We start from the raw sequence: 461373 nt of genomic DNA, 5'->3' as shown, positions 1-461373 counted from the left end.
ATCGGTGCCGTCGGTGAGATAGCCACCGGCTTTCATCTCCATCGCCACAAAGCCCAGCACGCTGTTATTGAAGATCACCAGCTTCACCGGCAGCTTAAGCTGCGCCAGCGAGATGAAATCGCCCATCAGCATGCTGAAGCCGCCATCGCCGCACAGCGCGACCACCTGACGCTGTTTATCGATGGCCTGTGCGCCCAGCGCCTGCGGCATAGCGTTGGCCATCGAACCGTGGTTAAACGAGCCGAGCAGACGGCGCTTGCCGTTCATTTTCAGATAGCGCGCCGCCCACACCGTTGGCGTGCCGACATCACAGGTAAAGATGGCGTCATCAGCCGCGTAGTGGCTGATCTGCTGGGCCAGATACTGCGGGTGAATCGCCTGCTTATCGTTGGCGGTCGCCAGATCGTCCAGCCCTTTGCGCGCATCCGCGTAGTGCTCCAGTGCGCGATCGAGGTGATGACGGTCGCTGTGGCTGGTGAGCTGCGGCTGTAGCGCCTGTAGCGTGGCTTTGATGTCGCCCACCAGCGCCATGTCAACGTGACTGTGCGCGCCGAGGCTGGCCGGATTGATATCAATCTGAATAATGCGCGCGTCCGCCGGGTAGAACGGGCGATAAGGGAACTGGGTGCCGAGCAGCACCAGCGTGTCGGCGTTCATCATGGCGTGATAGCCGGATGAGAAGCCGATCAGCCCGGTCATGCCGACGTCGTACGGGTTATCGTACTCGAGGTGCTCTTTGCCGCGCATGGCGTGCACCACCGGTGCTTTCAGCGTTTCGGCCAGCTTTACCACTTCCGCATGGGCACCGGCGCAGCCGCTGCCGCACATCAGGGTGATATTTTTCGCTTCATTGAGCGTCTCTGCGAGGCGCGTCAGTTCACTGACCGACGGCACCACCTGCGGCAGCTGCGGCGGATACCATTCGCTGCGCGCATTCTCCGGCGCCGCCTGCAGCGCCACGTCACCCGGCAGCACAATCACCGACACGCCGCGATTGAGGATGGCTTTACGCATCGCAATGCCGAGCACCTGCGGCAGCTGTTCCGGATTGGAGACCAGCTCGCAGTAATGGCTGCACTCGCGGAATAACTCCTGCGGATGGGTTTCCTGAAAATAGCCGCTGCCGATTTCGCTGGAAGGAATGTGCGCGGCAATCGCCAGCACCGGAACATGGTTGCGATGGCAGTCAAACAGGCCGTTGATCAGATGCAGGTTGCCAGGGCCGCAGGAGCCGGCGCACACCGCCAGCTCACCGCTGATTTGTGCTTCCGCCCCGGCGGCAAAAGCGGCCACTTCTTCATGGCGCGTTGGCATCCATTCAATGGTGCCCATGCGGTTGAGGCTGTCGTTCAGTCCGTTGAGGGAGTCACCGGTTACGCCCCAGATGCGTTTTACGCCGGCGCTCTCCAGCGTTTTGGCCAGCAGGGCCGCCACAGTTTGCTTCATCGTTCGCTCCTTTCTGGTGTTGGCCATCCAGGCGGATGGCAAAAAACATGTCAGAGAGAAAGCGTAGACGAAGCCGCAGCGCAGCGGGCGTGAAAAAATGCGCTGCGCGTCAGGCGGAAAACAGGGCGATGAGGATCGGCGCCAGCAGGTTCATGATAAAACCGTGCACGATGGCCGCAGGCACAATCTCCATTCCGCCGGCACGCTGCAGAATCGGCAGGGTGAAATCCATCGACGTGGCACCGCTCAGCCCGAGTGCCATACTGCGGTAGCGGTTGACCAGCACCGGAATCAGCAGCACCGCAGCCAGCTCGCGCAGCAGATCGTTAAAGAAGGCGGCGCTGCCCATCACCGGGCCGTACGCTTCGGTCATCAGAATGCCGGACAGCGAATACCAGCCGAAGCCGCTGGCCAGCGCCAGTCCGGTTGACAGCGAAACGCCGAGCAGCCACGCCGCCAGCACGCCGCCGCCCAGCGAGCCGCACAGGGATACCAGCGCTACCGTCATGCCGCGCCGGTTCAGGGTGATCTGGCGCAGCGTCATGCCGCTGCCGCGCAGCTGCACGCCAACCATGAACAGCAGCACCACCAGCGCAATTTCGCTCAGGGTGGAGGCATGGCGCAGCGGCGCCCATTGGGTTAATCCCAGCAGGAAACCGGCCAGCACCGCCACACACAGCTTGAGTGACTCCAGCACCATGTGCCAGCGCGACGGCAGATTCTGCTGGCGATGCTGCTGCCGCCACGGCCAGCGGCGATCCAGCAGCCACAGCGCCAGCAGCGAGCAGCTCAGAATGGCACCCGCGGCAATCAGCGCGGTTTTAAACACGATCAGCAAATTGGTGCCGAGATTGTCGAGAAAGGCGAGGCTGGTACCCATAAAAAACAGAATGGCGTAAATCAGCAAACTCAGCAGGCGGTTAACGCGCTGCAACAGCGCAGGCTGATGCCACGGCAGCAAATAGCCCACCATCAGCGGCACCAGAATGATAAGCAGTCCGGTATACATGAAAAATGACGTCCTTTTTTGCGAGACGCCACGCTAATGGAAAATGCCTGAAGTGTAAACCTTTTCTCCCGCTGCCGACTTGACCAACGCAGCGCGGCGGACCATGCTCTGGCAAAGCACGGAGGGACTGCGCGATGATTCTGGAACATATCGATATACACGGCTTTCGCGGCATTAACCGGTTGTCGCTGCCGCTGACCGACACCAACCTGCTGATTGGGGAAAACGCGTGGGGTAAATCCAGTTTGCTGGATGCGCTAACGCTGCTGCTGGCACCGGCCGCTGAGCCCTATATGTTCACCGAACAGGACTTCCATTTTCCGCCCGGTGAGGTGGAAGCCCGGCGGCATAAGTTGCAGCTGGTGTTTCGCTTTCGCGCGCAGGGCGATGAGCATGAAGCGCTGTTTGCGCGGTTCTGGCAGCAGGATGACGCGGGGCGCTATCTGCACTTCAGTACGCTGGCGACGCGCCAGGGCAGCGAAGTCAAAACCCGCTGGCGTTTTATTGACGCGCGTGGCGAGGTGCTGCCGCTGGCGGGCACCGACGCCGCGCTGGCGCAGTTGCGCGCGTACTATCCGGTGCTGCGCCTGCGTGATGCGCGCTTTGGCCGGCGGTCGCGCCATAGCGACAACGACACCCAGCGGCGCGCTGATACGCTGAGCGCGCTGGCGCAGGAGATGCATAGCCTGACGCGCGATCTGGTGGCGCGGCCGCAAACCCTGAGCGACGAGCTGTTGCGCCAGGGATTGCACACCATGCAGCAGCTGATGGCGCACTATTTTCTGGTACAGCAACCGGACACGGGCGCCGCGCGGGTTGCGCCGGAGCTGCGTGACGGCAGTCAGGGCTGGCGTTCGCTCGATCAGCTCAATCAGCTGATCGCCGGTACCGAATCGCGCAGTCGCCAGGTGATTCTGCTGCGCATGTTCTCGCTCCTGCTGCAGGCGCACGGCAGCGATGCGCTGCCCGCAGGCGCGCGCCCCTTGCTGCTGGTGGAGGATCCGGAAACGCGGCTGCATCCCATCATGCTGTCGGTGGCGTGGAATCTGCTGGCGCTGATGCCGCTGCAAAAAATCGCCACCACTAACTCCGGCGAGCTGCTGTCACAGGTGGCGCTGGAGCAAATCTGCCGACTGGTGCGCGAGCCCGATCGCGTGGCGGCGTGGCGTATCGGGCCGGAGGGATTAAGTGCCGAAGAGGCGCGCCGTATCGGCTTTCACATCCGCGTTAACCGTCCGTCGGCGCTGTTTGCCCGCTGCTGGTTGCTGGTAGAGGGTGAAACCGAAGTGTGGATCATCAATGAGCTGGCGCGGCAGCGCGGCTACCATTTTGCCGCGGAAGGCGTGAAGGTGATTGAGTTTGCGCAGTCCGGGCTTAAGCCGCTGCTGAAATATGCGCGCCGCATGGGCATTGCCTGGCACGTGCTGACTGACGGCGACGAGGCCGGAAAAAAATATGCCGCTACTGCGCGCAGCCAGCTACAGCCGCATGAGCAGGAGAGCGACCATCTCACGCAGTTCCCGGCGCCCGACATCGAACACTTCCTTTATAAGCAGGGCTTTAGTGATGTCTATCACCAGATGGCGCACCTGCCGTTAAACGTGCCGATGAACGCGCGGCGTATTATTACCAAAGCCATTCATCACAGCTCGAAGCCGGAACTGGCGATTGCGGTGGCGATGGCAGCGGCCGAACGCGGGCCGCAGGCGATTCCGCCGTTGCTCGATCAGCTGTTTGGCCGCGTGATGTGGCTGGCGCGCGGTCGGGCAGAGTAAAACTGCCGCGGGACGCCAAAGAAAAATGCCAGCGTCTGTGGCTGGCATTTTTTTTCGGGAGTGGTCAGAATGAGAGCAGACGCGCGCCCGTCAGGAGAGTGACGATGCTTCACAGGGCACAATCAGACTGGCATGGTTGCCTTTCGGCCCTTCATGGACATCGAACTGAACGTGCTGGCCCGCTTTCAGCGTTCTGTATCCCTCCATCTGAATCGTGGAGTAGTGTGCGAAGATATCGTCGCCGCCGCCAATCGGACAGATAAAGCCGAAGCCTTTGGCGTTGTTGAACCATTTAACAGTACCCGTCTCCATGCTTTTACTTCCCTCGCAAGACATTTTGATAAGTAGGTGAGGTCATTGAAGCTGTGAGTCGAGTTTGTTTAAAACTCAATCAGCTTGTGTAAGTAGAATGTAGAGAAACGGACCTTATCGTCAAGCAAACGGCCCTGGCGCACGGGGAGAAATTCATCAAAATTTGAGGCAGTTAACGCTATTGCAAATTTTGTGATACAGGTCGCGCATGCGCTTTCAGGACCGATTTTTGCCACAGGAAAAGCGGCTTGACAGGCGTGTTAAACTTGAGGTGAGAGCACAGAAATGTGCGCTACCGTAACGCAGAATTTCAACGGAACATTATGGCAAACACAAACGACTGGCTTAACTTTGAACATCTGGCCGAAGACAAAGTACGCGAAGGGTTAAAGCCGCCTTCAATGTATAAAGTCATTCTGAATAATGACGATTATACACCTATGGAATTTGTTATTGACGTTCTGCAAAAGTTCTTTTCTTATGATGTTGAACGTGCAACGCAACTGATGCTGAAAGTTCACTACCATGGAAAGGCAATCTGTGGTGTATTCACTGCAGAAGTGGCGGAGACCAAAGTCGCCCAGGTGAACAATTACGCGCGGGAAAATCAACATCCGTTGCTGTGTACGCTGGAAAAAGCCTGAAGCTGTCTCCATATAGGATTCAGTCCGTCAGAGCGATAATTGGGGGAGGTGCCAAATGCTCAATCAAGAACTGGAACTCAGTTTAAACATGGCTTTCGCCAGAGCGCGCGAGCACCGTCACGAGTTTATGACCGTCGAACATCTGTTGCTGGCGCTGCTCAGCAACCCGTCGGCCAGAGAGGCACTGGAAGCCTGTACGGTGGATATTGCGGCTCTGCGTCAGGAACTCGAAGCCTTCATCGAACAAACCACGCCGGTGCTGCCTGCCAGCGAAGAGGAGCGCGACACTCAGCCGACGCTCAGCTTCCAGCGTGTGCTGCAGCGTGCGGTCTTCCATGTCCAGTCATCCGGTCGCAGTGAAGTTTCCGGTGCGAACGTGCTGGTCGCCATTTTCAGCGAGCAGGAGTCGCAAGCGGCTTACCTGCTGCGCAAACACGAAGTGAGCCGCCTTGATGTGGTGAACTTCATCTCCCATGGTACGCGTAAAGACGAACCGGGCCAGCCGCAAAACAGCGCGGAAAATCCGGTTAACGAAGAGCAAGCAGGCGGGGAGGAACGTATGGAAAACTTCACCACCAATCTTAATCAGCTTGCTCGCGTCGGCGGAATTGACCCGCTGATCGGCCGCGATAAAGAGCTGGAACGGGCCATTCAGGTGCTGTGCCGTCGTCGCAAGAATAACCCGCTGCTGGTGGGCGAATCGGGCGTCGGTAAAACTGCGATTGCGGAAGGGCTCGCCTGGCGCATTGTGCAGGGTGACGTGCCGGAAGTGATGAAAGAGTGCACCATCTACTCGCTGGATATCGGTTCGCTGCTGGCCGGTACCAAATACCGCGGTGATTTTGAAAAACGTTTTAAAGCGCTGCTGAAACAGCTGGAACAGGATAACAACAGCATTCTGTTCATCGACGAGATCCACACCATTATCGGTGCCGGTGCGGCATCGGGCGGCCAGGTGGATGCGGCGAACCTGATCAAGCCGCTGCTTTCCAGCGGTAAAATCCGCGTGATGGGTTCCACGACCTATCAGGAGTTCAGCAATATCTTTGAGAAGGATCGTGCGCTGGCGCGCCGTTTCCAGAAAATTGATATCACTGAGCCATCGGTTGAAGAGACGGTACAAATTCTTAACGGGCTGAAGCCGAAGTACGAAGCGCATCACGATGTGCGCTACACCGCCAAAGCGGTACGTGCGGCGGTTGAGCTGGCGGTGAAGTACATCAATGACCGTCATCTGCCGGACAAGGCGATTGACGTGATCGATGAAGCCGGCGCGCGTGCGCGTCTGGTGCCGGTCAGCAAGCGCAAGAAAACCGTCAACGTGTCGGACATCGAATCCGTGGTAGCGCGCATCGCGCGTATTCCGGAGCAGAGCGTTTCGGCCACCGATCGCGATACGCTGAAAAATCTCGGCGACCGTCTGAAAATGCTGGTGTTTGGACAGGACAACGCGATTGAAGCGCTGACTGAAGCCATCAAGATGAGCCGCGCGGGTCTGGGTCAGGAGCGTAAGCCAGTCGGATCGTTCCTGTTTGCGGGTCCGACCGGGGTCGGTAAAACCGAGGTCACCGTGCAGCTGGCGAAGGCGCTGGGCATTGAGCTGCTGCGCTTTGATATGTCCGAGTATATGGAGCGTCACACCGTCAGTCGTTTGATTGGTGCTCCTCCGGGCTACGTCGGCTTTGATCAGGGCGGTCTGCTGACTGATGCCGTCATCAAGCATCCGCACGCGGTGGTACTGCTGGATGAGATCGAGAAAGCCCATCCGGATGTCTTCAACCTGCTGCTGCAGGTGATGGACAACGGGATGCTGACCGATAACAACGGCCGCAAAGCGGACTTCCGCAACGTGGTGCTGGTGATGACCACCAACGCCGGGGTGCGCGAGACCGAGCGTAAATCCATCGGCCTGATTCAGCAGGACAATAGCACCGACGCGATGGAAGAGATCAAAAAGATCTTTACGCCGGAGTTCCGTAACCGTCTCGACAACATTATCTGGTTCCGTCACCTCGATACTCAGGTGATCCATCAGGTGGTGGATAAATTTATTGTTGAGCTGCAGGCACAGCTGGATGCGAAAGGTGTGTCGCTGGAAGTCAGCGATGATGCGCGCGACTGGCTGGCCGAAAAAGGTTACGACAAAGCGATGGGCGCCCGTCCGATGGCGCGTACCGTGCAGGAAAACCTGAAGAAACCGCTGGCTAACGAGCTGCTGTTTGGCTCATTGGTGGATGGTGGATCGGTGTCGGTTGGACTGGATAAAGAGAAAAACCAGCTCACCTACCACTTCATGAGTGCGGAAAAACGCAAAACTGAGGGCACCGTGCATTAAGCGGGTGCGCAGATAAGAAAAAGGCCGGATTAAAATCCGGCCTTTTTTTTCGCGCTTAGTTTACATCAGCAAACGCGAGGCGAGTGCAACAACTTAGCGACTACGGAAGACAATGCGGCCTTTGCTCAGGTCGTACGGGGTCAACTCGACAGTCACTTTGTCGCCCGTCAGGATGCGGATGTAGTTTTTACGCATTTTACCGGAGATATGAGCGGTAACCACGTGCCCGTTTTCAAGCTCTACGCGGAACATGGTGTTAGGTAACGTATCCAGTACGGTACCTTGCATTTCAATATTGTCTTCTTTGGCCATCGAATCCTCTGGGTGAACTACCAAACTGTTGAACCGGCAAGATAATGCCGAATTCCATGATTTATGTAAAGAAACGTTGGCTGTTTTTGCCAACGCTTCGCCGTGCGTCGCGCCGCTGCGCGTGCATTACGGATAAATTCGGGTGTTTTTGACGTCTGCGGGGGATTAGCGGGCTAAGAATCTGCAGCAATCGGCATCGGGTGCGCAACTGAAACAGCTTCGGGAACAGGGTGAGATTCCCAGCCTGGCAATTCCGGCTCGCCACAGCGAAGCGCGGACGACATACCAAACTCGCTTATTGTATCACTTTTGTCGGGAATTGTGTGCAAAACATCTGTGGGGACAGTCAAAAAAGGGTTTGTGTTTGCCAGCAGCCAGCCTGCACCGGTTGCCAGGCCAGCGTTTGCACGTATTGCAGATAATCGACGCGCGGAATTTCAACTGCGCCCAGCGAGGCGGTATGCGGATTCAGCACCTGACAATCGATCAGCCGTCCCTGATGCGCAATAAAGTGCTGTGAGAAAACCCACAGCGCGGTTTTAGAGGCATTTTCCGCCCGGCTGAACATCGACTCGCCGCAAAAAATCTGTCCGAGCGCCAGGCCATACATGCCGCCAACCAGACGTTGATCCTGCCAGACTTCAATTGAGTGCGCATGGCCCAGTTCATACAGGCGCAGCCAGGCGCGTTTCACTTCAAAGGTGATCCAGGTGCCTTCCTGACGCCCGCTGGCGCAACCTTCCACCACCTGAGCAAAGGCGTGATTCATGGTGACGCGATAGGGCGAACGGCGATGGAAGCGCGCCATGCTGCGGCTGAGATGAAACGACTCCGGTAGCAGGACCGCGCGAGGATCTGGCGACCACCATAAAATTGGATCGCCGGGCGAAAACCACGGAAAAATACCGCGCTGATAGGCATTCATCAGGCGGGCAGGGGAGAGATCGCCGCCCATGGCCAGCAGGCCGTTTGGTTCACGCAGCGCCATCTCCGGCGGCGGGAAATTGAGCGAATCCCGGGAAAGTTGTACCAGTCTCATGGCGTCGGTCACCCTCAGGCTAAACGCATAGACTATAGCGCAAAGCGCTGCTGGAAACGCCAGTAGCGTCCCGCTTTTGAGATTAATTCGTCATGGCTGCCGGATTCGATAATCTGCCCACCGTCAAGCACACAGATGCGATCCATTGTTTCCAGTCCGCTCAGGCGATGCGTCACCATGATCAACGTTTTTCCCTGGCTAACCTGCTGTAGTAACGTGAGAATCTGCTGCTCGGTCGCGGCATCCAGACCCTCGGTCGGCTCATCCAGCAGCCACAGATCGCCATCGTGCAGCAGCGCACGGGCAATCGCCAGGCGGCGCAGTTCACCGCCGGACAGCGGCCGGCCACCTTCACCCATCCACGCATTCAACCCTTCATTGTGCTGCGTCAGATGCACCAGCCCAACCCGCTGCAATACGTCAATCAGCTCTGCATCGCTGGCCTGTGGTGCTGCCAGCAGCAGGTTAGCGCGCAGCGTCTGGCTGAACAGATGGACGCGCTGCGTGACAACGCTGATGCGCTGACGCAGGCTGGCTTCGTCCCACGCCGCCAGATCAATCCCGTTCAGGCGAATCGTGCCGCGCTGCGCTTCCCAGCCGCGCGTGATCAGCGCCAGCAGGCTGGATTTCCCGCAGCCGGTCGGGCCCAGCAGCGCCAGATGTTCACCGGCTGCTAACGTCAGGGAGAAATTGTGCAGCACCGCTTCTGGCCGCTGCGGATAGCTGAAATCGATCTGTTCCAGCGTCAGGCTGAGGCCGCGCTGCGTCGCAACCGGTTGTGTCGGGAAGTGAATGGCTGGCGGTTGATCGATGATCTCCTGCACGCGCTGCGCCGCGTGCGTCACCTGCGCCAGTGGCAGAAATGCGCCGGCCACCGGTGCCAGCGCTTCAAACGCGGCCAGCGCGCAAAACACAAACAGGGCAATCAGTGCACCCGGTGTGCTATTGGTGCCGACGCCGCTGGCGGCCAGCCACAGCAGCAGCGTAACGGTACTGCCGGCGATCAACGTAAGCAGGCTCTGCGCCACCGCCTGCAGCCGGTGTTGCTGCTGCTGCGCCTGTTGCCACGCACGTTCTTCCTGATCCAGCCGCTGTCGCCACAGCGCCGCCGCGCCGTAAATCTGCAGCTCGGCCAGTCCGCTGAGCCAGTGCGTCAGTTGCAGGCGCCAGCGAGCCTGGTAACGGGCAATCTGCGCGCCGGTGCGCGCGCCGAGTCGCCAGAAAAGCGGCGGCATCAGCAGCAGCGTCAGCAACATGATCGCCCCAAGCAGCAGCGCCAGTCGCATATCGAGTAGCGCCAGGCCACAGGTCACCACCACAATCACCACCGCCGCACCCAGCAGTGGAGAAATAACGCGTAAATAGAGATGGTCGAGGGTATCAACATCGCTGACAAATCGGTTCAGCAGTTCGCCGTGACGAAAGCGCGCCAGCTGCGCCGGTGCCAGCGCCATCAGCCGGCTGAAGGTAAAGACGCGCAGATGCTGCAGCACGCGGAAAGTGGCGTCGTGGCTCACCAGCCGTTCAAAATAGCGCGCGGCGGTGCGGGTGATTGCCGCGCCACGCACACCAGCTGCGGGCAGCATGTAATTGAAGCTGTACAAGCCGGCGACGCCAGCCAGCGAAGAGGCAGCAAGAAACCAGCCGGACAGCGTCAGCAAGCCGATGCTGGCGAGCAGCGTGACAATCGCCAGCACCACGCCAAGACCTAAACGCCACGGATGGCGGCGATACAGGCGCAGGAAAGGCAGTAACGTGCGCATCAGGCAATCTCCTTCTGACGATGCTGCGCCAGCTCGCGCAGCGGGCCGGCTTCAGCGATCAGCTGTTGCCAGTGGCCCTGCTGCACCAGTTGTCCGGCCTGCATCACCCACACCTCATCCCATTGGTCGAGGGCGTGCAGCTGATGGGTAATCATTAACGTAGTTTGCTGCTGTGCGGCCTGCTGTAGCGCGCCCATCACGTGCTGCTCACTCTGGCTGTCGAGCCCGGATCCCGGTTCGTCCAGCAGCAGCAGGCGGGCCGGTTTCAGCAGCGCCCGCGCAACGGCGATGCGCTGTGCCTGCCCAACGGACAGGCCGATGCCGCCATCGCCAACTGGCGTATCCAGCCCCTGCGGCAGACGCGACAAAAATTCGCTGACGCCAGCGCGCTGCAGCACGGCGGTCAGCGTGGCCTCGTCCACCGGCGTGTCAGTGAGCTGGAGATTGTCACGCAGCGTCGCCGCCGGCAGCTGCGGATTTTGTCCTACCCAGGCCAGCTGCTGCTGCCAGCTGCTGCGGCTGATGTCGCGCAGTTCCTGGCCGTTAATGCACAGTGAACCCTGGTAGGGCAGAAAACCGAGCAGGACATTCATCAGCGCACTTTTTCCGGCGCCGCTTTGCCCGACCAGCGCCACGCGCTGACCGGGAGTAAGGCTGAAATTCAGCGGCTGTGACAGCGCCTCGCCGGTAGCGGTCATGATCACCAGATCCTGCGCCCGGAGGGAGAATGGCGCGTCAGCATCCAGCGTTTGCGTGGCCGCCTGCGGCGCGTGCTGGGGCGTTTCGCGCAGGAAGGTATCCAGCGCGTCTGCGCCGCCCACCGCCTGCGCTTTGGCATGGTAAAAGGTGCCAAGATCGCGCAGCGGCTGGAAAAATTCGGGGGCAAGAATCAGCGCGAGGAAACCGGCAAACAGCGTCACGCCGGTGCCGTAGTGGCCAAAATTGAGTTCACCCAGGTACGAGAAGCCGAAATAGACCGCGACCACGGCAATCGCCAGCGAGGCGAAAAACTCCAGTACCGCCGAGGAGAGAAAGGCGAGGCGCAGCACTTCCATGGTGCGCTGACGAAAATCCTGCGTGCTGGTGGCAATTGCCTGCTGTTCAGCGTCCGCGCGGTGAAACAGGCGCAGCGTTTCGCGTCCGCGCAGCCGGTCATAGAAATCGCCACTCAGACGCGCCAGCGCGAGGAAATTACGGCGATTGGCATCGGCCGCGCCCATGCCGACCAGCGCCATAAACAGCGGAATCAGCGGCGCGGTCGCCAGCAGAATCAGCCCGGCGGCCCAGTTAATCGGGAAGATGGCGATGAGGATGGCGCAGGGGACAAAAACCGCCAGCGACATCTGCGGCAGATAGCGCGCGTAATACTCCTGCATCTCTTCAATCTGTTCCAGCAGCAGCGTGGCCCAGCTCCCGGCCGGCTTGCCCTGAATCCAGGCCGGACCGAGCGCGTTCAGCCGGTCCAGCACCTGTTGCCGCAGCGCACGGCGAATCGCCACGCCGGCCCTGAAGCCGGCCATCTCACGACCGTAGTGCAGCGCGGCGCGCAGTGCGAAGCACAGCAGTAGTAACAGGAAATCACTCACCAGTTCAGCGCGGGGTTGCTGTTCCACCAGCAGTTTTTGCAGCAGGGAGGCCAGTAGCCAGGCCTGGGCGATGAGAATTAACGCCGCAGCAAAACCTGCCAGCGAAGCCAGTCGCAGGCTGCGTGCACCATGATGACGTTGCTGGCGTAACCAGCGCAGCAGTTCGTGTTGCCGTGATTTGTTCATGCGAAGCCGTTTGATCACCGTGACGAGAGGCAAAATCCGACGCTAAATACCGGACAGACGGGTGGCAGAACTGTAGCACGCAGGCGATAAAAAAGGCGACCAAAAGTGGCCGCCTCAGTGCAATTATGATCAGATAATTAACAACTTACTTATCGTTTTTAACCAGACCATCCAGATAACGTTCCGCATCCAGCGCGGCCATACAGCCGGTACCGGCAGAGGTAATGGCCTGACGATAGATGTGGTCCATTACGTCACCGGCAGCGAACACGCCCGGCACGCTGGTCTGTGTCGCATTGCCCTGCAGGCCGGACTGCACTTTGATATAGCCGTTTTCCAGATCCAGCTGGCCATCGAAAATCGCCGTGTTCGGACTATGACCGATGGCGACAAACAGGCCCGCCACTTCCAGCGAGAGCGGAGCTTCACCTTTGGTTGACGAGAGTTTCAACCCGGTGACGCCCATCTGATCGCCTACCACCTCGTCCAGCGCGCGGTCAGTGTGCAGCACGATGTTGCCGTTACGCACTTTCTCCATCAGGCGGTCAATCAGGATTTTCTCAGCGCGGAAGCTGTCACGACGGTGAATCAGGTGCACTTCGGAAGCGATGTTTGCCAGATAGAGCGCCTCTTCAACGGCCGTATTACCGCCGCCGATAACCGCGACTTTTTGGTTGCGATAGAAGAAACCATCACAGGTGGCGCAGGCCGAAACCCCTTTGCCTTTGAATGCCTCTTCTGACGGCAGGCCGAGGTAGCGCGCTGAAGCACCGGTCGCGATGATCAGCGCATCCGCCGTGTATTCGCCGCTGTCGCCGGTCAGGCGGAACGGACGGTTCTGCAAATCAACCGTGTGAATATGATCAAAGATGATTTCGGTGTTGAACTTCTCAGCATGCTCCTGCATGCGTTCCATCAGCGCAGGGCCGGTCAGATCGTGCGGGTCGCCCGGCCAGTTTTCGACTTCAGTCGTGGTGGTGAGCTGGCCGCCTTTTTCCAGTCCGGTAATCAAAACCGGGTTCAGGTTAGCGCGGGCGGCATAAACCGCTGCGGTGTAACCGGCAGGGCCGGAGCCCAGAATGAGCAGCTTACTGTGTTTGGCCGTACTCATGCGTTCCTCAGTGTGTGTCTGACAACATAGTTTTCGATTGTAGGGAAATTACTGTCGCAAAAAAAGGTTTCAGCAATTTTGTTAACAATCACTGCAAGCGGCGTAGACGATGAATGGCAATTCTGCACGCGCGCTGCGCCAAAAGGGGGCATTGCTCGGCAATTTGTGGTGCAGCTGTATAAAAATTCTCATTTAAAAACAGCAACCCAGTACGCTGTCTGGCATCTTGTACTGAATTTGGATGTTTTACTTTGACAATCGCCTGCGCTTTTGCGAAAACATTGTCAGAAGCAGAGAAAATTTAGCGGTTCGAAACAGAATTTCAGCTCTGTTTTGCGCAATTTCGCCAAATAAACTCAGCCTGACATTGGTAATGACGCATGATGTGGACAGACAGCATGCGTCATACGGATGGTCGCGTTACTGCACAGGCTTAAAGACTTCACTTCAGTAAGGCCCTGAACATTGAACGTTTTCAGGGTTTGGCAGGTAAAGGGAAGGAATTAAGAGAGACAATAATAATGGTAGACAACAAGAAACGCCCCGGAAAAGATCTGGATCGGATCGACAGAAATATTCTGAATGAACTGCAGAAAGACGGTCGTATTTCCAACGTTGAGCTTTCAAAACGTGTCGGCCTCTCGCCAACACCTTGTCTTGAACGCGTACGTCGCCTGGAACGTCAGGGTTTCATTCTGGGCTACACCGCGCAGCTGAACCCGCACTATCTCGATGCTTCACTGCTGGTATTCGTTGAGATTACTCTGAATCGCGGCGCGCCGGATGTGTTTGAACAATTTAACGCCGCCGTACAAAAACTTGAGGAAACTCAAGAATGTCACCTCGTTTCCGGTGACTTTGACTACCTGTTGAAAACCCGCGTGCCGGATATGTCCGCCTATCGTAAACTGCTGGGTGAGACCTTGCTGCGCCTGCCGGGCGTCAACGACACCCGTACCTACGTGGTGATGGAAGAGGTCAAACAGAGCAATCGTCTGGTGATTAAGACCCGGTAACGCAGGGCAGGTGCAAAGCTTGCAGGATTTCGGTACACTCCTGTGAATTCATACAGGACCAGCGTCAGGCAAGCCTGGCGCTGTTGCCTTCTTAATTTACAGGCACCTGGAGAGTTCTCTTGAGCCAGGAATATACAGAAGATAAAGACGTTTCATTACAACCACTGAGCAGCGGACGTCGGCTGCTGGAAGCGTTGCTCATCCTGGTGGCCTTGTTTGCCATCTATCTGATGGTGTCGCTGGTTAGCTTTAATCCCTCCGATCCCAGCTGGTCACAAACCGCCTGGCACGAGCCGATCCACAATCTGGGCGGCAGCGTGGGCGCATGGCTGGCTGATACCCTGCTGTTTATTTTTGGTGTGATGGCCTACGCCATTCCGCCAGTGATTATTGGTCTGTGCTGGATCACCTTCCGTCAGCGCGATCGCCAGGATTACATCGACTATTTTGCGGTGGGCCTGCGGCTGATTGGCGTGCTGGCGCTGGTGGTGACCACCTGCGGACTGGCTGCGCTGAACGTGGACGATATCTGGTATTTTGCCTCCGGCGGCGTAATTGGCAGCCTGGTGAGCAATGCGATGGCGCCGTGGTTCAGCGGTGCCGGTGGCACGCTGACGCTGCTGTGCGTCTGGGCGGCGGGTATCACGCTTTATACCGGCTGGTCCTGGCTGGCGATTGCCGAGAAGATCGGCAGCGTGGTGATGGGCGTGCTGACCTTTGCCAGCAACCGCTCGCGCCATGATGAACCCTGGCAGGAAGAAGACGACTACGACGAGGCGCACCCCGACGAAGCGGTTCCGCCACTGCGCGCTGCGCCGGCTCAGGACGACGAAGATGACGTACTGCTGGCTAAGCCCCGACAGGTAGCGGAACCTGTGGCTGAAGTCGCCAGCGACGATCCCCTGCTGGCGAAAGCCAGTGCGGCTACCGCGGCTGCGCTGGCCGCCACCAGTGACGCCGCACGTCAGGCGCCGGCCGTCGCTGCGCCTGAGCCATCCGCACCGGCGGTAAACGTAGCTCCACAACCTGCGCCGTCACAGCTGACTGCGGCTGTCCCGGCATCGGCAGCCGTTGCCAGTGCGCCTGCGGCGCCAGCTATTCCGCCAGCAGAACCCACGCCAGCTGCTCCCCCGTTATATCGCTTCGAAGTGCCTGCGTCACCGGCCGCCGACGCCTTCTCGCTTGCTGAAGAAGACGATGGCCCGCGCATGGGTAACTGGCAGAGTGCCGATCAGGCCGCCACACCGCTGAATACGGCAGCCGCTGCCGCACTCGGTTCAGCGACGGCCGCCGCTGCTGCCCGCTCTGCGGCTTACACGCCAGCCTTTGATGTGGTGCCGGAGCGCGATTACAACCCGCAGGTGAAACAGGGCATCGGCCCGGAACTGCCGCGTCCTAACAAGGTTAAGCTGCCAACCCGGCGTGAGCTGGCCTCATACGGTATCAAACTGCCATCGCAACGCATGGCAGAAGAGAAGGCCCGCGAAGAGGCCGACCAGCAGCAGCCAGAAATCAGCGCCAGCTGGCAAGTGCCACAGCCGCACGATGATGATAACGCTGCGCTGCAGGAAGCCCAGCTGCGCGAAGCGTTCCATTCGCAGCAGCAGCAGCGCTACGGCGACAGCTGGCAGCAGCAGCCGGCAGAGGAAGAAGATGAAGAGGCGCTGCAGCAGGCCCAGCTGGCGCAGCAGTTTGCTCAGCAGCAGCAACAGCGTTACAGCCAGCCTGAGCAGGAGAGCGCGCCGGTATTTAATCTGGATACCTCAGCCGCGTTTGATTTCTCTCCGATGAAAGATCTGGTTGATGACACGCCGAGCGAACCGCTGTTTACCATTGCCGCCACGCCAGAGCCGGACGCTCCGGCCCAGTGGCAGCAGCCAGCGGCACCTGAGCCGGCGGTACCCGCATCGCTGAGTGAGGAAACCAGCCCGTGGTCAACGCCAGACGACGAGGTTTACGCCGCGCCGGCTGAAACGCCGAAGCCTGTCGCCCCTGCGCAGGACAGCCTGTTCCACCCCTTCCTGGTACGTCACGAACAGCCGCTGGAGAAACCTTCCACGCCGCTGCCGACGCTGGATCTGCTTACGTCGCCGCCGGCGGAAGAGGAGCCGGTGGATATGTTCGCACTGGAACAGACCGCGCGTCTGGTTGAAGCGCGTCTGGCGGATTACCGCGTAAAAGCCGAAGTGGTGGGCATCTCTCCAGGGCCGGTAATCACCCGCTTTGAACTGGATCTGGCGCCGGGCGTCAAGGCCGCACGTATTTCTAATCTGTCGCGCGACCTGGCACGTTCGCTCTCTGCCGTTGCGGTGCGTGTGGTTGAGGTGATTCCGGGCAAGCCTTATGTCGGCCTGGAGCTCCCCAATAAACATCGTCAGACCGTTTACCTGCGTGAGGTGCTGGACTGCGATAAGTTCCGCGACAACCCTTCGCCGCTATCGGTGGTGCTGGGTAAAGATATCTCTGGTCAGCCCGTGGTGGCCGATCTGGCGAAGATGCCGCACCTGCTGGTGGCCGGTACCACCGGTTCCGGTAAGTCGGTTGGCGTCAACACCATGATCATCAGCATGCTGTATAAAGCCACGCCGGAAGAAGTGCGCTTTATCATGATCGACCCGAAAATGCTTGAGCTGTCAGTGTATGAGGGCATTCCCCATCTGCTGACGGAAGTGGTCACCGACATGAAAGACGCGGCCAACGCGCTGCGCTGGAGTGTGGTCGAAATGGAGCGCCGCTATAAGCTGATGTCTGCGTTGGGCGTGCGTAATCTGGCCGGCTATAACGAGAAGATCGAGCAGGCTGCCGCAATGGGCCGGCCAATTCCGGATCCGTTCTGGAAACCGGGCGACAGCATGGACACCACGCCGCCGGTGCTGGAAAAACTGCCGTACATTGTGGTGCTGGTTGATGAGTTCGCTGACCTGATGATGGCGGTGGGCAAGAAGGTCGAAGAGCTGATCGCGCGTCTGGCACAGAAAGCCCGTGCGGCAGGTATTCACCTGGTGCTGGCTACCCAGCGTCCGTCGGTGGATGTGATTACCGGCCTGATTAAGGCTAACATTCCGACGCGTATTGCCTTTACCGTATCCAGTAAAATTGACTCGCGTACCATTCTCGATCAGGGCGGTGCGGAATCCCTGCTGGGTATGGGTGACATGCTTTACATGCCACCTAACTCCTCCATGCCGGTACGTGTTCACGGCGCCTTTGTGCGTGACCAGGAAGTGCATGCAGTCGTGCAGGACTGGAAAGCGCGTGGGCGACCGCAGTACATCGACAGCATTACCGCCGGTGAAGAGAGTGAAAGCGGTGCTGGCGGCCTGGACGGCGATGAAGAGCTGGATCCGCTGTTTGACCAGGCGGTGGCGTTCGTGGTGGAGAAACGCCGCGCGTCGATCTCCGGCGTGCAGCGCCAGTTCCGTATTGGCTACAACCGCGCGGCGCGGATTATCGAACAGATGGAGGCGCAGGGCATTGTCTCGGAGCCAGGCCACAACGGTAACCGTGAAGTGCTGTCACCGCCACCTCACGAAATGTAAGACTTTTCTCCGCAGTGTTATGCCGGGCCAGTGTAAACTGGCCCGTTGTTTATCTGTGGTCCGATCCCCATATCATTGGGAGCTTTCGGCTTTTTCTCCTGTCGAACTGACGGAGCGGCGACTACGGTTAATGCAGTAAGTGTCAGGAAACCATGAATAAGGAATCGTATCAGATGAAATTTCGCGTTATTGCCTGTGGCCTGCTGGCCGGTTTTGTTGCTTCTTCTGCCCTGGCGGATGCTTCCAGCGATCTGCAGCAGCGCCTTAATAAAGTGAACAGCTTCCATGCCAGCTTCAGTCAGAAGGTGACTGACGGTAGCGGCGCAAATGTGCAGGACGGCGAAGGCGAACTGTGGGTAAAACGTCCGAGCCTGTTTAACTGGCACATGACTGCACCGGACGAAAGCGTGATTATCTCCGACGGTAAAAATCTGTGGTTCTATAATCCTTTTGTGGAACAGGCGAGCGTTAGCCTGCTGCAGAATGCCACCAGCAACACGCCGTTTATGCTGATTGCGCGTAACCAGCCCTCTGACTGGCAGCAGTACAACATTAAGCAGCAGGGGGATAATTTTGAGCTGACGCCTAAAAGCAGCGATGGCAACCTGAAACAGTTCACCATCAATGTCACTTCCGCAGGCACCATCAATCAGTTCAGCGCGATCGAGCAGGATGGACAGCGCAGCAGCTATCAGCTGAAGAGCCAGAAAAACGGCGCTATCAGCCCGGATAAATTCACCTTTACGCCGCCAAAAGGGGTAACGGTGGACGATCAACGTCAGTGAGGTGAGGGTGAGTAACCTGTCGCTGGATTTTGCACCGTCAAATGAGTTCAGACCGCTGGCTGCGCGTATGCGGCCAGCGACGCTGCAGCAATATATTGGTCAGCAGCATCTGCTCGCGGCCGGTAAGCCGTTGCCGCGCGCTATTGAAGCGGGTCAGCTGCACTCCATGATCTTATGGGGACCGCCGGGTACCGGTAAAACCACGCTGGCGGAGATCATCGCGCATTACGGCAAAGCCGATGTCGAACGCATTTCAGCGGTGACTTCCGGCGTTAAAGAGATCCGCGAGGCCATTGAGCGCGCGCGGCAGAATCGCCAGGTGGGGCGTCGCACTATTCTGTTTGTTGATGAGGTGCATCGCTTCAATAAGAGCCAGCAGGATGCGTTTTTGCCACACATTGAAGACGGCACCATCACCTTCATTGGCGCAACCACGGAAAATCCCTCCTTTGAACTGAACTCGGCACTGCTGTCGCGCGCGCGCGTTTATCTGCTTAAATCGCTGACCAGCGCGGATATCGAACAGGTGCTGGAACAGGCGATGCAGGATAAAACACGCGGTTACGGCGACAGCGATATTCTGTTACCGGACAATACCCGGCGCATGATCGCTGAACTGGTCAACGGTGATGCACGACGCGCGCTGAATACGCTGGAAATGATGGCCGATATGGCTGAGCTCAATGCGCAGGGACAGCGGGAGCTAACGCCTCAGCTGCTGAATGAAGTGTCGGGTGAACGCGCGGCGCGTTTCGATAACAAAGGCGACCGCTTTTACGATCTCATCTCGGCACTGCACAAATCGGTTCGCGGTTCAGCCCCGGATGCGGCGCTTTACTGGTACGCGCGCATCATCACTGCCGGTGGCGATCCGCTGTACGTGGCGCGGCGGCTGCTGGCGATTGCTTCGGAAGATGTCGGTAATGCCGATCCGCGCGCCATGCAGGTAGCAATTGCCGCATGGGATTGTTTTACCCGCGTCGGGCCTGCGGAAGGGGAACGTGCAATTGCCCAGGCAATTGTTTATCTGGCCTGCGCGCCAAAAAGTAATGCTGTCTATACCGCCTTTAAAGCGGCGATGCGTGATGCGCGTGAGTTCCCGGATTACGATGTGCCGGAACATCTGCGCAATGCACCGACGAAGCTGATGAAAGAAATGGGCCTCGGCAAAGAGTACCGTTACGCGCATGACGAACCCAATGCCTATGCGGCCGGCGAGGTGTTTTTCCCGCCGGAAATGGCGCAGACGCGCTACTATCAACCCACCAATCGTGGCCTTGAAAGCAAGATCGGTGAAAAACTCGCCTGGCTTGCTGAACAGGATCAAAATAGCCCGATAAAACGCTACCGCTGATAAACGCGTTACGGTAAGGTGAGCAAGGATTTCAATGCATTCCGGTGGAATGCATCCCTCCATTCGTTCAATCAACCTTTTATTACACAGGATAAGCATGCTCGATCCCAATCTGCTGCGTAATGAGCCAGACGCAGTCGCAGAAAAACTGGCACGCCGGGGATTTAAACTGGATGTGGATACGCTGCGCTCCCTCGAAGAGCGTCGTAAGGTTTTGCAGGTAGAAACTGAAAACCTGCAGGCTGAGCGTAACTCCCGCTCCAAATCCATCGGTCAGGCCAAAGCACGTGGGGAAGATATCGAGCCGCTGCGTCAGGAAGTGAACGCACTGGGCGAACGCCTGGATGCGGCGAAAGCAGAGCTGGATACCCTGCAGAACGAAATTCGCGACTTTGCACTCGCGCTGCCTAACCTGCCGGCCGATGAAGTGCCGCTGGGTAAAGACGACAGCGAAAATCAGGAAGTAAGCCGCTGGGGCCAGCCGCGCCAGTTCGATTTCCCGGTAAAAGACCATGTTGAGCTGGGTGAAGCGGTCAAAGGTCTGGATTTCGCTTCGGCGGTGAAACTGACCGGTTCGCGCTTTATCGTGATGCAGGGCCAGATTGCCCGTCTGCATCGCGCGCTGAGCCAGTTCATGATCGATCTGCACAGCCAGCAGCACGGTTATCTGGAAACTTACGTGCCGTATCTGGTGAACCACGAGACGCTGTACGGTACCGGTCAGTTACCTAAGTTTGGTGAGGATCTGTTCCACACTAAACCGCTGGGCGAAGAAGCAGGCAGCAGCAACTATGCACTGATCCCGACTGCAGAAGTGCCGCTGACTAACCTGGTGCGCGATGAGATCGTTGAAGAGGAATCTCTGCCGATCAAACTCACTGCCCACACGCCTTGCTTCCGTTCCGAAGCCGGTTCTTACGGACGCGATACGCGCGGTTTGATCCGTATGCACCAGTTCGACAAAGTGGAGATGGTGCAGATCGTCGCACCGGAAACCTCCATGGACGCGCTGGACGAGCTGGTCGGCCATGCGGAGAAAGTGCTGCAGCTGCTGAACCTGCCGTACCGTAAAGTGCTGCTGTGCACCGGTGACATGGGCTTTGGCTCAGCCAAAACCTATGATCTGGAAGTCTGGCTGCCGGCGCAGGACACCTACCGTGAAATCTCCTCCTGCTCGAATATGTGGGATTTCCAGGCGCGCCGCATGCAGGCTCGCTGCCGCAGCAAAACGGACAAAAAACCGCGTCTGGTGCACACGCTGAATGGTTCAGGCCTGGCGGTGGGGCGTACGCTGGTAGCCGTGCTGGAAAACTATCAGCAGGCGGATGGTCGCATTACAGTGCCGGACGTGCTGCGCCCGTATATGGGTGGGCTGGAATATATCGGCTAATTTGCACTTATGCACAAACCCGGCTCAGGCCGGGTTTTTTATTTCTTAAGCGCCTCAGCCATTATTTTTTAACCGGAATTAATCAGAAATAAACGTTATCGTCATGGCTGCGCGTCAAACCATCAAAAATGTATAAATTCATGTAGATAGATTCAGACATAAGACCTTTCTCAAGTCCTGTAACCCGCTGAAGATAAAAATAATAAATTGTTCAGCAGCAAAATGTGCGGCGCTGTTTTTTTGCACATTGACTTTGCCATCGCCAATGGCAAACTGCGCGCAAATCTGTTAATTTCTTTTGGTTTTATTCCCTATGTCAACCTGGTCGCGCCCCGTCCTGCTGCTGCTTTGCGGCTTAATGCTGATGACGGTGTCTATTGCTGTGCTTAATACGCTGGTGCCGCTGTGGCTCACCCACGATCAACTGCCGACCTGGCAGGTGGGTATGGCGAGCTCTGCTTATTACACCGGCAACTTACTGGGCACCTTGCTGGCGGGCTGGTTGATTAATCGCTATGGCTTTAATCGCTGCTTTTACCTTGCCAGCGTACTGTTTGCGCTGGCAACCATGGGCATGGTGCTGCTGGACGGCTTTTACAGCTGGACGCTGCTGCGCTTCACCGCGGGCGTAGGCTGTGCACTGATTTGGGTGGTGGTCGAGAGCGCATTACTGTGCAGTGGTACCGTGCGCAATCGCGGTCAGCTGCTGGCCGCTTATATGATCATCTATTATCTTGGCACCGTTGCCGGTCAGCTGCTGGTGAGCCGTGTCTCGACAGAGCTGCTGCACGTCATCCCCTGGGTGAGTGCGCTGATTGTCTGTGCCATGCTGCCCGTGGTGTTTGTGCAGGTCAACGCCGGTGCGGCTACTGAAGAAGCTTCAACCGGGCGGATCTGGAGCATGCTGCGCCGCCGCAGCTCGCGGTTGGGTATCAACGGCTGCATTATCTCCGGTATCGTGCTCGGTTCGCTCTACGGCCTGATGCCGCTGTATCTTTCGCATCAGGGCATGAGCGATGCCACCGTAGGTTACTGGATGGCGCTGCTGGTCAGTGCCGGGATTGTCGGTCAGTGGCCGGTAGGACGTCTTGCCGACCGCTTTGGTCGCCTGATGGTGCTGCGCGTGCAGGTGTTCGTGGTGATTCTGGGTGCGATTGCTATGCTGAGCGGAACGGCAATGGCACCGGCACTGTTTGTGCTGGGGCTGGCTGGCTTTACGCTTTATCCGGTGGCCATGTCCTGGGCGTGTGAAACGGTGGCGCATCATGAACTGGTGGCGATGAATCAGGCGCTGCTGTTCAGTTATACCGTTGGCAGTCTGGTCGGGCCGGGGATGACCGCGATGCTGATGCAGAACTATTCCGATCGCCTGCTGTTTGTGATGATTGCGGTGGTGGCGCTGGTCTATCTGGTGATGCTGCTGCGTAAAGCCGATCAGCATGCAACACCGGTGGCGCACGCCTGATGGCAGTGATTAAACGGGACATTCGCAACCTGTCGCAAATGTCCCGGCGGTAACGCTCTGTTTCTTGACGGTAAAGCTTCAGCTGCAGGCCAACCGTCTTAATACATGACGTTATGGCCGTAGCCGGCAAGAATATTTTTCACCCGCTCCATGGTCTCTTTCGTTGGCGGCTTCACGCCTTCCAGCTTGTACTCTTCACCCATCGCAATCCATTTATGCTTGCCGAGTTCGTGATAAGGCAGCAGCTCAATCTTCTCAATGTTACTCATGTCTTTAGTAAATTCACCGAGGCGATGCACCGAATCGTCATCGTCCGAATAACCCGGCACTACCACATAGCGAATCCAGGTCCTTTTACCGCGCTTTTGCAGATAGCGGGCGAAATCCAGCGTGCGGTGGTTTGACACGCCGACCAGAATTTCATGGATATCATCATTGATTTGCTTGAGGTCGAGCATCACCAGATCGGTCGCATCAAGCAGTTCATCGATCACCGGATCGTAACGACGCACAAAGCCGTTGGTGTCGAGGCAGGTATGGATGCCCTCGGCCTGGCAGGCGCGAAACCAGTCGCGCACAAATTCAGCCTGCAGAATGGCTTCACCGCCGGATGCCGTCACGCCGCCACCAGACGCATTCATAAAGTGGCGATACGACAGCACATCCCTCATCAGCTCATCGACGGTGATCTCCTTACCGCCGTGAGTGTCCCAGGTATCGCGGTTGTGGCAGTACAGGCAGCGCATCAGGCAGCCCTGGAAGAAGGTGATAAAACGGATGCCGGGACCGTCAACGGTGCCGCAGGATTCAAACGAGTGGATACGACCGATGGTTGACATTGCGATGTATTCTCCGGTTCAGCCTGGCGAGCAGGCGGCACAATCTGTGTTGTGCTCTGGGGATGTAAGTCGGTTTTGCCAGACTGCCTGCAAAAGCAGACTGGCAAAACAGGCTTGTGGAGAAAAGGCTCCCGCAGGAGCCTTTCGATTACAGTGAGAAGGATTACAGCGACTGAGTAAAGGTACGGGTAATCACATCCTGCTGCTGCTCTTTCGTCAGCGAGTTGAAACGTACAGCATAACCGGAAACGCGGATGGTCAGCTGTGGATATTTCTCAGGGTGCTCCATGGCATCCAGCAGCATTTCACGGTTCATGACGTTAACGTTCAGGTGCTGGCCGCCCTCGATACTGGCTTCGTGGTGGAAGTAACCATCCATCAGGCCAGCAAGGTTGGTTTTACGCACGTTATCATCTTTGCCCAGCGCATTCGGTACGATAGAGAAGGTATAAGAGATACCGTCTTTGGCGTAGGCAAATGGCAGTTTGGCCACGGAAGTCAGTGAAGCGACAGCACCTTTCTGGTCACGGCCATGCATTGGGTTGGCACCTGGTCCAAATGGCGCACCGGAGCGACGACCATCCGGGGTGTTACCGGTTTTCTTACCGTATACCACGTTGGAGGTGATGGTCAGTACCGACTGCGTTGGCACCGCATTACGGTAGGTCTGCAGTTTCTGAATTTTCTTCATGAAACGTTCAACCAGGTCACAGGCCAGATCATCCACGCGCGGGTCGTTGTTACCGAACTGCGGATATTCACCTTCAATTTCGAAGTCCACTGCCAGACCATCGGCGTCACGTACCGGTTTCACTTTGGCATATTTAATCGCTGAAAGTGAGTCCGCGGCGACAGACAGGCCCGCGATACCACACGCCATGGTACGATAAACGTCACGATCGTGCAGCGCCATCAGCGCGGCTTCATAACTGTACTTATCATGCATGTAGTGGATGATGTTGAGTGACGTGACGTACTGTTTTGCCAGCCAGTCCATGAAGTGGTCCAGACGCGCCATCACGGTGTCATAATCCAGCACATCATCAGTGATTGGCGCTTCTTTCGGGCCGACCTGCATTTTCAGCTTCTCATCCACACCGCCGTTGATTGCGTACAGCAGTGTTTTAGCCAGGTTGGCACGTGCGCCGAAGAACTGCATTTGTTTACCGACAATCATCGGGCTCACGCAGCAGGCGATGGCGTAGTCATCATTGTCAAAGTCCGGACGCATCAGGTCATCGTTCTCATACTGCAGCGATGAGGTGTCGATGGAGACTTTTGCCGCATATTTTTTGAAGTTAACCGGCAGTTTCTCAGACCACAGGATGGTCATGTTTGGTTCCGGTGATGGACCCATGGTGTACAGCGTGTTCAGGAAGCGGAAGGTGCTTTTCGTCACTAGCGTACGACCGTCAACGCCCATACCAGCCAGTGATTCAGTGGCCCAGATTGGGTCGCCAGAGAACAGCTCATCGTATTCCGGCGTACGCAGGAAGCGCACCATACGCAGTTTCATCACCAGATGGTCAATCAGTTCCTGCGCCTGCTCTTCGCTCAGTTTACCGGCTTTGATATCGCGCTCGATGTAAACGTCAAGGAAGGTGGACACGCGACCAAACGACATCGCGGCACCGTTTTGTGATTTCACTGCTGCGAGGTAACCGAAGTAGGTCCACTGTACTGCTTCCTGCGCGGTGGTGGCTGGCAGAGAGATATCAAAGCCATATTTGGCTGCCATCTCTTTGATCTGGCCCAGTGCGCGGTGCTGTTCAGAAATCTCTTCACGCAGGCGAATGGTGGCTTCGAGATCAACGCCATTTTCCATGTCACTCTGCAGTGAGTTGAACTGAGCCACTTTGTCTTTCATCAGGAAGTCGATGCCGTACAGCGCGACGCGACGGTAGTCACCAATAATACGACCGCGGCCGTACGCATCTGGCAGACCGGTCAGCACGCCGGATTTACGGCAGCGCAGGATATCCGGGGTGTAAACGTCAAACACGCCCTGGTTGTGGGTTTTGCGGTAATCGGTGAAAACTTTCTTCAGCGCCGGGTCCAGCTCGCGGCCGTAAACTTTACAGGAGCCTTCCACCATTTTGATGCCGCCAAACGGGATAATGGCGCGTTTCAGCGGGGCTTCAGTCTGCAGACCAACGATGGTTTCCAGCGATTTGTTAATATAGCCCGCATCGTGTGAGGTGATGGTAGACGCTAAATCAGTGTCGAAATCAACCGGTGCGTGGGTACGGTTTTCAATTTTGATGCCTTCCAGCACGCTGTCCCACAGTTTGGTGGTGGCTGGCGTCGCGCCGGCTAGGAATGCTTCGTCACCTTCATACGGCGTGTAGTTTTTTTGGATGAAGTCACGGACGTTGACGCTGTTCTGCCATTCACCGGCGCTAAATCCTTCCCAGGCTGACGCCATTTTTTCATTCAGTTCGGACATGATATACCTGCCTTATTTAGGGAGACTGTAACGTATGGCGCGCTGCTCAGCACGCCCGTACTTAATGACTCAGTGCGCGGACTCACCGTCGCGCAGATAGATAACCCAATAGGTCAACCCGACTAACAGACCGCCGCCAATGATGTTGCCGATGGTTACGGGAATCAGGTTATTAACAATAAAATCGCCAATGCCCAGTGCAGGAAATTGCGCCGCGCTGGCACCGGTCATCTGCCAGAATTCCGGGCTGGCAAAATCGCGAATCATGATGGCCATCGGGATCAGGAACATATTGGCGATGCTGTGCTCAAAGCCGCTGGCTACGAACATCGCAACCGGTAAAATCATTGCCACCATTTTGTCGAGCAGGCTACGGCCGGAGTAGCTCATCCACACCGCCAGACACACCATCAGGTTAGCCAGTGTACCGAGGCTTACCGCTTCGATAAACGTATGATGCATTTTGTGGTCGGCGGTCTGTAAGACATTTAATCCCCAGGCACCATTTGCGACCATATGCTCACCGGCCAGCCAAATCAGCGCCACAAAAAACAGCGCGCCGCACAGGTTGCCAACATAGACATTGAGCCAGTGACGACCCAGTTGCAGCCAGGTAATGCGTCCGCTGGCTTTAGCCACCACAATCAGCACCGTTGAAGTAAACAAATCAGCGCCGCAGACGACAACCAGCATCAAACCCAGTGAGAAGCAGATGCCGCCGATCAATTTGGCCATGCCGTACGGCATAGTGCCGCTGCCGGTGGTGGCGGTGATATAAAACACAAAGGCAATGGAAATAAAGACGCCAGCAGTGATAGCCAGAAAGAAGGTGGTTAAGGGATGTTTAGTCGCTTTATAGACACCGGCATCTTCTGCGACTTTTGCCATCGCCGCCGGTAATAATGAATTAAAAGGGTTGTCAGCTTTCACACTAACGCTCTCCAGAAATTGTCTGTAAAGATACTAACAAAGGAGTATAGGTCAGGAGTTGATGTGGATCATATTTGCCGAAACGGCAGGGTTAAGCAAAGCCGTAAAATGGCCAAAAATTCAAGTAATTTATTGAAATTTATTAAATAAATAATTTTTAATTTATGCAAAATAAGTTGAAAGTGCGGCTGGCTTCAGCATTATTTTGTTAAATGCTGTTTATCAATGATAGTGAATTGTTATTTATTATTTTCTGCGCCCGATGAATTTTCAGCGGCATAAAAAAGGGCACTGGATACTGCCAGTGCCCGTTAATTTTCAGGCTAATTGGCCACAGACAAAATGCGCCGATTTATTTCGCAGACCAGTAACGACGTTTTGCCGCCTGTAATTTTTCATATGCGGCCAGCAGTGCCTGATGCGCCGGGAACGCGTGCAGATCGCGGTCAACCACCTGCAGACCGTAGAATGGTGCCTCACCGCTGATGGCAGCCGAAGCGGCGTCGACGGCGGCTTCGCCATACATGCGCACAAACGCGTGATGATACTGCAGCGGATCGCGATCTTCTTCCATCGCCAGCAGCAGCAGAGTCTGCAGGCAGCGATAGTAGTTGGCACGCTCAGGGCTGAAGATCGACTGGTTGAATTCCATGGTCCATTCCGTCCAGATCAGCGCCTGATCCAAATCGCCACCGGCCAGCGCCAGCATCGCTTTCAGCTCGCCAATACGCAGCGTGAACCAGCCGTTGTCTTTGCCGGTCGCCAGCCCCAGCAGTTCACGCACGCGGGTGAAGTCATCATGACCTTCTTCATCCAGCTGTTCGATCAGAGCCAGATACTCCTCGGGTTGCCACTGGGTTGCCGGCAGGGACAACAGCGTTTCACGCAGTGATGCACCCATGTTGTTATTCGCCAGCAGCAGGTCTTCGGCAGGGTAAATATCAGACATGCCCGGTACGATAATGCGGCAGGCGTAAACGTCCAGATGTTCGTAGTCGGCGATATACACTTCTTTATCTTCCGCACGGAAGATCGCCATCAGCGTATCGAATTCTTCATGGGTCGTGCCGGCAAAGCTCCAGTCGACAAAGGGATAGTCGGCATCGTCTTTGAACATATCCCAGGAGATCAGACCGCTGGAATCAATGAAGTGGGTTTCAAGGTTAGCGTGTTCGGCCACTTCTTCATCATCAAAGGTGGGCGGGGTAAACACGTCGAGATCTTTCAGGCCGCGGCCCTGCAGCAGTTCGGTAACGGTACGTTCCAGCGCGACACCAAAGTCCGGATGGGCACCAAACGAGGCAAAGCAGGTGCCGTTAGCCGGGTTGAACAGCACCACACAGATCACCGGATAGTTGCCGCCCAGCGAAGCGTCATAGGAGAAAATCGGGAAACCTTCCGCTTCAAGACGATTGATGGCCTCCACCACGCCAGGATAGCGCTGCATCACCGCTTCAGGAATTTCCGGCAGGCTGATGGATTCCGCGATAATGCGGTTTTTAATATGGCGCTCAAACACTTCGGATAAGCCCTGTACGCGCGCTTCATTGGCGGTGTTGCCAGCGGACATGCCGTTAGACACATACAGGTTGCCGATGATGTTCATCGGAATGTAAACAGTTTGCTGATCGGACTGGCGGGTAAATGGCAGGCCGCAAATACCGCGATCGGCATTACCAGACTGCAGATCCACCAGATCGGACGCGCTCAGGCTCTGTTCCGGATCGTAAAACTTACGCAGGCGCGCATCCAGAATGCCTTCCGGCAGGCGGTCATCGTCGGTTAGCGGGAACCATTTCTCGTTCGGGTAGTGCACGAAGTCGCCGTTAGCGATGGTTTCGCCCAGCCAGAAATCGGCAAAGAAGTAGTTGGTTGAGAGGCGCTCAAAATATTCGCCCAGCGCTGAGGCCAGCGCCGCTTTTTTACTGGCGCCTTTACCGTTAGTAAAACAGAGCGGGCAGTCGCGGTCGCGAATGTGCACTGACCAGACGTGCGGCACCGGGTTCAGCCAGGAAGCTTCTTCAATGTTGAAACCCAGATCCTGCAGTTTCTGCTGGAAGCGTGCGATGGAGTCTTCCAGTGCGGCGTCTTTACCTGGAATAAACGTTTGCGTCATGGTGGCGCTCTCTTAAGTCGATGGTTGGGCGTAAAGCGCGCAATAATACGGGTTTTGCGCCTGCTTCGCTATTGCTCCGCCAAATTTCTCAACGCATTGTTACGGCTTTTTCGCGCTCTGGCAGCTGTCTGATTTTACTTCACCGCACTGCCTCACAAAATTCCGTGGCTTATTACATTTGTGACATAAGCTGCGGTGGAGCGGGCTCTGGAAATGTGATCGCTGCCGGATAAATGATTGCAGCCATCCGGAGGCAATGATAAAACCGATGGGGTATTCATAACCGTTCGATATGACAATGGTGAGGGGAAATGGCGCAGGTTTATAATTTTAGCTCCGGACCGGCAATGCTGCCGGTGGAAGTGCTTCGTCGTGCAGAACAAGAACTGACAAACTGGCATGGATTAGGCACCTCGGTGATGGAAATCAGTCACCGCAGCAAAGAGTTTATTGAAGTCGCGGAAGCGGCGGAGCAGGATTTTCGCGATCTGCTGAAAATCCCGGCCAACTACAAAGTATTATTCTGCCATGGCGGCGCGCGTGCGCAGTTCGCGGCAATCCCGGGCAATCTGCTGGGCGATGCCAGCCGCGCGGATTACATCGACGGCGGCTACTGGGCGCACAGTGCTATTAAAGAAGCAGAAAAATTCTGCTCGCCGAACGCCATTGACATCAAAACCACCCGTGAGGGTAAACGCGCACTGTTACCGATGCGTGAATGGCAGCTCAGCGATGATGCGGCTTATGTGCATTTCTGCCCGAATGAAACCATCGACGGGATTGCCATCGATGAAGAGCCAGACTTCGGCGATAAAGTGGTGGTGGCCGATCTCTCTTCGACCATCCTGTCCCGCCCACTCGACATCAGCCGCTACGGCGTGATTTATGCCGGCGCGCAGAAGAACATCGGTCCCGCTGGCCTGACGCTGGTGGTAGTGCGTGATGACCTGCTGGGCAAAGCGCAGCGCTGGGTGCCCTCCATTCTCGACTACAAAGTGCTGGCCGAAAACGATTCGATGTTTAACACGCCGCCGACGTTTGCCTGGTATCTCTCCGGCCTGGTGTTCAAGTGGCTGAAAGAGAAGGGCGGTGTAGCGGAGATGGATAAGGTTAATCAGGCGAAAGCCGATCTGCTGTACGGCGTGATTGATAGCAGCAGCTTCTACCGTAACGACGTCGCCAGTGAAAACCGTTCCCGGATGAACGTGCCTTTCCAGCTGGCCGATGCTGCGCTGGATAAGGTGTTTCTTGAAGAATCACTGAAGGCGGGCCTGCATGCGCTGAAGGGGCACCGTGTAGTTGGCGGTATGCGTGCCTCGATCTACAATGCGATGCCGCTGGAAGGCGTTAAGGCGCTGACCGAATTCATGGTCGACTTCGAACGTCGTCACGGTTAATTATCTACTTTAGTGCCAGCCTGCCCGGCTGGCATCAGACCCTGTCACTGGACAGGGTCTCGTATTTCTGGAGATTTGGTTTCACATGCAGGACTCCCTGACTTTACAGCCGATTGCCCGCGTTGACGGCACGGTAAACTTACCGGGCTCAAAAAGCGTATCAAACCGCGCCCTGTTACTGGCTGCACTGGCGAACGGCACCACGCGCCTGACCAACCTGCTCGACAGCGATGATGTTAAACACATGCTTAATGCGCTGCAGGCGCTGGGTGTCAGCTATACCCTGTCAGCCGATCGCACCGTGTGTGAAGTGGTCGGCAATGGTGGACCGCTGCGTGCCGAACAGCCGCTGGAATTGTTCCTGGGCAATGCCGGAACCGCGATGCGTCCGCTGGCGGCCGCACTGTGCCTCGGTGAGCAGTCGGTAGTACTGACCGGCGAACCGCGCATGAAAGAGCGTCCTATCGGCCATCTGGTCGATGCGTTACGGCAGGGCGGCGCGCGCATTGATTACCTCGAACAAACCGACTATCCGCCGCTGCGTTTGAACGGCGGATTTACCGGCGGCGAAGTCAGTGTCGATGGCAGCGTTTCCAGCCAGTTCCTGACGGCGCTGCTGATGACCGCGCCGCTGGCACAAAACGACACCACGATCACTATTAAAGGCGAGCTGGTTTCCAAACCCTACATTGATATCACTCTGCACCTGATGCGTTGCTTTGGCGTGGACGTTGAGAATCAGCACTACCAGCGCTTTGTGGTGAAAGGTCAGCAGCAGTATCAGTCGCCAGGTGATTATCTGGTGGAAGGCGATGCGTCGTCAGCGTCCTATTTCCTTGCCGCTGCGGCAATCAGAGGCGGTACGGTGCGGGTTACCGGCATTGGCCGCAACAGTGTGCAGGGCGACATCCGTTTTGCCGATGTGCTGGAGAAAATGGGAGCGGTGATTGAGTGGGGCGACGATTATATTGCCTGCACGCGCGGTGCGTTGAACGCCATTGATATGGACATGAACCATATTCCGGATGCGGCAATGACAATCGCTACCACCGCGCTGTTTGCCGAAGGCACCACGCTGATGCGCAACATCTATAACTGGCGCGTAAAGGAGACCGATCGCCTGGCGGCCATGGCAACCGAGTTGCGTAAAGTCGGTGCGGAAGTGGAAGAGGGGCACGATTTTATTCGCGTCACACCGCCTGCGCAGTTACAGCACGCCGATATCGGCACGTACAACGATCACCGTATGGCGATGTGTTTCTCGCTGGTTGCGCTGTCCGACACGCCGGTAACCATTCTCGATCCCGGCTGTACGGCAAAAACCTTCCCGGATTACTTCCAGCAGCTGGCAAAAATCAGCCACGCATCCTAATCCGCCCGCCCGGTACCGCTGTGCCGGGCGTCTGAACTCTCTGCTGGCCTCACTGGCGGGAAATTGTTCTGAAACTGTCGAAATTTCTGGCGCTGTCTACGCTAAAGGGTAACCAAGCGGACGCGGGCAGCGTATAATGCCGCGCAATCCAGACAGCCAAGAAGGCTGATCATCAGCACGCAGCAACAGGAGAGAACAATGACGGCAATCGCCCCGGTAATTACCATTGATGGCCCAAGCGGCGCGGGTAAAGGGACTTTATGTAAAGCGATGGCGGAGTCGTTGCAGTGGCACCTGCTGGATTCAGGGGCTATTTATCGCGTACTGGCTCTGGCCGCGCTGCATCATCAGGTGGATATCGAGTCGGAAGAAGCGCTGGTGCCCATGGCGGCGCACCTTGACGTGCGTTTTCTGTCGGTAGACGGTGAAATGCAGGTAGTGCTGGAAGGTGAGGATGTCACCGGCGAAATCCGCACCCAGGAAGTGAGCAATACGGCGTCGCGCGTGGCGGCATTTCCGCGCGTGCGTGAAGCCTTGCTGCGCCGACAGCGTGCTTTTCGCGAGGAGCCGGGTTTAATCGCCGATGGACGTGATATGGGCACCGTGGTTTTCCCGGACGCGCCCGTTAAAATTTTCCTCGATGCCAGCTCCGAAGAGCGTGCGCATCGCCGTATGCTACAGTTGCAGGAAAAGGGCTTTAGTGTTAACTTTGATCGCCTTTTATCCGAGATAAAGGAACGCGACGACCGCGATCGTAACCGCGCCATCGCGCCTTTAGTGCCAGCTGCTGATGCTCTGGTGCTGGATTCAACCAGCATGACCATTGAGCAAGTGATTGAAAAGGCACTAGATTATGCCCGCCAGAAGCTGGGCATTTAATCTTTTCGGCGACCGAATTGTAGTAACCCTGTGCCAGGGAAGCGGTGCAGGGCATGTGAAACAACCCCATCCGACAATGACGTCAGGTGGACGTTAAATTGAAGAATCCTAAGATTATCAATATGACTGAATCTTTTGCTCAACTCTTTGAAGAGTCCCTGAAAGAAATCGAAACCCGTCCGGGTTCCATCGTTCGTGGCGTCGTTGTTGCTATCGACAAAGACGTCGTGCTGGTTGATGCGGGTCTGAAATCTGAATCTGCTATCCCTGCAGAACAGTTCAAGAACGCAGCTGGCGAACTGGAAATCCAGGTGGGCGACGAAGTTGACGTTGCTCTGGATGCAGTAGAAGACGGCTTCGGTGAAACCCTGCTGTCCCGTGAGAAAGCTAAACGTCACGAAGCTTGGATCACGCTGGAAAAAGCTTACGAAGACGCTGAAACTGTTACCGGTGTTATCAACGGCAAAGTTAAAGGTGGCTTCACAGTTGAGCTGAACGGTATTCGTGCGTTCCTGCCAGGTTCACTGGTTGACGTTCGTCCGGTCCGCGACACTCTGCACCTGGAAGGCAAAGAGCTTGAATTCAAAGTAATCAAGCTTGATCAGAAGCGTAACAACGTCGTGGTTTCTCGCCGCGCGGTTATCGAATCTGAAAACAGCGCTGAGCGCGATCAGCTGCTGGAAAACCTGCAGGAAGGCATGGAAGTCAAAGGTATCGTTAAGAACCTCACTGACTACGGCGCATTCGTTGACCTGGGTGGCGTTGACGGTCTGCTGCACATCACCGATATGGCGTGGAAGCGCGTTAAGCATCCAAGCGAAATCGTCAACGTGGGCGACGAAATCACTGTTAAAGTGCTGAAGTTCGACCGCGAGCGTACTCGTGTATCTCTGGGCCTGAAACAGCTGGGCGAAGATCCATGGGTTGCTATCGCTAAGCGTTATCCGGAAGGTACCAAACTGACCGGTCGCGTGACCAACCTGACTGACTACGGCTGCTTCGTTGAAATCGAAGAAGGCGTTGAAGGCCTGGTACACGTGTCTGAAATGGACTGGACCAACAAAAACATCCACCCATCTAAAGTTGTCAACGTAGGTGATGTGGTTGAAGTTATGGTTCTGGACATCGACGAAGAGCGTCGTCGTATCTCCCTGGGTCTGAAGCAGTGCAAATCTAACCCATGGCAGCAGTTCGCAGAGACCCACAACAAAGGCGATCGCGTTGAAGGTAAAATCAAGTCAATCACTGACTTCGGTATCTTCATCGGCCTGGACGGTGGCATCGACGGTCTGGTTCACCTGTCTGACATCTCCTGGAACGCGACTGGCGAAGAAGCCGTTCGTGAGTACAAGAAAGGCGACGAAATCGCTGCCGTTGTACTGCAGGTTGACGCAGAGCGTGAGCGTATTTCTCTGGGCGTGAAGCAGCTGGCTGAAGATCCATTCAACAACTACATCACCCTGAACAAGAAAGGCGCAATCGTGACGGGTAAAGTCACTGCAGTTGACGCTAAAGGTGCTACAGTAGAATTAGCTGACGGCGTAGAAGGTTACCTGCGCGCTTCTGAAGCTTCTCTGGACCGCATCGAAGACGCCACTCAGGTTCTGAGCGTAGGCGACGACGTTGAAGCGAAATTCACCGGCGTTGACCGTAAGAACCGCGTTGTGAGCCTGTCTGTTCGTGCTAAAGACCAGGCTGACGAGAAAGAAGCTATCAACACTGTTAACACCAAACAGGAAGATGGCAACTTCTCTAACGCAATGGCTGAAGCGTTCAAAGCGGCTAAAGGCGAGTAATCGACCCGAAGCACCGGACGGTGAAAATCGTCCGGTTTCGGTAAAAGCTGTCATACCTTTCCAAACAGGGATTAACCGGAGGTTACATGACCAAGTCAGAACTGATTGAAAGACTTGCTGGCCAGCATACTCATATCCCGGCGAAAGTCGTTGAGGATGCGGTCAAAGAGATGCTCGAGCACATGGCCACTACGCTGGCCCAGGGCGAGCGCATTGAAATCCGGGGATTCGGCAGCTTTTCTTTGCACTACCGCGCACCGCGCACTGGTCGTAACCCGAAAACGGGTGACAAAGTGGAACTGGAAGGTAAATACGTTCCCCACTTCAAGCCAGGCAAAGAATTGCGTGACCGTGCAAATATCTACGGCTAAGCCGTTACCGAACGATAAAAACGACACCTGCAGGTGTCGTTTTTTTTTGCCTCGCATTCAGGTTTGCGATCCTGCTTCCATGTTGCTGTTGATCCCCTGCAACCACCATAAATTGCGCGTAATCCCTCTCTGAAATCGACATTTAGCCGCATGCTTTTGCCTCTGCCAGCGCGCACAATCCGCGGCAATGACAGAAGAGGGCGTGCGCGTGACAATAACAGTGGTAGCCAGAATGATGCTCCTCGCGGCGCTGCCGCTGGGTATGCTGCCGCACATCCCCGCTTACAGCACCATTGTGCTGCTGTTAATAAGCGCACTGTTGCTGGCATGTACATCAGTAATGCTTTTGCGCTACGCCGGACTGGGCTTGCTGCTGTTGAGCTGGGCACTGATCGAGGCGCGTCAGACGGTCGATACCCTCGAGCAACTGACCGTGGCACCGGTGGCGGCCACGCTTCAGATAACTGCAGTGAATCCCGCGAAGAACCAGCTCACGGCGCAGATAGTCCGGGCAGGTGACCGCTACGTCTTTCCACCGTTGTTTGTCACGCTGCGTAATGTCAGCGATGAGGTCGCCTGGTGTGCCGGACAGCGCTGGCAGATGCAGCTGCGGCTACGCGCGGTGCACGCCCGGCTCAACGAGGGCGAATTTGATCTGCAGCGTTTTGCCATTGCTAACCACAGCGCGTTGCAGGGGCGTATTGTCAGCCAGCAGGCTGAGTCTCTGCGCTGCAGCTGGCGGACGCGTTTTATCGATCATCACCTGGCGCGTTTCACCGGGTTAACGCAGCCCGCAATAATACAGGCACTGGCCTTTGGCGTGCGTGACGCGATGACCCCGGCCCAGCGAGCCTTGCTGCGCGAAACCGGTACCGCGCACCTGATGGCCATCTCAGGCATGCATATCGCGCTGGCGGCCAGCGTAGGCTGGCTACTGGCGCGCGTCATCCAGTTGGTGTTACCTGCCAGGCAAATCGGCTATCTGATGCCGCTGCTGATCAGCGGGTTAACAGCGGCAGCCTATTGCTGGATCTCCGGCAGTCATCCGCCGGCACAGCGCGCGATGCTGGCGTTAACGCTGTGGCTGGCGACGCGTATAGCTGGCTGGCAGCTGAGCAACTGGCAGGTGTGGACGCTCTGCGTGGGGAGTTTGTTATGGCTTGATCCGCTGACGGTGCTGTCAGAGAGCTTCTGGCTGTCGGCGCTGGCCGTGGCGATGCTGATACTGTGGTTTCAGTGGTTTCCTCTGCCGCCACGTTTCCGCCAGCCGCGCCGCTGGCTCATGCTGCGACTGCTGCATCTGCAATTGGGCTTGATGATTCTGATGGCGCCGCTGCAGATCTTTCTGTTCCACGGGCTCAGCCTCAGCGCGCTAGTGGCCAACCTGCTGGCGGTTCCGGTAGTGTCGCTGATTACCGTGCCGCTGATTCTGCTGGCGATGCTGTTGCCGCTGCCTGCAATCGCCGTTCCGCTATGGCAGCTGGCCGATCTGTCGGTCAGCCTGGTAATGCAGGGGCTGGCATGGCTGCCCGCCGGCTGGTGGCGCTGGAGCGATACGCTGCCGGCGGTGCTGCTGCTCTGGGCCGGGCTGGCGCTGTGGCGCAGCGGCTTGCTCGCGAAGGCGCTGATGCCCTGCTGCGCGCTGTTGCTCTTGCTGTGGCTCTGGCGCAGCAATGCCCAGCAGGACGACTGGCAGATTGACATGATCGATGTCGGACATGGTCTGGCGGTGGCGATCAGCCAGGGAAATGAGGTGATGCTGTATGACAGCGGACCCGGCTGGGCAGAGGACAATGCAGGCGGGCGGGTTTTGTTACCCTGGCTGCACTACACCGGGCGCCAACTGCAAGGGGTGATCCTGAGCCACAAGCATCTCGATCACCGTGGTGGATTAGCCGCGCTGCAACAGGCGCAGCCTGATCTGCGAGTACGCAGCGCGCTCAGCGAGCCCGGGCATCTGCCGTGCTATCGCGGCCAGCAGTGGCAGTGGGGGCGTTTGCACTTTCACGCGCTATGGCCGCCGCGCGCGCAGACCGCCGGGCAAAATAACGACTCCTGCGTAGTGCGCGTGGATGATGGTCAGTTTAGCCTGTTACTGACCGGGGACATCGAGCTGGAGGCGGAGCGCAAGCTGGTCGCCCTGGAAAAGGGCGGCTTACAATCTACGGTTATCCAGGTGCCCCATCATGGCAGCCGGAGCTCCTCCGGCCCTTTACTGTTACGGAGTGTTGCCGGGCAGGCGGCGCTGGCTTCGCTGGCGCGCTATAACGCCTGGCGTATGCCCGCCATCGCCGTGGTCCAGCGTTACCGCGAGCAGGGCTATCGCTGGTATGACACTGCGCAATCAGGCCAGATTCACATCGCGATACGGCAGGGTCGCTGGCAGATTAAGGGGTTAAGAGAGCAAATAATCCCCCGCTGGTATCATCAGTGGTTTGGCGTCAAACGCGATTCCAGGTAGAATGAGCGGCTATTTCAAACAGCGTGAATAAATAATGCATCAAGACAAAGACCTCTCAACGTGGCAGACATTTCGCCGACTCTGGCCGATGATTGCACCGCACAAGGCTGGCCTGATTGTGTCCGCCGTGGCGCTGATACTCAATGCGGCAGGCGACACCCTAATGCTCTCCCTGTTGAAACCTTTACTGGATGATGGTTTCGGCAAAGCCGACAAATCCGTTCTGCTGTGGATGCCGCTGGCGGTCATCGGCCTGATGCTGATCCGCGGCGTAACCAGTTATATCTCCAGTTACTGCATCTCATGGGTCTCCGGCAATGTGGTGATGAACATGCGCCGTCGCCTGTTCGGCCACATGATGGGCATGCCGGTTGCATTCTTCGATCAGCAGTCTACCGGTACGCTGCTGTCGCGGATTACCTACGATTCTGAACAGGTGGCCTCTTCCTCCTCCAGCGCGCTGGTGACGGTGGTACGCGAAGGCGCATCGATCATTGGCCTGTTCATCATGATGTTCTACTACAGCTGGCAGCTGTCACTGATTTTGATCCTGCTGGCGCCGCTGGTCTCTTTTGCCATCCGCACCGTATCCAGGCGCTTCCGCAGCATCAGTAAAAATATGCAGAACACCATGGGGCAGGTAACCACCAGTGCTGAGCAGATGCTGAAAGGGCACAAAGAAGTGCTGATTTTTGGCGGACAGGAAGTGGAAGCCGAGCGTTTCTCGCAGGTGAGCAATAAAATGCGCCAGCAGGGGATGAAACTGGTTTCGGCCTCTTCGATTTCCGATCCGGTGATCCAGCTGATCGCATCGCTGGCGCTGGCTTTTGTGCTGTATGCCGCCAGCTTCCCGAGCGTGATGGATACCCTGACTGCCGGTACCATCACCGTGGTGTTCTCGTCGATGATCGCCCTGATGCGTCCGCTGAAATCGCTGACCAACGTCAACGCCCAGTTCCAGCGCGGCATGGCGGCCTGTCAAACGCTGTTCACTATTCTGGATAGCGAGCAGGAGATCGACAACGGCAAGCGCGAAATCACGCGTGCAAAAGGGGATGTTGAATTCCGCAACGTGACCTTTACCTATCCGGGCCGCGACATTCCGGCGCTGCGTGATATTAATCTCACGCTGCCCGCGGGTAAAACCGTGGCGCTGGTGGGCCGTTCCGGCTCGGGTAAATCCACCATGGCCAGCCTGCTGACGCGTTTTTACGATATCAACGAGGGCGAGATTCTGCTGGATGGTCACGACCTGCGGGAATATACCCTGCGCTCGCTGCGTAATCAGGTGGCGCTGGTCTCGCAAAATGTCCATCTGTTCAACGACACCATCGCCAATAACATCGCTTATGCGCGCAACGGTGAATATACCCGCGAGCAAATCGAGCAGGCGGCGACCATGGCGCACGCTATGGACTTCATCAACAAGATGGATAACGGTCTTGATACGGTCATTGGTGAAAATGGCGTGCTGCTGTCTGGCGGCCAGCGTCAGCGTATCGCCATTGCTCGTGCGCTGCTGCGTGACTGCCCGATTTTGATTCTCGACGAAGCCACTTCGGCGCTGGATACCGAATCCGAGCGTGCCATCCAGTCGGCGCTGGACGAGCTGCAGAAGAACCGCACGTCGCTGGTGATTGCGCACCGTCTCTCCACCATTGAAAAGGCCGACGAAATCGTGGTGGTCGAGGATGGGCGAATCGTGGAACGCGGTACCCATGAGGTGCTGCTGGCGCAGAAAGGCGCTTACGCGCAGCTGCACAAACTGCAGTTCGGTCAATGATTGAACGTATCTGGAGCGGACGCTCGCCGCTGTGGCTGCTGTTGTGGCCGCTGAGTCTGCTGTATGGCGCTATCACCTGGCTGATTCGCCTAAGCTATCAGCGCGGCTGGCGTACCCGCTGGCGCGCGCCCTGTCCGGTCATTGTCGTTGGCAACCTGACCGCGGGCGGCAACGGTAAAACACCGCTGGTGATTTGGCTGGTGCAGGCGCTGCAACAGCAGGGGCTGCGTCCGGGTGTGGTGTCGCGCGGTTACGGTGGTAAAGCGGAACGCTATCCGCTGCTGGTCAATCAGGATAGCGCGACGGAACAGGCTGGTGATGAACCGGTGCTGATCGCCCAGCGCACTCAGGTGCCGGTCGCAGTGGCACCGCAGCGCCGGCTGGCAATCGAGGCCCTGCTGGCGGCGCATCCGCTGGATGTGATTGTGACGGATGATGGCCTGCAGCACTACGCGCTAGAGCGCGATCGCGAAATCGTGGTGGTGGATGGCGTGCGCCGCTTTGGTAACGGCTGGTGGTTACCGGCCGGACCGATGCGTGAACGCGCATCGCGGCTGGAACAGGTTGATGCCGTGGTGGTCAACGGGGGCAGCGCACAGGCTGGCGAGATCGCCATGACGCTGCAGCCGGGTCTGGCGGTCAATCTGCTGACCGGCGAACAGGCCGCGCTGACGCAGCTGCCGCCAATTGTCGCGATGGCCGGCATCGGTCATCCGCCGCGTTTCTTCAATACGCTGCAGCAGCAGGGCGTGCAGCCGGTGGCAGAGATTGCCTTTGCCGATCACCACGCTTATAGCGAAGAAGAGTTACGCAGCCTGACTCAGGATGCACAGTGCCTGCTGATGACGGAAAAAGACGCGGTCAAATGCCGCCATTTTGCCCGCGCTAACTGGTGGTATCTGCCGGTGGATGCGCATCTGGCGGGCGCGCCGCTGGCCGCATTGCTGGCCGATCTGACGCAACTCTGTACGGCTGCGCGCGACGCCCGGTCGCGCTAACCATCTAAAGGGACGACGTAATGACCAGCACGCATTCCCTCTCTCTGCAAACCGCCCGCAACCTGCACCTCTCTGCCCAGGGCCTGCTACGCCCGCCGCGCCGTCAGGCGCGTTTTGCCGATATTCACGCCTGCGTGCGGCAGATGTCGTTGCTGCAAATCGATACCATTAATGTGGTTGCGCGCAGTCCGTATCTGGTGCTGTTCAGCCGGCTGGGCGCTTTTCCTGCTGAGTGGCTGGAGCAAACGCTGGCGGCGGGCGCGCTGTTTGAATACTGGGCGCATGAAGCCTGTTTTATCCCTTTTGAAGATTATCCGCTGCTGGGTCACCGCATGCTGGCTCCGCAGCGCCTGGGCTGGAAATACAATCAGCAATGGGTGGATCAGCATCAGCAGGAGATCGCCGATCTGCTGCAACATATCGCCGCCACCGGTCCGGTACGCGCCGCTGATTTTGCCAGCGACAAGCACACCAAACCCGGCTGGTGGGCGTGGAAGCCGCACAAGCGACATCTGGAGAACCTGTTTAGCGCCGGTGAGCTGATGGTTGTCGGGCGCCGTAACTTCCAGCGCGTCTACGATCTGCGTAGCCGGGTGATGCCGCACTGGCGCGACGAGCAGCATGCGCTGAGCGAGAACGAGGCGGTGATGCAGATGCTGGATCACAGCGCGCGCAGCCTCGGCATTTTCCGCGCCAGCTGGCTGGCCGATTACTACCGGCTGAAACGTGCGCCCATCGCACTCTGGCTGGCGCAGGCCGCTGAGCAGGAAGTGATTCAGCGCGTTGAGGTTGAGCAACTGGGCGAGATGTGGCTGCACCACACGCAACTGCCCCAACTGGCGCAGCCGCAGGCCGCCACGCACAGCGCGCTGCTGTCACCGTTTGATCCGGTGGTATGGGATCGCCGCCGCGCGCTTGAGTTGTTCAATTTTGACTACCGCATCGAGTGCTATACGCCGGAGCACAAACGTAAATACGGCTATTTTGTCCTGCCGCTGCTGCACCGCGGCGTACTGAAAGGGCGCGTCGATGCCAAAATGGATCGCCAGGCGCAGCGCCTGATTCTGCGGGCCTTCTGGCTGGAGCCCGGCGTGCGGCTGAGCCAGCAGTTTCTCGCCGATGTGCATAAAGCCATTAACCGCTTCGCCGCCTGGCAGGGCGCCAGCGAAGTGGTGCTGGAAAACGCGCCTGATGCGCTGCGGGCCGCCTGGTCCACGTGCTGGCACGTCAGCATATAAGCCGATGGCGGCGCGCCGCCCCTGATTGCGCTATGGTATGCTAATCCTCTGACGTATCGGTCCTGAAAGGAGAAAAGTATGGATCACCGTTTACTTGAGATTGTGGCCTGTCCGGTCTGCAACGGAAAACTGTATTACAACAAAGAGCAGCAGGAGTTGATTTGCAAACCCGACGGACTGGCGTTCCCGGTGCGTGACGGTATTCCGGTATTGCTGGAAGTGGAAGCGCGCACCCTGTCCGTTGAAGAGATTCATCCATGAGTTTCGTAGCGATTATTCCGGCACGCTACGCCTCCACGCGCCTGCCGGGCAAACCGCTGCTGGATATTCACGGTAAACCGATGGTGGTGCACGTGATGGAACGTGCGCGCGAGTCCGGTGCCGAGCGGGTGATTGTGGCCACCGATCATCCTGACGTGGCGGCGGCGGTGACCGCTGCCGGCGGGGAAGTCTGCATGACGCGCGCCGACCACCAATCTGGTACCGAGCGTCTGGCCGAGGTGATTGAAAAGTATCAGTTTGCTGACGATACCATCATCGTGAATGTTCAGGGCGACGAGCCGATGATTCCGGCGGAGATTGTGCGTCAGGTCGCTGAAAATCTGGCTCAGGCGGATGCTGGCATGGCCACGCTGGCGGTACCGATTCACGAGGCAGAAGAGGCGTTCAATCCCAACGCGGTAAAAGTGGTCACCGATGCCAGCGGCTATGCGCTCTATTTTTCACGTGCGACCATTCCGTGGGATCGCGAACGTTACGCGCAGTCGCGTGAGCAGATTGGCGACACGCTGCTGCGCCACATCGGTATTTATGCCTATCGCGCCGGTTTCATCCGTCGCTATGTGGCATGGCAACCCTGTGCGCTGGAGCAGATCGAGTTGCTGGAGCAGCTGCGCGTGCTGTGGTACGGCGAAAAGATCCACGTGGCGGTAGCGGCCACCGTGCCGAGCGTCGGTGTGGATACGCCGGACGATCTGCTGCGCGTGCGTGAAGCGATGCAGGCATAATCGTCAGCGGCCAGCGACCCGGCTGGCCGCAAAGTTTGATCTGGCGCTAAGTTTCGCGCCGTCATGACCTCCAGGATGGTGCAATGAGTTAACTCCGGAGGACTCTTCCATGGAACAACTCCGTGCAGAACTGGCGCTGGTGCTGGGCGAAGGCGTTAGCCGGCTGGAAACCATCAGCGAACAGGCACAATCGCGGCTTTACGCCCTCTATGATGACCACGGCAAGCCGATGCCGCTGGTGGCCAAATATTTTCGTCATCAGGGGCGCGCCGCGCTCGAAGCGAAAAAACTCACCATGCTGGCGCATGAAGGGCTGATTACGCTGCCCACGGTGTACGGCCTGGTTTTGAGTCAGCAACCGCCGGCGCATGAAATGCTGCTGCTGGCGCGCTTAAATGGCGTATCGGCCGAAGCGCCGGCACGCACGGCAGCGCGCTGGGAGCAGCTGTGTGAACAGATTGTCGAAGGGCTGCTGGCGTGGCACCGCATTGACAGCCATGGCCTGGTCGGCAGCGTTGACAGCGTGCAGGAAAATCGCTGGCCGGCATGGTATCGCCAGCGGGTGGAAGTGCTGTGGTCCACGCTGGGCTATCTGTCGCCCCCCAGATTTACCCACGCCGATCGCCAGATTCTGTTTCGCAGCCGCGAACAGCTGGCGCAGCTGTTTGCTGGCTTTGACGACCCGTGCGTGCTAATGCACGGCAATCTGCGTCTCGCCAGTATGCTGAAAGACCCGCACAGCGATCAGCTGGTGGCGATGACCCAGCCGGGCACCATTTTGTGGGCCCCGCGTGAGTATGAGCTGATGCGCCTGGCGGAAAACGGTGCTGAAGCATCGCTGCTGCAGCACTATTTACAGCGTGCGCCGGTGGATGAAGGTTTCGTCTGGCGCCGCTGGCTCTATCAGCTGTGGGATTGCGTTGACACGCTGGTCAGCAGCGGCCAGTTTGATCGGCCGCGCTTTGACCATGCCCGCGCACAGCTACTCCCCTGGCTCGGCTGAAGGTTCGCCACTGCCGCGCAGCCGCTGCCAGATCAGCCCCAGCGTTTCGTACACTGCGCGCTGGCTATGGCTGAGCCATAGCGGCGAGGGCAGCGTGCGATCCCAGACGCTGATCGGTGAGGTGATCGCCAGCTGGTTAGCCGGTGCCGGTAGCGGATTCAGGCCGGCGCTCTGGAAAAAGTGCATGGCGCGTGGCAGATGGTTGGCAGACGTCACCAGCAAAAACGGATGCTGCCCGATGGTCTGCTTCACCGCCAGCGCTTCTTCGCCGGTGTCATGCGGCTGATCCAGCACGATAATGGCATCGTCGGGCACGCCAAGGCTGCGCGCCACGTCGGCGGCAACGCTGGCGTTGCTGCGCGGATTGTAGCCCGCAGCGGCACCGGTGAAGATCATTTTGGCCTGAGGATAGCGTCGCCACTGGCGAACGCCTTCGGTCACGCGCGGCAGGCTGTTGTTCAGCAGGTTGGAGCTCGGTGCCCACTGCCGGTTATAGGTGTAACCCCCGCCCAGCACCACGATATAGTCCACCGGCTCGCTGCCATTCCACGTGGCATACTGGTTTTCCAGCGGGGCCAGCAGCCGATCGGCCACCGGTTGCAGGCTCAGCAGTAACAGCATCAGCCAGCTCAATGAGATAAGGATTTTGCCGCTTTTTTGCCAGCGGCTGAACCAGAGCAGTAAAAGTCCTGCCGCCATAAGCGTTAACAGCAATGGCAAAGGCAGTAGCATCGCGCCAATCCATTTTTTTAAGGCAAAAAACATCGAAAACGTCTCCTTTTGTCCGAAAAAACAGCAGCCAGACAGTTACTGCGGCATGAAAGGTTCATTCTTGTCGAGCCTGTGACAAAATAGCACAAGTTGAATGCAGCAAAGCGGAGCCATCACCATGCAGGATCGTAACTTTGACGATCTGGCGGATAAATTCTCGCAAAATATTTATGGCACCCGTAAAGGCCAGGTGCGTCAGGCGATCATCTGGGATGAGCTGAACGCCATTCTGCCGACACTGCCCGCCGGCCCGCTGACGGTGCTGGATGCCGGTGGTGGCGTCGGTCAGATCTCCAGCGGCCTCGCCGCGCAGGGGCACCAGGTACTGCTGTGCGATCTGTCGGGCGAGATGCTTAAGCTGGCCGCCGCCCATGCGCACAGCGCAGGTGTGAGCCACAACATGCAATTCAAACAAATTAGCGCGCAGCAGGTTGGCGAACATTTGGATAAGCCGGTGGATCTGGTATTGTTTCACGCTGTGCTTGAGTGGGTGGCGGATCCGCTGGCGGTGCTGCAGGCGCTGTGGCATACGCTGAAACCCGGTGGTGTGCTGTCGCTGATGTTTTATAACGCGCACGGCCTGACGTTCCGCACCCTGACGCTCGGCAATTTCGGCTATCTGCGCGCCAACATGAACAAGCGCAAAAAACGCACGCTGTCGCCGGATTTCCCCCGCGATCCTGACGATGTACAGCGCTGGCTGACGCAGTGCGGATTTATCACCGAGCAGCGTGCCGGTATCCGCGTGTTCAGTGACTACATGAAGCCGCAGCCTGGCGCCGGGAAGAGCGTTGAGGAAATTATTGAGATGGAACGGCGCTACTGTCGTCAGGAGCCCTTTTTGAGCTTAGGGCGCTATATCCACGTGACTGCGCGCAAACCCAGGTAGAAGGATCAACTATGAGCGAATTTTCCCAGACGGTCCCCGAACTGGTGGCATGGGCGCGCAAGAATGACTTTTCCCTTGCGCTGCCGGTAGAACGTCTGGCGTTTTTGCTGGCCATCGCCACCCTCAACGGGGAGCGCATGGACGGCGAGATGAGTGAAGGTGAGCTGATTGACGCCTTTCGTCACGTCAGCAAAGCGTTTGAACAAACCCACGAAACCGTTCAGGTCCGTGCCAACAACGCCATCAACGACATGGTGCGTCAGCGCCTGCTTAACCGTTTTACCAGCGAGCTGACCGAAGGTCACGCCATCTATCGTCTGACGCCACTGGCGATCGGCATCACCGACTATTACATCCGCCAGCGCGAATTTTCCACGCTGCGCCTGTCGATGCAGCTGTCGATTGTCGCGCAGGAGCTGAAGCGCGCCGCCGACGCCGCCGAGGAAGATGGCGACGAGTTTCACTGGCACCGCAACGTCTTTGCGCCGCTGAAATATTCGGTCGCGGAAATCTTCGACAGCATCGACATGACGCAGCGCCTGATGGACGAACAGCAGCAGGCGGTGAAAAGCGATATCGCCGATCTGCTGAATAAAGACTGGCGCGCGGCCATCTCCAGCTGTGAGCTGCTGCTGTCGGAGACCTCCGGCACGCTGCGCGAACTGCAGGATACGCTGGAAGCGGCAGGCGACAAGCTGCAGGCTAACCTGCTGCGGATTCAGGACGCCACGCTGAGCAGCCCGGATCTGGGCTTCGTCGACAAGCTGGTGTTTGACCTGCAAAACAAACTCGATCGCATTATCAGCTGGGGCCAGCAGGCCATCGATCTGTGGATCGGTTACGACCGCCACGTGCACAAATTTATTCGTACCGCCATCGACATGGATAAAAACCGCGTGTTCGCGCAGCGTTTACGCCAGTCGGTGCAGAACTATTTCGATCAGCCGTGGGCGCTGACCTACGCCAACGCCGACCGTCTGTATGACATGCGCGATGAAGAGATGACGCTGCGCAACGACGAAGTGATGGGCGAGCTGCCACCGGAGATGGAGTACGAAGAGTTTAACGAAATCCGCGAGCAGCTGGCGGCGATGATTGAAGAAGCGCTGCAGATTTATAAGCAGCAGCAGAAGCCGCTGCATCTCGCCACGGTGATGCGTGATTATCTGGCGCAGTATCCCCGCGCGCGCCACTTCGACCTCGCACGCATCGTCATCGATCAGGCGGTGCGACTCGGCGTGGCCGAAGCCGATTTAGCCGGTCTGCCTGCGGAATGGCAGACCATCAATGATTACGGAGCCAAGGTGCAGGCACATGTCATCGACAAATATTGAACAAGTGATGCCGGTCAAACTGGCGCTGGCACTGTCAAACCCGATTTTTCCCGCGCTTGATAGCCAGTTACGCGCCGGCCGCCACATTGGTATTGAAGAGCTGGATAATCACGCTTTTCTGATGGATTACCAGCCGTTTCTGGAAGAGTTCTATGCGCGCTACAACGTTGAGCTGATCCGCGCACCGGAAGGTTTCTTCTATCTGCGTCCGCGCTCAACCACGCTGATCCCGCGCTCGGTGCTGTCCGAGCTCGACATGATGGTGGGTAAAATTCTCTGTTATCTCTACCTCAGCCCGGAGCGGCTGGCCAACGAGGGCATTTTCACCCAGCAGGAGCTGTACGACGAGCTGCTGTCGCTGGCGGATGAAAGCAGGTTGCTGAAGCTGGTTAACCAGCGCTCCACCGGATCGGACCTGGATCGCGCCAAACTGCAGGAGAAGATGCGTGCATCGCTCAGCCGTCTGCGCCGTCTCGGCATGGTGTGGTTTATGGGCAACGACAGCAGCAAATTCCGCATCATGGAGTCCGTTTTCCGCTTTGGTGCGGATGTGCGCAGCGGTGACGACGCACGTGAAGCGCAGCTGCGCCTGATTCGTGACGGTGAAGCGATGACGCTGGAGAACGCACCGGTCGCCAGTGAGAGCGACGAGGCAGAAAATGACAGCGAACACGACGCGAGCGAGCGCGCGGAGGATGAACAGGCATGATTGAACGCGGTAAATTTCGATCGCTCACGCTGATCAACTGGAACGGTTTCTTTGCCCGCACCTTTGATCTGGATGAGCTGGTCACCACGCTGTCCGGCGGTAACGGTGCCGGTAAATCGACCACCATGGCGGCGTTTGTTACGGCACTGATTCCGGACTTAACCCTGCTGCATTTCCGTAACACCACCGAAGCCGGTGCCACGTCCGGCTCGCGCGACAAAGGCCTGCACGGCAAACTGCGCGCGGGCGTCTGCTATGCGGTGCTGGACGTGGTCAACTCGCGGCATCAGCGCGTGGTGGCTGGCGTGCGCCTGCAGCAGGTGGCCGGACGCGATAAGAAAGTCGACATCAAGCCGTTCAGTATTCACGGCCTGCCGACCGATACGCTGCCAACCGATATGCTGACCGAAATTCTCGGCAGCCGTCAGGCGCGCGTGCTGCCGCTGGCAGAAGTGAAGGAGCGGGTGGAAGCGCAGGAGGGCGTGCAGTTCCGCCAGTTCAGCTCGGTCACGGACTACCACGCCATGATGTTTGAGCTCGGCGTGGTGCCGCGTCGTCTGCGCACCGCCGGCGATCGCAGCAAATTCTACCGTCTGATCGAAGCCTCGCTGTATGGCGGTATCTCCAGCGCCATTACCCGCTCGCTGCGTGATTACCTGCTGCCGGAAAACGGTGGCGTGCGTAAAGCGTTCCAGGATATGGAAGCGGCGCTGCGCGAAAACCGCATGACGCTGGAAGCGATTCGCGTCACGCAGTCGGATCGCGATCTGTTTAAGCATCTGATCTCTGAAGCCACCAGCTACGTTTCTGCCGACTACATGCGCCACGCCAACGAGCGTCGCATCCATCTCGACGGTGCGCTGCAGCTGCGTAACGAGCTGTTCACCAGCCGCAATCAGCTGGCATCAGAACAGTATCGTCACATCGAAATGGCGCGCGAACTCTCTGAGCACAACGGTGCAGAGAGCGATCTGGAAACCGATTATCAGGCGGCGAGCGATCACCTTAATCTGGTCCAGACAGCGATGCGTCAGCAGGAGAAGATCGCGCGTTACGACGCCGATCTGGAAGAGCTGACTTATCGCCTCGAAGAGCAGAATGAAGTGGTGGCCGAAGCGCGTGAGGTGCAGGAAGAGAACGAAGCGCGCGCTGAAGCGGCGGAAATTGAAGTCGACGAGCTGAAAAGCCAGCTGGCCGATTTTCAGCAGGCGCTTGATGTGCAGCAAACCCGTGCCATTCAGTATCAGCAGGCGCTGCAGGCGCTGGAAAAAGCGCGGGCGCAGTGTCAGCTGCCGGACCTCACCATCGACAACGCCGCAGAGTGGCAGGAAACCTTCCAGGCGCGCGAAGAAGAGGCCACCGAACGGCTGCTGCGCCTGGAGCAGAAACTCAGCGTGGCGGAAGCGGCGCACAGCCAGTTTGAACAGGCGCTGGCGCTGGTCACCAGCATTGCCGGTGAGGTCAGCCGGCAGGATGCGTGGCAGGTAGGGCGCGAATTGCTGCGCGATGCCGCTAACCAGCGCCATCATGCCGAGCAGCTCTCTTCGCTGCGTCTGCGTCTCAACGAACTGGAAACCCGCCTGCGCGAGCAGCATGACGCCGAACGTCTGCTGGCCGACTTCTGTAAACGTCAGGGCCAGCAGTATGACGCTGACGCGCTGGAAGGCCTGCAGCGTGAACTGGAAGCGCAGATAGAACAGCTGAACGAAAGCGTGGCCGACGCCGGTGAACGCCGCATGCTGATGCGCCAGGAGCTGGAGCAGCTGCGCGAGCGTATCACTGCGCTGACCGCACGGGCACCGCACTGGCTGGCGGCGCAGGAGATTCTTACCCAGCTGAGCGAGCAGACCGGCCAGACGCTGAGCAGCAGCCAGCAGATCACCGAATATATGCAGCAGCTGCTGGAGCGCGAGCGTGAAACCACCGTTGAGCGTGATGAAGTGGCGGCGCGCAAGCGTGAAGTCGAGCAGCAGATTGCGCGACTCAGCCAGCCGGGCGGCGCGGAAGATGCGCGCCTGACTCAGCTGGCGGAGCGGTTTGGCGGCGTGCTGCTGTCAGAAATTTACGATGACGTGACGCTGGATGATGCGCCGTACTTCTCCGCGCTGTATGGCCCGTCGCGTCACGCCATTGTGGTGCCGGACCTGTCGCTGGTGCGCGAGATGCTCGACGGCCTGGAAGAGTGTCCGGAAGATCTCTATCTGATCGAAGGCGATCCGCAGTCGTTTGATGACAGCGTCTTTAGCGTTGACGAGCTGGAAAATGCGGTCGTTGTCAAAGTGGCGGAGCGCCAGTGGCGTTATTCGCGCTTCCCGAAAGTGCCGCTGTTTGGTCGCGCGGCGCGGGAAAATCAGCTGGAGCTGTTGAACAATGAGCGCGACCAGCTGGCCGAACGTTTTGCCACGCTGTCGTTTGACGTGCAGAAAACCCAGCGTCTGCATCAGTCGTTTAGCCGCTTTATCGGCAGCCACCTGGCGGTGGCCTTCGACGAAGATCCGGAAGCGCAGATGCGCCAGCTCAATAGCCGTCGTGGCGAGCTGGAGCGCGCGCTGGCGCAGCACGAGAATGACAACCAGCAGCAGCGTGCCCAGTTTGAGCAGGCAAAAGAGGGTGTGGCGCAGCTCAACCGCCTGCTCCCGCGCGTTAACCTGTTGCTTGACGACTCGCTGGCCGACCGCTGCGAAGAGATTCGTGAGCGGGTGGAAGAAGCCCAGGAAGCCGCGCGCTTCCTGCATCAGCACGGCGCGAAACTCAGCAAGCTGGAGCCGCTGGTGGCGGTGCTGCAGAGCGATCCGCAGCAGCACGAACAGCTGACGCGTGATTATCAGCAGGCGCAGCAGCAGCAGCGCGAAGCGCGTCAGCAGGCATTTGCCCTGACCGAAGTGGTGCAGCGCCGCGCGCACTTCAGCTATGAAGATTCGGCTGGCATGCTGACCGGTAACAGCGATCTCAACGAAAAACTGCGCCAGCGTCTGGAGCAGGCGGAAGGCGAACGCAGCCGCGCGCGCGAACGCCTGCGCGAACATCAGGCGCAGCTGACGCAGTATTCCCAGGTGCTGGCATCGCTGAAGAGTTCGTACGACGCCAAGCGCGACATGTTGAAAGAGTTGCAGCAGGAGATGCAGGATATTGGCGTGCACGCTGATGCCAGCGCCGAGGAGCGTGCGCGCAGCCGGCGTGACGAACTCTACACGGCGCTCAGCCACAACCGTGCGCGTCGCAATCAGCTGGAGAAACAGCTCACCTTCTGCGAAGCCGAGATGGATAGCCTGCAGAAGAAACTGCGCAAGCTGGAGCGCGATTATCACCTGATGCGTGAGCAGGTGGTCAGCGCCAAAGCGGGCTGGTGCACCGTGCTGCGCCTGGTGAAAGAGAACGGCGTCGAGCGCCGTCTGCATCGCCGCGAACTGGCTTACCTGAGTGGCGACGAGCTACGCTCAATGTCGGATAAGGCCCTCGGTGCGCTGCGCCTGGCGGTCGCGGATAATGAACACCTGCGCGATGTGCTGCGCATGTCGGAAGATCCAAAACGGCCGGAGCGCAAGATTCAGTTCTTTATCGCCGTCTATCAGCATCTTCGTGAACGTATCCGTCAGGACATCATTCGTACCGACGATCCGGTTGAAGCTATCGAGCAGATGGAGATTGAGCTGAACCGTCTGACCGAAGAGCTGACGGCGCGTGAGCAGACGCTGGCGATCAGCTCGCGCAGTGCGGCCAATATCATCCGCAAAACCATTCAGCGCGAGCAGAACCGCATCCGTCAGCTGAACCAGGGCCTGCAGGCGGTGAGCTTTGGCCAGGTGCGCAGCGTGCGGCTGAACGTCAACGTACGCGAAACGCACGCCATGCTGCTGGATACGCTGTCGGAAGAGCATGAACAGCATCAGGATCTGTTTACCAGCAATCGACTCACGTTCTCGGAAGCGCTGGCGAAGCTGTATCAGCGTCTCAATCCGCAGATTGATATGGGCCAGCGCACGGCGCAGACCATCGGTGAAGAGCTGCTCGACTACCGCAACTACCTTGAGATGGAAGTGGAAGTGAACCGCGGCTCAGACGGCTGGCTGCGCGCCGAAAGCGGGGCGCTGTCGACCGGTGAAGCGATCGGTACCGGCATGTCGATTCTGGTGATGGTGGTGCAGAGCTGGGAAGAGGAGTCACGGCGTCTGCGCGGTAAAGATATTTCACCGTGCCGCCTGCTGTTCCTCGATGAAGCCGCGCGTCTTGATGCGCGCTCCATCGCCACGCTGTTCGAACTGTGCGAGCGTCTGGAAATGCAGCTGGTGATTGCCGCGCCGGAGAATATCAGTCCGGAAAAAGGCACCACTTATAAGCTGGTACGTAAAGTCTTTAACAATACGGAGCATGTGCACGTGGTCGGACTGCGCGGTTTTTCCGCCGATCCGACGCCGGTGAAACAGGAAAATCCCGGCGCAGGCGTGGCCACTGAAAATAGCTAGCAGCAAATCTGGTTAAAAATTCAGGCTGCGGTTAATCTGTAAACGGCATCGGCCCTGCGAGGCGGATGCCGTTTTTTATTTTATACTCAACCATAAGAGTACAGGCGGTACACGGCGTTTTCAGGATGCTGTGTCTTTGGTAAGAAGGGGGCAGGGATGTTGCTGAACAAGAAGAGCAGAGTTAATCGTGCTGCAATAGCACTCAGTTTGTCACTGATGGCGGCACCGCTGGCTATCAGCCAGGCGGCAGACGTCGGCGCGCTGCCGCACAGCACGCTGTCAGTGGCTGCCAGCCAGCAGCAAATTCAGCAGGCATTTAGCCCCAGCGAACGACCCTTTTATCTGCCCGGCCTCGCCGGCATCTATGCGGCACGCAACATGGCGCCGCTGTGGCAGGATCGCGACGCCGTGCAGGCTTTCCAGCAGCAGCTGGCAGAAGTGGCGCTCTCCGGCGTACAGCCGCAGTTTACCCGCTGGGTAGAGTTGCTCACTAATCCGGATATCAAAGGCTTCGCGCGGGACGTGGTGCTGAGCGACGCCATGCTTGGCTATCTGCAGTTTGTCGCTAACGTACCGACCCAGGGCGAAACCTGGCTGTACAGCAATGTGCCGTACAAGCTGACCATGCCGTCACTTTCCGCCATCAATCAGTGGCAAAACGCGGTGAACGGCGGCGGCAGCCGCGCCTTTGTGGTGTCGCTGCAACCGCAGCATCCGCAGTACGCACCGATGCACAGCGCGTTAAAAGCATTGCTGACCGATAACCGGCCGTGGCCGCAGCTGCGCGATAAGGGCACGCTGCGCCCGGGTCAGATCAGCGATGATGTGCCGGCGCTGCGTGAGATTCTGCAGCGCACCGGGATGCTGACCGGCACGCACAGCGCGACGCCCACGCCAGCCGACGATGCCGTCCCGACGGCGCCGCAGCCGGTGAGCCAGAGCGATCAGCCCGTGGCCGTCAGCCCGTCGGCCACCAGCGTCAGCGATCTGCCGGCGCAGGTTCCGCAGGCCAGCGGCAACATCAGCACGGTCATCCCGGCGGCCAGCAATAATGTTTACGACAACACGCTGGTGGAGGGGGTAAAACGCTTCCAGCACTGGCAGGGACTGGCAGACGACGGTGCCATCGGCCCGCGCACCCGCGAGTGGCTGAATGTTTCCCCGCAGATGCGTGCGGCGCTGCTGGCGCTGAATATTCAGCGTCTGCGTCTGCTGCCGGATGACATGCACAACGGCATCATGGTGAATATTCCCAACTATTCCCTGACCTACTACAACAACGGCAATACCATTCTGTCCTCGCGGGTGATTGTCGGTCGTCCGGACCGCAAAACGCCGCTGATGCGCAGCGCGCTCAATAATGTGGTGCTCAATCCACCGTGGAACGTGCCCACCACGCTGGTGCGCCAGGATATCGTGCCGAAGGTGAAGCAGGATCCGAGCTATCTGTATAAGCACGGCTACGCGCTGCTGTCGGGCTGGAGCGCTGATGCGGAAGTGATCGATCCGTCGATGATTGACTGGCACATGGTGTCCGCCGCCAGTTTCCCGTATCGCATTCGTCAGGCGCCGGGTGCCAGCAACTCGCTGGGCCGCTATAAATTCAACATGCCGAGCTCAGACGCGATTTATCTGCATGACACGCCGAACCATGGCTTGTTCCAGCGTGATATCCGCGCGCTCAGCTCCGGCTGCGTGCGCGTTAACAAAGCTTCTGAACTGGCCGATCTGCTGTTGCAGGATGCGGGCTGGAACGACAGCCGTATCTCTGACACGCTGAAGCAGGGCGATACGCGCTACGTGCCGATTCGCCATCGCATTCCGGTCAATCTCTACTACCTTACGGCCTGGGTGGCGGATGATGGCCAGCCGCAGTATCGTACAGATATTTACAATTATGATAACCCGGCGCGCTCCGGCAGCCAGGTGCTGACCAAAGCGGGGCAGCTGCTGCTCTAAGCGTTGATTTCCCTGTTATCCTCCCATCAAAGAAAATGGCAAGACCGGTCTGGAAAATTGATTTCAGACCGGTTTTGCGCATTCTGTGACAGATTGCGGGTTGACTGCTCTCCAGGCTGCGGTTACTGTTCGGCCTTGTGTACTTTTTGCACATATTTTTATCGTTTTAGATTAGGTAACCCCGCTTCATGGCTAATTTTGATTCTCAACGTCGTCGTTTATTGCTGCTGGGTGGCGCAGCGGCTGGATTGTCACTGCTGCCGGGTGCAGCGCTGGCGTCAGTTTCCACCTCCCGCCCCCGGGTATTAACGCTCAGTAACATGCATACCGGTGAAACCCTCAAAACTGAGTTTTTTAACGGTAAGAGTTATGACAAGGATGAGTTAGCTCGCTTAAACCACTTCTTCCGCGATTACCGCGCCAATCAGGTTAAACATATCGATCCGCATCTGTTTGACCAGCTGTATCGTTTGCAGACGCTGCTCAACACGCGCAAACCGGTGCAGCTGATCTCCGGCTACCGTACGCTGGCGACCAATAATATGCTGCGTGAATCGGGCCCTGGCGTGGCTAAACACAGCTATCACACCAAAGGGCAGGCGATGGATTTCCACATTGAGGGCATTTCTCTGAGCAATGTTCGCAAAGCGGCGTTATCTATGCGCGCCGGTGGTGTAGGATATTACCCGCGCAGCAACTTCGTACACATTGATACCGGGCCTGCAAGGCACTGGTCCTGATACCGGCAGCGCTGCGTGTGTCGGTCATGGAGCGCTATGAATTACCTGATTATTCCGGTCACCGCCTTTTCACAGAACTGTTCCGTTATCTGGGATGACGAGACGCAACAGGCTGCGCTGGTTGATCCCGGCGGCGATGCCGAAACCATTATTGCCGTGCTGGCGGAGCGAGGCTTAACGCCGTCGCAAATCCTGCTGACCCACGGCCATCTCGATCACGTCGGTGCTGCTGCCGAACTGGCGCAGCACTATCAGGTGGCGATCGTCGGGCCGCAGCCAGCCGATGCCTTCTGGCTGGATAACCTGCCCACTCAAAGCCGGATGTTTGGTTTGCCGGAGTGCGCGCCGCTGACGCCAGATCGCTGGCTGGAAGAGGGCGAAACGGTACAGCTGGGCAACGTGACGCTGGAAGTGCTGCATTGTCCAGGGCATACGCCTGGCCATATCGTGTTCTTTGATCGTGCTGGCCGTCTGCTGATCTCAGGTGATGTGATTTTTAACGGTGGCGTCGGGCGCACCGATTTTCCGCAGGGCAGCCACAGCGATCTGATCACGGCCATCCGGGATAAACTTCTGCCGCTGGGTGATGATGTGACGTTTGTCCCCGGCCATGGCCCGATTTCCACCCTCGGCCACGAGCGCGTCAGTAATCCTTTCCTGCAATAAAAAAATGGGCCATCAGGCCCATTTTTCGTTGGTCACAGCACGGCGACTATCGCTTCGCACAGCGCCGACATATTATCCGGCGTCATGCCTGCCACGTTAACGCGACCGGAATTCACCGCATACACGCCAAACTCCTCACGCAGACGCACCACCTGATCTTTGGTCAGACCGCTGAACGAGAACATGCCGTTCTGTTTGATGATGAAGCTGAAATCGCGCTGTGCGCCTTTCTCCGCCAGGGTATTCACAAACAGCTGACGCATGCGCTGAATGCGCTGGCGCATGTCGGTCAGCTCCTGCACCCAGATGGTACGCAGCGCGTCGTTACCGAGAATGGTGGCGACCACGGCAGCACCGTGCGACGGCGGGTTAGAGTAGTTGGCGCGGATGCTGTATTTCACCTGGCTGAATGCTGTCTTCGCCACGTCGGCCGTTGCCGCTACCAGCGTCAGCGCACCGACACGCTCGTTGTACAGACCAAAGTTCTTCGAGTAGGAGCTGGCGACAATCAGTTCCTGATGGGACGCTGCGAAAATGCGCAGGCCTTCAGCATCTTCATCCAGACCGCGTGCGAAGCCCTGGTAGGCGAAATCGAACAGTGGCAGCCAGCCTTTCTCCAGCGACAGCTGCGCCAGCTGTTGCCACTGGTCAGCGGTAGGATCGATACCGGTCGGGTTATGGCAGCAGCCGTGGAACAGCACCACGTCGCCCGCCTGCGCTTCCTGCAGCGAGGCCAGCATGCCGTCGAAGTCGAGGCTGTGGGTCGCCGCATCGTAATACTGGTAATCACACACTTCCAGACCAGCGGCGTTGAACACGTTTTTGTGGTTCGGCCAGCTGGGATTGCTCACCCAGACGCGTTTGACGTTGGTTTGCGTAGCGAGGAAATCCGCGGCGACGCGCAGCGCACCGGTACCGCCCGGCGTCTGCGCGGTGCAGGCGCGGCCAGCGCTAATCAGCGCGTTCTCTTTGCCAAACAGCAGTTCCTGCGTGCAGCGCGCGAAATCAGCCAGACCATCAATGCTGAGGTAGTTTTTGGTGGTCTCGTTCTCCAGCAGATACTGCTCAGCTTTTTTCACACTGGTCAGCACCGGCGTTTTGCCGGTTTCATCTTTATAAACACCAATGCCAAGATTGATTTTATTCGGGCGGTCGTCGGCGCGAAACAGGTCAGCCAGTCCCAGAATAGGATCGGCTGGTGCGGCAGAGATTGATTCAAACATGAGTCAGTTCCGTTTGGGTGAACTTTAGCAAAATGAGCTATCAGGTTAACGTCAGACGCAACGCTTGCCAACCGCTGACATAAAAAAGAAATAACTGTGGCGTATAAAGTAATGGCGCTAATCGGGAGCCCGATCACTGAAATGCAAAACGGAGCCCGAAGGCTCCGTTTCTGAGGTGTTACGCAGTTCGAATCGGCAGATTAGAACTGGTAAACCAGGCCAACGCCAACAACGTCGTCGGTAGAAGTACCGGTAGCGCGGGTGAAGTCGTTGTCGTCCAGCAGGTTGATTTTGTAGTCAACGTAGGTGGACATGTTTTTGTTGAAGTAGTAGTAGGTACCGATTTCGATATATTTAACCAGGTCAGCATCGCCGCCAGCGAAGGTTGAACCGTGGCCAGTCGCGCCGTTCAGGTCCTTGCCTTTAGACTGCAGGTAAGCGATGGATGGACGCAGACCGAAGTCGAACTGGTACTGAGCAACCACTTCGAAAGCCTGCGCTTTGTTGGCAGCGAAGTTGAAGTCAGGGCCGGTAGCGCCAGTGCCGTCGTTGTTATTGCCATATTGAGTCAGGTTACGAGACTCACCATAGAAGGCAGCCAGGTAGACGTTGTTGGCGTCGTATTTCAGACCGAAACCGTATGCATCTGCTTTCTCACCGTTGCCATCCAGCTGCTGCTGATTGGTACGATCTGAAGAGAAGTATGCACCCACTGCGCTGATGCCCATACCAGTGTCATAGGACAGAGAGGTACCCCAGCCGTCACCGTTGTCATAACGTGGACCGCGACCTTCGTTTTTGCCCTGATACTGAACAGCGAATGCCAGACCGTCAACCAGACCGAAGAAGTTGCTGTTACGGTAAGTCGCCAGGCCGTTAGAACGACCGGCCATGAAGTTGTCGTTGTCCTGATACAGGGTATCGTCACCGAATACTGGCAGCTGGTCAGTGTAGGACATTGCGTCGTACAGAACGCCGTAGTTACGGCCGTAGTCGAAGGAGCCTGCATCAGCAAATTTCAGACCGGCGAAGCCAACACGAGTTTTAGAACCAGAAGTGCCCTGTGATTCAGCAACGTTAGCCTGTACGTTGTATTCCCACTGGCCGTAACCGGTCAGCTGGTCGGTAATCTGAGTTTCACCCTTGAAGCCGAAACGAACGTAAGATTTGTCGCCGTCTGAGCTTGAGTCATCAGAGAACTGATGGCGCGCATCAACTTTACCGTAGAGGTCCAGTTTGTTGCCGTCTTTGTTATAGATTTCTGCTGCGTTTGCTGCGCCGGCAGCTAACAGAGCAGGGATAACCACTGCAAGAATGTTGCGCTTCATCATTATTTATTACCCTCATTGGAGTTATTTGGACATCTGCCACTGCCGTCAAGAAACCTTTACGGGAACCTTGAAAGAAGTTTGATGTCTCCTGTGTCTGCACGCATCTTTCCATCACGGGGTTGCTAATTCTAGCCCGAAAATGATTCAATTCTCGTAATTACGTATCAAAAAGCAAAATTGTATTACAATTTGTAAAATATCGGGAACTTTGTGAGAGAACTCAAAATTTACAAAAATAAAAAAAGGCCGGCAGGGCCGACCTCAATATATATATGAATTTCTTATATTTAATCTTAAATCCTAGAAATTCGCGTTACGTGGCGTGCGTGGGAACGGGATAACGTCTCTTACATTTTGTACGCCGGTGACATAGGCGATCAAACGTTCGAAACCTAAACCGAAGCCGGCATGGGGCACGGTGCCATAGCGACGCAGATCACGATACCACCAGTAATCTTCTTTATTCAGGCCCATTTCAGCGAGACGCGCATCCAGCACATCAAGACGCTCTTCACGCTGCGAGCCGCCGATGATTTCACCGATGCCCGGCGCCAGCACGTCCATCGCCGCTACGGTTTTGCCGTCGTCGTTCATACGCATATAGAACGCTTTAATATCTTTCGGGTAGTTCTTCACCACCACCGGCGCTTTAAAGTGTTTCTCCGCCAGATAACGCTCGTGTTCGGAAGAGAGATCGACACCCCATGACACCGGGTTCTCGAAGCTCTGACCGCTTTTCAGCAGGATGTCGACGGCGTCGGTGTAGTCTACCTGGGCGAAATCCGTGGTGATGAAGCGCTCCAGACGGGCGATGGCTTCTTTGTCGACGCGCTCGGCGAAGAACGCCATATCATCAGCGCGCTCTTCCAGCACCGCTTTAAACACGTACTTCAGCATCGCTTCCGCCAGGTCAGCTGCATCGTCCAGCGTGGCGAACGCCACTTCCGGCTCCAGCATCCAGAATTCCGCTAAGTGACGGCTGGTATTCGAGTTCTCGGCACGGAACGTCGGGCCAAAGGTATACACTTTGGACAGCGCACAGGCGTAGGTCTCGGCGTTCAGCTGGCCGGAAACGGTCAGGAAAGCCTCTTTACCAAAGAAGTCTTTATCGAAATCGACTTTGCCCTGCGGGTCGCGCGGCAGGTTTTCCAGATCCAGCGTTGAAACGCGGAACATCTCGCCAGCACCTTCGGTGTCAGAGGCGGTGATCAGTGGCGTGGAGACCCAGAAATAGCCGTTTTCATGGAAGAAGCGATGCAGCGCCTGCGCCAGCGTATGACGTACGCGCGCCACGGCACCGACAATATTGGTGCGCGGACGCAGGTGCGCCACTTCACGCAGGTATTCGATGCTGTGACGTTTAGCCGCCATCGGATAGGTATCCGGATCGTCCACCCAGCCGGTGACTTCAACCTGGGTCGCCTGCAGTTCGAATGCCTGGCCTTCACCCGGCGACTCCACCACTTTACCGGTGACGATCACCGAACAGCCGGTGGTCAGACGCAGCACTTCATCCTGATAATTATTCAGAGAATTATTGACGACGGCCTGAACGGGATTAAAGCAGGAACCGTCATAAACGGCGATGAAGGAAAGACCGGCTTTGGAATCTCTTCGGGTACGTACCCAACCACGTACGGTGACTTCACTGTCAACCGCGACACGGCCGTGCAGTACATCCGCTACAGGCACTACGCTCATAAAAATCTCTCTATATAAATGAAGATGGAGTGAAATAAGCCCCATTCCGGGGTTTAGCTATGTTACTTGCGAGCCACCAGGAAACAAGCAAAATTGCCGGAGAATAAAGAGATTTTCTGGCGCAGAGCAGGGCGCAGGCACCCTGCTCAGGCCAATTAGCTGGCGCGTTTGACCAGCGGCAGGTCGAAGGCTTTGCGCAGGGCGCGCACGAAGGCTTTATCCTGGCAGATGGTTTTACCGGGACTGTCGGAGAGTTTGGCCACCGGTTTACCGTTGCAGCTCACCAGTTTGATCACGATATTCAAAGGCGTGACGCCGGGAATATCGCAGGTGAGGCGGGTGCCGATGCCAAATACCACGTTCGCGCGCTGACCGAAATGACGATACAGCGCCAGCGCTTTATCGAGGTTGAGATTGTCGGAGAACACCAGCGTTTTGCTGAGCGGATCGATATTCAGCCGCTGATAATGCGCAATGGCTTTTTCTCCCCACTCCACCGGATCGCCCGAATCATGGCGCAGGCCCTGATAGCGATGGGCAAAACCGGGGCCGAAATCACGCAGGAAGGCGTCCATCGTGATGCAGTCGGTCAGGGCAATGCCGAGCTGGTTATCGTACTCATCCAGCCACGACTGCAATGCCGCGCGCTGGCTGTTGGCCAGTACCGGGCTGATCTGCTGATGCGCCTGGAACCATTCATGTGCCTGGGTTCCGACCGGGTTAAGCTGCAACCGGCGCGCCAGATCGTAGTTACTGGTGCCCAGCAGCCACGGGAATTCGTTTTTCAGCGTGCTGACAATTGCTTCCTGCACCGCGCGCGAATAACGACGGCGTGTGCCAAAGTCCATCAGCTGGAAGCGCGACATATCGAGATCGCCTACCTGCTCACGGAAGTGCACCAGCTTCTGCTGCAGATGCGCCACCGCCTGTTCCGCGCCGCTTTCCGGCGTCCGGTGACGGTGTACCACTTCGCTGATCAGCGCCAGCAGCGGCACTTCCCACAGAATCACTTCACGCCACGGGCCGCGAATCTGAATGCGCAGATGTCCGTGATCGTCGCGCACCTCAACCTGCGAGGCATCGAAGCGGAACTGGCGCAGCCAGTCGAGATAATCCTGCTGGAAAAACGGTAAGCTGCTGAGGTAACGATATTCGTCATCGCTCAGCGCCAGAGATTGCATGGCAGTAATGTGCGTGCGGATGGCGTCGGCATACTGGCCGAGCTGCTCATCGCTGCGGCAGCGAAATTCTGCCGTTACCGGGACATCGTAGTAACGATGATAAACGGCCTGCTGCATGTGAAGCTTATAGGCATCGGTATCAAGCAGCGTGGTCAAAATCGGGGAAGCGTGTCCAGTCATGGTGCGTTTCAGCATCCTCTTCCGCGGAGCAGAGCCCGGTATTCAACAAAGTCATAAAGACGCAGGAGTATAAAACAGTAATCACCGCGATCACACCATAATTGCAGGTGACAGGTCGAGGGTCATTTGTGCCATTGTTAATGAATTGTAGACTTTTGGCGCAACGCACGCTTTGTGCGTGGCAACCCGGGCGCAACCCGCTTAGACTCTAAGGGTTGAATATATTAACGATGCGAGAAGGATTTATGACGCAACAGCCGCAAATTAAATATCGCCACGACTACCGGGCGCCGGACTACACCATCACCGATATCGACCTGACGTTTGATCTTGATGCGGCGACCACGCGCGTCACCGCCGTCAGTCAGGTAAAACGCCTTGGCGCGCAGCAGGCTGAACTGCGTCTGGACGGTGAGGCGCTGACGCTGCTGTCGCTGGCGGTGGATGGCAATCCGTGGCCGCACTACCGCGAAGAGCAGGGCGCACTGATCATCAGCCAGCTGCCGGACAACTTTACCCTGACCATCATTAATGAAATCCATCCGGATAAAAACACCGCGCTGGAAGGGCTGTATAAATCCGGCGAGGCGCTCTGCACCCAGTGTGAAGCCGAAGGCTTCCGGCATATCACCTGGTATCTCGATCGCCCGGACGTGCTGGCGCGCTTCACCACCACCCTGATCGCCGACGCGGCTAGCTATCCGTACCTGCTGTCCAACGGTAACAAGCTGGAGAGCGGTCAGCACGAGGATGGTCGTCACTGGGTGAAATGGCAGGATCCGTTCCCGAAACCCTGCTACCTGTTTGCGCTGGTCGCCGGCGATTTCGATGTGCTGCGTGACAGCTTTACCACCCGTTCCGGCCGTAACGTGGCGCTGGAAATTTTTGTCGATCGCGGCAACCTCGACCGTGCGGACTGGGCGATGACCTCGCTCAAAGCCAGCATGAAGTGGGACGAAGAGCGGTTCGGCCTCGAATATGACCTCGATATCTTTATGATCGTCGCGGTGGATTTCTTCAACATGGGCGCGATGGAGAATAAAGGCCTCAACGTCTTCAACTCCAAATACGTGCTGGCCAAAGCGGAAACCGCCACCGACAAAGACTATCTCGGTATTGAAGCCGTGATTGGTCACGAATATTTCCACAACTGGACCGGCAACCGCGTCACCTGCCGCGACTGGTTCCAGCTCAGCCTGAAAGAAGGTCTGACGGTCTTCCGCGATCAGGAGTTCAGCTCCGATCTCGGCTCGCGCGCGGTCAACCGTATTGATAATGTGCGCGTGATGCGCGGCGCGCAGTTCGCCGAGGATGCCAGCCCGATGGCCCATCCGATCCGTCCGGATCAGGTGATCGAAATGAACAACTTCTACACCCTGACGGTGTATGAGAAGGGTTCTGAAGTGATTCGCATGCTGCACACGCTGCTGGGTGAAGAGCAGTTCCAGCAGGGGATGCAGCTCTATTTCGAGCGTCACGATGGCAGCGCCGCCACCTGTGATGATTTCGTGCAGGCGATGGAAGATGCCTCCAACGTCGATTTGTCACAGTTCCGCCGCTGGTACAGTCAGTCGGGCACGCCGGTGCTGACGGTGCGTGATGACTACAACCCGGAGCTGGAGCAGTACACGCTGCACGTCACGCAGCACACGCCCCCGACCGCCGATCAAAAGGAGAAGCTGCCGCTGCACATTCCGCTGGATATCGAACTGTATGACGGCGAAGGCAAGGTCATTCCGTTGCAGCACAACGGTCATCCGGTTCATCACGTGCTGAACGTCACCGACGAGTTCCAGACCTTCATTTTCGACAACGTCTATTTCCAGCCGGTGCCGTCGCTGCTGCGGGAATTCTCCGCACCGGTGAAGCTCGACTATAAATGGAGCGATGCGCAGCTGACTTTCCTGATGCGCCACGCGCGCAACGACTTCTCGCGCTGGGATGCCGCGCAAAGCCTGCTGGCGACGTATATCCGCCTCAACGTGGCGCGCCATCAGCAGGGCCAGCCGCTGTCGCTGCCGCTGCACGTCGCCGATGCTTTCCGCGCGGTGCTGCTGGATGAGCAGGGCGATCCGGCGCTGATGGCGCTGATCCTGACGCTGCCGTCAGAGAACGAGATCGCCGAGCTGTTCGAAGTGATCGACCCGCTGGCGATTGCCGCAGTCCGCGCGGCGCTGGTGCGCACGCTGGCGAATGAGCTGAGCGATGAATTCTATGCGGTGTATCTCGCCAACCAGAGCAGCGACTACAAAGTCGAGCATGCTGAGATCGGCAAGCGCGCGCTGAAGAATGTCTGCCTGAGTTATCTGGCGTTTGCGGACGCGGAGCAGGCCAGCAAACTGGTGCAGGCGCAGTACGACAAAGCCAGCAACATGACCGATGCGCTGGCCGCGCTGTCAGCGGCGGTGGCGGCGCAGTTGCCGTGCCGTGATGCGCTGCTGGCGGCGTACGACGAGCGCTGGCATCAGGATGGTCTGGTGATGGATAAGTGGTTTATGTTGCAGGCCACCAGCCCGGCGGCTGACGTGCTGAGCAAGGTACGTAGCTTGCTGACGCATCGCTCGTTCACCATGGGTAACCCGAACCGCATCCGTTCACTGATTGGCGCGTTTGCCTCGGCCAATCCGGCAGCCTTCCACGCCAAAGATGGCAGCGGCTACCAATTCCTGGTGGAGATGCTGACCGATCTCAACCGCCGCAACCCGCAGGTGGCAGCGCGCATGATTGAGCCGCTGATTCGTCTGAAGCGTTATGATGCCGAACGTCAGGCGCTGATGCGCAAGGCGCTGGAAACGCTGCAGGGGCTGGAGAATCTGTCCGGCGATCTGTACGAGAAGATCACCAAAGCGCTGAACGCGTAATCACTCAGGTCGCCATGAATGGCGACCCTACACGGATTACGCACGGTACGTGTTTCATTACCATTAATGGCAACGATGCACGACCCCGTAGGGTGCGCATTTAGGTACGACCGGGCACATGGGTAACAGATCAGACCGGGCACACAGGTAACACTTTTTGTGGTCAGTCGATCCGGATAATACGCTTTTCTGCCCGGTCATAATACGCAAGGATGAGCCTGTCGAAGAGGATGACGTCAATGCCGTCGTCCACTTCCAGGAACCGCACGTACTCGCCCCGTAACGCTGCGCTCAGGAAGGTCCGCCCGTTCAGCCTCAGGTCGCCTTTTTCACCGACTTTGTACAGCTTCGCCCCCTCCGGATAACCCACCTCCGGCACTTTTCCGTTCCATTTCCGCGGTGAAGGCGTCCATATTTTTGCGGGCGGCTGCTGCCCGTGTGCCTCATGCGGCTTTTCCTGATTGAACTCGTTCCGCCATCCGCTGCACCACGCCTGCTGCTCTGGCAGCGAGCCAAAGACGTCGTGATGGCTCATGGCGACCTTCAGCGACCGGTGCATCCGCTCGTGGCGGGCGTTCTGCCCCGGACAGCCCGGTGCGGTTCTTTCCGGCTGTATCCCCAGTTTTATCAGCCACACGCTCAGCTGCGTCAGCGCGAGGATGCCCGGCGCAACGAAGGGCGAGCCGTTGTCGGTGCGGATAACGTCGGGCAGCCCGCCTTCCAGGAAGGCCTTTTCCATGCAGCCGCGCACGAACACCGTGGTCTCCGACGTGCCCGGCTCGCAGGACAGCAGGTAGCGGCTGTGGTTATCGGTGAGCGTGAAGGGGCGGCACCAGCTGCCGTCTTTCAGGCGGAAGCGCCCTTTAAAATCAGCGCTCCAGACGTGGTTATTCCTCACGGGTGTCGTGAGACTGCGCAGGTTGCCCGGCGTTCGCTTACGCGGCGTCCGCGGCTGCACCATTCCCGCCGCCTTCAGCAGGTCGCCGATGGTGCTGGCGGCGGGCACGATGAAGTCAGCGCCGTTGCTGAGGAACCAGTGGCGGATTTTTTTTGGCCCCCAGTCGGGGTGCTGCTGGCGGAACTGAACAAGGCGCGCGGCGATGTCGGGGGCGATTTTATCGGGCTGGAGATGGCGGGCGCGGGAGAGATTTTCAAGCGAGGAGAGCTCGCCGGGGTTAAAGCGGCTGAGCCACTTGTAGCCGGTTTTGCGGCTGATGCCGTGGCGGTGACACAGCTGCGTCATGGATTCCCCGCCTGCCTGGCAGGCGAGGATGAATTCAAGGCGTTGCATGGTAACAGTCTCAGTCCAGGGCATAGTGAGTCTCCTCTGCTATGCCGTTTATAACTGTTACCCATGTGCCCGGTCTAAAGTGTTACCCATGTGGCCGGTTTGTACCTTTATGCGCACCTGTTCCTTCAGCGCTGCTGCGCGAACTGCAGGGGCTGCTCTGAGGTTCCCCGCTTCATCACCCGATCCAGTACCTCGGCTTCCAGCTCGGCCAGACGCGCCGATCCTTTGCGGCGCGGACGCGGTAAATCCACCGCCAAATCCAGCCCGATCTGACCCTCTTCAATCAGCAGCACGCGATCGGCCATCGCCACCGCTTCGCTAACATCGTGCGTCACCAGCAACACGGTAAAATTATGCTGCTGCCATAGCGACTCAATCAGGCCCTGCATTTCAATGCGCGTCAGCGCATCAAGTGCGCCGAGCGGTTCATCGAGCAGCAGCAGGCCGGGACGATGAATCAGCGCCCGCGCCAGGGCCACCCGCTGTTTCTGTCCGCCGGAAAGCGCCGCCGGCCACTCATGTGCACGATCGGCCAGACCGACCGCCGCCAGCGCTTCCAGCGCGGCGCTGCGCCACTCGCGGCCTTTCAGACCGAGGCCAACGTTATCGATCACTTTCTTCCACGGCAGCAGACGCGCATCCTGAAACATCAGGCGGGTATCTTCGCGCGCCTCGGCCAGCGGCGCGTTGCCCGCCAGCAGTTCACCGTGCGTGGTGGATTCCAGCCCGGCCAGCAGGCGCAGCAGGGTACTTTTACCGCAGCCGCTGCGGCCGACCACCGCGACAAACTGGCCGGCCGGAATATGTAAATCGATATGATTCAGGATGGTGCGATTGCCATACTGCTTGGTGACGCCATTGACGCCCACCGGGGTACCGCGGTTCAGGCGCGCCGGGCTTAGCGTTGCGTTGCTCATGCGTTCTCCTCCTTCAATTGGTAAGCCGGATGCCAGCGCAGCCAGACACGCTCCAGCAGCTGTGCCGTCACGTCGGCCAGTTTGCCCAGCAGGGCATAGAGAATGATGGCGACCACCACCACATCGGTTTGCAGAAACTCACGGGCGTTCATTGCCAGATAACCAATACCGGAGTTGGCCGAGATGGTTTCGGCCACGATCAGCGTCAGCCACATCAGACCGAGGGCAAAGCGCACGCCAACCATAATTGACGGCAGCGCGCCCGGCAAAATCACCTGAATAAACAGGCTCCAGCCGGAGAGACCATAGCTGCGCGCCATCTCCACCAGGCCGCGGTCAATATTCCGTATGCCGTGATAGGTATTGAGGTAGATAGGGAACAGCGTGCCGAGCGCCACAAGAAAAATTTTGGCTGACTCGTCGATGCCGAACCACAGAATCACCAGCGGGATCAGCGCCAGGTGCGGCACGTTACGCAGCATCTGTACCGAGGTATCCAGCAACCGTTCGCCGGTGCGCGACGTGCCGGTAATCAGCCCGAGAATCAGACCAATCGAACCGCCAATGGCAAAGCCGATTGCCGCTCGCCAGCCGCTGATGGCGAGGTGTTGCCACAACTCACCGCTGGCCGCGAGATGCCAGAAGGTGATGACAATATTCTCCGGCGAGGGCAGGATGCGCGTCGACAGCCAGCCGGCCTGTGAGGCAATCTGCCACACCACCACCAGCAGCACTGGCAGCGCCCACGGCAGCAGGGCATTGCTCAGCTGTTTCTTGACCTTTGCCATATGCAACTCCTTAACTCTGCGCGACTTTTTGCGGGGTGAAATCATTGGCGACCGCTTCACCGTGCGCCTGCACTACGCGGGGTTGCGGGATTTCCGGCACGGCCAGGTCGAGATGAGGGAACAGCAGCTCGCCCACGCGATAGGCCTCTTCCAGATGCGGATAGCCAGACAGAATAAAGGTCTCGATGCCGAGATCCTGATACTCCTGCATACGCGCCGCGACCGTCGGACCGTCGCCCACCAGTGCAGTCCCGGCACCGCCGCGTACCAGACCGACGCCAGCCCACAGGTTCGGGCTGATCTCCAGCCGATCGCGCCGTCCGCCGTGCAGCGCGGCCATGCGCTGCTGACCGACTGAATCGGTGCGGGCAAAAGCCGCCTGCGCTTTAGCAATGGTGGCATCGTCAAGATGGGCGATGAGCCGGTCTGCCGCCTGCCATGCTTCCTCATTGGTTTCACGCACAATCACGTGCAGACGAATGCCGAAGCGCACCGTGCGCCCCTGCGCCGCCGCTTTGGCGCGCACCTGTTCAATCTTCTCTTTGACCAGCGCCGGCGGTTCGCCCCAGGTCAGATAGACATCCACCTGCTCCGCGGCCAGATCCTGCGCCGCATCTGAAGAGCCGCCGAACCACAGCGGTGGACGTGGCTGCTGCACCGCTTTAAACATCAATCGTGCACCGCGCACTTTGACGTACTTGCCTTCGTAATCAACCGTTTCACCCTCGCTGACCCGGCGCCAGACGCGGGTGAACTCCGCGGATTCGGCATAACGCTCGCGGTGATCGAGGAAAACACCGTCGCCCGCCAGCTCTTCCGGATCGCCGCCGGTGACGAGGTTAAACAGTGCGCGACCGTTGGAGAGACGATCGAGCGTAGCGGCCTGCCGTGCGGCCTGCGTCGGGGAAATCACCCCCGGGCGCAGCGCCACCAGAAACCGCAGGCGCTGCGTCACCGGAATCAGGGATGCGGCCACCAGCCACGCATCTTCACACGACCGGCCGGTGGGGATCAGCACGCCACCAAAACCGAGGCGATCGGCGGCCTGCGCCACCTGTTGCAGATAACCGTGGTCCACCGGGCGCGCACCTTCGGCGGTACCGAGGTAGTGGCCGTCGCCGTGGGTGGGAAGAAACCAGAATACGGATACGCTCATGATAAATTTCCTTATGGCCGGGCCGGCTGTGGCTGCCAGATGCGATCGGCGATGGTGACTTTGACCGGCATTAAATGGTTGGCATAAAACAGATCGGCAGTTTGCTGTTGGGCCTGCGCCGTGTGGGCGCTGACCGGCGTAATGGTGGTCGGAGGACGATGGTCAAGGTAGCTGGCGATCACTGACTTCGGCAGGCCCATCGCCTGTGCCAGCAGATCGATACTTTGCTGGCGCTGGCTACGCGTCAGCGCGTCGGCTTCGCTAAAGGTGTGCAGCACCTGCTGCACGAAGTCACCGTGCTCGGTAGCAAAGCTGCGCGTGGCGAGGTAGAACGAACCGGTCTGGTTCAGCTTACTGCCGTCCACCAGCACACGGACGTTGCCCTGCAGCAGCGCAGCGGAATAGTAGGGGTCCCAGATCGCCCAGGCGTCAACATCGCCCTGCTGAAACGCGGCGCGCGCATCGGCTGGCGTCAGATAAATCGGCTGAATATCGTTAAAGCTCAGGCCGGCCTGTTCCAGCGCGTGCAGCAGCAGATTGTGTGAACTGGAGCCTTTCTGGAACGCCACTTTATGACCTTTCAGTTGCGCCACGCTGTGGATGGGACTGTCCTTCGGCACCAGAATCACTTCAGCCTGCGGCTTCGGTGGCTCCGAGCCGACATACAGCAAATCCGCCCCGGCGGCCTGAGCAAACAGCGGCGGGATATCACCGGTGCTGCCCAGATCTATGCTGCCCACATTCAGTGCCTCAAGCATTTGCGGACCGGCCGGAAACTCGATCCACTGAATGTTGGTGGTCGGGAAGCGCTGCTCCAGCAGCCGATGCGATTTGGCCAGCACCATGCTGACCGATCCTTTCTGATAGCCGATACGGAATTGTGCTGGCGCTTCGGCAGCCTGAGCCGCGAGGGTCAGGGCAAACAGCGCGGTAACGGTCGGCAGCAGCCAGCGGGTTAACATCCTTTTCATCGCGGTTCCTTTATACAGCCTGAGCATAGGGTTGATGACGACGGTGCAGCGCCTGCCAGAAGGTTTCCAGCGCCTCATCAATGCGCTCGCTCAGCAGCGCATCCAGCTCAGGCTGGCGGTCGTAGTGGGTGATTTGCGTATCGTTGGCGAACACGCCGTGCAGAACTTCCTGCGCTTTCAGCGCGTTCAGCACCGGTTTCAGCGCGTAGTCAACGGCAAGCATGTGCGCCACGCTGCCGCCGCTCGCCAGCGGCAACACCACTTTATGTTCCAGCGCCCGCTCTGGCAGCAGGTCGAGCAGGGTTTTCAGCGCGCCAGAGAAAGAGGCTTTATAAATCGGTGTGGCGACGATCAGCCCCTCCGCGAGCGCTAAATCCGCTTTAAGCGCGGTCAGTGCCGGTGAGTCAAAGCGCGCATACAGCAAATCTTCCGGCTGAAAGTTGTGAATGTTCCACGGAATCACCTCAACGCCACGCGCTTCCAGCGCCCGCTGGCACACACTCAGCAGCGCCGTAGAACGTGAAGGAAAACGCGGACTCCCCGCCAGCGTAATAACCCGCATGGTCACTCCTTATAACTGAAAGTTATTGATTAGCAATTATTGAGAACTGATGCGTTCAATCCTGACAGAGCAGGCGGCGAGGCGTAAATGATTTATCCGGCAATGGATAGCCGTCAGGCGGGAATAGCGCCCTCTTATAAAGGAAGGGAAAAGCGCCTCTAAGGTTAATCTGAATTGCACCCGCAGATTGCCGGGTTTTCATTAGCGGCTTCCGTCACGGGCAAGGTGAGAATGATTAAAAGCGCTGTTGCCTGGTTAAATCAGAGGTGTAACCGTCGACACATATCGCCGGGCGCGCCATTGTCGTCAGGCTTAAGAAGAAATAGATGAGGTAATTTAAGGAGTAGCAAACAAACGCTGACGTAAGTTTAAAGCGGGCACCAGGATTTTTCGTAGTGGCTGTTTAGAATGTTCCATTTTAAGCTGGTCTCAAATTAGCGAGTAAGTGTGTCAAAGCGTGGCGTTTTATTAAAATCGCACCGTTTAACGCGTTTCCTGTTACCGATATTACGTATTACTTCAGCACTCTGGCCGGGATTGCTTCAGTTGCGCTTAACAATAAACGGTAAATTATCAGCCAGTCTGGCAAGGGCCAATAGTCATGCCGTCGGCGGGCTGTTTATAATTGATTGAGTTTTCTTACGCTAAAAAAAAGTCACTGCCTTATTTGCGCCTTAATTGGGCGGATTTTTGTCTGGCCATTATTCAGTATTATTTTTAGGGAGAGGAATATGGGAAGGTCTGCTCTGTTAGTGCACCCGGCTGAGCCGGTTGCCGCTCAGCCCGCGCGCGTCGCGGCTGATAACGTTAATCCACTATTGTGTTATCTGCTGCAGCCGGATGCCGCGCACAGCCAGTTTACCGCTGTGCCACAGCCAGCGGCGGAGAGCGTCAGCGACGACGCGTTCTTACTGTTTGCCGCCGACGGCTTTGCGCCCTCTGCTGCACTGTTGCAGGAAGTGGCAACGCTCAGCCATCAGCGCCCGGAGCTCAACTGCATGCTGGTTTCACTGGCACCACGCGCACTGAGCAGCGGCCTGCAGTCGTCGCTGCAGCTGTTCCAGCAGCTGCAGGCGCAGCGCCTGTGGCAGCAGAATAACTATGCGGTCATCCTGCGCGCCGCGCTGGTGAAAAATGCCGCTCCGCTGGTACGCATTCAGGATGTGATGCTGGCCGGCCTGTTAAATACGCAAACGGTATGGCTGCTGGATGCTCGCGCTGAGCATGAGGTCACCACGGTTAATCCGCCACCCAGCTATCAGCAATTTATGACGGAGTATGAAAAGGTCACCCGTTTGTCACACTTTATTCCGGAGCGAAACCGTTATCGCCAGAGTTATTTACGCAGCGGGTTATTACAGCTGGTACAGCAGGAATTAAACGCTGAAACGCAGTTCTCTAATAATGTGCGGCACGCGGTGCGCTACTTTGCCGATCAGTTTTCACCGCAGAGCACAATGGAAAAACTGTTACTGAAACAGCCCGACCTCTATTTCTCACTGATGAAAATGAGAAAAAGCCGCTGAGATAGCGCCAGCGTTAATTTTAAGAATTACTCCCGTGGGCGCTGAGGTATTTTTGTGTCACGCTGTTAACACTGAGAAAAATACCCAGACGCCAGAGTTTTTATGTCTATCAAACGTAACGCGATTGCCAACTATGTTGGCCAGATCTATCTGACGCTGTCAGGTATTTTAGTAGTTCCCCTGTATATTCAGCATTTAGGTATGGAAGCTTACGGTCTCGTGGGCTTCTTTTCTATATTGCTGACCTGGCTGCAGCTGCTGGACGCGGGCGTTTCAACCACGCTGATGCGCGAGGCGGCACGCTACCGGGCAAATCAGGCAGAGTTTGTCTGGTTTCCGGCGCTGTTTGCCACGCTGACCCGCTTCTTCCTGTTCTCCACCCTGGTGCTGGTGGTGCTCGGCTGGCTGGCGACGCCATGGATTGCCACGCACTGGCTGGATGCGCAGCACTTGCCCGCCAGTGATGTGGTGGTGGCCGTGGCGATCATGGTGATCACCGCCGCGATTCGCTGGCGTACCAGCCCGTATCGCAGCGTGATTGTCGGTTTTGAGCATCAGGTCTGGCTCAACGGCGTGAACCTGATCATTACCACGCTGCGTACTTTTGGCGCGGTACTGGTGATCCAGCTGTTCCCGAATCCGCTGCTGACCTTCTTTATCTGGCAATTGCTGGTCTCGATTGCCGAAGCCGCCTGCTGTATCTGGAAATCCTGTCAGCTGGTGCCCCGCGCAGCGCGCAAAGAGAAGCGCGACGATCTCAAAGGCGTGCTCAAACCCTTTATCCGCTTTGCGCTGAGCGCCGCCTTCTCCAGTGCCGTGTGGACCTTTATTTCGCAGATTGACCGGCTGGTGCTGTCAAAAACCCTGCCACTGAGTGAATACGGCTCGTTCACCGTGGTCGCCACGGCCGCGACCGGTATCCTGCTGCTGAGCAGTCCGATTATGCAGGCGATTGTGCCGCGCATGACCGGCATGAAAACCCGTCAGCAGGGCGATGCCGAATCGCTGAAGCTCTATCGCTATACCACCCAGGCGGTGGCAATTTTTATGGCCCCGCTCAGCATCACCATTGCCTGCTATGCCGGACCGCTACTGTGGGCGTGGACGCAGAAACCGCAAATTGTCGAAGAGATGGCGTTTGTGCTTAGCCTCTATGCGCTCGGCAGCGGTATCCAGGCGATCTGCGGCCTGCTGTATCACCTGCAATACGTTAACGGCAATCTGAAACTGCACATGCAGGGATTCACCTGTTTTGCCGTCGTGCTGGTGCCGCTCAACATCTGGTGTGCCGTCCATTACGGGGCGCTGGGCACCGGCTGGCTGTGGCTGGGGCAGAATATCTTCTATTTAGTTGGCTGGGCGTGGCTGGTGCATCGCCGCTTTGCGCCGGGCATTCATTTCAGCTGGCTGACGCGCGACGTAGCGCTGATTTGGGCGGTGTCGGCGCTGATTGCCTGGCTCAGCACGCTGTTGCCGATTGAGTGGAACCAGAATCGCTGGATCAACCTGCTGTGGCTGGGGCTGATCGGGGCCTTTAACCTTGGCGTGTGCTGTCTGTTACATAGCCTGGTGCTAAAACGCCTGCGCGCGCCGCTTGTTAACGCAGAGGAAAGAGGATGAGCATGACATCACGCCGCACGCCGACGGTTTCGGTAATTATCCCTAACTGGAACTGCGCGCCCTGGCTGCCGGAAACCCTGGGATCGCTGCTTCGCCAGTCATCGCCGCCGGAAGAGATCATCATTATTGATGATGGCTCGAGCGATGACAGCGTGGCCTGGCTGACGGCGTTTGCTGCGCAGCATCCGCAGGTGACGCTGCTGAGTGGCGGACGCGGCGGCGTCAGTGCCGCGCGCATGAAGGGGCTGGCCGCAGCCAGCGGCGATTTCGTCTATTTTATGGATGCCGACGACTTCGTCTCGACTGAACTGTTCGCCGATTTCCGCCGCGTGCAGGCCCGTCACCCGGAGATTGATCTGTTCTGCTTTGGCGCGAAAATGTTTTTCGACCTGCCAGCGCCGCAGCGCCATTATCAGACCATCCATCAGCGCCACGTCAGCGGCCTGCTGCCGGGCGGCAGCGCTACGCTGCGCACGCTGATTCAGCATCAGTCGGCGCATCGGGTGATCTGGAGCAGCATCATCTCGCGTCGCCTGATTGACCAGCTCGATCTGCAGTTTCTGCCGATCCAGAACCATGAAGACGCGCCCTTTATGTTCGCCCTTTATCTGCAGGCGCGCGCGCTGTACTGCACCAGCCAGAGCTACTACTACAAACGCTTCATGCTGAGTTCTCTGTCGCAGAGCACGCGCGACTTCTCGTGGGTGAAAAATTACTTTATCGCCCGCGCCGGCAGTGAGCAGTTCCTGCAGCAGCAGCAACTACCGCACGATGAGGCGCTGCTGGATGACTATTACCAGACGGTGATGCACGGCTGCCTGACGCAAATCCGCAAAAATCACATGACGGTGCCCGCCGAGTGGCAGCCGCAGGTGAATCAGCTGGTGCGTAAAGTGTTACAGCACAACGCGCGACTGAAACTGCTGTGGTATTGCCCGGCGATTTACAGCGGCTTACAGGCCTGCCGCGATCGTCTGGGACGCTATTCCGCCCGACGCTGATACCGATCAAATTGTTGCATCCCAGAGTAATTTACTTTTGCGCCAGAGCACCTTACCATTCTGGCGCACAAATTCCCGTGCACCCGACTTTCACGAAGCTTCCGCCATTCAGGAGAGTGCATGCTATATCCTATCGTCCGGCCGGCGCTGTTTAAGCTCGATCCAGAGCGCGCGCACGAACTCACCTTTCAACAGTTACGCTTCATCAGCGGCACGCCGCTGGAAGGGCTGATTCGTCAGTCGCTGCCGTCACGCCCGGTGACCTGTATGGGGCTGACCTTTCCGAACGCGCTGGGCCTGGCTGCGGGGCTGGATAAGAACGCGGAGTGCATTGATGCCTTTGGTGCCATGGGCTTTGGCTTTGTCGAGGTGGGCACGGTGACGCCACGCGCGCAGCCGGGCAATGACAAACCCCGCATGTTCCGGCTGGTGGCGGCGGAAGGTATCATCAACCGCATGGGGTTTAATAATCTCGGCGTTGATCACCTGGTAGAGAATGTGAAAAAGGCGCGCTTTAAAGGCGTGCTTGGCATCAATATTGGTAAAAATAAAGACACGCCGGTAGAGCAGGGCAAAGACGATTATCTGACCTGCATGGAAAAGGTGTATGCGCACGCCGGTTATATTGCCATCAATATTTCCTCACCGAATACCCCCGGATTACGTTCGCTGCAATATGGCGAAGCGCTGGACGATCTGCTGTCGGCGATTAAATTAAAACAGCGGGCGCTGCAGGAAAGCCATCTGAAATATGTGCCGGTGGCGGTGAAGATCGCGCCGGATCTTTCTGAAGAAGAATTGATCCAGGTTGCCGACAGTTTAGTGCGCCACGAAATAGACGGCGTGATCGCCACCAATACCACGCTCGATCGTTCGCTGGTGAGCGGGCTGAAATATGCCGACGAAGCGGGGGGATTAAGTGGCCGTCCGGTTCAGTCGCGCAGCACCGAGGTGATTCGCCGTCTGGCGCAGGAACTGCAGGGACGTCTGCCTATTATTGGCGTCGGTGGCATTGATTCGCTGGTCGCGGCACGGGAAAAAATGGCGGCCGGTGCAACGCTGGTGCAGATATACTCAGGCTTTATTTATAAAGGTCCGGGTTTAATTAAAGATATCGTGACCCATCTCTAAGACATTTCTCACTTTCCCAGGCCGGGGGGTTTATTTCTCCCTCCGGCTCGTTTATATTTTGTCCTGTTCGTACAATTTTCAGCTTTTTCCTTAAAGCAATATTTTAAATTTCAGCGCCGTTTAGCGCAGCGTAAATCCACAGGGCACCCCATGAAAATCAAACCCGATGACAACTGGCGTTGGTATTTTGACGCAGAGCATGACCGGATGATGCTGGATCTGGCCGATGGAATGTTATTTCGCTCGCGCTTCTCGCGCAAAATGCTGACGCCCGATGCCTTTAATGACAGCGGTTTTTGCGTTGATGACGCTGCGCTTTATTTTACTTTTGAAGAGCGCTGTCGCCAGAGCGGTTTAAAAAGCGATCAGCGCGCCGAGCTGGTGCTGAACGCGCTGGTGGCCAGCCGTTTCCTTAAGCCGCTGATGCCGAAAAGCTGGCACTTCACCAGCCATGCGCACAGCTGGCAGCCCGTCGCGGGCGATATGGTGGCGGTAACGCTGGCCGACAGCGGCGAACAGGCACAGCTGCTGGTGGTCGAAAGCGGCGAGAATGCCGCGCTCTGTCTGCTGGCGCAGAGTGCGCTGACGGTGGCGGGCAAAGGGATGCAGCTCGGCGATGCCATTAAGATCATGAACGATCGCCTGCAGCCGCAGTTGCAGGAGAGCAGCGCGCCCTTCGCCCGCGCGGTGTAGCGCTTACGCCAGTTCGATATCTCCGTTCGGAATACAGCTGCAGCTGAGAATGGTGCCATCGCCGCGCACCGCGCTCTGCTTCAGCGCCTTTACGTCACCCGACACCAGCGTCATTTTGCAGCTGCCGCAGATTCCGGCACGACACGAATAGGGAATGCGAAAGCCCTGCATCTCCAGCTGTTCCAGTAATACCTGCTGATTATCGCCGGCAAACTGCTGACCCTGATAGCCAATGGTCACGGCGGCCGGTGCGCTGCTGGCGGCCTGCAGCGTTTCCACCACCTCACCGGCACCGTAAGCGCGCGGCGTCTGCCGTTCCAGCACTTCAACCGTATCGCCGACGCGCACGATGCCGCTGTTAAGCGCAATCAGATTCAGGCCGAAATCGATATCTCCGCTGCCGTCCTGCGCGCTGCGAAAGCGCTGCAGCGTGGCGAGCGGTTCGCCCTGCGGGTGCTTGCGACCGCTTTCGGTGCCGATGGTGGTAAACACGCAGCGGCTGCACGGCTTCGGCATCTCAAAGGTGATCTCGCCGATCTTAATACGTTTCCAGCTGTCCTCGTCCCAGGCGCTGGCGCCGCTGACGATCAGATTGGGGCGGAACTGCTCCAGCCGCACGCTGGCCGGACAGCGCTGCTGCAGATCCTGCAGCGACGCCATGTTGACCAGCAGGTAAGGGAAGCCGTCGGCGAACCCCAGCGGGACCTGGTCGAAGCGTTTTACCCGGCGAGACGGCTCAGTGCCGACCCAGCGTAGCTGCACCGGGCGCGGGAAAAAGCCGCTCAGCCACTGGTTAATGGTGTCAGGCGCAATGCGCGCAGTGAACTGGTTGCCCCACACTTCCGTCGGTGCCGGCTGGGCGCTGAAATCGCTGAAGCGGATCAGCGCCTGGCTGCCGTCCGGCGCGGTGATGAATAGCCCGTCGGGCAGCAGGGCGGGCGTAAAACGCACCATCTCCGGAAACTGGCGGGCGGTAATAAAGGTCCCGTCCGCTTCGGTCACCATAAAGATGCGATCGAAGGCCAGACCGCTTTCCAGCACCTGCGCGTGTGACAGCTGCAAACCACGCATCGATTTAACCGGGTGAATATACAGGCGAGACAGGGTAATCATCACAACTCCGTACAGACAAAAAGAAGCTAACTTTATGACATAGGACGCTGATTCGCTATAATGCGCAACAATTTTAGCAAGAGTAAAAGTGACGATATGAATTCTCTGTTTGCCAGTACGGCGCGTGGGCTCGAAGAGCTGTTGAAAACTGAGCTGGACGCGCTGGGTGCGCAGGATTTGCAGGTGGTGCAGGGCGGCGTCCACTTCCGAGCCGACGACCGCGTAATGTACCAAAGCCTGCTGTGGAGCCGTCTGGCTTCACGTATTTTGCTGCCGCTGGGAGAATTCGGCGTCTGGAGCGATCTCGATCTCTACGTCGGCGCGCAAAGCATCCCGTGGAGCGAGCTGTTTGACAGCAACACCACGTTCGCCATCCACTTCAGCGGCACCAATGAGGTGATTCGCAACAGTCAGTTTGGTGCGCTGCGCATCAAAGATGCGATTGTCGATAGCTTCACCCGGCAGAATCTGGAGCGTCCGAGTGTCGATCGCGAGCAGCCGGGCATCCGCATTAACGCGTGGCTGAATAAAGATCGCGTTAGCATCGCGCTGGATCTGAGCGGCACCGCACTGCATCAGCGCGGCTATCGCCAGCAAACCGGCCAGGCACCGCTGAAAGAGAACCTGGCGGCGGCGATTGTGATGCGCTCCGGCTGGCAGAACGGCACGCCGCTGGTCGATCCGATGTGCGGCTCCGGTACGCTGCTGATTGAAGCGGCGCTGATCGCCTGCGATCGCGCGCCGGGCCTGCTGCGTTCGCACTGGGGCTTCAGCCGCTGGAAACGCCACAACAGCGCGCTGTGGCAGGAGGTGCGCAGCGACGCGCTGCAGCGTGCGCGCGCCGGCACGGCCGCCACCACGTCACGCTTCTTTGGCTATGATAATGATGGTCGCGTGCTGGAGTGGGCACGTGCCAACGCGCGCCGCGCCGGCGTGTTCGATCTGTTCACCTTTGCGCAGCAGGATGTGCTGCAGCTGAAAAATCCGCTGGCGGGCGAAGCGATGCGCGGTACGGTGCTGAGTAACCCGCCGTACGGCGAGCGTCTGGAGAGCGAGCCGGCGCTGATTGCGCTGCACAGCCAGCTGGGCCGCATCATGAAACAGCAGTTTGGTGGCTGGAATTTGTCGCTGTTCAGCGCCTCACCAGAGCTGCTCAGCTGCCTGCAGCTGCGCGCCGATCGCCAGTTTAAAGCGAAAAACGGTCCGCTGGAGTGCGTACAGAAGAACTACCAGCTGGCGGAGAACAGCGCCGAAGGCGGCGCACAGATTGCAGAAGACTTTGCTAACCGCCTGCGTAAGAACAGCAAAAAACTGGACAAGTGGGCGCGCCAGTCGAATATTGACTGCTACCGCCTGTATGACGCCGATCTGCCGGAGTATAACGTGGCGGTCGATCGCTACGCCGACTGGGTGGTGATTCAGGAGTACGCGCCGCCGAAAACCGTGGACGCGACCAAAGCGCGCCAGCGCCTGTTTGACGTAATCGGTGCCACGCTGAGCGTACTGGAGATACCGGCCAATCGCCTGGTGCTGAAAACCCGCGAACGGCAGAAGGGCAAAAACCAGTACCAGAAGCTGAGCGAGAAGGGCGAATTCTTTGAAGTGCAGGAGTTTAACGCGCGGCTGCTGGTGAACCTGACGGATTATCTCGATACCGGCCTGTTCCTCGACCACCGTATCGCGCGCCAGATGCTGGGCCAGATGAGCCAGGGGAAAGATTTCCTTAACCTGTTCTCCTATACCGGTAGCGCCAGCGTGCACGCCGGGCTGGGCGGCGCCAAATCCACCACCACGGTTGATATGTCGCGCACCTATCTGGAGTGGGCCGAACGTAACCTGCGCCTGAATGGATTAACCGGGCGCCAGCATCGCCTGATGCAGGCGGACTGCCTGAGCTGGCTGCGCGAAAGCGATGAGCAGTTCGATCTGATCTTTATCGATCCGCCGACCTTCTCCAACTCCAAACGCATGGAAGATGACTTCGATGTGCAGCGCGACCACCTGATGCTGCTGCAGAACCTGAAACGCATGCTGCGTCGCGGCGGCACCATTATGTTCTCCAATAACAAGCGCGGCTTCAAAATGGATCTGGACGGCTTGCAGCGTCTGGGTCTGCAGGCGCAGGAAATTACGCAAAAAACGCTGTCGCAGGACTTTGCGCGCAACCGTCAAATTCACAACTGCTGGCTGGTAAGCCACGCCGGTAAGGAATAAGTTTTATGTCACTGATCAGTATCCATGGCGCTTACCTGTCGTTCAGCGATGCGCCGCTGTTGGATAACACCGAACTGCATATCGAAGAGGGCGAGCGCGTCTGTCTGGTTGGGCGCAACGGCGCCGGTAAATCGACGCTGATGAAAATCATCAATGGCGAACAGCCGCTGGATGACGGCCGCATTATTTATGAGCAGGATTTGGTGGTTGCGCGGCTGCAACAGGATCCGCCACGCAATATCACCGGTTCGGTGTACGACTTCGTTGCCGAAGGCGTGGCCGAACAGGCTGAGCACCTCAAGGCCTACCACGCCATATCGCACCTGGTGATGGAAGATCCGAGCGAGAAAAACCTCAACGAAATGGGGCGACTGCAGACGATTCTCGACCATCACAACCTGTGGCAGCTCGACAGCCGCATCAACGATGTGCTGCAGCAAATCGGGCTGCAGCCGGACACCGAACTGTCGTCACTCTCCGGTGGCTGGCTGCGTAAAGCCGCGCTGGGCCGTGCGCTGGTCAGCAACCCGCGCGTGCTGATGCTCGACGAACCGACTAACCACCTCGATATTGAAACCATCGACTGGCTGGAAAGCTTCCTGAAAACCTTCAACGGCAGCATCGTGTTTATTTCGCACGACCGCTCGTTTATCCGCAATATGGCGACGCGCATCGTCGACCTCGATCGCGGCAAGCTGGTGTCATGGCCGGGCGATTACGATCAGTTCCTGCTCGGCAAAGAGGAAGCGCTGCGCGTTGAAGAGATGCAAAACGCCGAATTCGACCGCAAGCTGGCGCAGGAAGAAGTGTGGATTCGCCAGGGCATCAAAGCGCGTCGCACCCGTAACGAAGGCCGCGTGCGCGCGCTGAAAGCGCTGCGTCGTGAACGCTCCGAACGGCGTGACGTGATGGGCAAAGCCAATATGCAGGTCGGTGAAGCGGCGCGTTCCGGCAAAATCGTCTTTGAGCTGGAAAACGTGGATTACGGCGTTGACGGCAAAACGCTGGTGAAGGATTTCTCCACCCAGGTGCAGCGCGGCGACAAAATCGCCCTGATTGGCCCGAACGGCTGCGGTAAAACCACGCTGCTGCGCCTGATGCTCGGCCAGCTGAAGGCAGATGCCGGTCGCGTGCACTGCGGCACCAAACTGGAAATCGCCTACTTCGATCAGCACCGCGCGGAGCTGGATCCGGATAAAACCGTGATGGACAACCTGGCGGAAGGCAAACAGGAAGTGATGGTCAACGGCAAGCCGCGCCACGTGCTCGGCTATCTGCAGGACTTCCTGTTCCACCCGAAACGCGCCATGACGCCGGTGCGTGCGCTGTCCGGCGGCGAGCGTAACCGCCTGCTGCTGGCGCGTCTGTTCCTCAAGCCCAGCAACCTGCTGATCCTTGACGAACCGACCAACGACCTCGACGTCGAAACGCTCGAGCTGCTGGAAGAGCTGGTGGATGGCTATCAGGGCACCGTACTGCTGGTGAGCCACGATCGTCAGTTTGTGGATAACACCGTGACCGAATGCTGGATCTTTGAAGGCAACGGCGAGATCGGTACCTTCGTCGGTGGCTACCATGATGCGCAGCAGCAGCGCGCCGCTTACAAGCAGACCAAAGCTGCACCGGTCAAAAGCGCAGCGACTAAACCGGCAGAAAAAGCCGACGCCCCCAAACGCAGCGCAGGCAAGCTAAGCTATAACCTGACGCGTGAACTGGAACAGCTGCCGCAAAAGCTGGAGCAGCTGGAGACGCGTATCGGTGAGCTGCAGGCGCAGATGAGTCATCCGGATTTCTTCAGCCAGCCGCACGACAAAACGCAGCCGGTGCTGGATGCGCTGGCGCAGGCGGAGCAGGAGCTGGAAACCACCTTTGAACGGTGGGAAGAGCTGGAAGCGCTGAAAAACGGCGCATAACGCAGAGGGAGTCAGCATGTGTGCCACGCATCAGACGCAGCACTGGATGCTCTGTCCGCAGTGTGATTTAACCGTAAAACTGCCCGCCGTACCGGTGGGCAGCCGTGCGCGCTGTCCGCGCTGTCACACCACGCTGGTGGCTAACTGGCACGAACCGCGTAAACGTCCCACCGGCTATGCGCTGGCGGCGCTGTTTATGCTGTTGCTGGCCAATCTGTTTCCGTTTATCAGCATGCATGTGGCCGGTCTCAGCAGCCAGATCTCGCTGATGGCCATTCCGCAGGTGATGGATCGCGAGGATTATCGCAGCCTCGCCACGTTGTTCCTGCTGTTTGTGCAGGGCATTCCGGCTTTCTGCATGATCGCCATTCTGCTGCTGGTCAATCCGGTGCGCCTGCCGCACAGCCTGCGACTCGGGCTGGCACGCATTCTGTTTCAATTGCGCAGCTGGGGTATGGCGGAAATTTTCATGGCCGGCGTGCTGGTCAGCTTCGTCAAACTGATGGCCTATGGTGAAATTGGCCTTGGCAGCAGCTTCTGGCCGTGGTGCCTGTTTTGTCTGCTGCAGCTGCGTGCGTTTCAGTGCGTCGATCGCCGCTGGGTCTGGCAGCGCATCGATCCGCTGCCGCCGCTGGCGCAAACGCCGCAGGCGGGCATCAGCGGACTGAAGCAGGGGTTGCGCAGCTGTCCGTGCTGCACCGCGATTCTGCCGGCCGCGCAGAAAACCTGTCCGCGCTGCGGCGTGAGCGCTGCGCCGCGCAGGCAGCACAGCCTGCAGTGGACGCTGGCGCTGCTGATCACCTCGGTGATGCTGTATATCCCGTCGAATATTATGCCGATCATGGTGACCGAAACGCTCGGCTCGCAGTATCCGTCCAACATTATGGCCGGCGTCATTTTGCTGTGGAGCGATGGCTCCTGGCCGGTCGCGCTGGTGATTTTTATCGCCAGTATTATGGTGCCTTCGCTGAAGATGGTGGCGATTGGCTGGCTGTGCTGGCACGCCAGCGGCCGCGGCCGGCGCGACAGCGAGAAGATGCACCTGATTTATGAGGTGGTGGAGTTTGTTGGCCGCTGGTCAATGATTGATGTGTTTGTGATCGCTGTGCTTTCTGCGCTGGTGCGCATGGGCCAGCTGATGAGTGTTTACCCTGCGCCAGGCGCGCTATTGTTTGCGCTGGTGGTGATCCTGACTATGTTCGCCGCCATGACGTTTGATCCGCGCCTGATTTGGGATCGCCTACAGGAAACTGAACGTAAGGAGCCGCGTCTTGACGGACAACCAACACGGCATTGCTAACGTCGACCAGATTAAACGCTGGTCGCCGGTGTGGATCGTACCTATCGTCACGCTGTTAATCGGCGGATGGATTCTGTTTTATCACTTCAGCCATCAGGGACCGCAGGTCACGCTGATCACCGAAAACGCCGAAGGCATTGTGGCCGGTAAAACCACTATTAAAAGCCGCAGCGTCGACGTGGGCACCGTCGAAAGCGCGGTGCTGACGGACGATCTGCACCATGTGGAGATCACCGCGCGCCTGAATGCCGGCATGGAAAAACTGCTGCATAAAGACAGCGTGTTTTGGGTGGTGAAGCCGCAGATTGGCCGGGAAGGGGTGACGGGCCTCGGTACGCTGCTCTCCGGCGCCTACATTGAACTGCAGCCGGGCGCCAAAGGGGATAAGCCAGAGCATTATCAGTTGCTCGACGCACCGCCGCTGGCACCGCCGGATGCCAAAGGTATTCGCGTCATCCTTGACAGCAAAAAAGCCGGCCAGCTTAATCCGGGCGATCCGGTGCTGTTCCGCGGCTATCGCGTCGGCACGGTGGAAACCAGCACCTTTGATACCGACAAGCGCATGATGACCTATCAGCTGTTCATCGCCGCGCCTTACGATCGCCTGATTACCACCAACGTGCGCTTCTGGAAAGACAGCGGCATTGCGGTGGATATGTCCGCTTCCGGCATGCGCGTCGAAATGGGCTCGCTGACGACCCTGTTTAGCGGTGGTGTGAGCTTTGACGTGCCGGACGGCTGGGAACTCGGCGAGCTGGCCAAAAATCAGGACGACTACCACCTGTATGACGACCAGCGCAGCATTCAGGATTCGCTGTACACCAAGCACACGGATTTCCTGATGTTCTTCAGCGACTCGATTCGTGGTCTGCAGGTCGGCGCTCCGGTAGAGTTCCGCGGCATTCGTCTTGGTACCGTGGCTCAGGTGCCTTACATGATCCCGGGCGTGAATCAGGCGCTGAACACCGATTACCGCGTGCCGGTGCTGATCCGCATCGAGCCGGACCGCTTTATCAGCCGTCTGGGTGGCGACTTCAATCTTGAACAGCATCTGCAGGATGGTAAGAAACGCGGCCTGCGCGCCACGCTGAAAACCGGCAACCTGCTGTCCGGTGCGCTGTTTGTCGATCTTGACTTCTATGACAATGCACCGGCTTACAAAGGACCGAACGAAGTGGCGGGGCTGGAAGTGATTCCGACCGTAAGCGGCGGTCTGAGCCAGATTCAGCAGAAACTGATGGCGGCGCTGGATAAGATCAACGCGCTGCCGCTCAACCCGATGATCAACCAGGCCACCGGCACGCTGAAAGAGAGCCAGCGCACCCTGCAGCAGCTGCAGAAAACGCTGGATAACCTCAATCAGATCACCGCCAACCCGGCGATGAAAACGCTGCCGGCCGATATGCAGCAAACCCTGCGCGAGCTTAATCGCAGCATGAAGGGGCTGCAGCCAGGATCGCCAGCCTATAACAAACTGGTGGGCGATATGCAGCGCCTTGACCAGGTGCTGCGCGAATTGCAGCCGGTGCTGAAAACGCTCAACAGCAAGAGCAACGCGCTGGTATTCGAAGCCAAACCGGGTCAGGATCCGCAGCCAAAGAGGGCGAAACAGTGAAAAAAGGGCTGATTATCGGTGCTATGCTGCTGCTGGCGGCCTGCAGCAGCACCATCGACACCACTTATTACCAGCTGCCTGCGGGCAGCAATATGGCGCGCGTCAGCAGTGACGCCTCCGCCAGCCAGCCAATGATTTGGGTTGAGCAGGTGAGCGTACCGGACTATCTCGCCGGCAACGGGCTGGTGTATCAAACCAGCGACGTAAAGTACGTGATTGCCGCCAATAATCTGTGGGCCAGTCCGCTCGACCAGCAGCTGCAGCAGACGCTGGTCACCAATCTGGGCCAGGCGTTGCCCGGCCGGCTGGTGGCCAGTCAGCCGCTGGGTGACACGCACGATACGCTCAGCGTGCACGTCACCGGCTTCCACGGCCGTTATGACGGCAAGGTGGTAATAAGCGGTGAATGGCTGTTACAACATCAAGGCCGGCTTATCAAACATGGCTTTAATCTGACGCTGCCGCAGACCGAAGATGGCTACGATGCACTGGTGCGCACGCTGGCGCTCGGCTGGCAGCAAACGGCACAGCAAATTGCTAACAGCGTGGTGACGCTAAATTAGGATTTGTTCGATGCTTATGCTAAGTCCCTGATTTGCCGTTATGTGACGGCGCGCAAATCAGGGACTTTTTTATTGCGGAATCAGCCAGATATGGCGGCGGCACTGAGGGATTTGTGTCGATTTCACGGCAAATTGATGACATTGGCGTGAATTTTGCGCATTGACCTTTCACCCACCACAGGTTAGAACATTACTGTGGTTGAACATTAATTCACCACTCTTTCTTTCCACCAGATTCCACCAGACCTGAAATGAGGGAAACGAGGTATGAAGAGACAGAAGAGAGACCGCCTGGAACGAGCACATTCACGAGGATATCAGGCAGGCATTACCGGCCGCTCAAAAGAGATATGCCCTTATCAAATGATCGATGCCCGGTCTCACTGGTTGGGAGGTTGGCGACAAGCCATGGAGGACAGGTCGGCGGTGGCTTAGGCACCGTCGGATGTCTGTAAACAGGAAAAAAACCTCCGCTGCGTGCGGAGGTTTTTGTTGGCGGGTCAGAACGCTGAAGTGTCTTTAAACAGGCCCACTTTCAGGTCAGTCGCGGTGTAAATCAGGTTACCGTCGACGAACACTTCGCCATCGGCCACGCCCATCACCAGCTTGCGGTTGATGACGCGTTTGAAGTGAATTTTGTAAGTAACCAGCTTCGCCGTCGGCAGAACCTGGCCGGTGAATTTCACTTCACCCACACCCAGCGCACGGCCTTTACCTTCCGCACCCAGCCAGCCGAGATAGAAGCCAACCAGCTGCCACATAGCATCCAGACCCAGACAGCCTGGCATCACCGGATCGCCTTTAAAGTGACAATCAAAGAACCACAGGTCAGGGCGGATATCCAGTTCGGCTTCCACATAACCTTTATCGAATTTGCCGCCGTCTTCGGTCATTTTGACCACGCGGTCCATCATCAACATGTTGTCAGACGGAAGCGGTGGGCCATTCTCGCCAAACAGTTCGCCGCGACCAGAGGCAATCAGGTCTTCTTTGCTATAGGATTCGCGTTTATCTACCATGTTCTCAATATGCCTTCTTTTAGTGAAGCCCGAATATTAGCGAACAGTTGTACGCTGGGCAATGTAATCAGCTGTGGTTGAACCAGTTGAGCCAGCGTAATGGCCAGGGCCGCGGTCGGTTTTCCTGCTGATTGAGCTGAGTAATGCGCTCCTGAATGGTGCTCAGCAGCGAGTCGCCGCTTTCGCTCTGCCAGGCAATACCGGTTAACAGCGGCAGCGCTTCGTCAACGCGCTCAATCGCCCAGATATGGAACTGGCCCTGCTGCACCGCTTCTACCACGTCGTCGCTGAGGCTGAGATGGCGCACGTTGCTGGCAGGCAGAATGACGCCTTGTTTGCCGGTCAGCTCACGCGACTGGCAGATGTGGAAGAAGCCTTCGATTTTCTCATTCAGGCCACCCACCGGCTGCACGTTACCAAACTGGTCCACCGAACCGGTAACGGCAATCTGCTGGTTCAGCGGCTGGTTTGCCAGCGCGCTGATCAGCACACACAGCTCGGCCAGCGAGGCGCTGTCACCGTCGACTTCGGAGTAAGACTGTTCAAACACCAGCGATGCCGAGAAGGGCAGCTGCTGTTCCAGCTCCAGCTCCGAAATCAGATATGCCTGCATGATCATCATGCCTTTGGCGTGGATGTTGCCGCCAAGCTCCGCTTTGCGCTCCACGTCGGTAAATTCGCCATCGCCCGGGTGCACAACACAGGTGATGCGTGATGGCTCGCCCCACGGACGTGGATGACCAGGGAATTCAATCACCGACAGGCCGTTGATCTGACCGACCACTTCGCCTTCCGTTTCGATCATGATCTGATTCAGCAGGATCTCATCGCGCATCCGGTCGGCGAGGAAACTTTCGCGCCACTGGCGTGCTTCCAGCGCCTCTTTCAGCGCCTCGCCATTCAGTGTCTCACCGTGCAGCGCGGCTTCCTGCAGCTGACGGCGCAGCCAGCGCGGGCACAGCGGCAGCGTGTCCTGATCGCCGGTCAGACGCACCGCTTCCTGGATCAGCAGCGGCCAGAAATCAGCTTCGGGTGGCGTCAGACCGGCCAGCTCCGCCTGACATAGCGTCCAGCGGCACCAGTTGGCCATGTCCTCCTCATCAACCAGCTGGAGATTCTCTTCGAACTCGCTGTAGAGCGCCATTTCGTGCACTTCAACGTCCAGCTCCTGGAAGCTGGCCAGCGCCTCGCGATCGCCACATAAAATCAGACGCAGCTGCAGCGGCAGCGGGGGAATGGTCACCGGCAGGGGACGACGCTCGTCCGGTGAGTACCAGTCGAAGCGACCCAGCTCGATCACTTTGCGCAGGCGTAGCCACAGCAGCGGCTGCGCCAGCAGGGTATTGATCGACAGAATCAGCGTGCCACCGTTAGCCTGATGCAGCAGACCGGGCTCCAGCTGTACGCGATCTTTATACTGACGCACGCAGCCAAACAGCTGCTCGGACTCAATCCAGTCGGCGTAATGCACGCCGCCGGTGCTGGTGAAGGGACGGCTGGCATCGACAGGCGGTTGCAGGCTGACGTTGTCGCCCATCACATGGTAATCACCGCCGTACAGCGCGTCCTCGTCAGGCTGAAAGCGCTGCGCTGCTTCGGCAATCCACGCCAGATAGTCACTGTTTTCCTGGCTGCGTAACAGCAGCAGCGGAAAGCCCAGCGTTTGATGATGTAAATGCGCCAGCGCATTCAGCAGACGCGGCTGAACCGCGGCAAGCGTATCGCTATCTTCCAGAGAGACGGTTGAGAAAAGTGATTGGTAGCGTGAGCTATCCGGCTGCAGGGCTTGCCACGTAAGTTGAGTGCTGGTCAAAATATTCGCATTAGTCTGGTTCAGGAAAAGCGCGATTATACAGGATTCAACCCGGTTAAGCACGGCGCACTTCCGGCCTGAACTGTGATGGTCGCAACATGTTTTTCCTTGCTGCATCCGGGAAAAAAGCTGTTATTCTTAGTTTGTTACGTGATCACGATGAGATTCCGATGAAATACCAGCAACTCGAAAATCTTGAAAGTGGATGGAAGTGGAAATACCTGGTGAAAAAGCATCGGGAAGGTGAGCTGATCACCCGGCATATTGAGCTGAGCGCTGCGCAGGCGGCGGTAGAGACGTTGCTGGCGATGGAGAATAACCCGGTTGAGGTCGGTGACTGGATCGCAAAGCATATCCATCCGGAGCTGGAAAACCGTCTGAAACAGACCATACGCGCGCGGCGCAAACGTCATTTCAACGCAGAGCATCAGCACACGCGGAAAAAATCGATCGATCTGGAGTATCTGGTGTGGCAGCGTCTGGCCGGTCTGGCGCAGCGTCGTAACAGCACCCTGTCAGAGACCATTGTTCAGCTGATCGAAGATGCAGAACGCAAAGAGAAGTATGCCAGTCAGATGTCAACGCTGAAGCAGGATCTGCAGGCGATTCTGGGTAAAGGCGGCGCGGATAACGAATAGCAAAAAATTGCGTGTGATAAAAAGCCAAAAAAACCCCGCCGAAGCGGGGTTTTTTATTGCGCGATAACTTAAGCCTGTGGCTGAGTTACAACGTCTTTGATACCTTTCACGTCGATTTCAACGCGACGGTCTGGCGCCAGGCAGTCGATCAGGGCATTGCGGCCTTTCACGCTGTCACAGGTGTTGCCAGTAACTGGGTTAGATTCACCCATGCCACGTGCAGAGATCTTGTTAGCCGGGATACCTTTAGATACCAGGTAGTCGACAACAGACTGAGCACGTTTCTCAGACAGTTTCTGGTTGTACTGGTCTGAACCGATGCGGTCGGTGAAGCCCAGAACCACAACAGAACCGTCTTTCGGATCCATTGAGCTCAGCTGGCTGTACAGCTGATCCAGAGCCTGCTGGCCTTCTGGCTTCAGGGTAGATTTGTTGAAGGTGAACAGCACGTCAGACTTCAGAGTGAAACGCTTGGTTTCAACAACCGGAGCCGGAGCTGGCGCTGGAGCAACAACTGGTGCAGCAGCTTCGTCCTGACCGAAACGGTAAGAAACGCCGACGCTCAGCATGCTGTTGTCTGGACGCGCACCAACGGTACCTGCGTCACCGATGTTATTAACCCACTGGTAGTCCAGGCGAGTCGCCCAGTTTTTGGTCAGTGCGTATTCAACACCAACAGCAGCCAGCGGAGAAACGCCGGTGTCGTGGTTGCTGATGCGAGTGCCGTCAGCTACGTTAGCCTGAGTTGAGTCTGCACGCCAAACCATGCCACCCAGACGGGTGTACACGTCCAGATCGTCAGCAATTGGGTAGCTCAGTTTAGCTGCCAGCTGTACGCCCTGTGCTTTGAATGCGCCGTTAACTTCGTTGCCTTTGTTCGGCATACGGCCCAGCCAGTCGTAGCCCAGCTCGAAGCCCAGGTATGGGTTAGCCTGGTAGCCCAGGAAAGCACCTGCGCCCAGCTGAGATTCGTGAGTTGGACCGTCGTTGTTTTCGTAACCGTTACCGTAGTAACCAGTATCGTGATACTGAGACCAGCCCAGTTTAGCACCGGTGTACCAGGTGTCATCTTTAGGAGCGGCCTGCGCTACGGTAGCGAAGCCAGCCAGTGCCACTGCAATTGCGATAGCTGTCTTTTTCATTTTGCGCCTCGTTATCATCCAAATAGGCAATGAGCAAAAAGGTTGCTCTTGGTTGTAATCCTTCGCCGGGTCTAAACGCTCGCTTATGACTCTACCGAAAAAACGGAGGTTATTGAGCACCCTGGCGAGGTAAAGTCTACAACGAGATTGGAAACTTACAAGTATGATGTGACGTCAGCGGATAAAAAAACAGGGATTTATACACACATTTTAACAAATGACATGGCAAAATTTTCGCTACCAGAAAAGAAAAATGCGGCTAAGCCATTGTCATAGCTGGCGGGAAAAGAATCAGTGGCTTAGCCGCAACTTTGTGAAAAAATAGCGTGAGAAAAATCTTAGTTTTACTTAATGAAACAAATCAGAGGGAATTTTTGCGCTGTTTGGCTGTCTGGACAGAGCAAGATCCCGCCCCTGAGGACGCATAATCAATCCCAGCGCTTCGCCTTCGGCGGCTGCCTGCTCAAGTTCCAGGCGCTCTTCATTGCTCAATTCATAAGGAATCCAGGCGAGTACCACGCTGTAGTTGCCGGTGCGCAACGCTTTCACCATGCTCTCAACCGTGCTTAAACGCTCGGATTCCGTGATATGCATACTCTTTTCCAGCGGTAATCCTGACTGCTGCATCCAGCTGCGGTTCAGTTTGTGCGCTGGCGTCAGCCACAGTTGCCAGCGTGACTGGGTGCTCAGCTGCTTGAGGACCGGCAGTAAAAGCAGCGGCATGATGCCGGGCTGCTCGCTATAACGCAGTTCAGTAATACCACCCAGAGAAGGTTGCGTTAAGCCCGTCGCAGCGAAACGGTGAGCACGATCAGCAGGGCCAGAGTATTGAGTACGCATATTTTAATCACTCAGTAATGAACTGTATGAATATACAGTAATGAGTTCCTGGATAAAGATCAACCTCAATTTCTGAAAATGCCTCGCAAATTCCGCACAAGATCCGCGCGTTGCCGCTTTTATTCATTGAACAGCTAAATCGTTTTTTCTATCTTCTAACCAGATGAATCTCTGAGCTTTTTATAGGAAATTTCCCGCGCAAGGAATGAGAAAAAGGGGACGTTATGAAGAAAAATAATCCGGTGGTTGAGCAGTCCAAAGCCCAGTTAGCGGCATTGGGAAAAATTGAATCGCGCACCCAGTTTGGTGGTTACGCGCTGGCGGTCGAAAAGGTGGTGTTTGCTTACATCAATGAGGATGCGCTCTATCTGCGCGCCAGCGAGGCGCTACAGCACTATGCCGCACAGCGCCCGCTGGAACCGTTGATATACCGCAAGCGCGGCATGCCGGTGACGCTCAGCTACTACAAAGTGGATAAACAGCTCTGGCAGGACGCCGATCAGCTGCTGCGCTTATCGGCCAGTTCGCTGTCTGCGGCGCGCGCCGAGGCGGCAAACAGACTTGTCTTGCTCAGGCTGAAAGATCTGCCCAATCTCAGCCTGCGTATGGAGCTGATGCTGCACAAAGTCGGGATCAATTCTGTTCGCTTGCTGTATGAGATGGGCTCGCGTCAGAGCTGGCTGAAGTTGCGGGCGGTGAATAAAGATATCGGCCTGAAAACGCTGCTGGCGCTGGAAGGCGCCATTTCCGGCCATCACCAGGCCGCTTTGCCGGCGGCGGTACGTGAAGAGTTGAGCGCCTGGTATCAGGAAACGCTCCGCCAGCACGCCGCGGCGGAGCGCCTGTTGCCTTAAGCGGCGGCGAGGGTACGGCGCAGGCGGGCAATTTCCGGCAGCAGCGCAACCAGCAGCCCCAACTGCTGCAACACCAGCGGTGCCTGCGCCTCCTCACTGGTTTTCAGCGCGCTCAGGCGCTGCATCAGTGTCTGCTGCATCGTTTCCGCCTGCGCTTCGCTGACGCGATCGATCTGCAGCACATCCTCGACGAAGCATACCGCGTCATCTAAAAGCGTCAGCAGTTCGCCCTGCGTCAGCCGCTCCCGGTGCGCGCCCAGCGCCGAGATGTAGCTGAGAAACGAGTGATTGAGGCACATCAGACGGAACGCATTCTCGCGCAGCGGCGGCTGTTGCTTCAGTTCGCCGCTGATATTGGACACCACGGACGCCAGTTCCGCATCGGCGTTATGCGCGTCACGGCGCGCCACACGGTAGGCGAGACGGTTATCTTTACCCTGATGATACTGTTCCAGGATGGCGTCAAGATAACGACAGTTGGCATTCAGCGTGCGATCGGCAACCGTCGTCAGCTGACGGAAACGCCAGTCAGGCCAGACAAACGCCACCGCCAGCCAGGCCAGGCCACAGCCGAGCAAGGTATCCACCACGCGCGGCAGGGCGACATCAAAGCCTTCACCCAGCAGATTGAAGCACAGCAGCACCAGCAGGGTGATGAACAGCGTCGCCTGCGCATACTGAATCTGGCGGAAGGCAAAAAACAGCACGCCGCTCAGCACAATCAAAACCAACTGGCCCTCGATAGAGGGCACCAGCCACAGCACCGGCAGGCCAATCGCAATACCGGCCAGGGTTCCGCCAATGCGCAGCGCCAGCCGCCGTCGTGTGGCGTTGTAGTTAGGCTGGCAGACAAACAGGCTGGTCAGCAGGATCCAGTAGCCGCGATGCAGGCCGGTAAGCTGAATGAAGGCGTACCCCACGCACAGCACCAGCGACATGCGCACCGCGTGGCGGAACAACGCTGAGGTCGGACTCAGATGGCGACTGAGGCGCAGACGGATATCCGCCCAGCCACTCAAGCCTTCGCGCGACAGATGGTGATCGCTCTGCGTCAGCGGTTCTGCCAGCCGCTGCTCTGATTCGATCGACGCCAGCTGCGCATCAATGGCGCGTAAATTGCGCAGCAACCAGAACAGCGGACGAATGTGCGTCGCCTGCGGATCGTTATGTTGCAGGCGCTGCAGGGCGGTCTCCAGCCGTTCAAAGCTGCGCGCAAAATGGCTATCGTGGTGCCACGGCTGGCGCAGCACGATATTCTCTGCCAGCTGGCGACAGGCCTGCGCCTGCATGTTCAGCAGTCGCTGAAAGCGAAACAGCACCTCGTTGTAGCGCCAGTCATCGCGCAGCAGGTGATATTGCAGATGCGACGAGCTGGCGCGCTCGTGAATATCCTGCGCCACAAAATAGTAATGCAGGCTGCGCCGCGTGCTGCGCGAGCCGCGGTCGCCGCGTAAACGGCTCTGAATGGTGGTTTTCGTCAGGTTGAGCTGCGCCACCAGCTGACTATTGACCATCGCGGTGGCGATCAGCGCCGCGTCATCCTGCTCACCGCCGTCGGGATCAAACAGATTGGCCTTGGCTTCCAGATAGCGCGCCAGCTGGGAAAAGCTGGCGGCCAGCTGCTCCTGCACCGGGCGCACCGGAAACATCAGGTGGCCGATAAAGGTCAGCAGGTTGTACCACAGCGCGCCAATCAGCAGCAGCGCCGGCTGCATCCACCACTGCGGAAACAGGCCAATGCCCAGCATGGTGTACACCGCGATCAGCAGGGCACCAAACGCAATGGTGGCGTAGCGCTGCCCCAGCGCGCCCAGCAGAATAAATCCCCAGCTGGAGAGCGCCAGACCGATAGCAAATAGCCACGGGTGCGGAAACAGCAGCTCGACCGAGACCGAGGCAATGCAGAAGCACACCAGCGTGATGAGCAGGTTGCGCACGCGGCCGGTCCAGCGATCGTCAAGATCGGCCAGCGCCGCCGCCACCACGCCGAGCGTTAGCGGAATGGTCCACTCAATCTGCTGCAGCCACCAGGGAACGGCGGCACAGCCGGCCAGCGCGAAGAAGATGCGCAGCAGGTAGCGCAGGCTGCTGTTGAACAGATAACGGCGCCAGCCGGGCAAAGCGTCAGGCATCATCTTCAGCCTCAGTAGCGGCGCCGCGCGTTGGCTTCACGCGCCGCCTGCGCTTCTTCCACTGACACCACGCGACGACCTACCGGCCACAGCGCGATAGCGGCGATTTTGAAGTGGGCAATGCCGGTCGGAATACCGATGATGCTCAGACACTGCAGGATGCCGGTCGAGATGTGCATCAGGCACAGCCACCAGCCAAAGAAAATCAGCCAGAACAGGTTGAGGAAGGTGCCGCCGGCGTTCAGCACGTGGTTTTTGCTCTCCGGGCGCAGCACGTCAACGTGAACCGCTTCGTTGCCAAACGGCAGCAGGGACAGTTTGGTAATCTCCCAGCAGGAGCGGGTCAGCGGCAGGGTAAAGATCAGCACGATGCTGATTAGTGTGGCCAGCAGCCAGCCGAGGGTGGTGATAAAGCCGCCAAGAACAAAATTCAGAATATTAAGCACGGTGCGCATAACGCGATTTTCCTTTTGCAATCCGCAATATGTGTCGCCCAGTTTAACGTGTTTTAAGGCTGGAGCGCTAAGGGTCTGACAGGTAAACTGCGCGATAATTGAATTCCACATGACGGTGCGGAGATGGAACTAAAAGCAACATCCATGGGTAAACGGCTGGCACAGCATCCCTATAACCGGGTGCGATTGCTGGCTGCCGGTGTGGAAGTCAGCGGCGATCGTCACGAATACCTGATCCCGTTTAATCAGCTGATCGGTATCACCTGTAAACGCGGCCTGGTGTGGGGCGAGCTGGAGTTCTTATTACCGGAAGAGAAAGTGGTGCGGTTACACGGCACCGAGTGGCAGGAAACCCAGCGTTTTTATCATTACCTGCAGCAGGCGTGGCAGCAGTGGAGCCTCGAAATGAGCGAAATCAGCGCGCAGGTGCTGAGCGCGCTGCAGCAGGAGATCGTCGCATTTACAAGCCAGGATCGCTGGCTGAAGCGCAGCGAGCTGGCTGCGGTAAAAGAGACCATCACGCGCCAGTTTTCCGCCTTACCGCTGCCGCTGGCACGGCTGGAGGAGTTTGATAACTGCCGCACGCTGTGGCGCTTTTGCCAGCAGTGGCTCGAGCAGGGCGAGAGCGCGATTCGGCAGCGCAACCGTGAATGGAGCGCGCGGGTGATCAGCGATAATCACGCCTTCTTCTCCACCGTTGAAACCACGCCGCTCAATCCATCGCAGTGTGAGGCGGTGGTCAACGGTGAAGACGCGCTGCTGGTGCTGGCCGGCGCGGGCAGCGGTAAAACCTCGGTGCTGGTGGCGCGCGCCGGCTGGCTGTTACAGCGCAAACTGGCGCAGCCGGAGCAAATCCTGCTGCTGGCTTTTGGTCGCCAGGCGGCGGAAGAGATGAACGATCGGATCCAGACGCGGCTGGGTGAGAGCGCGATTCAGGCGCGTACGTTCCACGCGCTGGCGCTGCACATCATTCGTGAAGGCAGCAATAAGCAGCCGGTCATTAGCCGGCTGGAAAGTGACAGCAGCGCGCGACGTCAGTTGCTGATCGAAAACTGGCGCGAGCAGTGCAACAGCAAAAAGGCGCAGGCCAGCGGCTGGCGACAGTGGTTGCAGGAAGAGCTGGCGTGGGACGTGCCGGAAGGTCCGTTCTGGCAGGATGACAAACTGGCGCAGCGTCTTGCCGTGCGGCTGGAGCGCTGGCTCGGCCTGATGCGCATGCACGGCGGCGCGCAGGCGGCGATGATTGCCGATGTGCCGGAACCGCTGCGCGACAATTTCACGAAGCGCGTCAGGCTGATGGCACCGCTGCTGAAAGCATGGAAAAGCGCACTGAAAGCCGAGGGCGCGGTGGATTTCTCCGGGCTGATCCACCAGGCAATCGCTGTGCTGGAGAAGGGCCGCTTTATCAGCCCGTGGAAGCACATTCTGGTGGATGAATTCCAGGATATTTCCCCGCAGCGGGCGGCGCTGCTCAGCGCGCTGCGTCAGCAAAATAAGCGCACCAGTTTATTTGCGGTCGGCGATGACTGGCAGGCGATCTACCGCTTTAGCGGCGCGGAGATGAGCCTGACCACCGCGTTTCATCACTATTTTGGCGAAGGCGACCGCTGCGTGCTGGATACCACCTACCGCTTCAACGATCGCATCGGTGACATTGCCAACCGCTTTGTGCAGCAGAATCCGCATCAGCTGCGCAAGCCGCTCAACAGCCTGAGCAAAGGGAACAAGAAATCCATTACGCTGCTGCCGCAGGAGCAACTGGAAGCGCTGCTCGACAAGCTGAGCGGTTACGCGAAGCCTGACGAGCGCGTACTGCTGCTGGCGCGTTACCATCATCTGCGTCCGGCCATGCTGGATAAAGCCAAAACCCGCTGGCCGAAACTGCGTATCGACTTCATGACCATCCACGCCAGTAAAGGTCAGCAGGCGGATTTTGTCATCGTGCTGGGGCTGCACGAAGGGCGTGACGGCTTCCCGGCGCAGGCGCGCGAGTCGATCATGGAAGAGGGACTGCTACCGCAGCCGGAGGATTTTCCGCATGCTGAAGAGCGGCGCCTGGCCTACGTGGCCATCACGCGCGCGCGTCAGCAGGTATGGCTGATGTTTGATAAAGAGCGGCCTTCCGTGTTTGTCGAACACCTGCGCGAACTGGGCGTTGCGCAGAGCCGGAAGGCCTGAGCCATCAGGCTTTCAGGCGTTCCGTCAGGTAGCGCTGATAATCGGGGATCTGGATGGTCACTTCGCTGGCAAACATCGGCGAATGGATAATGAAATCCGCGGTGGCGCGGTTGGTCGCTACCGGGATATTCCATACGGTAGCCAGGCGCAGCAGCGCTTTGACGTCCGGATCGTGGGGTACTGCATTGAGCGGATCCCAGAAGAAGAACAGCACATCAATTTTACCTTCAGCAATCAGCGCGCCGACCTGCTGATCGCCGCCCATCGGCCCGCTGAGCATGGCATTCACATCCAGTCCGGTGTGACGATTGATCAGGTTGCCGGTGGTGCCGGTGGCGTATAGCACGTGAGGTTGCAGCGCATTTTGATTGATTTTCACCCAGTCCAGCAGCGAGGCTTTGCAGTGGTCGTGGGCAACGAGGGCGATGTGTTTCTGAACTTTCAGGGTACGAACGGTCTGCTCCATGGGGCTTCCTGTTTCGGCGCGTGCAAACGTAGTGAAGGCACGAGTTTACCCCTGGCGTTCAGCTGCTATCAACTTGCGCGTAGGGTTTTCACCCAACTGATAAAACGCTGCCGCGTGGCGGCATCAACACGCTGCAGCCAGCGTTGCAGCGCGGGCAAATTACTGGCGTCCTGCCATACCATATCCAGACTATGACTGGCGTCCGGTACGCTGGCCGCCTGCAGCGCAAAGCGCGGCACGCTGGCCGCCTGCGCCGTACGGTTGTAATTGATCATCGCCTGTTCAACATTGCCGCTGCTCTCACCCGGCAACCGATCGCGAATGCTGGCTATTTCATTACCACGCTCATCAATCAGCTGAAAATTTAACGATTTATCAAACAGGCTGCGTTCGCGGCGGTTATTCAGCGCCGGCAGGCGAATCGCTACGGAATGGCCGTCGGCAGTGAAGGTGACGATCATCAGTTCTGAGCGGAAGTGGGTGGCATCGGCGCAGGGTTTATCCACGCGAAACAGAAACTGATGCTGACCGCGCTCCAGCTCAAGGCTGTCCGCGCCTTTCAGCAGCGAACCTGAGATTTTGCGCCCATCCAGCACCAGCAGGTCGATCTGCGGATCGAGCTTCAGGGTGATGGCATGGCAGGTTGCCGATACGAGCAGCAACAGCAAACCCGTAACAGCCAGAGACAGCTTCATTTCAACTCCCGGAACAGGGGAAAAAGGGCGATGTGTAGCAAATTATTACATTATGGCAGTTAATTTACATTTTAACATATTTATTCGTGTCGCCGCGCAAACTTTTCGTGCGCTGCGCTTGCACTTTAGCGCGCAATGGCATCTACACTCAGGCGAGTGAACAAGGAGAAAAACATGAACGATCAAACGATTCGCGATGTCCTGACGCAAACTCAACGCATCGCGCTGGTCGGTGCCAGCGATCGCACTGAGCGTGCCAGCTATGGCGTAATGAAATACCTGCTCGATCAGGGTTATGACGTGGTGCCGGTGAGCCCGAAGCTGGCGGGACAGCAGCTGTTGGGCCAGACCGTGTATGGCACGCTGGCGGAGATCCCGGGCAAGATCGACATGGTGGATGTGTTTCGCAATTCCGAAGCGGCATGGGGCGTGGCGCAGGAAGCGATTGCTATCGGAGCCAAAACCCTGTGGCTGCAGCTGGGCGTGATCAATGAGCAGGCGGCGGTGCTGGCGCGTGATGCCGGGCTGACGGTGGTGATGGATCGCTGCCCGAAGATAGAAATTCCGCGGCTGGGCGTGACGCGGTAAATAAAAACGGCGACTCCGGGTCGCCGCACGATTAATGCCGCAGGCTGGGCGCCTGCAGCTGCTGGCGGATCGAGGCGGCCAGCTCATCCATGGAGGGCTGTTCCGGATGTTCGAACGAGGTTTCGCCGGCCAGCTGAATCTCAGCGATATAGGTATGCACCTGTTCGCCTTCCTCATCTTCCATCACTACGTGATACCAGGGGGCCGCACGCAGCGATTCCGTCGCGCCAATCTCATCCAGCTGTGGATCGTCCAGCGAATACTCCGGGTCGACATCCACAATCACGCCGAGCACCCCGGAGAGACGGTGCCGGACCTGCTGTCCAATTCCAAATTTACTGGCAATCATTGTGACCTCCCAAAACTTTGCCCTGCCACCGATATGGGGGCAGGGACAGCGTTTTCAAGTCACAGTACGCGACAGGCAAAGCCTTTCAGATAAAGCCCTTCAGGATAGCTGGCGATCACCGGATGGTCGGCTGCCTGACGGAACTGCTCTATAAATTGTACATCACGACCGGCATCAACAGCGGCATCGGCGATAATTTTCTGGAACAGCTCGGTGGCCATCAGCCCGGAACAGGAGAAAGTCAGCAGAATGCCGCCCGGATTCAGCAGCTGCATTGCCAGCATGTTGATGTCTTTATAGCCGCGGCAGGCGCCCATCAGCTGGTTTTTATTCTCAACGAATTTCGGCGGATCCATGACGATCATGTCGAACTTCTCGCCGCTGTCGCGGTAGCGACGCAGCAGTTTGAACACATCGTCACGCAGGAACTGCGCGCGTGAGACATCCAGCCCGTTAAGCGCCACGTTCTGTTTTGCCACGTCAAGCGCATCCTGCGAGGTATCCACGCTGATCACTTCCCGGCAGCCGCCGAGCAGAGCAGAGACCGCAAAGCCGCCGGTGTAGGAGAAGCAGTTAAGCACACGGGCATTTTCCGCGTAACGACGGGTGGCAAAACGGCTGTCACGCTGATCGAGGTAATAACCGGTTTTGTGACCGCCCTGAATATCCACCAGTAGCTGCATGCCGTGCTCGGTTATCGGCAGCAGCGCAGGCGGCAGCTCACCGCTTACCGGGCCCTGCGCCAGCTCCAGTCCCTCTTTCTTGCGCACCGCCACGTCAGAGCGGTCGTAGATGGCGCAGTCGGGATAGCACTGCTGCAGCGCCGAGACGAGAGCCGGGCGCTGATACTCCGCCCCGGCCGACAGCAGTTGCAGCACCAGGAAATTACCGAAGCGATCAATCGTGACGCCCGGCAATCCATCGGACTCGCCGGCAATCAGGCGATAGCTGTCCAGCCCGTCGCGCTGCGCCAGCCAGTCGCGCCACTGCTGGGCTTTTTGCAGCGTGCGCACAAAGAAGGCGATGTCGATTGACTCATCCTGTTGCCAGCTCCAGACGCGCGCGCGAATTTGTGACTGAGGAGAGTAGGCGGCGCGGGCCAGCCATTTGCCGTTGCTGTCACAGATATCAATGGTTTCACCCGACTGGGCTTTACCTTCCATACGGGCAACGGCGCCGGAGAACACCCACGGATGGCGGCGGAGCAGGGATTTTTCACGTCCCTTAGCGAGAATCAATCGAACGGTCATGTTTGCTATGCTTACCTGAAAAAATGAGGCGCCATTTTCCGGTGGATGGCGGCAAAATGCAACGCACAAAGGGGAGATCGCCATGGCGACGACAGGTTACAAAATCTGGGTTCACGGCAGGGTGCAGGGCGTGGGCTTCCGTTATTACACCCAGGCGCAGGCGAACGCGCTGGGCGTCACCGGCTATGCGCATAATCTGGCGGATGGCAGCGTGGAGGTCCTGGCGGCGGGAGAAGCGCAGCAGGTGGAGTCACTGATTACGTGGCTGAAGGCGGGCGGACCGCCCAGTGCCCGGGTCGATAAGGTGCTGGTGGAGCCGCATCAGCTGGCGGAGCGGCCGACGCGGTTTACTACCGGATGATCACAGACACTTCGCCGGTTTTGGCAGGCCGGCGATTTTAGTGGCCTGTTTGGCCGGACCTTCCGGGAACAGGCGAAACAGATAGCGGCTGTTGCCTTTCTCTTCGCCATATTTTTGCGCCATGGCTTTGACCAGCATGCGCACCGCCGGCGAGGTATTAAACTGCTGATAAAAATCACGCACAAAGTGCACCACTTCCCAGTGCGCTTCACTCATCTCAATCGCTTCCTGCTGGGCGATGGCCTGCGCCAGCGCTTCACTCCAGTCGGCGCTATTTTTCAGATAGCCTTCTGCATCAGTGGCAATCTCTTTACCGGCAAAAATCACATTATTTCCTCATATCGTCAGCGCGCCCATTGTAAAGGCGGCGGCGGATAAAAAGCAAAAACCCCGCCGGAGCGGGGTTTAACGGTGCGTGCGTTACGTCTTAGTCGCGGTTGGCGAAGCCCAGCAGGCTCAGCAGGCTGACAAAGATGTTGTACAGCGAGACATACAGGCTTACGGTGGCGCGAATGTAGTTGGTTTCACCGCCCTGAATGATGTTGCTGGTTTCCCACAAAATGGCACCGGCAGAGAACAGAATAAACAGGGCGCTGATTGCCAGGTGCAGCGCAGGCAGCTGCAGGAAGATATTGGCAACCACGGCCACCAGCAGCACCACAAAGCCGGCCATCATCATGCCGCCAAGGAAAGACATGTCGCGACGCGTGGTCAGGACATAGGCGGAACAGCAGAAGAACACCAGCGCGGTGCCGCCCAGCGCCATGGCGATAACATCACCCATACCGGCGGTGAGGAACGAGCTGAGAATCGGACCGAGGCAGTAACCGAGGAAGCCGGTGAAGGCAAACGCGGCCAGAATACCCGCCGGGCTGTTCGCCAGGCGATAGGTCAGGAACATCAGCCCGTAAAAGCCCACCAGCATCAGAATCAGCCCCGGCGAGGGCAGGGCGTAGACGGTGCTGAGCGTGGCGGTGACGGCGGAAAACGCCAGCGTCAGGCCAAGTAAGAAATAAGTATTGCGCAGCACTTTATGAGTGCTGAGTAGCGACTGCTGCTGTGACGAGCTAATTATTCTGTCCATCATGCGCTCCTGTTAGAGAGAGAACACCAAATATGGCCTGAGAATACGCAACGGTCAGAGGACAGAAAAGGCGTTTTACCCATCTTTACGCGATAAATTGCTGTTTCACTGAGCAGAATGACGATTAAGACGGCAAAAAAATCATTTTTGACTGTTTTTCAGGCGAACGAATCATTGGATGCTTTACATCGTTCGGGGGGATGTTTATAGTGCGCCTCATTGCGGAGGGGTGGCCGAGCGGCTTAAGGCAGCGGTCTTGAAAACCGCCGATGGGAAACCATCCGAGAGTTCGAATCTCTCCTCCTCCGCCACTTCACACTCTCGCAGTGTGAGGTGACAAAAAGATTTCAGGAGGGATGGCCGAGTGGCTTAAGGCAGCGGTCTTGAAAACCGCCGATGGGAAACCATCCCAGAGTTCGAATCTCTGTTCCTCCGCCATATAAGAGAAGCCCGCAGCGATGCGGGCTTTTCGCTTTTCTGCTTTCCATCCTTCTGAAAAACATCCTGAAGCTTTTCAATCTGCTGCCGTAACCCGACGGCCAGCGCGTTTACTGCTATAGTCGATGCACGGTTTTTGCAAACATCTGGCGATTTTCTCAGGCAAGCTGGGTTACACTGTGCGGTAATTCGCTCTTTGGCGAGCTAATCGCTTGAATGCCAGAGTGTTTCCCTGATGAATTATGGAATAGGCACAATGATCAAGAAACTGAGTCTTTGCGCGCTGTCAGTGATCGCGGCGCTGCCGATGGGTATGAGCGCTTACGCCGCGGATGGCGACATGCAACTGCAGCAGGTCCTGATGCTGAGTCGTCACAACCTGCGTGCCCCGCTGGCCAACAACGGCAGCGTGCTGGAGCAGGCGACGAAAAAAAGCTGGCCGCAGTGGGATGTGCCCGGCGGTGAGCTGACCACCAAAGGCGGCGTGCTGGAAGTCTACATGGGTAACTACACCCGTCAGTGGCTGGCCCAGCAGGGGCTGGTACAGAACGGCACCTGTCCGGACAGCAGCAACATCTTTGTCTATGCCAACAGCCTGCAGCGCACCGTTGCGACGGCGCAGTATTTCGTCACCGGTGCTTTCCCGGGCTGCGATATCGCTGTCACCCATCAGGATGCGATGGGCACCATGGACCCAATCTTCAATCCGGTAATCACCGATGGCAGCGAAGCGTTTAACAAGAAAGCGCTGGCGGCGATGACCGCAGCCAATGAGAAGCTGGCGCTGAAGCCGGCCTTTCAGCGGCTGGAAAAAATCGTGGATTACAAATCAGCCCCGGCCTGTAACGGCAAGAAACAGTGCGACCTGAGCAGCGGCGACAACACCTTTAGCGCGGAAAACGGCAAAGAGCCCGGCGTCAATGGCCCGCTGAAAGTGGGTAACTCGCTGGTCGACGCCTTTACGCTGCAGTATTACGAAGGTTTCCCGGCGGATCAGGTTGCCTGGGGACAAATCAAAACGCCTGAACAGTGGAAAGAGCTGGCGGCGATCAAGAATGGCTATCAGGATGCGCTGTTTACCGCGCCGGAAGTGGCGCGTGACGTTGCCGCACCGCTGGTGGATTACATCCGTAGCCAGCTGGTCGATCAGGATAAAGCCACCGCGCCAAAAGTCACGCTGATGGTCGGACACGATTCGAATATCGCGTCATTGCTGAGCGCGCTGCAGGTTAAGCCATACGAGCTGCCGGGTAACGACGAGAAAACCCCGATTGGCGGCCAGGTGGTGTTTGAACGCTGGCACGATGCAAAGAACAACAAAGATCTGCTGAAAGTGGAGTATGTCTATCAGACGGCGGATCAGCTGCGTAATGCCGATGTGCTGAGCCTGAAGAACCCACCGAAGCGCGTTACGCTGCAGCTGGCGGGGTGTGACACTGACGCCAACGGCTACTGCAGCTGGGATCAGTTCACCAGCGCGCTGAACAACGCGCTGCAGGGTACGCCGCTGCAGCCAGCCGCACCGGCACCGGCCGCACAGCCTGCTGCCGCGCCGGCAGCCAGCGATGACGCACAGGCCAAAGCGGATCAGGCCAGCGCAGATAAAGCGGCGGCTGACAAAGCCGCGGCTGATAAAGCTGCAGCGCAGAAAGCCGCTGACGCCAAAGCCGCTGAGGAAAAAGTGAAGGCGGACAAGGCCGCGGCGCAAAAAGCGGCGGACGACAAAGCCAAAGCTGAGAAGGCCAGCGCTCAGAAGGCCGCAGAGGAGAAGGCGAAAGCCGATGCCGCAGCGGCGCAGAAAGCGCAGGCTGAGGCAGCGCCGGCGAAGCCGGAGGCGGACGCTAAACCCGCGCAACAGCCGGCAGCGGCCAGCAACTAAAACGCCAGCAGGGTCGCCATGCACGGCGACCCTGCTGTGTTGTTACCGGCTGCGCATTGACGCACACCGCAGTGAATCGAAAAAACCACCGTTCAGTTCAACGGTGGTTTTATGCCGCTTAACCGGCTACCACGACCAGTTTCTGGTTAGCAAACTCCTTCAGCCCGAGATCCGATAGTTCACGGCCATAGCCGGAACGCTTCACGCCGCCGAACGGCAGCTCAGCCGCGGTATCGCTCTGCGAATTGATAAACACCATGCCGGTCTCAATCTGCGAAGCCATGTTGCGTCCGCGCGCAATGTCCCGCGTCCACACGGAACCGCCCAAACCGTAGTGTGAGTCGTTGGCCAGTGCCACGGCAGCACGATCGTCCGCCACCACATATACCTGCGCCACCGGGCCGAAAAACTCCTGATAGTAAGCCGGGTTATCCGGCGTCAGGCCGGTCAGGATGGTTGGCTGGTAGTAGCAGCCGACGCCGTCGATTACGCGTCCGCCGCATTCCACGCGTGCGCCATGCGCCACCGCCTCGTCCACCTGTTTCACCAGTCGGTCACGTGCATCCTGTGACGACAGCGGCCCCAGCGTGGTTTTTTCATCTAATGGATCGCCAGGCGTCGCGGATTGCAGCGCCGCGCTAAACTTAGCCATAAAGCGATCGGCAATCTTTTCATGCAGAATAAAGCGCTTGGCCGCGGTACACACCTGACCGCAGTTGCTGAGCCGCGCCTGCGCCCCCTGGCGCACCGCTTCATCGATGTCGGCATCGTCCAGCACCACAAACACATCGTTACCGCCCAACTCGAGCGTGGATTTTTTCAGGTGCTTACCGGCCTGCTCAGCCACCGCGCTGCCGGCGCGCTCTGAACCGGTGAGCGCCACACCCTGCACGCGCGGATCGGCAATCAGATCGGCCACCTGCTGGTTAGAGATAAACAGATTGGTCCACGCGCCCTGCGGCGCGCCGGCTTCCAGCACCAGCTTTTCAAACACGTCGGCACAGTGCGGCACAATGTTGGCATGTTTTGCCAGCACCGGATTGCCCAGTGCCAGGTTCGGTGCCAGCACGCGCATCAGTTGATAATACGGGAAATTCCACGGCTCGACGGCCACCACCACGCCAATCGGATGGTATTCGAGCCACGCATCACCAACATCGCTGGGATAGGGCTGTGCCTGCAACAGCCTTGCCGCGTGTTCGGCATAATAGCGCGCGATGCTGGCGCAGATTTTCACTTCGCCGCGGCTCTGGCCAATCAGTTTACCCATCTCTTTGCTGGCAATGGTGGCCAGCTCTTCGCTGCGCTGGTCGATCAACTCTGCCAGGCGCTGCAGCACCTGCAGACGCGGCTGAATATCGCCTTTGCTCCACGGCGAATGGTAGAGCGCATCGGCGGTGTGCAGCGCCTGCTGCGCGTAGCTGTCATCGTGTGATGGCCAGGTTTTCAGCAGCTGATTATTGGCCGGATTAATGCTTTGATAGGCTGACATAAAGGCTCCCTGACGGCTAAAAATGAGAAGGCGGGACATGCCCGCCTGTGCTTCAGATGTTTTTGCGTTCGACCGGCTTATCGTCCCACGTCAGGACGTCCTGGTCGGTTTTCTCAAACGCGCGGAATAACACCTCATCGCTGCCTTGCTGGCGCCAGATCTCTTCGGCAAGCCGTTCGTCATAATTCGCCACTTCGAAAATTGCTTCAGCGATTTCCGGTGAGGTGTGACGTAAGGTCGCCCATTCGCCCACGTGGTGAGCTTTAAACTGTTCTGTTGCCATAACTCTCTCCTGTTGGGAATTTATCCTTTCAGTTTTACCGCCAGACCGGCGACGTATTGGCCCTGATAACGGGCAATTTCCAGTTCTTCCGCCGAGGGCTGGCGCGATCCATCACCGCCCGCCAGCGTGGTTGCGCCATATGGCGTACCGCCACGCACCTGCGAAATATCAAACAACTCTTTGGTGCCGTAGCCGATGGGCACAATCACCATGCCGTGATGTGCGAGGGTGGTCCACACCGAGGTAATGGTCTGCTCCTGACCGCCGCCGGTGCCGGTAGACGCAAACACGCTGGCAATCTTGCCGTACAGCGCGCCAGAGGCCCACAGGCCGCCGGTGCGGTCCCAGAAATTACGCATCTGACCGGACATGTTGCCGAAGCGCGTCGGGGTGCCGACGATGATGGCATCGTACTGCGGCAGATCGTCCGGTTTGGCTTCCGCCGCCGGCTGGTTAACCTTCCCGCCGACCTGAGCAAACCGTTCGGCATCCATACTTTCCGGCACGCGCAGAATGGTGACTTCGGCACCGCTCACGCTCTTCGCACCGTCCGCCACCGCGTTAGCCATGGTTTCGATATGTCCATACATGGAGTAATAAAGCACCAGAATTTTTGCCATCGTGTTTTCATCCTGTGGTGTAAGGAACAGAAAGAAGTATAGAAGAGGCTGCGCGCTATGCTGGTCAGCCATTGAACAGTCACGGAGATTGCGCTGCGACTTCTGCCGCTAACCGCTTGTTTTTCAGCTGAATATCTCGCCATAAAAACGATGCTAAGAGGTTTATCTGTTGCAAAGTATGAATATGTGCCTGATTGTGCGCATCCATTGGCTATGCTTTAAGCGGGTGTGGCGAGATATTACGCACCTGACCTGACACTGTTTGCGCAGTGAAATGTCTTCACCACCTATGCTCAATACCTGGAGGAAATGATGGCTCAACATCGTGGAGGATCAGGCAACTTCGCGGAAGATCGCGAAAGGGCCGCGGAAGCGGGTCGAAAAGGCGGTAAAAACAGCGGCGGGAATTTCAGAAATGACCCGCAGCGTGCTGCCGAAGCAGGTGAAAAAGGGGGACGCAGCCGCGCGAAAAAATAGTGCGTCTGTGACGGTATCCCCGGCCGCCGGGTACGCCCGGCGGTTACAATGATTGCAATTTGCCCGGCTAATCAGCAAAAATGTGCGCCAGTCCTCTATTCTGGTGCGTTATGTCTGCTTCTATTTCCCGCCTCAGCCTGCGTATTACGCGCCAGGAGCTGGTACTTATTTTTATCACGATGGTCTGGGGTGGCACCTTTCTGGTGGTGCATCGCGCCATGGCGCACTCGGGGCCGTTCTTTTTTGTCGGGCTGCGTTTTGCTACCGCCTCGCTGCTGCTGGCCTTTTTCTTTCGCCGCTATTTGCGTCACATTACCTGGCTGGAAATCAAAGCGGGTGCGCTGATTGGCGTGGCGATTGCCGGTGGTTACGGATTGCAAACCTGGGGTATGCAAACCATTTCCAGCAGCCAGTCGGCGTTTCTGACGGCGCTTTACGTGCCGGTGGTGCCGCTGTTGCAGTGGCTGTTTCTGCGCCGGCCGCCGGGCCTGATGGCGTGGCTGGGCATTTTGCTGGCGTTCACCGGTCTGGTGCTGGTGGCGGGTCCGCAGGATGGCAGCCTGACGTTGAATGCCGGTGAGATCGCCACGCTGCTCAGCACCCTCGCCATTGCCGCCGAGATCATTCTTATCAGTCGCTACGCCGGTCAGGTCGATGTGCGCCGCGTGACGCTGGTACAGCTGCTGGTGGCTTCGGCCTGCGCCTTCGTGCTAATGCTGCCCAACGGCGAATCTTTACCCACGCTATCGGCGCCGCTGCTGTTCAGCGCGCTGGGCCTCGGCGCGGCCAGCGCGCTGATTCAGGTCACCATGAACTGGGCGCAGCGCAGCGTCTCGCCGACGCGCGCCACAGTGATTTATGCCGGCGAGCCGGTGTGGGCCGGTGTGGTCGGCCGCATTGCCGGCGAACGGTTACCGGCGGCGGCGCTGCTGGGCGGCGCACTGATTGTCTGCGGGGTGATTGTCAGTGAACTGCGCCTGCGGCGCAAAAAAGCGGTGCCGGAGCAGGCACCGCAGAAGCCTTAAGGCTGCGGGCGCGCCGCCGGCTGGGTCAGCGCGGCACCGCGTCGCTGCAGGATTGCGTTGAGGATGATGGCACCGAAGGTGGCCGTGCCGATGCCGCCGAGGGTAAAGCTGCCAATCTTCAGCGCAAAATCCCCGGCACCGAGCACCAGCGTGGTGGCCACCATAATCAGATTGCTGTTCTGGCTAAAATCGACATGGTTTTGCACCCAGATACGTGCGCCGGCCACGGCGATTAAGCCAAACACCACAATCGAGGCACCGCCAATCACCGGGCCGGGAATGGTGTGGATGAGCGCGCCGAACTTAGGCGAAAAGCCCAGCACCAGCGCAATCAGCGCCGCGGCGACAAACGCCAGCGTGGAGTAGACTTTGGTCACCGCCATCACGCCAATGTTTTCGGCATAGGTGGTGACGCCGCTGCCGCCGATGGAGCCGGACAGCATGGTTGCCAGGCCGTCGCCGACGAACGCGCGTCCCATCCACGGATCGAGATTGCGCCCGGTCATGCCCGCCACCGCTTTAATATGGCCGAGGTTCTCCGCCACCAGAATAATCGCCACCGGTGCAATCATCACGATTGCCTGCATATCAAATACCGGCGCGGTGGTGTGCGGCAGACCAAACCACGCGGCGCTGGCCACGCGGCTGAAATCTACCGGCTTGCCGAAGCCCATCACATTGGTCAGCAGAGCGTACAGCGCCCAGGCGACAATCAGCCCGACCAGAATCAGCAACCGCTGCACCATACCGCGGGTGAACACCGCCACCAGCCCGATGCACAGCACCGTCATCACCGCCATCCAGCTATCAAACATCGAGGCGGAGACGCTGTGCACCGCGATCGGTGCCAGATTAAGGCCGATGGCCATCACTACCGCACCGGTGACCACCGGTGGCATCAGCCGTTCAATCCAGCCGGTACCCACTTTCATCACCACCAGGCCAATCAGCGTGTAGAGCGCGCCGCAGGCAATAACGCCGCCCAGCGCCAGCGCCAGGTTGGGATTGAGCCCCTGACCGTTGAAGCCGGTAATGGCGATCACCACGCCGACAAACGCGGCGCTCGATCCGAGATAACTCGGCACGCGACCACCGGTAATGACAAAGAACAGCAGGGTGCCGATACCGGAAACCAGAATCGCCAGGTTGGGATCCAGCCCCATCAGCAGCGGCATCAGCACCGTTGCGCCAAACATTGCTACCGCATGCTGCAGGCCCAGCACGAACGTCTGCCCAAGCGGCAGGGTTTCGTCCGGGGCAATCAGCCCGTTATCGCTCATGGCTGACTTTTTCTGCCAGCGGGGGAACCAGGAACTCGCCATCGTCTTCTCCAGGGTAGTGGTCGAACCGGGCCGCACGGTGCGGCGTTAGCGGGCGTCCTGCCGTGAAAGGGCATGGTAGCGACGGTCAAACCACATTAGACCGGGCTGGGCATCATGGCGCTCCAGCGCCATCACGTTGCAAAACAGAATGTCGTGTGTCGCCACGCTGACGACCTGCGTGATGGTGCAGTCGAACGCCATCAGCGCCCCCTGCAGCAGCGGTGCGCCGCTGCGCTGCGTGTGCCAGCGGGCGGCGGCGAAACGTTCAGTCATCGGGGTTTTGCCGCCAAACAGCGTCGACAATGACTCCTGCCCGGCGGCCAGCGTGTTCACGCACAGCACGCCGTTATCGCGGAAAAGAGGCCACACCGACGCGTTGCGATTGAGACAAACCAACAGCGTCGGCGGCGTATCACTGACGCTGCACACCGCGGTGGCGGTAAAACCGGCGCGTCCGGCGGGACCGTCGGTGGTGATGATATTGACCGCCGCGCCCAGGCCGGACATGGCATCGCGGAAAGCCTGCTGGCTCACTTCGGGCAGCAGGGGCAGTTCATGTACGCTCATCATCGGCTCCGTGATTAGCTGGCGCGGCGAGCCGGCGTGGCGGTGTCCGCCAGCCAGCGCAGCAGCAGTGCATTGAAGTTGTCGGCATCGGTCACGCTCATGGCATGGCCGCCCCACGGCATCTCAATCAGGCTGCCGTTGGGCAGCGCCTGCGCCAGCTGCGGCGAGCAGCTCCACGGCACCAGCAGGTCATCCTGACTGCATATCGCCAGCACCGGCTGGGTGATTCGCGAGGCGTGCGGACGGAAATCGGCCGATTTCAGCGCGTGCAGACGCCGCAGCAGGTTCTCCATGCCCTGGAAATGCGCCACGTGATGTACATCCTCCGCGCTGATGCGTGACTGATGGCGTGCCAGCCATTCGGCCGGATAAAGAAATAGCGGCTGCGCGCGCACAAACGCTTCCACACCAACGTTGAGCAGCAGATCCTGGCGCACCTGGAAGCAGCGCTCGGTGTGGGCATTCAGCGCCAGCCAGCCGTTAATCACCACTACGCGTCCCACGCGCTGCGGATAATCGAGCGCCAGCTGCAGACCAATCAGCCCGCCAAGCGCATGGCCCACGATGTCATACTGTTCGATGCCGTGCTCCGCCAGCGCGTCGGCCAGTTCCGCTGCCATCATCGCCATGCTGTAACCTTCCGGCAGCGTATCGGGGCTGCGACCGGTGCCGCGCTGATCGTAGGTCACCACGCGATAGTGTGGCGTCAGTGCCGCCAGCTGCGGTTGCCAGAAAGCGGCCACGCCGCCCAGCCCGGACGACAGTACCAGCGTCGGCGCGTCGGGCGCGCTTAATCCCTGAATGTCCAGATGCATTACGCCTCCTGCCGGCCAATGTGTGCCACGCTGGCGATTTCAATCAGCGCATCCGGTTTCACCAGACCGCACTGAATACAGAAGCGCGCCGGTTTGTCGCCGGGGAAATAGTCGGCATACACCTGGTTTACCGCCGCGTAGTTGCTCCAGTCGGTGATGAAAATCGAGTTGAAAGTGACGTCCTGCAGGCTGCCACCGGCGGTCTCGATCACTTTTTTGATGGTTTCCAGCACGTGGCGGGTTTGCGCCGCCGCATCCCCGACGTGCACCACGTTGTTGTCGGCATCGAACGGCAGCGTACCGGAAACGTACACCACGCCATCGGCTAAGGTGCCGGGTACAAACGGAGCGATCGGCGTCGTGGTGCCGGGAGGAATAATCACTGTTTTAGGCATGACTCAGAGTCCTTATTATTAAGCGTGCAGGTGAAACGGCGGTTATGACTTCAGCGCCTCGCAGAAGGTGTCGGTATCGCTGACCCAGCCAAAAAAGGTTTCAATGTTGAACAGCGCCGCCTGCTGAGCAAACGACGGTCCGGCCTGGTGGGTGGCATCGGCCAGCACCACGCCGAAATACTCGAGGAAAAAGCCGTCGCGCAGCGTCGATTCCACGCAGACGTTGGTGGCAATGCCGGTAAACACCAGATGACGAATACCGCGGCTGCGCAGCATGCTGTCGAGCGGCGTGTTGAAAAAGCCGCTGTAGCGCGGTTTGGGCAGCACGATATCGCCGGCTTGCGGTACCAGCTCATCCACCAGCGCATAATCCCAGCCGCCTTTTGCCAGCAGCGTGCCGTGCAGCTCCGGCCGCTGGCGCATGGTTTTCAGCGCGTTGGATTTATGGAAATTGGGCGAACCGGCGTCACCGGCTTCGACATACTGATTATCCCAGCCGTTCTGGAACCAGATGATCTGCATCCCTGCCGCGCGGGCGGCGGTGACCGCCTGATGAATCCGGGCGATAACCGGCTGCGTGGCGGAGACATCAAACCCGGCCAGATCGAGATAGCCGCCCTGGCTGGCGTAGGCGTTCTGCATATCCACCACAATCAGCGCGCTTTGCGCCGGCGGCAGGGCGATGGCTTCCGGGCGCGCCGGCAGAGTCACTGCAGGCTGGCTGCTGCTGTGGGCACAAACGACGGTATTCATTATGCAACCTCCTTGTGGGCGTCAATCAGCGCGCGGCGGCACGCCATCAGCGGCTGGATACGTTCACCAAAATCATCAATGCCCTGCAGGAAATCATCAAAGGTCAGCAGCACGCCTTCGGTGCCTTCTACCAGCGCCACTTCATCCAGCATGCGTGCCACGCTGGCATAAGAACCGACCAGCGTGCCCATATTGATGTTGACGGCTGAGGTCGGATCGGCCATCTGGCGCACATTGGTGTCGCTGCCGGATTTGGTGTCCTGCTGGCTCTGCGTGGTGAGCCAGGCGAGGGCTTCATCGTCTGCGCCGGCTTTGTAGTGTTCCCATTTGGCGCGCGCGGCTTCGTCGCTTTCGGCGGCGATAATCATAAACAGCACGTAGGAACCGACGTCGCGCCCGGTTTTGTCCGCGGCCTGTTTCATGCGTGCGGCAGTGGGTGCAAAGGCGGTCGGGGTATTGACGCCCTTGCCGAAGCAGAAGTTGTAATCAGCGTATTGCGCCGAAAAGGCCATGCCGGCATCACTTTGACCGGCGCAAATCACCTTCATCGGCTTCTGCGGCTGCGGACTGACGCGACAGTCGTTCATGGTGAAGAACTCACCTTTGAAGTCGCTCTGGCCAGTGCCCCACAGGTCGCGCAGCACCGTGACGTACTCCGTCAGGTAGTTGTAGCGGCTGGCAAAATATTCATCGCCCGGCCACAGCCCCATCTGCTCATACTCCGGCTTCTGCCAGCCGGTCACCAGATTGACGCCGAAGCGGCCGCCCGAGATGGAGTCGATGGTGGCGGCCATGCGCGCCACGATGGCGGGCGGCAGCGTCAGGGTGGCGGCGGTGGCGTAGATTTCAATGCGTGAGGTCACCGCGGCCAGCCCGGCCATCAGGGTGAAGGACTCCAGGTTGTGGTCCCAGAATTCGGTTTTGCCGCCGAAGCCGCGCAGCTTAATCATCGACAGGGCAAAGTCGAAGTGATAGTGCTCAGCCTTGAGCACAATCGCTTTGTTGAGCTCAAAGGTCGGCTTGTATTGCGGGGCATGCGTGGAGATCAGCCAGCCATTGTTGCCAATCGGAACGAAAACGCCAATTTTCATGTGAAACCTCTCTGCATTGAACATGGATTGCTTCACGCGCTGCGTTGCTTCCTGCACGCATCCTGCGGGCGGCGCTCGATCACAAAATTGCAAAGCCTGTGCCACAATTTAAAAAGTGATACATAACAATCAGTTAAAATTGGCGACGTAATGAATCCTGAGTGACTGGTCCAAAACAGACCATCTGGTCAAAACAAATTGCACGTTTTTCATGCGTCATCTGAGCGAAAAAGGTGCAGGGCACAGCATTAGGCAGGAAACAAGGCGTTTGTTATGATGCGATTTCGCAGGATGGAAGAGGTAACAGTGTGAAAAGCGATGAAAAAAAGCCAGGACGCCGATCGCGGGCCGTTGCGGCGAAACGGGCAGCTATTCTGGAAGCGGCATTGGCCTTCTTCTCGCAGTTTGGCATTCACGGCACCAGTCTGGATAAGGTGGCTGAGCGCGCGGACGTCTCAAAAACCAACCTGCTTTACTACTATCCGTCAAAAGAAGTGCTGTATGTGGCGGTACTGAAAGAGATTCTTGATGTGTGGCTGGCGCCGCTGCGTGCGCTGCGTCATGACCAGGATCCGCTGGTGGCCATCCGCAACTATATTCGTCTCAAGCTGGAAGTGTCGCGTGACCACCCGCAGGCATCGCGCCTGTTCTGTCTGGAGATGCTGCAGGGCGCGCCGCTGCTGAAGGGCGAGCTGGCGGGGGATTTAAAAGCGCTGGTGGATGACAAAGCGGCGATTATCGAACAGTGGATCGCCGAAGGGCGTATTGCCGGCGTGCAGCCGCAGCATCTGTTCTTTCTGCTGTGGGCGACCACGCAGCACTACGCTGATTTCGCGTCCCAGGTGGAAGCCATCACCGGCCAGACGCTAAACGATGCGGAATTTTTTGCCCAGACGCTGGATAACGTTCAGCGCATGATCATTGAAGGGATCCGCGTGCGCTGATCCCGAAGGCTGACCAGGAGAGTGCATGGATTCGCTATCACAACTAACGCTGGGCGCGGCGGTGACTGTGGCCGTAATGGGCAAACGCGTGCCGCTGTGGCAGGCGGCACTGGCGGGGGCGGTCGCGGGCACGCTGCCGGACCTCGACGTGTTTATCGACCACGGCGATGCCATTCGCAACATGACGCTGCACCGCACCGAGAGCCACGCGCTGCTGTGGCTGACACTGGTGGCACCGTTACCCGGCTGGCTGGTGGCCGGCGCGACGCGCAGCCGGCAGCACTGGCGCGCCTGGTGCCTCGCCATCTGGCTGGCATTGATCACGCATCCGCTGCTGGACCTGACCACGGTGTACGGCACGCAGCTCGGGCTGCCGCTGACCGATTACCCGTTCGCCATCGGCAGCATGTTCATCATCGATCCGCTCTATACGCTGCCGCTGCTGTTCGCCCTGATCGTCGCACTGTGGCGGCGGGATGCGTGCGGGCTACGCTGGAATCAGGCCGGATTGCTCATCAGCACACTGTACCTGGGCTGGAGTATGGTGGCGCAAAGTATTGCTACCCGGCATATTGAGCACCAGCTGACGCAGCAGGACGTGCAGCCGCAGCAACTGCTGGTGACGCCCACCGCGTTTAATACGCTGGTGTGGCGCACGGTGATTATCACGCCGCAGCGCTACGGGGAAGCCTGGTGGTCGCTACTGTCGCCCGATCGTCCCTTACAGATCCGCTGGTACGATCGCCATCCCGCGCTTTTTGCGCCGTTTAAAGGCCAGTGGCACGCGGAACGCGTTGCGTGGTTCAGCCATGGATTTTATGCCATGCGCCAGCAGGGCAACGATACGCTGATTGTGGATTTGCGCATGGGGGAAGAGCCGGATTACACCTTTACCTTTAATCTCGGTTCCGCCGCAGCGCCGGCAGCAGCACCACAGCGGGAAGATTCGCTGCGGCCGTCGCTGGCGCAGGCGTGGCACAAATTCACAGAGCGCTTATAACGAAAAAGGCCCGGATAACCGGGCCTTTTTCGTTTAGGTGGATCAGGCTTTACGCCGGCGTAGCAGCCAGCCCATGGTCAGCACCACAAACCACAGTGGCGTCACCATCAGCGCCTGGCGCGTATCTTCCTGCAGTGTCAGCAGCACCAGCACAAAGGCAAAGAAAGCCATGCACACCCAGCACATCAGCTTGCCAAGTGGCATTTTGAAGCGTGACGCCGCATGCCGCTGCGGATGCTGTTTGCGGTAGGCCAGGTAGCTGCACAGGATAATGGTCCAGACAAACATGAACAGAATCGCCGAAACCGTGGTCACCATGGTGAAGACCGTCATCACATCCGGAATCAGATAGATCAACGCCACGCCCGCCAGCAGACACAGGCAGGAGAAGAACAGGCCGGTGGTTGGCACCGCGCGCGCTGAGAGGCGACCAAACGCTTTATGCGCCACGCCCTGTTCCGCCAGGCCATACAGCATGCGGCTGGTGGAGAAGATGCCGCTGTTGGCTGAGGAGGCTGCGGAGGTCAGCACCACAAAGTTAACGATGCTGGCAGCGGCCGGCAGGCCAATCAGCACAAACATTTCAACGAACGGACTGCGATCCGGCATGACCTGGTTCCACGGCGTCACCGCCATGATCACCAGCAGCGCCAGCACGTAGAACATGATGATGCGCAGCGGGATCGCGTTGATGGCACGCGGCAGAACTTTATGCGGATCTTTGGTCTCCGCCGCCGCCGTACCCACCAGTTCAATGCCGACAAAGGCAAACACCGCAATCTGGAAGCCGGCAAAGAAACCGCTCAGCCCTTTCGGGAACATGCCGCCGTGATCCCAGATATTGCTCAGCGCCGCGTGGCTTCCGTTCGGCGAAGGGTAGTGCAGGCTAACCAGCACAATACCGGTGATGATTAACGCCACGATGGCGACGATTTTGATAATGGCGAACCAGAACTCCATCTCGCCAAACAGTTTCACCGTGGCGATGTTCAGGGCAAGGAAAACAAACACGCACAGCAGCGCGCTCATCCAGATTGAGAAGTCCGGGAACCACAGCTGGAAATAAGCGCTGATCGCCACCACGTCGGCGATACCGGTCACCACCCAGCAGAACCAGTAAGTCCAGCCAGTGAAATAACCGGCCCACGGCCCGAGCAGATCGGCGGCAAAGTCGCTGAAGGATTTGTACTCAAGGTTGGAGAGCAGCAGCTCACCCATGGCGCGCATCACAAAGAACAGCATAAAACCGATGATCATATAAACGAAGATGATCGACGGACCCGCCAGGCTGATGGTTTTACCGGAGCCCATGAACAGACCGGTGCCAATGGCACCGCCGATGGCGATAAGCTGGATGTGACGATTATGCAGGTTGCGCCGGAGTTTTTCCGGCTGTTCGGCCTCAATGGGCGCCGCTTTAGATTGATCAACCATAAAAATATCTTTCCTGTCTTGATGTTGTGTCAGCTCTGCTGGCTGTTGAATAACGTGCTGTTGCACAGGGCAAGAGGGCATAAGATAGAGGAAAGGCGGCCACTCTCGGTAATGGTTTTTAAACCTTTGTGCCCTTTTGCGTGCTTTACCGTGTCAGTAAATATTTACATGGCGCGCCGTGCCGTCATTTTGCGTAAATGTTCTGCAAATGAGCCGCTTGCACCACGCAGCGCTGCGCAGGGTTCTACACTTGTCATTTCGATGAACCCGGAAAAAGTGAGGCAGCGTGCGCGCATTGCTCGCGATAGTGCTGCTGGCCCTGTGCGGCTGGTGGAGTTTACCCTGGCTGAAAACGCATCTGCCGCCACAGTGGAATCCGTTTATACCGCTCCAGGTTACCGATCCGCCGGGCTGGATGACGCGCTACAAGCTGCAGCGGCTGAGCAGCGATCCGGCCGCGTGTCTGGCGGTGATGCGTGCGGCCAGCGCGCAGGGCAGAGTCAGTTTCCGTGAGGTGCCGCCGCTGCAGGGCGATTGTCCGATTGATCAACCGCTGCGCATCAGCCGCTTCGGTGAGGTCACGCTGAGCAGCAGTTTTCTTGCCAGCTGTCCGATGGCGGTGGCCAGCACGCTGTATGTTACGCGCAGCAATGCGGCGCTGCAGCAGGCCGGCATTACCTCGCCGCTGCGCCGCATCGCGCATGTTGGCAGTTACGCCTGCCGCAATATTTATCACCGCCAGGAAGGACGCCGCAGTGAACACGCGACGGCGGAGGCGTGGGACATCACGGGGTTTCAGCTGGCGGACGGGCGCTGGCTACAGGTAGGCAAAAACTGGCAGCAACCGCCGCAGGCCGCTGCCGGTTTGCACGCGTTATGGCGCAACGGCTGTGCCAGCTTCGGTAATGCGCTGGGGCCGGATTACAATGCGGCGCATGCCAGCCATTTCCACCTTGGCATGCGCGGCGCAGGCTTTTGTCGCTAAACTACACCGCCGGGTTTAATCCGCGTTTGATGAGGAAATGATTTGCCGGCCAGGAGAAAATAAATCCGGTGAGCATCGCCAGCTGTAACATAAACCAGAAGGCGCTGAGCAGGGGATTGAGCTGTTGATTAAGCACATATTTTAGGGCCAGCGTCATAAAGATAAAGATTCCCGTTTGATAAATCAGCAGCGGAAAGGTTTCTGTTTTCAGCGCTAATAATAACGTACGGACAATAGAAAGTTGTTCCCGCTGGCGAATGGCCAGAAACTGAAAAAATAATCCCGCCAGTAACGAAATCATCACGCAAATAACCGCCTGTAACCACAGCGCGGGGCTAATAGCAAAATGCTTGAGCAGAGTGACTATTGGCAGGGTGATGATGTCGCCGAATATACAGGCGGCGGCAGAGAGCGAAGTGGAAATAAAAATGGTTTGCCAGCTGGCATAACCGGTTAATCCGGATGGCAGCAGCAGCGCCAGTTTTCGCTGACGTGACGGTTTACGCCCGAGATACCACCATGCCAGCCAGCCGAAAAACGGCATGTACAGCCCGGTGAGCGGCCAGATGATATTCATGACCGCCAGCGGATGCGGGTGACGCAACAGATCTTTAGCGATCATCAGGGCGGTACACACGCCCACGACCAGAAAAGGTAATGCCAGCTGGTTTAACATAGTCAGTCCCACTCAGTTTGCTGAAATCGCGCCAGCCTGCGGAGCTATGCTGGTGCCTGCCACCTTGCGCCTCTGCTAAAGCGTAGCTGGAAAAGACGGTGCCGGAAATGTCTGCCACAGGTGCAAAGCAGGGAAACACTGCAGAAATAACTGGAATTAAGCCGCGCTGCGGACTTAATCAGCAGGAAGATTATGACGGGCGGTATAAAAAAGGGGAATGGCAAAGATAATAGCGATTAATGATGAGGCGAATGTTTTATCTGCGAAGTCTGGCGTTTAATCAACAGGACGATTGAAAATTCTTCAGAAAAATCTTATTCTGATTCGCACGACTTATCATCCTGATGGTGCCGCTGGCAAACGCACCATAGTTTAATTTCTCATTTGGGTAACATATTGACAACAAGGTAGTTATCACTTTTTACCCGCAATGCCGCTCTGGTTTCAATCAATATTTTTTCTCTGGTTAATTTATTTTTTACATTAATCGGCACAGATATCCTGTTATGAATAAGGCGTGAAACAGCGCCAGGGCAATAATGACCATCGATAATTATTTCGTCTGGCGAGGCGAAACTGAAAAAGAATTTCAGGCGCTTTCCGAAGTGCTGCAATTGAAATCGCTGCTGCAAAAACATGTTGAGGCCCTTGGATTTGATGCTTTTGCCTTTTTGGTACAGCATCCAGTGCCTTTTACCCGACCGCGTATTTTTCTCTTTAGCACCTATCCGCAGAGCTGGGTGAAACGCTACGAGAGTGAAAATTACTATGCGGTGGATCCGGTGTTAATGCTCTGCCAGCAGCCCGGTCGCGGCGTAGAGTGGACGCGTGATTTATTTACCGGCGCAGGCAATTTATGGGCAGAAGCCAATGCAGCAGGGCTGGTAAGTGGCTTTTCATGCTCGGCAATGGCGCTAAATCGTGCCATTGGTATATTATCTATAGCATCGCAACAACCCAGCCAGACCCAGCACAGACGCGTTGAGCTGGAGGTGCAACTGCACTTCCTGGCGGAACTGAGTTTGCGTGTGCTGGACCGTCTGAATGACGGCTCAATGGTGGTGTTATCGAATGATTTTAGTCAGCGCGAGCTGGAAATATTGAAATGGACAGCGGAGGGGAAAACCTCAGCCGAAATTTCCCTTATTCTGGCTATTTCTGAACACACGGTAAATTTTCACCAAAAGAATATGCAAAAGCGTTTTAATGTTTCCAATAAAACGCAGATTGCCTGTTATGCCGCAGCCATCGGCCTGATATAGCGAAAAGGCAACTACTAATTTTAGTAGTTCCTAAGCCGCAGTCAGTTGTCTACCCTGCGCCGGAAACTCCGCCAGGCTGGCGCTTAATAAATCATTGCAAACATGGGGATGTCAGGGGCGCATGATGAAAATAATTCAAACACAGCTAAAGGATATGCCGTCCTCTTTGCTGGCCGAGTTGGGCACCTATCGTTACAGCGTCTTTGCGCGTGGCGAGGGCTGGTCAATTCCGCCGCGACTCAGCACGCCGGGACAGGAGTATGATCGCTTCGATCGTTCCGATGTCACCTGGCTGATTGCCTGGACTGCGCGTCAGGGCATTTGTGGCTGCGCACGTCTGTTACCGTGGCATGAGCCGGAAGTGCCGGAGGGCATGGTGCTGCCTTTTGACCAGCAAAAAGTGTGGGAAATGTCGCGCTATTCGGCCCGCCTTGAAGTGGATGCCGAACTGCCGCTGAACATCTTATGGCATTCGGTACAGCTGGCAGAGCTGAGCGGGATGGAGTATTTGATCAGTTCGGCCACGCCGATGCTGGAGAAAATGTTTGAGCAGCATCAGGTGGTGTACGAGCCGCTCTCGCCGGGACTGATCCAGTCAGAAGACAATCTGTTTGCCATTCGTATTCCGGTGCAGCAGCCGGCGCTGGCGGAGAAGTATCGCGGCACGCGTCGCTTCAGTCCGGAAGAAGTGCTGCCCTCGCTGGGCGTGTCGGTCAACTGGCAGTCACACAGCTAACGCCCCGCGCAGGATGCGCAGGGCACGCCGCTTACTGACGGTAGGCGGTTTTAATCTGGCGGATGGTGTTGCTGAACACCTCGGCCTGCGGTTTATCGGCCAGCGCGGACTGAACGTAGCGCTCCATGTTGATGATCACCTTACCGGCATCAGCCTGGCCCATGCCTTTCAGGATCAGCGTCACCATCATTTTCAGGCAGGCAACTTCATCCGCCAGCGCCTGGGTATCGCGCGATGTTACGAAATCTTCATCACTCATCATTATCTCCTTTGTGGAATGACCTTGTGCGCACACATTCTTCCCGTGCATAAAAAACAGAGTATATCATACGCTTGATGGAAGAATTTAGGCCACATCATCGACCCGCGCGCAGACGGTTAATTAATTGCGCCGTTCGCTTTTTTTTGTGCGCAAAAAACTTCCAGGGAAAGATTATTTTTTGGTGCTGCCGGCGGAAAGAAGCGAAGGCGGGTTATAAATTATAACTTAATGATATTAGTCACATTTTAACAATTTTATTCCAGTATGGTATTGCATCAGCTAAAAAAAACAATCACTGCGGCCTGCTATTTGACATGGGTCATTGGTTTCGAGATTTATCTGGCGCCCCTGATGTTCTTTCCACGCGAAACCCGGTAAGATAACACCCCTGAAATATATTTTCCCCCACTAACCTGCGGAGTACGTCCCGTTGATCAGCCTGCTTCTTGTTGATGACCATGAACTGGTGCGCGCCGGTATTCGTCGCATACTGGAAGATATGAAGGGACTGGTGATTGCCGGGGAAGTGGCCTGTGGTGAGGATGCGGTAAAATGGTGCCGCACTCATCCTGTGGATGTGGTGCTGATGGACATGAACATGCCCGGCATTGGCGGACTGGAGGCGACGCGCAAAATCGTGCGCTTCAATCCGGATATCCGCATCATCATGCTGACTATCCACACCGAAAATCCCCTGCCAGCGAAAGTCATGCAGGCCGGTGCGGCAGGTTATCTCAGCAAAGGGGCAGCGCCGCAGGAAGTGGTCAGCGCCATCCGCTCGGTGCACGCCGGTCAGCGTTACATCGCCTCTGATATCGCTCAGCAGATGGCGCTGAGCCAGATTGAGCCGCAGCGCGCCGAATCACCGTTCAGCTGTTTGTCGGAAAGGGAATTGCAGATTATGCTGATGATTACCCGAGGGCAAAAGGTGACGGAGATTTCCGAGCAGCTTAACCTGAGCCCGAAAACCGTTAATAGCTATCGCTATCGCATGTTCAGCAAGTTGAACATCAGTGGTGACGTAGAGTTAACGCATCTGGCCATACGCCATGGCCTGTTTAATGCGGAGCCGTTAATCAGTAGTGAGTGACGTTTTCAATCCCAAAGCCTTTCTCAGCACCGTGACCAGTCAGCCCGGCGTCTACCGCATGTATGACGCGACAGGCACGGTGATCTATGTTGGTAAAGCCAAAGACCTTAAAAAACGCCTGAGCAGCTATTTCCGCACGCAGGTGGGGAGCCGCAAGACCGAAGTGCTGGTCAGCAACATCCATAATATTGATGTCACGGTCACCCATACGGAGACCGAAGCGCTGCTGCTGGAGCACAACTACATCAAGTTGTATCAGCCGCGCTACAACGTGCTGCTGCGCGATGATAAGTCGTACCCCTATATTTTCCTTAGCGGCGATCCGCATCCGCGCCTGGCGATGCACCGCGGTGCCAAACACGCCAAAGGCGAATACTTTGGTCCGTTTCCCAACGGCTATGCGGTGCGTGAAACCCTGGCGCTGCTGCAAAAGGTGTTTCCGATTCGCCAGTGCGAGAACAGCGTCTACCGCAATCGCTCGCGTCCGTGTCTGCAGTATCAGATTGGCCGTTGCCTCGGCCCCTGCGTCGCCGGCCTGGTGAGCGAAGAGGAATATGCGCAGCAAACCGACTATGTGCGGCTGTTTCTGGCCGGTAAAGACGATCAGGTAATTAATCAGCTGGTGCAGCGTATGGAGCAGGCCAGCGTGGGCCTGCGCTTCGAGGAGGCGGCGCGCCTGCGGGACCAGATTCAGGCGGTGCGGCGGATTACGGAGAAACAGTTCGTCTCCAATCAGGGCGATGATCTCGACGTGATGGGCGTGGCCTATGACGCCGGCATGGCCTGTCTGCACGTGCTGTTTATCCGGCAGGGCAAAGTGCTGGGCAGCCGCAGCTATTTCCCGAAGGTGCCGGCGGACACGGAACTCACCGAAGTGGTGCAGACGTTTGTCGGACAGTTTTATCTGCAGGGCAGCGAAGCGCGTACCTTACCGGCGGACATCCTGCTGGACTTCAATCTGCCTGAGCGGGAACTGCTGGCCGCATCGCTGAGCGAACTGGCCGGGCGCAAAGTCAGCATTCAGAGCAAACCGCGCGGCGACCGCGCGCGCTATTTGAAGCTGGCGCGCACCAATGCCGCCACGGCGCTGACGACGCGGCTGGCGCAGCACTCGACCATCCAGCAGCGTCTGGCGGCGCTGGCGGCGTTCCTCAAACTGGAGCAGATTAACCGCATGGAGTGTTTCGACATCAGCCACACCATGGGCGAACAGACCATTGCGTCCTGCGTGGTGTTCAACCGTGACGGCCCGCTGCGCGCTGACTATCGCCGCTACAACATTGAAGGCATTACCCCCGGTGATGACTACGCGGCGATGAATCAGGTGCTGCGCCGTCGTTACGGCAAGGCGCTGGAACTGGAAAAGATCCCGGATGTGATCCTGATCGATGGCGGTAAAGGGCAGCTGGCGCAGGCGCAGCAGGTGTTTGCGGAACTGGATGTGCCATGGGATAAAAAACGGCCGATTCTGCTCGGCGTGGCAAAAGGCAGCGACCGTAAAGCCGGCCTGGAAACGCTGTTCTTTGCGGCGGAAGGCGAGGGCGTTTCGCTGCCACCGGACTCGCCGGCGCTGCATGTTATCCAGCACATTCGTGACGACGCTCACAATCACGCAATTTCGGGCCACCGGAAAAAACGCGCCAAAGTGAAGAACACCAGCGCGCTGGAGAGCATTGAAGGCGTCGGACCCAAACGGCGTCAGCAGCTGCTGAAGTACATGGGCGGCCTGCAACCGCTGATGAATGCCAGCGTCGATGAGATCGCTAAAGTACCGGGTATCTCCTTCGCCCTGGCGGAAAAAATCTACTACTCGCTGAAACACTAACATTGAAACAGGGTGGGCAATGTAGGAACATACGTTAAATCCTACTCACACCAGACAGTTACTGGCATATGCAATTTAACATTCCGACGTGTCTTACCCTGTTTCGAGTTGTTCTGATCCCGTTCTTCGTGCTGGCGTTCTATCTGCCATTTCACTGGGCTCCCTTCGCGACGGCGCTGCTGTTTGTCATTGCTGCGGTCACTGACTGGTTTGATGGCTTCCTCGCGCGTCGCTGGAAGCAGACAACACGTTTTGGTGCCTTTCTCGATCCGGTCGCTGACAAAGTGATGGTGGCGATGGCGCTGGTGCTGGTCGCCGAGTATTTCCACGCCTGGTGGATCACGCTGCCGGCCGCCACCATGATCGCGCGTGAAATCATTATCTCGGCCTTACGTGAGTGGATGGCGGAGATTGGCAAGCGCAGCAGCGTGGCGGTATCGTGGATTGGCAAAGTGAAGACCACGGCGCAGATGCTCTCGCTGGTGGCGCTGCTGTGGCGTCCGGACGCGACCGTAGTCGGCGTTGGCGTGGTGGCGTTGTACATCGCAGCGGTGCTGACTTTCTGGTCAATGTTCCAGTATTTAAGCGCGGCACGCGGCGATTTGCTCGATAGCTGATCGATGCGATTTAAAAAGCAGCAAACGGACGCAGTGTGTGGATAATTCTATTGACTCGTTGCGTCAGATAAGTAGAATGCATCGCATCGAACGGCAGCAAGGCTGCAAGAAGCTGAGTAAAATCAGCAAGTTCGGTGAAGCATAAGCACATGCGGGAATAGCTCAGTTGGTAGAGCACGACCTTGCCAAGGTCGGGGTCGCGAGTTCGAGTCTCGTTTCCCGCTCCAGATATTGCAATACGTCGCAGACGGCTTGCACCTCAGATTAAAAGGCGCGTTGGCAGAGTGGCCATGCAGCGGATTGCAAATCCGTCCACCTCGGTTCGACTCCGGGACGCGCCTCCAGTTTACACCCTGCCCGGGTGGTGAAATCGGTAGACACAAGGGATTTAAAATCCCTCGGCTTATGGTCGTGCGGGTTCAAGTCCCGCCCCGGGCACCATATTTAATACCGAATAAAATCAAAGCAATAAGTAGCAATGTCGTGACCGCCCAAGGGCGGTTTTTTTGTGTTTAGAGGTTTTTCATAATATCGCTTCATAATATCAAACGGTTTTCCTCTGCCCGCCAACCATAACCATTGGAACCATCACGATCTTTCGATCATGCGCAGCCAGTTGTTCAACATTTTGATGCTGAAAATGATGATAGAGATCGCAATTGATAGCGTGGAGGTGGGCACTTGTCCTCACTCGCCTTTACGACAAGGACGTTCAGAAATTATCTGCCGCCTATCGCTTACCCGCTCAAAGTTATGCTCCGGGGCGCAGATGAGGTGGGGGCACATGATTTGGGTTTGCTGATGACGCAACGGGGAGTAATCTTGAGTTGTCGCTCTGACATTCAGTGGTACTACCGCAAGTCTGTTAAAAACGAGGGAACGATGATGATTGCAGAAACCGCAACGAAAGAACCGGGTAGATATTACACCTTCCAGTCGCCATTACCGGCTGATGTATTTTTTGAACTTCGGCCCCGGACACTGCCGCATAACGCACAACCCATACTGGATGAAACCAGTGGCATGTGTATTGGTTATTCAGTCGCACAGGCCCCAGGACTGTGGCAGATATATGATACACAGGGTCACTTTCTGCGCCTGGAAGAGGCTCCTCTTGAAGCCCCCTTGATTGATCCCACCGATATTGCGCTTATCGCTTTTGGCGTTTTCCGTATTTTTCGCGCGGGCCGCGTACTTTTTGAAACTGCTACGCGCGCGGCTGTCAGGGTGAAACTTAGTCAGGCGACTATCATGTTTCTTCGTGCGCGGTTAAAAACCGGTTTATCTGCTGGTAACCTTAAAATGACAGAAACAGCAGCTCGGCATATGTATGAACCGGGGCGCTATGTTCCATTACATATCCAGGAAAAAGCCATCCGTTACGGCAGGCGTATGGCGGATCCCCGTAAAGGCGAAGGGATGTTTCGCTATGAAACTGAGATGTATAAACTCAATCGCAAGCTAAACATAACCGAGTATAAAAAATACACTCTTGAGGTTGTGGTGCGAGAGTCAGACTGGACGATCACCCATTTTAAATATTTTGATTAACCGGCAGGAAAGCACGCATGTTTGATTTCAGAAATGAAGGATTCGTCTTCACCATCTCACCCTTTGAGCGTGTTGTTGATAACGAAACCGATCCGGTTAATCACCTCTGGGACTGGATTAAGTCTTATGTGGAGTTTTCCGTCAGCGGAGTGAAGGTGCAGTTTCAGACTGAGTTTACCGTCGGTGAACTGAAGGAACTGCGCGCAACATTTTCTCTATACTACAAGGCGGTAATGGCCCGCCATGAAATTGAATCTTTTAGTTTTCGCAGCCAGCTCAACCAGCTCAATATGGTTCTGAGTAAGATCACGGGTGATGATATCGTGATTATTGAATATGTTCTTCGTCCGGAACACCATGCTGATAGCGTTCAGATAAAGGGCGAACTGGCTATTAATGAGAGTTACTTCCCGGACATTCTCAGGCAGCTGGAGGAGATGATCAGCTGGCCGGAATAAAATTCTGATTTATCCGCCATCTCTTGAAGTGGGCAATCGCAATCGGGATTTGCCAATTAGCAGCGAGATTACTGGGGAAGTTAAGGGCTTTTAGATCGATTAACAGACGATCCAGCTCGTTAACCATGACTTCACTTATGCCGGAATTCATGGGGCCGACGTCTGGCAGTCAAATAAAAACGGGACATAACGTCTGTCCCGCTAATCTCAATCCTGTGGCTGCCCGACCGGGCCTTCGCCTTCGCTGGCGCCAGGTACTGACTGCTTGCTGGGTGCGTGCGGACGTCCGTCACTGCCCACCGCATCGCTGTGTTGCATACAGCCGGCCAGGGTAACCAATGTCAGTGCCGCTAAGGCTGCCTTGATCAAACCACTCATCTTGCTCTCCTCCTGTTACGAATCGCGTAATCGTTAACGCACTGAGAAATAAGCAAAGCCACGAATCCGCCTTTACGCAAGCGAAGCGCGTACAGTTTTCTTCTTTACTCTTAGCGGTCCTGCGCCAGCGTTTCAACGCGACGTCGGTATTCTCCCGGAGTGCAGCCAAACTCACGGACAAACGCTTTGTGAAAGGATGATTCGCTGGCGTAGCCGACGGCCAGAGCGATGTTGATTAACGGGGCTGTTTCGCGCGCCAGTCGCTGAGCGGCCAGTTGCAGACGAAGGGAGGTGAGCACGGCCAGCGGCGTGGTAGCGCTGAGCTGGCGGAACAGCAGCGCGAATGAGGCGCGGGACATAAACACTTGCTGAGCCATGGCTTCTACCGTCCACGGTCTTTCCGGCGCGGCGCACAGTTGGGTGATTAAAGGACCAAGCCGTGGATGCAGAGCCAGGGAGAGTAAGCCAGGGTGCGCTGCGTGAGTTGAGAGCCCATGGCGCACCGCCAGTGTGAACAGGCTGCCAATCTGCTGGCTGCGAAGTGCGGCATCACCAGCAGCTGGCAGTGCATCAGCACTCTGGGTGATGAACGGCAGCACCGCAGCCAGCCAGCGCCCATCGCTGCTTGTGGGTTCGGGGGCCAGCATTAGCACTTCGGGCAGGGCGGTGAGGAAAGCATGCGCCGACGCGGGCAGTTCCAGCAGGCCGCACACCAGTTGGGTTGGCTGCGTATGGCGCTGATAAATACGATGCGCGGCGTTTTGCGGCAGAAATATGACGCTGCCAGCAGGGAGTTCGACACCCGCAGTGACGGGCATATCCAGCATCACCGGGCCGCCAGTGACCGTATGCCAGCGCACTGCGCACAGATGTCCGGCGCTGTGCGGCAGTTGCCACTCACCGCTCAGCACGCAGTTCTTATCTATGCTGCCCTGCGGGTTATGCAGCAGCAGCAGTTGACTCAATGGATCCATTTGTTTTTTCCCTTTTCCCTGAACTGCCCGCTTGATTCAGACGCAAAGACAAAAATACCAGCGTTGCGGCGAAATACGGCACGGCAGCAAACCGTAAGCTTTGGGTGATGACTATTTTTGACGCTTATGGAGAACATCATGAACCATTATCAGGCAGCAATCATCGGATTTGGTAAAGCAGGTAAAACGCTGGCGGCGGCTCTGGGGCGCGCCGGATGGCGTGTCGCGATCATCGAAAAATCCCGCGAAATGTATGGTGGCACCTGCATTAATGTTGGCTGTATCCCAACGAAAGCACTGGTACACGATGTGCAACATCATGCCAGTTTCAGCGATGCCATGCAGCGCAAAGCGGCAGTAGTAGAATTGTTGCGTGAGAAGAATCATCTCAACCTGGCCGCTATTGCGCAGGTCGATGTCATTGATGGTGAGGCAGAATTTGTGGATGCCCACACGCTAAAAATCACCTCCTCGCAGCAGGTCAGCCAGATTCATGCTGAGCGAATTTTTATCAATAGCGGTGCCGAAGCGGTGTTTCCCGTGCTGGAAGGCTTAGTTGCCGGACCGCGCGTGGTTGACAGCAGCGGTATCCTGAATTTAACGCAACTGCCGCAGCGGCTGGGGATCCTTGGCGGCGGTTATATTGGCGTTGAGTTTGCTTCCATGTTTGCCGGTTTTGGCAGCGAAGTGACGTTGTTTGAAAGTGCACCGCAATTTCTGGCGCGGGAAGATGATGATATCAGTGCGGCGATAGCCGGGATCCTGCAGGAGCAGGGCGTTAAGCTCGAGCTCAACACTGCATTACAGCGTGTAACCAGCGGTCGCGACAGCGTGACGCTGCATACCGCACAGGGCGATCGTGAAGTCGATGTGCTGCTGGTCGCCACGGGCCGTCGCCCGGCGACGAAGGCACTGAAACTGGAAAACGCGGGGGTGGTGACCGATGCGCGCGGCGCGGTGCGCGTCGATAAACAGCTTAAAACCTCCGTGGATCATATCTGGGCGCTGGGCGATGTTACCGGTGGGCCACAGTTTACCTATATTTCGCTTGATGATTTCCGCATCGTTTACGATCAGTTGCTGGGTAAGGGCACGCGCACCACCGAAGATCGCGTTAACATCCCGTATTCCGTGTTTATGACGCCTGTGTTATCACGGATTGGTTTGACTGAAGCGCAGGCGCGCGCGCAGGGGCGGGATATTCAGGTGGTGACACTGCCGGTCGCCACGATTCCGCGTGCGCGCGTTGTTGACGATACCCGTGGCATGCTCAAAGCCGTGGTTGATAATGGCAGCCAGCAAATTCTCGGCGTGGCGCTGCTGGCAGCGGACTCGCATGAAGTCATTAACATTGTAAAAACGGTGATGGATGCCGGGCTGCCGTATAGCGTGCTGCGTGACCAGATTTTTACCCACCCAACCATGAGCGAATCGCTCAATGATCTGTTTGCCCTGGTAAAATAATGCCAAACAAGACGCCCGCGTCGGGCGTCCCTATCGCAGATTTAGCCGAGATTGCCGCTCAGGCGATCGCGGAAATCGCTGCTGCGGTTATCCAGGCCGGTGAAGGTGACGCTGGCGCCGTGCCGCTGGTAGCGGTACTCAATGGCGTCGAGCGCCGCCACGCTGGAGGCATCCCAAATCTGCGCGTGGGTCAAATCGATGGTGACGCGCTGCGGATCGTGGCCGTAGTCAAAATGCTCAAACAGATCGTTGCTGCTGGCGAAAAACAGCGGGCCACGCACCGTGTAGTGCACCTGCTGGCCATCGTCACTCAGCTGACGTTCGGCATGGATCACGTGAGCGATGCGGCGGGCAAACAGCATCATGGCGAGCATCACTCCCACCAGCACGCCAAGCGCGAGGTTACCGGTCCACACTGTGACGGCGACGGTCAGCACCATCACCAGCGTTTCCGACCACGGCATGCGTTTTAGCGTGGCCGGCTGCAGGCTGTGCCAGTTCACGGTTTTCACCGCGACCACCATCATAATGCCCGCCAGCACCACCATCGGAATCTGCGCCATGATCTGGCTCAGACCGGTGACCAGCAACAGCAGCACCAGCGTTGCGGCCACGGTGGACACCCGGGTACGCGCCTTGCCCAGCTCAACGTTAACAATGGTCTGGCCGATCATCGCGCAACCGGCGATACCGCCGTAAAAGCCTGCCAGAATATTGCCGACGCCCAGCGCCCAGGATTCACGCCGCTTGCCGGAAGGCGTATCGGTCATGTCATCCACCAGTTTGGCGGTCAGCAGGGATTCCATCAGGCCGACGAAGGCGACCGACAGCGCGGTGGGCCAGACAATCTGCAGCGTCTGCAGATTAAGCGGCACCAGCAGGGTATTGAAATCCGGCAGGCCGGCGCGCATTGGCCCTTCATCGCCGACGTTGGGCACGCGATAGCCCAGCAGCAGCGCGACAGCGGTGACAGCCACGATAGCCACCAGCGGCGAAGGCACGCTTTTAAGCACTTTGGGCAGCAGCAGCACGATGGCCAGCGTGGCGGCGAACAGCAGCCACACCAGACCCGACTGGCCCCAGACGTGCGGCACCTGCGCAAAGAAAATCAGTATTCCCAGCGCGTTAACAAAGCCGATCATCACCGAGCGCGGAATATAGCGCATCATGCGCGACAGCCCGGCAAGGCCGAAAATGATTTGAATCATACCGCCGAGGATCACTGCCGGCAGAATGTACTCCACGCCATGTGCGTGCACCATTGGTCCGATCACCAGCGCGACGGAACCGGCCGCCGCGGTGACCATTGCTGGCCGTCCTCCCAGAATCGACAGCGTCAGGCACAGCACCACCGAAGCGACAAGGCTGACTTTAGGGTCGACGCCGGCAATCACGGAAAACGAAATCACTTCCGGTATCAGCGCCAGGGCGGTAATCACCCCGGCCAGGCACTCGCGGGTGAAAAGAGAGGGTGAACGCAGCACACGTGCGACCGTGATGTCGCTCGCTGTGGCAGCGGGGCGATCGGCAGTTTGACTCATCTGTTGCAGGCTCTTTTATTGGATGCGCATGCCGTCACGGCATAGCAATATTTAATGGAAAAGTTAACGCGGGCGATGTTACCGGGGGATGACGCGAGGCGCCAGTAAAACGGGGCGATAAGGTTGATTCCATCCCTGGAATCCGCTGCGGCTACAGCGAAAAATCATCCGGGGTCTGGTGAACCACCAGTTCCAGCAGGTGACGGTAGACATCCAGCTGGACGACATCGGCTTCCTGCTCCAGCCGGCCAATCAGGGCGGCAATAATGGCCTTATTGGTCACCGGCATACCGCTGTGCAGGATTTCAGCAATCAGATGGCCTAAGACTTCCATCTCATTGGTTTCACTGTTAACGGCCTGTTTGAAATTGTCAGCGATGGCATCGCTGCTATTGACGGCATTTTGCATGTGTAAGCCCTTAAGATTGGCTGATGGCCCAGCGGCCAGCACAACCAGGATGAAATATTTCCGCGCGGACAGGCGCGAAAAACCTGACTCACCACCCAACACAAAAAGACACCTCTGAAGGTGGAAATCCACAACACCTTCAGAGGCGACGCAACTGCATCATTCGTTACCGAATCGTTAACCGATTCATGGCGGCTAAAGTTATACAGTAACCCCTAATCTGTACAAGCGGCGGCTTGTGCATTTCGTGCTTATCAGGCTAATTTACTCAATATTATAGGGTATTTTGCCGAAAAAAGTTATACAGGCAAGCTGTACACGCGGCCTGATCGGGCCTTTTTGTGACTTAAGTGAAACTGGTAATCTGCGTGCAGCACGACTAAATTTGCTGATGTAAGCAAACTTTTCATTCGCACGTCGCTTAGCTTATAATAACCCTCCCATTTAGTTAGAACTCTAACCATTAGGCCGCTACGCTTTGACTGACCATCCACAACCGTTTTCCCGTCTGTTGCATCTTACTGCCCATGCGTGGCGGCTGGCGGTTGATCGCCGCCTGAAAGAGAGCGGTTTGAGTATGAGTAGCTGGCTGGCAATTGCCAGCGTAGCGACCGCCAGTGAACCGCCGACGCAAAAGGCGCTGGCACAGCTATTGGGGCTGGAGGAAGCCAGTGTGGTGCCGCTGGTCGATCGGCTGGTGAAACAGCAGCTGCTGGCACGGGTGCAGCCAAAGGAAGATCGTCGCAAGCGCCTGCTGGTGTTAACCGAGCAGGGCAACGAGGCGTTCGCTACGGTGAAAACGCAGGCGGATGCGCTGCGCGCCCAGCTGCTGGCCGATATCGATCCCGCCGCGCTGGCAGTGACCGAAAACGTGTTGCAGCAGCTGCTTGAACGCTTAGGAAACGTATAGCCGTGGCGAAACGTAACCCCTACGCCCCCCGCGAATGGCTGCCGCACGAAAAGCCGATGCTGCCGGGATCGCCCTCGACACCGCTGCATGCGCCATCGAAACGCATCGCGTTTGGCCTGATCGGCCTGCTGATCTCCATTACCGGCGCGCTGAGTAATGCGCTGGTGACCGCCAACCTCACCAATCTGCAGGGCACCTTCGCCGCGTACAGCAACGAAATCGCCTGGCTGCCGGCGGTCTACGTGATGGGCAATATCTCCATTAATCTCTTGCTGGTGAAGTTCCGCCAGCAGTTTGGTTTGCGGCTGTTTACCGAAGCCTTTCTGGTGCTGTACGTCATCGTGGCGTTTTTTCACATCCTCGCGAACGATCTCAGCTCGGCGATTATCGTGCGTACCGCGCACGGCATGGTGGGCGCGGCGCTCAGCTCGCTGGGCATCTATTATCAGATCCAGGCCTGGCCGGCGAAGCACCGTCTTAAAGCGCTGGTGATTGGCATTACCGCCTCACAGCTGGCGATTCCGCTGGCGCGGCTGTTCTCCAGCGAGTTGCTGCAGCTGGAGGAGTGGCGCGGCCTCTATCTGTTTGAGCTGGGCCTGGCGATGATTGCGCTGGGCTGTGTGCTGGTGGTCAAGCTGCCGCCGGGCGACCGTATCAAAGCGTTCGAAAAGCTCGATTTCGTCACCTTTATGCTGCTGGCACCGGGCATGGCGTTATTGTGCGGCGTGCTGTCACTCGGGCGCATTGAGTGGTGGTTCAGCACACCCTGGCTCGGCGTCTGTCTGGCGCTGGCGCTGGTGCTGATTGTCGCGGCGGTGGTGCTGGAGCATAACCGCGCTAACCCGCTGATTAACACCCGCTGGCTGAGCAATGGCATGATCGTGCGGCTCGGCATCGTGATGATCATGATGCGCATCGTGCTGGCCGAGCAGAATACCGGCGCGGTCGGCTTTCTGCAGCAGCTGGGCCTGCTCAACGATCAGATGCGCGGGCTGGCGCTGGCGATCATTGCGGGCGTGATCTGCGGCATGATTGCCAGCGCGCTGACCATCAAACCCAACCATCTGAGCTGGCCAATCGTGGTCTCGCTGGCCGTAATGATTGTCGCCTCGCTGATGGATGCGCAATCCAGCCCGCTGACGCGTGCCAGCAATCTCTACTTCAGCCAGTTTCTGCTCGGTTTCAGCAGTGCTTTTTTCCTTGGGCCAGCGATGCTGCTTGGCATCGGCGGCGTGGTGACTCAGCCGAAAAATCTGGTGAGTTTTGTCGTGCTGTTTGGCATGAGCCAGAATCTTGGCGGGCTGATTGGCTCTGCCATTCTCGGCACCTTCCAGACGTGGCGCGAAAAATATCACTCCAGCCTGCTGGGTGATCAGCTGTCGCTGCTCGATCCTAATGTGGTGGATCGCCTCAGCCAGTACAGCGCGCTGTTTCGCAGCCAGCTGGCGGACAGCGGCCTGCTCAGCGCGCAGAGCAGCAGTCAGCTGCAAACCGTGGCCACGCTGCAGGCCAACGTGCTGGCTTATAACGATACCTATTTACTGACCGCCGCGCTGGCAATGATAACGCTGATGTGGGTGCTGTGGCGCCTGACGCGGCTGCGTTATCTCAACTGGCGCCAGGCGCGACATAATCTGACTGAGCAACAGCAGCAGGCTGCGCCAGCAAACCGAACGGAGACCCCATGAGTCAACAGGACGATCTACAGGCTGCGGAGCGCGAGCGCGCTAACCGCCGACGCATTCTCTCTATCGCCGCCGGGAGCGGTATCGCCATCGTGGGCGTGCTGGTGATTTTATACGCCTGGCAGCTGTGGCCCTTTACCAGCACCATCCAGTCAACGGAAAACGCCTACGTGCGCGGCCAGGTGACCTTTATCAGCCCACAGGTCAGCGGCTACCTGACGAACGTTGAGGTGGTGGATCTGCAGCCGGTGCGCAAAGGACAGCTGCTGATGACCATTGACGATCGTATCTATCGCCAGCGTGTGCATCAGGCGCAGGCACAGCTGGCGATGAAGATTGCCGCGCAGAATAACAACCAGCAGCAGCAGAAGAGTGCGGAGGCCACTATCGCCAGCAATAAAGCCGCACTGGAGAATGCCAAAGCGCAGGCGCTGAAAAGCAGTCTGGATTTGAAGCGGGTGGAAAATCTGGCGGCTGACGGTTCGCTGTCGGTACGCGAGCGTGATGCCGCGCGCGCAGCCAATGCGCAGGCTCAGGCCCAGCTGCGCCAGGCGGCGGCGCAGGTGGCGGTCTCGCAGCAGAATCTGCAAACCACCATCGTCAACCGCGCGGCGCTGGCCGGCGACGTAGCCAGCGCGCAGGCGGCACTGGAGCTGGCCAATATCGATCTGGACAACACGCGCATTATCGCGCCGGACAGCGGCCAGCTCGGTCAGCTGTCGGTGCGCAAAGGCACCTACGTTACTGCCGGCACGCGGCTGACCTCGGTGGTGCCGGATAATAAATGGGTGATTGCCAACCTGAAGGAAACCCAGCTGGCGCGCGTGCGCCCCGGCCTGCCGGTGTCGATCCGCGTTGATGCGCTGGACGGCAAGCGCTTTGACGGCCGCGTTGAGTTTATCTCGCCCGCCGCCGGATCTGAGTTCAGCGCCATCTCGCCAGATAACGCCACCGGTAACTTCGTGAAAATCGCCCAGCGCATTCCGGTGCGTATCAAAATTCTTGGTGATGAACTGCAGCAGCTGCGGCCCGGGATGTCGGTGGAAGTCGACATTGATACCGCCGCCGAACCACACCGGGATGCGTTATGAAGCGGCCGTTACTCGCGGCGCTCATCGCGCTACTGCTGACCGGCTGCGCCCGCGAAGTGGAGCAGGCGCCGTCGTCGCTGCCGATTCCGCCCGACTGGCGCCAGCAGGTCGGGCCCGCCGCCGCGCCGGAAGCGCAGTGGTGGAGCAGCTTTGGTGATGATCGCCTCAACTGGCTGGTGAACCAGGCGCTGCAGCACAACAGCGATATTCTCATTGCCCGGTCGCGCGTCGATCAGTATCGCGCCGAGCTGCGCGCTGCGCAGGGCGACAACTTCCCGACGCTGTCGGCGGGCGTGGCGGCAACCCATCAGCGTGCGCTGTCAGCGGCGACCGGTCAGCCGTACGAAAGTGCGGTATTTCAGGGACTGCTGCAGGCGAATTATGAGGTCGACTTATGGGGCAGCCGCAGCAACAGCATCCGCGCGGCGGAAGCCACGCTGGCGGCGCAGCGTGCGGCGGCCTCGGCAGCCGAGCTGACGGTGGCCAGTTCGGTCGCGTCCGGTTACCTCAGCCTGTGCGCGCTCGACGAGCAGCTGCGTGTGACCGAGGCCACGCTGGAAACGCGGCAGAACTCGCTGAACCTGGCGCAGCGTCAGTTCGAAACCGGCTATACCTCGCGGCTCGAATGGATGCAGGCGGCGTCGGAGTATCAGACGGCGAAAGCGCAAATTCCGCAGCTGCAGCATCAGATCGCCCAGCAGGAGAACGCGCTCAGCATTCTGGTCGGCATGAATCCGCGCCAGATCGCGCGCAGCAGCCAGTTCGACCAGCTGCGACCCCACGCACTGCCGGCGCTGCTGCCGTCGCAGCTGCTGAATCGCCGGCCTGACATAGTCCAGGCGCAGCGCCTGCTGCTGGCGAGCGACGCGTCGCTGGCGGCGGCACAGGCACAGCTGCTGCCATCGCTCAACCTGACGGCGTCCGGCACGCTGCAGAGCAGCCAGCTACACGATCTGCTGGATAATCCGTTCCGCCTGTGGAGCATCGGCGGCAGCGTGCTGGCACCGCTGCTCAACCGCGAAGCGCTGACCGCCCAGGTGGATGTGGCGATGGCGTCGCGCAACCAGGCGCTGTACGGCTACGAAAGGGTGGTGCGCAACGCCTTTGCCGAGGTGGATAACGCACTGGATGCCATCACGCGCAGCCAGCAGCAGCTAACAGAGTTGCAGGCGCAGGAGCGCTACGTTGCCGAGGCGTGGCGGATTGCGCGCAACCGTTATCAGAATGGCTATGCGTCCTATCTCGATGAGCTTGATGCGCAGCGCACGCTGTTCAGCACCCAGCTGAATATTGTGGCGGTGAAAAACACGCTGCTGCTAGCGCAAATCGCTCTCTACCGCGCTCTCGGCGGCGGCTGGCAGGGTTGATCATCATGCCGCAGCCGCCTGGCTGCGGTCATAAATGACGTCTAAAGCCCGTTCACCCCGCTTTCACAACAGCACCAGCCCGAACTTAAGTGGTTCATGCTTTTTTTTACTTGTCTTTACAATTAGTGGTATTATCCGCGGCGCTTTACACAGTCTGAACGGAACTATGCAGGGGTTGTTACCTGCACGGCCGCGTGGTTGCGCGGCTTGCCATGACAGGGGAAGAAAAGGAAATGATGAATAAAAAAGCCACGCTGGCACTGCTGGTTGCAGCGGTATTAATCACCGGCTGTGCATCGCGCACGGCACCGATCCAGAACGTCAGCCAGACGGTCGCACAGAGCTACAGCGATCAGCAGATGCAGCGCGCTATCGTGGAAGCTGGCGCGGCCAATCACTGGGTGATCTCACCGGCGGGTCCGGGCGTGATGAATGGTCTGCTGGCTGAACGCGGCCACACGGCGAACATCCGTATCACCTACACTGCTAACAGCTACCGCATTGATTACGTCAGCAGCACCAATCTGAAAGCAGGCAGTGGCCAGATTCACCGTAACTACAACCGCTGGATTCAGAACCTGAACCAGGGCATCCAGACCCGTCTGGCGGTGCAGGCGGTAAAATAAGTCATCACGCGCGCCGCTAACAGTTAATCGTAAAGTTAGCCGGCACGCTGCCGAAATAGAAACAGGCGGACCCGATGTCCGCCTGAGAACTCGGCGACATCCGCGTGAGGCGGATGACTGGAATAGAGAGCAGGGAAGGGATGCCGCGCAGCGAAAATCTGACCATCCCTGAGGCTGAAGAAAGAATGCAGGTATGAAACTCGCTTACTCCCTTGTTGACTGGCATGCCATCGCGCCGGGCCACAGCAGCGCCGACGACTGGCAGCGCTGGGCGCAACACGCGCCGGTACTGGATGCCTGCCTGGCTATCGCCAAACCTCAGTTTTTACCGATGATGACTGCCCGTCGCCTCAGCCCCGGCAGCCGTGCCGCCGTGGAGTGCGGCCTTGCGCTGCTGGCCCGACAGTCGGTTGACGCCGTGGTGTTTACCAGCCGCCATGGCGAACTGGAACGCAATCTGCGTATTCTGCGTACGCTTGCGGACGGCCAGCCGCTATCCCCCACCGACTTCGCGATGTCGGTGCACAACTCGGCGGTCGGCAGCCTGACCATCGCCGCACGTCAGCCATTAGTGTCATCGTCAATTTCTGCCGGCATCGACAGCTTCCAGCAGGGCCTGCTTGAGGTCAGCACGCTGCATCAGGCCGGTTACCGGCAGGTGCTGCTGGTGGATTTTGACGGGCTGGTGCCCGACTACTACCGTCCGTGGCTGCCGGAGATCGATACCTTTAATGCACCCTACGCGGTTGCGCTGCTGCTGCGCGCCGGCGAAGCGTGGCGCTGTACGGCGACCGCCGCCCGCTCTCAGCCCGATGCGCTGCCGCAGAGCCTGCAGTTTCTGCATGCGATGCTGAGCGAGACGGCGGATTTCACCCTGGCCGGCGAGCGTCATCAGTGGCGCTGGGAGCGTGCTCATGGCGGATAACGCTATGCCGATGCGCCAGCGGCGCGGTGGCAACTATTACTGGCGGCTGGTGATGACCGCGCTTTGCTTTAGCCTGTTCAGCATTGGCGGTCTGTTGCTGTCGCTAATCTGGTTCAACCTGCTGCTGCTGATTCAGCGTGACGGTCTGCGCCGGCGGCAAATCGCGCGCCGCAGCATTGCATGGAGCTTTCGCTGCTTTCTGCGCTTCTGCCGTTTTGTCGGCGTGTATGACTATCAGATGCTGGGCGCAGAGGCGCTGCGTCAGGATCGCGGCTGCCTGATTGTCGCCAACCATCCGTCGCTGATCGATTACGTGATGATCGCCTCGCTGTTACCCGAGATGGATTGCCTGGTGAAGGCCGACCTGCAGCACAACATTTTCTTCCGCGGCGTTATTAAATCAGCCGATTACCTGATCAACAGCGAGGCGGAGACGCTACTGCCGGATAGCCAGCAGCGGCTGGCACGCGGCGATACCATTCTGATTTTCCCCGAAGGGACGCGCACCCGCTACGGCCAGCCGCTACAACTGCAGCGCGGTGCGGCAAATATTGCGGTGCGCGCCGGATGCGATCTGCGCGTGATTCATATCACCTGTACCCAGCGTATGCTCGACAAGCAAAGCCGCTGGTATCAGATTCCGCTGGTTAAACCGGTTTTTACGGTACGCGTACAATCGCGTATTGCCAGCCACGCCTTTCACGAAGCGGATGAGGATGCGCAGCCGCTGGCCGCGCGCCGTTTGACGCGTTATCTGCAACAGGCGCTGGTGCCTGAAGAGACAAAGTAAGTTATGCAAGCACTGATTGACGACATTAAAACCATGATTATCGACACGCTGAATCTGGAAGATATCAGTCCGGATGATATCGATAGCGACGCACCGCTGTTTGGCGAAGGGCTGGGGCTCGACTCGATCGATGCGCTGGAGCTGGGACTGGCGGTGAAAAACCGCTTCGGCGTGCAGCTCTCCGCCGAGAGCGAAACGCTGCGGGCGCACTTTTTTTCCGTGGCCACGCTGGCCGCTTTTGTTGAACAACAGCAAGCCTGAGAACCGTCGACATGAATAAACAAGATATTTACCAGGAAGTGGCGACGCTGCTGACTACGCTGTTCGAAATTGATCCGGACGAGATCCGCCCGGACGCTCGCCTGTATGAAGATCTCGAACTCGACAGTATTGATGCGGTTGACATGGTGGTGCATCTGCAAAAACGCACCGGGCGTAAGATCAAGCCAGAAGCCTTCCGCGCGGTGCGCACCGTACAGGACGTGGTTGACGCCGTCGACCAGCTGATGCGCGACCAGGCCTGATAAACGCCATGCACAGGCTGTTGCAGCTGCTGAACGCGCTGGCGCTGATCGCCTGGCCATTGCTGGTATGGCTGGCGCTGACTCACCCGCAGTGGCGCGGCGTGCTGGTGCTGCTGGCGCTGGTGTTTGCGGCGCGTATCTGGAGCCTGCGTCAGGCGCAGGGCGCGCTGAACCGCACGCTGCTGCTGCTGGCGCTGATCGGCTGCCTGCTGTCTCTCGCCAGTATCGTGTTGCGGGCGCAGCATCTGCTGCTGTGGTATCCGGTGGTGGTGAATGGCCTGTTGCTTCTGCTGTTCGCCGCGTCGCTGTTCAGCCCGATGCCGCTGGTAGAGCGCCTGGCGCGCCTGCGTGAACCTCAGCTGCCGCCGCGTGCCGTCCGTTATACCCGACGCGTGACGCAGGTGTGGTGCGGGTTTTTTATTTTCAACGGCAGCGTGGCCCTGACTACCTGCCTGCTGAGTCATATCCGGCTATGGACACTCTGGAACGGGTGCATCAGCTATGTGCTGATGGGCGCGCTGATGGGCGGCGAATGGCTGCTGCGTCAGCGCATGAGGAAACACGCATGAAGGCCGTGGCGATTCGCGACTGGCTGCACGGCGCCGATCGTCTCGTAGCCTGGCAGGGGCAACAGCAGCATACGCTGGCGCAGATGCGGCAGCAGGTGCTGGGCTTAACCCATCAGCTACAGGCGCAGCCTGGCGCACGCTGGGCGCTGTGCTTTGACAACAGTTACCACTTTACCGTGGCGCTGCTGGCGAGCTGGTACGCCGGCAAAACGCCGGTCATCCCCGGCCACTGCCGCGCAGCGCAGCTGGAAGAGATGCACGACAGTCTTGATGGCGTGATCAGCGATATGCCGCTGGCGGTCACCCTGCCACAGCTACGCTGGGACGGCGCGCTGGCGCAGGGCGCGCTGCCAGAGATAGCGGCGCAGGCGAGTCTGGTGCTGTTCACCTCCGGCTCAACCGGAACGCCGCGTCGCGTGGTCAAATCACTGCGCGCCATGGATCTCGAAGCCCAGTGGCTGGCCGATCTGTGGGGCACGCGTCTGCAGGGGTGTCACGTCATTGCCTCGGTAAGCCATCAGCATCTGTATGGCCTGAGTTTTCGCATTATTCTGCCGATGGCGCTCGGCCTGCCGTTCGCCGCGCAGCAAATTTTTTATGGTGAGCAACTGGCGGATCAGCGTGCCGATCGCCGCTACGCCTTTATCAGCAGCCCGGCGTTTTTGCGCCGGCTTGACACGGCGCTGGTGGCGCCGCCCTGTGCACTGATTGTCTCCGCGGGCGGCGCGCTGCCGGGCGCGGATGCGCAACGCGCGCAGCAAACGCTGGACTGCGCAGTGGATGAAATTTATGGCAGTACCGAAACCGGGGTGATCGCGTGGCGCCGGGCCAGCGATGACGCTGCGCTGTGGCAGTGTTTCCCCCACGTTTCGCTGCGCGAGATCGCGCCGCAGCGCTGGCAGGTCTTCTCCGATCTGCTGGAGAGCCGCGCGGGCTGTGCGCTGGACGATCGTATCGTGCAGCAGCCGTCGGGCCAGTTTCAGCTGGCAGGGCGCCAGGATCGGGTGGTGAAAATTGAAGACAAGCGCGTGTCGCTGAGCGAAGTAGAGCGTCGCCTGCTGGCGCTGCCTGGTGTGGAAGATGCCGCCGCGCTGGCGATTCAGCGTCACGGCCGCCATGCCATCGCGGTGGTGCTGGCGCTGCCGCAGCTGCCAGACGCCGCCACGCTGCACCAGCGTAAACAACAATGGAAACGCGCGCTGCAACCCTGGCTGGAGCCGGTCGCCATGCCGCGCTACTGGCGGGTGGTGACGGCAATTCCGGTCACCGCGCAGAGCAAACGCGCATGGCCGCAGATAGAGGAACTGTTTGATGTTACCGGTTGAATTAGACGCGCAACAGCAGGACGACACGCTCACCCTGCGCCTGCTGGCGGCTGCCGACCTGCTGTGGTTTCGCGGCCACTTCCCGACGCTGCCGATTCTGCCGGGAGTGGCGCAGCTTGACTGGGTACTGCACTACGGCCTGACGCGCCTCGCGCCGGGTAAGAGCTTTGCCTCGATTGAAAATATCAAATTCCAGCAGCCGGTGCCGCCGGATGCGCAGCTGGAGCTGCAGTTGCAGTGGCTGCCGGAGAAGTCGCTACTGAGTTTTCGCTACGCGCTGCTGCGCGGTGCGCAGGCTGAGGTCGCCAGCAGCGGGAAGATTCGCCTGTGCTGAGTGCAGCTTTTGCGCCCTGTGTGCTGATTCCCTGCTACAACCACGGTGCCATGCTGGCGTCGGTGCTGGCGCGGCTGGCCCCGTTCAACCTGCCGGTGATCGTGGTCGACGACGGCAGCGATGCCCGGACCAAACAGCACATCGCTGCGCTGGATGCGCCGCAGCTCCGGGTGCTGACGCTGCCGCACAACCAGGGTAAGGGAGCGGCGGTGATTGCCGGACTGCGCGCCGCCGCAGCCGCGGGCTTCAGTCATGCGCTGCAGCTGGACGCCGACGGACAGCATCAGGTGGAGGACACACCGCGCATGCTGGCAGAGGCTGAACGCTATCCGCACTGCCTGATCTCCGGCCAGCCGCAGTACGATGCCTCAATCCCGAAATCCCGGCTCTATGGACGCTACATCACCCATTTCTGGGTATGGGTGGAAACGCTGTCGTTCTCGCTAAAAGACAGCATGTGCGGTTTCCGCGTCTATCCGCTGGCAGCGTCGCTTGAGCTGTGCGATCGCCGCGCTATTGGCCAGCGCATGGATTTTGACACCGAGATCATGGTGCGCCTCTACTGGCAGGGCACGCCGAGCCGGTTTATCCGCACGCGCGTGACCTATCCGCCGAGCGGCGTCTCACACTTTGACGCGCTGCACGACAACCTGCGTATCTCGTGGATGCACACCCGCCTGTTCTTTGGCATGCTGCCACGCATCCCGCAGCTGCTATCCCGCCGGCGTCAGCAGGCGCACTGGGCAGCGACGCCAGAGCGCCGCGGCCAGTGGGGGCTGCGCTTTATGCTGTGGCTGTACCAGCGTGCCGGCCGCCTGCCGTTTATTCTGCTGCTGTGGCCGGTGGTGGCGGTGTACTGGCTCAGCGGTCGCGCGGCGCGGGCGGCGTCGCAGCAGTGGCTGACGCGCGTACAGGCCGTGGCGCATCAACAGCAGATTGCGCTGCCGCGGCCGCTCAGCAGCTATCGTCACTTCCTGCGTTTTGGCAACAGCATGCTGGATAAAGTCGCCAGCTGGCGCGGTGACCTGCAATGGGGACGCGATATCGACTTCGCGCCCGATGCGGAAGCGGTGATTCGCGCCGCTGAAGGCAAAGGTCAGCTGATTCTCGCCTCGCATCTGGGCGATATCGAAGCCTGCCGGGCGATGGCGAAGCAGGTCAGCGGTCTGGTGATCAACGCGCTGGTGTTCACCGACAACGCCCAGCGCTTCCGCGCGGTGCTGGAGAGCATTGCGCCGCAGGCGGGCGTCAATCTGCTGCCGGTCAGTGATATCGGCCCGGACACCGCAATTTTACTGCAGCAAAAGCTGGATGCCGGTGAGTGGGTGGCCATTGTTGGCGACCGCACCGCCGTGCAGCGTCAGCGCGGCGGCGAACGGCGCGTGATGTGGAGTGAATTTATGGGCCAACCGGCACCGTTCCCGCAGGGACCTTTTGTGCTGGCGGCGGCGCTGCGCTGTCCGGTGCTGCTGATGTTCGCGCTGCGCCAGCAGGGCAAACTGCGCGTGCACTGCGAGGCCTTTGCCGATCCTTTACCGCTGCCGCGCAATGGGCGACAGCAGGCGCTGCAGGCGGCGGTCGATCGCTATGCTGCGCGCCTGCAACATCATGCCCTGCTGGCACCGCTGGACTGGTTTAACTTTTACGATTTCTGGGCTCTGCCCGAAGAGGAGCAACGCGATGCGTAACGCAAGCTGGCGCGCGGAGATTGAACGGGTGGTCTCGTTTCATGACTGCGATCCGATGGGCGTGGTGTGGCACGGCAACTATTTCCGCTACTTCGAAGTGGCGCGTGAAGCGCTGCTGCGCAGTATCAACTACAGCTATGCAGAGATGAGCGCCAGCGGCTACGTCTGGCCGGTGGTCGATACCCGGGTTAAATACCGCCTGCCGCTGCGCTGTGAAGAGGCCATTCGTGTTGAAGCCAGCATCAGCGAATATGAGAACCGGCTGCGCATCGATTATGTCATCCGGAACGCTGCCGGGCAGGTGACCACCAAAGCGCACACGCTGCAGGTGGCGGTCAGCGCCAGCACGCAGGAGATGTGCTTTGTCTCGCCGGATATTCTGCTGCAGCGTTTGGGGGTGTCATCATGATTCGTCTGGTCTGCCTGCTGCTGACGCTGCTCAGCGCCAGTGCCAGCGCGGTGACGCTGGAACAGCTACAGCAGCGCTTTGCCAGCCAGCCGGTGATTCGCGCCAGCTTTGTTCAGGTGCGCAGCATCGCCGGCATGGCGCAGCCGCTGGTGTCGCGCGGCCAGCTGTTGATTGCTCAGCAGCAGGGGCTGTGGTGGCACCAGGCGACACCGTTCCCGATGACGCTGATTCTGGATGATCACCGCATGGTGCAAAGCATGAGCGGCCAGCCGCCGCAGGTGATCACCGCAGACAGCAATCCGCAGATGTTCCAGTTTAACCATCTGCTGCGCGCGCTGTTCCAGGCTGATGAGCAGGTACTGCGCGAGAATTTTGAGCTCAATTTCCGCGATGACGGTGGCGACGGCTGGCAGCTGAGCCTGACGCCGAAAGCGGCACCGCTGAATAAGATCTTCAACCGCATCGATCTGCAGGGCGCGGCGTATCTCAACCGCATTACGCTGGATGACCGCCAGGGCGATAAAACGGAAATCACTCTGAGCGATACCCGTACGCAGCCCGGCCAACTGACTGATGAAGAGCGAGCCCGTTTTGCCGCAGCGCAGTGAGATTTTTGCCGCGCGCGCGTGGCTGGCCGTCTGTCTGCTGCTGATGCTGGCGCTGGCCTGGTTACTGCCGCGCAGCCACATTAACAGCAGCGTGCTGGCTCTGCTGCCGCAGCAGAATCTTGGCCAGGCGCCGGCAGAGATTCAGCAGGGGTTTATGCAGCGGCTCGACCGCCAGCTGGTGTGGCTGGTGAGTGCGCCCGGTGCGGACGGTGACGCCGCCGCTGCGTGGTGGCAGGCGCAGCTCCGGGCACTGCCGATGCTCAGTGAGGTCAGCGGCGCGCTGGATGATGATCAGCTGCAGCGCTGGGGAAGCTTTGCTTATCAGCATCGCAACGGGTTGATCGATCCGCTGACGCGTGCGCGACTGCAGCACGGCGGCGGCGCGCAGGCCGACTGGATTCTGGCGCAGCTGTTTTCGGCGTTTGCCGGGGTGAGCAGCAAAGAGCTTGCCGGTGACCCGCTGCTGCTGGTGCGTGGCGCGCAGCTGGCGCTGCAGCAGAACGCCAGCAAAATGGTGCTGCACAACGGCTGGCTGACGGTCAGCGATGCGCAGCAGCGCCGCTGGTATTTTCTGCACGGCGAACTGGTACATAACGCCTTCAGCATGGCGCAGAGCCATCAGCTGGTCAGCGCGCTGCATCAGCTTGAGCAGCAGTTGAAACAGCGCTGGCCGCAGGCGCAGCTGCTGACGCGCGGCACGGTGCTGTTCAGCGACGATGCCAGCCAGCGCGCGCAGCATGATGTTGCCACGCTGGGCAGCGTGACGCTGGGCGGTTTGCTGTTGCTGGTGTGGCTGGTGTTTCGCTCACTGCGGCCGCTGGCGCTGAGCGCGCTGTCGGTAGCCATCGGGGCGATGGCCGGCACCGTGTTCACGCTGCTGTTTTTTGGTGAGCTGCATCTCACCACGCTGGTGATGAGTCTCAGTATTGTCGGCATCTCGGCCGATTATACGCTGTACTACCTGACGGAACGCATGGTGCACGGTGAGCACGCCACACCGTGGCAGAGTCTGCATAAAGTGCGCGGTACGCTGCTGCTGGCGCTGGGCACCACGGCGATCGCCTGGCTGCTGATGTTGCTGGCACCGTTTCCCGGGCTGCGCCAGCTGGCGGTATTTGCCGCCAGCGGCCTGAGCGCCTCGTGCCTGACGGTGATCTGTTTCTATCCGTGGCTGGTGCGCGGCCTGCCGGTGCGACCGGTGCCGATGATGGTGTGGCTGGCGCGCTGGCTGGCCGCGTGGCGCCGCCAGCGCGGGCTACGCGTCGGGTTACCGCTGCTGGTGGCCCTATACGCGCTGAGCGGCATCTTACAGCTGCGCGTCGACGATAACATTGCTCATCTGCAGAGCGCGCCGGCGCAACTGCTGGCGCAGGATCGCCAGCTGGCGCAGCTCACCGGGCAACAGGCCGATCAAACCTGGTTTGTCGTCTGGGGTGATAACGAGCCGCAGGTGTTGCAGCGGCTTAATGCGCTGGCGCCCGAACTGCAGCGCGCGCAGCAGCAGGGCTGGCTGGCGAGCTATCGCCTGCTGCCGCTTAGCTCGCTGGAACAGCAGCAGCAGGATGTTGCGCTGTTACAGCAGGCGGCCCCGACTATCATGGCGCGTCTGCAACAGGCCGGTATCCATCTGGCGCAGGCCAGTCTGCAGCCGATGCCGGTCAGCGTGCAGGCGTGGCTGGCGAGTCCGCTGAGTGAAGGCTGGCGGCTGCTGTGGCTGTCGCTGCCTGACGGACGCAGCAGCGTGCTGGTCCCGGTGAGCGGCGTGCAGAACAGTGCCGCGCTGCAAAAGCTGGCGACAGCGCAGGCAGGCGTGAGCTGGGTTGATCGCAAGGCCCGTTACGATGAGCTGTTTGGCTTCTGGCGCACGCTGCTAAGCGGCCTGCTGGCGCTGGCGCTGCTGCTGATCACCGTCAGCTACACCCTGCGCCTTGGCCTCAAAGCCGGGCTACGCAGCGCGCTGCCGTCATGGCTGTCGCTGGCGGCCGCGCTGGCCACGCTCGGCTGGCTGGGGGCCAGTCTGAATCTGTTTGCGCTGCTGGCGCTGATTCTGGTGCTGGGCATTGGCATCAATTACACGCTGTTTTTCAGTAATCCACGCGGCACGCCGCTGACATCGATGCTGGCGGTGACGCTGGCGATGATGACCACGCTGCTGACGCTGGGCATGCTGGTATTCAGCAGTACCAGCGCTATCAGCAGCTTTGGTACCGTGCTGTGCAGCGGAATTTTTTGTGCATTTTTACTGGCGCCGCTGGCGCTGGCGGGCGGAAAAAGGAAATCACGATGAGAATGGGTGCGTTACTGCTGGCGCTCAGCCTGCTGCTGAGCGGATGTGCGTCTCACCATGACGAGTCCAGCCGGCCCACGGCCTGGCTCAAACCTGGCGTGCGCGTCACGCTGCCGGCACCGGGCATCTCACCCGGCTTTCAGCAGCAGCAGTTGCTGACCGGGCGCGTGAAGGGCAAAACCCAGTCATTGCTGGTGCTGCTCAGCGCGGATGCGCAGCAGATCTCGCTGGCCGGGCTGTCGTCGCTTGGCATCCGGCTATTCCGCGTCACTTACGATCAACAGGGGATTTATACCCAGCAGATGATGGCGCTGCCCGACCTGCCGCCAGCCAGCCAGGTGCTGGCCGATATTATGCTGAGCTACTGGCCGGTCAGCGCGTGGCAGCCGCAATTGCCGTCCGGCTGGACGCTGCGCGATGTGGGCGACCGGCGCGAATTGCGCGATGCTTCCGGCCAGCTGATCAGCCAGATTCATTATCTGCAGCGCGGGGAACAGCGTGAGCCGATTAGCGTCGATCAGCGCGCCTTTGGCTATCAGATTCACATCCAGCATCTGGACGCCTCCTCATGATTTACCTGTCGGCTTTTGGCATGGTCAATGCGCTGGGCAGCAGCCTGGCGCAGATTGCCGCCCAGCTACAGCAGGGCACAGCGCCCGGCATGCAGCCGCGTGACGGCTGGTTAGCGCAGGGCAAGCGCTGCTGGCTGGGTGAAGTGCCGGGCGCGCTGCCGCCGGTACCGGCTGCACTGGCGGCGCATGATACGCGCAACAATCGTTTGCTGCTGGCGGCGCTGCAGCAGTGTCAGCCGGCGCTGGATGAGGCGATTACGCGCTATGGTCGCGCCCGCGTGGCCATCGTGCTGGGCACCAGTACTTCCGGCGTGGATGAGGGCGATCGGCAGACGGACGGCGGCCATGCCGGTTATGACTACCGGATGCAGGAACTGGGCGATCCGTCGCGCTTTCTGGCGCACTATCTGCAGCTGGATGGCCCGGCGTACACGATTTCTACGGCCTGCTCCTCCAGCGCGCGCGCCATCATCAGCGGGGCGCGGCTGATTGCTGCCGGTCTGGCCGACGTAGCACTGGTGGGCGGTGCGGACTCGCTCAGCCGCATGCCGATTAACGGCTTTGCCAGCCTTGATTCGCTGTCGGAACATCACTGCGCACCGTTCAGCGCCGGGCGCGACGGAATTTCGATTGGCGAAGCAGCGGCGCTGCTGCTGCTGACGCGCGAGCCACAGCCACTGGCGCTGCTGGGCTGCGGTGAATCGTCAGATGCCTGGCACATGTCAGCGCCGCATCCGCAGGGCGTGGGCGCGGAAGCCGCCATGCGCATGGCGCTGCAGCAGGCCGGTTTGCAGCCGCACGAGGTGGGCTATATCAATCTGCACGGTACCGCCACGCCGCTCAACGATCAGGTTGAAGCGGCGGTGATTCACCGTCTGTTCGGTGACGCCGTGCCGTGCAGTTCCACTAAGCACCTCACCGGCCACACGCTGGGCGCAGCAGGCGCCACCGAAGCCGCGCTGGCGGCCCTGATTATCCAGCAACAGTTGTCGCTACCGCCGCAGGATTTTTCGCACGCGACGCAGGATAGTACGCTGCCGCCCTGTGGACTGCTGACTGTGGCACAGCCGCTGGCGCGCCCGGTGATTGCCTCCAACTCATTTGCCTTTGGCGGGAACAATACCTGCCTGATTGTAGGATCTTCGCATGAATGATTTTTTGCCGGTGGGCGATTACCTGCCGCACCGCGCGCCGCTGCTGCTGCTTGAGCGCGTGCTTGACGTCACGCCAGACAGCGTTGTCTGTGCGGTCACGGTGAGCCCGCACGGCGTGCTGGCACCGTTTCTCACGCCGCAGGGCGAGCTGCCGGCGTGGTTTGGCGTCGAGATCATGGCGCAGACCGTGGGCGTCTGGTCCGGCTTTCATGCCCGCCAGCGCGGCGCCAGTGACATCCGCCCCGGCATGCTGCTGGGCGGGCGCGGCTATCGTGCCAGTGCGCCCACCTTCGCGGCACACAGTGAGTTGCAGATTGAGATGCACCTGCTGATGCGCGATGACAAGCTGGGCAGTTTTGAGGGCGAGATCCGCTGCGGCACCAGCCTGCTGGCCAGCGGACGACTGAACACCTACCAGCCCGACGACGACGAATTAACCCGATTAGCGCAACAAGGAACCGAGTGATGACCCGCAGCGTATTAGTAACCGGGGCCAGTAAAGGTATTGGCCGTGCCATGGCTTTACGTCTGGCCGCCGACGGATTTGATATTGTGGTGCATTACCACCGCGACGCCGCCGGTGCGCAGCAGACGCTGGCGCAGATCGTTGCCGCAGGCGGCCGCGGCCGCACGCTGCAGTTTGACGTGGCACAGCGGGAAGCCACGCGTAACGCGCTGGAGCAGGATATCGCCGCGCACGGGGCTTATTATGGTGTGATCAGCAATGCGGGCATTACCCGCGACGGCGCTTTTCCGGCGCTCACCGAAGATGAATGGGACAGCGTGATCCACACCAACCTCGACAGTTTCTATAACGTGATTCATCCCTGCGTCATGCCGATGATCGGCCTGCGCCAGGGCGGACGCATCATTACCCTCTCTTCGGTATCTGGCATGATGGGCAACCGCGGGCAGGTCAACTATAGCGCGGCCAAGGCCGGCATCATCGGCGCCACGAAAGCGCTGGCGATTGAACTGGCGAAACGCAAAATCACCGTTAACTGTATCGCGCCAGGTTTGATCGATACCGGCATGACCGATCTTGAGCCACAGGTAATCGACGAAGCGCTGAAAATCATTCCGATGAAACGCATGGGCGCGGCAGACGAGGTGGCTGGCCTGGCCAGCTATCTGATGTCGGATATCGCTGGCTACGTTACGCGGCAGGTGATTTCCATCAACGGAGGGATGTTGTGATGCAGCGGGTAGTGGTTACCGGTATGGGCGGCGTCACGGCTTTCGGTGAGAGCTGGAGCGCGGTGGCGCAGCGCATTAAACAGGGCCAGAATGCGGTACGTAAAATGCCGGAGTGGCAAGTCTATGATGGCCTGCACACGCTACTGGGCGCGCCGATCGATGACTTCACGCTGCCGCCGCACTACACGCGTAAACGCATCCGCGCCATGGGCCGCGTCTCACTGCTGGCGACGCGTGCCACCGAGCTGGCGCTGGAGCAGGCCGGCCTGATTGATCATCCGGTGCTGACCAGTGGTGAAACCGGCATCGCCTATGGGTCTTCGACCGGCAGCACCGGCCCGGTGAGCGAGTTCGCCACCATGCTGACGGAAAAGCACACCAACAACATCACCGGTACCACCTATGTGCAGATGATGCCGCACACCACGGCAGTTAACGCTGGACTGTTTTTTGGTCTGCGCGGTCGCGTGATCCCCACGTCCAGCGCCTGCACTTCCGGCAGCCAGGCGATTGGCTACGCGTGGGAAGCCATTCGCCATGGCTATCAGACCGTGATGGTCGCGGGCGGGGCAGAGGAGCTGTGCCCCTCGGAAGCCGCCGTGTTTGATACGCTGTTTGCCACCAGCCAGCGTAACGATGCGCCGCACACCTCGCCGGCACCGTTCGATCAACAGCGCGACGGTCTGGTGATTGGCGAAGGGGCGGGCACGCTGATTCTGGAATCGCTGGCACATGCGCAGGCGCGCGGCGCGACCATCTATGCGGAGCTGGTCGGTTTTCACACTAACTGTGACGCGGCCCATATCACTCAGCCGCAGCGTGAAACCATGCAGATTTGTATTCAGCGCGCGCTGGACAGCGCAGGGGTGACGGCAGCGCAGATTGGTTACATTAACGCACACGGTACCGCCACCGATCGCGGCGATATTGCCGAAAGCCAGGCGACGGCAGCAATTTTTGGCAATCGTACACCCATCTCTTCGCTGAAAAGCTATTTCGGTCACACGCTGGGTGCCTGCGGCGCGCTGGAAGCCTGGATGAGTATTGAGATGATGCGTGAGGGCTGGTTTGCGCCCACGCTGAATCTGACGCAGCCCGCCGCCGAATGCGGTGAGCTGGATTACATCACTGGCGCGCCCCGGCAGCTACAGACCGATTACGTCCAGTCAAACAACTTTGCTTTTGGCGGTATCAACACCTCACTGGTGTTTAAACGCTGGCGCGACGCCTGAGTCTCTCCGTTTACCCCTCATTCCCGTCGCCCGGCGGGAATCTTTCTCCCCGATGATGCCTCTGGCGGTGACACACCGCCGGATTTCGCTTGCATTTGGCTGTACGCTGCGCATAATCGCAAACCGCAATAATAATGATTCTCAGTATAATTTACATCAGGGGATAACCATGCGCAGAACGCCTTTCAATCCCGGAATGAAACCGACGCTGCTGGCCATGCTGGTCAGCGCCGGTTGTTTGCCAGTGATGGCTGCTACCACTAACACCAGTAACGCACCTCAGGGCGCTAACGAACAGCAGACGCTGACCGTCACCGCCACGCCGCAGAGTGAATTCAAACCCGGCGGCAACGACTTAGTACCGGCCTTTCTCGACGGCCAGATTGCCCACGGCGGTCGCCTCGGCATGCTGGGCGAGCAAAACGCCATGGACGTGCCGTTCAACGTCATCGGCTATACGGCAAAAATGATTCAGGACCAGCAAGCGCAAACCATCGCCGATGTGGTGCGCAACGATGCGGGCGTGCAGAACGTCAAAGGTTACGGCAATTTTGCTGAAACTTACCGCATTCGGGGGTTCACTCTCGACGGCGATGATATGACTTTCGGCGGTCTGCCGGGCGTGGTGCCGCGCCAGGTGATGGACGCTTCGCTGATCGATCGTGTGGAGATCTTCAAAGGCGCGAACAGTCTGGTTAATGGCGCAGCCAGTTCCGGCGTCGGCGGTATGATTAACCTCGAGCCGAAACATGCCGAAGATACGCCGATCAATCGCATTGGCCTCGATTACACCTCCTCGTCTCAGGTTGGCGGAACGCTGGATGTGGGGCGTCGCTTTGGCGATAACAATCAGTTTGGCGTGCGGGTTAACGCCGTGCATCGCGAGGGCGAAACCGGCGTTGACGGCGAGAAAAAACGCACCACGGCGGCCTCGGTTGGTCTTGATTATCGCGGCGATCGGCTGCGCACCTCGCTGGACGTTGGCTATCAGAAGAAAACCTTCCATGACGGCTTACAGGGCGTGAAATTCGCCAGCGCCGGGGTGATCCCGGCGGTGCCGTCAAATTCGCATAACTACAGCCAGAAATGGGTGTACAGCGATATGGAATCTGAATTCGGTATCGCCAAAGCAGAATACGATATTACCGACAGCTGGACGGCCTATGCCGGTCTCGGCGCACAGCACGCTCATGAAACCGGCAACTACGGCGCGCCGACTATTACCAACAGCAACGGTGACGGCACCATCAGTAGCTTCTACTCCAACCGTATTCAGGACAACATGAGCGGCATGGTGGGGCTGCGCGGTGAGTTCCACACCGGTCTCGTCAGTCATAAAGTCAACGTGGGTTACTCGGCGCTGACCACCAATGCGAAAAATGCCTACGACATGTCGCTGGTGGGCACGCCGTTTAATATCTACCACAGCGGTGACGTGGCGGAACCGGCGGCCACCTTCGCCGGCGGCAAGTTCTCCGATCCGCTTACCACGTCACGCACCCGCACCCAGGGCTATCTGCTGAGCGATACGCTCGGATTACTGGACGATACGCTGCTGGTGACCGTCGGTGCACGCCATCAGAAAGTGGTGGTGCGCAGCTATAACTACAACACCGGCGCGGAAAGCGTTGATTCGCGCTTCACCAACGACCGCTGGATGCCAACGTACGGCGTGGTCTACAAGCCGTGGAAAGAAGTGGCGCTGTACGCGAACCATACGGAAGCGCTGCAGCCTGGTGAAGTGGCCCCTAAAGACGCCGTCAACTATGGCACTGTGACCGGCGTGGCGCACTCGAAGCAGAATGAGATCGGCGTGAAAACGGATTTCGGCCGCATCGGCGGCTCGCTGGGGCTGTTTGAAATCCAGAAACCGTCCGGCCTGATCAACAGTGACAATGTCTACGTCATGGATGGCGAGCAGCGCCATCGCGGCGTGGAAGCCAACGTGTTTGGTGAGCCGGTGCTGGGCCTGCGCCTCAACGCCAGCGCCACCTGGATCGATCCGGTGATGAAGAAAACCGCCGGCGGCACTTACGATGGCAAACAGGCGATCGGCGTGCCGCGCTACACCTACGCGCTGGGCGCGGAGTATGACATCAAGCCGGTGGAGGGTCTGACGGCGACGGCGCTGCTCAACCACAGCGGCTCTCAGTATGCCAACTCGGCCAACACCCTCAAGCTGGACAGCTATACCACGCTGGATCTTGGTATGCGTTACCGCATGAAGGTGAATCAGAACGATCTGGTGTGGCGCGTGGCGGTCGAAAACGTCACCAATGAGAAGTACTGGTCAAACGTTGATGACACCGGCACCTATCTCGCGCAGGGCGACCCGCGCACGCTGAAAATCAGCATGAGCTACGATTTCTAAGCGGCCACCACGGGGCGTAGTGACGCTCCGTGGTCTTTTCCGCCAGAAATAGTGCTGTACGTTGGCCGCTATTCCATTACACTCTGTGCGGCAATCCCGCTGAAAACGCCTCTTTCCTGTTGAGTCATCATGAGTTCACCCGCGCCACCTGACGATCACGACGAACCTTTACGGCAACCGCTGGATGATGCGCACTTCGCCATTGTGGTACTTGCAGTGACCTCGGTTACCCTTATAATCTTCGTCCTGATGCTTACATTATGGATGAGCTGAGGCCAGCAACCGACTACGGACGCCCGCAAGGAGATGTCGATGGAATCCCGGGATGACAAACTGATCGCCATCATTGGACTGCTTTCCGCCTGCCTGATCGGCGTAGTGTTCCTTTTCACTATGACCTGGCTGACGGACGTGCGCCATCCAGCCGATCCGTCACTGGATGTACAAACCTGCCCGCCCAAAACCGCCAGCCCGGTGCAGCACTCTTAATCCTGAGTGCGCCATTTAATCTGCTGACTGCGTAACTCCAGCGCCAGCGCTTCGTGCAGGGTGCGATTGCCATTGGGATCGCCCAGACCAAACAGCGCGCCAGGCGAGCGCCGATCGTCGGCCCACGCCGGATACTCCACCACCGGATAGAGCGAAATGCCTTCCAGCGCCACGCCCTGCGCTAAGGCCAGCCGCGCTTCATCACTGACATGCCGCAGCCAGGGCGCGCGCGCGTCGCCTTCCGCGCCGGTTTCTGCCAGCAACAGCGGGCGCTGATAACGCTGCCAGCACTGCATCAGCAGCCGGTGCAGCGGCTGACGCTGCGGGTGGTCGGGCGGAATGGTGTCGCCGGAGAAGAACCAGTGGTTGTCGGGATAATAGTTCAGCCCCAGGATGTCGAGAAAATCGGGCTGACCACCCAGCTCCGGCGCATCGCGTCCTGCCAGCCAGTCCCAGGCTTCAAACTGCGCCTGATGCTGGCTGTCGGCATAGGGTTTGCTGTCGGGGTTATGCGGATCGGCGGCGATCTGCACCAGCGGGTCGGTCAGCACGAAGCGGGCGTCCGGATAGACGTCGCGAATGGCGTGCATGGCCGTCAGCGAGGCGCGCACCAGCTGACGTTTCAGTTCGCGACCACGCGCGCTGGCGTAGGGATCGAGCCACGAGACATCGGCGCCGGCCCAGGACCAGAAGGATATCTGATTGATAGGCGTAAAGAACGGCTGCTCCACGCCCTCATCCCGCATCAGCTGAGCCATGGCGCGCGCGAAGCGGCCAAAGTGCTCCACAAACGCCGGCTTCCAGATATCGAGATGATCGGGGTAGCCAAAGTGCGCCAGCTCCCAGATGATTTGTAAATCATGGCGCGCCGCCGCGTGAATCATCGGCAGAAAGGTGCGCCAGTCGTATTCACCTGGCGTGGCTTCAATCAGGTGCCAGCGGGCGCCGTCGCGCGCGGTGCGCAATCCCTCCTGCGCCAGCGCGGCGTAATCTTTCTCCAGCAGCATGTCGTGGCCGCTACTGATGACCATATCCAGTCGTCGCCCGCCGCTGCGGCAGGCGGTAGAGCAGGGGAAGCTGCCCTGAAAAAAGCTGCGAAATAGCCGGGGCTGATGGCGCGGGGATAGCTGAGTCATGATCTTCTCCTCACGAAGAACGCCGGATGCAGAACGCCTGGCTAAGTCTAGACTAAATTAACGCCGCACCCGACGCGGAAGTAGACGGCTCTGATTGCCTTTACGTGCGGTGATACCAACAATAACAGCTTCAGGGTAAGCAGGGATTGAGTATGAGCGAAGCGGCACTGCGTTCCTCACGCGAACGGCCAGGCGACGGGCTGAGAGAACATGCGCAACAGCAATGTGCCCGTCATCCGGGACTGAGCGGCATTCATCCGCTGAACGATGGGCTGGATGCGTTTGCGGCACGCTATCTGCTGATGGGCATGGCGCAGCACACCATCGACGTCCAGTATTACATCTGGCACAACGACATGTCGGGACGCCTGCTGTTCAGCGCGCTGCTGGATGCGGCGGAGCGCGGCGTGCAGGTGCGCCTGCTGCTGGATGACAACAATACGCCCGGGCTGGATGAAACGCTGGCCGAACTCGATCGGCATCCGAATATCGCCGTGCGGCTGTTTAATCCCTTCTCGTTTCGAACCCTGCGCGCGCTGGGCTATCTGACTGACTTCGCCCGCCTGAATCGCCGGATGCACAACAAAAGCCTGACCGTGGACGGCGCGGTAACGCTGGTGGGTGGCCGTAACATCGGCGACGAATATTTTGGCACCGGCAATGAGCCGCTGTTTACCGATCTCGACGTGCTGGCGCTGGGACCGGCGGTAGATGAAGTGGCGGAAGATTTCGCCCGCTACTGGCACAGCAAAGCGGTATCGCCATTGCGCAGCGTCGTGGACACCGGCGCACCGCCGCATGAAGCGGTGCGTTTACCGCCGGAGTGGCAGCAGAGCGAGGCGGTGCAGCGCTATCTGGCGCGGCTGGAGAAATCTTCGTTTGTCAGCCAGCTGGAGCAGGGCTCGTTGAGCATGACCTGGGCACACACGCGGCTGTTAAGTGACGATCCGCGCAAAGGGCTGGGCAAAGCGAAGCGCTCCTCTTTGCTGCCGCAGCGCATGCTGGAGGTGATCGGCACGCCGCAGCAGCAGTTCGATATCATCTCGGCCTATTTTGTCCCGACCCGTGCCGGCGTGGCGCAGCTGCTGGCGCTGAAGCGGCGGGGCGTTAAGATCGCCATCTTAACTAACTCGCTGGCCGCCAATGATGTCACCGTGGTTCACGCCGGCTATGCGCGCTGGCGCAAGAAGCTGCTGCGTCACGGCATTGCGCTCTACGAACTGAAGCCGCAGGCCAATGCCGCGGATGCCCCGCACGATCGCGGCCTGACCGGGAATTCCGGCTCCAGCCTGCACGCCAAGACTTTCACCGTCGATAACCGCAAAGTGTTTATTGGCTCGTTTAATTTCGATCCGCGTTCGGCGGTGCTGAATACGGAGATGGGGCTGGTGATTGAGAGCGAAGCGCTGGCGCAGCAGACCCATCAGCGCTTCAGCAGCGGCATGCGCGACCGCGCCTGGGCACTGCGACTGGATAAGTGGGGCCGCGTTAACTGGGTGGAGTACAGCGGCGAAGCGCGGGAAGTGGTGCATAAGCACGAGCCGCAGTGCACGCTATTGCAGCGTTTGCTGGTGCGGCTGGTATGGCGTCTGCCGGTGGAGTGGCTGCTATAGCCGGGCTGCACCGCGCGCAGCCCGGCGGGTAAGTACGCCGTTACGTCTGCGCGGAGGTCTCTGGTTTGCGCTGCGGCTTGCCGGAGAATAAAAAGCGCAGCAGCGGGATACGCAGATGAATCTCGTACAGGGCAAAGGCAACGCCAAACACCATCAGCAGGCCGACAAAGAAGCCCAGCGTATTACTGCTGATGTGTGGCGTAACGTAGATGCCGTACAGGATGGTCAGCGGATGGTGCACCAGATAAATAAACAGCGACGCGTTCACCAGATACATAATGCGCGGCGAGTGGCTGTTCAGCAGCTTGTGGCCGAAGCTGAAGCAGACGTTCAGCATACACAAGCCCATCAGCGTAGAAATGATGGCATCAAGCTCGTACAGCCAGCCTTCACCGCTGCTGTAGCGCTGATTCAGGCTGTACGCGATAAACACCGCAATGGCACCAAAGCACATCACCGGATTAAAACGCACAAACAGCGCTTTCAGCGCCTGATGTTTCCAGCTCAGCGCACCCAGCATAAAGAACGGCAGGAAGAACAGCGACTGCATAACCGCAATGCTGAACAGGCCATCCATTAACAGCGCGGGAGCAAAGTGGAAAATCAGCCGGCGGAAGGCGCACCACACCAGCGCATAGGCCAGCAGGGCCAGCGTCAGCTTGCCCCAGCCAACCTGCTGATAATCGATGCGGCGCTGCTGATCGCGCAGCCAGCGGAAGCTCAGCATGCCAAACGCGGTGAGAATCACCAGTACCAGTAAAAACCACAGGTGCGAAATCAGATCCCACATCAGCGCGTTGTACTTGTCATACAGCGAGAAGTTTGCCCAGTCGCCGACTTTGCTGGTGAGATTTTTCAGCATAAAAAACTGCGGCAGGGTAATGAGCGGCACCGCGGTTAACAGCGGAATGCCGACGCGCTCCAGCCGCACCTTCAGCCAGCGGTTGGGCTGATAGCGCAGATAGAGCATATACGAGAAATAACCTGAAATAACAAAGAACACCTGCATGCGGAAGGCGTGAATAAAATCATTCAGCACCGTCAGCCACAGTGAGGCGTCCTGGCTGTTAACCGACCAGCGTTGGGTCGAGTAAATCAGCGAGACGTGGAAAGGCACGCCCAGCAGCATTAAATACGCTCGAATCGAGTCGAGGAAATATTCACGTTCGGGTTTTGCTGAACTCATAAGCTTCCGGTTTGTCAGTTTACTTGCCGGTTTCACCCTGAAACCGGATTATGCCGGACGAAATTCTACCGGCTGTAAACAGCGTATACTATCAGGTGAATCTGTTTCTTAATCTTCCGGGTTTAATTATCCGAAAAGTACACTTTCGGCTTACGAATCAGGGGAACAATCTTTTACATAAGCTGTCGGAAAACCGAATAATCCTTTAAGATAAATGGGTTTGATCTAAGCACACGAAAGGGGGGGATGTGCTGACTAAAGTGAAGAATAATGGCGGGCTGGTGAAGATGCGCTGGGTAGGCGCAGCAGTTCTGCTGGCGTTGTACGCCAACAATAGCTGGGCGTTCAACATTGATGATGTGGCAAAGCAAGCTAAGGCGCTGGCAGGGAAAGGTTTTGAAGCGCCAAAAAGCAATTTACCCTCTCAGTTTCGTGAAATGAAGTTTGCTGACTATCAGCAGATCCAGTTTAACCACGACAAAGCATACTGGGGCAAACTGCGCACGCCGTTTAAGCTCGAGTTCTATCATCAGGGCATGTATTTCGACACGCCGGTGAAAATCAATGAAGTCACCGCGTCTTCGGTACGTGAAATCAAATATAACCCTGACTACTTCAATTTCGGCAACGTGAAACACGATGCCGATGCGGTGAAAAACCTCGGTTTTGCCGGTTTCAAAGTGCTGTATCCTTTAAATAAAAAGGGTAAAGACGATGAGATCACCAGCTTCCTGGGTGCCAGCTATTTCCGCGTGATTGGCGAAGGCCAGGTGTATGGCCTGTCGGCGCGTGGTCTGGCGATTGATACCGCGCTGCCTTCCGGTGAGGAGTTCCCGCGCTTTAAAGAGTTCTGGATCGAGCGGCCGAAGCCGCAGGATAAACAGCTGGTGATTTATGCGCTGCTGGATTCTCCGCGCGCCGCCGGTGCTTATCGCTTTGTGATCCAGCCGGGCAAAGAGTCCACCGTGGACGTGCAGTCTAAAGTGTATCTGCGTGACAACGTCGGCAAACTCGGCGTAGCCCCACTCACCAGTATGTTCCTGTTTGGCGCTAACCAGCCGTCGCCGGTCAGCAACTTCCGTCAGGAGCTGCATGATTCGAACGGCCTGTCGATTCACGCCGGAAATGGCGAGTGGATCTGGCGTCCGCTCAATAACCCGAAACACCTGGCGGTCAGCACCTTTACCATCGAAAACCCGAAAGGCTTCGGTCTGCTGCAGCGTGGCCGTGACTTCAGCCATTACCAGGACCTGGACGACCGCTATGATCTGCGTCCAAGCGGCTGGGTTGAGCCGCAGGGCGACTGGGGCAAAGGCCGCGTAGAGCTGGTGGAAATCCCGACGGCAGATGAAACCAACGATAACATCGTGGCCTTCTGGACGCCGGAGAGCCTGCCAGAGCCAGGCAAAGAGATGAACTTCAAATATCGTCTGCACTTTACGCGTGATGAAAACCAGCTGCACCAGGACGATGTGGCCTGGGTGAAAGACACGCTGCGTTCTGCGGGCGATGTGAAGCAGTCTAACCTGGTGCGTCAGCCGGATGGTTCCATCGCCTTTACCGTGGACTTTGTTGGTAAAGCGATGAGCAAGCTGCCGGAAAACACCCAGGTGGCGCCGCAGGTCAGCGTCGGTAACAACGCCGACGTGGTCGAGCAGAGCGTACGCTACAACCCGGTCACCAAAGGCTGGCGTCTGGTGCTGCGTCTGCGCGTCAAAGACAACAAGCAGCCGACCGAAATGCGTGCGGCGCTGGTGAGCGGCGACAAGACATTGACGGAAACCTGGAGCTATCAGTTACCTGCCAATGAATAAATCGACTTATTTACCTCAATCTTACGTGGAGGCGCTGCCGCTTGATGCGGCAGCACGCGCCACGCTCAGCGCCTCGCTGCAGAATGCGCAGGCGTTTCATGCCATTCACAGCGCGCTGGGGCAGGATATCGCCGCCAGCGAACGGCCGGACGATGCGCCGCTGAAATCGGTCTCTTCGCGCGTATCCATGGCGTGGCCGGATTCGCTCGCCGATGGCCAGCAGCTCAGTAAAGATTATCTCGACCGCACCACGCTGAAGGCGATGCCGCCGGTGAAGCGTTCGCTGATGTTCCCGGAAGCCTGGCGGACTAACCCGATCGCGCGCGCCTGGGATTCCCTGCGCGGGCAGAAAGGCAACCCACGCTATGCCACGGTGGAAGAGCAGAAAGCGGAAGACAAATGGCGCCACGTGGGTTCCATGCGTCGCTACGTGCTGCTGATTCTGACCATTCTGCAGACCGTGGTCGCCACCTGGTACATGAAAACCATTCTGCCGTATCAGGGCTGGACGCTGCTCGATCCGGTCGAGCTGTTTAACCAGAACTGGCTGCAGTCGGTGGAGCTGATCCTGCCGTATATTCTGCAGACCGGCATCCTGTTCCTGTTTGCCATCCTGTTCTGCTGGGTATCGGCCGGTTTCTGGACCGCGCTGATGGGCTTCCTGCAGCTGCTGATCGGCCGCGATAAGTACAGCATCTCGTACTCGACCACCGGGGATGAGCCGCTCAATCCGGAACATCGCACCGCGCTGATCATGCCAATCTGTAACGAAGACGTGGAACGCGTGTTCGCCGGTCTGCGCGCCACCTGGGAGTCGGTGAAACGCACCGGTAACGCGGAGCATTTCGACGTTTACATCCTGAGCGACAGCTACGATGCCGACATCGCCATCGCCGAGCAAAAAGCGTGGATGGAGCTGGTGCGGGATGTCGGTGGGGCAGGCAAGATCTTCTATCGCCGTCGTCGCCGCCGCGTGAAGCGTAAAAGCGGCAACATCGATGACTTCTGCCGTCGCTGGGGCAGCAACTACAGCTACATGGTGGTGCTGGACGCTGACAGCGTGATGAGCGGTGAGTGTCTCACCGGTCTGGTGCGCATGATGGAAGCGAACCCGAACGCCGGTATTATCCAGTCGTCGCCAAAAGCGTCAGGCATGGATACGCTGTATGCGCGCTGTCAGCAGTTCGCCACCCGCGTTTACGGGCCGCTGTTTACCGCTGGTCTGCACTTCTGGCAGCTGGGCGAATCGCACTACTGGGGGCACAACGCCATCATTCGCGTGCAGCCGTTTATTGAACACTGTGCGCTGGCGCCGCTGCCGGGTGAAGGCTCCTTCGCCGGTTCGATTCTGTCACATGACTTCGTGGAAGCGGCGCTGATGCGTCGTGCCGGCTGGGGCGTGTGGATCGCCTACGATCTGCCGGGTTCTTATGAAGAGCTGCCACCGAACCTGCTGGATGAGCTGAAGCGTGACCGTCGCTGGTGCCACGGCAACCTGATGAACTTCCGTCTGTTCCTGGTAAAAGGCATGCACCCGGTGCACCGCGCGGTGTTCCTGACCGGCGTGATGTCCTACCTGTCGGCGCCACTGTGGTTTATGTTCCTTGCGTTGTCGACCGCCCTGCAGGTGGTGCATACGCTGATGGAACCGACCTACTTCCTGCAGCCACGTCAGCTGTTCCCGGTGTGGCCGCAGTGGCGTCCGGATTTGGCCATCGCGCTGTTCTCCACCACGCTGGTGCTGCTGTTCCTGCCAAAACTGCTCAGCGTGGTGCTGATCTGGTTTAAAGGGGCCAAACCGTACGGTGGCGCATTCCGCCTGTTCCTTTCGCTGCTGCTGGAGATGCTGTTCTCGGTGCTGCTGGCACCGGTGCGCATGCTGTTCCACACCGTGTTTGTGGTCAGCGCGTTCCTCGGCTGGGAAGTGGTGTGGAACTCGCCGCAGCGTGACGATGACGCCACGCCCTGGAGCGAAGCGTTCCGTCGCCATGGTTCACAGATGCTGCTGGGCATTGTCTGGGCCGTCGGGATGGGCGTGCTCGATCTCAACTTCCTGTGGTGGCTGGCGCCAATCGTCTTCTCGCTGATTCTGTCGCCGTTTGTCTCGGTGATGTCGAGTCGTGCCACGGTCGGGCTGAAGAGTAAGCGTGCAAAGCTGTTCCTGATCCCGGAAGAGTATGAGCCGCCGAAAGAGCTGGTCGACACCGATCACTATCTGCAGCTGAACCGGGAACGTGCGCTGAAGCATGGCTTCATGCATGCGCTGTTCAATCCGGCATTCAACGCGCTGGCGACGGCGATGGCGACATCGCGCCATAAGCAGAGCGCACTGCTGGATCACGCACGCGATCGCCGCGTCGATCAGGCATTGAGCGATGCGCCGGAAAAACTGAATCGCGAACAGCGTCTGCAGCTGATCAGCGATCCGGTGGTGCTGGCGCGCGTGCACACGCGTTTGTGGGAAAGTGCGGATAAATATCATCAGTGGGTAGAGAGTTATCAGAAACTCACGCTTAACCCGCAGGCGCTGCCTCAGCGCGCCTGACAGGCTAACGGTGATGAAAAAGCGGCAGCGATGCCGCTTTTTTTATGCCTGCGCTTCAGCGGGGGGCACAACGCGCCTCACACAATCTTTACGCATAAAGGCATAGCGGTTTAGCTGCACCCGCAGCTAAAATGGCGCGATGACACGTGCCAGCGTTCCTGAGCACATTTAAACAGTCACTGACGCACATCAGAATCAGGGGTGTCAGTTCAGGATGAGTAAATGCAGTGAAATATTGCCTGAAGTTAATCGCGCTGTGCGCCGCCATTTTGCTGCTGACGGGCTGTGGCAGCATTATCAGCCGGACCGTACCCGGACAGGGGCACGGCAACCAGTATTATCCGGGCGTGCAGTGGGATGTGCGTGACGGGCCGTGGCGCGTGCTGACCATTCTCGATCTGCCGCTGTCGCTGGTGATGGACACGCTGCTACTGCCGGTTGACGCTCAGCACGGCCCGTACGAGTAACTTACGCCCAGTTGTCTGACGGACTGTCGTCGTCTTCCCACTCTTCGGCCGCTGCTTCGCCTTCTTCCAGGTCGCGCGGTGGCTCCAGCTGAAATTCGCCTTCGTCCCATTCGTGCAGGGTATTTTCCGACTGCCACTCCTGGCGCAGCTCAATTTCATCGAAATTACCGTCGAACACCGCCTGCGCCGCTTCACCGCTGCAAATTGGCAGGCATTCGCCCTGGCCGTCTTCATCAGCGAAAAACTCCGCCTGCCACATAATGTCGCCATCCTGCATCACGTACTTCTGCAGCGCAAACTGGCTGACGCTGGCGTCATCCTGCTCCAGCTCAGGCTGGCTGGCGAGGAACTCTTCGCGTGCGGCTTCAATGGCTTCTTCTAACGTACTATACAGGCTCATCTGCAACTCCTTGTCAGTGCAAAAAGGGATTTCACAGAAGAATAGACGAAAATTGGCGGCTGTCAGGGCGGGAGAGAACAATGACGGGGTGGATGGGTAAAAAGTCATCCACCCGCGCCGGTTACATCATTTTTTGCGGAAAGTGCAGAACCGGTCGTACCGACTCGCGTAACACGGGTGCAGAATAACGGATGCAGCATTTAATACAGGGTTTCACCTTTTTAAAATTAATTCGTGCGGTGGCCAAAGCCTGATTTAAATTATAGAGCGTACCGATGAACACCATATCCTCCTTAACCGGCAGACGTTTACACTCTTTCCGATGCAGCAGATGGTAACCCTCCTGATCGGTACTGATCGTCACGTAGTAGTAGATACCTTTATTCATATTATGTGTCCTGAATATATTTGCTGTGTGTAATCTTTTTATATTTTTAAACGCGCAGTTAACGAACTAACTGTCAGGGTCGAAACTAACTGGATTCAATCGGGCTAACCAATTCCATAAAGATATATTAAAGATGAATTTTTAATCAAAAGAGAATATGGCGGTTAACTTTCAGACAAATACTTGTTTAATCAGTAAAATTTATTAGATAAGTAAACAAGACGGCAGGCCTGAGTAAAATTAAATAGGAAAAGGCCTGGAAGTCATCAAAATCAGATCCGCACCCGCCATATTTTACGCGTGTTGCCTTACAAACTCAGGCACTGAAAAGCAGCGGCGGGCGAGGGAGAACGCGTTGGCGTAGCAGCGAAAAACCGTGATTAATGCGCAAGATAGCAGCATGCGGCGTAAAGGGTTTCGTTGATGTAAGTGTCGCCGTGTGGAAGGCATAGCAGTTCTGGCTGGGCCTTTTTTAGCGCGCCACTGCGCAGACAATCACGTGAATTAAGGCAAATGCGCGGTTAATAACGCGGGGCATTGATAATACCCCGCAACCGATTAATAGCGTGAAGGCTGCCCTTCAGGCCGGGTTTTAAAGCGGCGATGCAGCCACATATACTGCTCAGGCGCCAGCAGCACCGTCTCTTCTACCACTTTATTCATCACGATAGCGGTATCCAGTTCACTCTCCAGTGAGAATTTGTGGCGGATATCCGGCATCATTTTCAGTTCGTAGCCGCGGCCGTGCGGCAGGCGGCGTACCAGAAACGGCACCACGCTCGGATTGGCCAGACGAATCAGCATATGCGTGCCGGTGGTGGTCGCGGCTTCCTGAACGGCAAAGAACGGGGCGAATACACTGCTGCGCGGGCCGTAGTCGTGATCGGGCGCATACCAGATGATGTCGTTGTTCTTCATGGCGCGAATCATGCCTTTCAGATCTTTGCGATCCAGCATGCTTTTATTGGAACGCATGCGTCCCCAGGTTTGCAGCCAGTCCAGTAACTTGTTGTCGTTAGGGCGATACACGCCAATGCCCGGGTTGTACATGCCAAACACGCGCGCACCCAGCTCCAGCGTCAGGAAGTGCATGCCAATCAGCAGGATGCCGCGCTTTTGGGCCAGCGCCTCGGTAACGTGCTCCAGGCCGCTGGTGCTGACCCATTTACGAATACGCCAGTCCGGCCAGAACCACGCCATGCCGGTCTCAATCAGCCCCATTCCCACCGATTCGAAATTGTGCTTCACCATGGCTTCACGTTCGCTGGTCGGCATATCCGGGAAGCACAGCGCCAGATTGCGTTGCGCAACCTGGACACGACGCTTCATAAAACGCATGGCAAGGCGTCCCAGCCCGCAGCCAGTCACGTACAGCAGCGGGTAGGGCAACAGCACCAGTACATAGAGGAAACCGATGCCCAGCCAGGTCAGCCAGTAGCGTGGATGAAGGAGTTCGCGGGTAAATTGCGGAAGTTGCGTCATGGAAATATCAATGTCCTGCGTCGTGTACCAGAGAGTCCGGTTTCTGTAATTGGCCGGGATTATGCCATTTTTTCTCTCTGACTGAAATCAACCATCCGTGCGTCAGCGCACGGCGAACAGCATTTCTGCGCAGATATTGGCGAGCACAACGCAGAACCCCGTCGATTGTGGCTGACGGCAGGAGAATTGCACCAGAGGCTTTGCATCACGCTCAATTCAGGTATCATATGCGCGCTAAATTACTCTGATTGCTAACAGGTGTTCACCATGCCAGTGTTACACAACCTCGTTTCCAATAAAGAGCTGAAAGAACGTATGCTGGCCGAAACCGAGCCGCGTACCACAGTCTCTTTTTATAAATACTTCCAGATTGCCGATCCACAGGCATTCCGCGACCGTCTCTATGTTGCCTTAACCCAGCTGAAGGTGTTCGGCCGCGTCTACGTGGCACAGGAAGGGATTAATGCGCAAATCAGCGTGCCGGCCAGTCGCTATGAGGCGATGAAGGCGATGCTCTATGCCTTTGACCCGGCGCTCGACAATCTGCGCATGAACATCGCGCTGGATGACGACGGCAAATCGTTCTGGGTGCTGCGCCTGAAAGTGCGCGATCGCATCGTGGCTGACGGTATTGAAGACGGTAGCTTCGACGCCAGTAACGTCGGTAACTATCTCAAAGCGGCCGAAGTCAACGCCATGCTCGACGATCCGGATGCGGTGTTTGTGGATATGCGTAACCACTACGAATACGAAGTGGGCCACTTCGACAACGCGCTGGAAGTGCCAGCCGATACGTTCCGCGACCAGCTGCCGATGGCGGTGGATATGCTGCAGGCGCAGAAAGACAAAAAAATCGTCATGTACTGTACCGGCGGCATCCGCTGTGAAAAAGCCAGTGCGTGGATGAAGCACAACGGTTTTGATGATGTTTACCACATTGAAGGGGGCATCATCGAATATACCCGTCGCGCGCGCGAGCAGGGTTTACCGGTGCGCTTCAAAGGCAAAAACTTCGTGTTTGACGAGCGCATGGGCGAGCGTATCTCTGACGATATTCTCTCCAGCTGCCACCAGTGTGGTGCGCCGTGCGACAGCCACACCAACTGCGTTAATGACGGCTGCCATCTGCTGTTTATTCAGTGCCCGAGCTGTGCGGAAAAGTATCAGAACTGCTGCAGCCCGCTGTGCATGGAAGAGTCGAAACTGGCGCCGGAAGAGCAGCGCGCGCGCCGCGCTGGCCGTGAAAATGGCAACAAAGTGTTCAATAAATCGCGCGGTTTACTCAACATGACCATGGCGATCCCCGCGCCGGACAAAAAGTAATGGCTTAACAGCCTGGCGCATTGCCCGCCAGGCTGTACTGCTGATTACTGACGCACACCTTCGACTGAAATGATCAGCTCGGCTTTTTGTGAGGCCGGACCGAGATCTTTGCTGATGTTGAACTCTTTCAGCACGATTTCGCCGCTGGCAGCAAAGCCGGCGCGATAACCGCCCCACGGATCCTTGCCTTCCCCAATCAGCTGCGCATCCAGCGTGATCGGCTTCGTTACGCCGTTGAGCGTCAGGTTGCCGGTGATCTTATAATCCTTGCCCTGTTTTTTAACCTCAGTCGAGCTGAAGCTGGCCTGCGGGAATTTGCCGGTATTGAGGAAATCCGCGCTGCGCAAATGCTTGTCGCGCTCGGCATGGTTGGTATCGAGGCTGTTGGTATTGATGGTCACGTTGACCTTGTCCGCGGCCGGATTGGCTTCATCAAAGGTAAAGCTGCCATCAAAATCTTTAAAGCTGCCGTACAGCCAGCTGTAGCCAAGATGCTGAATGCGGAACTGAACAAACGCATGCTGACCCTCTTTATCAAACTTATACTCAGCCGCGCTGGCACTCAGGCTGGTCGAAAAGAGGGCAGCGGCGCTGAGCGCCAGCAGGGTTTTCCTGATCATATTACTTTTCCTTTTCAGAGGTTAAGGGGATGCGGTAACCGAGCATCCGTTTCAGCGTCATGTCGCGATCGACAAAATGGTGTTTCAGCGCGGCCAGGGCGTGCAGGGCAGACAACAGCACCAGAGCCCACGCCAGCCATAAATGGACCTCACCGGCGACATCGGCCTGCTCACCCGCGCCGGTAAACAGTGCCGGTACCTCAAACCAGCCAAACACTGAGACCGGCTTGCCGTCTGCGGTAGAGATCAGATAGCCGCTGATCAGCAACACCAGCAGCAGGCCATACAGCAGCCAGTGCGCAGCATGGGCGGCACGGCGTACGTGCGGCGAGTAACTGTCGAGCGGTGCCGGCGGCGGCGATATGACGCGCCAGCACAGGCGCAGCAGCAGAGCAGCAAACAGTAAGATGCCGATGCCTTTGTGAATCTCAGGGGCGCTGTGATACCAGCCGTCGTAATAGCCAAGTCCGACCATCCATATACCCAGCGCGAACATACCGTAAATCGTCAGCGCCATCAGCCAGTGCAACGCAATGGTTAACGCACCGTAATGCCGTGGAGAATTACGCCACATAGTTAAGCCGTTATCAGGAAATAAGTGGTAATGAGAATCTACAACCTGAAATAGAAAATCAATCGTCCTTACTTTTCTATAACTTTGAATTTACGGGTTCGATATATATGGCGAAAGGTTGGTGGTGTAATTCAATAATTCTGAATAGATAAGCAAATAGCAGTTTTAATCCTGGCGGCAATGGGTATTGCTACACCAAATGCGCCATAAACGCGGGCGTAAAGTAAATCTGTGTCAGGAAAGGTCAACAACTGCCAGTGCGCTCCGCACCGGCAGCAACAAAATCAGGCAAAACGCGAAAGTGAGAAGGGCGTGAGGTCAAAGGAGAACGGTTTATTCTGCGCAAATTCGCTGGCCAGTTCACCCAGCACGCTGGCGAATTTAAACCCGTGGCCGCTCAGGCCGGTGATGATCAGTCGGTCAGGCTCACCGGGCAGGGTATCGATAATAAAATCTTCATCCGGCGTGTTGTCATAGCTGCAGGCTTCACCATGCAGGCACACGCCTACGCCTGGCAGAAACTGGCGCAGGAAGCTAAAGGCTTCGTTACCGTCAGCGGCGATGCTGCCGAACGGTTTGCGGTCCGCTGGCGTCTGCATCGGCTGACCGCCATCGTGGCGTCCCACTTTCAGGGCATTATTGTCTGCCGGGAAGCCGTAGAAATGGCTGCCATCCGGCATCTCTACCGTAAAGCCGGGGAACTGGTTATTTTCGCTGTAGCGCCCATCGGCCTGATACCAGGCAAACACCTTACGCACCGGCGTAACGGGCAGATTGTCCACCAGCTGACTGACCCAGGTGCCGGCGCTGATCAGTAGCTTGCGCGCGCGGAATACGCCATCGCTGGTGGTGACCTGCTGCAGATCGCCCTCGCGGCCAATCGCGCTGACCGGGCAGTTAAACAGCTGCGCGCAGCCAGCCTGTTCCGCCAGCTGCACCCAGCTGCGCACCGCCTGTTCGCATTTCAGGAAGCCAGAGTTGGGCTCAAACACGCCGACGTAGCCGTCCGGAACGCTAAGCTGCGGCCAGCGTTTACGCACCTCATCGGCCTGTAACACCTGCACCGCTAACTGCCAGCGGTTAGCGCTGCCGATTACGTTGTGAATGAAATCCGAGCTGGCCGGCGCCAGATTAAGAATGCCACTGCGGTGCATAATGCGTTCGCCGCTCTGGCGCTCCAGCTCATCCCACAACGTCTGGGCGCGCAGCACCAGCGGCACGTAGCGTTCACCTTCGCCGTAAGCATGACGAATCAGGCGGGTTTCGCCGTGATGCGTCCCCTGGCTGTGGGGCGGGTGCGCGCTTTCGATCATCAGCACCGACAGGCCCGCCTGGGTTGCGTAGAAACCCGCGGCAGCTCCGACGGAACCACTCCCCACCACAATCAGATCATAAACCATGACGACATCACTCCTGCAAAACGGCGATTTTTTTCAATAGCATATCAAAAGAGTGCGCCCATGAAAAAGGCACCCTGTAGGGTGCCTTTTCACGCGATGGTGATGATTAGTGCTTGCGATTATCGCGTAGGTATTGCTCAGTGGACTCGATCTTTGCAATGCCAGCTTCGAGGATTGAGATAAACTGTCTGGCTACGTCAGTTGTCAGCCAGTATGTTGGGCCCACGTCAGCTTCTTCTTCTTTCTGGTCCTGCGATGATAGCGAGTGCAGGCGGATCATCATGGCGTCATAGCTGTCAACGGTGCTGATATCCCATCCCACCAGCGGATGGGTCTGGATGACGTCTTTACTTCTGTCCATTATAACCTCCTTATTACTCGTTAAACGAAGTGCTTTCGAGGTTCAATGCGTCTGTATCTTGCACTAGCGAGATAATTATAACATGGAATTAACAGTACAGTAGTTAAAAAGTGTGGTGACTAAAAACACAGCAAAATAAAAGCAGCCAAAAGCCGGTTTTCAACGAATAAATAAACGCCTTACGCAGCTGGGTATTTATTGTCGCAGCGCAACGTGTCGTCATACCGATTATCGGCATCTCAGCATTAAAACTTTAACGGGCTGAACGCCAGGGTAAAAATCTGAAATTATCCCTGCGACTCGGCAGGCAACTGCCCTTTGCGTCGATGGATCTCGTCCGCCAGCCGGGCAAAATGCTGCTGTAACTGAGCGTCATGATTCTGGTTTTGCGCTTCGAGCGTCAGATTGTGAGCCAGCAGCTGGCTGGCGCGATCGTCCAGACAGAAGGTCAGCGTAGCAAAGGCATTTTCCAGCACGGTCAAACGGCGTTGCTGTTCAGCAATGAAGGCCAGTAATTCCCCAAACGTCATCGCCTCTTCTGGTTTTTCAGTAGTCATGTGCAACACACCTCCTGTAAGCACGACGAGGCAAGAATAGGACATCGTTTAATCAGAGTCTAGCTGGCGCGGGTTTTTCTGGCGAGCGGGAAATAAAAACAAAAAAGCCGGGCGGCGGGCCCGGCAAAAACGGCACAGTGGCGGTTAATCGGTAATAAACCAGTCGTCAGCGCTTTCCCAGGTTTCCTGCAAAATATCGCTGATGCGGTCGCGTGATTCTTTACAGCCGCCAAACACGCTGAGCTGGTTACCACCGGCATAGCGCACTTTGACGTGATGATTGTCGTCGGGAAAATCGCGGGAGATACGGCGAGTGAGTTCAGCGCTCAGTGCATCCAGTGCACCGGCGGGAAGGGGCTGAGTCTTTGCTACGGTAATTTCAACACGCATAAACGCCTCCGGGATAATATACTGGTTATTTGTACAGTATAAAATTCCCGAAGGCAAGCGGCAGATGATTATTCTTTGATGCGCCAGTTAAGGGTTTCACCGGCGAGGAACGGAACCAGCGTATCGTCAGCGACCGTGATGCTCTCCTGCACCGTCCACGGCTCACGCACCAGCGTCAGGGTACCGTCGTTGAGCGGCAGGCCGTAGAAACTGGGGCCGTTCTCAGAGCAGAAGGCTTCAAAATGCTCCAGTGCGCCAAGCTCTTCAAACACGGTCAGATAAGCGGGCAGCGACGTCGGCGCATTAAATACGCCGGCACAGCCACAGCTGGCTTCTTTCAGGTGGCGCAGGTGCGGTGCCGTGTCGGTGCCCAGGAAGACACGCCGGTTGCCGCTTGCCACCAGGTTACGCAGCGCTTCCTGATGAATGTTGCGCTTCAGAATGGGCAGACAGTAGAGATGCGGGCGCACGCCGCCCACCAGCATGTGGTTGCGGTTGAACATCAGATGCTGCGGCGTAATGGTCGCGCCAAGCAGTTCGTTACCGGCGGCCACATACTCTGCAGCTTCCTTCGTGGTGATGTGTTCCATCACCACTTTCAGGCCCGGGAACTGCTGGCGCAGCGGCTGCAGCACGGTTTCGATGAAACGCGCTTCACGATCAAAGATATCAATGTGCGCATCGGTGACTTCGCCGTGCACCAGCATCGGCATACCGATTTCCTGCATGCGCTCCAGCACGCTGGCAATTGAGGCAATGTTGGTGACGCCATGGCTGGAGTTGGTGGTGGCGTGTGCCGGATAGAGTTTTGCCGCCGTAAAAATACCGCTGCGGAAGCCGCGTTCGATTTCGTCCGCATCAAGCGAATCGGTGAGGTAACAGGTCATCAGCGGCGTGAAGTGATGCTCAGCAGGCAGCGCCGCCATGATGCGTGCGCGATACGCTTCGGCAGCCGCAACGCTGGTGACCGGCGGAACCAGATTTGGCATGACAATCGCACGACCATTCACCGCGCTGGTATAAGGCAGCACTGCATTGAGCATCGCGCCATCGCGCAGGTGGATGTGCCAGTCGTCAGGGCGGCGAATCGTGATTTGCTGGGGTTGGGCTGTCATTCAAAAAGGCTCCGGCTGAGGTGAAAACGAAATGGCTCGTTTAGGCCGGGGACTAATCATAAGGGGGTGGGCAACCGTTTGCACGGGATTTTGCAGTACGGGAGAGAAATAACCGCAGGCGCGGCAAATTGCGTAGCAGCGTGGCAGGCGCGCGCAGAATCATGCCGGCATCCTGCCACGCTATGCAGGGCCGCCACTGAGAACGGCCCCTTGCAACGTTAATCGGTAAACGGAATCACCAGCTGGCCAGGCTTCACTTCCAGTCCTTTAGCCAGTTTCTTCGCCAGCGCCTCGCCCTTGCTGCGGTCGGCGCTCAGCACGTAGGCGGGTTTTTCATTGAAATAGCGCTTGAGGGATTCGTTCAGATACGGCGTAAGGGTTTTCATGATCGACGCCATCTTCTCAGGTTGCACCTGCGCGTCGACGATTTCGAGGTCCTGCAGATAGATTGCGCCCTGCTGAGCATTGTACACCGGTTGCGCTTTCATCTTCAGCTGCATTTCGGCCTGCTGCGGACCAAACAGCGAGCTGACGTTGATGTTGGCTTTACCAGACAGCGTCACTTTGCCGGGTTCTTCACGGCCAATCTGGCTGCTCAGGTCGGTCAGTACAATATGGGCATTCACCAGCCCGGACACGCCGATGTCTTTCTCATAGTTGTTGCGCTTTTGCAGCGCCTGATTCACTTCCTGCTCGCTGATGGTGTATTGCGTCAATTGGTTACAGCCGCTGAGCAGCACGGCAAAAAACAGGGCAAACAGCCCGGGAAACGCCTTCTTCATGATTTCTTCTTCCTGGTTGATACGGCCAAACAGCCTTAAGCCTGCCTGATTCAGGGCCAGGTGTCACCAGGAGAGAGATGAGAAACGCAGCCGCGCGCTTCTCATCACAGCGCCATCAGGCCGCAATCGACGACAGCAGATTCACCTGCGTCTGTTTTGCCATATTATCGCGGTAGTCGGCGACACGGCTCGGCCATTCGATACCGGAAACCAGCGTCAGCGAGCGCAGCAGCGGAAACAGATGAATGTCATCCTCAGACAACTCGCCGTTCACCGCATTGGGTTTGACGATCAATTTATCCAGCTGGCGCAGATCATCGCTGATATTTTTGATGAAACCCGGGGCATGCTTACGCAGTTCGGCAAAGTCACCGAGGCTGGCCTGTTTCTTTTCGCGGAAGTAATCACGCGCTTCGGGGGTGGCAAATTCAGCAAACGCGGCCTCGGCGATGCGCGGCAGCAGCAGCTTGTTGATGTAGCCATTGACCCGTCGCAGCCAGTCGGCGATGGCGGGATTTTGCTTGCCGGTCAGCAGCGGCTGGCGATCCTGATTATCGACAAAGCGCACGATATCCATGCTCTCCGGCATCGCACTGCCATCGGCTTTTTGCAGAATCGGCGCCATTTTCTGGCCAATCAGCTTTTTCGGCGTTGCTTCATCATCATTGAGCATCACAATCAGCTCAACCGGCAGGTTTTTCAGGCCAAATATCATGCGTGCTTTGACGCAGAAAGGGCAGTGATCGTAGATGTAAAGTTTCATCCCGTTTCTCCTGTGATTCTCAGGGTGACGGAGGTCACCCTTTTTCCGGACGTGCGGGAAGTATGGAAGAGAACGCCTGAACCGGCAAACTAGCTGCTGAAGATCGCCGGTGCCACCTGGCGCGGCTGGAACTGCCACCACAGCGCCAGTAGCGTGATGATGCCGACGGTGCTGAGCAGCATCCACGGCAGCTCCGGCAGGGCCAGCTGCTGGCCCATATCGAACATCCAGCCGCCACCGGAGTAGCCAATCAGCCCGCCAATCGCCAGGCCGAGCCGGCTGAACCCCATGTAGCTGCCGCGTGCCCGGGCGCTGGCCAGGGAGGCACTCAGGGTTTCACGCGCCGGTTCAGCGATGATCGATCCGAGATAGAAGACGGCGATCAGCAAAAACAGCGACGGCAGCGAATCGGTCATGCCAACCGGCAGCAGGCTGAAGGTCATCAGAAACAGTCCGGCCATCAGGCGCGTCTCGAGGCGGAAGCGCTTTTCACTCCAGCGCGCCAGCGGATAGAGCAGGCTGAGTGACAGCAGCGCTTCAATCGCGTACATCCACTTCACCGCCGCCGGTGCGCCCGCCACCTGATTGACCATGACCGGCAGCATCAGCATCACCTGCACGGCGAGAATGTAATAGCCGGTCAGGGTAAAGACATACAGGCGGAAACGGCGGTCGCGCCACACACGCTGCATTCCCTCGCGCATGGCGATACGCTCCGTAGAGATGCGCCATGCTGGCAGCCACACGGCGTTAAAGATGGCGGCGACGACAAACACCGCCGCACCGACCCAGCACACCAGACGGAAATCCCACGCCAGCAGCCAGCTGCCAATCAGCGCGCCCAGCACCGCGCCGGCGCTGTCCTGCATCATCAGCAGCGAAAAGAAGCGTCCGCGCTCGCGTGCCCGCACCAGTTTCACCACCAGCGCGCTGCGTGGCGGATCGAACAGCGTGCCGCCCAGTCCGGACAGCAGGCAGGCCAGCCACAGCAGCCACGGCTGATGCGCCAGCGCCATACAGGCGAAACCGGCGGCACGCATCAGCATGCCGGTGACAATCAGCGGCCGCGCGCCAAAACGGTCAGCAATGGCCCCACCGAAGATACCCAGCCCCTGCTGCACCAGCTGACGCAGGCCGAGCGCAATGCCCACCAGCAGCGCGGCCCAGCCAAGCTGTTCCACAAAGTGAATGGAGATCAGGGGAAACACCACAAAGAATCCCATTACCACCAGCATGTTATCGACTAACAGAAACGTTTTTCCAAGGCGTCGTGCCCGCGCAACCCGTGACATGCTGAATCCTGAGCAAGTGAGAAGAAAAAGTGACCAGTTGGTCTATTTTCTGCCTGCTACGGCGGGAAAAATAGCGTTTTCAGGATGATATTTTTTTATCCAGCCTGAAGAGAAATTAATCCTTAATCGGAATCAATTGCCGTGAGCGATGCGCGGGGTTTTACCGCAGCCGGGGTGACGGTTATAGTGAGAAGTAACGCCGCTGGCGTACATCTTTCTTTCGTTATGGATTTCAGGAGTCATGATGTTTGGCTATCGCTCTGCTGGCCCGCGCGTGCGGCTTACCACCGATCGTCTGGTGGTGCGTTTAGTACATGAACGCGATGCCTGGCGTCTGGCGGATTACTACGCCGAAAACCGCGCCTTTCTTAAACCCTGGGAACCGGTGCGCGATGAGAGCCACTGTTATCCCTCTGGCTGGCAGGCGCGTCTGGGTTTAATTGCCGACATGCATAAACAGGGCTCCGCGTTCTATTTTGTGCTGATGGACCCGGAAGAGCATGAAGTGCGCGGCGTCGCTAACTTCAGCAATGTGCTGCGCGGATCGTTTCATGCCTGTTATCTCGGCTACTCGCTGGGAGAGAAGTGGCAGGGGCAGGGCATGATGTTTGAGGCGCTGCAGGCGGCGATTCGCTACATGCAGCGCCAGCAGCGCATTCATCGCATCATGGCCAACTATATGCCGCACAATCAGCGCAGTGGTGATTTGCTGGCGCGCCTCGGTTTTGAAAAAGAGGGCTACGCCAAAGACTATTTACTGATTGATGGCCGCTGGCAGGATCATGTGCTGACGGCGCTTACCTGGCGCGAATGGAACCCGGATCGTCGCGGACAATAATAAAAGGAACACGTAATGAAGATGGCTCTCTCCGCGCAGGCATTGCGCGTGATCGGCTGCCTGCTGGAGAAGCAGGTCACCACGCCGGATCAATATCCGTTATCCCTCAATGGCGTGGTCACCGCCTGTAATCAGAAATCTAACCGTGAGCCGGTAATGAACCTGAGCGAAAGCGAGGTGCAGGCACAGCTCGATGAGCTGGTGAAAAAGCATCTGGTCACCGCTAACAGCGGTTTCGGTCAGCGCGTCAGCAAATATGAACAGCGTTTCTGCAACTCGGCGTTTGGCAATCTGCAGCTGAATGCCGCCGAAGTGGCGGTGCTGACGCTACTGTTCCTGCGCGGCGCGCAGACGCCGGGCGAACTGCGTACCCGCAGTGGTCGTCTGCATGAGTTTCAGGACATGGCCGAAGTGGAACGCACGCTGGAGGGGCTGACGACGCGCGATGACGGCCCCATGGTGGTGCGTCTGGCACGCGAGCCGGGCAAGCGAGAAAGCCGCTATATGCATCTGTTTGGCGGCGAGGTGGTGGACGAACTACCTGCCAGCCACACCGCGTCGCCTGAGTCTGACGATCTGGCCGCGCGCGTTGCTCAGCTGGAAGCGCAGGTGGCGCGCCTTGATGCTCAGCTGCAGCAACTGCTGCAGCGGGAGGCGTGAAATGACGCTGCGTATTGGTGTGGTCGGGCTTGGCGGTATCGCGCAGAAAGCCTGGCTGCCGGTGCTGGCACAGGCCAGCGGCTGGCAGCTGGTGGGCGCGTTCTCGCCCAGCCAGGCCCGGGCGCAGCCGATCTGCGACAGTTACCGTATTCCTTATTTTAGTCAGCTGGATGCGCTGGCGGCGGCCAGCGATGCGGTGTTTGTGCACAGCAGCACCGCCAGCCATTTTGAGGTGGTGCAGGCGCTGCTGCTGGCCGGTAAAGATGTTTGTGTCGATAAGCCGCTGGCCGAAACGCTGCAGCAGGCGGAGACGCTGGTGGCGCTGGCGGAAAAGCGCAAACGCAAACTGATGGTGGCCTTCAACCGGCGCTTTGCACCGCGCTACCAGCAGCTGAAAGCGCAGCTGCCGGGCGCGTCCTCGCTGTGCATTGAGAAACACCGGGCAGACAGCGTCGGCCCGCACGACCTGCGCTTTACCCTGCTGGATGACTATCTGCATGTGGTCGATACCGCGCTGTGGCTGGCCGGCGGCAAGCTCAGGCTGGAGCTCGGCCATATCGACACCCATGATGACGGCGCAATGCTCTACGGTGAGCACCATTTCTCGGCCGGATCGCTGCAAATTACCACCAGTATGCATCGCCGCGCGGGCACGCAGCGTGAAGTGGTCAGCGCCACCTGCGACGGGCGTTACATCGAGATTAATGAGATGCGCGACTGGCGTGAAGAGACGCTTAGCGGCCTGCGCAGTGATGTCCCGCCGGCGTGGCAAAGTCATCTGACCCAGCGTGGCTTCAGCGGTGCGGCACACCATTTTATCCAGTGCGTGGAAAATCAGACGATGCCTGAAACCAGCGGTGAACAGGCGCTGGCGGCGCAGCGTCTGGTGGAAAAACTGTGGCGCGACGCCGTACAGGAATAATCCCTTGTAACACTCAATGCTGGTCATTTCCCACCGCAGCAGTAGACTATCGCCGGACATCGCAGGATGTCCGCGCTAAGTTGCTCATTTATCCGACACTTTTCAGGATGCGCCACTCATTATGAATTTGCTGAAATCGCTGGCTGCGGTCAGTTCGATGACCCTGTTTTCCCGCGTGCTGGGCTTTGCCCGCGACGCCATTGTGGCGCGCGTTTTCGGGGCTGGCATGGCCACCGATGCCTTTTTCGTGGCGTTCAAACTGCCCAATCTGCTGCGCCGTATTTTCGCCGAAGGCGCCTTTTCACAGGCCTTCGTGCCAATTCTTGCCGAATATAAAAGCAAGCAGGGCGAAGACGCCACGCGGGTGTTTGTTGCCTATGTATCAGGCCTGCTGACGCTGGTGCTGGCGGTGGTGACGGTGCTGGGCATGGTCGCAGCCCCCTGGGTAATCGTGGTAACGGCGCCGGGTTTTGCCGATACCGCCGACAAGTTCGCCTTAACCAGTTCGCTGCTGCGCGTCACCTTTCCTTATATTCTGCTGATCTCGCTGGCATCGCTGGCCGGGGCGATTCTTAATACCTGGAACCGCTTCTCCGTCCCGGCGTTCGCGCCCACGCTGCTGAATATCAGCATGATCGGCTTTGCGCTGTTTGCCGCGCCGCACTTCCATCCGCCGGTGATGGCGCTGGCGTGGGCAGTGGTCGTGGGCGGGCTGCTGCAGCTGTTTTATCAACTGCCGCACCTGAAAAAGATTGGCATGCTGGTACTGCCGCGCGTCAACCTGCGCGATGCCGGCGTGTGGCGGGTGATGCGCCAGATGGGCCCGGCGATTCTCGGCGTGTCGGTGAGCCAGATCTCGCTGATCATCAATACCATTTTCGCCTCGTTTCTGGTCTCCGGCTCGGTGTCGTGGATGTACTACGCCGATCGTCTGATGGAGTTTCCCTCTGGCGTGCTGGGCGTGGCGCTCGGCACCATCCTGCTGCCGTCGCTGGCGAAGAGTTTTGCCAGCGGCAACCACGATGAATATTCCCGTCTGATGGACTGGGGCCTGCGTCTGTGCTTCCTGCTGGCGCTGCCGAGCGCGGTTGCGCTGGGCATTCTTTCCGGTCCGCTCACCGTGGCGCTGTTCCAGTACGGCAAATTTACCGCTTTTGATGCGGCGATGACCCAGCGCGCGCTGATTGCCTATTCGGTTGGGCTGATGGGGCTGATCGTGGTGAAAGTGCTGGCGCCGGGCTTTTATTCGCGGCAGGACATCAAAACGCCGGTTAAGATTGCTATCGCCACCTTGATCATGACCCAGCTGATGAACCTGGCGTTTATTGGCCCACTGAAGCACGCAGGTCTGTCGCTGTCGATTGGTCTGGCGGCCTGCCTGAATGCGGCGCTGCTCTACTGGCAGCTGCGCAAACAGCAAATCTTTCAGCCGCAGCCGGGCTGGCACGGTTTCCTGCTGCGTCTGCTGGTCGCCGTCGCGGTGATGGCCGCTGCGCTGCTGGGCATTCTGCAGGTGATGCCGGCGTGGGAAGAGGGGCAGATGTGGTGGCGGTTACTGCGGCTGGCGGCGGTGTGCGCCATTGGCGGCGGCGCTTACTTCGTGATGCTCGGTTTACTGGGCTTCCGCCCGCGCGATTTTGCCCGCCGGACGGCGGTGTGAGCGCACAATAAAAAAGGGTCGCCTGGCGTGGGCGACCCTGATTCAGCGGACCCGCAGCACGGCTGCGTTTAGCCTTTGCGGCTCAGCGTGGTCTGGCCTAAACCACGACCGTCCGGGCCGTAAAATGACTGGGTCTGATGCGGTTTCAGCACCGACAGCGCCTGTTCGGTAAAGGTCATCTGATGCTGCAACAGCATGCCATTGTGCTGATTGGCGTCGCGCAGACGCTGGGTATGTTGCTGAATGCTGTGCCAGCGGCGTGCAATATCAATGTGACCACGATAAGGCGCTTTGGTACCCAGCGACAGCTCGGTTTTGCGGCGCATCTCGTCCAGATAATTCAATGTCGTCAGCAGCGCGCTTTTATCTTCTGTAATGCGCTGCAGCAGGTTGCCATTAATCCGTCCGGCAGAAAGTTGCTGCTGCTCTTCATCCATCACGACGTTAAGCGAACTCAGCACATCCTGCATTTTATCTAAGGTGGTCAGCAGATTATCCATCGGGACTATTTACCCTCTAAAAACGCCCTGGTATCGGCGATCAGCGCATCGGCGATCTTACCGGTATCCATTTTCAGTTCACCATTACGAATGGCGGTCTTCAGCTGCTCTACGCGCGCTGTGTTAATATCTTTGCTGCCCGGCTGCATCAGCTGCGCCTGAGCGGGACTCAGCGTCACTTCCGCACCATTCTGGCTGGTGCTGGCGGCCGGTGCGCTGTTCTGACGCACTTTTGCCTGGTTGTCGCTGCTGTCACGGGTTTGTACAGTGCTCACCGGTTTTAAAGGCTGCGTTCTGTCGATACTCATGGTGTGGCTCCTGTTAGGGTCAGTTGGGGATCAGCCAACTGAGTCAGCATAGGGTAATATCATTGTTGATATCTCTATCGGCAGAACAACAGCGTTCTTTAACGCTTTATAGCGATATCAGAATATTCCCATCCTCGCTGACACGACCGCTTACCACCTGGCCATTGCTCATGCGCACGCGCACCGTCTGCGCCGCGCTGGCGTTGTTTAACGCACGACCTTCACTGCTGGCATTAAAGCCGCTGCCGCTGGCAATCACCATCACATTCTGACCGGCTTTCACCCGCCACGGCTGGCGCAGCATGGTGGCCGTCACCGGCTGGCCTGGCGCAATGTCACGCAGGGCAATGGCGTCCGCCAGATTGCTGCTGCTGAGCAGCGCGCGCGCCGGCAGCGTATCCAGCCGGCCACTCTCCAGGCGGAAATCACTGGCGCTGACGTTGCTGCCACGCGCCAGCTGACGATTGGCCACCAGATACTCGCCGGTGACCTGCACCTGCACCTGCAGATAGCGACGATTCTGGCCGCAGCTGGCGGCAATGCTCAGATTGCCCCACTGGCGACTGTTACCCGGCAGCAGCAGCTGCGGTGTGTCGCAGGCGGGCCACTGCGTCTGCGGCGTGCGGACCACCACGGTCATACCGGCGGCGTGCTGCGGATCGCGCGCCTGAAAGAACTGAGTCAGCTGCGCGCTGAGATCGGCGGCATAGCCGGGCGTCGCGAAGGCCAGCCACAGCAGGGCCAGCAGGGAAGAAGTTGTACGCATCAACGCCTCCTGTCGAAAAGATGGCACTGAGTCTACTCCGCGCACCAAAAATTCAAGGTGAAAAATAGCCACGATTTTTGCTGCTATTCAGACGATAGCCCTTGCTTTTGTCCCATTAAGCTGTCAGCTCGAAATTCTCATTCGCGGAGGAAGCATGCTCGACAAACTCGATGCCGCGCTGCGATTTGGTACAGAAGCATTAAACCTGCGGGCGCAGCGCCAGGAGATTCTGGCGTCTAACATTGCCAACGCCGATACCCCGGGCTACCAGGCGCGGGATATCGACTTTGCCAGCCAGCTGAGCAAGGTGATGCAGAACGGCCGTGCCGAAGGCAGCAGCCTGGCGCTCAATGTCACGTCATCACGTCACATTGAAGCGCAGACCAACTCACAGCCCGCACTGGATCTGCTGTACCGCATTCCCGATCAGCCTGCCGCGGATGGTAACACCGTGGATATGGATCGCGAGCGTACGCAGTTTGCGGATAACAGCCTGAAATACCAAACCGATCTCACCCTCATCAGTAGCCAGATCAAAGGCATGATGAGCGTTCTGCAGGGGCAATAATCATGGCATTGCTGAATATCTTTGATATCGCCGGTTCTGCGATGACCGCACAGTCTCAGCGGCTCAACGTCAGCGCCAGTAACCTGGCCAACGCCGACAGCGTCACCGGGCCGGACGGCCAGCCGTACGTGGCGAAGCAGGTGATTTTCCAGACCGATGCCGCTCAGGGCGCGGCCACCGGCGGCGTCAAAGTAGCCGGTGTCGTGAACGACCCGACGCCCGCCAAACTGGTGTATGACCCGGGTAATCCGCTGGCTGACCAGAAAGGCTACGTCAAAATGCCTAACGTCGACGTGGTCGCCGAAACCGTTAACACCATGTCCGCGTCGCGCAGCTATCAGGCCAACGTCGAAGTGCTGAACACGGTGAAGTCAATGATGATGAAAACCCTCACCATGGGTCAGTAACGGAGACGCATTATGAGCCTTGCAGTAGGGATTAAAGACAACCTCGACCCCACGGTCCTCAGCTCCAGCAGCAGCACCGGCAGCGGCAACAGCGCGCAGGATCTGCAAAACCAGTTCCTGAACATGCTGGTGACGCAGCTGAAAAATCAGGACCCGACTAACCCGATGGACAACAGTCAGCTGACAACCCAGCTGACGCAGATCAACACCCTGAGCGGCATTGAAAAACTCAATACCACGCTGGGATCGATCTCCGGTCAGATCAGCACCAGCCAGTCGCTGCAGAGCTCAACGCTGATCGGCCATGGCGTTATGGTGAAGGGCAGCCAGGTGCTGGTCGGCAGCGGCACCAGCACGCCGTTTGGCGTGGAGCTGGGCACCGCGTCGACCGCCACCAGCGTCACCATCAAAGATGGCAACGGCAGCGTAGTGCGCTCCATCGATCTCGGCGGTCTCAGCGCCGGCGTTCACACCTTCTCGTGGGACGGCAAGATGGACGATGGCAGCGCCGCACCGGACGGCAAATATACGGTTTCACTCGCCGCCAGCAATGGCAGCACCCAACTGGTGGCACAGCCGCTGAACTACGCCTATGTCAACGGCGTCAGCACCGTGAATAACACCGCAAAACTGGATCTCGGCACCATGGGCTCCGCGACCCTCGATGAAATTCGTCAGATTCTCTGACTAACCTCTTAGCAGGAGAAATAGCATGTCATTTTCACAAGCGGTGAGCGGCCTGGGCGCTGCCTCCAGCAACCTCGACGTTATTGGTAACAACATCGCCAACTCGGCGACGGCCGGCTTTAAATCCAGCACCATCGCGTTTGCCGATATGTTCGCCGGTTCGAATGTGGGTATGGGTACCAAAGTCGCAGCGGTGATTCAGAACTTTAACGACGGCACCACCACCTCTACCAGCCGTGGGCTGGACGTGGCGCTGAGCGGCAACGGTTTCTTCCGTCTGACCGACGCCAGCGGCGGCGTGTTCTATTCGCGTAACGGCCAGTTCACGCTGGACGAAAACCGTAACCTGGTGAACACCCAGGGCCTGACCGTAACCGGCTATCCGGCTAACGGCACCCCGCCAACCATTCAGGCCGGTGCCAACCCGGTCGCGCTGAGCATTCCGACCACCCAGATGTCGGCGCGCGCCACCACTACCGCCACCATGGTATCCAACCTGAACTCAACCGATGCGGTGCCAACCGGCGGTGCGTTCACGGCAACCAACGTGGATACTTACAACGCCAAAAGCACCGTGACCGTGTACGACTCGCAGGGTAACGACCACGCGCTGGATCTGTACTACGTCAAAACGGCCGACAACAACTGGACGGTGCACGCGATTGATTCCACCACCGGTCAGGCTGCCGGTAACTTCAACATGGTATTCGATACCAGCGGTAACCTGACCTCGGCCAGCACAGTGGCGCTGACCATTCAGGGTGCGAACGGTGCTGCGGCCAACCAGGCGGTCAGCCTCAGCGTGCTCGGCAGCCTGCAGCAGAACACCGGCAAAACCAACTTCGGTAACCCAACCCAGGATGGCTATGCACCGGGCGATCTGACCAGCTACACCATCAACGACGACGGCACCATCACCGGGACTTACTCCAACCAGAAAACCCAGCTGCTGGGTCAGATTGTGCTGGCGAGTTTCTCTAACCCGGAAGGGCTGAAGTCCGAGGGTGATAACGTCTGGTCGGCAACCAACTCTTCGGGCCAGGCGGCAGTCGGTCTGGCAGGCACCGGTACCTACGGCAACCTGACCTCCGGCGCGCTGGAAGCGTCCAACGTCGACCTGAGTAAAGAGCTGGTGAATATGATCGTTGCCCAGCGTAACTATCAGGCCAACAGCCAGACCATCAAAACGCAGGACCAGATTCTTAACACCCTGGTCAACCTTCGTTAATACGCTAACGGGATTGCTTTATGGATCACGCAATATATACCGCGATGGGCGCGGCCAGTCAGACGATGGAGCAACAGTCTGTCACCGCCAGCAACCTCGCCAACGCCTCGACGCCGGGCTTTCGCGCTCAGCTCAATGCGCTGCGCGCGGTGCCGGTCAACGGCTGGTCGCTGCCAACACGTACGCTGGTGGCCGCTTCGACGCCGGGTGCCGATATGTCGCAGGGCTCGCTCGATTATACCGAGCGTCCGCTCGATGTGGCGGTGCAGCAGGATGGCTGGCTGGCGGTGCGTACCGCTGACGGCAGCGAAGCTTATACCCGCAACGGTAACATGCAGATCAGCCCGACCGGCCAGCTGACCATTCAGGGCAATCCCGTGATGGGCGATGGCGGTCCGATTGCCGTGCCGCAGGGCGCGCAACTGACCATTGCCGCCGACGGCTCCATCACCGCGCTTAACGCCGGTGACGCGCCGAACGCCACGGTGCAGCTCGGACGGCTGAAGCTGGTACGTGCCACAGGCCAGGAACTGACGCGCGGTGATGACGGCATGTTCCGTCCCAGCGCCGCCACTCAGGCACAGCGCGGCGCGGCGCTGCCGAATGACGCGACCGTGCAGGTGATGCCGGGCGTGCTGGAGGGCAGCAACGTGAAGCCCGTGGAAACCATGGTCGACATGATCGCCAACGCCCGACGTTTCGAGATGCAGATGAAAGTGATCTCCAACGTCGATGAAAACGAACAGCGGGCTAATCAGCTGCTCAATATGAGCAGCTAAGGCTTAAGGAAAACACAATGATTCGTTCTTTATGGATCGCGAAAACCGGTCTTGACGCACAGCAGACCAACATGGACGTCATCGCCAACAACCTGGCGAACGTCAGCACCAACGGCTTTAAGCGTTCACGCGCGGTGTTCGAAGACCTGATGTACCAGACCCTGCGTCAGCCGGGTGCGCAGTCGTCAGAACAGACCACGCTGCCGTCGGGCCTGCAGATCGGTACCGGTGTGCGTCCGGTGACCACCGAACGTCTGCACAACCAGGGCAACCTGTCGCAGACCAGCAACTCAAAAGATGTGGCGATTAATGGTCAGGGCTATTTCCAGGTGCAGATGCCGGACGGCACCTCTGCGTATACCCGCGACGGCTCGTTCCAGGTGGATCAGAACGGCCAGCTGGTGACCAACGCCGGTTTCCCGGTGCAGCCAGGCATCACTATTCCGGCGAATGCCACCAGCATCACCATTGCGCGTGACGGCGTGGTGACGGTGACACAGCAAGGGCAGACGCAGCCGGCGCAGGTTGGCCAGCTGACGCTCAGCACCTTCATGAACGATGCCGGACTGGATAGCGTCGGGGAAAACCTCTATCAGGAAACCCAGGCCTCCGGCGCGCCGACCGAAAGCACGCCGGGCCAGAACGGGGCCGGTCTGCTGTATCAGGGTTACGTGGAAACCTCCAACGTCAACGTGGCGGAAGAGCTGGTGACCATGATCCAGACGCAGCGCGCTTATGAGATCAACAGCAAAGCGATCAGCACCTCCGATCAGATGCTGCAGAAGTTAACCCAGCTGTAATGCCGGGATCGTTGGGCCAGCGCGTCTGGCCCGATTAAGAACATGAAAAAGGTCAGAACTCCGTGGCGAAGCAAGTGATTCTCAAGCCTGGGCATTGGTTAGTAGCCACGCTGCTACTGACCCTTAACGGTTGTGCGCTGGTGCCGCGCACGCCACTGGTACAGGGCGCGACGACGGCTGAGCCGACGCCATCCGCACCGCCGGTGGTGAACGGTTCCATTTTTCAGGGCGTGGCGCCGCTCAACTACGGCTATCAGCCGCTGTTTGAGGATCGTCGTCCACGTAACATTGGTGACACCCTGACCATTACGCTGCAGGAAAACGTCAGCGCCAGCAAAAGCTCTTCAGCGAATGCCAGCCGCGACGGCAGCAACAGCTTTGGCCTGAGCGCCATCCCAACCGGCCTGGCCGGACTGGTGGGCGCCGGCGGCGAAAAAGCCGCGCTCGATGCCAACGGCAAAAACGATTTCGCTGGCAAAGGTGGCGCGACCGCCAACAACACCTTTACCGGCACCATCACCGTCACCGTTAACCAGGTGCTGTCGAACGGCAACCTGCGCGTGGTCGGCGAGAAACAGATTGAAATCAACCAGGGCACCGAATTTATTCGCTTCTCTGGCGTAGTGAACCCGCGCACCATCAGCGCCAGCAACGCGGTGCTGTCAACGCAGGTCGCCGATGCACGTATTGAGTACGTCGGTAACGGTTATATCAATGAGGCGCAGACCATGGGCTGGTTCCAGCGCTTCTTCCTGAACGTCTCGCCGATGTAAGAGGTCATGATGAAAAACACTACACTGCTGCGTTTGGGCCTGGGCCTGTTGCTCGGCATCAGCAGCCTGATGGCGCAGGCCGATCGCATCCGCGATCTCACCAGCGTGCAGGGCGTACGCGATAACCAGCTGATTGGTTACGGTCTGGTGGTTGGCCTTGATGGCACCGGTGACCAGACCACCCAGACGCCGTTCACCACGCAAACGGTGAGTAACATGCTATCGCAGCTGGGCATCACCGTGCCCGCCGGCACCAACATGCAGCTGAAAAACGTGGCGGCGGTGATGGTCACCGCCAAACTGCCGTCGTTTGCCCGTCAGGGACAGACGGTTGACGTAGTGGTGTCCTCACTGGGTAACGCCAAAAGCTTGCGCGGCGGTACGCTGCTGATGACGCCGCTGAAGGGCGTCGATAACCAGGTTTACGCGCTGGCGCAGGGTAACATTCTGGTAGGCGGGGCGGGTGCCTCGGCCGGCGGCAGCAGCGTGCAGGTTAACCAGCTCAACGGCGGCCGCATTACCGGTGGCGCCACTGTGGAACGTGAGCTGCAGAGCAACTTCGGCAGCCAGAACACCATCAACCTGCAGCTTAACAACGAAGATTTCACCATGGCGCAGCGCATTGCTGATGCCATCAACAGCCGTGGCGTGGGGTCAGCGCTGCCGCTGGACGCCCGTACCGTGCAAATCCGCGTGTCGCCGAATAACAGCTCGCAGGTACGTCTGCTGGCGGAGATCCAGAACATCGACGTGTCGGTGCCGCTGGAAGACGCCAAAGTGATCATTAACTCGCGCACCGGTTCGGTGGTGATGAATCGCGAAGTGACGCTCAACACCTGTGCGGTGGCGCAGGGCAACCTGTCGGTCACGGTTAATCAGCAGCAGAACGTCAGCCAGCCGGATACGCCGTTTGCCGGTGGTCAGACGGTTGCCACCACGCAAACGCAGATCGATCTGCGTCAGAGCGGCGGCGCGCTGCAGCGGGTTAACGCCAGTGCCAACCTGAACAACGTAGTGCGGGCGCTGAATGCGCTGGGTGCGACACCGATTGAGCTGATGTCGATTCTGCAATCGATGGAGAGCGCGGGCTGCCTGCGCGCGAAGCTGGAAATTATCTGATGACCGATACGCAATCGCTGATGAACGCGGCGTATGACAGCCGCTCGCTGAACGAACTGAAACGCCAGGCTGCCGTGGACCCGAAAGGCAAAGCGCTGCAGGTGGCGAAGCAGGTCGAAGGGATGTTCGTGCAGATGATGCTGAAGAGCATGCGTGAAGCGCTGCCGCAGGATGGCATGCTGAGCAACGATCAGACGCGGCTTTACACCTCGCTGTACGATCAGCAGATTGCGCAGGAAATCGGCAAGCGCGGGCTGGGTCTGGCCGACACCATTGTCAAACAGATGCAGCCGGCGCAGGCACCTGACGAAAGCGCCGGTACCGTGCCGATGAAACTGGATAACAGCTTCATCTATAGCAGCCTGGCGCCCACGCAGCTGGAGCAGATGGTGCGCAAAGCGGTGCCGCGTCTGCCGGTCTCGCCGGCCAGCCTGCCGGGTGACAGCAATGAGTTTATCGCCCAGCTGGCGCAGCCGGCGAAAGTGGCCAGCCAGCAGAGCGGCATTCCTCACCATCTGATTCTGGCGCAGGCGGCACTGGAGTCCGGCTGGGGCCAGCGGCAGATCCTGACGCGCGACGGTAAGCCGAGCTACAACGTGTTCGGGATCAAAGCCAGCGGCGACTGGAAGGGCGAAACCACCGACATCATGACCACGGAATACGAGGGCGGTGAAGCGAAGAAAGTGCGCGCCACCTTCCGCGTTTATGGCTCCTATTTCGAAGCGCTCAGCGATTACGTGCGGTTGATTTCCAGTAACCCACGTTATGCGGCGGTGGCGAACGCACCGAGCGCCGAGCAGGGCGCGCGCGCGCTGCAGGCGGCTGGCTATGCGACTGACCCGAAATATGCGCAGAAACTGGTAGGAATGATTCAGCAATTCAAAAACATGGGCGAAAAAGTGGTTAAGGCTTACAGCCAGGATTTCACCGACCTGTTCTGATTTTTCCGCTCAAGTTTCGCTTAAGCACGCCGATAACCTTCACATGCCGCGGGCGTTGTGGCCCGCGCAATCGCACTGATGACTGCCAGCCCGGTTAACGGGAAAAAGGAACCGAGATGTCCAGCATAATTAACTCCGCGATGAGCGGGCTGAGCGCCGCACAGGCCGCATTAAGCACCACCAGTAACAACATCAGTAATTACACCGTGGCCGGTTATTCGCGCCAGACGATTTTGCTGTCGCAGGCCAACAGTACGCTGCAGGGCAGCAACTATTATGGCAACGGCGTCAATGTGACCGGCGTGCAGCGTGAATACGATGAGTTTATTACCGCCCAGCTGCGCGGTAACAGCGCCAACTACAGCGCGGTCAATTCACAGTACAACCAGATTTCGAATATTGATGATCTGTTGTCGACGTCGACCACCAGCCTGTCTGACTCGATTCAGAGCTTTTTCACTAACGTGCAGAACGTGGTGAGTAACGCAGACGATCCTTCTGCGCGTCAGTCTATGCTGAGCTATGCGCAGGGACTGGTAAACCAGTTCCAGACTACCGCACAGTATCTGACCAGCATGCAAAACAGCGTCAATACGGACATCAAAGCCAGCGTCGAGCAGATCAACACCTATTCCAGCCAGATTGCCGATCTCAACACGCAGATCGCCAAGCTGACCACCGGCGGCGGCTCTGCGCCTAACGATCTGCTCGATCAGCGCGATCAGCTGGTCAATAACCTGAATGGCCTGGTCGGCGTAAACGTTTCGCAGCAGGACGGTAATTACATCGTCTCGATGGGCAACACCACGCTGGTCAATGGCAGCAAAACCACCTCGCTGATCGCCATGCCTTCCAGCAGCGATGCGTCGCGCATTACCGTGGGCTATGTCGATAAGCAGGCCGGTAACGTTGAGATCCCGGAAAAAACGCTGACCACCGGTTCGCTCGGGGGCCTGCTGGCGTTCCGTACCCAGGATCTGGACAACGCGCAGAACCAGCTCGGGCAGCTGGCAGCGGCATTCACCACCAGCTTCAACCAGGTGCACAGCCAGGGCTATGACAGCAAAGGCAACACCGGCATCAACTTCTTCAATATTGGTAGCCCGACAGTGGTGACCAACAGCAAAAACACCTCTGCCGCTACCGTCAGCGCCAGCTGGACCGACACCGGGGCGATGAAAGCCTCTAACTACAGCGTGAGCTATGACGGCAGCAACTGGTCGGTGACGCGTCTTTCCGACAACGTGAAAGTGACGCCGACCATGGGCAGCGACGGTGCCGGCAATACCACCATGAGCTTTGACGGACTGTCATTAACGGTAAATGGAACGGCTAACGCCAAAGACAGCTTCCTGGTCAAACCGGTGCAGGATGTGATTAGCGGCATGTCAGTGGCTATCACCAGTGAATCGCAGATCGCGGCAGCTTCGGCTGCGGGTGGCGCCAGCGATAACCGTAACGCGCAAAAGCTGCTGGACCTGCAGGATGCCAAACTGATTAACGGTAACGCCACGCTGGCGCAGGGTTATGCCAGCCTGGTGAGCACCGTCGGCAACAAAACCAAAAACCTCGAAACCGCCGCCACCACCCAGAAGGGCGTGGTGACGCAGCTGACCGAACGTCAGCAGTCGGTTTCTGGCGTAAACCTCGACGAAGAGTACGCCAACCTGAGCAAATATCAGCAATTTTACATGGCGAACGCGCAGGTACTGCAAACCGCCAATACCATTTTCGATGCTCTGATGAGCATTCGCGGTTAATACGGGAGGCCTGACCGATGAGACTCAGTACCAATATGATTTTCGACCAGCAGGTGCGCGGCGTCACTGACGCGCAATCCTCCTGGCTGAAAGCGGGTGAACAATTGTCAACCGGTCGCCGCGTGACCAATCCGTCTGACGATCCGATCGCCGCTTCGCGCGCCGTGGTGCTGTCGCAGACGCAGGCGCGCGACAGCCAGTTCGCGCTGGCGCGTTCGTTCGCGAATCAGGGCCTGTCGCTGGAAGAGAGCACGCTGAGTGATGTCACGACGGCGATTCAGTCGGCGCAGTCCACGCTGATCAGCGCCGGTAACGGCTCGCTGAGTGACGATGACCGCGCGTCTTATGCTACCCAGCTGGAGGGCATTCGCTCGCAGCTGCTCAACCTGGCCAACAGCAAAGACGGGAACGGCCGCTACCTGTTTGCCGGCTATGCGTCCGACAAGCCGCCGTTCACTGAAGATGCCAGCGGTAAAATCATCTATAGCGGTGGCAGCGACGCGATCACTCAGAAAGTCGACAGCGAACGCACCATGACGGTGGGCCATACCGGTAATTCAATTTTTGACCAGCTGACCAGCAACGCCAAGCCGGAGCCGGATGGCAGCCCCAGCCAGACTAACCTGTTCGATATGCTGGATGACGCCATTGCAGCGCTGAAAGTGCCGCAGAATGACGCTGACGATGCCACTAAACAGACCTTCAGCGCGGCGATGGACAAGGCCAACCGTGGCTTCAGCAACTCGCTGAACAACGTGCTGGCGGTGCGTTCTGAGATTGGTACCCAGCTGGACGAACTGGATACGCTGGATGCAAAAGGTGACGACCGCAAGGTGACGCTGAAAGATCAGATGAGCACGCTGGTTAACGTCGATTACACCGAAGCCATTTCTACCTACACCATGCAGCAGCAGCTGCTGCAGGCGTCGTACACCACCTTTAGCGATATGTCGAAGATGTCGCTGTTCCAGATGAATAAATAAACCTGACTGTTTGAGCGTACTTAAACCGGGTACGCTTAGTTTTTCCCACTGCCTGCGAGGGCCGTGGGATTTTTTTTGGCTTTTATTCAGAGTGTTCAGTCAGGTGGGAGGGGAGAATGCGGGCAATAAAAAACCCCGGACCAGCCGGGGTTTGGAGACGGTAGGCTCTACAGCAGAGGTTTACGCGCTTTCCGGACGGGTAGCCGGTGCGGTAGCCTGATGCGTGGCGCTATGACCGCCGGCTGAACCGCGTCCTTCGAAGTTGAAGGCCGGACGGACCCAGTCACTGTGACGCACGGGCTCAGGTTCCCATGCTGGTGCCGGTGCTTTGGTCATCGGTGCCGTAGCGTGATGCTTGAAGCGGGTCTCAGCATGGCTGACCCCGGTATCACGGGCGGCAACCGGTGCGTGCGGTTCGGTGACCGGCGCGACAGGTGCTTCGGCCGCTACCGGCGCGGACAGCACTTCTTCTACCTGCGCTTCAACCGCGGGTGACACCTCGATCGGAGCCTGTTCCGCTGCGCTAACCGCTTCGGTAACCACTTCGGTAACCACTGGCGGCGTCTCTTCGGCAGGCGTAACAGCCGGTTGCGCTTCTGCTGCGGTTTCCTGTGCAACTGCTTCATCGGCTGCGGAAATCACTGCTGGCTGGTGATCAACCGGTGCCGCCACTGGCGTCAGGTCATCAGTATTCACCACCGGCACCTCAGTGTGCGCCTGTGGTTCAGCCTGATGCACCACTTCTGGCGCTGACGTTTCTGGCTGTGCCACGGCTGTGGCTTCGACAGCCACAGGCAGTTCTTCCGCCGGCGCGGCATCCTGATAGCCATAGTCTGGCATTTCGTTCAGCGCCTGGTTAGAAGTGAAGTGCTCGTGAGTCTGCGTGACCGGATAAGTGATCCACACTTTGCCTGACGCCATCTCTGGTGAGGCAGCTGCTGTTTCCAGCGGCATCGCAGACTGCGTAGGGTAACGCTCGTCACGATAGCGACGACGACGCTGACCGCTGACGCGCAGATGACGCGGTGAGCGACGTGAACGGCGCGGCATGTTGGCCCCGTCACGGTTCTCGCTGTCATCCTGCTCATCCTGAGCGGTTTCAACTTGCTCTTTCAGCTGGGCGCGCTGGCTGTTTTCCTGCACCGCTTCAGTAACGGCAGCGGCAGGCAGCTCAGCAGGCATCGCCTCAGCGTTGTCACCTACGCGCACGCGCTGACTGAGCTGGCGCTGTTTGCGACGCGGCATAACCTGAACGCGTTCGTCTTCCTGCGCAACGCTGTCATCAACGCTATCAACAACAGGCACCTGCTCAGCAACTTGTGGTTCCTGCTGCGCACGCTTCTCTTCCTGACGACGACGCTGGCGCTCAGCACGCTGTTCGCGACGCTGTTGCTGCTGCTCATCACGCTGCTGCAGTTGCTCTTCAGTCAGCGCCGGACGCTCACCGCGCGCGTCATTCTGACGCTTGTTACGGCGGTTATCCTGATCGCGTGGCTCGCGTGCTTCACGAGGCTCACGGGGTTCACGCGGCTCGCGCGCTTCACGTGGCTCACGGCCTTCACGGCTCTGCGCATGCTCACCGTTGCGCGGTGTGCGCTCGCGACGATTGTTGTTGTTGCGACGGTTGTTACGACGCTCACCACGCTGCTGCGTATTCTCACCGTCAGCCGTTTTCGCTTCGGTCTTCTCTTCAGCAGGGGCTGCGGCGGGCGCATCACCGGCAAACAGTTTTTTCAGGCCACCCAGCAGGCGCGCAACAAAACCGGTACTGACCGTCGCGGGTGCTGCGACCGCCGGTTTGTTTTTGACGTCAACCGCTGCCGGCTGGCTCTCTTCGCTCACTTCAACCGGAGCCGGTGGTGCATCCGGCATCACGAAGGCGGCCAGTGCAGGCTGCTCCGGACGACGACGCTCAGCGTGCTCTTCTTCCGAAGGCAGCGCCATCTCGGCTTCATGCAGTTTCGGCAGGTGATAGGAGAGGGTCTGCGTCTCTTCACCTTTGCGTACGCGCAGCACCGAGTAGTGCGGCGTTTCCATCTGATCGTTTGGCACGATAATGGCACGCACGCCGCCCTGACGTTTCTCAATGGCACTGACCGCTTCACGTTTTTCGTTCAGCAGGTAAGAGGCCACCTGAACCGGCACAATGGCGTGCACTTCTTTGGTGTTGTCTTTCAGCGCTTCTTCTTCAATCAGACGCAGGATCGACAGCGACAGCGATTCGTTATCACGAATGGTGCCGGTGCCGCTACAGCGCGGGCAGACGTGATGGCTGGACTCACCCAGTGACGGGCTGAGGCGCTGACGCGACATCTCCAGCAGACCAAAGCGTGAAATGTGGCTGATCTGGATACGCGCCCGATCCTGACGTACCGCTTCACGCAGGCGGTTTTCCACGGCGCGCTGATGGCGCACAGGCGTCATATCTATGAAGTCGATAACAATCAGACCACCGAGGTCGCGCAGACGTAGCTGACGGGCAATCTCGTCGGCGGCTTCCAGGTTAGTGTTGAAGGCGGTCTCTTCGATATCGCCACCGCGTGTAGCGCGGGCGGAGTTGATATCGATGGCGGTCAGCGCTTCGGTGCTGTCGATAACGATAGAACCGCCGGACGGCAGACGCACTTCGCGCTGGAACGCCGATTCAATCTGCGATTCGATCTGGTAATGGCTGAACAGCGGAATTTCACCGGTGTACAGTTTGATTTTGCTGCTGAAGTCCGGACGACCGAGCGCGGCGATGTGCTGACGCGCCAGCTCCAGCACTTTCGGGTTATCGATAAGGATTTCACCGATATCCTGACGCAGGTAGTCGCGGAAGGCGCGGACAATCACGTTACTTTCCTGATGAATCAGGAACGGTGCCGGGCGGCTGTCTGCGGCTTTTTTGATGGCTTCCCAGTGCTTCAGACGGAAGCTGAGGTCCCACTGCAGCGATTCGGCAGATTTGCCGACGCCAGCGGTACGCACGATCAGGCCCATGCCGTCCGGCAGCTCCAGCGCTGACAGCGCCTCTTTCAGCTCGGTACGGTCGTCACCTTCGATACGGCGGGAAATGCCGCCAGCGCGCGGGTTGTTGGGCATCAGCACCAGATAGCTACCGGCCAGCGAAATAAAGGTGGTCAGTGCTGCCCCTTTATTACCGCGCTCCTCTTTATCGATTTGTACGATCACTTCCTGGCCTTCACGCAGCACATCTTTGATGTTCGGACGGCCATGCGCGTTGTAATTAGCAGGGAAGTATTCGCGGGAAATTTCTTTCAGAGGGAGGAAACCGTGACGCTCGGCACCGTAATCAACAAACGCAGCTTCGAGGCTGGGTTCAATACGGGTGATTTTACCTTTGTAGATGTTGGCTTTTTTCTGCTCGTGTCCGGGGCTTTCGATATCCAGATCGTACAGACGTTGTCCGTCAACAAGGGCAACGCGCAACTCCTCCTGCTGAGTTGCGTTGATTAACATTCTTTTCATCGTGACTTACTCGTTATTCTCACATGAGTGATAAAGCTGCGGGCATCGTTACCCTGGACGAGAATCAACCGATGGCCCCGTGTCTGCATGCACTGACGTCAACCTCACGGTTGTCGGCGGCTAAAGGGGCGCAAATCTTGTCGGTGGCCTGTTTTTCATAAGGAAAACCAGCGCCTGAAGGTGGAAGTGCTACAGAGTATTCAAAAATCCACACATCCCAGTCTGTCGTCCAGGCCGCAACCCGCAGCCCGCTAAGTGCCTGATTAAACATCACGTCTTACGCCATTGCTGCGTGTCCGTTTCATCCGGCAAAATACCTTAATTTCGCTCTTTTTCCTGCCTGACTCTTTCCAGGACAGAAACCTCTGCATTATTCCATTGCTTAGCAACTTATAGCAAGGCGACTTTTACCGAGCTGTGAAGTTTGTTCATCCTTAACCTGTTCATTTGCAGGGGTAATCATCGCATCGTTGAAAAAGCCAGCATTCTGGCCGCGTAACGCGGCGATAAAGTCAGAGTTAAGCACAGAAAAAGGGGTGGCGCTATCCGGGGACACTATTTAGAATCGCCGCCATGAAAACAGAGAATCCCGGCGTACAATTTGTCGCCATCACGGCTGAAAATGCCGGTCAACGCATTGATAACTTTTTGCGCACCCAGCTGAAAGGGGTGCCGAAAAGCATGATTTACCGCATTCTGCGTAAAGGCGAGGTGCGGGTGAATAAGAAGCGCGTAAAACCTGAATATAAGCTGGAAGACGGCGACGAAGTGCGCGTGCCGCCGGTGCGCGTGGCCGAGCGTGAAGAGCAGGCAGTGTCGCCCAAACTGGATAAAGTAGCGGCGCTGGAGTCGTGCATTCTGTATGAAGACGATTATCTGCTGGTGCTGAACAAACCGTCCGGCACCGCGGTGCACGGCGGCAGCGGGCTGAGCTTCGGCGTGATTGAAGGGCTGCGCGCGCTGCGCCCGGAGGCGCGTTTCCTTGAACTGGTGCACCGTCTCGATCGTGACACGTCCGGCATTTTGCTGGTGGCGAAGAAGCGCTCGGCGCTGCGTTCACTGCACGAGCAGCTGCGTGAGAAGGGCATGCAGAAGGATTATCTGGCGCTGGTGCGCGGCGACTGGCCATCGCACCTGAAAGTAGTGCAGGCACCGCTGCTGAAAAATATTCTGCAAAGCGGCGAGCGCGTGGTGCGGGTCAGCGCGGAGGGCAAGCCGTCAGAAACGCGCTTTAAAGTTGAAGAACGTTTTGGCCTGGCGACATTAGTTAAAGCCAGTCCGGTGACCGGACGTACGCATCAGATTCGCGTGCATACCCTGCATGGCGGGCACCCGATTGCCTTTGACGATCGCTATGGCGATCGCGAATTCGATCGCCAGCTGGCATCAACCGGTCTGGCGCGGCTGTTCCTGCATGCTGCCGCGCTGACGTTTACCCATCCCAACACCGGCGAAAGCCTGCGTATGGAAGCGCCGCTGGATAAGGCTCTGAAGCACTGCCTGTCCCAGCTGCGCCAGCAGAAAAAAGCCTGAGAGCGTGGCATCAGCCCAGCGGATTGATGCCCGCCTGCCTTAGCAGGCCATTCAGCGCGATCAGCGGTAAGCCAATCAGGCTATTGGGATCGCGCCCCTCCAGCCGTTCGAACAGACAAATCCCCAGTCCCTCACTTTTGAAACTGCCGGCGCACTGCAGCGGCTGCTCCAGCTCGACGTAGCGCGCGATCTCTGCCGCGCTCAGTTGCCGAAAATGCACGGTAAAGGGTTCACACAGTACATGCTGCTGCGCGCTGGCGGGGTGAATCAGCGCCAGGCCGGTGTAAAAGGTAATGGCTTTGCCGCTCGCCAGCGCCAGCTGCTGGCATGCGTTCTCTGCGGTATGCGGCTTGCCGGCGATGCGGCCGTCCAGTACACAGACCTGATCGGACCCAATGATCCAGTGCGCAGGATAGCGCGCGGCCAGCGCCTGCGCTTTGGCGATGGCCAGACGCTGCACCAGCTGCGGCGCGGCTTCTCCCGGCAGCGGCGTTTCATCGCTTTCAGGGGCGGCAGTGATAAACGGCAGGCCGAGCTTGCGCAGCAGCGCCTGACGGAACGGAGAGGTTGAGGCTAAAACCAGCGGTGTCATCATTTTTTTGCAGAAGTGATAGCGTAAAGATGACAGGCATTTTAAACTATGCGCCGCACTGGATGCGACTAACGGGTGAAAGATGCTGTAAACCGGCCTTTTTCTTTGACTCTATGACGTTACAAAGTTAATATGCGCGCCCTATGCAAAAGGTAAAATTACCCCTGACGCTCGATCCGGTCCGCGCCGCGCAAAAACGCCTGGATTATCACGGTGTTTACGCACCTGAATTGGTGGCGCGCCTGGCCGAAACGGTCGTGAGTGTGGACAGTGATGTGGAATGTGCCATGTCGTTTGCGGTTGACAACCAGCGCCTCGCGGTTCTGCAAGGAACAGCCGATGTGCAGGTAACGTTGTTATGTCAACGCTGCAACCAACCGTTCCCGCATGCTGTGCACGTAAGCTATTGCTTCAGTCCTGTCTCTTCTGATGAGCAGGCCGAGGCACTGCCGGAAGCCTACGAGCCGGTCGATGTCAACGATTTCGGTGAAATCGACCTGCTGGCGGTGATCGAAGATGAACTCATCCTCGCGCTGCCGGTCGTTCCGGTGCATGATTCTGAACACTGTGAAGTGTCCGACGCGGACATGGTCTTTGGCCAGCTGCCTGAAGAGGCGGAAAAACCAAACCCATTTGCCGTATTAGCCAGTTTAAAGCGTAAGTAATAGGAGTAAGGTCCATGGCCGTACAACAGAATAAACCAACCCGTTCTAAGCGTGGTATGCGTCGTTCGCACGATGCGCTGACCACTACCACTCTGTCAGTAGATAAAGTTTCTGGTGAAACTCATCTGCGTCACCATATCACTGCGGATGGTTACTACCGCGGTCGCAAGGTTATCACCAAGTAATTCTTTGCGGTTACGCAAGGCGATACCTTGACACGTTTGACCCTGGCAGTTGATGCCATGGGCGGGGACTTCGGTCCCTGCGTGACAGTGCCTGCAGCCTTGCAGGCACTGGCCTCTCATTCGCAGCTGGTTCTTCTTCTGGTCGGCGATCCCGACATCATCTCGTCATTTCTTGCCAAAGCGGATTCCTCGTTACTGGGGCGTGTGCAGGTAATCCCTGCCGAATCGGTTATTGCAAGTGATGCCAAACCCTCACAGGCGATTCGTAACAGCCGCGGCAGCTCCATGCGCGTGGCGTTAGAGCTGGTGAAAGAGGGGAAAGCGCAGGCGTGCGTCAGTGCTGGCAATACCGGTGCGCTGATGGGCCTGGCAAAATTATTACTGAAGCCGCTGGATGGCATTGAGCGTCCGGCGTTGATGACCGTGCTGCCACATCAGCAGCACGGCAAGACGGTGGTGTTGGATCTGGGCGCTAACGTCGATTCCGACAGTGAAATGCTGGTGCAGTTTGCGGTGATGGGTGCGGTGATGGCGGAAGAAGTGCTGGAAATCAGCCAGCCGCGCGTCGCGCTGCTCAACATCGGTCAGGAAGAGACGAAGGGGCTGGAGACGATTCGCGCCGCATCGGCGGTGCTGCGGGCCTCGCCGCAGATCAACTATATTGGTTACCTTGAGGGGAACGATCTCCTCACCGGCAAGACGGATGTGCTGGTCTGTGATGGCTTCGTCGGTAATGTCACGTTGAAGACCATGGAAGGCGTGGTAAGAATGTTTCTTTCTCTGCTCAAATCGTCAGGTGAAGGAAAAAAACGGGCCTGGTGGCTGAAATGGCTGGGACGCTGGCTCCAAAAGCGTCTGGCTAAACGTTTCGGTCATCTCAACCCCGACCAGTACAATGGCGCTTGTCTGTTAGGATTGCGCGGGACAGTGATCAAGAGCCACGGCGCGGCGAATCAACGTGCGTTTGCCGTGGCGATAGAACAGGCAGAGCAGGCGGTGCGCAAGCAAGTTCCCGAGAGAATTGCCGCGCGCCTTGACGCTGTATTAGCCAGGAGTGACAAAGCGTAGATGTTTACCAAAATTATCGGTACGGGCAGCTATTTGCCTGAGCAGGTTCGCAGCAACGCGGACCTGGAAAAAATGGTGGAGACTTCGGACGAGTGGATTGTCACCCGGACCGGTATTCGTGAACGTCGCATTGCGGCACCGGATGAAACGGTAGCCAGCATGGGCTTCACCGCTGCCCAGCGTGCGCTGGAGATGGCGGGCGTAGCAGCCAGCGACGTTGGCCTGATCATCGTGGCAACCACCTCGTCCAGCCACGCCTTCCCGAGCTCAGCGTGCATGATTCAGCAGATGCTGGAAATTAACGACTGCGCCGCCTTCGATCTCGCGGCCGCCTGTGCCGGCTTTACCTATGCACTGAGTGTGGCCGATCAATACATCAAAAACGGTGCGGTGAAGCACGCGCTGGTGATCGGCGCGGATGTGCTGGCACGTACCCTCGATCCTGACGATCGCGGCACCATCATCCTGTTTGGTGACGGCGCGGGTGCCGTGGTGCTCGGCGCAAGCGAAGAAGCGGGCATCCTCTCCACGCATCTGCATGCCGATGGCCGCTACGGTAAGCTGCTGACGCTGCCGTACCAGGATCGCGCGCATCAGGATGAGCCGGCTTACCTCACCATGGCCGGCAACGAAGTGTTTAAGGTCGCGGTCACTGAGCTGGCGCATATCGTCGATGAAACGCTGCAGGCGAATAATCTCGATCGTGAACAGCTTGACTGGCTGGTGCCGCATCAGGCCAACCTGCGCATCATCAGCGCCACCGCCAAAAAGCTCGGCATGGGCATGGATAAAGTGGTGGTGACGCTGGATCGACACGGCAACACCTCGGCAGCGTCGGTGCCAAGCGCGCTGGACGAAGCGGTACGTGATGGCCGCATCAAGCCCGGACACCTGATTTTGCTCGAGGCCTTTGGTGGCGGTTTCACCTGGGGCTCGGCGCTGGTTCGCTTTTGATTGACAGGAACGCAAGATGACGCAAATTGCTTTTGTTTTCCCGGGACAGGGATCGCAGACCGTCGGCATGCTGGCCGATCTGGCAGCGGAAAATCCACAGGTTGAAGCCACTTTCCGTGAAGCTTCTGACGCGCTGGGTTACGACTTATGGCAGCTGGTCCAGCAGGGCCCGGCTGAAGAGCTGAATAAAACCTGGCAGACCCAGCCGGCGCTGCTGGCAGCCTCAGTCGCGATTTATCGCGTCTGGCAGAGCAAAAATGGCGCGCAGCCAGCGCTGATGGCCGGACACAGCCTCGGTGAATACTCTGCGCTGGTGTGTGCGGGCGTGCTGAATTTTGCTGACGCCATCAAGCTGGTTGAACTGCGCGGTAAACTGATGCAGGAAGCGGTGCCGGAAGGTACGGGCGCCATGCAGGCAATTATCGGTCTCGACGACGCGGCAATTCGCAAAGCCTGTGAAGAGAGCGCGCAGGGCCAGGTAGTTTCGCCGGTCAACTTCAACTCGCCGGGTCAGGTGGTTATCGCCGGCAATAAAGAAGCGGTTGAACGTGCTGGTGCCGCCTGTAAAGCGGCCGGCGCCAAGCGCGCGCTGCCGCTGCCGGTCAGCGTGCCGTCACACTGCGCGCTGATGAAACCTGCGGCGGATAAGCTGGCGGTGGCGCTGGAAAGCGTGACCTTCAATGCGCCGTCGGTACCGGTGGTCAATAACGTTGACGTTAAGTGCGAAAGCGACGCCGCGGCGATTCGCAGCGCGCTGGTGCGTCAGCTGTACAGCCCGGTGCGCTGGACTGAGGCGGTTGAGTTTATTGCTGCACAGGGCGTGACTGAACTGCTGGAAATCGGTCCGGGTAAAGTGCTGACCGGCCTGACCAAACGAATTGTGGACAGCCTGACGGCTGCAGCGGTGAACGACCCATCGTCACTGGCTGCGGCGCTTGGCCAGGAATAAGAGGAAAATCATGAGCTTTGAAGGTAAAGTAGCGCTGGTGACCGGCGCCAGCCGCGGTATCGGACGTGCCATCGCGGAAACGCTGGCGGCACGCGGTGCAAAAGTGGTGGGTACTGCCACCAGCGAAAGCGGCGCGGAAGCCATCAGTGCTTACCTCGGCGACAAGGGCAAAGGTCTGCTGCTGAACGTGACCGATGCGGCCTCTATTGAGAGCGTGCTCGAGAAAGTTCGCGCCGAATTTGGCGAAGTTGACATTTTGGTCAATAATGCAGGCATTACGCGTGACAATCTGCTGATGCGCATGAAGGACGATGAGTGGGCGGATATCCTCGATACCAACCTGACATCGGTGTTCCGCCTGTCGAAGGCGGTCATGCGTGCCATGATGAAAAAGCGCGTGGGCCGTATCATTACCATCGGTTCGGTAGTTGGAACCATGGGTAACGCGGGTCAGGCAAACTATGCGGCAGCAAAAGCAGGTTTGATTGGCTTTAGCAAATCACTGGCGCGAGAAGTTGCGTCACGTGGCATTACCGTAAACGTCGTGGCTCCGGGCTTTATTGAGACGGACATGACGCGTGCACTGAACGAAGATCAGCGCTCGGGCATTCTGGCAGAAGTGCCGGCAGGTCGTTTAGGCGACCCGCAGGAGATTGCCAATGCTGTTGCATTCTTAGCCTCTGACGAAGCCGCCTACATCACGGGTGAGACGCTGCACGTCAATGGCGGCATGTACATGGTCTGATAATCACGAAATCATTTGCATTATCTGCGGTAAACACCGCAGAATAACGCAAAATCGTGGTTCGACCAGCCGGGATTTTGTTGCATCTTTTTCAACATTTTATACACTACGAAAACCATCGCGAAAGCGAGTTTTGATAGGAAATTAAATAGTATGAGCGATATCGAACAACGCGTTAAGAAAATCGTAGCTGAGCAGCTGGGCGTTAAAGAAGACGAAGTGGTTAACGGCGCTTCTTTCGTTGAAGACCTGGGTGCAGATTCTCTTGACACCGTTGAGCTGGTAATGGCTCTGGAAGAAGAGTTTGATACTGAAATTCCAGACGAAGAAGCTGAGAAAATCACTACCGTTCAGGCAGCGATCGACTATATCAATAACCATAAAGGTTAATGAATATCTTCAGGCGGTCATTCGACCGCCTGAGTTTTATGTTTGCCCCACATAGCGTCATTATTTCCCTCCCTGGAGGACGAACGTGTCTAAGCGTCGTGTAGTTGTGACCGGTCTTGGCATGTTGTCTCCTGTCGGCAATACCGTAGAGTCTACCTGGCGTGCTCTCCTTGCCGGTCAGAGCGGCATTAACCTGATCGACCATTTTGATACCAGTGCCTACGCAACGCGTTTTGCGGGTCTGGTCAAAGATTTTAATTGCGATGAATACATCTCGCGCAAAGATCAACGCAAGATGGATGATTTCATCCAGTACGGCGTTGTGGCCGGTATTCAGGCTATGGCGGACTCCGGTCTGGTCGTAACTGATGAGAATGCCGGACGTATCGGTGCGGCTATCGGTTCCGGCATCGGCGGTCTGGGTTTGATCGAAGATAACCATACTTCGCTGGTCAATGGCGGTCCGCGCAAAATCAGCCCATTCTTCGTGCCTTCAACCATCGTTAACATGGTCGCTGGCCACCTGACCATCATGTACGGCCTGAAAGGTCCGAGCATCTCGATTGCGACCGCCTGTACTTCCGGCGTGCACAATATTGGTCATGCGGCGCGCATCATCGCGTATAACGACGCAGATGTGATGCTGGCCGGCGGTGCTGAGAAAGCCAGTACGCCACTGGGCGTAGGCGGTTTCGGCGCGGCGCGTGCGCTCTCTACCCGTAACGATAATCCGCAGGCGGCGAGCCGTCCGTGGGATAAAGATCGTGACGGTTTCGTGCTGGGCGACGGTGCCGGTATCGTGGTACTGGAAGAGTACGAACACGCGAAAAAACGCGGTGCGAAGATTTATGCGGAAATCGTTGGTTTCGGCATGAGCAGCGACGCTTACCACATGACATCACCACCGGAAGACGGTTCAGGTGCAGCCGCAGCGATGGTTAACGCGCTGCGTGACGCGCAGCTGGATCCGGCGCAGATTGGCTATGTTAACGCGCACGGCACCTCAACGCCGGCTGGTGACAAAGCAGAAGCGCAGGCGGTGAAGTCAGTGTTTGGTGCGTCAGCGCACAGTGTGATGGTCAGCTCGACCAAGTCGATGACCGGTCACCTGCTGGGTGCGGCGGGCGCGGTAGAAGCGATTTACTCGATTCTTGCGCTGCGCGACCAGGCGGTTCCGCCCACCATCAACCTCGACAATCCTGACGAAGGTTGCGATCTGGACTTTGTGCCGCACACGGCGCGCCAGGTCAGCGGACTGGAGTACACGCTGTGTAACTCCTTTGGATTCGGCGGCACCAACGGCTCGCTGATCTTCCGCAAGGTATAAGCGCTATCCAGCCGAACAGAGGCCCGCAATGCGGGCCTTTTTTATATTTTGTCACGCAGTGGCGTGGAATGTTACGCGCCACAGTGCTATTCAACGCTGACGCCAGCGGCAGAGGAGAAGCGCATGTGGATTAACGGAGTGGCACAGGACACCCTTTCTGCCCGCGACCGCGCGGTGCAGTTTGGTGACGGCTGTTTCACCACGGCGGCAGTCAGAGAGGGCCGTATCCAGCTGCTGGAGGCGCATCTGCAGCGTCTGCAGGACGGCTGCCAGCGTTTGCTGATGGCCGCGCCGGATCGCGCCTTACTGGCGGAAGAGATGCGCCGCGCGGCGGCGGGCCAGCGCGAAGCGGTGCTCAAAGTGATCCTGACGCCCGGCGCGGGCGGACGCGGCTACAGTCGCGCCGGCTGCACGCAACCCACGCGTATCATCGCGCTCGCACCCTGGCCACAGCACTACGCCACGCTGCAGCAGCAGGGCGCGCGGCTGGTGACCAGCCCGGTGCGGCTGGCGCAGAACCCGCTGCTGGCCGGCATCAAACATCTTAACCGGCTGGAGCAGGTGCTGATTCGCCAGCAGCTGGACGCGTGCGACGCTGACGAAGCGCTGGTGCTTGACACCGCCGGGACGGTAGTGGAATGCTGTGCGGCCAATTTATTCTGGCGCAGCGGTGAGGCCATTTTCACGCCGCGCCTCGCGCAGGCCGGCGTTGATGGCATCATGCGTCGTTATCTGCTGGCGCGGCTGGCCCAGGCCGGTCACGACTGCCAGCAGGTGGAGGCCAGCCGATCGGCGGTGTTAAGCGCCGATGAAGTGGTGATCTGTAACGCGCTGATGCCAGTATTACCCGTGCGGCAAATTGACGACGTCACCTTTTCCGCACGCACGCTGTACCAGCAACTGCTCGCCAGTTGCCAGACGATGGAAGCATCATGACCCGAATGAAAAAAATAGTTGCCGGCGCCGTAGTCATCGCTGGCCTGGCTGCCGCATTGAGCTACTGGCAGATTAAACGCTTTGCCGCGACGCCATTAACCATTCACCAGGAAACCCTGTATACCCTGCCGGCCGGCAGCGGTCGCGTGGTGCTGGAAGCGCAGCTGGAGAGCCAGCACATCATTCCGCAAAGCATCTGGTTTGGCCCGTTGCTGAAGCTGGAGCCCGATCTGGCTAACTTCAAAGCCGGGACGTATCGCCTTGAGACCGGCATGACGGTGCGCCAGCTACTGCAATTGCTGGCCAGCGGCAAAGAGGCGCAATTTCCGCTGCGCTTTGTCGAGGGTTCCCGGCTGAAAGAGTGGCTGGCTGAGCTGCGTAAAGCGCCATACCTTAAACACACGCTGCCGGATGATGAATTTGCCAGCGTTGCGGCCGCGCTTAAGCTTGATGTCAGCCAGCTGGAAGGCGGTTTCTATCCGGATACCTATCTGTATACTGCCAACACCAGCGATGTGGCACTGCTGGAGCGGGCGCACGTGCGCATGAACAAGCTGGTGGATGAGATCTGGCAGGGGCGGATGGCCAGTCTGCCGTATAAAACGCCGCAGCAGATGGTCACCATGGCGTCGATTATCGAAAAAGAGACCGGCGTCAGCGAAGAGCGCGCGCGCGTTGCCTCGGTATTCATCAATCGCCTGCGCACCGGTATGAAACTGCAGACCGATCCCACGGTGATCTACGGAATGGGCGGCAGCTATACCGGTACGCTGACGCGCAAGGATCTTGAGACCCCGACCGCGTACAATACCTATACCATCAGCGGCCTGCCGCCGGGACCGATTGCCATGCCGGGGCGCGCCTCGCTGGAAGCGGCGGCCCATCCGGAGAAGACCAATTACCTCTATTTCGTCGCGGATGGCAAAGGCGGTCACACCTTTACCACCAATCTGGCCAGTCATAATAAAGCCGTGCAGGTTTACCGGCTGGCGATGAAGGAAAAAAATGAAAAGTAAGTTTATCGTCATCGAAGGGCTGGAAGGCGCGGGCAAAACCACCGCGCGTGAGGCGGTGGTTGCGGTCCTGCATGAGCAGGGCATTGAAGACGTGGTCTTTACCCGTGAGCCGGGCGGCACGCCCTTGGCCGAACAGCTGCGCGTGCTGGTGAAGCAGGGCATTGATGGCGAACAGGTGAGTGATAAAGCCGAGCTGCTGATGCTGTATGCCGCGCGGGTGCAGCTGGTAGAAAACGTCATCAAACCGGCGCTGGCACGCGGTGCCTGGGTAGTGGGCGATCGTCACGATCTTTCGTCGCAGGCGTATCAGGGCGGCGGTCGCGGACTCGACACTCAGCTGATGACCACGCTGCGCGATGCGGTGCTGGGCGATTTTCGTCCCGACCTGACGCTCTATCTCGACGTCACGCCGGAGATTGGCCTGCAGCGTGCCCGGGCGCGCGGCGAACTGGATCGCATTGAGCAGGAGTCGCTGAACTTTTTTACCCGCACGCGCGAACGCTACCAGGCGCTGGCCGCTGCCGATCCAACCATCAAAAGCATCGATGCGATGCAGCCGATTGAGAATGTGACAGCGTCACTTAAAGCCGTGCTGCGTCAGTGGCTGGCAGGTCAGGCGGCATGAACTGGTATCCGTGGCTGAACCAGCCGTACCGACAGATCATTGCCCGCCATCAGAGTGGACAGGCACATCACGCGCTGCTGATTCAGGCCATCGACGGCATGGGCGACGATGCGCTGGTGTGGGGCGTCAGCCGCTGGCTGATGTGTCAGCAGCCGCAGGGACTGAAAAGCTGCGGCCAGTGTCACGGCTGCCAGCTGATGCAGGCGCACACCCATCCGGACTGGTATCGGCTGGAAGCGGAAAAGGGAAAAGCCTCGCTCGGCATTGATGCGGTTCGCGACGTCAGTGAGAAGCTGTACCATTTTGCCCAGCAGGGTGGCGCGAAAATTGTCTGGCTGCCGGATGCGACGCAACTGACCGAAGCCGCCGCCAACGCGCTCCTGAAAACGCTGGAAGAGCCGCCCGCTAACTGCTGGTTTTTCCTCAGCGTGCGCGAGCCGTCGCGACTGCTGGCCACGCTGCGCAGCCGCTGTATGACGTGGTATCTGTCGCCGCCGGAAGAGACGCACAGCCTGCAATGGCTGCAGAAACAGCAGCCGCAGCCGGAAGCGATTCTGCGCGCGGCGCTGCGTCTGAGCAACGGTGCACCGGCTGCGGCGCTGGCCTTGTTACAGCCGGACCGCTGGCAGGCACGGCAAACGCTGTGCGACAGCCTGAACAGCGCACTGAGCGGCGATATTCTGCAGCTGTTGCCGGCGCTCAACAGCGACGATGTGGCGGTTCGCCTCGGCTGGCTGCTTTCGCTGCTGGTGGATGCGATGAAAGTGCAGCAGGGCGCCAGCAACTGGCTGAGTAATGGCGATCGCCCGGACGTGGTGACGCAGCTGGCGCAGCAGTTCAGCAGCAGCGCGCTGAATGCCAGCGTGCAGCAGTGGCTGCAGTGTCGCGAGCAGCTGCTGCACGTAGCGGCGCTTAATCGTGAACTGATTCTGACCGACTGTCTGCTTGCCTGGGGACGTTTGCTGTCTCCCGCGACGGTCGGCTAAGAGTAAAAGAGAGATCTATGTTTATTGTTGATTCGCACTGCCATCTTGATGGCCTTGATTATGAAACCCAGCACCGCGATCTGGATGACGTGATTGCCAAAGCGGCGGCGCGGGATGTGAAATTCATGCTGGCGATTGCCACCACGCTGCCGGATTACTACAAAATCAAACAGCTGGTCGGCGATCGCGACAACATCGCGCTGGCCTGCGGCGTGCATCCGCTCAATCAGGAAACGCCGTATGACGTGGAAGAGTTTCGCCGTCTGGCGGCGGAAGAGCAGGTGATTGCACTGGGCGAAACCGGGCTGGATTATTTTTACCAGCAGGAGACCAAAGCGCAGCAGCAGGCCTCGTTCCGTGAGCACATCCGCACCGGCATTGCGCTGAATAAGCCGATTATTGTGCACACCCGCGATGCGCGCGAAGACACGCTGGCCATTCTGCGTGAAGAGCAGGTAGAGCGGTGCGGCGGCGTGCTGCACTGTTTCACGGAAGACAAAGAGACGGCGGCGCAGCTGCTGGATCTTGGGTTCTACATCTCCTTCTCCGGCATTGTGACCTTTCGCAACGCTGAACAGATCCGCGAAGCAGCGCGCTATGTACCGCTGGATCGCATTCTGGTTGAAACCGATTCACCCTATCTGGCACCAGTACCGCATCGCGGCAAAGAAAACCAGCCGGCCTTCACCCGCGACGTAGCTGAGTATATGGCCGTGGTGAAGGGCGTCGATCTTGCTACCCTGGCGGCCGCCACCACGGAAAACTTCTCCCGCCTGTTTAAGGTGCCGATGAGCCGACTCGGCGGCTAACGCGCTTTATTTCAAACTCTGTAATTAATCTGAAATCACTCATCTGCGCTGCGTGTTTCGCGGCGCAGGCAGTGATTTATTGCTGTTTATAGCAGCAAGTCAGTAAGAAATGACTGAAATTTCAGCGCTGTGTTTGGTGAAACGTGATAGCCGTCAAAGTAACGTGTCGTCATTTATTTTACCCTTCGTAATAAATCAAAAGACGCTCAGCGTCACCCCGGCTAAGGATCCTCCCCCTTTGCCATGCGCACTGCGCTAAAAAATGCACTCATACTCAGGAGCTTCTATGTTCAAGAACGCATTTGCGAACCTGCAAAAGGTAGGTAAATCGCTGATGTTGCCGGTATCGGTTCTGCCGATTGCCGGTATTTTGTTAGGTGTTGGTTCTGCTAACTTCAGCTGGCTGCCGGAAGTGGTTTCCCACGTGATGGCCGAAGCGGGTGGTTCGGTGTTTGCTAACATGCCGCTGATCTTTGCGATCGGTGTGGCACTGGGCTTTACCAATAACGACGGCGTGTCGGCGCTGGCCGCCGTGGTCGCTTACGGCATTATGGTGAAAACCCTGGCTGTGGTCGCGCCGCTGGTGCTGCATCTGCCGGCAGCCGAGATCGAAGCCAAACACCTCGCCGATACCGGGGTGCTGGGCGGCATTATTGCTGGTTCGATTGCGGCCTACATGTTCAACCGTTTCTACCGCATCAAGTTGCCGGAATACCTCGGCTTCTTCGCCGGTAAGCGCTTTGTGCCAATCATTTCCGGTCTGACCGCGATTTTCACCGGTGTGGTGCTGTCCTTCATCTGGCCACCTATTGGTACCGCGATTCAGGACTTCTCGCAGTGGGCGGCCTATCAGAACCCGGTGGTGGCGTTCGGTATTTACGGTGTAGTTGAGCGTGCGCTGGTGCCGTTTGGTCTGCATCACATCTGGAACGTTCCTTTCCAGATGCAGATTGGTGAATTCACCAACGCGGCTGGTCAGGTCTTCCACGGTGACATTCCGCGCTACATGGCGGGTGACCCGACTGCCGGTAAACTGTCTGGCGGCTTCCTGTTCAAGATGTATGGTCTGCCGGCTGCGGCTATCGCCATCTGGCATTCTGCTAAACCTGAAAACCGCGCCAAAGTGGGCGGCATCATGATCTCCGCCGCGCTGACCTCGTTCCTGACCGGTATCACCGAGCCGATCGAGTTCTCATTCATGTTCGTGGCACCGATCCTGTACGTGATCCACGCTATCCTGGCGGGCCTGGCGTTCCCAATCTGTATTCTGCTGGGCATGCGTGATGGCACCAGCTTCTCACACGGTCTGATCGACTTCATCGTGCTGAGCGGCAACAGCAGCAAAATCTGGCTGTTCCCGATTGTCGGTATCATCTACGGTCTGGTGTACTACACCGTGTTCCGCGTGCTGATCGCAAAACTGAATCTGAAAACCCCGGGTCGTGAAGATACGGCGATGGAGCAGAGCAGCGCGACCGGCAGTGAAATGGCGGGCAAGCTGGTCACGGCGTTCGGTGGTAAAGAGAACATCACTAACCTTGATGCCTGTATTACCCGTCTGCGCGTCAGCGTGGCGGACGTAGCGAAGGTGGATCAGGCTGAACTGAAAAATCTCGGCGCGCGTGGTGTGGTGGTGGCCGGTTCCGGTGTGCAGGCGATTTTCGGCACCAAGTCCGATAACCTGAAAACCGAGATGGATGATTATATCCGCAGTATGTAAGTGACATGACGGCAGGCCGGGCCGGTGCGGTGAAGCGGCGTCAGATCGTAAAGACGCCAACACCATCCCTGGGGCTCGGCCCGCGACATCCCTGTCGCGGGACGCTTTACTCCTCTGCCGCCGCTTCACCGCACTGCAACTTCGGTGCGACAAAACCCCTCATCCGAGGGGTTTTTTATTTTACCGCCGCCAGACACCGCCCGCCGCGCCGCGCCAGCGTGAAAAAATGATGCAAAGGCAGCCATTTAATGAAGAAAAGTGGTCCTGAGGTTGAAAGAAACGGAATTCCTCACGCATACTGCCTGACTGAACTCAGGCTTAAGGAACTGCACCATGGCTGAAGAAACCATTTTCAGTAAAATCATTCGTCGCGAAATTCCCGCCGACGTGGTTTATCAGGACGAACTGGTCACCGCCTTCCGCGATATCGCGCCCAAAGCGCCTACCCACATACTGATTGTCCCCAATGTACTGATTCCGACCGCCAACGATGTACAGGCGGCGCATGAGCAGGCGCTGGGCCGCATGGTGACCGCCGCCGCAAAAATTGCCCGTGATGAAGGCATCGCCGAGGATGGCTATCGCCTGATCATCAACTGCAACCGTCACGGTGGGCAGGAGGTTTACCACATTCATATGCACCTGGTCGGCGGACAGCCGCTGGGCCCGATGCTGGCCATCTAACCTCAGGCGGACCTTGTGATGCGTCAATGGCTGAGCGGCTTGCTGTTGCTGACCCTGATGGGCTGTAGCAGCGATAAGCCGATGATCAACACCTCCCAGTCGCTGGTGATGGAGTCTGCCGTACTGTCGGCGGGCATCATCACCGATGAACCCGCGCTGACCAGCCGCGACGGCCAGCAGCGCGCCGCCAGCGTGCTGCAAAATCTGCGTGAAACCCCGGTCACCGTGCACTATCGTTTCTACTGGTACGATGACAAAGGGCTGGAGATTGAGCCGCAGGAGCCGGCGCAGACTCAAACCGTACCGGCGCACGGCAGCGTAGAAGTGGCCTCGCAAATGGGTAACCCGACCGCCAGTAAGGTGCGTCTCTATCTTTATCTTTGAGGAGTAACCTGTGATTCGCAGTGTACAACGTTCCGGCGCGCTACTGTTTGCGCTGATGCTCACCGGTTGTGTGGTGAAACAACAAACCCCGGCACCGGTTGAACCGACGCAGCCGACCACGCCAACCCAGCCAGAGCAACCGCCCGCGCAGCCGGTGCCGCCGCCGCAAACTGTGCCGCAGCCGCCGAAGCTGAAAACCATCAACTGGAACGCCAGCGTCCAGCCGTTAGTCGCCAATATGGTGCAGTCGGCGGGCGTCAATCCGGGCAGCGTGCTGCTGGTGGATCGCATCAAAAACAGCACCAACGGCTCGCTGCAAACGGAAAAAGCCACGGCAGCGATTGAGAACGCGCTGGCCAATAACGGCAAGTTCAGCCTGGTCTCAAACGATCAGCTCAATCAGGCGAAGCAAACGCTCGGCCTGTCGCCAGAGGATAGCCTCAACTCGCGCAGCAAAGCGATTGGCCTGGCGCGCATCGTCAACGCGCAGTATGTGCTGTACAGCAACGCGCAGGGCGATGTGAAAGCTCCTGCGCTGCAAATGCAGCTGATGCTGGTGCAGACCGGCGAAATCATCTGGTCGGGCAACGGCGTTGCACAACCCTGATCCCCGGCTGCAGCAACTGGTTCAGCAACAATGGCCGACGGCGCAAGCTGCCGGTCATTTTTTCGCGCTGCCAGGACTGAGCGGTAACAGCGTGCAGGTACGCAGCGAGCAGGGCGATCTGCTGGCGCGCCGGACACCGTCGCAGCCCATCCCGTTTGTCGATCGTCAGCGCGAATACCGCATCCTGCGTCAGCTGCGTACTACGGCGCTGGCGCCGCAGCCGCTGGCGTGGCAGGCGCCGTGGCTGCTGCAGCGCTGGCTGCCGGGTGAGGTGCTGTCGCCGGATCAGTTCAGCGCGCAGCGCGCAGCGGTGCTGACGCTGCTACTGCGCCTGCATCACCAGCCGCTGACCGGTTATCGCTTACGGCTGGCGCCGCTGCTGCAGCGCTACTGGCAGCTGTGTCAGCAGCGGCACTGGCGCTGGCAGCGGCGCTTAAACCAGTTGCTGCAGCGCGGCGAACCGTCGCCGCTGCGGCTGGCACCGCTGCACATGGACGTCCACCCTGGCAATCTGGTTGCCACGCCGGATGGCCTGCGTTTAATTGACTGGGAATATGCTGCGGATGGCGACGTGGCGCTGGAGCTGGCCGCTGTCGGCGCGGTGGATGGCGCTGAACACGATTACTGGATAACCGACTATGCCGCCGAGGCGCGGCTGTCGGCAACGGCGCTGCGGCGTCAAAGCCGGCGCTGGCAGCCGTGGCTGCAGCTGCTGATGGCCAGCTGGTATCAGCTGCGCGCCGAGCAGAGCCATGACCAAACATTGCAACGGCTGGCGCAGGCCAGCTGGCAGGATCTTTAATTCAGGAACCGAAACATGACGATGACAACGCCCGGACCGCTGATGCTGGACGTCGAAGGCTACGAGCTGGACGCCGAAGAGCGCGAAATTCTGCAACATCCGCTGACAGGCGGACTGATCCTGTTCGCCCGCAACTTCCATGATGTTGCGCAGCTGGCGGAGCTGGTGCGCCAGATTCGCGCGGCGTCGCGCAACCGGCTGCTGGTGGCGGTCGATCAGGAAGGCGGACGCGTGCAGCGCTTCCGCGACGGTTTTACTCAGCTGCCGGCGATGCAATCGTTCGCCGCGCTGCACGACATGACACGCGCCGGCGAGCTGGCGCAGCAGGCCGGCTGGCAAATGGCGGCGGAGATGATCGCCATGGACATCGATATCAGCTTTGCGCCGGTGCTGGATATCGGCCACATCAGTGCGGCCATCGGCGATCGCGCTTTCCACGCCGATCCGGCGATTGCGCTGCAGATGGCGCGCCAGTTTATCCACGGCATGCACGAAGCCGGCATGAAAACCACCGGCAAGCACTTCCCGGGCCACGGCGCGGTCAGCGCGGATTCGCACAAAGAGACGCCGCGCGACACGCGCGATGCGGCCACGCTGCGCCAGCACGACATGGCAATCTTCCAGCAGCTGATTGATGAGCAGCTGCTGGATGCGGTGATGCCCGCGCATGTTATCTATACTGAAGTGGACCCGCTGCCGGCCAGTGGTTCGCCTTACTGGCTGCAAACGGTGCTGCGGCAGGAGCTGGGCTTCAACGGGGTGATCTTCTCAGACGATCTGTCGATGGAGGGCGCGGCGGTGATGGGCAGCTACGCGGAACGGGCTCAGCAGTCGCTGAATGCCGGCTGCGATATGATCCTGGTGTGCAATCAGCGTGCTGGCGCGGTGAGCGTGCTGGATAATTTGACGCCGATCCAGGCGACGCGCGTCACGCAGTTATACCATCAGGGACGTTTTGACCGTCAGAGTTTGCAGGCCAGCGAGCGCTGGCGGCAAAATCACCGTCAGCTCAGTGACCTGCAGGATCGCTGGCTGGCGCACAAAGCGTCGGGCAGATAATCGCCACTGCCCGGATCTCACTCCACGCTGAGGATAATCATGATCATCTATCTGCACGGTTTTGATTCCAACAGTCCGGGCAACCATGAAAAGGTGCTGCAGCTGCAGTTTATTGACCCGGACGTCAGACTAATCAGCTACAGCACCCGCCATCCGAAACACGATATGCAATTTCTGCTGAAAGAGTGCGATAAACTGCTCCAGCAGGGCAGCGATGCGCATCCGTTGATTTGTGGCGTCGGCCTGGGCGGCTACTGGGCGGAACGCATCGGCTTCCTTTGCGGCATGCGCCAGGCGATATTCAATCCCAACCTGTTTCCTGATGAAAACATGGAAGGCAAGATCGACCGGCCGGAAGAGTACCTTGATATCGCCACCAAATGCGTCAGCAACTTCCGTGAAAAGAACCGCGACCGCTGCCTGACCATTTTGTCACGTCACGATGAAGCGCTGGATAATCAGCGCAGCGCGGCCGCATTGCACCCGTACTACGAAATCGTGTGGGACGAGGAGGCCAGCCACAAATTCAAAAATATTGCCCCGCATCTGCAACGCATCAAAGCGTTCAAAACCCTTGCCTGAGTGCTGCTGCGCCGTGTGATGCGGCGCACAAAACGTGTAACATTCTGATAATGCAGTGCAAAGATTGATGTACATCAATTTTCTTATGTCCGGATGATTATGCCGTGCTATTCTGCCCTCAGCTCGCGATTAAATGTCGCCAACCCTATGTTTATTAAGGTTTTATATAACCATTAATTAACTTTTGGTTTACAACTTTGAGGGGGTCTTCATTGACTACAAGCATGGAAAAAATCGTCATCGTCGGTGGCGGTGCCGGAGGGCTGGAGCTGGCAACGCAGCTCGGCCATAAACTCGGCCGCAAAAAAAAGGCGGAGATCATCCTGGTCGATCGTAACCACAGCCATCTGTGGAAACCGCTGCTGCATGAAGTGGCGACCGGCTCGATGGATGAAGGTATTGATGCGCTCAGCTATCTGGCGCATGCGCGCAACCACGGTTTCCAGTTCCAGCTCGGTTCGCTGACGCAAATTAATCGCGACACAAAAACCATTGAACTGGCGGAGATCCGCGACGCGGAGGGTGGGCTACTGGTACCGCAGCGCGAACTGGCGTATGACCGTCTGGTGATGGCGCTGGGCAGCACCTCGAACGATTTCGGCACGCCAGGCGTGAAAGATCACTGCATCTTCCTCGACAACCCGCATCAGGCGCGTCGGTTCCATAATGAGATGCTCAACCTGTTCCTGCGCTTCTCTGCCAGCGAAGGGCAGCTGCAGAAAGTCAATATCGCCATTGTCGGCGGCGGCGCGACCGGCGTCGAGCTGTCGGCAGAACTGTATAACGCAGTGAAACAGCTGCACAGCTACGGCTATAAAGGTCTCGATAGCAGCGCGCTCAACGTTACGCTGGTGGAAGCCGGCGAGCGTATTCTGCCTGCGCTGCCGCCGCGCATCTCCGCAGCGGCGCATCAGGAGCTGAGCAAGCTTGGCGTGCGCGTACTGACGCAAACCATGGTCACCAGCGCAGCAGCCAACGGTCTGAATACCAAAGGGGGCGAATTCATCGAAGCCGATCTGATGGTGTGGGCGGCGGGTATTAAAGCGCCAGACTTCATGAAAGAGATTGGCGGGCTGGAGACCAACCGCATTAATCAACTGGTGGTCAAAGAGACGCTGCAGACTACGCTGGACGACGATATTTACGCCATCGGCGACTGCGCCTCCTGCGCGCTGCCAGGCGGCGGATTCGTGCCGCCGCGCGCGCAGTCGGCGCACCAGATGGCGTCGCGAGCACTGGAAAACATCCTCGCCCAGCGCAAAGGCAAGCCGCTCAAAGCCTACGTGTATAAAGATCACGGCTCGCTGGTGTCGCTGTCCCGCTTCAGTACCGTCGGCAGCCTGATGGGGAACCTGATGCGCGGTTCGATGATGGTGGAAGGGCGTATTGCGCGTTTTGTCTACATCTCCTTGTACCGTATGCACCAGATTGCGCTCCATGGATACTTCAAGACCGGTCTGATGATGCTGGTCGGCAGCCTCAACCGCGTGCTGCGTCCGCGTCTCAAACTGCATTGATGGCTGGCGGGCGGTCATCCCCGCCCGCTGCGCGCCCGGCTGCCGTAACCTGCTGATTGCCGTTCAATCAGCGCCAGATTACGGCGCAATGACACTGCCGCTCAGAACTCTCCTAAAAGCTGGTCCTGCTGGCTTTCCGCTGCGTTTCCTCCATTAATCTGATGTTGCATTTTCGGACCATCTGTAAAACTTATGCCAACGAACACGGCGCGGCGCGCACGCCGGTTATGCCTCGGTAACCCGGGATCGGGTTGCGGCAGGAATGCGCGGTAACAACTTCAGGAGGACATTCCTGTGAATAAATCAATGTTAGCGGGTATTGGAATCGGCGTAGCAGCAGCGTTGGGCGTGGCCGCCGTCGCCAGCATGGATGTTTTTGATCGTGGCCCGCAGTATGCTCAGGTGCTTTCGGCAACGCCAATCAAAGAGAGCATTAAGCAACCTCGTCAGGAGTGCCGCAACGTTACCCTCACGCACCGTCGTCCGGTGCAGGATGAGAACCGCATCGCCGGTTCCGTACTGGGTGCCGTGGCCGGTGGGGTGATTGGTCACCAGTTCGGCGGTGGCCGCGGCCGGGATATCGCGACCGTAGCCGGTGCGCTGGCAGGCGGCTACGGCGGTAACCAGGTGCAGGGTGCGCTGCAGGATCGTGACACTTACACCACCAGCGAGCAGCGCTGCAAAACCGTGTACGATAAACAGGAAAAAATGCTGGGTTATGACGTGACCTATAAAATAGGCGACCAGCAGGGCAAAATCCGCATGGAGAATGACCCTGGCACCCGCATCCCGCTCGACCGTAATGGTCAGCTGATCCTGAATTCGAATCAGGCCTGATTGGGCAAAGCTACTTCACAGCAGCAGTAACAAAAAAAGCGCCGCAAGGCGCTTTTTTTATACTCAGGCTACCGCACCGTACGCAGCAGCGCGTCACATAGCGCTGCTGCGTGACGGCAGGGCGATCAAACCCGGTTCTTCGCCAGTTCGGCGACGAAATTCTGCACCCATTCCATGCGCGTTTTGCGTTCGCTCAGATCGCGGGTGAATTTCAGTCGCGTCGGGCCATCCAGCTTCCACTGCTTCGCATCTTTCTGCAGCAGGCCGATCAGCCAGCCGGGATCGACCTGATTCTGCGGCGCGAACTCAAAGAAGCCGCCTTTTTCGCTGGCTTCGATTTTACGCAGCCCCAGCTGACGCGCCACCAGGCGCAGCGCGGCGATGTCCAGCAGGTTGCGCGCGGCGTCGGGCAGCTTGCCGAAGCGGTCAATCATCTCAATTTTCAGCTCGGCCAGCTCCTGTTCATCGGCCGCACTGGCGATGCGTTTATACAGCGACAGGCGCGTATTGACGTCCGGAATAAAATCATCCGGCAGCAGGGCAGGCATGCGCAGCTCAATCTCGGTCTGATTGCTGGTGAGATCTTCCAGCGACGGCTCACGTCCGGCCTTGAGTGCATCCACCGCGTTTTCCAGCAGCTCCATGTAGAGCGTGAAACCGATGGTCTCCATCTGACCGCTCTGATCTTCACCCAGCAGCTCACCGGCACCGCGAATCTCCAGATCGTGCGTCGCCAGCGCAAAGCCAGCGCCCAGATCCTCCAGCGAGGCAATCGCTTCCAGTCGCTTCTGGGCATCGGTGGTCATCGCCTTCGGATGCGGCGTCAGCAGCCAGGCATAGGCCTGATGATGCGAACGGCCGACGCGGCCACGCAGCTGATGCAGCTGCGCCAGACCGAAATGGTCGGCGCGCTCAATGATGATGGTATTGGCGCTCGGCACATCGATCCCGGTTTCGATGATGGTGGTGCACACCAGCACGTTGAAACGCTGGTGGTGGAAATCGTTCATCACCCGTTCCAGATCGCGCTCGCGCATCTGACCGTGGCCGATGGCGATGCGCGCTTCCGGCACCAGCTCGGCCAGCCGCTGCGCTGCTTTCTCGATGTTCTCGACGTCGTTGTAGAGATAGTAAACCTGGCCGCCGCGCAGCACTTCACGCAGGATCGCTTCGCGCACCACCAGGCTGTCATACTCGCGCACGAAGGTTTTCACCGCCAGACGGCGCGCTGGTGGCGTGGCGATAATCGATAGATCGCGCATGCCGCTCATCGCCATGTTCAGGGTGCGCGGAATCGGCGTTGCGGTGAGCGTCAGAATATCGACGTCAGCGCGCATCGCTTTGATGCGCTCTTTGTGACGCACGCCGAAACGGTGCTCCTCATCGACGATCAGCAAACCGAGATCGCGCCACTTAAGATCGCTCATCAGCAGCTTGTGGGTGCCGATCAGAATATCAATTTTGCCCTCGCTGGCCTGCTCCAGCACCTGCGCCTGCTCTTTGGCGCTGCGGAAGCGCGACAGCATCTCAATGCGCACCGGCCAGTTGGCGAAGCGGTCGCGGAAGTTGTCGTAATGCTGCTGCGCCAGCAGGGTGGTAGGCACCAGCACCGCCACCTGTTTGCCGTTCTCCACCGCAAGGAAGGCGGCGCGCATCGCCACTTCGGTTTTACCAAAGCCAACATCGCCGCACACCAGGCGGTCCATGGCCAGCGGCTGGCACATATCGCTGAGCACGGCGTTAATTGCCTGTGCCTGATCCGGCGTGGTTTCAAACGGAAAACCTTCGCAGAACAGCTGATACTGCTCGCGGTCGTGCTTAAAGGCAAAGCCGGCCTTGGCCGCGCGCTGGGCATAGATATCCAGCAGCTCAGCGGCCACGTCACGGACTTTCTCCGCCGCTTTCTGGCGCGCGCGTGACCAGGCATCGCTGCCCAGTTTGTGCAACGGCGCATTTTCATCGGCACCGCCGGCGTAACGGCTGATCAGATGCAGCGATGACACCGGGACGTAAAGTTTGGCATCGCCGGCATAGGAGAGCATCAGATACTCGGCGACGATACCGCCGGCTTCCAGCGTGGTCAGGCCGATGTAGCGGCCCACACCGTGTTCAAGATGCACCACCGGCTGGCCCGGGTGCAGTTCGGCGAGGTTACGAATCAGTACATCCGGATTGATGGTGCGGCGATTGTCCTGACGCCGCCGGCTGACGCGCTCGCCGAGCAGATCGCTTTCGCAAATCAGCGCGCGCTGGCGCTGGGTGTCGATAAAACCGCGCTCGCTGGCGCCAATCATCAGGCTGTACGGCTGCTCATCGGCCTGCTCGAAGCGATCAATCGGCTGCGGGCGCAGTTTGATGCGGGACAGCAGCTCCTGCAGGCTCTCGCGACGACCTTCGCTTTCTACCGAGAAAATCACCTGACCTGTAAACTGTTCGAGGAACTGGCGCAGCAGATCGAGCGGCGCTTTGGCCTGCGCCTGCACCGTCAGCTCCGGCAATGGCTGATAGCCCAGATTACTGTTCGCGGCTTTCTCCGGCAGCGTCTCAGCGCTGAGCTGCATGCGCGGCCAGTTTTTCAGCTCGCTGAGCAGCGCATCCGGGCGCAGCCACAGCGTGGCCGGCTCCAGCAGCGGGCGCATAGGATCGATGCGGCGATTTTCATAGCGTGCGTTAGCATCCTGCCAGAAACGCTCAGCGCTGGCGTGCAGATCGCCGCTGTTCAGCACCAGCGTGCTGGCGGGCAGATAGCTAAACAGGGTAGGCAGTTCCTGCTCGAAAAACAGCGGCTGCCAGTACTCAATCCCGGCCGGCAGCGTGCCTTTGCTCACCTGCTGATAGACGTGCTCGGGTTCGCGCCGCACGTCGAAGGTTTCACGCCAGCGGCTGCGGAACAGCTCAATGGCCGCTTTGTCGGTGGGAAATTCATGCGCCGGCAGCAGGTTGATGGCGCTCACCGCCTCCAGCGTGCGCTGCGAGTCGACGTCAAACAGGCGCAGGCTGTCGATCTCATCATCAAAGAAATCGATGCGGTAAGGCTGATCGCTGCCCATCGGGAACAGGTCGAGCAGCGCGCCGCGCGTCGCGTACTCGCCATGCTCCATCACCTGATCGACATGGCGATAACCGGCCTGCTCCAGCTGGTCGCGCAGGGCATCGCGCGACAGTTTCTGGCCCTGCTGCATCACCAGCGCATGGCCGTGCAGGAAGCTGTGCGGGCAAACGCGCTGCATCAGCGTATTGACCGGCAGAATCAGCATGCCGCGCGTCAGGGTGGGCAGCTGGTACAGCGTAGAAAGACGGGCGGAAATAATGTCCTGATGGGGCGAGAAGCTGTCGTAGGGCAGTGTTTCCCAGTCAGCAAGATTGGTGACCGGCAGATCGGTAAATTGCCTGATCTCCTCCTGCAGCCGCAGGGCCGATTGCATATCCGGGGTGATCATTAACACCGGACCGCTGTGGCGTTCGGTGATGCTGGCACACTCAACCGCCTGCGCGGCGCCGACCAGCTGACCGAGCTGACGATGGTCGCCTGCTTTAGCAGGCAGGGTATAACGACGCTGTTCCGACATAAGGTCCGACATTCTCTCCTCAGTTTCCAGGGCGTCATCATTCCACATTCCGCCGTGAGGATCATCTCTCCTTTCTGAGTTTATGTCAGGGTGCATGAATGCGCACCTTACCTCAGCGGCACCCTGAAGGGCCGCCAGTATGGCCGGTTGCCAGGTCGTCATTGATGGCGACCTGGCCACGTCACGTTATTTACTGGATTGCTGTGTGTAGTGCATGCGAGGACGATCCACATTGGCCCATGACAGCTCGCGCTCGACATGGTAGCTGTTGTTGCCATCGTCCCACTTCACATAATAACCGGTTAGCGCGTCTCCCTGCTCAAAGACATTGACCACTTCGCCTTTGATCTCGCCAGATTTATGTTTAACGATACTGCCTTTAGGAAACCTGCTCATGGTAAGAACCTCCGTACTGCGCTTACTGTGATGCGAAAACCGGTACTGCAAGCTAAGTCTAACCCACCTGCTGACGAATAATCGTACTAATAGCGTCACTATTTTGTCGTAATTTTGTGCATTGTCGCGCAGCAGGACGCATTTTGACGCAACTTTGCAACTGACTCAGCGGGTTAGAGGTTTCATAAAGCAGACGGCTCCTTTATCATCGCTCTACTTAATTTTGGGCAACGGCCAAGACGGATCTCATGTATCAACCAGTCGCGTTATTCATCGGTTTGCGCTACATGCGTGGACGTGCTTCAGACCGTTTCGGTCGTTTCGTCTCCTGGCTCTCGACTATTGGTATCACGCTCGGCGTGCTGGCACTGGTGACAGTGCTGTCGGTGATGAACGGCTTTGAGCGCGAGCTGGAAGGCAACATTCTTGGCCTGATGCCGCAGGCGCTGGTGACCAGCGACACCGGCAGCATCAATCCGCAGCAGATGCGCGCGCAGGATCTCAAACTGCAGGGTGTGACGCGTATTGCGCCGCTAACCACCGCCGATGTGGTGTTGCAGAGTGCGCGCAACGTGTCGGTGGGCGTGATGCTGGGTATCAACCCTGACGAACCGGATCCGCTGACGCCTTATCTGGTCAACACCCAGCAGAGCGTGCTGCAGCCGGGCCAGTATAAGGTCATTCTCGGTGAACTGCTGGCCTCGCAGCTGGGCGTGAAGCGCGGCGATCAGCTGCGCCTGATGGTGCCATCGGTCAGTCAGTTTACCCCGGTGGGGCGCGTGCCGAGCCAGCGCATCTTTACCGTTGCCGGTACCTACGCGGCCAATAGCGAAGTCGATGGCTATCAGATTCTGGTGAACCAGCAGGATGCCTCGCGCGTGATGCGCTATCCGCTCGGCAACATTACCGGCTGGCGCCTGTGGCTGGATAAGCCGCTGAATGTCGATGCGCTGAGCCAGCAGCCGCTGCCGCAGGGGCTGACATGGAAAGACTGGCGCGAACGCAAGGGCGACCTGTTCCAGGCGGTGCGCATGGAGAAAAACATGATGGGGCTGCTGCTCAGCCTGATCATTGCCGTCGCCGCCTTCAATATCATTACCTCGCTGGGCCTGCTTATCATGGAGAAGCAGGCGGAAGTGGCGATCCTGCAAACCCAGGGCTTAACGCGGCGGCAAATCGTCGCGGTATTTATGGTGCAGGGCGCCAGCGCCGGTATTATCGGCGCGCTGCTCGGTACGCTGCTGGGCGTGCTGCTGGCCAGCCAGCTCAACAATTTAATGCCGGTGATCGGCCTGTTCCTTGATGGCGCCGCGCTGCCGGTGGATATCAATGTCTGGCAGGTGATCACCATTGCGCTGGTCTCGATGGCCGTGGCGCTGCTGTCTACCCTCTATCCGTCATGGCGCGCTGCCGCCGTTCAACCCGCTGAGGCTTTACGTTATGAGTAATACCCCTTTGTTGCAGTGTCGTGACCTGTGCAAACGCTATCAGGAAGGCAGCGTGCAGACCGATGTGCTGCGCAATGTGGCTTTTAGCCTGCAGCCGGGCGAACTGACGGCCATCGTCGGCAGCTCCGGCTCCGGCAAAAGTACCTTACTGCACCTGCTGGGCGGGCTGGATGCACCGACCTCCGGTGACGTGGTGTTTGACGGGAAATCGCTTAACGCCATGTCGTCGGCGGCCAAAGCAGAGTTGCGCAACCGGGAACTCGGCTTCATTTATCAGTTTCACCATTTGCTGCCGGACTTCAGCGCGCTGGAGAACGTAGCGATGCCGCTGTTGATTGGCAAAACCGGCAAAGCCGAAGCGGAAGCGCGCGCACGCGAGATGCTGGCGGCGGTTGGCCTGGAAAAGCGCGCGGCGCACCGGCCTTCTGAGCTGTCGGGCGGTGAACGTCAGCGCGTGGCGATTGCCAGGGCGCTGGTGAACCGGCCGCGGCTGGTGATGGCCGATGAGCCCACCGGTAATCTCGATGCGCGCAACGCCGATGCCATTTTTGAACTGCTCGGCGAGCTCAACGTGCAGCAGGGCACCGCGTTTCTGGTGGTGACGCATGACCTCAACCTGGCGAAGCGCCTGAGCCGTCAGATGGAAATGCGTGACGGCCAGCTGAGCGATCACCTGACGCTGGGAGCGATCTGATGGCGTCCTCTTTATCCCTGCTGCTCGGGCTGCGCTTCAGCCGCGGCCGGCGGCGCGGCGGCATGGTGTCGCTGATCTCCATCATCTCGACCATCGGCATTGCGCTTGGCGTGGCGGTGCTGATCATCGGGCTGAGCGCGATGAACGGTTTCGAGCGGGAGCTCAACAACCGTATTCTGGCCGTGGTGCCGCACGGCGAAATTGAGGCGGTTAACCAGCCTTTTCGCAACTGGCAGCCGATGATTGCGCCCATCGAACAGGTGCCGGGCATTGCCGCGGCGGCCCCTTACGTTAACTTTACCGGATTGATTGAGAGCGGTGCGAAGCTGCAGGCGCTGCAGGTGAAGGGCGTTGATCCGCAGCAGGAGCCGCGCCTCAGCGCGCTGCCGCGTTTTGTCAGCGGTGATGCCTGGTCGCAGTTCAGCGCCGGCAGGCAGCAGATCATTCTGGGCGGCGGCATCGCCAAATCGCTCAACGTGAAGCAGGGCGACTGGATCACCATCATGATCCCGAATAATGATGGCGAGAACAAACTGCTGCAGCCAAAACGCATTCGTCTGCAGGTGAGCGGTATTCTGCAGCTGAGCGGCATGCTGGATCACAGTCTGGCGCTGGTGCCGCTGGCCGATGCGCAAAAATATCTGGATTTGGGCGACAGCGTCAGCGGCATTGCGCTGAAGATGAGCGATCCATTCCAGGCACAGAAGCTGGTGCGCGATGCCGGCGAAGCCACGCACTCCTATGTCACCATCCGCAGCTGGATTGGCACTTACGGCTACATGTATCGTGATATCCAGATGATTCGCGCCATTATGTATCTGGCGATGGTGCTGGTGATTGGCGTGGCCTGCTTTAATATCGTGTCGACGCTGGTGATGGCGGTGAAGGACAAGAGCAGCGATATCGCCGTGCTGCGCACGCTGGGCGCCAAAGACGGCCTGATTCGTGCCATCTTTATCTGGTATGGCCTGCTGGCCGGGCTGCTGGGCAGCGTCAGCGGGGTGGTGGTCGGCGTGCTGGTGGCGCTCAATCTGACGCCGGTGATGCGCGTAGTGGAGCACCTTACCGGGCATCAACTGCTGGCGGGCGATATCTACTTTATCGACTTTCTGCCGTCCGAGCTGCACTGGCTGGATGTGGCCATCGTGCTGGCAACGGCGATTGGCCTGAGCCTGATTGCCAGCTGGTATCCGGCGCGGCGCGCCAGCCGCATCGATCCTGCCCGCGTGCTGAGCGGTCAGTAAAGACAAAACACGCAGCCGCCTTCGCGGCTGCGCACATTTTCAGCGTCTGCGGCATGCAGCCGTCATACCCAGCCGCTATTATCGGGTCTGAGTAACCCGGAAAACACCCGCAGCGCGGCGTTCAGCGCCGCAGATTAAGGAGCCTTTATGCGCCAACCGCGCCGCCGCCTTCGACTCGCCCGCTACAAAAAGAACCGCCGCAAAGTGCATCAGCGCTTTCGCCAGCGCATCTTTGAGCGCGATCGTCAGGTCGAACTTGCCGCCCATCCGCAGCCGCACGTGGTGGTGCTGACCGGTGCCGGAATTTCGGCAGAATCCGGCATTCGCACCTTCCGCGCGGAAGATGGCCTGTGGGAAGAGCATCGCGTGGAAGATGTGGCGACGCCCGAAGGCTTTCGCCGCGATCCGGCGCTGGTGCAGGGGTTCTACAATGCGCGCCGGCGTCAGCTGCAGCAGCCAGAAATCCAGCCTAACGCGGCGCACAAAGCGCTGGCTGAACTGGAGCAGGTGCTGGGCGATAATTTCCTGCTGGTTACGCAGAATATCGATAACCTGCACGAGCGCGCCGGCAGCCAGCGCGTGCTGCATATGCACGGTGAATTACTGAAGGTGCGCTGTGAGCACAGCGGTCAGGTGCTGGCGTGGACGGAGGATGTCGGTCCGGACGATCGCTGTACCTGCTGCCAGTTCCCGTCGCGGCTGCGTCCGCACGTGGTGTGGTTTGGTGAAATGCCGCTCGGCATGGAGGAGATTTATCAGGCGCTGGAACAGGCCGATCTGTTTATCGCCATCGGCACCTCAGGCCACGTCTATCCGGCGGCAGGATTTGTGCACGAGGCGAAACTGCAGGGGGCGCATACCGTGGAGCTGAATCTGGCCCCCAGTCAGGTCGGTAACGAATTCGCTGAAGCGCATTACGGCTTAGCCAGCGAAGTGGTGCCCGAATTCGTGCATACTTTTTTGCGCGGCTTGTATAAATAGTCAGCGTACTGCGCGTTTCCCCTCATCCCGGCCTTCTCCCGGCGGGAGAAGGGGAAAAACGCGCCCGACTGAAACTCAGGCTAAATCCAGTAGGGTCTTTCCCACAAGCCGAATCCAGCACGTATGAACCCTCTCCCTCTGGGAGAGGGCAGGGTGAGGGCCAGGCCGCACCGAATCCCCACCCCAGAACCTCACCGCCCCGCTTTCAGCTTCTGGAACAGCGTTTCGTACTGCACGCTGGCGGCACCGACATCGTTCTGCCACTCGCCGTTTTTGATCACTTCAGCCGGCGGATAGAGTGACGGATCGCTGGCCACCTCGGGCGGCAGCAGCTTTCTTGCCGCCAGGTTGGGCGTCGGATAACCGATGGTTTCCGCCACTTTAGCCGCCACATCCGGGCGCAGCAGGAAGTTAATCAGCTTCAGCGCGCCTGCTTTATTTTTCGCATTCGCCGGGATCGCCAGGTTATCCATCCAGAAAATCCCGCCCTCTTTTGGCCAGATAATCTGCAGCGGCGTGCCAGCCTGGCGCGCCACCCAGGCGGAGCCATTCCAGATCATGCCGACGTTGACTTCGCCTTCCATAAACGGATTACCGGGATTATCCGAGTTGAACGCCAGTACGTTTGGCATCAGCTTTTTCAGCTCTTCATAGGCGGCTTCAATCTGTTTTGGATCCTGCGTATTACCGGAGTAGCCGAGCTTGCGCAGCGCCATCTGGAACACTTCACGCGCGTCATCGGTCAGCAGCAGGCTCTGCTTATACTGAGGTTTCCACAGATCAGCCCATTGGGTCAGGGTTTTTGGATCCACCTCGTCGGTGTTCACGCCAATGGCGGTTGCGCCCCAGATATAGGGAATGGAATAGTCGTTGTTCGGATCAAACGGCTTGTTCAGCAGGTCGGGATCGAGGTTGCGGAAGTTGCTCAGCTGTGACTTGTCGATCTTCTGCAGCATGCCCTCGTTGCGCATTTTGGCGATGAAGTAGGTCGACGGCACCACCAGATCGTAAGCGCCTGCTTTCCAGGTTTTCAGCTTGGCGTACATGCTTTCATTGGATTCATAGGTGGAATAAATCACTTTGATGCCGGTCTCTTTGGTGAACTGCTCCAGCAGCCCGGGCGGCACATATTCGGTCCAGTTATAGAAGTAAAGCGTGTTGTTGTCATCCGCCTGAGCGCTTTGCATACCCAGTGCCAGCGCCCCAGCCGCCAGCCAGTGAGACCACTTTTTCATCGGTTATCCTCTATTTGGTTTTATCACGCAGCAACAGCTGACTGACTGCTACCAGCAGCAGCGACAGCAGCATCAAAATGGTAGCCAGCGCGTTCACCTCCGGCGACACGCCTACTTTCACCATGGAATAAATTTTCAGCGGCAATATTTCGAAGCCGGGACCGGTGACAAATGACGACACCACCACATCATCCATCGACAGAGTGAAACTCAGCAGCCAGCCCGCGGCCACTGCCGGCAGCGCCAGCGGCAGTAAAATCTTACGCAGAATAGTCACTTCGCTGGCGCCGAGATCTTTTGCCGCCTCCAGCATGCGCACGTCAAAGCCTTTCAGGCGCGAATAGACGGTAATCACCACAAACGGCAGGCAGAAAGTGATATGGGAAAACAGCAGCGACCAGAAGCCGAGCGAAATCCCCAGCAGCATAAACAGCACCAGCAGCGAAATCGCCATTACGATATCCGGCGACATCATCACCACAAATAGCATACCGCTGACAAACGGCTTGCCGCGAAAACGATAGCGGTACAGCGCCACGGCGGTGAGCGAGCCGATCAGCGTCGCGCAGCTGGCCGACAGCACGCCCATGATCAGCGAATGCTGCGCCGCCTGAATCAGGCTGTCGTTATTGACCAGCAGGCGATACCACTGGGTGCTGAAGCCCTGCCAGTTGATGCCGAAGCGCGAGGCATTAAAAGAGTTGACGATCAGGATGATGATCGGAATGTATAACCAGGCATAAATCACGGCCATGAAGCCGTGGCGTAATCCGCGCGCCATCATTGCAACGCCGCCTTGTGATTCAGCAGACGCGCTGCGCGCCAGTAAACCAGCAGCATCAGCCCCATCAGCAGCGTCATGACAATGCTGGTGGCGGCGCCGAACGGCCAGTCACGAATATTGAGGAACTGGCTTTTGATTACGTTACCGATCAACAGGTTCTTTGCCCCGCCCATTAAATCCGCTACGTAGAACAACCCCATCGCCGGGATAAATACCAGTAGCGCGCCGGCAACGATACCGGGTAGGGTCAGCGGCAAAATGATACGGATGAAGGTCTGTAGCCTGCTGGCGCCAAGATCGCGCGCCGCTTCCAGGCAGGATTTGTCCAGCTTCTCAAGGCTGGAGTAGAGCGGCAGCACCATAAATGGCAGCAGAATATAGATCAGCCCGAGGATCACCGCTTCCGGGGTAAACATGATGCGAAACGGCTTGTCGATGACGCCGAGCCACAGCAGAAATTCATTGAGCCAGCCGCGCGTGCTGAGAAAAATTTTCAGACCATAAATGCGAATCAGAGAGTTGGTCCAGAACGGTACAATCAGCAGAAACAGCATCAGCGGACGCAGACGCGCCGGCAGTCTGGTCAGGCACCAGGCAAAAGGGTAGCCGAGCAGCAGGCAGCACAGCGTGGCGATGCAGGCCATGTTGAGTGAGTGCAGCAGCACGTCGGCATACAGCGGATCGAGGAGCCGGCCGTAGTTGTTCAGGGTGAACACCATGCTGACAAAGTGCGCGTCGTCGCGCGTCAGAAAGCTGGTGACGAAGATCATCAGATTCGGCAGCAACACGAACAGCGTCAGCCAGCCGACGATCAGTGCCACAATGGCTTTCTGCAGACGATTACGCATCCGTTTCATACGGCAGCACCACCTCCCAGTTTGGCACCCAGCTGACCGCCATTTTCTGGTTCAGCGAGTGGTCAAAATCCGGATCGTCCTCATTAAAGAACTCGCTGACGGTGAGCAGCTTGCCGTTCTCCAGTTCGACGGTGGATTCCAGCGTCATGCCTTTATAGTTGCGTTCGCGCACATAGCCGATCAGGTTTTCGCTGCGGCTGTCGTGATCGATCTCCTCGACGCGCAAATCTTCCGGTCGCAGCAGCACATGCAGCCGATCGCCGGGTTTGACCGGGAACGGGCAGTGAATATCACACTCGCGGCCTTCGACGCGAGCCCGTACCTGCGGCGCGTGCGCGCTACCGATCACTTCTGCATCAAACACGTTGATTTCGCCAATGAAGCGCGCCACAAACAGGTTCGCGGGCTCTTCGTAGATCTCGCGCGGCGTGCCGTCCTGCTCAATGCGCCCGTCGCGCATCACCACGATGCGGTCGGACATGGTCAGCGCTTCTTCCTGATCGTGCGTGACAAACACAAACGTGATGCCCAGCTTGCGCTGCAGTGCTTTCAGCTCGTTTTGCATCTGGCGGCGCAGTTTGTAATCCAGCGCGGAGAGCGACTCATCAAGCAGCAGCACTTTGGGCCGGTTGACCACTGCGCGCGCAATCGCCACGCGCTGCTGCTGGCCGCCGGAGAGCTGGTGCGGCCGGCGCGCGGCAAAGCTTTCCAGCTGCACCATCGCCAGCGCCTCGTTGACGCGCTGCGTCAGCTCTGCCGCCGGGGTTTTCTGCATGCGCAGGCCAAACGCGACGTTTTCAAACACCGACATGTGCGGAAACAGCGCGTAGCTCTGAAACACGGTATTGATATGGCGATGCTCGGCGGGCGTTTCAGTGATGTCGCTCTCATCCAGATGGATACGTCCGCTGTCGGCGTTTTCCAGCCCGGCGATCAGGCGCAGAATCGTGGTCTTACCGCAGCCGGAGGGGCCAAGCAGGGTGATAAATTCGCCATGACCGATGGTCAGGTCGAAATCCGGGATGATGGTTTTGCCATCGAAAGCTTTACTGATGCCAGAAAGCGTAACCAGCGCCTGCTGCGCGCGTGTTTGCGTCATTATAGTCACTCAGTCTGATGAGAATCAGGTTACAGCATAGCCGCCGGCGACAGCTTGCCGTGATGAAGGGCGCGATAATACCTGAAAAATGCGCCATTGCCATGTTCAGACACGGAATAACCTTGAAAAGTCTGCAAATTGCTGGAGTATGCTCATCGGGCCAGCCGGACGGGTGGCTGGCAGGGCGAATTTCAGCGCACGATTGAGCTGAGAGGGCTAACCTGAAGGATAATGATTTGACGCAACATGGCGATAATCAGGCCCCATGATAATAATGCAGGTTCTTTAGAGGGATGACAGATGGATCAATTACTTGAGCGTTTTCTCAGTTATGTGGCAGTAGAAACCCAGGCAAAACCTCAGGCGCGGCAGGTGCCGAGCAGCGAAGGGCAGTGGACGCTGGCGCGTCAGTTACAGGAAGAGCTTATTGCGCTGGGTTTTGTGGACGTCACCTTAAGCGATCATTGCTGTGTGATGGGCACCCTGCCGGCAAACGTCGACTGGCCGACGCCGGTGATCGGTTTTATTTCCCACATGGATACCTCGCCGGATTTCACCGCGAAAAATGTCAATCCGCAGATCATTGAAAACTATCGTGGCGGTGACATCGCGCTGGGCAACGGGGATGAAGTGCTCTCGCCGGTGATGTTCCCGGTGCTGCACAAGCTGACCGGGCATACGCTGATCACCACCGACGGTAAAACGCTGCTGGGCGCTGATGATAAAGCCGGTATCGCTGAGATCATGACGGCAATGGCCGAGCTGGCCAAAGGGGATGTGCCGCACGGCGCCATTCGCGTGGCCTTTACCCCGGATGAAGAGATCGGTCGCGGCACGTCGCACTTCGACGTTGAGGGGTTTGCGGCTGACTGGGCTTATACCGTTGACGGCAGCGATCTCGGCGAGTTTGAGTTCGAGAACTTTAATGCCGCGACGGCGCTGGTCAAAATCACCGGTAACAATGTGCATCCCGGCAGTGCGAAAAACGTGATGGTGAACGCGCTGGACCTGGCGATGCGCTTCCACGCCGAGCTGCCGGCCAAAGAGAAGCCGCAGTTTACCGACGGCTATGAAGGCTTTTTCCACCTGCACACTATTAAGGGATCGGTTGAGCACGCCGAGCTGATGTACCTGATTCGCGATTTTGATGCCGACAGTTACGAACAGCGTAAGCAGCTGCTGCAGGAGATTGGCCGCCGCGTCAGTAAAGGCCTGCAGGCTGAGTGCTCCATAAAGGTGGAGATCAGCGACAGCTATCGCAATATGCGGGAGAAGGTGGAACCGCATCCGCACATCATTGAGCTGGCGCTGCAGGCGATGCGCGACTGCGGTATCGAGCCGAACGTGAAGCCGATCCGCGGCGGCACCGACGGATCGGCGCTGTCATGGAAAGGACTGCCGTGTCCGAATCTGTTTACCGGCGGCTACAACTATCACGGCAAGCATGAGTTTGCGTCGCTGAATGTGATGGCGAAGTCGGTTGAGGTGATTGTGCGCCTGGCCGCGCTCGCGGCGGAGAAGAAGTAGGGCGGAGCGGGGCTTGCCCTCACCCTAACCCTCTCCCGCCCGCAGGAGAGGGGACCGATCGAGCGGGAATCAGGTTCTTCATTTGCCCATGCCGCCGCCGGCGCTTTACTGCAATCGTCGCGCGGTTTGCTCCCTCTCCCGCGGGCGGGAGAGGGCCGGGGTGAGGGAAACGGGCGCAGAGGACCTGATCAACTCAATCAGCAAAAAACCAGTACCCGCTGTTCACCAGTGCCGCCAGCTGAGCCAGCAGCGAAGGGTCATCCAGCGCATCGCCGAAATCTTCCAGCGTCAATACGTGTTTGTGTGCCAGCGCAGCCAGTACCGACGGATGCGCGCACTCAACGCGCTCACCGTTGACGTACACCGCGTCGCCCAGCGTCAGCACGCGCAGGCCGCCGAGGCGCGTCAGCGCATCACCCTGCTGCAGCGCGTCATAAATCTCATCCGGCTGATACGGCGGTTCCGGCGGAGCCACATCCAGCTCGTGACGCGACTGGGAAATAAATTCGCCAAACCACTGGTTAAACTGCTCCGGCTGATTAATCACATCCAGCATCACTTTGCGGATCCCTTCTACTTCCGACGGCAGAATCCGCGATGGGCAGTCACGCGCCGGCACATCCGGATCGCTGAAGCGGTAGCTGCCCAGCTCATGCGCCAGCATATAGTCCGCAAAGCCGCTGATCAGCTCGCGTCCGTTAGGCGCGCGGAAGCCGACTGAATAGTTGAGCGCGTTCTCCAGCGAATAGCCTTCGTGCGGGAAACCCGGTGGAATATAGAGAATGTCGCCCGGTTCCAGCTCTTCATCGATGATGGCGTCGAACGGTTCAACCTGCAGCAGGTCCGGATGCGGGCAGTGCTGTTTCATCGGCACTTTTTCGCCTACGCGCCAGCGGCGGCGGCCAGTGCCCTGAATAATAAACACATCGTATTGATCAAAGTGCGGGCCTACGCCGCCGCCCGGCACTGCGAACGAGATCATCAGGTCGTCGATACGCCAGTCGGGCAGAAAGCGGAACGGGCGCATCAGCGCAGCAGAAGGTTCATGCCAGTGGTTCACCGCCTGTACCAGCAGCGACCAGTTGCTTTCACCCAGGTGATCGTAGCTTTCAAACGGACCATGGCTGACCTGCCATTTTCCGTTGTTGTGGCTGACGAGGCGGCTGTCCACCTCGTTTTCCATTGCCAGACCGGCCAGCTCATCCGGAGAAATCGGATCAATGAAGTTTTTGAAACCCCGTTTCAGCACCACCGGGCGTTTTTGCCAGTAGCGCTGAATAAAGTCGGGCCAGTTGATGTCGAGCTGATAGTCCATGCGAGGATTCCGGTTAGGGCCATAATTGCTGCCAAGTATAACAGCCCGCGCCCGGTTCTACTCGCGGTGATGTTCAACTTCCTGCCGCTGAAAAATCACCTCCATGCGTGCGCCGCCGAGCGGGCTGGTCGTGGCGATTACCTGACCGGCATACTGCTCGAGAATATCACGCACTACCGCCAGTCCCAGTCCCTGACCGGGACGCAGCGTATCGGCACGCTGGCCGCGCACAAAGATCAGATCGCGCTTGCTTTCGGGAATGCCGGGGCCGTCGTCGTCAATGAACAGATGCAGCGCGTTTTCCGTCTGGCGCGCGCTGACCTCAATAAATTCGAGGCAGTATTTGCAGGCGTTATCCAGCACGTTGCCCAACACTTCCATAAAGTCATTTTGATCGCCGATAAAGGTCAGCTCCGGCGAAATATCCAGCGTGATCTCAACGCCCTTGCGCTGATACACCTTATTGAGCGCGGAACACAGGCTATCCAGCAGGGCCGAGACCGAATGCAGATCGCGCTGTAGCGGGTTGTGATCCGCCTGCATGCTGGCGCGATGCAGGTAGTAGCCAATCTGCTGCGAGATGCGGCTGATCTGCTCGAGCATGACCGGCTCAGCCTGTTCGATGGTCAGCTCTTTGCCACCGCGCAGCGAGCGCAGCGTGCTTTGCAGCACCGCCAGCGGCGTTTTCAGGCTGTGCGTCAAATCCGACAGCGTGGTGCGATAGCGCGTGTAGCGCTGCCGTTCGTTGGTGAGCAACAGATTGAGATTGCGCACCAGGCTGCGCAGCTCCTGCGGCGGGTTGTCGTCAAGATTTTCCCGGTGGCCGGTTTCCAGCTCGCGCACCTGTGAAGTCAGGTGGCCAATCGGGCGCAGGCTCCAGTGTGCCGCCAGCCACAGCAGCGGAATCACCAGCAGCAGATTGGCCGCCAGCACATAGCTAAACCACGACCACACCACGTCTGAGTGCTGCAGCTCCTGGGGGATCGAGTCCACCACCACAATGGTCAGCGCCGGGAGATTGGTAGTCGCGTCGTAGCGGTTCACTGCCACCGAGTGGGTGAAGGTGTCATTGCTGTCACTGTCCAGCGCGTGCAGCCGCTGCTGTGCCTGCGGATTGTTACCCATCGCCGCCATACTGGTGCGATTGCTGGTATCGATCTCGTAAAAATCTGGCTTCATCAGCCAGTCGCGGCGAATGTTTTTGCGGATTTCCGGCACGTCGCGCTGCTGCCACAGCAGCTTACCGCGCTCGTCATAGATGAACACCAGCGTCGGGAAATTGAGCGTCATGCGTTCCGGCTGGGCGATGGTGAGCTTGTTGTCTTTCCACTGCGCGAGGGTGAAGAACAAATTGCTCTCGCCGCGCATCACGCGATAGGTATTTTTATCAAAGCTGACGACGTAGCCAATGACCGCCACCATGCCATACGACAGCGACAAAAACAGCACGATCGCCGCCGTCGCCAGCAGGAAACGCGCGCGTAAGGAGAAAGGGCGCTGACGGCGGAGCAGCTTCATAAATCAGAGATCAAAGCGGTATCCCTGGCCACGCACGGTGTTGATCACTTCGGTCGGGTGCAGCGCGAGAATTTTTTTGCGCAGCCGGCCCATCAGTACATCAATGGTGTGGCTTTCGCGCAGTTCCGCATCGGGATACAGCTGCAGCATCAGCGAGTCTTTGCTGACCACTTTACCGGCATTGCGGATCAGTGTTTCAACAATGGTGTACTCAAACGCGGTCAGCTTGACCGGCGCGTCGTTCACCGTAAGCTCGCGGCGCGACAGGTCAACCTGGAACGGCGGCATGGAAATAATTTGCGAGGCGTGTCCGCTGTTGCGACGCATCAGCGCCTGTAAGCGGGCGGCGACCTCTTCAATGTGGAACGGCTTGGTCACGTAGTCATCGGCACCGGCTTCCAGCGCTTCAACTTTCGCCTGCCAGCCTTCGCGCGCGGTCAGCACCAGAATCGGCTGACGAATGGCATCGCCACGCCAGCGGCGAATCAGCGACATGCCGTCTTCGTCGGGCAGGCCGAGATCGACCAGCGCGATATCGGGAATGTGTTCCTGCAGGAAATAGTCGGCTTCTTTGGCGTCTTCGGCGGCATCCACCTGATGACCCATGTCACGTAACTGGACTGCGAGGTGATGGCGCAGCAGGGCATTATCTTCCACAACCAGAACACGCATAGAATTTCCTTACCTTCAACTCAGTGATGATGGCGAAAAGTATACGCTACGCCAGCTAAACCGCAGATTAACACTCCGCTGTGATGCACTGGCAGGGGAACCTCAGCCACCACGTGACGTGCGTGACTGAGGTAACACCAACTTGCCATAGCCTGAGTTTTCAGAGCAAGGAATTACTTCAGGTCATCAACCATCTGAATCGCGCGGCCGAGGTAGTTGGCTGGCGTCATCTGCTTCAGGCGCACTTTCTCTGCTTCCGGCAGCTCCAGGCTGTCGATAAACGCCTGCATACCGGCTGCGTCCACGCGCTTGCCGCGCGTCAGCTCTTTCAGCTTCTCGTACGGCTTTTCAATGCCGTAGCGGCGCATCACGGTCTGGATCGGCTCAGCCAGGACTTCCCAGTTATGATCCAGCTCGTCCAGCAGGCGATCGCGGTTCACTTCCAGCTTGGAGATACCTTTGAGCGTGGCCTGATAGGCGATCAAGGCATAGCCGACGCCAACGCCGAGGTTACGCAGCACGGTAGAATCGGTCAGATCGCGCTGCCAGCGTGATACCGGCAGTTTGCTGGCCAGGTGCTGCATCACCGCATTGGCCAGCCCCAGATTCCCTTCGGAGTTTTCGAAGTCGATAGGGTTAACCTTGTGCGGCATGGTTGAAGAGCCAATTTCGCCAGCAATGGTTTTCTGTTTGAAATGGTTCAGGGCGATGTAACCCCAGATGTCGCGGTCAAAATCAATCAGGATGGTATTGAAGCGCGCGATGCAGTCAAACAGCTCGGCGATGTAGTCATGCGGCTCGATCTGCGTGGTGTACGGGTTCCAGCTGATGCTCAGCGAGGTCACAAACTGCTCGCTCAGCTGATGCCAGTCCACTTCCGGATATGCAGCGATGTGCGCATTGTAGTTGCCCACCGCGCCGTTGATTTTGCCCAGCACTTCCACCTTGCTCAGCTGACGCAGCTGGCGTTCCATGCGGTAGGCCACGTTGGCCATCTCTTTGCCCATGGTGGACGGCGTTGCCGGCTGACCGTGAGTGCGCGACAGCAGCGGAATGTCGCGATACTCCTGCGCCAGTCCCTTCACGGCGGTGATGATCTGGTTCCAGAACGGCACGATCACGTCGCGGCGTGCGGTTTCCAGCATCAGCGCGTGTGACAGGTTATTGATATCTTCGGAGGTGCAGGCGAAATGGATAAACTCAGACACCGCGTGCAGCGCCGGCACGTTCGCTACTTTCTCTTTCAGAAAGTACTCGACGGCTTTCACGTCATGGTTGGTGGTGCGCTCAATGGTTTTGATGCGCGCCGCATCTTCTTCGCTGAAACCGGCGACAATTGCATCAAGGAAAGCGTTTGCGTCGTCATCAAATGCAGGAACTTCCTTGATCTCTGCGGTCGCGGCCAGTTTCTGTAACCAGCGAACTTCAACCTCAACGCGGAATTTCAGCAAACCGAACTCGCTGAAAATCGCACGCAGCGGGCTGACTTTATCGCCGTAACGACCATCGACAGGTGAGACGGCGGTCAGAGAGGATAATTCCATCAGTGCAACTCCTGAATCGTTAACAATATAGGGCAGGGCGGCGCTTAATACGCCGGACCCAGCCGGGATAAAAGGGTTTTCGCTTCGCGCAGCAGACGCTGGCGCGCAAACATCAGCTGCAGACGACCGCCGCCGACCTGCTGCCACAGCACCGCCGCGCGGATACCGGCCAGCAGCGCAGCGCGAACTTTGCTCTGCACCTGCGAATTCTGCAGCACCTGCGGTGAGCCGGTCACCTGAATGCGCGGGCCGAGCGGGCTAATCACATCAACGTAAATGCCGGCCATGGCGCTGGTGATAGTGTCTGATTCCAGTTCGTAATGCGCCAGCTGACGATCAAGCTGGCCGATGCGCTGCGCCAGGGTGTTTAGCGCGGTTTTGTTACCGTGCAGTTTACGCTCCAGCACCATCAGGCTCAGGGTATAACGCGTCAAATCGGCGCTGGCACCCTGCCGGCTGCCGCTGTTCAGCACCGCCATCAGCGCTTCCAGCCCGGGGCGCAGGTTGGCTTCATCATTGCCAAACACCGCCAGCGTTGAACCTGGGTTCAAATCCAGCAGGCTGCGCAGCGACACCTGCAGCGCCGCGTTGTTGCAGTGCCCCTGGTGTGCCAGCTGCTGCACCAGATGGGCTGCCTGGCAAACGCCGGCCAGCGCCAGCGTTATCTCATAATAGTTTTTAGCCACGCTTCACTCCTGTAGACGCGTCGGCAGTGCCGACTCAGGCCTCTGTCAGCGGCAGGCGCTGTTCAATAATACCGCCACCAAGGCACACGTCACCGAGGTAAAATACCGCGGACTGGCCCGGGGTGACGGCCGCGACCGGCTCATCGAAACGCACTTCAATGCGATCGTCGCCGTGCGGAATGATCTCGCAGGGAATGTCGCTCTGACGATAGCGGGTTTTCACCGTGCAGCGCAGCGCTGCAGTCACTGGCTGGCGATCGACCCAGTGCAGCTGCTGTGCTATCAGGCCCACCGACATCAGGCGCGGATGATCGCCGCCCTGTGCGACAATCAGCGTATTGCGCGTGACATCTTTGTCGACCACATACCACGGATCGTCATTGCTCTCTTTGCGTCCGCCGATGCCCAGCCCTTTACGCTGACCCAGGGTGTGATACATCAGCCCCTGGTGTTCACCGACCACTTCACCGTCAACGGTTTCGATGACGCCCGGCTGGGCCGGCAGGTAACGACCCAGGAAGTCGCGGAATTTACGCTCGCCGATAAAGCAAATACCGGTGGAGTCTTTTTTCTTCGCCGTAATCAGATCGAGCTGTTCGGCGATGCGGCGCACCTCAGGCTTCTCCAGTTCGCCGACCGGGAACAGGCTCTGCGCAATCTGCTGGTGGCTGAGCGTGTACAGGAAGTAGCTCTGATCTTTGTTGCCGTCGAGACCGCGCAGCAGCTGGCTTTTACCGTCCACATCGGCACGGCGCACATAGTGACCGGTAGCGATATAATCGGCGCCGAGATCGTCCGCGGCGAATTCAAGAAACGCTTTGAACTTGATCTCTTTGTTACACAGGATATCCGGATTCGGCGTGCGCCCGGCCTTGTACTCTTCCAGGAAGTGCTCGAACACATTGTCCCAGTACTCGGCGGCGAAGTTGATTTTGTGCAGTTTGATGCCGAGCTTGTCACACACGGCCTGTGCGTCAGCCAGATCGTCAGCGGCGGTGCAATACTCCTCGCCATCGTCTTCCTCCCAGTTCTTCATGAACAGGCCTTCAACCTGATAGCCCTGCTGCTGCAGTAACCAGGCGGAAACGGAAGAATCGACGCCGCCGGACATCCCGACGATCACTTTTTTCTGGCTGTTGTCAGACATGACGCACTCTTGATTACGATAAAAACAGGCGGCGCATTCTATCACGCGGAAGCGTTGTGCGCACCCTCATGAAACGGCCACTGATACGGGGCTATCAGCTGCAGCGGATAGCGGGCCCCCTGCTGCCACAGCCGCACGCTTTCGGCCACCAGCGGCGAACGCAGCGTCTCTGCGCTGAGAATCTGCGCGGGCGACAGCCACCAGCAGCAGTCAATATCGCTGTCGTGTGGCGTGGTGGTCACGGTGGCGGGCAGATCGAGGCCAAACAGAAAACGCACAAAAGGTGTATGGTCCGGGGCGATCCACTGCTGCACGCCGAGAAAATAGTCGGGCTGCGCGCTGATGCCGCTCTCTTCGTACAGCTCACGTTGCGCGGCTTCCAGCAGCGTTTCATCGGCCTCAAGATGGCCGGCCGGCTGATTCAAGGTAACGCGGCCGTCAACGCGCTCTTCCACCACCAGTAATTTGCCCTGCGCGTGCACCATACAGGCGACGGTTACATGAGGTTTAAACATCGTTCCTCCCAAATAGTTAACCTGACGTTATCGAAATGTATAACCTACGTCCGGTCGCTGATGTCGCGCCATTCGCCCGGTGCCAAATCCTGCAGCTGGTAATCACCCATGGCAAAACGGATCAGGCGTAACGTTGGAAAGCCAATGTGCGCCGTCATCCTTCGGACCTGGCGATTGCGCCCTTCATACAGCGTGATTTTCAGCCAGCAGGTGGGGATGGCTTTGCGCTCGCGAATCGGCGGGGTGCGCGGCCACAGCCATGCGGGTTCGGGCACCACTTCTGCGCCCGCCGGCAACGTTGGACCATCGTTGAGGGTGATGCCACTGCGCAGGCGGGATAAATCTGATTCCTGCGGCACGCCTTCCACCTGAACGTAATAGATTTTGCCGGTGCGCTTGCCCGGCTGCGTCAACTGCGCCTGCAGTGCGCCATCGTTGGTCAGAATCATCAACCCTTCGCTGTCGCGGTCGAGACGGCCTGCGGCATACACCTCGCTCACCGGCACAAAATCTTTCAGCGTGCGGCGGCCAGCCTCATCGCTGAACTGCGGCAGAACATCGAAAGGTTTGTTAAAGAGTATGACGCGACGCGGACCTTTTGGCCGCGTGTCACGCCGCGCGGGCTGGCGCGCCGGGGCAGCAGGGCGCTTATGCTGGTGAATTCGTTGAGAAGTTTTTCGCATGGGCTTTGCAGTTGGTAACAATCGGCGCATTATAGCGCGAAACTGCGGTGATTGGCGTGGCGGAAATATTCAAGTAGTATTGACGCGCATCTTACAAATCATTAACAAAAAATCGCTCGAAGGAGAGGTTAATGGAAAGCAAAGTAGTTGTTCCGGCGGAAGGTCAAAAAATCACCCTGGATCAGGGCAAACTGAATGTCCCGAATAACCCGATCATCCCCTACATTGAAGGTGACGGTATTGGGGTTGACGTTTCCCCGGTGATGCTGAAAGTGGTTGATGCCGCTGTGAAGAAAGCCTACAACGGCGAGCGAAAAATTTCCTGGATGGAAATTTACACCGGCGAAAAATCCGTCGAACTCTATGGCCAGGATGTCTGGCTGCCGCAGGAAACCCTCGATTTAATCAAAGAGTACCGCGTAGCCATTAAAGGCCCACTGACTACCCCGGTAGGTGGCGGTATTCGTTCCCTGAACGTGGCACTGCGCCAGGAACTGGACCTGTACGTGTGTCTGCGTCCGGTACGTTACTACAAAGGCACGCCAAGCCCGGTTAAACGTCCTGAAGATACCGACATGGTGATCTTCCGCGAAAACTCCGAAGATATCTATGCCGGTATCGAGTGGAAAGCCGGTACGCCGGAAGCGGACAAAGTGATCAAATTCCTGCGTGAAGAGATGGGCGTGAAGAAAATTCGCTTCCCGCAGCAGTGTGGTATTGGCGTGAAGCCGTGTTCAGAAGAGGGCACGAAACGTCTGGTGCGTGCCGCGGTTGAATACACCATCACCAATGACCGTGATTCCCTGACGCTGGTGCACAAAGGCAACATCATGAAGTTCACCGAAGGCTCTTTCAAAGACTGGGGCTACCAGCTGGTGAAAGAAGAGTTCGGCGGCGAGCTGATCGATGGCGGTCCGTGGATGAAGTTCAAAAACCCGAACACCGGTAAAGAGATCATCGTTAAAGATGTGATCGCCGATGCCTTCCTGCAGCAGATCCTGCTGCGTCCAGCCGAGTATGACGTTATCGCTTGTATGAACCTGAACGGTGACTACATTTCTGATGCCCTGGCGGCACAGGTAGGCGGTATTGGTATCGCACCGGGCGCCAACATCGGTGACGAGTGCGCACTGTTCGAAGCGACCCACGGTACTGCACCGAAGTATGCGGGCCAGGATAAAGTGAACCCAGGTTCCGTGATCCTGTCTGCAGAAATGATGCTGCGTCATCTGGAGTGGTTCGAAGCGGCTGACCTGATTGTTAAAGGCATGGAAGGCGCAATCGCTGCCAAAACCGTGACCTACGACTTTGAGCGTCTGATGGACGGCGCTAAGCTGCTGAAATGTTCTGAGTTTGGTGACGCGATCATCGCGAACATGTAATTTGCCCTGAGCAAATGCAACATGAAAGGGAGCCGCAGGGCTCCCTTTTTTTATGCTGGCAGCGGGAAGGACTTCTGTCACCGCCGGTTTGCCATGCATGACGACCGTGCGATGCGTGGCTTTATTCCGCCGGAGGCTGTAACTGACCGATCTGGCTATCGCGCGCCTGCGACAAACGCCAGAAATCATTGCCGGCCGGATGCTGGTAAATCCGCAGCGAAAACTGACCGACGATGGCGTAGATGAATTCAAATATCGCTGACTGGGAATTCTCGTAATCAACCCACAGCACCGAGGAGGTAAAGCAATAAACCTCTACCGGCAATCCCTCGGGTGAGGGTTTCATCGCACGCACCACGATATACATATCTTTTTTAATATCGTCGCGCTGCGCCAGCCAGGCGGTGAGATAGTGACGGAACACCGTGAGGTTGGTAATGCCGTTTTCCGCAAACCAGCGGTCACCGACCACGCTGCTATCGCGGCCATCCATCAGGATTGAAAGCTGCTCACTGACACCGCGAATCTGGCTCATCTGCTGCACCATTTGCTGATCGAGGAAGCGAATGGAGGTCTGGTCGAGATGAAAGCTGCGCATGATACGCCGCGCGCCGGAGGAGAACATCGCCTGCCAGTTGGTGTAGGTTTCAGTCAGGAAATTTTTGGTCGGGATCCGCGACAGCGTATTGTCCCAGTTGCGGATGGTAATGGTATGCAGAGCGATATCAATCACTTCACCACTGATGCCGTTATCCGGCATTTCAATCCAGTCGCCAAGCTGCAGCACATCGTTCGATGACACCTGAATATTGGCCACCAGCGACAGCAAGGTGTGCTGAAACACTAACATCAATACCGCCGCGACCGCACCCAGACTGGAGATGATGATCACCGGCGATTTGTTCGACATGATAGCCAGAATCATGATGGCGGAAATGATATGCACCAGGATCTTACCGATCTGGATATAGCCTTTTATCGAGTGGTTCTTACGCTTCGACTTACGCGAATAGGAGTTATTAACGATCTCCAGCACTTCGTTAAAGAACAGCGACAGATATACAAAAAACAGAATGCCGCAGATGGTTTTCACCGCGATCAGCAGATGCTCGGGCAGGTCCGGCATAAACTGCAGCAGGTAATAGACGGTGATCACCGGAATAAAATTCGACAGCTTTTCTGAGAGTCGGACGTCTTTATCCAGCGGCACCTGGTTTTTATGCGTGCTAAAGAACACGCGGCGCACCACTTTTACCACGAAGAACTTGCAGATCAGATGGGTGACCATGCCGGCAACCAGTAACAGCAGCAGGCTGAAGGTGGCGGAGAGCACCGTGTTGCCTTCAATAAACGTTTGTATGTCGCGTAAGTAATTCATTTTAACCACATGCCGGCCGGTTGAGGCGGGAATTCAAACATAAAGCGGCCACGGACGATAAGCGACGCGTGCGCAATAGTGTTGCTACGAGACCAGCGCTTTGCGTGCCGCCTCGGCAAGAAAATGGCTGCGGCTGCTGTAGCGCGCGTTATTACTGACCATCTTATCGATCTTCTCAATCAGCAGATGCGGCATAGTGATATTGATGCGCTCGGATTTGCCCAGATAGCGGGTGACATCAATATCAACGTAGATCCACACGCCGGGCTGGCTAAATTCCTGCTGCCAGTGCTGCGCCGGCTCCGGAATCAACAAGCCTTTCTCCGCCATCAGTTCAAAGTGGGCATGCAGCGCAGATTGCGCATCCTGCAGCGTTTGCTCGGGCGTATCACCGGCAAAATAACAGCCGGTGACATCCGGGAAATAACCACTGGCCGAGCCGTCAGCGTCAATCTCTACCAAAGCGGGAAACAGCATCATGTCACCTCTGAGCAAGCGGAATAAAACCAGCATGGATCAATCCAGCCTGGCGTCTTTCAGAATCTGCATCAGCGTGCCTTTCTTCATATCCTTCTGCGGATGCGGCACGGTGATCAGATGAGCAAAATCCGGATGTGAGAACTGATGGTGACTGCCGCGTATGCGCTCCAGCTTCCAGCCATTCTTTTGCAGCAGTTTAATCAGCGTCGCGCTCTTCATCGGACTTCCTGTAGGTGAAATTATACACACAATACACACTAATGCAAGGCGGTCTCTGCCATCACATCGGCGGGTCATGGCCAAACTAACCGGGACGGCCATGACAGGCACCCGTTGATGCTGCGTTCTGCGTGCTGTTTTCCACGGCTTTTTCCCGCTGCGATAGTGGTTTGCGTAAAACTTTGAAACAGTTAACATCCCGGCACCGGCGCGCGTGCCATTTGCTGGCTGAACCGCTATCTTCAGCCTTCATCAATCCGGAGGTGCTATGCAAGGTGTGATCAAGTTTGTGAAAGGCTGGCTGATTTTTTCCCTGCTGTGGGGCATTTTTATGTGGTTTGTTTCCTGGCAGGCACAGGGCAAAACGCCGGGCATGATGATTGTCATGAGCCTGTATGCCGGTTTGATTTATCAGGCATTAATGACCATGGTGGCGCGTTACAAAGCGCGGCGCGCACAGGCCTGATTATTCACAACTGCCGACATAGCTTTGCGTCGCGCTGACGCTAATTTGCATGACATCCGGCAAGCTGAGCGCTCACTAATCAGCGTGTAAGGCGGGCAGGATGGGAAGAACGTTACTGACGGGATGGTTTTTATTGCTGCTATCACTGGCGGCCAGTGCACAATTACCGGTGGGGCCTGTGGTGATAGCGGGGCAGCATGGGCGCCACCTGGCCGGGCACAGCAGTACGGCAGATGTCGCCGAGACGCCGGATGAACATATTCAGGAACGACGGGACGGCGTGCCGCAGCGGCATTGAGTATCGGGGCCATATGGGCCCCGATCGCCGGGGATTATTTACGGCCCAGCAGGAAACCGACAATCACGCCGATGCTGGCGGCAACGGCCAGTCCGGTCGCCGGGTTGTCGCGTACCGATCTCACCACGCAGTCTGCTGCATCCTGCACCGCATAGCTGGCCTGCGCCGGATAGCGTCGCGCGGCACCGCGTGCCTGATGGCGGCGTGAACCGGTGAACTCGCCAAATTTTTCCTGTACGGCACCCGCCGCTTCATTCAATTTTGCTTCCGCTTTATCGGTCATATTAACTCCCTGAGAGTGGTGAATGTCTCTTTCAGCGTAGACAGAGAAGTGCAGACCAGCAACCTGGTGGCTTTTCAGGATGTAACAGTGGTTTGCAGGAATCGGCATTGCTGTCCATACCTGGTAAGGACCACGCTAAGCTGTGCTAACCTCACGCAGCGCTCACTGAATGGAGGAGAAATGAAACGCGATATCCTGAATGAAGACGATTACGATGAAGTTTGCCGGGTGATTGGCGATGCGGTGATTGTCCTTTCCGAGTGCGGTCATGAAACCAGACGGGAGGAGATTGCCCGTTTGCTGCAGCGTACGCGCCACGATCGCGCCCACGACGAACGCGATGAACAGCGTATGCTGGAGCACGCGATTCGTCTGGTACGGCCGTAAGAGCAGGGCGTCACGCGGACGCCCTCACTGCTGGTCGCGATACGCCGGGTACCAGCTCACCAGGAAGTGGCGCAGATGATCAAAACACCATTCGGCATCGTCCGCCTGCTGGCAGTAATAGCGAATGGTGACCTTCTCATAGCGGCGATGGCGCTGCTGCAGCGGCGACCAGCTCCAGTCCAGCACCGCGCGCGCATAGTTGACCAGCGCGTCGCGCGGCATGCTGTGCTGCTGCTCCTGGCGGCGCAGATACATCTCAAAGAACTGATCGAGGCTCTGTGTCTCTTCGCTGCTACAGTCCAGCGTGGGGCGGAACGCCACATCGAGAAAGCCGCACACGCCGTCTGCGCGCTGCTGCCAGTCACAGGCCAGCGTCATAAACAGGCCATCCTGCAGATTGACCTCTTCCAGCAGACGACGCAAATTTTCAGAATGTTTACCGGCGGCGATCTCATCAATGCGATCGGTTTCCAGCGTCAGGTCAAAACCGCACGGGTTGACCGAGCCATCCGCGTCTCGGGTGGCCGGAAAGGGGAAATCGATATAACCGTTATTGTCCAGACTCTTTTCCATAATGCAGGTCCGCAGCATGACAAACGCTGACAATAAACCATCTGCGCGCGTCACGCACGGCTTATGGACACGTCCAGGTAATCATGGTGTTACGCGCCGGGTTGATCAGGCGGAACTGCTTGTCGCTGAGCCGCTGTGCATAAAAGCCTTCCGGCGTCACGGCAGAAGGGACATAGCGGAAACGGTCAGTGGAGTGCAGTGCGCCGCTGCTCAGCGTTACGCCATCGCGCGCCACCGAAAACGAATTCACTAAATCGAAAATGCGCCCTTCGGTGTGGCCCAGCGACTGACCATAGAGCGTTACGACCTCGCCGGGGCAATCGACGCCTTTCGGCGTGGAGCTGCAGCCAGCCAGCAGGATAAGTGTGAGTAGAAAACTGAGTCTTAACATGGTCCTGTTCCTGGTGCATTCCCTGATTTATGCTGGCCTGACGATGCGCGCCACTGATCCGATCATAGCATGTCTGACGCCACTGCCCATTTGCCATTTGTTTAATCGTTAAGCGGTAAGCATGTAAAGGGGTGACTTTGCTAGCAGATAAACGTTATTCTTGCCAGCGTTGCGCACCAGGTAAGCAAAACAAGGGTAAATCCATGAGAGAAGAAGAAGCCAGTTTAATGATTCTTCAGCACGCGATTGATAAGTTAGACGCCGACAAAAAACAGCAGGTGATGAACTGCGTGACGGCGATCCATGAAGTTATGCAGCGTTTCGATCCAGACGATGCCGGACTGGCGCTGATGCTGGTGGCCGCGCAGGTCGCGGCAGAGTAGCGCCATCCCATCCCGGTCTTAACCATTTATTTCACCCACCAGCCAGCGGTGAATCACCCGCACCATATATTGCTGCTGCTCTGCCGTTAACGGCTGATGCGCAGCAATGCCATGCCATTTTGCCAGACAGCCGCGGCAGCAGGTTGCCGTGGCGTGCTGGGCGATAAATACCGGATGGCCGCGCATTGGCGTCTGTTTGCCATCATTCTTTGGTTCGGCTGCAGCCAGTCTTTGCTGGATAAAATCGGCCGCGTGTTGGTCGATCACCGCCGGGCCTTTCTCAATACAGTACTGTCGCTCTTTCGCGCCTAAATGGAAGCGGCGGCGAAACGGCGATTGCGCCAGCCGCGCGAATAATGCCTGTTCATCTCGCATAACATCCTCCTGACGCGATCTTAGCGCATTTTACTTAACTCGTTACAAAGATATCCCGATCGCATAAAACCTCACAAAATCAGTGGTGTGGAGACGTTCTTCCTGCCCGCAGTGGCTGACCTGCGGTCGCAGATTACCGCACCGGCGGCGGTTGTATGTTACCCTCTGGTCAATTAAATTCCTGTAAAATCATGATCTAACCTCAGTGGAGAACCCCCCATGAAGGCGATAACCCTTGCCGCGCTCCTGATGGCCTGCCAGATTGCCCCCGCGTGGAGCGAAAGCGAATTCCAGATCACCTGCCCGGGCCGCCCCACCATGACGGTATCGCGTGCCGCCTACGGGCTCAGCACGCTGATGTGGCCAACCCGGCATTTCCAGATTGCCGCCGGGCAGCAGCGCACGCGTCTGCAGGACGGTGATAAGGTCGCCATCACCCGTTTCCGCAATGGCGATCAGCTGATCGTGAATAAAAACAGCGGCGAAACCTTTTTCGTCTACGCCGACAGCGATAAGCTGTTGCCCTGCAACCGCACGGAAAAACGCGATGCTGATATTCTGTCGCTGGAGCGCTACGACGACCGCCAGCACCCCTCTTCATAATGCCGCCACAAGGAGCCGACCATGCAATTAAGCGTTACGGATAGCGTCACGCATCAGGATCTGGATGAAATGCGCCTCGGCCTGAACGCCTTCAACAGCCGCTTTATTGACATCAATGAGATGAAAGCCATCGGTGTGTTCATCAAAGACGGCGCCGGGAAAAAGCTGGCGGGACTGACGGGCTCAACCTATGGCAACTGGTTACGCATTGATATGCTGTGGGTCAGCGATGGGTTACGCGGGCAGGGCGCCGGCAGCCAGCTGATTCAGGCTGCCGAACAGGAAGCCCGCGCACGCGGCTGCCGTTACGCGCAGGTGGATACCGCCAGCTTTCAGGCGCGGCCGTTTTATGAAAAGCTTGGCTATACGCTACGTTTTAGCCTTGATCACTATCCGCGCGAACATCAGCGTCACTATCTGAGCAAGACGCTGTAATCACAGCAGTGGCTGCTGGCGCAGATCCAGCGGCGACTGTTCCGCTTCATCAATCGCGGCCAGCCAGCTCTGTAAATCGACCTTCGCCCAGGAGAGATGCCCGCGCGTGGTGCTCATCAGCACTACATCCGGACGCAGCGAGCGGTACAGCTCCAGCGACTGCTGCAGCTCCGCAGGATTACTGTCCGGCACCAGCACGCTGATCCAGCGATGGTAATCCCGCGTCAGGGTGTCGCCGACAAACAGGTAGGTCTGGCCGAGCGGTGAATGGTACAGGTAGCTGCAGCTGCCTGGCGTGTGGCCCGGCGTGGGCAGCAGGTGAAAGTCGCCAAAGTGCACGTCCTGATGCGTGAAGGTCTCGTCCGGCTCAATCACCAGGCTCACCGGGCCGAGCGATCGGCTGTGGCAATACAGCGCACTATTGAAGCGCTGCTGAATGGCCCGCGCGCCCGGCGCGGCTTCGTGCCAGTGGGTAAAATAGTGGCGAATCACGCCGCCCGCGTCCGCGAGCACTTCATGATCCAGCAACTGCTCAACGCGACCAATCAACAGGTTGCCGCGCGGATGGCGCAGCATAAACCCGTGCATCATTAAATCATTTGCCGTCTCTTCGGCGGGAAATTCCGGCGTGGAGATCCACAAGTCTTCGTACAGCGGCTTCAATAGCGGTCTCCTGCGGCAACACGTCAGCGCAACGTCGGATGGCCGGTAAAGGCTAACCGCGCGGCGCCCTGGTCAATCTCAAGCGTGGCGCTGGCGCCGAGCGGCAGCGTCACGGTATCGGCATCATGGCCAAACGGCAGATCGCTGATTACCGCAATCTGGTACTCGTCACGCAACCGCTGCCACACCGTGGCGAAATCAAAGCCGTTGTCGTAATCGGACAGGGCGGTGCTGGTGAAGCTGCCGGTGACAATGGCTCGCTGGCGCGCCAAAATACCGCTCTGCTGCAGCTGAATCAGCATACGCTCAATGCGGAACGGATGCTCATTCACATCCTCGATCACCAGAATGCCGTCTTCAATCTGCGGCAGCCACGGCGTGCCAATCAGGGAGCAGATCATCGCCAGGTTGCCGCCCCACAGCGTGCCCTGCCAGCGGCCGCGATCCGGACTGGCGCTGTGCCACGCCAGATTGACTGTAGGAGATGTTAGCGCCTGCCAAAAGTGGCTGACGGTAAATTCAGATAAAGCCTCCGCGCCAAAATTGCCGGCCAGCATCGGTCCGCTGAAGGTGATCAGCCCGGTTTGCGCCAGCAGCGCCAGCTGAATAGCGGTGAAATCACTGTGGCCGCACAGCGCGACAGGCTGATTAAGCAGGCGACGCTGCAGCGCCACATAGTCGAGGTGATCGAGCAGGCGTGAGGCACCATAGCCGCCGCGCACCGCCAGTACGATATCCGGCAGCGACGCCAGCGACGCCAGCGCATTCACATCCTGCAGGCGCTGCGCGTCATCACCGGCAAAACGCTGCCAGCGGCGCGTAATGGCTTCCGGGTTTTGCAGTTGATGGCCTTCCGCCTGCAGGCGCTCCACCGCGCGGCGGGCGGCATCCTGATTGTGACAATAACCGGAAGGGGCGATGAGGCGTATTGAACGAGGGGCGAGCATAACTTCCATCCTGCTGTCTGTTGGCCTGCCGATGATGACGAAATGCGTTACCGAAGTCACGGTAGCACAAGGTTTTTTACGTATTTAGGATAAACGGTAATTTTACCTTTTACCGTCATGGTTATGATAGCTTGCGCCAATCTTATAGCGGAACCGAAAATCAGTGAAAATCCGACTACTTATGCTGTCTGCTTTGCTGCTGGCTGGCTGTGCCAGCGAGCCGGAAAAACCGGTGACGCCGGAGAGAAATACGCCATTAACCCAGGCGCCGCCGTCGAAAGTGAATGATGCATGGTCACTGTTTACCGAAGATGCCGCCAGTCATTATGGCGTTGATGAGAAGCTAATCAGCGCCATTATTAGTGTCGAATCCGGGGGCAACCCAACCGTGGTAAGCCGTTCTAACGCGGTCGGGCTGATGCAGATCAAAGCCGCCACCGCCGGGCGCGAGGTGTATCGCGCACAGGGACGCCACGGCCAGCCGAGTAACTCCGAGCTGCGCGACCCGGCGAAAAATATTGATATCGGCGCGGCCTATATCCGGATTCTGCAGGATTCGGCGCTGGCGGGCATTCGCGATCCGCTGACGCTGCGCTATGCCACCATTGTTTCCTATGCCAACGGCGCCGGCGCGCTGCTGCGCACCTTCTCGCGCGACCGCGATCGCGCCATTGCAATGATCAACGCCATGACGCCGGATGAGTTCTACCAGCACGTGCAGAACAAGCATCCGGCCGCCCAGGCGCCGCGATACCTGTGGAAAGTCACCACCGCCTATCGCACCATCGGCTAATGCCGCTGGCGGGGCTCAGTGCTGTGCGCGCTCTGCCGCAGCCTCATTCGAGGCATCGCTGAGGTTAATGCGCGGCAGCACGCCGCCGGTGAACTCCACGCGGCGCATCGGGAAGGCGAAACGAATCTGTTTCTGCTCCAGCTGCGCCATCAGTTGCAGGTTAATCTCCTGCTGAATGTCCATGTATTTGTTGTAATCGGCGCTCAGCACGAAATAGACCACCTCAAACGTCAGCTGCGATTCGTCAAACGACAGGAAATGGGCGCGATCAAAACGCGTGTCCGGCACGCCTTCAATGATGCGTTGTACCATGCCGCCAATCTGGCGCACTTTCTCCGCCGGCGTGCCGTAATTAATCCCGAACTTAAACACGATGCGCCGCTGCTGCATGCGTTTGTAGTTGTGGATGGTTTGCTGCAGCAGAATAGTGTTGGAGCAGACAATCTGTTCGCCGCCGAGACTGCGCAGCCGGGTGGTTTTCAGGCCAATGTGCTCAATAGAGCCAGCGATGTCGCCGAACACAATAAAGTCGCCGTGCTCAAAGGGCTTATCGAAGCCAATCGCCAGCGAAGCAAATACATCGCTCAGCACCGTCTGAATCGCCAGCGCGATGGCGATACCGCCGACGCCGAGGCTGGCCACCAGCGCGGTGATGTTGATCCCCATATTGGAGAGGATCGCCAGCAGCATCATCACCCACACCACGACACGCAGCAGAATACCGAGGATCACCGTGGTGACCGGATTGCGCACGTGCAGCGGATCGCGCAGCAACGAGTGCAGCCACAGGCGAATGCCGCCGTCAATCCACAGCGTGAGCTGCAGAATCAGCGCCAGGAACCAGCCGTGGGCGATGGCGACGCTCCAGCTGTCCGGCAGGTCGACAAATTTCAGCGCGATCAGCAGCGAGAAGATCAGCAGCAGCAGCTGACTGGTGCTGCGCAGAATCTCCACCAGAATGCCGGTGAAGCGCACGTGGCGCTGTTCGCTGTAGTGGGCGATACGGTTAGAGACAAAACGAATGACGGTGCGCAGCAGCCAGTAAACAATCAGCGTGCCGAACACAATGATGGCGCTATTAATCCAGAAGTTTTGATTGAGAAAGATAAGTTGTAAACGATGGGCAGAAAGCCAGTTTTCCATTGGGGAGAATCTCCTTGCTGGGAGCCGGTGAAAAGAATGTGCAAGGAGAAAGCATAGACTACGCTGGCGCCGCGCGGGACGCCGGCGGTTTACTGGAAGCGATTGGCCTTGTCGCGCGCCAGCCGTTCCAGCGCAAAAATCACCTGCTGCAGCTGACGCTCCTGCACCGGTTCGATGGCGGTAAAACGGAAGCTAAGCCGCGGCGTGATGCGGGTTTCGTTCTTGCTGGTCACGGTGCTGCGCTCGCCGATGTGCAGCAGCTGTGCGGTCACTTCGAACTGGCCATATTCGCCCAGCTCAACGCGCAGCTTTTTGAAGGTATCGCCACGGTTAAGACCTTCCGGCAGCGCCTCATCCAGCAACACGCCGACGCCGCCAAGCGACAGATCCTGCAGGCGAAAGCGCGCGGTGCTGCCGTCCGGCCACTGGCTGTGGCAGTAGAATACTGGTTCGAGCGGCGCGTTGACGCGAAAGAACTCCCGGCGCTGAATCTGCCACACCAGGTCGGGCAGCGCGGCGGCAAAGGCGGGCAGGCCGTCATAATCGATGCGGGTTAATCCCTGCAGCCCAAACTCCACTTTGGCACCGTGGGTTTCGGCCGCAATATTCACTTCGCCACCCTGCAGTGCCAAATCATTGTCCAGCGCGTTGCTGCCGAGATCAAAAATCACCCGATCTTCATCCGCGGCCAGCAGCCGGCTGATGAACTGACCACGGGAGAAATTGACCATCAGCAGGGTTTGATAACGCAACAAATCCTTCATCACGTTCAACACCGCTAGCGTACCGCGCTTGAGATATTGTTCTTTATCGGCGTCTTTCACGTCCTGCTCCACCTGTCCGATTGCTATTTTACGAGTGCCACTGCTCTTCGTCGGTTATCGACCGGGGCGGTAAAAGCTTTAGCCGGCGTGAACGAATTCATCATGATGTTGATGTAGCAGAGAAAAAATTCCCGGCTATACTTAGCGCGATGAACACCTTGATTCATAACGTAAGGAGCAGCAAATGGGTATTCTTTCATGGATTATTTTTGGTCTGATTGCCGGGATTATCGCTAAATGGATCATGCCAGGTAAAGATGGCGGCGGATTTATTTTGACCGTGGTACTCGGGATTGTCGGTGCGGTGGTGGGCGGCTGGATCAGTACCCTGTTCGGCTTTGGCCGGGTTGACGGCTTCAACTTTGGCAGCTTCGTGGTCGCGGTGATCGGTGCCATTGTGGTGCTGTGGATCTACCGTAAAGTCCGCAGCTGACGCCAAATCACGATTCAACAAGATCCGCAGTCCCGTCCGGGGCTGCGGATTTTTTTATGTCGTCAGAAATCGTAGCCGATTGTGGCGGTCAGCGTCCGCTCCGCGCCGCGATAGCAGTAACCGGTGCCGTAGCAGGCTGCCAGATACTTTTTATCCGTCAGATTGCGGGCATTCAGCTGCAGCCAGGCACCTTTCAGATTCGGCTGCCACGCGCCCAGATCGGCGCGCAGTGAGGCGTCAAACAGGGTCACCGACGGCAAACGGGTGGTGTTTTCGTTATCGGCCCACTGGCGGCCAATGTAGCGCACCCCGGCACCCGCGCTCAGGCCGTAATCAAACTGATAATGCCCCCACAGCGACGCCATGCTATTTGGCGTGACGTACGGCGTATGGCCATCGTTGCCGTCCACGGAATCCTTAAAGCGCAGATGGTTGAGCGTATAACCGGCGACGGTGCTGAACCGTTCGGTCAGCTGGCTGCGCGCCTCCAGTTCAATGCCCTGTGCATGCACTTTGCCGGACGGGGTGTAGGTGCCGTCCTGCACGTTACGGTTGGCCACATCGTTCTGCGTCAGATCGTACAGGGCCACGCTGTAGAGATCGCGCGTGCCGTTCGGCTGGTATTTCACCCCGGCTTCATACTGTTCTGAGGTGGTCGGTTTTAGCTGATTCCCGTCGGGATCGGTCAGCGAAGCCGGGGTTATCGCCTGGCTCCAGCTGACGTACGGCGACACGCCGTTATCAAAGGCGTACAGCAGCGCGGCGCGGCCGCTGACGTGATCGTCCTGACGACGACTATTGCCATTCTCTGACACGATGCGGTCATAGCGACCAGACAGATCCAGATGCCAGCGCTGCCACGCCATCTCATCCTGCAGATAGAGGCTGCTCTGATAGTAGCGGCGCGTCTGCGCTGTCCAGAGGTAATCCGGCTGGCTGCCGATGGCCTCGCCGCTCCAGGCATTCAGCGGTGAGGCAGCGCCGCTGGCGTCGCTCAGATCATTTTTGTAGCGGTGATACTCCGCGCCGAGCGTGACGCGATGCTGCAGCGCACCGCTGGCAAACTCCGCCTGCAGCTGGTTATCGGTCGCCCACGCGCTGAGCAAAGAGCGCTCACCAGAGTAGTAGCGATTGAGCAGGTCCGGATTGTCGCTGTTCCAGCCAATCTGGTACACCTGGTCGAGCGCCACGCTGGAATGGCTGTAGCTGCCGGTGCTGTGCACCGACCATACCTCATCGAAACGGTGCGAAAAGTCGTAGCCGTAAATCTGCTCATGACGTTTGAACTGATCCAGCGCGCTGTCGCCCTCATAGAAGCCGTCGCTCAGCCAGCGGCCATTGTGGCTGTACAGCGTGCCTTCCGCCGGCACCGAGCCGTGATAGCCGCCTGAGGGATCTTTTTGCAGATAAGCACGCAGCAGCAGGCTGGTGTCTTCATCCGGCTGCCACAGCAGCTGGGGTGACAGGGCGTATTTCTCTTCGCGCGTGTGGTCGTACTGGGTATCGCTGTTGCGCGTGATGCCGGTCAGGCGGTACGCCCATTGATCGTTAATTGCGTCGGTGTAATCAAAGGCGGCGCTGTTACTGGCATTGCTGCCGGTGGCGAAGCGTAAATGGCCCTGTGAAGCAAACTGCGGCCGCTTCGTGACCATGTTCACCAGCCCGCCCGGCACCGTCTGGCCATAAAGGGCAGAAGAGGGGCCTTTAATTACGTCGATGCGGTCAAGGAACCAGTTATCCACCTGCAGGATGTTGAAGCTGCCGCCGTCGCTCATCACGCGCAGACCGTCAAGGAAGGTGTTGTCGACGTCACCGCCGTGGAAACCGCGCAGCGAAATGGTGTCGTAACGCGTGGCCGCGCCACCAAAGTTGGTGAAAACCCCCGGGGTATAGCCCAGCGCCTGGTTCAGATCCTGCGCGCCCTGATCGTCAATCTGCTGACGCGTCACTACGGAAATGGACTGCGGCGTGGTGACGAGTGGACGATCGCTTTTCGTGGCGCCGCTGCGGGTGGCGAGATAGCCCGCCGTAGGCGAGGTGGCGCTCTCCTGCGGCTGTGCGGTGACCACCAGAGAGGGTTCGGCTACGCCGAGTGCCGGAAACGCCAGCGCCAGCGCGCACAGCAGCCGGCCACGGTTGAGGGGGAACAGCGCGGTCATAATGATTCCTTTGGCTGAGAACAAAAGCCGCACCACACCAGCGCGGCGGTTAATGATGAGAAAAAGAGTCATTTTAAGATTGAGAATTATTATCTTTTAGTAAGGGGTGTTTCAAGATGTAAAAGATAAGTAATGGAAAAGTGTGATGCGCAGGGGGATGCCGCAGCGCCGGGCGTGGCCATCGCCTGGCTGTGGCATCGGGCTTGAGAAGCAGGTGCGCACGCCGGCGCACCTGACGTCAGGGTTATTTCGCCGCGTTTAGCGTCGGCATTGAGGGGATGTCGCGCGTGCTGTCACAGGTTTTATCTTTCGGACAATACTTATCCAGCAGCTTCAGCGTTACGCCGTTGGTCCAGCCAAAGCCGTCCTGCAGCGGATACTCGCCGCCGCCACCACCGCCCAGCTGGGCGCCGTCGACCACATACTTCTCAACCAGCTTGTGCTCGCGATCGTAAGTTTGCTGCACATTTTGCAGGAAGCGCTGACCGATCTGCTGTGCCAGCTGGTTCTGCTTGTAGTGCTCCAGACCTTCGACCGCTACCCACTGCAGCGGGGCCCAGCCGTTAGGCGCATCCCACTGCTGGCCGTTGTTTACCGTCGTGGTGACCAGCCCGCCCGGTTTCAGCAGCTGTTTTTCCACTGCGGCGGCGGTGCGTTCCGCCTGCTTGTCGCCCGCCAGCTGCATATACAGCGGGAACAGCGTGGCGGCGGTGAGCTGGTTGTGCACCTGCTTTTTCTGGAAATCGTAGTCGGCATACCAGCCCTGTTTGTCATCCCACAGGTAACGATTGATCGCCGCCTGGCGCTTCTCTGCATCCGCCGCAAACTGCTGCGCTTTATCATTCTGTTTTGCCAGCTTCGCGGCTTTCGCCAGCGTCTGCTCCAGGTGGAACAGCAGGCTGTTGAGGTCCACCGGGGCCAGCTGGGTGGTGCGAATCGAGGCCAGATTGTGCGCATCGGTGAACCAGCGTGAGCTGAAGTCCCAGCCCGAGGCGGCGCCCGCGCGCAGATCGCGATACACCTGCTGTTTATTGCGCTCAGGCGCTTTTTTCGCGGTGTTGACATCGTCCAGCCAGGATTCGGTGCGCGGCACGTCACGGTCATCCCAGTAGCGATTGAGCAGGGTGCCGTCGCTCAGCTTCACCACGCGCTTGCTCGCCTGGCCGGCAGCCACCTTATCGCTGTCCGCCATCCAGTAGTCATACTCTTTTTGCAGCTGCGGCAGATACTGGCGGTAAACGTCGTCTCCCTTGTGGCTGGCCAGCAAATCCACCATCAGGCTGAAGAACGGCGGCTGCGAGCGGCTGAGATAGTAGCTGCGGTTGCCGTTAGGGATGTGGCCGTACTTGTCCAGCTCGCTGGCGAAGTTGTCCACCATATCCTGCACCCGATCCCAGTGGCCGCTCTCTGCCAGCCCGAGCATGGTGAAGTAGCTGTCCCAGTAATAGACTTCGCGGAAACGCCCGCCTGGCACCACGTACGGTTTCGGCAGTGGCAGCAGCGAATCGTACTGGCTGGCCGTTGGCGTGCTGCGCGTCAGCACCGGCCACAGACCATTGATGTGCGCGCGCAGGCTCTGGCCGGCGGGCGGCACGTATTTATCCTGCGCTTTGGGCAGGGTGAAGTTGGTATCCACGAAACGCCTGAGATCGAAATTACGCTGATTTTTCTGCATCTGCCAGTCGGCGAGAATCGACGCCGGGTCATATTTGGGGACCGCATCGGCAAAGGTTTTCTGGTCCGGATAAAATCTGGCCTGCTGCACGGCACTGAATAGTGGGCCGAGTCGCACATCCGGCGGCTGCGGCTGGGCGCTGAGCATGCGGCTGTTATCCTCAGCGTGCACAGCAGACGCGCTCAGCAGCGCCGCGCTGAGCAATAGGGTAAGACGCGCAGGCGTAAACACTACATTTTTTATCATCGGTTTTTCTCCTTGTCCGAAAAGGTGGTGCGCTAACGCATTGACCACCCGAACAACTTTAGACGTTAACGCGCCGCTTAGCCTTTTGCAGCGGCGGAAATGTGAAGCCTTCGCGATTAATCGCCGGAAAATTGCGGTGCGGTGCGGGTTTTTACTTGCCCTGCGCCGCTATTTGACTGAGGCTGAAAGAAAAAAAGGAGAGCAGTATGGAGATCATCTGGTATCACCCGTCACTGAATCCGCAGCCGTGGCTGGACGGCATGCGCCAGCGTCTGCCGTCGGTGCGCATCCGCCAGTGGCAGCCGGGCGACAGTGCACCCGCCGACTACGCCATTGTGCGATCGCCGCCGGTGGAGATGCTGGCGGGACGGGCGCTGCGTGGCGTATTCGCCATGGGGGCCGGCGTGGACGAAATTTTGCGGCAGCTGCGCACATACCCTGAGATGCTGGCTGAAGCGGTGCCGCTCTACCGGCTGGAAGACACCGGCATGGCACGCCAGATGCAGGAGTATGCGAACTGGTGCGTGCTGGGCTGGTTCCGCCGCTTCGCCGACTATCACCAGCAGCAGCGACAGGCGCTATGGCAGCCACTGCCGGACCGCGAACGTGCTACTTTTACCATTGGCGTGCTGGGGGCAGGCGTGCTCGGCCGCAGCGTGCTGGAGAGCCTGCGCCAGTGGGGCTTCCCGCTGCGCTGCTGGAGCCGCTCGCCGAAGCAGATTGCCGGTGTCACCACTTTTCACGGCCGCGACCAGCTGGCGGATTTTCTCGCTGACAGTCAGGTATTAATTGATTTGCTGCCCGCCACGCCGGAAACCAGCAACCTGATCAATGGCACGTTTCTTAGCGCGCTACCGCGCGGCGCCTGTTTCCTCAACCTCGCACGCGGTGCGCACGTGGTAGAGGCCGATCTGCTGGCGGCGCTGGAGAGCGGTCAGCTGGCCGCCGCCGCGCTGGACGTATTCCAGGTGGAACCGCTGCCGGCCGCGAGTCCGCTGTGGTCTCATCCGCGTGTCATGATTACCCCGCATAATGCCGCCACCACCTTGCCGCATGAGGCGATGGACTATATCGCCGGTGCCATCACGGCACTGGAGCAGGGCCAACAGCCGCGCGGTCTGGTCGATCGCCAGCGTGGCTATTAATTCAGCAGAGGAGAAGAGGATGTATCCCGTCGATTTACATATGCATACCGTGGCCAGCACCCATGCGTACAGCACGCTGCACGATTACGTCGCGCAGGCGAAACACAACGGCCTGAAGCTGTTCGCCATTACCGATCACGGTCCGGACATGGCCGATGCGCCGCACTACTGGCATTTTGTGAATATGCGCATCTGGCCGCGCGTGATTGACGGCGTCGGCGTGCTGCGCGGCATTGAAGCCAACATCAAAAATCAGCAGGGTGAGATTGATTGCAGCGGGCCGATGCTGGATGCGCTGGATTTGATCGTCGCCGGCTTCCATGAGCCGGTCTATGCGCCGCGCGACAAGGCTCACCACACCGAAGCGATGATCGCCACCATGGCCAGCGGACTGGTGCACATCATCAGCCATCCGGGCAACCCGAAATTCCCGGTGGATATTCGCGCCATCGCGGAAGCCGCCGCGCACTACGATGTGGCGCTGGAGATCAACAACTCGTCGTTTACCCATTCGCGTCCGGGCAGTGAACCTAACTGCCGCGCGATTGCGGAAGCGGTGCGTGACGCCGGTGGCCGGCTGGCGTTTGGCTCCGATTCGCACACCGCCTTTACGCTCGGCGATTTCGAGCACTGCCTGCGTATTACGCGCGAAGTGGATTTTCCGCAGGATCGCGTGTTAAATGTCACGCCGCGTCGCCTGCTCGACTTTCTCGAACAGCGCACCGGCAAACACATTGCGGAATTTGCCGACTTTTAACTTTTTTGCCTCAAGGAATTCTGTTGCATGAATGAGTTTTCCATTCTCTGCCGCGTCATCGGCTCGCTGTTTAATCGCCAGCCGCAGGACCCGCTGCTGGTGCCGCTGTTCACCCTGCTGCGCGAAGGCAAACTGAAAGATCAGTGGCCGCTGGAGCAGGATGAACTGCTGACCCGGCTGCAGCAGAATAGCGATCCGCAGGCGCTGGCGGCGGATTACAACGCGCTGTTCGTCGGCAGCGACTGCAGCGTACCGCCGTACGCCTCACAGTGGCCGAACGGACCGCAGGAAGCCGAGGTGCGGGCGTTTTTAACCTCACGCGGTATGCCACTGAGCGAGTCGCCGGCCGATCACTTTGGCGTGCTGCTGCTGGCGGCCTCCTGGCTGGAAGATCAGTCTGCGGAAGATGAGGCGGCGGCCCAGCTGGCGCTGTTCGATGACTACCTGCTGCCGTGGTGCGGCGCCTTCCTCGGTAAAGTGGAAGCCCACGCCACCACCGCGTTTTATCGCACGCTGGCGGCGCTGAGCCGTGAGGCGATTCAGGCGATGTATGACGAACTGCGTGAAGAGGGCGACGACGCCTGAGTCGTCACCAGCAGGGATGGCTGCTGCCGGGCAGCTGCGCCGGTGCCGCGCACAGCATCGGCGTACCGGGCAGATAAGCCGCGGCGCGCAGGCGCTCGCCAATCCCCCAGCGATTGATCTCCAGCGCGCTCAGCGCATCGTGCGGCTGCGGCGTAATGCCGCGCTGTTCGCCTTGTGGCGCTGCGCCGTGCTGCTGAAGCAGCAGCGCGGTACGCGCCAGCGACAAACGCGCCTGCCAGCCGGTGCCGTTAATTCGGCGCTGGCGTAATCCTTCCAGCACCGCGGCCGCCATCATATAGCCGGTGGCGTGATCCAGCGCCTGCACCGGCAGCGGCGTCGGTTTAACGCCTGCCTGCCAGCGCATACCCTGTTCGGCGATGCCGCAGGCCATCTGCACCAGGCTGTCAAAACCGCGCCGGTTGCGCCACGGCCCGTGCCAGCCCCAGGCGTTGAGGCTGACATCCACCAGCCCCGGCGCCAGCCGCTGACGGCTCTCCGCATCCAGCCCCAGCTTTTCCAGTGCGTCCGCGCGGTAGCCGTGCACCAGCACGTCCGCATGCTGTAGCAGCGTAATCAGCCGATCGCGCCCGGCGCGGGTTTTGATATCCAGCTGCGCGCAGCGTTTGCCGCAGTTGATCTCCTCTTCCAGCGTCGGTTCACGCCAGCCGGGCGGATCGATGCGCAGCACCTGCGCGCCGAGGCTGGCCAGAAAGCGGGTCGCTACCGGTCCGGCAATGATGCGCGTCAGATCCAGCACCCGCACGCCGAGCAGCGGGCGCGCCGGCAGCAGCGCCCAGCCCGGCGTGGGCGCTTCGCCGGTTGCCCGTTGGGCAATCAGCGCTTCTTCGCTTACCGCCAGCCCCTGCGCGTGCTGCTGCCACTGCTGTGCGCTGCGCATCCAGGCGGCACAGCCGCCGGCGTCGACCACGGCCTGCTCCAGCGCGTGTCCCTGCCAGCGTGCCACCCCCGCCGCCAGCGATGACCGATCGGCGTGCTCGCCCAGCACGCGTGCCATGGCGGCGCGATGATGCGGTGCGTTGGTGTGCAGGCGGATCCAGCCATCCTCGCACGGATAGTCACCGGCCAGCGCATCCCACTGGGCGACTGCTGGACGGTTCAGCGGCGTCAGGCTGTGCTGAAACCAGCGCGAGGCCAGGCGGACGTTGACGCTGACCGGGGCCGGACGCCCCAGCAGATCGCTCAGCGCCTGGCTGGCGAGGCCGATGCTGGTGGCGGCGAGTTCGCTAACGGCAAAAGCCGAGGGGAAGCTGTCGGTCTGAAGAAAGTGGATCGTCGGCGCGTGTTCCGCACCCCGCAATCCCTGCCACAGTTGCTGCCACAATGCGGCAGCGCGTTGAGAATCCATGCTAAACCTCCGGAAAACACGCGAGCTTCAAGCATAGCAGAGTGGATTAGCGGCGGCGCAGACGCGGAAAGCGGGCATGCATGCGCAGGTTACGCAGGTTAATCACCGCAATCGCCGTCCCCAGCACCACCAGCGAGGCACCCAGAATTTTGAAGCTGTTCATGCTGTCGCCCAGCACCAGCACGCCCATAAGTACCGCCAGCACCGGCGTCAGCAGCGAGTAGGGCATGATCAGGTTGACGTTATATTTTTTCAGCAGCGCGTACCACAGCGTGTAGGCGACAATTGACGAGGCGAGGGCGCTGTACAGGATGCCAAACCAGCCGCGCCAGCCAGCCTGACTCAGCGCGGTAAACTGCTGCGATTCAGTCAGCCACGAGGCCGCGCCGACAATCGGCACCGCAAGGAAGGAGATCCAGCCGGTGAGCGTCAGCGGTTTAATCGGCGGTGACTTTTTCACAATCATATTGCTCACTGCCCAGCCGGTGGCGCTGCACAGCAGAATACACAGCACCCACCACGCCGGAATTGTCGGGCTGCCGGAGAGCACCACCACCCCGGCCAGCGAGATGGCGATACCGCACAGCTGCACCAGCCGCAGTTTCTCCTTCAGCACCACCATCGCCAGCAGCATGGCAATCGGCGTGCCCAGCTGGACCACAATGGCCCCGGTGCCGGCATCGGTATAGCGCATGCCGACAAACAGCAGCGAAAAGTGCATGAAGCCAAAGGTAAACGCCAGCGTCAGCAGCCACGGCAGCTGGGCGCGCGTGATGCGGCAAAACGGCACCAGCACAATAGCCACCACCACAAAGCGCATCCAGGTCAGAAACAGCGGCGGAAGCTCCAGCAATCCCCACTTTATCGCCACGTTATTGAACGCCCAGATGCACACCACCATCAGAACCAGAAAAAAATGCCGCACCGCCACGCTGCTGTCCTTTGTTTTATCGATGTTGTCACCGTCTAATGATGGCACGAAGGCGATCGGTTGGCGCACGCGGACGACGCTTTTTTTCGTAATGGCATTAGCTTATGCCGAAAAATCCAGGACAGAGGGCAAATTTACTGTCAGAGTGGATGTCCGAAACACGATCATTTGAGGACCGTATTCGGCATGACACAGACCCGCACCTTACCCCTTGCTCTGATTCAACTCGAAACGCCGCCGCCGCAGGTGGTGGCAAAAATTGGTGAACAACCACAGTGGTTTATTGCAGCCCTGGCGCTACAGCCGGATGATTATGTCATTGTGCGGCCGCATCTCGGGGAAGAGCTGCCGGCTTTCTCTGGCATCAGCGGTGCGATTTTCAGCGGTTCGTGGGCGATGGTGACCGATCACGCCGACTGGAGCGAGCGCACCGCCGCCTGGATTCGTGCGGCCATCGACGCGCAACTGCCGCTGCTCGGCGTTTGCTATGGTCATCAGCTGATGGCCTATGCGCTGGGCGGTAAAGTGGGCGATAACCCGAACGGCTGGGAGCGCGGGCTGAAAACCCTGACGCGCACCCCGCACCGCGATCCGTGGCTGGCACAGTTGCCGGAGGCCTTCCCGGCGTGGTTGTCGCACCGCCAGTCGGTGCTGGTACCGCCGCCGCAGGCACAGGTGCTGGCGCGTTCAGCGCTGGATGGTTGCCAGATCCTGCGCTACTCGCCGCAGGCGCTGTCGGTGCAGTTCCATCCGGAATTCGACCATAACATCATGACCGCCTGTCTGCCTTCCGGCGTCAGCGATGATGGCGCGCAGCTGTCTGGCGAAGACTGGGCGCGCGAGCTGCTGCAGCGTTTCTGGCAGCAGACGCGCCCGCAGGCGCAGGCTCAGGGCGCGTAATGCCGCGTGCAGCGATAAACCCACGCGGGTGGCATATTCTTCAGCACCCGCTGGCGCTGCCAGGTGAAGTAGCGTGACAGGCTGGGCTGGGTCAGCGAGGTGTACTGAAACTGGACAAACACGCCGCGCGGTCCCAGTCCTTCATGCACCGCGCTGAGAATGGCGTCGCGCGTTGCGGGCGGCAGCGACAGCAGCGGCAGGCCGGAAAAAATCACATCGTACTCCCCGGACAGATACTCTGCCGAGCAGGCGCGCACCTGCATGCGCGCATCGTTCCAGCGGCGTAACCCTTTTACCAGTTCGGGACTGATTTCAAACACATCCAGCTGCGCCTGCGGTGCCATATGTGCCAGCAGATGACGGGTCAGCACGCCGTCGCCGGCACCCAGCTCGGCAATGCGCAGGCTGTGCTCCCAGTTGACCGTTTCACACATGGCGCGACACAGGGCGGCTGAAGAGGGCGTGATGCTGCCCATTTTGCGCGGATTGCGGATAAATTGCTGAACGAAGTTCGCTTTGGCGCGCATTACCATCAGGGCTGAAGCCAGCATCTTGTTCTCCTGTTCACGGGTCTGCTTCATATTGACCGCACAAATCGCACATGTTCCGCTTTTCATCGCGCTTATGGCCAAACTCGGAATTATCTGTCTGCGACAGGCGCAGGTTATGGCGTGACGGCAGGGCAGTTTCTTAATGCCTTCTTTTCCTTCGATGCGGTCACAGTTTCCCGCTGAGCGATCTGACAGGCTGGCATTGTTCGCTCAATGTTAATAACAAGTTTAAATGTTGTTAATCGCTACTCTGTCCCGCAAGGAGAAACACCATGCGTTACGCTGCTCCGGGAGAAACCGGTTCTCTCATCCACCTGCAATCGCGTTATGGCAACTTCATCAACGGCGAATTTGTTCCGCCGGTAAACGGTAACTATTTTGTTAACACCACGCCGATCAACGGTTCGACCATCGGCGAATTTCCGCGCTCGGATAAACAGGATATCGACAACGCCGTGGCCGCCGCGCAGGCCGCTGCGGACGCATGGGGCAAAACCTCGCCGCAGGCGCGTTCGCTGCTGCTGCTGAAAATTGCCGACCGGCTGGAAGCCAATCTGGAAGCCATCGCGGTCAATGAAACCTGGGATAACGGTAAGCCGGTACGTGAAACCCTGGCGGCTGATTTGCCGCTGGCGGTTGACCACTTCCGCTACTTTGCCGGCTGCGTGCGCGCCCAGGAAGGCACCGCGGCAGAGATCGACGAATTCACCGCCGCCTACCACTTCCATGAGCCGCTTGGGGTCGTCGGACAAATTATCCCGTGGAACTTCCCGCTGTTGATGGCGGCGTGGAAACTGGCGCCGGCGCTGGGTGCCGGTAACTGCGTGGTGCTGAAGCCCGCCGAACAGACGCCGCTCTCCATTACCCTGTTGATGGAGCTGATTAAAGACCTGGTGCCGCCGGGCGTGATTAACGTGGTGCACGGCTACGGCAAAGAGGCCGGCGAGGCGCTGGCTTCGCATCCGGGTATCGCCAAGATCGCCTTTACCGGATCGACCGCCACCGGCGGCCACATTCTTGAGCTGGCGGCAAAAAGCCTGATCCCGTCCACCGTCGAGCTGGGCGGCAAGTCGCCCAACATTTTCTTTGAAGACATCATGCAGGCGGAGGAGAGCTTCATCGAAAAAGCGGCCGAAGGCGTAGTGCTGGGCTTCCTCAATCAGGGCGAAGTCTGTACCTGTCCGTCACGCGCGCTGGTGCAGGAGTCGATTTTTGAGCCGTTTATGGCGGCGGTGATGAAGCGCATCCAGACCATTAAACGTGGCGATCCGCTCGACACTGAGACCATGATCGGCGCGCAGGCGTCGCAGCAGCAGTTCGACAAAATTCTCTCTTACCTGGAGATTGCTCAGCAGGAGGGCGCGCAGGTGCTGCACGGCGGCGGGGTGGAGAAAATCGGTGAGGCGTTTGCCAGCGGTTACTACATTCAGCCGACGCTGCTGAAAGGTGATAACAGCATGCGCGTCTTCCAGGAGGAGATTTTCGGACCGGTGGTCGGCGTGCTGACCTTTAAAGACGAAGCGGAAGCGATTGCCATCGCCAACGATTCGATTTACGGCCTCGGTGCGGGCGTGTGGACGCGCGATATTAACCGTGCTTACCGCGTAGGTCGCGCGATCAAAGCCGGTCGCGTCTGGACCAACTGCTATCACCTCTATCCGGCGCACGCCGCGTTTGGCGGCTATAAAAAATCCGGGATTGGCCGTGAAACCCACAAAATGATGCTCGATCACTACCAGCAGACTAAAAATCTGCTGGTCAGCTACAGTACGCAGCCTCTCGGCTTTTTCTGATTTAACCGGCAGCGGTGCGCGCCGCTGCCGCCTTCATGGCAACGTCACACAGCCCTGTCACAGTGCTGACAGAAAAAACAGATTATTCCCCCTGTTATTAAGACGCGTCTTGTCGATATTAAGAGGCGTGAGTTTATACAGTAACGCACCGTTTTTAAGGAGAGAAGATGAACACCCTGTACCACTTTCAGGAGCAGCACGACGAAGTGCTGGATGCGGTCGAAGAGAATATCATTACCGTAAATCTGCCGGGCCGCCAGGCAATCTACGTGATTGGCCAGAACGACGACGATGCCGATCTGTTGCTGGACGTGCAGCTGCGCGGTGTGTGAGCGCAGCAGGGGCTGGCAGACAAAAAAAATCCGCAGCTTTTACGCCGCGGATTTTTTTATTGCAGGCCGGCTTATTTCACGCAGGCAGCACACTGGTTGTGGATCTGCTGGAAGAAGTCGTTGCCTTTGTCATCCACCAGGATGAACGCCGGGAAGTTCTCCACTTCAATTTTCCAGATCGCTTCCATGCCCAGTTCGGCATACTCCACGCACTCCAGACTCTTAATGCTCTGCTGCGCCAGCACCGCCGCCGGGCCGCCAATACTGCCCAGATAGAAGCCGCCGTGTTTATGGCAGGCATCCGTGACCTGCTGGCTGCGGTTACCTTTGGCCAGCATCACCATGCTGCCGCCGTTAGCCTGCAGCAGATCGACGTAGGAGTCCATGCGGCCGGCGGTGGTCGGACCGAGTGAACCGGACGCGTAACCTTCCGGCGTTTTCGCCGGGCCCGCATAGTACACCGGGTGATCTTTGATGTACTGCGGCAGACCTTCGCCGTTGTCGATGCGCTCTTTCAGTTTGGCGTGCGCAATATCACGCGCCACGATGATGGTGCCGTTCAGCGACAGACGCGTCGCCACCGGGTAAGCGGAGAGCTGGGCAAGGATCTCGCTCATCGGGCGATTGAGATCGACGCTGACCACTTCGCCTTCGCCCTGCTGACGCAGCGCTTCCGGGATATAGCGGCCTGGGTTGTCTTCCAGCTTCTCGATCCAGATGCCTTCGCGGTTAATTTTGGCTTTGATGTTGCGGTCAGCCGAGCAGGAAACGCCCATGCCCACCGGGCAGGATGCGCCGTGACGCGGCAGACGCACCACGCGGATATCGTGAGCAAAATATTTACCGCCAAACTGCGCGCCGAGGCCGAGTTTCTGCGAGGCTTCCAGCAGTTCCTGTTCCAGCTGCACGTCACGAAACGCCTGACCGTGTTCGTTGCCTTCGGTCGGCAGCGAATCGTAATAGTGGGTTGACGCCAGCTTGACGGTTTTCAGCGTGCTCTCAGCGGAAGTGCCGCCGATGACAAACGCAATGTGGTACGGCGGACAGGCCGCCGTGCCGAGCGACATCATTTTATCAATCAGGTAGTTTTTCAGCTTCGCTGGTGTGATCAGCGCTTTGGTTTCCTGATACAGATAGGTTTTGTTAGCAGAACCGCCACCTTTGGCGATGCACAGGAATTTGTATTCGTCGCCGTCAACGCTGTAGAGATCGATCTGCGCCGGCAGGTTGGTGCCGGTGTTGACCTCTTTATACATATCAAGCGGCGCATTCTGCGAGTAGCGCAGGTTATCTTCGATAAAGGTGTTGTAAACGCCCTGAGACAGCGCAGCTTCATCGCCACCGCCGGTCCAGACGCGCTGGCCTTTTTTACCCATGATGATGGCGGTACCGGTGTCCTGGCAGGTCGGCAGCACGCCTTTGGCGGCGATTTCCGAGTTGCGCAGGAACTGCAGCGCCACGTATTTGTCGTTCTGGCTGGCTTCATCGTCCGCCAGAATCGACGCCACCTGCTGCTGATGTGAGGCGCGCAGCATAAAAGAGGCATCGTGGAACGCCTGCTGTGCCAGCAGCGTCAGCGCTTTCGGGTCGACTTTCAGGATTTCTTCGCCGTCAAAGTTGGCCACCGAAACATGGTCGCGGCTCAGCAGATAGTACTCGGTATCATCTTTGGCGAGAGGAAAGGGATTCTGGTAGTAGAAGGGTTTGTTCGACATGTTGGCTCACTTAGCTTCGTGTTGCCCGCCAGCATGACGGGCGACAAATTAGGCGATCTGTTATTCGATTTTCTCTCGCCAGTCCGCGGCAAGAGCTGACTGGCGAGTATCATACCACTTTAACGTTATTACGCGGCTGCGTTTTTAACATCAAAGCAACATCATCAGAACATCATCACCATCCACGGGTAGGCAATGACCATCAGCGCCACCAGGAACAGGGCACCAAAGATGGTACCGAGACGCCAGTAGTCTTTGGTTGGCAGGTAGCCGCTACCGTAGTAAATCGGGCTTGGGCCCGTGCCGTACGGGGTGATAATGCCCATCACACCCAGTGAGGTACACATCATCAGGCAGAACACCGGCATGTTGATGCCCGGAATCGAGGCGGCAATGGTCAGCATGGCAGGCAGCAGGGCGGTGGTGTGCGCCGTGGTGCTGGCGAACAGATAGTGCAGCAGGTAGAAGGCGACCAGCAGCACCACCGCAGACACCTGCGGGTCGTAGCCGTGCAGCAGCAGCGCACCCTCTTTACCCAGCCAGGCGATGAAGCCCACGCGCGCCAGACCATCAGCCAGCGCGACCAGCGTGGCAAACCAGGCGAAGGTGTTCCAGGCGGCTTTGTTGCTGGTGATGTCGTTCCAGTTCAGCACGCCGGTCCACAGCATCAGCACGATAACCAGCAGGGCGGCCATCGCCGGTTCAATCCATGCAGTGGCGAAGATCCACATCATCAGCGCAGCGACCACGAACACCAGCAGCAGAATTTCATTGCGCGACAGCGGACCCAGTTTCTCCAGCTCGGCTTTAGCCCAGCGTGGCACTTCGTCATTCACTTTCACTTCTGGTGGATAGAGCCAGTAAGCCAGCAGCGGCATGGTGAGAATCAGCAGGATCCCCAGCGGCAGGAAGGCGAGGAACCACATGCCCCACGAGATATCAAAGCCAACCACGCTTTTTACCAGCGCCAGCGCCAGCAGGTTAGGGGCCAGCGCGGAGAGGAACATTGAGCTGGTGATACAGGCGGCGGTGATAGCAACCCACATCAGGTAAGAACCAATTTTGCGTGCGCTTGGGTCGTTAGGTTTAGAACCGTACAGCGGCGGCAGGTTGGCAATGATGGGGTAGATAGTCCCGCCGCTGCGCGCGGTGTTGGACGGCGTAAACGGTGCCAGCAGCAGGTCGGCAAAGGTGATGGCATAGCCGAGCGTCAGGCTGCGACGGCCGAGATATTTCACCAGAATCAGCGCCAGGCGGCGACCGAACTGGGTTTTATCGTAGCCGGCGGCAAACATGAAGGCGCCGAAAATCAGCCACACGGTGGAGTTGCCGAAGCCGCTCACCGCCCATTTAAACGCCTGTCCGGCCGTTTTGAACTTCGGATCGGCCAGTTCTGCCGGGCTGAACAGCACGTACTGGCTGAACAGCGCGATGATCACCACACCGGTCAGGCCGATGACCGCGCCCGGCAGCGGTTCGAAGATCAGGCCGACAATCACCCCGACGAAGATGGCGAAGAAGTGCCACGCGTACGGCTCCAGCCCGGCAGGGGTGGGCACCAGCAGCAACAGCACGGCAACCACGATCGGCAGGCACAACATGACTAGCCGGTTCTTTTTCCCCGGTGCGGCAGGTGGCGCCTTTAGGGGTTCACTCTGGGTTGTTTGTGTATTCATAGTTTTGGTCTGCAAGTTATGGGAATGCGATTGACGGCCCGGTCGGGTTGATTTTTTTAGTTACGAAACGCTTGTAGCAGATCAACCGGGACGTTTTAAAGTGTCTTTTACATGAATCTTCGTTATTGCAATTTTGCTTCGCGAATTATCAATTGAATGACGCTATGATGCGATTAATTAAAATATCTATTTTGATCTGGATCAATAAAATTATTAGCGGGTTTTTTGTTTTAACGTTTTGCGCCGTAATAAATGAACCAACAGGTGTAAAATATGTGTTAAAAGTGAACGGAACGGCAAAAATACCGCCAGAATCGGGCGAAGGGCGCTTTTTATCTCTTTGATATTACGTCATTTGTTTTAAATGTAAGGAAAAAGTTGATTTTTGTCAAGTATTGGTTAAAACTTAGCGGAGCGCGGATTTCAGCAATGAGCAATAAAAAGTATTTTCACGCGTAAAACTTATATAACTAACATTCTGGGTTATGTAACTAAATAAAATGGTATATTTATGCCATGAAGTCGGACCACTTAAATTAATTATAAAGACCTCCGAACTGCCAAAGAATTGAATACACGATTTCTTAATTCTGGAGTTGCTCATCATGAATACGCTCACCCCGATTCTTAATCCGCTGACATTACCGAAAGGTGCGGTGCTGAAAAACCGCCTGGTGATGGCCCCGATGACCACCTGTACCGGCTATTACGACGGCGGCGTGACCAGCGATCTCGTTGAGTATTATCGCGTGCGTGCCGGCAGCATCGGCACCGTGATCGTCGAGTGCGCCTTTATCGATAACCGCGGTCCGGCGTTCCCGGGCGCTATCGGCATCGACAGCGACAACAAAATCCCTGGCCTGGCCAGAATCGCGCACGCCATCAAGTCCCAGGGTTCTAAAGCCATTCTGCAGATTTACCACGGCGGCCGCATGGTTGAGCCGGCGCTGATCGGCGGGAAAACCCCGGTCGCGCCCAGCGCTATCGCCGCGCCGCGTGAAGGTGCCAGCACCCCGCAGGCGCTGACGGCGGAAGAAGTGGAGGTGATGATCACTAAGTTTGGTGATGCGGTGAACCGCGCCATCAAAGCTGGCTTCGACGGCGTGGAGATCCACGGCGCTAACACCTACCTGATTCAACAGTTCTACTCGCCTAACTCTAACCAGCGCGACGACAAATGGGGCGGCAGCCGCGACAACCGCGCGCGCTTCCCGCTGGAAGTGCTGGAAATCACCCACAAAATGGCGGAGCGCTTCGCCGCAGCGGATTTCATCATCGGCTATCGCTTCTCGCCGGAAGAGCTGGAAGTGCCCGGTATCCGCTGGGACGACACGCTGTACCTGCTGGAAAAACTGGCGGCGCGCGGGCTGGATTACGTGCACTTCTCTGTCGGCCAGCTGCTGCGTCCGTCGATTGTCGATTCCCAGGACCCGACGCCGTTAATCAGCAAATACATTGAACAGCGCTCGGCAACGCTGGCGAAAGTGCCGGTGATTGGCGTTGGCGGCGTGGTGAACAAAGAGGATGCCGAACTGGCGCTGGCCTCGGGCTTCGATCTGGTGGCGATTGGTAAAGCCTGTATTGCCTATCCGGACTGGGCCGATCGCATCATCAAAAACGAGCACATGGATCTGTACATCGATAGCACCAAACGCGAAGCGCTGACCATTCCGGAACCGCTGTGGCGCTTCTCGCTGGTGGATGCGATGATCCGTGACGTCAGCGATGGCCATCGTAAGTACAAAGCCGGCGTTTACCAGGCGAAAGTGGAAGCCGAAGCGCTGAAGCTGAAAATCAACGTAACGCTTGACACCGACCGTATCACCGACATCTCGCTGGTGCCGGATCCTAACCTCGACGTCGATTTCACCAGCACCTTTGAAAGCCTGCGTGAACGTATTCTGGTGGCGAACAGCCCGCACGTCGATGCCATCACCGGCGCTACCACGCAGAGTGAGGCGCTGAAGAAAGCGGTATCGCGCGCGCTGACCACCTCCAGCAAAGAGTATGTGATTGAAGAGGGCGGTAACCCGAATGCGCCGGTCAACTACGATGTGGTGGTGGTCGGTACCGGCGGTGCCGGTCTGGCGGCGGCGATTCAGGCACACGATGACGGCGCGCGCGTGGTGATCATTGAGAAGATGCCCACCATTGGCGGTAACACCATCAAAGCGTCGGTGGGGATGAATGCCGCGGAAACCCGTTATCAGAAACTGAAAGGCATCGAAGACAGCAAAGAGCTGTTCTACGAGGAAACGCTGAAAGGCGGCAAATTCAAAAACAATCCGGTGCTGCTGCGTGAGTTCGTTGAGCGTGCGCCAGAAGCCATTGAGTGGCTGGCGGCGAAAGACATTGAGCTGAGTGATATCACCATCACCGGCGGCATGAGCATTGACCGTACGCACCGTCCGGAAGATCGCTCGGCGGTGGGCGGCTTCCTGATTAGCGGCCTGGTGAAAAACGTTAACCAGCGCAACATCGAAGTGCTGCTGGAAACCTCAGTGGCCGAGATCCTGTTTGAAAACGGTGCGGTGACCGGCGTGAAAGTGGTCGATGAGTACAACGACAGCCGCATCCTGAATGCGAAAAGCGTGATTGTGGCCACCGGTGGCTTCAGTGCTAACCGCGAGATGGTGGTGAAATACCGTCCGGAGCTGGATGGTTTCGTCACCACCAACCACAAAGGCGCCACCGGCAGCGGTATCGCCATGCTGCAGAAAATTGGCGCCGAGACTGTCGACATGGGCGAAATCCAAATCCACCCAACCGTTGAGCAGACCACCTCGTACCTGATTTCCGAAGCGATGCGCGGCGGCGGGGCGATTCTGGTCAGCCAGGCCGGTAAGCGTTTCTACAATGAAATGGAAACCCGTGACAAAGTTTCTGCCGAGATTATCGCGCTGCCGGAAAAAAGCGCGTGGATCGTGTTCGATGAGCAGGTACGTGCCAACAACAAAGCGGCGGACGAATACATCGCCAAAGGCTTTGTGATTAGCGCACCAACGCCACACGAGCTGGCGGTGAAACTCAACATGGATCAGGAAACGCTGCAAAGCACGCTGGGCCGTTACAATGAGTTTGTGATTAACCAGAAAGACGAAGACTTTGGCCGTGCCACCGCGCTGCGTCATCCGCTCAATCAGGGGCCGTTCTTCGCGATTCGTATCGCACCGGGCGTGCACCACACCATGGGCGGCGTGACCATCAACACCGAGACCGCAGTGCTTGACGCGCAGAAACAGGTGATTCTTGGTGCCTGGGCGGCGGGTGAAGTGGTTGGCGGCATCCACGGTGCGAACCGCATCGGCGGTAACGCCGTCGCCGATATCATTATCTTTGGTATCAAAGCGGGCCGTAATGCCGCTAAACTGGCGTTAGGTAACTAAGCTATCACGATGCCCGCGCCCTGCGGGCATCGTTCTCTTGCGGGGCCACAATGACAAGCGACGCTGGCGTCCATTCCTATTCTGCCGTCCTCATGGGTTCGCCCATTCTGCTTAAACTGTTCGAAGACAATCCCACGCTGGCCAGCCAGGTCTTTCGCCTGATCAAACAGCAGGAAAACCTGTTTACCGTCAACCGCGCCGAATCTGAAGTGATGGCCATTAATCAGGCAGCCGGACGCCATCCGGTGGTGGTGAGCGCGCCGGTGTTTGCGCTGATTAGCGTGGCGCACGCGGTGAGCATCCTGCCGGACAGCGCGTTTAACTTCACTATCGGTCCGGTGGTGAAACGCTGGAAGATTGGTTTTCAGGGGCGTGAAGTGCCGCCCGCAGCGGAGATTGAGACGCTGCTTCGCCTGACCGATCCGCATCAGGTGGTGCTGGATGCCGAACAGCACTCGGTGTTTCTGCCGCTGCCGGGCATGGAGATCGATCTGGGCGCCATCGCGAAAGGCTACATCGCTGATGTGGTGCAGGCATTTCTGCGTCAGCAGGGTGTTGCGCAGGCGCTGATTAATCTCGGTGGCAATGTGCAGACGCTCGGCAGCCCGCCGCATCAGCCGCAGGGCTGGGGCATCGGGCTCAAAAAACCGTTTGGCCGGGACGATGAACTGCTGGGTACGCTGCAGGTGCAGGGCAAATCGGTGGTGACGTCCGGGATTTATGAGCGCTACTTTGAACGCGACGGCCGCTGCTGGCATCACATCTTTGATCCGCGCACCGGCTATCCGCTGGACAATGAGTTACTGAGCGTGACGGTGATTGCCGATCGCTCGCTGGATGGCGATATCTATACCACGCTGCTGTACGGCATGGGCGTAGAGCAGGGGCTGGCGTATCTCGCCGGCCAGCCTGACATCGACGCGGTGTTTGTCACCCGCGATCGGCAGATTATCTGCTCGCCGGCGCGCCATTTCCGCTTCAGCCAGCTGGATTTCAGCTGGCAGCTGCGTCACTGACAGTACTGCTGCAGCAGCGAATGGTACTCCGGCTGCAGGCGATAGCGATATACCGGGCGGCCGGTGGCACCGTAGTGAATGCTGGTGAACAGGATATTAATCTGCGCCAGCCAGATCAGGTATTTGCGACACGAAACGCGCGAAATGTTCACCTCTGCCGCCAGCTCGTCGGTGGAAAACTCATGGCCGGGATGGGCGTCAATCCACTGACACAGCGTGCGCAGCGTCTGCGGCGTTAAGCCTTTCGGCAGCCGTTTGTTGTCGTGCTGGGTGGCGGGGCTGCCGTGCATCAGCAGATCGAGGTCCGACTGCTGGTAGTAGTGCTGATTGTCCATCAGCGATTTTTTCTGCCGCCAGCCGGTCAGCGCCTCTTCAAAACGCGGGAACTGGAACGGTTTGATCAGGTAGTCGACTACGCCGTAGTGCAGCGAGGTTTTAATGTTCTCCGCGTCGGCCGCTGACGAAATGATGATCACTTCTACTGAACTCTGCGCCTGGCGCAGCTCCGGCAGCAGATCGAGCCCGTTCTCCTGCTGCATATAGATATCCAGCAGCACCAGGTCGATCGGCGTTTCGCTATTAAACAGGAACTCGCGCGCCTGCTGCAGCGTTGCGGCGGTACCCACGCAGTGAAAGCCCTGCACCTGGCCGATAAAGCTGCGGTTCAGCTCGGCCACCATGGCGTCATCGTCGACCACTAACACGTTAATCATGCGGTTTGGTTCCTCCATCCCACGGAAGTTGGACTAAAAATTGGGTGAACACGCCGGGCTCGGACTCCACGCTGACGCTGCCGCCGAGGTGCTCCGTCTGCTGTTTCAGCAGGAACAGGCCGACCCCGCGATCCTCGCCTTTGGTGGAGAAGCCCTTGTCGAACACGGTTGCCAGATGCTGCGGCGCAATGCCCGGTCCGTCATCGCTCACTTCACAGGTCAGCCAGCCGTTCTGATAATGCAGCATGACGTGGATTTCGCCCTCGGTCTGCTCGCTCATCGCATCCAGCGCATTCTCCACCAGGTTGCCGACCACGGTGATCAGCGCCGCCATTTGCTGCTCGTTGCCGCTGTCCGGCAGGTAACTGGCATCGCTGATGGTCAGACGATGGCCGCAATCAGAGGCGCGGTTAATTTTGCTGAGCAGAAAACCGGCAATCACCGGTGATTTGATCTTCTCCAGCAGGAAGCCGATTTCCGTCTGATAGTTATTAGCGGTCTTCAGAATATAGGCTTCTACCTGCGCATAATTTTTCATGTGCAGCAGGCCGAGGATCACATGCAGCTTATTCATGAACTCGTGCGAGCGCTCACGCAGGGCATCAACATAGTTTACCATGCCGGTCAGACGCTGCATCAGCTGGCTGATTTCGGTCTTGTCCCTGAAGGTGCAGACCGCGCCGATAATGCGTCCCTGACTGCGCACCGGCACGGTGTTGCTCAGCAGCAGTCGGCCATTGACGTTGAGCTCCTCATCGCGCCGTGCGCGACCGCCGTTGAGCACTTCCTGCAGATGCTGGTCGATCACCGAGGCATCATAAATGCGCGCGGTACTCACCACGCTGCTGCCCATTTTATCGCTCAGCAGCTGGCGCGCCGCCTGATTGACCAGCGTCACCTCGCCCTGATCGTCCATCGCCACCACGCCTTCCTTGACGGAGTTAAGGATCGCCTGGCGCTGCTCAAACAGGGTGGAAATTTCGTATGGCTCGAGGCCGAACAGGATACGCTTCAGCACGCGCACCAGAATGAAGGTGCCAACCGCGCCGGCAAAAGTGCCGATCAGAATGGTCCACAGAATGCTCCAGCGACTCTGGTTGATCTGGTCGGTGACCGCCTCCAGCGAGATGCCGATAGCCACCACGCCAATCTGCCGCTGCTGGGCGTCATACACCGGGGTAAACACGCGCAGCGATTTGGCCAGCGAGCCCTGATTCACGGAGACATTCTCGTTGCCGCGCAGCGCCGGTTCGATGTCCGGGCCGATAAAGTGTTTGCCCACCAGCTCCGGATTACGGTGCGAGTAGCGGATGCCATCCATGTTGGTGATGCTGATAAACAGCAGATGGTTGCTCTCTTCCACCGCTTTGGCGATGGGCTGGATAGCGGCCCGATCGGGCGGCAGGCGCAGCGCCTGCTGAATTTCGGGGGATTTCGCCAGCGTGCGCGCTACCGCCATGGCTTTATCCTCCAGCTGGCTGCGCGTCGCGGCCCCAATCTGGAAGAAATAAAACATGTGTACGCTCAGCAGCACCAGCACAATCACCGCGCTGAGCATTAGCGTCACCAGGGTGTTGAGCTTCATCGGTCGCCTGCGCGCCGGCGTGGCTTGCTGTGGAGAGGTCATGATCGTGCTCTGCGGAAAACGGGGGGCTATTATGACGGATAATCCGCAGCGGGTCGCGCTAAATGCAGGAAGGCCGTCAGCGATGACGACCTTCCGTGGGGGAGAGCGGGCGGGTTAACCCTGTTTCACCCGGTTAGCGAAGCTTTTACGCAGTTTCTGCAGCTTCGGCGGGATCACCGCCAGGCAGTAACCGTTGCGCTGGCCGGCACCATCCCAGTAATCCTGATGATAATCTTCTGCCGGGTACCAGGCTTTCAGCGGCTCGATGGTGGTCACCACCGGCACGCTGTGATCTTCCTGCGCGCGGGCAATTGCCGCAATCGCTTCGGCTTCCTGTTCCGCGTTAGCCGGGAAAATCGCCGAACGGTACTGGGTGCCGACATCATTACCCTGACGGTTCAGCTGAGTGGGATCGTGGGTGGCAAAGCTGATGTCCAGCAGATCGCCGTAGCTCACTTTCTCCGGATCGAAGCCTACGCGAATCGCTTCGGCGTGGCCGGTCGCGCCGCTGCACACCTGCTCGTAGGTGGGATTAGGACGTTCACCGCCGGTGTAACCACTTTCGACTGACTCGACGCCAATCACATCTTTAAATACTGCTTCGGTGCACCAGAAACAGCCACCCGCGATAATCGCATATTCGGTTGCCATTGTTTTACTCCTGTCAGGGCGAAAGCGTTAGAGTGGGGGTTCAGCACGCTGAATTCAAGCCGCTTTCTGTTAACATTTCTGGCGCAACCTTGCGCGGCTTAGCCCGCCGCTGCTCGCTCATCACGCGTAAACGGCCTGGGCTGGTGGCGTGCAGCATCACTTTGCCTTCACGCGCGGCACGTCACTAATACGCGTGGTGTAAGCCGGAGACAGCATGTCGCGTTTCATCGCCCAGGGTTTCTGAATGCCCTGACCGGCAAACCACAAGGCACCACGCTGGTGGGCGTTGATCTTATCCATCAGCGCCATCAGCTGATCGCTGTTACGGCGCGGCTGATAGTCAGCAAACAGATCAAGCTGCGCCACCCCGTCGCTGAAAAAGTCGCCCAGCATTACGCCGCCTTTCAGGTAGCGCTTGCCGGGGATCCAGATGCGATCCAGACAGTTGAGCGTGGCCTGAATGATGTCGCGGCTGTCGGCGGTAGGGGTAATCAGCGTCTGGCTGGCGGCGTTGGCATAGTAGGGTTGATGCGGATCGTGCGGGCTGGTGCGGATAAAGGTGCCGATGTAGCGGCAATACTGACGCTCGCTGCGCAGTTTCTCCGCTGCGCGTGCCGCATAGCTGGCGATGGCTTCGCGCATATCCTGATAATCGGTAATGCGATCGCCAAACGAGCGCGAGCAGAGGATATTTTGCCGGTGCGGAATCACCTCTTCAAACGCCAGGCAGGGTTCGCCGCGCAGCTCGCGCACGGTGCGCTCCAGCACCACACCGAAATGCTTGCGGATCAGCGCAGTGGGGGTTTCCGCCAGCTGCAGAGCGGTTTGAATGCCCATCAGGTTCAGCTTGTTCGATAAACGGCGGCCGACGCCCCACACTTCCTCTACGCCCACCCGCTGCATCAGGCCGCGCTGGCGCGCCGGATCAGAGAGGTCCATGACGTTTTCGGCTTTGGTCCAGCGTTTGGCCGCCCAGTTAGCCAGCTTGGCGAGGGTTTTCGTTGGCGCGATGCCGACGCCCACTTTCAGGTGCGTCTCTTTCCACAGGCAGTCACGTACCTGCTGTCCAAAGCGCGTCAGCGAGGTGTAGCCTTCAATTCCGCTGACATCAAGAAAGGCCTCGTCAATCGAGTAGACATCCACGCGCGGCGCCAGCCGGTCGAGCGTCTCCATCACGCGCGCCGACATGTTGCCGTACAGCGCATAGTTAGATGAAAACACCACCACCTGATGACGCATCAGCTCGTCGCGATGTTTAAACCAGGGCGCACCCATTTTGATGCCGAGCGCCTTCGCTTCGCGGCTCAGCGAGATAATGCAGCCATCATTGTTTGACAGCACCACGATCGGCCTGCCGCGCAGATCCGGGCGAAACACGGTTTCGCAGCTGGCGTAGAAAGAGTTTACGTCGACCAATGCATACATCATCGGCACCCTGAAAATACTGTATATAAAAACAGTATAGGTCAGATGCAGGAAAAATGAGAAGCAGAAATCGATCTGTCCGGCCAGGTTGCTGGTGGGGAAAAGAACAGGGTGGTTACAGACAGCAGGACGAAAAAAACGGCGTTCCCGTCAGGGAAACGCCGTGGGCCAGGGGCCAGTTACTGCGCGAGAAAAAACGTGTCACTGCCTGGTCTGACTGAACGTCAGGGCGACTTCTTGCTGCCCGCTTCCGCGCCGGTGATCGGATCAATCAGCGGATCGGATGCGGTGCGTGCGGCCAGTGCGTCAATGTCGCGCTGCTCATCCGGCGACAGTGTCACAGAAGGCAGACCATCGCCGCCATCCACCGCTGGTTGCGGATCGGCCACATAATCGAAGTTGTCATCGGAGTTCCAGCTACCACGCACGTCATCACCTTCCGACATGTTGTAGTAGTTGTGCGCATACTGCTCAATTGGCGGCAGCTTGCCCGGTGGGAAGTTGTCGCGAATGGAGTACAGCGCTTTCTCAAATGAAAGCTGGTGCGCGGCTTCACGCGTCATCAGGAAGCCTAACGCATCCTTTACGCCAACATCGTCAGTGACGTTGATCAGGCGTTCATAGATGATTTTGGCGCGCGCTTCGGCGGCGATATTAGAACGCAAATCCGCCGTCACTTCGCCGATGGTATCCACGTAAGCCGCGGTCCACGGCACGCCGCCGGAGTTGGTCAGCGGCGGACCACCGCCATAAAGAATCGAAGTCAGATGGCTATCGTTACCGGCACCCGTGATTGAGCGATACAGTTCGCCTTCCTCTTCAGTGCCTTCGGCCAGCTTGCCTTTGGCACCTTTATTAAGCATGCCAACCAGCGAGCCGATAATCTCAAGATGGCTGAGCTCCTCGGTAGCGATATCCATCAGCAGGTCGCGGCGTCCTAAATCCTCATCGCCGAGGCCCTGGGTAAAATAGCGCATGGCCGCAGCCAGTTCGCCCTGCGGACCGCCAAACTGCTCTAACAGCAGATTGGCCAGGCCCGGGTTCGGCGCACTGACGCGCACCGTGTACTGCAGTTTCTTAACGTGTCGAAACATAGCTCACCTCAAAAAGTCTCTTACGAAAAGAGAAAATCAGCGTTTCGCTTTCGCGTCCGGGTCTTCGCTGCGCAGCAGGAACTGATCGGTCAGTTCAGGCATGTGCGTTAACATCCAGTCCGCCATCGCGATCTCCTGTTCACAGATCTGTTTGAGAATGGCCACGCTCTCCTGATCCCCGGCACGCGTGGCGGCGCTAATCAGGCTGGTGTAGCTGCCAATCTCGGCATTCTCGAACACGTAGCCGCTGATAGCGCCTTTCACCACTTCGTCTTCCGCGAAGGTACCGCCAAAGGCCTGGCCCATGGCGGCCATTTTCCCCATGACGTCTTTCACGCTGGAGTGGGAAATGCCGTGACGGTCGAGAATGGATTCCAGCAAAGACTGCTGCTGGCGGGTTTCTTCGATGTGCTGCTCAATACGTGCACGCAGCTGCGGGTAGTTTTCCAGGCGTTTTGCCATCTGTTCGAGCATGGTTTCGGCCTGTTTTTCCATGGCATGAGCGTCGCGCAGCCAGTCGTGATAATGCGAAAGTGCGGATGTGGTCGTCATATATACCTCCGTTGTACGGCAGTCGCGTTACTGCTTTTCCGCGATATCCGTGAGTTTTTCATCGGTGGATTTTTCTTCGGCTAATGTGGCGGCCAGCAGCTCTGCGGCCTGGTTGAGCTCCAGCTTTTTCGCCATGGCCACCAGCGTGCCGTAGGTGGCGATTTCATAGTGCTCAACCTTCTGCGCCGCGCCGATCAGGCCAGCATCGCGCACCGGGCCGGCTTCGGTGGATTCAATCAGCTCCTGCGCTTCTTCTACCAGGCCTTCCAGCGCATGGCACTTCATACGCATGATACGCAGCTCATCGTGGCTCTCTACGACCTGATCGAGGCGCTCAATTTGTCCCTGGGTCTCTTCCAGATGTTGCTGAAAAGCGTTTTTTAAACTTTCATCGGAGGCTGCCCGGACCAGTTTGGGTAACGCACGGGTGATCTGTTTCTCCGCGCTGTAAACGTCCGAAAGATCGTGAATAAAAAGATCGAGTAGCGATTTAACTTTCATGGAATATTCTCCGAATCGGTGATTAACGGGAGGCTGAAGCCATTAAGTGATAACGCGATTAAGAGAGGGAATGAAACGAAGCAATAAATCCCTGTCATCCTGTTGATGACGGAGCATTCCCTGCTCCGAGACATTCCTTACTCTGCGTTACAGCGCATCAGGAATCGCGATGGCTATTCTGTCCGCCTTTTTTGCCGGCTTCGGACGCTTTCTCACGGTCGTTTTTGAAATTACCGCCGCTGTTTTGTCCGCCTTTTTTACCCGCTTCAGATGCTTTCTCTTTGTCTTCTGCGAAATTACCTGAACCGCCTCTATGCTCTGTCATACTATTACCTCGTGATGAGTAATAAATAACATGACGCATCTGCCGCCATGCATGTTTTGCACACTTAATACTAATGCAGGCTGCCTCACTGACAAGCGCGACGGTTATATTTTTCACGCCTCGCTAACGCTATATTAATGAGAAGGCTGGAGATTGTGGTGTAAAATAACCACGCTATTTTTAGCGAGCCGGTCCATATTACGGTCTCGCTTTTAACCCGCCTGATGATTATTTATGCTCAACACATTTTCCTCCGGTGGGAATTTTATCCGCCCGGCTTATTTATTTACGTTTAATCATTGAACGGCGAAGCGGCGCTAAATAGCGTCGAGCAGACGGTTCAATTCCGCCAGACTAAAAAGGGTTGCTTTGCGCACCACTTCTTCACCTTCACCTGAAAACCACTGCCGGCTGGTGTGCACGCTGCCATCTGCCAGACACCATGCAAACCACACGGTGCCGGCTGGCGTGCCGTCCTCACCGCCGTCCGGGCCGGCATAGCCACTGACGGCAATAGCCAGCGTATCCCCGGAGAGCTTTTTCGCGCCGCAGGCCATCTCCCGTACCGCGGCTTCACTGACGGCGGTATCACGCGCCAGCGTCTCTGCGCTGACGCCCAGCACGCGCTGCTTCGCCTGATTGGTGTAAGTAATAAAGCCACTGCTGTAAAAGCGGCTACTGTCGCTGGCGGCCGCCAGCGCGGAACCGACCCAGCCAGAGGTGCAGGATTCGGCGGTGGTGACGCTCAGGCCGGCGGCCAGTAATTTATTACCCACTTCGGTCGCTAAATTAACCAGTTCTTCATCCATATTCTGTATCCCTTGTCAGAGTGAAATTAATAAACGCCGTCTCTGCCGCTGCTCATATGCATTGCCAGCGGCGTGCATCCGAATTATAGGAGTAATTTCTGCACCGCTGCTCAGCCGAATTAAACTGTTACCGAAGCTCCCGGCGTTTACCGCTAAGCTTAAAATTCAGAACGAAGAGGGAATAACCGGAGCGACATGATGTCAGCTAATTAACTGCAAGAGGAATAACACCATGAAGAAAGATGAGTTAGCCAGCCGTGATTATCCGGTGCAGGAGGATATGCGCTGGCAACGCAGGGAGAGCGTTATACAGCGTATCGGTGAATACGTGCTAATGGTGATTGTGATCCTGGGTGCCTGCGGGTTGTTTTCCAAAGGCATATTAAGCGACGGGCAGGCGCAGTCGGCTGATGGTTCCGTCAGCATTCGCTATGAACGTTTTGGTCGCATCGACAGCAATATGAACCTGCGGATTCGTGTGGCACCGCAGAGCGGCGAGCATTTCACCGTCACGCTAGGCAGCGGCGCGTTAGACGATTTGCAGATCCAGACGCTACAGCCACAGCCACAGCAGGCCATCACGCGGGATAACACGCTGCAGCTTACTTACGCCAGCGAGGCGGCAGAAGGTCATGTGATCTGGCTGGGGATTCAGCCGCAGGCGGCGGGACGGGTTGCGCTGAGCGTGCACGTCAATCATCAGGTACCGGTAAAGGTATCGCAGTGGATTTACCCATAAAAGGAGAGCGTTATGGAAACGGTATTACGCGCAGCCGCCATTTATCTGTTGTTAATGGTGGTATTTAAAATTGCCGGTCGACGCACACTGCTGCAAATGACCTCATTCGATTTGATTCTGCTGCTGATTATTAGCGAAGCCACACAGCAGGCATTGCTGGGTGATGACTTTTCCGTTACCGGTGCCAGCCTCACCATCATCACCTTAATCACTATTGATATTGTGCTGGGCAAACTCAAAGCGCGCTTTCCGCTATTCGAACAAATGGCGGAGGGAGGACCGCTGATTTTGGTGGAGCATGGCCGGATATTAACGCAGCGGCTAAAAATGTCGGGCATCAGTCGGGAAGATATCCTCGAGGCCGCGCGTTCAGGTCAGGGGCTGGAACGCATCGATCAAATTAAATACGCGGTGCTGGAAGTGAGCGGTCATATTTCCATCATCCCGGAAAATTCAGATAAAACTGAAAAATAGCAACAATCTCTCAATACTTGTTTGTGATAAAGATCACACTTTTGTTAATTAATTGATTTTATACCACTAAAATTATTTTGTACAAGTTTGAAAAAAAAATCTTTACAAGCAACCCGCTATAAGCGCAGCGGTGAAAATAACCATTTGCGCATGGCTTTTTGTCAGCGCAAATATGCATATTAAATGTTGTTTTATCTCCAATCCCATCCATATTGTTCCTGTGTGGAGATATTCTGTCGTTTAACTACTTAATTATTTTTATCAATGGGGTGACATATGACACAACGACGTGGTGGTGCAGGTAATTTTGCAGAAAATACCGAGCGTGCTCGCGAAGCGGGTAAAAAAGGCGGCAGCGTCAGCAGCGGGAATTTTAAAAACTGTCCTGAAAGGGCAGTAGAAGCGGGCAGACGCGGTGGAAAAGTAAGTCGTCGCGGCAAAACCGCAGCGGCGGAAGCTTAAACCGCCTTCTTTAATATAAATGCAGTCAGCGTAATCAGTTAAGCTACCCTGAGGCGGCTTAATCGGTAACGCAGCGGCGCAATTCAGGGAGTGGTCCATTGCGCCGCACGCATTTTATATCACCAGCTGCCGTGCTGCAGGGAACGAAAAAATGACGTGCGGTAATATCTGATAAGCGCAGCGGCTGCAACCACCAATAACGATTGTTAGCGCGAGAGGAAATAAGTAACAGGCAGATTAGGTGGCACTGATAACGAAGCGATACGTTATCGACTCATTATTAATGTGGACCTGATCGGGCGTTGGCGATGTTAAAAAATTTCAATTTATGCATGGGTTAATAACTTTTCGGTAGCACTTTTTGCAACAAAAAAACCCCATTCTCTTGTTTATCCTCTTGTACAGATTTTGAAAAACTTGTACAACTTAGCCAGAACATTTTTCTGACAATTTAATGTTAACGGGAGTCACTTATGCGCCAGAACGGATACACTCCGAACTCAGTCGAGGCGATTGCCAACTATTTTAGCAAAGCCACGCTGCCTTCGCAGCAGGAGACGCTGGGCCAGGTCGTGGTCGAAATCCTGCGTGAAGGCCGTAATCTGAACCGTAAATCGCTGTGTACTAAGCTGCTGCGTCGTCTGGAGCTCGCTTCTACCACGGAAGAAGAGCACCATTATCACCAGCTGATTGGCCTGCTATTTGAACGCGAGAGCTGAGAGCGAAGCGAAAGCGTCCAGGTTGTACACACGAAAACGCCATTCTGATAACGTATCACTGCATGTATGACTTGTGACGGGCTGTATCGCGCCGCAGGATAGCGGCGCTGTTTTTCTGTCGCGTTCCCGGTCGGGGCAGGCAGCATGCAGAGATTTATTATGTTATGAACAGAAGAGAACACCAGACTCTTATTGATGAGATCATCGGCGAAGCGGCGTTAACGCTGCTGCAGCGCTCCGGGCCGGTCACCACCCAGGCGTTGCTTGATGAGCTCCACATTATGCAGCAGCAGGCCAGCGATGATGCGCAGGCGGCTGCGATTCGCACTGCAATCGATGAAGTCCGGTCGAGCATGACGGCTGGACAAAAGCGGCGTGGCGAACAATCGGATCGCGATAATGTGCATCCGCTGTTTGGCCACAACGGTCAGGGTGGCGGCAGCCGCAAGCACTGACTGACCGTTAAATTATAATCTGACTGTATTGCTCACAGTACGGGAAAAGAACGATGTCGGAGAATCACTCTCTCTATTCTGCGCTGCCGGACACGGAACTGGCGGCGCATTTTCGCGATGCCGGAGTGGCATTGAGTGAAGAGGCCGCGGTACTGAATGATGTCATTCGTAGCGTGCTGGCCAGCGAAGGCCGCGTCAGTAACAAATCCATCATTCTATGTCTGATTATGGCGCTGGAAGCGACACAGGACGAAGCGCAGGCAAGTGTGCTGCGCAGAACGCTGGAAATTGTGGTGGGTTATACGCCAGACGACGCCTGAGGTAGTGGTCCCCGCGCAGGCGGGGATCGGTTCAGTGCATAAGATCTGCCAGTAGCCTTATTGCGGCATCGCAGCGATGCCGGAAATCCTCATCACGCGCGTCTGCTTTCATCGTATGCAGCACCTGCGTCACGTCATGTATCCTGAATACGCTACCTTCCCTGATAAAGTCCGTCACCGCGATGCCTATCAGCGCATACAGATCCGGTGCAGGACGGTTAACTTGTTTCACGTCACCTCCGGGACTTGTATATCCGCACAGTGTTGCACAGGTGATAACAACTCAACACCTTTTTCTGCTGTCAGTGAAAATGGCCCAGGTTATTCGTCAGACAGATTGCCAGGCGTTATCACGCTGCGCGAATAGTAATACGCTGCTGTAGCAGATTCATGCAACTAAAAAATGGTTAAGCATGCCGATAACTCTATTTTAGCGCTGCGCTTATTGCGCCCGGAACATTCACCGACACGCTGCGCGGCGGGCGGGAATTATCGCGCCTGCTGCGACCGAGATTAAATTTATGCAGCCAGCTGCGATACTGCCTGATTAATTCCTGCGCATTTTTTTCATCACTGACGCGACAAATAAACAGCTGGCTCATGGTCTGGTGCTCAGCCGCCGTGGCGTAGATCTCGCAGGCCATCTCGCGTTGCTGCAGTTCAATCGCCGTAAAATGTAACTGCGGCCACTGCTGCAGTCGGTTAGCGAACATTTTATAGTCCATTTTAGGATCCTTTTATTTTTCTATTTTCTACTGGTATTACCTGTAAAGGCACAATAGACCAAAAGTGAAAAAGCGCCAGTTTTGCGGGTCACGACCCATTAAATAGTGCACAAAATGAAAAAAATATTAACGTGTACAGCTTTTACCGCTGCGCTTATATTTTCGTGAAAGATTGAATAAGCGCAGCGGCTAATAGCGACAGTGCAGAAATACCGTCTGGCTCGCAGCATCGCCTATCCTCTATTAGGGTTAACTGATGGCTAACCAAAGGAGAAGAGGGCATGACCAATCCGAGTGCCGCCGATGAACTGGCGCTGATCGATCGCTACTGGCGCGCCGCCAATTATCTGTCCGTCGGGCAAATCTACCTGATGGCCAATCCGCTGTTACGCGAACCACTGCAGCCCGGGCATATCAAGCCACGTCTGCTCGGCCACTGGGGCACGACGCCCGGCCTGAACTTTATCTATGCGCACCTCAACCGCATCATCCGCCAGCGCGAGGTGGATCTGCTGTACGTCTGTGGTCCGGGGCACGGCGGTCCGGGGATGGTGGCGAACAGCTGGCTTGAAGGCAGCTACAGCGAGATATATCCGCACGTCAATGAAGATGCTGCAGGCATGCAGCGCCTGTTTAAGCAGTTTTCGTTTCCCGGCGGCATTCCCAGCCATGCGGCACCAGAAACGCCGGGCTCGATTAACGAAGGCGGCGAGCTGGGCTATTCACTGTCGCACGCGTTTGGCGCGGTTTTCGATCATCCGCAGCTGATCGTACCCTGCGTGATTGGTGACGGCGAAGCTGAAACCGGGCCGCTTGCCGCCAGCTGGCACGGCATCAAATTCCTCAATCCTCAGCGTGATGGTGCGGTGCTACCCATCCTGCATCTGAACGGCTACAAAATTGCCAACCCGACGCTGCTGGGGCGCAGCAGTGATGACGATCTGCAGCAATTGTTCAGCGGTTACGGTTATGAGCCGCTGTTTGTCTGCGGGCACGAGCCGGCCGACATGCATCAGCAGATGGCGGCAGCGCTGGATAACGCGTTTGATAAAATTGCCGCTTATCAGCAGCAGGCGCGCAGCGGCCAGGCTGAGCAGGCGATCCCGCGCTGGCCGATGATTGTGCTGCGCAGCCCGAAGGGCTGGACCGGCCCGAAAGAGGTGGACGGTAAAAAAGTGGAAGATTTCTGGCGTGCGCATCAGGTGCCGGTGGCGGCGTGTCGCGAAGACGCGTCGCATCGGCAGGTGTTAGAGCAGTGGCTGCGCAGCTATCAGCCGGAGGATCTGTTTGACGAGGCGGGTAAGCTCAGGCCGGAACTGCGTGCGCTGGCGCCGCAGGGGGATAAACGCATGAGCGCCTCGCCCTATGCCAACGGCGGCCGGCTGCGCCGCACGCTCAACACGCCGGACATCCGCGAGTTTGCGCTCGACACCGGCGCGCCGGGCAGCCAGCGCGGCGAAGCCACTAAGCAGTTCGGCCACTACCTCAGCGCGATTTTTCAGCGCAACGCCGATAACTTCCGGCTGTTCGGGCCAGATGAGACCGCCTCGAATCGCCTGACGCCGGTCTTTGACGTCACCAGCCGCAGCTGGATGGCAGACATCGAACCGTATGATGAGCAGCTGGCGCGTGACGGCCGGGTGATGGAAATTCTCAGCGAGCATCAGTGTCAGGGCTGGCTGGAGGGCTATCTGCTCACCGGACGACACGGGCTGTTTAACTGTTATGAAGCCTTTATCCATATTGTCGACTCGATGTTTAACCAGCACGCCAAATGGCTGAAGGTGACGCGCAAACTGGGCTGGCGCCAGCCGATCTCGTCGCTCAACTATCTGTTGTCTTCACATGTCTGGCGTCAGGATCACAACGGTTACAGCCATCAGGATCCCGGTTTTATCGATCACGTGGCGAATAAAAAGGCGGATATCGTGCGCATCTATCTGCCGCCGGACGCAAACACCCTGCTGTGGGTGGGCGATCACTGTCTGCGCACCTGGGATCGCATCAACGTGATTGTCGCTGGCAAGCAGCCGTCACCGCAGTGGCTGGACATCGACAGCGCTATTGCCCACTGTGAGGCGGGTATGGGCGAATGGCGCTGGGCGAGCGATGACGACGAGCCGGACGTGGTGATGGCCTGCGCCGGCGATGTGCCCACCATGGAGACGCTGGCGGCGGTAGATCTTCTGCGAAACTATCTGCCCACGTTGCGCATTCGCGTGGTCAACGTGGTGGATCTGCTGGCGCTGCAGACGCAGCAGCAGCACCCGCACGGCAAGTCGGAAGAAGATTTCGATGCGCTGTTTACCCGCGACAAACCGGTAATTTTCGCCTTTCATGGCTATCCCAGCCTGATTCATCGTCTGACCTATCAGCGCAGCAATCACGCCAATTTCCACGTGCACGGCTTCAACGAAGAGGGCACCACCACCACGCCGTTTGATATGACGGTGCTCAACGAGCTGGACCGCTATCATCTGGCGCAGGCGGCGATTTTGCATGTGCCGGGCCTGGCCGATCGCCATCCTGAATTGCTCGACGACCTGCAGCAGCGCATCGCGGAGCACCATCGCTATGTGCGCGAATACGGTGAAGACGTGCCGGAAGTACGTAACTGGCTGTGGCCGGGCTAACCCGACCCGGGCGCGAAAAAAACCGCCTGAAAAGGCGGTTTATGGTTTATTCGGCCTGTTTATCCCCGGATTCAGGCGCGCTGGTTTCGTCATCTTTCGGCTTCTGGTCGGGGCTGTTTTTACGCGGATCGTAATCCGGCTGGTCGCCGTGAACGGGACGATCGGTCATTGTATACTCCTTAACGGTTACCATGTGAACCCGCGCCACCGTTGCCAGCTGCGCGGATGTAAAGGGTGGCTGCGCGGCTCAGCCCGGAACATTCTGCCGCTTCTCTGTGTGCTGATGTTTCCCCATAGCCAGTGCGCTGGCGCTGGCCGGATCGAACAGCGATAGGCTTTCAATCTGGTCGACCATCAGCACCTTACGGAACTCCAGCGCGCTTTTGGGTTTGGAGACAAAGCTAATCTCGTGCTGGTGATACCAGCGACTGTAGTTATGCTCAATCGCCAGATTCAGCGTGCGCGAATCGCGGTAGCCGCTGAGCATCGGAATCAGCACGATATTGGCGGTGCTGGGATATTCAAAGGTGGCAGCGTGAATCATGCCGATGTAGATACGGCGCGATTTCAGCGTGACCCAGGCCAGTTCGCCTTCTTCCATGCAGTGCAGCAGCAGTTGTTCAATACCGTTAGAGCGGGACAGGCGCTGATATAGCTCTTTGCGACTGCCGGCGGTCAGCCGCGCGCTGCCGGAATTGGAACGATACACACAAAACAGCACGGCAAACGCCAGCATGATCACCACCGGTGCCTGAATGCCGAGAAAACTCCATGTCATGAAATCGACGTGCCAGCGCGCATGGAGATCGGCAGACAGCGCCAGGCTGTTATTGATGGCCGAGGCCGCCAGCAGTAGCAGCCAGACCAGGCCGGTGGCGACCACGCCCTGAACGACAAAAATGCAGCCGTACAGCGCAATGAGAAAATAGACGTCCCAGCCAAAGGAGCGTTTTATTTTCAGGCGGCTGGACATATCGCGACTGGTGTACCAGTAGCCGCAGACCATCAGCACCATAAATATCGCGGTTCCCATCAGATATCCTTTAAGCGCTTAATATGATCGGCGAAGTCTTGCTGTACCTGCGGACTGAGGGGATTAACCGAAGCGTTACCGTCTTCGTCAATAATAATCCGGTCACCTTCCTGAATGGATTCACGAATATCCTGGCGGCTCATCACCTGCAGTAATGATTCCGGACTGGAAAAAAGAGAGGTAAAATAGCGCAATATCACGTCAGGCTGTTCCTGTAAGGCAATAAATAGTTAATTGATCATATAACGTTTTCTGCCAGATTCAGGCGGTTTCAGAGTTATCTGTTAAACGTGAGGAAAGTCAGCGCAGGGTAAGACAATAATCCGGGGGGTAACGGCGCGCTCCCTGCGCCATGGCCGCCTCATCCTGTGCTGGCCGGCTAATCACGAGCCGCGATTGCTGCTCTGACCGCCTTTTTTACCGGCTTCGGACGCTTTTTCACGGTCGTTTTTAAAGTTGCCGCCGCTGTGCTGTCCGCCTTTTTTACCGGCTTCTGATGCTTTCTGTTTATCTTCTGCGAAATTACCTGAACCGCCTCGATGCTGAGTCATAATATATCCTCTTCATGAGTAATAAATAACATGACGTTGTTGCGCTGTCATGTGCGTGTTGCGTATTTAATACTAATCGCTGGTGCTATTTCTGCAAGCGTGACGGCGCATAAAAAGGGCATTTTTATTTTTTATCTTATTTAGTTGAAATAACAATAATTCTGCGCTGGCGCTGCGCTTATTTAAAATTTTTGCGGCGGTGAAGTAATAAAATGAAACACTCCAGTGCACCCAACCGGCCGGGCCAGACAGCTGACCCGGCGCCGTGAGCCACGCTAAATAACCATGCCTAAAATCTGCAGGATGCTCTGCTGCGAAGCAGTAATAAAAGGAATGTCTTTGATGTGCTGCATGCCAAAGGCTTCATAAAATTTGCGTGCGCGCACGTTCTCGCCCATCACTTCCAGCCACAGATAGCCTTCCTGCTTATCGCGTGCGGCGTGGATAATGCTTTCGAATATGCGCCGGCCATAGTTTTTACCGGTTTCCTGCGGATTGAGGTAGAGCTTATTCAGCTGGGCACCGCTCATGCCGGAGTCCGGTACCGGCGTATTCCAGGTCACTTTGGCAAAGCCGATGGGTTTGTTGGTTTCGGCAATCAGCCAGCTTTCGTTGGGGGCCACCAGGCTGCTGCGCAGTTCGGCCAGGCCGTACTCTTTGTCGATGAATTCATCCAGCTCGGCTTCGGAGACCCACATATGTTTGAAGTGGGCGCTGTAGGTCATGCGCCCCAGCTGATGCAGCAGTTCGGCATCATCAGGCTGCGCGTTGCGTATGGTGAATTCCATGCCAGTCTTCCTTCAGTTTTTATGTTTTATCCTGCGTTACGGCAGAGTGGGGGTGTCAGCGGGCATCCTGCCCGTACAGGTGACCCGTCATTATGCGCGAATCAAACCGGGTGTCATCCCTTTTGCGGTAAGGATGTTGGCTGAATGTCTTGATTTTTTAACAGGAAAGGAGGCAGGCGCAGGATGTCCAGCGGGCTGAACATCCTGAATTGAGGCGGGAGGCGCGAATCAAAAGCCGTAGCTGGTGAGGCGATGGTAAAAATCCATGTGGTTTTTACAGCCCAGCTTGCGTGAGATGGTGTTCTTGTAGTGGCTGATGGTCTTATTGCTGAGGTGCAGCGCATGCCCGATCTCCGTCATGCGGCGCGGACCCGCCAGCCAGCGCAGCAGCGTGAACTCGCGCTCGGTCAGCACATCGGCGTTGCCGTGCGGTACGGCGACGGCGGCAACGTTTTCCGGCGTCAGCACCGCACTGACCAGCGTCGCCAGCGGGCATTTTTTACTCAGGATCAGCGCTTTCTTCAGGTGGCGGGCCACGTAATTCAGCACGGCTTCATCGCTGATGTCGGTGAGAATCACCAGCTCAACGCCCGGCGTTTTGAGCTGCATCAGCAGCAGGCTACGCAACGTCTCTTCCAGGTTTTTACTGGCAAAATGCAGCTCGCTGATCACCACGTTGCGCCCGTGTCCGGTGGGGATTGGGTCATCCGGCGAGGTGAGCGTCAGGCAGCTTATCATCTGCCCGGAAAAGTAGAGGCGCAGACCTTCCGTAATCCAGCGGTCGCTATCCATAGTGAAGATGTTCAGCATTGTTTCCTCCTGTGCTCGCGGTTAACCCATTTGAACGGAAACCGCGCTGAGCCGATATCAGACGGCCAGCGTCAGGTTGTAGGAAAAGGCTGAGAAATGTCTGGCAGGGCTGAGCTGCAGGGGGGCAACAGGAAAGCTGGTTTCTGATGAATGAAGCAAAACCGGTGCGGTTGCGAACCGGGGAGATCGCCCGGGATGAGGTCAGCCGCCACTATTGCTCTGCCATTTCATTTTCCTGTCATTTTTAGTCTTTAGGGTGTCAGCTCCTCTGTATGGACATGAATAATATGAAAAGAAAAACGCTTCCCCTGGTTCTTGGTCTTACCCTCTCTTTATCCACGCTGGCGGCGCAGCCGCAAACCGAACACTATAGCGTCACTTTTCCTCAGGGGACGCGCGTCAGCTACAACGGTGCGTTCGCCAGCGCGTTTCCGGAGGGTTTGCCGGTAGGCATCGGTTCCGGTTTGCTGTTTACCGGCAGGCAGGGAGATACGCTCAACTTTGTGACCGTCACCGATCGCGGACCGAATGCCGACTCGCCTGACATGGGTAAACAGGAGTCGAAAATTTTCGTCACGCCGGACTTCGCGCCGCTGCTGATGAATATCCAGGTGAAGGACGGCAAAGCGCAGGCGACGGACGCCCGACCGCTGCACGACGCAAAGGGCAATATTAACGGCTTGCCGCTGCAGAATGGCGTCATCGGGTCAACCAATGAGATCGCGCTAAGCGATAAGTTGCACGTGCTGCAGGGCGATAATCGGGGTCTGGATACGGAAGGCATTACGCTGGACGGGAAGGGCGGATACTGGCTGTGTGATGAGTATGGTCCGTTCCTGATTAACGTTGATAAGCAGGGCAGGATCCTGGCGATTCACGGGCCGCAGGCCATGGAAGGGGAAAAATCGATCGCGGGTGGTCTGCCGAACGTTCTTAAATGGCGTCAGCCAAATCGTGGCTTTGAAGGGATCACGCGCATGCCGGATGGACGCATCATCGCCGCGGTGCAGAGCACGCTGGATATCAACGGTAAAAGTAAAAAGCAGGCACGCTTTACCCGCCTGGTGAGCTTCGATCCGGCCACCGGTAAAACCGCGATGTATGGTTACCCTATCGACAGCGAGGCGTACAGTAAAAACAGTGACGCGAAAATTGGCGATATCGTGGCGATCGATAATCAGCACATCCTGCTGATTGAGCAGGGCAGCGACAAAGACGACGCGATGCGTAACCTTATCTATAAGGTGGATCTCAGTCAGGCTAGCGATCTGACCGCATTCGATAAGGCCGGTGACTACCCGGAGTTTGACGACGCAAAAACGCTGGCGCAGCGCGGCATCGTGCTGGCAACGAAAACGCGGGTGGTGGATCTGCGTCAACTCGGCTGGCAGCAGGAGAAGGCCGAAGGGCTGGCCCTGATCGACAGCAACACGCTGGCGGTCATCAATGACAATGACTTCGGCGTGAAAATGGTGCTACAAAATCCGGTGGAAGGTAAGAAGCGCAAGGATTATCGGGTCAACGACCAGGGCAGGCTGACGGTAGATGATAAGCCGGTTGCCACCACCATCAGCGTGAAGCCGCTGGATAAAGCCAGCTCGGACAGTGAGTTGTTTATCATAACGCTGGCGGAACCGCTGCAACCGTAGAGGCTGCCGTGCTGGCGCTGAACACCGGTGCCAGCACGAAAACGCCAAAGGCTGAATGACCCCCCGTTGTGTCATCGGGGAGGTCATCGCGGCCTCGTGTTTAACAGGATGTGGAAACTCAGGGTGGCTATTGCTCAGGTGATTAAGAGACATCGCCTGATAAATTTACCCTGACACAGCGCACAGCCATTAAATGGCCTGAAACGGCAGCGTCAGTTCCTGGGATAAGGCAGACTGACTCTCAGGAAAAATTTTTGCCTGGAGTGAGAAGCAGGCATTGATTCATAGATTAAGGCAAATAATCGCGCGGCGTTGCATTCAGGATGGAGCGAAAAGCAGCGGTATAGGCAGCAGGACATGAAAAACCGAGCTTATAAGCGACCTGTTTGATAGGGATGTTATTAGCAAGGAGATCTAACGAAGCATAAATTCTTGCTCTTTGCTTCCAGGTTCTGAAACTAAAACCCGTATCCTTAATAAACAATCGCGAAAAGGTACGTTCAGACATTGACGCGATAAAAGCCAGATCGCTCAGTGGTATTTCCCAGCGATGATTTACCACAAGTTCTCTGGCCGCAGAGAATAATCGCTCATCACGTGGCATTGGAAGTTCCGCAGTCAGAGAAGGCGCTTCGCTGAGTATTTCCAGAAGCAACAGAGCCATTTTCCGCTGGCTCGGTCTGTTGTAGTTATCACTGAACAGACCGGTTATCAGTTCTTTCACCAGTGGCGTAGCCGTAATGACATGCACCTGGTCACTCTTCGCAAAATTTGTACATTCCGCGATAAGGCTGCCACTGAAATAGACGGCCCTAAGATCTGTGTGAGACAGCAGATTGTAACTATGTATCTGCAGAGGCGGTAGCCACAATGCACGCTGAGGGGGGATAACCCAGCGGTTGTTTTCCGTTTCGACCAGCATCACGCCTCTGGTTGCATAGAGGAGTTGCCCTTCAAGGTGATGATGAGGAGGATCGGTTTCTCCTCGCTGATAGCTAATCGCTGTGCCGGACCAGCCAGTGGATGCTTCATGTCTTGGCGCTTTATCTATACTACCTGGCATTTCAGATTAGAGTCCTGCAACTATGATGCTGCCTCGAAACCATCCGGTGTACCAACTCACTGGATGAGTGTGTCGTTTATCAGTCAGATTATCACAGGTATAACAGGAGCCTATCCTCATGCGGGTACACTTTATCGTACATGAAAGTTTTGAAGCGCCAGGGGCTTATGAAACATGGGCCAGAAATCAAGGTCATAATGTGACTTACTCGCGTGTATACGCAGGCGATGAGCTACCCGTGGACGCCGAAGGTATTGATTTCCTGATCGTGATGGGCGGTCCGCAGGACCCGTCCACGACCCAGAGAGAGTGTCCGCACTTCGATGCGAAAGGCGAGCAGGCGCTGATTGCTGCTGCTGTTAAAACCGGTAAAGCCGTTATCGGTATCTGCCTTGGCTCACAGCTGATCGGTGAGGCGCTGGGCGCGCCGTTTGCTCACAGCCCTGAAAAAGAGATTGGTAAGTTCCCGATCACGCTAACTGAAGAGGCTCGCGAGGATGCGTTGTTTTCTCACTTTGCGAAGTCGCTTGAGGTCGGTCACTGGCATAACGACATGCCGGGCCTGACCGCGGATGCAAAAATCATCGCCTACAGCGAAGGCTGTCCCCGCCAGATCGTTTCCTATTCAGATCGCGTCTTTGGTTTTCAGTGCCACATGGAACTGACGCTGGATGTTGTAGAACGGCTAATCGCTCATTCGCAACAAGACCTGAGCCGAGCCGCAGAGTATCGCTTTGTTCATACGCCAGAAGAACTTCGTGCGCACGATTACAGCGAAATGAATCAGGTACTTTTTGGCTTCATGGATAAGCTCGAAGCGCGTTACAAATCAGCGTAAACACCGCTTTATGCCCGGTGATGTTTATCTCCGGGCATTCTTTATCAGAAGCTGATACATGCAGGCACCATGACTTTTTGTGCACCCTTCAAACCCTACTTTCTATCAACGGCCTGGCGCAGGACCGATTCCGCCGGAGCGTTACTTCAGGTCCAGAGCGGCCATCACTGCTGCTACTTCTGCCACCTCTGCAGTCGATAAGGGTAACAGGGGGCGAGGCAGACAGTCGGCATCGGTCAGCCCCAGTATGCCTGCTGCCGCTGCGATCACGCGGATACTTCCGCCATGCTTACGGAACAGATCCCATAAAGGTTGCAGGCGGTGAGTTAGGGCAGTAACGCGTTCAGCGTCGTGAATGGCTGCGGCCTGCGTAATTTGTTTAGCGGTTTCCGGGAAGATACCGCCGCAAACGGAATACCAGACTTCGCAACCGGCGTTCAGCCCCAGCCCGGCACTGGCATCACCACTAATACCCAGGGTCACGCCAGGACGAAGATGTTGTCGTAATGCAGCGACGCGTTCAGCTGCAGCGATGGGGGTATCCGCTACTCCCGGAATTTTAATTGAGCGAATCCCTTTTAGTGACGACAGCTGCCCGAGCAGTTCGTCGGTAAAGCGGAAATGCGTGGTGCCGGGGTTGTCATAAACACAAATCGGTACTGAAGCATGGCGGGTAACCGTCTCAAAGAGGGCATACACTTCTTCATCACGCAGCGGCTGGTAACTCATCGCCGGCAGCAGCAGCGCATCAGCGCCTGCGGACTGCGCATCTTCAGCCAGATGCAGTACGGCATCGGTACTGATAGCACCCACGCAAACCATCACGGGAATCTTCCCGGCAACCTGACGGGCCAGCGTTGCGCTGCGTTTGCGCTGTTCTCTGCTCAGGTAAGCATAGCTGCCGGTTGAACCCAGAACACCCAAAGAATCGACACGGGCTGCCGTCAGGCGAGCCAGGATCTTCGTGAAACCCTGTTCATCGACACCACGCGCGGTGACAGGCGTTAACGGGAAAGCAGACAAGCCGGTGAACATGCAGATTCTCCAGAACTGAGTTATAGGCGTTACTCGCCGATGAGGGTGACGTTACACTGCCGTCCGGGCATCATTTCTTCAAGGCCGTCGGTCAGCATCTTTCCTGCTTCCTGCAGCTGCTCAGGCGGCATCTGCGGCAGACTTTCCAGAATAAACCACATGTGTTGCGCTTCAACGCTTAAGCGAGTCCTGATTCCCTGCCGCCAGTTCCAGCGACGGCAGGTTACGCCGGCATCATCACACCAGACGACTTCGCCAGGCGCAGGATATTCCACCGCCATAACCCCTTCTTTCATGGTATCAAAGGGTTCCGTGCCTGTTGCCACCGTCAGGCGAGGTGCACCCCGGTACGCGGCAATATTTTCTCCCCCTACGGGCACGGCATAACGCAGACTGACAGCGTTATAAAGATCAACGACCGGATCGAGCGCGGGCAGGGTGCCATCGCGAAGCACGCGTTTGCGTAGCGCCTCAGCAGAACAGGGCGTGCGTTTGGGTTTGGCACCAAATTTCTGAAACACATCGGCCCATGCGGCCAGATGGGATTCAGCCCAGTTGGGGGAATCTGACAGCACCGCCTCACAGGCCGCCTTCAGTGCCGTTACCCCGACGTGCGGATTCACGACAGGCGCTGCCTGTACACTGATGCTGAGCGCCCGAAAACCGGGGGCGATTTGATAGACTTCAGGGGAAATTGACGCAGATACGATTAACACGCGATAATCCTGTAATGACCATTTTATTTCATAATATCGACCAATGACCAAAAAAGTCAATTTAGTGACCTTTGCCGGCGCAGATGTCAACACGGTTAACGAAGCCGTATCCCTGCGGATTAAGCAGTTTCGTAAACAAAGAAAAATTTCTCTCGATGAGTTATCCCGCAAAGCCAGTATCAGTAAGGGGATGCTGGTTGAGATAGAAGGGTGCAAGGCTAATCCCAGCATTGCGCTGCTATGCCGGCTTGCTGCTGCCATGGGCGTGTCCGTGGCGGATTTTGTTGATGTCAGCGCCAGGCCTGATGTGCACATCATCGCTGATACGGACATCCCCGAACTCTGGACAGGAGACAAAGGGGGAAGCGCCAGGCTGCTGGCCGGCTCAGGTGGACCCGATATGCTTGAGCTGTGGCTGTGGGAAATGCGGCCAGGCGAAAAGTTTGAATCACCCGGGCATAGCTCAGGCACGCTGGAGCTACTGCACGTAAAATCCGGAACCCTCACGCTTGGCGTGAAAGAGAGCGTATTTCAGGTAACGGCGGGATTTTCCGTTACAGCCAAAACCGATGTTCCACATTTCTACGCAAACCAGGGAGAAAACACGCTGAACTTTATCATGACGGTAAATGAAAAAGCGCCATAAACGTTTTTCAATGGACGGCCAAAGGAGCCCTGATTTGTGCGCAAATAATCATCCTTTGTTTTCGCTATTCATGTCCGTTTCTGCCACCAGGCGGACTGTGTATTCGCCATGAGCGAGGAGCGGATATTTGCGACAAAGAGTCGGGGAATATCACACAGCGGCCAGGTCGATATCGCACATGGCTTGATCTAATAGCCGCTGGCGCCTTATTAAGGTATATAAAATATCCGGATCGCTACCCGAATGGGTCGATGAGGATATCTGACTACACCGTTGGAATAGTACCGCCATCGATGACAAATTCAGTACCGGTGATCGCGGCAGCATAAGAAGATGCGAGGAAGACAATGAGATTAGCTACCTCAATGGGTTGAGAAGGGCGTCCCAGCGGAATACCGCCGAGTGCCTTCATGATGATCTGCTTACCGCCTTCGTAATCTGTTCCTGCCTGCTGCGCCAGTCGTTCCGCCATGGCCACGGAAGCTTCGGTCTCGATCCAGCCGGGTGCCACGCGAACCACCCGAACCCCTTGTGACGCAACCTCTTTCGACAGGCTTTTACTGTAGGCTGACAGCGCCGCTTTCGCTGCTGCATAACCCGTGGTTGATTCTGGTAAGGGCAGTTCTCGCTGGATAGAAGTGACATGGATGATCACTCCGCCCCCCTGCTGCAGCATGGCAGGCAACAGCGCACGATCTAAACGTACCGCGGGCAACAGATTAAGATTGAGCTCCTGTTGCCACTCCTCTTCACCCAATGCTGCAAAGCCACCACCGGGTGCGGTAGAACCGCCGGCCACATGAACAATGATGTCGACGCCTCCCAGATGTGTCTGAACGGCTTCCGCGACTGAGTTACACCCTGTAACCGTGGTCAGGTCTGCCGTTACGAAAGCGTCTGCCCTACATTCTGCGGATGCGTGGCGTGCGGTTGTTAATACTGTTGCACCCAGCTGTTTGAATAGCCCAACTACCGCTTTACCCACACCTTTGGTACCCGCAGTGACCAATATGCGTTTACCGTTGAAATCGAGATCACATGGCATTGAAGAATCTCCGGTCTGTTGATGTGGCAGTACAATAATCAGTAATGCTGGCAATATCGCCACCCTTGCTGAGCGCGAAGTCGTCATAAATAGCGAGCGGTAATATGAATGGCATAGACCTGTACTCCCTTTGTTTACAGTACGGTCATATTCCACATAGACTGTTAAATTGACAAGTACGCACAAAAAAGTGAGTTACTGAATGATGAGTAAGTTATACAGTCCGGAATCAGCCGCAAGCGGAGTGGAGCAGGTTATTCAACTGCTGGAAGGGCGCTGGAAATTAATCATCCTTTTTCATCTGTTCGACGGCCAAGTACAGCGCTATTCAGATTTTGAAAAATTAATTCCCGGTATTTCGCAGAAGATGCTGGCGCAACAACTGAGACAGCTGGAAGCCGACGGTATAGTGTCGCGGATGGTGTATCCTCAGGTGCCACCAAAAGTGGAATATCGACTCACTGAATGGGGACAGGCACTTTGTCCTGCTCTTGATGCCATGCTGAAATGGGCGGAAAAACGCCCGACTTAACCGGCCAGGACGCTGAGCCTGATCAAATTTAACCTGTTCAGGCTGGTGTTCAGGGTATAAAGCGTGCTTTTATTCGTAGTGACTGAGAATTTCATAAAATTAAATTTAACGTCCCTGTTATGAACCCGGGATTGCCCCGCGATAAAATAGTAAGAAAACGTGGTTTATAAACGGTAAGTTCAGGAGGTTCCTTTGCAGGCAGATACGACACGACTTCATTTAAGAACGGTAATTGAATCTGACGCTGATGATCTTTTCAGAATTTATGGCGACCCTGCTACAAATACCTTCAACCCCGCAGGTCCGTATCCCGATATTGATTATGCACGTCAGGTGTTGGCTCGCTGGCTTCAGCACTGGGAAACGTACGGTTTCGGTAATTGGGCTATCGCGCTGACGGACAATCCGGGGAGAGTCATTGGTTTTGGCGGACTCAGCATCAGGAGCTATGCCGATTTATCAATCAATAACCTTGGATATCGCTTCTCTACAGAGGCATGGGGAAAAGGGCTGGCGACAGAGTTTGCTAAGTATACGGTCGACTATGGTTTTGGTGAAATAAAGTTGGCTGAAATATCTGCTGTAGTACGGGCAAATCATCTGGCCTCGCAAAAAGTTCTGACCAGGGCAGGATTGCAGTACTTACGAGAAATTCATGATGTGAAAAGTGCGCCCCCAAGCTTGCTTTTCACCTTGACTCAGGACAAGTGGAATAAAAAATAAATATGCGGGGCACACTGTCTCCCGCCGGATGCCATCAATTTCCGTTGTGCTCTAAAATTAATGCTGCGAATCCGGCAACACTCCACCTTAAAGTGCAGCGATTATCGCGGCTTCCATTTTTTCCGGGGGCGTGAGCGGTGCAAAGCGTTTCAGCGGCTGGCCGTCGCGTCCGATGAGAAACTTGGTGAAATTCCACTTAATCCGTCCGCCCAGCACGCCGGGTAGTTCCGCTTTCAGATAGCGAAATATTGGGTGCGCTGCGCTGCCGTTAACCTCGACTTTGCCGAACATCGGGAAGCTTACCCCGTAATTAACATGACAGGTTTGTGAGATGTCATCAGCGTTTCCCGGTTCCTGCTTACCGAATTGATTGCAGGGATAGCCAAGCACCACCAGACCCTGTGCGGCATATTTCTGATAGAGCGCTTCAAGGCCGGCGTACTGGGGCGTGAAGCCGCAATGACTGGCGGTATTCACCACCAGAACCACTTTGCCAGCGTAGTCGGCCATAGAGATAGGTTGACCGGTCAGGCTGGTGGCCGAAAACTGATAAAAAGGGGGCATGTCAGTGTCCTCAAAACAGCACAGGTTCGATGTTGATGTTGCCACGCGGGCCCAATAGCGGGCTTCATAGCCTGGCGCGCACAGCATAACTTTCTGCGCGCCGTTGTCACAATAACACTGACATCTAATCTTGCAGACAGAGCCTGATCGCCGGCACAAAACTCTGTCTGCCAGTCTCACTCAGACGCCTCTGCCAGCAACGCCGCCTGCACAGCTGGGCGCGCATTGATCCGTGCCATATACGCCAGTAGCGCAGGCCAGCGATTCAGCGTGAGTTTGGACTGGTGTGTTCGCCATCCGGTCAGTCTTCTGTTGCCGCGCAGTCACTGCTGACGACGCTGCGTAAAGAAAGATAAGCCACGGTCCGGAGGTCACTTCATTTGCTGGCTAACCGTCAGTTTCATAATGAAGGGCCTCGCCGCAATCTGTCAGCCGCATGAAAACCGGGAGGTTAATGAAAATCCGTGGCATCCGTGTGTTATGCCATCACGGCGCAATGACCGCCGACATACCAGCCATAGGCATGGTGCGGATCGTATTGATTCTTTTTCCCCGGTGAGCCGGTTCCTGTTTTGCCGTGCACTGTCCAGCCCTTAACGCTGACGTCGTAGCGGGTAATATTATCTGTCATGTCATAGGCATGCTTGTTTACGTGCAGCTCACGGTTAACGACTTTCCTTAAAAAGCCAATCTGCTGAACCGGTGAGATCTGCAGGGATGACATAACCCACACCCCATTCTGACCGGGGGCGCTGACGTCAACGGCGGAAACATCTTCGTTTCCGTAAGCAAACGCCTTTACATAGCCTTCAAAGCGATGTTGCCCAATCTTTTTAACAACCTGCTGCGAATACCAGAAGACCGAATATTTTAGCCACGCCGTAGGATCGATTTTATTCATCCAGTTTTTACCGCCCCAGTCCGGGTATCCTTGTTGGTAATCCCAGGCGGGTTCCTTTTCATTTTTCAGCACGCCGGCATCAAATCCCATCAGGCTAATGGCTATTTTAAAGGTGGATGCGGGTGTGACTTCTCTACTGCAGTCGTTGCCACTCTCCAGCAGGACTTTGCCTGATTCAGCGTCAACAATCAGGGTGCACAGGTTTTTGGCGAATGCCTGCTGTGAAAATAATATCGCAGCAACAGAGGCCATAACGGCCAGACGGGTTTTCATTGATGATTGAATCCAAAGTTAAATGCTAACGTAATTTACAACATGAGAAAGGGCACTGAACGCGGTCAGGCCGTGCATCAAGAGACTGGTCACGCCACATCCCTTTATTATCTGCAAATTATCGCGTCCGGTGTGCTTATTAATAACCCTGAGCAGGGGTAAATAAAAACGATTTAATCTGCGCCTGTTTTTTAGGAAAACTAAACGATGCGAAACCGCATTTCCGCGAGACAAGCGGTCCGAAACGACACTATTGCGGTCTGCATACCTGCGGCGTTTTTCGTCTCGACGGCGATATAAGCGGTAATTAATGGATTGTAGTCCTGCGCCTACATAACCGGTAAGCACATCCGATGGTCAGAGATATTAATACGTGACAAGCTTATCCGCAGTTCACGGCAATCCTCTGCCAGGCATAATGAGAATGTATTTTCAGGAGTGGTTATGCAGCCGGTTAAACGTTGGCAACGCGATGTCTGTCATTTAAATACCCGGGCGTTAACCTGGGTGGCGGCGGGCGCATTTTGCGCGGGCTGCTGGTTATTGATCAGCGTGCTGGTGCTAACCCTGTAACGCGTAGCCAGTGCGAAGAGAATTAGCGCCAGCCGGAAGGGAAGCCGCACCAGGGCGTCAGGGATGAAATTTTTGTAGTGGTTGGGGGCGCGTTGCCCCCTTTTTTTTGCCTGCAGACAGGGGTAATGCAATGCGCAGCCCGTGCGATTACGGCCCGAGACGCAGCGTTTCGGCGCGTTTTGCTGTCTCGTAAACGTATTGCAGCATCGGTTCTAAATCGGCATCCGGTCCGGCGCTGATAATTTTGCCGCGCAGCCATTCAATTTCACTGGTGATATCAGGATGAAAGATGGTGTTGTTTTGCGCGTTGCGTAACCACTTCAGCAAAAAGTTATTTTTCCCGCGTACGCCGCCGGACTTCTTGCTGTTCACATAGAGTTTTAACGCAACCAGAATGCAGTAATAGAAATGGACGCGCTGACTATAATTCTGCAACATCTCTTGGCTCTTCATCTGCCGTTTTTCACGCCCGCCAGTGTGCATTGATGTGAAAAGCAGGTCAAACACAATTGGCCGCGCGCCTGTCACAATTGCGAGCGCAACCAACATTTTAAGAATTTCTTTAGCAGCAGATAAATTGTGCCCGTCAGCAGCTGGATGCTTTACCGGGCAGAATAGCCTGTGATTATTTGTTAATAATCACAAAAAAGCACAGCCGTATCTGATAATTAGATAGATCCGATTCTCTAAATGAATTTCCCCTCCGCATCGCCATCTGCAACTCTGTTCTCCGCGCTGGCCACCCTTGCGTTTTACCGGCCGGTGAAATTTTTATTTGCATCAACATGGCTGTCATAAACAGGAGGTGAATTATGACAAAACCTGCTCTGGCGTTCGCTGCGGCCTTACTGGCGCTCAATGCCACCGCATCCATTGCGGCTCAGCCGCATCACGTTTATACCAATAAAGATTTCTATAAAAATGGCGTCTTCCAGAAAGAGGTGGCGAAAGATGCAATAGCGCAACTGCTCGCCTCTTATGGTCATACGCTGACGCCGGCCATGCGCCAGCAGCTGTGGGTCAATGATTTCGGGCTGGGCGATTATCAGCATGTTGGCCTGGCCAGCATCACCTGGGTCAATAATCTGGATTACGGTTATTACGCTATGACCATGTATCTGCTGCCGAACCAGATGATTCCGGAGCATCGACACATGCCGATTAGCGCGCCGCCGGCACGTCCGGCAAAACATGAATCATGGCGCGTTCTCGATGGCTGGGTATATAACTTCTCAGAAATTGGCGCCGCATCAGCGGATATTCCGCCGACGCCGAAAAGTTTTGGTCCGGTGCAAAGCCACAATGTCGTCATTCAGCATCAGGGCGAAACGCTGTCGCTGAAAAAACTGGAGAGCTATCATTTCCTGATGGCCAACAGTAAAGGGGCGATTGTGGATGAATATGGCAACTGGCAGGATCGCCGCGGCTGGTTCAGCTCCAATCCTAAAGTCGCCCCTACGCCGTAAACCGTGCCCTGCGAGAGATAGTCGATGTGATTTCCCTGTAGCCACCGGAGGCGTTCGCGCCTCCTTTTTAATTAATGGCCTTTACCGGGATGCGCAGAGAGCCGCTCAGCCGCGGCGATTTACCCGGTGCAGACGAATACCACGCTGTTTCATCTCCTCAACGGCAGCACAGAGGCAATCGTCATCGGTGATCACGCCGTCCAGCTGCTGCAGCTTACACACGGAATACACGCTGTAACGACCATATTTGCTGCTGTCAGCCACCAGATAACGCTGCGCTGAGGCGGCCAGCACCGCCTGATTCACCAGCAAGGTGTCTTCGTCGGGTGTCGAGAGGCCGTGCGTGACATCCCACGCGCTGGCGCTGAGGAAGGCAAGATCAATATTGAACGCGGCAAGGGCGGTCGCCGCCATGGCACCCACGCTGGCAATATGCCGTTTATCGACTTTGCCACCCGTATGAAATAGCGTGATGTGGCTGTGACGCATCAGCCAGGCGGCAATCGTAAAGTCGTTAGTCAGCACGGTGAGACTTGCCTGATCGCCTAACGCACGCGCAATTTCATAGCTGGTGGTACCGGCATCGAGGTAGACCACCTGGCCATCCTCTACCAGTGACGCAGCATAACGGCCAAGGCTTTGTTTGGCGTGCACGTTCAGCTGTGCCTTCTCCACATACGGCAATGCCTGATGGACCACGGCAGGCAACCTGGCACCGCCGTGTATGCCGACCACCAGGCCGGCGTCCTGCAGGAATTTAATATCGCGGCGGATGGTCATCGCCGACACCGCCATCAGCGTGGCCAGTTCGTGAATGGTGGCCGATCGTTTCGCAAACAGGTAGCGATAAATAGCGTCTTTTCGGTCTTCGGGCAGCATGATGAACTCAGGGTAAAAAGTGACGTTTTGCCTGCCGTGCCACGCGTGCATAGCGTCCGGTACGGCAGCTTCGCTATGATAGCTCATCTAAAGTTGAATAAGATTCAACGAGGCAATGAGTCAGGAGACACGAAAATGCCCGCCCTGCAACGTAATGAACTGGCCGATCTGAATGTTTTTCTGCTGATTTGCCGGCGCAAGAGCTTCCGCCTCGCCGCGCTGGAACTGGGGGTCACCACGTCGGCCATCAGCCACACGTTGCGCAGTCTTGAAGCGCGTCTTGGCGTACGCCTGCTCAACCGCACCAGCCGGGCGGTGGTGCCGACGGACGCCGGTGCCGCTTTTTTGCGCCATCTGGAAACCGGCTTTGCGCAGATTGAGCTGGCGCTGAACGATCTGCACCTGTACCGCGAATCACCCAGCGGCCGTCTGCGGCTGAACATCCCGCGTGATGCCGGGCAGCTGCTGTTTCGGCCGATCCTGGCGCGCTTTATGGCGACCTATCCGGAGCTCAGTCTGGAAATTACGGTGGATAACAATCTGGTGGATATCATCGGCAGCGGCTATGACGCCGGGATTCGCTACGGCGCCAGCGTACCGAAAGATATGATCGCCATGCCGCTGACGCCCAAACTGCGCTGGATCGTGGTGGCGTCACCCGATTACCTGCGCGACGCGCCGCCGCTGCAGCATCCGGACGATCTGCGCAACCATCGCTGTATTCGCATGCGCCTTGGCAATGGCACGCTGTATAAGTGGCCGCTGGCGCAGGGCAAGGTGGCGTATGAGGTCGATGTGCCGGGCACGCTGACGCTCAATGAGAGCGACATGATTATTGATGCGGTCGCCGGCGGTTACGGTCTCGGCTACTGCCCGGAGCGCTACGTACAGGCGCAGCTGGCGAGCGGGCAGTTGGTGCGCGTGCTGACGGACTGGTGCAGCGAAGATGAACCGCTGGTGATGTATTACCCCGACCGTCGCCAGCTGCACCCGGGTTTACGCCGGCTGATTGAGATGATCCGCGCCGAAACGATGCGCTAACGCTGGACGCGTGCGGCGTAAATAATAAACGTCACCACGCCAAAAATTTCCAGCTCCTCCTCTTCACGCAGCCGGATGGGCTGATAGCGCGGATTCATCGGCATCAGCTGTACGCAGGGATGTGTCTGCAGCCGCTTGACGGTGAACTCGCCGTTAATGGCGGCGATCACGATGTCGTCGTGCCGGGCATTGAGTGAGCTGTCGACCACCAGCAGGTCGCCTTCGCGGATATTGGCATCGCGCATCGAGTCGCCTTCGACACGCACAAAATAGGTGGCGCTCGGGCGAGTCACCAGCAGCTCATTGAGATCAATCTGGCGCTCAATGTAGTCCTGAGCGGGCGAGGGGAAACCGCCGTGCACCGCGTCAAGGAATAGCGGGCGGGAGCGCGAAGGCGGTGAAAGCTGTGGCAAAAAGAAACGCGTCATAGCGAATATTCCATAGATACTGTTTTTATATACAGTATCAGGCGGTTTTTGCTATGATCAAGTCTGCCCGCGGTAAAAAAAGCGAAGCGTATGAAAAACAGCAGAATTCAGTTTTTTGCCGCGCAAACCGCTGAAAAGTGCACTCTTCGCTAAGCACTCTGTGCGCCCGTCTGGCGAAACTTCAATTGTTGTCTACACTTAATGTTGCCGATGTTCGTAGTGCGGTTGCAGTGTTGATGAAAATTTCGTTTAGTTCTGGAGCGTTACCCTTTCGATTCCCGTGTTTACGGAAAAACCTCCTCACTTCCTGCCTGCCTGCGAACAGACTGCCCGTTTACGTTCAGATACAGGAGGAGACGTGACCCCTGCGGTTAATGAGAACAGCACCCTGCCGTCGCTAAGTGGCGGACTTTACGCCTTCTTTTTTGATGTTGACGGCACGCTGGCCGCGCTTCAGTCGCAGCCCGAGTCGGTTTCCATCCCCGCATCGGTGCGCCAGCATCTGCAACAAATTTCTAATTTAAGTCACGGCGCGCTGGCGCTGGTTTCCGGCCGTCCGATCAGCCAGCTGGATGAGCTGGTCGCGCCGCTGGAAGCCCCGGCAGCGGGCGTGCACGGCGCTGAGCGCCGCGATGCCAGCGGACATCTGCATCGTCAGTCGCTGCCCGATGAGGTGGCGCAAACGCTGCAGGTTGAACTGCAGCAGACGCTTGACCAGTGGCCCGGTACGCTGCTGGAAGTGAAAGGCATGGCCTTTGCGCTGCACTACCGCAACGCGCCAGAATATGAAAACGCCATCATGCAGCTGGCCGAAGAGGCGGTAACCCGCTTTCCGGCGCTGGCGCTGCAGCCAGGTAAATGTGTGGTGGAACTGAAACCGCAGGGCATCGATAAAGGTGCTGCGGTACGCGAATTTATGCAGGAAGCGCCATTTACCGGTCGCATTCCGGTATTTGTGGGCGACGATCTGACCGATGAGAAAGGCTTTCTTGCAGTCAATGCCATGCACGGCATCTCGGTCAAGGTCGGTGAAGGTCCAAGCCAGGCGCGCTATCGTCTGCCCGATGTGGCAGCGGTCTGGCACTGGCTGGAACAACTATTATTACAACTAGAACATGACAACGTCGGTAAGGAGTTTAGGTTATGAGTCGTTTAGTCGTCGTATCTAACCGTATCGCTATTCCTGATGGAAGCAAAACCAACGCAGGCGGTCTCGCCGTCGGCATTCTGGATGCGCTGCAGACCACCGGAGGATTGTGGTTTGGCTGGAACGGAGAGATCAGTGAGTTTTCCGGTGAAGAAGATGAGGAACTTACCCAGATCGAACAAGACGGCATTACCTATGCCTCATTCCCCCTCAATCAAAACGATTACGATCAGTACTACTGCCAGTTTTCTAACACGGTGATCTGGCCCGCGTTCCATTATCGTCTCGATCTGGTGCAGTACCAGCGTGAAGCCTGGGAAGGCTACTGCCGCGTGAATACCCTGCTGGCGCAGCGGCTGAAACCGCTGATCAAGCCGGACGATATCCTGTGGATCCACGATTACCACCTGCTGCCGTTTGCCGCTGAACTGCGTAAACAGGGCATCAATAACCGAATCGGATTCTTTCTGCATATCCCGTTCCCGACGCCGGAAATTTTCAATGCGCTGCCGCCGCATCAGGAACTGCTGGAAATGCTGTGTGAATACGATCTGCTGGGTTTCCAGACAGAATCCGATCGCGTGGCGTTTCTCGACAGCCTGAGCCAGCTGACGCAGCTGCAGAATAAAGGCGAGAAGAAGCATCGCGCCTTTGGCAATACCTTTATGACCGAGGTTTACCCTATCGGTATCGAGCCGGACAGCATTAAAGAGATGGCGGAAGGGCCGCTGCCACCGAAGATGGCCGCGATGAAGCGTGAGCTGGGCGATTTGCAGAATATTATCGCCTGTGAGCGTCTCGACTATTCCAAAGGCTTGCCGGAGCGTTTCCTTGCCTATGAAGCGCTGCTGGAAAACTTCCCGCAGCATCGCGGCAAAATCCGTTACTCACAGATTGCGCCGACCTCGCGCGGCGACGTGCAGGCCTATCAGGATATTCGTCACCAGCTGGAGACGGAAGCGGGGCGCATTAACGGTAAATACGGCACGCTGGGCTGGACGCCGCTCTATTATCTCAACCAGCATTTTGACCGCCGTCTGCTGATGAAGATTTTCCGCCTGACCGACGTGGGGCTGGTTACGCCGCTGCGTGACGGCATGAACCTGGTGGCGAAAGAGTATGTCGCGGCGCAGGATCCGGACGATCCGGGCGTGCTGGTGCTGTCGCGCTTTGCCGGAGCGGCTAACGAGCTGACTTCTGCGCTGATCGTCAACCCGTACGATCGTGATGACGTGGCAGCGGCGCTGGACCGCGCGCTGACCATGCCGCGCACCGAGCGTATCTCGCGCTATAACGACATGATGGCCGTACTGCGTAAGCAGGACATTTCGCACTGGCGCGAAAGCTTCCTGAAAGATCTGAACACGCTGCCGGCACGCAGCGCCAGCCATGGTAGCGATAACAAGGTCGCGACGTTTCAGAAGCTGGCGTAATTAGCCCCGCAAGGCGCGATTTTCCCCTCAGGCAATGCCTCTCCCGTACGCGGGAGAGGTATCCGTCAGACGACGCAGGCAGGACCGTGCTGCGTAGCGTTTTCACGCGATACTCTTACCGGATGAAATCGATTTCATTTTGTTAAGCGCTAACCCGCTGACCCGGCACCAAAAAACGCACGAATTGGTTAAAATTAAGCCAGTTAAGCACTGAAACGCTGAATTTTTTCTTCCGACCCTAAAGATTTGGCTGGCCAGGCCGATAGTTCTAATACATCAGTGTGTTAGTTAGTCAATTCATTCATATTGCTAATGTAACGTGCTGTTACATCCCTTGTGACTCGCTAAACCCTCCCTACAAACTCTTTACACACCACAAGCGCGCTGCATCCACTCTTCACGCTTCGCTAGCACAGCGCCATTAGTCCTGCATGGCAATATTCCCTGTAAGTGATTAATTTAAAAGCGAATAATTACAGCGATTTTTGGTGTTTTATGCTGCCTTTTTGGTTTATTTTGGGGTCTTGTCTTTGCCTAAAGCCAACGTGGCAGATAAAAGATCGTCCCATGGCGGCGATCTGCGACACACTTCAAAATTCAGACTTTTCCTGTGAAATATTAGCGAAACGTTTCAAAATCGCTCAAAAAAAGAACAACAGAAAAGCATTACTGAAGCTTCACTTGAAAAATTTGCCTTAAAAGTGTGACACAGATCACACTTTATCTAAAATTTCATACCAATCACGTTGTATGTCGAAATCAGACGATATAGATTTGCCTTGTTTTCGGATTAGTCTTAAAAAACTGTAAGCAGACGTCACGGAAGATGGTTACAACTCAAGAAAAGATTGGCCTGGAGTTTTGACTACTACTGATCAATATCCCGGTGGGAAGTGAAACAGTTCAGTACGCGTTGGCTTATGCCTGATTATTTTTTGCCATCTTTAGATTTACCAACCAGCAACCCGAACCATAGAACACTTAATTCTGTGGCCGTATATATGTCGCGTCTATCAGGATGGAAAAAAATGGGTACATCAGAATTACTAAAACACATATATGACATCAATCTGTCATATTTATTGCTTGCACAGCGTTTGATAAACCAGGAAAAAGCTTCAGCAATGTTTCGTTTAGGTATCGATGAGCCAATGGCGGATGCATTGCAGCAATTGACTTTACCTGAGATGGTAAAATTAGCGGAAACCAATCAACTGGTTTGCCAGTTCCGCTTTACCGATCACAATCTTATTAACCGTTTAACGCAGGAATCACGTGTGGATGATTTGCAGCAAATCCACACCGGTATTTTATTATCCAGCCGTTTATTGCGCAGCGCATCGAAAGACGATGCCTCTGCTAAAAAGAGGGCGGTATAATGACCGAAAAAAGTATCGTTCAGGAAGCGCGTGATATTCAGCTGGCAATGGAGCTGATTACATTGGGCGCACGACTGCAGATGCTGGAAAGTGAAACCCAGCTGAGCCGCGGTCGCCTGATTAAACTGTACAAAGAGCTGCGTGGTGCACCACCACCGAAAGGCATGCTGCCATTCTCTACCGACTGGTTCATGACCTGGGAACAAAATATTCATGCGTCGATGTTCTGCAACGCCTGGCAGTTTCTGCTGAAAACCCGGCTGAGCAGTGGCGTAGAGGCGGTTATCAAAGCGTATCGCCTGTATCTTGAGCAGTGTCCGCAATCGGACGAGGGCCCGCTGTTGGCGCTGACCCGCGCCTGGACCCTGGTGCGATTTGTTGAAAGTGGCATGCTGGAATTGTCTGACTGTAAATGCTGTGGCGGAAGCTTCATCAACCACGCGCATCAGCCGCCGGGCAGCTTTGTTTGCAGCCTGTGCCAGCCGCCATCACGTGCCGTAAAAAGACGTAAACTTTCTGCAGATTCTGCCGATACCTTTCCACAACTGCTGGATGAACAGGTTAAACGCGCCGTTTAAGTTTGTTCGCATCGTGGAAAGCATCCAGCAGCGGTTAATACCGCTGCTTTTTTTTTGCCCACACCCTGCGAATAACACCTGCGGCTCTCTGGCTTAACTTCCACCAACACGTTACGGACGTAAGGATGTTTTTGTGCTGATTATTGTGGGTTATATCGTAGTCCTCGGTTCCGTGCTGGGCGGTTACATGATGGTAGGCGGCCATCTGGGCGCGCTTTACCAGCCGTCGGAGTTGCTGATTATTGGCGGCGCCGGCATTGGTGCGTTTCTGGTGGGCAACAACGGCAAATCGATTAAAAAGACGCTAAAAGCGCTGCCTTTGTTAATGCGCGGCTCAAAATATAACAAAGCCGTATACATGGATTTAATGGCGCTGCTGTATCGCCTGATGGCGAAATCACGTCAGCAGGGCATGCTGTCGCTGGAACGCGATATTGAAGATCCCAGCCAGAGCGAAATTTTCGCTAACTATCCGCGTATTTTGTCCGATAAACCTTTAGTGGATTTTATTACCGACTATTTACGGCTGATGGTGAGCGGAAATATGAATGCTTTCGAGATCGAAGCCCTGATGGATGAAGAGATCGAAACCTATGAACACGAGTGCGAAGTACCAGCACAAAGCTTAGCGGCAGTCGGTGATGGCCTGCCGGCGTTTGGTATCGTCGCCGCGGTAATGGGCGTGGTGCACGCGCTGGCCTCCGCGGACCGCCCGGCGGCAGAACTGGGCGCGCTGATTGCGCACGCCATGGTGGGAACCTTCCTCGGTATTCTGCTGGCTTACGGCTTCATTTCGCCGCTGGCATCCGTGCTGCGCCAGAAGTGCGCGGAAACCACCAAGATGATGCAGTGCGTCAAAGTCACGCTGCTCTCCAGCCTGAACGGTTATGCGCCGCAGATCGCCGTCGAGTTTGGTCGTAAAACCCTGTATTCCACCGAGCGTCCGTCCTTTACCGAGCTGGAAGAGCACGTGCGTAACGCGAAAAACCCGGCTAAGCAGACTTCGGATACGCCTTCATGAAGCACGGTAATCGCCCGATTGTGCTGGTCAAACGGCGCAAACATAAAAAGCATGAAGGCAGCCATGGCTCATGGAAGATTGCCTATGCCGACTTTATGACGGCGATGATGGCGTTCTTCATGGTGATGTGGCTGATCTCGATCGCCAATCCGCAGGAGCTGGTGCAGATTGCCGAATATTTTAAAACGCCGCTCAAGGTCGCCCTGACCGGCGGTCAGCGTAGCAGCGACAGCGAAAGTCCGATTCCCGGCGGCGGCGATGATCCGACGCAGAAGAAAGGCGAAGTGCAAAAACAGGTCGATATGGATGCGCAAAAGCGCCAGCTCGATGACATTCGCCTGAACCGGCTGCGTGAAAAACTCGACCAGCTGATTGAGGCCGATCCACGCCTGAAAGCGCTGCGTCCGCATCTGATCATCAACATGGTGGAAGAGGGGCTGCGCATTCAGATTATCGATAGCCAGAACCGCCCGATGTTTAAAACCGGCAGCGCCGAAGTGGAGCCGTACATGCGCGATATCCTGCGCGCCATTGCGCCGCTGCTGAATGATATTCCTAACAAAATCAGTTTGTCCGGCCATACCGATGACTTCCAGTACGCCAGCGGCGATCGCGGCTACAGCAACTGGGAACTGTCGGCGGATCGTGCCAATGCCTCACGCCGTGAGCTGGTGGCGGGCGGGCTGGACGGCGGCAAAATGCTGCGCGTGGTCGGCATGGCCGACACCATGAAACTGAAAAACCGCGGCGCCAACGACGCGGTGAACCGTCGTATCAGCCTGCTGGTGTTGAACCATGACACCGAAGCGGCGATTGAAAAAGAGAATGCCGAGAGCGATGCCGTTCAGGTGAGTGACCCGGCGCAGATTTTACCTAGCATTACCGCACCGGCTGGTCCGGCGGCGCCAACTGCCCCCACGGGTTCTACCGCAGCACCGGCCACACCGGCAGCCGCGGCGAATCCGCCGGCAGCGGCACCGCCCGCCGCCAGCGCGGTGACACCAGACCAACCCTCACAGCCGAGGTGATCCCGTGAGCATGGACATCAGCGATTTTTACCAGACGTTTTTTGATGAAGCCGATGAGCTGTTAGCGGATATGGAGCAACACCTGTTGGGACTGGATCCCCAGGAGCCCGATTCCGAGCAGTTGAATGCCATCTTCCGCGCCGCCCACTCCATTAAGGGCGGAGCCGGTACGTTTGGCTTTACGGTTTTACAGGAAACCACCCACATCCTGGAAAACATTCTGGATGGTGCGCGCCGTGGCGAAATGCAGCTCAGCACCGACATCATCAACCTGTTTTTGGAAACCAAAGATATTATGCAGGAACAGCTCGATGCCTATAAAACCGCGCAGGAGCCAAACGCAGAAAGCTTTAACTACATCTGTGAAGCCCTGCGCCAGCTGGCGCTGGAAGCCAAAGGAATAGCCCCGCAAGCCGCCGCACCGGTGGTAGCGCTCGCCGACGTGGCAGCACCTGCCGCGCCCGCCAGCAGCGGCCTGCGCCTGCAGCTGATCAATCTGAAAGAGAAAGAGCCGGATCTGCTGCTGGAAGAGCTGGGCAACCTCGGCACCCTGACCGATGTGGTGAAAGGTGCCAGCTCGCTGGAAGCCACCATCGACGGTGTCGGCAAAGACGATATCGTGGCGGTGCTGTGTTTCGTGATTGATGAAGCGCAGATTCAGTTCCCGCAGGACGCCGCACCCGCCGCCGTTACCGCCGCACCCGCCGCCGTTGCCGCCGCGCCAGTCGCAGAGGCCGAAGCCGCAGCGCCGGTGCAGCAAACGGCGACCGTCACCGACATTACTCCGGCGGTGAAGCGTGAGAGCAAGCGTGCCGCCGCGCCCGCCAAAAGCAGCGAATCCAGCAGTATTCGCGTGGCGGTGGAAAAAGTTGACCAGCTGATCAACCTGGTCGGCGAGCTGGTGATTACCCAGTCGATGCTGGCGCAGCGCTCCGGTGCGCTGGATCCGGTGGCACATGGTGACCTGCTCAACAGCATGGGTCAGCTGGAGCGTAACGCCCGCGACCTGCAGGAATCGGTGATGTCGATTCGTATGATGCCGATGGAGTACGTGTTCAGCCGCTTCCCGCGTCTGGTGCGCGATCTGGCCAGCAAGCTGGGCAAAGAGGTTGAACTGACGCTGCTCGGCAGCTCAACCGAACTGGATAAGAGCCTGATTGAACGCATCATCGATCCGTTAACGCACCTGGTGCGTAACAGCCTCGACCACGGCATCGAAACGCCGGAAAAACGGCTGGCCGCCAGCAAAACGGCGGTCGGCAATCTGACGCTGTCCGCGGAACATCAGGGCGGCAACATCTGCATTGAAGTGATCGATGACGGTGCCGGCCTCAATCGTGAACGTATCCTGGCGAAAGCGCTCTCGTCCGGCCTGCCGGTCAGCGACAGCATGAGCGATGAAGAAGTCGGCATGCTGATCTTCGCGCCAGGCTTCTCGACCGCCGAGCAGGTGACCGACGTATCAGGCCGCGGCGTCGGCATGGACGTGGTGAAACGTAATATCCAGGAGATGGGCGGTCACGTCGAAATCTCCTCGAAGCAGGGCAAAGGCACCACCATTCGCATTCTGCTGCCGCTGACGCTGGCGATCCTCGACGGGATGTCGGTGCGCGTGGCAGACGAAGTGTTCATTCTGCCGCTGAACGCGGTGATGGAGTCACTGCAGCCCACGGCTGAAGAGCTGAAACCGCTGGCCGGTGGCGAGCGCGTACTGGAAGTGCGCGGCGAGTACCTGCCGCTGGTTGAGCTGTGGAACGTGTTTGACGTGCAGAACGCCAAAACCGACGCCACGCAGGGCATCGTAGTGATCCTGCAGAGCGCAGGACGTCGCTATGCGCTGCTGGTTGATCAGCTGATTGGTCAGCATCAGGTGGTGGTGAAGAACCTGGAAAGCAACTACCGCAAAGTGCCGGGCATTTCCGCCGCCACCATCCTCGGCGATGGCAGCGTTGCGCTGATTGTCGACGTATCGGCACTGCAATCATTGAACCGTGAGAAGCGTGTGGCCGGTGCCGCAGCGTAACAGATAACGAAAGGGTAAAAAAATGACTGACATGGCAACCGTGACGAAAATCGCCGGCGAAACCGTCGGCCAGGAGTTCCTGGTTTTCACCCTCGGTGACGAAGAGTACGGCATCGATATCCTTAAAGTGCAGGAGATTCGTGGTTACGATCAGGTAACGCGTATCGCTAACACGCCGGAGTTCATCAAGGGCGTGACTAACCTGCGTGGCGTGATTGTGCCGATTATCGACCTGCGCGTGAAGTTCTCGCAGCCGGACGTGGAGTACAACGAAAACACCGTGGTGATCGTGCTGAATCTTGAGCATCGCGTGGTCGGCATCGTGGTGGATGGCGTGTCTGACGTGCTGTCGCTGACGCAGGATCAGATCCGTCCGGCACCGGAATTTGCCGTCACCATGTCGACTGAGTACCTCACCGGTCTCGGTGCGCTGGGCGAGCGTATGCTGATTCTGGTCGACATCGAAAAACTGCTGAGCAGTGAAGAGATGGCGCTGGTAGATACGCTGCGTAGCGCATAATCGTTCGCAGAGAGTCACGGGTCGCTGATGCGGCCCGTGACTATTACATCCTTTATTAAACCGTTATAAATCAATAGCAAAGCCCACAAATATTTCCTGCCCTCGCTCAATATTCCCGCCGTCAGGTCGATAACTGTATTGCACGATTTTTCTTCATTTCCCAGGGCAAACTATGTTTACGAAAATCCGCGTTGTGACCAGCCTGTTGCTGGTGTTGTTGGTGTTTGGCGTACTGCAGCTGGCTTCCGGCTCGCTGTTTTTTAAAGCGCTGAGTGACGACAAAAAAAGTTTCAATACCTCTCAGCTGGCGAGCAAAAACATTGCCGCCATCAATGATGCTTACATGAGCCTTAACCAAAGCCGCGTGATCCTGACGCGTATCCAGCTGCGTATTGCCACAAGTAAACTGACCGGCACCGAAGCTGACATCGGTACGCTGTTCGGGCAGAGCAGGACATTCCAGCAGACGGCGCAGGATAACTTCACCCTGTTTAAAAACACGCCGGACACGCCGGGCCAGAACCTGCAGCTCAACCAGCAGCTGGAGCAGACCTATAAAGCTTACGCCAGTGCGCTGGCTGAGATGCAGCAGGTACTGCAGCACAACGATACCGCCGCAGCCGGCAAAGTACCGGTGGCCCCGACGCAAAGTGCCTTTCTGGAAAACTACACCCAGTGGCGTGCCGACCAGGATCGTCTGACGGCGGCCGGCGTGGCGGCGAACAGCGCCGCTTACGAGCACATGATGTGGCTGCTGGGGCTGGTACTGGCGCTGGTGGTGGGCGTGATCGTGCTGTGCTGGTTCGGCCTGCGTAAGGTGCTGATCAAGCCACTCAACGACAGCATCCAGCACATTGAACACATTGCGCAGGGCGATTTAACCCAGACCATCACCGTCGAAGGACGTAATGAAATGAGCCAGCTGGCGAGCAAGCTGCAGGAGATGCAGCAGGCGCTGGTGCGCACCGTCAGCAACGTGCGCGACGGCTCGGACGCCATTTTTACCGGCGCCAGCGAAATCTCCGCCGGCAATAACGATCTCTCGGCGCGTACCGAACAGCAGGCGGCGTCGCTGGAGCAGACCGCGGCCAGTATGGAGCAGCTCACCGCCACGGTGAAGCAGAACGCCGAGAACGCACGGCAGGCCTCGCAGCTGGCGCTCAGTGCATCGGAAACCGCGCAGAAAGGCGGAGAAGTGGTGGAAGGCGTGGTGCGCACCATGCACGATATCGCCGGCAGTTCGAAGAAGATTGCCGACATTACCAGCGTGATTGACGGTATCGCTTTCCAGACCAACATCCTCGCGCTCAACGCCGCAGTCGAAGCGGCGCGCGCCGGGGAACAGGGCCGTGGCTTCGCGGTGGTGGCCGGTGAAGTGCGCAACCTTGCCCAGCGCAGCGCGCAGGCGGCGAAGGAGATCAAAGGGCTGATTGAAGACTCGGTGCGTCGCGTTGACAGCGGCTCACAGCTGGTCGGCACGGCGGGCGATACCATGGGCGAAATCGTCAATGCGGTGACGCGCGTCACCGACATCATGGGCGAGATCGCTTCGGCATCGGACGAGCAGAGTCGCGGTATCGATCAGGTCGGCCAGGCGGTGACCGAGATGGACCGCGTCACGCAGCAGAACGCCTCGCTGGTGGAAGAGTCGGCGGCGGCGGCGGCCTCGCTGGAGGAGCAGGCCAGCCGTCTCAGCCAGTCGGTGGCGGTGTTCCGCATTCCACGTGGCGCTCAGCCTGCCAGCAGCACGGGCGTGCGCCATCCGCAGATCGCCCCGCCGCAGGCCAGTGCGCCACGCAAAGCGCTGACCGCGCCGGTCAGCGACGCCAACTGGGAAACGTTCTAAGCTGAAACGGGAGCGGACAACGCGCCGCTCCCTCATCTCCTGCTTTCTTTACTTATAAAACGCTGTAAAAAAGCTTTAATTCAGCATTATCCCTCGTAAAGTCCGGTAAACCCTCTCAAATATTCAGCGCAGCGGTCGATAAACAGGGCGTAACCCCCTTTTTGGAGACACCATGTTAAAACGAATCAACGTCGTCACCAGCCTGATCGCCGTCCTGCTGGTGTTCGGTGCTATGCAATTACTGTCCGGCGGGCTGTTCTGGTCGGCATTACAAAAAGATAAAGAGGCGTTTGCTGTGGCACAAACGTCAAGTAATAACGTCGCTGCCATGTCCGATGCCTGGATTGAACTCAACCAGACCCGTACCGTGCTCAACCGCGCCATGCTGCGCATGCAGGGCAGCATGGCATCACAAACCAACGGCGGCCAGCTTAATGCGCTGATCGCGCAGACGGAGAAACAGCTCGACACCGCGGCCGGCCACTATCAGCGCTATTACGATCTGCCGGCGACGCCGGGGCTGCCGGATGCGCTGCGCGACCGGCTGGAAGCGGATTATGCCGCATTCAATAACGGCCTGAAGGCGATGCTGGCCCGGCTGAAAGCCAACGATCTGCAGGGCATGTTTGATCAGAACATCGAAGCCAAACAGGTCAAAATGAAAGCCACCTATGAAGAGTGGCGCAGCGCGCAGAGTGCTTTAGCCGCCGAGGGCGTGGCGCAGAACCAGCGTGCCTTCCACACCATGATGTGGCTGCTGGCGATTGTCGCAGTGATGGTGATCGCGGTAATCGTCGCCTGCTGGTTTGGCCTGCGCACGGTGCTGATTCAGCCGCTGCATCAGTTGCTCGGTCACATTCGCCATATCGCCGCAGGCGATCTGACGCAGACCATCACCGTTGAAGGGCGTAACGAAATGAGCCAGCTGGCCAGCAGTCTGCATGAAATGCAGCAGTCGCTGGTGCACACCGTCGGCAACGTACGCGACGGTTCGGACGCCATCTTTACCGGCGCCAGCGAAATCTCCGCCGGCAACAACGATCTCTCGGCGCGTACCGAGCAGCAGGCGGCGTCGCTGGAGCAGACCGCGGCCAGCATGGAACAGCTCACCGCCACGGTGAAGCAGAACGCTGAGAACGCCCGGCAGGCTTCGCAGCTGGCGCTCAGCGCGTCGGAGACCGCACGCAAAGGTGGTGACGTGGTTGAGGGCGTGGTGCGCACCATGCATGACATCGCCGGCAGTTCGAAGAAGATCGCGGATATCACCAGCGTGATCGACGGCATTGCCTTCCAGACCAATATCCTCGCGCTTAACGCGGCGGTCGAAGCCGCGCGCGCCGGTGAGCAGGGCCGTGGTTTTGCCGTGGTAGCGGGCGAGGTGCGTAACCTGGCGCAGCGCAGCGCGCAGGCGGCGAAGGAGATCAAAGGACTGATTGACGATTCGGTCAGCCGGGTTAACGCCGGTTCGCAACTGGTCGGCACCGCAGGTGACACCATGCAGGATATCGTCGGTGCGGTGACGCGCGTGACTGACATCATGGGTGAAATCGCTTCGGCCTCGGATGAGCAGAGCCGTGGCATCGACCAGGTGGGCCAGGCGGTGACCGAGATGGACCGCGTCACGCAGCAGAACGCCTCGCTGGTAGAAGAGTCGGCCGCCGCCGCGGCCTCGCTGGAGGAGCAGGCCAGCCGCCTGAGCCAGTCGGTGGCGGTGTTCCGCATTCCGCGCGCGTCGGCAGCGGCTCCTGTGCGTCCCCCGCTGACCACGACACCGCCGGCGGCGCGCAAAGCCGCTGCGGCCCCGGTGAGTGACGGAAACTGGGAAACGTTTTAATCATTGCCTGAATCGACCCTCTCCCGCCGCAGGAGAGGGTCGCGTGGCTGGTCCTTCTCCGGTTTGCTGCTGGTCTTACCCCTTTCACCTCACATAAAGATCCGCGCCTGCGCGCCGATAACACCAGCGATCCGCCAATTAATGAGGTGTTTATGTTTAGTCGTGTTCGAGTGGTATCCGGCCTGCTGTGCGTGCTGGCGTTATTTGCCTTACTGCAGCTGTTTTCCGGAGGAATGTTTTTTTCAACGGTGAAAGCCGATAAAGATAATTTTGCGTACAACCAACGTCTTAGCACCCTGCAGCGGGCGATGGGCACCTCATGGGTTTCGCTGGTACAGGCGCGTAACACACTGAACCGTGCCGGTATCCGCTATCTGCTGGACAGTCAGCAGGCCGGCTCCGGTGCCACGGTAAAAGATCTGGTGGCGCTGGCCAATACGGAGCTGAAAACCGCCGATCAGAGCTTTGCCGAGTTCAACGCTAACCTGTCGGAAAAGGGCAAAAGCGCGGAGAACGTGCTGACGCTGCAGGCTAACTACAACGCGTTTCGCGGGGCGCTGGCCGAGCTGATTGATTTTCTCAGTGCCGGTAACTTTAAAGGCTTTGTCGATCAGCCAACGCAGGGTTTTCAGGACAAATTTGAAAAGGATTACAACGCCTGGCTCGCCTACAACATTGTGCTGGCAAAACAGGGCATTGACGCCAATGAGAGCGCTTACCAACACGCGATTATGCTGGTGGTCGGTACGCTGCTGGTGACGCTGCTGGTGATTGCGCTGGTGTGGAGCGGTATGCGTACGGCGCTGATCCGTCCGCTGCAGCAGAGCATTGAGCACATCCGCCATATTGCGCGCGGCGATCTGACGCAGCCGGTCGATCTCAGCGTGCGCAACGAAATGGGCGACCTGCTCAGTTCGCTGCAGCACATGCAGCAGGAGCTGGCGCGCACCGTACGCATCGTGCGCGACGGTTCTGACGCCATCTACACCGGCGCCAGCGAAATCGCCATGGGCAACAACGATCTCTCTTCGCGTACCGAACAGCAGGCCGCATCGCTGGAGCAGACCGCGGCCAGCATGGAGCAGCTGACCGCCACCGTGAAGCAGAACGCGGAAAACGCCCGTCAGGCGTCGCAGCTGGCGCTGAACGCGTCCGAAACGGCGCAGCAGGGCGGCAAAGTGGTCGATGGCGTGGTCAGCACCATGAAGGACATCGCCGGCAGTTCGAAGAAGATTGCCGATATCACCAGCGTGATTGACGGTATCGCCTTCCAGACCAATATCCTCGCGCTGAACGCCGCGGTGGAAGCGGCACGCGCCGGTGAGCAGGGGCGTGGTTTCGCCGTGGTCGCGGGCGAGGTGCGCAGTCTGGCCCAGCGCAGCGCGCAGGCGGCGAAGGAGATCAAAGGCCTGATTGAAGATTCGGTCAGCCGCGTCAATACCGGTTCGGTGCTGGTAGAGAGCGCGGGCGAAACCATGAGCGAGATCGTCAACGCGGTGACCCGCGTGACCGACATCATGGGCGAAATCGCCTCGGCTTCCGATGAGCAGAGCCGCGGTATCGACCAGGTTGGCCTGGCGGTGAACGAGATGGACCGCGTCACCCAGCAGAACGCCGCGCTGGTGGAAGAGTCCGCGACGGCGGCGGCGGCGCTGGAAGATCAGGCCAGCCGACTGAAACAGTCGGTGGCGGTGTTCAATATTGGTAAAGAATTTGTCGCCCAGGCCGTTAACGTAACTACAGCGCCAAAAATTGCGCGTCCGTCTGCACCGCAGGCGCTGGCGCAAGCGGCAGGAGCTCGTGGCGCTGACGATAACTGGGAAACCTTTTAACCCTTGTGGCCGCCGCAGGGCGGCCCGTGTGAATGGTGTGCACTGGCAGCACAGTAGCAACCGCAGTATCACAATTTAATCAGTTTGTTGCCGGGTGACCCGAAATGAAGAAATCGACGTTATTGGATCAAAATGAAGCCACGACGCTGCTCTCACAAATGGTGCAGCGCCTGCCGCTTTCCGATACACATTTTCGTCGTATCAGCCAGCTGATCTATCAGCGTGCGGGCATCGTGCTGGCCGACCACAAACGCGAGATGGTTTACAACCGTCTGGTACGTCGGCTGCGCATGCTGAATATTGATGATTTTGGTCGCTATCTGGCGCTGCTGGAGCAGGACCCGAACAGTGCCGAGTGGCAGGCGTTTATTAACGCACTGACCACCAACCTGACCTCATTTTTCCGTGAGGCGCACCACTTCCCGATTCTGGCAGAGCATGCGCGCAAACGCAGCGGCAACTACAGCGTGTGGAGCACCGCCGCTTCAACCGGTGAAGAGCCGTACTCGATTGCCATGACGCTGGCGGAAACGCTGGGCACCGGACCGGGGAAATTTTCTGTCCACGCCAGTGATATTGATACGCAGGTGCTGGAGAAAGCGGTAGCGGGCGTTTATCGCCAGGAGGAGCTGCGCACCTTATCGCAGTCGCAGCTGCAGCGCTTCTTCCTGCGCGGCACCGGTCCGCACGCCGGCATGGTGCGCGTGCGCAGCGAGCTGGCCAACATGGTGAACTACGCGCAGCTCAATTTACTGGCGCACGACTGGGCGTTGCCGGGGCCGTTCGACGCGATTTTCTGTCGTAACGTGATGATCTATTTCGATAAAGAGACGCAGGAACAAATCCTGCGCCGTTTTGTCCCCCTGCTGAAGCCGGGCGGTCTGCTGTTTGCCGGGCATTCGGAAAACTTCAGTCAGATCAGTAAAGAGTTCTGGCTGCGTGGACAGACTGTCTATGGACTGACCAAGGAAAGACGATGAGCAAAATCACCGTGATGTGCGTGGATGATTCCGCGCTGATGCGCCAGTTGATGACGGAGATCATCAACAGCCATCCCGATATGGAGATGGTCGCGACGGCGCCGGACCCGCTGGTAGCGCGGGATTTGATCAAACAGTACAACCCGCAGGTGCTGACGCTGGATGTCGAAATGCCGCGTATGGATGGCCTCGACTTCCTCGAAAAACTGATGCGTCTGCGGCCGATGCCGGTGGTGATGGTTTCGTCGCTGACCGGTAAAGGATCGGAAGTGACGCTGCGTGCGCTGGAGTTAGGCGCGGTGGATTTCGTCACCAAGCCGCAGCTCGGCATCCGTGAAGGCATGCTGGCCTACAGCCAGATGATCGCCGACAAGATTCGCGCCGCCGCGCGCGCCAAACTGCATGCGCGTGCTGCCACGCCGCAGCCGGTAATGCTGAAAGCGGGACCGCTGCTGAGCAGTGAAAAGCTGATTGCTATCGGCTCTTCAACCGGCGGCACCGAGGCGATTCGCCATGTGCTGCAGCCGCTGCCGGCCACCAGCCCGGCGCTGCTGATTACGCAGCATATGCCGCCCGGTTTTACCCGCTCGTTTGCCGAGCGGCTGAACAAGCTGTGCCAGATCACCGTGAAAGAGGCGGAAGACGGCGAGCGTATTTTGCCCGGTCACGCCTATATCGCGCCGGGCGCGATGCACATGGAGCTGGCGCGCAGCGGTGCCAACTACGTGGTGAAACTGAACGACGGACCGCCGGTGAACCGCCATAAACCGTCGGTGGACGTCCTGTTCCGCTCGGTTGCGGTCAACGCCGGGCGAAATGCAGTGGGGGTCATTCTGACCGGCATGGGCAACGACGGCGCGGCCGGGATGCTGGAAATGCACCGCGCCGGCGCGTGGACCATCGCCCAGGATGAAGCCAGCTGTGTGGTATTTGGTATGCCGCGCGAAGCGATAGCGATGGGCGGCACCAGTGAAGTGGTCGATCTGGGTCACATCAGCCAGCATATGCTGGCCAAAATTAGCGCCGGACAGGCATTGCGAATTTAACGAGCCGGTCCTGCCGGACAAGACAACACAGGAGTAGATATGGCTGATAAAAACATGCGCTTTTTGGTAGTGGACGACTTCAACACGATGCGTCGTATCGTCCGTAACCTGCTGAAAGAGCTGGGATTCAATAACGTGGAAGAGGCCGAGGATGGCGTCGACGCCCTGACCAAACTGCGTGCAGGCGGCTTCGATTTCGTTATCTCTGACTGGAACATGCCGAACATGGACGGTCTGGAACTGCTGCAGACCATTCGTGCCGACGCCACGCTGGGCAAACTGCCGGTGCTGATGGTCACAGCCGAAGCCAAGAAAGAGAACATCATCGCCGCCGCGCAGGCCGGTGCCAGCGGTTACGTGGTGAAGCCTTTCACTGCCGCCACGCTGGAAGAGAAGTTGGGCAAAATCTTCGAAAAACTGGGTATGTAAGGAGATGTGATGAGCGACCTTCCGAAACCAACTGAAGAAGCTTCGGCACACGAGATTATTGCCCGGATTGGCTCTCTGACACGTATGCTGCGTGACAGCCTGCGCGAACTGGGGCTGGATCAGGCCATTGCCGAAGCGGCAGAAGCGATTCCGGACGCGCGTGACCGTCTGGATTATGTGGTGCAGATGACCGCACAGGCAGCGGAACGTGCGCTGAACTGTGTGGAAGCGGCGCAGCCACACCAGGACCAGATGGAAGCCGGCGCCACCCAGCTGAAAGGCCGCTGGGATGCCTGGTTTGAAAACCCGATCGAGCTGGCGGATGCACGCGAGTTGGTTTCGGATACGCGCCAGTTCCTTGACGACGTTCCGTCTCACACGGCGTACACCAACAAGCAGCTGCTGGAAATCATGATGGCGCAGGATTTCCAGGACCTGACCGGTCAGGTAATCAAGCGCATGATGGATGTGATCCAGGAGATCGAACGCCAGCTGCTGATGGTACTGCTGGAGAACATGCCGGAAGCCAATGCGGCGGCACGTAAAGAGGGCAACAGCCTGCTGAACGGTCCGCAGATCCATGCTAACGCGCCAGGTGTGGTTTCCAGCCAGGACCAGGTTGACGACCTGCTGGACAGTTTAGGTTTTTAATGCTGATCGGGTGTTCAACCCGCATCCGAACCCTCTCCCGCCCGGGAGAGGGGACCGCACGACGTGTTTTCCCGTCTGATCGCCCTGTATGCCCTTAGGTGGCGTAAAATCTGAAACATAGCAAGACAAGTCCTACGTTGGCGCAAGGATATGTTAAGGTAACCTCGTACAGTTTTGTGAGCTACTTCAAATTCTAAACTGAAACGACTACTCTTTTGCTATGCTGCCATTGGTTCTGACCCGCAAAATTTTCGCTGCTGTAACTTTAGGGGCCCCTGTACTGGCGGCCGTTGCGCCTGCGCAGGCCTTCACCGGTAACAGCGACGTCTCCGCCACACCGTTTGCCGATCCGGCACGTTTCCAGAAAATTGCTGATGAATTACCGGCGCTGGGCTATCAGGACGATACGTCGGCGTTCAGTAAAAAGCTGGCGGGCATTGCCAAAAGCATCGGCGAGGCCAGCCAGAACAGCGACAGCGATACCACGCTGGGTCAGCAGGCCGGTATCTGGGCGTTTAACCATTTTCGTGATGAGGTTGCCACCCGGGTGGCGGATGAAGGGCAGTCGCTGCTGTCGCCTTATGGCCAGGCACAGATCGATCTCAACGTCGATATGGAAGGTAACTTCAGCGGCAGCGGGGCTTCGCTGCTGACGCCATGGGCCGATCGCTACAATTACCTCACGTTCAGCCAGCTGGGCGTGCACCAGACCGATGACGGGCTGGTGGGCAATGCCGGGCTGGGACAGCGCTGGGTGGCCGGCAGCTGGCTGCTGGGCTATAACGGCTTCGTTGATCGGCTGTTCGACAGCGGCTTGCAGCGCGCTTCGCTGGGCACCGAGGCCTGGAGCGACTACCTGCGCTTATCCGCCAACTACTACACGCCGCTGTCCGGCTGGCGCAATCGCAACCCGTTCCAGCAGCAGCGGCTGGCGCGCGGGTATGATGTCACCACTCAGGGCTATCTGCCGTTTTACCGCCAGCTGGGCGTGTCGGTCAGCTGGCAGCAGTATCTCGGCAACAATGTCGATCTGTTTAATTCCGGCAACAGCTACCACAATCCTTCAGCGCTGACGCTGGGCGTCTCCTACACGCCAGTGCCGCTGGTTACCGTATCGGCCAGCCACAAAACCAGTAATGAAGGCGAGAGCCAGGATCAGCTCGGCTTACGTCTCAACTACCGCTTTGGCGTGGCGCTCAGTCAGCAGCTCAATCCGGATAACGTCGCCGCCGCGCGTTCGCTGCGCGGTAGCCGCTATGATTTGGTCACGCGCAGCAATACGCCGGTGCTGGAGTTCCGCCAGCGTAAAACCCTGTCGGTATTCCTCGCCACGCCGCCGTGGCAGCTCAATGCGGGCGAGAGTTTGCCACTGAAACTGCAGATCCGCAGTGCTCATCCAATCAGTAAAGTCAGCTGGCAGGGCGATACGCAGGCGCTGAGCCTGACGCCGGGTGCCGATCCCAACGACCCGCAGGGCTGGAGTATTATTATGCCCGCGTGGGATGCGTCGCCTGAGGCGAACAACAGTTATCGCCTGTCGGTGACGCTGGAGGACAGCAAGCAAAATCGCGTGACTTCCAACTGGATTACGCTGCAGGTGCAGCCGCCGGTGATGCTGGAGCAGGGGGGCGAAAACCGCTTCGACCTGCTGGCGCCATAATCAGCGCGGCACCAGAGAAAAAGGGCAGCCGGAGCTGCCCTTTGCTGCATCCTCAGCCGACACTTGCCGGGATGCCATGAGGGTAAATCACCATCAGAACTGGTACACCAGACCTACCGCGGTAATATCGTCGGTTTTCAGGCGCAGCGCGTTGTCATCTTTCAGCAGGTTGATGCGGTATTCGCTGTAGACCGACATGTTCTTGTTGAAGTAGTAGGTGGCACCGACGGACGCGTATTTGAACAGCCAGGCGTCGCCGACGTTTTCAATATTTTTGCCCTTTGAGCTCACGTAGCCCAGCGACGGACGGAAACCGTTCAGGAACTGATACTGCGCCACAGCTTCAAAGTTCACCGCTTTGTTGGCGAACCCGCTGTTACCGATTGGCGTGGCGTTGTGGGATTCGCCGTAGATGGTCGCCAGATAGAGCTGGTTAGCATCATATTTCACCCCGGTTTCCCAGTGTTCGGCTTTCTCACCTCTGCCGTAGGTGGCAAGGTTTTGCGCGCTGACGCGATTGAGGCTGGCATAGGCGGCAACCGCGCTCAGGCCAAAGTCGGTGTCATACGAGGTGGAAAGCGCGAAACCATCACCGTTGGAGCGGCGTACCGCCAGGTTTGGCGTTGCCGCGCTGTCGCTGCGCTCGTTTTTCCCTTCGTACTGCGCTGCGACGTTCCAGCCTTTAACCAGACCGAAGAAATCTTTGTTACGCCAGGTCAGCACGCCGGTGGAGCGACCGGACAGGAAAGCATCGACATAACCGGAATCACCGCCGAAGAAAGGCAGCATATCGGTATAGCCCAGCACGTCATAAATCAGACCATAGTTACGGCCATAGTCGATCGAACCAAACTGCGCAAACTTCAGACCCGCATAGCCGAGGCGGGTTTTGTTACCGGCCTGCGCATCGGCACCTTCCGTGTTACGCAGGCTGAACTGCGATTGCCAGAAACCGTAGCCGGTCAGCTGATCGGTAATTTTGGTTTCGCCCTTAAAACCGATACGGACATACGATGAGGTATCACCATCATTGGTGGTGTCATCGGAGAACAGGTGCGACACGTTGATTTTGCCGACCAGATCCAGCTTGTTACCATCCTTATTATAGATTTCAGCGGCCTGAGCCACAGAAAATCCCAGCAGCAATGGCATGACCGCTGCCAGTAAAGTGCGCTTCATCATTTATATTTTTACCCTGTGTTATTTTTTAATTTTTTAAGCCCCTGGTGGGGTGACAAGAAAATGACACAAAAGGATAAAGATCAGTAGTGCAATAGTTGTAACAAATAATTTCTTATTGGCTATTTGTGCGATTTTCATACGGCAATTCCATTATTCGGAAATGGAAATCGCTTTTACTTATCATGATTAAGTGAGCATTTAATCGGCGATTAATATTTATCTTATTGATAAGTAATGATTAAATTAAGAATGGTATGACTTAATAAAAATAGCGTTTTATTGCCTTAAATAGCACAAGCCTATGCCTTAAAGTTCAATGCTTATGAATCAAAGCAGGCTGATAGTCACCCCATAAATTATCCGCATTGACGCGCTGTGTCGGTTTATTTCAGGCTAAATAATATCCCGATCTTTAATACGTTTAATTACCGGCCAGCCTGGCACAGGGTAGCCAAAATAAGTTAATCAGTTGTTACTAATAAGCGGCCGACATGCACCACGCCGATGCCTGAACCGGGCTGTCACTTGCACCCGCTAAGCGCAGTGCGCCCCAAAATGGCGCAACAGACGCCTCATTTTGGCGAAATATCTGCTGTGCGATCACAAAAGCAATATTTCATTTTGCGAATGCATAAATCCGCTAAACAAATTACTGCGGTGCCGCTGTCATCGGATGGTTATTCACTTTTTATGCATTAAATGTGCATAGCGAAAGGGTGTAACTTATTGATATTTCGTTGCTGAACCTGATTTATGCATTTATTCCTCTGGCTGGCACGTTAACTGCACTCTATAGTCGAGCTGCAACTCAGCAAATTTTAACAATTTTAAAACAAAAGCTTCACCCGAAGTGAGGCAGGAGAAATGGCTATGTCACTGCAGGTTTCACGTCACGATTTCGATCAATGGATGATGCCGGTTTATGCCCCTGCGGCTTTTGTGCCGGTGCGTGCCGAAGGTTCTACGCTATGGGATCAGCAGGGCAAAGAGTACATCGATTTTGCCGGTGGCATCGCGGTGAACGCGCTTGGCCATGCCCATCCCGCGCTGCAGCAGGCACTGACCGAGCAGGCCGGTAAACTGTGGCACACCGGCAACGGCTACACCAACGAACCGATTCTGCGCCTGGCGAAGCAGCTGATTGATGCCACCTTTGCCGACCGCGTGTTCTTCTGTAACTCCGGGGCGGAAGCCAACGAGGCCGCGCTGAAGCTGGCGCGTAAAGTGGCGCACGACCGTTTCGGTGCCGAAAAAAACGGTATCGTCGCCTTCACCAATGCCTTCCACGGCCGCACCCTGTTCACCGTTTCAGCCGGCGGCCAGCCCGCCTATTCGCGCGATTTCGCCCCGTTACCGCCAGCCATTCAGCATGCCACCTTTAACGATCTGGCCTCGGCGTCGGCCTTAATTAATGACCAGACCTGCGCGGTCATCGTCGAGCCGATTCAGGGCGAGGGCGGTGTATTACCGGCCGATCCGGCGTTCCTGCGCGGACTGCGCGAACTGTGCGACCGCCACCATGCGCTACTGATTTTTGATGAAGTGCAGAGCGGCGTCGGCCGCACCGGCTCGCTGTATGCCTATATGCATTACGGCGTCACGCCGGATGTGCTGAGCACCGCCAAGGCGCTGGGCGGCGGCTTCCCCATCGGTGCGATGCTGACGCGTGAAGATCTGGCGCAGGTGATGGGCGTCGGCACGCACGGCACCACCTACGGCGGCAACCCGCTGGCCGGTGCGGTGGCCGGTAAAGTGATGGAGCTGATCAATCAGCCTGAGTTTATGGCTGGCGTTGCCGAGCGGCACCAGTGGTTTGTCACGGCGCTGCAGGAAATCAACCAGCGGCTGCCGGTGTTTAAAGAGATTCGCGGCCTGGGGCTGCTGATTGGCGCGGTACTGAATGACGATTTTGCCGGTAAAGCCAAACAGTTCAACCTGACGGCGGCGGAAGAGGGCGTGATGGTACTGATCGCCGGTGCCAGCGTGGTGCGCTTTGCCCCGGCGCTGAACATCAGCGAGGATGAAGTAAAAGAAGGGCTGGCGCGCTTCGAACGCGCCTGCGCACGCGTGCTCAAAGGAGCCACATCATGATGGTGATTCGCCCCGTCGAACGTGACGATCTGCCGCAGCTGCTGGCGCTGGCGGGGAAAACCGGCGGCGGTCTGACCTCGCTGCCCGCTGACAGCGAAACGCTGAAGGCGCGCATTGAGCGCTCGCTGCAAACCTGGCAGGACGCGCTGCCGCGCGCTGAACAGGGCTACGTGTTTGTGCTGGCGGATAGCAGTGACAATCGCGCCGTCGGCATCTGCGCCATTGAAGTGGCGGTAGGTTTGCAGGATCCCTGGTACAACTTCCGCGTCGGTACCCAGGTGCACGCCTCGAAAGAGCTGAACGTCTACGCCAGTTTGCCGACGCTGTCGCTGAGTAACGATCACACCGGCAGCAGCGAACTGTGCACGCTGTTCCTCGATCCTGACTACCGCGACGGTAAAAACGGCCATCTGCTGTCCAAGTCGCGCTTTCTGTTTATGGCGAATTTCCGCGAGCGCTTCATGAAGCACGTGGTTGCGGAGATGCGCGGCGTTAGCGACGAGCAGGGACATTCGCCATTCTGGGACAGCGTGGGCAGCCGTTTCTTCTCCATGGAGTTTCGCCAGGCCGATTTTCTCAGCGGCACCGGGCAAAAAGCCTTTATCGCAGAACTGATGCCCAAGCATCCGCTGTATATCCACTATCTCTCGGAAGCGGCACAGCAGGTGATTGGTGAAGTCCACCCGAAAACCGCGCCGGCGCGCGCGGTGCTGGAAGCCGAGGGTTTCCGCTATCTCAACTATATCGACATCTTTGACGGCGGCCCGACGCTGGAGTGTGAGATCGACCGCATCCGCGCCATCCGCAAGAGCAAAGTGCTGACCGCCAGCGAAGGCGAAGCTGAGGCGCACTGGCCGCTGTGTCTGGTGGCGAACTGCGACTATCAGCAGTTCCGCGTGGCGCTGCTGCCGGTCGATGTCGCATCCGGTCAGGTTCTGATTAATCAGCAGCAGCGCACCGCGCTGCGCTGCGACTATGGCGATTCGCTGCGGGTGGTTACCCTGGGTCGCGAGGAGAATAACGCATGACGCATTTTATCAACGGTGAATGGCAGCCGGGCAGCGCGGAGACGCTGAGTAAACACAATCCGGTAAGCGGCGAGATCTTATGGCAGGGCAACGCTGCTTCTGCGACGCAGGTGGCGGCGGCCTGTGAGGCGGCTCGCGCGGCGTTTCCGGCATGGGCACGTCTGCCGTTTGCTGCCCGCCAGGCGCGGGTAGAGGACTTTGCCCGTCTGCTGGAGCGGGATAAAACCGAGCTGGCGGCGATCATCGCACGTGAGACCGGCAAGCCGCGCTGGGAAACGCTGACCGAAGTGCAGGCGATGATCAATAAAGTGGCCATTTCGATTAAGGCTTATCACACCCGCACCGGCGAGCAGGCGGAGGGTGAGAGTTCACTGCGCCACCGGCCGCACGGCGTGCTGGCGGTATTCGGCCCGTATAACTTCCCGGGCCATCTGCCAAACGGACATATCGTGCCGGCGCTGCTGGCGGGCAACTGCGTGTTGTTTAAACCGAGCGAACTGACCCCCGCCACCGCAGAGAAAACCGTGCAGCTGTGGCAGGAAGCGGGCCTGCCGGCGGGTACGCTGGCGCTGTTGCAGGGCGGACGTGATACCGGCCAGGCGCTGGCGCAGGCGGAGCAGATTGACGGCCTGCTGTTTACCGGTAGCGCGGCCACCGGCTATCACCTGCATCGCCAGTTCGCCGGACAGCCGGAGAAAATGCTGGCGCTGGAGATGGGCGGCAACAATGCGCTGATTGTGGAAGATCCGGCCGACATTGATGGCGCGGTGCATATCGCCATTCAGTCGGCGTTCATTACCGCCGGCCAGCGCTGCACCTGCGCGCGTCGTTTGCTGGTGAAACGCGGTGCGGCGGGCGATGCCTTCCTGCAGCGCCTGGTCGAGGTGAGTGCGCGCCTCAAACCGGCAGCGTGGGACGCCGAACCGCAGCCGTTTATGGGCAGCGTGATTTCGCCCGCCGCCGCCGGGCAGATCTTCGCCGCCTGGCAGCAGCGGGTTGAGCTGGGTGGCAAGGTGCTGCTGGCGATGCGCTGGCCGGATCGCGACAGCGCGATTATTACGCCCGGCATCATCGACATGACCGGCGTCGCCGGACTGCCTGACGAAGAGGTGTTCGGACCGCTGCTGCAGGTCATCCGCTACGACCATTACGCGCAGGCGATTGGCCTCGCCAACGACACGCGCTACGGATTGTCGTGCGGGCTGGTGTCACCACAGCGTGACCAGTTTGATCAGCTGTTGCTGGAAGCGCGCGCCGGCATCGTGAACTGGAATAAACCGCTGACCGGCGCCGCCAGTTCGGCACCGTTTGGCGGCGTAGGCGCTTCCGGTAATCACCGTGCCAGCGCCTGGTACGCGGCAGATTACTGCGCCTGGCCGATGGCATCGCTGGAGAGCAGCAGCTTAGCGCTGCCGGGCAGCCTGTCGCCAGGGCTCGATTTTGCTGCTTCAGGAGCGACATCATGAAGGCGTTTGAAGCAAACTTTGATGGTCTGGTCGGCCTGACGCACCACTACGCTGGCCTGTCGTTTGGCAACGAAGCCTCCACGCGCAATCAGCTGCAGCCCTCCAATCCGCGGCTGGCGGCTAAACAGGGGCTGCTGAAAATGAAGGCGCTGGCCGACATGGGCTATGTGCAGGGGGTTATCCCTCCGCACGAGCGGCCTAATCTGCCGCTGCTGCGCCAGCTGGGATTCAGCGGCAGCGATGCGCAGGTGCTGGCCAAAGCAGCCCGGCAGGCACCGCAGCTGCTGTCAGCGGCCAGTTCGGCGTCGGCGATGTGGGTGGCCAATGCGGCCACGGTTTCGCCATCGGCCGACAGCGCCGACGGCAAAGTGCATTTGACCGTTGCCAACCTCAACAATAAGTTTCACCGGGCGATTGAAGCGCCGGAAACCGCCGACCTGCTGCGCGCCATCTTCCGCGATGGCCGCCACTTCAGCGTACACGACGCGCTGCCGCAGGTGGCGCTGTTTGGTGACGAAGGCGCAGCCAACCATAACCGCTTCAGCGCTGACTATGGCGCGCCCGGCGTTCAGCTGTTTGTCTACGGTCGTGACGGCCAGCAGCAGGGCAGCGCACCGGCGCGCTATCCGGCGCGCCAGACGCGTGAAGCCAGCGCGGCGGTGGCGAGACTGCATCAGCTGGATGACGCGCGCACGCTGTTTGCTCAGCAAAATCCGGCGGTGATCGATCAGGGGGTGTTCCACAATGATGTAATCGCCGTCAGCAATCAGCAGGTGTTTTTCTGCCACGAAGAGGCGTTTGTCGACCAGCCCCAGCTGCTGCAACAGCTGGCGGCGCAGGTGCCAGGCTTCCAGCCGGTTGTGGTACCGCGCGATCGCGTGTCAGTGGCTGATGCGGTGAACACCTATCTGTTTAACAGCCAGCTGCTGCAGCATCCGGACGGCGGCATGCGGCTGGTGCTGCCGGAAGAGTCGCGTCAGCATCCCGGCGTGTGGCGCTACCTGAGCGAGCTGGTGGAGAGCGGCGGCCCGATTCGTGAGCTGCAGGTGTTTGATCTGCGCGAGAGCATGTGCAACGGCGGCGGACCGGCTTGTCTGCGTCTGCGCGTGGTGTTAACCGAGGCGGAGCGTCAGGCCGTCAATCCGGCCGTGCTGATGAACGATCGCCTGTTCACGCGTCTGAATGACTGGGTGGATCGTCACTATCGCGACCGCCTGACGCAGGCCGACCTGGCCGATCCGCAGCTGCTGAGCGAAGGGCGAAGCGCGCTGGACGAGCTGACACAGCTGCTAGACTTAGGCAGTGTCTACGCGTTTCAGCGTTAACGCCGGGGGCAAATGTGTTGCCCCCTGTGTCAGAAAGGAGTGAACATGCAGGACTTTTTACAGCAAACCTTGTCAGGCAGGCCGCCCGCGCAGCGGCAGGGCAGTAACGCCCACCTGCACTGGCAGTGGCACGATGAGGGCATACTATCCCTGACACCGCATACGCCCACGCAGCAGGCGCTGGTTCTCTCCGCCGGGATTCACGGCAACGAGACTGCCCCGGTGGAGATCCTCAATCTGTTGCTGACGCCGCTGCTGCAGGGGGAAAAACCGCTGGCCGTGCGCCTGCTGGTGATCCTCGGCAACCCGGCAGCGCTGCGCAGCGGCAAACGCTACCAGCATTATGATATTAACCGGCTGTTCGGTGGCCGCTGGCAACAGGTGGCCGACGTACCGGAGGCGCAGCGCGCGCTCCAGCTGGAGCAGGCGCTGGAGAACTTCTGGTGCGAGTGCCTCGATCACGAAATTCGCTGGCATCTCGATTTGCACACCGCGATTCGCGGTTCGTGGCATACGCGCTTTGGCGTGATGCCGCTCAACAGCCAGCCGTGGCCAGCGGATTTTTTACACTGGCTGGCAGCGGCCGAGCTGGAGGCGCTGGTGTTTCACCGTGCGCCGGGCGGCACTTTTACCCACTTCAGCTGTGAACACTACGCCGCTGCCAGCTGTACGCTGGAGCTGGGAAAGGCGCTGCCGTTTGGCGAGAACGATCTTACTCAGTTCAGCGGCGTGCAGCGTGCGCTGGCGGCGCTGCTGTACGGTGAGGCGCTGCCGGCGGTGCGCGAGACGCCGCGCCATTATCGCGTAGCGCAGCAAATCACCCGGCACGGCGAGCAGTTTGTTCTGCATATGGGCCCGGAAACTCTCAACTTCACGGCTTTTCCGCAGGGCACGCTGCTGGCAGAAGAGGGTGAGCGGCGCTATTACGTGCAGCAGGCGCGTGAATATGTGCTGTTCCCCAATCCCAACGTGGCACCGGGCCTGCGCGCCGGGCTGATGCTGGTGGAGGAGAGTGAGCAGACCCAGGCGCTGGAGTTGTAATCGAAAGCTTTACCCGGCAGTCCCTCCTCTCCCTGTGACGGGAGAGGTCACGGGTGAGCAAATTAACGACATTTTCCCTTCCGCAAAACCGACAAAGCCATTACACTCCTCCTTAATTCCTGCGCTTTCCCCTTGATCGTCATACTCTTTTGCAATTCCTCACGCATTTCTTCGCAATCTCTCCATGATTGCCCGATATCTGTCTTTTATGCTTGCAGGGCTTTACTCAGCCTCTGAGTAGTTGACGTTCAGCGTCGTATGCTTGTTTCCGAAGACGCGACACAGGCTGTCGTCATTAAACTGAAAAGTAAGGACAATATTATGCGTAAACTGACCTCCCTGTTTCTGGCTACCGCAATGGCTTTCGGCGCCGCCAATATCGTCCATGCTGCGGCTGACAACCTGACGCCGCCGCCAGCGGGCAGTGAAAAACCGATGCACAAGCCGATGCGCCACCACGGCATGGACATGATGTTCAAAGACCTCAACCTGACCGACGCGCAGAAAACCCAGATTCGCGACATCCTGCGTGACAGCCATAAAGACATGAAGCGTCCATCGCTGGAAGAGCGTCGTGCTAACCACAGCATCATCGCATCCGACACCTTTGACCGTGCCAAAGCAGAAGCGCAGGCAGACAAAATGAGCGCCAATGCGAAAGAGCATGCGCTGAAGATGCTGGAAACCCAGAACAAGATCTATAACGTGCTGACGCCAGACCAGAAGAAGCAGTACAACGCCAACTTTGAGAAACGTCTGACAGAAAAAGGCCCGCATGACGGTAAAATGCCGCCACCGCCGGCTGATGGCGAATAAGCCGTTTAGCTCACCGGTTTGAGACCGCCGACGTTGTCCATGGCACACTGTGCTTTGGGCAGCGTCGGCGGTTTTGCGTTACAGCTCAATCAGCGGATAAACGCCGGACAGCAGCGGTCGGCAGAGAATTTTGTAGCCGTCATGGTCGAAGCCGTGACGCGCACGCTGCAGCTGACGCGCTTCCTGCTCACTGCTGACCGATCCCAGCCAGAACCAGTGATCGATGACGTGAATCTGCGTCATCTCCGTCCCGCGCTCCACCATACCCACCGGGCCCTGCCACGGCCAGCACACCACGCGCAGCTGCTCCAGCCCTGCCAGCAGGCGCTGCTGATGCGCCGCCAGCGGTTCCGCCCCGCAGCAGGCACCGGCACAGCGTTTAAGCGCCGCGCGGAAACAGCCGCGTCCCGGCTGCAGGCGCTCTAATCCCAGCAGGCCGTGACACAGGCGCAGCTCATCGGCAAGGCTTTTCAGCTTCTCTAACGCGGCAAAGCGGCTGCGGAATAACCCGTACAGGTCAGGCGAGGAGGAGAAATCGAGATCGCGTGCGTACACCACCTGCGGTGCGCCGTCGCCCAGCTGCAGCGAGCACAGCTGGCGGTTTTTGCGCAGGCGCTTATTGAACAGTGGCTGCTGCGTTTTGATCATCTGCGCTTCGAGCAGCTGTGCGCCCACGTCCCCGGCGGTGGGGATCCAGCTGACGCGTCGCGCCTGGCGCAGCATACTGGCTTCATCCGCCGTGCGAAAATGGGCCATCACCCGGCTGCGCAGGTTGATACTCTTGCCGATGTACAGCGGCAGGTTGTCGTTATCACCGTGGAAAGTGTAAACGCCCGGCTGATTAGGCAAGCCTTCCAGCCACTGACGCAGATGTTCGGGATATTGATAGATAGCCGCCGCATCAAATTCGAGGCGATGGCGGTTTGCTCGTCTGACCAAAGAACGCTCCGCTTACTGGTTGTGCATACAGTATATCAGCGTGCGCGTTTTCTCGCCAGCGGGGACGTGAAGAGGCTGGCTTCCCGCCGGGGGAGCGGGAAGCCGCAGGGATTACTTCTTCCAGAAGTCGTCGAACACGGTGATCGGCGGACGACGTTTATGCTCGGTTTTGGTGTACCAGCCTTCAATGATTTTCGCCGCGTCGGCGTCGATGGTTTTGCCTTCAAGGAAATCATCAATCTGCTGATAGGTTACGCCCAGCGCCACTTCATCCTGCAGACCGGGACGATCGTCCTCCAGATCGGCGGTGGGGTGTTTGAGATAGAGGTGTTCCGGGCAGCCGAGCGCTTTCAGCAGCTGTTTGCCCTGGCCCTTGTTGAGGCGGAAAATCGGGTTGATGTCGCTGCCGCCGTCGCCGTACTTGGTAAAGAAGCCGGTCACGGCTTCTGCGGCGTGATCGGTGCCGACCACGACGCCTTTGGTCATGCCGGCAATGCTGTACTGGGCTTTCATGCGTTCGCGCGCTTTCTCGTTGCCGCGCACAAAATCCGACAGGGCAATTCCCGCCTCCTGCAGCGCGCGCTCGCTGGCCAGTACCGCTTCTTTGATGTTGACCACCAGCGTGCGATCCGGCTGGATAAATGCCAGCGCATCCTGACAATCCTGCTCGTCAGCCTGCACGCCATACGGCAGGCGCACGGCGATAAAGCTGTAGTCGTGATCGCCGGTCTCTTCACGCAGTTCAGTGATAGCAGTCTGCGCCAGCTTGCCGGTCAGCGTTGAGTCCTGACCGCCGCTGATGCCGAGCACCAGGGTTTTGATAAACGGATGGGCTTTCAGATAGGACTTCAGAAAATCGACGCTGACGCGGATCTCCTGCTGCGGGTCGATAACCGGTTTAACACCCAGGGCCTGAATGATTTCCTGCTGCAGTGACATGAACCTCTCCTCAAGTCGGTAGCCTGACGGCACAATGCGAATCATGTGCTAAAGCTAACGCCTCCGCAGAAAAACAACAAGCCGAACGGCTTGTTGTCCGGTGTTTCTGTTGTCAATTCAGGCGCTTTTTGGTTTCTGCGCCAGCAGCATGAACATCACAATGGCCAGCATAAAGCAGCCAAAGATGGTAGCCGTCATGCTGATTACCGAGGTGCCACCAAGGCCGGTGATTGGTACGCTGAGCGCGCCGAGCGAGAACATCGCAACGCCGATCACCGCCGAGGCGCTGCCGGCGCGGTGGCCCTGGCTCTGCATCGCCAGCGATGACGCGGTGGTGGCGATCACGCCGTTACTGGCGATGGTGAAGAACAGCGCCACCAGCACCAGCGGCAGCGGCGCGCCGCTCACGCCGGCCAGCAGCAGGCAGCTGGAGGCGACAAACGCCAGCGTCAGGCCGCCCTTCAGCACGCGATATTCGCCCCACAGCGGACAGAGCCGGGCGCTGGTCTGGGAAGCAATCACCAGGCCAATACCGTTCGCCGCAAAGCACAAGCTGAACGCCTGCGGTGACAGGCCGTAAATCTGCTGCAGTACAAACGGCGAGGCGCCGATATAAGCAAACATGCCGGACATCATGAAGCCCTGCGTCAGGCAGAAGCCCATAAACGGCCGGTGGGTGATGACCTGGCCGAGCGCCGCCCAGGCGGAGAGGATCGATCCCTGGCTACGGCGTTCGGCCGGCAGGGTTTCGCGCAGCTTCCAGCGCGCCAACAGAATCAGCAGCACGGCAATCGCGCCCAGCACTACAAAGATGCCGCGCCAGTTCAGCACCGTCATCAGCGCACCGCCCAGCACCGGCGCACCAATCGGCGCCAGGCCATTCACCAGCATCAGCAGGGCAAAAAAGCGCGTCAGCTCATGGCCGCTATACATATCGCGGGCAATGGCACGCGACAGCACCGCGCCGCCGGCACCGGCCAGCCCTTCAAACAGGCGCGCCACCAGCAGAGCGTGAATATCCTTCGCCAGCGCACAGCCAATTGAGGCGATGAACAGCAGCGCCAGCGACAGCAGCAGCGGACGAATACGTCCAAACTTATCGCTCATCGGACCAAACAGCAGCTGTCCGGCGCCCAGCCCCAGCAGACCGGCGGTCAGACTTAGCTGGGCGGTGGCGGTTTCGCTACCGAGGTCGCGCGCCAGTTCAGGCAGGGCAGGCAGATAGAGATCGATACAAAGCGGCCCGAGCGCGGCGAGCAGGCCGAGCGTGATGGCATAAACCAGCCGGTTAGGGTGTGCAGGTGTCATTGATCCTCTGTGTTATTTTTGGCTTTAAGATGTATCTTGCGCCGCGATTATACGGAGCCGGTGACGGCAACACAGCATCTTTACGTAATCCTGACGCTTCAGAACCGACCGAAAGCACCGCCATTGAGTTGATAAATCTGGAATTATGTTCCAGGCTTAGTGGGACATGGACAAAGTATGAGGAACAACAAGATGAATAAAGTGCTGGGATGTATCGCTGCCGCTATGACGCTGGCAGCCCTGTCTGGTTGTACAACTTACGATCGTGCGGAAAGCTACGTGACTAAGCCTGTGGTGAAGGATGTGAAAAAAGGCATGACGCGTGAACAGGTGCGCCAGATTGCCGGACCGGCGTCGACCGAAATCACCATGGTTCACGCACGGGGTACCTGCCAGACCTACGTGATTGGTGAGCGTGATGGCAAACAGCAGACTTACTTTGTGAGCTATAACGACACCGGTCGCGTCATGAACTACGGCTTCCAGAGCTGTAAGGATTACGATACCGATCCGCAAGCCGCGCAGTAACGGCAGCAGAATAACAAACGGCCCGTCTCAGACGGGCCGTTTTTCTTTGTGCGCTTACAGCCCATACGGCCGCGGCACCTCAATGTAGCTGCCGCTGATCTCGCGCTGATAGTAGTGACCATCCTGCACGTAATAGCGTTTGCCATTGTAATCCAGAACGCGCATGGCGCTGGCCGGTGGGCCATCCGGTGGCTGGACCACCACGTAGGTGTCGCCCTGCCGCTGGTAGTAGCTACCGTTCAGCAGGTAGTAGGTCAGTCCGCCAATCAGCACGGCAGTCGCGGCCTCCGGCAGAAAACGCAGCGGTCCGGGATGGCCCCAGCGGGGTCCCGGACCACCCCAGTGCGGGCCGGGTCCAGGACCCCAGCCATACGGATGAGCAAAACTTACGGTTGGCGCTATCAGGGTTAACGCCAGCATTGAGGCGATAACGTTTCTCATGACGGTTCTCCTGCGGTAACTCCCCGCAGCATTCGCCTTTCAGCGCGCAAACTCAAGCAAAAAACCGTCGATTTTGCCTTCGTTTACCACGCTTAACGCTTTCCTGACGTTAGCGCCATGATTGCGGAAAAAGTGCAGAAAACGGCAAAAAAAACGGCAGGCTTTGCGGCCTGCCGTTACGGGAAAACGGGTTAATTAGCGGTGCGCCAGTTCCGCGTGTTCGTCGCTCTCCAGCACTTTTTTGTCGGTCATACCCAGCCAGCGGCTGGTCAGTGAACCGGCGGTCATCGAGCCGTTAACGTTGAGCGCGGTACGGCCCATATCAATCAGCGGTTCGATGGAGATCAGCAATGCCACCAGCGTGACCGGCAGGCCCATCGCCGGCAGGACGATCAGCGCGGCAAAGGTCGCGCCGCCACCGACGCCCGCCACACCGGCTGAGCTCAGCGTGACAATACCGACCAGCGTGGCGATCCATACCGGGTCAAACGGGTTGATACCCACGGTCGGCGCTACCATCACCGCCAGCATGGTGGGATAGAGGCCGGCACAGCCGTTCTGGCCGATGGTCGCGCCAAATGAGGCCGAGAAGCTGGCGATGGATTCCGGTACGCCCAGACGACGCGTCTGTGTTTCCACGTTCAGCGGAATACTGGCGGCACTGGAACGGCTGGTGAAGGCAAAGGTAATCACCGGCCAGACTTTACGGAAGAAGCGCAGCGGGTTGATACCGTTGATTGACAGCAGCAGCGCGTGAACGCCAAACATGATCGCGAGGCCGAGATACGAGGCCACCACAAAGCCGCCCAGCTTGATGATGTCCTGCAGGTTGGAACCGGCAACCACTTTGGTCATCAGCGCCAGCACGCCGTACGGCGTCAGCTTCATGATCAGACGGACCAGCTTCATCACCCAGGATTGCAGGGTATCAATCGCCACCAGCACGCGCTCGCCTTTGGCTTTGTCATCTTTCAGCAACTGCAGCGCCGCCACGCCGAGGAAAGCGGCGAAAATCACTACGCTGATGATCGACGTTGGATTGGCACCGGCCAGATCGGCAAACGGGTTTTTCGGGATAAAGGAGAGCAGCAGCTGCGGCGTACTGAGATCCGCGACTTTACCAACGTAGTTGCTCTGGATGGCGCTTAGACGCGCGGTTTCCTGCGCGCCCTGTACCAGTCCTTCCGCGCTGAGGTGGAACAGGCCGGTCACCAGCACGCCCACCAGTGCGGAAATGGCGGTGGTAAACAGCAGCACGCCGATGGTCAGCACGCTGATTTTGCCCAGCGACGAGGCGTTATGCAGCCGCGCCACCGCACTGAGGATTGAGGCAAATACCAGTGGCATGACAATCATCTGCAGCAGCTGAACATAGCCGTTGCCGACGATGTTGAACCAGCCAATCGACTCTTTCACCACCGGGCTGTTTTCGCCATAAATGGCCTGCAGTGCCAGGCCAAAGATCACCCCCAGCACCAGGCCGGTCAGCACGCGCTTCGACAGGCTCCAGCTCTGGTTGCCGACGCGGTTTAACGCAATCAGCAGCGCGACAAATGCCACGATATTGATGATCAGAGGAATATTCATTGTTAACTCCTGAAGGTCGCCACGCGATCGCGCCGCGTAACCGAAAATAGCAGAGGGATCCTCTGTAACTGTCGCGGCATGGTACCAGTTGGTCCTGCGGGAACAATATATCTAAATCGTCTTGGTTATAACTAAATGGAATTTAAGGCGATTATTTAAGCAATCGCTGGCAGAAGGAAAAACACTTCAGCGCGTACTGCCGTTCACCAGCCGGCCAATGCCGTTCTGCAGATTATTGAACAGCTGCTCCGGCCAGCCGTTAGCGCCAAACGACGGCATACCGGGCGGGAACCACAGCGCATAACCTACGAGTGCGAGGCACAGCACGCGCTCCAGCTGGTTGCCTTGCTGGCTGTTGAGGATAGGCAGGCGAAAGCGCCAGCGGCACGGCCACAGCAGCGGCACGCCGGCGGGCGTCAGCATATCGGCGACAATGTGGCTCAGATAGCCGAGCGTCATGCCCTGCAGGACATCCGCTGGCAGGAACCAGTCGGCCGGCACGTTAATCTGAAACAGCCACAGGCTGACCGCCACCGCCAGCAGGCTATGGGTAAAGCCGCGATGGCCAAAAGCGCGGGCTATCGGCTGCGACAGCCACTTTAGCCGCTGGCCCAGCACTGATTTAGGGTGATCGATATCCGGCAGCAGGCAGGTCAGCAGCGCAGCCGGCACCAGATGCCACCAGTCGGCACTGGCCATCACCGGCGTCAGTTCGGCGCGTTTGGCAAATATCGCACTGGCGATGGCAAAAATGATATGGCCTTCGGCCGTCATGATGGAACCTGGCTGCAAAAACTGTCGATGCATCCAGTATAGGGATTTATCCAGTAAATGAGAACGGTGACGCTGTAACGAAGAGTGAATTTTTTACTGGCCCGCGCCTAAAAAAAGCGCGGGAAATTAACGGTCTGGCTTACTTTTGCGCCTGGCAACCGGGCGAACCATCAGCCAGGCGTAACGCGCGATGCACAGCGATCAGTTAAACAGATGTTCCGCCTGCAGCTGCGTCAGGTTTTCCAGTTGCACATTGGCCAGTGCCCAGCGCGCATCGTGGCGATGTTCGGCGGCAGGCACCACAATGGAACGCATGCGCGCGGCTTTACTGGCGATCATGCCGTTGAACGAGTCTTCCAGCGCCACGCAGTTGAGCGGATCAACCCCCAGCTTTGCCGCAGCATCCAGATACACCTGCGGGTGCGGTTTGCTGTAAGGCAGCGCTTCAGCCGAGGCGAGGGCGCTAAAGTAGTGACGTAAATTGAACATCTCCAGCACGCGTTCCAGCATCGCCAGCGGAGACGCCGAGGCCAGCGCAATCGCCAGTCCCTGTTGCTGACACAGCTGCAGCGCCTGCTCAACGCCGGGCAACAGCGGCCGGGTCTCTTCGACCAGCGCCAGCGCGCGGGCAATAATGCGCTGAGTGACTTCGGCCTGATCCGGCCCGTTCCACGGCAGCGCTTCGTACCACATGCGCACGGTTTGATCGATGCGCAGGCCGAGCGTATCCGGCAGCTCGTGGCGGCGGCTAATATCCACATTCAGGCTGGCAAACACCTCCAGCTCGGCGCGATCCCATAGCGGTTCAGAATCAATCAGTAAGCCATCCATATCAAAAATAGCGGCCAGCACAGGGCGACGATAGGTCATACAACAGCTCCATTGACAGTTTGCCCTACCTTAACATGGGCGGCGGCGAAAACCGACTTACGGCAGGTTACGCATTTTTCAGGAAAATTTGCTGTAGTGCAGGTAGACTTAGGGCAAAACTACTGTTTGTGAAGGGAAGACACCATGACGTATCAACAGGCTGGCCGCATCGCCATCCTCAAGCGAGTGGCTGGCTGGGTGATTTTTATCCCGGCGCTGTTATCCACCCTTATCTCCATCTTAGGCTTCATGTTTAAACACAGCGAAAAGCAGCCCGGCATTGACGCCGTGATGCTCGACTTCGTGCATGTGATGGTAGATATGATTAAGTTCAACACGCCGTTTCTCAATGTGTTCTGGAACAATTCGCCGGTGCCGGAATTTAACGGCGGGGCCAATATTGGCTTCTGGCTGATCTATATCCTGATATTCGTGGGCATCGCTTTGCAGGCCTCGGGCGCACGCATGTGGCGTCAGGCGCGCCATATCAAAGAAGGCATTGAAGACCAGATGATCCTGGAACAGGCGAAGGGCAGCGAAGGGCGCACGCGGGCGCAGCTGGAAGAGAAAATCCATGTGCCGCGCCACACCATTTTGCTGCAGATTTTTCCGCTGTATATTCTGCCGGTGATCATTGCCGTGGCCGGTTACTTCGTGTTGAAACTGCTCGGTATGCTGTAAGGCGTCAGGCCGGTCTGACCTGGCGCTGGCCCAGCGCATCCTCCTCCAGCAACTGGCCGATAGCGAACTGCGCTTCGCCGGCCCAGTTGCCGCCAAAGACGTTGGCGCGGTTGAGCAGATAGTAGAGCTGATACACTGGCTGACGCTGCGAGAAACCTTCCGGCAGCGGCCACACCGCATGATACCCTTCGTAAATCTGGCGCGGCAGATCGGCGTAATAGCTGAGCATCGCCAGGTCACATTCGCGATCACCCCAGTAGCAGGCGGGATCGAACAGCCACGGGCCGCTGGCGCTGCCGGCGCAGTTGGCTGGCCACAAATCACCATGCAGTAACGACGGTTGCGGATGATGGCTGGCGAGGCTGCGCTGCACGCAATCCACGATCAACTCCATGTCACCGTAGTGCACGCCTTTCTCCGCCGCCAGCTGCAGCTGCCAGCCGATGCGCTGTTCGGCGAAAAACACCGACCATTTGCGTAACCAGCTGTTGGGTTGCGGCGTGGTGGTTATGTTGTTGTCGAAGTCGAGACCAAACTGCGGTTGCTCACTCCACTGGTGCAGATGGGCCAGCTGCTGGCCGAGCTGGAATGCGCTTTGGGCGTCGAGTGGCTGCGGGGGAATGTATTCCAGTAGCAGAAAGCTGGTGTCACGATCGTTACCGACGCCGTAGACCTTCGGCACGCGCACCGTGTGGGTGCGCGCCAGCAGATCAAGCTGGTCGGCTTCCCAGCTGAACAGCGTCAGCATGTCGCGCGTGTTGCATTTGACGAACACTTCCAGCTCACCGTAGCGCAGGCGCCACGCCGGATGAATATCGCCACCGGGCAACTCATGACGTTCCGTGATTTCGGCATCACCGGCGTACTCGCTTAACAGACGACTAATGGCTGACCACATCGGGTAATCCTCTTTATTCGCTGCGTAAGATCGATTGTAACGCGCAAAACTTGCACAACTCCAGCGGCAATGCGCAATTTGCGGATTGCGTCAGGCTTGCGCTTTGAGAAACGCTTCCAGCGTGGTGACATCAGCATCCGGCTGCTGATCGAGCGCCACTGCCGCCAGCCCGGCGGCGTGTTCCGCCAGCGCCTGCTCCTCCAGCGCACTGACAATGCCAAAGCTGTTGGTGCCCAGCTCGTGCGGATGGCCGTCCACATCGTGTAACGTGGTGCTGTAACCACCGTTAACCATCGCGCTATTCAGCGCCTGCAGATCGCCAAGACCCCTTTCCTGATAACGGAAGGTGACAACGTAACGCTTGAGATCATGATCGCTCATCTTTTCACCTCATTGTTATCGAACAGATTTCAGCGTAGACCAGCGCCTGCGATAGAGCGAATTCTGCACAATCATCCGCTGGCGCACAGCGTAAAGTCCTGTCAGGGGCGCCAGAAAATTCTTGTAGCATTTAAGCTGTTATTTGGTTATTTGCCGCCTATAATGCGCGCCGGAAATGGGAAGATTCCCAATCCACACGCGGTGCCAGCGCAAAACCTGGCGATTCTGGTGCTTTCATACTTTTTTACAAAACTTACCGTAAATTGCATTGATTGCCCGGGAAAATTCTCCAGACTCATCTCTTTTTCAACTGTCGTACGGGTTACCTTTTAATGAAAGCCTTCAATAAGCTGTCCGCTGTTTTGTTGCTCTCCGCCGGAGCATTTTGTCACCAGGCCTTTGCAGATAACGCTGTCTTCACCTCAATGGATGACCCTTCTACGGCAAAAAAACCGTTTGAAGGCACCGCGTCAGCCGGTTACCTGGCACAGACCGGTAACACCACCAGCTCATCGCTGACCGCGTCAACCAGCATGACCTGGTATCAGACCTCAACGGCGTACAGCCTGTGGGGTAACGCCGCGAATACCTCATCCAACGATGAGCGCTCGTCGGAAACCTATAACATCGGTGGCCGTAGCCGTTACAACCTCAACAGCGCTGACTACCTGTTCGGTCAGGCGAGCTGGCTGAGCGACCGCCTGAACGGTTATGATTCACGCGATGTCCTGACCGCCGGTTACGGTCGTCAGATCCTCAACGGTCCGGTGCACTCGCTGCGTGCTGAATTCGGTCCGGGTGTACGTTACGATGACTTCCACGATGGCGGCCACGAAACCAAAGCACTGGGCTACGGCGCGCTGAGCTATCAGTGGCAGCTGACTGACACCACCAAATTCATCCAGGGTGTGTCGGTGCTGAGCAGCTTTGGTGAAGACACCACGCTGAACTCCGAAACCGCACTGCAGGTAGCGATCAACGACCACTTCGCGCTGAAACTGGGCTACAACGTTACCTGGAATAACAATCCGCCAGAATCTGCGCCGGACCGTACTGACACCAAAACCACGGTCCAGCTCTCTTACGCGATGTAAACCAGAGCGCATTGTTACACCGTCGCCCGGCCTGTGCCGCGCGGCGGTTTTTTTTGATCTCTCTTTGGCTTAGCGCATTTCTTCGCGGGTTTTGCTCACTGCGGAAAGCTGTTATCATCGTTGCCGCTTTACGCGCCTGGCGTCATTCCGACAGTGTGGGTCTGACATCGCGCCAGGTTAACCAAACAAAACTCAGTGTTGCATGTAGGCTTTCGTGTGGCTTACCACTGCAATTAAGGATATGAAATGCCAGTAATTACTCTTCCTGATGGCAGCCAGCGCGTATTTGACCGTCCGGTCAGCGTGATGGACATTGCGCTGGATATCGGTCCGGGTCTGGCGAAAGCCTGCATTGCCGGTCGCGTCAATGGCGAACTGGTGGATGCGGTTGATCCGATCACCAGCGATGCGCAGGTCGCTATCATCACCGCGAAAGATGAAGCCGGTCTGGAAATTATTCGTCACTCCTGTGCGCACCTGTTAGGGCATGCGATCAAACAGCTGTGGCCGAATACCAAAATGGCCATCGGTCCGGTTATCGATAACGGCTTCTATTATGATGTCGATCTCGACCATACGCTGACCCAGGAAGATCTTGAGCTGCTGGAAAAGCGCATGCACCAGCTGGCTGAGACCAATTACGACGTTGTGAAGAAGAAGGTGAGCTGGCAGGAAGCGCGTGACGTGTTTGCCGCGCGGGGCGAAAGCTACAAAACCACTATTCTCGACGAAAACATCAGCCATGACGATCGTCCTGGCCTGTATCATCATGAAGAATACATCGACATGTGCCGCGGTCCGCACGTGCCGAATATGCGTTTCTGCCATCATTTTAAACTGCAGAAAATCTCCGGAGCCTACTGGCGCGGCAACAGCGACAACAAAATGCTGCAGCGTATTTACGGTACGGCCTGGGCAGATAAGAAACAGCTGGCGGCGTATCTGCAGCGTCTGGAAGAGGCCGCGAAGCGCGATCACCGTAAAATCGGTAAGCAGCTCGATCTCTACCATATGCAGGAAGAAGCACCGGGTATGGTATTCTGGCACAATGACGGCTGGACCATCTTCCGCGAGCTGGAAGTGTTTGTGCGCACCAAGCTGAAAGAGTACGACTACCAGGAAGTGAAAGGTCCGTTCATGATGGACCGCGTGCTGTGGGAAAAAACCGGGCACTGGGACAATTACAAAGAAGCGATGTTCACCACCTCTTCCGAGAACCGTGAATACTGCATCAAACCGATGAACTGTCCGGGTCACGTGCAGATCTTTAACCAGGGTCTGAAATCGTACCGCGACCTGCCGCTGCGTATGGCGGAGTTCGGTAGCTGTCACCGTAACGAACCGTCAGGTGCGCTGCACGGTCTGATGCGCGTGCGCGGCTTTACCCAGGATGACGCCCACATCTTCTGTACTGAAGATCAGGTGCGTGATGAAGTGAACAGCTGCATCCGCATGGTCTATGACATGTACAGCACCTTCGGTTTTGAAAAAATCGTGGTGAAACTGTCGACGCGCCCTGAGAAGCGCATTGGCAGCGACGAGATGTGGGATCGTGCCGAAGTGGACCTCGCCGAAGCGCTGAAAGAGAACAACATTCCTTTCGAATATCAGCCGGGTGAAGGCGCCTTCTACGGCCCGAAAATTGAGTTTACGCTGCACGATTGTCTCGACCGCGCCTGGCAGTGCGGCACCGTTCAGCTAGACTTCTCCCTGCCGAAACGTCTGGACGCCACCTACGTGGGCGAAACCAACGATCGTCAGACGCCAGTGATGATTCACCGTGCGATTCTGGGTTCGATGGAGCGCTTTATCGGGATTCTGACCGAAGAGTTCGCCGGTTTCTTCCCGAGCTGGCTGGCGCCGGTACAGGCAGTGGTGATGAATATCACCGACGGCCAGGCAGAATATGTCAGTGAATTGACGAAGAAATTGCAGAATGCTGGCATTCGTGTCAAAGCAGACTTGAGAAACGAGAAGATAGGCTTTAAAATCCGCGAGCACACATTACGTCGCGTCCCTTACATGCTGGTCTGCGGTGAGAAAGAGGTGGAAGCAGGCAAGGTTGCCGTGCGCACCCGCCGTGGTAAAGACCTCGGGAGCATGGACGTAGATGTGTTTGTTGAGAAGCTGCAACAAGAGATTCGCAGCCGACATCTTCACCAATTAGAGGAATAAGGTTATTAAAGGCGGAAAACGAGTACAACCGACGCGTCCGAACCGTATCAACGGCGAAATCCGTGCCACCGAAGTGCGCTTAACTGGCGTAGACGGCGAGCAACTTGGCATTGTCTCACTGCGCGAAGCGATTGAGAAAGCAGAAGAAGCTGGCGTAGATTTAGTTGAAATTAGCCCGAACGCCGAACCGCCGGTTTGCCGCATTATGGATTACGGCAAGTTCCTTTATGAAAAGAGCAAATCTTCTAAGGAACAGAAGAAGAAGCAAAAAGTTATCCAGGTCAAGGAAATCAAATTCCGTCCTGGTACCGATGAAGGCGACTATCAGGTAAAACTCCGCAGCCTGATTCGTTTTCTGGAAGAGGGCGATAAAGCCAAAATCACGCTGCGTTTCCGTGGTCGTGAGATGGCGCACCAACAGATCGGTATGGAAGTGCTTAACCGCGTGAAAGAAGATCTGAATGAACTGGCAGTGGTCGAATCCTTCCCGACGAAGATCGAAGGCCGCCAGATGATTATGGTGCTCGCACCTAAGAAGAAACAGTAGGCTTTCAAGTAATAATGCCGCGTAGCGTTCGCGCTGCGCGGATTTTTATTCGCCTGTCTGGTTCATTTTATTAACAATGCGAAGTGGATATTTGTAAAAATGCCAAAGATTAAAACTGTACGTGGCGCCGCAAAGCGCTTCAAGAAGACCGCTTCTGGCGGCTTCAAGCGTAAGCACGCAAACCTGCGTCATATTCTGACTAAAAAGTCTACTAAGCGTAAACGTCACCTGCGTCCAAAAGGCATGGTGTCTAAAGGCGATCTGGGTCTGGTTGTTGCCTGCCTGCCGTACGCATAAGTTAACCCTTTTTTAATTCCCCGATAGATTTCGGGTTGCAGTCAGGCGGCAACGGAATGAATCCTGGAGCTTACATCAGTAAGTGACTGGGATGAATGAAGGCAGCCAACGCCGCTGCGGCACGAGAGATGATGGGGAAATCACAGAATATGATATAGGAGAGCTCACATGGCTCGCGTAAAACGTGGTGTAATTGCTCGCGCACGTCACAAGAAAATCTTAAAACAAGCTAAAGGCTACTATGGTGCACGTTCACGTGTTTACCGCGTTGCCTTCCAGGCTGTTATCAAAGCTGGTCAGTATGCTTACCGCGACCGTCGTCAGCGTAAGCGTCAGTTCCGTCAGCTGTGGATCGCACGTATCAACGCTGCGGCGCGTCAGAACGGTATCTCTTACAGCCGTTTCATCAATGGCCTGAAAAAAGCGTCCATTGAAATCGACCGTAAAATCCTCGCTGACATCGCTGTATTCGACAAAGTGGCATTCACTGCACTGGTTGAAAAAGCAAAATCAGCTCTGGCGTAAGTCAGGTAAAAAAGGGAGCTTGCTCCCTTTTTTATTGCCTGCAACCCACGCAAATGATTGACATTTTAGCCGCAGGGCATTTCAATAGTGCGGTTTCTATCAAGACAAGGTAACGCAAGCATGCACGCTGCTATTTTCCGTTTCTTTTTTTACTTTAGCGCCTGATCGTCAGGGGCTTTTGCGCATAAGAAAAGAAACGAAAAATCGCGCTGAAAGCCTCCCTCGTGGAGGCTTTTTTGTTTCCGGCGACACTTAATCGGATCGCACGATCCCAACGAGAACTGACCAGCCCGGCTGGAAGAAGAGGAAATCATGTCCCAACTCGCAGACCTGGTGGCCCGTGCCACGGCCGCCATCGACGAGGCGTCGGATATCGCCGCCCTGGACGCCGTGCGCGTCGAATTTCTGGGTAAAAAAGGGCACCTGACGCTGCAAATGACCACCCTGCGTGAACTGCCGGCGGAAGAGCGCCCGGCGGCCGGTGCGGTCATCAATGATGCCAAACAGCAGGTACAGGACCGTCTCAATGCGCGTAAAGATACGCTGGAAAGCGCGGCGCTGAATGCCCGCCTGGCGGCAGAGACTATTGACGTATCGCTGCCGGGACGCCGTATTGAGAACGGCGGTCTGCATCCGGTGACCCGCACCATCGATCGTATCGAAACCTTTTTCGGCGAGTTGGGTTTCGCGGTGGCGACCGGTCCGGAAATTGAAGACGATTATCACAACTTTGATGCGCTGAATATTCCAGGGCATCACCCGGCGCGTGCCGATCACGACACCTTCTGGTTCGATGCCACGCGCCTTCTGCGCACCCAGACCTCCGGCGTGCAGATCCGCACCATGAAAAATCAGCAGCCGCCGATTCGGATCATCGCGCCGGGCCGCGTTTACCGTAACGATTACGATCAGACGCACACCCCGATGTTCCATCAGATGGAAGGCCTGATCGTCGATAAAGACATCAGCTTCACCAATCTGAAAGGCACGCTGCATGACTTCCTGAACAACTTCTTCGAAGAGAACCTGCAGATTCGTTTCCGCCCGTCCTATTTCCCGTTCACCGAACCGTCAGCGGAAGTGGACGTGATGGGTAAAAACGGCAAATGGCTGGAAGTGCTGGGCTGCGGCATGGTGCATCCGAACGTACTGCGCAACGTGGGCATCGATCCGGAAATCTACTCCGGCTTCGCCTTCGGTATGGGCATGGAGCGTCTGACCATGCTGCGCTACGGTGTGACCGATCTGCGCGCCTTCTTCGAAAACGATTTACGTTTCCTCAAACAATTTAAATAAGGGCAGGTTATCCAATGAAATTCAGTGAACTCTGGTTACGCGAATGGGTAAATCCAGCCCTGGACAGCGCCGCGCTGTCTGAGCAAATCACTATGGCCGGTCTGGAAGTCGACGGCGTCGACCCGGTGGCAGGGGCGTTTCATGGCGTCGTGGTGGGTGAAGTGGTGGAGTGCGGCCAGCACCCGAACGCCGACAAACTGCGCGTCACCAAAATCAACGTCGGTGGCGATCGCCTGCTGGATATCGTCTGCGGCGCGCCAAACTGCCGTCAGGGGCTGAAAGTGGCGGTGGCGACTGTTGGTGCCGTGCTGCCAGGCGATTTCAAAATCAAAGCGGCAAAACTGCGCGGTGAGCCGTCAGAAGGCATGCTGTGCTCGTTCTCCGAGCTGGGGATTTCTGACGATCACAACGGTATTATCGAGCTGCCAGCCGATGCGCCGGTGGGCACCGATATTCGCCAGTACCTGCAGCTGGATGACAACACCATCGAAATCAGCGTGACGCCAAACCGTGCCGACTGCCTGGGCATCATCGGTATCGCGCGTGACGTGGCGGTGATCAATGGCCTGCCGCTGCAGGCGCCGGTCATCGAGCCGGTTAAAGCCACCATTAGCGACACCTTCCCGATTCGCGTTGACGCCACCGATGCCTGCCCACGTTACCTGGGCCGCGTGGTAAAAGGCGTAAACGTGAAAGCTGAAACGCCGCTGTGGATGCGCGAAAAACTGCGCCGCTGCGGTATCCGCTCGATCGATCCAGTAGTGGATATCACTAACTACGTGCTGCTGGAGCTCGGTCAGCCGATGCACGCCTTCGATCTCGACCGCATTGACGGCGGTATCGTGGTGCGCATGGCGAAAGAGGGGGAAACCCTGACGCTGCTCGACGGCAGCGAAGCGACCCTCCACAGCGATACGCTGGTGATTGCTGATCACCACAAAGCGCTGGCGATGGGTGGCATCTTCGGCGGTGAGCACTCCGGCGTCAACGAAGCGACGCAGAACGTACTGTTTGAGTGCGCGTTCTTCGATCCGCTGGCGATCACCGGTCGTGCGCGTCGTCATGGTCTGCATACCGATGCTTCCCATCGCTACGAGCGCGGTGTCGATCCGGCGCTGCAGCATAAGGCGCTGGAGCGCGCCACTCAGCTGCTGCTGGCGATTTGCGGCGGCGAAGCCGGCCCGGTTATCGATCAGACCGATGCCAGCAAACTGCCGGCGCGCGCTACCATTACGCTGCGCCGTGAGAAGCTGGACCGCCTGATTGGCCACGTCATTGCGGATGAGCAGGTGACCGATATCCTGACCCGTCTCGGCTGTGACGTCACCGTCGGCAACGGCGAATGGCAGGCCGTCGCCCCGAGCTGGCGCTTCGATATGGCCATCGAAGAAGACCTGGTCGAAGAAGTGGCGCGCGTATACGGCTACAACAATATTCCGGATGTGCCGGTGAAAGCCAGCCTGCTGATGACCCAGCACCGTGAAGCCGATCTGTCGCTGAAGCGTGCCAAAAACCTGCTGGTGGATAAAGGCTACCAGGAAGCGATTACCTACAGCTTTGTCGATCCGAAAGTGCAGCAGCTGCTGCATCCGGGCGAAGAAGCGCTGATTCTGCCCAGCCCGATTTCCAGCGATATGTCGGCGATGCGCCTGTCGCTGTGGACCGGTCTGCTCGGCGCCGTGGTGTATAACCAGAACCGTCAGCAGAGCCGCGTGCGCCTGTTTGAGAGCGGTTTACGCTTTGTGCCTGATACGCAGGCCGATCTCGGCATCCGTCAGGATCTTATGCTGGCGGGCGTGCTGAGCGGTAACCGCTACGAAGAGCACTGGGATCTGGCGCGCCAGACGGTTGACTTCTATGATTTGAAAGGCGATTTAGAGTCGCTGCTGGATTTGACCGGTAAACTCGACGCGATTTCGTTCCGTGCAGAAGCCAATCCGGCGCTGCATCCGGGACAGAGTGCAGGCATTTATTTAGCCGGCGAACGAATCGGATTTATCGGGGTGGTTCATCCGGAGCTGGAACGTAAGCTGGATCTTAACGGCCGCACCTTAGTGTTTGAACTGCTTTGGAATAAGGTCGCAGACCGCGTCCTGCCTGACGCGCGCGAGATCTCACGCTTCCCGGCAAACCGCCGTGACATCGCTGTGGTAGTGGCTGAAAATGTGCCCGCAGCAGATATCATCGCGGAGTGTAAGAAAGTTGGCGTAAATCAGGTAGTTGGCGTAAACTTGTTTGACGTGTACCGTGGTAAGGGCGTAAACGAGGGTGAAAAGAGCCTCGCGATTAGCCTGATTTTGCAGGATACCAGCCGGACACTCGAAGAAGAGGAGATTGCTGCGACCGTTGCCAAATGCGTTGCAGCATTAAAAGAGCGATTCCAGGCAACCTTGAGGGATTGAACCTATGGCGCTTACAAAAGCTGAAATGTCAGAGTACCTGTTTGAAAAACTCGGGTTGAGCAAACGCGATGCCAAAGAGTTGGTAGAGCTTTTTTTCGAAGAAGTTCGCCGCGCGTTGGAAAACGGAGAACAGGTAAAACTGTCCGGATTTGGTAATTTTGATCTGCGTGACAAAAACCAGCGTCCGGGCCGTAACCCGAAGACGGGGGAAGATATTCCAATCACCGCCCGCCGCGTGGTGACATTCCGTCCGGGGCAGAAGTTGAAAAGTCGCGTGGAGAACGCGTCACCCAAGGATGCTGACTGATTTCAGTATGACAAAAAGGCCGCTCAGCGGCCTTTTTTATGCGCGCAATCCCGGCAGCACGCTGCAGGCGCGGCTTTCTTTTTAGCGTAATCTCTCTACAATCAAATCTCTGTTTTCTCTGCCAATCTTACTTATGACTCTGCTGGATCAGCTGGCCCAACAGGCCGACCGTCGCAGCCGGCGCTGGCTCGGCGCGCTTACTGCCGCAGTGCTGCTGCTGCTGGTGCTCAGTCTGTGCACGGGCGACAGCTGGATTTCTCCGCTGCAATGGTTTTCTGCCAGCGGCGATCTGTTCGTCTGGCAGCTGCGCCTGCCGCGCACTCTGGCGGTGCTGCTGGTGGGCGCGGCGCTGGCAGTCTGCGGCGTGGTGATGCAGGCGCTGTTCAACAATCCGCTGGCGGAGCCCGGGCTGCTGGGCGTATCGAACGGTGCCGGCATTGGCCTGGTGCTGGCAGTGCTGCTGGGTAACGGCGCACTGTGGAGCCTGGCGCTGGCAGCGATGGCGGGCGCGCTGCTGATCACGCTAATCCTGCTGCATTTTGCCCATCGTCAGCTGTCGGCCAGCCGTCTGCTGCTGACCGGCGTGGCGCTCGGCATTATCTGTAGCGCCATCATGACGTGGGCGGTGTACTTTAGCACCAGCCTCGATCTGCGCCAGCTGATGTACTGGATGATGGGCGGCTTTAGCGGTATCGACTGGCGCTACGGCTGGATGATGCTGGCGCTGCTGCCGGTGACGCTGGCGCTGCTGGCCAGCGCCCGGACGCTTAATCTGCTGGCGCTGGGGGAGGTGTCGGCGCGGCAGCTCGGCCTGCCACTGCTGCTGTGGCGCAATCTGCTGGTGCTGGCGATGGGCTGGCTGGTGGGCGTCAGCGTGGCGATGGCCGGTGCGATTGGATTTGTCGGACTGGTTATCCCCCATCTGCTGCGCCTCAGCGGCCTGAGCGATCATCGCTACCTGCTGCCGGCCGCGGCGCTGGCGGGCGCGGCGGTACTGCTGGCGGCGGACATTCTGGCACGGCTGGTGCTGACCTCGGCCGAGCTGCCGATTGGGGTGGTCACTGCCACGCTCGGCGCGCCGCTGTTTATCATGTTATTAGTAAAGTCTTCGCGCTAGCTGCGGCTGGCACAGTGCAATCAACAACGGGAATCGACGATGAGCCTTTATCAGACAGAACTGGTTACGCTGGACGGTGAAAAAACCACGCTGGCACAGTATCAGGGCAAGGTGCTGCTGGTGGTTAACGTAGCATCAAAATGCGGCCTGACGCCGCAGTATGAACAGCTGGAGTCGCTGCAGAAGGCCTGGCAGGACAAAGATTTCAGCGTGCTGGGCTTCCCCTGTAATCAGTTTCTTGAGCAGGAACCGGGCAGCAACGAAGAGATCAAAACCTTCTGCAGCACCACATACGGCGTAACCTTCCCGCTGTTCGATAAAACGGACGTCAACGGCGAGCAGCGTCATCCGCTGTACCGTCAGCTGGTCGCCGCGCAGCCGGAAGCCGAACGCCCGGCAGGCAGCGGTTTCCTTGAGCGCATGGAGAGCAAAGGCCGCGCGCCGAAAGCGCCGGGCGATATCCTGTGGAATTTCGAAAAATTCCTCATCAACAAACAGGGTGAGGTGATCGCGCGCTTCTCGCCGGACATGACACCGGACGATCCGATCATTCTGAAACGCATTGAGCAGGCGCTGGCGGCGTAATGCTGCTGCAGTGCCACGACCTGCGCGTGCCCGGACGGCTGAGCGCGGGGGAGCTGACGCTCCGCCGCGGTGAGCGCGTGCACGTGGTCGGCCCTAACGGCGCCGGCAAGAGCACGCTGCTGACCGCGCTCGCTGGCCTGCTCGACGCCGAAGGGCAGCTGACGCTGGCCGGCCAGCCGCTGCGAAGCTGGTCGGGGGCCGCACTGGCGCAGCAGCGTGCCTGGCTCCCGCAGCAGCAGCCGGCACCTGCGGCGCTGCCGGTGTGGCACTATCTGCGGCTGCACAGCCCGCCGGGCAGCGATAACGCGCAGGCGACGCTCACTGACCTGCTGCAGCAGCTTGGCTTGCAGGATAAACTGACGCGTCCGCTGGCACAGCTCTCCGGCGGTGAGTGGCAGCGGGTGCGCCTGGCGGCGGTGGTGCTGCAGATCCATCCGGCAATTAACCCGCGCGGTGCGTTACTGATTCTGGATGAGCCGCTCACCGCGCTCGACATCGCACAGCAGCGCGCGGTGGATAAGCTGCTGTTGCAGCTCAGCGAGGCCGGCATCGCTATTGTCGCCAGCGGACACGATCTCAACCACAGCCTGCGCCATGCCGATCGCGTCTGGCTGATGCATCAGGGCCGCGTAGTCAGTCAGGGCGGGGCGCGCGAGGTGCTGACCGCCGAGCGACTGGAACCGCTTTATCAGGCCGAATTCGTGCAGCTGGAAACGCCACAGGGGCCGCTGCTTTATCTTCCCTGACTTGCGCGCCGCGCCGCTTTGTCGCTACAGTGTCAGCCGGACGACGTTTTTAAGGACTATTCTGATGCGGCTGACCCTGTTTCTCCTCGTGTTGCTGCTGGCGGGCTGTAGCCATCATGCGCCGCCGCCCAATGGCCGTCTGTCTGACTCCATCACCGTGATTGCGCAACTTAACGATCAGCTCAGCCGCTGGCGCGGTACGCCTTATCGCTATGGCGGTTTAAGCCGCGGTGGCGTGGATTGCTCTGGCTTTGTCTACCTGACCTTTCGTGACCGCTTTGACCTGCAGCTGCCGCGCTCAACGATTGATCAGACCGATATTGGCACGCGCATCGATAAAAGCGATCTGCTGCCCGGCGACCTGGTATTTTTCAAAACCGGCAGCGGCGAAAATGGCCTTCACGTCGGCATCTATGACACCGACAATACCTTCATTCACGCCTCTACCAGCCAGGGCGTGATCCGCTCCTCGCTGGATAATGTTTACTGGCGCAAAGTATTCTGGCAGGCGCGTCGCATCTAATCCGCTTAACCCATTAGTGTTAAAAAAAGGCGTAATAATCAGATGGGTTTTGATCCGATTTATTTGTTTTTTTCCGCCAGATATAACTCTCATTTAAAATGGCACTTTACCGCAATCGGGTTTGCGACTAAAAATAGACGTCAGTGAATTTAATCAGTATGGACATTAACCTGGATCATTTGGCTTAAGTATTATTTGATGCAGAAAAGTCGGTAATTAGACAGAAAACGGCGTCTCTTCTAACGTTTGGTCCTATTGCCTGACCGTTTTCATTGATATACGATGCGCCAATTGCCACTGCATCTGGCTGTAAAAAATGAAAGTCCATTTATCTGCCGACTATCAGTCGGAAACCTGGTTTTATCCTGCCTATTCCCTGGCGGGCCAGCTGACTGCGGTTGAGCTGGTCACCCAGTTTGTTCATGACAGTGCGCCGATTACGCTGCCGCAGGACTTGCTGTTGCCGCAGCTTGACGATGCCCAGCAATTACGTTTGCTGCAGAGCCAGTTAGTGCTGCTGGAAAAGTACCGTGACTTTTTTGAGTTACATCAAATTATCGCGCTGGTTCGTATTGATGAATCTATGGCCACGACGCTATTGGCCAGTGAGTTTCTCTTAAGGAAATTTAAACAACTTCCCTTTATTGTTTTGGATATCAGTGAAACGTTTCCGCAATTATCGGCTGGCAAAAAGCAGCCGCTGTTAGCACGCCTGCAACAGGAATTTCGCTTATCGCTTTCTCAATTTGGGTCAGGAAAAGCACCGGCTACGGCAGTATACGAAAATCTGTTTAGCGTGTTAAAAATGGACAAAGCGTTTATTCATGCACTGGCGAAACGTGCCTCATTTACGCCATTTATTCAGACTGTTATCGATAATTTTTCCGCTTACGCCCCGCAAATAATTATTTGTGGCGTTGACGATAATGCCCTGCTGGAGAAAGTCAGTTCCCTGAGCGGCGCGCAGCTGCAGGGCAGCCTGTTCCCGGTGGTTAAAGCGGAACGGTTAAGCGATCTCATCTATCCGCACGTCACGCTCACCACGCCTTCACAGCAGTAACCTTTCATCTGTCTTCTCCGTCACCCCGACGGTAGACTACGCTTTATCTTTAAACGCAATGCGGGTGGCGCATCGTTGCGCACCTTCCGGAGTGTCGATGCAATTTATTAATAGCTGGCAGCAGACGTTGCCGGGATTCTACACCGCGCTGGACCCAACGCCGCTTGCCGGCGGGCGGCTGTGTTATCACAATGTCGCGCTGGCGCAGGAGATGGGCCTGGATGCCGCGCTGTTTGCTGGCAAAGGCCACGGCGTGTGGTATGGCGCAGCGTTACTTCCCGGCATGTCGCCGCTGGCGCAGGTCTACAGCGGGCACCAGTTTGGCGTGTGGGCTGGCCAGCTGGGCGACGGACGTGGTCTGCTGCTTGGCGAACAGCAACTGGCCGACGGCCGCAAACTTGACTGGCATCTGAAAGGCGCGGGCCTGACCCCCTATTCACGCATGGGCGATGGCCGCGCGGTGATCCGCTCCAGCGTGCGCGAGTTTCTCGCCTCGGAAGCGCTGCACCATCTTGGCATCCCGACCACGCGCGCGCTGGCGCTGGCCATTGGCGACGAACCGGTCCAGCGTGAAACCCGCGAGCGCGGCGCGATGCTGATGCGCATCGCCGACAGCCATCTGCGCTTTGGTCACTTCGAGCATTTCTATTACGGCGGCGAGCCGGAGAAAGTGCGCCAGCTGGCGGACTACGCGATTCATCATCACTGGCCGCAGCTGGAGCAGGAGGCCGATCGCTACCTGTTGTGGTTTACCGATATCGTCAAACGCACCGCCAGCCTGATTGCCCAGTGGCAGAGCGTCGGCTTCGCGCATGGCGTGATGAATACCGATAATATGTCGATCCTCGGCCTGACGCTCGATTACGGGCCTTACGGTTTCCTCGATGACTACGATGCGGATTTCATCTGTAATCACAGCGACTATCAGGGGCGCTACGCCTTCAGCAACCAGCCGATGATCGGCTTGTGGAATCTTAACCGCCTGGCGCATGCGCTGTCCGGTTTGCTGAGCACGGAACAGTTGAAACAGGCGCTCAGCCATTACGAGAGCGAGCTGATGCGGGTGTGGGGCGAGAAAATGCGCGCGAAGCTCGGGTTACTGACCGCCGATGCGGGGGATAACGCCATTCTCACTGACCTGCTGGCGCTGATGACGGCAGAGCACAGCGATTACACCCTGACGTTCCGCCTGCTGAGCGAGACGCAGCAGGCAGAGACGCGTTCACCGCTGCGCGATGAGTTTATCGACCGTGACGCCTTCGACCGCTGGTATCACGGCTATCGCCAGCGCCTGCTGCAGGATGGCGTCAGCGATGCGCAGCGTCAGGCAGTCATGAAAGCGGCTAACCCGGCGCTGGTGTTGCGCAACTATCTGGCCCAGCAGGTGATCGATGAGGTTGAGCAGGGGGAAACGGCGGCGCTGGCCAGATTACATCTGGCGCTGCAGCAGCCGTTTAACGAGGCGGCCATCAGTCCGGAACTGCGCCAGCGGCCGCCGGAGTGGGGAAAAACGCTGGAGGTAAGCTGCTCCAGCTAGCAGGCATCAGAAGCGGCTGTCCACGGCAGCCGCCAGCAGTGCCAGCACCTCCGCGCTGTCATCCCAGCCGAGGCACGGATCGGTAATCGACTGGCCGTAGGTCAGCGGCTGGCCGCTCACCACTTTCTGATTACCCTCCTGCAGGAAACTCTCAATCATCACTCCCGCCACTGCCCGCGAACCGGCGCGGATCTGCGCCGCCACGTCCTGCGCCACATCGCGCTGGCGGCGATGCTGCTTCAGGCAGTTGCCGTGGCTGAAGTCGATCACCAGCTGTTCCGGCAGGTTGAAGTCGCGCAGGTTGGCTGCCGCAGCGGCGACATCTTCAGCGTGATAATTCGGCTGACGCCCGCCGCGCAGGATCACGTGACCGTGCGGATTGCCGCTGGTCTGATAAATCGTCATCTGCCCGGTTTTGTCGGGTGACAGGAACATATGGCTGACGCGCGCGGCACGAATCGCATCAACCGCGATCTGCACGTTGCCGTCGGTGCCATTCTTGAAGCCCACCGGGCAGGAGAGCGCCGAGGCCATTTCACGGTGAATCTGGCTCTCGGTGGTGCGCGCGCCAATCGCGCCCCAGCTGATCAGGTCGGCAATAAACTGGCCGATCACCATATCGAGAAATTCCGTGGCGGTTGGCATGCCGATGGCGTTGATATCCAGCAGCAGCTGGCGCGCGATAGCGATGCCGCGGTTGACGTCGAAGCTGCCATCGAGATCCGGATCGGAAATCAGACCCTTCCAGCCCACCACGGTGCGCGGCTTCTCAAAGTAGGCGCGCATCACAATTTCCAGCCGGTCCTTGTGCTGTTCACGCAGCAGATTGAGACGCTCTGCGTACTCCAGTGCGGCCTTTGGGTCGTGCAGCGAGCAGGGGCCGATAATAACCAGCAGGCGTGGATCTTCACCGGTCAGGATGCGCGCGATGCGCTGACGCGCGGCGGTAACGTTAGCGGCAATCGCCGCCGAAATGGGGTGTTGTTGCGCCAGCGCGGCCGGCGTCAGCAGCGTGCCGATGCGCGCGGTGCGCAGTTCATCAGTTTTGTTCATTGGGATTCTCAAAAATCTGTTCTTCGCAGCGGTGAAATACCGGGAAGTGATGATGATCACAATAAACCATTAGCCCGTGAATTCAACCAGCTAAATCAAAAGGCTATTCATTACTGACGGCAGCCAGGCTTTACAACCTGGCAGGTGAGGTCAGTACATGCTGCGGCGCAGGCCCATGATGTCGAGGATTTTGGTGGCGATCTCTTCGACAGAGTAATTGGTGCTGTTGAGATAGCGAATCTGATGGGTGCGGAACAGCGCTTCCACTTCACCGACCTCCAGCCGGCACTGACGCATTGACGCATAGCGGGTATTTTCAGCGCGCTCCTGACGAATCGCCGCCAGCCGTTCCGGATCGATGGTCAGGCCAAACAGCTTGTGCTGATGGGCGCGCAGCGCAGGCGGCAGTTTCAGATTATCCATGTCATCGGCGATGAACGGATAGTTAGCCGCGCGGACGCCAAACTGCATCGCCAGATACAGGCTGGTCGGGGTTTTGCCGCAGCGCGATACCCCCAGCAAAATCACCTGCGCATCTTCCAGCCCGCGCAGCGAAATACCGTCATCGTGCGCCAGGGTGTAATCAATCGCGGCGATGCGGGCATCGTATTTGCCTAAGTTACTGGCGGTCAGGCCGTGGGTGCGGTGCGCCACCGGCATTGAGGCCACGCCCAGTTCGCTCTGCAGCGGTGCCACCAGCGCCTGCACGATGTCCTGGCAGAAGCCTTCGCTCTCCAGAATGATGTCGCGCACCTCTGGTGTGACAATCGAGAAAAACACCAGCGGGCGCACGCCGCTCTGCTGGTAGAGCGCATTGATCTGGGCTTTCACCGCCTGGGCGCGCTGCACATTCTCCACGAACGGCAGCGTCACGCTGTTGGTATTCACCGGAAACTGTGACAGCACCGCGTGGCCCAGCACTTCCGCGGTGATGGCGGTGCCGTCAGAGATATAGAATACGCTGCGTTCAGTGCTCATGGTTGACCTCATGCTTTTGTTTACTTTTGCGTAACATTATCGCCTAAAATATTCCATTTTCACTAAGGGTAAAATGAAATATCCATATCTGGCCGGCGAATAATCTATTTTTACGCTGCGCTGATTACCCATCATAGATGAAAAGCCGGGTTGTTCAGCGCTAATTTCTCGCTTTTGCCCGCGCGGGCGCAAAATAAAAACGGCAAGCGTTGCGCAACAAAAAACGCGTCTAACCTCATGAAAAAGTGAAAAATATCGCATTGCCAATAGGTTGGAAAAAATAGCTGCGTTGCGCAACAAGGCGCTTTTCGGGGAGTAATCCGATTTTAACGCTGATTTTCTGCTTTAACGATTCAACACTTAGTCTTTATTAATTGATTGTGCCAGGCTGATTTGGCGAATAGCAAAATGTTCCATGTGCTCCAATCATTTAAAAGGATAATCTCAATGTCCAATCAAGACCAACAGTCGCTAGTGCTCTGGTACAACCAGCTTGGCATGCATGATGTTGATCGGGTAGGGGGCAAGAATGCTTCCCTGGGAGAAATGATTACCAATTTGTCGTCGCTCGGGGTATCCGTGCCAAACGGCTACGCGACGACATCTTACGCTTTTAATCAGTTTCTCGACCAAAGCGGACTGAACCAGCGTATTTATGCATTGCTGGACAACACGGATATTGATGATGTTGCAGCGCTGGCGCAGGCCGGCAAACAGATTCGTCAATGGGTGGTGGATACGCCTTTCCAGCCAGAGCTGGAAGCGGCGATCCGCAGCGCCTATGAACAACTTTCTGCTGATGACGCCGAAGCCTCCTTTGCGGTGCGCTCTTCGGCCACCGCCGAGGATATGCCCGATGCCTCGTTTGCCGGCCAGCAGGAAACTTTCCTTAACGTGCAGGGCTTCGACGCGGTGCTGGTGGCCGTGAAGCACGTATTCGCCTCGCTGTTTAACGATCGCGCCATTTCATACCGCGTGCATCAGGGCTACGACCACCGTGGCGTGGCGCTCTCAGCCGGTGTGCAGCGCATGGTACGTTCCGATCTCGCCTCCTCCGGCGTGATGTTCACCATTGATACCGAATCCGGCTTCGACCAGGTGGTGTTCATCACCTCGGCGTTCGGTCTTGGCGAAATGGTGGTGCAGGGCGCGGTTAACCCGGATGAGTTTTACGTGCACAAACCGACGCTGGCTGCTAATCGCCCGGCGATTGTGCGCCGTACCCTGGGCTCGAAGAAGATCCGCATGGTGTATGCCGATTCGCAGGAGCACGGCGAACAGGTGCGCATTGAGGACGTGGAACAGGAACAGCGAGACCGCTTTAGCCTGACCGATGACGAAGTGCAGGCGCTGGCGCGCCAGGCGGTGCTGATTGAGCAGCACTATAAGCGTCCGATGGATATTGAATGGGCCAAAGATGGCCACACCGGCAAACTGTTCATCGTGCAGGCGCGGCCGGAAACGGTGCGTTCCAACGGACAGGTGATGGAACGCTACAGCCTGCAGGGCAAAGGCAGCGTGCTGGTGGAAGGCCGGGCCATCGGCCATCGCATCGGTGCGGGTGAAGTGAAGGTGATTCACGACATTAGCGAGATGCACCGCATCGAGAAAGGCGATGTGCTGGTCACCGACATGACCGACCCGGACTGGGAGCCGATCATGAAGAAGGCGTCGGCGATCGTCACCAACCGTGGCGGCCGGACCTGTCACGCGGCAATCATTGCGCGCGAGCTGGGCATTCCGGCGGTGGTGGGCTGTGGTGACGCCACCGAGCACCTGAAGGACGGTCATAAGGTCACGGTGTCCTGCGCCGAAGGCGATACCGGCTATGTGTATAACGATCTGCTGGACTTTGAAGTCACCAGCTCGCAGGTTGATACCATGCCGGATCTGCCGCTGAAAATTATGATGAACGTCGGTAACCCGGATCGCGCGTTTGACTTTGCCTGCCTGCCAAATGAAGGCGTTGGGCTGGCGCGTCTGGAGTTCATCATCAACCGCATGATTGGCGTGCACCCGAAAGCCTTGCTGGAGTTTGATCAGCAGACGCCGGAACTGCAGGCGCAGATTGGTCAGATGATGAAAGGCTTTGACGATCCGGTGGAATTCTACATCGCGCGGCTGACCGAAGGGATCGCCACGCTGGGCGCGGCCTTCGCGCCGAAGCGGGTGATTGTGCGGTTGTCGGATTTCAAAACCAACGAGTATGCCAACCTGGTCGGCGGCGAGCGTTACGAGCCGGAAGAGGAAAACCCGATGCTGGGCTTCCGCGGCGCCGGACGCTACGTGGCCGACAGCTTCCGCGACTGCTTTGCGCTGGAGTGCGAAGCTGTGAAGCGCGTGCGCAACGACATGGGGCTGACCAACGTTGAGATCATGGTGCCGTTTGTACGCACCGTCGATCAGGCCGAGGCCGTGGTGGCCGAGCTGGCGAAGCAGGGCCTGAAACGCGGCGAGAACGGACTGAAGGTGATCATGATGTGTGAGATCCCGTCCAACGCGCTGCTGGCAGAGCAGTTCCTGCAGCACTTTGACGGCTTCTCTATCGGCTCCAACGACATGACGCAGCTGGCGCTGGGGCTGGATCGCGACTCCGGCGTGGTGTCGGCGCTGTTTGATGAGCGTAACGATGCGGTGAAGGCGCTGCTGTCGATGTCGATTCAGGCAGCGAAGAAGCAGGGCAAATACGTCGGTATCTGCGGCCAGGGGCCTTCCGATCATCAGGACTTTGCTGCCTGGCTGATGGAGCAGGGCATCGACAGCCTGTCGCTCAACCCGGATACCGTGGTGGAAACCTGGCTGAGCCTGGCTGAGCTGGACGCGGCCAAAGCGTAATCTGTTACACCTGCCTGGTGCCCGGCAACCGTCGGGCACCTGTCCCTTATCCCATCCCACTTTTCAAAACATAAGATTGCCATAAACCCAGCGCTGACGGCGTTCGCCGCCGGGCCGCTCTGTTTATCGCTGAATTGCAGGCAAAAAAAAGCCCATCACAGGGGATGGGCAAAGACTACACACAGCAATTCTTCACTTTACTCAGGGGAAAAAGGTTGTTTAAAAATCAGTGGCTTGATTTAAAACATAGTGAACATGTTATTCACCGCCGCCGCTGGCGTCTTTAAGAATCCTCTTATTAGTTTAAAGCTGATAATCTTTCATTACGTTTTATGACCCATCCGGCACAGGAATCAGTGCGAAAAATAATCATTTTATCGGTGCGATCGGGCTTAAACGCTGAAAAGTGCGTTTTTTCTTAAAAATCACTAATGGAAAAAATTATTGTGCCGCGAAATTAAGTGGTACGGATTAATGAGTGTTAACCACGGCTGACTAATGCAAATCGCGATGGGTGCGGAGAGGGAAAAGCGGATAAGCAAACCGGGCTGGGCGCCCGGTTATGCGTCGGAAGCGCGTTACGGCTGCGGCTCTTCGTGTTCGGCCAGTGCTTCGATGGCCGTTTCCGGATCGTCATCCGGCGCCGGCGCTTCATGCATCCACACCGAAACCAGCCGGTAAGAGACCGCCAGTACGACCGGACCGATAAACAGTCCAATCATACCGAAGGCGATCAGCCCGCCGATGACGCCGGAAAGTATCAGAATCATCGGTAAATCAGCGCCCATGCGAATCAGCATCGGACGCAGCACGTTATCCAGCGTGCCGACTACGCAACTCCACACTAACAGCACCGTGCCCCAGGTGGTGTCACCGCTCCAGTAGAGCCAGATAATTGCCGGCACCAGCACAATCAACGGTCCAAGCTGCACCAGGCAGGTAAGAATCATTAATACGGTCAGCAGCGTGGCATACGGAATGCCGGAAATCGCCAGGCCGATGCCGCCCAGCACGCCCTGCACCAGCGCGGTCACCACCACGCCGAGCGCCACGGCACGGATCGCCTGACCGGCCAGCAGCACGGCGGCGTCACCGCGCCGTCCGCCCATGCGGTAGGCAAAGTGACGGATGCCGAGACCGACCTGCTCACCGCGCCAGTACAGCAGCACGCTGAACAGCAGCATCAGGGCAAGGTGCAGCATGAAACGGCCAAAGTGTCCGGCCTGGGCGACAAAGAAGCCGGTGGTGCGGCCAATATAAGGCTGCACCTGGCTCATGATCGCCGCGCCGCCGCCGTCGATCAGTTTATGGTAGCTGGAATAGAGTTTGCGTCCGGCATAGGGAATATCGCGCAGCCAGGCGAGATCCGGCAGCACCAGATGGCGCTGGGTCGCCCAGGCGATGACCGGCGCGCTGTTATCAATCAGGCTGCTGACCAGCAGCGCGATAGGAATAATAAACAGCAGCAATAGCAGAATCGTCATGGCAATCACCGCCAGCGAACGGCGACCCCACAGCAGTTGCTGCAGACGAATCATCAGCGGCCAGGTGGCAATCACCACCATGCTGGCCCAGGCGAAGCCGAGAATGAACGGCTGCACCACCCACAGACAGGCAATGATCATCAGCAAAATAAACATCAGCGAGAACAACATTTGCGGTAGATCCACACCGCGTTGCAGGCTTTTCATCACAACACAGACCTCAGTAATCCTTCAGGAGGGCGCTCCGCGGCGCCTTCACAATGATGATCTATTTCCTGAAAATTAAACAGAAAAAGCAGCGCGACGCGGCCGTTTTCCTGAAAAAACAGCGGGCGGCAAAAAAATGTGATACAACCAAGAGCTGAAAAAAATTAACCACGCAAACGTTTACAACATCCCGGTCACGAAATAATGATCCCACAGATTTCTCAGGCGCCAGGCCTCGTTCAACTGGTGCTGACATTCCTGCAGTCCCTGAAAGAACAAGGTTTTACCGGCGACACCGCGACCAGCTATGCCGACCGCCTCACGCTCTCCACCGATAACAGCATCTATCAGCTCCTGCCCGATGCGGCGCTGTTTCCGCGTTCAACGGCGGACGTGGCGCTGATCGCCCGACTGGCTGGTGAGCCGCGTTTCAACAGCCTGGTGTTTACCCCGCGCGGCGGCGGTACCGGCACTAACGGGCAGTCGCTCAATCAGGGCATTGTGGTCGACATGTCGCGCTACATGAACCGCATCCTCGAGATCAACACCGAGCAGGGCTGGGTGCGGGTTGAAGCCGGCGTGGTGAAGGACCAGCTCAACGCCTGGCTCAGGCCGTACGGCTTTTTCTTCTCTCCGGAGCTGTCGACCAGTAACCGCGCCACGCTGGGCGGCATGATCAATACCGATGCCTCCGGTCAGGGATCGCTGGTGTATGGCAAAACCTCCGATCACGTCGAAGGCCTGCGTGCCGTGCTGCTGGGCGGCGAAATTCTTGATACGCGCGCCATGCCGACCGCGCTGGCGGAACAGCTGGCCACGACGCCGACCGCTGAAGGGCGCATCTATAAAGCAGTGCTTAACCGCTGCCGCGAGCAGCGTGAGCTGATTCTGGCAAAATTCCCCAAACTGAACCGCTTCCTCACCGGTTATGACCTGCGCCATGTGTTCAGTGATGATTTGCAAACTTTCGACCTGACGCGCCTGTTGTGCGGCGCCGAAGGTACGCTGGCCTTTATCACCGAAGCCCGGCTGGATATCACACCCATTCCCAAAGTGCGCCGGCTGGTGAACATTAAGTACGATTCATTCGATTCCGCTCTGCGCAATGCGCCTTTTATGGTCGAGGCGCAGGCCCTGTCGGTGGAGACGGTGGATTCGAAAGTGCTGAACCTGGCGCGCGAGGATATCGTCTGGCATTCGGTCAGCGAGCTGATCACCGATGTGCCAGGTAAAGAGATGCTCGGCCTGAATATTGTCGAGTTTGCCGGCGACGATGCGGCGCTGATTGCGCAGCAGGTGACCACGCTGTGCGCGCGGCTGGATGAGCTGATGGCGCAGCAGCAGGGTGGCGTGATGGGCTATCAGCTGTGTGATGATCTGGCGGGCATTGAGCGCATCTATAACATGCGTAAAAAAGCGGTAGGTCTGCTTGGCAACGCCAAAGGGCGCGCCAAACCGATTCCGTTCGTGGAAGACACCGCCGTGCCGCCGGAGCATCTGGCGGATTACATTGTGGATTTTCGTGCGCTGCTCGACAGCCACGGCCTGAGCTATGGCATGTTTGGTCACGTGGATGCCGGCGTGCTGCACGTGCGTCCGGCGCTGGACATGTGCGATCCGCAGCAGGAGATGCTGATGAAGCAGATCTCGGACGAAGTGGTGGCGCTTACCGCGCGCTACGGCGGTCTGCTGTGGGGCGAGCACGGCAAAGGCTTTCGCGCCCAGTACAGTCCGGCGTTCTTTGGCGAAACGCTGTTTAATGAGCTGCGTCGCATCAAAGCGGCGTTCGATCCGGATAACCGTCTCAACCCCGGCAAAATCTGTACGCCGCTGGGTAACGACGAACCCATGATGCAGGTCGATGCCGCCACGCGCGGCAGCTGGGATCGCCAGATTCCGCTGACGGTACGCAATGACTGGCGCGGCGCGATGGAGTGTAACGGCAACGGACTGTGCTTTAACTTTGACGTGCGCAGCCCGATGTGCCCGTCGATGAAAATCACCCGTAACCGTATCCACTCGCCAAAAGGACGCGCCACGCTAACGCGTGAGTGGCTGCGCCTGCTGGCGGAGCAGGGCGTCGACCCGCTTAAGCTGGAGCAGGCCTTGCCAGCACAGGGCGCCAGCCTGCGCAGTCTGATTCAGCGCACGCGCAATTCGTGGCATGCGAAGCAGGGCGAATATGACTTCTCGCATGAAGTGAAAGAGGCGATGTCCGGCTGCCTGGCGTGTAAAGCCTGTTCGACCCAGTGCCCGATTAAAATCGATGTGCCGAACTTCCGCTCGCGCTTCCTGCAGCTTTATCACACCCGCTATCTGCGCCCGGTCAGCGACCATCTGGTGGCGTCGGTTGAAAGCTATGCGCCGCTGATGGCGAAAGCACCGCGGGTGTTCAACTTCTTCCTGAAACAGCCGTGGATGCGCGACCTCAGCCAGCGCCACATCGGCATGGTGGATCTGCCGCTGCTCTCCTCGCCGAGCCTGAAGCAGCAGCTGAGCGGCCACCCGGCGATGCGGGTCACGCTGGAGCAACTGGAGGCGATGGATGCGGCCCAGCGCGAACAGCACGTGCTGGTGGTGCAGGATCCGTTTACCAGCTATTACGAAGCGCAGCTGGTGACCGATTTCATCCGGCTGATTGAAAAACTCGGCTACCGGCCGGTGCTGCTGCCGTTCTCACCTAACGGGAAAGCGCAGCACGTGAAAGGTTTTCTGCAGCGCTTTGCCCGCACCGCCGGCAAAACCGCCGAATTCCTCAACCGGGTGGCGCAGCTCGGTGTGCCAATGGTCGGTGTCGATCCGGCCACGGTATTGTGCTATCGCGACGAATATCAGCAGGTGCTGGGCGAGCAGCGCGGCGCGTTCAGTGTGCAGCTGGTGCATGAATGGCTGCACGGCGTGCTGGCCGGGCGCGAGGTGCAGATCGCCAGCGGCGAAGCCTGGTATCTGTTTGCCCACTGCACTGAGGTCACGGCGCTGCCGTCAACGCCCAATCAGTGGCAGGCTATTTTTGCCCGTTTTGGCGCGAAGCTGGAGAACATCAACGTGGGCTGCTGTGGCATGGCCGGCACTTATGGTCACGAGAGTAAAAACCTGGCCAACTCGCTGGGCATTTATGAACTGTCGTGGCATCCGCAACTGCAGAAGCTGCCGCGTCAGCGCTGTCTGGCGACCGGCTTCTCCTGCCGCAGCCAGGTGAAACGCGCCGAGGGCAACGGTATGCGCCATCCGCTACAGGCTTTGCTGGAATTGATGTAAACAAATTGTAGGAGCCGTCACAAAGCTGGATTAGAATATCCAGCCTGCGTGGCGGACGAAATCACTTTGCAGGCGGGTCGCCTGGTCCCAGTCGCCGCTGAGCGCCAGTTGATGACACAAACGGGTCAGCGACAGGCGCGCCAGCTGGTAAGCCTGAATACGGAACAGGCGATCGCGATCGGCATTGCCCATCTCCTGTACTAAGCGGTGGTGCAGCTTGCCCATCGCGTGCAGGTAGCTGTGATCGTCGCCGTTCAGCTGGCAGATTTCGGCCATGTCGAGACAGGTATCGTTAAAACGACGCAGTTGTTCAATGGAACAATCGGTGCGGTTGAGCTTTGCCTGAGCCAGATAGAAGTCGACGGTGATATCGCGGACCGAAAACTTATATTCGTCGATTTTGTGTTGTAACCAGGCTGAGACGGAAAGCGTCATGTCGCCACCCAAAGTAGGTTAATGATAATCATTATCATATTAAACCGCGCCAGGAATGCAATTCCCGCCGTGAAATTTTATTGATTTCCTTTGCCTGTTACAAAAATCGGCAATAACAATCTCTTTACATTCAGCAAAGGCGTAACCTATCAATCAGAGCATAAACGTAAAAAGCGAACTGGAAAATTTACGGCTTATGAACAGGTTACGTTTTGACGGCGCGCGCGGGAATGGCGCGCACAAGCTGGTGGGAAGGGACTATGCTTAATAAAGCAGCAGTAAAAAACAGCACGAGATGATTATCCCTGCAAAACAAGAGGTTGAAGTGATATGTGATATCACTACCATAGGGGGATAGCCTGAAAAGGCCCAGACTTACGAGGTAGCACTATGTCATCAGTAAATGCAGCGTCTTTTTCACCTGACGAATTCGTCTGGAAAGGGCTCACGCTGACCGAGTCGGCAGCGAAACAGATTCTCAGCCTGGTGGAACAGGACCCGGAAGTTAAGGGCCTGAAACTGGGTGTGAAACAGTCCGGCTGTGCCGGTTTTGGGTACGTTATGGATCTGGTGAAAGCGCCTGCCGATGACGACCTGCAGTTCGAGCAATATGGCGCAAAACTGTTTGTGCCGCTTCAGGCGATGCCGTTTGTTGACGGTACCGAGCTGGATTATGTCCGCGAAGGCCTGAACCAGATTTTTAAATTCAACAACCCTAAAGCTCAGCACGCCTGCGGGTGCGGTGAAAGCTTTGGCGTCGAGTAAGTGAAATATGTCACGACACAGCGAAGCATCTGACGATGTACAAACCTGGGAAGGCAGCCTGAACTATAAAGAAGGCTTCTTCACCCAGCTGCAAACCGACGAACTGGCACACGGCATCAATGAAGATGTGGTGCGTGCCATTTCGGCCAAACGTAACGAACCCGAGTGGATGCTGGAGTTCCGTCTCAAGGCGTTTCGCGCCTGGCTGGAGATGGAAGAGCCACACTGGCTGAAAGCGCACTACGACAAGCTCGATTATCAGGATTACAGCTACTATTCCGCGCCGTCCTGCGGCAATTGCGATGACAGCTGTGCCTCTGAACCGGGTGCCACCCAGACGTCCGGCAGCGTCGCCTCCAGCGATTACCTGACCAAAGAAGTGGAAGACGCGTTTAACCAGCTGGGCGTGCCGGTGCGTGAAGGCAGAGAAGTGGCGGTGGACGCCATTTTCGACTCGGTGTCCGTGTCGACCACTTATCGTGACAAGCTGGCTGAGCAGGGCATTATTTTCTGCTCCTTCGGTGAAGCGATCCACGATCATCCGGAGCTGGTACAGAAGTATCTTGGCACCGTGGTGCCGCACAACGATAACTTCTTTGCTGCGCTCAACTCGGCGGTGGCGTCCGACGGTACCTTCGTCTACATCCCGAAAGGCGTGCGTTGCCCGATGGAGCTGTCGACCTATTTCCGCATCAACGCGGCGAAAACCGGCCAGTTCGAACGTACCATTCTGATTGCTGATGAAGACAGCTACGTCAGCTACATCGAAGGCTGTTCAGCGCCGGTGCGCGACACCTACCAGCTGCACGCAGCGGTGGTTGAAGTGATCATCCACAAAAACGCCGAAGTGAAATACTCCACGGTGCAGAACTGGTTCCCGGGCGGAGAAGGCGAGGGCGGTATCCTCAACTTCGTGACCAAGCGTGCGCTGTGTGAAGGCGAGCACAGCAAGATGTCGTGGACGCAGTCCGAGACCGGCTCAGCCATCACCTGGAAATACCCGAGCTGCATCCTGCGCGGTGATTACTCAGTGGGCGAATTCTACTCCGTCGCGCTGACCAGCGGTCGCCAGCAGGCCGATACCGGTACCAAGATGATTCACATTGGTAAAAACACCAAATCGACCATCATCTCGAAAGGTATCTCGGCTGGTAAGAGCCAGAACACCTACCGCGGTCTGGTGAAAATCATGCCGACTGCGACTAACGCGCGTAACTTCACCCAGTGTGACTCGATGCTGATTGGACCGGACTGCGGTGCGCACACCTTCCCGTATGTGGAAACGCGCAACAACAGCGCGCAGCTTGAGCACGAAGCCACGACGTCTCGCATCGGTGAAGATCAGATGTTCTACTGCCTGCAGCGCGGCATTAGCGAAGAAGATGCGATCTCGATGATCGTCAACGGCTTCTGCAAAGACGTTTTCTCCGAGCTGCCACTGGAATTCGCCGTGGAAGCGCAAAAACTGTTAGCGATCAGCCTTGAGCACAGTGTCGGCTGATGCCACACGCGTTGCCGGAAGCAATGTGAAGGAAAGAGTATGTTAAGCATTAAAGATTTACAGGTTAGCGTTGAAGACAAAGAGATTTTGCGCGGTCTGAACCTCGAGGTTAAGCCGGGCGAAGTGCATGCCATCATGGGCCCGAACGGTTCCGGCAAGAGCACCCTGTCTGCCACGCTGGCCGGTCGTGAAGATTATGAAATCACCGGCGGTTCCGTGACCTTTAAAGGCAAAGACCTGCTGGAGCTGGAGCCGGAAGAGCGTGCCGGTGAGGGCATCTTCATGGCGTTTCAGTACCCGGTCGAGATCCCGGGCGTCAGCAACCAGTTTTTCCTGCAGACTTCGGTCAATGCGGTACGTAAATACCGTGAGCAGGAAGAGCTGGACCGTTTCGACTTCCAGGACTTCATCGAAGACAAGATCAAGCTGCTGAAGATGCCGGAAGATCTGCTGACCCGTTCCGTCAACGTCGGCTTCTCCGGCGGTGAGAAGAAGCGTAACGACATCCTGCAGATGGCGGCGCTGGAGCCTGAGCTGTGCATCCTCGATGAAACCGACTCCGGTCTGGATATCGATGCGCTGAAAATTGTTGCAGAAGGCGTTAACAGCCTGCGCGACGGCAAGCGCTCATTCATCATCGTAACGCACTACCAGCGCATCCTGGATTACATCAAGCCAGATCACGTGCACGTGCTGTATCAGGGCAAAATCGTGAAGTCTGGCGACTTTACGCTGGTGAAACAGCTGGAGGAGCAAGGCTATGGCTGGCTTACCGACCAGGAGTGATAACGCGCTGCAGCAGTGGCATCACCTGTTTGAGTCACGCGGCGAACAGCGTTCGCTGCAGGCACAGCAGCACTGGCAGCAACTGATGCGTGTTGGCCTGCCGACGCGCAAGCATGAAAACTGGAAATACACCGCGCTGGACAGCCTGCTGGCACAGCAGTTCGTGCAGGCGGAAGCGCCAGGCGTGAGCGCTGAGCAGGTGGCTGCGCTGGCGCTGCCGCTGGACGCGATTTGCCTGGTGTTCGTCGACGGTCGCTTCCAGCCTGAGCTGAGCGCGCGTGACACCGGTCTGTTTGACGTGCAGCACAGCCGTGCCGCTGAGCGACGTCCGTTACCGGCTGCGGTACAGCCGGAGGTGTTCCTGCACCTGACGGAAAGTCTGGCGGAAGAGGTGACCTCGATTCGTCTGCCGCGCGGCAAAGCTGCAGCGCAGCCGCTCTATCTGCTGCACATTACCAGCGGCCAGGCGGATGCGCTCAACACGGTGCATCATCGTCACCATCTGGAGCTGGAGTCCGGCGCGGAAGCGCAGGTGATCGAGCATTACGTGACGCTGAATGGCAGCGCCCACTTCACCGGCGCGCGCTTTACCTTTGTGGTGGGCGACAATGCGCAGCTGAAGCATACCAAGCTGGCGTTTGAAGAGAGCAGCAGCTACCACTTTGCGCACAACGACATCGTGATTGGCCGTGACGCGCAGGTGAGCAGCACCAGCTTCCTGCTGGGTGCCGGTTTGTCGCGTCACAACACCAGCGTGCAGCTGAACGGTGAGAACACCCAGCTGTCGCTGAACAGCCTGGTGCTGCCGGTAGGCAGCGAAGTGGCGGATACGCGCAGCTATCTGGAGCACAACAAAGGCCACTGCCTGAGTCGCCAACTGCACAAAACCATTTCGCGTGACAAAGGGCGCTCGGTGTTTAACGGCCACATCAAAGTGGCACAGCACGCGCTGAAAACTGATGGCCAGATGACCAACAACAACCTGTTGCTCGGTCGCCTGGCGGAAGTGGACACCAAGCCGCAGCTGGAAATCTACGCCGATGACGTCAAGTGCAGCCATGGCGCGACTATCGGTCGCATCGACGATGAGCAGATGTTCTACCTGCGCTCGCGCGGCATCGCCGAAGACGCGGCGCAGCAGATGATCATCCATGCTTTCGCCGCTGAACTGACGGAAGCGCTGGAAGATGACGCGCTGCGTCAGGTGGTACTGCAACGTATTACCGATCGTTTCCCGGGAGTTGAGTCATGAGTTTCGATCTCGAACGAGTCAGAGCGGAGTTTCCGATTCTGAGTCGTGAGGTCAACGGACATCCGCTGGCCTACCTTGACAGCGCGGCCAGCGCACAGCGCCCGCTCGCGGTGATCAACGCGGAAAGTCACTTCTATCAACACGGCTATGCGGCCGTGCACCGTGGCATTCACTCGCTGAGCGCACAGGCGACCAGCGACATGGAAAACGTGCGTGCCCAGGCGGCGCGTTTTCTGCGTGCCGCTGCGCCGGAAGAGATCATCTTCGTGAAAGGCACCACCGAAGGCATCAATCTGGTGGCCAACAGCTGGGGCGGCAGTCAGCTGCAGCCGGGCGATAACCTGATCGTCACCGAGATGGAGCACCACGCCAATATCGTGCCGTGGCAGATGGTGGCCCAGCGCACCGGCGCGGAAATCCGCGTGCTGCCACTTAACGACAACGGCGAGCTGGCGCTGGAACAGCTGGCGGGGCTGATCGACAGCCGTACGCGCCTGCTGGCCGTGACGCATGTTTCCAACGTGCTCGGCACGGTTAACCCGGTGAAAGCCATCGTGGCGCAGGCGAAAGCCGCGGGCGTGGTGACGCTGGTAGACGGCGCTCAGGCTGTGATGCACCATCCCGTTGACGTGCAGGATATCGGCTGCGATTTCTACGTGTTCTCCGGCCATAAAATCTATGGGCCGACCGGGATTGGCGTGCTGTACGCGCGTAAGGCGCTGCAGGAGATCATGCCACCGTGGGAAGGCGGCGGTTCGATGATCGATCAGGTCATGCTGCCCACCGGCACCACCTGGAATGGCGCACCGTGGCGCTTTGAGGCCGGCACGCCGAACACCGGCGGCATTATCGGTCTCGGCGCGGCGCTGACGTGGATCAGCGAACTCGGTCTGGAGACGATCCATCAGCGCGAGAGCCAGCTGATGCGTTACGCGCTGGACAAGCTGGCGTCGGTGCCGGACCTGGTTATTTACGGCCCGGCCGAGCGCAGCGGCGTGGTGGCGTTTAACCTCGGTAAGCACCACGCGTTTGACGTTGGCAGCTTCCTCGACCAGTACGGCATTGCCATCCGCACCGGCCACCACTGTGCCATGCCGCTGATGCGTCATTATGCGGTGCCCGCGATGTGTCGCGCCTCTTTCGCGCTCTACAATAGCGAAGAGGAAGCCGATCGCCTGGCGGCTGGCCTGACGCGCATTCATCGTCTGCTGGGCGGTTGAGCAGATTTCAGGAGTTATGCATGGCAAACCTGCCAGAAAAAGAGAAACTGGTGCGCAACTTCAATCGTTGCGCCAACTGGGAAGAGAAGTACCTCTACATCATTGAACTCGGGGCAAAATTACCAGAATCCTCTGAAAGCTTGCATCAGCCGCAGTACGTCATTTCCGGCTGTCAGAGTCAGGTATGGATTCGCATGACCCCACAGGCAGACGGCACCATTGCTTTTGAAGGTGACAGCGATGCCGCCATCGTTAAGGGTTTGATTGCCGTGGTATTTAGCCTGTATCAGGGGCTGAAAGCGCCAGAGATTCTGGCACTGGATGTCGCCCACTGGTTTGGCGAACTGGCCCTGACGCAACACCTCACCCCTTCGCGTTCGCAGGGGCTGGAAGCGATGATTCGCGCGATCCGGCATAACGCACAGTCTCTCAGCTAAGTTACACTCTCCAGACCCCGGCCATGACCGGGGTCTGTTCCATCCGACAAAGAGAAAATTGCATGAAACCTGCGCTTCGTTTAGCCGGTGCATTGCTGTTGTCCTGTTTCGGACTGTCTGCACCTGCGTTTGCTACGGAATACCCCCTGCCAGCCGCTGATAGCCGTTTGATTGGCGAAAACACCCTGACCACCGTCCCGGATGACAAACGGCCGCTGGAGAGCATTGCCGCGCGTTATAAGATAGGCATGCTTGGCATGCTGGAAGCCAATCCGGGCGTCGACCCCTGGCTGCCGAAAGCCGGAACGCAGCTTACCGTGCCGCTGCAGATGCTGCTGCCGGATGCGCCGCGCGAAGGCATCGTGATCAACCTGGCCGAACTGCGCCTCTACTACTATCCCAAAGGGGAAAATCGCGTCGTGGTTTATCCGATCGGCATCGGTCAGTTGGGTGCCGCCACGCCGAGCATGGTGACGAGTATCAGCCAGAAAATCCCTAACCCCACCTGGACGCCCACCGTCAATATCCGCAAACGCTACGCCAAAGAGGGCATCACGCTGCCCGCGATGGTGCCTGCCGGGCCGGATAACCCGATGGGGCTGTTTGCGTTGCGTCTGGCGCGCGGCAGCGGCCAGTATCTGATTCACGGCACCAACGCCGACTTCGGCATCGGGATGCGCGTCAGCTCCGGCTGTATTCGTTTGCGCCCGGACGATATCGAAGCGCTGTTTAACAGCGTGTCGCAGGGTACACGCGTACAGGTGATTAACCAGCCGATCAAATATGCCATCGAACCCGACGGCAAACGCTACATCGAGGTACACCAGCCGCTGTCGCGTAATGAACAGGACGATCCGCAGACCATGCCAATTGCGCTGAGCGCGCCGCTGAAAGCCTTTATAAAGAGTGCGAAGAGCGACAGTGCGCTGATTAAGGCGGCGATTGAACGTCGTTCAGGCATGCCGGTGCTGGTGAGCAGTGGGGAACCGGTGAGTGAGGCGACGCCGCTGCCGGCAGTGCTGCAGACGCAGCAGGGGGCAACAGGCGGTGCGCAAGCCACCATCAGTCAGGCGCAGGGCGAAGCCGCTGCGACACCGTGATTCAGGGCCAGCGGACGGCAGAATCCGGACAAAAAAAATGGTGCCACAAGGGCACCATTTTTCAAACCAGAACTCTTACTTACGGTAAGAGTGAGCCTGGTTGTCCAGACGCTGGTTAGCGCGAGCTGCGTCGTCTTTAGCAGCCTGAACGTCAGAACGGATTGCGTTCACGTCGTTGCTCAGCTGGTCAACTTTAGCGTTCAGAGTCTGAACGTCTGAAGACAGCTGGTCGATTTTAGCGTTGCTTGAGCAACCAGCCAGCAGAGTTGAACCCAGGATTACCGCGCCCAGTACCAGTTTAGTACGATTCATTATTTATACCCTCTAGATTGAGTTAATCTCCATGTAGCGTTACAAGTATTACACAAAGCTTTTTAAGTTGAGAATAAATTTTTGATGAGAACATGCTTAAATTTGATCGTTCGCTCAAAGAAGCAGCGTTTCGCAGAACATGATGAAAATATTTAGCGAAAACAGAGAGATTTAATCGGATTAACCTTAATTCTGCGGGATATTGAATAGTTATTATCGATTGGAATTTTCCGCTTTCTGTCTCAGGCGCGGAATAAAAAAAGCGCCCCGAAAGGCGCTCTTTTAAATAAACATCACCGGCTCGATCAGAGTACGTGCACCGACGCGGTGTTGGTGGTTCCGCTCGGTACCAGCGCACCCGAAACCATCACCACGACATCGCCTTTCTGCGCGTAGCCGCTCTGCAGCGCCATCTCTTTGCCGATGCGGTAGAAATCATCGGTCGAGGCGATTTCGCTCACCAGACGCGTTTCAATCCCTTTGCTGAGGATCAGCTGACGCGCAGTGGTCTGGTTAGTGGTCAGGGCCAGAATGGTGGCATCCGGGAAGTATTTACGCACGGATTTAGCCGACTTACCGCCTTCGGTCGCCACCACAATCACCGGCGCTTCCAGTTTCTCAGCGGTCTCAACGGCGCCACGGCACACTGCTTCAGTGATACGCAGCTTGCGCGAATCCTGCAGGGAATCGATGCGCGATTTCATCACGCGATCGGTACGCTCGCAGATGGTCGCCATGATGGTGACCGACTCCAGCGGGTATTTACCCTTGGCGCTCTCACCGGACAGCATCACTGCGTCGGTACCATCGAGGATGGCGTTGGCCACGTCGCCGGCTTCAGCACGGGTAGGGCGCGGGTTCTTGATCATCGAATCCAGCATCTGCGTCGCGGTGATTACCACTTTGCGCGCTTTATTACACTTCTTGATCATCATCTTCTGCGCGAAGATCACTTCTTCAACCGGGATTTCCACACCGAGGTCACCACGCGCGACCATGATGCCGTCAGAGGCTTCCAGGATCTCGTCGAAGTTGTTCAGGCCTTCCTGGTTTTCGATTTTGGAGATGATCTGAATGTGCTCACCGCCGTGGGCTTTCAGGTGCTCACGGATTTCCAGCACGTCAGAACGTTTACGGATGAAGGAAGCCGCAACGAAATCCACGCCTTGCTCGCAGCCGAAGATCAGGTCGCGCTTGTCTTTTTCCGCCAGTGCCGGCAGCTGAATGGACACGCCTGGCAGGTTGACGCCTTTGTTTTCGCCAAGGTCGCCATTGTTCAGCACTTTACACACCACGGTGTTTTCCGTGACTTCGGTGACTTCCATGCCGATCAGACCATCGTCGACCAGCACGGTGTTACCAATTTTCAGGTCTTCGGTGAAACCGGCGTAAGTAACGGCAACGCGCTCGCTGTTACCAATCACTGACTGATCGGTGGTGAAGGTGAAGGTCTGGCCAGCTTTCAGGGACACATCGTTGCCACCGTCCAGTTTCATGGTACGGATTTCCGGGCCTTTGGTGTCCAGCAGAATCGCGGCCTGGCGACCGGTTTTTTCCATGACGGCACGCATGTTGGTGATGCGCTGACCATGTTCGGCATAATCCCCGTGAGAGAAGTTCAGGCGCATGACGTTCATGCCCGCTTCCAGCAGTTGAGTCAGCATCTCTTCGGATTCGGTTTTCGGACCGATAGTACAAACGATCTTGGTCTTTTTCATGTCAGATTTCTGTAAGTTGTGATGGATGATAAAGGTCGGGGTTCGATGCGTCTGGCACCGAAGTAAAAATCTGTTTGGTGTTGGTACGTTTACCACAGAAGTAAGAATAGGTGACGACGGCTAAGCGTGCAGAGAAGTTATGCGCCGGGCGGAGAGACCGTAGCGACGGCGTTGCGCAAATGATGTAAGTGGCTGGCATAGGCACGTTAGCGCTGAAACCTTTCAGGTGGAACAACGCGGCATAGTATAGTCGCTAAGTATGCGAAAACCAATATAAAAGCAGAGGGAGAAAACCGACTCAGATCAAGGAAAAGCGAGTTGCGCAAGGGAGATAACAGCAAAAGTGGTGCGCTCTAATGGACTCGAACCATCGACCCCCACCATGTCAAGGTGGTGCTCTAACCAACTGAGCTAAGAGCGCATTTCAGAAATCTGGTGCGTCCGAGTGGACTCGAACCACCGACCCCCACCATGTCAAGGTGGTGCTCTAACCAACTGAGCTACGGACGCACTTGGTGCGCTCTAATGGACTCGAACCATCGACCCCCACCATGTCAAGGTGGTGCTCTAACCAACTGAGCTAAGAGCGCAACATGCTGTCAGGGCGACAGCGGGGACGAATATTAACGGCAGGCCGTGATGCTGGCAAGCGGAAAAGTGATTTTTCCTGACGACTGACCAGCAACTGTGCTATGCGTCGTTTTTTTCGCCATTGCGGGCCAAATAAACGCCCGCTCAGCCACTTAGCGCGCGGCGCGCGCCAGAATCACCTGCGCCGGTAAACGCTGCAGACGGCGGATGCGCCAGATCATCATTACCGCCGCCGACGTCAGGCCGACGATAAATCCGCACCAGAAACCGGCCGGCCCCAGTGGTGCCACCACCCAGTCGGTCAGCGCCAGCACGTAACCCACCGGCAGCCCCAGCACCCAGTAGGCGATCAGGGTGATAAAGAAGATCGAGCGCGTGTCCTTATAGCCGCGCAGGATACCGCTGCCGATCACCTGAATCGAATCCGAGAACTGATAGATGGCCGCCAGCAGCATCAGCTGTGCCGCCAGGGTAATCACTTCCGGATTAGCGGTATAGAGCGCGGCAATATCGTGGCGGAAGGTCACGGTAAACAGCGCGGTGATCGCCGCCATGGTAATACCCACGCCCTGGCCGGTCCACGCGGCGATGCGGGCCTGTTCGGCCGAGCCCTGGCCCAGACGGTAGCCGACGCGAATGGTAGTGGCGACGCCGAGCGACAGCGGCAGCACAAACATCAGCGAGCTAAAGTTGAGCGCGATCTGATGACCAGCGACTTTCACAATGCCGAGCGGCGACACCAGCAGCGCCACCACGGCAAACAGCGTGACCTCGAAAAACAGCGCCAGCGCGACCGGTAATCCCAGCGTGAACAGGCGCGTCAGGATGGCGCGCGACGGTGGCGACCAGCGGCTATGCATGCGGATATCGCGCATGGCCGGCATGCGCTTCAGCCAGAAGCGCATCACCAGATACATCACCCAGTAAACCGACGCGGTGGCGACGCCACAGCCCACGCCGCCCAGCGCAGGCATACCGAAATGGCCGTAAATAAACACATAGTTCAGTGGAATGTTGGTCAGCAGGCCGAGGAAACCCAGCAGCATCGCCGGCTTGGTCTTCGACAGCCCTTCACACTGATTACGTGCCACCTGGAAAAACAGGTAGCCCGGTGCGCCCCACAGCAGCGCGTGCAGATAACCTTCTGCTTTGGCCGCCAGCTGAGGATCAATGTCATGCATGGTGTGAATCAGGTAGCCGGCGTTCCACAGCACCACCATAATCAGCAGCGCCACGCCCGCCGCCAGCCAGTAACCCTGGCGCACCTGTTCTGCGATGCGTTCGCGTCGCCCGGATCCGTTGAGTTGCGCAACGGTTGGCGTCAATGCCAGCAGCAGACCATGACCAAACAAAATGGCGGGAAGCCAGATAGAGGTGCCGACAGCAACGGCGGCCATATCCGTGGCGCTCACCGCACCGGCCATTATGGTATCCACAAATCCCATCGCGGTCTGTGCCACCTGAGCAAGGATGACCGGGATCGCGAGGGCCAGCAATTGACGCGCTTCTGTTAAATACTTCTGCACGTATCACCTGCGTAATTTAAGAAGAGAGCGGGGTGAAATCCCCAAAGAATGCGCGACCTAGTGTAGCGGTAGCCCGCACTTCCGCCAAACATTGATCGCATTTGGTTGCGCCATTTGTGTAAAGTTTGCGCGCCGGCAAATTAAACCTTGCGGCGCAAGCTGTGATAAACTGCCACAAACTTCGCAGAGGCTGAAATTATGTTTACCGGAATTGTGCAGGGCACGGCAGAAATTGTCGCCATTGAAGAAAAAGAGTTGTTCCGCACCCACACCGTGCGCTTGCCTGCTGAGCTGTTGCCCGGCCTGGCGCTGGGCGCCTCGGTAGCGCACAACGGGTGCTGCCTGACGGTGACCGCCATTGACGGCGATCGCGTCAGCTTCGATCTCATCAAAGAGACGCTGCGCATCACCAACCTCGGTGAATTACAGGTTGGTGACATCGTGAATATTGAGCGCGCCGCGAAATTCAGCGATGAAATTGGCGGACACCTGATGTCCGGCCATATTATGACCACCGCCGAAATCTGTAAAATTATCCAGTCAGAGAATAACCGCGAAGTGTGGTTTAAATTACAGGACGCTGAGCAGATCAAATATATTCTGCATAAAGGATTCGTCGGCATCGATGGTATCAGCCTGACAGTCGGCGATGTCACCAAAAGTAAGTTCTGCGTGCATCTGATCCCGGAAACGCTGGAGCGCACCACGCTGGGCGCGAAGAAGCTGGGGCATCGGGTCAATATCGAAATCGATCCGCATACCCAGGCGATTGTCGACACCGTCGAACGTGTGCTGGCGCAGCGTGATGCCGCGGCTGCGCTGTTGGCACAAACGCTGCCGGACGCGGAGTAATCGCGAATAAAAAAGGCGCGGTAAGCGCCTTTTAGCATTGCACTGAAATCAACGCGCCACGCGCAAACCGCCTTCAGCGCCGCGGCTGAAAACTACCTGCCACAGCTGAATATCGCGCGCGCGAAACGCACCGGCGCAGGCGTTGAGGTAATAGCTGAACATCCGTTTGAAACGCTCGCCATACTTCTCCGCCAGCTGCGGCCATGCCGCCTGGAACCGCTCATGCCAGGCCATCAGCGTGGTGTCATAATCCGCGCCGAAGTTATGCCAGTCTTCCATGATGAAGTGAGATTCGCTGGCATCGGCAATCTGCCGTACCGACGGTAAACAGCCGTTGGGGAAAATGTATTTATCGATCCACGGGTCGACGTTCATGTCGGTTCTGATCGCCCCAATGGTGTGCAGCAAAAACAGGCCTTCCGGTTTCAGGTTACGATCAACCACATTGAAGTAGGTGGCATAGTTTTTCGGCCCGACGTGTTCGAACATGCCCACCGACACGATGCGGTCAAACTGCTGGTCCAAATCACGGTAATCCTGCAGCAGAATGGTCACATCAAGACCGGCACAGCGCTGCTGCGCCATTTTCTGCTGCTCGGCAGAGATGGTCACGCCATGCACTTTCACCCCGTAATGACGTGCGGCGAATTCCGCCAGTCCGCCCCAGCCGCAGCCGATATCCAGTAGCGTCATGCCCGGCTCAAGCTGCAGCTTGCGGCAGATCATATCCAGCTTGTCCTGCTGTGCCTGCTCCAGCGTTTCCGCGCTTTTCCAGTAGCCGCAGGAGTACTGCATAAATGGATCGAGCATCAATGAAAACAGGTCGTTGCCAAGATCGTAGTGCTCTTTACCAACAATCCAGGCGCGTTTCTTTGACTGCAGATTGGTGAGGCGCGCCGCAGCAATGCGCAGCGTATCTTTAAAATGGTGCGGTAACTGCTTATCTAGATGATGTTTCAGCACGCGGTGGAAGAACATATCCAGACGTTCACACTCCCACCAGCCGTCCATGTAGCTTTCACCGAGGCCCAGCGATCCCTCCTGCAGGACCCGTTTGAAAAAATCCGCATGTCTGACCTGAATATCCCAGGGGCGTGTGCCGTTGATGTGAATGTCCGCCCGCTCCAGTAATTCATGGGCGATACGAAACCATTGGTTTTCTTCAAGGCTCACTTCTTCTATACACGATGAACTCATAGCTTCTCCATCACCTTTCCGATTTGAACCTGAGAAAAAGAATAGTCAAATTCCTCAGGCCTGTGAGAGAACTCACGGAAAATCCGTGCGCCAGATAGCCGACGTATTACAGAGGTATGAATCTGAATAGAAATGTCTGCCACAACTCCGGAGGTGAATATCGTGCAGACGCCATCCCAGCGACAGTGTCGCTAAAAAATACGCTCATTATGTTATTGATTTGTTGCAGAAATGCTGACCCACTGAGTATATGCTCACGCAGGTCAGTATTCAATGGCTTATCGTTAGTTTGCTAACGATAATCGTTGCCTTAGCAATTATCTTCGCAGGGACGGGAAGCGTGAGCAATATCACTTTGTGCGCTGGCGCTACGCTGCCACAGGAAACCGGCCCAGGCGAGGATCACCGTGGCCACCATGACCAGCGTGGTATGTAACAGCGCCTGCTGCAGACCGGCGGAAACAATCAGGCTGGCGAGGAAGCATAAGCCCAGCTGCAGCAGATTCTGCAGGCCGGCCGCTTTGCCGGTGGCCTGCGGGAACGGGGCGAGGGCGCTGGACACCACAATCGGGTAAATCGCGCCATTGGCCAGCGCCATGCCGCAGAACGGCAGCAGCAGAGCCACCAGCGGCGGCGTGGTCATCAGCGCCACCGCAAACAGGCCCAGAATGCTCAGGCTGTAAATCATCAGCAACCACGGCAGCAGCTGCGCACCCTGAAAACGGTTCAGCAGTGCGCGACAGCCAAACCCGCCCAGCAGGAAGGCGATGGTCTGCGGAATATAGCTCAGGCCAATGTCCGCCGGGCTCAGACCCGCGGCGGCGAGGATAAACGGCGAGCCGGTCAGCCAGGCGAAGAAACTGGCGGAACAGGCGGCATAAATCACTACGTTACCGCTGTAAATACGCGTCGCCAGCAGCGTCAGCCAGCTGGGCTGCGGCGTGCTTTCGTGGCGCGCACGCGGCGCGCTGGCCAGTTTCAGCGTGCCGAACAGCAGCACCAGCGTCACCAGCGTGAGCGCGAGGAAGATGGCGCGCCAGTGAAAATGGGCCATCAGCCAGGCACCCAGCAGCGGTGCCAGCGCCGGTGACAGCGCCACCAGCGGCATAATCGTGGCAAATACTTTGTTGGCTTTGGCCTGCGGATAGCGATCAACCACCAGCGCCTGCCAGCTCACCGCTGCGGCGCACACGCCTACCGCCTGCACAAAACGCAGCGCCAGCATCAGCCAGACGTTAGTCACCCACAGCATGGCAAGACAGCTCAGCGCAAACAGGCTCAGGCCCGCCAGCAGAATGGGTTTACGGCCGAAGCGGTCCGACAGCACGCCCCACAGCACCTGCGCACAGGCAAAGCCGCCCAGAAACAGGCTCAGGCTGGCGCTGATGGTGCCCGGTGCGGAAGCAAAGTCGCGCTGCATGGCGCCGAAGGCGGGTAAATACATATCGGTGGCCAGAAAGCCGAGCATGCTCAGCACGGCAAGGTAAGGCAGAAATCCTTTGGATGACAGCATGGTTTTTCTCACTCGGCAGGTTGAACGGCGGGGAGTGTAAAAGGGTGCAGCGGGCTTTGTGAAACGCTAATATTTGCAGGGTGCTGTTAAAATTTTTGATGGGAAAACTATGTGGTCGGAATATGCACTTGAGGTGGTGGACGCGGTAGCGCGCACCGGCAGTTTTAGCGCGGCGGCGCAGGAGCTGCACCGCGTGCCCTCTGCCATCAGCTATACCGTGCGCCAGCTGGAAGGCTGGCTGGCGGTACCGCTGTTTGAGCGGCAGCATCGCGAAGTGGTGCTGACGGCAGCAGGCGAGCATTTTGTGCGTGAAGGGCGTTCTGTTATCAAAAAAATGATGGCCACGCGCCGCCAGTGTCAGCAGCTGGCTAATGGCTGGCGCGGTCAGCTCAGTATCGCGGTAGATTGCATCGTCAAACCGCAGCGCACCCGCCAGCTGGTAAAGGATTTTTACCGCCATTTCCCCGATATGGAGCTGATCATCAGCTACGAAGTATTTAACGGCGTGTGGGACGCGCTGGCTGATGGTCGTGTCGATGTGGCGATTGGCGCCACCCAGGCCATTCCGGTCGGCGGCCGCTTCGCCTTTCAGGATATGGGCGCGCTCAACTGGCGCTGCGTGGTGAGTCCGCAGCATGCGCTGGCCCACAGTCCGCAGCTGGACGACGAAACCCTGCGCGCCTGGCCGTCGCTGGTGCTGGAAGATACGTCGCGCGCGCTGCCGCGCCGCATGACGTGGACGCTGGATAACCAGCGGCGGCTGGTGGTGCCGGAGTGGGAAACCGGGCTGGATTGCCTGCAGGCTGGATTGTGCGTGGGCATGGTGCCGGGGCACCTGGCGCGCCCGCTGCTGGACAGCGGCGCGCTGGTGGAGCTGGCGTTGCCGCAGCCGTTTCCGGACAGCCCGTGTTGCGTCAGCTGGTCTGAGCAGCGCGCGTCACCGGCGCTGGCGTGGTTACTGGAATATCTGGGCGATGCGGAGACGCTGAACCACGAGTGGCTCAGCGAGAAGGTGGCTTAACGGCGGTAATCGCGGAACGGGCCATCGGCCACGGAGCGGCGCTCAATCAGCGTGGGCTGCACTTCAATGGTCTGCGGCTCTTCGCGTTTGCTGGTGATGCGGTCCAGCAGCATCTCCAGTGCCTTTTCCCCCAGCTGCGCTTTCGGCTGGTGCACGGTTGTCAGCGCCGGGGTGAAGTAGCGCGCGTTGCGCACATTGTCATAGCCAATTACCGAAATATCCTGCGGCACGCGCAGTCCCATCTCGTCGGCCGCGCAAATCGCGCCCATCGCCATGATATCGCCGCCGCAGAACACCGCCGTCGGGCGCTGTTTCTGGTTCAGGATCTGCTGCATTGCCTGATAACCTGACTCCGGTTCGAAGTCACCCTGCACAATCCACTCGGGACGGACGCTGATGCCCGCTTCCTGCATCGCCTGCAGAAAACCCGCATGACGGCCGCCACCGGTGTTGCGCTCCATCTGGCCAGGGATAGCACCGATATCGCGATGGCCGCGCTCAATCAGGTATCGCCCGGCGAGGTAACCGCCGTGGAACGCATTGTCCTGCACGGTATCGGTAAAGTCCCCGCGCGATTCGCCCCAGTCCATGACCACCATCGGGATATTGCGGTTCTCTTCCAGCATCTGCAGCAGATCGTCGGGATATTCGGAGCACATGACCAGCAGGCCATCGACGCGCTTTTGCGCCATCATCGACAGATAGGCGCGCTGTTTTTGCAGATCGTTATGCGCGTTGCCGAGAATCAGCGTGTAACCACGCTCAAAGCAGTGATTCTCCACGGCTTCAATAATTTCGGCGAAGTAGGGCGCTTCGCTGGAGGTCGCCAGCAGGCCCAGCGTCTTGGTGTGATTCACCTTCAGGCTGCGGGCCACCGCGCTCGGTGAATAGTGCAGCGCTTTAATCGCTTCCCATACGGCGTTACGCGTCTCTTCCGCGACAAAACGCGTTTTGTTGATGACATGCGAAACCGTGGTGGTTGAGACCCCGGCGCGTTTCGCCACATCTTTAATGGTTGCCATGAAAATGGTACTCCTGGGCTTATCGCAACTTACTGATAAGTATATTGTTAAACGTTTGCGTCTGCTAATGGTTTTGCGCCCTGAATATCAGGGCTAATCTGCTTAATCGGGCAGGGAAACATCCTTCAGCAGGCTGTCAATGCAGCATGCGCTAAATCTGTTGCGCAACGAAAGGCGGCGATTCTAGCAAGCCGGGGCGGATAACACGAGATTTTTGCCCATCACTGTGCGAAAATTATTTAACCATGCAAACTGTGTGACTAAGGAGTTGTGATGAGTACCGATTTGAAACTGGCATTGACCACCACCGCCGCTGCTCTGCTGATGATTATTGCCTTTAGCTTTACCGCCATTCTGCATTAATAAAAAAGCCGGTGCTGCTGAACAGCCACCGGCTTTTTTGTTGCGCAACGCTGAGGTTAGCGCACGGTTTTCGGCGTCATCATACGGCGCGCGCCAACGTAATGCTTCTGCCAGTAATCCTCGCCCAGCGCGCTAATCTGAATGTCCTTACCGGTGCGCGGAGACTGAATGAATTTGCCATTGCCCAGATAAACCCCGACATGGTCGGCGGTGCCGCGGTTGTTGATGCGGAAGAACACCAGATCGCCTTTCTCCAGCATCTCACGCTTAATTGGTGCCGCATCGCGCAGGTGATACATCTCATTGGCGGTGCGGGGAAATTTAAACTTCACCAGGTCTTTGTAGGCGTACCACACTAAACCACTGCAGTCGAAACCGGTGTGCGGTGAGGTGCCTCCCCACTGATACGGTTTACCCAGCTGGCCCATCAGTTTCGTCATCGCGGTTTCGCGCGCTTTTTGATAGCGCAAGCGGTGGGCTTTGCTCATTTTAATGCCGCTCAGCTGCTGCACTTCATCATCAACGGCAACGTCACGCGATTTTTTCGCCAGCCGCTGATGACCATATTTTTTCGCACTGAGCTTAAGTGGGGATTTGCGCTGCGTGGTGTGCTGAAGTACCGTTTCGCTTTTCTGCTGTTTTTTCAGCCTGAACTTCTGTACCGACGTCAGGCGTGACTTTTTGCTGGTGGTTTTCACCGGGCGTCGTTTGCGACGCTCATCTTCACGCGCGTTCTTTTTCTCCGCTTTCTGCAAACTGGCATTAACCGGCGCATGCGGAGAAGCCGCCGCCACATTAAAGAACAGTTGGGCAAAAGCCAGTATGAAAAGCGTAATCAGTAAACGCATAGTCCGGTTACATGTTAAGCCGTCGGCAGGAAGCCAGACCGCGGTAAAGTTAGAAAAATCTGATCGACGATCAGCACCGGGGCAATTCTAATCCACTTTTTTTGCAAAAGGTAAGGTCTTTTTCCATTAATCTGTCACGGTACTGAAAGTGGGGCAAAAATGAGCGATTTCAGCTGTTTAACCCAGCGGAATTATTGCTAATTATTAATTGATTAATGCTTATTAATGATATGAAAATGTTATTCGTGGCGCGCGAACTTAACAAACATGGCGATATGCGCCGGCTAAGGCAAAATCCCGTTTTCAGTCGCGGGGCGAAGTCGCTACAATAAACAAACACGAAGTGAAGGATTAAGGAAGGCAAAAATGAGTACTGTTGAAAAAATTCAGCGCCAGATCGCAGAAAACCCGATCCTGCTGTACATGAAAGGTTCGCCGAAACTGCCAAGCTGCGGTTTCTCTGCGCAGGCGGTACAGGCGCTGTCTGCCTGTGGGGAGCGCTTTGCGTACGTAGACATTCTGCAAAATCCGGATATCCGCGCTGAGTTACCGAAATACGCCAACTGGCCAACTTTCCCGCAGCTGTGGGTGGATGGCGAGCTGGTCGGCGGCTGTGACATCATCGTTGAGATGTTCCAGCGCGGCGAACTGCAACCGCTGATCAAAGAGACCGCTGAGAAGCACAAAGAAGCAGAATAAGAAAAAGGCCGACAGCAGTGTCGGCCTTTTTTTTGGCTGCGGTCTGACGGGCCTCAGGCTGAGGCATCGTCTTCGGCCGGCTCTTCACTCACCGCCAGCGGCCAGCCGCCGAGGCGTTTCCAGCGATTCACCAGTTCGCAAAACAGCGTGGCGGTCTGTTCGGTATCGTACAGTGCCGAGTGCGCCTGAGTGCTGTCAAAATCTATTCCCGCCGCTTTACAGGCCTTCGCCAGCACCGTTTGTCCCAGCACCAGCCCGCTCAGCGCGGCGGTGTCAAAGGTGGCGAACGGGTGGAACGGGTTACGCTTCATGCCGGTGCGCTCTGCTGCCGCCATCAGAAAATTATGATCAAAGGTGGCATTGTGCGCCACGATAATCGCCCGGTTACAGCCACTGTCTTTGGTACCTTTGCGCACCATTTTGAAAATGGCGTGCAGCGCCTCATATTCACTCACCGCGCCGCGCAGCGGATTGCTGGGGTCGATGCCGGTAAACGCCAGCGCTTCGGGATTGAGAATCGCCCCTTCGAACGGCTCCACGTGGAAATGCAGGGTTTCATCGCGGTGCAGCCAGCCATCCTCATCCATTTTTAACGTGGTGGCGGCGATTTCCAGCAGCGCATCGGTTTGCGCATTAAAACCGGCGGTTTCAACGTCAATCACCACAGGATAAAAACCACGGAAGCGTTGATGGAGAGCGTTTAAGGCGTTCGATTCAGACATCAGGATCTCATTGCAGGAAATGGGGCAGCGCGCATTATGGCAAAAATCGGCGCAGGGTGCAGCAGGAGAGGGAAGTCAGCCCGCAAATTAGCAGGCTGACTAACGGCATTAGTTGCCGAGGCCGTGACCGGCGTGTTTGTTTTCGATCAGCTCGATTTTGTAGCCGTCCGGATCTTCCACGAAAGCGATGATGGTGCTGCCGCCTTTGACCGGGCCGGCTTCACGCGTGACGTTACCGCCCGCCTGACGGATGCGGTCGCAGGTCGCCGCGACATCATCCACGCCCAGCGCGATGTGGCCGTAGGCATTGCCGAGGTCGTATTTATCCACGCCCCAGTTGTAGGTCAGCTCAATGACCGCACCTTCGCTCTCTTCGGTGTAACCCACGAAAGCCAGGGTGTATTTGTATTCGGTGTTTTCGCTCTGACGCAGCACGCGCATGCCCAGCACGCGGGTGTAAAAATCGATGGAGCGCTGCAGATCGCCAACGCGTAACATAGTGTGAAGTAAACGCATAACATCCTCTTTTTAAAAGTCATCAGGGAACCCGCTTAGTATAGCGAGGGAATGCCCTGAAGAAAGCACGCGGCCGCACATCCGCTGCGGCCGCGTTTGACTTACAGTGTCGGGTAGTCGGTGTAACCTTCCGCGCCGCCGCCGTAGAAGCTCTCCGGGCGCTGCGGGTTAAGCGGTGCATCCTGCTGCAGGCGCGCTACCAGGTCCGGGTTGGCGATGAAGTCACGGCCAAAGGCCACCGCGTCAATCAGGCCACGCGCAATCAGATCGTCCGCTTTTTCCACGGTGTAGGCACCGGCACCGATAATCACGCCCGGGAAGGCGGCACGCACTTTCTGGCGGAACTCATCGGTGTAAGGCTTACCGCCCGCCCAGTCTGGCTCAGACAGGTGCAGGTAGGCGAGGCCGCGCTTGCCCAGTTCGCTGATGTACCACAGTGCCGCTTCTTCTTCATCCGGACCGTTTTCCAGATTCTGGAAGGCGCCGATTGGCGAGATACGAATACCAATGCGATCGGCTGACCAGTTAGCAATTGCCGCATCGACCACTTCCAGCGCGAAACGGCCGCGCTTCTCAATCGAACCGCCGTATTCATCGGTACGCTGGTTAGAACCGGGTGCGAGGAACTGATGCATCAGATAACCGTGCGCAGAGTGCAGCTCCAGCAGGTCAAAATCGGCTTCACGCGCATTGGCTGCCGCCTGACCGAAGTCTTTAACGATCTGCTGAATTTCTGCCACGCTCAGTTCACGCGGCATGGAGGTATCTTCGCGGTATACGCTGCCGTCGGCGGCGCGCAGCGAGGTGCGGGTGCCAGCGGCGATCGCGGACGGTGCAACCGGCGCTTTGCCATCCGGCTGCACGCTATTATGCGAGATGCGGCCGGTGTGCCACAGCTGAACGGCGCTGTGACCGTGCGCGGCGTGAATGCCTTCGTTAATCATTTTCCACGCAGCAATTTGTTCTGCGGTGTGTAAACCCGGCGCACCGGCGTAGCCTTTCGCCTGGAACGAAACCTGGGTGGCTTCGGTAATGATCAGACCCGCGCTGGCGCGCTGCTGATAATACTCCGCCATCAGCGGGGTAGGAATATCGCCCGGTTCAATGCTGCGCAGACGCGTCAGCGGCGCCATAAATACACGGTTAGGTACGGTAATCGCGCCCACTTTCAGCGGGGTGAACAGCTGTTTACTCGCCATGATGACTCCTGTAATAGACCGGTCGTCTAGAAATTGCCGTTTTTAAAAATCAGCGGTGATTAAGCCACTGTTCGATGGTGTCGAGCGCCAGGCTAATCGGCCCGGGCTCACGTGAAATCTTGCTCTGCAGGCTGGCTCCCAGCCACAGCAGATAACAGCGTTGCGCCAGCTGCTGCGGGCTTTGCCCATAGGGCAGCGGCTGTTCGGCTGCAACCTCCGTCAGACAGCGTGCATAAGCCGCCGTGATGGCCGTAGCACCGCGCTGCAGCGCATCGCGCATCGGCTCTGACAGATCGCACACTTCGCCGGAAAGCTTAACGCCCAGACAGCCGACGATGTGACCCTGCTCAATAAACAGCCGTTCCGCGTAGCGAAAATGCTGCAGTAAGCGTTCGCGCGCAGTAACGCCGGGCTGGGTCAGCTGCTGTTCAACTTGCTGCTGATAGTTGACGAAATAGCGCTCCAGCAGCGCCACACCGAACGCTTCTTTCGAGCGGAAGTAGTGGTAAAACGAGCCTTTAGGCACTTCCGCCAGCGCCAGCATTTCGCTCAATCCCATGCCGGTGAAACCGCGCTGCAGGCAGACCTGCTCGCCGGTGGCGAGCAGATGTTCACGGGTTTCGTTGCGTTGCACTGTCTTGTTCATGTCAGGCAGAGTATTAGACCAGTCGGTCTAATGCAATCCTCAGGCGCGATTCTGGCACGATTTGATCATATCCAGCTGCGGCTGATACTGCTGCGTCTGGATGTTGAACAGGCCGAGCACCGTGTGGAACAGATTATCCTGCGACACCGCTGTCTCTGCCGCCTGCTGGCGCAGACAGGCCTGATCAATGTGATACGCCGCGGCGTAGCCCGGCGACATCCACAGCAGCAGCGGGATGTGCGTCTGCTGTGACGGCGCAAACAGGTAAGGCGCACCGTGCAGGTACATGCCGTGTTCGCCCAGCGATTCGCCATGGTCGGACAGGTACACCAGCGCCACGTTAAAGCGATCGCTCAGGCCCTTCAGCTTATCGATGGTGCGACTCAGCATATCGTCGGTATACACCAGCGAGTTATCGTAGGTGTTGACCAGCGCCTGGTGGTCGCAATCCTGAATCTGATTGCTGTCGCAGGTCGGCGTAAAGCGCTGGAACGCGGCCGGATAGCGCTTAAAGTAAGCCGGACCGTGGCTGCCCATCTGGTGCAGTACGATGATGCCGTCATTGTGCAGGCTGTCGACATAGTTATCAAAACGATGCAGCAGGACGTCATCGAGGCAGAAGCCATCGTGGCAGTATTGTGGCAGCTGCCACTGCGTCATATCGGTATGCGGCACGCGGTCGCAGGCACCTTTGCAGCCGCCGTCGTTTTCGCGCCACAGCACGCTGACTCCGGCATGGGCCAGCACATCCAGCACGCCTTCCTGATGATGGGCGAGGTTCGCGTCATAGTGCTCGCGCGGCATATTCGAGAACATGCACGGCACCGAAATGGCGGTTTCCGTGCCGCAGGAGCTGGCGTTGGGATAATAAATCACCTGCTGCTTTTTCAGCTGTGGGTTGGTGTCGCGCGCATAGCCGCCGAGGGAGAAGTTCTCCGCGCGCGCAGTTTCGCCCACCACCAGCACCACCAGCGTCTTCTTCGGCTCGGCGGCGATCAGCGGCCCTTTCTTCGCATCTTCGCCAATCTTCACCAGCGCCTGGCTGCCCTGCAGATAGCGCTGATCGACATAATGGCCGGTGCCGCTGACAATATTTGCTGGGGTGATCATCTTCACCAGGCCTTTGTTATTGCGGATCAGCGAAGCATAGTCTTTGTAGAACAGCACAGCCATCAGCAGAATCACCAGTACGGCACCGAGCGCACTGGCGAGGCGCTGCAGCAGGTTCCACCACCAGCGCTGGCGATTGCTGATGCGGACGCTGCACACCAGCGCGACCGGAAGAATGCCCATCAGCAGCATCCAGATGACATAGTTGCGGCTCATCAGCGCGCCGGTTTCCTGCGCATTTGACTCAAACACGTTTTCAATCATGTTGGTGTCGATGACCGTACCAAAGCTGTGCATAAAGTAGTTGGCGGCGGCGCTGGCGAGAATCAGCACAATCAGCAGCGGTTTGCGTATCCACGGCCAGGCCAGTAGCGAGAAGAGCAGATAAAACGCCGCGACCAGCACCACCGGCATGCTGGCGGCGAACAGGTAATCATGCACGCGGGTGTAGGGAATAATTTCCCACGCGCGCAGTAAAAACAGGGCATTGAGGACAAAGGCAAAGAACAACGCGGCCAGTAAATTAAAACTGTTGTCGTGACACTGTAACTTAGAGGTCAGTTTCATGGAGACTCATCGGAATAACAGAATATGACAATCGTATGAATTGAAGATGAGGAAAACCTTAACCGCGTCTCCTTACCTGATTGATTCCCTGACTATCGCCACGGTCACGGAAGCTGGCGTGGTTGTCGCCGTGTACAGTACCAGTAATAACGGTTTATGCCTTGCACTATGTCACTAAGCTGTTATCAATAAGAGTGGATAGGTTCATTGCGGAGGTGATGTGGCTGAGCAATTAGAGTTTTTTCCGGTTCCGAGCCCCTGTCGCGGTATCTGCCAGAGCGATGCGCGCGGCTATTGCCGTGGCTGTCTGCGCAGCCGGGAGGAGCGCTTCAACTGGATGAAATTCAGCGATGCGCAAAAACGCGAGGTGCTGCGCCTGTGTCGTCAGCGCCTGTTGCGCCTGCAGCGTCAGCAAAAAGTTGATGAAAATCCTGATCCACAGCAACCGGAGCTGTTTTAAGAAAACGTGGCGTACGCATTTGGTTATACTCGCGCTTTCGCTATTGCGCAGAAGGGAGTTTAACCATGTTACAACCGCAACCTATTGCCCCGCAGGGACCCGCTTTTTCGCCGCTGATCGCCGGTTACTGGCGGCTGATGGAGTGGGGCATGACGCCACAGCAGCTGGTGCAGTTTATTGAGCATCATCTGTCATTGGGCATCACCACCGTTGACCACGCCGACATCTATGGCGACTATCGCTGTGAAGCCGCGTTCGGCGAAGCGCTGCGCCTGGCACCGCAGCTGCGCCAGCAGTTGCAAATCGTCACCAAGTGCGGCATTGCCACCCGCGCGAAACCCGAGCATAAAATCGGTCACTACATCACCGAAGCCAGCCACATCCTGCACAGTGCGGAAAATTCCCTGCGCCACTTTGCCACCGATTATCTCGATCTGCTGTTGATTCACCGTCCGGATCCGTTAATGGATGCGGATGAAATCGCTGAAGCCTTCCTGCAGCTGCACCAGAGTGGCAAGGTGCGTTATTTTGGCGTCTCCAACTTTACCGCTGCGCAGTTCACACTGCTGCAATCCCGCCTGCCGTTTAGCCTGGTTACCAACCAGCTGGAAATCTCACCGCTGGAGCAGTCAGCGCTGCTCGACGGCACGCTCGACCAGTGCCAGCAGACGCGTATGCGCCCGATGGCGTGGTCGTGCCTCGGTGGCGGCCGCCTGTTTAACGATCCGCACTACCAGCCGCTGCGCGATGAGCTGGAACAGGTGCGTCAGGAGATCGGTGCCAGCAATATCGAGCAGGTGGTGTATGCCTGGGTAATGAAGCTGCCCAGTCGTCCGCTGCCGATTATCGGTTCCGGTAAAACCGCGCGCGTCAGCGACGCAGTGAAAGCCTGTGAACTGACTCTGGATCGTCAGCAGTGGTTCCGTATTCGCAAGGCGGCACTCGGCTACGATGTGCCCTGAAGCGTAAATCTGCGTCAAACTACGGCAGCCTGGGCAAAAGCGGTCCAGGCTTAGAGGGAATCTGAACCGTAAGGAGACGTTATGAAAAAAACCATTATGGCCGTGCTGACGCTGGCGTGTGCTGCCGGTGCACACGCGGCGTCAGAAGACGTGACGCTGCATCAGGTGACGGCGCAGGGTATCGGTGAGTCGATCGGTAAGGTGACCATCAGCGAAACCCCGTATGGTCTGCAGTTCGCGCCGGCGCTGAGCGGGCTGAAACCTGGCATTCATGGCTTCCACGTCCATGCCAAAGGCAGCTGTGAGCCCGGCGAATCCGCCGGCAAAACCGTGGCGGCCGGCGCGGCGGGCGGTCACCTCGATCCGCACAACAGTGGCAAGCACCTCGGTCCGTACGCTGACGGTCACCTCGGCGATTTGCCCGCGCTGTATGTCACCGACGACGGCAAAGCCAGCTATCCCGTGGTGGCGCCCCGCCTGAAATCGCTGAGCGAGATCAAAGGCAAAGCGTTGATGGTGCACGTCGGCGGCGATAACCATGCTGACCATCCGCAACCGCTTGGCGGTGGCGGGGCACGTCTGGCCTGCGGCGTGATCTGACTACCGGGCGGCGACGGGCCTGACCCGCCGCCGCCGCGCAGAAAAATTCTGACCCATTTTCCTGCTACTCAGCGGCAACATTCCATCCTATGATGTTGATTCAGGAACGGAACCGCTCAGGGGCAGGCATGAAAACGCGTGGGATTTTGCTGTTGTGTTTAGCGCTGGTGGGCTGCGATCGCCCGAATGATACCCAGCTGCGACTGGAGGCCAGCCGTCAGCTGCAGCGAGATATAGATACCAATCCGCTGCGCGCCAGTTGTGAAAATATTGCCCGCGGCCGCGAATGGCTGACGCAGCATACCCTGCAGCGGCTGCAAGCCAAAGGCTGTCAGAACGTCCTGCGCAGCGCCACCGAAACCAATTTCACCCATACCGAAATCCGCCGTCACAGCATCACCGTGGTGTGTGGCGGCATTCAGGGCACCAGTTTTACCGGCAGCACGCTGGCACGGCGCTTTATCTACTCGTCGGACGAGAAAGCGCTGGTGATCGAACCGATGTCCGAGCAGGATAAAACCCGCTTTGAAGGGCAGAAGACCCTGCAGCAGCTGCACGATGACTTTGATCGGCAGTTTACCCAGTACTGTGAATGATCAATCCGGCACCGCCTGACGCAGCTGCGCCAGCGAACAGCGCAGGCGCCACAACATACCCGCCAGGGTATTCGCGTCGCTCTCCGGCTGCCCCTGAAGCTGATCAATGGCCTGCTGCAGCGTATCCAGCGCGGTCTGCAGCGAGTCGTGACGCACACCGCGCAAACTCATAATACGCTGCAAGTCCTGCAGACTGCTGTCGCGCAGCTGCGCCAGCGCCGGTGAGCGGGGTTGCCAGGCGCGCAGCTGCCAGACAATGTGCGAACAGTTCAGCAGCACCACGCCCCAGCGCAGCAGCCACAGGCGCGCCTGCTCATCACGGCTGTGGCTCAGCTGGCTGATGTGATGATAAATCTGCGATTCAAACCGGCTTTCACTCAGGCGCGGCTGGCGACGTAGCTGATCGAGAAAAGCGTGGCGCAGCGCCCGGATATGGCGCCGGCTGCGGCGCGCATCAGAACCCGGCTGTAACACCTGAAACGCCAGCCACGCCAGCAGGACACCACACACTTTTGCCAGGTTATCGTTAAGGAAGCTCTGGAAATCCCAGTCTGGCGGATTACTTACCGCGATAAACGATCCCATAAACACAATAAACTGGCCCCAGAGCGCGGCGCGTTGCTTCTGTTGCAGCTTAAGCAGTTGCAGCGTCAGCAGCAGCGGGAACAGCAGCAGCAAAAACTGCCACAGCGCGCTGATTTGTACCATCAGGCCAAACTGCAGCACAAAGCTGAACAGCGACAGCCACAGCAGCGTTTTCAGCAGCAGCGACACGCTGCCGCCGGGCGAAGGCGATGACGAGTAGAGCACGCAGGCAATAGCGGTAAGCGTCAGCGCGGCGGCGCCAGCGTCCCACTGGGTACCGATCCAGAACGCGCAGCCCAGCATGATCACGCTAAACGTGCGCAGCGCACTCCAGCCAGCTTCGGCACTGTCGCTGGCACGTGCCAGTGCCGGCGCGTACGGTGGCTGGAAACGGGTGTCAGCGTCGGCGCGCTCGATCAGGCGAATCCAGCGCTCCACATTCAGCCACACCCAGCAGAAGTAGCGCAGCCGCTGGACAAAAGCACGCTGGCGGAAATCACCGTGCATGTCCGGCGTGATGCTGCGCAGAATCTGCGCCAGCCGGTATTTATCACACTGCGGCTGCGCCAGTTCGTGCAGCAGCTGTTGCATTGCGCTGTACAGCGCCGGCGGCGCGTCGGGCCAGTTAAGCAGCATGCGCCGCAGGCTGGAGAGCACGCTGGTCAGGCGCAGCTGCTGATGCAGCACGTAGTTAAGCACGTTATTTTGCCGGCGGAAGCGATAGTGGCTCCAGAAGGCCTGAATGCGCAGCAAATTCATGGTAAGGATCTGGCTGATCACCGTTTCGTGGGCGGTGCGCACATTTTCCGTGCTGCTCTGCTGCAACAGCAGCACCGCGTGGTCAAGCAGTCGGGTGTGCATCTGGCGCAGCGATAGCATCAGTGCGCTGCCGTCCGAGGTGCTGGGCAGGATCATCATCATCAGCCCGGCGCAGAGAATCCCGACGATCACTTCGCACACGCGCGCCTGGGTGATGTCCCACAGCTGGCTGACGTCGCTAACGTTAACGCTGCTGAAGGCGATAATCGCGGCGGTGTAACCGGCCAGTGAAAAGGCGTAGGCCACATTGTTTTGAAAATGGCTGGCGACCCAGGTGCAGAGCGCCAGCCAGCCGGCCATGAAAAAGGCAAACAGCCACGGTTCGTTGAGCGTATGGCCGGCAATCAGCAGCGCGGCGCTGGCACCGAGCAGGCTGCCGACGATGCGGCCCAGGCTTTTGCTGATGGCGCCGCCGACGGTGGGAAAACTCACCACCGCGGCGGACGTCATGGCCCAGTAAGGCTGATCCAATTGCAGCGCATACGCCAGGGTGAGCGCCAGACACATCGCGATAGCGTTACGCAACGCATAGCGCCACTCGCCGCCGGTTGCCTTTATCCACGGCAGATTGTGCCAGGCCAGCCACTGCAGATTCATGCCGGCCTCAGTGCGCGACAGAGATGGTGCAGGTGGTACCGGCCACCAGCGGCACATTATCCGGTACCGCGTTTAGCCGGATACGCACCGGGACGCGCTGCGCCAGCCTGACCCACGGCACGTTGGGTTTGATATCGGGCACCAGACCGCCGTCGCTGGCGATGCTTTGATCGTAAATGGCACGTCCGATGCTCTCCACCTGGCCCTGCAGTCGTGCGCCGTTGCTATACAGCACGATTTGCGCCGCCGCGCCGGGCTGGATATGGCGCAGTTTGGTCTCTTCGAAATAGCCCATCACATAGTAAGAGTGGCTGTCGACCAGCGCGAACAGTGGCGTACCGGCGGTCGCGTAATTGCCGGCACGCAGCGTAAGGTTACTGACCCAGCCGTCGGTCGGGGCCGTCACCGTGGTTTGCTGCAGGTTCCAGCGCGCCTGATCGAGCATCGCCTGTGCGGCTTTCGCTGTGGCGGCCGCCGCATTCGCGTTGAGGCGCGCCGCGTCCATATCTTCAGCGGAGATCACGTTACGCGGCAGGCTGGCACGGCGATCCGCCTCATGCTGCGCTTTGGCGAGGTCGGCCTGCGCCTTCGCCAGCTGGGCCTGCGCATTGGCCAGCGCAATCTGCCACGGCACCGGATCCAGCGTCAGCAGCACCTCGCCTTTATGCACGAACTGATTGTCGCGCACGGCCAGCTTGCTGATACGGCCGGAGACCTCGGGCGTCACGTCCACCAGTTCAGCGCGCACTTTGCCATCGCGCGTCCATGGGGCCTGCATGTAGTAGTTCCACATCCACCAGCCTGCGAGCAGCGCCAGGGTAAACACCACAAGGGTAGAAAAGTACTTAAAGGGGTTGAATTTCATGGTAATTTATCCGAGGCTCAGTATCCACAGTGCGCCGCTCACGCACAGAACAAACAGTGAGAGATCCATTAAGGTGGGGTGCCAGACATCGCCGGAGTAGATCCAGCCGCGCAGCAGCGGATGAATCAGCAGCCAGAAAAAGAAGCCCAGCAGCACCGCTTTGAACAGCGGCGGGAAGAACAGTGAGGCACCGAATACCAGATCGGTCAGCGGCGCTGTCGCGGTGAGCGCGAAGATTGACACGTGGCATCATCCTTTTTACCCGGGCACGGTTAAATCAAGTGTAGACAGCGGGCGTGCCGTCTGGCCCGGGATTTGTAATTTGTCCTGTAAACTCGCAGAATAGTGTAAAATCTGGCTTGATAGCTAGCAAGCTAATTATAAGGAGATGAAATGGATACGCCGCTTGGAACAGATCTGTCTCGCCTGGTGCGCATCTGGCGTGCGTTGATCGACCAGCGTCTGAAGCCGCTTGAGTTGACACAAACCCACTGGGTGACGTTGCACAATATTCATCAACTCCCGCCAGAGCAGTCGCAGATTCAGCTGGCGAAAGCCATCGGTATTGAGCAGCCGTCGCTGGTGCGTACGCTGGATCAGCTGGAAGAGAAGGGGCTCATCACCCGCGCCACCTGCGCTAACGATCGCCGCGCCAAGCGCATCAAGCTGACCCGTCAGGCTGAGCCGATCATTGAGCAGGTCGAAAACGTGATCGACGCGACGCGTGACGACATCCTCTCCGGCATCAGCCTCGAAGAGATCAATCAGATGGTGACGCTGATTGCCCGGCTGGAAAAAAACATTCTCGAGTTGCAGAACCGCGAGAAATAAAAAAACCGACGCACTGGCGTCGGTTTTTTTTATCTGTGCGCTTAGCGCGGAGAGACGGTGACCTGGCTGCCGTTGGAGGCCATCACCACGCGCTGGCCGACCGAGTAACGGCTGGCGGACTGCTTCTGCACCACCATAATGGTATTGCCGTCATCCTTACGGATCTCCAGCTCTACGCCGTCAGATTTGTTGAGCGCACCCTGCACGCCCTGACCGGCTACGCCGCCCAGTACCGCACCGCCGGCCGTTGCCAGACTGCGCCCCGCGCCGCCGCCGATGGTGTTACCGAGGAAACCACCCAGCACCGCACCGCCAATGGCACCGATCACATTACTGTCATCGCCGCCCTGAATTTTTACCGGACGCACGGATACCAGCGTACCGTATGAGACGCTTTGAACCTGCTTGGCTTCGCTGGCGCTGTAAACATCGCCGGAAAGGGTATCGTTATTAACACAGCCAGCCAGCGTGATACCCGCCAGGGCTACGGCTACGAAACGCTTAATCATGAGAAAGCTCCTTAATGCAAAAAAACGCCATATTCTCGTCCTGTACTGCAACAGTATAAGTCAGAAAATGGCCAATTGACGCGATGTCCGAACAATATGCGGCTGGGCCGAAGCATAGACCACCGCCCATCAACAAAAATTCAATTGCCGGATGAAAATAGTTTGCTGCCGGAATGCGTGTCGCAGCGCAGTTGAAAAGCGGAAATTTATCATAGAATTAGCCCCGGTAATTTGCCAGGCTAAACACAGATGCATTGCAGGCCCGCAAACGGGTAAGGAAGCGCTATGAAATCAGGACGCTATATCGGCGTGATGTCCGGCACCAGCCTGGACGGCGTAGACGTCGTGCTGGCCGCGATCGACCAGCATATGGTGGCGCAACAGGCCAGCTACTGCCATCCCATCCCGCTGGCGCTGCGTCAGCAGGTGCTGGCGATTTGTCAGGGACAGACGCTGACGCTGTCGCAGCTCGGTCAGCTTGATACCCGGCTCGGCCAGCTGTTTGCTGAAGCTGTGCTGACGCTGATGCAGCAGCAGGCGCTGGAGGCCAGCGATATCATGGCGATTGGCTGCCACGGCCAGACGGTGTGGCACGAGCCGCAGTCGGCGGCACCGAATACGCTGCAAATTGGCGACAATAACCAGATTGCTGCCGCGACCGGCGTCACGGTGGTGGGCGATTTTCGCCGCCGCGACATGGCGCTGGGCGGCCAGGGCGCACCGCTGGTACCGGCTTTTCACCAGGCGTTGCTGATGGACAGCGTCGAACGGCGCATGGTGCTGAATATTGGCGGCATCGCCAATCTGTCGCTGCTGATCCCCGGTCAGCCGGTGCGCGGCTTTGATACCGGGCCAGGCAATATGCTGATGGATGCGTGGATCTGGCGCCACAAAGGCCTGCCGTTTGATAAAGATGCCGGCTGGGCGCGCAGTGGCCAGGTCGTGCCCGCGCTGCTGGAGCAGATGCTCGGCGATCCGTGGTTTGCGCTGCCGCCACCCAAAAGCACCGGTCGGGAATACTTCAACCTGGGCTGGGTGGAACAGCAGCTGCAGCGCTTCCCGGCGCTGGCCCCGCAGGATGTGCAGGCAACGCTGTGCGAGCTGACCGCGCTGACTATCGCCCATCAGGTACAGCTCAACGATGGCTGCGATCGTCTGCTGGTGTGCGGCGGCGGCAGTCGCAATCCGCTGCTGATGGCGCGGCTGGCCGCGCATTTGTCTGGCACTGAAGTGGGCACCACCGATCAGGCCGGTATCAGCGGTGATGATATGGAGGCGCTGGCCTTTGCCTGGCTGGCGTTCCGCACCCTGTCCGGGCTGCCGGGCAATCTGCCGGCGGTAACCGGCGCGCGCGAAATGAGCGTGCTGGGCGCCATCTATCCCGCCAATCCCCACGCAATACGTTAAGGAGCAAACATGAAAAAGATGATCGTGCTGGCCGGCACCCTGACCTTACTCAGCGGCTGTGGTATCTGGCATAAACCCGCACCCGCGCCAGAGACGTTACATTACCAGTGTGGCACGCTGCCGCTGACGGTCACTCTGGACAACGCGAAGCAGCAGGTAAGCTTTATTCTGGACGGCAAACCGCTCACGCTGACCCAGACGGTGTCTGCCTCCGGCGCGCGTTACAGCGATGGGACCTACGTTTTCTGGTCAAAAGGCAATGGCGCCTTTGTTGAACGCAACGATAAAATCGTGATTAATGATTGTGAACTGCAGAACGCGGATGCCTCCGCACAGTAAGAGAGAACCGGGATACCAGCATGAGCGACAGTGACAGCTTGCAACAAATTGCCCACCTGCGTCGGGAGTACACGCGCGGCGGGCTGCGGCGCAAAGATTTGCCAGATACTCCTCTGGCGCTGTTTGAGCAGTGGCTGCAGCAGGCGTGCGCCGCGCAGCTGCCCGATCCCACCGCCATGACGGTGGCGACGGTGGACAGCAGCGGCCAGCCCTATCAGCGCATCGTCCTGCTTAAACACTACGATGAGCAGGGCATGGTGTTTTACACCAACCTCGGCAGCCGTAAAGCGCTGCAGCTGGCGGACAATCCGCGCATTTCCCTGCATTTCCCCTGGCACTTCCTTGAGCGTCAGGTGATGGTGCTGGGCGAAGTGGAGAAACTGTCGCCGCTGGAAGTGCTGAAGTACTTCCACAGCCGTCCGCGAGACAGCCAGATTGGCGCCTGGGTATCGAAACAGTCGAGCCGAATTTCCGCGCGCGGCGTGCTCGAGGGCAAATTCCTTGAGCTGAAGCAGAAGTTTCAGCAGGGGGAAGTGCCGCTGCCGAGTTTCTGGGGCGGATTCCGCGTCAGATTCCACACCATGGAGTTCTGGCAGGGCGGCGAACATCGCCTGCATGACCGCTTCCTTTATCAGCGTGATGGCAGCGGCTGGACAATCGACCGTTTAGCACCGTAAAACTGCGTTTTATCCCCTTTCAGCGCTGGCGCACGGCTCGTCAGCGCTTTATGCTATAGCCCTCATTTTTTTCGTATCCGCACGTCAGCGGACAGCTGTGTACCAGCATAGGTGCAGTCTGATCAATTTGGAGTCAGTGATGACCAGCAGTAACCTGATACAACAATTGCAAGAGAGAGGCTTAGTAGCCCAGGTAACGGACGAGGAAGCGTTAGCAGAGCGGCTGGCGCAAGGGCCAATTGCACTCTATTGCGGCTTTGATCCCACCGCTGATAGCTTGCACTTGGGCCATCTGGTGCCGCTGCTGTGCCTGAAACGTTTCCAGGATGCCGGCCACAAGCCGGTGGCCCTGGTCGGCGGTGCCACCGGCCTGATTGGCGATCCCAGCTTTAAAGCGGCCGAACGTAAACTCAACACCACGGAAACCGTTAACGAGTGGGTAGAGAAGATCCGCAAACAGGTTGCGCCTTTCCTCGATTTTGACTGCGGCGACAACAGCGCCATCGCGGCCAACAACTATGACTGGTTTGGCGGCATGAACGTGCTGACCTTCCTGCGCGATATCGGTAAGCACTTCTCGGTCAACCAGATGATCAACCGTGAAGCGGTGAAAATGCGCCTGAACCGTGAAGATCAGGGCATCTCCTACACCGAGTTTTCCTACAACCTGCTGCAGGGTTACGACTTTGCCGAACTGAACAAGCGCTACGACGTGGTGCTGCAGATTGGCGGCTCCGATCAGTGGGGTAACATCACCTCCGGCATCGATCTGACGCGTCGTCTGCATCAGCAGCAGGCGTGGGGACTGACTGTGCCGCTGATCACCAAATCGGACGGCACCAAATTTGGTAAAACCGAAGGCGGTGCGGTATGGCTGGATGCGAAGAAAACCAGTCCGTACAAGTTCTACCAGTTCTGGATTAACACCGCCGACGCGGACGTCTATCGCTTCCTGAAATTCTTCACCTTCATGAGCATTGAGGAGATCAATGCGCTGGAAGAAGAAGACAAAACCAGTGGCAAAGCGCCGCGCGCGCAGTATGTGCTGGCAGAGCAGGTGACGCGTCTGGTGCACGGCGAAAGCGGTCTGAGCGCGGCGAAGCGCATCACCGACAGCCTGTTCTCCGGCAGCTTGAGCGACATGACCGAAGCGGACTTTGAGCAGCTGGCGCAGGATGGTATGCCGACCATTAGCCTGAAGGCGGACGACGATCTGCAACAGGCGCTGGTGGCGGCGGAACTGGTGCCGTCACGCGGCCAGGCGCGCACCATGATTGGCTCCAACGCGGTGTCTGTCAACGGTGAGAAACAGTCTGATGCCGAGTATCGTTTCAGCGACAGCGACAAACTGTTTGGTCGTTACACGCTGCTGCGTCGCGGCAAAAAACACTACTGCCTGATTAGCTGGCAGTAAGGTGCAAGGGCCGGTCTCCGGCCCTTTTTTATGGCAAGCAGTACAGGGCAATAATGAAAAATATCCTCGCAATCCAGTCTCACGTGGTTTATGGCCACGCCGGTAACAGCGCGGCCGAATTCCCGATGCGACGCATGGGCGCCAACGTCTGGCCGTTAAACACCGTGCAGTTTTCCAATCACACCCAGTATGGTCACTGGACCGGCACTGTGATGCCCGCCACCCATCTGACAGATATCGTCAGCGGGATCGCCGCCATCGATCGTCTGAAAACCTGCGATGCGGTGCTGAGCGGCTATCTCGGCTCGGCGGAGCAGGGCGAACAGATCCTGGAAATCGTGCGTATGGTGAAGGCGGCGAATCCTGACGCCTGGTATTTCTGTGACCCGGTGATGGGCCATCCGGAAAAAGGCTGCATCGTTGCGCCCGGCGTAGCGGAGTTTCACTGCAAGCAGGCGATGCCGGCCAGCGATCTTATCGCGCCGAACCTGCTGGAGCTGGAGATGCTCAGTGGCCAGACGGTCGCTAACGTGGAACAGGCGGTGGTTGCCGCTCGCGCATTGATTGCGCAGGGGCCGCGCGTGGTGCTGGTGAAACACCTGGCGCGCGCCGGACGCCGTAGCGATCGCTTCGAAATGCTGCTGGTCACCGCCGATCAGTGCTGGCACATCAGCCGTCCGCTGGTGGATTTTGGTGTGCGTCAGCCGGTGGGGGTTGGCGATCTGACCAGTGGCCTGTTGCTGGTTGACCTGCTGCACGGCAAATCGCTGCAGGATGCGCTGGAACATGTCACGGCGGCAGTATATGAAGTGATGCTGAAAACCCACGAGATGGGCGAGTATGAACTGCAACTGGTGGCGGCGCAGGATGCGATTGCGCAACCCACGCAGCACTTTGCGGCAGAACAGCTGTAATCGCTGCTAATTAACAGGCCGGCCAGCACGCCGGCCTGTGACGTCAGACCAGACCTTCAGCCTTCAGTGCGGCCTGAACCGCCGGCCGCGCGTCCACCCGCGCAAACCATGCCTCCAGCGCGCTCAAACCTTCGAGATTCAGTTTGATGGCTTTTGCCCAGCGCGTAACCACAAACAGATAGACATCGGCGACGGTGAAGCGTAACCCCATCAGCCACTGTTTATCCTGCAGCGCATCGTTAACGCGCTGAAATTTTTGCTCCAGCTGTGCACGCACTATGGCTTTGTACTCTTCCGGCGTATCCGGACGGAACAGCGGGGAAAAGGTTTTGTGCAATTCGCTGCTGATGTAGCTCAGCCACTCCAGCGTGTGGTAGCGCGTCAGGCTGCCGGTCGGTGCCAGCAGATTGCGATCCGGCTTGAGATCCGCCAGATACTGCACAATCGCCACGCCTTCCGTCAGTATGCTGCCGTCATCAAACTGCAGCGCGGGAACCTGTCCTTTGGGGTTTATCTGCCAGTAATCTTCTCCGCGCTCGGTGACTTTCTTCTGCAGATCGACATTGACCTGCGTAAAATCCAGCCCGCATTCGCGCGCAACGATATGCGGCGAGAGCGAACAGGCACCGGGCTTACAATAGAGTTTCATCATGGCCTCTCCTGATGAGTTGTTGTGATGACAGCAGCATAAAACTGCCAGAAATTTTTACCAGTGACAGCGATCAGGAATTGCGGGCGGGCGCGGGAAATTCAGCGGCCGCCTGCAGTCGCGGCGGCAGTGCCGTGAGCGCGAAATCCCAGAAACAGCGTACCTTGGGCGCCATGTTTTTCACCCGCTGCGCCACCAGATGCACCGGCAGCGGTGCCGGCTCCCACTCGCTCAGCAGGCGGATCAGCGTGCCAGCCTGCAGTTCATCTATCACCTGATAAGACAACAGACGGCCAATGCCCTGGCCACTGCGCAATGCATCCAGCTGGCTGGCGATATCATTGACGCGCAGGCGTGGGGTGATGCGCACGCGCAGGTCGTGCGCGAAGCGCCACTCACGGGTGTGGCGCACGCCGGCCACCAGCGCATGCATGCTGAGCTCAGCCGGATGGGCCGGGATTCCGGCCTGGCGAAGGTAGTCCGGGCTGGCGACCAGCATCGAGCGTACGCTGCCGACGTTGCGCGCCACCATCGACGAATCCTGCAGCTCGCCAATGCGCACCGCAATATCCAGCCCGTTTTCAATCAGGTCCTGATAGCTGTCGCTTAGAATCAGTTCGATTTGCATTTCCGGATGCTGTTGCAGAAAGGCATTGACCAGCGGCATCACGTGGCGACGGCCACACATCACCGGGGCGGTAATGCGCAGCAGGCCGTGCAGTCCGCTGTGGTGGGCGCTGTCGAGCGCGCTCTGGTAATCGTTAAGCAAGCGCTGCGCCTGCTCAAACAGCTGCCAGCCGCTCTCGGTGGGAGCCAGCTGGCGCGTGGTGCGTTCAATCAGGGTGGTGCCGAAACGTGCTTCCAGCGCATTCAGCGTGCGGGTAATGACCGGCGGCGAACGCTGCAATACGCGCGCCGCGCCAGCCAGGCTGCCCTGCTGAATCACCGCAACAAACACCTGCAGCTCGTCAAATCTGTCCATGAGCCATTCCCGATCTCAGCCGTGCAAGGCGAGCATAAAAAGCGTGTTGCTTAAACTACAGCGGAAAGCGGGGGTTGTGAAGGGGATAAAAAAAGCCGGGCTTAGCCCGGCTCAGAAACGATTACTGGTTAGCGCTGGCGCGCTTCAGTTCTGCCTGCGCATCATCCTGCGTCATGCGGTTGAGCAGCGGGGCGGTAATCAGCATCAGCAGGGCGATTACGCCAGTGGCGATACCAATCTGCTGGAACACCTGGCTATACACGGCCAGTGAGGCGTGTGGATCGGTGACGTTTTCCGGCACCGCCATCAGGTTCGCTACCTTACCGGCAATCATCGCGGCGCCAGCGGTGGTGAGGAACCAGGAGCCCATAATAAAGCCCATCAGACGCTGCGGCACCAGCTGCGCCACCATCGCCAGGCCGAGACCGGAGATCATCAGCTCACCGATACTCTGCAGCGCGTAGCTCAGAATCAGCCAGTTTACCGAAACGATACCCGCCTGGTTCGCGAATTTCGCGCCAAACGGCAGCACCAGGAACGCTGCAGAGCACAGCACCATGCCAATGGCAAACTTGTGCGGCATCGGCAGCTTATCGCCAAGCTTGTTATAGACTGCCGCCAGAATCGGGCTGGCCACCATGATCCAGAATGGATTGAGCGCCTGGAACTGTTCCGGCTCAAAGGTGATACCGAGAATCGCGTGCTCGACGTTACGGATGGCGAAGAAGTTCAGCGAGGTTGGCATCTGCATGTACAGCACGAAGAACACAATGGCTTCGACCATCAGCAGGAATGCAACGATCATTTTGCGGCGTGCCGCACCGTGCAGCGCAAAGGCTTCTTTGGCAAACACCAGCACGATACCGATCGCGATCACGCCCAGCGTCATACGGGCAATGCTCTGATGATGCAGCAGCCAGGTGGCCAGCGCGATCAGTGCAACCACGCCGACAAGGGTCATCAGCAGCTTACCGACCTGCAGCGGCGCAAAGTCTGGTTTGGAGCCGTAATTCTTCACCAGGCGCTGGCAGAACAGGAAGTTCAGCAGGGTGATCACCAGGCCCACCACCGACAGCGAAAACGCCGCGCCCCAGCCATATTTGGCCGCCAGCCACGGAGTCAGCATCATGGAGAACAGCGAACCGATGTTGATCGACATGTAGAACATAGTGAAGGCACCGTCGATGCGCGGATCGTCTTTCTCGTAGCAGGTCGACAGCAGTGAAGAAGGGTTAGCCTTAAACAGCCCGCTACCCACGGCAATGGTCGCCATGCCGACATACACCATGGTGGTGTCATGACCGGAGAAGGCAATCATCGCATAGCCCAGCGCCAGCACAATGACGCCGAGAATAATCACGCGTTTGGTGCCGAGCACTTTGTCGCCCAGCCAGCCGCCAATGGCAACCAGGCCGTAAACCAGTGCGCTGAACGAGGTGAACAGGGTGATGGAGTCCGCTTCGGACATCCCCAGCTGTTTCACCAGATAGACCGCCATGATGGCTTGCAGACCGTAGTAGCCAAAACGCTCCCACAGTTCGATGGAGAAGATCAAATAGAACGCTTTCGGCTGACGGAAGGCGTTAAGGCTTACCGCCTCATCAGTGTGTTTGTTTGCAGTTGACACGTATACCTCAGTTTATACATCGCCTGTTTTACAACAGGAATTAAGTCTGCGTCGGGCTGGGTAATCCCGCGCAACATTGTTATTAGAAAGGAAAAACGGCGCCTAATTTGGCTGAATCAGGCCAACAGGGCAAGCATTTTCTGCACGCTGAAATACTTGTTACAGGCAGGGTTATAACCAGGGTAATAACTTGTAAATCAGTGTTAAATATCACTGCGTGACATTATAGCAGGATAATTGTTCTTGTTGCAGATCGGTTGATGGATTTTCCTGAGATAAACTGCTTTTCCTGCTCCGGGCAGGACATAATATTATCCAGCCCATTAAGCTGGATGATTCCCCTGATTTTTGCCGAAGAAGTAAGCGCAATTGTCTGATTGTTGAGCACAATAAGCGGCTGACAGTTCGCTGCAGGCTAATTTGTTGATCCTGCGCACAAAATTATCAATTAATTAGAAATGTAAAAAAAGAAAACGATTGCCGCTCTCCCGTTTGCCGACAATTTCACCACTTAATCGCGGCTTTCATCGTATAAGCTCTGCAGCACCCCCGGCGGCAGCGTCCTGTTGCGTCAGGCAGGGGGAGGAGGGATAGCCGATCGCCAGCCCTTAGACAGCCTGAAGAAATTGCTGTAACCTCGTTTTTTCCCTGCAAGGAACTCATCATGAAGCAGTCCGTTCGTGTCGCTCTCGTGGGCGATTACCGTGCCAGTGCTGTCGCGCACCAGGCTATTCCTCCCGCTGTTCAGCTTGCCGCAACCTCTCTCTCACTTAACGTAACCGCCGACTGGATCGCGACGCCGGAAATCGATCTGCCGCGTCTGCACGACTATGATGCCGTCTGGGTGGTGCCTGGCAGTCCCTTCCTGAATGATGCCGGCGTGTTCGACGTCATTCGCTGGGCACGCGAAAGCGGTAAACCCTTTTTAGGCTCGTGCGCCGGCTTTCAATATGCGGTGGTGGAATACGCGCGCAACGTGCTGGGCTGGGAGGATGCTGGCCATGCCGAGACCGACCCTGACGCGCGCTGGGTGATTGCGCCACTGGCCTGCTCGCTGGTCGAGCAGCGCGGTGAGGTCACGTTTGAGCCGGGTTCGCGTATTGCTCAGGCCTACGGCGCGCTGCAGAGTAACGAAGGCTATCACTGCAACTTTGGCGTTAACGCTGAGTTCAGCGAGGCGCTGGCCACGCGCAATCTGCGTATTACCTCATGGGATCTGGAGGGGGATGTGCGCGGGGTAGAGCTGACCGATCATCCGTTCTTTGTCGCCACGCTGTTCCAGTCTGAACGCGCCGCGTTACAAAACCGGCTGTCACCGCTGGTCGTGGCGTGGCTGCAGGCGGCGCAATAACGGTTAATAAGCGATCTACGGCGCGCAGCGTCGCGCCGTTACCGATCAGTCGGTCTTTTCCGTGAACTCACACAAATCTTCAATCAGGCAGGAGCCGCAGCGCGGTTTACGCGCCACGCAGGTGTAGCGACCGTGCAGAATCAGCCAGTGATGGCAGTCAACCTTAAAGTCGGCCGGCACCACTTTGAGCAGCTTCTGCTCCACTTCCTCAACGTTTTTACCCGGCGCAAAGCGGGTGCGATTGCTGACGCGGAAAATGTGGGTATCCACGGCAATGGTGGGCCAGCCAAAGGCGGTATTGAGCACCACGTTGGCGGTTTTACGCCCGACGCCGGGCAGGGCTTCCAGTGCCGCGCGGTCTTCCGGCACCACACCACCGTGCTGCTCCAGCAGAATGCGGCAGGTTTTGATGACGTTTTCCGCTTTGCTGTTAAACAGGCCAATGGTCTTGATGTACTCTTTAACGCCTTCCACGCCGAGCGCCAGCATTGCCGCTGGCGTATTGGCCACCGGATAGAGTCGGGCGGTGGCTTTGTTGACGCTGACATCGGTTGCCTGTGCCGACAGCAGCACAGCGATCAGCAGCTCAAACGGTGAGCTGAAATTCAGTTCGGTGGTCGGATGGGGATTGGCGTCACGCAGCCGCGTGAGGATCTGCAGGCGTTTATCCTTATTCACACAGCCTTCCCGGTTTCGCCCTGCGGCGCGGTAGCAGCAGCGTCCAGCTGACGTGCGGCGCGCTGCTTCATTTTCTGATCGATCAGGTATTTGCCGGCCAGCAGCATACCGAGGCCGATAAACGCACCCGGCGGCAGCATCGCCAGCAGCATCGGTGAATCAAAATGCACCACTTCAATGCGCAGCGCTTTAGCCCATGGCCCCAGCAGCTGGTCAGCGCCGTTGAACAGCGTGCCGTTACCAATCAGTTCACGAATCGAACCTAGCGTCACCATTGCGCAGGTAGCGCCCATGCCGATGGCAAAGCCATCCAGCGCGGAGAGGGGAATGCTGCTTTTCGATGCCACCGCTTCCGCACGTCCCACCACAATGCAGTTGGTGACGATCAGCGGGATAAAGATGCCCAGCGATTGATACAGGCCATAGGCATAGGCGTTGATCAGCATCTGCACGCAGCTCACCACCGAGGCGATGATCATTACGTAGATAGGAATACGAATTTCACCCGGCACCCAGCGGCGCGAAGCGGAAATCGCACTGTTGGTGATGGTCAGTACCAGCGTGGTTGCCAGTCCAAGGCCCAGTGCGTTAGTGGCGGTTGAGGTCACCGCCAGCAGCGGACAGAGCCCCAGTAGCTGCACCAGCGCCGAGTTATTCTTCCACAGTCCGCCAATCAGTAAATTTTTCGCTTCACTCATGGTGCATCTCCACATTCAGGCAGCGAAGCGAGCTTCGCTGGCAGCGTTTCAATCAGCAGCGCCGTGCGTTTGGTGGCGTTGACCACCGCGCGCGGCGTGATAGTAGCGCCGGTAAACTGGTCAAATTCGCCACCGTCTTTTTTCACCGCAAAGGCTTTATCGTCGGCACCGTGCACCACTTTGCCGTTAAAACTGTTGATCCAGTCGGAAATTCGCAGCTCGATTTTATCACCCAGTCCCGGCGTCTCATGATGTTCAATCACGCGTACGCCCAGCACTTTGCCATGGAAATCGGCACCGACCAGCATCTGTATCGCGCCAGAATAGCCGTCAGGGGCGGTGGTCTCAAGTGCGGCGGCCACCGGTTGATTCCCTTTGCGCGCCACATACAGATGATGCGGTTTGTCGTTGCCGAGCGCGCGGGCATCGGTCACCAGCAGACACTCCTGCTGAATACTGTTGTCGTACAAATCGGTGGGCACCACCTGGTCGAGCAGGTTTTTCTGCTGCAGCGCGGTCTGGTGATCGACCGTCGGTTTGGTGACATAGTTGACCACCGCCGTCACGCCGGTGGTGATCACGGCAAACATGCCCAGCGTGAACGCGTTTTTACGAATGGTTTCGATCATCATCAATCCCTGCGATGTCCATACACGCGCGGCTGCGTGTAGTAGTCAATCAGCGGCACGCAGATGTTAGCGAGCAGCACCGCGAAGGCGACGCCATCCGGATAGCCACCGAAGCTGCGAATCAGCCACACCAGCAGGCCAATCAGCGCACCGTAAATCAGCCGGCCACGGTTGGTGGTGGACGCGGTGACCGGATCGGTGGCAATAAAGAACGCACCGAGCATGGTCGCCCCGGAGAACAGATGCACCAGCGGCGAGTTCAGCGACTGCGGCGCGAACAGCCAGCTGAGCGTGGCGCACAGCGCCAGCGACAGCAGGAAGCTGAACGGGATATGCCAGCGGATGGCGTTCTTCGCCAGCAGCAGCATGCCGCCGAGCAGATAGCCGAGATTGACCCATTGCCAGCCGAGGCCGGCCAGTACGCCGCCGTAAATCGGCTGGGCCAGCAGCTGTTCGGCGCTGTGTCCGGCGCGCAGGCCGGTTTTAAAGGTATCCAGCGGCGTGGCCTGGCTCACGCCATCCACACCCAGCTGCAACTGCTGCATGGTGTCACCGGCCAGCGTGTGGCCGGTAAAAATCATACTGAGTGAGTCCATCAGGCCAGGTTTAATGGCCTGCAGGACATCCGGCGGCAGCCAGCTGGTCATCTGCACCGGGAAGGAGATCAGCAGTACCACATAACCGACCATGGCCGGATTGAACGGGTTCTGGCCGAGGCCGCCGTACAGTTGCTTGGCGATAACCACGGCAAATACGGTACCGAGCACCACCAGCCACCACGGCGCCAGCGGCGGCAGGCTGATGCCCAGCAGCAACGCCGTCAGCAGGGCAGAGTTATCCGCCAGCGTCGGCACTACCGGCGCGTGACGCAGGCGCAGAATCGCGCCCTCAGTGATCCATGCGGTAGCGACCGCCAGCAGCACCTGAATCAGGAAACCGATGCCGAAGAAATACCACTGTGCCGCCATGCCGGGCAGCGCGGCCAGCACCACCAGCAGCATGATGTTGCCGGTGCTGCGGCGGTTATGGGTATAAGGCGAACTTGCAATACGAAAAGCCATTTAGTCCTCAGTCGTCGAAGGCTGCTGCTGCGCTTTACGCGCTTTGGCACGGGCGACCGCTGCGGCAATCGCCGCTTTGCGTGGGTCGGCGGAGTCAGGAGAGGCAGCGGCCTCCACTTCAGGGGATGCGGCGGGCGCGTCGGCTGTCTGCTGCGCTGCGGCCGCGGCTTTCTTCGCTTTGGCACGGGCAATCGCCGCTTCAACCGCCGCTTTGCGCGGATCGACCTCAGCCACCGGTGTTTCCGTTGCCGGCTCAGCATCAGCCGGCGTCTGCGCGGCCGCGGCTTTCTTCGCTTTGGCACGCGCAATAGCCGCCTCGACTGCGGCTTTGCGCGGATCGACCTCAGCCGCTGGCGTTTCCGCTACCGGCTCAGCGTCGGCCGGCGTCTGCGCGGCCGCAGCTTTCTTCGCTTTGGCACGCGCAATAGCCGCTTCGACTGCGGCTTTGCGCGGATCGACCTCAGCCGCTGGCGTTTCCGCTGCCGGCTCAGCGTCGGCCGGCGTCTGCGCCGCCGCAGCTTTCTTCGCTTTGGCACGCGCAATAGCCGCTTCAACCGCCGCTTTGCGCGGATCGCTTTCTGCGGTCGTGGTGTCTGCGGCTGGCTGTGCCGGCGCGGCCACTTTTTTCGCTTTAGCACGCGCAATGGCGGCTTCCACGGCGGCCTTGCGCGGGTCAATGGCCTGGCGGCTTAGCGGTTCGGTTTCAGCCTGCTTCTCGGCCTGCTGCGCCAGCGCCTGCGCATGGCGCGCTTCGCGTTCGGCCGCTTCCTGTTCCGGCGTCTTCGCCTGACGCGCTTTCACGCGCCCGGTTGCCGCTTCCAGCTCGGCTTTATCGCTGCGCGCAACCCGCTGTTTGGCCTGCTCGTGGCGCGCTTCCCGCGCCAGTTTTTCCCGCTCAAGGCGTGCCTGACGCGCTTCAAAGCGTGCTTTGGCTTCGGCGGTGCGTTTGGCCTCCAGATCGATGGCGCGCAGTTCGGCTTTTTCCTGGCGGTAATACTGCACCAGCGGAATATTGCTGGGACAGACATACGCACAGGCACCGCACTCAATGCAGTCATCAATGTGATGGGCGCGCGCTTTGTCATGATCGCCACCCTGGCTGTACCAGTACAGCTGCTGCGGCAGCAGTTTTGCCGGGCAGGCGTCAGCGCAGGCGCTGCAGCGGATGCAGGACTGTTCTTCCTGCGGTTGCCCCATCTCGCTGGCCGACGGTGCCAGAATACAGTTGGTGATCTTCACCACCGGCACGTTGAGGGACGGCAGGGTAAAGCCCATCAGCGGCCCGCCCATGATCACCATCTGGCGCGCACCCGGCGTGAAACCGACCTGTTGCAACAGATGGCTTACCGGGGTACCGAGACGGCCCCAGACATTACGCGGCCGGGCAATGGCCTCGCCGGTCAGCGTCACCACGCGTTCCGTAATCGGTTCGCCATCGACAATGGCGCGCTTCACCGCCCAGGCGGTGCCGACGTTCTGCATCAGCACGCCAATGTCGGTGGAGCGTCCGCCGTGCGGCACTTCCCGCCCGGTGAGAATTTTGGTCAGCTGTTTGGCACCGCCGGAAGGGTATTTGGTTGGGATCACCCGCAGCTGCAGCTCGCGGTCACCGGCCAGCGCCTGTTTCAGCGCGGCAATCGCCTCCGGCTTATTGTCTTCGATGCCAATCAGCACGCGCTCCGCCTGCAACACCCAGGCGAGGATGCGGCAGCCTTCCAGCACTTCGGCCGCACAATCCTGCATCAGGCGGTCGTCCGCCGTGATGTAAGGTTCGCACTCGGCGGCGTTGATGATCAGCGTGTTGACGCCGCGCAGTCCGCCGCGCAGTTTGGTGGCGGTCGGGAAGCCTGCGCCGCCGAGGCCCGCAATACCGGCATCGTGGATGCGTTTCACTACCGCGTCCCGACCCAGCGCGCGATAGTCCGGCTGCGGATCAAGCGGCATCCAGCGGTCTTCGCCATCGGCGCGCAGGAAAACGCATAGCTCGGACAGGCCGGAAGGGTGCGCGGTCATGTGTGGCGCGATGGCTTCAATGGTGCCGGAAGTGGGCGCGTGCACCGGTAGCATCCGGCCGCTGCCAAAGGTCAGCGGCTGGCCGCGCAGCACCTTATCGCCCGGCGCGACACAGATTTCGCCTTCGTGGCCAATATGCTGTTTCAACGGAATGATGAACTGCTCAGGCAGCGGGAGCTGGCTGAGCGGCGTGCCGCTGGACTGAGTTTTCATTTCCGGCGGGTGAATGCCGCCTGCGAAATCCCACAGCTTCTCTTTGCGCAGCAGTGATAACAGATTAAGCATGATGTTCTACCGGGATCACCCGTACAGGTATGGTGTCAAGATCCCACTTCCAGTTGGCCGTGGTGGTGGCAACCGGACGCATCTCAATGCAGTCGGTCGGGCAGGGCGCGACGCACAGGTCGCAGCCGGTGCAGACATCGCTCAGCACGGTATGCATGGCGCGCGTGGCACCGACGATGGCGTCAACCGGGCAGGCCTGAATACATTTGGTGCAGCCAATGCAGTTGGCTTCGTCAATCCACGCCACGGTGCGCACCGGCGTCAGCACTTCCGCGCCGCCGTCCAGCGGCTGCGGTTCAACGTTGAGCAGTTCGGCCAGCTTCAGCATGGTCTGTTCACCGCCCGGCGCACATTTGTTAATGGCTTCACCGTTATTGCCCACCGCATCGGCGTACGGACGGCAGCCGGGATAGCCACACTGGCCGCACTGGCTCTGCGGCAGAATCGCATCGATCTGCTCAACAATCGGGTCTTCTTCTACTTCAAAGCGGCGCGAGGCGTAGCCCAGCAGGGCACCAAACACCAGTGCCAGCGCCGCCAGAACAGCAATAGCAATCCAAATCGCGGTCATATCAGAATTTCACCAGACCGGTAAAGCCCATGAACGCCAGCGCCATCAGGCCAGCGGTGATCAGGGCAATGGAGTTTCCTTTGAACGGTGCCGGCACGTTGGCCAGCACCAGACGTTCACGCATGCCAGCGAACAGCACCATCACCAGCGAAAAGCCGAGTGACGCACTGAAGCCGTACAGCGCCGCCTGCAGGAACGTATGGTTGAGGTTGACGCTCAGCAGCGGCACGCCCAGCACCGCGCAGTTGGTGGTGATCAGCGGCAAAAAGATACCGAGCAGGCGATACAGCGACGGGCTGGTTTTACGCACCACCATTTCGGTGAACTGCACCACTACCGCAATCACCAGGATATAGGCCATGGTACGCAGGTACACCAGATCAAGCGGCAGCAGAATCAGGTGATTCACCAGCCAGGCGCAAATCGACGCCAGCGTAATGACGAACGTGGTGGCAAGTCCCATGCCAATGGCCGTTTCCAGTTTTTTTGACACGCCCATAAAAGGGCAAAGGCCGAGGAATTTGACCAACACGAAGTTGTTCACCAGCACTGTGCCAATAAAGAGCAGTAAGTAATCGGTCATTTTTTAACCTGGGAAGCCGAAAGGCGTTTATTATCCGGAATTGAGAGGTGCATCTCAACCTTTGCGCGATTCGTGCGCTGGCTGAGAGCACTCAGAATTAAATTCCTGACGAAAAGAGCGTCATCAGGGCTGAATAAAGGTCTGTTTGACCCGCTGTGAGCGTTTGAAGTAGGGCACAAAGACTGCCGCCGAGAGCAGGGCCAGCAGCAATGTCTGGATCGCTTTCCCATCGGCCACCGGCGTAAAAGCGAAGGTTTTCAGCGCCAGCAATACGGTCATCAGCAGCCAGAGAATGTAGTGACGTGGCAGACGGCGCGAACGCTGACAAAAGATCCAGCACACCCAGATGCTGTACAGCCACACCGCGGCGGCGGTGAGTAAGGACACCAGCCACTGCGTCATTAAAATACTGGCGTGAGAAAACAGCGTGGTGCGCAGTTCCGTGTCAAACAGCGGCCGCAGATAGAGCGCCACCACTAGCGCGCTGGTCAGCATCGTCATAATCAGCCAGGCCAGCGGCAGCAGCAGCCAGCCGGCAATACGCGGCGGGTTTACCGATTCGGACATGTTATTCATCCTGATGTAAGCAAAAAAGACGAGGCAGAGCGTACCATGTCCAAACGGGTCACGCCCGATTCGGACAGCGCACCAGGGGCAGAAACAGAGATAAGCGCGCTTTACACCACGTAGCGCCAGACGGATTTCGGCACACAGCCGAGGTCATACAGACGGCCACCTGAGGCGAGTTCAGCACGGCGGTGATCGGCGGCGCGGTACATATTGATGATCTCGTTATCATCAGTGAGCGAATAATTGAGGTGATCGTAGAGTTTTTCCAGACTCTCAAGATTATTCACTTTACGAAATTTCAGCAGGTAATCGAGCGCAGTCATGATTGCCATAAAAGATAGAGAACGGGGAAGTGCTCAAGTATAGGGAGCACGCGGCCAGAGTCCAGACACCGCGGTTAAAAAAATTCAAAATTCAGACAACGTGCGCTAATTCGCTCATCAAAAGGGACTTTTTTACGCTTTTATCTTTTTTAACGCGCATTTTTCTGCGCGTCAGGCGCGTTTTTGGCCCCGTTAACCGGGGGCTGGTGAGAAAATTTAACAGCTGCCTTAAACGGTATTCCAGACGCTATTTTTCGCACTTTTGTTGCGCTTATTTTGAAACGCAGCAGGCGCGAAAAAGCGATTTATCTGTAACGGGTGACGCACAAGGGTGCAGCTGTGATGAAACGTCAAATCGCAAGTGTGCGAATTATCACAAAACAGAACATTGCCTGCCGCCCGCATGAATAACCATTCTTTACGTGTCCGTTGTAATCGTTTCCAGTGCCTGCGGTCATAACCGCTTCTGTTTATTACAGTTATTTAACCTCCGCTGACATAAAGTTCAGGCGTTTTGTCCATAAGCTGAGTCAGCTGTCTGACACCCTGATACGCGTAACCCCTTTAATTCATTCTGTTTTGTGAGGTGTGTCGCGCTTGTTTTAGCGCAATTGCGCCAGGCTTGAAGCGCGTTTGTACCCCTACAGCACACTCCCTTCAGAGGAATGAAAATTATGTGGAAACGTTTACTCTTGACCACCATGGTCAGCGCCGCACTCAGCACATCGGTTCTGGCTGCCGACATGAGGGTGGGCTTCTCGCAGGTCGGTTCTGAATCCGGCTGGCGTTCTGCCGAAACCAACGTGGCAAAAAGTGAAGCGCAAAAGCGCGGTATCACCCTGAAAATTGCCGATGGTCAGCAGAAGCAGGAGAACCAGATCAAAGCGGTGCGCTCGTTTATCGCTCAGGGCGTTGACGCCATCTTTATCGCGCCAGTGGTCCAGACTGGCTGGGAACCGGTGCTGGAAGAGGCCAAAGACGCCAAAATCCCGGTGTTCCTGCTGGACCGCGCCATCGTGGTGAAAGATAAATCGCTGTACATGGCGGTGGTGACGGCCGACAACGTGCTGGAAGGCAAACTGATTGGTGACTGGCTGGTGAAAACCGTCGGTGACAAGCAGTGTAACGTGGTGGAACTGCAGGGTACCGTCGGTGCCAGCGTGGCGATCGACCGTAAGAAAGGCTTTGCCGAAGCCATCGCCGGCCACAACAACATCAAAGTGATTCGCTCGCAGTCCGGTGACTTTACCCGCAGTAAGGGTAAAGAGGTGATGGAGAGCTTTATCAAAGCCGAGAACAATGGCAAAAACATCTGCATGGTGTATGCCCATAACGACGACATGGCGATCGGCGCCATCCAGGCAATTAAAGAAGCCGGCCTGAAGCCGGGCAAAGACATTCTCACCGGTTCGATTGATGGTGTACCGGATATCTACAAAGCGATGCTGGCCGGCGAGGCCAACGCCAACGTTGAGCTGACGCCGGACATGGCCGGCCCGGCGTTTGACGCGCTGGAGAAATTCAAAAAAGACGGCACGCTGCCGCCGAAGATCATCAAAACCGAATCAAAACTGTTCTTACCGGCTGACGCTCAGGCGGAGCTGGATAAGAAAAAAGGCATGGGTTACTGATCCCCGCAACCGCCCTTCGGGGCGGTTTTTATGACGTAAGCGAGGCAGAATCTGATGAGCAGCTACGATGAAACACCCCTGCTGAGCCTCAACGGCATCAGCAAAGGCTTTCCCGGCGTCAAAGCGCTGGATAACGTGTCGTTCAGCATCCGCAAGGGCGAAATTATGGCGCTGCTGGGTGAGAACGGCGCGGGGAAATCCACCCTGATTAAAGTGCTGACCGGCGTCTACACGCGGGATGCCGGCACTATCACCCTCAACGGCGCGGTGATTGCGCCGCACAGTACCGCCGATGCGCAGCAGATGGGCATTGGCACCGTTTATCAGGAAGTGAATCTGCTGCCGAATATGTCGGTGGCGGATAACCTCTATATTGGCCGCGAGCCGCGCCGCTTCGGCATGATCGATCGCAAGCGCATGGTGCGCGACGCCGATGCGCTGATGCGCAACTACGGCTTCGCGCTGGATGTGACGCGTCCGCTCGGCCACTACTCGGTGGCGATGCAGCAGATCATTGCGATTTGCCGCGCGGTCGATCTCTCCGCGCAGGTGCTGATTCTGGATGAACCAACTGCCAGCCTCGATGCCAGCGAAGTGGAGATGCTGTTTACCCTGATGGCGCAGCTGAAAGCCAAAGGTATGAGCCTGATTTTCGTCACCCACTTTCTCGACCAGGTGTACCGCATCACCGATCGCATTACCGTACTGCGCAACGGTCAGTTTATCGCCACGCGGGACACCGCCTCGCTGCCGCAGATTGAGCTGATCAAGCTTATGCTGGGGCGAGAGCTGCTGGAAACCGCACTGCAGCGCCAGGGCAGCACGTTACGCAGCAATCAGCCGGTGGTGTCGTTTGAGGATTACGGCAAGAAAGGCACCATTGAACCGTTTAGCCTGCAGGTACGGCCGGGCGAAGTGGTGGGGCTGGCCGGACTGCTCGGCTCCGGGCGCACCGAGACCGCCGAGGTGCTGTTTGGCATCCGCCGCGCCGATCGCGGTACCGCCACCATCAAAGGCAAAGTGCAGCACATCCGCACGCCGGCCAAAGCCTCGCGTCTCGGCATGGGCTTCTGCCCGGAAGATCGTAAAACTGACGGCATCATCGGCGCGGCCTCGGTGCGGGAAAACATCATTCTGGCGCTGCAGGCGCAGCGTGGCTGGCTGCGGCCGATCAAACGCCGTGAGCAGCAGGCGATAGCCGAGCGTTTTATCAAGAGCCTGGGTATTCGCACGCCGCACGCCGACCAGCCGGTGGAGCTGCTGTCGGGTGGCAACCAGCAGAAGGTGCTGCTGTCACGCTGGCTGGTGACTAAACCACAGTTTCTGATTCTGGATGAGCCGACGCGCGGTATCGACGTAGGCGCCCACGCCGAGATCATTCGGCTGATAGAATCCCTGTGCGCCGACGGACTGGCGCTGCTGGTCATCTCCTCTGAACTGGAAGAACTGGTGGGCTATGCCGATCGCGTGCTGATCATGCGCGATCTGAAGCAGGTCGCCGAAATTCCGCTGGAACAGCTGTCGGTGGCGTCGATCGTCAACGCCATCGCGGACGGAGGAGCACAACATGCTTGAATCGCCTATGACACACGAAAAACCGGAACGGCGGAAGCCGAAGCTGCCGCCGGGCATGCCGCAGATCGTCGCGCTGATTCTGGTGCTGCTGATCGACAGCCTGGTGGCGAATAACTTTTTTGCTATTCACATTCAGGACGGGCGGTTATTCGGCAGCCCGATTGACATTCTCAACCGCGCCGCACCGGTGGCGCTGCTGGCGATTGGTATGACGCTGGTGATTGCCACCGGCGGGATCGATCTGTCGGTGGGCGCGGTAATGGCGATTGCCGGCGCGACGGCGGCGACGCTGACGGTGGCGGGGCACAGCCTGAGTTTTATTATCCTGGCCACGCTCGGAACCGGGCTGCTATGCGGCCTGTGGAACGGCGTGCTGGTGGCGCTGCTGAAGATTCAGCCGTTTGTTGCCACGCTGATCCTGATGGTGGCCGGGCGCGGCATCGCGCAGCTGATCACCCAGGGACAGATCGTCACCTTTAACAGTGACAGCCTCGCGTGGTTTGGCAGCGGTTCGCTGTGGCTGCTGCCGGTACCGGTGTGGATTACCCTGCTGGTGGCCGTGGCGGTGTGGCTGCTGACGCGCAAAACCGCGCTTGGCCTGTTCATCGAAGCGGTAGGCATCAACCTGCGCGCGGCGCGCAATGCCGGGGTGACCGGCTGGCTGGTGGTGATGTCCACCTACGCCATCAGCGGCGTGTGTGCGGCGGTAGCCGGGCTGATTGTCGCCGCCGATATTCGCGGTGCCGATGCCAATAATGCCGGGTTGTGGCTGGAGCTGGACGCCATTCTGGCGGTGGTGATTGGTGGCGCCTCGCTGATGGGCGGGCGTTTTAACCTGGTGCTGTCGCTGGTTGGCGCGCTGATAATCCAGTCAATGAATACCGGCATCCTGCTGTCAGGTTTTCCGCCAGAGCTGAACCAGGTGGTGAAAGCGGTGGTGGTGATGTGCGTTCTGCTGCTGCAGTCGCCGCGCTTTATCGCCATGCTGAAGGGGAGACGTAAACCATGATCAAGCGTCATTTACCGTTAATGATTACCCTGCTGGTGTTTGTCGCGGGTTACCTGTTCTGCCTCAGCCAGTTTCCCGGCTTTGCCTCAACGCGGGTGATTTGCAACATCCTCACGGATAATGCGTTTCTCGGCATCATCGCCGTCGGCATGACGTTTGTGATTTTGTCCGGCGGCATCGATCTGTCCGTTGGCGCGGTGATCGCTTTCACCGGCGTGTTCCTGGCGCGCATCATCGGCGACTACCATGTCGATCCGCTGCTGGCCTTTGCGCTGATTCTGGCGGCAGGCGCGCTGTTTGGTGCCATGATGGGCTGGCTGATTGATGCATTAAAAATCCCGGCCTTTATCATCACGCTCGCCGGGATGTTTTTCCTGCGCGGCTGCAGCTATCTGGTGTCGGAGAACTCGATTCCTATCGATCATCCGCTGTATACCACGTTGTCGAGCCTGGCGTGGAAAATTCCCGGCGGCGGACGTCTCAGCCTGCTGGCGGTGATTATGCTGGTGGTGGTGGCGGGGGGCATTCTGCTGGCGCACCGTACGCGCTTCGGTAATCAGGTGTACGCCATTGGCGGCAATCTGACGTCGGCTCAGCTGATGGGCGTGTCGACGCGCGCCACCACGATTAAGATTTATATGCTGTCGACCACGCTGGCGACGCTGGCAGGCATCGTATTTTCCATTTACACCTCGGCCGGCTACGCGCTGGCCGGGCTGGGCGTCGAGCTGGATGCCATTGCTTCGGTGGTGATTGGCGGTACGCTGCTGTCGGGGGGCGTCGGTACGGTGCTGGGCACGCTGTTCGGGGTGCTGATTCAGGGGTTGATTCAGACATGGATTAACTTCGACGGCACGCTGAGTTCGTGGTGGACCAAAATCGCCATCGGTATTCTGCTGTTTGCCTTTATTGCGCTGCAGCGTCTGCTGACGGTGATGTGGGACCGCCAGCAGAACGCGCCGGTTAAGCGTTTAACGTCTTAGTCGTGATCGCATGTGCGTTAAGAGGTGCGCAAACTGGCGCACCTTTTTTTATGCTCAGATTCGTGGATGTTAGGTGGGGTTTGCAGTTTTAGCGCTCAGAGTCGTGGATGCTTAGTGGGGTTGCTGTTAATCGGGTGCCCGGCCCCATCAAGGCCAGCCCGATCGCAAAGAAACCCCGCATCCATGCCGATCGGCCGCGCCATCCCTGGCGCGGACGCTTTGCTATTCGGGCTGGTCTTGATGGGACAGTTAAGTTGTTCATCGCTGTCATTAATGCGCTGCGCGGCGTTTAAATCTGACCACTCGCAGCACACGGATATGCAGGAAATAAAGGCGGGCAGTGGCGTAAAGCGTACGACGCAGGGAGGTATTCACGCCGGCTTTACGTAACGCCTGCCTTAGTTGACTGGACCGCACGTTTTAAGCCAAAAAAAGCCGCGATACACTCGCGGCTTGCTTCAATATCTCAGGCTATTAACGTTGCAGTCGGTAATACGCGTCGTTCCAGCGCAGCGCATCTTTGAAGGCTGGCAGGCGCGTCTCGTCATCAATCACCAGCACTTCAATGCCGTGCAGTTCGCCGTACAGGTACATATCCTCAACATCCAGCGCCTGGCTGAACACCGTATGGTGTGCGCCGCCCGCCAGGATCCACGCTTCAGAAGCGGTGGCCAGCGACGGCTGCGCGCGCCACAGCGCACGTGCCACCGGCAGCTTCGGCAGCGCCTGCGGCTGTTCAATGGTATCGACCACGTTGACCAGCAGACGGAAGCGGTCGCCCATATCGATGACGCTGGCGTTCACCGCGCGACCCGCCGGCGTCGAGAAAATCAGACGCGCCGGATCGGCTTTACCGCCAATGCCGAGGAACTGCACATCAATCAGCGGCTTCTCCTCTTTGGCGATCGACGGGCACACTTCCAGCATGTGCGAGCCCAGTACCAGCTCGTTGCCCGGCGCGAAGTGGTAGGTGTAATCCTCCATAAACGAGGTGCCGCCGGCGCGCGTGCCGGCCTGCACTTTCAGGATGTGCAGCAGTGCGGCGGTTTTCCAGTCGCCTTCACCGGCGAAACCGTAGCCCTGAGCCATCAGGCGCTGAACCGCCAGACCGGGCAGCTGGGTCATACCGTGCAGCGTCTGGAAATTGGTGGTAAAGGCTTTACAGCCTTCGCTATCGAGGAAGCGCTTCAGGCCCAGCTCAATGCGTGCGGCATCCAGCACATTCTGCCGCTTGTCGCCGTTTACAGACGCCGCTGCGCTGAACAGATACTGGCTCTCGTACTCGTCGACCAGCGCGTTGACATCGCCGTCGCTGACGCTGTTCACCACCTCAACCAGATCGCCGACGCCCCAGCCGTTAACCGCATAGCCAAACTGAATCTGCGCTGCCACTTTATCGCCTTCGGTGACCGCCACTTCGCGCATATTGTCACCGAAGCGCGCCACTTTCAGCTGCTGGCTGGCCTGCTTCGCCAGGGCGGCATTGATCCAGCGCGCAATACGCTGCTGGCTGGTTTTATCCTGCCAGTGACCGGTCACCACGCTGTGCTGCAGACCCATGCGCGCGCCAATGAAGCCGAACTCACGGCCGCCGTGCGCGGTCTGGTTCAGGTTCATGAAGTCCATGTCCATGCTGTCCCACGGAATTTCCGCATTGAACTGGGTGTGAAACTGCAGCAGCGGCTTATGCAAAATACTCAGTCCGCCAATCCACATTTTTGCCGGCGAAAAGGTATGCAGCCAGGTAATGATACCGACGCACTGGCTGTCGTGATTGGCCTCGCGGCACAGTGCCAGCGCTTCATCCGGTGATTTCACCAGCGGCTTCAGCTCAAGCGGCACCGGCAGCGTACCGGCCTGGTTCAGGCCGTCCATCACCTGGCGCGCATGCTGCTCAACCTGGCGCAGGGTTTCCGCTCCGTAGAGATGCTGTGTACCAATCACAAACCAGACTTTCTGTTCCATTCATCGCTCCTTTACTTAGCGGATGCGGCGCGCGCGGCGTACTGCGGTTCAGCCGCCTGGCACCAGTGTTGATAACGTTGATAAAGCTGCTGATAAGTCGCCACGCGCGCGCTGTCCGGCTGCAGGGTGACGGCAATCGGACTGGCCATCACCTGCTGCGCCGCCGGCACATCGGGGTAAACGCCGGCGGCAACGGCGGCAAAAATCGCCGCGCCCAGCGCGCAGCACTCATCGGAAGCGACAATGTCCAGCGGCCGGTTCATCACATCGCAGCAGGCCTGCATGATGGCAGGGGATTTGCGCGCAATGCCGCCGAGCGTCAGGATGTTCTGCACCGGAATCTGCTGCTGTTCGAAGCACTCCATGATGGCGCGAGCGCCGAAGGCGGTGGCGGCAATCAGGCCACCGAACAGCGCGGGCGCATCGGTGCCGAGGTTGAGGTCGGTAATCACGCCTTTCAGGCGCTGGTTGGCGTCCGGCGTGCGGCGACCGTTAAACCAGTCCAGCACCACCGGCAGGTGATCGAGTTGCGGATTTGCCGCCCAGGCGTCGGTCAGCTGGCGGATCAAATCCTGCTGCAGCGCGGCCAGCTGCGGCTGTAATTCAGGATGGCGCTGCGCCGCCTGCTGCAAAGGCCAGCCGAGCAGGCGACTGAACCAGGCGTAGATGTCGCCGAACGCCGATTGTCCGGCTTCACAGCCGATGGCGCCCGGCATTACGCTGCCGTCGACCTGACCGCAGATGCCTTTGATCGCGCGATCGCCCACCTGTTCGCTGTCGGCGATCAGGATGTCGCAGGTCGAGGTGCCGATGACTTTCACCAGCGTGTACGGCTGTGCGCCCGCGCCAACCGCGCCCATGTGGCAGTCAAAGGCGCCACCGGACAGCATCACCTGTTCTGACAGGCCAAGACGCTGCGCCCATTCGCCCGACAGCGTGCCGACCGGCACATCGGCGGTAAAAGTATCGCTGAACAGCGGCGAATCGAGCTGTTCCACCAGCATGGGATCGAGCGCGCGAAAGAACGCCGCCGGCGGTAAACCCTGCCACTCCGGATGCCACAATGATTTGTGCCCGGCGGCACAGCGTCCGCGCCGCAGATCGGCCGGTGCGGTGGTACCGCTCAGCAGCGCAGGCACCCAGTCGCACAGCTCTACCCACGAAACCGCCGCCTCACGCACCGCGGCATCGGCACGCGATACGTGCAAGATTTTGGCCCAGAACCATTCGGAGGAGTAAACGCCGCCGATGTAGCGGGTATAGTCGGTGAACTGGCCGCTGCGGCACAGGCGGTTGATCTCTTCGGCTTCTTCTATGGCGGTATGATCTTTCCACAGCACAAACATGGCGTTGGGATTGCTGACGAATTCCGGACGCAGCGCGAGGACGTTGCCGTCGCGATCGATGGGGGCCGGCGTCGAGCCGGTAGAATCGACGCCAATACCCACCACCGCGGCGCGCTGCGCCGGACTTAACGCCTGCACCACGCTGACGATGGCTTGTTCCAGCGCATCAATATAATCCTGAGGATGATGACGAAAGCGGTTGGCGTGGGCATCGCAGAATTCACCCTTTGCCCAGCGCGGATAGTTGACCACCGCCTTTTCCAGCTCTTTACCGCTGTGGCACTCCACGGCCAGCGCCCGTACCGAGTCACTGCCGAAATCCAGCCCAATTGTTATGGCACCCGCGCTCATCGGGATTCTCCTGTGTGAGTTGTCTCGCTCTATCCTGGAATGGGGCGCGGGCGGCGGTTAGTCATCAGCGGCTGAGAATATGCACTTTTCTGTCATCGGCGGGGTTGTGTGATCGACAGCAAAAGTTAATGTCCGGTTAATTTTGCTGAATATATGGAGGATTTAGTCATCGTTTTGGGATGTGATACCGCTCTACATTTTTCCGCGCTTTTCCCGCTACAACTAGCCCAGCGTTTGCACAGCCTTTGTACAACCTTTGAGCTAACGCGCTGATTTTGCGCTGTACCCGAACGTGAAATCTGATTGGTAGCGTTTACACCGATTCGTTGATAACAGCGATAAAACACCATTGTGCCGGAGAGCATCATGCATAAATTCACTAAAGCAATGGCGGCCGCAGGCCTCGCCGCGCTTATGTCACAATCCGCTATCGCCGAGACCATGAAGCTCGGTTTTCTCGTCAAACAGCCGGAGGAACCCTGGTTCCAGACCGAGTGGAAATTCGCCGATAAGGCCGGCAAAGATCTCGGCTTTGAAGTGATCAAAATTGCCGTGCCGGACGGTGAAAAAACCCTGAACGCTATCGATAGCCTGGCGGCGAGCGGCGCCAAAGGCTTTGTCATCTGTACCCCGGATCCCAAGCTGGGCTCGGCCATCGTCGCCAAAGCACGCAGCTATGACCTGAAAGTGATTGCCGTGGATGACCAGTTTGTCACCGCCAAAGGCAAGCCAATGGATACCGTACCGCTGGTGATGATGGCGGCGACCAAAATCGGCGAGCGTCAGGGCCAGGAGCTGTACAAAGAGATGCAGAAACGCGGCTGGGATGTGAAGCAAACCGCCGTGATGGCGATTACTGCTAACGAACTGGATACCGCACGCCGCCGCACCGGTGGCTCAATGGCCGCGCTGAAAGCCGCCGGCTTCCCGGAGAAGCAGATTTATCAGGTGCCGACCAAATCTAACGATATCCCGGGCGCGTTTGACGCCGGTAACTCGCTGCTGGTGCAGCATCCGGAAGTGAAGCACTGGCTGATTGTCGGCATGAACGACAACACCGTGCTGGGCGGCGTGCGCGCCACCGAAGGCCAGGGCTTCAAGGCACCGGACGTGATCGGCATCGGTATCAACGGCGTGGACGCGGTAAGCGAGCTGTCAAAAGGCGCGCCAACCGGCTTCTACGGTTCCCTGCTGCCGAGCCCGGACGTGCACGGCTATAAGAGCAGCGAAATGCTCTACAACTGGGTGACCAAAGGACAGGAGCCAGCGAAATTCACCGAAGTGACCGACGTGGTGCTGATCACCCGCGACAATTTCAAAACCGAGCTGGCGAAGAAAGGGCTGATGTAAGTCGGTTTTAAGCCGTCCTCAATGTGATGTTAATTAACAGGCAGCCGGCATAGTTCGTGCTGTAGCAAGGCGGCAAACACGTTTATCCCCGGGAGCTTACTGAGATCAGTGACCGGGGTAAATGTGCGCAGCCAACGCCGCTACGGTGCGAAACATAGAGGCTCAGGAGTTCCCATGAACACGGATCCAGCATTTCTGTCATTTCATGGCATCAGCAAAACCTTCCCTGGCGTGAAAGCGCTGCAGGATATCTCTTTTCAGTGCCGCGCCGGTGAAGTGCACGCGCTGATGGGAGAAAACGGCGCGGGCAAATCCACGCTGCTGAAAATCCTCAGCGGCAGCTATCAGCCCAGCGGCGGCGAAATCCGCATCAAAGGCACAGCGAAAAGCTTCAGCAATACCGTTGATGCGCTGGATGCCGGTGTAGCGATCATTTACCAGGAGCTGCATCTGGTACCGGAAATGAGCGTGGCGGAGAACATCTATCTTGGCCAGCTGCCGCACAAGCGCGGGCTGGTTAATCGCAAGCTGCTGCGCTACGAAGCCGGTCTGCAGCTGAAAAATCTTGGCATGGATATCGACCCCGACATGCCGCTGAAATACCTGTCGCTCGGCCAGTGGCAGATGGTCGAAATCGCTAAAGCGCTGGCGCGCAACGCGCGCATCATCGCTTTTGATGAGCCGACCAGTTCGCTGTCGGCGCGCGAAATTGAGCATCTGTTCCGCGTGATTCGCCAGCTGCGCGAGCAGGGCCGGGTGGTGCTGTATGTGTCGCATCGCATGGAAGAAATTTTCGCGCTGAGCGATGCCATCACCGTGTTTAAGGATGGGCGCTACGTGCGCACCTTCACGGATATGGCCAATACCCACCATGACGATCTGGTGGAGGCGATGGTCGGACGCAACCTCGGAGATATCTATGGCTACGCGCCACGTGAGCTGGGTCCCGTGCGTCTGCAGCTGGACCAGGTGGAAGCGAAAGGCGTGCGGATGCCGATATCGCTGACGGTGCGCGCCGGAGAAATCGTCGGTCTGTTTGGACTGGTCGGTGCCGGCCGCAGCGAACTGATGAAAGGGCTGTTTGGTGCCACCCGGCTGCGCGCAGGCACGGTCACGCTGGACGGTAAGCAGCTCAACATCCGCGAACCGATTGATGCCATCCGCGCCGGTATCATGCTGTGCCCGGAAGATCGCAAAGCCGAAGGTATCATTCCGGTGCACTCGGTGCGCGAGAACATCAATATCAGCGCGCGCCGCCACAACCTGAGTGCCGGCTGTCTGATCAAGCCGGGCTGGGAAGCGAAAAACGCGGACCACCACATTCGCTCGCTGAACATCAAAACGCCGGGTGCGCATCAGCTGATCATGAATCTGTCCGGTGGCAACCAGCAGAAGGCAATTCTGGGCCGCTGGTTGTCGGAGGAGATGAACGTGATCCTGCTCGACGAACCGACGCGCGGCATTGATGTCGGCGCCAAACATGAAATCTATAACCTGATTTATCAGCTGGCGAACAAAGGGATCGCGGTGCTGTTTGCCTCCAGCGATCTGCCCGAAGTGATGGGACTGGCCGACCGCATCGTAGTGATGCGCGAAGGTGAGATTGCCGGTGAACTGCCCCACGACGCCGCCACGGAGCAGCTGACGCTGAGCCTGGCCATGCCGAAAACCACTCAAGCGGCCGCCGTGGCCTGAGGTAAAGGAGAGTAAAAATGGCTTCATCTACCACGTCCAATACGCCACCGGTGCAGCGCAGTGGCCTGCAGCTCGGGCGCATCTGGGACAACTTCGGCATGCTGGTGGTGTTTGCGCTGCTGTTTATCGTCTGCGCCATCTTCGTGCCTAATTTTGGCACCTTTATCAACATGAAAGGGCTGGGCCTGGCGATGTCGATGTCCGGCATGGTGGCGTGCGGCATGCTGTTCTGCCTCGCCTCCGGCGATTTTGACCTGTCGGTGGCGTCGGTGATTGCCTGCGCTGGCGTCGTCACCGCCGTGGTGATCAACATGACCGAAAGCCTGTGGATCGGCGTCGCCGCCGGCCTGCTGCTTGGTATGGCCACCGGCTTCGTTAACGGCTTCGTGATTGCGCGTCTGAAGATTAACGCGCTGATCACCACGCTGGCGACCATGCAGATTGTGCGCGGCCTGGCCTATATCTTCTCCGACGGTAAAGCGGTGGGGATTGAGGATGAGCGCTTTTTCACCCTCGGCTACGCCAACTGGCTGGGCGTGCCGGCACCGATCTGGCTGACCATCGCCACCATGATCGTGTTCGGTTTCCTGCTGAACAAAACCACCTTTGGCCGCAACACGCTGGCGATTGGTGGCAACGTGGAAGCGGCGCGGCTGGCCGGGGTGCCGGTGGTGCGCACGCGCATCATCATCTTTATCCTTTCCGGGCTGGTATCAGCGGCGGCCGGCATTATCCTGGCTTCGCGCATGACCAGCGGTCAGCCGATGACCTCGCTCGGCTATGAGCTGATCGTCATCTCCGCCTGCGTGCTGGGCGGCGTGTCGCTGAAGGGCGGTATCGGCAAGATTTCCTACGTGGTCGCCGGGGTGTTGATTCTGGGTACCGTCGAGAATGCGATGAATTTATTGAATATCTCGCCATTCTCACAGTATGTGGTGCGCGGTTTGATACTGTTAGCGGCGGTGATCTTTGACCGTTACAAACAGAAAAGCAGAACCGCCTGATCCCGCGGGCGCAGCCGCAACGCTGCGCCCCAACGTCACGCGAACCGGGAGATCCTTATGTACCACCGCGAAGCGCCGAGTGAACAGCAAAATCCTTTACTGCCGGGCTATCCGTTTAACGCCTGGCTGGTGGCCGGGCTGACGCCGATCAACGCCGGCGATCAGCTCGATTTTTTTATCGATCGCCCGCACGGCATGAAAGGTTACATCCTCAATCTGACCATCAAAGGTCAGGGACGGGTGTTTGACGGAGCGTCAGCGTTTGACTGCGAGCCGGGCGACCTGCTGCTGTTTCAGCCGAAAACGCCGCACTATTATGGCCGCGCGCCGGACAGTCCGTGCTGGCATCATCGCTGGGTCTATTTCCGTCCGCGCGCCTACTGGACCGACTGGCTGCAGTGGCAGGATCAGAACCAGGGCGTTGGCCGGCTGCGGTTGCCGGATGCGCTGCGCGCCGAATTTGACCGCCTGTTTGCCAGCATTGAACAGACGCATAATTCCGGACGCCGCTTCGCCGAAGAGCTGGCGATGAATCTGCTGGAACGCCTGCTGCTGCGTGCGGTAGAAGAGGATCCGCGCAGCCATCAGCAAATTCGCGATCCGCGCGTGATTGAAGCCTGCCAGTACGTCACCAATCATCTGGCCAGCGAGGTGAAAATCGAGGAAGTGGCGCGCCACGTCTGTCTGTCGCCGTCGCGTCTGGCCCACCTGTTCCGCGAGCAGATGGGAATCAACCTGTTGCGCTGGCGCGAAGATCAGCGGGTGATCCGCGCCAAGCTGCTGCTGCAAACCACTCAGGAACCGATCGCCTCGGTGGGGCGCGAGGTCGGCTACGACGACCAGCTCTACTTCTCGCGCGTGTTCCGCAAGCGGGTGGGCGTCAGTCCGAGCGATTTCCGCCGCCGCAGTCAGGATGCGCACGACGCACTGGTGGCCCAGGAGAGCTGGCAACCGGCACGGAGTGCGATCTCCTGAGCTTTCAGGTGATTCCGCCTTGTTCTTACTGACTGATTCGTCTTAAATCAGTCAGGTCACGAACAAGAGGAATGAGAATGAGCGATAAACTACGTGTCGGCCTGATTGGCTACGGATTTGCCAGCAAAACCTTCCATGCGCCACTGATCGCCGGTACGCCAGACGTTGAGCTGGCGGCGATCTCCAGCAGCGATGCCAGTAAAGTGCACGCTGACTGGCCGTCGGTGCAGGTGGTGGCCGATCCTCAGGCACTGCTGGATGACCCGACGCTGCACCTGATTGTAATTCCTACCCCGAACGACACCCATTTCCCGCTCGCCAAAGCGGCACTTAATGCCGGCAAGCATGTGGTGGTCGATAAACCGTTTACCGTGACGCTGTCACAGGCGCGCGAGCTCGATCAGCTGGCCAAAGCCAAAGGGCTGCTGCTGTCGGTGTTCCATAACCGCCGCTGGGACAGCGATTTCCTGACGCTGAAAACGCTGCTGAACGACGGCACGCTGGGCGAGGTGCGCTATCTGGAGTCGCACTTTGACCGTTTCCGTCCGGAAGTGCGTCAGCGCTGGCGCGAAATGAAAGGCCCGGGCAGCGGGATCTGGTTCGATCTTGGACCGCACGTGCTGGACCAGGCGTTGCAGCTGTTTGGACCGCCGGTGGCGATCAACGTCGACATGGCTGAACTGCGTCCGGGCGCGCAAACCACCGATTACTTCCACGCGGTGCTGACTTATCCCACCCGGCGCGTGGTGCTGCACGCCAGCATGCTGGTAGCGGCGGAATCGGCGCGTTTTGTGGTGCACGGCACGCGCGGCAGCTACGTTAAGTATGGGCTCGATCCGCAGGAGGACCGTCTGAAAGCCGGTGAACGTCCGCCGCGTGAAGAGTGGGGCTACGACATGCGCAACGGCACGCTGACGCTGGCCGAGGGCGACGTGATGGTGGAAAAAGAGCTGCTGACGCTGCCGGGCAACTATCCGGCCTATTATGCGGCGATCCGCGACGCCATTGCCGGTAATGGTGCCAACCCGGTTACGGCGGAAGAGGCGATTCAGGTGATGGAGCTGATTGAGCTTGGCCTGCAGTCGGCGGAGAAACGCCAGACCCTGTCACTGAAGTAAACCGGACGGCGTTATCGCCAGCCGATCAACAAGGAGCGCAATCTGCGCTCCTTTTTTATGGCTTATGCCGCCACGCGCTGGCGCAGCGCGGCTTTCTCCGCCTCGGTTAAAAAGGCGATGGCAATACCGTTCTCCTGCGCCTGGCGAATCTCGGCGGCGCTCAGGCCCGCCTGTGGCGCAGCGACCTCATATTCATGCGCCAGCTCAATGCCCTGTACCGCCGGATCGTCAGTGTTGATGGTTGCCAGAATGCCATGCTGCAGGAACGCCTTCAGCGGATGGCTGGCCAGCGAGGCCACGGTGCTGGTCTGAATGTTCGATGTCAGGCAGGATTCAATGCCAATGCGCTGTTCGGCGAGGAAATCCATCAGCGCGCGGTCTTCAATCGCTTTGACACCGTGACCGATGCGCTCAGCGCCCAGCTCGCGGATCGCCTGCCAGATGCTCTCCGGTCCGGCGGCTTCACCGGCATGCACGGTGATGCGGAATCCGGCGTCGCGGGCGCGGTTGAAGTGGCTGAGGAATTCGCTGCCCGGGAAGCCCAGTTCGTCACCGGCCAGATCGACCGCGGTGATGCCGTCGCGGTGCGCCAGCAGTCCTTCCAGCTCGCGCAGGCAGGCTTCCTCGCCAAAGGTGCGGCTCATGATGCCAATCAGCTTCACATCAACGCCATACTGCTGCACGCCCGCGCGCACACCATCAATCACCGCTTCCACCACGCCGGCGATCGGCAGGTGATGGTTCATCGCCATGTAGCCCGGTGAGAAGCGCAGCTCAGCGTAATGGATACCGGCCTGCGCGGCGTCAGCGACGTTTTCCAGCGCAATGCGGCGGCAGGCGTCGAGATCGCCCAGCACTTTAACGCCCCAGTCAAGTTTCTGCAGGAAGCTCACCAGGTCCGGCTGGTTGGCCGTCACCTGTACGTGGGGACGCAGCGTATCCAGCGTATCGGCGGGCAGTGCAAGATTGAACTGGCGACCTAAATCAAGGATGGTCTGGGCGCGGATATTGCCATCGAGGTGGCGGTGAAGGTCGGTGAGGGGAAGTTTCGCATCAATCATGTCGCACTCGCTGAATTAACGTAAAGTGCAGACCATTATAAAAACATCTTGCGCAACCGCGCCAGTGATTTGCGCAAACCGGGCAGCGGATGCTGAATTAATCAGCATCCGCCCCCGTTCAGAACGATTGCAGTGCGGCAATCAGCCGGTCCAGGCCGTCATCCAGCTTGCTGCGCGGGCAGCCAGCATTGAGACGCAGATAGTTGCGGCTGGCACTGCCGTAAGTACTGCCCGGCATGATCGCCACCTTATGCTGGTGGATCAGCCGCTGCTGCAGCGCGACGTCATCAATGGCCAGCGGTGCGATGTCAATCCACGCCAGATAAGTGGCCTGCGGCGGTTGCCAGTTGAGTCCGGCAAACGCTGCGTTCAGCCGTTGCGCAATGTGCTGCATGTTGGCGCGCAGATAATCGCGCAGCGCGTCGAGCCAGGGTGCGCCGTGACGGTAGGCGGCAATGGTAGCAGCCAGCGCCATCACCGCCGGTGACGACAGCCCATCCTGCTGCTTCAGCGCGTGAAACCATGCCCGGCGATCGTCCGCGTGCGGAATAATGCCCCAGGCGCCGGTCAGCGCCGGAATATTGAAGCTCTTCGAGGCCGAGGTAAACAGCGCCCAGCGGCCTTGTGCCACCTCGCACCACGGCGTGTGGCGCGCCTCGCTCAGCACCATATCCATATGGATTTCGTCGCTGATCACGCTCACGCCATGCCGTTCGCACAGTGCCGCCATCTGCTGCAGCTCTGCGCGCTGCCACACTTTGCCGGTGGGATTGTGCGGGCTGCACAGTAACATCACCTTACAGCGCGGCCGCGCCAGCAGGGTTTCCAGCTGAGCCATATCACAGCGCCATGTGTCGCCAGCGCGCTGCAACGGCAGTTCCAGCACCCTGCGCTGATTCCCGATGATTGTCTGGTAAAACGCATCATAGGCGGGCGTGTGAATCAGCACTTCATCCTCCGCCTGCGTCCAGTGGCGCAGCAGCTGCGCCACCATATAAATCACCGACGGGCCATACACCAGCGACTCTGCCGCGACCTCGCTGGCAAAGCGGCTGTGCATCCAGTGCTGCAGGGCGGAGAGGAAATCCTCGTGCTGCCAGCGGCTGTAGCCCAGCACGCCGTGATTCAGCCGCTGCTGCAACGCGTCAATGATGCAGGGAGCGGTGGCGAAATCCATGTCCGAGATGGTGAAAGGTAGCAGATCTGGCACGCCAAAGCGGTCGGCGACAAAGTCCCACTGCGTGCACCAGCTGCCGTGGCGATCCACCACCCGATCAAAATTAAACGCCTGCATATTTACACCGTTGCGCTCATCAGATGGGCCATTTCATCCTTGACCGACTGCACCTGCGGGCCAATCACCACCTGCAGATTGGTCTGGTTAAGGTGCACCACGCCAATGGCACCGTTGGCTTTCAGCGCGGCATCGTCGACCTTGCTTATGTCGGCGACCGACAGGCGCAGGCGCGTCAGGCAGTTATCCAGCGAGGTGATGTTGTCAACGCCGCCCAGCGCCGCGAGAATCGCTGGCGTGTTGTAGCCGGATTTGCCGACACCGGCGCGGCTGACCTGCTGCTCAACGCGGCTGGTTTCTGCTTCACGGCCCGGCGTTTTGATATTGAAGCGGGTGATGGCGAAACGGAAGATGGCGTAGTAACCGACAAACCACACGGCGGCAATCACCGGCACCCAGTACCATTTGGTGGAGAGGCCGTGCAGCACGCCAAACACGAAGAAGTCGATCACGTTGCCGTCGGTATTACCGATGGTCACGCCGAGCATCGCCATCACGGTGAAGCCGAGACCGGTCAGCAGCGCGTGGATCAGGTACAGCACCGGCGCGACAAAAAGGAACAGAAACTCAATCGGTTCGGTGGTGCCGCCAACCACGCAGGCAACCACGCCAGAAATCAGCAGGCCTTTAATTTTGTGACGGTTTTCCGGGCGCGCGCAGTGGTAAATCGCCAGCGCTGCTCCCGGCAGGCCACCAAGGAATGCCGGCATTTTACCCTGCGACAGGAAGCGGGTGGCGCTTTCCGCGAAGCCGTGGGTTTCCGGACAGGCCAGCTGCGCCTGGAAGATGGTCAGCGCGCCGCTGACACTGTGACCACACACCTCCATGGTGCCACCGGCATCGGTGAAGCGAATAATCGCCACCAGAATATGCTGCAGGCCAAACGGCAGCAGCAGACGTTCTCCGGTGCCGAAGATCATCGGGCCGAATTCGCCCGCGCTGTTGATCATCCAGCCAAGACCGGTGATCGCGCGCGCAAAGAAAGGCCAGATCAGCGGTACCACCAGCCCCAGCAGGCCCATCACCACGGTGGTGATAATCGGCACAAAGCGCGTGCCGCCGAAGAATGCCAGCGCATCCGGCAGGCGAATATTGTGAAAACGCTCGTGCAGCCAGAACACCACAATGCCGACAATCACCGCGCCGAGAATACCGGTGTCGATGGACTGAATGCCGAGAATGTTCTGCACGTTATTGGCTTTCAGCACCGCCGCATCGGTAGTCGGCAGAATCCCGTTGATGTTCAGCCAGAAGTTAACGCTGAGATTGAGCACCGCAAAGCCGACGAAGCCGGCAAACGCCGCTACGCCTTTGTTTTCCCGCGCCATGCCCAGCGGGATGGCGATGGCAAACATCACCGGCAAATAGCTAAAGGCAAAGGAGCCGATTTTCGCCATCCAGATAAACAAATATTGCAGGAACGGCTGGTCGAGCAGCGGGATCAACGTCAGTACATCATGGCTGCTGAGTGAACTGCCGATCCCTAGCATGATGCCGCAAAACGACAGCAGCGCCACGGGTAGCATGAAGGTTTTCCCCAGGCTCTGGAAAAATTCCCAGAGCGACATTTTGGGTTGGCTGTGAGGCATAGTCTCTCCTGGCTAAAAAGTAACAAGCGGGTAAAGTGGTGGAGGATGATAAAACGTTTTATCAGGGCTTTTTGTGGTGATAATCACAAAGCGTGACGAGCATCAGGCTTTATTTTTATGCGAATCAGTGTAACGTTTTACCTCTTTGAATTTTCCGGCTACGAAAAGCGTCACACTATGTCCCAGCAGAAAATCACCATCCATGATGTCGCGCAGGCCGCTGGCGTATCGGTCAGCACGGTATCGCTGGTGCTGTCCGGCAAAGGGCGCATTTCACCCGCCACCGCCACGCGGGTGAATCAGGCGATTGAGCAACTCGGCTATGTGCGTAACCGCTCGGCCTCCATGCTGCGCGGCGGTGAGAGCGGGGTGATTGGCCTGATCGTGCGCGATCTCAGCCAGCCCTTTTATGCAGCAATGACGGCGGGGCTGAGCGAGGTGCTGGAGCAGCAGGGCAAAGTGCTGGTGCTGACGCAGAGTGGTCAGCATGGCCAGCATCTGCAGCGCTGTTTTGATTCGCTGGCGGCGCAGGGCGCCGATGGCATTGTGCTGGGCGGCGCGGTGGCGCAGGCGGAATCGCTGCGGCTGCAGGCGCAGGAGCAAAATATTGCGCTGATCTGCGCCGCGCGCGCCAGCAGCCTGGAGAAAGTCGATTCGCTGCGTCCGGATAACAGCCAGGCGGCGCGGATGGCCACCGAGTATCTGATCAAACAGGGACATCAGCGCATTGCCTGGGTGGGCGGTCTGGGGTCCTCACTGACGCGCGCCGAACGTATCGGCGGCTATTGCGCCACGCTGCTGCAGTACGGTTTGCCGTTTCGCCCGGACTGGATTATCGAATGTGACGATCGCCAGCAGAGCGTCTCTGCGCTGACGCAGGCGCTGCTGCATCAGCATCCGCGTATTACCGCTATTCTGGCCCACAATGCCAGCACCACGCTCGGCTGCTATTTCGGCGCGCTGCGCAGCGGCCGCACCCTCGGGGAAGACGCCGTGGACAGTTACTACACCCAGCAGCTGGCGCTGGTCGGCTTCAACGACGATCCGCAGCCTGAGCTGAACGATCCGGCGTTGACGTTTGTCAGCAGTGAAGCGCGCATCGTCGGGCGGCGCGCGGCAGAACGCATATTACAGCGCCTGGCGCAGCCACAGGCCGATGTGCAGACGTTAATCGTGCCGCCGCAGCTGGTGCAGGGCCGCTAAGCCTGTCGCCCGCCCGGCGTCAGGTCATTATTCGCCACGTTTCTGTTACCGCTGCTTACCGATTGTCAGCCGGCCTGTGATCATCGTTCTGCTTATGCATTGCGGGCCAGCAGAAAATAAAGATTAAACTTCGGCATCAAATCCTGACACGAAATTGTCATAATATGGCCAGCGTTAAATAAAAATCAACGCGTTAGCCATTTTTCTGAATTCCGCGAATTTTGTATTGATTAATATTCTTTACCGGCCGCGCCTGAATTTTATTCAGGCTGGCTGATGTTATTACCTGTCACAAAATGTGTATTTTCTTATTGTTTAGCGAGGGTTTACTTGCTCACTGGATTTGTGACTGGCGAGGAATATACTGCCAGCTATGCTTATTTTTCCTGTGCCGGGGCACGTATGAAAATAATCGTAAATGGGAAAGGTTATCCGGAAAAGAGAAATATCATCGTCAATGATTCACACCATTATCTCAATCTGAAATATAAAAATATCTGGTTTTATCGTAACGCCGTCAGGCAGAAAATTAGCAAAGCCAATAAATTGTTTATTTTCGCGCCGCTACCGTTCTCGGTGCCGGACGATGCGCAAATCATTCATCTTTTTAATGAAGTGGCCTGCACAAAAAAACGCTGGATGGCGACATTTGAAACCGAAATTCCGCGCGTGCTGCCGGTGCCGGGCATGGCCAAACTGCATAATCCACAATTGCAGAAACAACTCAAACTGATCGCGGCACCGCAGTGTACGGCGCTGCTGGCTATCTCCGACGCGACGAAAAAGATTCAAATCAAGCTGTTACAGGCGTTTCCGCAGCAGGCTGCAGCCATTTTGCCCAAACTGCATACGCTGCATCCGCCGCAGGCAATTATCTGTGATCGGGTCAGACCGGTGAATCAGGCGAAGCTGACGTTCAGCTTTGTCGGCAATGAGTTTTATCGTAAAGGTGGGGCGGAAGTGGTGCTGGCCTTTAGCGAGTTGCTGGCAGAAGGCATCATTCAACCCGACAGCGTGCAGGTGAATTTAACGGGCAACCTGAAGCATCGCTATAATATCGCGCACGGCGCGCAGCAGGATGACGCGCAATTTCATCAGCGGATTGAAGACCTGATTAATCAACAGGCAATCTTCAGGCATGAAACATTTTTGCAAAATGATCGGCTGATGAAAATGCTCGAACAGACCGATGTGGGATTATTACCGACCTGGCAGGATACCTACGGCTTTTCAGTGCTGGAAATGCAGGCGTGCGGCTGTCCGGTTATTACCACCAATGTACGCGCACTGCCGGAAATAAACCCGGCTTCGGCCGGCTGGCTTATTGATTGTCCGTTGAATGATATGTTTGAAATCGCTATCGGTTCAGCGCAGGAGAAACAGGCGATCAGGGACAGAATTATTGCGCAGCTCAAACAGATCATCACGCAGATGATGGCGCAGCGCGAGGCGATCAGCACCCGCTCGGCGCGGGCGCTGCAAAGAATTAAAGACCAGCACGATCCGGCGCGCTTTCGCGCCCGTCTCGACGCCTTTTATCAGCAGACAGCACAGGTGAATCGTGCCCCGGGCGTCAGCGCTAAAGAGATTTGACGCATTAATCACGCCGGGTGGAGGAAGCGGATCCCCGGTTATCGCCGGTGGCGCTGACGCAACGGCCAGCGCGCACGGCATTAGCGGGCTCTGGCCGTCAGACTAAAATAGGGATGTTTTCCTGCCAGCAGCAGCAAAAACTCATATTCTCCCTGACTGAGCGGCGACGGTTTTGCTGCGGACTCCTTCATCTGCCAGACCCGCAGGCTAAGGTCGAAGCGTTCAGCCGCGTGCAGTTGGGTCATGCCCGTGGCGATGCGTAAGTCACGCACATCAGTCTGAACCGGAACGATGTGCTGCAATGATTGATGGCTCATAAGTTCTTCTCTTTCTGTGGCCTGTCCCTGGCGGTGTGGTTATCGGCTGCGAGCTATGCCAGGTCAGAGACGGGCAAGCTTTTCTGTCGCGAAGCTGCCGGTGGCTGAAACGGGGCGCTGACCGGCCAGCAGCGCGCTGTCCTGCGGGCTGTCAGAAAAGTTGAAATGACTGATCACCGCAGCCAGCGTTCCGGTACGGCCATTCAGGCTGCCGGCCGAGGCGGCGATCTCTTTCACCAGGGCGGCATTCTGCTGGGTAACGCGATCCAGATCGGTCACGGCCAGCGTAACCTGGGCAATGCCTTTGCTCTGTTCGTCTGACGCCAGCGCAATCTGGCCAATCAGCGACGTGACGGCGGAAACGCTTTGCGTGGCGCTGTCCATGATGGCGCCGGCGCGCTGCGCGGTCTGCGCGCCCTCGCCAACGCGCGTCACGGTGCCATTAATCAGCCCTTCGATCTCCTTCGCGGCGCTGGCGCTGCGTTGTGCCAGCGTGCGCACTTCAGCGGCCACCACGGCGAAGCCGCGTCCCTGCTCGCCGGCGCGGGCGGCTTCAACAGCCGCGTTCAGTGCCAGAATATTGGTCTGAAACGCGATGCTGTTAACCGTGGCGGTAAACTGACGGATTTTATCGGCTTCGGCGGCGATATCGGCCATCATCGCTGACACGCTTTTGACCAGCGCTTCGCCGTCGCGCGTGGTGCGCGCCGCATCCTCAGCCAGCTCGCGCGCTTCGCCCGCGCTGTGGGCATTTTTCTCTACGGTGGCGCTAAGCTGCTCCATGCTGGCCGAGGTCTGCTCGAGCGCAGCCGCCTGGCGGGTGGTGCGGTCGGACAGATCGGCATTGCCGCTGGCGATATCCGCAGACTCCTTGCGTAGCACGTCGGTGTTGTCATGCACGGCACGCACCGTGGTCAGCAGGCTCTGCTGCATCAGCCTGACCAGCGGAATCAGCTGACCCACACAGTTGCGGCCAAAATCCTGCGGTTCCCGCGTAAGATCGCCAGCGGCGATGCCGCGGAAATGTTCCCGCAGCGCCCCCAGCGGCCGTACCAGATGCGTGACCAGAAAACGGTCACAGAACAGCAGCAGCGCGAGCATCAGCAGTGCAGCAATGCCAAAGGCCATTTGCAGACGCTGGCGATCGGACTGGTCGGCATGGTTATTCGCTGCGATGTCGCGCTGCAGGAAATGCAGGCGCTCAGCCGCAGGCACCGCAAAGTCAGCCGGCGATGCGGTGAGGGCGGTACGCAGCGGCGCCCAGTCGCTATCGGCCGGGGCATCGGCCGCTACAGCCGCTTTCGCCGCCGTGGTTCCCGATGCCATCACTAAACTTGCGCGATTGAGAAACAGCAGCTGGCTGGTCAGGGTGGCGTTATGCAGTTCGCGCTGATGCATGTCGCGCAGCACCGTGCTGCCATAGATCCCGGCCAGCGCCACAATCAGTAGCGCCGCGACCAGGATGCACTGCACAACCCGGCGAATGGTGAAGTTTTTAAGAAATTGCATGGTGAGTTTCCCCGGTGTCGTTTAAGACACAATGGTGTCGAGCGTTATTATTTATTGTTCGCGATAATATCGCGTACTATGGTTTAGCGTTTTAAGCATGGCAGGGAATTCTGAAAAAGAAAATGAATCGTCGATAAAATATTTCTTTCCCAAAGATATGCCAGATTAATTTACAAGAGGGTTATTTCGCCTGGCCGCGGCAGTAAAGCTCGCCGGCGGATAAATAAACTTTCATTGTTTTTGCCGTTTGCTGAAATTGAGCGTTCAGTGCCCGTTAATTTAGCTTAAGTCACGCCGCAATGATTAACAGCACTCCGCCTGCAACACGCTGGGCGTCAACAAATAATAAACGCTGCCGTGTTAACGCTAATTTCACCCGTGACCATCACCGATTATAAATTCACACTGTAAAGCACCGGGCCCGTTGGACGTCCGGTTGGGGAACCGCCGTGCGGCTCGAGACTGATCGCCAGCGTCGCCTTAACCAGCGACTGCTGTTTCTCAATCGGATACTGCTGCGGCGCACTTCCGGTGACCAGACCGAGTGAAACGGGCGCCCGGCCAGGCGGAATCAGCCACAGTTCCAGACTCTGATCCGCCCTGACCGCGGTGACCTGCAGCGGCGCCAGACTGATCACGTCCTGCCGGCGGCTGGCGCTCACCACCCATTGCTGACTGTGTTGCGCATCGGTCAGCACTGCCAGCGGTGTCATAACCGGCTCGCGCAGCCAGTAAGCCGTCAGCGCTAAGCCCAGCGCGACGCAGGCGGCAGCCAGCCACGGTAGCGTCCGGCGTGCGGGTGCGACGCGCTTGTCGGGCGGCAGGGAAAGGGCAATTTTTTTCCACAGCGTTTCCGGCGGCGTGACGGGCGGCTGAACCTGGTCGAGACCCGCCAGCAGCGTCTGCCAGCGGGCGACCTGCGCCGCCAGCGCCGGCTCGGCCTGCAGTCTGCGCTGAAAGCGCAATCGCGCGCTGCCGCGCAGCGTGCCGAGGGCGAACTCCGCCGCCAGGGCGTCATCCCGCTGCACCTTGTCACTCATCGTCCTACACACTCCCGCAGATGGTCCAGGCCACGTCGAATCCAGCTTTTTACCGAGCCGACCGGCTGCTGCAGCCACCCGGCAATGTCGGCATGGGATAAGCCCTGATAATAGGCCAGCGCGATCGACTGGCGCTGTTCACTGCTCAAATGCTGCAGACAGTGGTGCAGGCGGGCAACCTGCGGATCGCACTGCTCATCCAGACTGACGTCACCCGGCGTGCTGCTCAAATCGTCGAGCCAGGCCTCATCGGCATGGAATTGTCTGGCATAGCCGCTGCGCAACCAGTCAATACAGCGGTTGCGTACAATGTGCGTCATCCAGGTCAGGGGAGAACTGAGCGCGCTGTTAAATGACGCGGCGTTGTGCCAGACCGTGATGTAGCATTCGTGCAGAATCTCTTCCGCCCACGCCCGCTGGCGTAACATGCGCAGCGCTACCGCAAACAGATGCGGGGAAGTCAGCCGGTACAGCTGTTCAAAAGCCAGGCGGTCGCGCTTCGCGACCGCCTGTATTAAGGCTATTTGTTGCTCAGCCTGAGAGGCGTCCATAATACTCCTGGCCGGTTTGTTTAACCTTACCGAGTATAGACAGTTATTCAGGCATTAAGACGGTATCAATAACGTCAATGACGCCATTTTTCTGATTTACATCATAAGTGCTGATATTTGCCACATTACCCTGACCATCTTTCAGCTGAATATTATGTGGCCCGTTGCTCATAATCCACAGCGGCTGACCATTCACCGTTTTCAATTCGGCTTTACCGCCACCCTGTTTAATTTTTTGCTCCAGCGCTTTCATATCATATTTACCGGCGACCACATGGTAGGTCAGCACGCTGGTGAGTTTGGCTTTGTTTTCTGGTTTGAGTAGTGCATCAACGGTGCCGGCAGGCAGTTTGGCAAAGGCGGCGTTAGTCGGCGCAAACACCGTAAACGGGCCTTTGCCCTGTAAGGTATCGACCAGACCCGCGGCTTTAACGGCAGCGACCAGCGTAGTGTGATCCTTCGAGTTCAGGGCGTTTTCAATAATGTTTTTTTGTGGATACATTGCCGCGCCGCCTACCATCACCGAATCGGCGTGCATGGCCGCCATCGCAGCGTTCGCGCCAAGCAGGGCTGCAGACAGGACGGCATAACTGATTAACTTTTTCATCATATATCCTCATTGAAGGAGCAGAAGGGTGCTCACAAAGGGATATACGTACGGTGCGGCTGAACAGATGCAGAAAAGAGTGAAATTTTTTTGCCGGGGGAAAACGGCAGCCCGGAGCGGGCTGCCGCGGGGATTACTCTGGCATGCCTTCGCTGGTTGGCGCGCCTAACATGTAGCGCGACAGGAACTGCTCCAGCGTCATTTTGTCGCCATTCATGGTGACCTGACCGTTAGCGTATTGCAGGCTGGTGGTGATGTTATCGTCCTGCTGCTGCGTCAGACGGAACATCTGGCCCATCGCCGCCAGACCTTTCACCTGCTGATCGGCCAGCTTCTGCGCATCATCACCCTGATAACCTTCCGCCAGACCGACGTGACGCATCACTTCCGTCGCCATTGGCATATTGATGCTCAGCTTACCGTCGAGCGTTTTCAGCACGCGATCCACGGCGGCACCCAGACTCTGCGGTTCACCGGTGACGGTCGCCGGATCGTTAAAACCGACGTTAAGGTTGAACGTGCTCTCGCCCTTGTCATTTTTCCAGCTCAGCGGCGCCACGCTTACGGTCGGCGAACCTTTCAGCAGGGTCGGCAGGTTATTTCTCAGAATGGTCTGCACGCTGGCCTGGTAGCGGATAGGATCGTCCACCACGCCAGGCTGGTTCAGCAGATCCTGCATCTGCGCATTGTACTGGTCAGAGAAGGTTTTCACCGCCTGAGCATCAAACTGCGCAAATTTCATCGCCAGTTTGGCTTCGCCGAACGGCTGTTTCTGCAGGCTGATGTTATCGACCTGATAATCAATCTGGCCGCCAATCTTACCGTCTTTGTTGTCGAACGAGGACTTCCCGTCCAGCTTCTCCAGCGTCAGGCCTTCCTGACCGTTGATGCTGGCGTCGAGCTTATCCAGCGTGATGGTCTGGTCGCCGACGCGCACGCCTTCCGGACTCAGGTGGGTGTCACCGCCCAGCTTCAGACCGTTAAGGGTAAACAGCACCGGCTGCTGCAACTGGTTTTTGCTGGTGACGGCGATGCTGGAGAAGTCGCCCTGCAGACTCACTTTGTCGCCTTTGCTGTCCGCGCTGACGTTGAGCGTGCCGCCGTTGGTGGCGAGGCGATCACCGGTCTGCGCATTGCTGTAATCCACCGGCAGCAGGTGCAGCGCGGTATCGGTCGCGCCGCTGTAACCAACGCGGGTATCGGCATTAACCAGCGATTTGCCCTGAGTCAGTTCAAACAGTTTCTTCACCGCATCGGTGTTTTCCAGTTCGGTGTGCACCGAGGCCATGCTGGGGATCAGGTTGCCGCGTTTCAGCTGAGCAAACGGGAAAGGACCGTGATCGATGGTTTCATTGAGCACGATGCTTTGACCCGGCTTCAGCAACGGATTGTCTTCAGTCTGCGAACTGGCCTGAATCACCAGTTTGGTTTTGCTGCTGAATACGCCACGCTGGTAATCCTGATAGCTGAGCGTCAGACGGCTATTCGGCGCGTACGCGTTGATCTGGCTGTTGGCATTTTGCAGCATCTCATCCATGTGGCTTTCCAGCTGTTTACCGGTAAACCACGCTGCGCCAGTCCAGATTACGCCGAGCGCCACAATCACACCTACGGCAACCTTGGTCTTTTTCATCGCTGAGTCGTCCTTATCCTTGCGTGCGCATACCGTTGGGCCGCGCGACGGGTGAAGAAAAACGCCCGCAGGCGTTTTTTAATTAATAGTTTGAAATAATAGCAGTTAATGCTGCAGGCGTCAGCCGCCTCACGTCAGCGCGTTGTACACCCGCGCCAGACGACCAGTCCCCGCCGCGCTCACCGGCGACTCGCTGGCTGCGACAAAGCAGGATTCGCCCGGTTGCAGTACCAGCTGCTGCCCGGCCTTTTCAATCACCGCCTGGCCTTCGATGCAGAACAGCAGGGCGGCACTGTGCTGTGCCAGCGTTTGCGGCGTGGCCGAAAGCGTATGGATGGCGAAGGCAAAATCCTCTACCGGAATCGGGAAGTTCAGGCTGTCACCCTGTGTCTGCGGCTGCGTGAGCAGCGTTGCCGCCGGTTTGGCCTCGAACTTCAGGTTGGCCAGCAGTTCCGGAATATCAATGAATTTTGGCGTCAGGCCGGCGCGCAGCACGTTATCCGAATTGGCCATCACTTCCAGCGCCACGCCTTTCAGATAGGCATGCGGCGTTTCGGCGAACAGGAACATCGCCTCACCCGGTTGCAGGGTGATGACATTCAGCAGCAGCGGTGAGAACAGGCCATTATCGTCCGGGTAGTCGCTGGCGATGGTTTTGATGGTCTGCCACGGTTCGCCTTCGCGCGCGTTCAGCGCGGATTTCAGTACGCCGAGCGCGCGGGTTTTGCTTTCGTCTTTCAGCGACAGCAGGGTAGCGAACAGTTTAGCCAGCGCGGCTTCGCTGGCGTTTTCGAGGAAATGGGCGATCTGCGGATGCGCGCCCGCGACCGGCTCCAGCAGCGAGACAATCTCAGGCAGTTCGCGAAAGCCGTTCATCGCCTGGAACGGCGTCAGGGCATACACCAGTTCGGGCTTGTGGTTAGCATCTTTATAGTTGCGCTCGGCGGCGCTGAGCGGAATGCCCGCCGCGTTTTCACGCGCGAAACCGGCTTCTGCGGCAGTTTTACTGGGATGCACCTGAATCGATAACGGCTGATCGGCGCACAGCACTTTAAACAGAAACGGCAGCTCACCGAAACGCTGCGCTACCGCAGCCCCCAGCGTCGCGACCTGATCGTCATTGATCACGTCACGCAGCGAACGGGTGATGCCATTCACTTCAACGGTAGAGGGGCTTTTGGGGTGCGCGCCCATCCATAATTCCGCCATCGGCAATCCCTGCGGGTTTTCGATGCCGTAGAGTTCGGTCAGCGCGGTTTTGCTGCCCCATGCATAATTTTGCAGCGAATTGTTCAATTTTTGCATCGTTTACCCTTAATAACGGTAAGTAAATAAGCGTATTAAAGCAGAAAGTGCCATAGAAAATACACGAACAAGTGCAATAAACGCGATGGGCTCGCATAATGTTAATTTCTTGTATGTGACAATCTTGCTCGCTCTAAGGCGTCGCGGGAAGACGACTTAGGCGGAAACCTCAAAATCTGAGCTAAGGAGACGTAGTCATGGCAGCCAACCGCATTGAAAAAGATTCAATGGGTCCGATCGAAGTTCCGGCAGATAAGTTGTGGGGCGCACAAACGCAGCGTTCGCTGGAGCACTTCCGTATCTCCACCGAGAAGATGCCCGTGGCGCTGGTGCATGCGCTGGCGCTGACCAAGCGCGCCGCCGCCCAGGTTAACCGCGATCTGGGGCTGCTGCCGGCTGAACGGGCCGGGGCGATTATCGACGCCGCTGACGAGGTGCTGGCCGACCAGCACAGCGACGAGTTCCCGCTGGCCATCTGGCAGACCGGCTCTGGCACCCAGACCAACATGAACATGAATGAAGTGCTGGCTAACCGCGCCAGCGAACTGCTGGGCGGCGAGCGCGGCATGTCGCGCAAAGTGCATCCGAATGATGATGTTAACAAGAGCCAGAGCTCCAACGATGTGTTCCCGACGGCGATGCACGTTGCCGCGGTGATTGCGCTGCGCGAACAGCTGATTCCGCAAATTGAAGTGCTGAAAAATACCCTGAGCGAGAAGTCCGCCGCGTTTAAAGACATCGTTAAAATTGGTCGTACCCACCTGCAGGACGCCACACCGCTGACGCTCGGCCAGGAGATTTCCGGCTGGGTTGCCATGCTGGAGCACAATCTGAAGCACATCGAACACAGTATTCCGCACGTCGCCGAGCTGGCGCTGGGCGGTACCGCAGTCGGTACCGGCCTGAATACCCATCCGGAATATGCGGTGCGCGTTGCGAAAGCGCTGGCCGACCTGACGCAGCAACCCTTTGTCACTGCGCCCAACAAATTTGAAGCGCTGGCGACCTGCGATGCGCTGGTGCATGCGCACGGCGCGCTGAAAGGCCTGGCCGCCTCGCTGATGAAAATCGCTAACGACGTGCGCTGGCTGTCGTCCGGTCCGCGCTGCGGCATCGGTGAAATCAGCATTCCGGAAAATGAGCCCGGCAGCTCGATCATGCCAGGCAAAGTCAATCCAACGCAGTGTGAAGCGCTGACCATGCTGTGCTGTCAGGTGATGGGCAATGACGTGGCGGTGAACATGGGCGGTGCATCCGGTAACTTCGAACTCAACGTCTACCGGCCAATGGTGATCCACAACTTCCTGCAGTCGGTACGGCTGCTAGCCGACGGCATGGACAGCTTCAATCACCATTGCGCGGTGGGCATTGAGCCCAACCGCGAGCGCATCGATCAGCTGCTCAACGAGTCGCTGATGCTGGTTACCGCGCTGAATACTCATATCGGCTATGACAAAGCGGCGGAAATTGCCAAGCAGGCGCACAAACAGGGGCTGACACTGAAAGCCTCGGCGCTGAAGCTCGGCTACCTGACTGAAACGCAGTTTGACGAATGGGTGCGGCCGGAAGAGATGGTTGGCAGCATGAAGCAATAGCTTTACTGCCGGACACTACAGCGCGACCTGTCGCGCTGTTTTTTTGCCTTACAGACGGTCACTCCATAAATGCAGCCGCGGGATGATCAGATGCAGCGGCTGCGCCAGCGGCTTGTAGCGGTGCGCGATGTTTTCAGCATCGTAATCCAGCAGTTCACCCAGCGTCGGCACCTGCGTACGATCGCGGCACAGCACCAGCAGCGGCGAAGGGCAGGCCAGCTGCAGCTGTTTTTTCTCGCTGGCGCGCCACAGCCGCGCGATAGGTTGCACTTTGACTGGCCGCTTGATCTTCAGCTGCGCGCCGTCCGGCAATGACCGCACCCGCTCCAGCTCCTGCTGCACTTTCTCTGCCCACTGTTCGCGCGTCCACGGCGCCTGCGCGCGGTTCGCCTTCAGGCTGCGCTCCAGCTGCTCGACGATGGCCTCGCGCGTCACCTTCTTGATGATGTTTTTATTCGCCCAGCCAAAACGCAGCGTATCCGGCGCCTGCAGTAGCGTGACGCTGCGGTAGGCATTGAGCGTGATCAGGCCACGCAGATGCTGGTGCACAAACTCAAAACGCGCCTCGCTCGGCAGGCCGGAGTCGACGGTGATCAATTGCTCCAGCCGCTGTTTAAGGGTGTTGATGGTCGTGACCTGCTGCTCCAGTCGCTGGCTGGCCGCCTCATCCGCCTCAATGCAGAGGGCGCCAGGCAGACGCACCGCCGCTTTGGTGCTGAGTTTTTCTGACTGATGCTGCATAAACAGGCGACAATAGTGGGCGAGGGCCATTTCGCGCGCGCGTTTACCGAGATGCTGGGTCACCGCGATGCGGTTGATTTCATCATGCTCTTTGCCTTTCTCGATCTCCGGCAGGCTGAACACGCGCGCCAGCAACAGCGGCTGCTGTTCAACCGACGCCCGCAGTGCAGTGAGTTCGCGCTCCAGCGTATTCACGCATTCGTGTAAATCAGCCACTAAATCATAGCGAGCCATCGCGGTTCTCCATAGTTACAACATACCAAAGGGTGGCACTGAATGACGCGGCGAGCAAGCAAGCATACTAGTTACAACATACTACGATAAAGTTTATCCATCCGATCGCTGAAACCCCGGCGTGGAATTCGGCTCAACAGGGCGTGCGGGCATTTTTCCTGTCGGATGAACATGTTATAACCGTGATTTACCTGTTAACGGATATTAGCTGTGGAGTATCAGCCAAAACCGGGCGCGCCCGCTATCGTTACGCTCGGCGCCGTGCAGATCCTGTCGTGGGGCGGATCATTTTACTTGATGGCCGTGATGGCTAACCCGATCATCGCGGAAACCGGCTGGTCGCAGCAGTGGGTGTATGGCGCACTTTCGCTCGGCATTCTGGTCTCCGGCCTGCTGGCACCGCTGTGCGGCCGGCTGATTGCCCGCGCACAGGGTCGCCGGCTGCTGGCGGCGAGCGGGGCGGTGATGGCACTCGGGCTGGTGATCATGGCGCAGAGCCACAGTTTGCCGCTGTTTCTGTTTGCCTGGCTGATTATCGGCGCGGGCATGGCGATGGGCCTGTATGACGCGCTGTTCGCCACGCTGGGCACCTTATATGGCGGCCAGGCGCGTGGCGCGATTACCGGTATTACGCTGATTTCAGGATTCTGTACCTCACTGGTGTGGCCCGGCATCGCGCTGCTGATCCACTGGCTGGAGTGGCGCGGCGCCTGTCTGGCTATCGCCGCGCTGCTGTGCCTGGCGGTGCTGCCGGCTTACCTGTATGCGCTGCCGGCGCCGCGTACGCCATCCATACCAAAAGCCACGCAACAGCATACCGCACAGAATTCACTGGCTCCCACGCTGTTCTGGCTGCTGTGCAGCATCTTTACCCTCGCGTCGGTGATCATGACGGCGATATCGGTGCAGCTGATTACCCTGCTGCAGGCGAGCGGGCATTCGCTGAGCGCCGCGCTGGCGATCAGCACGCTGCTGGGGCCGTGCCAGGTGGCGTCGCGCATTGTCGATATGGCGTTTAAGCGCGGCCATCCCATCTGGACCACTTTCTTCTCAGTCGGGCTGGTGGCGCTGGGATTACTGCTGCTGGCCTGTTATCCCGCGTGGGCGCTGGTAAGTATGGTGCTGTACGGTGCAGGAAATGGCTTGCGGGCTATCGTGCGCGGTACGCTGCCGCTGGCGATGGTAAAACCGGAAGAGTACGCCATTGTGGTTGGCCGCATGGCGCGACCGGCGCTGATTGGTCAGGCGCTCACGCCGCTGATTGGCGGCTATATTTTCCAGCATTCCGGCGCGCAGGCTACGCTGTGGCTGTTATGCGGGCTGGCGCTCATCAACGTGCTTTTGGTGGTGGTGCTGAAGCGGAAATTGCCGGCAGGCGCTCCGGAATCCGCGGGTTGAAATCGCCACTGACGGCTAACGGGCAGAGATGGCTGTTGGTGCGCTTTAGTGGCGATCCGTCAGATATTGCAGCAGGCAACACAACGCGCTTAACAGCAGAGTGCAGCCAGCCGAGACAACGAAAGGCAGCGGTGCCATCCGCACGCATTGCCATAAGGTTGGCGCGTTCAGGCAGCTGGTTGCCGCCGTGATGATGCCCACCGTCAGCGGGAGAACGGTCAGCAATAACGCGCCAACGACCGGGGATAATACAGACATTATTTCGCGCCTCGAAAATAGTAACGGCGCGCATTTTGTATAAAAAATAGCAAGGCAATCCTGACACGGATCAATATTATTCCTTTCAGAAGCTGGTTAATCGACCCTGACGCAGCCCCCTTAGCCGGGGTGTTTTTGTTTCTTACACAGAAACAATGGCTTGTCTGAAGGTCGGATGCGCACACGGCGCGACACCCGTGCAGAAATAATCATCCCTTTGTCACAACGTCCTTTGCCAGCCCGCAGCTACAGCGGTGGGGGCAAAAAAGTGACACATCGCGCATATTGTTGCGCAAGGCTCAGAGTGCTAAAGCGGTCAGCGGCATGCCCTGTTGGAATATTTTTATCTAAATTCAATAGTTTAAGTAGATATCAAGGCGGGTAATAGCGCAGGTTAGTCACAGGCGGAAAGCATTTTCGGTATTCTAAAAAGCAACAGTGTTTGTTATATTTATTGCTCATTGATTATTCACTGCCGCGGTATGAAAACAAGAAGATAGGCCGCAACTCAGGAAACAGAAATGCTAGATTACCGCTTCCCGACAGCTTTGCAGATGGTTTTGAGCGTAGCGATGGCGGAGCAATTGGGTAAACGCTCGACCAGTGCCATTCTGGCGTACGGTCTTGAAGCGAACCCCAGTTTCATTCGGAAACTCATGGTTCCGTTAACGCGCGATGGCATCATTGTCTCGACGCTTGGCCGTACCGGCTCGATCCATCTGGGTCGTCCGGCCGCTGAGATCACGCTGCGCGATATCTACACCTCAGTGATTGAAGACAAAAAACTGTGGGCGTCGCGCCCCGATGTCGCACCGCGCTGCCTGGTCAGCGCCAACCTGTGCTGGTACTTCAAATCGATCGCGGAGCAAGCGGAAGAGGCGTCGCTTAAAGTGCTGGAAACCCGCACCGTCGCCGATGCCCTTAACGAGCTGAAAAAGCACGATACCAGCAACTGCGAACCGCTGCCTGACCTCGAAATCGCCGAACTCTGCAAAAAAGACCGCTAACCTCCCGTGCGCATCGCTGATGCGCACTTTTCCATTCCGCTTCTGTACGCGCAATCTACCCCTGTAAATCCTGTGAAATCCCGCTGCTGTGCTCTGGCGCAGAGGCGTGCTGTTGCCGTGTAACATCGTCGTGCTGCGTCAGGCAAAAAAAATCCGGGCACGGTGGCCCGGATGGGTTTTACTCCTTAGCGTTTACACCGTCTGTGTTTCCACCGCCGGCTGCTGCTTGCGCGTCACCAGCTTACGCAGCGTCACGTAGAACACCGGCGTCAGGAACAGGCCAAACAGCGTAACCCCCAGCATGCCCGAGAACACGGTGATGCCGGTTACGCCACGCACTTCGGCACCTGCACCTTCGCCCAGAATCAGCGGCACGGTGCCGGCGATAAAGGCGATGGAGGTCATGACGATCGGGCGCAGACGCAGGCGACAGGCTTCCAGCGCCGACTCCACAATCCCTTTGCCCTGCATCTCCAGTTCGCGGGCGAACTCGACGATCAGGATGGCGTTCTTACATGCCAGCCCCATCAGCACCACCAGACCGACCTGGACAAACACGTTGTTATCGCCGCCGGTCAGCCACACGCCGACCAGTGCGGAGAGCATCGTCACCGGTACGATCAGGATCACTGCCAGCGGCAACGTCCAGCTCTCATACAGCGCCGCCAGTACCAGGAACGCCAGCAGCACCGCCACCGGGAACACGATAAACGCGGTGTTGCCCTGGGTTGCCTGCTGATAACTCAGGTCGGTCCATTCGATATTCATGCCGTTCGGCAGCACCTGGCTGGACATCGCCTCGAGTTTTTCCATCGCCTGCGCAGAAGAGAGCACGCGCGGATCGGCATCGCCAATCAGGTCAGCCGCCGGATAACCGTTATAGCGAATCACCGGGTCCGGACCGTAGGTGGTGGTGATGTTCACCATGCTGCCAATCGGCACCATCTCACCGCGATCGTTACGGGTGCGCAGGTTCGCGATATCCTGCACGCTGTCGCGGAAATCCCCGTCAGCCTGCGCCATCACACGCCAGGTACGACCAAACTTGTTGAAGTCGTTGACGTAAGAGGAACCCAGATACACCTGCAGCGTCGTGAACAGATCGGTCAGCGATACCCCTTGTGCTTTGGCTTTGTCGCGATCGACCTGCACATCCAGCTGCGGCACGTTGGCCTGATAGGAGGAGATCGGGAACATCATGCCAGGCGTCTGCATCACTGCACCGGACAGGGTATTAATCGCGGTTTGCAGTGCGCCATAGCCCAGGCCCGCACGGTCCTGCACATACAGCGAATAGCCCGATCCCTGGCCCAGACCGAGGATTGGCGGTGGCATGATGGAGAAACCGAAGCCCTGCTGGATTTTGGAAATTTTCGCGTTGATCTCAGCATTGATTTCCGCCGCAGTGCGGCTGCGCTCGCTGAATGGTTTCAGACCGAAGAACACCGTGCCGGTATTGGGCGTATTGGTGAACTGCAGCGCATTCAGGCCGGGGAAGGCGACGGAGTAGGCCACGCCTTCGGTGTTCATGCCGATTTCGCTCATCTTACGAATCACTTCATCGGTACGCGCCAGCGATGAGCCTTCCGGCATCTTCACGCCACCAATCAGGTACAGCTTATCCTGCGTCGGAATAAAGCCGCCTGGCACGGTGTGGAACATGAAGCCGGCACCGGCCAGCAGCAGCACGTACACGCCAAACACCGCACCGCGCCGGCGCAGGGTTTTGCCGACCATCGATTCATAGCCGTCCGAGCTGCGCTGGAAGAAGCGGTTAAACGGCCGGAACACCCAGCCCAGCAGGCGATCAATCAGGCGCGTCGGCAGGTCCTTCGGCGCACCGTGCGCCTTCAGCAGTTTCGCCGCCAGTGCCGGAGAGAGCGTCAGCGAGTTAATCGCCGAAATCACCGTCGAAATGGCAATGGTCACGGCAAACTGCTTATAGAACTGACCGGTTACGCCCGAGAGGAAGGCCATCGGCACAAATACCGCACACAGCACCAGCGCGATGGCGATAATCGGCCCGGAGACCTCGCGCATCGCCTGGTGAGCTGCCGCCACCGGTGTTAAGCCCTGCTCAATGTTACGCTCGACGTTCTCCACCACCACGATGGCGTCATCAACCACGATACCTATCGCCAGCACCAGCCCGAACAGACTCAGGGTATTGAGCGAAAAGCCCAGCAGGTAGAGCACGCTAAAGGTACCGACCACCGACACCGGCACGGCCAGCAGCGGGATGATCGAGGCGCGCCACGTCTGCAGGAACAGAATCACCACCAGCACCACCAGCACGATGGCTTCGAACAGCGTCTGGACCACGGCGCGGATTGAGTCACGCACGAACACCGTCGGATCATAAGGCGCGGCCCACTGCACGTCATCCGGGAAGCGCGTTGCCAGCTCAGCCATCTTGGCGCGTACCGCATTCGACAGGTCGATGGCGTTTGCGCCCGGCGACTGGAAGATACCGATACCAACCGCATCCTTGTTGTTCAGCTGCGAACGCAGGGCATAACTGCCGGAGCCCATCTCGATGCGCGCCACGTCACGCAGGCGCACCAGCGTGCCGTCGTCGGCGGTTTTCAGGATGATGTTGCCAAACTGCGCCTCATCTTCCAGCCGCCCCTGGGTGTTGATCGACAGCAGGAAATCGCTCTCTTTCTTCGTCGGCTCAGCGCCCAGCTGGCCGGCAGAAACCTGCACGTTCTGCTCCTGCATGGCGCTGACCACGTCGCCGGCGGTCATGCCGCGCGCCGCCACTTTGTTCGGGTCGAGCCAGACGCGCATCGCGTAGTCACCGGCACCGAAGATCTGAATCTGGCCGACGCCCGGCAGGCGCGCCAGTTCATCTTTCACCTTCAGCGTGGCGTAGTTACGCAGATAGAGCGAATCGTACTTGCCGTGGGGCGAGAACAGATGCACCACCAGCGTCAGGGTAGGTGACTGCTTCTGGGTGGTCAGGCCGAGCTGACGCACCTCTTCCGGCAGACGCGCTTCAGCCTGCGCCACGCGGTTTTGTACCTGGACCTGCGCCTGGTCGGGATCGGTCCCCGGGCGGAAGGTCACGGTGGTAACCAGCACGCCATCTGAGCCGGCCACCGACTTCATGTACATCATGTTTTCCACCCCGTTGATCGCTTCTTCCAGCGGCGTTGCCACCGAATCAGCAATCACTTTGGGGTTGGCACCGGGATATTCTGCGCGCACCTGCACGCTGGGTGGTACCACGTTGGGGTATTCACTGATCGGCAACAGCGGAATGGCGATCAGTCCGGTGGTAAATATCAAAATCGACAGGACCGCGGCGAAAATCGGTCGGTCGATAAAAAAGCGGGAGAAATCCATAACGGGCAGTCTCGATTATTATTGAGCGGAGCGCATGGCCACCGGCTGCGCTTTTACCGGCATACCGGGCATGAACACTTTCTGCAGACCGTTGACAATCACCTTGTCGCCTGGCTTCAGACCCTGCTGCACAATACGCAGGCCGTTAGCCAGATCGCCCAGCTGAACATCGCGGCGTTCGGCTTTGCCCTGCGCATCAACCACGTAAACGTATTTACGATCCTGGTCGGTCAGTACCGCACGGTCGTCGACCAGCAGCGCGTTAAATTCTGCGCTGCCCGGCAGCCGCACGCGGGCAAACAGGCCTGGGGTAAACTGACGCTGCTGATTGTCGAGCGTGGCGCGCATGCGAATGGTGCCGGTGCTGGCGGTCAGCTGGTTATCGAGAAAATCGACGGTGCCGCGGTGCGGATAGCCCTGTTCGCCGGTCAGCGCAATCTCTACCGGCAGCGAACCGCGGTTCTGGCCCTGACGCGCCATCGCCTGGTACTGCAGATAAATCGCTTCGTCGACGTCAAAGTAGACGTACATGCGGTCCTGTGAAACCAGCGTGGTGAGAACGCTGGCGCTGTCGCCGGCGGTCACCAGGTTACCGGTGGTGATCATCGCCCGGCTGGCGCGACCATCAATCGGCGCGGTGACGCGGGTGAAGTCGAGGTTCAGCTGCGCCATATCGACTGCCGCCTGGGCGGCCAGCACGCTGGCCTGCGCCTGACTGGCGGTCGAACGCCGCTGTTCCCACTCTTCGCGCGACACCACCTGGGTGCCGATCAGCTTGTCGGTACGGGCCGACTCGCTGCGGGCCAGCGCCGCCTGGCTACGCGCGCTGGCCAGTTCGGCCTGCGCCTGCTCCAGCGTGGCGCGGTAGGTGCGGTCATCAATGGTGAACAGCACCTGACCTTTCTTCACCTCATCGCCTTCGCGATAGTTAACCTGATCGATGTAGCCCGAGACGCGCGGACGCAGCTGCACGCTCTGCACCGCTTCAATGCGGCCATTGAAGCTATCCCACTGGCTGACTTTTTGTTGCACCACCTGCGCGACACTCACTTCGGGCGGAGGCGGTGGCGCGTTTTGCGCCACACCGCGATCACAACCGGCCAGCAGGCTTCCCAGCAACATCACTCCTGACAGGCTTACGGCCCGACGAACCCCATATGTTTGCAGATGCATTGTTGTTATTCCGCGTTGGTGAAAAAGAAAGGAGACGTACGAAAAATCTGCAACTTTTAAGATTGCATTAAAACCACAGGAGTGTAGGCTTGGGCGAACTGCATCTGCAAGAATATCTGATACACTTTATGTGCGGTTTTGATCAATTCGTAACAGGTAGCGAAAGCCCCTACGGCGAGTGCGGCATTTAATGCAATAATAAAACTTGCATTAAGTGCGATAGTCAGTCACCCTTAAAGTGTAATTGCAACTGATACTGATACTGTTCGCCATGGCGACGGGAGAGAATGGGATGATGAGCGACGCTTTTATTCACGATCTGATCGACTGGATTGATAACAACATTGAAGCACGTCTGGATCTGGACACCGTAGCGGGGCGCGCCGGCTATTCGAAGTGGCACCTGCAGCGTATGTTCAAAGAGCACACCGGCTATCCGCTGGGTGAGTACATCCGGGCTAAGAAGCTGAAAAAATCGGCCGACCGCCTGACCACCACCAACGAACCGATCCTCAACGTGGCCATTTCGCTGGGCTTCGATTCACAGCAGTCGTTTAACCGCAGCTTCAAGCGCCAGTATGGCGTGGCACCGGGCGCATGGCGTCGTCACGCCGCGCACACCCCGAGCACGATGCAGCAGTAAACCTCCGCCAGGGCCAGCCATGCTGGCCCGCGTTTTTCCCCGCCTGAAACCTGCTATTATCGGCGTCCTGCTTTTCAGGATGTCACTATGTCGAAAAAACTCTGGATTGGATTACTGTTTGCGCTGGTGGTTTGCTGGATCGGGCTGAAGCCCCATCTGAGCGGTACTGCACCAGAAAAACAGACGGATATTGCGCAACTGACCGATGCACATCGCGTGGCGCGCTGGCTGCAGCAGCATCACCGTTTGCCTGATTTTTATCTCACCAAAAGCGCGGCACGTCGTCAGGGCTGGAACCCGGCGCAGGGCAACCTGTGTGAAGTGTTGCCGGGGCGCGCGATTGGCGGCGATCGCTTCAGTAACCGCGAACGGCGACTGCCGATGCAGGCGGGACGCCAGTGGTATGAAGCGGACGTCAATTATGACTGCGGCCACCGCGATGCCGATCGTCTGCTTTACTCTTCCGATGGGCTGATCTTTCTCACCACCAATCACTATCGCAGCTTCACGCCGGTACCCTGACTATGCTGACACTCCATTTTGATTTTCGCACGCTGGGCACGCGCCAGGCCTTTTATCAGGCGCTGGTCGAACAGAGCGGCTGCGGTGAATGCTTTGGCTACAATCTGGATGCGCTGTGGGACTGGCTGACCGGCGGCATGGCGCTGCCGGCAACGCTGCATCTGCAGCATGTCGCCGAGGTCAGCACCAGCGCGGAGTTTGCCCCGGTGCTGGCGCTGCTGGAAGAGGCGGCGCAGCAGCTGGCGGGCGAGCTGCGCCTGATTACACACTGACTACGCGTGCAGCGGCAGCAGCATAATCGCCAGCGTCTGGCGTGCGCTGGCCGGCAAATCACCGCCGCCGGTGTAGCCGTTATTCTCGACGATCAGCGAATTTAACCCCACCAGCCAGTCATAAATGTAATAGGCGGTGTGGTTAGCCGGCGCGGCAGACAGCCGCGTCAGACGCTGGCCTGACGAAAAGCTGACGCTGGGCGCCGGTGGGCGGGCGAAAATCGGGCTGCCGCGATTGACGCGACTCTGTGGCCGTTCACGTTCATCCCGCTGCAGGAAGCCGAGCCAGGCGACAAAGTCACCCAGCACCGTCATGGCACGCGACACCTGGCGATCGGTGCGCGCTTCATGGGCACTGGCCTGCGTCTCCGTTTCGTTCAGCGCGCTTTGCAGTTTGCTCAGCACCTGCAGACGGAAGCTGGCGGTGATGAGCTCCTCCACCAGCAGTTCCAGCGTCGGCTTATCAACGTTGAGCAGCGCCAGCAGGCTCTGGCTCTCCGGCAGCTGACGCAGGTGCGCCAGCCACAGCGCGAACACCTGCTGGGGAAACTGCTGATCGCGCTGGCCGCTGCTGCTGCGCGGTTCGGCGGTGGTTACCGGCTCATCGTTAAACAGGTCAAACTCAAAACCAATACCAAAATAGCTCTGCTCTGCCGCGGCCGGCTGACCGCCGGTGGACGGCGTGCTGCCGTGACTCTGACTTAGCCACAGCTGGCGCACCGCTTCGCGCGACGGCTGCAGACGCTCAAGCAGCTCGCCGTGCAGGCCGGTGCGATGTTGTAAACACTTCAGCAGCGTATCGGCGATGGCCTGTTTCCGCGCGGCCTGTTCCGGCGTGGCGCTGGCTTCGGTCCACGGCTGCAGACGCTCCACCAGTTTCTGCTGCAGCGTGCTGAGCTGCAGCGCCAGCCGGTCGCGCCGTGCCTCCGGCTGCATCTCATCCTGCAGCCAGCTGCTCATGCGGTCGACGCCGGCGCGATCGCGCGCCAGCATTGAGCCCCAGCTCTGGCCTGGCTGACCAATCTGCCGCTGTACCGCTTCATCGACGTTGATTTGCGACTGCTGATAGCGCGCATCGTGCGGCGTAATCGCCCAAATCAGGCGCGGCTTGTCTGTGCTGGCCGTCGCGCTCTGTTGCAGTTGCCACTCGCGCAGCGCGCTGGCGGCGAGATCTGCATCCTGACGCTGGCTGGCGGCGGTACAAATCAGCATTAAATCGATGCCCTGACGTGCGGCATAGAAGCCCGGCAGCAGGGCACGTTTCTGCTCCAGCAGACTGGCGCGCAGCGCATCACGCGCCTGCAACCTTGCGCGCTCGTCCTGCTGATCGCGGTCGGCGGGCGTGCCCGGTGCGGGCAGCTCCAGCATATCGGCTTCGTCATACAGCGCCTGACGCGGCGTCGAACTGAGCGGCAGGGTGATTTCCAGCGTCAGCAGCGCCAGCCAGCCGAGCGGTACCGACTGCGGTTTGCCCACGCGGTTGGCGACAACCGGACACACTTCAATCAATTCGTTCAGGTCGGCGTCATGGCCGATGAGCTTTTCAGCGGGCAGCGAGGCGTCATCCACCAGCAGGCTGAGCGGTGCCAGCACGCGCGGCGCGTGCCGCAGCTGATGGCGCAGATGCAGCAGGCTGCGCAGGGTTTCATTCAGCGCCGGACGCTGCGGCCACAGCAGCGCAAACAGCTGCACGCGGTCGTCCACGTTGAGCCACGGTGCCAGCTCAATCGCCTGCGGCCAGAAATGGCGGTCCAGCACCTCGGCGTGGTCGGGCTGGCGGCGATGCCACGCCCACAGCGTCACCAGCGCGTCGCTGTCGAGGCCGGGCTGCATCTCGCTCTGGCGATGGCGCTGCAGGCGCTGCAGCGCGGCATCAATCGCCGCGCTGTCCGGCTGGGTGTCCGCGCTGGCGCAAGCCAGCATCAGACGAATCAGCTCGGCTTCGCTCAGCAGCGTCATCTCCAGCGGCCACGCGCCAGACTGCGCTTCACGCTGATGGCTGAAACGGGTGGCGATGGCAAAATCGAGATTGCCGGGATTGATGTGCTGAAAATAGTTCAGGGTTTTGTCGCCGAGGCGGGCGATCAGCTGGCCCTGCGCGTCGCCGACCATTTCACTCAGCAGCCAGGCTTTGCCCGCCTGCGACTGACCAAACAGCGCCAGGGTGACCGGCCGCGCCAGCTGTCGCGCCAGCGCGTGGCTTTCAACCCGGGCGCGCCGCAGCTGGAGCCGCAGCGTATCGGCTTCCAGCGCCAGACGCGGCGAGTGCGCCTGGTGGCTCTCCACCCAGTTCAGCGCGCCGTCAACCGTCTCCTGCAGCAGACCCAGGCGTTTAGCAGGTGTCGCCGGCGTGGCTTTTTTGGCAGTTCTCATCGTTTACACACGCTCCCGCTGTCGATCCAGTATTGCGCATTGGCGTTGCCGGTGGCCGACAGCGTATTCAGTTTCAGACTCAGTTGCTCCAGCGGCACGCGCGTGCCATCGTCCATGCGCGCCTCGCTCAGCACCAGCCGCTCCGGGCCGAGGTTATCCGGGCCCGGTTGTACCGCCAGCCTGATGCGCAGCACGCTTTCGCCCGCTACCTGGCGCGCCAGCTGCGGATCGGTAATGCTCAGGCTGTAGAGCGGTGTCGCCGGCCAGCGGTCGTTCTCCAGCTGGCGGAAACCGAGGCAGACGTTACCGCGAATGCGGAAGCTGCTTTTACGGTCCAGCGCGAAGCTGTGGCTGTCGAGATCAATCTCGCTATAGCACAGATTGTCATCGCTCAGCGTGGCGTTTTCATCCAGTACGCCAAGATAGCGAATGGTCGAGTAGGGTTCAAAATCGCCGGCGCGGAACCAGAAGCTGCTGAGACGCAGATCGAGTGCCAGCAGACACAGCATGGCACCGACCGCCGCGGTGGATTTCGGGTTATCAATGCGTCCCTGTTTGTTGAACGGATACCAGTCGCTGGTGTGATACCCCTCCAGCGACAAAATGCGGCTGCCCGGCAGCGGCTGCAAATGACGCACCAGCGCCTGAATGCCCGGGAAGCGCGACGGGCGACCGGTCAGCAGCAGCACATCGCACTGATAGAGGGAAACCACTTCGCACATGGCGCGCAGCGCCGGGATGATCGCCATCCGGTGCTGCAGGAACTCAGCATGCAACTGCGCCATGCTCACCACCAGCGGCACGTCAAGCAGATCGAAACGGCTGTCGCCGCCGAGCGTGCGCTGAATCTCTCCGTTGACAAACGCCAGCACGCTGCTGGCTGGCTTTTGCGGCACCAGCTCGCCAAACAGCGCGTTAATTTCGCTGTGGCTGTCGAGCGGATTCCAGTTTTCATAGCGCTCCAGCACCGCCTGCGCCAGCGGAATAAACAGCTGCAGGGTGACCTGCTGGCGCAGCGTGGCCTGACCATCCATGCGACTGTCGTGTCCAAACAGCTTGTTCATCAGCGGTTCCGCCAGCGCCAGGCCGGCTTTTTGCAGACTCTGCTGTAGCGCGGGCAGGATCCACAGCTGAATCACGTCCAGCAGAATGTCATCGCCGGCCACTTTAAACCCTTCCCGGAACAGCAGGCGCGGGGTGATTTTCACGTTGTTGCCCTGACCATCATCCAGACGATACTGGGTGATGGCGAGGTCAGTGGTGCCGCCGCCGATATCAATCGAGGCGATGCGCAGGCTTTTGCCCGGCAGCTCATCCGCTTCGCGCGGGCGATCCGGGCGCGCCATGCTGCTGAAGAAATCTTCCGCGCGGCCGGCAAAGTTCACCTGGGTTTCGTTAAACAGCCACACCATCTGTCCGCAGGTGGCTTCATCCCACTCCATCTGCACATCCGGCACCGGCCGCAGGCTGTGTGCCTGGCTGGCGGCGTCAAACGCGGCGTCGGCCGGATGCCAGCCTTCGGCTTTCCACACCAGCGCGATGGCTTCCTGCATGCGGCGACGAAAAATTTCCCGCTCCGGCTTCGGCATGGCCGACGGCAGCGTCAGGATCACATGCCGCAGCTGGCGCGGCGCCTGGCTTTGCGGCATACGCTGGCGCTGGGCCACGCTGTTCATCTGCATCATGGCCTGCGCCAGCAGCTCACACAGCATAAAGGTCATCAGCGAGCTGCGGCTGTAGCTGGCAGAAAACACCGGCAGGCGGTCATCTTCCGGCAGGGCATGCAGCGGCTGCCCCTCATCGTTGAGCAACAGCGTAAACGGCAGCGCAGTGGCCTGCGGCTCGTCGCTGCCGCCGCTGGCGTTGAAGCGCCAGCCGGGCTGATAACGCGCTTCGTCCCATAAGTAGCGGCGCGGGCTGGAGAGGCCGGTGCTACCCTCGGTGCCGGCGCGCTGCAGCGCGAGACGACTGGCTTCGCGACCGACGCGGGTCAGCGAGGGCCACATAAACGCGTTTTCGCGGCCGCTCTCCAGCGAGAAGTTGGCTTTGCCAAAGTGCGTTTCGGCAAACTCCAGTCGGCTGTCGAACAGCTCGTTGTAGACCTGGTGCGGCTGCGACAGATCGCGCAGCTGCAGCTCATAGGTCTGGCGCAGGCCGTTGCTCTCTTCGGGGTGATCTTCCACCAGAATGCCGCAGGTGTGCGAGTTGCCGACGTCGAGAATGATATCCACGTTGACCGCCGGCGTTTGCGGTGAGGCCGCCTGGATAGTGATTTCTGCCAGATCGAGCTGTTCGCCCAGCAGTTCCAGCACGTTGAGATAGTGCGCCTGATATTCAAATTCGCGCAGCGCCTGGTTCACTTCCTGCTCGCGGCGTGATTCCAGCGCATACACCTGCTGGCTGAACGTCTCGCGCAGCCAGCCGTCAACCCAGGTAAGGTCGAGGAACTCGCCCAGTTCATAGTTGTGCCACGCCAGCGCAAAGCTGACGCCGTTCTGCGCATCGGCTTTGCTCAACCCCAGCTGCTCACCGCCGTCCGCGTCGGCCACCAGGCGCGTATCGAAGGCGAGGGTGATGCGATGGGTATTACCCGCCGCGTCGGGCTGGCTGAGCGGCGCAAGGCGCAGACGCGCCCAGTTATCCGGGCCACCGATGAAACGACGGCCACTGGAACAGCGCAGCACCGGCAGCGGCAGCCACTGCCCGGCCAGCAGCGTCAGAGAATCGGCCAGCGCGATATCGGTTTCCGGACGCACCACCTCAGCGGCACCGCCATCCTGCGGATAGAGCAGAAACTTGCCGCTGTTGCCATCAACGTTGAGGCGCAGCAGCGGACCATTGGCGGTCTGGCGCACAAACTGCCGCCGCGCCTGTAGCGCGGGCAGGCGCAAACCAAAATCAAGAAACTGCACACCGCTGTCTTCGATCAGCGTGATTTTCTGTTTGTCATCAATCAGGGGAGCCAACATGGTTACTTACTCTCACGCTTAATCGTCAACGGGAACACCTGATCGGCGCCATACTGCGCCGTACAGCTGGCAATGCCATCACCGGCTTTGCACACCAGCTCCGGCATGCGATAGCGTGATTTATCGCTGCAGCTGGCAGTATAGCGGCTGCGCACTACCATGGTGCCGGCGCTGGTCATGGCGGCGGTGACATCGGCTTTACAGCGAATATTGTCGCCCTGGGTAATCACTGCGCTGCCTTTACCGTTGCGGATCTGATAGCGCAGGCTCGGCGGCTTGCCGGTCGGCAGATTGGTCTGACGCAGCGTCACGCGCCAGGTACCATTGATAAATTTCACCGAGCCGAGGCGCGCGTCATCGGGCGTCATCACCAGATCGTCCGCTTTGGCCGGTTCGGTATGTTCCGCTACGACCTCCGGCGGTGCCGGTGGGGCAGCCGGTGCCGGTGCAGGCGTCACCGTCGCACTGCTGTGCGGCAGCGTGGCGGCCAGCGTCTGTGCTTTCGCCAGCATCGCCGGGGCAAGCGCAGGCGCGGCGCTAACCACTGGCACGGTTTCGGTTTCTGCCGGCCGGACCGGCGCGTCGTGTAACCAGAAGGCCACGCCCGCTGCGGCGGCAGCGGCCAGAGGCAGCACCAGCAGCAGCGGGCGCAGTGCGGATTTCTTCCGCGCGGGCGCGTCGGCGACAACGCTCAGCGGTGCGGGTTCGGGCTGTGGTTCGGGTTCCGCCAGCAGTTCCGGCTCGGGCTCCGCCACAACGGGGGCCGCAACCGGTTCAGGCGCGGCAGCCCTTTCTGGCTCCGGCGCGGGCACCACTAGCGGCGGCAGTTCTTCATCAAGGCTGTCGCGCAGGCAGGCCAGCGCATCATCACGCGTGCGCGCCTGCGGGTCGACGAAGCCCCAGAAGGTGATCACCGGCTTGCCATCCACCAGATAGACGTATTGCTGATCGGGAAACTGCAGCGTCTTTGCCAGCAGCGCCCCAAACAGGCGCATCGCCGGATTGTCGGCATCCCGGGCGCGCAGGCTGAGCGCCTGCAAATCCTGCTGATTAAGGGTGAGCTGATCCAGCGCCTGACGCTTTTCGCGATCGCTGGCCGCCAGCCAGGATTTCACTTTGCCGCTGAATGGCGCGTACCAGTCAAGGCGGTCACCGCGCTCGTTGGCCTGCGGGATCGCGAGGCAGTTGGCCAGAGTCGTCTGGCGGCGCAAACGTAATGTTTCGCGAATTTGCAGGGCAGAAGCCCAGACCGGCTGGCCGTTCTCCCCCAGAGCCAGTAACGCGTCGAGATTGCCGCTGCGCAGAAAAGTTTTTGCCACTCGTTGGGCCCTTATCGGTGGTTATCTGAAGCCAAACATCGGGTGTGATGGGCGATGGTAGTGATCTTAAGCCAAATGCGCCGCAATCAAACGGGGGAAAAAGGGGGGAAAACAGGGCGTTATTCCCCCCACGGTACGCGGGGTGGTGAAATGTTAACCGTTCCGGCGCGGGCTGAGCAGCAAATGGGTGAGGACGCCCCCGATCAGGCCCCAGAACGCCGAGCCGACGCCGAGCAGGGAGATGCCGCTGGCGGTGATCAGGAATGCCACGATGGCGCTATCGCGCTGCGCCGGTTCCGCCAGCGCGCGCTGCAGACTGCCCGCCAGCGTGGCCAGCAGTGCCAGACCGGCCAGCGTGGCGATCAGCACCGGCGGCAGTGCGCTGAGCATCACGGCAATCAGCGCGCCGGTAAAGCCGGTCAGCAGATAAAACACGCCCGCCAGCGCGGAAGCCACCCAGCGGCGCGCCGGGTCCGGATCGACATCATCGCCCATGCAGATCGCGGCGGTGATCGCCGCAATACACACCGAAAAGCCACCGAACGGCGACAGCAGTAGCGCGATCAGGCCGGTCCAGCCGGTGAGCGCGGAGACCGGCGGCCGGTAGCCATGCGCCTGCAGCGTGGCAATACCGGGCGCATTCTGCGACGCCATGGTCACCAGGAAGTAGGGCAAGCCGACGCCAATCAGCGCGGCAGGATTAAAGTGCGGCATGATAAATTCCGGCACGCTCAGCGTTAGCGCATGAGGCGGAAAGTGGATGGCGCGCTGACCCAGCGCCACCAGTACGCCTGTCACCAGCGCCAGCAGAATGGCATAACGCGGCAGCCAGCGGCGGCCCAGCAGCCACACCAGACACATGCTGCCGCACAGGGCAAAATGATCCTGTAAGCCGCTGAAGGTGCCGATGCCAAAACGCAGCAGAATCCCCGCCAGCATCGCGGCCGCCAGCGACTGGGGAATATGGTTCATCAGCCGGGCAAACAGGCCGGTCACGCCGCTCAGCACAATCAGCAGATTGGTCGCGACAAACACCCCGACCACTTCATTGAGCGTCAGGCCGTGCACGCTGGTGGCCAGCAGCGCGGCACCCGGCGTCGACCAGGCGGCGAGCACCGGCATCCGCGTCCACAGCGACAGGCCGAGTGACGCCAGCCCCATGCCCACGCCCAGCATCGACAGCCAGCCGCCAATCTGCGCCGGTGAGGCGCCTGCAGCCTGCGCCGCCTGAAAGATCAGCGCCGCGGTGCTGCTGTAGCCGACCAGCACGGCGATCAGGCCGGAAATCAACATTGGAAAGGAAAAAGCCGGACGAACAGTTGCAGTGGTCATGGAATCACATCCTGTTGTGCGTTATAACGCACATTGTGGCACGCACGGTATGGCGCGCACAAGTGGTACACTGCGCGCCCGCTTTTCAGGAGAATTCATGGAAAATCTGCATCAACATCTCAGCCAGGCGCTGAAGCAGCTGCGTCAGGCTAATGGCTGGAGCCTGACGCTGGCGGCGGCGCGCACCGGCGTGAGTAAAGCCATGCTCGGTCAGATTGAGCGCGGCGAGTCGAGTCCAACGATCGCCACGCTATGGAAAATCGCCACCGGCTTTAATGTGCCGTTCTCCTTTTTTGTGCAGAGCGGGGCGCAGCCGTCGGGCGACGTGGCGACCTTCAGCCAGCCCAATGCACAAATGCAGGTGAAGCCGCTGCTGCCGTATGACGCGCGTTTGCGCTTCGATCTGCTGGAAGTGACGCTGGCGGCGGGCGCGCAAAGCGATTCGTCAGCGCACGAAAGCGGGGTGATTGAGCAGGTGGTGGTGCTGGAAGGTGAGCTGTTGCTGGGCATGGCGGGCAGCTGGCGTCGCCTGCAGGCCGGAGAAGCCAGCCAGTTCGCCGCCGATCAGCCGCACAGCTACCGCAATCCGCTGGCCAGCCCGTTGCGCTTTCATAGCCTGATTCACTATTTGCAGCGCAGCTGAGCGGCGGGATGCACAATTACAAATTGATACGAAGGCAAACTACACAGTTTACCTTCGTATTTATATACTCCGGTCTCATCAGTAAAGGAGAAGGGCGATGAGCGAGCTGATTAGCGCCGCTGCCGCGTTACGCAGCATCAATGGCAAACTGATGCGCCGCCTGCGTGAATCGGCCCCGCCGGGCGATCTCACCTGGCCGCAGGTTTCCGTGCTGGGGTATCTGGTGCGCGACGGCGCAATGACGGTGACCGAGCTGGCCGCGCGCGAAGGGGTGCGCAGCCAGTCGATGAGTGCCACGGTCGCCAGCCTGCAGACGCTGGGCCTGGTACAGGGCGTGGCCGATGCGCAGGATGGCCGCAAAACCCGTTATCAGCCTACCGCTGCCTGCCTGCGGCTTATCGCCAGCAATCGCGCCCAGCGTGACGACTGGCTGCTGCACAGCATCAGCAGCCTGCTCAGCCCGCAGGAGCAGCAAACGCTGCTGGCCGCCATTCCCTTACTGCAACGACTCGCTGACCACTAATTTGAGAGGACTCACCATGGCTGTCACCACGTTAGATGCCCAAACCGCCCTGATTGTCATCGACCTGCAGCACGGCATCGTCCGCCTGCCGGTTACGCCGCGCCATCCGGATGAAGTGATTGCACGCGCCACGCAGCTTACGCAGGCGTTTCGCGCGAAACAGCTGCCGGTGGTGCTGGTAAACGTGGCGGGCGGCGCGCCGGGCCGCAATCAGCAGCCGCGCCACGATGCAGCTTTGCCGGCAGACTGGGCGGTGCTGGTGCCGGAAATGACACCGCAGCCGGGCGATATCAGCGTAACGAAAAAAACCTGGGGCGCGTTCCACAATACCGACCTGCATCAGCAGCTGCAGCAGCGTGGCGTAACTCAGGTGGTGGTGTGCGGGATTGCCACAAGTATCGGCGTGGAATCCACGGCGCGTCAGGCGTACGAGCTGGGCTACAACGTTACGCTGGCGACTGATGCGATGAGCTGCCTGAACGCTGAAACCCACCACAACAGCATTGAGCGCATCTTCCCGCGCCTCGGCGAAACCGGCACCACTGAAGACATCCTCGCGCTGCTGAACTGATCTTTTCCCTCCAGGGCTGGTACTGCCGGCCCTGTTCTCAATATTTTCCTGCCGCAGCCAACCGTCTTCTGGCGGATGTCATCCTGCTGTTAAGCATTCTCTGTTACGGGAATGCTGCATCAGGTCTGAATCAGAAATCGGTCCTGTTATGGAAAAAATCTCGCTTTTAACTCAAGTGCAGCACCCAGGAGGGCTATCAATACACCACAGATGAAACTGGTGATATGTGCGTAATAAAGCGCAGATATCCAGCCGATAGATTTGCCCTTGTTATCATCAAAAAAATCATAGGCGCTACTATCGCGGTTAAGGAAAAAAACTTTCTTTTTTTTCATAATGCCCATAAAGAAATATGACATTGGCGCAGCGCCAAAAAAACCCACGAGACAATGAAACGAATAGGGGGCCGGGAATACGTGTCTTTTTTGGAAGTCTTCCAAAAGCGTGTAATATTTCTTTCTGTTATAAGCATAAATCAGTATGGATAATAAGAAGCTGGCTAAACATAGCCCAATGATAAATATGCCAAGAAATTTTATTGTCATTTATAAGCCCATATGATTATAAAACGCGTCGACACCCCAGTTCATAAACTCCCCGGCTGCATAACCAGCAGCAACTGAACCGACCGCTGCGCAGGCAACGCCTCCCACTCCTGCCGTGGCTATCCCGATAGCCGTGCAAAAACCCAGGCCAATCGCCGATCCTGCAGCGCCAGCGCCAATACCCGCAGCGGTTGAAAGTCCAAATTTCGAATATTCCCTAAACGCAGATCTACTGCACTCACCCTCACGTCCAACCGTACAGGCCTTCATAACATCATTCGTCGCCCCGGCAAAAGAAAACGCAATACCCACATAGCCGCCCATCTTTAGAAAACGTGCCGCTTTGGCGGCATTGCCGACATAGGTTGAATAGCCTGGTATGCCTCCCAAACCCACAGTCGACCACTCATGTACTATTGAGCGGCTTGAAAGATTTAGCGCTCGTTTCATATTTTCGTACTGCTGGAATTTAATGGTATAGCGGGAGAGGTTTTTGAGTACAGGCTTATTGACTAGTTCTTTTAATTGATTCAGCAATTGATTACGCTCAACAAAGAACTGCTGGCTAATGAGGGTTCCCTGCGCGCGAAACTGATTCTGATAACTGGCCTCTATTTTTATCAACGTCTGCTCTATTGCACTGAAATATTTTGCTCCGGCATCCCCTGTGATACCAAAAATCTGATTGCCAGCACTCGTTAATGCAGCAATGGTGCCATAATGTTTTTGCATAAAATCCGCTTCATTAACACTGACGCCAATTAATGCATTGTTGATTCTGTGCTTAGCCTGTCTGAATGCTGTTAAGGCATGCAGCGTAAGAGGAGCCTGAGTTTCAGGATCGGCGACGATTAATATCTGCCCCGGCCTTAACCAGGGCGTGTCAGCGTTCAACTGCATAAACATGGTAACTGCTGGAGCACGGGTGTCGCGAAACAATTCTCTGGCCTGGTGCTCCAGTGATCCAGCGCGTTCGACAACACAATATCCCGGGGCGATGTTACGTGTCATGAATCCTTTCTCCCTTACCTGGCTAACATCCTGCACGCCTGACTGCAGCAAACAATATAAGTAATTCTATTGCGCGGCGCAAAATGTGTTGGCTAACAAATGAGGTGTGAGTGCTCAGATGCGTAAACGCGAAACCGGTACCACTGACGAAATCCTCGCGCTGCTGAACTGATCTTTTCCCTCCAGGGCTGGTACTGCCGGCCCTTATCTTTGCCGCTCGCTGCCACTGGTTATTCTGCTGCGCCTCGCTTTCCCTGCCGCCGTTGAGAGTTGGTTGTAACAGCGCTGGTTACTGTCACAGTATGCACAGCAACACGATAACCAATATTTAGCCTGACTTTACGTTTTATTAACACCAGAGAGCAGCAGGATCGGGTAGAGAAATACAGCGATATTCTGCTGCAGGGAGGTAGGGATGCTAAAAAAATTAAACGTGCTTTATCTCATCGCCAGCCTGTTTTTTCTGGGCACCGGTATTACCTTAGGTCTGGTGTTGTCACCGTTAATTACCGCGGAAGTGAATGCCACGCAAAAGGAGGTTGATCTGGCGAAACAGCAGGCGCTATATAGCGGCGAGTTTGATCGCCATCAGCCGGGCAGTGATGCGCTGTACTGGGCCAGCGGCAAGGTCTATCTCAATGAAAACGTCATCGCTTTTGAGGGGGAAATTGCCCCCGGGCCACACTATAAAATTTACCTCACCAAAACTCAGGCGTTTGATCAGCATTCATTTCTGCAAATAAAGCATCAGTCGGCGTTAATTGGCGATTTAAATAACTTTGGTGATTTTATTAAATCACTGCCGGAAGGCATCGATCCGCAGGAATATTGCGCCGTGCAAATCTGGAGTGAGCAATTTTCGAAATTTGTCGGTTCAGCACGTTATCGCACCTGAATAAGGCACCGACGTGCGCCGGTGCCCGCTTTAGATTACTGGAAAGCGTAGCTCAGCGTCAGGCCGACGCTGTAATTACGCCCCGGTGCGGGTTCGTAATACCGGCCATTGCTCTCATTAACGATGACTGAGCCGATATAGTGGCGATCGAGCAGATTATCCACGCGACCAAACAGATCCAGCGTCCAGTTCTGCACCAGCCATTTATAGCCGCTGTTCAGTCCCACCACCGTATACGCCGGCGCTTTGACATCATTCTGGTCGTTGGCCGCAATGTCGCTCAGGTAGCGCAGGTCGCCGCCAGCATACCAGCCTTGCTCCGGCGCGTAGGCCAGTCCGGCGTAGGCCATATTGCGCGCAATACCGGGGATGCGCTTGCCGTCACAGCTGTCGCTGCCGCAGGCGTTACTGCGGTAGCGCGCGTCGAGCAGCGTCCACGCGGCTTTCAGGTGCCAGTCATAGCCAAACTGCTGATCGAGCCCGAGTTCCAGGCCACGGCGGCGCGTCTCACCAGCATTTTTGTAGCTGGTGCGGCCTTCGTAACTGCTGTCTGACACGATCTCGTTTTTGGTATCGGTCTGAAACAGCGCAGCGGTCAGCAGGCCGTTGCCGAGGCGTTTTTTGCTGCCGAGCTCCACGGTATTGCTGGTGGCGGGCTGCAGGTTGAGATTGAGCCCGGCCTGATCCGCCGCGCGGTAGGAGAGTTCATTGAGCGTCGGCGTTTCAAAGCCGCGACCGGCGGAAACATAGGCATTCCAGCCATCATCAATCGCGTATTTGAGCGAAGCCGCAGGCAGCCAGCGATGATAGCGGCGATTACCGCTGTCATCCGGATCGCTGGCGGTCACGTAATAGTCGTTAGCATCGAAATTGACCGTGCTGAAGCGCACGCCGGCGTCCAGCGACCAGCGATCGCTCAGCTGCCACGCGGTCTGCAGATAGGGATCGAGGTTCCACATCAGGTTGCGCTCGTTGCGGCGCAGATCACCCTGCACGCCGTAGTCGGTGGCGCCGTCACTGCGGGTGAAGTTCTGATAGCCTTTGCGCTTCTCGCTCATGGTTTCATAGTCGAGGCCGCCGGTCAGGGTCACCGGCAGCGTCAACAGCGTCGCGCGGTGCGTCCAGCGCGTATCGATGCCCTGATAGTGGCGCGCCAGTGAAATGACACCACCGGGATAGCCGGCTTTCAGCTGGGTCGCCATCGGGATGGACTGATACTGGGTGGTTTCCCGTTCACCGGCATAGAGCATCACGCTGAGGTCGTCGTTGTCGCTCATCTGGCGCTGGTAGTGCAGGCCCGCCTGGGTCTGGTCGACCGTTTTGCGCGCGTTGTACAGCGCGACGTTGCTGGCCACCTGGCGCGGATTATCATGCCACTGTGCTGGCGTCAGGCCGCCCGGATCCTGCGCCTCAACGTGAACGCTGTTGAACAGCAGCGTCAGGGTGCTGACATCGTCAATGCGCACGCCAAGCCTGGCATTGCCGAGGTTCTTCTGCGCGGCGCTGTGGTCGCGATAGCCGTGCGTGGTGAAGCGCGAAGCCGACACCGTATAGTCAACATCGCCGGCGTGGCTGCCATCACCGGTGGCACCGCTCGCTTTCACGCTGTTGCGCCAGCTGCCGTAGCTGTCGTACCAGCTGCTGGCTTCCAGCGTGGTCGGCTGCTGGCCGCGCTGGGTTTCCACATTGATTACGCCGCCCGATGCGTTGCCGTACAGCGCGGAAAAAGGGCCGCGCAGCACTTCCACGCGATCGATGGAACCGATATCGATATTCGAGGTTTGCCCCTGGCCATCCGGCATGCTGGCCGGAATGCCGTCAACGTACAGGCGAATGCCGCGCAGGCCGAAGGTGGAACGCGAACCAAAGCCGCGCACTGAAATCTGCAGATCCTGCGCATAATTTTGCCTGTTTTGAATTTGCAGACCGGGCACGCTGGTGAGGTTTTCAGACAGGTTAACGCGCGGTGCGGCGTGGCGCATATCGTCGCCGCTGACGACGCTGACCGCCGCCGGGGTATCCAGCTCAGAGAGTCCACTGGCCGCGGGCGCGGCGCTTACTACCAGGGTATTGCTGGCATTGTCCGCCGCCAATAGCGGCAGCGGCAGGAGTGCAGGCAGCATCAGCAACGGTGCCTGTCGCAAAAGAGCAATTTTCATTTTAATAACCGTAAAAGACGTGAAATGAACCAATCGGGACATTTATCGCGCGTATGTTAATCGTTTTAGCGCGGGTTTGAAAAGCGTTAATAGTAGGGCAGAACCCTGTTAAGTGTGGCGTGAAAAATGTCCTTTCACCGCACCTCTGGCCTGGCTGTCAGCCCCAATTTCTGTCAGTGTGATCGTTTTGCCTGCGGTAAGAAGAAGGAGAAAACATGAGTCAGCAACCTGTAGTGGCGGTACTGGGATTAGGCGCGATGGGACACGCATTTGCCGCCAATCTGTTGAAGAAGGGCTTTAC

Annotated in this window: 440 protein-coding genes, 8 tRNA genes, 1 other RNA gene, 1 pseudogene and 1 other annotated feature (2 of these 451 cut by a window edge); of the genes and pseudogenes, 250 read left to right on the top strand and 200 right to left on the bottom strand. The window is 58.0% G+C overall.

All coding sequences use genetic code 11. The features are described 5' to 3' along the window. Positions 1-1446, bottom strand: the 5' portion of a protein-coding gene (gene poxB, locus E7738_RS07730; RefSeq protein WP_021508366.1) for a ubiquinone-dependent pyruvate dehydrogenase. It extends 276 nt beyond the left edge of the window; only the first 1446 of its 1722 coding nucleotides appear in the window; the start codon lies at positions 1444-1446; the stop codon falls past the left edge of the window. A gap of 109 nt (positions 1447-1555) precedes the next feature. Then, on the bottom strand, positions 1556-2455 hold the full coding sequence (locus tag E7738_RS07725; protein ID WP_394516260.1) for a lysine exporter LysO family protein: 900 nt from the start codon (positions 2453-2455) through the stop codon (positions 1556-1558). 134 nt (positions 2456-2589) lie between these two features. On the opposite strand from E7738_RS07725, the gene E7738_RS07720 reads away from it, so the two are divergent. After that, entirely contained in the window at positions 2590-4230 is a 1641-nt protein-coding gene (locus E7738_RS07720) for a DUF2813 domain-containing protein (RefSeq protein WP_394516259.1), read from the top strand. 90 nt (positions 4231-4320) lie between these two features. Here the strand turns inward: E7738_RS07720 and cspD are convergent, their stop codons facing one another. Continuing rightward, positions 4321-4542 (bottom strand): cold shock-like protein CspD, encoded by a 222-nt coding sequence (cspD, locus tag E7738_RS07715; protein WP_058757774.1) that lies wholly within the window; start codon positions 4540-4542, stop codon positions 4321-4323. Between the two features lie 323 nt (positions 4543-4865). Between cspD and clpS the strand changes: the two genes are divergently transcribed. After that, on the top strand, positions 4866-5186 hold the full coding sequence (clpS, locus tag E7738_RS07710; RefSeq protein ID WP_021508363.1) for an ATP-dependent Clp protease adapter ClpS: 321 nt from the start codon (positions 4866-4868) through the stop codon (positions 5184-5186). A 55-nt stretch (positions 5187-5241) separates the two neighbouring features. Next, positions 5242-7521 (top strand): ATP-dependent Clp protease ATP-binding subunit ClpA, encoded by a 2280-nt coding sequence (clpA, locus tag E7738_RS07705; protein WP_021508362.1) that lies wholly within the window; start codon positions 5242-5244, stop codon positions 7519-7521. 93 nt (positions 7522-7614) lie between these two features. On the opposite strand, the gene infA is transcribed toward clpA, so the two are convergent. The 5 genes from infA to trxB all read right to left on the bottom strand — a co-directional run bounded on the left by infA (position 7615) and on the right by trxB (position 13518). Next, a complete protein-coding gene (gene infA / locus E7738_RS07700; RefSeq protein WP_002211347.1) occupies positions 7615-7833 on the bottom strand; it encodes a translation initiation factor IF-1 in 219 nt (72 codons plus the stop codon). 346 nt (positions 7834-8179) lie between these two features. Next, the gene (gene aat, locus E7738_RS07695; protein ID WP_031279861.1) at positions 8180-8872 is read right to left on the bottom strand and encodes a leucyl/phenylalanyl-tRNA--protein transferase; all 693 of its coding nucleotides are present in this window, start codon (positions 8870-8872) and stop codon (positions 8180-8182) included. A gap of 32 nt (positions 8873-8904) precedes the next feature. Next, the gene (cydC, locus tag E7738_RS07690; RefSeq protein ID WP_394516258.1) at positions 8905-10635 is read right to left on the bottom strand and encodes a heme ABC transporter ATP-binding protein/permease CydC; all 1731 of its coding nucleotides are present in this window, start codon (positions 10633-10635) and stop codon (positions 8905-8907) included. After that, a complete protein-coding gene (cydD, locus tag E7738_RS07685; RefSeq protein ID WP_394516257.1) occupies positions 10635-12407 on the bottom strand; it encodes a heme ABC transporter permease/ATP-binding protein CydD in 1773 nt (590 codons plus the stop codon). Before cydD ends, cydC begins: the two co-directional genes overlap by 1 nt. Before the next feature lie 145 nt (positions 12408-12552). Further along, a complete protein-coding gene (gene trxB / locus E7738_RS07680; RefSeq protein WP_058775366.1) occupies positions 12553-13518 on the bottom strand; it encodes a thioredoxin-disulfide reductase in 966 nt (321 codons plus the stop codon). Positions 13519-14039: 521 nt separating this feature from the next. Between trxB and lrp the strand changes: the two genes are divergently transcribed. The 6 genes from lrp to E7738_RS07650 all read left to right on the top strand — a co-directional run bounded on the left by lrp (position 14040) and on the right by E7738_RS07650 (position 23067). Continuing rightward, positions 14040-14534 (top strand): leucine-responsive transcriptional regulator Lrp, encoded by a 495-nt coding sequence (gene lrp / locus E7738_RS07675; RefSeq protein WP_006118610.1) that lies wholly within the window; start codon positions 14040-14042, stop codon positions 14532-14534. 119 nt (positions 14535-14653) lie between these two features. Beyond that, positions 14654-18073 carry a DNA translocase FtsK 4TM domain-containing protein gene (locus E7738_RS07670; protein ID WP_394516256.1) on the top strand — a complete coding sequence of 1140 codons (3420 nt, stop codon included), beginning with the start codon at positions 14654-14656 and terminating at the stop codon, positions 18071-18073. A gap of 173 nt (positions 18074-18246) precedes the next feature. Further along, the gene (gene lolA, locus E7738_RS07665) at positions 18247-18858 is read left to right on the top strand and encodes an outer membrane lipoprotein chaperone LolA (protein WP_010618286.1); all 612 of its coding nucleotides are present in this window, start codon (positions 18247-18249) and stop codon (positions 18856-18858) included. 7 nt (positions 18859-18865) lie between these two features. Further along, positions 18866-20212: a replication-associated recombination protein A gene (locus tag E7738_RS07660; protein ID WP_262263957.1), complete on the top strand. Its 1347-nt coding sequence runs from the start codon at positions 18866-18868 to the stop codon at positions 20210-20212. A 97-nt stretch (positions 20213-20309) separates the two neighbouring features. Next, a complete protein-coding gene (serS, locus tag E7738_RS07655; protein ID WP_394516255.1) occupies positions 20310-21602 on the top strand; it encodes a serine--tRNA ligase in 1293 nt (430 codons plus the stop codon). A 313-nt stretch (positions 21603-21915) separates the two neighbouring features. Further along, positions 21916-23067 carry an MFS transporter gene (locus E7738_RS07650; RefSeq protein WP_394516254.1) on the top strand — a complete coding sequence of 384 codons (1152 nt, stop codon included), beginning with the start codon at positions 21916-21918 and terminating at the stop codon, positions 23065-23067. Positions 23068-23165: 98 nt separating this feature from the next. Here E7738_RS07650 and pflA read toward each other — a convergent pair whose 3' ends face one another. The 4 genes from pflA to ycaO form a co-directional block, all read right to left on the bottom strand. Continuing rightward, on the bottom strand, positions 23166-23906 hold the full coding sequence (pflA, locus tag E7738_RS07645) for a pyruvate formate lyase 1-activating protein (protein ID WP_058757766.1): 741 nt from the start codon (positions 23904-23906) through the stop codon (positions 23166-23168). Positions 23907-24069: 163 nt separating this feature from the next. Beyond that, positions 24070-26352, bottom strand: coding sequence for a formate C-acetyltransferase (pflB, locus tag E7738_RS07640; RefSeq protein WP_058769544.1), 2283 nt, complete (start codon positions 26350-26352; stop codon positions 24070-24072). A gap of 69 nt (positions 26353-26421) precedes the next feature. After that, positions 26422-27282, bottom strand: coding sequence for a formate transporter FocA (focA, locus tag E7738_RS07635; RefSeq protein WP_021508350.1), 861 nt, complete (start codon positions 27280-27282; stop codon positions 26422-26424). A gap of 352 nt (positions 27283-27634) precedes the next feature. Further along, positions 27635-29398, bottom strand: coding sequence for a 30S ribosomal protein S12 methylthiotransferase accessory factor YcaO (gene ycaO, locus E7738_RS07630; protein ID WP_394516253.1), 1764 nt, complete (start codon positions 29396-29398; stop codon positions 27635-27637). A 311-nt stretch (positions 29399-29709) separates the two neighbouring features. On the opposite strand from ycaO, the gene serC reads away from it, so the two are divergent. From serC to E7738_RS07570, 12 genes are all read left to right on the top strand, one after another. Next, positions 29710-30795, top strand: a complete 1086-nt coding sequence (serC, locus tag E7738_RS07625) for a 3-phosphoserine/phosphohydroxythreonine transaminase (RefSeq protein WP_021508348.1) — start codon at positions 29710-29712, stop codon at positions 30793-30795. Positions 30796-30880: 85 nt separating this feature from the next. After that, entirely contained in the window at positions 30881-32167 is a 1287-nt protein-coding gene (aroA, locus tag E7738_RS07620; RefSeq protein WP_021508347.1) for a 3-phosphoshikimate 1-carboxyvinyltransferase, read from the top strand. 198 nt (positions 32168-32365) lie between these two features. Then, positions 32366-33046, top strand: a complete 681-nt coding sequence (cmk, locus tag E7738_RS07615) for a (d)CMP kinase (protein ID WP_021508346.1) — start codon at positions 32366-32368, stop codon at positions 33044-33046. A 122-nt stretch (positions 33047-33168) separates the two neighbouring features. Continuing rightward, positions 33169-34842 (top strand): 30S ribosomal protein S1, encoded by a 1674-nt coding sequence (gene rpsA / locus E7738_RS07610; RefSeq protein WP_021508345.1) that lies wholly within the window; start codon positions 33169-33171, stop codon positions 34840-34842. 86 nt (positions 34843-34928) lie between these two features. Continuing rightward, positions 34929-35213 (top strand): integration host factor subunit beta, encoded by a 285-nt coding sequence (gene ihfB / locus E7738_RS07605; RefSeq protein WP_010618275.1) that lies wholly within the window; start codon positions 34929-34931, stop codon positions 35211-35213. 232 nt (positions 35214-35445) lie between these two features. Next, complete coding sequence (locus E7738_RS07600; RefSeq protein ID WP_394516252.1) at positions 35446-37674, top strand: DNA internalization-related competence protein ComEC/Rec2; 2229 nt, start codon at positions 35446-35448, stop codon at positions 37672-37674. A gap of 34 nt (positions 37675-37708) precedes the next feature. Further along, the gene (gene msbA / locus E7738_RS07595) at positions 37709-39457 is read left to right on the top strand and encodes a lipid A ABC transporter ATP-binding protein/permease MsbA (protein ID WP_282996167.1); all 1749 of its coding nucleotides are present in this window, start codon (positions 37709-37711) and stop codon (positions 39455-39457) included. Next, positions 39454-40455, top strand: coding sequence for a tetraacyldisaccharide 4'-kinase (gene lpxK, locus E7738_RS07590; protein WP_394516251.1), 1002 nt, complete (start codon positions 39454-39456; stop codon positions 40453-40455). Before msbA ends, lpxK begins: the two co-directional genes overlap by 4 nt. Before the next feature lie 20 nt (positions 40456-40475). Then, the gene (locus tag E7738_RS07585; RefSeq protein WP_394516250.1) at positions 40476-41693 is read left to right on the top strand and encodes a winged helix-turn-helix domain-containing protein; all 1218 of its coding nucleotides are present in this window, start codon (positions 40476-40478) and stop codon (positions 41691-41693) included. A 78-nt stretch (positions 41694-41771) separates the two neighbouring features. Then, positions 41772-41954 carry a Trm112 family protein gene (locus E7738_RS07580; RefSeq protein WP_010618270.1) on the top strand — a complete coding sequence of 61 codons (183 nt, stop codon included), beginning with the start codon at positions 41772-41774 and terminating at the stop codon, positions 41952-41954. Next, positions 41951-42700, top strand: coding sequence for a 3-deoxy-manno-octulosonate cytidylyltransferase (kdsB, locus tag E7738_RS07575; RefSeq protein WP_262256086.1), 750 nt, complete (start codon positions 41951-41953; stop codon positions 42698-42700). The genes E7738_RS07580 and kdsB overlap by 4 nt, the downstream gene beginning before the upstream one ends. A 109-nt stretch (positions 42701-42809) precedes the next feature. Further along, the gene (locus tag E7738_RS07570) at positions 42810-43703 is read left to right on the top strand and encodes a YcbJ family phosphotransferase (protein ID WP_262256084.1); all 894 of its coding nucleotides are present in this window, start codon (positions 42810-42812) and stop codon (positions 43701-43703) included. Here the strand turns inward: E7738_RS07570 and elyC are convergent. Then, entirely contained in the window at positions 43683-44468 is a 786-nt protein-coding gene (elyC, locus tag E7738_RS07565) for an envelope biogenesis factor ElyC (RefSeq protein ID WP_021508338.1), read from the bottom strand. The genes E7738_RS07570 and elyC overlap by 21 nt on opposite strands. Before the next feature lie 124 nt (positions 44469-44592). Between elyC and cmoM the strand changes: the two genes are divergently transcribed. From cmoM to E7738_RS07530, 7 genes are all read left to right on the top strand, one after another. Then, positions 44593-45363 (top strand): tRNA uridine 5-oxyacetic acid(34) methyltransferase CmoM, encoded by a 771-nt coding sequence (gene cmoM, locus E7738_RS07560; protein WP_058769552.1) that lies wholly within the window; start codon positions 44593-44595, stop codon positions 45361-45363. 11 nt (positions 45364-45374) lie between these two features. Then, a complete protein-coding gene (gene mukF, locus E7738_RS07555) occupies positions 45375-46697 on the top strand; it encodes a chromosome partition protein MukF (protein WP_058757757.1) in 1323 nt (440 codons plus the stop codon). Beyond that, positions 46678-47406: a chromosome partition protein MukE gene (gene mukE, locus E7738_RS07550; protein ID WP_262256078.1), complete on the top strand. Its 729-nt coding sequence runs from the start codon at positions 46678-46680 to the stop codon at positions 47404-47406. The genes mukF and mukE overlap by 20 nt, the downstream gene beginning before the upstream one ends. Beyond that, a complete protein-coding gene (mukB, locus tag E7738_RS07545; RefSeq protein WP_058780807.1) occupies positions 47403-51869 on the top strand; it encodes a chromosome partition protein MukB in 4467 nt (1488 codons plus the stop codon). Before mukE ends, mukB begins: the two co-directional genes overlap by 4 nt. 156 nt (positions 51870-52025) lie before the next feature. Next, entirely contained in the window at positions 52026-53828 is a 1803-nt protein-coding gene (ldtD, locus tag E7738_RS07540; protein WP_394516249.1) for a L,D-transpeptidase, read from the top strand. A 188-nt stretch (positions 53829-54016) separates the two neighbouring features. Further along, positions 54017-54568, top strand: a complete 552-nt coding sequence (locus E7738_RS07535) for a YcbK family protein (RefSeq protein WP_031279855.1) — start codon at positions 54017-54019, stop codon at positions 54566-54568. A gap of 36 nt (positions 54569-54604) precedes the next feature. Beyond that, positions 54605-55234, top strand: coding sequence for an MBL fold metallo-hydrolase (locus tag E7738_RS07530; RefSeq protein ID WP_394516248.1), 630 nt, complete (start codon positions 54605-54607; stop codon positions 55232-55234). Positions 55235-55266: 32 nt separating this feature from the next. On the opposite strand, the gene E7738_RS07525 is transcribed toward E7738_RS07530, so the two are convergent. The 4 genes from E7738_RS07525 to pncB form a co-directional block, all read right to left on the bottom strand. Beyond that, on the bottom strand, positions 55267-56457 hold the full coding sequence (locus E7738_RS07525; protein WP_021508330.1) for an amino acid aminotransferase: 1191 nt from the start codon (positions 56455-56457) through the stop codon (positions 55267-55269). 200 nt (positions 56458-56657) lie between these two features. Continuing rightward, positions 56658-57788: a porin OmpC gene (gene ompC, locus E7738_RS07520; protein ID WP_104186977.1), complete on the bottom strand. Its 1131-nt coding sequence runs from the start codon at positions 57786-57788 to the stop codon at positions 56658-56660. A gap of 300 nt (positions 57789-58088) precedes the next feature. Continuing rightward, positions 58089-59489, bottom strand: coding sequence for an asparagine--tRNA ligase (gene asnS / locus E7738_RS07515; RefSeq protein ID WP_394516247.1), 1401 nt, complete (start codon positions 59487-59489; stop codon positions 58089-58091). A 155-nt stretch (positions 59490-59644) separates the two neighbouring features. Continuing rightward, positions 59645-60865: a nicotinate phosphoribosyltransferase gene (gene pncB / locus E7738_RS07510; protein ID WP_081317687.1), complete on the bottom strand. Its 1221-nt coding sequence runs from the start codon at positions 60863-60865 to the stop codon at positions 59645-59647. 230 nt (positions 60866-61095) lie between these two features. Here pncB and pepN point away from each other — a divergent pair, with 230 nt between their 5' ends. Next, the gene (gene pepN / locus E7738_RS07505; protein ID WP_104186973.1) at positions 61096-63711 is read left to right on the top strand and encodes an aminopeptidase N; all 2616 of its coding nucleotides are present in this window, start codon (positions 61096-61098) and stop codon (positions 63709-63711) included. Positions 63712-63874: 163 nt separating this feature from the next. Here pepN and E7738_RS07500 read toward each other — a convergent pair whose 3' ends face one another. The 6 genes from E7738_RS07500 to ssuE form a co-directional block, all read right to left on the bottom strand. Beyond that, the gene (locus E7738_RS07500; protein ID WP_196368259.1) at positions 63875-65002 is read right to left on the bottom strand and encodes a DDE-type integrase/transposase/recombinase; all 1128 of its coding nucleotides are present in this window, start codon (positions 65000-65002) and stop codon (positions 63875-63877) included. A gap of 125 nt (positions 65003-65127) precedes the next feature. After that, positions 65128-65919, bottom strand: a complete 792-nt coding sequence (gene ssuB / locus E7738_RS07495; RefSeq protein WP_021508325.1) for an aliphatic sulfonates ABC transporter ATP-binding protein — start codon at positions 65917-65919, stop codon at positions 65128-65130. Further along, positions 65916-66707 carry an aliphatic sulfonate ABC transporter permease SsuC gene (ssuC, locus tag E7738_RS07490; protein WP_021508324.1) on the bottom strand — a complete coding sequence of 264 codons (792 nt, stop codon included), beginning with the start codon at positions 66705-66707 and terminating at the stop codon, positions 65916-65918. The genes ssuB and ssuC overlap by 4 nt, the downstream gene beginning before the upstream one ends. A gap of 10 nt (positions 66708-66717) precedes the next feature. Beyond that, on the bottom strand, positions 66718-67863 hold the full coding sequence (gene ssuD, locus E7738_RS07485; protein WP_058775379.1) for an FMNH2-dependent alkanesulfonate monooxygenase: 1146 nt from the start codon (positions 67861-67863) through the stop codon (positions 66718-66720). An 11-nt stretch (positions 67864-67874) separates the two neighbouring features. Further along, a complete protein-coding gene (locus E7738_RS07480) occupies positions 67875-68834 on the bottom strand; it encodes a sulfonate ABC transporter substrate-binding protein (RefSeq protein ID WP_249217874.1) in 960 nt (319 codons plus the stop codon). Positions 68835-68844: 10 nt separating this feature from the next. After that, entirely contained in the window at positions 68845-69396 is a 552-nt protein-coding gene (ssuE, locus tag E7738_RS07475) for an NADPH-dependent FMN reductase (RefSeq protein WP_166718649.1), read from the bottom strand. Positions 69397-70127: 731 nt separating this feature from the next. Between ssuE and E7738_RS07470 the strand changes: the two genes are divergently transcribed. The 5 genes from E7738_RS07470 to E7738_RS07450 all read left to right on the top strand — a co-directional run bounded on the left by E7738_RS07470 (position 70128) and on the right by E7738_RS07450 (position 75367). After that, positions 70128-70922 (top strand): hypothetical protein, encoded by a 795-nt coding sequence (locus E7738_RS07470; protein WP_031279850.1) that lies wholly within the window; start codon positions 70128-70130, stop codon positions 70920-70922. 102 nt (positions 70923-71024) lie between these two features. Then, the gene (locus tag E7738_RS07465) at positions 71025-72542 is read left to right on the top strand and encodes a lipopolysaccharide biosynthesis protein (protein ID WP_021508319.1); all 1518 of its coding nucleotides are present in this window, start codon (positions 71025-71027) and stop codon (positions 72540-72542) included. After that, complete coding sequence (locus E7738_RS07460; protein WP_058780800.1) at positions 72539-73543, top strand: glycosyltransferase family 2 protein; 1005 nt, start codon at positions 72539-72541, stop codon at positions 73541-73543. Before E7738_RS07465 ends, E7738_RS07460 begins: the two co-directional genes overlap by 4 nt. 120 nt (positions 73544-73663) lie before the next feature. Continuing rightward, positions 73664-74674, top strand: a complete 1011-nt coding sequence (gene pyrD / locus E7738_RS07455; RefSeq protein WP_021508317.1) for a quinone-dependent dihydroorotate dehydrogenase — start codon at positions 73664-73666, stop codon at positions 74672-74674. A gap of 150 nt (positions 74675-74824) precedes the next feature. Continuing rightward, complete coding sequence (locus E7738_RS07450) at positions 74825-75367, top strand: cell division protein ZapC (RefSeq protein WP_058759732.1); 543 nt, start codon at positions 74825-74827, stop codon at positions 75365-75367. 3 nt (positions 75368-75370) lie between these two features. On the opposite strand, the gene E7738_RS07445 is transcribed toward E7738_RS07450, so the two are convergent. After that, positions 75371-76480 (bottom strand): YcbX family protein, encoded by a 1110-nt coding sequence (locus E7738_RS07445; RefSeq protein WP_021508315.1) that lies wholly within the window; start codon positions 76478-76480, stop codon positions 75371-75373. Positions 76481-76576: 96 nt separating this feature from the next. On the opposite strand from E7738_RS07445, the gene rlmKL reads away from it, so the two are divergent. From rlmKL to rmf, 6 genes are all read left to right on the top strand, one after another. Next, a complete protein-coding gene (gene rlmKL / locus E7738_RS07440; protein WP_222985456.1) occupies positions 76577-78694 on the top strand; it encodes a bifunctional 23S rRNA (guanine(2069)-N(7))-methyltransferase RlmK/23S rRNA (guanine(2445)-N(2))-methyltransferase RlmL in 2118 nt (705 codons plus the stop codon). A gap of 5 nt (positions 78695-78699) precedes the next feature. After that, positions 78700-80607, top strand: a complete 1908-nt coding sequence (locus E7738_RS07435) for an ABC transporter ATP-binding protein (protein ID WP_058775386.1) — start codon at positions 78700-78702, stop codon at positions 80605-80607. A 16-nt stretch (positions 80608-80623) separates the two neighbouring features. Then, positions 80624-81907 (top strand): membrane integrity-associated transporter subunit PqiA, encoded by a 1284-nt coding sequence (gene pqiA, locus E7738_RS07430; RefSeq protein WP_059008936.1) that lies wholly within the window; start codon positions 80624-80626, stop codon positions 81905-81907. Further along, positions 81879-83522 carry an intermembrane transport protein PqiB gene (gene pqiB / locus E7738_RS07425; protein WP_021508311.1) on the top strand — a complete coding sequence of 548 codons (1644 nt, stop codon included), beginning with the start codon at positions 81879-81881 and terminating at the stop codon, positions 83520-83522. The genes pqiA and pqiB overlap by 29 nt, the downstream gene beginning before the upstream one ends. Continuing rightward, positions 83519-84085 (top strand): membrane integrity-associated transporter subunit PqiC, encoded by a 567-nt coding sequence (pqiC, locus tag E7738_RS07420; protein WP_394516246.1) that lies wholly within the window; start codon positions 83519-83521, stop codon positions 84083-84085. Before pqiB ends, pqiC begins: the two co-directional genes overlap by 4 nt. A 267-nt stretch (positions 84086-84352) precedes the next feature. Then, positions 84353-84520 (top strand): ribosome modulation factor, encoded by a 168-nt coding sequence (rmf, locus tag E7738_RS07415; protein ID WP_013508548.1) that lies wholly within the window; start codon positions 84353-84355, stop codon positions 84518-84520. Positions 84521-84585: 65 nt separating this feature from the next. Here rmf and fabA read toward each other — a convergent pair whose 3' ends face one another. Further along, a complete protein-coding gene (fabA, locus tag E7738_RS07410) occupies positions 84586-85104 on the bottom strand; it encodes a bifunctional 3-hydroxydecanoyl-ACP dehydratase/trans-2-decenoyl-ACP isomerase (RefSeq protein WP_010616565.1) in 519 nt (172 codons plus the stop codon). A 67-nt stretch (positions 85105-85171) separates the two neighbouring features. Continuing rightward, the gene (locus E7738_RS07405) at positions 85172-87034 is read right to left on the bottom strand and encodes an AAA family ATPase (protein ID WP_394516245.1); all 1863 of its coding nucleotides are present in this window, start codon (positions 87032-87034) and stop codon (positions 85172-85174) included. 53 nt (positions 87035-87087) lie between these two features. Between E7738_RS07405 and matP the strand changes: the two genes are divergently transcribed. Next, positions 87088-87555 (top strand): macrodomain Ter protein MatP, encoded by a 468-nt coding sequence (gene matP / locus E7738_RS07400; protein ID WP_021508308.1) that lies wholly within the window; start codon positions 87088-87090, stop codon positions 87553-87555. 68 nt (positions 87556-87623) lie between these two features. On the opposite strand, the gene ompA is transcribed toward matP, so the two are convergent. Next, the gene (ompA, locus tag E7738_RS07395; RefSeq protein ID WP_058769572.1) at positions 87624-88697 is read right to left on the bottom strand and encodes a porin OmpA; all 1074 of its coding nucleotides are present in this window, start codon (positions 88695-88697) and stop codon (positions 87624-87626) included. Between the two features lie 348 nt (positions 88698-89045). Next, positions 89046-89537: an SOS-induced cell division inhibitor SulA gene (gene sulA / locus E7738_RS07390; protein WP_031279848.1), complete on the bottom strand. Its 492-nt coding sequence runs from the start codon at positions 89535-89537 to the stop codon at positions 89046-89048. Between the two features lie 224 nt (positions 89538-89761). Here sulA and E7738_RS07385 point away from each other — a divergent pair, with 224 nt between their 5' ends. Next, the gene (locus tag E7738_RS07385) at positions 89762-90391 is read left to right on the top strand and encodes a TfoX/Sxy family DNA transformation protein (protein ID WP_058759726.1); all 630 of its coding nucleotides are present in this window, start codon (positions 89762-89764) and stop codon (positions 90389-90391) included. Here E7738_RS07385 and yccS read toward each other — a convergent pair. Both yccS and E7738_RS07375 read right to left on the bottom strand, forming a co-directional pair. Beyond that, positions 90388-92526: a YccS family putative transporter gene (gene yccS / locus E7738_RS07380; RefSeq protein WP_264239579.1), complete on the bottom strand. Its 2139-nt coding sequence runs from the start codon at positions 92524-92526 to the stop codon at positions 90388-90390. The two genes, E7738_RS07385 and yccS, sit on opposite strands and share 4 nt — an antisense overlap. An 8-nt stretch (positions 92527-92534) precedes the next feature. After that, positions 92535-92978: a YccF domain-containing protein gene (locus tag E7738_RS07375; RefSeq protein WP_058780794.1), complete on the bottom strand. Its 444-nt coding sequence runs from the start codon at positions 92976-92978 to the stop codon at positions 92535-92537. 123 nt (positions 92979-93101) lie between these two features. Between E7738_RS07375 and helD the strand changes: the two genes are divergently transcribed. After that, positions 93102-95156, top strand: coding sequence for a DNA helicase IV (gene helD, locus E7738_RS07370; protein ID WP_150360648.1), 2055 nt, complete (start codon positions 93102-93104; stop codon positions 95154-95156). A 4-nt stretch (positions 95157-95160) separates the two neighbouring features. Here the strand turns inward: helD and E7738_RS07365 are convergent, their stop codons facing one another. After that, positions 95161-95622 (bottom strand): methylglyoxal synthase, encoded by a 462-nt coding sequence (locus tag E7738_RS07365; RefSeq protein ID WP_021508301.1) that lies wholly within the window; start codon positions 95620-95622, stop codon positions 95161-95163. Between the two features lie 68 nt (positions 95623-95690). Further along, positions 95691-96317, bottom strand: a complete 627-nt coding sequence (locus E7738_RS07360) for a YccT family protein (protein WP_058775392.1) — start codon at positions 96315-96317, stop codon at positions 95691-95693. A 174-nt stretch (positions 96318-96491) separates the two neighbouring features. On the opposite strand from E7738_RS07360, the gene E7738_RS07355 reads away from it, so the two are divergent. Continuing rightward, positions 96492-96905 carry a CoA-binding protein gene (locus E7738_RS07355; RefSeq protein ID WP_058769578.1) on the top strand — a complete coding sequence of 138 codons (414 nt, stop codon included), beginning with the start codon at positions 96492-96494 and terminating at the stop codon, positions 96903-96905. A 31-nt stretch (positions 96906-96936) separates the two neighbouring features. Here the strand turns inward: E7738_RS07355 and hspQ are convergent, their stop codons facing one another. Together hspQ and rlmI are read right to left on the bottom strand one after the other, a co-directional pair. Then, a complete protein-coding gene (gene hspQ / locus E7738_RS07350) occupies positions 96937-97254 on the bottom strand; it encodes a heat shock protein HspQ (protein WP_058759719.1) in 318 nt (105 codons plus the stop codon). Positions 97255-97313: 59 nt separating this feature from the next. Next, the gene (gene rlmI / locus E7738_RS07345) at positions 97314-98504 is read right to left on the bottom strand and encodes a 23S rRNA (cytosine(1962)-C(5))-methyltransferase RlmI (protein ID WP_031279846.1); all 1191 of its coding nucleotides are present in this window, start codon (positions 98502-98504) and stop codon (positions 97314-97316) included. An 82-nt stretch (positions 98505-98586) separates the two neighbouring features. Here rlmI and yccX point away from each other — a divergent pair, with 82 nt between their 5' ends. Continuing rightward, the gene (gene yccX, locus E7738_RS07340) at positions 98587-98865 is read left to right on the top strand and encodes an acylphosphatase (RefSeq protein WP_058780790.1); all 279 of its coding nucleotides are present in this window, start codon (positions 98587-98589) and stop codon (positions 98863-98865) included. Here the strand turns inward: yccX and tusE are convergent, their stop codons facing one another. Further along, on the bottom strand, positions 98866-99192 hold the full coding sequence (gene tusE, locus E7738_RS07335; RefSeq protein ID WP_010616552.1) for a sulfurtransferase TusE: 327 nt from the start codon (positions 99190-99192) through the stop codon (positions 98866-98868). It lies immediately after the preceding gene. A gap of 100 nt (positions 99193-99292) precedes the next feature. Then, on the bottom strand, positions 99293-99949 hold the full coding sequence (gene yccA, locus E7738_RS07330) for an FtsH protease modulator YccA (RefSeq protein WP_021508295.1): 657 nt from the start codon (positions 99947-99949) through the stop codon (positions 99293-99295). 223 nt (positions 99950-100172) lie between these two features. Between yccA and E7738_RS07325 the strand changes: the two genes are divergently transcribed. The 3 genes from E7738_RS07325 (at position 100173) to agp (ending at position 102266) form a co-directional block, all read left to right on the top strand. After that, positions 100173-100260 (top strand) — tRNA-Ser (locus tag E7738_RS07325). 39 nt (positions 100261-100299) lie between these two features. Continuing rightward, a tRNA-Ser gene (locus E7738_RS07320) sits at positions 100300-100387 on the top strand. Positions 100388-100643: 256 nt separating this feature from the next. Then, positions 100644-102266, top strand: a complete 1623-nt coding sequence (gene agp / locus E7738_RS07315) for a bifunctional glucose-1-phosphatase/inositol phosphatase (RefSeq protein WP_021508294.1) — start codon at positions 100644-100646, stop codon at positions 102264-102266. Positions 102267-102384: 118 nt separating this feature from the next. Here the strand turns inward: agp and E7738_RS07310 are convergent, their stop codons facing one another. The 3 genes from E7738_RS07310 to wrbA are packed head-to-tail and all read right to left on the bottom strand — an operon-like array spanning position 102385 to position 104661. Beyond that, positions 102385-103758 (bottom strand): NAD-dependent succinate-semialdehyde dehydrogenase, encoded by a 1374-nt coding sequence (locus E7738_RS07310; protein WP_058775396.1) that lies wholly within the window; start codon positions 103756-103758, stop codon positions 102385-102387. 52 nt (positions 103759-103810) lie between these two features. Next, entirely contained in the window at positions 103811-104041 is a 231-nt protein-coding gene (locus E7738_RS07305) for a YccJ family protein (protein WP_021508292.1), read from the bottom strand. 20 nt (positions 104042-104061) lie between these two features. Continuing rightward, a complete protein-coding gene (gene wrbA, locus E7738_RS07300; protein ID WP_021508291.1) occupies positions 104062-104661 on the bottom strand; it encodes an NAD(P)H:quinone oxidoreductase in 600 nt (199 codons plus the stop codon). 312 nt (positions 104662-104973) lie between these two features. On the opposite strand from wrbA, the gene E7738_RS07295 reads away from it, so the two are divergent. Continuing rightward, the gene (locus E7738_RS07295; RefSeq protein WP_010616548.1) at positions 104974-105138 is read left to right on the top strand and encodes a con-10 family general stress protein; all 165 of its coding nucleotides are present in this window, start codon (positions 104974-104976) and stop codon (positions 105136-105138) included. A gap of 110 nt (positions 105139-105248) precedes the next feature. Continuing rightward, on the top strand, positions 105249-106163 hold the full coding sequence (locus tag E7738_RS07290; RefSeq protein WP_104092788.1) for a DMT family transporter: 915 nt from the start codon (positions 105249-105251) through the stop codon (positions 106161-106163). Here the strand turns inward: E7738_RS07290 and rutG are convergent. From rutG to rutA, 6 genes are read right to left on the bottom strand one after another with little or no spacing between them, the layout of a single operon-like run. Further along, positions 106160-107485, bottom strand: coding sequence for a pyrimidine utilization transport protein G (rutG, locus tag E7738_RS07285; protein WP_021508289.1), 1326 nt, complete (start codon positions 107483-107485; stop codon positions 106160-106162). The genes E7738_RS07290 and rutG overlap by 4 nt on opposite strands. A gap of 45 nt (positions 107486-107530) precedes the next feature. Then, on the bottom strand, positions 107531-108052 hold the full coding sequence (gene rutF / locus E7738_RS07280; RefSeq protein WP_058769583.1) for an NADH-dependent FMN reductase RutF: 522 nt from the start codon (positions 108050-108052) through the stop codon (positions 107531-107533). Positions 108053-108066: 14 nt separating this feature from the next. Beyond that, a complete protein-coding gene (gene rutD / locus E7738_RS07275; RefSeq protein WP_241797793.1) occupies positions 108067-108867 on the bottom strand; it encodes a pyrimidine utilization protein D in 801 nt (266 codons plus the stop codon). After that, on the bottom strand, positions 108867-109262 hold the full coding sequence (gene rutC, locus E7738_RS07270) for a pyrimidine utilization protein C (RefSeq protein ID WP_021508286.1): 396 nt from the start codon (positions 109260-109262) through the stop codon (positions 108867-108869). The genes rutD and rutC overlap by 1 nt, the downstream gene beginning before the upstream one ends. A 42-nt stretch (positions 109263-109304) precedes the next feature. Continuing rightward, positions 109305-110015, bottom strand: coding sequence for a pyrimidine utilization protein B (rutB, locus tag E7738_RS07265; RefSeq protein ID WP_141496467.1), 711 nt, complete (start codon positions 110013-110015; stop codon positions 109305-109307). After that, entirely contained in the window at positions 110015-111106 is a 1092-nt protein-coding gene (gene rutA / locus E7738_RS07260) for a pyrimidine utilization protein A (protein WP_394516244.1), read from the bottom strand. The genes rutB and rutA overlap by 1 nt, the downstream gene beginning before the upstream one ends. A gap of 308 nt (positions 111107-111414) precedes the next feature. Between rutA and rutR the strand changes: the two genes are divergently transcribed. After that, positions 111415-112050: an HTH-type transcriptional regulator RutR gene (rutR, locus tag E7738_RS07255; protein ID WP_031279844.1), complete on the top strand. Its 636-nt coding sequence runs from the start codon at positions 111415-111417 to the stop codon at positions 112048-112050. Between the two features lie 25 nt (positions 112051-112075). After that, the gene (locus E7738_RS07250; RefSeq protein ID WP_394516243.1) at positions 112076-113050 is read left to right on the top strand and encodes a metal-dependent hydrolase; all 975 of its coding nucleotides are present in this window, start codon (positions 112076-112078) and stop codon (positions 113048-113050) included. 42 nt (positions 113051-113092) lie between these two features. Here E7738_RS07250 and cycA read toward each other — a convergent pair whose 3' ends face one another. After that, on the bottom strand, positions 113093-114484 hold the full coding sequence (gene cycA / locus E7738_RS07245) for a D-serine/D-alanine/glycine transporter (protein ID WP_021508281.1): 1392 nt from the start codon (positions 114482-114484) through the stop codon (positions 113093-113095). Positions 114485-114770: 286 nt separating this feature from the next. On the opposite strand from cycA, the gene E7738_RS07240 reads away from it, so the two are divergent. Further along, entirely contained in the window at positions 114771-115469 is a 699-nt protein-coding gene (locus E7738_RS07240; RefSeq protein WP_058769587.1) for an extensin-like domain-containing protein, read from the top strand. Position 115470: 1 nt separating this feature from the next. Here the strand turns inward: E7738_RS07240 and E7738_RS07235 are convergent, their stop codons facing one another. Further along, entirely contained in the window at positions 115471-116145 is a 675-nt protein-coding gene (locus E7738_RS07235) for a DUF4396 domain-containing protein (RefSeq protein ID WP_058759707.1), read from the bottom strand. 539 nt (positions 116146-116684) lie between these two features. Between E7738_RS07235 and sdiA the strand changes: the two genes are divergently transcribed. Then, on the top strand, positions 116685-117407 hold the full coding sequence (sdiA, locus tag E7738_RS07230) for a transcriptional regulator SdiA (protein ID WP_021508278.1): 723 nt from the start codon (positions 116685-116687) through the stop codon (positions 117405-117407). Between the two features lie 124 nt (positions 117408-117531). Beyond that, positions 117532-118143: an acyl-homoserine-lactone synthase gene (locus tag E7738_RS07225; protein WP_031279842.1), complete on the top strand. Its 612-nt coding sequence runs from the start codon at positions 117532-117534 to the stop codon at positions 118141-118143. 31 nt (positions 118144-118174) lie between these two features. Here E7738_RS07225 and E7738_RS07220 read toward each other — a convergent pair whose 3' ends face one another. Next, the gene (locus E7738_RS07220; RefSeq protein WP_010616664.1) at positions 118175-118402 is read right to left on the bottom strand and encodes a DUF2594 family protein; all 228 of its coding nucleotides are present in this window, start codon (positions 118400-118402) and stop codon (positions 118175-118177) included. A gap of 433 nt (positions 118403-118835) precedes the next feature. On the opposite strand from E7738_RS07220, the gene uvrY reads away from it, so the two are divergent. The 8 genes from uvrY (at position 118836) to E7738_RS07180 (ending at position 123946) form a co-directional block, all read left to right on the top strand. After that, positions 118836-119495 (top strand): UvrY/SirA/GacA family response regulator transcription factor, encoded by a 660-nt coding sequence (gene uvrY, locus E7738_RS07215; protein WP_021508277.1) that lies wholly within the window; start codon positions 118836-118838, stop codon positions 119493-119495. After that, the gene (uvrC, locus tag E7738_RS07210; RefSeq protein WP_394516242.1) at positions 119488-121320 is read left to right on the top strand and encodes an excinuclease ABC subunit UvrC; all 1833 of its coding nucleotides are present in this window, start codon (positions 119488-119490) and stop codon (positions 121318-121320) included. The genes uvrY and uvrC overlap by 8 nt, the downstream gene beginning before the upstream one ends. Before the next feature lie 68 nt (positions 121321-121388). Next, complete coding sequence (gene pgsA / locus E7738_RS07205) at positions 121389-121937, top strand: CDP-diacylglycerol--glycerol-3-phosphate 3-phosphatidyltransferase (protein WP_021508275.1); 549 nt, start codon at positions 121389-121391, stop codon at positions 121935-121937. 151 nt (positions 121938-122088) lie between these two features. Then, positions 122089-122164, top strand: a tRNA-Gly gene (locus E7738_RS07200). Between the two features lie 43 nt (positions 122165-122207). Further along, positions 122208-122281 (top strand) — tRNA-Cys (locus E7738_RS07195). 11 nt (positions 122282-122292) lie between these two features. Further along, positions 122293-122378: transfer RNA gene (locus E7738_RS07190), tRNA-Leu, on the top strand. 441 nt (positions 122379-122819) lie between these two features. Beyond that, positions 122820-123488 carry a hypothetical protein gene (locus tag E7738_RS07185; protein ID WP_227746422.1) on the top strand — a complete coding sequence of 223 codons (669 nt, stop codon included), beginning with the start codon at positions 122820-122822 and terminating at the stop codon, positions 123486-123488. Between the two features lie 17 nt (positions 123489-123505). Beyond that, entirely contained in the window at positions 123506-123946 is a 441-nt protein-coding gene (locus E7738_RS07180) for a WapI family immunity protein (protein ID WP_394516241.1), read from the top strand. A 207-nt stretch (positions 123947-124153) separates the two neighbouring features. On the opposite strand, the gene E7738_RS07175 is transcribed toward E7738_RS07180, so the two are convergent. Both E7738_RS07175 and E7738_RS07170 read right to left on the bottom strand, forming a co-directional pair. Then, complete coding sequence (locus tag E7738_RS07175; protein WP_181444752.1) at positions 124154-124324, bottom strand: hypothetical protein; 171 nt, start codon at positions 124322-124324, stop codon at positions 124154-124156. A 110-nt stretch (positions 124325-124434) separates the two neighbouring features. Next, positions 124435-125298: a helix-turn-helix domain-containing protein gene (locus E7738_RS07170; protein WP_215480190.1), complete on the bottom strand. Its 864-nt coding sequence runs from the start codon at positions 125296-125298 to the stop codon at positions 124435-124437. A 138-nt stretch (positions 125299-125436) separates the two neighbouring features. On the opposite strand from E7738_RS07170, the gene rclA reads away from it, so the two are divergent. Next, entirely contained in the window at positions 125437-126762 is a 1326-nt protein-coding gene (gene rclA / locus E7738_RS07165; protein ID WP_394516240.1) for a reactive chlorine resistance oxidoreductase RclA, read from the top strand. Positions 126763-126803: 41 nt separating this feature from the next. Here rclA and E7738_RS07160 read toward each other — a convergent pair whose 3' ends face one another. Continuing rightward, positions 126804-128303, bottom strand: coding sequence for a SulP family inorganic anion transporter (locus E7738_RS07160; RefSeq protein ID WP_394516239.1), 1500 nt, complete (start codon positions 128301-128303; stop codon positions 126804-126806). Between the two features lie 151 nt (positions 128304-128454). Beyond that, positions 128455-128712: a biofilm/acid-resistance regulator YmgB/AriR gene (locus E7738_RS07155; protein ID WP_021508271.1), complete on the bottom strand. Its 258-nt coding sequence runs from the start codon at positions 128710-128712 to the stop codon at positions 128455-128457. Between the two features lie 478 nt (positions 128713-129190). Here E7738_RS07155 and E7738_RS07150 point away from each other — a divergent pair, with 478 nt between their 5' ends. The 23 genes from E7738_RS07150 (at position 129191) to E7738_RS07040 (ending at position 150865) form a co-directional block, all read left to right on the top strand. Beyond that, the gene (locus E7738_RS07150; protein ID WP_058759700.1) at positions 129191-129622 is read left to right on the top strand and encodes a MarR family winged helix-turn-helix transcriptional regulator; all 432 of its coding nucleotides are present in this window, start codon (positions 129191-129193) and stop codon (positions 129620-129622) included. A gap of 2 nt (positions 129623-129624) precedes the next feature. After that, positions 129625-131310, top strand: coding sequence for an MFS transporter (locus E7738_RS07145; RefSeq protein WP_132465245.1), 1686 nt, complete (start codon positions 129625-129627; stop codon positions 131308-131310). Then, positions 131307-132398, top strand: a complete 1092-nt coding sequence (locus E7738_RS07140; protein ID WP_136548350.1) for an HlyD family secretion protein — start codon at positions 131307-131309, stop codon at positions 132396-132398. Before E7738_RS07145 ends, E7738_RS07140 begins: the two co-directional genes overlap by 4 nt. Next, a complete protein-coding gene (locus E7738_RS07135) occupies positions 132395-133765 on the top strand; it encodes an efflux transporter outer membrane subunit (protein WP_394516238.1) in 1371 nt (456 codons plus the stop codon). The genes E7738_RS07140 and E7738_RS07135 overlap by 4 nt, the downstream gene beginning before the upstream one ends. Positions 133766-134001: 236 nt before the next feature. Then, on the top strand, positions 134002-134391 hold the full coding sequence (locus tag E7738_RS07130) for a hypothetical protein (protein ID WP_058759697.1): 390 nt from the start codon (positions 134002-134004) through the stop codon (positions 134389-134391). Positions 134392-134584: 193 nt separating this feature from the next. Beyond that, a complete protein-coding gene (locus tag E7738_RS07125) occupies positions 134585-135316 on the top strand; it encodes a beta-ketoacyl synthase chain length factor (RefSeq protein ID WP_282995862.1) in 732 nt (243 codons plus the stop codon). Beyond that, positions 135306-136106, top strand: a complete 801-nt coding sequence (locus tag E7738_RS07120; RefSeq protein WP_021508264.1) for a lysophospholipid acyltransferase family protein — start codon at positions 135306-135308, stop codon at positions 136104-136106. Before E7738_RS07125 ends, E7738_RS07120 begins: the two co-directional genes overlap by 11 nt. 3 nt (positions 136107-136109) lie before the next feature. Further along, entirely contained in the window at positions 136110-136367 is a 258-nt protein-coding gene (locus tag E7738_RS07115) for a phosphopantetheine-binding protein (RefSeq protein WP_021508263.1), read from the top strand. An 11-nt stretch (positions 136368-136378) separates the two neighbouring features. Continuing rightward, a complete protein-coding gene (locus E7738_RS07110; RefSeq protein WP_021508262.1) occupies positions 136379-136630 on the top strand; it encodes an acyl carrier protein in 252 nt (83 codons plus the stop codon). A gap of 8 nt (positions 136631-136638) precedes the next feature. After that, positions 136639-137199 carry a COG4648 family protein gene (locus E7738_RS07105; RefSeq protein ID WP_021508261.1) on the top strand — a complete coding sequence of 187 codons (561 nt, stop codon included), beginning with the start codon at positions 136639-136641 and terminating at the stop codon, positions 137197-137199. Then, on the top strand, positions 137196-138524 hold the full coding sequence (locus E7738_RS07100) for an AMP-binding protein (RefSeq protein ID WP_394516237.1): 1329 nt from the start codon (positions 137196-137198) through the stop codon (positions 138522-138524). The genes E7738_RS07105 and E7738_RS07100 overlap by 4 nt, the downstream gene beginning before the upstream one ends. Continuing rightward, positions 138511-138858, top strand: coding sequence for an ApeI family dehydratase (locus E7738_RS07095; protein ID WP_058780771.1), 348 nt, complete (start codon positions 138511-138513; stop codon positions 138856-138858). Before E7738_RS07100 ends, E7738_RS07095 begins: the two co-directional genes overlap by 14 nt. After that, complete coding sequence (locus tag E7738_RS07090) at positions 138852-140546, top strand: glycosyltransferase family 2 protein (RefSeq protein ID WP_262263931.1); 1695 nt, start codon at positions 138852-138854, stop codon at positions 140544-140546. The genes E7738_RS07095 and E7738_RS07090 overlap by 7 nt, the downstream gene beginning before the upstream one ends. After that, positions 140539-140955 carry an acyl-CoA thioesterase gene (locus E7738_RS07085; protein ID WP_058769602.1) on the top strand — a complete coding sequence of 139 codons (417 nt, stop codon included), beginning with the start codon at positions 140539-140541 and terminating at the stop codon, positions 140953-140955. The genes E7738_RS07090 and E7738_RS07085 overlap by 8 nt, the downstream gene beginning before the upstream one ends. Then, positions 140952-141563 (top strand): outer membrane lipoprotein carrier protein LolA, encoded by a 612-nt coding sequence (locus tag E7738_RS07080; RefSeq protein WP_125309392.1) that lies wholly within the window; start codon positions 140952-140954, stop codon positions 141561-141563. The genes E7738_RS07085 and E7738_RS07080 overlap by 4 nt, the downstream gene beginning before the upstream one ends. Further along, a complete protein-coding gene (locus E7738_RS07075; RefSeq protein WP_394516236.1) occupies positions 141529-143850 on the top strand; it encodes an MMPL family transporter in 2322 nt (773 codons plus the stop codon). The genes E7738_RS07080 and E7738_RS07075 overlap by 35 nt, the downstream gene beginning before the upstream one ends. Further along, positions 143847-144422 carry a DUF3261 domain-containing protein gene (locus E7738_RS07070; protein WP_394516235.1) on the top strand — a complete coding sequence of 192 codons (576 nt, stop codon included), beginning with the start codon at positions 143847-143849 and terminating at the stop codon, positions 144420-144422. Before E7738_RS07075 ends, E7738_RS07070 begins: the two co-directional genes overlap by 4 nt. Next, complete coding sequence (locus tag E7738_RS07065; RefSeq protein WP_394516234.1) at positions 144419-145576, top strand: beta-ketoacyl-[acyl-carrier-protein] synthase family protein; 1158 nt, start codon at positions 144419-144421, stop codon at positions 145574-145576. The genes E7738_RS07070 and E7738_RS07065 overlap by 4 nt, the downstream gene beginning before the upstream one ends. Continuing rightward, complete coding sequence (locus E7738_RS07060) at positions 145569-146042, top strand: hotdog family protein (RefSeq protein WP_260641305.1); 474 nt, start codon at positions 145569-145571, stop codon at positions 146040-146042. Before E7738_RS07065 ends, E7738_RS07060 begins: the two co-directional genes overlap by 8 nt. After that, entirely contained in the window at positions 146042-146773 is a 732-nt protein-coding gene (locus E7738_RS07055) for a 3-ketoacyl-ACP reductase FabG2 (RefSeq protein WP_058759685.1), read from the top strand. Before E7738_RS07060 ends, E7738_RS07055 begins: the two co-directional genes overlap by 1 nt. After that, a complete protein-coding gene (locus E7738_RS07050; RefSeq protein ID WP_058759684.1) occupies positions 146773-148005 on the top strand; it encodes a beta-ketoacyl-ACP synthase in 1233 nt (410 codons plus the stop codon). Before E7738_RS07055 ends, E7738_RS07050 begins: the two co-directional genes overlap by 1 nt. Before the next feature lie 169 nt (positions 148006-148174). Beyond that, positions 148175-150376 carry a TonB-dependent receptor gene (locus tag E7738_RS07045; RefSeq protein WP_394516233.1) on the top strand — a complete coding sequence of 734 codons (2202 nt, stop codon included), beginning with the start codon at positions 148175-148177 and terminating at the stop codon, positions 150374-150376. A gap of 312 nt (positions 150377-150688) precedes the next feature. After that, complete coding sequence (locus E7738_RS07040; RefSeq protein ID WP_021506450.1) at positions 150689-150865, top strand: hypothetical protein; 177 nt, start codon at positions 150689-150691, stop codon at positions 150863-150865. Here E7738_RS07040 and E7738_RS07035 read toward each other — a convergent pair. Next, entirely contained in the window at positions 150862-152001 is a 1140-nt protein-coding gene (locus E7738_RS07035; RefSeq protein WP_127833908.1) for a beta-glucosidase, read from the bottom strand. The genes E7738_RS07040 and E7738_RS07035 overlap by 4 nt on opposite strands. Positions 152002-152153: 152 nt before the next feature. Between E7738_RS07035 and E7738_RS07030 the strand changes: the two genes are divergently transcribed. Beyond that, a complete protein-coding gene (locus tag E7738_RS07030) occupies positions 152154-153614 on the top strand; it encodes a phospholipase D-like domain-containing protein (RefSeq protein ID WP_021506448.1) in 1461 nt (486 codons plus the stop codon). 40 nt (positions 153615-153654) lie between these two features. Here the strand turns inward: E7738_RS07030 and mdoC are convergent, their stop codons facing one another. Further along, positions 153655-154800, bottom strand: a complete 1146-nt coding sequence (gene mdoC / locus E7738_RS07025; RefSeq protein ID WP_021506447.1) for a glucans biosynthesis protein MdoC — start codon at positions 154798-154800, stop codon at positions 153655-153657. Positions 154801-155078: 278 nt separating this feature from the next. Here mdoC and E7738_RS07020 point away from each other — a divergent pair, with 278 nt between their 5' ends. From E7738_RS07020 to E7738_RS07010, 3 genes are all read left to right on the top strand, one after another. Next, complete coding sequence (locus tag E7738_RS07020) at positions 155079-156614, top strand: glucan biosynthesis protein G (RefSeq protein WP_182688977.1); 1536 nt, start codon at positions 155079-155081, stop codon at positions 156612-156614. Continuing rightward, entirely contained in the window at positions 156607-159159 is a 2553-nt protein-coding gene (gene mdoH, locus E7738_RS07015; RefSeq protein ID WP_088516455.1) for a glucans biosynthesis glucosyltransferase MdoH, read from the top strand. Before E7738_RS07020 ends, mdoH begins: the two co-directional genes overlap by 8 nt. 227 nt (positions 159160-159386) lie before the next feature. Further along, positions 159387-159626, top strand: coding sequence for a YceK/YidQ family lipoprotein (locus tag E7738_RS07010; RefSeq protein ID WP_021506444.1), 240 nt, complete (start codon positions 159387-159389; stop codon positions 159624-159626). Position 159627: 1 nt separating this feature from the next. Here the strand turns inward: E7738_RS07010 and E7738_RS07005 are convergent, their stop codons facing one another. The 3 genes from E7738_RS07005 to E7738_RS06995 form a co-directional block, all read right to left on the bottom strand. Continuing rightward, positions 159628-160026, bottom strand: coding sequence for a MysB family protein (locus E7738_RS07005; protein ID WP_021506443.1), 399 nt, complete (start codon positions 160024-160026; stop codon positions 159628-159630). 121 nt (positions 160027-160147) lie between these two features. After that, positions 160148-160414, bottom strand: coding sequence for a hypothetical protein (locus tag E7738_RS07000; RefSeq protein ID WP_021506442.1), 267 nt, complete (start codon positions 160412-160414; stop codon positions 160148-160150). A 558-nt stretch (positions 160415-160972) separates the two neighbouring features. After that, positions 160973-161896, bottom strand: coding sequence for a Kdo(2)-lipid IV(A) acyltransferase (locus tag E7738_RS06995; RefSeq protein ID WP_152391125.1), 924 nt, complete (start codon positions 161894-161896; stop codon positions 160973-160975). 267 nt (positions 161897-162163) lie between these two features. Here E7738_RS06995 and E7738_RS06990 point away from each other — a divergent pair, with 267 nt between their 5' ends. Further along, a complete protein-coding gene (locus E7738_RS06990; RefSeq protein ID WP_021506440.1) occupies positions 162164-163219 on the top strand; it encodes an oxygen-dependent tRNA uridine(34) hydroxylase TrhO in 1056 nt (351 codons plus the stop codon). 44 nt (positions 163220-163263) lie between these two features. Here E7738_RS06990 and E7738_RS06985 read toward each other — a convergent pair whose 3' ends face one another. The 10 genes from E7738_RS06985 to mdtH all read right to left on the bottom strand — a co-directional run bounded on the left by E7738_RS06985 (position 163264) and on the right by mdtH (position 171073). Next, a complete protein-coding gene (locus E7738_RS06985) occupies positions 163264-163839 on the bottom strand; it encodes a YceI family protein (RefSeq protein ID WP_021506439.1) in 576 nt (191 codons plus the stop codon). 1 nt (position 163840) lies between these two features. Then, positions 163841-164413: a cytochrome b gene (locus tag E7738_RS06980; RefSeq protein WP_021506438.1), complete on the bottom strand. Its 573-nt coding sequence runs from the start codon at positions 164411-164413 to the stop codon at positions 163841-163843. A 284-nt stretch (positions 164414-164697) separates the two neighbouring features. Then, on the bottom strand, positions 164698-165813 hold the full coding sequence (solA, locus tag E7738_RS06975) for an N-methyl-L-tryptophan oxidase (protein WP_394516232.1): 1116 nt from the start codon (positions 165811-165813) through the stop codon (positions 164698-164700). A 106-nt stretch (positions 165814-165919) separates the two neighbouring features. After that, entirely contained in the window at positions 165920-166174 is a 255-nt protein-coding gene (gene bssS, locus E7738_RS06970) for a biofilm formation regulator BssS (protein ID WP_021506436.1), read from the bottom strand. A gap of 287 nt (positions 166175-166461) precedes the next feature. Beyond that, positions 166462-166731 (bottom strand): hypothetical protein, encoded by a 270-nt coding sequence (locus tag E7738_RS06965; protein ID WP_010617279.1) that lies wholly within the window; start codon positions 166729-166731, stop codon positions 166462-166464. 144 nt (positions 166732-166875) lie between these two features. Next, complete coding sequence (gene dinI, locus E7738_RS06960) at positions 166876-167121, bottom strand: DNA damage-inducible protein I (RefSeq protein WP_021506435.1); 246 nt, start codon at positions 167119-167121, stop codon at positions 166876-166878. A gap of 68 nt (positions 167122-167189) precedes the next feature. Continuing rightward, entirely contained in the window at positions 167190-168236 is a 1047-nt protein-coding gene (gene pyrC / locus E7738_RS06955) for a dihydroorotase (protein ID WP_166718672.1), read from the bottom strand. A 218-nt stretch (positions 168237-168454) separates the two neighbouring features. Then, positions 168455-169018: a lipoprotein gene (locus E7738_RS06950; protein WP_021506433.1), complete on the bottom strand. Its 564-nt coding sequence runs from the start codon at positions 169016-169018 to the stop codon at positions 168455-168457. Between the two features lie 115 nt (positions 169019-169133). After that, on the bottom strand, positions 169134-169781 hold the full coding sequence (gene grxB / locus E7738_RS06945; RefSeq protein WP_021506432.1) for a glutaredoxin 2: 648 nt from the start codon (positions 169779-169781) through the stop codon (positions 169134-169136). Between the two features lie 89 nt (positions 169782-169870). Next, positions 169871-171073 carry a multidrug efflux MFS transporter MdtH gene (gene mdtH / locus E7738_RS06940; protein ID WP_021506431.1) on the bottom strand — a complete coding sequence of 401 codons (1203 nt, stop codon included), beginning with the start codon at positions 171071-171073 and terminating at the stop codon, positions 169871-169873. Between the two features lie 244 nt (positions 171074-171317). On the opposite strand from mdtH, the gene rimJ reads away from it, so the two are divergent. The 4 genes from rimJ to murJ all read left to right on the top strand — a co-directional run bounded on the left by rimJ (position 171318) and on the right by murJ (position 175153). Beyond that, positions 171318-171911, top strand: a complete 594-nt coding sequence (gene rimJ / locus E7738_RS06935) for a ribosomal protein S5-alanine N-acetyltransferase (protein ID WP_021506430.1) — start codon at positions 171318-171320, stop codon at positions 171909-171911. 15 nt (positions 171912-171926) lie between these two features. Next, positions 171927-172571 carry a DUF480 domain-containing protein gene (locus tag E7738_RS06930; RefSeq protein ID WP_241797815.1) on the top strand — a complete coding sequence of 215 codons (645 nt, stop codon included), beginning with the start codon at positions 171927-171929 and terminating at the stop codon, positions 172569-172571. Position 172572: 1 nt separating this feature from the next. Further along, entirely contained in the window at positions 172573-173493 is a 921-nt protein-coding gene (locus E7738_RS06925; RefSeq protein ID WP_394516231.1) for a Gfo/Idh/MocA family protein, read from the top strand. A gap of 121 nt (positions 173494-173614) precedes the next feature. Continuing rightward, entirely contained in the window at positions 173615-175153 is a 1539-nt protein-coding gene (gene murJ, locus E7738_RS06920) for a murein biosynthesis integral membrane protein MurJ (protein WP_058759461.1), read from the top strand. Between the two features lie 68 nt (positions 175154-175221). Here murJ and flgN read toward each other — a convergent pair whose 3' ends face one another. The 3 genes from flgN to flgA all read right to left on the bottom strand — a co-directional run bounded on the left by flgN (position 175222) and on the right by flgA (position 176727). Next, on the bottom strand, positions 175222-175653 hold the full coding sequence (gene flgN / locus E7738_RS06915; RefSeq protein WP_394516230.1) for a flagellar export chaperone FlgN: 432 nt from the start codon (positions 175651-175653) through the stop codon (positions 175222-175224). A gap of 5 nt (positions 175654-175658) precedes the next feature. Then, positions 175659-175961 (bottom strand): flagellar biosynthesis anti-sigma factor FlgM, encoded by a 303-nt coding sequence (flgM, locus tag E7738_RS06910; protein ID WP_058775421.1) that lies wholly within the window; start codon positions 175959-175961, stop codon positions 175659-175661. Between the two features lie 106 nt (positions 175962-176067). Next, positions 176068-176727, bottom strand: coding sequence for a flagellar basal body P-ring formation chaperone FlgA (gene flgA, locus E7738_RS06905; protein ID WP_262263925.1), 660 nt, complete (start codon positions 176725-176727; stop codon positions 176068-176070). Positions 176728-176881: 154 nt separating this feature from the next. On the opposite strand from flgA, the gene flgB reads away from it, so the two are divergent. From flgB to flgL, 11 genes are all read left to right on the top strand, one after another. After that, on the top strand, positions 176882-177295 hold the full coding sequence (gene flgB, locus E7738_RS06900) for a flagellar basal body rod protein FlgB (protein WP_021506423.1): 414 nt from the start codon (positions 176882-176884) through the stop codon (positions 177293-177295). A gap of 2 nt (positions 177296-177297) precedes the next feature. Next, complete coding sequence (gene flgC, locus E7738_RS06895; protein ID WP_021506422.1) at positions 177298-177702, top strand: flagellar basal body rod protein FlgC; 405 nt, start codon at positions 177298-177300, stop codon at positions 177700-177702. A gap of 12 nt (positions 177703-177714) precedes the next feature. After that, a complete protein-coding gene (flgD, locus tag E7738_RS06890; RefSeq protein ID WP_021506421.1) occupies positions 177715-178389 on the top strand; it encodes a flagellar hook assembly protein FlgD in 675 nt (224 codons plus the stop codon). 25 nt (positions 178390-178414) lie between these two features. Further along, the gene (flgE, locus tag E7738_RS06885; RefSeq protein WP_021506420.1) at positions 178415-179617 is read left to right on the top strand and encodes a flagellar hook protein FlgE; all 1203 of its coding nucleotides are present in this window, start codon (positions 178415-178417) and stop codon (positions 179615-179617) included. A gap of 20 nt (positions 179618-179637) precedes the next feature. After that, positions 179638-180396 carry a flagellar basal body rod protein FlgF gene (locus tag E7738_RS06880; RefSeq protein WP_058759464.1) on the top strand — a complete coding sequence of 253 codons (759 nt, stop codon included), beginning with the start codon at positions 179638-179640 and terminating at the stop codon, positions 180394-180396. A gap of 17 nt (positions 180397-180413) precedes the next feature. Continuing rightward, entirely contained in the window at positions 180414-181196 is a 783-nt protein-coding gene (flgG, locus tag E7738_RS06875) for a flagellar basal-body rod protein FlgG (RefSeq protein WP_021506418.1), read from the top strand. 62 nt (positions 181197-181258) lie between these two features. Further along, entirely contained in the window at positions 181259-181969 is a 711-nt protein-coding gene (locus E7738_RS06870) for a flagellar basal body L-ring protein FlgH (RefSeq protein WP_021506417.1), read from the top strand. Between the two features lie 69 nt (positions 181970-182038). After that, positions 182039-183088, top strand: coding sequence for a flagellar basal body P-ring protein FlgI (locus E7738_RS06865; protein WP_230201060.1), 1050 nt, complete (start codon positions 182039-182041; stop codon positions 183086-183088). Beyond that, positions 183088-184029: a flagellar assembly peptidoglycan hydrolase FlgJ gene (flgJ, locus tag E7738_RS06860; RefSeq protein ID WP_058775423.1), complete on the top strand. Its 942-nt coding sequence runs from the start codon at positions 183088-183090 to the stop codon at positions 184027-184029. Before E7738_RS06865 ends, flgJ begins: the two co-directional genes overlap by 1 nt. 116 nt (positions 184030-184145) lie before the next feature. Then, a complete protein-coding gene (flgK, locus tag E7738_RS06855) occupies positions 184146-185789 on the top strand; it encodes a flagellar hook-associated protein FlgK (RefSeq protein ID WP_021506414.1) in 1644 nt (547 codons plus the stop codon). 17 nt (positions 185790-185806) lie between these two features. Continuing rightward, positions 185807-186772, top strand: a complete 966-nt coding sequence (flgL, locus tag E7738_RS06850) for a flagellar hook-associated protein FlgL (RefSeq protein ID WP_058775424.1) — start codon at positions 185807-185809, stop codon at positions 186770-186772. Positions 186773-186952: 180 nt separating this feature from the next. Here flgL and rne read toward each other — a convergent pair whose 3' ends face one another. After that, entirely contained in the window at positions 186953-190243 is a 3291-nt protein-coding gene (rne, locus tag E7738_RS06845; protein WP_394516229.1) for a ribonuclease E, read from the bottom strand. Between the two features lie 573 nt (positions 190244-190816). Between rne and rluC the strand changes: the two genes are divergently transcribed. Continuing rightward, on the top strand, positions 190817-191776 hold the full coding sequence (gene rluC / locus E7738_RS06840) for a 23S rRNA pseudouridine(955/2504/2580) synthase RluC (protein WP_125309362.1): 960 nt from the start codon (positions 190817-190819) through the stop codon (positions 191774-191776). Between the two features lie 10 nt (positions 191777-191786). On the opposite strand, the gene E7738_RS06835 is transcribed toward rluC, so the two are convergent. Next, positions 191787-192368: a Maf family protein gene (locus E7738_RS06835; protein WP_181444758.1), complete on the bottom strand. Its 582-nt coding sequence runs from the start codon at positions 192366-192368 to the stop codon at positions 191787-191789. 143 nt (positions 192369-192511) lie between these two features. Here E7738_RS06835 and yceD point away from each other — a divergent pair, with 143 nt between their 5' ends. The 22 genes from yceD to E7738_RS06725 all read left to right on the top strand — a co-directional run bounded on the left by yceD (position 192512) and on the right by E7738_RS06725 (position 211215). Next, positions 192512-193033 (top strand): 23S rRNA accumulation protein YceD, encoded by a 522-nt coding sequence (yceD, locus tag E7738_RS06830; protein WP_058759469.1) that lies wholly within the window; start codon positions 192512-192514, stop codon positions 193031-193033. A gap of 14 nt (positions 193034-193047) precedes the next feature. Beyond that, positions 193048-193218, top strand: a complete 171-nt coding sequence (gene rpmF, locus E7738_RS06825; protein WP_016192161.1) for a 50S ribosomal protein L32 — start codon at positions 193048-193050, stop codon at positions 193216-193218. A gap of 27 nt (positions 193219-193245) precedes the next feature. Then, entirely contained in the window at positions 193246-194286 is a 1041-nt protein-coding gene (plsX, locus tag E7738_RS06820) for a phosphate acyltransferase PlsX (protein ID WP_394516228.1), read from the top strand. Then, the gene (locus tag E7738_RS06815; protein ID WP_021506407.1) at positions 194287-195240 is read left to right on the top strand and encodes a beta-ketoacyl-ACP synthase III; all 954 of its coding nucleotides are present in this window, start codon (positions 194287-194289) and stop codon (positions 195238-195240) included. A 16-nt stretch (positions 195241-195256) separates the two neighbouring features. Then, positions 195257-196189: an ACP S-malonyltransferase gene (gene fabD / locus E7738_RS06810; protein WP_058759472.1), complete on the top strand. Its 933-nt coding sequence runs from the start codon at positions 195257-195259 to the stop codon at positions 196187-196189. A gap of 10 nt (positions 196190-196199) precedes the next feature. Next, positions 196200-196934, top strand: a complete 735-nt coding sequence (gene fabG, locus E7738_RS06805; protein ID WP_021506405.1) for a 3-oxoacyl-ACP reductase FabG — start codon at positions 196200-196202, stop codon at positions 196932-196934. Positions 196935-197087: 153 nt separating this feature from the next. Beyond that, a complete protein-coding gene (gene acpP, locus E7738_RS06800) occupies positions 197088-197324 on the top strand; it encodes an acyl carrier protein (RefSeq protein ID WP_010617251.1) in 237 nt (78 codons plus the stop codon). Between the two features lie 85 nt (positions 197325-197409). Beyond that, on the top strand, positions 197410-198651 hold the full coding sequence (gene fabF / locus E7738_RS06795; RefSeq protein WP_058759473.1) for a beta-ketoacyl-ACP synthase II: 1242 nt from the start codon (positions 197410-197412) through the stop codon (positions 198649-198651). A 123-nt stretch (positions 198652-198774) separates the two neighbouring features. Then, on the top strand, positions 198775-199587 hold the full coding sequence (gene pabC / locus E7738_RS06790; protein WP_021506403.1) for an aminodeoxychorismate lyase: 813 nt from the start codon (positions 198775-198777) through the stop codon (positions 199585-199587). Next, positions 199584-200603 (top strand): endolytic transglycosylase MltG, encoded by a 1020-nt coding sequence (mltG, locus tag E7738_RS06785; RefSeq protein ID WP_031279266.1) that lies wholly within the window; start codon positions 199584-199586, stop codon positions 200601-200603. The genes pabC and mltG overlap by 4 nt, the downstream gene beginning before the upstream one ends. Beyond that, positions 200593-201228, top strand: a complete 636-nt coding sequence (tmk, locus tag E7738_RS06780; protein WP_021506401.1) for a dTMP kinase — start codon at positions 200593-200595, stop codon at positions 201226-201228. The genes mltG and tmk overlap by 11 nt, the downstream gene beginning before the upstream one ends. Further along, a complete protein-coding gene (gene holB, locus E7738_RS06775) occupies positions 201225-202214 on the top strand; it encodes a DNA polymerase III subunit delta' (protein ID WP_394516227.1) in 990 nt (329 codons plus the stop codon). The genes tmk and holB overlap by 4 nt, the downstream gene beginning before the upstream one ends. A gap of 17 nt (positions 202215-202231) precedes the next feature. Further along, on the top strand, positions 202232-203023 hold the full coding sequence (locus E7738_RS06770; protein WP_021506399.1) for a metal-dependent hydrolase: 792 nt from the start codon (positions 202232-202234) through the stop codon (positions 203021-203023). A gap of 286 nt (positions 203024-203309) precedes the next feature. Further along, the gene (gene ptsG / locus E7738_RS06765; protein WP_021506398.1) at positions 203310-204743 is read left to right on the top strand and encodes a PTS glucose transporter subunit IIBC; all 1434 of its coding nucleotides are present in this window, start codon (positions 203310-203312) and stop codon (positions 204741-204743) included. Between the two features lie 333 nt (positions 204744-205076). After that, positions 205077-205427: a purine nucleoside phosphoramidase gene (gene hinT, locus E7738_RS06760; RefSeq protein ID WP_021506397.1), complete on the top strand. Its 351-nt coding sequence runs from the start codon at positions 205077-205079 to the stop codon at positions 205425-205427. 18 nt (positions 205428-205445) lie between these two features. Further along, on the top strand, positions 205446-205811 hold the full coding sequence (locus E7738_RS06755) for a YcfL family protein (protein WP_394516226.1): 366 nt from the start codon (positions 205446-205448) through the stop codon (positions 205809-205811). A 10-nt stretch (positions 205812-205821) separates the two neighbouring features. Continuing rightward, the gene (lpoB, locus tag E7738_RS06750; protein ID WP_021506395.1) at positions 205822-206418 is read left to right on the top strand and encodes a penicillin-binding protein activator LpoB; all 597 of its coding nucleotides are present in this window, start codon (positions 205822-205824) and stop codon (positions 206416-206418) included. Next, positions 206405-207220 (top strand): thiamine kinase, encoded by an 816-nt coding sequence (gene thiK, locus E7738_RS06745; RefSeq protein ID WP_394516225.1) that lies wholly within the window; start codon positions 206405-206407, stop codon positions 207218-207220. The genes lpoB and thiK overlap by 14 nt, the downstream gene beginning before the upstream one ends. Before the next feature lie 15 nt (positions 207221-207235). Continuing rightward, a complete protein-coding gene (nagZ, locus tag E7738_RS06740; RefSeq protein WP_278426532.1) occupies positions 207236-208279 on the top strand; it encodes a beta-N-acetylhexosaminidase in 1044 nt (347 codons plus the stop codon). Positions 208280-208318: 39 nt separating this feature from the next. Further along, on the top strand, positions 208319-208861 hold the full coding sequence (ycfP, locus tag E7738_RS06735; protein ID WP_021506392.1) for an alpha/beta hydrolase YcfP: 543 nt from the start codon (positions 208319-208321) through the stop codon (positions 208859-208861). A 212-nt stretch (positions 208862-209073) separates the two neighbouring features. Further along, a complete protein-coding gene (locus E7738_RS06730) occupies positions 209074-210378 on the top strand; it encodes an NAD(P)/FAD-dependent oxidoreductase (protein ID WP_031279261.1) in 1305 nt (434 codons plus the stop codon). A gap of 294 nt (positions 210379-210672) precedes the next feature. Then, positions 210673-211215, top strand: coding sequence for a glycine zipper 2TM domain-containing protein (locus E7738_RS06725; RefSeq protein WP_031279257.1), 543 nt, complete (start codon positions 210673-210675; stop codon positions 211213-211215). A gap of 125 nt (positions 211216-211340) precedes the next feature. Here the strand turns inward: E7738_RS06725 and mfd are convergent, their stop codons facing one another. Then, positions 211341-214784, bottom strand: a complete 3444-nt coding sequence (gene mfd, locus E7738_RS06720; RefSeq protein ID WP_021506389.1) for a transcription-repair coupling factor — start codon at positions 214782-214784, stop codon at positions 211341-211343. Positions 214785-214970: 186 nt separating this feature from the next. Continuing rightward, positions 214971-215180, bottom strand: a complete 210-nt coding sequence (locus tag E7738_RS06715; protein ID WP_021506388.1) for a hypothetical protein — start codon at positions 215178-215180, stop codon at positions 214971-214973. Between the two features lie 248 nt (positions 215181-215428). On the opposite strand from E7738_RS06715, the gene lolC reads away from it, so the two are divergent. The 4 genes from lolC to cobB all read left to right on the top strand — a co-directional run bounded on the left by lolC (position 215429) and on the right by cobB (position 219547). Continuing rightward, entirely contained in the window at positions 215429-216628 is a 1200-nt protein-coding gene (gene lolC, locus E7738_RS06710) for a lipoprotein-releasing ABC transporter permease subunit LolC (protein ID WP_021506387.1), read from the top strand. Next, positions 216621-217322 carry a lipoprotein-releasing ABC transporter ATP-binding protein LolD gene (lolD, locus tag E7738_RS06705; protein WP_021506386.1) on the top strand — a complete coding sequence of 234 codons (702 nt, stop codon included), beginning with the start codon at positions 216621-216623 and terminating at the stop codon, positions 217320-217322. The genes lolC and lolD overlap by 8 nt, the downstream gene beginning before the upstream one ends. Then, positions 217322-218566: a lipoprotein-releasing ABC transporter permease subunit LolE gene (gene lolE / locus E7738_RS06700; protein ID WP_021506385.1), complete on the top strand. Its 1245-nt coding sequence runs from the start codon at positions 217322-217324 to the stop codon at positions 218564-218566. Before lolD ends, lolE begins: the two co-directional genes overlap by 1 nt. Before the next feature lie 147 nt (positions 218567-218713). After that, positions 218714-219547 (top strand): Sir2 family NAD+-dependent deacetylase, encoded by an 834-nt coding sequence (cobB, locus tag E7738_RS06695; RefSeq protein WP_010617227.1) that lies wholly within the window; start codon positions 218714-218716, stop codon positions 219545-219547. Positions 219548-219738: 191 nt separating this feature from the next. Here cobB and potD read toward each other — a convergent pair whose 3' ends face one another. From potD to potA, 4 genes are read right to left on the bottom strand one after another with little or no spacing between them, the layout of a single operon-like run. Next, on the bottom strand, positions 219739-220782 hold the full coding sequence (gene potD, locus E7738_RS06690; RefSeq protein WP_058776483.1) for a spermidine/putrescine ABC transporter substrate-binding protein PotD: 1044 nt from the start codon (positions 220780-220782) through the stop codon (positions 219739-219741). Positions 220783-220792: 10 nt separating this feature from the next. Then, positions 220793-221566, bottom strand: coding sequence for a spermidine/putrescine ABC transporter permease PotC (gene potC / locus E7738_RS06685; RefSeq protein WP_059013003.1), 774 nt, complete (start codon positions 221564-221566; stop codon positions 220793-220795). Beyond that, positions 221563-222414 carry a spermidine/putrescine ABC transporter permease PotB gene (gene potB, locus E7738_RS06680; protein WP_104092825.1) on the bottom strand — a complete coding sequence of 284 codons (852 nt, stop codon included), beginning with the start codon at positions 222412-222414 and terminating at the stop codon, positions 221563-221565. Before potB ends, potC begins: the two co-directional genes overlap by 4 nt. Next, complete coding sequence (gene potA / locus E7738_RS06675) at positions 222407-223522, bottom strand: spermidine/putrescine ABC transporter ATP-binding protein PotA (RefSeq protein ID WP_058759491.1); 1116 nt, start codon at positions 223520-223522, stop codon at positions 222407-222409. The genes potB and potA overlap by 8 nt, the downstream gene beginning before the upstream one ends. A 300-nt stretch (positions 223523-223822) precedes the next feature. On the opposite strand from potA, the gene pepT reads away from it, so the two are divergent. After that, positions 223823-225049 carry a peptidase T gene (pepT, locus tag E7738_RS06670; RefSeq protein WP_021506380.1) on the top strand — a complete coding sequence of 409 codons (1227 nt, stop codon included), beginning with the start codon at positions 223823-223825 and terminating at the stop codon, positions 225047-225049. A 193-nt stretch (positions 225050-225242) separates the two neighbouring features. On the opposite strand, the gene E7738_RS06665 is transcribed toward pepT, so the two are convergent. The 8 genes from E7738_RS06665 to rluE all read right to left on the bottom strand — a co-directional run bounded on the left by E7738_RS06665 (position 225243) and on the right by rluE (position 233159). After that, positions 225243-226364, bottom strand: a complete 1122-nt coding sequence (locus tag E7738_RS06665; protein ID WP_104186862.1) for a ribosomal protein uL16 3-hydroxylase — start codon at positions 226362-226364, stop codon at positions 225243-225245. Positions 226365-226421: 57 nt separating this feature from the next. After that, positions 226422-227882: a two-component system sensor histidine kinase PhoQ gene (gene phoQ / locus E7738_RS06660; protein ID WP_021506378.1), complete on the bottom strand. Its 1461-nt coding sequence runs from the start codon at positions 227880-227882 to the stop codon at positions 226422-226424. 3 nt (positions 227883-227885) lie between these two features. Next, a complete protein-coding gene (gene phoP / locus E7738_RS06655) occupies positions 227886-228554 on the bottom strand; it encodes a two-component system response regulator PhoP (protein WP_010617222.1) in 669 nt (222 codons plus the stop codon). Positions 228555-228727: 173 nt separating this feature from the next. After that, positions 228728-230098, bottom strand: coding sequence for an adenylosuccinate lyase (gene purB, locus E7738_RS06650; RefSeq protein WP_394516224.1), 1371 nt, complete (start codon positions 230096-230098; stop codon positions 228728-228730). A 44-nt stretch (positions 230099-230142) separates the two neighbouring features. After that, positions 230143-230784 (bottom strand): high frequency lysogenization protein HflD, encoded by a 642-nt coding sequence (hflD, locus tag E7738_RS06645; RefSeq protein WP_021506376.1) that lies wholly within the window; start codon positions 230782-230784, stop codon positions 230143-230145. A 34-nt stretch (positions 230785-230818) separates the two neighbouring features. Continuing rightward, entirely contained in the window at positions 230819-231931 is a 1113-nt protein-coding gene (gene mnmA / locus E7738_RS06640) for a tRNA 2-thiouridine(34) synthase MnmA (RefSeq protein ID WP_394516223.1), read from the bottom strand. A gap of 41 nt (positions 231932-231972) precedes the next feature. Beyond that, positions 231973-232446, bottom strand: a complete 474-nt coding sequence (locus E7738_RS06635; RefSeq protein WP_394516222.1) for an NUDIX domain-containing protein — start codon at positions 232444-232446, stop codon at positions 231973-231975. Positions 232447-232490: 44 nt separating this feature from the next. After that, positions 232491-233159: a 23S rRNA pseudouridine(2457) synthase RluE gene (rluE, locus tag E7738_RS06630; protein ID WP_072208614.1), complete on the bottom strand. Its 669-nt coding sequence runs from the start codon at positions 233157-233159 to the stop codon at positions 232491-232493. Positions 233160-233260: 101 nt separating this feature from the next. Here rluE and icd point away from each other — a divergent pair, with 101 nt between their 5' ends. After that, positions 233261-234511, top strand: coding sequence for an NADP-dependent isocitrate dehydrogenase (gene icd, locus E7738_RS06625; RefSeq protein ID WP_010617214.1), 1251 nt, complete (start codon positions 233261-233263; stop codon positions 234509-234511). A gap of 121 nt (positions 234512-234632) precedes the next feature. Here the strand turns inward: icd and E7738_RS06620 are convergent, their stop codons facing one another. From E7738_RS06620 to E7738_RS06610, 3 genes are all read right to left on the bottom strand, one after another. Continuing rightward, a complete protein-coding gene (locus E7738_RS06620) occupies positions 234633-235889 on the bottom strand; it encodes a mechanosensitive ion channel family protein (protein WP_021506372.1) in 1257 nt (418 codons plus the stop codon). Between the two features lie 84 nt (positions 235890-235973). Continuing rightward, positions 235974-236366, bottom strand: a complete 393-nt coding sequence (locus E7738_RS06615) for a type II toxin-antitoxin system HicB family antitoxin (protein WP_022548759.1) — start codon at positions 236364-236366, stop codon at positions 235974-235976. Positions 236367-236405: 39 nt separating this feature from the next. Beyond that, entirely contained in the window at positions 236406-236588 is a 183-nt protein-coding gene (locus tag E7738_RS06610; RefSeq protein ID WP_010617212.1) for a type II toxin-antitoxin system HicA family toxin, read from the bottom strand. 268 nt (positions 236589-236856) lie between these two features. On the opposite strand from E7738_RS06610, the gene E7738_RS06605 reads away from it, so the two are divergent. Further along, complete coding sequence (locus tag E7738_RS06605) at positions 236857-237054, top strand: DUF6404 family protein (protein WP_021506369.1); 198 nt, start codon at positions 236857-236859, stop codon at positions 237052-237054. Positions 237055-237386: 332 nt separating this feature from the next. Here the strand turns inward: E7738_RS06605 and E7738_RS06600 are convergent, their stop codons facing one another. Further along, complete coding sequence (locus E7738_RS06600) at positions 237387-237635, bottom strand: DUF883 family protein (protein ID WP_021506368.1); 249 nt, start codon at positions 237633-237635, stop codon at positions 237387-237389. A gap of 180 nt (positions 237636-237815) precedes the next feature. Between E7738_RS06600 and E7738_RS06595 the strand changes: the two genes are divergently transcribed. Next, positions 237816-238022 (top strand): DUF2767 family protein, encoded by a 207-nt coding sequence (locus E7738_RS06595; protein WP_021506367.1) that lies wholly within the window; start codon positions 237816-237818, stop codon positions 238020-238022. A gap of 24 nt (positions 238023-238046) precedes the next feature. Here E7738_RS06595 and E7738_RS06590 read toward each other — a convergent pair whose 3' ends face one another. Both E7738_RS06590 and E7738_RS06585 read right to left on the bottom strand, forming a co-directional pair. Continuing rightward, positions 238047-238595, bottom strand: a complete 549-nt coding sequence (locus tag E7738_RS06590) for a hypothetical protein (protein WP_058757703.1) — start codon at positions 238593-238595, stop codon at positions 238047-238049. Between the two features lie 61 nt (positions 238596-238656). Continuing rightward, entirely contained in the window at positions 238657-238986 is a 330-nt protein-coding gene (locus E7738_RS06585; protein WP_394516221.1) for a hypothetical protein, read from the bottom strand. Between the two features lie 203 nt (positions 238987-239189). Here E7738_RS06585 and E7738_RS06580 point away from each other — a divergent pair, with 203 nt between their 5' ends. Continuing rightward, complete coding sequence (locus E7738_RS06580) at positions 239190-239369, top strand: hypothetical protein (RefSeq protein WP_031279245.1); 180 nt, start codon at positions 239190-239192, stop codon at positions 239367-239369. Positions 239370-239387: 18 nt separating this feature from the next. Here the strand turns inward: E7738_RS06580 and E7738_RS06575 are convergent, their stop codons facing one another. Then, positions 239388-239744 (bottom strand): DUF4186 domain-containing protein, encoded by a 357-nt coding sequence (locus E7738_RS06575; RefSeq protein WP_010617204.1) that lies wholly within the window; start codon positions 239742-239744, stop codon positions 239388-239390. A gap of 219 nt (positions 239745-239963) precedes the next feature. Between E7738_RS06575 and E7738_RS06570 the strand changes: the two genes are divergently transcribed. Together E7738_RS06570 and E7738_RS06565 are read left to right on the top strand one after the other, a co-directional pair. Beyond that, positions 239964-240347: a hypothetical protein gene (locus E7738_RS06570; RefSeq protein ID WP_058757612.1), complete on the top strand. Its 384-nt coding sequence runs from the start codon at positions 239964-239966 to the stop codon at positions 240345-240347. 21 nt (positions 240348-240368) lie between these two features. Further along, positions 240369-240782 (top strand): GNAT family N-acetyltransferase, encoded by a 414-nt coding sequence (locus E7738_RS06565; RefSeq protein WP_058757613.1) that lies wholly within the window; start codon positions 240369-240371, stop codon positions 240780-240782. Here the strand turns inward: E7738_RS06565 and E7738_RS06560 are convergent, their stop codons facing one another. Together E7738_RS06560 and ldcA are read right to left on the bottom strand one after the other, a co-directional pair. After that, positions 240783-241445: an MBL fold metallo-hydrolase gene (locus E7738_RS06560; protein WP_021506360.1), complete on the bottom strand. Its 663-nt coding sequence runs from the start codon at positions 241443-241445 to the stop codon at positions 240783-240785. 23 nt (positions 241446-241468) lie between these two features. Further along, positions 241469-242392, bottom strand: a complete 924-nt coding sequence (ldcA, locus tag E7738_RS06555) for a muramoyltetrapeptide carboxypeptidase (protein WP_058776494.1) — start codon at positions 242390-242392, stop codon at positions 241469-241471. 181 nt (positions 242393-242573) lie between these two features. Between ldcA and emtA the strand changes: the two genes are divergently transcribed. Further along, positions 242574-243185: a membrane-bound lytic murein transglycosylase EmtA gene (gene emtA, locus E7738_RS06550; protein WP_058776495.1), complete on the top strand. Its 612-nt coding sequence runs from the start codon at positions 242574-242576 to the stop codon at positions 243183-243185. 15 nt (positions 243186-243200) lie between these two features. On the opposite strand, the gene E7738_RS06545 is transcribed toward emtA, so the two are convergent. After that, the gene (locus tag E7738_RS06545; protein WP_127833936.1) at positions 243201-244328 is read right to left on the bottom strand and encodes a mechanosensitive ion channel family protein; all 1128 of its coding nucleotides are present in this window, start codon (positions 244326-244328) and stop codon (positions 243201-243203) included. Between the two features lie 89 nt (positions 244329-244417). Next, on the bottom strand, positions 244418-245152 hold the full coding sequence (locus E7738_RS06540; protein WP_058757616.1) for a flagellar brake protein: 735 nt from the start codon (positions 245150-245152) through the stop codon (positions 244418-244420). Between the two features lie 184 nt (positions 245153-245336). On the opposite strand from E7738_RS06540, the gene E7738_RS06535 reads away from it, so the two are divergent. After that, positions 245337-245585 carry a GlsB/YeaQ/YmgE family stress response membrane protein gene (locus E7738_RS06535; RefSeq protein WP_021506355.1) on the top strand — a complete coding sequence of 83 codons (249 nt, stop codon included), beginning with the start codon at positions 245337-245339 and terminating at the stop codon, positions 245583-245585. 62 nt (positions 245586-245647) lie between these two features. Here E7738_RS06535 and E7738_RS06530 read toward each other — a convergent pair whose 3' ends face one another. Then, a complete protein-coding gene (locus tag E7738_RS06530) occupies positions 245648-247744 on the bottom strand; it encodes a TonB-dependent siderophore receptor (protein WP_394516220.1) in 2097 nt (698 codons plus the stop codon). 244 nt (positions 247745-247988) lie between these two features. Next, positions 247989-249665 carry an alpha,alpha-trehalase TreA gene (gene treA, locus E7738_RS06525; RefSeq protein ID WP_394516219.1) on the bottom strand — a complete coding sequence of 559 codons (1677 nt, stop codon included), beginning with the start codon at positions 249663-249665 and terminating at the stop codon, positions 247989-247991. A 206-nt stretch (positions 249666-249871) separates the two neighbouring features. Between treA and ghrA the strand changes: the two genes are divergently transcribed. Genes ghrA through E7738_RS06510 form a run of 3 tightly spaced genes read left to right on the top strand, consistent with a single transcriptional unit; the run spans position 249872 to position 252152 of the window. After that, positions 249872-250810: a glyoxylate/hydroxypyruvate reductase GhrA gene (ghrA, locus tag E7738_RS06520; RefSeq protein ID WP_127833939.1), complete on the top strand. Its 939-nt coding sequence runs from the start codon at positions 249872-249874 to the stop codon at positions 250808-250810. 19 nt (positions 250811-250829) lie between these two features. Further along, positions 250830-251567 (top strand): phosphatase, encoded by a 738-nt coding sequence (locus E7738_RS06515; RefSeq protein WP_152391098.1) that lies wholly within the window; start codon positions 250830-250832, stop codon positions 251565-251567. A 27-nt stretch (positions 251568-251594) separates the two neighbouring features. Then, positions 251595-252152 (top strand): TorD/DmsD family molecular chaperone, encoded by a 558-nt coding sequence (locus E7738_RS06510; protein ID WP_021506350.1) that lies wholly within the window; start codon positions 251595-251597, stop codon positions 252150-252152. A gap of 4 nt (positions 252153-252156) precedes the next feature. On the opposite strand, the gene E7738_RS06505 is transcribed toward E7738_RS06510, so the two are convergent. Together E7738_RS06505 and E7738_RS06500 are read right to left on the bottom strand one after the other, a co-directional pair. Next, positions 252157-253518, bottom strand: coding sequence for a CoA transferase (locus tag E7738_RS06505; protein WP_262255887.1), 1362 nt, complete (start codon positions 253516-253518; stop codon positions 252157-252159). A 46-nt stretch (positions 253519-253564) separates the two neighbouring features. Then, on the bottom strand, positions 253565-254449 hold the full coding sequence (locus tag E7738_RS06500) for a DMT family transporter (RefSeq protein WP_166710260.1): 885 nt from the start codon (positions 254447-254449) through the stop codon (positions 253565-253567). Positions 254450-254635: 186 nt separating this feature from the next. Here E7738_RS06500 and E7738_RS06495 point away from each other — a divergent pair, with 186 nt between their 5' ends. Further along, complete coding sequence (locus E7738_RS06495) at positions 254636-255349, top strand: glutamine amidotransferase (protein ID WP_058780727.1); 714 nt, start codon at positions 254636-254638, stop codon at positions 255347-255349. Here the strand turns inward: E7738_RS06495 and E7738_RS06490 are convergent. Beyond that, the gene (locus tag E7738_RS06490) at positions 255337-255900 is read right to left on the bottom strand and encodes a class I SAM-dependent methyltransferase (protein ID WP_021506346.1); all 564 of its coding nucleotides are present in this window, start codon (positions 255898-255900) and stop codon (positions 255337-255339) included. The genes E7738_RS06495 and E7738_RS06490 overlap by 13 nt on opposite strands. 272 nt (positions 255901-256172) lie before the next feature. On the opposite strand from E7738_RS06490, the gene E7738_RS06485 reads away from it, so the two are divergent. Both E7738_RS06485 and E7738_RS06480 read left to right on the top strand, forming a co-directional pair. Next, a complete protein-coding gene (locus E7738_RS06485; RefSeq protein ID WP_021506345.1) occupies positions 256173-257693 on the top strand; it encodes an acetaldehyde dehydrogenase ExaC in 1521 nt (506 codons plus the stop codon). A 167-nt stretch (positions 257694-257860) separates the two neighbouring features. Continuing rightward, positions 257861-258025 carry a hypothetical protein gene (locus E7738_RS06480; RefSeq protein WP_021506344.1) on the top strand — a complete coding sequence of 55 codons (165 nt, stop codon included), beginning with the start codon at positions 257861-257863 and terminating at the stop codon, positions 258023-258025. Between the two features lie 71 nt (positions 258026-258096). Here E7738_RS06480 and fumA read toward each other — a convergent pair whose 3' ends face one another. Both fumA and E7738_RS06470 read right to left on the bottom strand, forming a co-directional pair. Further along, entirely contained in the window at positions 258097-259740 is a 1644-nt protein-coding gene (gene fumA / locus E7738_RS06475; protein ID WP_166709980.1) for a class I fumarate hydratase FumA, read from the bottom strand. A gap of 164 nt (positions 259741-259904) precedes the next feature. Continuing rightward, complete coding sequence (locus tag E7738_RS06470; RefSeq protein WP_058769656.1) at positions 259905-261416, bottom strand: anion permease; 1512 nt, start codon at positions 261414-261416, stop codon at positions 259905-259907. Between the two features lie 605 nt (positions 261417-262021). On the opposite strand from E7738_RS06470, the gene E7738_RS06465 reads away from it, so the two are divergent. After that, positions 262022-264802 (top strand): flavocytochrome c, encoded by a 2781-nt coding sequence (locus E7738_RS06465; RefSeq protein ID WP_394516218.1) that lies wholly within the window; start codon positions 262022-262024, stop codon positions 264800-264802. A gap of 50 nt (positions 264803-264852) precedes the next feature. Further along, complete coding sequence (locus tag E7738_RS06460; RefSeq protein ID WP_152391094.1) at positions 264853-265818, top strand: FAD:protein FMN transferase; 966 nt, start codon at positions 264853-264855, stop codon at positions 265816-265818. Here E7738_RS06460 and dcuR read toward each other — a convergent pair. From dcuR to E7738_RS06415, 9 genes are all read right to left on the bottom strand, one after another. After that, positions 265812-266531 carry a two-component system response regulator DcuR gene (dcuR, locus tag E7738_RS06455; protein ID WP_152391093.1) on the bottom strand — a complete coding sequence of 240 codons (720 nt, stop codon included), beginning with the start codon at positions 266529-266531 and terminating at the stop codon, positions 265812-265814. The two genes, E7738_RS06460 and dcuR, sit on opposite strands and share 7 nt — an antisense overlap. Then, positions 266524-268158, bottom strand: a complete 1635-nt coding sequence (locus tag E7738_RS06450; protein WP_132462880.1) for a sensor histidine kinase — start codon at positions 268156-268158, stop codon at positions 266524-266526. The genes dcuR and E7738_RS06450 overlap by 8 nt, the downstream gene beginning before the upstream one ends. A gap of 114 nt (positions 268159-268272) precedes the next feature. Next, positions 268273-268809 (bottom strand): peptide-methionine (S)-S-oxide reductase MsrA, encoded by a 537-nt coding sequence (msrA, locus tag E7738_RS06445; protein WP_021506337.1) that lies wholly within the window; start codon positions 268807-268809, stop codon positions 268273-268275. Positions 268810-268965: 156 nt separating this feature from the next. Next, positions 268966-270234 (bottom strand): translesion error-prone DNA polymerase V subunit UmuC, encoded by a 1269-nt coding sequence (gene umuC / locus E7738_RS06440; protein ID WP_021506336.1) that lies wholly within the window; start codon positions 270232-270234, stop codon positions 268966-268968. Positions 270235-270458: 224 nt separating this feature from the next. Then, the gene (locus E7738_RS06435) at positions 270459-271328 is read right to left on the bottom strand and encodes a manganese catalase family protein (protein WP_021506333.1); all 870 of its coding nucleotides are present in this window, start codon (positions 271326-271328) and stop codon (positions 270459-270461) included. Between the two features lie 36 nt (positions 271329-271364). Then, the gene (locus E7738_RS06430; RefSeq protein ID WP_021506332.1) at positions 271365-271880 is read right to left on the bottom strand and encodes a ferritin-like domain-containing protein; all 516 of its coding nucleotides are present in this window, start codon (positions 271878-271880) and stop codon (positions 271365-271367) included. 27 nt (positions 271881-271907) lie between these two features. Next, positions 271908-272381 (bottom strand): YciE/YciF ferroxidase family protein, encoded by a 474-nt coding sequence (locus E7738_RS06425; RefSeq protein WP_021506331.1) that lies wholly within the window; start codon positions 272379-272381, stop codon positions 271908-271910. Positions 272382-272538: 157 nt separating this feature from the next. After that, on the bottom strand, positions 272539-272706 hold the full coding sequence (locus tag E7738_RS06420; RefSeq protein WP_021506330.1) for a con-10 family general stress protein: 168 nt from the start codon (positions 272704-272706) through the stop codon (positions 272539-272541). A gap of 317 nt (positions 272707-273023) precedes the next feature. Continuing rightward, entirely contained in the window at positions 273024-273515 is a 492-nt protein-coding gene (locus E7738_RS06415) for a nicotinamide-nucleotide amidohydrolase family protein (protein ID WP_058769659.1), read from the bottom strand. Positions 273516-273747: 232 nt separating this feature from the next. On the opposite strand from E7738_RS06415, the gene E7738_RS06410 reads away from it, so the two are divergent. The 6 genes from E7738_RS06410 to E7738_RS06385 all read left to right on the top strand — a co-directional run bounded on the left by E7738_RS06410 (position 273748) and on the right by E7738_RS06385 (position 276684). Beyond that, on the top strand, positions 273748-274254 hold the full coding sequence (locus E7738_RS06410) for a hypothetical protein (RefSeq protein WP_021506328.1): 507 nt from the start codon (positions 273748-273750) through the stop codon (positions 274252-274254). 12 nt (positions 274255-274266) lie between these two features. Continuing rightward, on the top strand, positions 274267-274728 hold the full coding sequence (locus tag E7738_RS06405; protein WP_021506327.1) for a DUF421 domain-containing protein: 462 nt from the start codon (positions 274267-274269) through the stop codon (positions 274726-274728). A 276-nt stretch (positions 274729-275004) separates the two neighbouring features. After that, positions 275005-275190, top strand: a complete 186-nt coding sequence (locus E7738_RS06400) for a con-10 family general stress protein (protein ID WP_071813571.1) — start codon at positions 275005-275007, stop codon at positions 275188-275190. Between the two features lie 473 nt (positions 275191-275663). Beyond that, positions 275664-275909 carry a regulatory protein YcgZ gene (gene ycgZ, locus E7738_RS06395; RefSeq protein ID WP_021506325.1) on the top strand — a complete coding sequence of 82 codons (246 nt, stop codon included), beginning with the start codon at positions 275664-275666 and terminating at the stop codon, positions 275907-275909. Between the two features lie 164 nt (positions 275910-276073). Next, the gene (locus tag E7738_RS06390; RefSeq protein WP_059010363.1) at positions 276074-276364 is read left to right on the top strand and encodes a hypothetical protein; all 291 of its coding nucleotides are present in this window, start codon (positions 276074-276076) and stop codon (positions 276362-276364) included. A gap of 53 nt (positions 276365-276417) precedes the next feature. Then, entirely contained in the window at positions 276418-276684 is a 267-nt protein-coding gene (locus tag E7738_RS06385) for a biofilm development regulator YmgB/AriR family protein (RefSeq protein ID WP_021506323.1), read from the top strand. A 31-nt stretch (positions 276685-276715) separates the two neighbouring features. On the opposite strand, the gene E7738_RS06380 is transcribed toward E7738_RS06385, so the two are convergent. After that, positions 276716-276916: a hypothetical protein gene (locus E7738_RS06380; protein WP_262255857.1), complete on the bottom strand. Its 201-nt coding sequence runs from the start codon at positions 276914-276916 to the stop codon at positions 276716-276718. Between the two features lie 193 nt (positions 276917-277109). Then, positions 277110-277409, bottom strand: coding sequence for a hypothetical protein (locus E7738_RS06375; protein WP_021506321.1), 300 nt, complete (start codon positions 277407-277409; stop codon positions 277110-277112). Positions 277410-277690: 281 nt separating this feature from the next. Between E7738_RS06375 and E7738_RS06370 the strand changes: the two genes are divergently transcribed. Beyond that, the gene (locus tag E7738_RS06370; RefSeq protein ID WP_394516217.1) at positions 277691-280042 is read left to right on the top strand and encodes a phosphoketolase family protein; all 2352 of its coding nucleotides are present in this window, start codon (positions 277691-277693) and stop codon (positions 280040-280042) included. A gap of 46 nt (positions 280043-280088) precedes the next feature. On the opposite strand, the gene E7738_RS06365 is transcribed toward E7738_RS06370, so the two are convergent. From E7738_RS06365 to E7738_RS06340, 6 genes are all read right to left on the bottom strand, one after another. After that, positions 280089-280211, bottom strand: a complete 123-nt coding sequence (locus E7738_RS06365; RefSeq protein ID WP_255412066.1) for a hypothetical protein — start codon at positions 280209-280211, stop codon at positions 280089-280091. A 78-nt stretch (positions 280212-280289) separates the two neighbouring features. Beyond that, positions 280290-281075: a hypothetical protein gene (locus E7738_RS06360; RefSeq protein ID WP_058776510.1), complete on the bottom strand. Its 786-nt coding sequence runs from the start codon at positions 281073-281075 to the stop codon at positions 280290-280292. Then, positions 281075-281272, bottom strand: coding sequence for a hypothetical protein (locus tag E7738_RS06355; RefSeq protein WP_031279223.1), 198 nt, complete (start codon positions 281270-281272; stop codon positions 281075-281077). Before E7738_RS06355 ends, E7738_RS06360 begins: the two co-directional genes overlap by 1 nt. A gap of 186 nt (positions 281273-281458) precedes the next feature. Beyond that, positions 281459-281626, bottom strand: coding sequence for a con-10 family general stress protein (locus tag E7738_RS06350; RefSeq protein WP_021506316.1), 168 nt, complete (start codon positions 281624-281626; stop codon positions 281459-281461). A gap of 275 nt (positions 281627-281901) precedes the next feature. After that, positions 281902-282414 carry a GNAT family N-acetyltransferase gene (locus tag E7738_RS06345; protein WP_394516216.1) on the bottom strand — a complete coding sequence of 171 codons (513 nt, stop codon included), beginning with the start codon at positions 282412-282414 and terminating at the stop codon, positions 281902-281904. Positions 282415-282642: 228 nt separating this feature from the next. Continuing rightward, positions 282643-283224 (bottom strand): response regulator transcription factor, encoded by a 582-nt coding sequence (locus E7738_RS06340; protein WP_059010369.1) that lies wholly within the window; start codon positions 283222-283224, stop codon positions 282643-282645. Between the two features lie 287 nt (positions 283225-283511). Here E7738_RS06340 and E7738_RS06335 point away from each other — a divergent pair, with 287 nt between their 5' ends. Continuing rightward, the gene (locus E7738_RS06335; RefSeq protein ID WP_394516215.1) at positions 283512-284873 is read left to right on the top strand and encodes an esterase-like activity of phytase family protein; all 1362 of its coding nucleotides are present in this window, start codon (positions 283512-283514) and stop codon (positions 284871-284873) included. Between the two features lie 289 nt (positions 284874-285162). Here the strand turns inward: E7738_RS06335 and E7738_RS06330 are convergent, their stop codons facing one another. Further along, entirely contained in the window at positions 285163-285936 is a 774-nt protein-coding gene (locus tag E7738_RS06330; RefSeq protein ID WP_058769667.1) for an AraC family transcriptional regulator, read from the bottom strand. Between the two features lie 118 nt (positions 285937-286054). Between E7738_RS06330 and E7738_RS06325 the strand changes: the two genes are divergently transcribed. Next, on the top strand, positions 286055-286774 hold the full coding sequence (locus E7738_RS06325; protein ID WP_088515888.1) for a type 1 glutamine amidotransferase: 720 nt from the start codon (positions 286055-286057) through the stop codon (positions 286772-286774). Between the two features lie 141 nt (positions 286775-286915). Here E7738_RS06325 and E7738_RS06320 read toward each other — a convergent pair whose 3' ends face one another. Both E7738_RS06320 and E7738_RS06315 read right to left on the bottom strand, forming a co-directional pair. After that, the gene (locus E7738_RS06320) at positions 286916-287809 is read right to left on the bottom strand and encodes a dihydrodipicolinate synthase family protein (RefSeq protein WP_394516214.1); all 894 of its coding nucleotides are present in this window, start codon (positions 287807-287809) and stop codon (positions 286916-286918) included. 29 nt (positions 287810-287838) lie between these two features. Further along, positions 287839-288525, bottom strand: a complete 687-nt coding sequence (locus tag E7738_RS06315) for a B3/B4 domain-containing protein (RefSeq protein WP_394516213.1) — start codon at positions 288523-288525, stop codon at positions 287839-287841. Positions 288526-288568: 43 nt separating this feature from the next. On the opposite strand from E7738_RS06315, the gene E7738_RS06310 reads away from it, so the two are divergent. Next, positions 288569-289171 (top strand): helix-turn-helix domain-containing protein, encoded by a 603-nt coding sequence (locus E7738_RS06310; protein WP_394516212.1) that lies wholly within the window; start codon positions 288569-288571, stop codon positions 289169-289171. 265 nt (positions 289172-289436) lie between these two features. Here E7738_RS06310 and E7738_RS06305 read toward each other — a convergent pair whose 3' ends face one another. After that, positions 289437-290216 carry an SDR family oxidoreductase gene (locus E7738_RS06305; RefSeq protein WP_394516335.1) on the bottom strand — a complete coding sequence of 260 codons (780 nt, stop codon included), beginning with the start codon at positions 290214-290216 and terminating at the stop codon, positions 289437-289439. 205 nt (positions 290217-290421) lie between these two features. On the opposite strand from E7738_RS06305, the gene E7738_RS06300 reads away from it, so the two are divergent. Beyond that, a complete protein-coding gene (locus tag E7738_RS06300) occupies positions 290422-290748 on the top strand; it encodes a winged helix-turn-helix transcriptional regulator (protein ID WP_264251733.1) in 327 nt (108 codons plus the stop codon). A gap of 192 nt (positions 290749-290940) precedes the next feature. Then, positions 290941-291471 (top strand): GNAT family N-acetyltransferase, encoded by a 531-nt coding sequence (locus E7738_RS06295; protein WP_136547191.1) that lies wholly within the window; start codon positions 290941-290943, stop codon positions 291469-291471. An 87-nt stretch (positions 291472-291558) separates the two neighbouring features. On the opposite strand, the gene E7738_RS06290 is transcribed toward E7738_RS06295, so the two are convergent. The 4 genes and pseudogenes from E7738_RS06290 to E7738_RS06275 all read right to left on the bottom strand — a co-directional run bounded on the left by E7738_RS06290 (position 291559) and on the right by E7738_RS06275 (position 294220). Next, entirely contained in the window at positions 291559-292035 is a 477-nt protein-coding gene (locus E7738_RS06290) for a glutathione peroxidase (RefSeq protein WP_394516334.1), read from the bottom strand. Positions 292036-292211: 176 nt separating this feature from the next. After that, positions 292212-292310, bottom strand: a pseudogene (locus tag E7738_RS06285) (glutathione transferase GstA); the annotation flags it as partial. Positions 292311-292513: 203 nt separating this feature from the next. Beyond that, positions 292514-293209, bottom strand: a complete 696-nt coding sequence (locus E7738_RS06280) for a penicillin-binding transpeptidase domain-containing protein (protein WP_264248472.1) — start codon at positions 293207-293209, stop codon at positions 292514-292516. A gap of 720 nt (positions 293210-293929) precedes the next feature. Then, positions 293930-294220 (bottom strand): hypothetical protein, encoded by a 291-nt coding sequence (locus E7738_RS06275; RefSeq protein WP_031279201.1) that lies wholly within the window; start codon positions 294218-294220, stop codon positions 293930-293932. A 374-nt stretch (positions 294221-294594) separates the two neighbouring features. On the opposite strand from E7738_RS06275, the gene E7738_RS06270 reads away from it, so the two are divergent. After that, complete coding sequence (locus E7738_RS06270; RefSeq protein ID WP_058776238.1) at positions 294595-295248, top strand: cupin domain-containing protein; 654 nt, start codon at positions 294595-294597, stop codon at positions 295246-295248. Positions 295249-295353: 105 nt separating this feature from the next. On the opposite strand, the gene E7738_RS06265 is transcribed toward E7738_RS06270, so the two are convergent. Next, entirely contained in the window at positions 295354-296127 is a 774-nt protein-coding gene (locus tag E7738_RS06265; protein ID WP_394516211.1) for a DeoR/GlpR family DNA-binding transcription regulator, read from the bottom strand. A 135-nt stretch (positions 296128-296262) separates the two neighbouring features. On the opposite strand from E7738_RS06265, the gene E7738_RS06260 reads away from it, so the two are divergent. Next, positions 296263-297168: a LysR family transcriptional regulator gene (locus E7738_RS06260; protein WP_058769675.1), complete on the top strand. Its 906-nt coding sequence runs from the start codon at positions 296263-296265 to the stop codon at positions 297166-297168. On the opposite strand, the gene umuD is transcribed toward E7738_RS06260, so the two are convergent. Then, entirely contained in the window at positions 297165-297596 is a 432-nt protein-coding gene (gene umuD, locus E7738_RS06255) for a translesion error-prone DNA polymerase V autoproteolytic subunit (RefSeq protein WP_021506286.1), read from the bottom strand. The two genes, E7738_RS06260 and umuD, sit on opposite strands and share 4 nt — an antisense overlap. A 358-nt stretch (positions 297597-297954) precedes the next feature. On the opposite strand from umuD, the gene otsB reads away from it, so the two are divergent. The 16 genes from otsB to E7738_RS06175 all read left to right on the top strand — a co-directional run bounded on the left by otsB (position 297955) and on the right by E7738_RS06175 (position 317003). After that, entirely contained in the window at positions 297955-298743 is a 789-nt protein-coding gene (gene otsB / locus E7738_RS06250) for a trehalose-phosphatase (RefSeq protein WP_021506285.1), read from the top strand. Then, a complete protein-coding gene (otsA, locus tag E7738_RS06245) occupies positions 298740-300176 on the top strand; it encodes an alpha,alpha-trehalose-phosphate synthase (protein ID WP_058785634.1) in 1437 nt (478 codons plus the stop codon). Before otsB ends, otsA begins: the two co-directional genes overlap by 4 nt. Positions 300177-301204: 1028 nt before the next feature. Then, positions 301205-301555 carry a flagellar transcriptional regulator FlhD gene (gene flhD, locus E7738_RS06240; RefSeq protein WP_058769677.1) on the top strand — a complete coding sequence of 117 codons (351 nt, stop codon included), beginning with the start codon at positions 301205-301207 and terminating at the stop codon, positions 301553-301555. Next, the gene (gene flhC / locus E7738_RS06235) at positions 301555-302133 is read left to right on the top strand and encodes a flagellar transcriptional regulator FlhC (protein ID WP_021506282.1); all 579 of its coding nucleotides are present in this window, start codon (positions 301555-301557) and stop codon (positions 302131-302133) included. Before flhD ends, flhC begins: the two co-directional genes overlap by 1 nt. Before the next feature lie 133 nt (positions 302134-302266). Then, positions 302267-303154, top strand: coding sequence for a flagellar motor stator protein MotA (gene motA, locus E7738_RS06230; protein ID WP_021506281.1), 888 nt, complete (start codon positions 302267-302269; stop codon positions 303152-303154). Beyond that, positions 303151-304182: a flagellar motor protein MotB gene (gene motB, locus E7738_RS06225; protein WP_021506280.1), complete on the top strand. Its 1032-nt coding sequence runs from the start codon at positions 303151-303153 to the stop codon at positions 304180-304182. Before motA ends, motB begins: the two co-directional genes overlap by 4 nt. Positions 304183-304192: 10 nt before the next feature. Then, positions 304193-306205: a chemotaxis protein CheA gene (cheA, locus tag E7738_RS06220; protein WP_394516333.1), complete on the top strand. Its 2013-nt coding sequence runs from the start codon at positions 304193-304195 to the stop codon at positions 306203-306205. A gap of 22 nt (positions 306206-306227) precedes the next feature. Next, positions 306228-306725 carry a chemotaxis protein CheW gene (gene cheW, locus E7738_RS06215; RefSeq protein WP_021506278.1) on the top strand — a complete coding sequence of 166 codons (498 nt, stop codon included), beginning with the start codon at positions 306228-306230 and terminating at the stop codon, positions 306723-306725. Between the two features lie 172 nt (positions 306726-306897). Further along, entirely contained in the window at positions 306898-308571 is a 1674-nt protein-coding gene (locus tag E7738_RS06210; protein WP_058785635.1) for a methyl-accepting chemotaxis protein, read from the top strand. A gap of 172 nt (positions 308572-308743) precedes the next feature. Beyond that, on the top strand, positions 308744-310405 hold the full coding sequence (locus E7738_RS06205) for a methyl-accepting chemotaxis protein (protein WP_394516210.1): 1662 nt from the start codon (positions 308744-308746) through the stop codon (positions 310403-310405). A 152-nt stretch (positions 310406-310557) separates the two neighbouring features. Next, positions 310558-312237, top strand: a complete 1680-nt coding sequence (locus E7738_RS06200; protein ID WP_058769680.1) for a methyl-accepting chemotaxis protein — start codon at positions 310558-310560, stop codon at positions 312235-312237. 104 nt (positions 312238-312341) lie between these two features. Further along, entirely contained in the window at positions 312342-313217 is an 876-nt protein-coding gene (gene cheR / locus E7738_RS06195) for a protein-glutamate O-methyltransferase CheR (protein ID WP_031279190.1), read from the top strand. Beyond that, positions 313214-314263: a protein-glutamate methylesterase/protein-glutamine glutaminase gene (locus E7738_RS06190; protein WP_021506273.1), complete on the top strand. Its 1050-nt coding sequence runs from the start codon at positions 313214-313216 to the stop codon at positions 314261-314263. The genes cheR and E7738_RS06190 overlap by 4 nt, the downstream gene beginning before the upstream one ends. 39 nt (positions 314264-314302) lie before the next feature. Then, the gene (gene cheY / locus E7738_RS06185) at positions 314303-314692 is read left to right on the top strand and encodes a chemotaxis response regulator CheY (RefSeq protein ID WP_021506272.1); all 390 of its coding nucleotides are present in this window, start codon (positions 314303-314305) and stop codon (positions 314690-314692) included. Positions 314693-314701: 9 nt separating this feature from the next. Further along, complete coding sequence (gene cheZ, locus E7738_RS06180) at positions 314702-315343, top strand: protein phosphatase CheZ (RefSeq protein ID WP_058757663.1); 642 nt, start codon at positions 314702-314704, stop codon at positions 315341-315343. 220 nt (positions 315344-315563) lie between these two features. Further along, entirely contained in the window at positions 315564-317003 is a 1440-nt protein-coding gene (locus E7738_RS06175; RefSeq protein WP_152391082.1) for a YchO/YchP family invasin, read from the top strand. A gap of 93 nt (positions 317004-317096) precedes the next feature. Here E7738_RS06175 and E7738_RS06170 read toward each other — a convergent pair whose 3' ends face one another. Then, complete coding sequence (locus tag E7738_RS06170; protein ID WP_031279188.1) at positions 317097-318185, bottom strand: porin; 1089 nt, start codon at positions 318183-318185, stop codon at positions 317097-317099. A gap of 870 nt (positions 318186-319055) precedes the next feature. Between E7738_RS06170 and E7738_RS06165 the strand changes: the two genes are divergently transcribed. The 6 genes from E7738_RS06165 to spy all read left to right on the top strand — a co-directional run bounded on the left by E7738_RS06165 (position 319056) and on the right by spy (position 325952). Continuing rightward, positions 319056-320276 carry an aspartate aminotransferase family protein gene (locus E7738_RS06165; RefSeq protein ID WP_394516209.1) on the top strand — a complete coding sequence of 407 codons (1221 nt, stop codon included), beginning with the start codon at positions 319056-319058 and terminating at the stop codon, positions 320274-320276. Then, entirely contained in the window at positions 320273-321304 is a 1032-nt protein-coding gene (gene astA, locus E7738_RS06160; protein WP_021506267.1) for an arginine N-succinyltransferase, read from the top strand. Before E7738_RS06165 ends, astA begins: the two co-directional genes overlap by 4 nt. Beyond that, the gene (astD, locus tag E7738_RS06155) at positions 321301-322770 is read left to right on the top strand and encodes a succinylglutamate-semialdehyde dehydrogenase (protein WP_394516208.1); all 1470 of its coding nucleotides are present in this window, start codon (positions 321301-321303) and stop codon (positions 322768-322770) included. Before astA ends, astD begins: the two co-directional genes overlap by 4 nt. Next, entirely contained in the window at positions 322767-324095 is a 1329-nt protein-coding gene (astB, locus tag E7738_RS06150) for an N-succinylarginine dihydrolase (RefSeq protein WP_278708242.1), read from the top strand. Before astD ends, astB begins: the two co-directional genes overlap by 4 nt. A 45-nt stretch (positions 324096-324140) precedes the next feature. Next, positions 324141-325136: a succinylglutamate desuccinylase gene (gene astE, locus E7738_RS06145; RefSeq protein ID WP_150361763.1), complete on the top strand. Its 996-nt coding sequence runs from the start codon at positions 324141-324143 to the stop codon at positions 325134-325136. Between the two features lie 321 nt (positions 325137-325457). Further along, complete coding sequence (gene spy / locus E7738_RS06140) at positions 325458-325952, top strand: ATP-independent periplasmic protein-refolding chaperone Spy (RefSeq protein WP_021506263.1); 495 nt, start codon at positions 325458-325460, stop codon at positions 325950-325952. Between the two features lie 78 nt (positions 325953-326030). On the opposite strand, the gene cho is transcribed toward spy, so the two are convergent. From cho to E7738_RS06125, 3 genes are all read right to left on the bottom strand, one after another. After that, the gene (gene cho, locus E7738_RS06135; RefSeq protein WP_058757668.1) at positions 326031-326891 is read right to left on the bottom strand and encodes an excinuclease Cho; all 861 of its coding nucleotides are present in this window, start codon (positions 326889-326891) and stop codon (positions 326031-326033) included. A 111-nt stretch (positions 326892-327002) separates the two neighbouring features. Further along, complete coding sequence (nadE, locus tag E7738_RS06130) at positions 327003-327830, bottom strand: ammonia-dependent NAD(+) synthetase (protein ID WP_021506261.1); 828 nt, start codon at positions 327828-327830, stop codon at positions 327003-327005. Positions 327831-327947: 117 nt separating this feature from the next. Next, positions 327948-329138 carry a multidrug effflux MFS transporter gene (locus E7738_RS06125; RefSeq protein ID WP_058769686.1) on the bottom strand — a complete coding sequence of 397 codons (1191 nt, stop codon included), beginning with the start codon at positions 329136-329138 and terminating at the stop codon, positions 327948-327950. Positions 329139-329330: 192 nt separating this feature from the next. On the opposite strand from E7738_RS06125, the gene osmE reads away from it, so the two are divergent. Then, the gene (gene osmE, locus E7738_RS06120) at positions 329331-329666 is read left to right on the top strand and encodes an osmotically-inducible lipoprotein OsmE (protein ID WP_021506259.1); all 336 of its coding nucleotides are present in this window, start codon (positions 329331-329333) and stop codon (positions 329664-329666) included. A 54-nt stretch (positions 329667-329720) separates the two neighbouring features. Here osmE and E7738_RS06115 read toward each other — a convergent pair whose 3' ends face one another. The 4 genes from E7738_RS06115 to hxpB all read right to left on the bottom strand — a co-directional run bounded on the left by E7738_RS06115 (position 329721) and on the right by hxpB (position 333338). Then, positions 329721-330107, bottom strand: a complete 387-nt coding sequence (locus E7738_RS06115) for a DUF6515 family protein (protein ID WP_031279187.1) — start codon at positions 330105-330107, stop codon at positions 329721-329723. A gap of 195 nt (positions 330108-330302) precedes the next feature. Next, complete coding sequence (locus E7738_RS06110; protein WP_021506257.1) at positions 330303-331694, bottom strand: L-cystine transporter; 1392 nt, start codon at positions 331692-331694, stop codon at positions 330303-330305. A gap of 186 nt (positions 331695-331880) precedes the next feature. Continuing rightward, positions 331881-332468 carry a metal-dependent hydrolase gene (locus E7738_RS06105; RefSeq protein ID WP_394516207.1) on the bottom strand — a complete coding sequence of 196 codons (588 nt, stop codon included), beginning with the start codon at positions 332466-332468 and terminating at the stop codon, positions 331881-331883. Between the two features lie 201 nt (positions 332469-332669). Further along, positions 332670-333338, bottom strand: coding sequence for a hexitol phosphatase HxpB (gene hxpB / locus E7738_RS06100; protein ID WP_058757670.1), 669 nt, complete (start codon positions 333336-333338; stop codon positions 332670-332672). Between the two features lie 144 nt (positions 333339-333482). Between hxpB and E7738_RS06095 the strand changes: the two genes are divergently transcribed. Then, a complete protein-coding gene (locus E7738_RS06095; RefSeq protein WP_021506254.1) occupies positions 333483-334019 on the top strand; it encodes a YniB family protein in 537 nt (178 codons plus the stop codon). Between the two features lie 4 nt (positions 334020-334023). On the opposite strand, the gene E7738_RS06090 is transcribed toward E7738_RS06095, so the two are convergent. Then, positions 334024-334917 carry a fructosamine kinase family protein gene (locus E7738_RS06090; RefSeq protein WP_058776250.1) on the bottom strand — a complete coding sequence of 298 codons (894 nt, stop codon included), beginning with the start codon at positions 334915-334917 and terminating at the stop codon, positions 334024-334026. 90 nt (positions 334918-335007) lie between these two features. Next, on the bottom strand, positions 335008-335298 hold the full coding sequence (gene ghoS, locus E7738_RS06085) for a type V toxin-antitoxin system endoribonuclease antitoxin GhoS (RefSeq protein ID WP_132462814.1): 291 nt from the start codon (positions 335296-335298) through the stop codon (positions 335008-335010). Between the two features lie 332 nt (positions 335299-335630). Between ghoS and E7738_RS06080 the strand changes: the two genes are divergently transcribed. The 15 genes from E7738_RS06080 to E7738_RS06010 all read left to right on the top strand — a co-directional run bounded on the left by E7738_RS06080 (position 335631) and on the right by E7738_RS06010 (position 349509). After that, positions 335631-336392, top strand: a complete 762-nt coding sequence (locus E7738_RS06080) for a DUF481 domain-containing protein (RefSeq protein WP_031279185.1) — start codon at positions 335631-335633, stop codon at positions 336390-336392. Positions 336393-336638: 246 nt separating this feature from the next. Next, on the top strand, positions 336639-338567 hold the full coding sequence (gene thrS / locus E7738_RS06075; protein ID WP_021506250.1) for a threonine--tRNA ligase: 1929 nt from the start codon (positions 336639-336641) through the stop codon (positions 338565-338567). Positions 338568-338571: 4 nt separating this feature from the next. Then, complete coding sequence (infC, locus tag E7738_RS06070) at positions 338572-339114, top strand: translation initiation factor IF-3 (protein ID WP_058757673.1); 543 nt, start codon at positions 338572-338574, stop codon at positions 339112-339114. Positions 339115-339213: 99 nt separating this feature from the next. Next, positions 339214-339411: a 50S ribosomal protein L35 gene (gene rpmI / locus E7738_RS06065; RefSeq protein WP_006118955.1), complete on the top strand. Its 198-nt coding sequence runs from the start codon at positions 339214-339216 to the stop codon at positions 339409-339411. Positions 339412-339579: 168 nt separating this feature from the next. Beyond that, the gene (rplT, locus tag E7738_RS06060) at positions 339580-339936 is read left to right on the top strand and encodes a 50S ribosomal protein L20 (protein ID WP_010616241.1); all 357 of its coding nucleotides are present in this window, start codon (positions 339580-339582) and stop codon (positions 339934-339936) included. Positions 339937-340051: 115 nt separating this feature from the next. After that, positions 340052-340177, top strand: a sequence feature (Phe leader region). Further along, positions 340057-340101, top strand: coding sequence for a pheST operon leader peptide PheM (pheM, locus tag E7738_RS06055; protein ID WP_121626058.1), 45 nt, complete (start codon positions 340057-340059; stop codon positions 340099-340101). Its footprint overlaps the feature before it by 45 nt. A 71-nt stretch (positions 340178-340248) precedes the next feature. Beyond that, positions 340249-341232 (top strand): phenylalanine--tRNA ligase subunit alpha, encoded by a 984-nt coding sequence (pheS, locus tag E7738_RS06050; protein WP_021506248.1) that lies wholly within the window; start codon positions 340249-340251, stop codon positions 341230-341232. 14 nt (positions 341233-341246) lie between these two features. Continuing rightward, positions 341247-343634 (top strand): phenylalanine--tRNA ligase subunit beta, encoded by a 2388-nt coding sequence (gene pheT, locus E7738_RS06045; protein WP_021506247.1) that lies wholly within the window; start codon positions 341247-341249, stop codon positions 343632-343634. A gap of 4 nt (positions 343635-343638) precedes the next feature. Further along, positions 343639-343941, top strand: coding sequence for an integration host factor subunit alpha (gene ihfA / locus E7738_RS06040; protein WP_021506246.1), 303 nt, complete (start codon positions 343639-343641; stop codon positions 343939-343941). A gap of 133 nt (positions 343942-344074) precedes the next feature. Continuing rightward, positions 344075-345058 (top strand): vitamin B12 ABC transporter permease BtuC, encoded by a 984-nt coding sequence (btuC, locus tag E7738_RS06035; RefSeq protein WP_021506244.1) that lies wholly within the window; start codon positions 344075-344077, stop codon positions 345056-345058. Positions 345059-345097: 39 nt separating this feature from the next. Then, on the top strand, positions 345098-345643 hold the full coding sequence (locus E7738_RS06030) for a glutathione peroxidase (protein ID WP_021506243.1): 546 nt from the start codon (positions 345098-345100) through the stop codon (positions 345641-345643). Then, positions 345643-346389: a vitamin B12 ABC transporter ATP-binding protein BtuD gene (gene btuD, locus E7738_RS06025; protein WP_058780656.1), complete on the top strand. Its 747-nt coding sequence runs from the start codon at positions 345643-345645 to the stop codon at positions 346387-346389. Before E7738_RS06030 ends, btuD begins: the two co-directional genes overlap by 1 nt. Positions 346390-346453: 64 nt before the next feature. Then, positions 346454-346912, top strand: a complete 459-nt coding sequence (locus E7738_RS06020; RefSeq protein WP_021506241.1) for an NlpC/P60 family protein — start codon at positions 346454-346456, stop codon at positions 346910-346912. Between the two features lie 316 nt (positions 346913-347228). Beyond that, positions 347229-347972 (top strand): EAL domain-containing protein, encoded by a 744-nt coding sequence (locus tag E7738_RS06015; RefSeq protein WP_166718736.1) that lies wholly within the window; start codon positions 347229-347231, stop codon positions 347970-347972. A gap of 97 nt (positions 347973-348069) precedes the next feature. Further along, positions 348070-349509 (top strand): protein adenylyltransferase SelO, encoded by a 1440-nt coding sequence (locus tag E7738_RS06010; RefSeq protein ID WP_394516206.1) that lies wholly within the window; start codon positions 348070-348072, stop codon positions 349507-349509. 6 nt (positions 349510-349515) lie between these two features. Here E7738_RS06010 and E7738_RS06005 read toward each other — a convergent pair whose 3' ends face one another. Continuing rightward, positions 349516-350562, bottom strand: coding sequence for a 3-deoxy-7-phosphoheptulonate synthase (locus tag E7738_RS06005; protein ID WP_021506238.1), 1047 nt, complete (start codon positions 350560-350562; stop codon positions 349516-349518). 150 nt (positions 350563-350712) lie between these two features. Continuing rightward, the gene (locus E7738_RS06000; protein ID WP_021506237.1) at positions 350713-351540 is read right to left on the bottom strand and encodes a posphoenolpyruvate synthetase regulatory kinase/phosphorylase PpsR; all 828 of its coding nucleotides are present in this window, start codon (positions 351538-351540) and stop codon (positions 350713-350715) included. A gap of 447 nt (positions 351541-351987) precedes the next feature. Between E7738_RS06000 and ppsA the strand changes: the two genes are divergently transcribed. Next, the gene (ppsA, locus tag E7738_RS05995; protein ID WP_058757679.1) at positions 351988-354375 is read left to right on the top strand and encodes a phosphoenolpyruvate synthase; all 2388 of its coding nucleotides are present in this window, start codon (positions 351988-351990) and stop codon (positions 354373-354375) included. A gap of 140 nt (positions 354376-354515) precedes the next feature. Here ppsA and rprA read toward each other — a convergent pair. Then, positions 354516-354623: antisense sRNA RprA (rprA, locus tag E7738_RS05990), an RNA gene on the bottom strand. 330 nt (positions 354624-354953) lie between these two features. Then, positions 354954-356066, bottom strand: coding sequence for an AI-2E family transporter YdiK (gene ydiK / locus E7738_RS05985; RefSeq protein ID WP_021506235.1), 1113 nt, complete (start codon positions 356064-356066; stop codon positions 354954-354956). A 204-nt stretch (positions 356067-356270) separates the two neighbouring features. Between ydiK and E7738_RS05980 the strand changes: the two genes are divergently transcribed. Further along, positions 356271-359324: a D-2-hydroxyglutarate dehydrogenase YdiJ gene (locus E7738_RS05980; protein ID WP_152391073.1), complete on the top strand. Its 3054-nt coding sequence runs from the start codon at positions 356271-356273 to the stop codon at positions 359322-359324. 30 nt (positions 359325-359354) lie between these two features. On the opposite strand, the gene E7738_RS05975 is transcribed toward E7738_RS05980, so the two are convergent. Then, entirely contained in the window at positions 359355-359759 is a 405-nt protein-coding gene (locus tag E7738_RS05975) for a hypothetical protein (protein WP_021506233.1), read from the bottom strand. A gap of 390 nt (positions 359760-360149) precedes the next feature. On the opposite strand from E7738_RS05975, the gene sufA reads away from it, so the two are divergent. The 7 genes from sufA to E7738_RS05940 all read left to right on the top strand — a co-directional run bounded on the left by sufA (position 360150) and on the right by E7738_RS05940 (position 366820). Next, positions 360150-360524 carry a Fe-S cluster assembly scaffold SufA gene (gene sufA, locus E7738_RS05970; RefSeq protein WP_010616252.1) on the top strand — a complete coding sequence of 125 codons (375 nt, stop codon included), beginning with the start codon at positions 360150-360152 and terminating at the stop codon, positions 360522-360524. Positions 360525-360531: 7 nt separating this feature from the next. Beyond that, the gene (sufB, locus tag E7738_RS05965; protein ID WP_021506232.1) at positions 360532-362025 is read left to right on the top strand and encodes a Fe-S cluster assembly protein SufB; all 1494 of its coding nucleotides are present in this window, start codon (positions 360532-360534) and stop codon (positions 362023-362025) included. A 39-nt stretch (positions 362026-362064) separates the two neighbouring features. Beyond that, on the top strand, positions 362065-362811 hold the full coding sequence (gene sufC / locus E7738_RS05960) for a Fe-S cluster assembly ATPase SufC (RefSeq protein WP_021506231.1): 747 nt from the start codon (positions 362065-362067) through the stop codon (positions 362809-362811). After that, complete coding sequence (gene sufD / locus E7738_RS05955; RefSeq protein ID WP_394516205.1) at positions 362786-364063, top strand: Fe-S cluster assembly protein SufD; 1278 nt, start codon at positions 362786-362788, stop codon at positions 364061-364063. The genes sufC and sufD overlap by 26 nt, the downstream gene beginning before the upstream one ends. Then, positions 364060-365283 carry a cysteine desulfurase SufS gene (sufS, locus tag E7738_RS05950; protein ID WP_338670297.1) on the top strand — a complete coding sequence of 408 codons (1224 nt, stop codon included), beginning with the start codon at positions 364060-364062 and terminating at the stop codon, positions 365281-365283. The genes sufD and sufS overlap by 4 nt, the downstream gene beginning before the upstream one ends. Positions 365284-365303: 20 nt before the next feature. Beyond that, positions 365304-365720, top strand: a complete 417-nt coding sequence (gene sufE, locus E7738_RS05945; protein ID WP_021506228.1) for a cysteine desulfuration protein SufE — start codon at positions 365304-365306, stop codon at positions 365718-365720. Between the two features lie 62 nt (positions 365721-365782). Next, positions 365783-366820, top strand: a complete 1038-nt coding sequence (locus E7738_RS05940; protein ID WP_394516204.1) for a L,D-transpeptidase family protein — start codon at positions 365783-365785, stop codon at positions 366818-366820. 75 nt (positions 366821-366895) lie between these two features. Here E7738_RS05940 and E7738_RS05935 read toward each other — a convergent pair whose 3' ends face one another. The 6 genes from E7738_RS05935 to E7738_RS05910 all read right to left on the bottom strand — a co-directional run bounded on the left by E7738_RS05935 (position 366896) and on the right by E7738_RS05910 (position 370967). Continuing rightward, positions 366896-367132 carry a major outer membrane lipoprotein gene (locus E7738_RS05935; RefSeq protein WP_007374746.1) on the bottom strand — a complete coding sequence of 79 codons (237 nt, stop codon included), beginning with the start codon at positions 367130-367132 and terminating at the stop codon, positions 366896-366898. Between the two features lie 305 nt (positions 367133-367437). Then, positions 367438-368850 (bottom strand): pyruvate kinase PykF, encoded by a 1413-nt coding sequence (pykF, locus tag E7738_RS05930; RefSeq protein WP_021506226.1) that lies wholly within the window; start codon positions 368848-368850, stop codon positions 367438-367440. Between the two features lie 344 nt (positions 368851-369194). Continuing rightward, positions 369195-369271: transfer RNA gene (locus E7738_RS05925), tRNA-Val, on the bottom strand. Between the two features lie 12 nt (positions 369272-369283). Beyond that, positions 369284-369360, bottom strand: a tRNA-Val gene (locus tag E7738_RS05920). A 3-nt stretch (positions 369361-369363) separates the two neighbouring features. Next, a tRNA-Val gene (locus E7738_RS05915) sits at positions 369364-369440 on the bottom strand. Positions 369441-369593: 153 nt separating this feature from the next. Beyond that, positions 369594-370967, bottom strand: coding sequence for an MATE family efflux transporter (locus E7738_RS05910; RefSeq protein WP_058769700.1), 1374 nt, complete (start codon positions 370965-370967; stop codon positions 369594-369596). Between the two features lie 198 nt (positions 370968-371165). On the opposite strand from E7738_RS05910, the gene E7738_RS05905 reads away from it, so the two are divergent. Next, positions 371166-371819, top strand: coding sequence for a riboflavin synthase subunit alpha (locus E7738_RS05905; protein ID WP_104092871.1), 654 nt, complete (start codon positions 371166-371168; stop codon positions 371817-371819). A gap of 48 nt (positions 371820-371867) precedes the next feature. On the opposite strand, the gene cfa is transcribed toward E7738_RS05905, so the two are convergent. Both cfa and punC read right to left on the bottom strand, forming a co-directional pair. Continuing rightward, positions 371868-373016, bottom strand: a complete 1149-nt coding sequence (gene cfa / locus E7738_RS05900; protein ID WP_059011030.1) for a cyclopropane fatty acyl phospholipid synthase — start codon at positions 373014-373016, stop codon at positions 371868-371870. Positions 373017-373326: 310 nt separating this feature from the next. Continuing rightward, positions 373327-374529 carry a purine nucleoside transporter PunC gene (gene punC / locus E7738_RS05895; protein WP_021506222.1) on the bottom strand — a complete coding sequence of 401 codons (1203 nt, stop codon included), beginning with the start codon at positions 374527-374529 and terminating at the stop codon, positions 373327-373329. Between the two features lie 109 nt (positions 374530-374638). Here punC and punR point away from each other — a divergent pair, with 109 nt between their 5' ends. After that, positions 374639-375550 (top strand): DNA-binding transcriptional activator PunR, encoded by a 912-nt coding sequence (gene punR / locus E7738_RS05890; RefSeq protein WP_021506221.1) that lies wholly within the window; start codon positions 374639-374641, stop codon positions 375548-375550. Here the strand turns inward: punR and purR are convergent. Further along, positions 375547-376572 carry an HTH-type transcriptional repressor PurR gene (gene purR, locus E7738_RS05885; protein ID WP_021506220.1) on the bottom strand — a complete coding sequence of 342 codons (1026 nt, stop codon included), beginning with the start codon at positions 376570-376572 and terminating at the stop codon, positions 375547-375549. The two genes, punR and purR, sit on opposite strands and share 4 nt — an antisense overlap. Positions 376573-376845: 273 nt before the next feature. On the opposite strand from purR, the gene E7738_RS05880 reads away from it, so the two are divergent. After that, positions 376846-376935, top strand: a complete 90-nt coding sequence (locus tag E7738_RS05880; RefSeq protein ID WP_021506219.1) for a cytochrome bd-I oxidase subunit CydH — start codon at positions 376846-376848, stop codon at positions 376933-376935. 56 nt (positions 376936-376991) lie between these two features. Here the strand turns inward: E7738_RS05880 and E7738_RS05875 are convergent, their stop codons facing one another. Beyond that, the gene (locus tag E7738_RS05875) at positions 376992-377783 is read right to left on the bottom strand and encodes a C40 family peptidase (RefSeq protein WP_152391067.1); all 792 of its coding nucleotides are present in this window, start codon (positions 377781-377783) and stop codon (positions 376992-376994) included. 366 nt (positions 377784-378149) lie between these two features. Between E7738_RS05875 and E7738_RS05870 the strand changes: the two genes are divergently transcribed. Continuing rightward, a complete protein-coding gene (locus E7738_RS05870; RefSeq protein WP_021506217.1) occupies positions 378150-378482 on the top strand; it encodes a Grx4 family monothiol glutaredoxin in 333 nt (110 codons plus the stop codon). 53 nt (positions 378483-378535) lie between these two features. On the opposite strand, the gene rnt is transcribed toward E7738_RS05870, so the two are convergent. The 5 genes from rnt to eptA form a co-directional block, all read right to left on the bottom strand. Further along, positions 378536-379204: a ribonuclease T gene (gene rnt / locus E7738_RS05865; RefSeq protein WP_021506216.1), complete on the bottom strand. Its 669-nt coding sequence runs from the start codon at positions 379202-379204 to the stop codon at positions 378536-378538. A gap of 108 nt (positions 379205-379312) precedes the next feature. Then, positions 379313-379720 (bottom strand): lactoylglutathione lyase, encoded by a 408-nt coding sequence (gene gloA, locus E7738_RS05860; protein ID WP_021314698.1) that lies wholly within the window; start codon positions 379718-379720, stop codon positions 379313-379315. Between the two features lie 101 nt (positions 379721-379821). Next, complete coding sequence (locus E7738_RS05855) at positions 379822-380919, bottom strand: alkene reductase (protein WP_241797852.1); 1098 nt, start codon at positions 380917-380919, stop codon at positions 379822-379824. 49 nt (positions 380920-380968) lie between these two features. Next, a complete protein-coding gene (locus E7738_RS05850; protein ID WP_031279165.1) occupies positions 380969-381565 on the bottom strand; it encodes a TetR/AcrR family transcriptional regulator in 597 nt (198 codons plus the stop codon). Positions 381566-381604: 39 nt separating this feature from the next. Continuing rightward, positions 381605-383242, bottom strand: a complete 1638-nt coding sequence (eptA, locus tag E7738_RS05845) for a phosphoethanolamine transferase EptA (RefSeq protein WP_394516203.1) — start codon at positions 383240-383242, stop codon at positions 381605-381607. A gap of 220 nt (positions 383243-383462) precedes the next feature. On the opposite strand from eptA, the gene E7738_RS05840 reads away from it, so the two are divergent. From E7738_RS05840 to E7738_RS05825, 4 genes are all read left to right on the top strand, one after another. Continuing rightward, the gene (locus E7738_RS05840; protein ID WP_021506211.1) at positions 383463-383702 is read left to right on the top strand and encodes a DUF1289 domain-containing protein; all 240 of its coding nucleotides are present in this window, start codon (positions 383463-383465) and stop codon (positions 383700-383702) included. Between the two features lie 65 nt (positions 383703-383767). Beyond that, positions 383768-384664, top strand: a complete 897-nt coding sequence (locus E7738_RS05835; RefSeq protein WP_136547925.1) for an aldo/keto reductase — start codon at positions 383768-383770, stop codon at positions 384662-384664. An 81-nt stretch (positions 384665-384745) separates the two neighbouring features. Next, entirely contained in the window at positions 384746-385264 is a 519-nt protein-coding gene (sodC, locus tag E7738_RS05830) for a superoxide dismutase family protein (RefSeq protein WP_058780640.1), read from the top strand. A gap of 128 nt (positions 385265-385392) precedes the next feature. After that, entirely contained in the window at positions 385393-385860 is a 468-nt protein-coding gene (locus E7738_RS05825; protein WP_021506208.1) for a hypothetical protein, read from the top strand. Here the strand turns inward: E7738_RS05825 and E7738_RS05820 are convergent, their stop codons facing one another. From E7738_RS05820 to E7738_RS05810, 3 genes are read right to left on the bottom strand one after another with little or no spacing between them, the layout of a single operon-like run. Beyond that, positions 385861-387861, bottom strand: a complete 2001-nt coding sequence (locus tag E7738_RS05820; protein ID WP_394516202.1) for an FUSC family protein — start codon at positions 387859-387861, stop codon at positions 385861-385863. It abuts the gene before it with no gap. Positions 387862-387868: 7 nt separating this feature from the next. Next, entirely contained in the window at positions 387869-388726 is an 858-nt protein-coding gene (locus E7738_RS05815; protein WP_058769707.1) for an efflux RND transporter periplasmic adaptor subunit, read from the bottom strand. 6 nt (positions 388727-388732) lie between these two features. Beyond that, entirely contained in the window at positions 388733-388969 is a 237-nt protein-coding gene (locus tag E7738_RS05810; RefSeq protein WP_021506205.1) for a DUF1656 domain-containing protein, read from the bottom strand. Between the two features lie 150 nt (positions 388970-389119). Here E7738_RS05810 and slyA point away from each other — a divergent pair, with 150 nt between their 5' ends. Next, positions 389120-389557: a transcriptional regulator SlyA gene (gene slyA, locus E7738_RS05805; RefSeq protein WP_010618966.1), complete on the top strand. Its 438-nt coding sequence runs from the start codon at positions 389120-389122 to the stop codon at positions 389555-389557. A 41-nt stretch (positions 389558-389598) separates the two neighbouring features. On the opposite strand, the gene slyB is transcribed toward slyA, so the two are convergent. Then, positions 389599-390066, bottom strand: coding sequence for an outer membrane lipoprotein SlyB (gene slyB, locus E7738_RS05800; RefSeq protein WP_021506204.1), 468 nt, complete (start codon positions 390064-390066; stop codon positions 389599-389601). Positions 390067-390351: 285 nt separating this feature from the next. Here slyB and anmK point away from each other — a divergent pair, with 285 nt between their 5' ends. The 5 genes from anmK to pdxY all read left to right on the top strand — a co-directional run bounded on the left by anmK (position 390352) and on the right by pdxY (position 394817). Beyond that, positions 390352-391473: an anhydro-N-acetylmuramic acid kinase gene (gene anmK / locus E7738_RS05795; protein ID WP_104092879.1), complete on the top strand. Its 1122-nt coding sequence runs from the start codon at positions 390352-390354 to the stop codon at positions 391471-391473. A 9-nt stretch (positions 391474-391482) separates the two neighbouring features. Beyond that, positions 391483-391812 (top strand): MliC family protein, encoded by a 330-nt coding sequence (locus E7738_RS05790; RefSeq protein WP_021506202.1) that lies wholly within the window; start codon positions 391483-391485, stop codon positions 391810-391812. 20 nt (positions 391813-391832) lie between these two features. Further along, positions 391833-392489 carry a pyridoxamine 5'-phosphate oxidase gene (gene pdxH / locus E7738_RS05785; protein ID WP_058769709.1) on the top strand — a complete coding sequence of 219 codons (657 nt, stop codon included), beginning with the start codon at positions 391833-391835 and terminating at the stop codon, positions 392487-392489. Positions 392490-392628: 139 nt separating this feature from the next. Further along, the gene (gene tyrS / locus E7738_RS05780) at positions 392629-393903 is read left to right on the top strand and encodes a tyrosine--tRNA ligase (RefSeq protein WP_059011053.1); all 1275 of its coding nucleotides are present in this window, start codon (positions 392629-392631) and stop codon (positions 393901-393903) included. A gap of 53 nt (positions 393904-393956) precedes the next feature. After that, positions 393957-394817 (top strand): pyridoxal kinase PdxY, encoded by an 861-nt coding sequence (pdxY, locus tag E7738_RS05775; RefSeq protein ID WP_058776274.1) that lies wholly within the window; start codon positions 393957-393959, stop codon positions 394815-394817. Positions 394818-394860: 43 nt separating this feature from the next. Here pdxY and gstA read toward each other — a convergent pair whose 3' ends face one another. The 3 genes from gstA to dtpA all read right to left on the bottom strand — a co-directional run bounded on the left by gstA (position 394861) and on the right by dtpA (position 398075). Continuing rightward, positions 394861-395466, bottom strand: a complete 606-nt coding sequence (gene gstA / locus E7738_RS05770; RefSeq protein WP_181444756.1) for a glutathione transferase GstA — start codon at positions 395464-395466, stop codon at positions 394861-394863. A 73-nt stretch (positions 395467-395539) separates the two neighbouring features. Then, entirely contained in the window at positions 395540-396448 is a 909-nt protein-coding gene (locus tag E7738_RS05765; RefSeq protein ID WP_058776276.1) for a LysR family transcriptional regulator, read from the bottom strand. Positions 396449-396569: 121 nt separating this feature from the next. Further along, positions 396570-398075, bottom strand: a complete 1506-nt coding sequence (dtpA, locus tag E7738_RS05760; RefSeq protein WP_058757699.1) for a dipeptide/tripeptide permease DtpA — start codon at positions 398073-398075, stop codon at positions 396570-396572. A gap of 664 nt (positions 398076-398739) precedes the next feature. Here dtpA and E7738_RS05755 point away from each other — a divergent pair. Beyond that, a complete protein-coding gene (locus tag E7738_RS05755; RefSeq protein ID WP_127834031.1) occupies positions 398740-399426 on the top strand; it encodes a CTP synthase C-terminal region-related (seleno)protein in 687 nt (228 codons plus the stop codon). 45 nt (positions 399427-399471) lie between these two features. Here the strand turns inward: E7738_RS05755 and nth are convergent, their stop codons facing one another. The 9 genes from nth to ydgT form a co-directional block, all read right to left on the bottom strand. Further along, a complete protein-coding gene (gene nth, locus E7738_RS05750; protein ID WP_021506194.1) occupies positions 399472-400104 on the bottom strand; it encodes an endonuclease III in 633 nt (210 codons plus the stop codon). Next, entirely contained in the window at positions 400101-400802 is a 702-nt protein-coding gene (locus E7738_RS05745) for an electron transport complex subunit E (protein WP_394516201.1), read from the bottom strand. Before E7738_RS05745 ends, nth begins: the two co-directional genes overlap by 4 nt. Then, positions 400799-401431, bottom strand: a complete 633-nt coding sequence (rsxG, locus tag E7738_RS05740) for an electron transport complex subunit RsxG (protein WP_394516332.1) — start codon at positions 401429-401431, stop codon at positions 400799-400801. Before rsxG ends, E7738_RS05745 begins: the two co-directional genes overlap by 4 nt. A 2-nt stretch (positions 401432-401433) precedes the next feature. Then, positions 401434-402492, bottom strand: coding sequence for an electron transport complex subunit RsxD (gene rsxD / locus E7738_RS05735; RefSeq protein WP_394516200.1), 1059 nt, complete (start codon positions 402490-402492; stop codon positions 401434-401436). After that, a complete protein-coding gene (gene rsxC, locus E7738_RS05730) occupies positions 402493-404790 on the bottom strand; it encodes an electron transport complex subunit RsxC (protein ID WP_394516199.1) in 2298 nt (765 codons plus the stop codon). Then, positions 404783-405361: an electron transport complex subunit RsxB gene (gene rsxB, locus E7738_RS05725; RefSeq protein ID WP_021506189.1), complete on the bottom strand. Its 579-nt coding sequence runs from the start codon at positions 405359-405361 to the stop codon at positions 404783-404785. Before rsxB ends, rsxC begins: the two co-directional genes overlap by 8 nt. 1 nt (position 405362) lies before the next feature. Beyond that, the gene (gene rsxA / locus E7738_RS05720) at positions 405363-405944 is read right to left on the bottom strand and encodes an electron transport complex subunit RsxA (RefSeq protein WP_010618951.1); all 582 of its coding nucleotides are present in this window, start codon (positions 405942-405944) and stop codon (positions 405363-405365) included. A 123-nt stretch (positions 405945-406067) separates the two neighbouring features. Beyond that, positions 406068-406511, bottom strand: coding sequence for a DUF2569 domain-containing protein (locus E7738_RS05715; RefSeq protein WP_058758460.1), 444 nt, complete (start codon positions 406509-406511; stop codon positions 406068-406070). A 110-nt stretch (positions 406512-406621) separates the two neighbouring features. Continuing rightward, the gene (gene ydgT / locus E7738_RS05710) at positions 406622-406837 is read right to left on the bottom strand and encodes a transcription modulator YdgT (protein ID WP_010618950.1); all 216 of its coding nucleotides are present in this window, start codon (positions 406835-406837) and stop codon (positions 406622-406624) included. 674 nt (positions 406838-407511) lie between these two features. Between ydgT and ytfQ the strand changes: the two genes are divergently transcribed. From ytfQ to yjfF, 4 genes are read left to right on the top strand one after another with little or no spacing between them, the layout of a single operon-like run. After that, positions 407512-408468 (top strand): galactofuranose ABC transporter, galactofuranose-binding protein YtfQ, encoded by a 957-nt coding sequence (gene ytfQ / locus E7738_RS05705; protein WP_394516198.1) that lies wholly within the window; start codon positions 407512-407514, stop codon positions 408466-408468. A 54-nt stretch (positions 408469-408522) separates the two neighbouring features. Continuing rightward, positions 408523-410043 carry a sugar ABC transporter ATP-binding protein gene (locus E7738_RS05700; protein WP_021506184.1) on the top strand — a complete coding sequence of 507 codons (1521 nt, stop codon included), beginning with the start codon at positions 408523-408525 and terminating at the stop codon, positions 410041-410043. Next, on the top strand, positions 410036-411052 hold the full coding sequence (ytfT, locus tag E7738_RS05695; protein WP_058758461.1) for a galactofuranose ABC transporter, ATP-binding protein YtfT: 1017 nt from the start codon (positions 410036-410038) through the stop codon (positions 411050-411052). The genes E7738_RS05700 and ytfT overlap by 8 nt, the downstream gene beginning before the upstream one ends. Further along, positions 411049-412035 carry a galactofuranose ABC transporter, permease protein YjfF gene (gene yjfF / locus E7738_RS05690; protein ID WP_021506182.1) on the top strand — a complete coding sequence of 329 codons (987 nt, stop codon included), beginning with the start codon at positions 411049-411051 and terminating at the stop codon, positions 412033-412035. Before ytfT ends, yjfF begins: the two co-directional genes overlap by 4 nt. A gap of 474 nt (positions 412036-412509) precedes the next feature. On the opposite strand, the gene araA is transcribed toward yjfF, so the two are convergent. Then, positions 412510-414000, bottom strand: coding sequence for an L-arabinose isomerase (gene araA / locus E7738_RS05685; protein ID WP_241797861.1), 1491 nt, complete (start codon positions 413998-414000; stop codon positions 412510-412512). Positions 414001-414011: 11 nt separating this feature from the next. Further along, the gene (locus E7738_RS05680; RefSeq protein WP_238560936.1) at positions 414012-415697 is read right to left on the bottom strand and encodes a ribulokinase; all 1686 of its coding nucleotides are present in this window, start codon (positions 415695-415697) and stop codon (positions 414012-414014) included. A 366-nt stretch (positions 415698-416063) separates the two neighbouring features. Here E7738_RS05680 and E7738_RS05675 point away from each other — a divergent pair, with 366 nt between their 5' ends. The 5 genes from E7738_RS05675 to E7738_RS05655 all read left to right on the top strand — a co-directional run bounded on the left by E7738_RS05675 (position 416064) and on the right by E7738_RS05655 (position 421839). Further along, on the top strand, positions 416064-417047 hold the full coding sequence (locus E7738_RS05675; RefSeq protein WP_394516197.1) for an arabinose ABC transporter substrate-binding protein: 984 nt from the start codon (positions 416064-416066) through the stop codon (positions 417045-417047). Positions 417048-417221: 174 nt separating this feature from the next. Continuing rightward, complete coding sequence (gene araG / locus E7738_RS05670; protein ID WP_021506178.1) at positions 417222-418742, top strand: L-arabinose ABC transporter ATP-binding protein AraG; 1521 nt, start codon at positions 417222-417224, stop codon at positions 418740-418742. 17 nt (positions 418743-418759) lie between these two features. Next, positions 418760-419746, top strand: coding sequence for an L-arabinose ABC transporter permease AraH (gene araH, locus E7738_RS05665; protein ID WP_394516196.1), 987 nt, complete (start codon positions 418760-418762; stop codon positions 419744-419746). Positions 419747-419803: 57 nt separating this feature from the next. Next, entirely contained in the window at positions 419804-420721 is a 918-nt protein-coding gene (gene araC, locus E7738_RS05660) for an arabinose operon transcriptional regulator AraC (protein WP_021506176.1), read from the top strand. Between the two features lie 77 nt (positions 420722-420798). Then, positions 420799-421839 carry an oxidoreductase gene (locus tag E7738_RS05655; protein WP_021506175.1) on the top strand — a complete coding sequence of 347 codons (1041 nt, stop codon included), beginning with the start codon at positions 420799-420801 and terminating at the stop codon, positions 421837-421839. 62 nt (positions 421840-421901) lie between these two features. On the opposite strand, the gene add is transcribed toward E7738_RS05655, so the two are convergent. The 3 genes from add to malX all read right to left on the bottom strand — a co-directional run bounded on the left by add (position 421902) and on the right by malX (position 425783). Next, a complete protein-coding gene (gene add, locus E7738_RS05650) occupies positions 421902-422900 on the bottom strand; it encodes an adenosine deaminase (protein ID WP_132462733.1) in 999 nt (332 codons plus the stop codon). Between the two features lie 118 nt (positions 422901-423018). Beyond that, positions 423019-424194 carry a MalY/PatB family protein gene (locus tag E7738_RS05645; protein ID WP_394516195.1) on the bottom strand — a complete coding sequence of 392 codons (1176 nt, stop codon included), beginning with the start codon at positions 424192-424194 and terminating at the stop codon, positions 423019-423021. 2 nt (positions 424195-424196) lie between these two features. Further along, complete coding sequence (malX, locus tag E7738_RS05640; protein WP_394516194.1) at positions 424197-425783, bottom strand: maltose/glucose-specific PTS transporter subunit IIBC; 1587 nt, start codon at positions 425781-425783, stop codon at positions 424197-424199. 177 nt (positions 425784-425960) lie between these two features. On the opposite strand from malX, the gene malI reads away from it, so the two are divergent. Both malI and E7738_RS05630 read left to right on the top strand, forming a co-directional pair. Beyond that, entirely contained in the window at positions 425961-426986 is a 1026-nt protein-coding gene (gene malI, locus E7738_RS05635) for a Mal regulon transcriptional regulator MalI (RefSeq protein ID WP_088515902.1), read from the top strand. 276 nt (positions 426987-427262) lie between these two features. Continuing rightward, positions 427263-428579 (top strand): glycosyltransferase, encoded by a 1317-nt coding sequence (locus tag E7738_RS05630; protein ID WP_338119169.1) that lies wholly within the window; start codon positions 427263-427265, stop codon positions 428577-428579. A gap of 80 nt (positions 428580-428659) precedes the next feature. On the opposite strand, the gene E7738_RS05625 is transcribed toward E7738_RS05630, so the two are convergent. The 7 genes from E7738_RS05625 to manA form a co-directional block, all read right to left on the bottom strand. Continuing rightward, on the bottom strand, positions 428660-428896 hold the full coding sequence (locus E7738_RS05625; protein WP_021506169.1) for a hypothetical protein: 237 nt from the start codon (positions 428894-428896) through the stop codon (positions 428660-428662). Between the two features lie 63 nt (positions 428897-428959). Continuing rightward, positions 428960-430405 (bottom strand): methyl-accepting chemotaxis protein, encoded by a 1446-nt coding sequence (locus E7738_RS05620; protein WP_394516193.1) that lies wholly within the window; start codon positions 430403-430405, stop codon positions 428960-428962. A gap of 392 nt (positions 430406-430797) precedes the next feature. Then, positions 430798-431445, bottom strand: coding sequence for an anti-sigma factor (locus tag E7738_RS05615; RefSeq protein WP_394516192.1), 648 nt, complete (start codon positions 431443-431445; stop codon positions 430798-430800). Beyond that, positions 431442-431996: a sigma-70 family RNA polymerase sigma factor gene (locus E7738_RS05610; protein WP_394516191.1), complete on the bottom strand. Its 555-nt coding sequence runs from the start codon at positions 431994-431996 to the stop codon at positions 431442-431444. Before E7738_RS05610 ends, E7738_RS05615 begins: the two co-directional genes overlap by 4 nt. A gap of 43 nt (positions 431997-432039) precedes the next feature. Then, a complete protein-coding gene (locus E7738_RS05605) occupies positions 432040-432603 on the bottom strand; it encodes a fasciclin domain-containing protein (RefSeq protein WP_031279149.1) in 564 nt (187 codons plus the stop codon). Between the two features lie 133 nt (positions 432604-432736). Further along, positions 432737-434236, bottom strand: coding sequence for a YdgA family protein (locus E7738_RS05600; protein WP_021506164.1), 1500 nt, complete (start codon positions 434234-434236; stop codon positions 432737-432739). 129 nt (positions 434237-434365) lie between these two features. Then, positions 434366-435541 (bottom strand): mannose-6-phosphate isomerase, encoded by a 1176-nt coding sequence (manA, locus tag E7738_RS05595; RefSeq protein WP_141495484.1) that lies wholly within the window; start codon positions 435539-435541, stop codon positions 434366-434368. A gap of 197 nt (positions 435542-435738) precedes the next feature. Here manA and fumC point away from each other — a divergent pair, with 197 nt between their 5' ends. Further along, positions 435739-437136: a class II fumarate hydratase gene (gene fumC, locus E7738_RS05590; RefSeq protein ID WP_136547774.1), complete on the top strand. Its 1398-nt coding sequence runs from the start codon at positions 435739-435741 to the stop codon at positions 437134-437136. A gap of 48 nt (positions 437137-437184) precedes the next feature. Here fumC and tus read toward each other — a convergent pair whose 3' ends face one another. Next, positions 437185-438111: a DNA replication terminus site-binding protein gene (tus, locus tag E7738_RS05585; RefSeq protein ID WP_021506161.1), complete on the bottom strand. Its 927-nt coding sequence runs from the start codon at positions 438109-438111 to the stop codon at positions 437185-437187. A gap of 210 nt (positions 438112-438321) precedes the next feature. On the opposite strand from tus, the gene E7738_RS05580 reads away from it, so the two are divergent. Then, positions 438322-439509 (top strand): MFS transporter, encoded by a 1188-nt coding sequence (locus tag E7738_RS05580; protein ID WP_262255761.1) that lies wholly within the window; start codon positions 438322-438324, stop codon positions 439507-439509. 45 nt (positions 439510-439554) lie between these two features. Here the strand turns inward: E7738_RS05580 and E7738_RS05575 are convergent, their stop codons facing one another. Further along, positions 439555-439767: a hypothetical protein gene (locus E7738_RS05575; RefSeq protein WP_088515833.1), complete on the bottom strand. Its 213-nt coding sequence runs from the start codon at positions 439765-439767 to the stop codon at positions 439555-439557. Positions 439768-440288: 521 nt separating this feature from the next. Here E7738_RS05575 and E7738_RS05570 point away from each other — a divergent pair. Further along, entirely contained in the window at positions 440289-440774 is a 486-nt protein-coding gene (locus E7738_RS05570) for an RrF2 family transcriptional regulator (RefSeq protein WP_031279147.1), read from the top strand. Positions 440775-440966: 192 nt separating this feature from the next. On the opposite strand, the gene oqxB is transcribed toward E7738_RS05570, so the two are convergent. Together oqxB and E7738_RS05560 are read right to left on the bottom strand one after the other, a co-directional pair. Beyond that, the gene (gene oqxB / locus E7738_RS05565) at positions 440967-444122 is read right to left on the bottom strand and encodes a multidrug efflux RND transporter permease subunit OqxB (RefSeq protein ID WP_058758475.1); all 3156 of its coding nucleotides are present in this window, start codon (positions 444120-444122) and stop codon (positions 440967-440969) included. 18 nt (positions 444123-444140) lie between these two features. After that, positions 444141-445295, bottom strand: a complete 1155-nt coding sequence (locus tag E7738_RS05560; RefSeq protein ID WP_031279145.1) for an efflux RND transporter periplasmic adaptor subunit — start codon at positions 445293-445295, stop codon at positions 444141-444143. A 292-nt stretch (positions 445296-445587) separates the two neighbouring features. Between E7738_RS05560 and E7738_RS05555 the strand changes: the two genes are divergently transcribed. The 3 genes from E7738_RS05555 (at position 445588) to E7738_RS05545 (ending at position 446732) form a co-directional block, all read left to right on the top strand. Next, a complete protein-coding gene (locus E7738_RS05555) occupies positions 445588-445938 on the top strand; it encodes a helix-turn-helix domain-containing protein (protein ID WP_394516190.1) in 351 nt (116 codons plus the stop codon). An 87-nt stretch (positions 445939-446025) separates the two neighbouring features. Then, a complete protein-coding gene (locus E7738_RS05550; protein ID WP_394516189.1) occupies positions 446026-446460 on the top strand; it encodes a ribonuclease domain-containing protein in 435 nt (144 codons plus the stop codon). A gap of 2 nt (positions 446461-446462) precedes the next feature. Then, entirely contained in the window at positions 446463-446732 is a 270-nt protein-coding gene (locus E7738_RS05545; protein ID WP_058758476.1) for a barstar family protein, read from the top strand. On the opposite strand, the gene E7738_RS05540 is transcribed toward E7738_RS05545, so the two are convergent. From E7738_RS05540 to E7738_RS05525, 4 genes are all read right to left on the bottom strand, one after another. Next, on the bottom strand, positions 446733-449105 hold the full coding sequence (locus E7738_RS05540; protein ID WP_394516188.1) for a virulence factor SrfC family protein: 2373 nt from the start codon (positions 449103-449105) through the stop codon (positions 446733-446735). Next, positions 449102-452074: a virulence factor SrfB gene (locus E7738_RS05535; protein ID WP_125309626.1), complete on the bottom strand. Its 2973-nt coding sequence runs from the start codon at positions 452072-452074 to the stop codon at positions 449102-449104. The genes E7738_RS05540 and E7738_RS05535 overlap by 4 nt, the downstream gene beginning before the upstream one ends. 2 nt (positions 452075-452076) lie before the next feature. Further along, positions 452077-453393, bottom strand: coding sequence for an SrfA family protein (locus E7738_RS05530; RefSeq protein ID WP_262255749.1), 1317 nt, complete (start codon positions 453391-453393; stop codon positions 452077-452079). A gap of 153 nt (positions 453394-453546) precedes the next feature. Next, on the bottom strand, positions 453547-454725 hold the full coding sequence (locus E7738_RS05525; RefSeq protein WP_021506148.1) for a benzoate/H(+) symporter BenE family transporter: 1179 nt from the start codon (positions 454723-454725) through the stop codon (positions 453547-453549). Positions 454726-454822: 97 nt separating this feature from the next. Here E7738_RS05525 and E7738_RS05520 point away from each other — a divergent pair, with 97 nt between their 5' ends. The 3 genes from E7738_RS05520 (at position 454823) to E7738_RS05510 (ending at position 456462) form a co-directional block, all read left to right on the top strand. Further along, positions 454823-455368 (top strand): helix-turn-helix domain-containing protein, encoded by a 546-nt coding sequence (locus tag E7738_RS05520; protein ID WP_021506147.1) that lies wholly within the window; start codon positions 454823-454825, stop codon positions 455366-455368. A 97-nt stretch (positions 455369-455465) separates the two neighbouring features. Further along, entirely contained in the window at positions 455466-455891 is a 426-nt protein-coding gene (locus tag E7738_RS05515; protein ID WP_262255746.1) for a MarR family winged helix-turn-helix transcriptional regulator, read from the top strand. Positions 455892-455907: 16 nt separating this feature from the next. Then, positions 455908-456462, top strand: coding sequence for an isochorismatase family protein (locus tag E7738_RS05510; protein WP_278707544.1), 555 nt, complete (start codon positions 455908-455910; stop codon positions 456460-456462). Positions 456463-456608: 146 nt separating this feature from the next. On the opposite strand, the gene E7738_RS05505 is transcribed toward E7738_RS05510, so the two are convergent. Both E7738_RS05505 and E7738_RS05500 read right to left on the bottom strand, forming a co-directional pair. Further along, the gene (locus E7738_RS05505) at positions 456609-457007 is read right to left on the bottom strand and encodes a hypothetical protein (RefSeq protein WP_059008726.1); all 399 of its coding nucleotides are present in this window, start codon (positions 457005-457007) and stop codon (positions 456609-456611) included. Then, entirely contained in the window at positions 457008-458018 is a 1011-nt protein-coding gene (locus tag E7738_RS05500; protein ID WP_059008728.1) for a hypothetical protein, read from the bottom strand. It lies immediately after the preceding gene. Between the two features lie 415 nt (positions 458019-458433). On the opposite strand from E7738_RS05500, the gene E7738_RS05495 reads away from it, so the two are divergent. Beyond that, complete coding sequence (locus E7738_RS05495) at positions 458434-458913, top strand: DM13 domain-containing protein (protein ID WP_021506145.1); 480 nt, start codon at positions 458434-458436, stop codon at positions 458911-458913. Between the two features lie 35 nt (positions 458914-458948). Here E7738_RS05495 and pqqU read toward each other — a convergent pair whose 3' ends face one another. Then, positions 458949-461072: a TonB-dependent receptor PqqU gene (gene pqqU / locus E7738_RS05490; RefSeq protein WP_394516187.1), complete on the bottom strand. Its 2124-nt coding sequence runs from the start codon at positions 461070-461072 to the stop codon at positions 458949-458951. Between the two features lie 215 nt (positions 461073-461287). On the opposite strand from pqqU, the gene E7738_RS05485 reads away from it, so the two are divergent. Next, positions 461288-461373, top strand: the 5' end (the start) of a protein-coding gene (locus E7738_RS05485) for an NAD(P)-dependent oxidoreductase (protein WP_262255741.1). The gene runs 778 nt beyond the window's last position; 86 of the gene's 864 nt are visible here — the first part of the coding sequence; it begins with the start codon at positions 461288-461290; its stop codon lies off the right edge, out of view.

Source organism: Pantoea sp. SGAir0430, assembly GCF_043549295.1.
This window is presented reverse-complemented; position numbering and strand designations above follow the sequence as displayed.

What these genes read in the sequence shown, in the direction of transcription:
- E7738_RS07725 (WP_394516260.1), bottom strand. Translation starts at nt 2,455, where the DNA reads ATGTATACCGGACTGCTTATCATTCTGGTGCCGCTGATGGTGGGCTAT.
- E7738_RS07720 (WP_394516259.1), top strand. Translation starts at nt 2,590, where the DNA reads ATGATTCTGGAACATATCGATATACACGGCTTTCGCGGCATTAACCGG.
- cspD (WP_058757774.1), bottom strand. Translation starts at nt 4,542, where the DNA reads ATGGAGACGGGTACTGTTAAATGGTTCAACAACGCCAAAGGCTTCGGC.
- clpS (WP_021508363.1), top strand. Translation starts at nt 4,866, where the DNA reads ATGGCAAACACAAACGACTGGCTTAACTTTGAACATCTGGCCGAAGAC.
- clpA (WP_021508362.1), top strand. Translation starts at nt 5,242, where the DNA reads ATGCTCAATCAAGAACTGGAACTCAGTTTAAACATGGCTTTCGCCAGA.
- infA (WP_002211347.1), bottom strand. Translation starts at nt 7,833, where the DNA reads ATGGCCAAAGAAGACAATATTGAAATGCAAGGTACCGTACTGGATACG.
- aat (WP_031279861.1), bottom strand. Translation starts at nt 8,872, where the DNA reads ATGAGACTGGTACAACTTTCCCGGGATTCGCTCAATTTCCCGCCGCCG.
- cydC (WP_394516258.1), bottom strand. Translation starts at nt 10,635, where the DNA reads ATGCGCACGTTACTGCCTTTCCTGCGCCTGTATCGCCGCCATCCGTGG.
- cydD (WP_394516257.1), bottom strand. Translation starts at nt 12,407, where the DNA reads ATGAACAAATCACGGCAACACGAACTGCTGCGCTGGTTACGCCAGCAA.
- trxB (WP_058775366.1), bottom strand. Translation starts at nt 13,518, where the DNA reads ATGAGTACGGCCAAACACAGTAAGCTGCTCATTCTGGGCTCCGGCCCT.
- lrp (WP_006118610.1), top strand. Translation starts at nt 14,040, where the DNA reads ATGGTAGACAACAAGAAACGCCCCGGAAAAGATCTGGATCGGATCGAC.
- lolA (WP_010618286.1), top strand. Translation starts at nt 18,247, where the DNA reads ATGAAATTTCGCGTTATTGCCTGTGGCCTGCTGGCCGGTTTTGTTGCT.
- serS (WP_394516255.1), top strand. Translation starts at nt 20,310, where the DNA reads ATGCTCGATCCCAATCTGCTGCGTAATGAGCCAGACGCAGTCGCAGAA.
- E7738_RS07650 (WP_394516254.1), top strand. Translation starts at nt 21,916, where the DNA reads ATGTCAACCTGGTCGCGCCCCGTCCTGCTGCTGCTTTGCGGCTTAATG.
- pflA (WP_058757766.1), bottom strand. Translation starts at nt 23,906, where the DNA reads ATGTCAACCATCGGTCGTATCCACTCGTTTGAATCCTGCGGCACCGTT.
- pflB (WP_058769544.1), bottom strand. Translation starts at nt 26,352, where the DNA reads ATGTCCGAACTGAATGAAAAAATGGCGTCAGCCTGGGAAGGATTTAGC.
- ycaO (WP_394516253.1), bottom strand. Translation starts at nt 29,398, where the DNA reads ATGACGCAAACGTTTATTCCAGGTAAAGACGCCGCACTGGAAGACTCC.
- serC (WP_021508348.1), top strand. Translation starts at nt 29,710, where the DNA reads ATGGCGCAGGTTTATAATTTTAGCTCCGGACCGGCAATGCTGCCGGTG.
- aroA (WP_021508347.1), top strand. Translation starts at nt 30,881, where the DNA reads ATGCAGGACTCCCTGACTTTACAGCCGATTGCCCGCGTTGACGGCACG.
- cmk (WP_021508346.1), top strand. Translation starts at nt 32,366, where the DNA reads ATGACGGCAATCGCCCCGGTAATTACCATTGATGGCCCAAGCGGCGCG.
- rpsA (WP_021508345.1), top strand. Translation starts at nt 33,169, where the DNA reads ATGACTGAATCTTTTGCTCAACTCTTTGAAGAGTCCCTGAAAGAAATC.
- ihfB (WP_010618275.1), top strand. Translation starts at nt 34,929, where the DNA reads ATGACCAAGTCAGAACTGATTGAAAGACTTGCTGGCCAGCATACTCAT.
- E7738_RS07600 (WP_394516252.1), top strand. Translation starts at nt 35,446, where the DNA reads ATGATGCTCCTCGCGGCGCTGCCGCTGGGTATGCTGCCGCACATCCCC.
- msbA (WP_282996167.1), top strand. Translation starts at nt 37,709, where the DNA reads ATGCATCAAGACAAAGACCTCTCAACGTGGCAGACATTTCGCCGACTC.
- lpxK (WP_394516251.1), top strand. Translation starts at nt 39,454, where the DNA reads ATGATTGAACGTATCTGGAGCGGACGCTCGCCGCTGTGGCTGCTGTTG.
- E7738_RS07585 (WP_394516250.1), top strand. Translation starts at nt 40,476, where the DNA reads ATGACCAGCACGCATTCCCTCTCTCTGCAAACCGCCCGCAACCTGCAC.
- E7738_RS07580 (WP_010618270.1), top strand. Translation starts at nt 41,772, where the DNA reads ATGGATCACCGTTTACTTGAGATTGTGGCCTGTCCGGTCTGCAACGGA.
- kdsB (WP_262256086.1), top strand. Translation starts at nt 41,951, where the DNA reads ATGAGTTTCGTAGCGATTATTCCGGCACGCTACGCCTCCACGCGCCTG.
- E7738_RS07570 (WP_262256084.1), top strand. Translation starts at nt 42,810, where the DNA reads ATGGAACAACTCCGTGCAGAACTGGCGCTGGTGCTGGGCGAAGGCGTT.
- elyC (WP_021508338.1), bottom strand. Translation starts at nt 44,468, where the DNA reads ATGTTTTTTGCCTTAAAAAAATGGATTGGCGCGATGCTACTGCCTTTG.
- cmoM (WP_058769552.1), top strand. Translation starts at nt 44,593, where the DNA reads ATGCAGGATCGTAACTTTGACGATCTGGCGGATAAATTCTCGCAAAAT.
- mukF (WP_058757757.1), top strand. Translation starts at nt 45,375, where the DNA reads ATGAGCGAATTTTCCCAGACGGTCCCCGAACTGGTGGCATGGGCGCGC.
- mukE (WP_262256078.1), top strand. Translation starts at nt 46,678, where the DNA reads ATGTCATCGACAAATATTGAACAAGTGATGCCGGTCAAACTGGCGCTG.
- mukB (WP_058780807.1), top strand. Translation starts at nt 47,403, where the DNA reads ATGATTGAACGCGGTAAATTTCGATCGCTCACGCTGATCAACTGGAAC.
- ldtD (WP_394516249.1), top strand. Translation starts at nt 52,026, where the DNA reads ATGTTGCTGAACAAGAAGAGCAGAGTTAATCGTGCTGCAATAGCACTC.
- E7738_RS07535 (WP_031279855.1), top strand. Translation starts at nt 54,017, where the DNA reads ATGGCTAATTTTGATTCTCAACGTCGTCGTTTATTGCTGCTGGGTGGC.
- E7738_RS07530 (WP_394516248.1), top strand. Translation starts at nt 54,605, where the DNA reads ATGAATTACCTGATTATTCCGGTCACCGCCTTTTCACAGAACTGTTCC.
- E7738_RS07525 (WP_021508330.1), bottom strand. Translation starts at nt 56,457, where the DNA reads ATGTTTGAATCAATCTCTGCCGCACCAGCCGATCCTATTCTGGGACTG.
- ompC (WP_104186977.1), bottom strand. Translation starts at nt 57,788, where the DNA reads ATGATGAAGCGCAACATTCTTGCAGTGGTTATCCCTGCTCTGTTAGCT.
- asnS (WP_394516247.1), bottom strand. Translation starts at nt 59,489, where the DNA reads ATGAGCGTAGTGCCTGTAGCGGATGTACTGCACGGCCGTGTCGCGGTT.
- pncB (WP_081317687.1), bottom strand. Translation starts at nt 60,865, where the DNA reads ATGCTGAAACGCACCATGACTGGACACGCTTCCCCGATTTTGACCACG.
- pepN (WP_104186973.1), top strand. Translation starts at nt 61,096, where the DNA reads ATGACGCAACAGCCGCAAATTAAATATCGCCACGACTACCGGGCGCCG.
- E7738_RS07500 (WP_196368259.1), bottom strand. Translation starts at nt 65,002, where the DNA reads ATGCAACGCCTTGAATTCATCCTCGCCTGCCAGGCAGGCGGGGAATCC.
- ssuB (WP_021508325.1), bottom strand. Translation starts at nt 65,919, where the DNA reads ATGAGCAACGCAACGCTAAGCCCGGCGCGCCTGAACCGCGGTACCCCG.
- ssuC (WP_021508324.1), bottom strand. Translation starts at nt 66,707, where the DNA reads ATGGCAAAGGTCAAGAAACAGCTGAGCAATGCCCTGCTGCCGTGGGCG.
- ssuD (WP_058775379.1), bottom strand. Translation starts at nt 67,863, where the DNA reads ATGAGCGTATCCGTATTCTGGTTTCTTCCCACCCACGGCGACGGCCAC.
- E7738_RS07480 (WP_249217874.1), bottom strand. Translation starts at nt 68,834, where the DNA reads ATGAAAAGGATGTTAACCCGCTGGCTGCTGCCGACCGTTACCGCGCTG.
- ssuE (WP_166718649.1), bottom strand. Translation starts at nt 69,396, where the DNA reads ATGCGGGTTATTACGCTGGCGGGGAGTCCGCGTTTTCCTTCACGTTCT.
- E7738_RS07470 (WP_031279850.1), top strand. Translation starts at nt 70,128, where the DNA reads ATGGGAAGGTCTGCTCTGTTAGTGCACCCGGCTGAGCCGGTTGCCGCT.
- E7738_RS07465 (WP_021508319.1), top strand. Translation starts at nt 71,025, where the DNA reads ATGTCTATCAAACGTAACGCGATTGCCAACTATGTTGGCCAGATCTAT.
- E7738_RS07460 (WP_058780800.1), top strand. Translation starts at nt 72,539, where the DNA reads ATGAGCATGACATCACGCCGCACGCCGACGGTTTCGGTAATTATCCCT.
- pyrD (WP_021508317.1), top strand. Translation starts at nt 73,664, where the DNA reads ATGCTATATCCTATCGTCCGGCCGGCGCTGTTTAAGCTCGATCCAGAG.
- E7738_RS07450 (WP_058759732.1), top strand. Translation starts at nt 74,825, where the DNA reads ATGAAAATCAAACCCGATGACAACTGGCGTTGGTATTTTGACGCAGAG.
- E7738_RS07445 (WP_021508315.1), bottom strand. Translation starts at nt 76,480, where the DNA reads ATGATTACCCTGTCTCGCCTGTATATTCACCCGGTTAAATCGATGCGT.
- rlmKL (WP_222985456.1), top strand. Translation starts at nt 76,577, where the DNA reads ATGAATTCTCTGTTTGCCAGTACGGCGCGTGGGCTCGAAGAGCTGTTG.
- E7738_RS07435 (WP_058775386.1), top strand. Translation starts at nt 78,700, where the DNA reads ATGTCACTGATCAGTATCCATGGCGCTTACCTGTCGTTCAGCGATGCG.
- pqiA (WP_059008936.1), top strand. Translation starts at nt 80,624, where the DNA reads ATGTGTGCCACGCATCAGACGCAGCACTGGATGCTCTGTCCGCAGTGT.
- rmf (WP_013508548.1), top strand. Translation starts at nt 84,353, where the DNA reads ATGAAGAGACAGAAGAGAGACCGCCTGGAACGAGCACATTCACGAGGA.
- fabA (WP_010616565.1), bottom strand. Translation starts at nt 85,104, where the DNA reads ATGGTAGATAAACGCGAATCCTATAGCAAAGAAGACCTGATTGCCTCT.
- E7738_RS07405 (WP_394516245.1), bottom strand. Translation starts at nt 87,034, where the DNA reads ATGCAGCAAGGAAAAACATGTTGCGACCATCACAGTTCAGGCCGGAAG.
- matP (WP_021508308.1), top strand. Translation starts at nt 87,088, where the DNA reads ATGAAATACCAGCAACTCGAAAATCTTGAAAGTGGATGGAAGTGGAAA.
- ompA (WP_058769572.1), bottom strand. Translation starts at nt 88,697, where the DNA reads ATGAAAAAGACAGCTATCGCAATTGCAGTGGCACTGGCTGGCTTCGCT.
- sulA (WP_031279848.1), bottom strand. Translation starts at nt 89,537, where the DNA reads ATGCGTACTCAATACTCTGGCCCTGCTGATCGTGCTCACCGTTTCGCT.
- E7738_RS07385 (WP_058759726.1), top strand. Translation starts at nt 89,762, where the DNA reads ATGAAGAAAAATAATCCGGTGGTTGAGCAGTCCAAAGCCCAGTTAGCG.
- yccS (WP_264239579.1), bottom strand. Translation starts at nt 92,526, where the DNA reads ATGATGCCTGACGCTTTGCCCGGCTGGCGCCGTTATCTGTTCAACAGC.
- E7738_RS07375 (WP_058780794.1), bottom strand. Translation starts at nt 92,978, where the DNA reads ATGCGCACCGTGCTTAATATTCTGAATTTTGTTCTTGGCGGCTTTATC.
- helD (WP_150360648.1), top strand. Translation starts at nt 93,102, where the DNA reads ATGGAACTAAAAGCAACATCCATGGGTAAACGGCTGGCACAGCATCCC.
- E7738_RS07365 (WP_021508301.1), bottom strand. Translation starts at nt 95,622, where the DNA reads ATGGAGCAGACCGTTCGTACCCTGAAAGTTCAGAAACACATCGCCCTC.
- E7738_RS07360 (WP_058775392.1), bottom strand. Translation starts at nt 96,317, where the DNA reads ATGAAGCTGTCTCTGGCTGTTACGGGTTTGCTGTTGCTGCTCGTATCG.
- E7738_RS07355 (WP_058769578.1), top strand. Translation starts at nt 96,492, where the DNA reads ATGAACGATCAAACGATTCGCGATGTCCTGACGCAAACTCAACGCATC.
- hspQ (WP_058759719.1), bottom strand. Translation starts at nt 97,254, where the DNA reads ATGATTGCCAGTAAATTTGGAATTGGACAGCAGGTCCGGCACCGTCTC.
- rlmI (WP_031279846.1), bottom strand. Translation starts at nt 98,504, where the DNA reads ATGACCGTTCGATTGATTCTCGCTAAGGGACGTGAAAAATCCCTGCTC.
- yccX (WP_058780790.1), top strand. Translation starts at nt 98,587, where the DNA reads ATGGCGACGACAGGTTACAAAATCTGGGTTCACGGCAGGGTGCAGGGC.
- yccA (WP_021508295.1), bottom strand. Translation starts at nt 99,949, where the DNA reads ATGGACAGAATAATTAGCTCGTCACAGCAGCAGTCGCTACTCAGCACT.
- agp (WP_021508294.1), top strand. Translation starts at nt 100,644, where the DNA reads ATGATCAAGAAACTGAGTCTTTGCGCGCTGTCAGTGATCGCGGCGCTG.
- E7738_RS07310 (WP_058775396.1), bottom strand. Translation starts at nt 103,758, where the DNA reads ATGTCAGCCTATCAAAGCATTAATCCGGCCAATAATCAGCTGCTGAAA.
- E7738_RS07305 (WP_021508292.1), bottom strand. Translation starts at nt 104,041, where the DNA reads ATGGCAACAGAACAGTTTAAAGCTCACCACGTGGGCGAATGGGCGACC.
- wrbA (WP_021508291.1), bottom strand. Translation starts at nt 104,661, where the DNA reads ATGGCAAAAATTCTGGTGCTTTATTACTCCATGTATGGACATATCGAA.
- E7738_RS07295 (WP_010616548.1), top strand. Translation starts at nt 104,974, where the DNA reads ATGGCTCAACATCGTGGAGGATCAGGCAACTTCGCGGAAGATCGCGAA.
- E7738_RS07290 (WP_104092788.1), top strand. Translation starts at nt 105,249, where the DNA reads ATGTCTGCTTCTATTTCCCGCCTCAGCCTGCGTATTACGCGCCAGGAG.
- rutG (WP_021508289.1), bottom strand. Translation starts at nt 107,485, where the DNA reads ATGGCGAGTTCCTGGTTCCCCCGCTGGCAGAAAAAGTCAGCCATGAGC.
- rutF (WP_058769583.1), bottom strand. Translation starts at nt 108,052, where the DNA reads ATGAGCGTACATGAACTGCCCCTGCTGCCCGAAGTGAGCCAGCAGGCT.
- rutD (WP_241797793.1), bottom strand. Translation starts at nt 108,867, where the DNA reads ATGCATCTGGACATTCAGGGATTAAGCGCGCCCGACGCGCCGACGCTG.
- rutC (WP_021508286.1), bottom strand. Translation starts at nt 109,262, where the DNA reads ATGCCTAAAACAGTGATTATTCCTCCCGGCACCACGACGCCGATCGCT.
- rutB (WP_141496467.1), bottom strand. Translation starts at nt 110,015, where the DNA reads ATGAATACCGTCGTTTGTGCCCACAGCAGCAGCCAGCCTGCAGTGACT.
- rutA (WP_394516244.1), bottom strand. Translation starts at nt 111,106, where the DNA reads ATGAAAATTGGCGTTTTCGTTCCGATTGGCAACAATGGCTGGCTGATC.
- E7738_RS07250 (WP_394516243.1), top strand. Translation starts at nt 112,076, where the DNA reads ATGGATTCGCTATCACAACTAACGCTGGGCGCGGCGGTGACTGTGGCC.
- cycA (WP_021508281.1), bottom strand. Translation starts at nt 114,484, where the DNA reads ATGGTTGATCAATCTAAAGCGGCGCCCATTGAGGCCGAACAGCCGGAA.
- E7738_RS07235 (WP_058759707.1), bottom strand. Translation starts at nt 116,145, where the DNA reads ATGTTAAACCAGCTGGCATTACCTTTTCTGGTCGTGGGCGTGTGTACC.
- sdiA (WP_021508278.1), top strand. Translation starts at nt 116,685, where the DNA reads ATGACCATCGATAATTATTTCGTCTGGCGAGGCGAAACTGAAAAAGAA.
- E7738_RS07225 (WP_031279842.1), top strand. Translation starts at nt 117,532, where the DNA reads ATGAAAATAATTCAAACACAGCTAAAGGATATGCCGTCCTCTTTGCTG.
- E7738_RS07220 (WP_010616664.1), bottom strand. Translation starts at nt 118,402, where the DNA reads ATGAGTGATGAAGATTTCGTAACATCGCGCGATACCCAGGCGCTGGCG.
- pgsA (WP_021508275.1), top strand. Translation starts at nt 121,389, where the DNA reads ATGCAATTTAACATTCCGACGTGTCTTACCCTGTTTCGAGTTGTTCTG.
- E7738_RS07185 (WP_227746422.1), top strand. Translation starts at nt 122,820, where the DNA reads ATGATGATTGCAGAAACCGCAACGAAAGAACCGGGTAGATATTACACC.
- E7738_RS07180 (WP_394516241.1), top strand. Translation starts at nt 123,506, where the DNA reads ATGTTTGATTTCAGAAATGAAGGATTCGTCTTCACCATCTCACCCTTT.
- E7738_RS07175 (WP_181444752.1), bottom strand. Translation starts at nt 124,324, where the DNA reads ATGAGTGGTTTGATCAAGGCAGCCTTAGCGGCACTGACATTGGTTACC.
- E7738_RS07170 (WP_215480190.1), bottom strand. Translation starts at nt 125,298, where the DNA reads ATGGATCCATTGAGTCAACTGCTGCTGCTGCATAACCCGCAGGGCAGC.
- rclA (WP_394516240.1), top strand. Translation starts at nt 125,437, where the DNA reads ATGAACCATTATCAGGCAGCAATCATCGGATTTGGTAAAGCAGGTAAA.
- E7738_RS07160 (WP_394516239.1), bottom strand. Translation starts at nt 128,303, where the DNA reads ATGAGTCAAACTGCCGATCGCCCCGCTGCCACAGCGAGCGACATCACG.
- E7738_RS07155 (WP_021508271.1), bottom strand. Translation starts at nt 128,712, where the DNA reads ATGCAAAATGCCGTCAATAGCAGCGATGCCATCGCTGACAATTTCAAA.
- E7738_RS07140 (WP_136548350.1), top strand. Translation starts at nt 131,307, where the DNA reads ATGAGTCAACAGGACGATCTACAGGCTGCGGAGCGCGAGCGCGCTAAC.
- E7738_RS07135 (WP_394516238.1), top strand. Translation starts at nt 132,395, where the DNA reads ATGAAGCGGCCGTTACTCGCGGCGCTCATCGCGCTACTGCTGACCGGC.
- E7738_RS07130 (WP_058759697.1), top strand. Translation starts at nt 134,002, where the DNA reads ATGAATAAAAAAGCCACGCTGGCACTGCTGGTTGCAGCGGTATTAATC.
- E7738_RS07125 (WP_282995862.1), top strand. Translation starts at nt 134,585, where the DNA reads ATGAAACTCGCTTACTCCCTTGTTGACTGGCATGCCATCGCGCCGGGC.
- E7738_RS07120 (WP_021508264.1), top strand. Translation starts at nt 135,306, where the DNA reads ATGGCGGATAACGCTATGCCGATGCGCCAGCGGCGCGGTGGCAACTAT.
- E7738_RS07115 (WP_021508263.1), top strand. Translation starts at nt 136,110, where the DNA reads ATGCAAGCACTGATTGACGACATTAAAACCATGATTATCGACACGCTG.
- E7738_RS07110 (WP_021508262.1), top strand. Translation starts at nt 136,379, where the DNA reads ATGAATAAACAAGATATTTACCAGGAAGTGGCGACGCTGCTGACTACG.
- E7738_RS07105 (WP_021508261.1), top strand. Translation starts at nt 136,639, where the DNA reads ATGCACAGGCTGTTGCAGCTGCTGAACGCGCTGGCGCTGATCGCCTGG.
- E7738_RS07100 (WP_394516237.1), top strand. Translation starts at nt 137,196, where the DNA reads ATGAAGGCCGTGGCGATTCGCGACTGGCTGCACGGCGCCGATCGTCTC.
- E7738_RS07095 (WP_058780771.1), top strand. Translation starts at nt 138,511, where the DNA reads ATGTTACCGGTTGAATTAGACGCGCAACAGCAGGACGACACGCTCACC.
- E7738_RS07085 (WP_058769602.1), top strand. Translation starts at nt 140,539, where the DNA reads ATGCGTAACGCAAGCTGGCGCGCGGAGATTGAACGGGTGGTCTCGTTT.
- E7738_RS07080 (WP_125309392.1), top strand. Translation starts at nt 140,952, where the DNA reads ATGATTCGTCTGGTCTGCCTGCTGCTGACGCTGCTCAGCGCCAGTGCC.
- E7738_RS07075 (WP_394516236.1), top strand. Translation starts at nt 141,529, where the DNA reads ATGAAGAGCGAGCCCGTTTTGCCGCAGCGCAGTGAGATTTTTGCCGCG.
- E7738_RS07070 (WP_394516235.1), top strand. Translation starts at nt 143,847, where the DNA reads ATGAGAATGGGTGCGTTACTGCTGGCGCTCAGCCTGCTGCTGAGCGGA.
- E7738_RS07065 (WP_394516234.1), top strand. Translation starts at nt 144,419, where the DNA reads ATGATTTACCTGTCGGCTTTTGGCATGGTCAATGCGCTGGGCAGCAGC.
- E7738_RS07060 (WP_260641305.1), top strand. Translation starts at nt 145,569, where the DNA reads ATGAATGATTTTTTGCCGGTGGGCGATTACCTGCCGCACCGCGCGCCG.
- E7738_RS07055 (WP_058759685.1), top strand. Translation starts at nt 146,042, where the DNA reads ATGACCCGCAGCGTATTAGTAACCGGGGCCAGTAAAGGTATTGGCCGT.
- E7738_RS07050 (WP_058759684.1), top strand. Translation starts at nt 146,773, where the DNA reads ATGCAGCGGGTAGTGGTTACCGGTATGGGCGGCGTCACGGCTTTCGGT.
- E7738_RS07045 (WP_394516233.1), top strand. Translation starts at nt 148,175, where the DNA reads ATGCGCAGAACGCCTTTCAATCCCGGAATGAAACCGACGCTGCTGGCC.
- E7738_RS07040 (WP_021506450.1), top strand. Translation starts at nt 150,689, where the DNA reads ATGGAATCCCGGGATGACAAACTGATCGCCATCATTGGACTGCTTTCC.
- E7738_RS07035 (WP_127833908.1), bottom strand. Translation starts at nt 152,001, where the DNA reads ATGACTCAGCTATCCCCGCGCCATCAGCCCCGGCTATTTCGCAGCTTT.
- E7738_RS07030 (WP_021506448.1), top strand. Translation starts at nt 152,154, where the DNA reads ATGAGCGAAGCGGCACTGCGTTCCTCACGCGAACGGCCAGGCGACGGG.
- mdoC (WP_021506447.1), bottom strand. Translation starts at nt 154,800, where the DNA reads ATGAGTTCAGCAAAACCCGAACGTGAATATTTCCTCGACTCGATTCGA.
- mdoH (WP_088516455.1), top strand. Translation starts at nt 156,607, where the DNA reads ATGAATAAATCGACTTATTTACCTCAATCTTACGTGGAGGCGCTGCCG.
- E7738_RS07005 (WP_021506443.1), bottom strand. Translation starts at nt 160,026, where the DNA reads ATGAGCCTGTATAGTACGTTAGAAGAAGCCATTGAAGCCGCACGCGAA.
- E7738_RS07000 (WP_021506442.1), bottom strand. Translation starts at nt 160,414, where the DNA reads ATGAATAAAGGTATCTACTACTACGTGACGATCAGTACCGATCAGGAG.
- E7738_RS06995 (WP_152391125.1), bottom strand. Translation starts at nt 161,896, where the DNA reads ATGACGCAACTTCCGCAATTTACCCGCGAACTCCTTCATCCACGCTAC.
- E7738_RS06990 (WP_021506440.1), top strand. Translation starts at nt 162,164, where the DNA reads ATGCCAGTGTTACACAACCTCGTTTCCAATAAAGAGCTGAAAGAACGT.
- E7738_RS06985 (WP_021506439.1), bottom strand. Translation starts at nt 163,839, where the DNA reads ATGATCAGGAAAACCCTGCTGGCGCTCAGCGCCGCTGCCCTCTTTTCG.
- E7738_RS06980 (WP_021506438.1), bottom strand. Translation starts at nt 164,413, where the DNA reads ATGTGGCGTAATTCTCCACGGCATTACGGTGCGTTAACCATTGCGTTG.
- solA (WP_394516232.1), bottom strand. Translation starts at nt 165,813, where the DNA reads ATGGTTTATGATCTGATTGTGGTGGGGAGTGGTTCCGTCGGAGCTGCC.
- bssS (WP_021506436.1), bottom strand. Translation starts at nt 166,174, where the DNA reads ATGGACAGAAGTAAAGACGTCATCCAGACCCATCCGCTGGTGGGATGG.
- E7738_RS06965 (WP_010617279.1), bottom strand. Translation starts at nt 166,731, where the DNA reads ATGACTACTGAAAAACCAGAAGAGGCGATGACGTTTGGGGAATTACTG.
- dinI (WP_021506435.1), bottom strand. Translation starts at nt 167,121, where the DNA reads ATGCGTGTTGAAATTACCGTAGCAAAGACTCAGCCCCTTCCCGCCGGT.
- pyrC (WP_166718672.1), bottom strand. Translation starts at nt 168,236, where the DNA reads ATGACAGCCCAACCCCAGCAAATCACGATTCGCCGCCCTGACGACTGG.
- E7738_RS06950 (WP_021506433.1), bottom strand. Translation starts at nt 169,018, where the DNA reads ATGAAGAAGGCGTTTCCCGGGCTGTTTGCCCTGTTTTTTGCCGTGCTG.
- grxB (WP_021506432.1), bottom strand. Translation starts at nt 169,781, where the DNA reads ATGAAACTTTACATCTACGATCACTGCCCTTTCTGCGTCAAAGCACGC.
- mdtH (WP_021506431.1), bottom strand. Translation starts at nt 171,073, where the DNA reads ATGTCACGGGTTGCGCGGGCACGACGCCTTGGAAAAACGTTTCTGTTA.
- rimJ (WP_021506430.1), top strand. Translation starts at nt 171,318, where the DNA reads ATGTTTGGCTATCGCTCTGCTGGCCCGCGCGTGCGGCTTACCACCGAT.
- E7738_RS06930 (WP_241797815.1), top strand. Translation starts at nt 171,927, where the DNA reads ATGAAGATGGCTCTCTCCGCGCAGGCATTGCGCGTGATCGGCTGCCTG.
- E7738_RS06925 (WP_394516231.1), top strand. Translation starts at nt 172,573, where the DNA reads ATGACGCTGCGTATTGGTGTGGTCGGGCTTGGCGGTATCGCGCAGAAA.
- murJ (WP_058759461.1), top strand. Translation starts at nt 173,615, where the DNA reads ATGAATTTGCTGAAATCGCTGGCTGCGGTCAGTTCGATGACCCTGTTT.
- flgN (WP_394516230.1), bottom strand. Translation starts at nt 175,653, where the DNA reads ATGGATAATCTGCTGACCACCTTAGATAAAATGCAGGATGTGCTGAGT.
- flgM (WP_058775421.1), bottom strand. Translation starts at nt 175,961, where the DNA reads ATGAGTATCGACAGAACGCAGCCTTTAAAACCGGTGAGCACTGTACAA.
- flgA (WP_262263925.1), bottom strand. Translation starts at nt 176,727, where the DNA reads ATGCGTACAACTTCTTCCCTGCTGGCCCTGCTGTGGCTGGCCTTCGCG.
- flgB (WP_021506423.1), top strand. Translation starts at nt 176,882, where the DNA reads ATGCTCGACAAACTCGATGCCGCGCTGCGATTTGGTACAGAAGCATTA.
- flgC (WP_021506422.1), top strand. Translation starts at nt 177,298, where the DNA reads ATGGCATTGCTGAATATCTTTGATATCGCCGGTTCTGCGATGACCGCA.
- flgD (WP_021506421.1), top strand. Translation starts at nt 177,715, where the DNA reads ATGAGCCTTGCAGTAGGGATTAAAGACAACCTCGACCCCACGGTCCTC.
- flgE (WP_021506420.1), top strand. Translation starts at nt 178,415, where the DNA reads ATGTCATTTTCACAAGCGGTGAGCGGCCTGGGCGCTGCCTCCAGCAAC.
- E7738_RS06880 (WP_058759464.1), top strand. Translation starts at nt 179,638, where the DNA reads ATGGATCACGCAATATATACCGCGATGGGCGCGGCCAGTCAGACGATG.
- flgG (WP_021506418.1), top strand. Translation starts at nt 180,414, where the DNA reads ATGATTCGTTCTTTATGGATCGCGAAAACCGGTCTTGACGCACAGCAG.
- E7738_RS06865 (WP_230201060.1), top strand. Translation starts at nt 182,039, where the DNA reads ATGGCGCAGGCCGATCGCATCCGCGATCTCACCAGCGTGCAGGGCGTA.
- flgJ (WP_058775423.1), top strand. Translation starts at nt 183,088, where the DNA reads ATGACCGATACGCAATCGCTGATGAACGCGGCGTATGACAGCCGCTCG.
- flgK (WP_021506414.1), top strand. Translation starts at nt 184,146, where the DNA reads ATGTCCAGCATAATTAACTCCGCGATGAGCGGGCTGAGCGCCGCACAG.
- flgL (WP_058775424.1), top strand. Translation starts at nt 185,807, where the DNA reads ATGAGACTCAGTACCAATATGATTTTCGACCAGCAGGTGCGCGGCGTC.
- rne (WP_394516229.1), bottom strand. Translation starts at nt 190,243, where the DNA reads ATGAAAAGAATGTTAATCAACGCAACTCAGCAGGAGGAGTTGCGCGTT.
- rluC (WP_125309362.1), top strand. Translation starts at nt 190,817, where the DNA reads ATGAAAACAGAGAATCCCGGCGTACAATTTGTCGCCATCACGGCTGAA.
- E7738_RS06835 (WP_181444758.1), bottom strand. Translation starts at nt 192,368, where the DNA reads ATGACACCGCTGGTTTTAGCCTCAACCTCTCCGTTCCGTCAGGCGCTG.
- yceD (WP_058759469.1), top strand. Translation starts at nt 192,512, where the DNA reads ATGCAAAAGGTAAAATTACCCCTGACGCTCGATCCGGTCCGCGCCGCG.
- rpmF (WP_016192161.1), top strand. Translation starts at nt 193,048, where the DNA reads ATGGCCGTACAACAGAATAAACCAACCCGTTCTAAGCGTGGTATGCGT.
- E7738_RS06815 (WP_021506407.1), top strand. Translation starts at nt 194,287, where the DNA reads ATGTTTACCAAAATTATCGGTACGGGCAGCTATTTGCCTGAGCAGGTT.
- fabD (WP_058759472.1), top strand. Translation starts at nt 195,257, where the DNA reads ATGACGCAAATTGCTTTTGTTTTCCCGGGACAGGGATCGCAGACCGTC.
- fabG (WP_021506405.1), top strand. Translation starts at nt 196,200, where the DNA reads ATGAGCTTTGAAGGTAAAGTAGCGCTGGTGACCGGCGCCAGCCGCGGT.
- acpP (WP_010617251.1), top strand. Translation starts at nt 197,088, where the DNA reads ATGAGCGATATCGAACAACGCGTTAAGAAAATCGTAGCTGAGCAGCTG.
- pabC (WP_021506403.1), top strand. Translation starts at nt 198,775, where the DNA reads ATGTGGATTAACGGAGTGGCACAGGACACCCTTTCTGCCCGCGACCGC.
- mltG (WP_031279266.1), top strand. Translation starts at nt 199,584, where the DNA reads ATGACCCGAATGAAAAAAATAGTTGCCGGCGCCGTAGTCATCGCTGGC.
- tmk (WP_021506401.1), top strand. Translation starts at nt 200,593, where the DNA reads ATGAAAAGTAAGTTTATCGTCATCGAAGGGCTGGAAGGCGCGGGCAAA.
- holB (WP_394516227.1), top strand. Translation starts at nt 201,225, where the DNA reads ATGAACTGGTATCCGTGGCTGAACCAGCCGTACCGACAGATCATTGCC.
- E7738_RS06770 (WP_021506399.1), top strand. Translation starts at nt 202,232, where the DNA reads ATGTTTATTGTTGATTCGCACTGCCATCTTGATGGCCTTGATTATGAA.
- ptsG (WP_021506398.1), top strand. Translation starts at nt 203,310, where the DNA reads ATGTTCAAGAACGCATTTGCGAACCTGCAAAAGGTAGGTAAATCGCTG.
- hinT (WP_021506397.1), top strand. Translation starts at nt 205,077, where the DNA reads ATGGCTGAAGAAACCATTTTCAGTAAAATCATTCGTCGCGAAATTCCC.
- E7738_RS06755 (WP_394516226.1), top strand. Translation starts at nt 205,446, where the DNA reads ATGCGTCAATGGCTGAGCGGCTTGCTGTTGCTGACCCTGATGGGCTGT.
- nagZ (WP_278426532.1), top strand. Translation starts at nt 207,236, where the DNA reads ATGACGATGACAACGCCCGGACCGCTGATGCTGGACGTCGAAGGCTAC.
- ycfP (WP_021506392.1), top strand. Translation starts at nt 208,319, where the DNA reads ATGATCATCTATCTGCACGGTTTTGATTCCAACAGTCCGGGCAACCAT.
- mfd (WP_021506389.1), bottom strand. Translation starts at nt 214,784, where the DNA reads ATGTCGGAACAGCGTCGTTATACCCTGCCTGCTAAAGCAGGCGACCAT.
- E7738_RS06715 (WP_021506388.1), bottom strand. Translation starts at nt 215,180, where the DNA reads ATGAGCAGGTTTCCTAAAGGCAGTATCGTTAAACATAAATCTGGCGAG.
- lolC (WP_021506387.1), top strand. Translation starts at nt 215,429, where the DNA reads ATGTATCAACCAGTCGCGTTATTCATCGGTTTGCGCTACATGCGTGGA.
- lolD (WP_021506386.1), top strand. Translation starts at nt 216,621, where the DNA reads ATGAGTAATACCCCTTTGTTGCAGTGTCGTGACCTGTGCAAACGCTAT.
- lolE (WP_021506385.1), top strand. Translation starts at nt 217,322, where the DNA reads ATGGCGTCCTCTTTATCCCTGCTGCTCGGGCTGCGCTTCAGCCGCGGC.
- cobB (WP_010617227.1), top strand. Translation starts at nt 218,714, where the DNA reads ATGCGCCAACCGCGCCGCCGCCTTCGACTCGCCCGCTACAAAAAGAAC.
- potD (WP_058776483.1), bottom strand. Translation starts at nt 220,782, where the DNA reads ATGAAAAAGTGGTCTCACTGGCTGGCGGCTGGGGCGCTGGCACTGGGT.
- potC (WP_059013003.1), bottom strand. Translation starts at nt 221,566, where the DNA reads ATGATGGCGCGCGGATTACGCCACGGCTTCATGGCCGTGATTTATGCC.
- potB (WP_104092825.1), bottom strand. Translation starts at nt 222,414, where the DNA reads ATGCGTAATCGTCTGCAGAAAGCCATTGTGGCACTGATCGTCGGCTGG.
- potA (WP_058759491.1), bottom strand. Translation starts at nt 223,522, where the DNA reads ATGACGCAAACACGCGCGCAGCAGGCGCTGGTTACGCTTTCTGGCATC.
- pepT (WP_021506380.1), top strand. Translation starts at nt 223,823, where the DNA reads ATGGATCAATTACTTGAGCGTTTTCTCAGTTATGTGGCAGTAGAAACC.
- E7738_RS06665 (WP_104186862.1), bottom strand. Translation starts at nt 226,364, where the DNA reads ATGGACTATCAGCTCGACATCAACTGGCCCGACTTTATTCAGCGCTAC.
- phoQ (WP_021506378.1), bottom strand. Translation starts at nt 227,882, where the DNA reads ATGAAGCTGCTCCGCCGTCAGCGCCCTTTCTCCTTACGCGCGCGTTTC.
- phoP (WP_010617222.1), bottom strand. Translation starts at nt 228,554, where the DNA reads ATGCGTGTTCTGGTTGTGGAAGATAATGCCCTGCTGCGCCATCACCTC.
- purB (WP_394516224.1), bottom strand. Translation starts at nt 230,098, where the DNA reads ATGGAATTATCCTCTCTGACCGCCGTCTCACCTGTCGATGGTCGTTAC.
- mnmA (WP_394516223.1), bottom strand. Translation starts at nt 231,931, where the DNA reads ATGTCTGACAACAGCCAGAAAAAAGTGATCGTCGGGATGTCCGGCGGC.
- E7738_RS06635 (WP_394516222.1), bottom strand. Translation starts at nt 232,446, where the DNA reads ATGTTTAAACCTCATGTAACCGTCGCCTGTATGGTGCACGCGCAGGGC.
- rluE (WP_072208614.1), bottom strand. Translation starts at nt 233,159, where the DNA reads ATGCGCCGATTGTTACCAACTGCAAAGCCCATGCGAAAAACTTCTCAA.
- icd (WP_010617214.1), top strand. Translation starts at nt 233,261, where the DNA reads ATGGAAAGCAAAGTAGTTGTTCCGGCGGAAGGTCAAAAAATCACCCTG.
- E7738_RS06620 (WP_021506372.1), bottom strand. Translation starts at nt 235,889, where the DNA reads ATGAATTACTTACGCGACATACAAACGTTTATTGAAGGCAACACGGTG.
- E7738_RS06615 (WP_022548759.1), bottom strand. Translation starts at nt 236,366, where the DNA reads ATGCTGTTTCCCGCTTTGGTAGAGATTGACGCTGACGGCTCGGCCAGT.
- E7738_RS06610 (WP_010617212.1), bottom strand. Translation starts at nt 236,588, where the DNA reads ATGAAGAGCGCGACGCTGATTAAACTGCTGCAAAAGAATGGCTGGAAG.
- E7738_RS06605 (WP_021506369.1), top strand. Translation starts at nt 236,857, where the DNA reads ATGCAAGGTGTGATCAAGTTTGTGAAAGGCTGGCTGATTTTTTCCCTG.
- E7738_RS06600 (WP_021506368.1), bottom strand. Translation starts at nt 237,635, where the DNA reads ATGACCGATAAAGCGGAAGCAAAATTGAATGAAGCGGCGGGTGCCGTA.
- E7738_RS06595 (WP_021506367.1), top strand. Translation starts at nt 237,816, where the DNA reads ATGAAACGCGATATCCTGAATGAAGACGATTACGATGAAGTTTGCCGG.
- E7738_RS06590 (WP_058757703.1), bottom strand. Translation starts at nt 238,595, where the DNA reads ATGGAAAAGAGTCTGGACAATAACGGTTATATCGATTTCCCCTTTCCG.
- E7738_RS06585 (WP_394516221.1), bottom strand. Translation starts at nt 238,986, where the DNA reads ATGTTAAGACTCAGTTTTCTACTCACACTTATCCTGCTGGCTGGCTGC.
- E7738_RS06580 (WP_031279245.1), top strand. Translation starts at nt 239,190, where the DNA reads ATGAGAGAAGAAGAAGCCAGTTTAATGATTCTTCAGCACGCGATTGAT.
- E7738_RS06575 (WP_010617204.1), bottom strand. Translation starts at nt 239,744, where the DNA reads ATGCGAGATGAACAGGCATTATTCGCGCGGCTGGCGCAATCGCCGTTT.
- E7738_RS06570 (WP_058757612.1), top strand. Translation starts at nt 239,964, where the DNA reads ATGAAGGCGATAACCCTTGCCGCGCTCCTGATGGCCTGCCAGATTGCC.
- E7738_RS06565 (WP_058757613.1), top strand. Translation starts at nt 240,369, where the DNA reads ATGCAATTAAGCGTTACGGATAGCGTCACGCATCAGGATCTGGATGAA.
- ldcA (WP_058776494.1), bottom strand. Translation starts at nt 242,392, where the DNA reads ATGCTCGCCCCTCGTTCAATACGCCTCATCGCCCCTTCCGGTTATTGT.
- emtA (WP_058776495.1), top strand. Translation starts at nt 242,574, where the DNA reads ATGCTGTCTGCTTTGCTGCTGGCTGGCTGTGCCAGCGAGCCGGAAAAA.
- E7738_RS06545 (WP_127833936.1), bottom strand. Translation starts at nt 244,328, where the DNA reads ATGGAAAACTGGCTTTCTGCCCATCGTTTACAACTTATCTTTCTCAAT.
- E7738_RS06535 (WP_021506355.1), top strand. Translation starts at nt 245,337, where the DNA reads ATGGGTATTCTTTCATGGATTATTTTTGGTCTGATTGCCGGGATTATC.
- E7738_RS06530 (WP_394516220.1), bottom strand. Translation starts at nt 247,744, where the DNA reads ATGACCGCGCTGTTCCCCCTCAACCGTGGCCGGCTGCTGTGCGCGCTG.
- treA (WP_394516219.1), bottom strand. Translation starts at nt 249,665, where the DNA reads ATGATAAAAAATGTAGTGTTTACGCCTGCGCGTCTTACCCTATTGCTC.
- ghrA (WP_127833939.1), top strand. Translation starts at nt 249,872, where the DNA reads ATGGAGATCATCTGGTATCACCCGTCACTGAATCCGCAGCCGTGGCTG.
- E7738_RS06515 (WP_152391098.1), top strand. Translation starts at nt 250,830, where the DNA reads ATGTATCCCGTCGATTTACATATGCATACCGTGGCCAGCACCCATGCG.
- E7738_RS06510 (WP_021506350.1), top strand. Translation starts at nt 251,595, where the DNA reads ATGAATGAGTTTTCCATTCTCTGCCGCGTCATCGGCTCGCTGTTTAAT.
- E7738_RS06505 (WP_262255887.1), bottom strand. Translation starts at nt 253,518, where the DNA reads ATGGATTCTCAACGCGCTGCCGCATTGTGGCAGCAACTGTGGCAGGGA.
- E7738_RS06495 (WP_058780727.1), top strand. Translation starts at nt 254,636, where the DNA reads ATGACACAGACCCGCACCTTACCCCTTGCTCTGATTCAACTCGAAACG.
- E7738_RS06490 (WP_021506346.1), bottom strand. Translation starts at nt 255,900, where the DNA reads ATGCTGGCTTCAGCCCTGATGGTAATGCGCGCCAAAGCGAACTTCGTT.
- E7738_RS06485 (WP_021506345.1), top strand. Translation starts at nt 256,173, where the DNA reads ATGCGTTACGCTGCTCCGGGAGAAACCGGTTCTCTCATCCACCTGCAA.
- E7738_RS06480 (WP_021506344.1), top strand. Translation starts at nt 257,861, where the DNA reads ATGAACACCCTGTACCACTTTCAGGAGCAGCACGACGAAGTGCTGGAT.
- fumA (WP_166709980.1), bottom strand. Translation starts at nt 259,740, where the DNA reads ATGTCGAACAAACCCTTCTACTACCAGAATCCCTTTCCTCTCGCCAAA.
- E7738_RS06470 (WP_058769656.1), bottom strand. Translation starts at nt 261,416, where the DNA reads ATGAATACACAAACAACCCAGAGTGAACCCCTAAAGGCGCCACCTGCC.
- E7738_RS06465 (WP_394516218.1), top strand. Translation starts at nt 262,022, where the DNA reads ATGAATACGCTCACCCCGATTCTTAATCCGCTGACATTACCGAAAGGT.
- E7738_RS06460 (WP_152391094.1), top strand. Translation starts at nt 264,853, where the DNA reads ATGACAAGCGACGCTGGCGTCCATTCCTATTCTGCCGTCCTCATGGGT.
- dcuR (WP_152391093.1), bottom strand. Translation starts at nt 266,531, where the DNA reads ATGATTAACGTGTTAGTGGTCGACGATGACGCCATGGTGGCCGAGCTG.
- E7738_RS06450 (WP_132462880.1), bottom strand. Translation starts at nt 268,158, where the DNA reads ATGACCTCTCCACAGCAAGCCACGCCGGCGCGCAGGCGACCGATGAAG.
- msrA (WP_021506337.1), bottom strand. Translation starts at nt 268,809, where the DNA reads ATGGCAACCGAATATGCGATTATCGCGGGTGGCTGTTTCTGGTGCACC.
- umuC (WP_021506336.1), bottom strand. Translation starts at nt 270,234, where the DNA reads ATGTATGCATTGGTCGACGTAAACTCTTTCTACGCCAGCTGCGAAACC.
- E7738_RS06435 (WP_021506333.1), bottom strand. Translation starts at nt 271,328, where the DNA reads ATGTTTCGACACGTTAAGAAACTGCAGTACACGGTGCGCGTCAGTGCG.
- E7738_RS06430 (WP_021506332.1), bottom strand. Translation starts at nt 271,880, where the DNA reads ATGACGACCACATCCGCACTTTCGCATTATCACGACTGGCTGCGCGAC.
- E7738_RS06425 (WP_021506331.1), bottom strand. Translation starts at nt 272,381, where the DNA reads ATGAAAGTTAAATCGCTACTCGATCTTTTTATTCACGATCTTTCGGAC.
- E7738_RS06420 (WP_021506330.1), bottom strand. Translation starts at nt 272,706, where the DNA reads ATGACAGAGCATAGAGGCGGTTCAGGTAATTTCGCAGAAGACAAAGAG.
- E7738_RS06415 (WP_058769659.1), bottom strand. Translation starts at nt 273,515, where the DNA reads ATGGATGAAGAACTGGTTAATTTAGCGACCGAAGTGGGTAATAAATTA.
- E7738_RS06410 (WP_021506328.1), top strand. Translation starts at nt 273,748, where the DNA reads ATGAAGAAAGATGAGTTAGCCAGCCGTGATTATCCGGTGCAGGAGGAT.
- E7738_RS06405 (WP_021506327.1), top strand. Translation starts at nt 274,267, where the DNA reads ATGGAAACGGTATTACGCGCAGCCGCCATTTATCTGTTGTTAATGGTG.
- E7738_RS06400 (WP_071813571.1), top strand. Translation starts at nt 275,005, where the DNA reads ATGACACAACGACGTGGTGGTGCAGGTAATTTTGCAGAAAATACCGAG.
- ycgZ (WP_021506325.1), top strand. Translation starts at nt 275,664, where the DNA reads ATGCGCCAGAACGGATACACTCCGAACTCAGTCGAGGCGATTGCCAAC.
- E7738_RS06390 (WP_059010363.1), top strand. Translation starts at nt 276,074, where the DNA reads ATGAACAGAAGAGAACACCAGACTCTTATTGATGAGATCATCGGCGAA.
- E7738_RS06385 (WP_021506323.1), top strand. Translation starts at nt 276,418, where the DNA reads ATGTCGGAGAATCACTCTCTCTATTCTGCGCTGCCGGACACGGAACTG.
- E7738_RS06375 (WP_021506321.1), bottom strand. Translation starts at nt 277,409, where the DNA reads ATGGACTATAAAATGTTCGCTAACCGACTGCAGCAGTGGCCGCAGTTA.
- E7738_RS06370 (WP_394516217.1), top strand. Translation starts at nt 277,691, where the DNA reads ATGACCAATCCGAGTGCCGCCGATGAACTGGCGCTGATCGATCGCTAC.
- E7738_RS06365 (WP_255412066.1), bottom strand. Translation starts at nt 280,211, where the DNA reads ATGACCGATCGTCCCGTTCACGGCGACCAGCCGGATTACGATCCGCGT.
- E7738_RS06360 (WP_058776510.1), bottom strand. Translation starts at nt 281,075, where the DNA reads ATGGGAACCGCGATATTTATGGTGCTGATGGTCTGCGGCTACTGGTAC.
- E7738_RS06350 (WP_021506316.1), bottom strand. Translation starts at nt 281,626, where the DNA reads ATGACTCAGCATCGAGGCGGTTCAGGTAATTTCGCAGAAGATAAACAG.
- E7738_RS06345 (WP_394516216.1), bottom strand. Translation starts at nt 282,414, where the DNA reads ATGGAATTCACCATACGCAACGCGCAGCCTGATGATGCCGAACTGCTG.
- E7738_RS06340 (WP_059010369.1), bottom strand. Translation starts at nt 283,224, where the DNA reads ATGCTGAACATCTTCACTATGGATAGCGACCGCTGGATTACGGAAGGT.
- E7738_RS06335 (WP_394516215.1), top strand. Translation starts at nt 283,512, where the DNA reads ATGAAAAGAAAAACGCTTCCCCTGGTTCTTGGTCTTACCCTCTCTTTA.
- E7738_RS06330 (WP_058769667.1), bottom strand. Translation starts at nt 285,936, where the DNA reads ATGCCAGGTAGTATAGATAAAGCGCCAAGACATGAAGCATCCACTGGC.
- E7738_RS06325 (WP_088515888.1), top strand. Translation starts at nt 286,055, where the DNA reads ATGCGGGTACACTTTATCGTACATGAAAGTTTTGAAGCGCCAGGGGCT.
- E7738_RS06320 (WP_394516214.1), bottom strand. Translation starts at nt 287,809, where the DNA reads ATGTTCACCGGCTTGTCTGCTTTCCCGTTAACGCCTGTCACCGCGCGT.
- E7738_RS06310 (WP_394516212.1), top strand. Translation starts at nt 288,569, where the DNA reads ATGACCAAAAAAGTCAATTTAGTGACCTTTGCCGGCGCAGATGTCAAC.
- E7738_RS06305 (WP_394516335.1), bottom strand. Translation starts at nt 290,216, where the DNA reads ATGCCATGTGATCTCGATTTCAACGGTAAACGCATATTGGTCACTGCG.
- E7738_RS06300 (WP_264251733.1), top strand. Translation starts at nt 290,422, where the DNA reads ATGAGTAAGTTATACAGTCCGGAATCAGCCGCAAGCGGAGTGGAGCAG.
- E7738_RS06290 (WP_394516334.1), bottom strand. Translation starts at nt 292,035, where the DNA reads ATGCCCCCTTTTTATCAGTTTTCGGCCACCAGCCTGACCGGTCAACCT.
- E7738_RS06280 (WP_264248472.1), bottom strand. Translation starts at nt 293,209, where the DNA reads ATGAAAACCCGTCTGGCCGTTATGGCCTCTGTTGCTGCGATATTATTT.
- E7738_RS06275 (WP_031279201.1), bottom strand. Translation starts at nt 294,220, where the DNA reads ATGTTGCAGAATTATAGTCAGCGCGTCCATTTCTATTACTGCATTCTG.
- E7738_RS06270 (WP_058776238.1), top strand. Translation starts at nt 294,595, where the DNA reads ATGACAAAACCTGCTCTGGCGTTCGCTGCGGCCTTACTGGCGCTCAAT.
- E7738_RS06265 (WP_394516211.1), bottom strand. Translation starts at nt 296,127, where the DNA reads ATGCTGCCCGAAGACCGAAAAGACGCTATTTATCGCTACCTGTTTGCG.
- E7738_RS06260 (WP_058769675.1), top strand. Translation starts at nt 296,263, where the DNA reads ATGCCCGCCCTGCAACGTAATGAACTGGCCGATCTGAATGTTTTTCTG.
- umuD (WP_021506286.1), bottom strand. Translation starts at nt 297,596, where the DNA reads ATGACGCGTTTCTTTTTGCCACAGCTTTCACCGCCTTCGCGCTCCCGC.
- otsA (WP_058785634.1), top strand. Translation starts at nt 298,740, where the DNA reads ATGAGTCGTTTAGTCGTCGTATCTAACCGTATCGCTATTCCTGATGGA.
- flhD (WP_058769677.1), top strand. Translation starts at nt 301,205, where the DNA reads ATGGGTACATCAGAATTACTAAAACACATATATGACATCAATCTGTCA.
- flhC (WP_021506282.1), top strand. Translation starts at nt 301,555, where the DNA reads ATGACCGAAAAAAGTATCGTTCAGGAAGCGCGTGATATTCAGCTGGCA.
- motB (WP_021506280.1), top strand. Translation starts at nt 303,151, where the DNA reads ATGAAGCACGGTAATCGCCCGATTGTGCTGGTCAAACGGCGCAAACAT.
- cheA (WP_394516333.1), top strand. Translation starts at nt 304,193, where the DNA reads ATGGACATCAGCGATTTTTACCAGACGTTTTTTGATGAAGCCGATGAG.
- cheW (WP_021506278.1), top strand. Translation starts at nt 306,228, where the DNA reads ATGACTGACATGGCAACCGTGACGAAAATCGCCGGCGAAACCGTCGGC.
- E7738_RS06210 (WP_058785635.1), top strand. Translation starts at nt 306,898, where the DNA reads ATGTTTACGAAAATCCGCGTTGTGACCAGCCTGTTGCTGGTGTTGTTG.
- E7738_RS06205 (WP_394516210.1), top strand. Translation starts at nt 308,744, where the DNA reads ATGTTAAAACGAATCAACGTCGTCACCAGCCTGATCGCCGTCCTGCTG.
- E7738_RS06200 (WP_058769680.1), top strand. Translation starts at nt 310,558, where the DNA reads ATGTTTAGTCGTGTTCGAGTGGTATCCGGCCTGCTGTGCGTGCTGGCG.
- cheR (WP_031279190.1), top strand. Translation starts at nt 312,342, where the DNA reads ATGAAGAAATCGACGTTATTGGATCAAAATGAAGCCACGACGCTGCTC.
- E7738_RS06190 (WP_021506273.1), top strand. Translation starts at nt 313,214, where the DNA reads ATGAGCAAAATCACCGTGATGTGCGTGGATGATTCCGCGCTGATGCGC.
- cheY (WP_021506272.1), top strand. Translation starts at nt 314,303, where the DNA reads ATGGCTGATAAAAACATGCGCTTTTTGGTAGTGGACGACTTCAACACG.
- cheZ (WP_058757663.1), top strand. Translation starts at nt 314,702, where the DNA reads ATGAGCGACCTTCCGAAACCAACTGAAGAAGCTTCGGCACACGAGATT.
- E7738_RS06175 (WP_152391082.1), top strand. Translation starts at nt 315,564, where the DNA reads ATGCTGCCATTGGTTCTGACCCGCAAAATTTTCGCTGCTGTAACTTTA.
- E7738_RS06170 (WP_031279188.1), bottom strand. Translation starts at nt 318,185, where the DNA reads ATGATGAAGCGCACTTTACTGGCAGCGGTCATGCCATTGCTGCTGGGA.
- E7738_RS06165 (WP_394516209.1), top strand. Translation starts at nt 319,056, where the DNA reads ATGTCACTGCAGGTTTCACGTCACGATTTCGATCAATGGATGATGCCG.
- astA (WP_021506267.1), top strand. Translation starts at nt 320,273, where the DNA reads ATGATGGTGATTCGCCCCGTCGAACGTGACGATCTGCCGCAGCTGCTG.
- astD (WP_394516208.1), top strand. Translation starts at nt 321,301, where the DNA reads ATGACGCATTTTATCAACGGTGAATGGCAGCCGGGCAGCGCGGAGACG.
- astB (WP_278708242.1), top strand. Translation starts at nt 322,767, where the DNA reads ATGAAGGCGTTTGAAGCAAACTTTGATGGTCTGGTCGGCCTGACGCAC.
- astE (WP_150361763.1), top strand. Translation starts at nt 324,141, where the DNA reads ATGCAGGACTTTTTACAGCAAACCTTGTCAGGCAGGCCGCCCGCGCAG.
- spy (WP_021506263.1), top strand. Translation starts at nt 325,458, where the DNA reads ATGCGTAAACTGACCTCCCTGTTTCTGGCTACCGCAATGGCTTTCGGC.
- nadE (WP_021506261.1), bottom strand. Translation starts at nt 327,830, where the DNA reads ATGTCACTGCAGCAGGAAATCATTCAGGCCCTGGGTGTTAAACCGGTT.
- E7738_RS06125 (WP_058769686.1), bottom strand. Translation starts at nt 329,138, where the DNA reads ATGACACCTGCACACCCTAACCGGCTGGTTTATGCCATCACGCTCGGC.
- osmE (WP_021506259.1), top strand. Translation starts at nt 329,331, where the DNA reads ATGAATAAAGTGCTGGGATGTATCGCTGCCGCTATGACGCTGGCAGCC.
- E7738_RS06115 (WP_031279187.1), bottom strand. Translation starts at nt 330,107, where the DNA reads ATGAGAAACGTTATCGCCTCAATGCTGGCGTTAACCCTGATAGCGCCA.
- E7738_RS06110 (WP_021506257.1), bottom strand. Translation starts at nt 331,694, where the DNA reads ATGAATATTCCTCTGATCATCAATATCGTGGCATTTGTCGCGCTGCTG.
- E7738_RS06105 (WP_394516207.1), bottom strand. Translation starts at nt 332,468, where the DNA reads ATGACGGCCGAAGGCCATATCATTTTTGCCATCGCCAGTGCGATATTT.
- hxpB (WP_058757670.1), bottom strand. Translation starts at nt 333,338, where the DNA reads ATGACCTATCGTCGCCCTGTGCTGGCCGCTATTTTTGATATGGATGGC.
- E7738_RS06095 (WP_021506254.1), top strand. Translation starts at nt 333,483, where the DNA reads ATGACGTATCAACAGGCTGGCCGCATCGCCATCCTCAAGCGAGTGGCT.
- E7738_RS06090 (WP_058776250.1), bottom strand. Translation starts at nt 334,917, where the DNA reads ATGTGGTCAGCCATTAGTCGTCTGTTAAGCGAGTACGCCGGTGATGCC.
- ghoS (WP_132462814.1), bottom strand. Translation starts at nt 335,298, where the DNA reads ATGAGCGATCATGATCTCAAGCGTTACGTTGTCACCTTCCGTTATCAG.
- E7738_RS06080 (WP_031279185.1), top strand. Translation starts at nt 335,631, where the DNA reads ATGAAAGCCTTCAATAAGCTGTCCGCTGTTTTGTTGCTCTCCGCCGGA.
- thrS (WP_021506250.1), top strand. Translation starts at nt 336,639, where the DNA reads ATGCCAGTAATTACTCTTCCTGATGGCAGCCAGCGCGTATTTGACCGT.
- rpmI (WP_006118955.1), top strand. Translation starts at nt 339,214, where the DNA reads ATGCCAAAGATTAAAACTGTACGTGGCGCCGCAAAGCGCTTCAAGAAG.
- rplT (WP_010616241.1), top strand. Translation starts at nt 339,580, where the DNA reads ATGGCTCGCGTAAAACGTGGTGTAATTGCTCGCGCACGTCACAAGAAA.
- pheS (WP_021506248.1), top strand. Translation starts at nt 340,249, where the DNA reads ATGTCCCAACTCGCAGACCTGGTGGCCCGTGCCACGGCCGCCATCGAC.
- pheT (WP_021506247.1), top strand. Translation starts at nt 341,247, where the DNA reads ATGAAATTCAGTGAACTCTGGTTACGCGAATGGGTAAATCCAGCCCTG.
- ihfA (WP_021506246.1), top strand. Translation starts at nt 343,639, where the DNA reads ATGGCGCTTACAAAAGCTGAAATGTCAGAGTACCTGTTTGAAAAACTC.
- btuC (WP_021506244.1), top strand. Translation starts at nt 344,075, where the DNA reads ATGACTCTGCTGGATCAGCTGGCCCAACAGGCCGACCGTCGCAGCCGG.
- E7738_RS06030 (WP_021506243.1), top strand. Translation starts at nt 345,098, where the DNA reads ATGAGCCTTTATCAGACAGAACTGGTTACGCTGGACGGTGAAAAAACC.
- btuD (WP_058780656.1), top strand. Translation starts at nt 345,643, where the DNA reads ATGCTGCTGCAGTGCCACGACCTGCGCGTGCCCGGACGGCTGAGCGCG.
- E7738_RS06020 (WP_021506241.1), top strand. Translation starts at nt 346,454, where the DNA reads ATGCGGCTGACCCTGTTTCTCCTCGTGTTGCTGCTGGCGGGCTGTAGC.
- E7738_RS06015 (WP_166718736.1), top strand. Translation starts at nt 347,229, where the DNA reads ATGAAAGTCCATTTATCTGCCGACTATCAGTCGGAAACCTGGTTTTAT.
- E7738_RS06010 (WP_394516206.1), top strand. Translation starts at nt 348,070, where the DNA reads ATGCAATTTATTAATAGCTGGCAGCAGACGTTGCCGGGATTCTACACC.
- E7738_RS06005 (WP_021506238.1), bottom strand. Translation starts at nt 350,562, where the DNA reads ATGAACAAAACTGATGAACTGCGCACCGCGCGCATCGGCACGCTGCTG.
- E7738_RS06000 (WP_021506237.1), bottom strand. Translation starts at nt 351,540, where the DNA reads ATGAGCACTGAACGCAGCGTATTCTATATCTCTGACGGCACCGCCATC.
- ppsA (WP_058757679.1), top strand. Translation starts at nt 351,988, where the DNA reads ATGTCCAATCAAGACCAACAGTCGCTAGTGCTCTGGTACAACCAGCTT.
- ydiK (WP_021506235.1), bottom strand. Translation starts at nt 356,066, where the DNA reads ATGAAAAGCCTGCAACGCGGTGTGGATCTACCGCAAATGTTGTTCTCG.
- E7738_RS05980 (WP_152391073.1), top strand. Translation starts at nt 356,271, where the DNA reads ATGATCCCACAGATTTCTCAGGCGCCAGGCCTCGTTCAACTGGTGCTG.
- E7738_RS05975 (WP_021506233.1), bottom strand. Translation starts at nt 359,759, where the DNA reads ATGACGCTTTCCGTCTCAGCCTGGTTACAACACAAAATCGACGAATAT.
- sufA (WP_010616252.1), top strand. Translation starts at nt 360,150, where the DNA reads ATGTCATCAGTAAATGCAGCGTCTTTTTCACCTGACGAATTCGTCTGG.
- sufB (WP_021506232.1), top strand. Translation starts at nt 360,532, where the DNA reads ATGTCACGACACAGCGAAGCATCTGACGATGTACAAACCTGGGAAGGC.
- sufC (WP_021506231.1), top strand. Translation starts at nt 362,065, where the DNA reads ATGTTAAGCATTAAAGATTTACAGGTTAGCGTTGAAGACAAAGAGATT.
- sufD (WP_394516205.1), top strand. Translation starts at nt 362,786, where the DNA reads ATGGCTGGCTTACCGACCAGGAGTGATAACGCGCTGCAGCAGTGGCAT.
- sufS (WP_338670297.1), top strand. Translation starts at nt 364,060, where the DNA reads ATGAGTTTCGATCTCGAACGAGTCAGAGCGGAGTTTCCGATTCTGAGT.
- sufE (WP_021506228.1), top strand. Translation starts at nt 365,304, where the DNA reads ATGGCAAACCTGCCAGAAAAAGAGAAACTGGTGCGCAACTTCAATCGT.
- E7738_RS05940 (WP_394516204.1), top strand. Translation starts at nt 365,783, where the DNA reads ATGAAACCTGCGCTTCGTTTAGCCGGTGCATTGCTGTTGTCCTGTTTC.
- E7738_RS05935 (WP_007374746.1), bottom strand. Translation starts at nt 367,132, where the DNA reads ATGAATCGTACTAAACTGGTACTGGGCGCGGTAATCCTGGGTTCAACT.
- pykF (WP_021506226.1), bottom strand. Translation starts at nt 368,850, where the DNA reads ATGAAAAAGACCAAGATCGTTTGTACTATCGGTCCGAAAACCGAATCC.
- E7738_RS05905 (WP_104092871.1), top strand. Translation starts at nt 371,166, where the DNA reads ATGTTTACCGGAATTGTGCAGGGCACGGCAGAAATTGTCGCCATTGAA.
- cfa (WP_059011030.1), bottom strand. Translation starts at nt 373,016, where the DNA reads ATGAGTTCATCGTGTATAGAAGAAGTGAGCCTTGAAGAAAACCAATGG.
- punC (WP_021506222.1), bottom strand. Translation starts at nt 374,529, where the DNA reads ATGCTGTCATCCAAAGGATTTCTGCCTTACCTTGCCGTGCTGAGCATG.
- punR (WP_021506221.1), top strand. Translation starts at nt 374,639, where the DNA reads ATGTGGTCGGAATATGCACTTGAGGTGGTGGACGCGGTAGCGCGCACC.
- purR (WP_021506220.1), bottom strand. Translation starts at nt 376,572, where the DNA reads ATGGCAACCATTAAAGATGTGGCGAAACGCGCCGGGGTCTCAACCACC.
- E7738_RS05880 (WP_021506219.1), top strand. Translation starts at nt 376,846, where the DNA reads ATGAGTACCGATTTGAAACTGGCATTGACCACCACCGCCGCTGCTCTG.
- E7738_RS05875 (WP_152391067.1), bottom strand. Translation starts at nt 377,783, where the DNA reads ATGCGTTTACTGATTACGCTTTTCATACTGGCTTTTGCCCAACTGTTC.
- E7738_RS05870 (WP_021506217.1), top strand. Translation starts at nt 378,150, where the DNA reads ATGAGTACTGTTGAAAAAATTCAGCGCCAGATCGCAGAAAACCCGATC.
- rnt (WP_021506216.1), bottom strand. Translation starts at nt 379,204, where the DNA reads ATGTCTGAATCGAACGCCTTAAACGCTCTCCATCAACGCTTCCGTGGT.
- gloA (WP_021314698.1), bottom strand. Translation starts at nt 379,720, where the DNA reads ATGCGTTTACTTCACACTATGTTACGCGTTGGCGATCTGCAGCGCTCC.
- E7738_RS05855 (WP_241797852.1), bottom strand. Translation starts at nt 380,919, where the DNA reads ATGGCGAGTAAACAGCTGTTCACCCCGCTGAAAGTGGGCGCGATTACC.
- E7738_RS05850 (WP_031279165.1), bottom strand. Translation starts at nt 381,565, where the DNA reads ATGAACAAGACAGTGCAACGCAACGAAACCCGTGAACATCTGCTCGCC.
- eptA (WP_394516203.1), bottom strand. Translation starts at nt 383,242, where the DNA reads ATGAAACTGACCTCTAAGTTACAGTGTCACGACAACAGTTTTAATTTA.
- E7738_RS05835 (WP_136547925.1), top strand. Translation starts at nt 383,768, where the DNA reads ATGTTACAACCGCAACCTATTGCCCCGCAGGGACCCGCTTTTTCGCCG.
- sodC (WP_058780640.1), top strand. Translation starts at nt 384,746, where the DNA reads ATGAAAAAAACCATTATGGCCGTGCTGACGCTGGCGTGTGCTGCCGGT.
- E7738_RS05825 (WP_021506208.1), top strand. Translation starts at nt 385,393, where the DNA reads ATGAAAACGCGTGGGATTTTGCTGTTGTGTTTAGCGCTGGTGGGCTGC.
- E7738_RS05820 (WP_394516202.1), bottom strand. Translation starts at nt 387,861, where the DNA reads ATGAATCTGCAGTGGCTGGCCTGGCACAATCTGCCGTGGATAAAGGCA.
- E7738_RS05815 (WP_058769707.1), bottom strand. Translation starts at nt 388,726, where the DNA reads ATGAAATTCAACCCCTTTAAGTACTTTTCTACCCTTGTGGTGTTTACC.
- slyA (WP_010618966.1), top strand. Translation starts at nt 389,120, where the DNA reads ATGGATACGCCGCTTGGAACAGATCTGTCTCGCCTGGTGCGCATCTGG.
- slyB (WP_021506204.1), bottom strand. Translation starts at nt 390,066, where the DNA reads ATGATTAAGCGTTTCGTAGCCGTAGCCCTGGCGGGTATCACGCTGGCT.
- anmK (WP_104092879.1), top strand. Translation starts at nt 390,352, where the DNA reads ATGAAATCAGGACGCTATATCGGCGTGATGTCCGGCACCAGCCTGGAC.
- E7738_RS05790 (WP_021506202.1), top strand. Translation starts at nt 391,483, where the DNA reads ATGAAAAAGATGATCGTGCTGGCCGGCACCCTGACCTTACTCAGCGGC.
- pdxH (WP_058769709.1), top strand. Translation starts at nt 391,833, where the DNA reads ATGAGCGACAGTGACAGCTTGCAACAAATTGCCCACCTGCGTCGGGAG.
- tyrS (WP_059011053.1), top strand. Translation starts at nt 392,629, where the DNA reads ATGACCAGCAGTAACCTGATACAACAATTGCAAGAGAGAGGCTTAGTA.
- pdxY (WP_058776274.1), top strand. Translation starts at nt 393,957, where the DNA reads ATGAAAAATATCCTCGCAATCCAGTCTCACGTGGTTTATGGCCACGCC.
- gstA (WP_181444756.1), bottom strand. Translation starts at nt 395,466, where the DNA reads ATGAAACTCTATTGTAAGCCCGGTGCCTGTTCGCTCTCGCCGCATATC.
- E7738_RS05765 (WP_058776276.1), bottom strand. Translation starts at nt 396,448, where the DNA reads ATGGACAGATTTGACGAGCTGCAGGTGTTTGTTGCGGTGATTCAGCAG.
- E7738_RS05755 (WP_127834031.1), top strand. Translation starts at nt 398,740, where the DNA reads ATGAAGCAGTCCGTTCGTGTCGCTCTCGTGGGCGATTACCGTGCCAGT.
- E7738_RS05745 (WP_394516201.1), bottom strand. Translation starts at nt 400,802, where the DNA reads ATGAGTGAAGCGAAAAATTTACTGATTGGCGGACTGTGGAAGAATAAC.
- rsxG (WP_394516332.1), bottom strand. Translation starts at nt 401,431, where the DNA reads ATGATCGAAACCATTCGTAAAAACGCGTTCACGCTGGGCATGTTTGCC.
- rsxD (WP_394516200.1), bottom strand. Translation starts at nt 402,492, where the DNA reads ATGGCTTTTCGTATTGCAAGTTCGCCTTATACCCATAACCGCCGCAGC.
- rsxC (WP_394516199.1), bottom strand. Translation starts at nt 404,790, where the DNA reads ATGCTTAATCTGTTATCACTGCTGCGCAAAGAGAAGCTGTGGGATTTC.
- rsxB (WP_021506189.1), bottom strand. Translation starts at nt 405,361, where the DNA reads ATGACCGCGATTTGGATTGCTATTGCTGTTCTGGCGGCGCTGGCACTG.
- rsxA (WP_010618951.1), bottom strand. Translation starts at nt 405,944, where the DNA reads ATGACCGATTACTTACTGCTCTTTATTGGCACAGTGCTGGTGAACAAC.
- E7738_RS05715 (WP_058758460.1), bottom strand. Translation starts at nt 406,511, where the DNA reads ATGTCCGAATCGGTAAACCCGCCGCGTATTGCCGGCTGGCTGCTGCTG.
- ydgT (WP_010618950.1), bottom strand. Translation starts at nt 406,837, where the DNA reads ATGACTGCGCTCGATTACCTGCTGAAATTTCGTAAAGTGAATAATCTT.
- ytfQ (WP_394516198.1), top strand. Translation starts at nt 407,512, where the DNA reads ATGTGGAAACGTTTACTCTTGACCACCATGGTCAGCGCCGCACTCAGC.
- E7738_RS05700 (WP_021506184.1), top strand. Translation starts at nt 408,523, where the DNA reads ATGAGCAGCTACGATGAAACACCCCTGCTGAGCCTCAACGGCATCAGC.
- ytfT (WP_058758461.1), top strand. Translation starts at nt 410,036, where the DNA reads ATGCTTGAATCGCCTATGACACACGAAAAACCGGAACGGCGGAAGCCG.
- yjfF (WP_021506182.1), top strand. Translation starts at nt 411,049, where the DNA reads ATGATCAAGCGTCATTTACCGTTAATGATTACCCTGCTGGTGTTTGTC.
- araA (WP_241797861.1), bottom strand. Translation starts at nt 414,000, where the DNA reads ATGGAACAGAAAGTCTGGTTTGTGATTGGTACACAGCATCTCTACGGA.
- E7738_RS05680 (WP_238560936.1), bottom strand. Translation starts at nt 415,697, where the DNA reads ATGAGCGCGGGTGCCATAACAATTGGGCTGGATTTCGGCAGTGACTCG.
- E7738_RS05675 (WP_394516197.1), top strand. Translation starts at nt 416,064, where the DNA reads ATGCATAAATTCACTAAAGCAATGGCGGCCGCAGGCCTCGCCGCGCTT.
- araG (WP_021506178.1), top strand. Translation starts at nt 417,222, where the DNA reads ATGAACACGGATCCAGCATTTCTGTCATTTCATGGCATCAGCAAAACC.
- araH (WP_394516196.1), top strand. Translation starts at nt 418,760, where the DNA reads ATGGCTTCATCTACCACGTCCAATACGCCACCGGTGCAGCGCAGTGGC.
- araC (WP_021506176.1), top strand. Translation starts at nt 419,804, where the DNA reads ATGTACCACCGCGAAGCGCCGAGTGAACAGCAAAATCCTTTACTGCCG.
- E7738_RS05655 (WP_021506175.1), top strand. Translation starts at nt 420,799, where the DNA reads ATGAGCGATAAACTACGTGTCGGCCTGATTGGCTACGGATTTGCCAGC.
- add (WP_132462733.1), bottom strand. Translation starts at nt 422,900, where the DNA reads ATGATTGATGCGAAACTTCCCCTCACCGACCTTCACCGCCACCTCGAT.
- E7738_RS05645 (WP_394516195.1), bottom strand. Translation starts at nt 424,194, where the DNA reads ATGCAGGCGTTTAATTTTGATCGGGTGGTGGATCGCCACGGCAGCTGG.
- malX (WP_394516194.1), bottom strand. Translation starts at nt 425,783, where the DNA reads ATGCCTCACAGCCAACCCAAAATGTCGCTCTGGGAATTTTTCCAGAGC.
- malI (WP_088515902.1), top strand. Translation starts at nt 425,961, where the DNA reads ATGTCCCAGCAGAAAATCACCATCCATGATGTCGCGCAGGCCGCTGGC.
- E7738_RS05630 (WP_338119169.1), top strand. Translation starts at nt 427,263, where the DNA reads ATGTTATTACCTGTCACAAAATGTGTATTTTCTTATTGTTTAGCGAGG.
- E7738_RS05625 (WP_021506169.1), bottom strand. Translation starts at nt 428,896, where the DNA reads ATGAGCCATCAATCATTGCAGCACATCGTTCCGGTTCAGACTGATGTG.
- E7738_RS05620 (WP_394516193.1), bottom strand. Translation starts at nt 430,405, where the DNA reads ATGCAATTTCTTAAAAACTTCACCATTCGCCGGGTTGTGCAGTGCATC.
- E7738_RS05615 (WP_394516192.1), bottom strand. Translation starts at nt 431,445, where the DNA reads ATGAGTGACAAGGTGCAGCGGGATGACGCCCTGGCGGCGGAGTTCGCC.
- E7738_RS05610 (WP_394516191.1), bottom strand. Translation starts at nt 431,996, where the DNA reads ATGGACGCCTCTCAGGCTGAGCAACAAATAGCCTTAATACAGGCGGTC.
- E7738_RS05605 (WP_031279149.1), bottom strand. Translation starts at nt 432,603, where the DNA reads ATGAAAAAGTTAATCAGTTATGCCGTCCTGTCTGCAGCCCTGCTTGGC.
- E7738_RS05600 (WP_021506164.1), bottom strand. Translation starts at nt 434,236, where the DNA reads ATGAAAAAGACCAAGGTTGCCGTAGGTGTGATTGTGGCGCTCGGCGTA.
- manA (WP_141495484.1), bottom strand. Translation starts at nt 435,541, where the DNA reads ATGCAAAAATTGAACAATTCGCTGCAAAATTATGCATGGGGCAGCAAA.
- fumC (WP_136547774.1), top strand. Translation starts at nt 435,739, where the DNA reads ATGGCAGCCAACCGCATTGAAAAAGATTCAATGGGTCCGATCGAAGTT.
- tus (WP_021506161.1), bottom strand. Translation starts at nt 438,111, where the DNA reads ATGGCTCGCTATGATTTAGTGGCTGATTTACACGAATGCGTGAATACG.
- E7738_RS05575 (WP_088515833.1), bottom strand. Translation starts at nt 439,767, where the DNA reads ATGTCTGTATTATCCCCGGTCGTTGGCGCGTTATTGCTGACCGTTCTC.
- E7738_RS05570 (WP_031279147.1), top strand. Translation starts at nt 440,289, where the DNA reads ATGCTAGATTACCGCTTCCCGACAGCTTTGCAGATGGTTTTGAGCGTA.
- oqxB (WP_058758475.1), bottom strand. Translation starts at nt 444,122, where the DNA reads ATGGATTTCTCCCGCTTTTTTATCGACCGACCGATTTTCGCCGCGGTC.
- E7738_RS05560 (WP_031279145.1), bottom strand. Translation starts at nt 445,295, where the DNA reads ATGCATCTGCAAACATATGGGGTTCGTCGGGCCGTAAGCCTGTCAGGA.
- E7738_RS05555 (WP_394516190.1), top strand. Translation starts at nt 445,588, where the DNA reads ATGATGAGCGACGCTTTTATTCACGATCTGATCGACTGGATTGATAAC.
- E7738_RS05550 (WP_394516189.1), top strand. Translation starts at nt 446,026, where the DNA reads ATGTCGAAAAAACTCTGGATTGGATTACTGTTTGCGCTGGTGGTTTGC.
- E7738_RS05545 (WP_058758476.1), top strand. Translation starts at nt 446,463, where the DNA reads ATGCTGACACTCCATTTTGATTTTCGCACGCTGGGCACGCGCCAGGCC.
- E7738_RS05540 (WP_394516188.1), bottom strand. Translation starts at nt 449,105, where the DNA reads ATGAGAACTGCCAAAAAAGCCACGCCGGCGACACCTGCTAAACGCCTG.
- E7738_RS05535 (WP_125309626.1), bottom strand. Translation starts at nt 452,074, where the DNA reads ATGTTGGCTCCCCTGATTGATGACAAACAGAAAATCACGCTGATCGAA.
- E7738_RS05525 (WP_021506148.1), bottom strand. Translation starts at nt 454,725, where the DNA reads ATGACCACTGCAACTGTTCGTCCGGCTTTTTCCTTTCCAATGTTGATT.
- E7738_RS05520 (WP_021506147.1), top strand. Translation starts at nt 454,823, where the DNA reads ATGGAAAATCTGCATCAACATCTCAGCCAGGCGCTGAAGCAGCTGCGT.
- E7738_RS05515 (WP_262255746.1), top strand. Translation starts at nt 455,466, where the DNA reads ATGAGCGAGCTGATTAGCGCCGCTGCCGCGTTACGCAGCATCAATGGC.
- E7738_RS05510 (WP_278707544.1), top strand. Translation starts at nt 455,908, where the DNA reads ATGGCTGTCACCACGTTAGATGCCCAAACCGCCCTGATTGTCATCGAC.
- E7738_RS05505 (WP_059008726.1), bottom strand. Translation starts at nt 457,007, where the DNA reads ATGACAATAAAATTTCTTGGCATATTTATCATTGGGCTATGTTTAGCC.
- E7738_RS05500 (WP_059008728.1), bottom strand. Translation starts at nt 458,018, where the DNA reads ATGACACGTAACATCGCCCCGGGATATTGTGTTGTCGAACGCGCTGGA.
- E7738_RS05495 (WP_021506145.1), top strand. Translation starts at nt 458,434, where the DNA reads ATGCTAAAAAAATTAAACGTGCTTTATCTCATCGCCAGCCTGTTTTTT.
- pqqU (WP_394516187.1), bottom strand. Translation starts at nt 461,072, where the DNA reads ATGAAAATTGCTCTTTTGCGACAGGCACCGTTGCTGATGCTGCCTGCA.